Source organism: Bradyrhizobium sp. 45 (assembly GCF_023073155.1).
Classification (GTDB): domain Bacteria; phylum Pseudomonadota; class Alphaproteobacteria; order Rhizobiales; family Xanthobacteraceae; genus Bradyrhizobium; species Bradyrhizobium canariense_D.
Genome location: NZ_JADPIX010000122.1, coordinates 1 through 448771, shown reverse-complemented (window position 1 = coordinate 448771; position 448771 = coordinate 1). Strand labels below are relative to the sequence as shown.

Below are 448771 nucleotides of genomic sequence, written 5' to 3'. Positions count from 1 at the left end.
CATCAACTCGCTCGCCTTCCGCAAGGACGGCAGGCTGTACGCCACCACCGTCTTCCTCGGCGACACGCTCTATGAGATCGACGTCGAGGGCGTCAAACCGCCGCGCCAGATCATGGAGAAGATGGGCGGCCTCAACGGCTTCGAGTTCGGTCCCGACGACAAGCTCTACGGTCCGCTCTGGTTCAAGGGACAGGTCGCAAAGGTCGACGTCGACAAGGCCGAGCTGACCGTCGTCGCGGACGGCTTCAAGGTCCCGGCCGCGGTGAACTTCGATTCCAAGGGCGATCTCTGGGTAGTCGACACCGCGCTCGGCCAGCTCGTTCGGGTCGATCCCAAGTCGGGCGCCAAGACCATGGTCGCACAATTGAAGCCGTCGCTGGACAATCTCGCGATCGACGACAAGGACCGAATCTACGTCTCCAACATGGCCGATAACGGCATCCAGGAGGTCGATCCGGCGACCGGCCAGGCGCGGCAGGTGATCATCGGCAAGCTCGCCTTGCCCGGCGGCATCGGCGTCACGTCAGAGAACGGCAAGGATACGATCCACGTCGCCGACGTGTTCGCCTATCGCACGGTGGACGGCGCGACCGGCGAGGTCACCGAGAAGGCGCGCATGCACGCCGCCGGCGTCACGCTCGAATATCCGATGAGCGCAACGGCGAAGGGCAACGATGTGGTCCTATCGAGCTGGTTCACCGGCACGGTGCAGGTGATCGACGGCAAGACCGGGGCCACCCGCGACATGCTGCACGGCTTCAAGGCGCCGCACGACGCGCTCGTGCTCGCGGACGGCAGCATCCTGGTGGCCGAGTTCGGCACCAAATCGCTGGTCCGCGTCAGCGGCGAGCACGGCAAGGATCGCACCACACTGATCGGCGGCCTCGAGGGCCCGGTCGGGCTCGTCGCTGGATCGCGTGGCGAGGTCTATCTCACCGAAGCCTTTTCCGGCGTGATCTCGATGATCGAGAGCAACGGCGAAAAGACAGTCGTCGCCAAGGACCTGAAAATGCCCGAAGGCATCGCCCGCGCCAGAGACGGCAAGCTGATCGTAGCGGAGGTCGGCGCCAAACGGTTGATCGAAATCGTGCCGGAGACCGGCACGGTTACCGAGATCGCGGCCAATCTTCCAATCGGCCTCGTGGGTGCACCCGGAGGACTGCCGACGCACATTCCGACAGGCGTCGGCATCGGGGAATCCGGCACGATCTATTTCTCTTCTGACATCGAGAACGCGATCTACAAGCTCACGAAGAAATAGGTCGCCGCAGTAAGTTCGCCAACAACCCGCAAAACAAACCGCCCCGGAGAGGTTGACATCTCCGGGGCGGCTTGTTGCTTCAGGCTTCGAATGCCGACGATCAGTTCAGCTTCCGCTTCGACACCGGCGCCTCGAACTGGGCGATCTCCGCGGTCTGCGGCGCCTTGCCGTTGAAGGTCAGCACGTTGCCTTCGGAGGAGATCGCAACGTTGTCGCCGTCCTTGACGTCGCCGGCCAGGATCATCTCGGCGAGCGGATCCTGGACGTGACGCTGGATCACGCGCTTCAGCGGCCGTGCGCCGTAGGCGGGATCCCAGCCCTTGGCGGCGAGCCAGTCGCGGCCCGCAGCGTCGAGCGTCAGCACGATCTTGCGATCGATCAAAAGCTTTTGCAGCCGTGCGAACTGGATCTCGACGATCCGGCCCATCTCGCTCCTCTGCAAGCGATGGAACAGGATGATCTCATCGACGCGGTTCAAGAACTCTGGCCTGAAGTGCGCCCGCACCATGCCCATCACCTGCTCGCGCACGGCCGAGGTATCCTCGCCCTCCGGCTGGTTCACCAGAAACTCCGAACCGAGGTTCGAGGTCATGATGATCAGCGTGTTGCGGAAGTCGACGGTGCGGCCCTGGCCGTCGGTGAGGCGGCCGTCGTCGAGCACCTGCAACAGCACGTTGAACACGTCGGGATGCGCCTTCTCGATCTCGTCGAACAGCACGACCTGGTAGGGCCGGCGCCGCACCGCTTCGGTGAGCGCACCGCCCTCGTCATAACCGACATAGCCCGGAGGCGCGCCGATCAGCCGCGAGACCGAGTGCTTCTCCATGTACTCGGACATGTCGAGGCGGACCATCGCGGTCTCGTCGTTGAACAGATACTCGGCGAGCGCTTTCGTCAGCTCGGTCTTGCCGACGCCGGTGGGCCCGAGGAACATGAACGAGCCGGTCGGCCGGTTCGGGTCCTGCAGCCCCGCGCGCGAACGGCGAACGGCGGTCGCGACCGCACGCACGGCCTCGGCCTGGCCGACGACGCGCTTGCCGAGCGAGTCCTCCATCCGCAGGAGCTTGTCTTTCTCGCCTTCGAGCATCTTGTCGACGGGCACGCCGGTCCAGCGCGAGACCACCTGCGCGATGTGGTTGGCGGTGACCGCCTCCTCCATCATCTCGCCGGAGTTCTCCTTGGCCTCGATCTCCGCAAGCTGCTTTTCCAATTCGGGGATCCGGCCATAGGCCAGCTCGCCGGCCTTCTGGAATTCACCGCGCCGTTGTGCGTTGGCAAGTTCAACCCGCAAGCCGTCGAGCTCGGCCTTCAGTTTCTGAGCGTCGGAGAGCTTGTTCTTCTCCGCGCTCCAGCGTGCGGTGAGCGCCGCGGACTTCTCCTCGAGATCGGCCAGCTCCTTCTCCAGCGTCTGCAGGCGGCTCTTCGACCCGGCATCGCTTTCTTTCTTCAACGCTTCCTGTTCGATCTTCAGCCGGATGATTTCCCGATCCATCGAATCCAGCTCTTCCGGCTTGGAATCGACCTGCATCTTGAGCCGCGCGGCCGCCTCATCCATGAGGTCGATGGCCTTGTCCGGCAGGAAGCGGTCGGTGATGTAGCGGTTGGACAGGGTCGTGGCGGCGACCAGCGCGGAATCGGTGATCCGCACGCCGTGGTGCTGCTCGTATTTGTCCTTCAGCCCGCGCAGAATGGAGATCGTATCCTCGACCGAGGGCTCGCTGACGAAGATCGGCTGGAATCGCCGCGCCAGCGCCGCGTCCTTTTCGACGTGCTTCTGGTACTCGTCGAGCGTGGTGGCGCCGATGCAGTGCAGCTCGCCGCGGGCGAGCGCAGGCTTGAGCAAATTGGACGCGTCCATCGCGCCATCGCCCTTACCAGCGCCGATCAGCGTGTGCATCTCGTCGATGAACAGGACGAAATTACCATCGCTCCCGGTCACCTCCTGCAGCACGGCCTTCAGCCGCTCCTCGAACTCGCCGCGATATTTTGCACCTGCAATCAGCGAGCCGAGGTCGAGCGACAGCAGCTTCTTGTCCTTCAGGCTCTCCGGCACGTCACCGTTGACGATGCGCAGCGCCAAGCCCTCGGCGATGGCGGTCTTGCCGACGCCGGGTTCGCCGATCAGGACGGGATTGTTCTTGGTCCGGCGCGACAGCACCTGGATCGTGCGGCGGATCTCCTCGTCGCGGCCGATGACCGGGTCGAGCTTGCCGTCGCGCGCCGCCTGAGTGAGGTCGCGGGCATATTTCTTCAGCGCGTCATACGCGTTCTCGGCCGTGGCGGAGTCCGCCGTTCGGCCCTTGCGCAGCGCTTCGATCGCCGCGTTGAGGTTTTGCGGGGTGACGCCGCCCTTGGCCAGGATCGCGCCCGCCTCGCTGGTCTTCTCCAGCGCCAGGCCGAGCAGCAGCCGCTCGACGGTGACAAAGCTGTCGCCGGCCTTCTCGCCAGCCTTTTCGGCGGCGTCGAAGGTGCGCGCGAGTTCGGGCGCCAGATAGATCTGGCCGGCTCCGCCGCCAGAGACCTTCGGCACCTTGTTCAGGGCGTCCTCGGTCGCCTTCAGGATTGCGCGGGAATTGCCGCCGGCGCGGTCGATCAGGCCGGCAGCGAGGCCTTCATTGTCGTCCAGCAGCACCTTCAGGACGTGCAGGGTCGAAAACTGCTGGTGCCCTTCGCGCACCGCAAGCGACTGCGCGGACTGGACGAAGCCTCTGGAGCGTTCGGTATATTTTTCGATGTTCATTTCGTGGTCTTTCCCTCGGCCTGCCCCTGGAGCCCTCAAAGGCACTCCAAACGGCATCTTCATTGGGTTTCCGATTACCGCATTGACGTTTCTCAACCGGCAACGGTCGTTATCAGCCGGCGCTGGCGCCGGCCTGACCCAGATGTGGGAAGCGAGGCCTCGGACCGGAAGAGGCGAGTTCACAATTTCGTGCGCGGATCCGCCCGCTTGGCGCCGGTGGGCCGAATCCCCTAAGTAGCGGCATGACACCCAGCGCAATGACAATCAGCCAGACCGCCGAGATCACCGGGCTCTACCGCTACCCGATCAAGGGCCTGACGCCGGAGGCCCTGCCCCGCGTCTCCCTGCGAGCCGGCCAGACCCTGCCCGCCGACCGCCGCTACGCCATCGAGAACGGCCCGAGCGGCTTCGATCCGGAAGCACCGCAGTGGAAGCCGAAGATCCAGTTCCTGATGCTGGCGCGGAATGAGCGGCTAGCTTCGCTCGACAGCCGGTTCGAGGACGCGACCAATTGCCTGACCATCCGCAAGGACGGCCAGATCGTCGCCAGCGGCGATCTCGAGACCGCCGCCGGGCGCGCCGCCATCGAGGACTATTTCAGGGAAACTTTTCAGCCGGAGCTGAAGGGCCCGCCCAAGATCCTGTCCGGCCGCGACCACAGCTTTTCAGACGTCGCCCGCAAGGTCGTGTCCATCATCAATCTCGACAGCGTCCGCGCGCTCGAGACCATGCTCGGCGGCGCCGCCGTCCACCCGCTACGCTTCCGCGCCAATCTCTACGTGAAGGGCTGGCCGGCCTGGTCCGAGCTCGACCTCGTCGGCCAGACGCTCGCGATCGGACAGGCCCGGCTGCAAGTGGTCAAGCGCATCAAGCGCTGCCCGGCCACCAATGTCGACCCTGATACCGCCAAGCGCGATCTCGAAATCCCCGCCACGCTCTCGAGCAATCTCGGCCACATGGACTGCGGCATCTATGCCGAGGTGATCGCTGAAGGCGACATCGGCGTGGGCGACGCGGTTGCATTGGAACAGCCGAAGCTGGTGTGACGCTGCGCGCTGGCCCCGCTCCGCCATTGCGAGCGAAGCGAAGCAATCCAGGAATGCGCCCGCGGAGACAGTCTGGATTGCTTCGTCGCTTCGCTCCTCGCAATGACGGCCGTCAGTTCGGCATCACATACGCATAGATCCGGCCGCGCGAGACCGGTGCTTCGCGAACGCGGTTGCCGTTGTTGCCGGAGATCATGATCGGATTGCCCTGCGCGTCGACACCGGTGATGATGCCGACATGACCGCCCCGGCCACCACGCGACATCACTGCGATGGCGCCGACCTGCGGACCGGACACGCGCGTGCCGTAATGCGCGAACGAATTCGCCATGTCGGAGCCGGTGCCACGATGACCGGTCTTTTCGAGCACCATGTTCATGAAGCGCGCGCACCACAGGCTACCGCGACCGGTCGGATTGCCGCCGACATAGCGGCGTGCCTCGGACACGAGGCCCGACCCACCGCCGAAGCCGCCGCCGCTCGTCGCGCTATTGGCCATGCCGCCGTCATTCGCGTTAGTGGCTATCCCACCTCCACGCCTCATAATTCGACGGCTGGCGCGCGTGGTCATCTCACCGCTGGTAACCATTCCAGCGTTGCCGCTCATGGCCATTCCACGGCTGCCGCTCATGGCCATTCCACCACTGCCGCTCATAGCCGTTCCAGCGCTGCCGCTTATGGCGATGCCGCCGCTATTGGCGTTCGGATCATAGCTGGCGAAGGTGTTGCCGAAGCCGTTCGCCTGCAATTGCGCCGCGCCGCGCTCGAAGCGCGAGCCGCGTGCATGCCGGTAATGATGATGTCTGCTGGCGTGATGCGCGTAAGCGTGCCGCTCTGCGCTATGACGATGAGGTCGTGCTGACGCCGGAGAAGTGAAGGCGGCGAACGCCGCGAAGAAAACAGCCAGCGCAACGACACAGCGCGACAGGCGAGACGCAAACAACTCGAACATTCTTCATCCTTCGTTGACACCCCACTTCCCCGTCGGCCCGTGCGGTGGCCGACATCCGCGGGCTGTATCAGTATCCTGATGTGGCGAGAACAAGACGCGGCCCCTAAGAATTTGGACGATGATTAATAAGTGCTACCATCGTATGCGCTGACCGCAGGACGGCATTCCAAAGCCGCAGCCACCTCAGGGAGAAAACCGGATGCCTCACGCCCTCACGAAGGACAATTGTCGACTCTATTTCGAAGAAGCGGGCACGGGCACGCCGATTATTTTTCTGCACGAATTCGCGGCCGACTACACCAATTGGGAGCCGCAGATGCGCTACTTCTCGCGCGGCCATCGCTGCATCACCTATTCCGCACGCGGCTACACGCCATCGGACGTGCCTGATGGCGAGGTCTACCGCTACACGCATTTCTACACCGATGCGCTCGCGGTGCTCGATCATCTGAAGATCGATCGCGCGCACTTCGTCGGCCTCTCGATGGGCGCCTATTCGTCGCTCCAGATCGGGCTCAACGCGCCCCAACGTGCGCTGTCGATGACGCTCGCCGGCGTCGGCTCGGGCTCGGAGATCGAGAACCTCGACGCTTGGCGCCAGCAGTGCCGCGCCAACGCGGAGCAATTCGAGATGCTCGGCTCAGCCGAAGTCGCAAAAGTCACGCGCGAGGCGCCGAGCCGGATTCCCTTCCTGGTGAAGGACCCGCGCGGTCACGCCGATTTCTATGCCGCCCTGGCGCGGCACGACGCCAAGGGATCAGCGCGGACGATGCGCGGCTTCCAGGCCGGCCGTCCCTCGATCTTTACGATGACGGACGCGATCAGAGCGGCCACGACGCCGGCACTCATCATCTGCGGCGACGAGGACGATCCGTGCGTGGGCGCAAGCCTGTTTCTGAAGAAGCATCTGCCGGCGGCAGGGCTCGCCATGTTTCCAAAGTCCGGCCACGTCCTCAATCTCGAAGAGCCAGCGCTGTTCAACGAAACGGTGGAACGGTTCGTCACGCTGGTGGAAGCGGGAAGATGGCCGGTGCGCGACCCGAGGTCACTGGCGGCGCATTAGCGCGAAGGCGTCACCAGGTACTGGGTCGCGTAGATGGGGTAACGGGCCGGCCTACTTCCTGCCGCCCCGCGTCAGCAGAAACACGCCCTGCTCGCCGAACAGATTCCACACCCACCAAGGCATCCGCAGCCGCAGCGGACGGCCGTAGAGGTCGAGCGCCTCGGCACGTTCCATCTTGACGTCGATCGCGTCGCAGAGCTCGACGAAATCCTTGATGGTGCAGAAATGGATGTTGGCGGTGTCATACCAGCTTGCCGGCAGGTTCTCCGTGCGCGGCATGTGGCCGCCGATCAGGAGCTGGAGCCGCATCTTCCAGAAGCCGAAATTCGGGAACGACACGATGGCGCGGCGGCCGATGCGCAGCAAATTCTCCAGCACCACTTTCGGCTGCCGCGTCGCCTGCAACGTCTGCGACAGGATCACGTAGTCGAAGGCGTCATCCGGATAATTCACGAGGTCGGTGTCGGCATCGCCCTGCACCACCGCAAGACCCTTGGCGACGCAGCGGTTGACGCCCTCGCGCGACAGCTCGATGCCGCGGCCGTCGACGCCGCGGGTTTCCAGCAGTTGGAGCAGGTCGCCCTCGCCGCAGCCGACGTCGAGCACCTTCGAGCCCGGCTTGACCATGTTGGCCACCAGCACATGGTCCGCGCGAAAATCACCGGGCTGCCCGGTCGCAAGGCCGCCCAGCGGCAACGCTTCCTGTACAGACATGACTAGCCGTCCTTAAGCATTATTGGCGGTGAGCCCGCGCGCCTTGCCTGCCGATTGCAGGAAGGCGCGGGAGATATCAAGGAATTCGGGCACGTCGAGCAGGAAGGCGTCGTGACCGCGATCGGTCTCGATTTCGGCGAACGACACCCGCGCGCTCGACGCATTCAGCGCGTGCACCAGCGCGCGCGATTCCGAGGTCGGGAACAGCCAGTCGCTGGTGAAGGAGACCACGCAGAAGCGGGTCTGGATTCCCGCGAACGCCTTCGCCAGCACACCGCCGTGGTCGGCGGCGATGTCGAAATAGTCCATCGCGCGGGTCAGATAGAGATAGGAGTTGGCGTCGAAGCGCTCGACGAAGGACGAGCCCTGGTAGCGCAGATAGGACTCAACCTGGAAGTCGGCGTCGAAAGAGAAAGTCGGCAGCTCGCGGTCCTGCATGCGCCGCCCGAATTTTCGATGCAGCGCGGCGTCGGAGAGATAGGTGATGTGCGCCGCCATCCGGGCGACAGCGAGGCCACGATGCGGATGGATACCTCGATCGGCATAGCCGCCATGGTGCCAGTCGGGGTCGGCCATCACCGCCTGACGGCCAAGCTCGTGGAACGCGATGTTCTGCGCCGAGTGTCGTGTCGAGCAGGCAATCGCCAGCGCGGAGAACACGCGACTCGGATACGCCGCAGTCCATTGCAGCACTTGCATGCCGCCCATCGAGCCGCCGACGACCGCGAACAGCGTGTCGATGCCGAGCCGGTCGATCAGCATCGCCTGCGCGCGCACCATGTCGGGGATGGTGATGACGGGGAAATCGAGCCCCCAAACCTTGCCGGTCGCGGGATTGATCGAGGCCGGGCCGGTCGAGCCCATGCAGCCGCCGATCACGTTGGAGCAGATGATAAAATATTCGTTGGGATCGAGCGGCCGGCCGGGGCCGACCAAGGTCTCCCACCAGCCGGGCTTGCCGGTGACAGGGTGCACGTTGGCGACGTGCTGGTCGCCGGTCAGCGCATGGCAGATCAGGATCGCGTTGGAGCGATCGGCATTCAGCTCGCCGTAGGTCTGGTAGGCGATCTGGAACGGGCTGAGATCGACCCCGCAGTCGAGCCGCAGCGGCTGCTCCGAGCCGAACTGCGCGACGTGCGAACTCGGATGATCCACCTCGTGCGACCGCTCGTCGGCGGTGATCGCGGGACTCGGAATGGACTGGACGCCAACCATCTGACCATCGACCTCGTTTGCGATCGTAGAAGTGACCGCATTGACATCAGGCCATGAAAAACCCGGCCTGAACGATAGGTTCGGCCGGGATCGAAAGCGTCCCCGGCCTGTTTAGCGAGTTTTTTAACGTGGCTGCAAGCCGGCCGGCTCAAATGACCACGGAACGGGTAAAAACTACCGTCTTGGACGGTTTTCGTCAAGTCACGGCCCGGATCAGCCAAATTCGCCTGTCGCGCCACGGGCGGAAAGGGCCCGATTTCTCTTTGCATTTCTCTTTGCTTTCGCAGCCCCGACTGCCTAATCAGGATATCCATCACAGCGGTGACGGCTCGACTGATCCGCATTGGAAAGCCTCTCAGCAGCACCTGTCAGACATGTCCCAACGTCCGCCCGCGCCACCATCACTCCAGGAATTGCGTAAGGAGATCGACGCGATCGACGAAGGCATGCATCGCCTGCTGATGCAACGCGGCGACATCATCGACCGCCTGATCCAGGTGAAGCAGACCCAGGAGGTCGGCTCGGCGTTCCGCCCGGCACGCGAGGCCTCCATGATGCGCGACCTCGTGCAGCGTCATCGCGGCATCCTGCCGCTCGACACGGTCGAGAGCATCTGGCGCGTCATCATCGCGACCTTCACCTATGTCCAGGCCCCGTTCTCGGTCCACGCCGACATCTCGGCGAGCGAGCCGGCCATGCGCGATTCCGCGCGATTCCATTTCGGCTTCACCGTGCCTTACGTCGCGCATTTCAGCGCGCAGGCGGCGGTCGAGGCCGTCGCGAAGTCCAAGGGCGATCTGGCGCTGGTCTCGGCGACCTCGAGCCGCACGCCGTGGTGGCTGTCGCTGGAAGAAGCTGGCGCGCCAAAGATCATCGCGCGGCTGCCCTTCGTCGAGCGCGCCGACCATCCGGCGGCGTTGCCCGTGTTCGCGGTCTCGCGCGTCGCCGACAGCGCGCTGGTGACGGAGGTCGAGACCTTCAGCGTACGCGTCTCTGGGTGGAATGCGGAGGTCGCGCGCGCCCTGTCGCCGCTCGCCGAGATCGTGGCGGTGCCCGACACCGCCTTCGACGGCGCCGCGCTGCTGGTCTCGGTCACCGCGACAAGCAGCATCGACAAGATCAAGGCTGCCCTGATCGAAGCGGGGGCCTCGGTGCGCTCCACGGCCCTCGTCGGCAGCCACGCAACGCGCTATACGGTGCCCCCGACCGGGTCGAAATCGTAAGTCGCGAACCGCTTAAGCCCACTCCGGAGTTGAAGATGTCCCGCCCCGTGCCGAATCCCGGCATTCTCGATATTGCGCCCTACACGCCCGGCAAGACCCCGGTGGCAGAGCCTGGCCGCAAGGTGTTCAAGCTCTCGGCCAACGAGACGCCGTTCGGGCCCTCGCCGAAGGCGATCGAGGCGTTCAAGCAGGTGGCGGATCATCTGGAAGACTATCCGGAAGGAACCTCGCGCGTGCTGCGCGAAGCAATCGGGCGCACCTTCGGGCTCGATCCCAACCGCGTCATCTGCGGCGCCGGCTCGGACGAGATCCTCAACCTGCTCGCCCACACCTATCTCAGCCACGGTGACGAGGCGATCTCGACCACGCACGGCTTTCTGGTCTATCCGATCGCGACCATGGCGGTCGGCGCGAAGAATGTCATCGCGGCCGAGAAGAACCTCACCTGCGATGTCGACGCCATCCTCAAGGCGGTGACGCCGAAGACAAAGCTGGTCTGGCTCGCCAACCCCAACAATCCGACCGGCACCTATGTGCCGTTCGACGAGGTCAAGCGCCTGCGCGCCGGCCTGCCCTCGCACGTGCTGCTGGTGCTGGACGCAGCCTATTGCGACTACGTCTCGCGCAACGATTACGAGATGGGGATCGAGCTGGTCGCGACCACCGAAAACACGGTGGTGACCCACACCTTCTCCAAGATCCATGGTCTTGCGGCGCTGCGCATCGGCTGGATGTTCGGCCCCGAGCACATCATCGACGCGGTCAACCGCATCCGGGGTCCCTTCAACGTGTCGACGCCGGCCATGTACGCCGCCGTTGCCGCGATCGAGGACACAGCGCACCAGGCCATGTCGAAGCATTTCACCGAGACCTGGCGCAACTGGCTCGCCGAGGAGATCGGCAAGCTCGGGCTGAAGGTGACGCCGAGCGTCGCCAATTTCGTGCTGATCCACTTCCCGACCGAGGGCAAGACCTCGGACGCAGCCGACGCCTTCCTCACCAAGCGCGGGCTGGTGCTGCGCGGCTTGAAGAACTACGGCCTGCCGCATTCGCTGCGCATGACCATCGGCACCGAGGAGGCCAACCGCCTCGTCGTCGAGGGCCTGCGCGACTTCATGGCCGGACGATGAGCGCGACCCCGCACTTCCAGCGCGTCGCGCTGATCGGCTTCGGCCTGATCGGGGGCTCGATCGCACGCGCCGCGAAGCTCCAGGGTCTGGCTTCCGAGATCGTCACCACCGCGCGCTCGGAGAAGACGCGCGCACGCGTGATGGAGCTCGGCATCGTCGATCAGGTCGTCGCGACCAATGCGGAAGCCGTGAAGGACGCCGATCTCGTCATCCTCTGCATTCCCGTCGGCGCCTGCGGCCCGGTGGCGCAGGAGATCTCCGCGCATCTCAAACCCGGCGCGATCATCTCCGACGTCGGCTCGGTCAAGGGCGCCATCGTCAGGGATATGGCGCCGCACCTGCCGGAAGGCGTCCATTTCGTGCCGGCGCATCCCGTCGCAGGCACCGAGCATTCGGGTCCCGATTCCGGCTTCGCCGAGCTCTTCATCAACCGCTGGTGCATCCTCACCCCGCCGGAGGGCGTTGATGCGGCTGCCACCGATCGCCTGCGCGCGTTCTGGGCGGCGATGGGTGCCAAGGTCGAGATCATGACGCCGGATCATCATGATCTCGTGCTCGCGATCACCAGCCATCTGCCGCATCTGATCGCCTACACCATCGTCGGCACCGCCGACGAGCTGGCGCAGGTGACGGAGTCAGAGGTCATCAAGTTCTCCGCCGGCGGCTTTCGCGACTTCACGCGCATCGCCGCCTCCGATCCGACGATGTGGCGCGACGTCTTCCTCGCCAACAAGGAAGCCGTGCTGGAGATGCTCGGCACCTTCACTGAGGATCTGGCAAAGCTCACCCGCGCAATCCGCCGCGGCGATGGCGAGGCGCTGTTCGACCACTTCACCCGCACCCGCGCCATCCGCCGCGGCATTGTCGAAATCGGCCAGGATTCGGCCGCGCCCGATTTCGGCCGGCCGCATGCGCAGCTCGGCAACAAGCCGTAGCACCGAAGTGGCCCGGATGGAGCGCAGGCGTAATCCGGGACTTCCGTCGCTTGAGGCAGGATTCCCGGATCGCGCTTCTCTCCATCCGGGCTACGAGCCTGCGTGGCTCCGTGACTAGAATGGGTAGTACCGGATCTGCGTCATGACGACGTTGTCGTCGGTCTTCGGCGCGCCGCCGACGCCGGCGAACGCGAACCGTTGCGTGTAGGAATATTGCAGGCCGGCTTTGAGCGTGCCGAAATTGCCTTGGTAGATGGTGTCGTAGATCCCGGCCGTGATCTGCCGAACCTCCCTGGTGTTGCCGTTGCAGGTCGCGCCCGCCGAGTTTTCGGTGAAGCAGCCGGTGTTGTTGTAGAGCGGATTGCCGTAGCCGAACGGCACCGTTCCAACATTGGCGAAATTCGCCTTGGCCTTTTCGAGGCCTGCATAGGAGTAGACATCGAGGCTGGGCGTCGCGTGCCAGATCAGGCCGACGGCGGCCGCCGTGATCGTCAGCGGGAGGAGGGTGCCGTCCTGCGCCACCGCCGCGTCGGCGAACGGTGTTGCCGTGAAGCGGCCCAGCACGCCGTGCGAGCCATAGAGCTGAAGATCGAGGGTTTTCGGAATCAGCTCGACGAAGATGTGTCCGCCGAAGCTTCCGGTGTCGTAGGGGTGGTTGGCGTTGTTGAAACGGTCGAACAGCTGGCGGTAGAGCGCCCACCCCTCGACATGCAACTTATAGGGCCCGAGCCTTGGGTCCCAGGCGGCCTTGACCGTGACGTCGGGCACCTGATTCAGGCAAGAAATCCCGGAACGGATTCGAAGTCGATCACGCCGGGCGCATCGACGCCACGAGGATCGATGCCGGACTTGGTCGGCGCGTTCAGCGACCAGGATTGCCCGGCGAGGAAGTGAAGACCGAGATCGCTGCGGTCCAGTTCCAGGCTGAGCTGCCGCATGCGCGGATTGAACGAGTTGGTCGCAACCGAGCTCGCCGTCTGAGCCGCACCTTCGAAATCGATCTCGCCATAACCCGCGAGGTGCGTGTCGGCATCGGCATTGCCCTCGGCCAGCACCGAGAACCTGCTCTGGCGTGCCGAGAAGCGCGTTTCCGGGATGTTGAAGTTGCGGCTCTGCTGATAGGGGATGAAGTTGTAGACCGAGCCGGTATCGGAAGCGAGATTCCGCGAGCGGTAGACGCCGGTGAGATCGACCCAGCCACCGAAGGTCAACGTCACGCCCTTGTAGCAGACCTTGCCGGCCGCACATGGATCGGCGGCGAGCGCCTTGTAACTTGCTGGTAACTGAACGGCCTTCGCCTGCGCTTCACCCTGTCGCGTCTTGCGCGCCTCGGAGTCCACGCGCTGCTGGAGCTCCTTCAGCTTCGCCTTCAGCGAGTGGATTTCGGTTGTGACATTGTCGTCGGCATGCGCCTGCCCTGAACAGGCAGCGAGAATACCCAGCATCAGTCCGCAATTGATGATCCGCATTTGAAGCTTCCTCCATTTGGGAAGCGGATTGGATTCCGCGCGCCATCTCCGGCGCATGCATGCTTCCCTGGTGTGGAGTGATTTGAATGCGGCTGCGGTTATTCGCGGCGCCGTGCATCTTGTGCATCACGTTTTCCTGACGATCCTGTTCGGAATATTTTCGTTGGCTGTCGATCCGCACGCGCGACTGTCGCGATTGTCCAAGGCAACTTTTCGAGGCCTCGTTCAAGGCAACGCGCATTGGGCCCGGCCGGGACATGACCGGGCCCAGTTCGCGACGGGCAAGTGGTGGATGGCGGCTATTTGCCCTTGGTCGCGCGCATCACCATTGGGCGCGGTGATTTCGGCGAGGGGACGAAGGCCATCGTCTCCCGCGTCGTCGGATTCGAGACGTTGCGATCACCGTTCGGATACATCGAGGCGTATGCTGCCGGCTCCTGCAACTGCCATTGCCACTGCGCAAACGCGGGCGTCGCGAGCGTGGTCGAGATGGCGATACCGGCAATGAACAGCCTGGACTTGGTCATGATATCTCTCCTGCCTGGGCGACCGCATCATCGTGCGGCCGACATGGAGAGAGAGCGGAGTTTGCGGCTCGGCATTCCCGGCCGGTCATCACGATCCGGCGAAGCGGCCGTGAGTTCAGCTCGTAACCCGCATGGAGGGAGTTACGACAGCTGAGGGCGATGAATGGAGAGAGGAGACTCTGAATCCATCCTACTGCTTCGCGCTACGGCTAATCTTTCCCGGCTTGAACAGCTCGAGGTCGATGGCCTGTCCCATCGCCAGATATCCGGTGCGGTTGGGATGAAGCTTGTCGCCGGCGCCACCAGTCGTGCTTTCGGGAACGAACTCCGGCTTGAGGCCACCCGAGGCCGGATCGAGCGTCGCCCGATCAAAATCGATTACACCGTCGAATGTCCCCGAGCTACGGATGAATGCGTTGAGCGCCTTGCGCTTGTCATCCTGCTCGGGAAAACCATGTGCCGCGCTGGTGCTACCCAATGCCGAAACGACGGTGGCGCCGATGATCCGGGCTTGCGGCCATTTCGCACGTAGCCTCGCGACACGATCCTTCATCGCGGCGATGACTTGGTCGGCGGTAAAATTGCCGTTCTTGCTGAAATCGTTGATACCTTCCAGCCAGATCAGGCTCGATATGCCGGACAGCGACAGCACGTCACGCTCGAGCCGCTGGCCCGAAGCGGGGCCGCCCGCGTACGGTTTGTCGGGACCATATTCGGCCGGGCCTGCGATTTGGTTGCCACCGATGCCGCCATTCACTACGGCAACCTTGTTGCCGTAGACTGCCTTCAGGCGACGCGACAGCACGTTGGGCCAGCGATCGTCGCCATTCATGGTTGAGGCGGTCCCGTCGGTAATCGAATCCCCAAACGCCATGATGGCGAAGGCATCGGCAGGCGCAGTCATCTCGATCGCATCGAGGAAGAACCATGACGCAGTCGCATAGGGGAAGGAAGCCTCGTCTTCCAGGGCGCCCTTCGCGCCGGCGCCGGGCGCACTGACATAGGAGGTGGTCAGCGCTTTGGCGTGCCAGGTCATCGGGCCGCTCTGGCCGGCGACATGAAAACTGACCGCAAGCCGGCGGCCGGCGAGGTCATCGGGCCGCTTTGCAAACGGCAGCGCGATCGCATCGCTCCAGACCGAATTCCCCGGCGACACCGTAACGGAAGCCGTGCCGGCGAACGTAACCGGAATGTTGGAGCCGCGGATCAACGCGGCACTGCCCGACTGCAGGCCGACGTAAACGCCGTCAAACGTGACGGGTTTGGTGCCGAAGGCGTTGCTGAGCCGGATGCGGGCCTGACGGCCCCAGATATCCGGCCGCACGATCAGGCGAAAGGTCTGGTCCCGCGCACCGGCCGCAGGCTCGGGAAACGCGAATTTCTGTTCGGGCTGGGCTGACGGATTGCCGACGGGGTATGGGCCCTGAACCGCGCCCGTCCAGGACACCACCCAATGTTCGCTATCCTTTGCGGTTGCGGTCTGAAGCGAGGCAACGAGCAGCGATGCTGCCACGAGACAATTCAACGCGCGCATTGTTTCCCCCGAACCCCAGATAATTTGGGCGCGGCCTTAGAGCCGTCAGTTGGTCTTCAATAGGGCGGCAGAACGCTACCTGTCCAGACGCACTGTCGCACTCCTCGCCCGACGCAGGAGAGGACCTCGCAGGTTGCGTCACCGGCGCCGACAAGAAGCTCTTCGCAGAAACGATCTGTTCACAGTTTCGAACGCATCAGACGGACCGAGCTGTCCGCCCGGCAGGTTTATGAATTCACGACCTAATACAGCGGCGGGATCTGGCCGACCTTGACCGGGCCGAGCAGCACGGCGCCGTCGACGAACTTCAGCGGGAAGCTGCGAGCCTTCTTGCCTTCCAGCGTGCTCTCGGTGCCGATCGAATTGATGCCGGCGGCAACGCCTGCATTGGCGTTCTGCTTGATGACCTTGCCGAGGCCGGGAACGGCACGGTCGAGCGCACCGAACAGATTGTTGAGGTCCTGCGACTTCACGCCGGGCGCGACGCGATCGAGGGTCGCCTGCGGCACCCCCTCCTGCAGCATCTTCTCGATGCCGAGCGCGGGGATCACGCGCTCCAGGCCCGTCACGGTCATCTGCAATTCGCCATCGAGGCGGCCGTTTGCCGAGAGCCCGAGCGTGCCGGCCGCAACCGCGATCATCTCGCCCTGCTGGATGCGGGACTGCACGATCTCGATATGGCCGCCGGCGGCCTGGATCTCGCGGAAGCGCTGCGGCCACGGCTTTGGCGTGAGATCGGACAGTCCGGTGATCTTCGCCCGCGTGTCGGCCTCGAACGGCTCGGCGAGCAGCGGATGAACGCCCTGGACGCTGCCCTGCGCGATCTGGAGCACGGTCTCGATCACGGGATGATCGGACGGAGATCCATCCGCAAGGCGTCCATGCAGCTCGACCTGTTTTGCGCGCGCGAGCGGCACCTGCATGCTGCCGTCGACACGATTGACGGTCGGCTCCTCGAACACGATGGAAGCGCGCTCCGGCACGGCGGGCAGGCCGACCACACTGCTGCGACCCTTGCTCCAGTTCATCACGAAGGTGCTCTGCGTGACGCCGTCAGTGAGCGTCGCGGGTGCGGTAAATTCGGCGATGACGCGCTTGGGATCGTAGACTTGGGCGACGACCAGGATGTTGTCGAGCTTCGCCGTGAACGGCGTCTTGCTGGCGTTCTGCGACACCAGGGCGACGCTGGCGCCCGAACACCGGACCTCGAAGCGGAAGGGGAAGCCCGCGATCGAGCGCTTGGCGCAATCATAGACGCGGCCGGATTTGGCCTCCTGCGCGCGCCAGGCATCGGCGGCGATTTCGGCCTGCGACGCCGCATAGAACCAGAAGCAGCTCCACGCCACCGCGAGGATCAGGAGGATGACAGGGGCGATGAAAAGGCCCCAGCGGGAGCGCCGGCGTGCGGCAACGGTCATATCGGACATGCGGCGACCCTTTGACCCCTGATTTTGTCAAATGTAAGCGAGGTTGGCGTGCTCCGAAAGGCGGAGAATTCGCTTCGCTTGGGAGCGCGGTTCTGGTAGCCGTGCCCGAAATGTCGGAAATCACCCTCCCCTCCGTCACCACAGCCAAAGGCGACCTCTGGGTGTTCGGCTACGGCTCGCTGATGTGGCGGCCGGGTTTCGAATTCGAGGAGCGCGTCCCCGCGCGGCTGGTCGGCGAGCACCGCGCGCTCTGTGTCTATTCCTTCGTCCACCGTGGCACGCCGGAGAAGCCGGGTCTGGTGCTCGGCCTCGACCGCGGCGGCGCCTGCCGCGGCATCGCCTTCCGCGTCGCCGAAAAGAACCGCGCCGACGTCGTCGCCTATCTGCGCGCGCGCGAGCAGGTGACGTCGGTCTATCGCGAAGTCATGCGCTCGGTGTGGCTGGAGAACGATGCGCGGCAGCGCGTCTCCGCGCTCGCCTATGTCGTCGACCGCGGCCATGTGCAATATGCCGGTCGGCTGTCGCTCACCGACCAGCATCGCCACGTGCTCCAGGGCCACGGCCAGTCCGGCGCCAACCGCGACTACGTGACTGCGACGGTGAAGGCGATCGAGGCCGAAGGCTTTCGCGATGCGCAGCTGCATCAGCTTGCCATGATGCTGCATGGTGATGCGCATTCTCCGCACGCGCCGGCTCCGGCGGACGATCGGGAAAACCGCTAGCTCTCCAACGGCGCATAGCTCGGCGCCGAGCCGATCAGCTGCTCCTGCTCCTTGCGGCCCGCTTCGACGAGGCGACCGGTCGCGTCTTCGATCACCGTTTGCACACGGGAGAGATACTCGTCCTTGGGCAAGCCCGGCGGCAGCGGATCGAGGAATTCCACCACCAGCGTGCCGGGATAGCGCATGAAGGTGCGGCGCGGCCAGAACAGGCCGGAATTGAGCGCGATCGGCAGGCACGGCGCGCCGCAGGACGAATAGATCTGCGCGAAGCCGCTCTTGTAGTCCGGTGGCGCGCCCGGGGCGCGGCGCGTGCCTTCGGGAAAGATCACGAGCTGCCCGCCGCTGCGCACCGCCTCCCGCGCCCGCCGCGTCATGTCCAGCAGCGCCTTGACGCCGGCATTGCGGTCGATCGCGATCATCCCGGTCTTGACCAGGAACTGGCCGAACACCGGGATCTGCATGAGCTGACGCTTGAGGATGAAAATCGGACGGTCGAAGAAGCCCGGCAAGACGAACGTCTCCCAGAACGACTGGTGCTTCGCCACAACGACCAATGGTCCCCTCGGGATCTTTTCGAGGCCGCGGAATTCCACCTTGATGTTGCAGACAGCCCGCATCAGAAACAGCGTCGCCTTTGCCCACCATTGCGCGACCGTGAGCATGGCGCGCGGCGGCAATGCGAAGGTCGGCAGCGCCACGATCGCGAGGCACACCAGCACGGTGTAGAACAGCACGTTGAACACGAGCGATCGCAGGAAAATCAAGAACATCGAGGATCCGATCAATTGCCGATCAGTTGCCGATCAATTGGCCTGTGCGGTGGCGGGCCGCTTCGCCTGCAGCCCGGAAGGCTGCTCCGACATCTCGGGCGAAAGGTCAATCCCGAAATCCTCCAGCCGCACCCTGACCTCCGCCGCGATATACTTGACATATTCCGACAGCAGCAGCCGCAAAGTGGACGCCGAGGTCCACCACGGCTCGTCGCGCCATTTGTCGCCGACCACCACGAACGGGATCAGTGTCGCCTCCGGCATCGCATGCGAGAATTCCACCAGCGCGCGCGGCATATGATAGTTCGAGGTGACCACGATCAGCGATTTGAAGCCGCGTCCCGCGGCCCAGCGCCGCGCTTCCGCGGCATTGCCGCGGGTCGAGACCGCGGTGCGGTCGAGATCGACGCAGCAACGCATGAAAGACTGGTTCTCCGGCAGCGTCCGGGAGATGTCGCTCGCCGTCGAGGTCGGGTGTACGCCGGAGATCAGGAGCCTCCTGCCGTAGCCGGCAGCGAGCAGCTCCATCGCATCCGACACCCGCGAGGAGCCGCCGGTGAGCACCACGATGCCGTCCGCCTTGCGGTCCGGCGCGATCTCGGCGCCGCGCAATTGCGACAGAAACGCAATAAAGCCCGCCGCCGCGCCGACGAAGGCGAGCGCAATCGTCGACATCACGGCCGCGCGCAGCCACCCGCGCGGCAGTTTCGGCGATCGATCGGCGGTCGGCGCGCTCATGCGATGTCGGTGATCCCTTCCCAGAGGTGATTTTAGGACGTTTTGAGGCGAAGTGGAGTCCGGTTTGTCGGCCTCAAACTATGTGGCGAAGCGCTGGGGCCGCGAACCAGCTTTCCCCTCTCCCCTTGTGGGAGAGGGTGGCTCGCCGCGATAGCGGCGAGACGGGTGAGGGGTATGTCTCCGCGAACTCGCCTCGACGTTCGTGCACGTGGATAGAACCCCTCATCCGGCGCTTCGCGCCACCTTCTCCCACAAGGGGAGAAGGAAGAAAACCATCTCAATCGACATCATTCAGCGTCGCGAACAGCGTCTGGCGCGAGGCGACCGCGGTGATGGCGCCGATCAGCACGGCCTGCACCGCGAGCACGATGTAGCCGGATGGCCGCAGCGAGAAGGTGCCGAGCAGCGCGGCGAACTGGTCGCCGACGGGAGTGCCCGAAAACCAGCCTGCAATCGACTCGGAGAAGCCGAACACCAGCATGGCGGCGCCGCCGCCGATCACGCCGCCCTCCAGCCCCAGCCTGAGGAAATGACGCAGGAAGCGGTTGGCGATGTAGCGGTCGCCGGCGCCGACGAAATGCAGCACCTCGACGATCGGACGGTTCGCCGCCATGGCGCCGCGGGTTGCGAACGACACCGAGATGATGGTGGCGACGATGACGAGCGCGAGGATGCCGAGACCGGCGAGCACGGTGGCGTTGGTCATCGAGCGCATGCGCTCGATCCAGGCGCGGTGATCGTCGACGCTGGCGCTTGGCGCCACCTGGGTCACGCGGGCGCGCAAGGCGCCGAGATCGAGCGCCGTGCCGGGCTGCACGCGCGCGATGATCATGCGCGGGACCGGCAGATCGTCCATCGACAGCCCGGTGCCGAGCCAGGGCTCGAGTAGCTTGCCGCTCTCGTCCTTCGTGAACGGCTTGACCTCGACGATGCCGGCTTGCGCGCGCATGGCCTCGGTCACCGCCGCGGTGTCGCGTTCGAGATCGCGGCCCGTCTGCGGCCGGACCTGAATGGTGATCTCGCTCGCGACATCCGACTGCCATTCGGCGGCGGAGGCGCTCACCAGCAGCACCGTGCCGGTCGTCATCGAGGCCAGGAAGGTCATGATGGCGACAACGGCGACCAGCGCGCGGCCGTGGATCGAGGCGCGCGGCACGATCGGCGACATATTGCGCGCCCGGGCCGGAAGCGGCGGCCCCTCCTGCCCGAGATCGACCAGCACGCCGCGCTCGTCGGGCCTATTCATAGACGTGCAGCCGTCCCTGGTGCAGCACGAAGCGTCGCGCCTCGTACTGGTCCATCAGGGCGATATCGTGGGTGGCGATGATGACGGCGGTGCCTGACTTGTTGAGCTCGATGAACAGCCGCAGCAGGCGGCGGCCGAGCGTCGGATCGACGCTGCCGGTTGGCTCGTCGGCCAGCAGCAGCTGCGGCCGCGAGATCACGGCGCGCGCGATTGCCGCGCGCTGCTTTTCGCCGCCGGACAGGATCGGCGGCAGCGCGTCCATGCGCTCGCCGAGCCCAACCCATTTCAGGAGATCGATGACCTCCTTGCGGTAGCTCGATTCGCTGCGGCCCATCACGCGGAACGGCAGCGCCACGTTTTCATAGGTCGTCATGTGATCGAGCAGGCGGAAATCCTGGAGCACGATGCCGATGCGCTTGCGCAAGTCTGCGATCTCGTCCTTGCCGAGCTGCGAGATGTCGTGACCGAACAAGTTGACGAGCCCCCGCGTCGGGCGATGCGAGAGGAACAACAGGCGCAGCAACGAGGTCTTGCCGGCGCCGGACGGGCCGGTGAGGAACTGGAAGGAATGCGCCGGGATCTGGAAGTTGAGGTCGCGCAGGACCTCGGGCCCCAGGCCGTAACGCAATCCGACATTTTCGAACCGAACCAAGCTCAGCTCCGTTCGAGAGAGGCCGCGGGCCGCACGGCTGTGCTCCGCCACACGCGATCCGCGGGTTTTGCGGCCGTTATGGTTTCCGGTTCGTTAACGGTCGTCCTGTAGCATAATTGGTAGCATCTTTCCGTCTCGGTTCTCCACGACCGTGTCACGATCAAGACTTGTCCATGCATCAAGGCTCGTCCATGCATATCGTCTGCCCTCATTGTACGACATCCTACGCCATCAAGCCCGCGAGCCTTGGGGCGAACGGCCGGACCGTGCGCTGTTCCCGTTGCAAGGAAACGTGGGTCGCCCATGCCGAGGATGCCATCGAGGAGGCATCTGTGCCGGCCATGGCCGCGGCCAGCCGGGCCGACGACCAGGCCGATCTCGCCGAGCAATGGAACTCCTATGCCCAGGACGACGGAGCCGCTGACGCGCCTGTCGTTGACAGCCCCTCGATCGCCAGCGACTGGCCGGACCAGGAAGCCGCCGACACCGAGGACGAATGGTCCGCGGCCGCCCGATCCGTTGAGGAGGAAGTCGGCGGCGAACAGCACCAGTCCTGGTTCCGTGGCCTGTTCGGCCGTCGCCGCGGCGCGCGAGTGCGCCGTCCGGCGGCCCCGCGAAAATCCCATTTCGGCCTGCCGACCGCCTGCGCCGCCATGGGCGCGCTGGTCCTGGCGCTGGTGATCTGGCGCGGAGACATGGTGCGGCTGCTGCCGCAGACGGCAGCCTTCTACAGGATGGTCGGCCTCGAAGTTAACCTGCGCGCACTCGCCTTCAAGGACGTCAAGCTCTCCAGCGAGACAGTAGACGGTAAGCAGGTGCTGGTGATCGAGGGCGTGATCGTGGGACAGGGCAAGAAGCCGCTCGACATTCCCCGCTTGCGCTTCGCAGTGCGCGACGCGCAAGGCGCGGAAATCTACGCCTGGAACGCCGTTCTGGAACAGACCGTATTACAGCCCGGCGAGCGCGCCTTCTTCCGCTCGCGCCTGGCCTCGCCGCCGCCGGAGGGCCGCAATATCGACGTTCGCTTCTTCAACCGGCGCGACATCGCCGGCGGCAGCGTATAATCGATTTCGCAGGTCTCGCAGGCAAAGTTGGTGGCGAGATTGATCCCAAGGTTGGTCTCATGTCCAAGATCCTGATCGCCGACGACGAGGATTCGATGCGCCAGCTGGTGGCGCGCGCCATCGCCATGGACGGCCACGAGATCGTCACCGCGCAAGACGGCGCCGAGGCGCTGGAGATCCTCACGCGCGCGGACGGCAGGTTCGACCTGCTGCTCACCGACATCCAGATGCCGGTGATGGACGGCATCGCGCTGGCGCTTTCCGTCGCACGCGATTTCCCCGATTTGACCATTCTGCTGATGACCGGCTTTGCCGACCAGCGCGAGCGCGCCTCGAACCTCAATGCGCTGGTGCATGACGTCGTGACCAAGCCGTTCTCGGTCGCCGACATCCGCACGGCGGTGGCGGACGCGCTGGCGGCGAAGAAGGGGTAGCGGCGTCGGGGCGCCACGTATTCCGCTGTCATGCCCCGGCTTGACCGGGGCATCCAGTAGCCGCAGCCTCTCGATTGAATCACAACCGTGTCGGAGTACTGGATCGCCCGGTCAAGCCGGGCAATGACAGAGAACTCAAAAATCCTTCAGCAGCCGCTCGATGTAATCGAGCTCGATCTGCGGGCGCGAGCTGTCCCCCAAGCGGCGGCGGAGCTCCTCGAGGATGCGGCGGACGCGCTGGGCGTCGATCTCGCCGGGGATCTTGACCGTGTAGTCGTCGCTCAGATCGCGGCCGTGAAGTGGGCGACCGAGCGGATCGGTCTGATTGCCGCCGCTCTGCTGACGACCGGGCCGGTTGCCGGGGCCATCGCCCTGCCCGTCGCCATCGCCCTGCTGCATCGCCTCGGCCATCTTCTGCGCGCCCTTGCGCAAGGCCTCGAGAGCTTTCCCCTGCGAGTCCACGGCACCATCCGAATTGCCTTCGCCGAGCTGCGAGCCGGCATCGCCCATGGCCCCGTCGGCGGCGTCCAGACTGCCGTCGTCATCGCCCTGGTCACCGTCCTGATCGCCATCCTGGCCCGGCTGTCCCTGCTCGCCCTGCTGACCCTTTTGCCCCTTCTGGCCCTGGCTCTTCTGGCCCTTTTGCCCCTTCTGCGTGAGGCCGCGCTTGGCGAGCTCGTCCTGCAGCTTCTTCAGGCGGTCGCGCAGCGACTGCTGATCCTGCTGGAGATCCGACATCGACTGGTCGCCCTGCTGCTTGCCGCGCGAGCGCTCACGCCGGGAATCCTGCCCCTGCTTGAAAGTCTTGTCGCGCAATTGCTGCTGCTTGCGGATCATGTCGCTGAGCTCGTTGAGCGCCTGCTCCATGTCGCTGTCGCCGGATTGCCCGGGCTGCGCCATCTGGAGGTTTTCCATGATCTGCGCGAGCTGCTCGAGCAGGCGCTGGGCCGCCTCGCGATTGCCTTCCTTCGCGGCCTTCTCGATCTGCTTCAACAGCTCGTCGAGATCGCGCTGCGTGATGACGGAACGATCGCGATTGGAGGATTGGCTCTTTTCCGTCGCGCGCTTGTAGTCCTCGAGCTTCTGAATCGCATCGGATTGATTGTTCAGGCTCCGTCCGGACTCCTTTTGCCTGAGGCTGTCGCCGGACTCCTGCATCGCCTTTTCCGCGCTATCGAGCAGCGCATCGGGATCCTGGTCCTGCTGGGCCGAGACGGCAGCGGGGAAGCCTCCCAGGAGGAGGGCAAGACAGGCGATCGAGATCGCCTTCACGACTGGCACGCGCGCTAGCTTCCGCATTTCCGGTCCCGCGTAAACTGATTGGCGCCGTCCTCGCCCCCCTTCGCCCGGCTGTTCGCCGACTTCCGATAGGCCTGCAGCTGCTGGCGCAAGACGTCCTGCTGCTGCGCCAGCTCTTCGAGCTGCTCGGGCTTGGCATGCTGGGTCTTCTGTCGCAGCTCGACCGCCTTGTCGAGGATGAGCTGAACCTCTGCCGGGAAAGGCTGCCGGGGTCCAAGCGGATTCTGCTCGGCGCGCCGGGCGAGATCGCGCACCTTGCCGGCCATCGCCTCGCGAAGCTTTTGCGTCAGCGCTTTGATCTCGTCCTCGCTGGCGCCGCGTTCCAGCGCCCGCTTGAGCGCGTCCTGAGCCGAGCGCAGCGCGGCGTTGACGCTGCCGGCGACACCGTCGTCCTCGATGGTGACCGCGAACGCCCACATGCTTCCCACTACATCGCGCAGCGCGTCGTCGGTGCGGGCGGCTTCCAGCTGCAGCGCCAGACTGCGCAGGCCGAGATAGCAGCCCGCATCCGGCGTGAACAATTCGGGTGCGATCATCAGCGCGTCGAGGGCGGCGTAGACATCCGAATTCTTGTTGGCGTCGAGCGCCAGGATGCGGCGCTGCTCGACCAGCGCGCGCGCGAGCAAGTTGGTGAACAGCCGCTCGGGCAGGCGCATGTTGAAGGGCTCGCTCTTGGCCTCGTTGCCGGCCTCGTCCTTGGCGGTGAGGGTCAGCGTGACATCGGCACCGGCATAGGGATCCTCGCTGAGGTCCTTCACCGTCTGACCGACGCCGTTGCGGGTGCGCGCATTCGGCAGCACGAGCGGGAATTGCGGCGGCTGGAATAGCGGCCGCGCGGCGGCCTTGGTGTCGGCCTCCTTGCTGCCATCCTTGACACCATCTTTGGTATCGGCGGCACGCAGGCCGATTTGCGCATCGGCGCCGGTGACGCCGTAATCGTCCTCGATCTTGTAGGTGAGCTGGAGTCCGCCACGGGCCTGGCGCTCGGGATCCTTGGCCAGCGCGATCGTCGGCGCGCGGTCCGGCGTTGCCGCAAACGCCCATTGCGGCTGGCCGGAGGGCGCGCGGACATGCGCGGTGCCGTCGCCGCTGATGGCAAAATGCTTCTCGTTGGTGCCCTTGGGCGCGGCTTCGGTGGGCGCTACTTCCTTGAGGCCGCCGGAGACGACAACATCAAGGCTGCCGCCGGAGGAGCGAACGATCAGGGTCGAGCCGGCGGGAACGGCAAGCGGACCGCTGGCCGGCAGCGCGGCGGCCTCCTTGTTCGCGGCCGACAGAATGACCGGCGGCTTGCCGGTGTAGAGCGGCGGCGTGACCCAGGCATCGACGCGAACATTCGTCGGGGCCAGCACGCCGTTCCAGTGGAAGGCGGCCCCGAGCCGCATCGCACGCTCGTCGCCGGCAGCGAAGAAGGTCGCAACCAGCATCACCATGACCAGCGCGCGCAGCGCCCAGGGATCATGCAGAGCGAGCCGGGGCTTCGGCAGACCGGCGCGGATGCGCTTGATCGAAGCCAGCGTGCGCTCACGCTGCGCCCGCCACAAGGCCTGCGCAACCGGGTCCTGCGAGCTCAGCGTGTCCGTCAGCGTGGTGGCCGGCCGGTGACGGATGCCGGAGCCGCGGTCGAGTCGGGCCAGCGCCTCCTCGCGGCTCGGCCAGCGGAAGCGACTCAACGGGAACAGGGTGACAATCGCGACGCCGGCGAAAACGACGAGACCGATGGCGCGGGCAATGGACGGCAGCGCCAGCCAGAGGCCGGCCCAGGACACCACCAGGAACAGACCGACGACGGTGAGAAGCCGCGCCAAATTTGGCCAGGCACGCTCCCACGCGATGGCATAAGTGGCCCGCTGCAGGGCTTGCGCCAGCTTCAGCCGCGACAGAGCGTCGCCATCGCGGATCGGGTCTGACGGGTCGGGGGTGACGCCGTTCAATCAACTCTCCAGGTTGCCCGGTAGAGAAGCGTACCACAACGGCAGCACTGAGGCATCCGTTCCTGTACGGGAGACACCCCTTTTCCCGCATAACACGAGGACGTGACTGGCCCGCCGCAACCCCGTAATTTCCGCGCCGACAGCCAAGGAAAACAAAGGAAACACCATGGACAAGAAGATGCACGACAAGGGCCTGGAAGTCCGCAAAGCAGTGTTGGGCGAGGCCTATGTCAACAACGCCCTGAAGACCGTCGACGACTTCAACCGTCCGTTCCAGGAGATGCTCAACGAATATTGCTGGGGCACGGTGTGGGGCCGCGAGGAGCTGCCGCGCAAGACCCGCAGCATGCTCAACATCGCGATGATCGCGATCCTCAATCGTCAGCACGAATTCCGCGCGCATCTGAAGGGTGCACTCACCAACGGCGTCAGCCGCGACGAGATCCGCGAGATCCTGATGCAGGTCGCAATCTATGGCGGCATGCCGGCCGCGGTTGACAGTTTTCGAATCGCGCGCGAGGTGTTCGCGGAGATCGACGGCAAGGCGTGAGGGGTGCCGGCGTGAAGGACGGGGACGCGACGTCCCCATGTCGTCCTGGCGAAAGCCGGACCCATAGCCACTGGCAGGTGTGGTTACGGGCACTCGGAGTTGCCACTTCGCGCCAAAACGTCTCCCTGGGGTAATGGGTCCTGGCTTTCGCCAGGAAGACACCGAGGATGGATACGGGCCGATCAACAACAACGAATAATCACCACAAGGAAACACCATGGACATCGGATTCATCGGCCTCGGAAATATGGGTTTCCCGATGGCACGGCGGCTGATCGAGGCCGGCCACCGGCTCGTCGTATTCGACACGCGCCAGGAGGTCGTCGACAAGCTGGTGGCGCGCGGCGCCACTGCGGCGACGTCGCCGAAGGACGTCGCCGACCAGGTCGAGACCGTCATGGCGAGCCTGCCTTCGCTGCAGGCTTCGCTCGCGGTTGCGACGGGGCCGAACGGCGTGATCGAGGGAAGCCGCGTCAAACGCTTCGTCGATCTCTCCACCGTCGGCTCAGCGATGGCGGTGAAGATTCACGGCCTGCTCGCCAAGCATGACATCGTGCAGATCGATTGCCCAGTTTCCGGCGGCGTCGGCGGCGCCGAGAAAGGCACTCTCGCGGTAATGGTCTCGGGGCCGAAGACCGAGTTCGAGCTGCTCAAGCCCGCGCTCGACGTCATCGGGAAAGTGTTCTTCATTGGCGAGAAGCCCGGCGCGGCGCAGACCATGAAGCTCGCCAACAACTTCTTGTCGGCCACCGCGATCGTGGCGACCTCGGAAGCGGTGGTGATGGGCGTCAAGGCGGGGCTCGATCCCGCCGTGATGATCGACGTCATCAATGCCGGCTCCGGCATGAACACCGCGAGCCGCGACAAGTTTCCGCGCTCGGTGCTGCCGCGCAGCTTCGACTTCGGCTTCGCCACGGGATTGATGGTGAAGGACGTGCGGCTGGCGCTGGAGGAGATGAAGCAGCTCGGCCTGTCGATGGAGGTCGCGGAGGCGGTCTGCCGGTTGTGGGAGACGGTCATCAGCACGGAAGGCGCCGAGTCCGATTTCACCGCGGCGATCAAGCCGATCGAGAAGAGGGCGGGCGTTGTGGTGGGCGGCAGGCCACCCGGCTAGCGCCAACACGACAGCGCAGCGCCGACGACCGGCGCTGCGCTGTCCTCCTTGGATCGATCTGCTACGAGCGGCGTCTGCCAAGTTCCGGAAGGTCGATCGGCTGCTCCAGTTGCAGGGAGGCCGAGCCCCCGCTGCATTTGATATACTTCTCGTCGCACCTGCGCATGCACCGTCTCTCGCTCGAGCATTTCGCAGAGGTATTGTTGCAGCTGACCCACGTAATGTCGCACCGTGTGACCCGGGCCGACGCGACGCCGGAGAGTCCGAGCACGAAGGCCACGCTGCAAGCTACGAAAAGCATGCGAAGCAGGCCGGCGCCGGCGAGTGAATCGTTCATTCGATCTCCTGTGTTGGCCGGGCACGTCTGCGCCTGCGGCCGGGTTTTTGACGAAGACGCAGTTCAAGCCTTGGCGAGATAGGGGATCGTGCCGGCCAAGTCCGTATCGTCGATCAACTGGAAGCGGCTCTCGCTGCCGCCCCTGCGCGCTGCCGCGAATCGGCCGTAGGCGGGATCAGTAACGAAGGACTCCGCCGCTTTCGCCGTGGGAAAAGACATGATCGCGATCAGCGATGTGTCGAGAGGGGCACCTTCAAGAGTTTTCACATTGCCGCTGCGGGAAAGATACTTGCCGCCATGCTTGTGCACCAGCTCGTGGACGGACGCGGCGTAGTCCGGCACCCACTTTCCGTCAGTCACTTTGATGTCCGCGATCAGATACGCTGTCATGTCGTGTCTCCTGGCTCGAGTTCAGCTCCGCGTTGAAGGGCGGGCATCACTTGGTGCCAGAACACGGCGCGGACTTGCCAGTACGGGAACTGTAGCGGGGCGATACAAATACTGAATTGCGCCGCCCTGGATCAGCTCGCCAGCTTGCGTTCCTTGGCGAACGGGCTAAGGCCGAGCCAACTTTGCATGGCCGCGGCAAGCTGCCGATCGCCGGTGAGCAGCATCCGCCGGCTTGCGGCGGCCGCCCGCACGGAATCGAGTCCCATCCAGATCGCCGTCATGGTGCGCAGATCAACCGACACGTAAAGGTCAACGTCGAAACCGGGATCAATCGAGCAGAGGTCGACACTGTCGTCGGGATCGACGATCAGCCACCACAATCGCTGCGTCGAAGGTAATTCCGGATACGCGAACTGCAGCACGCTGCGGCGGGTCGGCATCGGCGTCGTGTTCAAATTCCGCCGCATGTCCCACATCAACAGCTGGACATCGAGATGCTGAAGCGACAGATCCGACTCGATGCGGCGCTGGCCCCAGATGCCGAACGCCTCGACGATGGGGCCGAGTTCGCGTCCGGAAGCGGTCAGCTGATACTCGATCACGCCGCGCTCGGAAGCCGACGGCTGGCGGATGATGATGCCTGCAGCTTCGAGTTCCTTGAGGCGCTGGGAAAGCAGCGCAGGCGACATGCGGGGAACGCCGCGGCGCAACTCGTTGAACCGGGTCGAGCCGGCGACGAGTTCACGTAGCAGCACGACGGTCCAGCGCGTGCACAATATCTCGGCCGCCATCGCGACCGGACAGAACTGCCTGTAGCTGCCGATGGTCATGCGGGCCTCCGTGACAAGCGAAGGCGCAACCTTAGGGCCGCGGCGCGCGGCTTCCTAGTTCAGTTTCTGTATCAGCAGCGATTCATTCTCTGAACTGGCCGCGGACCGTGGTGAGCGTCTATTCGACCGGCATTGGCAAGCCGGCCGCCGCAATCGCGGCCCGCCGGACACAGGAGATTACCATGAAGAAATACGATTCAACGGCTTCCAGATTGCTCGTTTCGGTTCGCAGCGCCGCGATTTGCACCCTCGGCCTGGGCGTCGGCGTCATGCCGGCGTCCGCAGCCAATCTGACGAGGAGCATCGAGGTCAGCAGTGCTGCGGCCGAGGTGTGGTCCGTCATCGGGCCGTTCTGCGCGATCAAGGATTGGCTGCCGCCGGTGGGGCAGTGCATTGCGGACGGCAAGTCGCCGCCAACCCGGACGCTCGTCACCAGGGACGGCAAGGCCTCGTTCGTGGAGACGCAGACTGCGCGGAACGACAAAGACTACAGCTATTCCTACGCGTTCCTGTCGAGCCCACTGCCGGTGAGCCAGTACAAGTCGACCATCAAGGTCACGGCAAAGGGTGAAGGCGCATCGGTGGTGACATGGACCGGCATCTACACGCCCGACCCGGGGCGGGAGAAGGAAGCGGTCGATGCCCTCGGCGGCGTCTATGATTCCGGCCTCGCCGCAATCAGGGACCGGTTCAAGAAGTAGGGTCAATGCAGCGATGGGCGCAGCGCTAGCTGCGCTCATCGTGGACAATCACAGCCTCATAGCCACGGCGCCGGCGTATCCATCGCGATCAATTGCTCGACCTCGATGCGCGGACGCACGACCGCGTACTGGTCGCCCTTCACCAGCACTTCGGGCACCAGCGGCCGCGTATTGTAGGTGCCGGCCTGCACTGCGCCGTAGGCGCCGGCGGTCATGATGGCGATGAGGTCGCCGGGCTTTGGCGTCGGTAGCGTGCGATCGAGTGCGAGATAGTCGCCGGTCTCGCAGACCGGGCCGACGACGTCGGCCATGATGGTCGCGGCCCCCGTCGCAGGCTGCGTCACCGGCAGAATGTCGTGATGGGCCTCGTACAGCGTCGGGCGGATCAGATCGTTCATGGCGGCGTCGATGATGACGAAATTCTTGCCGTCACCGTGCTTCACATAGATCACCTTGGCGACCAGGATGCCGGCATTGCCGACGATCATGCGGCCCGGTTCGAACATCAGCGTGCAGCCGAGATTGTGGCTGACGCGCTTGACCATCGCGGCATAGGCGTCGGGCGCCGGCGGCGCCTCGCGGTCCATGTAATAGGGAATGCCGAGACCGCCGCCGAAATCGACATGCGAGATGTTGTGGCCGTCGGCACGCAGCGTCTGCACGAATTCGGAGAGGATGCGGAACGCGATCTCCATCTTGGAGAGGTCGGTGATCTGGCTGCCGATATGCACGTCGGTGCCTGTGACCTCGATGCCCGGCAGCTTCGCGGCGCGGGCATAGACCTCGCGGGCATGCGCGATCGGGATGCCGAACTTGTTCTCGGACTTGCCGGTCGAAATCTTCGCATGCGTGCCGGCATCGACGTCAGGATTGACACGGATCGAGATCCGCGCGGTCTTCCCGGTCTCGGTCGCAAGGCGCGACAGCAGCTCGAGCTCGGGCTCGGATTCGACATTGAGGCAGAGGATGTCGGCCGCCAGCGCAGCGCGCAGCTCGGCTTCCGTCTTGCCGACGCCGGAGAACAGGATCTTGCTTGCTGGAATGCCGGCGGCCAGCGCGCGCTTCAATTCGCCGCCGGACACCACGTCCGCGCCGGCGCCGAGCCTGGCCAGCGTGCGCAGCACCGACTGGTTGGAATTTGCCTTCATGGCGTAGCAGACCAGCACCTTCTCGCCCGCGAAGGCGTCGGTGAAAACGCGATAGTGCCGCTCGAGCGTCGCGGTCGAATAGCAATAGAACGGCGTGCCGACGGTTGCAGCCAGCTCGGACAGGTTCACCGCCTCGGCGTGCAGCACGCCGTTGCGATAGTCAAAATGATTCATGGCGTTGGCTCAGTTGCCCCAGCCTATCGGCTGGGTCTTTCGTCCAGGAGCGGGTCGAGGATAAACGGTTTCTTCCTGCCCTTGGTCGCCGCCGGTGCGGCGTCCGCGCCATAGGTGGGGTTGAACACGCTCGGCGTCTTCTGGGCTTCGGTCTCGGTATCGGTCGGCGGCGCGACGTTGGCCGTTGACGCGCTGGAGGCGGTCGGCGGCAGATCCAGCGGGCCCTTGCGGCCACAGCCGGCAAGCGCGAGCGCCGTCAGGCTCAAGACAATGATGGCCCACCCCGAGCCGGCCGGGCGAAACTTTGACGTCACGACGAAATCCCCACTACGCGCGGCGCACCATACAGAGATTGGCGCGCTCTGGCGAGACCCGGATGACCATGAAACATAAGCGAAATTTTGCTCCTCAGCCCAATTTTCGCTCTTTTTCCAGCCGCTTCAGCCAGGCCTTGGCCTGCGATGCCACGTTCTTCGGCGCGGTACCGCCGAAACTGGTCCGGCTCTTCACCGACGATTCGACCGAGAGCACGCCAAGCACGTCTTTCGTGATCTTCGCTTCGATTGCCTGCATCTCCCTCAGCGGCAGCTCGTGCAGCGCCACGCCGCCCTCGGCGGCTTTCGCGACGATGCGGCCGGTGACGTGATGGGCCTCGCGGAACGGCATCTTCAGCGTCCGCACCAGCCAGTCGGCAAGATCGGTCGCGGTGGCGTAGCCCTCGCCTGCAGCAAGCTTCATCTTCGCTTCATCAGGCACGAGATCTCGGACCATGCCGGTCATGGCGCGGATCGCGAGCGACAGCGCGGCGAAGCCTTCCATGGCGCCCTGCTTGTCCTCTTGCATGTCCTTTTGATAGGCGAGCGGCAGGCCCTTCATGACGATCAGCAGCCCATTGAGCGCGCCGATGACGCGGCCGGTCTTGGCGCGCACCAGCTCGGCGGCGTCAGGATTGCGCTTCTGCGGCATGATCGAGGATCCCGTGGTGAACTTGTCGCTGAGGCGGATCATGCCGACCAGCGGCGAGGTCCAGATCACGATCTCCTCGGCAAAGCGCGACATGTGCACGGCGCAGATCGAGGCCGCCGACAGCGTCTCCAGCACGAAGTCGCGATCGGAGACCGCATCGAGCGAGTTCGCCATCGGACGGTCAAAACCGAGCGCCTTCGCCGTGGCGTGACGGTCGATCGGGAACGAGGTACCGGCGAGCGCTGCAGCTCCGAGCGGGGACTCATTCAGCCGCTTGCGCGCGTCCTGGAAACGGCCGCGATCGCGCGCGGCCATCTCGACATAGGCGAGCAGATGGTGGCCGAAGGTCACCGGCTGCGCGGTCTGCAGATGCGTGAAGCCCGGCATGACCGTTCCGGCGTGCTCCAGCGCGCGCTCGACCAGCGCCTGCTGGAACGCGGCGAGCGAGGCGTCGGTCTCATCGAGGACATCGCGGACATAGAGACGGAAATCGGTCGCGACCTGGTCGTTACGCGAGCGCGCGGTGTGCAAGCGGCCGGCGGCAGGGCCGATCAGCTCGGACAGGCGGCTCTCGACATTCATGTGAATGTCCTCGAGCGCGCGCTTGAATTCGAAGGCGCCCTTGCCGATCTCTGACAAAATCGTGTCTAGACCCTTGCCGATATTTTTCGCATCAGAGTCCGTGATGATGCCCTGCGCGGCCAGCATCGCGGCGTGGGCCTTGGACGCGGCAATGTCCTGGGCAAAGAGGTGACGATCGACGTCGATGGAGACGTTGATCTCTTCCATGATCTCGTCGGGACGTTCCGAGAACCGGCCGCCCCACATCTTGTTGCTCATGATCCCCTGCTCACGCCTTGCCTGTGGCCGCCGCACGTTTGCTGACGGCTGCCAGCCGTATTAAGAGGCCTCTGATAGCCATATCTGCGACCGGATGACAAACGATATGCTCGACCCCAACGACAGGCTCGACCAAAGGACAGCACGGTCGGCCACGCGCCGTATCCCCGTGGTCATCGCCACCGTGGTGGTCGGGGGCCTGGCTGGCTTTGCCGCGCTGTACGGGCTGGGCCTGGGCCGGGCCCCCTCCGGCGATCCCGCCTGCCGGGCCGCGGTGAACACCGCACAGAAGATCGCGCCGCTTGCCCATGGCGAGGTGGCGGCGCTGACCATGGCGACCGCACCGCTAAAGCTGCCGGACCTGGCCTTCGAGGACGCCGACGGCAGGCCGAAGAAGCTGTCGGATTTCCGCGGCAAGACGCTGCTGGTGAACCTCTGGGCCACCTGGTGCGTGCCCTGCCGCAAGGAAATGCCGGCGTTGGACGAGCTCCAGGGCAAACTTTCGGGCCCGAATTTCGAGGTGGTGGCGATCAATATCGACACCCGCGACCCCGAGAAGCCCAAGACGTTTCTGAAAGAGGCCAATCTCATCAGGCTCGGCTATTTCAGCGATCAGAAAGCCAAGGTTTTTCAGGATCTTAAGGCGATAGGCCGGGCCTTGGGCATGCCCACCTCGGTGCTGGTCGATCCTCAAGGCTGCGAGATCGCGACGATCGCGGGGCCGGCGGAATGGGCGAGCGAGGATGCGCTCAAGCTGATCCGGGCTGCGACGGGCAAAGCCGCAGCGTCGTTCTAAGCGATGATGTTTTAGGCGGTGACGTTGAGGTTGCTGCCGACGCCAGCGCCGACATTGGCAAGCGAGGGCTGTCCGGCGCCGAGCAGCGTCAGGACGGTGGATTTCTCCGCATCCGCGTTCTGCTTCATCAGCGTCGCCGAGATATTCGACTGCAGCGCGCCTTGCTGAGAGGCCAGCATGCTGCTGACCATCGCCATCATGTCCATTACGCAAACCCTCGTACCGGCGGTAACCTAGAGGCGGGCGGTTAACGGGACATGAATTGTCGCGAGTCGCCGTAAGGTAGGCTTTCTCCGTCTCCCGGCTCTGCTGCGTATCGCTAACGCGCTGCGCAATGTCCCGGCACGAAACCCCTTATCTCGTCGGAATCGGCTTGGCGCCGCGGTAGTCGTAAAAACCGCGCTGGGTCTTGCGACCGAGCCAGCCCGCCTCGACGTATTTCACCAGCAGCGGGCACGGGCGGTACTTGGAGTCGGCGAGGCCCTCATGCAGCACCTGCATGATCGACAGGCAGGTATCGAGGCCGATGAAATCAGCGAGCTCCAGCGGGCCCATCGGATGGTGCGCGCCGAGCTTCATCGCCGCGTCGATCGCCTCGACGTTGCCCACGCCTTCGTACAGCGTGTAAATCGCCTCGTTGATCATCGGCAGCAGGATGCGGTTGACGATGAAGGCCGGGAAATCCTCGGAGACCGCGACCTGTTTGCCGAGCTTGCCTACGAATTCCTTTGACGCCTCGAAGGTCTGGTCGTCGGTGGCGATGCCGCGGATCAACTCCACCAGTTCCATCAACGGCACCGGATTCATAAAGTGAATGCCGATGAAGCGTTCGGGCCGGTCAGTGGCGGCGGCCAGCCGCGTGATCGAGATCGAGGAAGTATCGGAAGCGACGATCGCCTCGGGCTTCAACACAGCGCAGAGATCGTGAAAAATCTTGCGCTTGACCTCTTCCTTCTCGACGGCGGTCTCGATCACGAGATCGCAGTCCGCGAGATCGTCCAGCTTCTCGCCGGCTACGATACGCGCCATCGCCTTGGCTTTGTCGTCCTCGCTGACGGCCTTCTTGGAGACCTGGCGCGTCAAATTGCCGTTGATCGTGGCCATGCCTGACTTGAGGCGGTCGGTCGAAATATCGTTGAGCACCACGTCGAAGCCGGCCAACGCAGCGACATGCGCGATGCCATTGCCCATCTGCCCCGCGCCGATCACGCCGACCTTCTTGATTACTGCCGCCATAATGTCATCCACCGGAACGGCGCGCTATCAACCGCGCCTGCCTATCCCCCTGAGCCGGGAGGTCTGATTTAATCAGAACCCGGCCTCGAAACCTAGATTGGATCGCTTCGAAGGCGTGTCCCGCGCCAAAGAAAACGCCTCAAAAAGCAACACCGGCCGGAGTTTATAGCTCCGGCCGGTGTTTAGCGCGTTTTACTTGCCGAGCTTGCCGAGTTCGGCCGTCAGCTCCGGAACCGCTTGGTAGAGGTCGGCGACCAGGCCGTAATCAGCGACCTGGAAGATCGGCGCGTCCTCGTCCTTGTTGATCGCGACGATCACTTTGGAGTCCTTCATGCCGGCCAGATGCTGGATCGCGCCGGAAATGCCGACCGCGACATAGAGCTCGGGGGCCACGACCTTGCCGGTCTGGCCGACCTGCCAGTCGTTCGGCGCATAGCCCGCATCCACCGCCGCACGCGAAGCGCCGACACCGGCGCCAAGTTTATCGGCGAGCGGCTCGATGTACTTTGCGAAGTTCTCGCGGCTCTGCATGGCGCGGCCACCGGAGACGATGATCTTGGCCGAGGTCAGCTCGGGACGGTCACTCTTCGCGACCTCCTCGCCGACAAAGGACGACAGGCCCGGATCGGCCGCCGCCGCGACGCTCTCGACCGACGCGCTGCCGCCTTCACCCGCTGCGGCGAAGGTGGAGGTGCGCACCGTGATGACCTTCTTGGCGTCCTTCGACTTCACCGTCTGGACGGCGTTGCCGGCGTAGATCGGGCGCTCATAGGTGTCGGGGGCGATCACCTTGGTGATCTCCGAGACCTGCATGACGTCGAGCAGGGCCGCGACGCGCGGCATCACGTTCTTGAAGCGCGAGGTCGCGGGCGCGACGATGGCGTCATAGGACGGCGCCAGCGAGACGATCAGCGCGGCCAGTGGCTCGGCCAGATCGTGCGCGTAAAGCGCGCCGTCGGCGAGCAGCACCTTCTTCACACCGGCGAGCTTTGCGGCGGCGTCCGCCGCGGCCTTGGCGTTCTCGCCGGCCACCAGAACCTCGACGTCCGCGCCGAGCGCGGCCGCCGCGGTCAGGGCCTTGTTGGTCGCATCCTTGAGCGACGCATTGTCGTGTTCGGCAATCAGAAGCGTCGTCATCAGAGCACCCCGGCTTCGTTCTTGAGTTTCGACACCAGCTCGGCGACGTCCTTGACCTTGACGCCCGCCTTGCGGCCCGCCGGCTCGGTCGTCTTGAGAACCTCGAGGCGCGCGGTGAGATCGACGCCATAATCGGCGGCAGTCTTGTCCGCAATCGGCTTCTTTTTGGCCTTCATGATGTTCGGCAGCGAGGCGTAGCGCGGCTCGTTGAGACGGAGATCGGTGGTGACGATCGCCGGTCCCTTCAGCTTCACGGTCTGCAAGCCGCCGTCGACTTCGCGGGTGACCTTGAAGTCGCTGCCTTCGACCTCGAGCTTCGAGGCGAAGGTCGCCTGCGACCAGCCGAGCAGCGCGGCCAGCATCTGGCCGGTCTGATTGCTGTCGTCGTCGATCGCCTGCTTGCCGAGAATGATGAGGCCCGGCTGCTCTTCGTCCGCAATCTTCTTCAGGATCTTGGCGACCGCGAGCGGCTCGACCGCACCCTCGGCCTTCACCAGGATGCCGCGATCGGCGCCCATGGCGAGACCGGTGCGGATCGTTTCCGACGCCTGCGCCGGTCCGATCGAGACCACCACGACTTCGGTCGCCTTGCCGGCTTCCTTCAGGCGCAGCGCTTCTTCGACCGCAATTTCGTCGAACGGGTTCATCGACATTTTGACGTTGGCGAGTTCAACACCCGATCCATCGCTCTTGACGCGGACCTTGACGTTGTAATCGACCACCCGCTTTACCGGCACCAAGACCTTCATCGATCCTCTTTCACTCAATCTGGGAGGGGGTTATCAACTGGCGCGGAACCTAAAGGCCTGATCCGGCCCGGTCAACGCGCGAAGGGGTCTAATTTTGGCGCCCAGAAATGCGCGGCCCAATGGGTCAGCGATTCTGGCCCGGAACCCAGAGCACGTCGCCGGCGCCGTCTTCGTTGACCGCGCGGCTGGCCACGAACAGGAAGTCCGACAGGCGGTTCATATACTGGATGCCAGCGGCACCAACAGGTTCTTCCGGCCGGGCCGCCAGTTCCACCATCACGCGTTCCGCCCTGCGGCAAATCGTACGGGCGACATGGAGGTAGGCGGCGGCTGGCGTGCCGCCCGGCAGCACGAAGGAGGTCAGAGGTGCCAGCTTGTCGTTGAGCGCGTCGATGTCGCGCTCGAGCCGCTCGACCTGGCTTGCCACCACCCGCAGCCGCTCCGCCTTGCCCTCACGTTCGGGCACCGCGAGGTCCGCGCCGAGGTCGAACAGATCGTTCTGGATGCGGCCAAGCATCGCGTCGAGCTCGGGCGCATCCCCGGTGTGAAGCCGGACCACGCCGATCGCAGCATTGGTCTCGTCGACAGTCCCATAGGCCTCGATGCGCAGATCGTATTTCGGCCGGCGCTCGCCCGAGCCGAGCGCTGTCGTGCCGTCGTCACCGGTTTTCGTATAGATGCGGTTGAGCACGACCATGTTAACGCCCCATCGCCCACACGGCGGCCATCGCGATGACGATCGCCACGAACTGAAGCAGCACGCGCCAGCGCATCAGCTTCTGCGAGGTGTTGGGCGAGCCGCCGCGCATCATGTTGATGAGACCGAGCAGCAGCACCAACGCCACGGCGCCGACCGCAATCGGCAGGATGAAAGTACTCAGGAGAGATGCCATTCGAGGGTAAATAACACCCTCCGCGCCGGTCCGCCATGGCGTTCCCGATCTGGCTTTTAAGCCAATAATATCAGAAGCTAGCTGGATGAATCTGGATTTGCGCCAATTGCCTATCCTCTTGACCTATCCCCGCCTGCGGGGAGAGGTCGGAATGCGTTTCCCGCGCGCGGGAAGCGGAAGCAGCAACAGCAGTGCAGGTGGTGCGTGAAGGCAATCCGCACCATCTACCTTGTCGTAATGGACGCGTTCTACACGTTCCTCGCCGATGACGGCTGGGCGATCGCGAGCCACATCGCGCTGTCGACGCTGATGGCGCTATTCCCGTTCCTGATCGTCCTGACATCGCTCGCCGGCTTCTTCGGCTCCAAGGAACTCGCCGATCAGGCTGCGAGCCTCATGCTCCAGGTCTGGCCCAAGCAGGTCGCGGATTCGATCTCGGGGGAAGTCCACGACGTGCTGACCACGACCCGCACCGGCCTATTCACCATCGGCGCGGTGCTGTCGGTCTACTTCGCCTCCAACGGCGTCGAGGCGCTGCGGGTCGCACTGAACCGCGCCTATGCGGTCGTGGAGATGCGGCCCTGGTACTGGCTACGGCTGGAATCGATCGCCTACACGCTGATTGCGGCCTTCACCGCGCTCGCCATGGCATTCCTGATCGTGCTCGGGCCGCTGCTCATCGAGGCCGCGCGTGCGCACATCCCGCTGTTCGTTGAATCCAACGAGAGGATCCTCACCTGGCTGCGCTACGGCATCACCGTTGGCGCGTTGGTGGTGGCGCTGATGATCCTGCATACCTGGCTGCCGGCGGGACGGCGCCGGTTCCTCCAGATCCTGCCCGGCATCGTCTTCACCATCGTGGCGTCGCTGATCTCGGGCATCGTGTTCGGGCAATATCTGGCGCGCTTCGCCAATAATTACGTGACGATGTATGCGGGGCTCGCCTCGGTGATCATCGCGCTGGTGTTCCTGTATTTCATCGCCGCGATCTTCGTTTACGGCGGCGAGCTCAACGCCGCGATCATCAAGTCGCGGCTTCCTCACGGCGTGTCGCTGCAAGCAGCGCAGTCGCTAGCGCCCGCGGAGACACAGGCTTGACCAGAAAGGCGTCGGCGCCGGCCTCGCGTGAGGCGACTTCATCTTCGCCCCGACCTGACACCCCGATGATGGGGATCTGAGCCAGCGGCGTCGCCATGGTGCGGATCCGCCTGATCGCCTCGACGCCATTGATGCCCGGCAGCACCATATCCATCAGCACCGCGTCGAAGGCGCCCTGCGCGAGCCGGTTCACCGCGTCCTCGCCGCGCCCGATGAACTCGGCATGATGACCGAGTTCGGTCAGGATGGTGTTGAGCACAACGCGGCCGAACGGATTGTCCTCGACGCTGAGCAAGCGCAGCGCCGGAACCGCATCCATCTCGGCTTCGCCCTTCGACTTGCGGGACTTGCCCGATCCCGTGGCACACACCGACACCGTCAATGTGAAGGTGGCGCCACCGCCGGGCCGAGGCGCGACCGTGATGTCGCCGCCCATCGCGCGCGCCAGTTGCTTCACCGACGACAGGCCCAGTCCGGCGCCGCCGAAGCGCGAGGCAATGGTGACATTGGCTTGGGTAAACGGCCGGAACAGCCGTTTGATCTCGGCCATGGTGAGGCCGATGCCGCTGTCGGACACCGCGAAGGCGACACCGACGCTGCCTTTGCCCTTTGCTTTGCCTTTGCTCTTGGTCTTGTCCTTGCTCTTGACGGAACGCCAAGGCGCGACCGTGAGCGCCACGCCGCCGTGCTCGGTGAATTTCACGGCATTGTCGATCAGGTTCTCGAGCGCGGCGCGCAGGCGGACGGGATCACCGACCACCAGCCCCGGCAGCTTCTCCGAGATATCGACCTCAGCCTGGAGACCCTTGGCCGCGGCGCGACCGGCCAGCGAATCGCCGGCGTTGCGGGCGAGCGTCCGCAGGTCGAACAAATCCTGCCGCAGCGAGCTTCCACCCCCGACCCCCTTCCCGGTCCCCTTGCCACTTCGGGCGGCATCGACGAACAGGGTGGCAAGGTTCGCCAGATGCTCGGCCCCGGCCTTGATCGTGTCGGCCCAGCGTCTTTCCCGTTCCCCGAGATCCGAAGTCGCGAGCAGGTCGCTGATCGCGAGAATGCCGGTCAGGGGGGTGCGGACCTCATGGGCAAAGGCGGCAAGCGCGGCTTGGACGACGTCCAGCTCGACCCGCTTGGTGCTGCGCTTGCGCAACCGGGCAGTCGGCCCGGAGCGCTTCCGAGCCACTCGCTTGGACGTCCCCGTAGTGCGCGCTGCGCGCGTTTTCGCCGCCATAACTCCCCTTCGAAGTATCCCCTTCGAACCCCGCGCTGTCAGGCGAGCATGGCACGGCGGAACACCCGGAGTCACGGCGCCGTTTGGCTAACCCCCAGAGAAACTTAACCTAATCCCACCAACCGGCGGATACCGGCCGGCGTGGCGCCGCCGGCGCGCAGTTCACGAAGGCCGGTCGAGCTGGTTGATTTCGACAGCTTCCGGCCGCGCTCGTCGCGAAGTAGCCCGTGGTGGCGGTAGACGGGTTCGGGCAGGTGGAGCAGAACCTGAAGCAGACGGTGGACCGAAGTGGCGTGGAACAGGTCCTGGCCCCGCACGATCTCGCTGATGTCCTGGAGCGCATCGTCGACAACAACGGACAGATGGTAGCTCGTCGGCGTCTTCTTGCGGGCCACAATGACGTCGCCCCAGGCTTCTGGCCGCGCCGGGACGACGCCACGCTCACCATCCGGCCCCTCGCCCAGTTCGTTCCAGCTCAGGCCCACAGCGCGGCGGCAGGCGGCTGCCATGTCGAGCCGAAGCGCGTAAGGCGCACCGGTGTCGATGAGGCGGTCGCGCTCGTCCGCGGACAGCGATCTGGCGGCGCCGGGATAGAGCGGCACGCCGTCGGGATCGCGCGGCCACGGCCCATCCGCTTCACGCGCCTTAACCAGCCTTGCGATCTCGGCGCGGCTTTCGAAGGCTGGATAGACCAGGCCGAGCGCCAAGAGCCTGTCCAGCGCCGTCCGATACGCATCGAGATGCTCCGACTGCCGCCGCACCGGCGTCTCCCAGGCGATGCCGAGCCAGGCGAGGTCTTCGTAGATCGCTGTCTCATATTCCGGCCGGCAACGCGTCGCGTCGATGTCCTCGATCCGCAGCAACAGCCGCCCACCGGTCTCGCGCGCGCGGTCGGAATTGAGCAGCGCGGAATAAGCGTGGCCGAGATGCAGGTAGCCATTCGGGCTGGGGGCAAATCGGAAAACGGGTGGCGACATGCTTCGGAACTCATCATGGCCGGGCATAGCCGTCTAGACGGATGGCGTCGCTTCCGCTCGCCTGTGTCCCGGCCATCCACGTTCTTCGGAGCGGCGCACCGATCGTGTCAAGGTCCCCGAGAATGCGATGATCACCAGCCGTGCTAACAATGATGCACGTTGGAAAGACGTGGATGGCCGGGTGGAAGCCCGGCCATGACGCCGGAGAGAGTTGACGATTGCCATGACCATCCACCTCGAAACCCAATCCGATCTCGAAGAGGCCGTCCACGCGCTGGTCAAGCGCGATCCGCGCCTGAAGCCAGTGCTGGCGACTGCCGGCATGCCGGCGTTGCGGCGGCGCGAGCCGGGTTTTGCGGGGCTTGCCCACATCGTCTGCGGGCAACAGCTCTCGACTGCGAGCGCCGCGGCGATCTGGGGACGGTTGTCCGCCGCGTTCGATCCGTTCGACCACGAGGCTGTCCGCCGCGCCCGCACCGACCGGCTGGGGCGGCTCGGCCTGTCCGCCGCCAAGATCAAGACGCTGAAACATCTCGCGCGCGAGATCACCGCAGAACGGCTGAACCTCGACGTGCTCGCGGAAGAAGACGCTGATGCCGCGCATCACACGTTGATCGCACTGCCCGGCATCGGACCCTGGACCGCGGACGTCTATCTGCTGTTCTGCCTCGGCCATGGCGACGCCTGGCCGGCCGGCGACCTCGCCGTGCAGGAAGGCATCCGCATCGGGCTCGGCTTGCAGGCGCGGCCAACGGAGAAGCAGATGGCGCCGCTCGCCGAACCCTGGCGCCCCCTGCGCGGAGCGGCGGCACATCTGTGGTGGAGCTATTATCGCGCGGTGAAAAAACGCGAAGGCGTCATCGCGGGATCAACCTAGAGCTAGTTCCGTTCCGATGGAATCGGAACGGGGCTCTAGTGTTTTGTTTTGACGCGTTTTCTTGACGCGAACCGGTGTCCACTTCGCTCGAACACGCTCTAGCCCCGCAGCCCGACGCGATCGGTCCGGGCGCAATCGGCGACGAAGTCGATGACGGCCCGCACCGCCGGCAGTTCGACGAGGTCGGGATGGGCGAGCAGCCACAGGTCCGCCACGCTGGCGAGCTTCTGCGGCGCGACACGCACAAGATCGGGATAGCTTTCGGCGACAAAGCACGACAGGGCGGAGATTCCGAGTCCGGCGCGGACCGCCGCCAGCATGTCGCCCTGGGACGAGCAGCGCATCACCACCCAGGCCTGACGCGTGACGACGTCGCTCCAGCGCGCAAGCTGGAGATTGGAGGTCTGATCGGCGAAACCGATGACGCTGTGCCCCTTCCACTCGCCGCGCCGTTCCGGCAAGGACCGCCCGCCGGCGTAGCCGCGCGAGGCGTAGAATCCCGTGCCGAGACGGCCGATCTTGCGGCCGACCAGATTTTCCTCGCCGCTGTCGAAGGGCCGCAACACCACGTCCGCCTCGCGCCGGCGCACGCTCGCCGGAAACGGATGGGTGATGATCTCGAGCTGGACGTGATCGTGCGCGCGCAGGAACGCAGGCAGGCGCGGCATCAGCCAATGCGAGGCCAGCGTTGCGCCGATCGATAGCTTGACGGTCCCGCGCGCCTTATGCCCTCCGGCCGAGACTGCCGTCTCCGCCCGCAGCGCGGCCGCCGCCATTACCTCGGCGTGCTCGCGCAGCGTCCGTCCATCCGCCGTCAGCGCAAGGCCGTCGGCGGCACGCGCCACCAGCCTGGTGCCGAGCTGGGCTTCCAGCGCCGCAATCTTGCGGCTGACGGTGGGATGGCTGCTGTGCAGCCGGCGCGCCGCGCCGGTGAAGCTGCCGGTATCGGCGACCGCGAGGAAGGTCTTGCAAAGGTCCCAGTCCATGAGCGGCCTCTGTTTAAATCTGAAAAGTCGTCCGTTCAATATTGAACGATAAGAGGCCCCACTCCAACCCCTATAATGACGTCAAATGAAACATGGGCGGCAACTCGCCCGCGACAATCAAAGAAGGAAACGCCTCGTCATCCGCCTGCCGGCGGGCTGCGTTTCCGGGAGGACATCATGGCGCTGCCCGCTCTCTTGAAGGATTCGCTCGAGCTGCCCGTGGTCGGCTCGCCGCTCTTCCTCGTCTCCGGCCCTGAGCTGGTGATCGCCCAGTGCAAGGCCGGCGTGGTCGGCTCGTTTCCGGCACTCAATGCCCGTCCGGTGGAAAAGCTCGACGAATGGCTGAGCCGCATCGAGGACGAACTCGGCGAATACAAGTCGCGCAATCCCGGCAAGAAGGTCGCACCCTACGCCGTCAACCAGATCTGCCACGCCTCCAACGACCGGCTGATGAAGGACATGGAGACCTGTGTGAAGCACAGGGCGCCCATCATCATCACCTCGCTGCGACCGCCCGCCGAGCTCGTCGAGGCCGCACACTCGTACGGCGGCCTCGTGTTCCACGACGTCATCAACGTCAAGCACGCGCGCAAGGCCGCCGAGCAGGGCGTCGACGGTCTGATCCTGGTCTGCGCCGGCGCTGGAGGACATGCAGGAACGCTCTCGCCTTTCGCACTGGTACGCGAGGTCAAACAATGGTTCGACGGTGCGATCCTGCTGTCGGGCGCAATCAGCGACGGCTTCGCGATCGCCTCCGCGCTGACGCTGGGCGCCGACCTCGCCTATATGGGCACGCGCTTCATCGCGACGAAGGAAGCCAACGCTGACGAAGCCTACAAGTCGGCGCTGACGCAGCACACCGCGCATGACATCGTCTACACCAACCTCTTCACCGGCGTGCACGGCAACTATCTCGGGCCTTCGATCGCCGCGGCCGGGCTCGATCCGGACAATCTGCCGGCGGCCGACAAGACGAAGATGAATTTCGGCTCCGGCGGCAACATGAAGTCCAAGGCGTGGCGCGACATCTGGGGCTCGGGCCAGGGTATCGGCCAGATCGCCGACGCGCCGCCGGTCGCCGAGCTCGTCGACCGGATGAAACGGGAATTCGACCAGGCCCGACAGGATTTCCTGATGCGCGTCAGCGCCTGACGTCTCGGACCGACAATAAAACGGGAGGACACCATGAAGCTGGCAGCCGCACTGATCGGGATGTCGTTGCTGATGCTCGCCGGCGGCAGCGCCCATGCCGAAGGCAGCGACGAGATCCGCATCGGGCAGACCCTGCCCTACAGCGGCCCGGCCTCCGGCTTCGGCGCGATCGGACGGACGCAGGAAGCGTTCTTCGAGAAGGTCAATGCCGAAGGCGGCATCAACGGCCGCAAGGTCAAGTTCATCACGCTGGACGACGCCTATTCGCCGCCGAAGACCGTCGAGCAGACCCGCAAGCTGGTGGAGCAAGAAGAGGTGCTGATGATGTTCGGCTCGCTCGGCACCGCCACCAACAGCGCCGTGCAGCGCTATCTCAACGCCAAGAAAGTGCCGCAGCTGTTCGTGCTCTCCGGCGCCACCAAATGGGCCGATCCGCAGAAGAACCCGTGGACCATGCCGGGCATGGCGGCCTACGAATCCGAGGGCGTGGTCTATGCCAAATACATTTTGCAGGCCAAGCCCAACGCCAGGATCGCGATCCTCTCGCAGAACGACGATTTCGGCCGCGACTATGTCGCCGGCTTCAAGCGAGCGCTCGGGCCTAAGGCCGCAAGCATGATCATCGCGGAAGCGAGCTACGAGACCAGCGCGCCGACGATCAGCTCGCAACTCTCGACCTTGAAGGCCTCGGGCGCCAACGTGCTGTTCGGCGTCGTGCTCGGCAAGTTCACCTCGCAAATGGTCAAGGGCGTGGCCGAGATCGGCTGGAAGCCGGAGCTGTTCTTCGTGCCGACCTCGGCGTCGTCGATCTCTTTCCTGGAACCGGCAGGGCTCGACAACGCGGTCGGCCTGATCTCGTCGAGCAATCAGAAGGACACGATGGACCCGCAATGGGTCGACGATCCCGGCGTGAAGGAATACTTCGCCTTCATGAAGCGCTACATGCCGGCCGCGGACCTCTCCAACTCCAACTACGCCGCGGGCTATCACTATGCCACGCTGCTGATGACGGTGCTGAAGGGGTGCAAGGATGATATCAGCCGCGACAACATCATGCGCCAGGCGGCCTCGTTGAAGGATGTGAAGCTGCCGCTGCTGCTGCCGGGAATGGCGGTTACGACCGGCCCCGACGACTATCTGCCGTTCCAGCAGCTTCAGCTCCGGCGCTTCAATGGCAAGAGCTGGGTCGGCTTCGGCGACGTGCTGGATGATCGCTAGACGAGCGGGATGAGGAGACGCCATGATCATCAGCGGCGAACGCCAGATCAGCTATGACGACATCCGGGCTCGGATCAGGCGGGCGATGAGCGGCTTCCGCGCCCTGGGGCTTGCCGAGGCCGCGCCGGTCGCGATGATGCTGCGCAACGATTTCGCTCTGTTCGAGGTGGTTGCGGCCTCGGCCGCGCTGGGCAGTCCGGTGGTGCCGATCAACTGGCATTTGAAGGCCGAGGAGGTCCGTTACATCCTGGCCGACAGCGGGGCGAAGATCCTGGTCTGCCACGCGGATTTGCTGCCGCAGATCCGCGACGGCGTACCGGCGGATGTCCTTCTCCTGGTCGTCGCGACGCCGCCCGAACTCGCAGCGACCTTTTCGATCCCTGGGGAACTGACCGAGATCCCGGTGGGACTGACCGATTGGGACCGCTGGCGCGACGACCATCCGCAAGCGCAGGAGCCGCCGCGGCGGGCCGCAGCGATGATTTATACATCCGGCACCACGGGCATGCCGAAGGGCGTGCGGCGCATGCCGATGCAGCCCGAACAGGCGGCCGCCTCCGAACGCGTGGGCGGGATCGCCTATGGCATCAAGCCGCGGGAAGACCAAATCGTGCTGATCAACGGCCCGATGTATCACTCGGCGCCGCATTCCTACGGCATGCTGGCGTTCCGCAGCGCTTGCACCATCATCCTCCAGGCGCGGTTCGATGCCGAGGAGCTGCTGGCGCTGATCGAGCGCCACCGCGTCAAGCACATTCACATGGTACCGACCATGTTCGTCCGGCTGCTGCGGTTGCCCGAAGCGGTCAGGCAGCGCTACGACCTGTCGTCGCTGCGTTTCGTCGTGCACGGCGCCGCCCCCTGCCCGCCGGACGTCAAGCGCGCCATGATCGACTGGTGGGGACCGGTCATCAACGAATATTTCGGCTCCACCGAGACCGGGATCCCGGTGTGGCACTCGGCCGAGGAAGCACTGAAGAAGCCTGGCACGGTCGGCCGCCCCATCGAAGGCATCGTCAGGATCTTCCGCGATGACGGCAGCCCGTGCGGTGCAAACGAAGTCGGCGAAATCTACATGCGCCAGACGTCAGTGCCCGATTTCGACTATCACGGCAGGTCGCAGGCAAGGGCCGAAGCCGGCCGTGACGGCCTGGTCAGCGTCGGCGACGTCGGTTATCTCGACGCGGACGGCTATCTGTTCCTGTGCGATCGCAAGCGCGACATGGTGATCTCCGGCGGCGTCAACATCTATCCCGCCGAGATCGAGAACGTGCTGATCGGAATGCCCGGCGTGCGCGACTGTGCCGTGTTCGGCATCCCCGACGCGGAATTCGGCGAACGGCTGTGCGCCTTTGTCGAGCCTGAATCGGATGCCGAGCTCTCGGCCGACGCCGTCCGATCGTTCCTGCGCGGGCGGCTTGCCAATTTCAAGGTGCCAAAGGACGTCGAATTCCGTGACGCGCTGCCGCGCGAGGCCACGGGAAAGATTCTCAAGCGCAAGCTGCGGGAGCCCTATTGGACGATGTGAGGACAGGCAACGCCGTCCGAGAGTGCGGGACCGCATAAACGGGAACGAGTGGCAATCGTTCCTGCGCCTCTCCAATATTCGGCAGATTGAAGACGCGCGCTTCCGTCGCAAATGGAAGAGCAACCAATTCGAATCTCGCCTGTTGTCGACCGGCACAATCAACAGCCGGAGAATAAAAAATGTCTCGTCTCACCATGCTCGCCGCAGCTCTGCTGCTGCTCGGATCAGCGCCTGTCAGTGCACAGTCACAGCCTGCGCAGAGCGGGCCGGGCAACAACGCCGTCAACAGCTCTGATCACAACAACTCCAACGCACCGGTCGCGGGCCGCAACAGCTTCACCGAGGGCCAGGCGAAGTCGAAGATCGAGGGCGCGGGTTATTCCAATGTTTCCGGACTGCAAAAGGACGACAACGGCGTCTGGCGCGGCAAGGCCGACAAGGCCGGGACCAAGGCGGACGTGAGCGTCGATTTCCAGGGCAACGTGAACCCCGCCAAGTAAGGAGGATGAAACATGACGACCACTATTTCTCGACTCTATGACACCTATTCGGATGCGGAACGTGCGGTCAGGCGTCTGGAGGCCGCGGGCGTGCCGCACTCCGACATCAGCATCGTCGCGAACAATTCCGATAACTGGTACGGCTCCTCCACCGGCAAGGTTGACCGTGATCGCGACGGCGTCGACGATCGCGCCGAAGGTGCCGGCACGGGTGCCGGCATCGGCGCAGGCCTCGGAAGCGCGGCCGGCCTGCTTGCCGGACTCGGCCTGCTGGCCATTCCGGGACTCGGACCGGTGGTTGCCGCCGGATGGCTGGCTTCGACCGCAGTTGGTGCCGCGGCCGGCGCCGCGACGGGCGGCATCGTTGGCGCGCTGACCGAAGCCGGCGTCTCCAAGGATGATGCGTCGCGCTACGCGGAGGGCGTCCGTCGCGGCGGAACGCTGGTATCGGCGCGGGTACCCGACCAGGACAGCACACGTCTCGATGCCCTTCTGCACGAGAAGGCCGTGAACCTGCAGGAACGGAGCGCCGCCTGGCAAAAATCCGGCTGGAACGGCTTCGATGCCGCAAGCCCGCCGTTGTCACCCGACGATGTCGGCCGTGAGCGTGAGCTGTACGGCGCCGGCACGCGGGTGAGGTAGGGATGTTCCGCTCGCCGCCACGCCAGCGGCAGTGAATCCCAAGAGCGCGAGGGAGGCTCCACCAAGGTGGAGCCTTTTTCGCGTGCCCCTCCTCGAACACCACGAGGGTGCCGCAGGTCTCTCTCAACGAGCGCATTCCGCTGAAGCAGGGCCACATGTTCTCACTGCTCGGGTAATCGGCTATTGGCCGTCTGCGAAACAGTATAGCTTTCGACCGTAGAGGAAACGCCGCGGAGACGGCACGAGGTCGCGCATGCTGGACAGGACCAAGGACATTGTCGCATCCGCGCAAGCCTGGCTCGATGAGGTCGAGCTAACGCTGGGCGCAGCCGATAGCGCTGCGCTGGATCGTCTTTTCCTCGCCGACAGCTATTGGCGCGATGTGCTGGCACTAAGCTGGAACCTGCAAACGATCGGCGGCGGCGACTCGATCAAGCGGGAGCTGACAACGCTCGCGGCAAAGGCTGCGCCGGGCAGCTTCAAGATTGCGCCGAACCGAGCGCCACCGCGCTGGGTGACGCGTGCCGGGACCAACACTATCGAGGTGATCTTCAATTTCGAAACCGCACTGGGGCGCGGCAGCGGCATCGTCAGGCTTGTGCCCGACGCCACCGACGGCGACCGCCTGAAAGCGTGGACGCTCCTCACCGCGCTCGACGAGCTCAAGGGCTTCGAGGAGCAGCTCGGCACCTCGCGGCCGCGCGGCCAGGCCTATTCGCGCGACTTCCGTGGACCGAACTGGCTGGACTTGCGCAACGGCTCGCGCGACTACGCCGATCGCGATCCCGCCGTGCTGGTGGTCGGCGGCGGCCAGGCCGGGCTCGCGATCGCGGCGCGGCTGAAACAGTTGAACATCGACACCCTGATCGTCGATCGCGAGGCACGGATCGGGGACAATTGGCGCAAGCGCTACCACGCGCTGACCCTGCATAACCAGGTGCAGGTCAATCATTTGCCCTACATGCCGTTTCCGCCGAGCTGGCCGACCTATATCCCCAAGGACAAGCTCGCCAACTGGTTCGAAGCTTACGTCGAGGCGATGGAGCTGAACTTCTGGACCGGAACCGAATTCGAGGGCGGCGCCTACGACGATGCGAAAGACCACTGGACCGTCACACTGCGGCACACCGACGGCAGTGAGCGTATCATGCACCCGCGCCATGTGGTGATGGCGACCGGCGTCAGCGGCATCGCCAATGTGCCTGTCATTCCGACCCTGGATAACTTCAAGGGCACGCTGCTGCATTCGAGCCGCTACGAGGACGGCGAGACCTGGACAGGAAAACGCGCCATCGTCATCGGCACCGGCAATAGCGGCCACGACATCGCGCAGGATCTTCACTCCAGTGGTGCCGAAGTGACGCTGGTGCAGCGTTCACCTACGCTCGTCACCAATATCGAGCCGTCGGCCCAACTCGCTTATGCGACCTACAATGAGGGCACGCTCGAGGACAACGATCTGATCGCGACCTCGATGCCGACACCGCTCGCGAAAAAGACCCATGTGATGCTGACGGAGCAGTCGAAGGAGCTCGACAAGGAACTGCTCGACGGGTTGCGGCGCGTCGGCTTCAAGCTCGATTTCGGCGAGGCCGGCACCGGCTGGCAGTTCAAATATCTCACCCGTGGCGGCGGCTATTATTTCAATGTCGGCTGCTCCAACCTCATCATCGAGGGCGCGATCAAGCTCAGGCAGTTTTCCGACATCGAGAGCTTCGTCACCGAGGGCGTTCGCATGAAGGACGGCACAACCCTTTCGGCCGACCTGATCGTGCTCTCGACCGGTTACAAGACACAGGAATATCTGGTGCAGAAACTGTTCGGCGACGCCGTCGCCGACCGGGTCGGCCCGATCTGGGGCTTTGGCGACGGCCTCGAGCTGCGTAACATGTATACGCGCACCAGGCAGCCCGGCCTCTGGTTCATCGCCGGCAGCCTCGCGCAATGCCGGATCAACTCGAAATATCTGGCGCTGCAGATCAAGGCGATCGAGGAAGGGATTTTGGGGCAGGCTGGAGCGGCAGCGGCGAGCACCGCTTGAACAACACCGTAGAAGCAGTGTCGCACCACGATAACGAACAAGAGGAGAATTCATGCCAGCCATTCTCGGCACCGGCGAGCACCGCTACCGCGTCGTTGAAAACTTCGCAAAGCTGCCGGACGGATGGCAGCTCACCGACGTCGCCTCGGTCGCGGTCGACAGCAAGGACCGCGTCTACGTCTTCAACCGCGGGGCCCATCCGATGGTCGTGCTGGACCGCGAGGGCAATTTCTTGCGAAGTTGGGGCGAAGGCCTGTTCTCGCGCGCCCACGGCCTGCACATCGATGCCGACGACAATCTCTATTGCACCGATGACGGCGACCACACCGTGCGCAAGTGCACCACCGACGGCAAGGTGCTGCTGACGATCGGCATCCCCGAGAAACCGTCGCCGTTCATGAGCGGCGATCCCTTCCACCGCTGCACCCACACCGCGCTGTCGCCGAAGGGTGAAATCTACGTCTCCGACGGCTATGGCAATGCGCGCGTGCACAAATTCACGCCCGGCGGCAAGCTGATGACAAGCTGGGGCGAACCCGGCACCGATCCCGGCCAGTTCAACATCGTGCACAACATCGCCACCGACGCCGACGGCTTTGTCTATGTCGCCGACCGCGAGAACCACCGCGTGCAGGTGTTCGACGGCAACGGCAAGTACGAGACGCAGTGGAACAATCTGCACCGCCCTTGTGCGCTATGCTGTTGCGGTGGGGCTAAGAGCCCGACCTTCGTCATCGGGGAACTCGGCCCTGGCCTGGCCGTCAACCGCAAGGTGCCCAATCTCGGCCCGCGGCTCTCGATCGTGGACGCCAAGGGCAACCGCATCGCGCGGCTCGGTGGCGAGGAAGGCCCGGGCGTTGCGAGCGGCAAGTTCCTGGCGCCGCACGGCATCGCACTGGATTCCAGGGGCGACATCTATGTCGGCGAGGTCGGCGTCACCGACTGGAAGACCAGCTTTCCGGACGAGGAGATGCCGGCCGTGGTGCGCGCGACGCGATGTTTGCAGAAGCTGGAGCGCGTGCGGGAGTAGCTGCCTCGGCACATCCACGTCGCGCTGTCAGGATGACGCTGCCTCAACGGCCTCGGACTTGGAAATCACAGCGTTTTGCGCGCTTTGCCACCCCCCGGCCGCATTGCTTGTGCCGGAATAAGTCGCTCAACGGGCTTCACAATCCCGTCACGCTGCATGTAGTATGTCAGTTACGTGCTGCTTCGCAGCGTACATTGGAGGCCAGGAGCGTTACTTGAACGCACATGTCTCGCAAGGCCATTGGCCGGTGTTGGTGCTGAATGCGGACTTCCGGCCGCTGAGTTACTACCCACTGTCTTTGTGGTCGTGGCAGGACGCGATCAAGGCGGTATTCCTCGACCGCGTCAACATCGTCGCGCATTACGATCAGGCGGTCCATAGCCCCACGCTGCAAATGCAGCTGCCGAGCGTCGTCTCGCTCAAATCCTTCGTCAAGCCGACCACCCACCCTGCCTTCACCCGATTTAACGTCTTCCTGCGCGATCGTTTCGCCTGCCAATATTGCGGCTCGCCCGAAGACCTCACCTTCGACCACATCATCCCGCGCAGCAAAGGCGGCCAGACCACCTGGGAGAACGTGGTCGCGGCGTGCTCCCCCTGCAATTTGCGCAAGGGCAATCTGACGCCGGTGCAGGCCAAGATGTTTCCACGCCAGCACGCCTTCGCGCCGACCGTGCACCAGCTCCACCGTAACGGCCGCCTGTTCCCGCCGAACTATCTGCACGACAGTTGGCTGGATTATCTCTACTGGGATACGGAGCTGGATCCGTAACGTCGGCGTGCAGGCCCTCGGCAATCCATCGTTGACTCGCGCCGCCCAACGCCGGGAGAGATCAGCGAGCTTCTATCTGCGCGCCTGCTCCAGATCGATCTGATAGACGGAAATCCGGTCGATCTCGAATGCGACGGTAGGCGGCGACTCCGCGTCGACCGGACCGACGCCGAGAAAGAATTTGGATCCGATCGCGAGATTGACGATCATGTACATGGGATCGTCGAAACCGATCGGCACCTTGATGTCGGACACCGGTCTGCGGTCGATGAAATAGACCAGGCGATCCTCCTCCCACAGCACACCGTAAGTGTGGAATGCGCTCGACGCGTCGCCGACCGCGAAGTCGAAGCCGCAGGACTGAATCTTCTGGGTCGAGGGAATCCGCCAATGCGTCGTCATCACGAGATCGCCCGGCTTTTCGCCGCGGCCTTCCAGCACGTCCACCTCCGGCGGCCAGCCACCGTCATCCGCCAGCATCCAGAACGCCGGCCACACTGCGTGCCCGACCGGCACCTTGGCGCGGATCTCGAAATAGCCGTGCTTCTGCGCGAACGTGCCCTGGGTCGTCAGTATCCCGGAGATGTACTCGTTGTCGAACAGCACCGGCTTCAACCCCGGCGGGGTACGGCTGGCGACGATCGACAGCACGCCGTCCTTGACCTTGAACGGATCGAGCCCGAGCGGCGCCGCGTTGCGCCCCGCATAGCGCGGATCGACATAGATCTGTTGCTCGCCATTGGCGCTGGTCTTGCGCTTGAAGTCGGAGCCGTCGCCGCCCCAGTAACGCGCCTCCGGCCAGGCCGCGCCGCCGGCGTAATGCGGCACCCAGCGTCCGTTTGCCAGCGGATGCTCGTCAAAATCCTCGTTGAAGGTCCGGCGTAGCGGCAAGAAGACCAGCGAGGCCGGATTGACCTTCTCCAGCCGACGGCACTCGATGGTGGAGGGATCGGTCGTGACCTGCAGCGACATGCTCATCGGGGCACCGTCGAGATCGTCCTGCGCGATGGCCGGCGCGGGCACAACGCAGAGACCGATCGCAGCCAGAGCGCCCCTCGTCCAACGCTCGATCATCACCGCACTTCGAAGACGCCAGAGGAAAGGCCAAGGTTAGCTTACTCATATCGGAACCGGCAAGAGCGGGCCGGCGACCGCGCGCCAATTCAGGAGCGCCGCTTGCACACGCGATCCAGATTTTCGTGCACTTAGAAAAATTGGGACGCCTAGGCAGCGCTCGGAAGGCGAGCGGCAGGCTCCTGCCGGGACGGAACTCGGGGCGCCGGCATCCGTTCAGAGTCGAGGCCGGATGTCGCGCGGGCGCCAGTTGTCCGCGACAGACATATCCGGTCCCGCCACAGCACGAGGGGAGAATAGTCATGGCCACAAGCGAGACGGATCACGTCTACAAGATCCTGGAACTGGTCGGATCGTCCGAGACGTCGATCGAGGATGCGATCAAGAACGCGGTCAGCCGGGCCGCAAAGACCGTTCGCGAGATGAAATGGTTCGAGGTGGTGCAAACGCGCGGCCATATCGAGAACGGTGCCGTGCGCCACTACCAGGTGACGCTGCGGGTCGGCTTCACGCTGGATGAGTGAGGCAGAAAGGCCCGGCGCGCGGGGTCAGCCTGGTTAGCTCGACGATAGCCCGTCAATTGTCGAGGATTGTTCCGACCGGAAGCGCACAATCCGCACGGAAGTTGCAACAGCCCGTTAAGGCCAAAGTGAGAGGTTTGCGCCGAAATGGAGCAAGCCTGATGACCACGGGCCGCGAACTCGGAAAGACGCGCCTTCCGCTCTGGGCAGCGGGTTTCGTCATCCTGACCTGCTTCGCCATCCTCGGCTTGAGCGCCTGGCGTGAATGGGAAACACGCAATGCCGATCTCAAGAACGCCGAGATCGACGTCGCCAATCTGGCGCATTCGCTGATCCAGCACGCGGACGACACCTTCGAACTCGTTGATACAATCCTCGTAGGCCTGGTCCACCGGCTCGAAATCGACGGGACGGGTCCGGACACGATCACCAAGCTTCAGGCCTATCTGCCGACACGAAAATCATCGGACCGGATCCGCGGCATCTTCGTTTATGACGCGAGCGGGCAGTGGCTTGCCACGACCGAGCGGCTCGACTTCTCCAAGCTCAACAACAGCGACCGCGAATATTTCCAGCGTCATCGGCACTCGCCGGAGATGGGCACGCTGATCGGACCGCCCGTGAAGAGTCGAGCCGGGGGCCAATGGGTCGTCACCGCGTCCCGCCGGATCAACGATGCCGACGGCGGCTTCGCCGGCGTTGCCCTGCTCACGATCGACGTCGGCTATTTCGTCAAGTTCTACGAGCGGTTCGACATCGGTACGAACGGCTCGGCATCGCTGCTCAACGATAGCGGCATCATGCTGGCGCGCAGCCGCGACGACAGTGGCGCCTTTGTCGGACGCGACCTGTCCAATGCGCCCTTGTTCAAGGGATGGGAAAGTCGCCCCGCCGCAGCAGTCTACTATTTCAAGTCGCCGCTCGATGGCGTCCAGCGGCTGAGCTATTACCAACGCAGCAGCCGCTATCCCCTAATGGTGCTGGCGAGCAAGTCGCGGGACGACGTGCTGGCGCCGTGGCGGCAAGCCGCGGCTGCGCGCACCACCTTCGTCCTCGGCCTTGTGCTGCTGATCGCGGTGATCGGCTTCTACCTGGTCCGTCAGCTCGTACAGCGGCAGCGCACGGCCCAGGCCCTCGTCGTCAACGAAGCAAACTTCCGCCTGTTGGCCGAGCAATCCAGCGACATGGTGACCCGGATCGGGCTGGACAACCGGCTGCTCTACGTTTCCCCCTCGTGCGTACGCATCACGGGCTGGTCCTCCGACGAGCTGCTATCCACCTCGGCCCTGGCCGGCATTCACGCCGACGACATGGAGCGGGTCGAGCAGGCTATCGCCGCGCTTAAGAATGGCGAGGCCGAGGAGACGCGGTTCGTCTATCGCCACCGTCATCGCGACAAGGGCGAGATTTGGGCGGAGGCGGCGTTGCACGTGACCCTGGCGTCGGACAGCGGTGAGATCGACGGCGTCGTCGCGGTGGTGCGCGACATCACCGAGCAGAAGGATCTTCAGGACAAGCTCGCCTCGCTTGCAACGACCGACGGCCTCACCGGACTCGTCAACCGGCGCGCGTTCGACGAGCGCCTCGCCGAGGAATGGGCCCGGGCCCGGCGCGATGGCACGCAGCTCTCGCTCCTGCTGATCGATGTCGATCATTTCAAGAAGTTCAACGACCAATACGGGCATCTGGCGGGCGACGGATGCCTGCGCGCGCTGGGCCGGATCCTATCAACCCACACCAAGCGCCAGGCCGACGTCGCGGCGCGCTACGGTGGCGAAGAATTCGCCGTGCTGTTGCCGAACACCGGTCCCGAGGGCTGCGCCGAGGTCGGCGAAGGGATTCGCAAGGCTCTGCACGATCTCGCCATGCCGCATGCGCAAAGTCCCCCCTCGCGCCTGGTGACCGCAAGCGTTGGCGGCGCGACGAGTCTGCCGTCCCAAACCACGGCGGACTGCAGCACGCTGGTCGGCGCCGCCGACCGCGCGCTCTACGCCGCCAAGGACAACGGCCGTGACCGGCTGGTGATGTCGGGACAGGTCGTTCCCTGGCCCGCCAGGAGCGCGTGACGGATCGACCGCTGGCCCGATTTGTTGCCTGCGCTCCAGCGCGGTATGGCTTGGATCACGGCCGGATGTTCGGCCAATCCGAGAGTGCTGCGGTGACCGGTCAAATCAAACTCGTCCTCTTCGACATGGACAATGTCCTCTGCGACTACGACACGGCAAAGCGTGTCGCATGGCTGGCGAAGGTTGCGGGGACCACGAGCGAATCCGTCCACAAGGCGATCTGGGACAGCGGCTTCGAGCTGCTCGGCGATTCCTGCACACTCGATGCCGCGGACTATTTGCGGGGTTTCGGCGACCGCATCGGCTATCCGCTGTCACTGGACGAGTGGATCGAGGCGCGACGCCGTTCAATGCAGGCCGATCGTGCCATGCTGGAGATTGTCGGCAGCTTGCGTCAAACCGTCGACATTGCCGTCCTGACCAACAACACGACGCTGGTCGCCGACCATATCGCAGCGCTGCTGCCGGAATTGCCACCGCTGTTCGGCTCGCGAATCTACGCCTCGGCCCGGTTCAAGACGGCGAAGCCGGACCCGCGCTGCTTCCGCCTCTGTCTGTCGGAGCTCGACGTCAAACCGGAGAACGTCCTGTTCGTCGACGATCTCATGGCCAATGTCGCCGGTGCGCGAGAGGCGGGCCTGTTCGCGCATCACCACACCTCGGTTGAGGCTTTCAGGCGGGCCCTGTCGGAGCACGGCCTGCTTCACGCATGAATGCGCGATCCGCTTTTCCCGGCGTCAGGCGAGATGGCACGCCACAAAGTGCCCGCCTGCTCCCTCCTTCAGCTCCGGTGCGCTTTCCGCGCAACGCGGCTGGGCGATAGGACAGCGGGTGTGGAAGTGGCAGCCCGACGGCGGCTTCATCGGGCTCGGAACGTCGCCCTTGAGGCGGATGCGCTCGCGCTTGAGCTTGGGATCGGGCACCGGCACCGCCGATAACAGCGCCCTCGTGTAGGGATGCTGCGGATTGCGGTAGAGGTCGCTGGCCTTGGCGAGCTCGACGATACGGCCAAGATACATCACCGCGACCCGGTCGGAGATGTGCTCGACCACCGACAAATCGTGCGCAACGAAGAGATAGGTGAGGTTCAGCTCCGCCTGGAGATCTTCCAGCAAGTTGATGACCTGCGCCTGGATCGAGACGTCGAGCGCAGACACCGGTTCGTCGCAGACGATCAGTTTCGGCTCGACCGCGAGCGCACGCGCGATCACGATGCGCTGGCGCTGACCGCCGGAGAATTCATGCGGATAGCGGCGCATGTGCTCGGCCTTGAGCCCGACCTTCACCAGCAGGCTCGCGACGCGATCCTCACGCTCCTTGGCGGATGAGCCGAGCTTATGGATGACGAGGGCTTCGCCGAGGATGGCGCCGACCGTCATGCGCGGATTGAGGGAGGCGAACGGGTCCTGGAACACAAGCTGCATGTTCCGCCGCATCGCGCGCAAATCGTTGCCGCCGAGCTGGCGGACATCCTGACCGTCGAACACGACCTCGCCGTCGGTCGGTTCGATCAGGCGCAGCACGCAGCGTCCCGTCGTCGACTTTCCGCAGCCGGATTCGCCGACGAGGCCGAGCGTCTCGCCGCGGTTGACCGAGAACGAGACCCCATCGACGGCATAAACGCTGCCGACCTGGCGCGACAACAGGCCGCCATGCACGGGAAAATATTTCTTCAGGCCGCTGACGCGGAGCAGGGGCTCGGTCATGCTGCGCCTCCCAACTGCGTATCTCCCAGATGACAGGCCATACGGTGGCCGGGCGCGATCTCGCGCAGCAGCGGCTCCCTCTCGGTGCAGACGCTCATGGCGTGGCGGCAGCGCGGAGCGAAGCGGCAGCCGACCGGCGGATTGATCAGGATCGGCACCGAGCCGCCGATCGCCTCCAGCCGCACCTTGTGCTCGCTGGCGAGATCGATGCGCGGGATCGAGCGGATCAGTCCCTGGGTATAGGGATGGCCGGGATTGCCAAAGAGGTCGTCGACGGGCGCCTCCTCCACCACCTTGCCGGCATACATCACGACGACGCGTTGCGCGGTCTCGGCGACGACGCCCATGGCATGGGTGATCAGCATCACCGCCATGCCGAAGCGTTCCTTCATGTCCTGGAGCAGGTCGAGGATCTGCGCCTGAATAGTGACGTCGAGGGCCGTGGTGGGCTCGTCGGCGATGATCAGTTTCGGCTTGCAGGCGAGAGCCATCGCGATCATCACACGCTGGCGCATGCCGCCGGAGAACTGATGCGGATAGTTGTGCACGCGGCCTTCGGCGTTGGGAATCTGCACCAGCTTGAGCATCTCGATGGTGCGATCGAGCGCCTGTTTCCTGGTGACATTCTCATGGCGGCGCAGGCTTTCGGCGATCTGCTCGCCGATGGTCAGCACCGGATTGAGCGAGGTCATCGGCTCCTGGAAGATGAAGCCGATCTCCTTGGCGCGGATCTCGTCGAGCTGACTGCTCGTCAGCGGCACGAGATCGCGGCCCTCGAAGATGATCTCGCCTGCCGCGATGCGGCCCGGCGGCATCGCGATCAGCTTCAGGATCGACATCGCGGTGACGGTCTTGCCGCAACCGGATTCGCCGACGACGCAGAGCGTCTCGCCGCGGTTGATGGAGATGTCGACACCGTCGACCGCCTGGAGGATGCCGTCGTCGGTGGAGAAGTGGGTTTTCAGTCCCTTGATCTCGAGCAGCGGCGCCATCAGATCACCCGCCGCGCATCGAGCGCGTCACGCAGGCCGTCGCCGATAAAATTGATGGCGACCACTGCGATGAAGATCGCGCCGCCCGGGAACAGCGCCCAGTGCGGGCCGATGTCGAGAAAGTCTTTCGCGTCATAAAGCAGCCGGCCCCAGGTCGGCGTATCCGGCGGGAAGCCGAGGCCGAGGAAGGACAGCGTCGATTCCGCGATGATGGCTGCGGCCACGTCGATGGTGCCGGCGATGATCACCGGACCGAGCGCATTGGGCAGGATATGGCGCACCACCTGCCGTACCGGGCTGGCTCCGAGAGCGCGCGCGGCTTCGACGAATTCCTTCTCGCGGATCGACAGGAACTGGGCGCGAACGAGGCGGGCGACCGGCATCCAGCGCAAGCCACCGATCACGAGCACGATCAGGATGAAAATGCCGCCCTCGGGGCCGAACGCTGCCTTCAGCCCGTCGCGGAAGAGATAGATCAGCAGCAGCAGCAGGGGCAATTGCGGCAGCGACAAAAAGAGATCGGTGAGCCACATCAGCCCATGGCCGAGCGCGCCGCGCGACATGCCGGCGAGCGCGCCGATCAGCACACCGACAAAGACCGAGACCAGCATCGCGGCGAGACCGACCGCGAGCGAGATGCGCCCGCCATAGATCATGCGGGCGAGGATATCCTGCCCGAGATCGTCGGTGCCAAAGGGATGGGCCAGCGACGGCCCCTGCATGCCCGCCACGATGTCGATGTCGTCGATCTTGACCCGCCAGATAAAGGGGCCGACCACCACCGCCAGGATCAGAACGAGGAGCAGGAACGCGCTGACCACGGCAAGCTTGTGGCGGCTATAGCGCCGCCACGTCTCGCGCCAGGGCGAGTAGACGCGCCGCTCAGCGGAGGGAGATGCGAGGGTCAAGCCAGCCATAAAGAACGTCCGCGATGAGATTGAACAGCACGACCAGGCACGCAAAGACGAAGGTGACGGCCATCACCACCGGCGTGTCGTTGGAAAGGATGGAGGAGATCAGCAGCGAGCCGATGCCGGGGATGCGGAAGATCTGCTCGGTGACGATGGCGCCGCCGAACACCGCCGGGATTTGCAACGCAATCAACGTGACGACCGGGATCATCGCGTTGCGCATCACATGCTTGATGATCACCCGCCTCTGGCCGATGCCCTTGGCGCGCGCGGTGGTGACGTAGTCGAGCCGGATCACGTCGAGCATCGCCGAGCGCACGAAACGCGTCATCGACGCAGCCTGGAACAGGCCGAGCACCGCCACCGGCATGATCGCCTGACGGATCATCTCCAGCACCCAGTGAATCCCCGTGCCCTTGATGTCGGTCGTGTAGACGAAAGGCAGCCAGTCCAGCGTGACCGAGAAGATCAGGATGAACAGGATGCCGGTGAAGAAGGTCGGCAGCGAGAAGCCGACAAAGGCGAGCGTGTTGGCGACCTGGTCGAACAGCGAATAAGGTTTCGTCGCGGCGTAGACCCCGACCGGGATCGCGATCAGGAGCGCAAGGATCTGCGCCGAGCCGATCACGTACAGCGTCGTTGGCAGTCGCTGGAGAATGAGCGTGTCCACGTTCATCCGGCTGACGAAGGAGAAACCCCAGTCGCCGTGCAGCATGGCGTTGAGCCAGTGCAGGTAACGAAGGTAGATCGGATCGTCGAGGCCGAACTTCGCCCGAAGCGCGAGAGCGACTTCGGGCGGCACGTTCGGATTGGTCGCTAGCTCGGAGAAGGGATCGCCCGGGGCGAGTGCGAGCACGACGAACAGCACGAGCGAAATTCCGAGCAGGCTCGGAATCGCGATCAGGAGGCGACGCAGGACATACTGGCTCATGAAGAAGGACCGCTCTAGGCGTGCGTGATCATTCTTCGCGGTACCAGTCGAACAAATTGTCGGTCTCGTTGGCCCAGCCGGAAACGACCGGGCGCAGATTGTTGGCGGCCGCCTCGACCTTCAGACGGTGCTGCACCGGGATGAAAACGATGTCGTGGTACATGAGATCATTGGCCTTGATGTAGAGCGCCGCGCGCTTGACCGGATCCATTTCGCCGTCGGCGGCCAGGATGGTCGCGTCGTACTCCTTGTTGACCCAGCGCGGGAAGTTGGTGCCCTGCCACTTGTTCTCCTTGGTGGCGACGAGGTTCGAAAGGTAACGACGCATGTGCTGCGACGGATCGGGCTGGCTCAGCGGGATCTGGAACATCTCCATGTCGGCGTAGAACTTGGAATAGGTGTCGGGATTGCCGACGTCGGAGGAGAAGAACACGGAGGCGACGACCGATTTCAGCTCGACGTCGATACCCGCCTTCTGGCAGGCCTGCTTGACGATGGCCTGCGTCTTCTGGCGCGGCCCGTTGATCGCGGTCTGGTAGAGGAGCTTCAGCTTCTTGCCGTCCTTCTCGCGGATGCCGTCGGCGCCCGGCTTCCAGCCGGCGTCGTCGAGGATCTTCGAGGCCTTCTCGACGCTGAACTCCCACGAGGTGTTCTTGGACACGAATTTTTCGGGCCCGTTGAGGAAGTTGGCGGTGGTGCGGCCGGCGCGGCCGTAGATGGCCTTCTTGACCGATTCGCGATCGATCAGCAGCGAGAGCGCCTTGCGCACCGCTGGATCAGAAAACAGCGGGTGCTTGGTCTTTATCGAGGAGCGTTCGCCATCGACCTCGGTGTTGGGATCGGTGAAGTTCAGCGCGATGAATTCGGTGTCGCCGCCGACGGCGTAGACGGTTTTTCCCTTGCCGCCCTTCTCCAGGCGCAGCAGCACGTCGTCCTCGACCTGAATGTTCCAGCCGAAATCATATTCGCCAGTCTGGATCACCGCGCGCGCGGCAGAGACGGCGTCGCCGCCGCCCTTCATCTCGATCGAATCGAAATAGGGGCGGTTGGCCATGTGATAATCGGGATTGATCACGCCGCGGACAAGATCGCCCGGCTTGAACTCGACGAACTTGTAGGGGCCGGTACCGACCGGCGAGAGGTTGGTCGGCGCCTCCCGCGACTTGGACCCCATATAGTCCTTGAACAGATGTTTCGGGATGATGGTATTGGGAGCCCCGACAAAAGCGTCGGCCCAGAACGGCGTCGGCTTGTTGAACAGGATGCGGACCGTGAGGTCGTCCACCTTCTCGACGGTGATGTCGCGGAGCGTCGCGATGGTCAGTGCGGAGGTCGCCGGATCCTTGGCATATTCCCAGTTGAAGACGACGTCGTCGGCCGTGAACGGCGTGCCGTCATGCCATTTGACGCCGGGCTTGAGTTTCCAGGTCACCGACTTGCCGTCGGCGGCGAGGCCACCGTTCTGGATCGAGGGAATTTCGGCGGCCAGGACCAGCTTCATGTTGCCGTCGGGATCCCAACAGGCGAGCGGCTCGTAGAACAGACGCGCGCCGTCCTGGTCCTTGGTGCCGGTGGCGAAATGCGGATTGAGCAGGGTCGGCCCCTGCCACCACAGCAGCTTGAGCGCGCCACCGCCGCCGCGCTTGGTCGGCTTGTAGGTCGAGGCGCCCTCGGCCATGGCGACGCCGCCAAGGGCGAGAATCTGGTTGGCCAAAGGCGCGGTGAGACCCACGGCGGCAAGACGCTGAATGAAGCCGCGGCGATCCATCCGCCCGTCCTTCACGTCACCGATCATCGAACGCAGTTGTTTATCCAGCATGGTTGTCCCCGTCTGGTTCCCGTATGGATGCAGGCGGTCGCGCGAGGCGACCACCGGGCTTGGCTGGCGGTAGATGGCACACCGAATGGGGTGCGCGTCAACTGCGACCGTGTGTATGCAAACGGTCTTCTGACTGTCTGTTGGGCAAAACCATATTCCGCAGCCCATCCGATCGGCAATCCAGCATCAAAACACGCTGAATTCCGCGCTGCACTGCAGAAAATTTGATCGCCGCATCAGACGAAGTATCGAGGCGAAATTCTACGCCACGGACATGTCGAGCGGCGGCGCGACGTGGTCTGGCAGCGGACAGACGTAAGGCGTCTTGGCTGTCCGCTTCTGGAGGTCAGCCGTGGCAGCCTTGATCAGCTCCGGGTCCGTCAGCGCCTTGATACCGATGCCGGCCATCGCCTTGGCGGCCTGCACCATGGCCTTGTGCGCATGCGCGCTCTTGCCCTGCGCGACCACCTGCCAGGTGTGGAAGGGCGTACCGATTGCAACCGTGGGTGCGTGGACCTGCACGGTCGGCACCACCCAGCTCACGTCGCCGACGTCGGTCGAGCCGACCAGCGGATTGCGCTTGGCATCCAGTGGCACCAGGAAGTCAGCCAGCGGCCGGTCGGTCGGCTCCATGCCGATCGCGTAATAGACCGACTCGATGTCCTTGTCGCTCAGCGTTGCGCGGATCTCCGTGGCAAAGCCCTTGTCTACGTCGTCGAAATGCGGCGGTCCGAGCTCTTCCATGACCCGATGCAGCGCCTGCTCCAGCGGCGTGTTCGGCAGGATGTTGGAGACCGCGGAGATGATCTTCATCTCGACCTTGGTCTCGGTCATCAGCGCCGCGCCGTCCGCGATCTTGCTCACGCGTCCGACCAGCTCGTTCATGCCGGGCAGATCACGGGCGCGGATCGAATAGCGCACGCGCGCATGCGCCTGCACCACGTTCGGGGCGATGCCGCCGGTGTCGAGCAGCGCGTAGTGCACGCGCGCGTCGCTCGGCATGTGCTCGCGCATATAGTTCACGCCGACATTCATCAGCTCCACGGCGTCGAGCGCGGAGCGGCCGAGATGCGGCGAGGCCGCCGCATGCGAGGTACGGCCGGTGAAGATGAAATCGGCGCGGGTGTTGGCGAGTGACGGCGTCACCGCGACTTCCCAGAAGCTGTGCGGATGCCAGGTGATGGCGATGTCGGCGTCTTCGAATGCACCGGAGCGCACCATGAAGGCTTTTGCCGCGCCGCCCTCCTCCGCGGGGCAGCCGTAATAGCGCACGCGGCCCGGCACCTTGTTCTCGGCAAGCCAGTCCTTCACCGCCGTCGCGGCGAGGAGAGCTGCGGAACCCAGCAGATTGTGACCGCAGCCATGGCCGTGGCCGCCAGTCTCGACCGGACGATGCTCCGCGACGCCGGCCTCCTGGCTCAGGCCCGGGAGCGCGTCATATTCCCCCATGAAGGCAATGACCGGTCCGCCCTCGCCCCATTCGCCCATCACCGCGGTCGGAATGCCCGCGACCTGCTCGGTGATGCGGAAACCCTGATGACGCAACTCGGCGAGATGCTCGGCGGCGGATCGCGCCTCGGTGTAGCAGACTTCGGGCATGCCCCAGACCTTGTCGCTGAGGTCGATGAAACGTGCCTTGATCGTGTCGATGCCACGCCAGATGTCGCTGCGGTTGTCCATGCTTCGGCCCCGTGATCCCTCGGTCAAACGAAGCGGCAATGGTTAGCAGCTTCATTGTACCGCGCCTAGCACCTCGCCGGACAGCAGCCATGCGGCCAATGCCGGAGGCCCGCTCGACCGACCGTGCATCAAGCCTTCCCGCGCCTTTCAAAGATTTCATCCGGTGCCTCGGGAATAGTTGGGGAACGAGGCTTTCAAGACGGCCTCCTCCGGCCTAAATTATCCGTGCTTCGCGCGTCGTTCCGCTAATCGGCGGAGCGATGCTCTCAGCCAGGAGAACTCCATGCCCGCCCTGACCGAATGGAGAGTGCCACCGGCCAATCAGCCGCGTGCGAGCGATTACGGTTTCGATCTCGACCGCGCGCTCGCCTCCGTCGTCGGCCTGCATGCCATCATCCCGCCGGACGCCTTCAGCGCCGAGACACTGGGGACTGAACGCGCCGGCAACGGCGTCGTGATCGACGACGGGCTGGTGCTCACCATCGGCTACCTCATCACCGAAGCAGAGTCGGTGTGGCTGCATGTCGGAGACGGGCGCGTAGTGGAGGGACATGTGCTCGGCTTCGATGCCGTCACCGGCTTTGGCCTGGTGCAGGCGCTCGGCCAGCTCGATGTCGCCCCCTTGCCGCTCGGGATCTCGGCCGAGACCCGGCTCGGCGACCGCGTCGTGGTCGGCGGCGCCGGCGGACGCACGCGTTCGGTCGCGAGCCAGATCGTGGCCAAGCAGGAATTCGCCGGCTACTGGGAATATCTGCTGGACGAGGCCATCTTCACCCATCCCGCGCACCCGAATTGGGGCGGCACGGCGCTCCTCAACGAGCGCGGCGAGCTGATCGGCATCGGCTCGCTGCAGCTCGAACGCGAGCGCGAGGCCAAGGCCGAGCACGTCAACATGATCGTGCCGATCGACCTGTTGAAACCGATCCTGGACGATCTGCGCAAATTCGGCCGCGTCAACAAGCCGGCACGGCCGTGGCTCGGACTGTTTTCGACCGAGATCGACAACCGCGTGGTTGTGATCGGGATCTCCGCCAATGGTCCCGCCGCCCGTGCCGAGCTCAAGACCGGCGACGTCATCCTCGCGGTCGACGGCGAGAAGGTCACGAGCCAAACCGGCTTCTACAAGAAGCTGTGGGGCCTCGGCGCTGCCGGCGTCGACGTGCCGCTGACGGTACATCATGAAGGCGTCACCTTCGACGTCACGGTGACCTCGACCGATCGCTACAAGCTCTTGAAGGCGCCGAAGCTGCACTGACGATCAGAACTGACGCAAGGAAGCGACGATGAGCGAGGCCGTCGTTGACGATATCGTGGCCGTGCTGCCGCCGCTGCTCAATGCGCTGGAGGCGCTCGCCTTTTTTCAGCGCAACCTGCACCCGCCGGCCTTCGGCTCCGTGATGAATGCGATTGGCGCTCCCGACGAGGCGTTGCAAACGGCGCGCGCGGCAATCCGAGAATGGCCGGAGGAGTTCACCGGACTGCGCGAGCGGCTCGATCGTGCCTGCGACGAGACGCTCGCCGCCTTTGCCGGCCTGCGCGAGGTCGAACGTGGCAATGGCGACCTCGTCGCGGTCTTCCGCGCACTACGTCATGTGCCGCGCGCGCAGGAGGCACTCTATCCGCTGGCCGTGCGGTTTCCGCCGGTCAGCAGTTTCTTCCTCAACGCCGCGAATCGCGAGAATGCCGACCTGTTGTCGCGGCTCGAAGCCGGCGCGGACGCGCACACCGGCATCATCCACGATCACAACGAGCCCGGCAGCCGCGGTGGCTTTTCGGTCTACGTGCCCGAATATTATACGCCCGATCGCGCCATGCCGCTGGTGATGGCGTTGCACGGCGGCAGCGGCAACGGCCGCGGTTTCCTGTGGAGCTGGCTGCGCGATGCCCGCAGTCTTGGTGCGATCCTGGTGGCGCCGACCGCGACCGGCCCAACCTGGGCGCTGATGGGTGACGATTCCGACACGCCCAACCTCATGCGCATTCTCGAAACCGTGCGCAGCCGCTGGACCATCGACGCCTCGCGCATGCTGCTCACCGGCATGAGCGACGGCGGCACCTTCTGCTATGTCACCGGCCTCGACGGCGCCTCGCCCTTCACGCATCTCGCGCCGGTGTCGGCGACCTTCCATCCGCTGAGGGTCGAAATGGCTGACGCTGCGCGTCTGCAGCGCCTGCCGATCTTCATCGCGCACGGCAAGCTCGACTGGATGTTTCCGGTGCAGACCGCGCGGCAGACGCAGGCGGCCCTCGCCGCCGCCGGCGCCGACGTCACCTATCGCGAGATCGACGACCTCAGCCACACCTATCCTCGCGAGATCAACGCGGAGCTGGTGCAGTGGCTGAATGGAGAATGAACAACCTCTCCTTCCCTGCGCCCTACTGCCGCGGAACAATCGATCCGGGCCGACGTTATCGCCCGTCATCGGAGGTTTCGCCATGCGGATGTTTCTTGGAATGATTTTGGGCGCGCTGCTGCTTGCCTGCGGCGTGTATGTCTATGACTCCATGCAGACGTCGTCGGTTGCTCATGGCGAGGTCGCGACGACCAATCGCACCATCGTAAACTGGGATGTCGCCAAAGCCGATTGGGACGCGCTGCGCGATCGCGCGCACAAGGACTGGGTCCGCATCTCCTCCAAGTAACGATGTGGTATCATGAATGAGGCGCCGTCGCGGGTCCGCGGCGGCGCCTTCGTATTGCGCGGTGAATATCGCTCGGCTCAGTTCATCTTGGCCTTGCGGGCGTCGGCGATGACCTGCTCGAACTCGTTCATGCTGAGCACGCCGGGCACGCGGTATTTGCCGACGATGAAGGACGGCGTGCCGCGGAAACCGAAGGCTTCGGCCTGCTCGTTGTTGCGCTTGAGCACGGCGTCGATGTCCTTGGCGTGATCGGCGAGATCGCGCTTCAACCGATCCATGTCGACGCCGGCCGCCGCGAGCAGTTCGTTGATGCGCGGCTCCGTCAGGCGCGAGCTGACGCCCATCATGGCGTCATGGGCCTGGTGGTATTTGTCCTGGAATTTCGCCGCCAGCGCGGTCCGCGCGGCCGTGACCGAAACCGGACCGAGAATCGGCCAGTCCTTCATCACCAGCCGGACCTTGCCGTCGTCCTGGATGACCTGACGCAACTCGGGCTCGAGCTTGCGGCAATAGGGGCAGTTATAGTCGGACCATTCGATGATGCTGATATTCCCGTCGGGATTGCCGGCCACGGGAACGTCGGGATCGCGCAGCACCTTGGCTTCGGTCAGCACCTCGTCTTCGTCGGTTGCCGCCCGCGCCGCGGTGATCCCACCGGCGACAAGGGCGCCCGCTCCAATCAGCGTCAGCGCCGCGCGCCGCGTCGGCACAAGGCTCTTATTCCTGAATCCAGCCATATCTCGTTCCATTTCGGTCCCATTTCCGTGGATACGGTCCGAGACTGGGAATTGTTACAGGTCATATAGAGTGTCGCGGCGCCGATGTCATCGCCACGCTATGCCGGTATCGGGGCCGGCGCTTGGGAAGCGGCAACGCGGGGCAGCATTGCCATCAGCGTGCCGGTCATCGTGGCGATCAACGTGACCTTGCCCTCGTGCTCGGCAAACGCCCTGGCCTCGCAAAAGGTCAGCGTGCGGCCGGGCTTGACCACCTCTGCCTTGAAGACGAAACGCTCGCCCCGTGCCGGCGCGAGCAGCGTAGTCTTGAACTCGACGGTGAGGATATCGGCCTCGCGCGGCATCAGGGTGAAGGCGGCGACACCACAGGCATTGTCGAGGCCTGCGGTAATGATGCCGGCGTGGACAAAGCCGTTCTGCTGTGTGAGGGCCGGCGAATGCAGCATGGCTAATTCAGCCTCGCCCGGCGCAAGGCGGACGATCACGATACCGAGCGTGTGCATCGCCGGCTGGCCGTCGAACATGGCGATGCCAGCCGCGCGATAGCCCGGGTTCTTCGGCTCATATGCAGCCATGGCTCAGGCCTCCGCCTTCTCGGCGAGGTGCCTCAAGGCCACCTCGCGGATGGCATCCGTGAACGGCACCGATTTGCGCTGGCTCCGGTCCATGTGCACGCCCGTGATCTCGCAGAACGCGGCGATCTCGCCGGTCTCGGCATTGGTCATGTCGTGCCGGAAGCGGATCGATTTGTCGCGGATCTCAAGCAGATGGCTGCGGATCTCGACGATGTCGCCGGCGCGCAGCTCGCGCTTATAGGTGATGTTCTGCTGCACGGCGGCCATGCCGCGGCCGGAGCCGCGCAGATAGCTCGGCGTCAGCCCGAGGCGAGCGAACAGATTCCAGTTGGCCTCGTCGAATTTGCCGACATACCACATGATGTTCATATGGCCGACGTGATCGCACTGCCATGGATAGACCGTGCCGCGATAGGTCGCCTCCTGCTCCATCGCAATTCTCCCTGGCCTTTTCTGCCTTTGATTGTCGATACGGTAGCGTATCAACCTCCTCCCGCGTTAGCAATACGGCACCGTATCAAGAATCGGCGAGGCTGCCTGCATGAGTGACGGCAAAGGCGATGTCTGGGTCGAGGCAGGGCTCACCGAGCTCGCCCGATCGGGAGTCGAGGGGGTTCGGGTCGAGGTGCTCGCCAAGAATCTGGGCGTCACCAAGGGCGGCTTCTACCGCCGCTTCGCCGACCGTGCCGCACTGCTCGGTGCCATGCTGGAACGCTGGCGCGAGGGGCGCTCAACGGCGATCGCGCAGCAAACGAGTCTCGATGGCCAAGAGCCCCGTGAACGGCTGCGGGCGGTGATCCAGCTCTATTCGGAGCGGCTCAATCCGGACGGGATGGCAATCGAGCTTGCGATCCGGCAATGGGCTCGCTCGGACGAGGGCGCCGCGGCAGCGGTGGCGAACGTGGACGCCGCGCGGCTGAAGCACGTCGCCGAACTCTATCGCGCGACCGGCCTCGATACCGAGGCAGCCGAAGCGCAGGCCTTCCTGTTCTACTGCTTCATCTTCGGCCAGAGCCTGCTGTTCGTCGAGCGCGGCCCGCGCAAGCGATCGCAGCTCGTGGCAAAATCGGCCGAGAAGCTCCTGGATTAAAGCAAGAGGCCGGAGCTTGGCTCCGGCCTCTGCGTCGTCTTGAAGCGTCAGGCGGCGCCCTTCAGCTTCTTGTTGCATTCGCTGTAATAGCCGCCGCCCTTCTCGATCCACTTCATGCCGCCATTGCCGTTGGTGGCCTTGTTGGCGTTGTACTGGTCGACGCAGGTGTGCAGGCGCCCCTTGCCGGGGGTCTCCTTGGCGTATTTCGGATCGACCGCGTTCGGATAGATCGCGGGGCCGGCCGGCAGGGTCGGGGCAGCAGCCGGGGCGGCCTCCTTCTTCGCCTGCTTCGGCTCGGCGGGAGCGGCGGGCGCAGCAGGAGCGGCCGCGGTCGGCGCAGCCGCTGGCGTCGCGTCCGCGCCGCACTGGGCCTTGCGGAAGTCATTCCACTTCGTGGTGCCGAGCGACCCGTCCTTCTTGGCGGCCTGGTATTTCGCGCTGCACTCCTGCGAGGTCAGCGCCTGCGCCGGCGCACTTGCCACCAGCGCGGCAAAGCCCGACAGCGCAACTGCACATAGCAACTTTGATTGAATGGTCATCCTTGGTCTCCTCCTTGATCTTCCCCCGAGGGAAGTGAACCGAGGATTGCTATCCTAGCGTGCCGCCCGCCCGCGACAAGGAAGCGATGGCTGCTGCCGCCAAAATATAGTGATCCTCCACGTTCCAATTATTCATGTCGCGTTCAGCAACGCCAGCCGACTTTCGCGCCCTTCGCAATTCCCGCAAGAAGAGTGCAGCACCATGACCCTCACATCTCGCCTCGCCGTCGTCGCTCTCGCCTCCCTGCTCGCCACCGGCACCGCCTTCGCGCAGACCGCCGCGCCGGCAGCAAAGACCGACACCAAAACCACAACCGCCGCCCCCATGGACAAGAAGGCACCGAAGGAGCACTCGGCCGAGTCGCTCGAATGCTCCAAGCAGGCCGACGCCAAGGGCCTGCACGGCAAGGAGCGCAAGAAATTCCGCTCCGAATGCATCAAGACCGCCAAGGCCGGCATGGCCGCGCCGGCTGCGGAGAAGAAGTAAATCCTTCCCCCCTGCTCGCGGCTTCGGCGAGAGGCGCGCGCATTGCGGTATGACGTGGCCGCAATTGTGCGCCTCTTGTTGATTTGCGATAAGGTGGTGTGAAGCAAATCACCGCCTCCCTGCCGTTCGAATGGCCGAGCCGTGCCAAGATGTTGAGCACGGTGGAAACGCTCGTCATTGGCACCGCCGGGGGCCTCGTGTTTCTGCTCGCGGGCCTTCCGGGGGGATTGATCTCGGGCTCCATGATCGCGGTAGGGATCGCCGCGATCGCCGGTCGCCAGCTGACGCTGCCGCCGATCCTGACCCAGACGGTGCTGGTGCTGCTCGGCATTTCGTTAGGATCAGTCGTCTCTCGCCACCTGCTTCAACAGGTCAGTGCCTATCCGCTCACCATCGGGCTGCTCGCGCTCGCGACCTTCTGCTCGACCTTCGGCTCCAGTTATTATCTCCAGCGCATTCACGGCTGGGACCGCACCTCGGCCTTCCTCGCCGGCAGCCCCGGCGCGCTGTCGCAGATCACGATTTTGGCGGTCGAGCGCGGCGCCGACCTGCCGGGCATCGCGGTGGTGCAGACCATGCGCGTCATCATCCTCACCGCGGCCCTGCCGATGGTGCTGGCGTTCGCCGGCGTCGCGCCCTCCGTCGCGCCATCGCTGACGACGACGATCGCCTCGCCGCTCGACCTCGTCGAGCTGGTCGCGGCCTCGCTGGCCGCGGCACTCCTCCTGCGGCTGATCAGGTTTCCGGCGAGCTGGATGTTCGGTGCGATGATCGGCTCAAGCGTGCTGCATGGCGCCGGTTGGGTCGAGGGCGGCCTGCCGGACTGGGTACGCGGCGTGGCGCTGGTCGGCATCGGCGCCCTGATCGGCAGCCGCTTCGCGCGGATGAGGATCAAGACGCTCGCCGGCCACATCAACGCGGCACTGGGCTCGTTTGCCATCGCCATCGCCGTTTCCGCGATCTTCGTCGGCATCGTGGCGCTCACCACGCAGGTGAAATTCTCCGACGTCGTGGTCGCCTACGCACCGGGCGCGATGGACGCCATGCTGGCGCTGGCCCTGACGCTGCACATCGATCCGATCTTCGTCGGCGCACATCACCTCTCGCGCTTCGTCTTCGTGACGATCGCGACGCCGGGCATTGTGCACCTGTTCGGCCGGACGCAGGACGATGTGGATGATTGAGCCTCAGCGCTTCACCGTCGCAACGAATCCCCACGCGGCGATCGCAGCCATCAAGAGCGAGATCAGCACGTTGTAGCCGGCAAGCGAGAGGCCGAGGAAGCGCCACTGCACCTCGTCGCAGCGGACCACCTTCACGGTGTCGAGCCGCGACAGCAGGTCGGTGGCGCTGCCGAGATTGACGACGGGACCGGAGCAGTCGGTCGGTCCCTTCCAAAAGCCCCATTCGACGCCGGAATGATAGGTGCCGAGCCCGGCATTGGCGATGCTCGCGAGCGCAAGGATCGCCAGGCCCGCGAGCAGCAGCGGTCTCGGCGCACCGCCCCGCGCCGCGAGTGCGATGAGCAGGCCGAGCGGGATCACGAGGTAATAGGCGTAGCGCTGCTCCAGGCAGAGCGGACAGGGCACAATCCCGAGCACCAGCTGGAAGAACCAGGCGCCCGCGATGGTCGCGGCTGCCGTCAGCGCGACCGCGAGCGAAGCGGCCAGCGCAGGGGTCGTGGCCGCCGGTTTGAACGCAGGTATTGCGGCACTCTGGGTTGTCACGGCAGCCTCCTTTCGATGGGTCGCTTTCCAAGGCTGTAACCCCGGCTCATGCGGCTGTCGAGAACGGCCCGGATCACTTTGGCGCGGGTTGACCCCGCTTGGTCCATGGCTATAGTCCGCCGGCTTCGCGACGCCCGCCTAGGGCCGACCGAGGGCCCCTGTGGCGGAACTGGTAGACGCGCTCGACTCAAAATCGAGTTCCGCAAGGAGTGCTGGTTCGATTCCGGCCAGGGGCACCAACTAGGCTGTTCAAGCCCGTTCTAAATCGTCCGCAACCATCCGCAGTACTCCAAACCTGGCGTTGCTCGGTACGCGTCAGGCCCGACTTCCGGCTCGATCTTCAGATGGCCGAGATGTCCAGCTTCGAGCCATCGGTCAGACGCGACAGCCGGAACGGTGCGGGATCGACGCAAGGAGTGTCGTTGACGAGAAGCTGTGCGGCCAGATAGCCAAGGCCCGGGCCCAAACCGAAGCCGTGACCCGAGCAGCCCGCTGCGAGGACGAGGCCTTCCACCCGGTCCACCTTCGACACGACAGGCACTGCATCCGGCGTGCAATCGACGAAGCCGCCCCAAGCGCTACCGAGCTTTATTTCGCCGAGTTGGGGGAAGGTTTTCCGGACACTCGCCACCACTTGGCTCACCAGCCATTTCAAGGGCGGAGGATCCAGCACGCGATTCTGTTCGAAGATCCGATCGTCGTTGGTCAGCAGCGCCGTCATTGAATCCGGCCCCGAAACGAACGATTGGCCGACGCCAATCCTGACGTTCTTCAGGCGACGCAAGAACTGCGGCATGAATTCCCGGCTGTACCGGATAGCCTGGGGCGTGATTTCGAGGTTCGCCTTGCCGCTGATCGCAAGCGTATAGCTGCCGTCCAGTCGACGCGTGATCGTGCAGTAGGGTGTGGAGACCGCCTCGCCTATGTTGATTGTCGGGGTGGAACGCAGCGCGGTCTGACGGATGCTCGCTTGGGGAAAACTGATCCCGAGCGGCCGAAGGAAGCGCGAGGACCAGGCGCCGGCGGCGCAAAGCACCGCGCTGGTTCTGATATAGCCCTTCTCCGTGTGCACGCCTGCAATCTTGCCATTGGCCAAGTCGAGCGCCCGCGCGGCGCATCCCTGGTGGATCGTGGCGCCCAGAATTCTGGCCCCTTCGGCGATAGCCGGCGCGGCGAGCGCAGGTTCGGCCTTGCCGTCCCGAGCCGAATAGGTCCCGCCGACCCATTTGTCGCGCGCTTCGGGGACGCGCTCGGCCACCTCCGCCCGGCTCAGCACGCGGGTGTCGACGTCGTACTCCCTGGCGACCTCGCGCCACCTTTCCCAGCCGGCGAGCACAGCCTCGTCGTGGGTCGCATAGACGAGTCCGCAGCGCCGAAATCCGAGGTCCCGATTGATATCGCGCGTGAGCTCGTCCCACAGCCGCATAGAGATCACCGAGAGTGGCAGTTCGCGGCGATCGCGGTTCTGCTGCCGGCACCAACCCCAGTTTCGGCTCGATTGTTCACAGGCGACGTGACCCTTCTCGAGGAGCGCCACAGAGAGGCCGCGCTTCGCCAGGTAATAGGCGGCCGTAGCGCCGAGGATACCGCCGCCGACTATGACGACATCGGCCTCGGCCGGGAGACGCTCATCGCTGTGAATGCGCTCGACATGGGGCGACATGTTCCAACGAACCTCGGCTGCCAAGAACGCGGAAGCAAAATTCCGATCAACCCTTCATCGCATCAGGCGCCCGATAGAATGTGCTGAAATCATCTAGGACTTCGCAAGATGTTCGGGTTTTTGAGCGCTTGAGCGATACGAGCTGCTCAAGCGCGATCGTCCCAGTTCGGCGCAACGGCGGCGCGACCTGCTTGTCCACGGAGACTGGACCGCTTTTCGATGCCCCAGAAAAATGGACCCAGACCGTCGCGATTGGCTCGGCGACACCGGGACGAGTGATGTCCTGAACCACGAGCGTCGAGAAGGCACCAGCGCGGCGGCAAAGCCCATTTCGGCGCCCGAAGTCATCTTCCGCACTGTCTCGATCGTCTTCCATACGCCGACATAGCCGGGTTTCATCACAAAGCTGTCGCCGGCGCGGAAAATGCGAGGCTCCTTGCCTTCCTCGGTCAGCTCCACCACGCCGGAAAGGATGTGGCAGTACTCAAAGGTCTCGCCCTTGATCGAGCGGTTCTCGCCAGGCGTGGCTTCCCAGACTCCGGTCTTCACCGAGTCGGCGCGGGAGGAGTCCTGCTCCCAGGTCCTGAGGTCATCGAGGCCGGACCGGCGAAGGCCGGTCGACGGCGTCAAGCGTTTGCTCCGATCGCAGGCAGACGGTCTAGCCTTCGAGGTCGTGAGCGGTGCCGGCATCCATGGATGTGCCGGGTTCGAGCAGCACGACCTCGCAGACGTCGTCCAGCGCGACAGGGCAATGCTCTACCCCATGCGGGACCACGATGAACTCGCCTTGCTCGATGATCTCGTCCCGATCACGAAACTTCATCAGCAGGCGGCCTTTGTGCACCAGGAAGAGTTCGTCACCGCTCCTGTGAAAGCGCCAGGCGAACTCGCCCGCGAACTTGGCGAGCTTGATCTGCATGTCGTTAATCTGACCCGCGATCTTCGGAGACCAAGTCTCCTTGAGCTGCCCGAACGAGCTGGCCAGGTTCTTCTTGTGGAGCGGCGAGAGATGCCGGTTCAGAGCGGCCACGTCACGGATGATGGCCCCAAGCTGGCGAGCGACGTCCTTGTCGTCGGCCGGATACTTGCCGTCCAACGCGGCCGTGCCGATAGTGAAGCCGGCGGCTCCTGCGTCCTTCAGGATGGCGATCCGCTCAGGCGTATCAATCGAGCCGGCCACATAGACGGGCTTGGGCACCGCCGCGCACACCGCCTTGATGAGGGCCGGGACGTCTTCCTTGGAGCGATAGGCGAGCAGGTCGAGGCCATACACGCCCTCCCGCACGGCGAGCGCCTGGGCGCTCTCAACGATCTCCTCGATGCTCCCTTCGAGCACGCTCGGATGACCGGTGATGCGACCCGGGAAGGGGCAGTATTGAATGCCGGTGCCAGCAAGGATCGGCAACACGTCGTCAACATGTGTGCCGCCGAGCAAGACGTTGACGCCGATTTCAACCGCCGCTTTCGCCGAAACGATCTCACTTTGCCGGTCGAGTGAGACGACTTCGAGATAGGAGGTGGCGCCGTCTGCCTTGATGACCCGGTTGAGAACTTTGAGTCGATCAATCGGCAGGCCGATGTCCTTGAAACCGATGTGGCGAACGCCAAGCCTCAGGGCGGTCTTGAGTTGTTCAGAGGCGTCCCCGACGGTGCGATCGTTGCGCGTGAGCATGAAGATAAAGCGAAGGCCCATTAGACTACCCCTTCTTTGGTCTTAATTTGCGCGGCGACGAGCCTTCGCGCGTAAGCCAGCGCGGTCTCGAGACTGCCGGTGTCGGCGATGCCTCGACCCGCAATGTCGAATGCCGTGCCGTGATCAGGGCTTGTACGGACGAACGGCAGGCCGAGCGTGATGTTCACACCCTTTTCGAGGCCGAGATATTTCACCGGAATTAGGCCCTGATCGTGATATTGGGCCACGACCACATCGAAGCGGCCCTTGCGGGCCTGCATGTAGACAGTGTCCCCGGGCCAGGGGCCACTGGCGTCGATGCCCTCGGCGCGGGCCGCTTCGATCGCAGGCCGGATGATCTGGATTTCTTCGTCGCCGAAGAGACCACCTTCGCCGGCATGGGGGTTGAGCCCTGCCACTGCAATGCGCGGCGCCGCGATCCCGAGGGCCTTGCCGCCCTCATTTGCGAGCCGGATCGCCGACATCTGGGCATCGAAATCCGCTTGGTCGATGGCTTTGCGCAGCGACATGTGGATGGTGACGAGAACCGTGCGGATATCATCGTTGGCCAGCATCATCGCAACGCGCTCCGCACCACCATAGTCGGCGAGGATTTCGGTGTGCCCGGGATAGCGAATGCCCGCGCTTGCCATCGCTTCCTTGTTGATCGGTGCGGTGACGATGCCGCTGACCTTGCCGGCCTTGGCTGCCGCGACGGCGGCGACGATGGCATCGAAGGAAGCTTGGCCGGACATGGCGCTGACGCTCCCGAGCGGAGGCGGCGCGATGATTTGCGTCGCCTCGACGACTTCGATGGACCGCGGCTCAGAGCGCGCCTCTTCAGGTCGGGCGATACGCCTGACCGTCAGCTCGAGACCCAGACGATGGACGATATTCTCCATCACGACGTAGCTGCCGAATACGACCGTGCCTTCGCCGGCTGTGGCCAATGTCTTCGCCACGATCTCCGGGCCGATGCCGGAGGCATCGCCCATTGTGACGGCGAGGGGAGCGGATTGGGTCATGATACAACCAGTTCTGATACCGAGGTGCCAAGGCGGAGCCGCGTGATCGCACGACGCAGCGTATCGTCGTCGCCAAAGCCGCCTGCCTTCATGGCGATCAGCAGCTCTCGTCCATCTCCGAGGGACGTGCGGCCAAGCGGAAAGCCTGGCTCGAGCTCTTGCAGGATCTCGAACTCATAAATGTCCAGGCCGTCCAGAATCGCCTCCATGGTGTCCCCGCCTGTGGCGATCACCATATCGAAACGCTCGTCGGCCAGCCGTCGAGCCGCATTTTGAGCAATGTCGCGCAGGACGGATCCGGGATCATTCATCCGTTCGATCGGAGCCTGCAGCAGAGCGATTCCAGGCTCCATTGCGATGCAGTCGGCCTGACGATGGCTGCGCGGATTGGCGCTGCCGATCGCAACAAGAATGTCGCCACTAACCGCGGCGGTCACGTCCGACGCAACCGCAAGCGGCGCAAGACGCTTCGCCAGGGCAAGGGCCATGCCCGGAGAGCCCACCCATAGGATCGACTCCGGATCCGGCAGGGCCGCAACTTGTTTGTCGAGATCGGCCTGTGTTGCAGCATCAAGGATGACGACGCTTCCGATGGAGGCCGGAACGAGCTCAGCCAGCCGAGAATGTCGCGCCGGATGGACGGGGTCGCGACCGTATTCGGTCTCCGTTACAGGAATGCCGTCCACAAGCTGAACGCCGTCGACGGTTGTACGCCCAGCGCCAGGGAACGCAGGTGCAAAGACCAGCATCTTGCGGCCGCTTACGGTGAAGGCCGCTTCCATCTCGGCCGTCACGTGCCCGCGAAGAGTCGAGTCGACGGTCTTGTAGAGGACAACCCGCGAAGCGAGCTGCTCGGCAAGTTCTGACTGCCGCCGCGCCGCTTGCGAAACCGGCACTGATCTAGATCCGCTATCAACGGCGACAATCGTGGCCTCCTGGTGCGGCAGCCGGCGTCGGCCGACAACGGCTCGCAAACCGCGCTCGACAAACGGACCGGCCCCATCGGCGGCGCTGGTCAGGTCGTCGGCTAGGATACCGATGTGTATTCGCCATTGGTTCGCATGGATCAATTATGCTAAGCAAATTCAACATAAAAAGCGATATTTTTTGCGCTACATTGGTGATATGAGATCACCAATGAGGCGATCAGAAATACCTTCATTGGACGACTTGCGTGCGTTCGAGACCGCTGCGCGGCTGGGGTCGGTTCGGCTTGCCGCGAACAGCCTTGCCTTGACCCATGGGGCTGTGAGTCGCCGTATCACCAAACTGTCGGAAGACCTTGGCTTCAAACTCTTCGAAAAAAGCGGACGTGGCTTGAGTCTCACTGCCTCTGGAGAAGTGCTCAACCTCACACTCGGCCGTTTCTTCACCGAGCTGGCGACAACCGTTGAGAGCTTGCGTGCTGCCAACGCACAGCAGAACTCCCTCGTTCTCTCATGCGAGCCTTCAGTCGCTATGCGCTGGCTTATTCCACGGCTTGCAAGCTTTCAGGCCGTCCATCCCGACATCGCTCTACATCTGTCAGTCGCCGGCGGCCCCGTCGAGTTTCGCCGCGATCGGATCGATCTGGCTATACGTCGGCTCGACTTTGCGCTCCCAGAGGCGTGGCACGTCCGGCGCCTTTTTCCTGAAAGGGTAGGACCGGTCATGAGCCCTCAGCTCGCAGCGGTGTTTGCCTCAGGAAACTACATCGCCCTAGGTTCGAAGACTCGGGCGGACGCTTGGTCGCGATGGCTTTCCACCCACCCGTCGGTGCGGCGCCCCGCGGAGATACGCTTCTACGATCACCACTTCCTCATCGTCGAAGCAGCATTGGCGGGATTGGGCGTTGCCCTCAGCCCGCGGGTCCTTGCAACGGACGACGTAGATAGAGGGCGGCTCATCGCACCTGCCGGTTTCGATCCGGACGAAAGCCACTATGGCCTCATCTGGGCGGGAGAAACTGAACTGTCTGGGAAAGCGAACTATCTTGCTTCATGGCTGCAGGAACAGTGCAATCTGATCTAATGATTCAACTTCGCGCTCCTCAAGGGCTCGGCGCTATCAGGCGTTGAACCCGACTTGAGAAGGTGTTCGTCGATTCGACGCGTGTGCGATCACCGCCGGAAACACTTCCGCGTCAGCGGAAGCCGATTCGCTTTCCGAGATGAATTTCATCGATAGAATCCGAGAACGGCCTTGGTCTCGAGATATTCTTCCATGCCCTCGCGGCCGTATTCCCTGCCGTTTCCGGAACGCTTGTATCCGCCAAAAGGTGCGTTCGGGTCCCAGTCGGGATAGTTGAGATGAACTTGACCAGACCGGATCTGCCCGGCGACCGCCTGCATCGTTTCAATATCCGTGCCCTGCACATGCGCGCCGAGGCCGTAGACGGTATCGTTGGCAATCTCGACCGCCTCGTCGACCCTATCGTAGGGAATGATCGACAGCACCGGGCCGAAGATCTCCTCCTGCGCAATTCTCATGTCGCGATTGACGTTCGAGAAGATGGTCGGCCGCGCATAGAGGCCGACCTGAAGGTCGTTGGGCCGCCCCGGCCCGCCAATGACAAGCTTGGCGCCTTCCTCCAGGCCGATGCCGATCATGGCCTGGATACGCTCGAACTGCGGCGGGTTGGCGATCGGACCATGGGTCGTGCTTTCCGCAAGCGGATCGCCGACCACCAATTCAGAAGCGGCCGCCGCCGCCAGGATCTCGACCTTTGCCATCTGTGAGCGGGACACAAGCATACGCGTCGGTGCGCTGCAGGATTGGCCGAGATTGCGGAAGGCGGCGGCGACACCGAGCGGAACAGCCCGGCTCAAATCCGCATCCGGCAAGATGATGTTCGGTGACTTGCCGCCGAGCTCCTGTGCGACGCGCTTGACGGTGGGCGCCGCTGCTTGCGCGACGAGAACGCCTGCCCGCGTCGAGCCGGTGATCGAGATCATGTCGACTTGCGGATGCGACGCCAGACCGGTCCCCACGACTGGACCTGTCCCGTTGACGAGGTTGAAGACGCCGGGCGGACAGCCGGCATCGTCCATCACCTTGGCGAACAACAGGGCACTCAGCGGCGAAAGTTCGCTCGGCTTCAACACCACCGTGCAGCCAGCTGCCAGCGCCGGAGCGACCTTGGCCGTAATCTGGTAGAGGGGCCAATTCCAGGGGGTGATAAGACCACAGACGCCGATTGCCTCGCGCATAATCGCGGTGCTGCCGCGCGTGGCGATGAACGGATAGGTCGCGAGATTGTCACGCGCGACGCGGATATGTTCGGCAGCGAGCGGCACCTGGGCGCGGCGCGCGTAAGTGATGGCGGCCCCCATCTCGCACGTGATGGCCTGCGCAAACAGCTCCAGTCTATCGAGAAGCAAACCGTGAACCCGGTCGAGCAGCGCCGCCCGCTCGGCAGCCGGCTTACGGGACCAGCCGGTAAAGGCTTTTCTCGCGGCTACGACCGCGCAGTCTACATCCTCGTCATCGCCGAGCGCGATTTCTGCGACCGGCTGCTCGATCGCCGGATTGACGACGATCGCCGTCGCCAACCCTGTCGGCTTCCGCCATTCTCCGTCGATGTAAAATTTGCCGAGGAAGCCGGCTTCCGTCAGGTGTCGAACGGCCGAGGTCATTGGAAGCGATCCTTGATCCGGTAATAGACGCCGACCAGCGGAAGCTGGGCATGCGCAAATCGCCGCCCGATTCTGTTTCAGATCTACCAGCCGCGCATCCGCGGCCACTGAGCTTCGATTGCGTCACTTCCCGCCGAGATGACATTGTAAAGTTCGTGCTGTGACGCCGTCGCGCAGGCATGATTGGGCAGAATCCTGACCTTCGCGCCGATCGGGATATGCGGGAGGGCTGCAGCCGATCTGGACCTTATGGCGAGGATGCCGTGCTCCTGGCTCGCCTGCGCGACGATCAGATTCGGATAGAGTTGGCCGGACAGATCGCAGACGAGACCGTAACCTTGGTCGACCCGCTGCGCCGCGGTGCCGCGATCACGTGACAGTGCCATCCAGCCCGCATCGACCAAAATCCATCCCTTCTCCGGCTTCGTGCCGATGACGGTGGCGAGAACCGAGATCGCGATGTCGTCGGTCGTGCAGACACCGACGCCGTGCATCACCAGATCGAAGAACATGTAGACGCCGGCCCGCATCTCCGTGACGCCGGTCAGGCCTTCGGCGAAATGGGCGGTCGGCGTCGAACCGACACTTACGACCGGGCATTCATGCCCCGCCGCCCGCAATGTCTCCGCGGCCGCCACGGCCACGGCCCTTTCGTTCTCTGCGGCCGCGACGAGGGCATCGGACGAGCAAAGGCTGTAGGATTCGCCGGCATGGGTGAGAATGCCGGCGAGCGTGACGCCGGCCTCGGCCAGGGCCGCCGCGACGGCGATGAGCTTGGGATCGGTGGCGGTCAGCCCGCCGCGATGGCCGTCGCAGTCGATCTCGATGAAGGCGGAGGGCGTCACGCCGGCGGCACGCGCTGCCGTGCCCAACATCGCCGCCTGTTCAGGCGAATCGAGCAGCACCTTAAGGTCAACGCCGGCTTTGCGGAGACGCATCGCCCTTTCAGCGGTGTGCGGTGCCACGCCGACGGCATATGTCACGTCACGGAAACCGTACTGCGCGAAGTACTCAGCCTCCGCCAAGGTGGAGACCGTGATCGGCCCCGGCCCGGAGGGATAGGCGCGCTGGGCAACCTCGATGGATTTCGCGGTTTTCATATGGGGGCGCAGCACGACGCCAGCCGCGGCCATACGAGAGGACAGACGGGCGAGATTGCGATCCAGCCGGTCTTTGTCGAGCAGGAGGGCCGGCGTCGCCAGTGCGCCGACCGTCGCGGTTATCTCGCGTGGCGCGGCGTTCTGGCTATCCGTCCGGCGCATATCGGGGCGTTGCATCTCAAGGTCTCCTAGCCGAACGACTGGTTGGCGACCGCGAACGTGCGCGCCGGCCCGGTCCATGGCATCTGCGTCCCCAAGACCATGGTGGTGGCGTCGCTGACCTTCTGCAGGCCGATGTTTCCAAGCCAGTCACCGAGTTGCGAGGAGGCGGAGGTGTCGATCCGGACGAAAACACTCCCGAGGGGCGCGAGCGCGGCCTCGATCAATGCGCGCGCATCGGTCGGGCTTTCGGCGATCACAGGGCCGATGACATGCCCGCGGCCGAAGAGACGGGAAATGGCGTAGCCGCGGGGTATGCCGTCACGCAGCAGGACATAGCCGCAACCGACCTCGATCAGCCGGTTCAGCATCTCGCGCCTCATCCAGCCGGTGGCCTCGTGATCGAGACCGACTATGGCCTCGAAGTCCGACGGAACCATCGCTCTGACGTTTCCGACCGGCGGCATGTCGCGGCCCTGGCCAGGAACGCCATGATGCTGGTGCAGCATGCCGATGCTGGCGAAGCCGCGGCGTGCGTAAAGCGCAAGGCCTTCGGCGGTCGAATTCAGCGTGACGATTCGTGGTCGTGCCGCCGCGAGCAGCGCGTCCATCAGCCGGGCCCCGTACCCCCGTCCCTGAACGGCTTTCGAGACGATGACCATTCCGGCGGAAGCATGGGTGTCGCCGTAAGGCCACCACAGCGCGGTCCCCACCACAGCACCCGCACTCGTCACCACGAAACCGCGGCCAAGCTGCAGCGCAAATTCCCAATCCTTGAGCAGATACGGCCAAGACATCTCCTGCGAGAGCTTCAAGGCACCTTTCAGATGCGCTCTCGCGAAAGGGACTAGGGCCACGTCTTCAATCTCGCGTTCTCCGGCTTGGGTAGCTTCGGTTGCCATGATGCGTCGACGTCTCATGCTTGGGTTAGCGGACTAATCGTCAGTGCCTGACACGGCGAGGTCCATCTGACGATGTTCCCGCGAATTGCAGCGTATCTTGGCTGCGACAGCATTACGCGATCAGGCTGACGCAGAGTTCGGCAGGGAATTGCATTGATGATCCGATAGAAGGGACGATGTGCTGTCAGCGTCTCGCCACGCCGCAGCGCGATCCCGTTCCGGCATCCGATGGCCCGGAACGATACCGGGCATCAACCGCGGATCGCTCCGATAGCGCGCTTGAACGAACGCTGCGACCTCGTCGGGTGACAGCACCGTAAATACAGCCACGGCTGAAACACTCTTCGATCCGGAATCGACCCTTCAACAGGTTGCACCCTGCGTGATGTCCGCAATGTAGTTCTTTATAGCTTGTGCATTCGGGGGAAGGACTTTGACTCGCCTCGGCAGCCCTTCTAGTCCATCGAACCGTTGCGGACGATCTGGTTGCCGGCCTAACGCTTCCTTGATCGTCGTAGCGAATTTGATTGGCTGTGCAGTTTCGAGCACAAGCATCGGCGTCTCGGGGCTCGCATGCATGCGCCCGACCGTCACACCATCCGCAGTGTGAGGATCGATCATTGTGTTGTAGCGCTCCCACGTGTCACGGATCGTCGCCAGTCGATCGGCATGAGTGCTCCTGCCGCTGCGGAATCCGAAACGCGCCGCCGCCGTTACGAAGCTGGGATCACCGCTGAGGTCAAACGAACCGCATTCCCAAAGTTGGTTCTCAAACAGCGATTTCGTCCGACGGGCGTCGCGACCGAGCAAGTCGAACACGAAACGCTCGAGATTTGACGCCTTGGAGATGTCCATGGAAGGACTCGATGTTTCAAGCGTGTCAGCTCGGCTTCTGACGCGATAAATGCCGCTGCGGAAAAACTCGTCGAGCACGTCGTTTTCGTTGGTCGCAAGGACGAGACGGGATATTGGAAGTCCCATCATGCGCGCAACATGACCAGCGCAGATGTTTCCGAAGTTTCCTGAAGGCACGGAAAAGTCAACGCCTGCTGACCTCCCTTCGGAGACTTGAAAATAGCCGGAGAAGTAATAGACGACCTGCGCGACCAGTCGGGCCCAGTTGATCGAATTCACCGCACCTATCTTATATCGTCGTTTGAATTCCAGATCGCTGGACACACATTTGACGATGTCTTGGCAGTCGTCGAACACGCCATCTATGGCGATGTTGTGGATGTTGTCGTCCTGCAGGCTGAACATCTGAGCTTGCTGAAAGGAGCTCATCCGTCCGAGGGGCGACATCATGAAGACCCGCACCCCTTTCTTGCCGCGCATTGCGTATTCCGCAGCGCTCCCGGTGTCGCCACTGGTCGCCCCAAGAATGTTCAATTCGTCGTGCCGCCGTGCCAGTTCGTACTCGAGCAGATTGCCGAGCAACTGCATGGCCACGTCCTTGAACGCCAGCGTAGGACCGTTCGACAATTCCTGGAGGTAAAGCCGCGTCTCGAGCTTTCGAAGCGGAACGATGCTCGAGGTTCCAAAGATCTCGGGCGTGTAGGTCTTTTCGCAGATTGCCTTCAGGTCAGCGGGCGGAATATCGCTGACGTAGAGCGACAGGACCTCGAAGGCCAGGCTGGGATAGGACAAGGCACGCCACGCATCCAATGTAGCGGCGTCCACACGCGGGTAGGTCTCAGGTACGTACAGCCCGCCATCCTCGGCGAGGCCTTCAAGCAATGTTTCGCAGAACTGTCTGCGACCTGAATGTCCGCGCGTGGATACGTAGTGCATCGATGCTCTTCTTTCGAGAGGCGGCAGTGCCGCCAGCTCCATGACCTGAGTTGTACCTTTGGGAATGCCCGATGGAGTTTCCAGCCGTCAGCGGCGGTCGCGCCACAGCGCAAAACGATCCTGCATCCGATATCCCCAGATCATGGCGGGCATGAACCAGGGATCGCCACGATAGAGCGGGATGGAGTCCGGCGGACGGAAGTCAAAGGCGGTGCGCGCCCGTTCGTGGTTTCCGATCAGCTTGTGGGCCGCGTGCATCCCGATCCAAGGCGCCCAGACGACGCCTGAACCGCAGAAGCCAGTGGCATAAACCACACCGTCCTCTTCGAAGATGCGCGGGAGCATGTCGCGATTCATCGCCACATTGCCGAACCAGCTGTGCGAAAGGTGAACATTCTCGAGTTCGGGGAAAAGGTTCACCAACCCCTTGCGCAGCAGGAGCTTTGGAGCCACCGGGTTACCGACACGAGAGCTGTCGCGCCCCCCTAACAGGATACGTTTGCCGTCGGGCGATGGGCGGTAATAGAACCCGACCTGGCGGTTCTCGGTCATCATCATGCGTTTGGGCATCAGCCGCGCCATGACGTCAGGTGCGAGCTCCTCGGTTGCAATGATCCGGCTGCGAACCGGGACCAGCCTGCGGCGCAGGAAGGGAACGGCGCTATCAGTATAGCCATTCGTGCAAACCAGCACCTGACGCGCCTGCACCGAACCGGCCGAGGTCACGATACGGAATCCGGAACCATCTCTCTCGATGGAGATGACGGGCGTATCCGCATGAACCGCGACGCCCGAAGCGAGCGCCACGCGAAGCAGTTCAGCGTGAAACTTCGCCGGTTGTAGCCCTCCGATATCCATCCGGACTGTTCCACCCCGGTAGACATCGGTGCCGATGTAGCTGTGCTGCTCGGCATAAGGTACGGCGTGAGACTCGATCCGCAGCCTCTTCGCTAATACTTCCGCGCTACGCGCCATCGTGTCGTACTGCTCATATCCGAACGCGCCCTTGAACTGCCCGACCAGCTGGAAATCGCAGGCAAGCCCCTCGGTCTTGATGAAATCGTAAAGGAACTCGCGGGCGATCTTGCCTTCCGCCTCGATTGCCAGCGCCTTGTCTGCGCCGAAGCGTCGGGAGATCGCGGCGTAATCCGGCCGTATGCTCGCGCTGGTTATTCCACCGTTGCGCGTCGAGGCTCCCTCGCCCGGACCCATCGCGTCAAAGGCCGCAACCGAGCGTCCCTCGCGCGCCAGCACCAGCCCGGCCGAAAGAGAGGCATAGCCAGCGCCCACGATCAGCACGTCAAGTTTCTTGGGAAGAGTCTGTTGAGGCAGCGACCTAAGTGGTGCGGCTTCCCACCAATAGGGCGTGTCCTTCTCTGCGGCTCTGGGCTCGTGCATGTCGCTGACTTCTCGTGTGTTAAAACTGGCCTTGGATTACTGACAAGACGGATTCTGATCAGCCAACGCGATGCTTGCGACGTCTACGCTATCAAGAGGTTCTGCTGGATAGCCTTCAACGCTGTCCGCTGCCTGCCACCTGGGCTCAAGCCGTCAAATGTGGTCATCTCTAACGTCAAGCGCATCGCGCAGCCCGTCGCCGATGAAGTTGAAGCTGGTCACTGCGATCGTAATCGCAGCGCCTGGAATGATGGCAAGCCAGGGAGCGCTGGCCAGATATTGCTGGGCGCCGTTGAGCAGATTGCCCCAGCTGGGCAGCGGTGGTTGGATGCCGTAACCAAGGAAACTGATATAGGCCTCCAGAAGAATCGCACGGGCGACGGTGAGGCTTGCGGCCACGATGATCGGACCCGTGGCATTGGGCAGAATTTCGCGAAGCATGATGTGCCTGCCGCTCAGACCGACCATGCGCGCGGCCTGGACAAACTCGCGCTCGCGCAGCGAACGGACCTCGGCTTCGACGATCCTGGCAACCTCCATCCAGCTCGTGACAGCAATGATGACAGTGATCATCATCGGGCTGGGCCGGAGCGTCGCGGCCAACGCCAGCACGAGGAAAATCGAGGGGAAGGAAAGAAAGCCATCCACCGTGCGCATCAGCGCGGCTCCGATCCAGCCCCCGCGATAGCCTGCGGTCACGCCGACGAGCGTTCCGATCAGCGTTGACAACAACATCGCGGAGAATCCCACCAGTAGCGAGACACGCCCGGCCATCAAGAGTCGCACGGCCAAGTCTCGCCCCAACGGGTCGGTGCCGAAATAATGATGACCGCTCAAGGGAGGAGCAAAGCGGGCGCGCAGATCTATATAGAGCGAATCGTAAGGCAAGGCGTAGGGGCCCACGACGCACGCCAACACGAGCAGGGCGATCATCGCGAACCCGAGCAGCGCCAGATGGTGTCGCATGAACCGGCGCACCCCGCGGCTGTGCCACCAGCGAATTGGAGGGAGGTGGGCGGAGATGTCAGTCATAACGGGGGACTCCTGTTGACGGCACGAACCGGCGTCTTCAGCTGAGACGAATGCGCGGATCGACGAGTGCGACAAGGATGTCTGCGACGAGATTGCCCAGCACGACAAGGATGGCTGAGAATATCAACAGCCCCATGACCATCGGATAGTCACTGTAGCCGAGGCTGTCGAGAAACAGCCGCCCCATTCCCGGCCAGGTAAAGATGGTCTCAGTGACCAACGCGCCGGTCAGAATGCTCGGCAACTGCACCCCAGCCAGGGTGATCATCGGCAACAGCGCATTGCCGACGACATGCTTCAGCAGGATGCGGCGCTCACTTAGGCCCTTGGCACGAGCCGTCTTGACGAAATCCTGGCTCAGCGCATCAAGGGTCGCGGTGCGCATGTAGCGGCTCCAGACCGCGACATGGACCAGCGACAACACCAAGCTTGGCAAGATCAGGTGATGCAAGTAGTCCAGCACCGATCCGTCGCCGATCGTGTACATGTTCCCTGCAGGCACCCAACCGAGCTTCAACGTGAAGATATAGATGCCGACGAGGCCGAACCAGAAGGTCGGGACCGACAGCGCGACCATGGCGCCAATCGTCGCGCAATAATCGAACAGGGAATAGCGGTGGGTGGCACCGCGGATCCCGATCCAGGAACCAAGGGCGATGGCCAGTGCCGTGGAAGTCCCCATCAGCAGCAGCGTAGCGAAGAGGTGACGCCCAATCACCGCCAGCACCGGCGTTCCGTCGCGGAAAGAGTGACCCCAGTCGCCCTGAACCAACCGCCAGGCCCAATCAAAATACTGAATCCACAACGGCCGGTTCAGCCCGAGCTGCTCTGCCAGTCGCTCAATGTCCTTCTGGGTCATGCCGGGATCCAGCCCGAACTGCGCGAGAGGACCGCCCGGCATGAAGTTGAGCACCGTGAAGCCGATGATCGAGACGATCACCAACAGCACGATGCTTTGCGAAAAGCGATTAAGCAGGAACCCGGGCATTCGAGTCTCCATGTTAGCTTGACAGCGCCTAGGCGCCGCCCTGCGCCTATACGGGCCTCGGGCGGCGATACGTCAACTCGCCCAAGACCAAGCCAGCGCGTTCCAGGATTCGGTGCGCGTGTTGACGTTCGGCACGACGCCGGAAATGCCCTTCTTGTTACCCTGGACCGAATTGGTCTGGTACAGCGGCAGGAAGGGCAGGTCGCGGCGAACGAGCTCTTGTACGCGACGGTAGATCGAGCGCCGCGCGTCCGGATCGAAGCTGCGAGCGCCTTGGTCGAGCAAGGCATCGACCTCTGGATTTGAATACTGCGCATTATTCGAACCACGCCCGCCCTTCGCTGCAATCGCACGCGAGTGCAAGCGATTGGTCACGTCCGGGTCGGCGCCGATCAGATACGTGCTGCCGACGATCACGGAATCGAATTGCGATTGCTGCCAGAACTCGCCCCACATCACCGCGGCGGGCAAGTTCGATATCTTCATCTCGACGCCCAACTGAGCAAATGTCTGCTGCAAGAACTGCTGCACCTGCTCGCGAAGCGGATCGCCTGACGTGGTCGAGCTGGCAAAGGACAGACGGACGCCGCTTTTGGCACGAACGCCATCCCGCCCGGGCGCCCAGCCGGCTTGGTCGAGGATCTGGCGCGCGCGGTCCAGATTGTATGCGTGTGCCGGAAGATTGGGGTTATAGTAGGTGGACTGCCTCGGCATGAAGGTCTCCGTCGGAGTCGGCACGCCGTAATAGAGCCCCTGGATGATCGATTCCTTGTCGATGGCTGCGTAGAGCGCCTCACGGACTGCAAGTTCCTTGAACTGTGGACGCTCCAAATTCAGGTAAAAGGACTCGAATGAAGCCTTTGGGACCAGTGTCACCACTCGGTTCGCCAGCGCCTTGGCTTCCTCGTAATGATCAGCTGTGATGTACGGCTGCCCCATCAGGTCCACATCACCGCTCTTGAACTGAGTGTAGAGGACGGTGAGATCGGGAATGTATTTGAAGATCAGCTTCTCGATGTGTGGGCCTTCTCCGAAATATTCGGGGTTAGCCACGAGTTCGAGATGATCGCCTGCAACCCGCTTACCCCATTTGAATGCGCCGGTGCCGACCGGCGCCTGGTTGAAGGCGGCGTTGTTTGGATTGGCCTCCTTCTCGAGGATGTGCTTGGGCACGATGAAGGTTTCGGTCAGGAACGAAAGATAAGGCGCAAAAACCTGTTCCATTCGCCACGAGATCTCCGTGGGCGAGATCACCGTGATGTCGCGCACGAGGGCATGGCCAGCTGTGCGCCAACTCCGGAAGGCGGGATTGGTGATCAGTTCGAGGGTGAATTTCACATCCTCGGCCGTGAAGGGTTTGCCGTCGTGCCAGCGCACACCGTCACGCAGACGGATGCGCCATTTGAGGCCGTCCTCCGAAATGCCGCCGTTCTTCTGGTTCGGTACTTCGACGGCAAGGTTGGGCTCAATCTCACCCTTTGGGTCGATCCGGAAGAGCGCGTCGAAAACCGAGAAATGCACACCATCATCGACTTCAATGTGCGCCATCAGCGGATTGAAGACGGTCGGCTCTTGTCCAAGTCCGACGACGATGCGACCGCTCGGTTTGGCGGGGGCCTTCTGAGCGAAGGCGGGCGTACCCAACAGGCCTGGTGCAGCGAGGCCGGCAGCCCCGGCCACCATCAATCGAAGTGCATTGCGCCGTGAATAGCTCGAGTCAAAATAGGCTTCCGTCATGACCTCTCCTCGTTCTTGGCTGTGTCCCGCCGGTATTCATTGACTCCCGCGAGCGCGCGAGCGCCCCTTGGCTGCTCGCCGGGGATGGCAGCGACGAGCTCGCGCGTGTAGGCGGATTTCGGGTCCAGGAAGATCTGCGACGGCGGTCCGCGTTCGATGATCTGTCCTCGATGCATGACGGCGATCTCATCGCAAATCTGGCTGGCAACGCGCAAATCATGCGTGATGAAGATCATCGAGACGCCGGTCTCCCGCTGAATCTGATCCAGCAGCTTCAGGATTTGGGCCTGGATCGAGACATCAAGCGCGGAGACGGCTTCGTCGGCGATCAGCAGTTGTGGTTTGAACATCAGCGCACGGGCGATGCCGACGCGCTGGCGCTGACCGCCGGAAAATTCGTGCGGATAGCGGTCGAAGGCGCCTGAATCCAGGCCGACATGGGACAGAAGCTCCCGCGCCCGCTCACCAGCCTCTCTGTGCGGCACGCCATGCGCGACCGGCCCGACTGTGAGAATTTGCCCGACCGTCGAGCGCGGGTTGAGCGACGCAAAAGGATCCTGGAAGATCATCTGGATTTTTGGCCTTAGCGGCCTAAACTCGGCCTCGGTAAGCCGGGCGACGTCGCGGCCTTCGAAGAAAATCGAGCCACCGTCGCTCTCCATGAGCTTGATCAGCAGCCGCCCGAGCGACGATTTGCCCGAACCGCTTTCTCCGACAACGCCTAGCGTGCGGCCCTGCGTGAGATCGAACGAGACACCATTGACCGCAGGCACGATGCGCTGCGTACGGAAAAGCGCACTGCCGCTACGATAGGTCTTGACCAGACACTCGACCTTCAGGATTGACGCCCTGTCGGCGGCTTCCAAGGGATTGCGGTCCTTGCCGGTCAGGTGCGGCACGGCCGCGATCAGGCGGCGCGTATAGAGGTGACTGGGCGACTTGAGCACCTGCTCGGCACTGCCTTGCTCCACGCAATGACCCTTCTCCATCACCACAACGGAATCGGCAATCTCCGCCACGACTCCAAAGTCATGGGTGATGAACATCACGCTCATTCCCTTGCGGCGCTGAATGTCGCGGATCAGTTTGAGGATCTGCGCCTGCGTCGTCACGTCGAGGGCGGTCGTCGGCTCGTCCGCAATCAGGATCGCGGGCTCAAGAGCCAGAGCCATGGCGATCATCACCCGCTGCCGTTGCCCGCCCGAAAGCCGGAATGGATACTGGTGATACATGAGTTGCGGATCGGGAAGGCCGACCTCAACCAACAAGTCTATGGCGCGGCTGCGACGGGATTTCGCGGTCCCAACGTCGTGCGCTGCCATCACTTCCTCGATCTGCGCGCCCACGGTCATCAGCGGATTGAGCGCTGAGAGCGGATCTTGAAAGATCATCGAGACGACGCGGCCGCGAAGGTTGCGGAGCTTATCGGGCGAGATGGCTACGATGTCGGTCCCATTCAGGTCGATCGAACCCGAGGCAACACGTATCGCCTTGGGCAGAAGCCCCATGATCGCATTGGCTGTGACCGACTTGCCCGATCCGGACTCTCCAATGATGCACAGTATCTGACCCCGCTTCAGATCAAAGGAGACGTTCTCGACGGCGTGAGCCCGCTCCATCCCGGCCGGCAGGCTCACGGTCAGTTCGCGCACCGAGAGTGCCACATCTTCCGAAGCTACAGCCTGAGAGGCAGAGGCCATTTGAACAGTCTCCCCTTTCAACGGCGTTGGGTCATTCTGCTGCGGATTGGCTCTTCGGCCATTGTTGCCGCCGCGACGATCGGACAGGTCGAAAATTCGCCGCTCATTTTGCCATTCCCTGTTCGGAGAGTGCGACATGATTCAAAGCTTGGTGCTCGACAGGAAAAAGCTGTCGCTCAAGCCAAAACATCGGACGAGCGGCCAACTCGATCACTGAATCGAAGTTCGTGGAGCTAACAGTCCCATCCAGCTTGATTGCTCTTGTGGAGGTCTGTTCCTGGACAAGGCTCATCCAGCGTCCCTTTAGAACTTCTGCCACTGATCGACATTGACCCGGCATTCGCGAGTTTGACTGCTTCAATCACCCCAGAGTCGCCGAAACGCGCCGTATGGGCAGCAGGAAGTTCTGAAAACGAAGTGCCATCTGGCATTTCAGTCTGCGCCGCGACGAGAGAACTCTCAGGCGGCCTGCCTTGTGCACGGCACGGCTGCACGCGCTCAACGCCTGATGCCCTGGTGCTTTGGCGAATGAGGTGGGCGCGAGCAACGTGTTCTCGCAATAATAGCTTGAACAGTAGTCGGCAAACCGCAGAATATTCCGTCTAATCACAAATTCCCGCAGAGCACCTGCCGCGAATGCTCAGCTACGATAGGTCAAACGCCGGGAGTCCTCGCTTCATGAGTGCGCCGCTCATCCATATTGAATCAAGCCCGTCTCTGCCTCAAGAGGCTGACGTCGTCGTCATTGGCGGCGGCGTGGTGGGCGTGTTCACGGCTTACTATCTCGCCCGCCGCGGCGTTAAGGTCGCCTTGCTAGAGAAGGGGCGTGTCGCCGCCGAGCAGTCCAGTCGCAATTGGGGATGGTGCCGTCAACAGAATCGCGACGCACGCGAGCTACCGATCGCCACCAAGAGTCTCGATCTTTGGGAGAGAGTAGCACAGGAGACCGGGGAAGACACGGGCTTCCGCCGCTGCGGGCTTCTCTATCTGTCGAATGACGAGAATGAGCTGACCTGCTGGGCGAAATGGCGCGATTTTGCAAAGACGGTCGGCGTTACGACACACATGTTGAGCACGAACGAAGCTAGCGAGAGAGGCAAAGCGACGGGCCGCAAATGGAAAGGCGGCGTCTCCTCTCCAACCGACGGAACGGCAGACCCTTCGAAGGCTGTGCCCGTGGTCGCGCGTGCGATGATGACGGCGGGCGGCACGGTGCACCAGCACTGCGCCGCTCGCGGCATAGAGCTCCGTGCCGGCCGGGTGAACGGCGTAGTGACCGAAATGGGCACAATCCGGACCAACACGGTGGTCATGGCAGGAGGGGCCTGGGCCTCTTCGTTCTGCAACCAGCTCGGCATTCGCTTCCCACAGGCGTCCGTGCGCCAGTCCATTCTCGCCGTGGCTCCTGGCGCGGCGGGTCTGCCCGACGCCCTGCACACTGCAGTCGTGTCGCTCACGCGGCGTAGCAGCGGCGGGTACACGCTGGCGATAAGCGGGCGCGCGCGAGTCGATCCAACGCCGCAGCAATTCAGGTTCGCCCGCGAATTCGTGCCGATGTTTGCTCGCCGCTGGCGCAGTCTCGCCCCTGGAGCATTCGAGGGCATGCGCCAAGGTCATGAATCCTTGGCGAAGTGGGCGCTCGATGAGACGACCCCGATGGAGCTGAACCGGACACTTAATCCCCGTCCCGACATGCGGCAGATTCGGCTGACACATAAAAGAGCTTGCGAATTGCTGCCTGAACTCCGTCGCGTCGCAATCTCCAATGTCTGGGCCGGCTATATTGACAGCACACCGGATGGCGTTCCCGCCATCGGTGAGGTGGGGGCGATTCCGGGCTTTATCCTTGCGGCCGGGTTCAGCGGACACGGTTTCGGGATTGGTCCCGGCGCAGGGCACCTGATGGCGGACATCATTACTGGTACTGCACCGATCGTCGACCCGCGTCCATACAGGCCGGAGCGGCTGAAAACGGGTGCCTGGGGCAAGGTCGCCGAGTTCTGAAAAGCAATCTCTCCGCCCGGTGGGAAAGGATGCTGGTTGGTGCTATGACAGTGCGTATGACGCTGAAGCCTCAAAGCCTTGACGCCGCTATGGCTCCCATCTCATGGCATTGCCTATGAAGCTCGATAAGATCGACATCAGGATTTTATGCGAACTGCAGAAGAACGGGCGGACTTCCAACGTCGAGCTCGCAGAGCTGATAAACCTTTCCCCGAGCCCGTGCCTGATGCGCGTCAAGAGGCTCCAGACGGAGGGCTTCATCACCGGCTATTCCGCCCAGATCGACGTCTCCAAGCTCGGACAAACTCTGACTGTGTTCGCCGAGATCACGCTCAAAAATCATCGCCAGATCGATTTCGCGCGCTTTCTCACGACCATCGAAAAGATAGATTCGGTCGTCGAATGTCATCTGGTTTCGGGCGGATATGACTACCTGGTGAAGTTTATCACAGCGGGAATCAGCGAATATCAAGCGCTGATGGAACGTCTCGTCGAGATGGATATCGGAATCGACAAATACTTCAGTTTTGTCGTGCTGAAGTCCCCGATCGTGAAATCCCATCTGCCTCTCGAAAGCATATTCAATAGCTGAAGAACAATCCTCCACCCCGGGGAGCATGGGCAGATCGCCGGGCCGGCGCTACGGCTCAGGCTTTTTCTGGCCTCGGAATGACAGGCGCAGTGATTATCCTTTCATCGCCGCGCGGACGTCCCTGTCTTCGAGGGTTTGGTCGAGCGTCATGCGAGTTCGTTCGATGATGCCGTCGATGTCCGCATCCGTGCAGCAGAGCGGGGGCGCAAGACCCAGCACGCCCTGGGCAAAGGCGCGGATGACGAGACCGTTGTCCCATGCGCGGTCGAATATGCGGCGCGCGGCGTCAGCTTCCGCCGGCAGGGGCGTCTTGCGCTCCTTGTCCGTGACGAGCTCGATTGCGGCCAGCATGCCGCGACCACGGACATCGCCGACAAGTGGATGATCGGCAAGCGCGCGAAGGCCTTCCATCAGGCGGTGCCCCGCCTTTCGGCCGTTTGCCAACAAGCCATTTTCGTAAAGATCCAGGCACGCGAGCCCGACCGCTGCACTGACGGGATGCGCGGAATAGGTGTAGCCGTGGCCGACGGCCGTCTTGCCGGCTCCGTCCGCAATCGTGTTGTAGACGCGGTCGGACATGAAAACGGCTCCCATCGGCACATAGCCCGACGTCAGACCCTTTGCGGTGGTCATGAAATCCGGCACGACGTCGTCTTCTTCGCAGGCGAAAAATGGGCCGACACGACCAAAGCCAGTGATGACCTCATCGACTACGAACAAAATATCGTTCTCCTTGCAAACGGCGTGCATGGCTTTCAACCAAGATGGCGGTGGCACGAGGACACCCCCTGATCCCTGAATTGGCTCGACGTAAAAAGCCGCAATGCGATCTGCGCCAAGTTCGGCGATCTTGGCTCGCAGGGCCGCGACCGACGCAGCAATGATAGCCTGAGGATGGGAACCGACAGGATTACGATAGGTATAGTGCGACGGAATTTTGTGCTGCCAGCTATAAGGTACCCCAAAGCCCGCATGAAAGGCGGGGATCGCGGTCAAGCCGGACCCTGCCGTCGACGATCCGTGGTAGCCATGCTCGACGGAAATGAACTGATCCTTCTGCGGCGTACCCTTGGCATGATAATAGTACCGAATAAATCGGATTGTGCTGTCGACGGCATCGGAGCCACCTAGCGTGAAGTAAACATGGTTCAGATCGCCAGGCGCCAATTCGGCCAACCTGGCGGCCAGCCGGATGGCCGGATCGGAGCCCAACCCGAAATAGCCCGTCGCGTAAGGCAGCTCGCGCAACTGCTTCGTGGCAGCTTCAACGATGCTCTCTTGTCCGTACCCGACGTTGACACACCACAGACCAGCAAACCCGTCGAGCAATTGATGTCCCGATGCATCGGTCAGGGTCGCGCCCTTCGCTGATCTTAACACCCGCACACCCAAGGCCTCGTGACCGCGATAGGATGAGACCGGGTGAACCAGATGTGCGCGGTCCAGCTCGATCAGCGAATTGCTCAACATTTCGGCCTCCATATCAACCCGAAACGCAAAGTAGGATATCGACGACAGCAGTTCCTCCCAAGCTGCGCCTGAGCCAAAGGAGTTTTGACTTTCGTTTTTGATCGACGCCGCATCTTATACCGCGGCGGCGTCCGCCGCGTGGCGGTGCTGTTCAACTCGAAAGGTTGCTTGGCGCAACTCTCTGCCAAGGCTTCGAGCCGATACGACACAATCTGCTTCCGGCTCCAGCGAAAGCGGCGCTTTATCTTACGCGATGCTCATTATGATGCTTGTCGTACTGGCACGCGGTGCCGAGAGGATTGGAGGATACCACGACATGACCGAGTTCCGACCGAAATATATCACTTTCGATTGCTACGGCACGCTGACGAATTTCGACATGGCCGGTGCGGCAAGGCGAGTCTACGGCTCCCAGCTTTCTGCCACGACGATGGCAAGTTTCATCAAGGATTTCGCCGCCTATCGCCTGGACGAAGTTCTTGGCGCGTGGAAGCCATACTTCGAGGTCGTGCATAATTCGGTAGAGCGCGCGTGCAAGCGCAACGGTGTCGTATTTCGGCCGGAGGATGCCCAGCGCATCAATGAAGAGATCCACACATGGGGTCCACACCCCGACGTCCCGGCGGGTCTGGCCAAAGTTGCCAGGGAGATTCCGCTGGTCATCCTGTCGAATTCCATGAAGAACCTCATCATGTCGAACGTCGAGAAGCTCGGCGCGCCCTTCCACACGGTCATCACGGCCGAGGAAACCGGCGCCTACAAGCCGCACATGAAAGGCTTTGAATACATGCTGGACAAGCTTGGCTGCGGTCCGGAAGATATCACCCACGTCTCATCCTCCTTCCGCTACGACCTGATGACAGCCTACGACCTGGGCATCAAGAGCAAGGTGTGGGTGAACCGCGGTCATGAGCCCGCGAATCCCTTCTATGAATACACTGAGGTCGCTGACATCGGCGGGCTCGCCGCCGCAGTCGGCTTGGAGCCCCTTCGAAGAAGTGCGTGAAGGCGTATCCTTTTCGGGCTCTTTCGCGGCACGTAGACCTTCGAAAATTTCAGTAGAGACTGTTGCGTGATGAATAAAGGGGGCGGTTCGACCGCTCCCTTTTTCTGTGTTCGAACTACTCATCCGACAGAATTGTGTTACTTCGCTGTCGAGGCATCATGGTGTTGTCGCGCGGATGCGGTCCGCCGCAAAATCGGAGAACCCTTCGATTCCTCTCCTGAAACCAGGAATCGCCCCCTTATTCCAATCCGCCGACATGAAGCGTTTTGATCTCAAGATATTCATCTATCCCGAGCTGGGATCCTTCGCGCCCCAGCCCGGACTGCTTTACACCGCCGAACGGCGCGACCTCGGTCGAGATCAGGCCGGTGTTCAGGCCCACCATGCCGAATTCCAGCGCCTCGGCAACGCGCCACGAGCGCTTGAGGTTTTCAGTGTAGAAGTAGGCGGCAAGGCCGAAGGGCGTGCCGTTCGCGATCGCGATCGCTTCGTCCTCCGTCTCGAAGCGGAAAAGCGGCGCGACTGGTCCGAACGTCTCTTCTGAGGCCAAGAGCATGTCAGTCGTTGCCTCACCGAGCACGACGGGGCGCGCATACTGCCGGCCTTCCGGCATACGTTCGCTCTGCGAGATGATCTTCGCGCCTTTGTCCAGGGCGTCTGTGACGTGCCGCTTGATCTTTTCTATCGCCGCGCCATTGATCATTGGTCCGATTTCGACACCTTCTTCGGTGCCGGCACCGACCTTCATTTTTGCGACCCGGCTGGCGAGCCTTTTCGCAAAGGCATCGTAAACGCCGGATTGCACCAGAATGCGATTGGAGCAAACGCAGGTCTGTCCGCCATTACGAAACTTCGACGCAATCGCGCCCTCGACGGCCCGGTCAACATCGGCATCATCAAAGACGATGAACGGCGCGTTGCCGCCGAGCTCGAGGCTGAGCTTCTTGATGTTGGCGGCGGCGCCTTTCATCAGCAATGCGCCGACGCGAGTCGACCCGGTAAACGAGATCTTGCGGACAGTTTCATTGTCCATCAGTTCCTGGCCGATTTCCGCGGGCATGCCCGTCACGATATTAATCACGCCCGCCGGGATCCCTGCCCGCTGCGCAAGAACGCCGATCGCGAGCGCCGAAAATGGCGTAAATTCAGATGGCTTGATGACCACGGTGCAGCCCGCAGCAAGCGCAGGTGCCACCTTGCGCGTGATCATGGCGTTAGGAAAGTTCCAGGGGGTGATGATCCCGCAGACGCCTACCGGCTCTTTCAGCACCAGAATGCGGCGATCGGCAGTGGGTGAAGGGATGGTCGATCCGTTGATCCGGCGTGTCTCTTCCGCAAACCATTTTACGAAGGATGCCCCATAGCGGATTTCTCCGAGCGATTCAGCAAGCGGCTTACCCTGTTCCAGAGTCAGCAAGAGCGCCAGATCCTGCTCATGCTGCCGCATCAGCTCATACCAACGCTCCAAAAGTGCCGCGCGTTCTGCATGAGTAGTCTTCTTCCAAGCTTTGAACGCATCAGCCGCAGCGTTGATTGCAGCCGCAGTCTCGTTACGTCCCATATCGGGGATGGTACCAAGGACGTTCTGGCTGGCAGGATCAATGACATTGGCAGTGGCTTTCGCGCTCGCATCTCGCCAATTGCCGCCGATCAGCCCTTGCTGGCGAAACAGATCCTTGTCCTTCAATGCAATCATCTACATGTTCCTTTGCCTTCGGGCCCAACTCCGCCATTCCTGCTTGCCAACCGAGCAGGTCTGCACTACGAGAACGCTCTTGGATTTGCGACTGGCGAGCAAAGCCGGCTCATTTGAGCAATAAAGGCCGCACACCGCATTTTTTCATCGAGAATTGCCTGACGGCGCTGAAGCCGGTCAGGCGCGACTTTGAAAGTCGATTGTTCTGCCAAGCCAGATTTCGACCGCTCTGAGCATTGCGCTCAGTCATAAGCGCTGACGTAGATCTTTCGCACGGTCTCGATCGTGCGCCAGACGCCGACAAAGCCCGGTTTCATCACGAAGCTGTCGCCGCCGCGGTAAGTCCTGGTCTCACCACCCTTTTCCTCAATTTCGATGAGACCCGAGATGATGTGGCAGAACTCGTAAGTGGTGCCTTTGATGGAATGGGTCTCGCCGGGCGTTGCTTCCCAGACGCCGGTCAGCACCTTCTCGGCTTTGGAGGCGTCCTGCGCCCAGGTCTTGAAGGATGGATTGCCCGAAATGAGTCGTTCCGGAGCAGGCAAGGTGTTCTTTGGTGCGAAGTCCGGATTGGTATCGATAGTAATCAGAAGTGACATGGCATTATCCCTGGTTAATAGCCGAGTGTTCGATCGACAAGCCCGATCGGATTTTTTCCCGCGCGGTGGCGCCTGATGTTTTCTACGACGGATTGTGCCGCCGTATGCGGTTGCGTCACGGATGCGATGTGCGGCGTTATCATGACCTTCGGATGTGCCCAGAGCGCATGGCCTTCCGGCAGCGGCTCGGGGTCAGTGACATCGAGCATAGCTGCCGCGAGGCGGCCGCTGTCGAGCGCCTCGATGAGTGCGGCCTGATCGAGCTGCGGGCCGCGGCCGAGATGCAGCAGTCGCGCTCCCATCGGCAAAAGCGAGAAGAGTTTTGCGTTCAGGAGGCCGCGGGTTTGCTCCGTCAGGGGCAGAAGACAGACGAGAATATCCGTTCCTCTCAGGAAACTGCCTAGCCGATCGTCGCCATGAAAGCAGGTGACGCCCTCGACTACCTTTTTGCTGCGGCTCCATGCGGCAAGGGAAAATCCAAAGGGCTTGAGGCGATCGATTGCCGCTTGCGCCAGCATCCCAACGCCCAGGAAACCCACGCGGCGTTCGGTCGCCTGTGGAGTGACAATATCTTGCCACTCGCCCCTTCTCTGCTGCTCCCGATATGCGAGCATCTCGCGATGGAGCGCCAGCACGCCAAGCACGACGTATTCCTGCATCATGCGTATGATGCCATCCTCGACCATACGCACCAGCATCACATGATCGGGTATGATCTCGGGCACGAACTGGTCGACTCCGGCACCGATCGAAAAGAGCACCTCCAAATTGCGATAACGCGAGACGTCGTCCGGCACGTTCCAGGTCAGCAGATACCGCACCTTTTCCGGGTCGATGCTTTTCCTACCCTGGTAGAATTCAAGATCGGGGAGCTCGCGCGCAAATATCTGGCGGAAAATTGCGCCCCGAGCGGCATCGGAATTGAAAAGAAACCCCATCTAGGGACCCTTCGTGTCACGCGGCGAGATGCTCGATGACTTGTTGGCGCGCAGCGAGCTCGCCGGGCATCTACAGCCTAGCGGCAAGCAGAAGCTTTCTCTGCCGAATATCGGTGCGCTATATGCCGAACATTTCGAACACTTGCACCAAAACAGGTGAAACCTGCTGGCTTTCCGTGCAATGCTGCGGCAAACACGTCTGCTGTCGCAACTGGGCAGCTAAAGCACGACAAGCCATAGACGTTGGCATTCCGCGAAGGAATGAACTGAGATGGGACGATCCGTACGCCTGAAGTCCTTCGAATTGGTCGCGCGCGACATTCGAGACGTTGATGTGAAGCTGCTCCACGCGCTCTCGATTGCCGTCGGCTGGCCGCATCGGCCAAAGGACTGGGATTTCCTGCGCCGCGCCGGTCAGGGCATCGTCGCTGTTGACGGCATCGGGCGCGTTTTCGGAAGTGCGATGTGGTTCCCCCACGGACACGAATTCGCCACCATCGGCCTGGTACTCACATCGCCGCGCACCCAAGCACAAGGTACCGGCCGATGGCTGATGGAACAGGTGTTCGAACGGTGCGAGGATCGGAGTCTTGCCCTGAACTCGACCGATGCTGCCTATCATCTTTATCTGTCGCTGGGCTTCACCAAGGAAGCGGTCGTGTATCAGTGGCAGGGAGAGATCGTATCACCCCTTCCACCGACATCAGTTCTGGATGGCGAATTGAGGTCGGCGTCAGCCGAAACTCTCAATGAGATTGCGGCGCTGGATGAGCGCGCATTCGGCACGAGCCGCCGGGAGCTGCTTGCTCTGCTTTCGGAAGGTGCGTCAATCTGTGTACTGCGCCGCGACGGCAAGACCGTCGGCTACTCCATGAAGCGCGAATTCGGGCGTGGTCACGTGATCGGTCCCATTGTCGCCAGCAATGATTATGACGCGATCCATCTCACGGCCGTGCATCTTAAGGATCTCACCGGCCGTTTCGCCCGCGTCGATACCCGGGAGCAAACGGGCCTGTTTGCTGACTATCTTCAGCAGAGCCGCCTCGCGATCAGCGAGACGGTCACAACCATGTCCAAGGGGCGGCGATTCCTCAACCGAAAGGAAAACGAGCCGTGGGTCTACGGATTGGCCGCTCACGCGTTGAGCTGAGCTGTGAAGCGAATTGTTAGTGGCGCCTGTCCCACGAATATAAATGATAACGACCACTTATTCGGCAACTTCGATTCCGGAGTGTCAGAAAAATTTTCGCGGCGAATTTCGATATTCCGAGCAACAAAACTAAACCGCTGAATGTTGCGACTATTCCCTACGTGGCCGCTCCCTCCCCATTCAAGCTACGGCCCGAAACGGTTTCCGCCCATGCGTTGTTCCGCGATGCCGGCAGCCGCTCAAGTGGCCGAACTCTGGATGATACCCATGCAGAGGTATTTGATTTCCAGATAGTCCTCGATGCCGTATTTCGAACCCTCACGGCCGTTGCCGCTCTCCTTGACGCCGCCGAACGGTGCAACCTCGGTCGAGATCAGGCCTTCGTTGATACCGACGATGCCGTACTCGAGCGCTTCGGCAACGCGCCAGACCCGTCCGATATCGCGGCCGTAGAAATAGGCCGCAAGTCCGAACTCGGTATCGTTCGCAAGGCGGATCGCTTCCTCTTCAGTCTTGAAGCGGAATACGGGCGCGACCGGGCCAAAAGTTTCCTCCCGGAAGATCAACATGTCCGGCGTGGCGTCCGCCAATACCGTCGGTTCAAAGAACGTGCGGCCAAGCGCATGGCGCTTCCCACCGATGGCGACGCGCGCTCCCTTGGAAACCGCATCGGAAACATGCTCTTCGACTTTCTCCACGGCGGCGATGTCGATCAGCGGACCAATCGCGACGCCGGGCTCGAACCCGTCACCGATCTTGAACGCACTAACCGCCTCAGCCAGACGCGAGACAAACAAATCGTAGATCTTGTCCTGCGCAAGGAAGCGATTGACGCAAACACAGGTCTGGCCGGCATTGCGGTATTTCGAAGCCATCGCGCCCTTGACCGCGGCATCGATGTCCGCATCGTCGAAGACGATGAACGGCGCGTTGCCGCCGAGCTCCATCGATGTCCGCTTCACCGTCGACGCGCTCTGCGCCATCAGCTTCTTGCCGATTTCGGTCGAACCCGTGAATGTCACCTTGCGTACGATCGGATTGGAGGTCATTTCGCCGCCGATCGCCGACGCCGAACCTGTGATGACGGACAGCACACCTTGAGGGACGCCTGCCCGCTCCGCCAGCAGCGCAAGCGCCAGCGCGGACAGTGGTGTCTGGCTTGCCGGCTTGACGACCATGGTGCAACCCGCCGCCAGGGCCGGGCCCGCCTTGCGCGTGATCATCGCGGCCGGAAAATTCCACGGGGTGATTGCGGCACAAACGCCGATCGGCTGCTTTAGCACGATGATGCGTCGGTCGGCCGTGAACCCCGGGATCGTATCGCCATAGACGCGTTTTGCTTCCTCGCCGAACCACTCGACGAAGCTTGCGGCATAGGCGATCTCGCCCTTGGCTTCAGCAAGCGGCTTGCCCTGCTCCGCCGTCATGATCGCACCGAGATCGTCCTGGTTCGCCATCATCAGATCGAACCAGCGTCGCAGGATCACGGCGCGCTCTTTCGCGGTACGGGCTCGCCACGCCGGTAGCGCAGCGTTGGCGAATTCGATCGCCCGCCGGGTCTCGGCCATCCCCATGTTGGGGACATGTCCGACCACGGCGCCGGTCGAGGGATTATCGACCGTGATGGTGGCGCCGTTATCGGCGGCTACCCACGCACCTGCCACCGGACAGGCATCGCGCAACAGGGTCGGATCTTTGAGCGTGAGTTTCGAAGCCATGATGAAGACAGCCAGGTTGGAATTAACACGTTATAATGCAGTTCGGCATGAAGCATTCAGCGCTAAGTGGAGTCGTGGCCGCTCAGAAACTGCGTCACGACCTCGATCTGTTCGTCAGCGATCAGGGCCGGCGCATGCCCGCAGTCCGCGACGGTGTGAACGCGGACATTGCGATTGCGCCGCATCATGTCCTTGAGGACGCCTTCGGAAAGCAAATCCGATTGCTGCCCGCGTATGACCAGAATGGGGACATCGATCGCATCCCAGTATTTCCAGAGATCGACGCTGTAGTGCCAAGGGTTTCGAAAGGCCTGAGCGATGTTCGCATCGCACAGCGGCTTGAAGCAGCGCCCCTCCACGCTCCAGGCCACGCTATGCGTTGTCAGATGCCGCCAGTGCACATCCTCCAATCGCCCGAAAGGCGCCAGAACCCGCCGGTAGTAGCCTTCGGCCTGTTCGATCGTCTCAAACGATTTGGGCGCCTCGTTGAGATTGGCACCGAGACGAAGCAATCCGGTCCAGGGCAGATAGGGTCCGATGTCGTTGATGACGATGCGACGGATCGGACTGCCCGGAAGGGCAGCCAGCACCATCCCGATCAAGCCGCCCAGCGACGTTCCAACCCAATCGATCTCCGTTGCACCAAGAGCTGCCATCAACACGGTCATGTCGCTGCAATATTGCGGCAAGGCATAGTCGCTGCTGTCGTGCAGCCGTTCGCTTTGTCCGCGGCCCGGCAAGTCCGGGCAGACGACCTGCCGCCCTGCCATTGCGAGAACTGCGGCGAGGTGATCGAAGTCCCGGCCGTTTCTGGTCAAGCCATGGACGCAGAGCACCGGCCGCACCGCGGGCGCGGGCCCCCAATCCGTGAATGCGATACGATGGAAGCTGCGCCGGGTCAGCCCGCGCACCGATCCGGTGCGGTCGGGCGCCCTCTGCCGTCCTTCAGGCCAGTCCGTGGGGCGCAACTCGGTGGATTTCAGCCCCATCGGTCTATTCGACAAACCGGTGGGCGTCGGCCGAGGTTTCGAAGATATGCGGCGCGACGTCGCGGCGGGCCAGCGCGTCGCCGAGCTTCAGGCGCATGAATGCGCTGGTGGTGTAGCGCGAGGCATGATCGTAGCAGGTCCGCTCGACCTCGGCGGCCATTGAAAACCATTTCTCCGTCATGTCGGGAGCGATGTAAGACGAATCGTAGTTGACGACTGCGGAAAACCGGCGTCCGACACGATGGAAGAGTTCGAGGATCGACGCCCGGATTACCTCGACGTCGGCATCTCTATGGACCCGATAGCCGTCAAGTCCGAGAAAAAGCGTGTTGCGATCGGCATCGTACGACAGCCGCTCCGCCAGCGGCCGATTGAGCAGCCGGTCGTCGAGCTGCATCAGGGCCTCGCTGAACAGCGAAACATCCATGGATTTCGGCGCGCGGATGATGGGCCGAAAGCCCATGAGCGCGAGAATGTCGCGCTCCATATCGATACCCGGCGCGATCTCGATCAGTTCGAGACCCTCGGGAGTGAGGCGGAACACGCATCGCTCCGTCACATAGAGAACGGGCTGCCTGTTGGTTGCGGCAAGCTGGCCCGAAAACGTGATCTGATCCACCTTGTCGATGAATTTCGAGGACTTGCCTTCGCTGAGGATCTTGAGCTGACCATCCACGACCGACGTCTTGAGCCCACCGGTGGTGAAGGTGCCTGCGAAGATCAGCCGGCGCGCATTCTGGGATATGTTGATGAAGCCGCCGGCGCCGGCCAGACGGCCATTGAACAGGCTGACGTTGACGTCGCCGCGGCCATTGACCTGAGCCATGCCGAGACAGGCCAGATCGAGCCCGCCGCCGTCGTAGAAATCGAACATCTGGTTCTGGTCGATGATCGATTCTGCATTGATCGAAGCACCGAAATCGAGACCGCCTTGCGGAATACCGCCGATGATGCCGGGCTCGGCAGTCAGCGTCACAAAGTCGAACAGCTTTTCTTCGGCGGCAACCGAGGCGACTCCCTCCGGCATGCCGATGCCGAGATTGACCACGCCGCCCATCGGCAATTCCAGGGCGCAGCGGCGCGCAATGATCTTGCGGTTATCCAGCGCCATCGGAACATTGCGATCGGCCGGCGCGCGCAATTCGCCCGAAAATGCTCCGTTGTAACCCGTGGCATAGGTCTGGACATGGTTTTCGGGCTGCGCAACGACGACGCAGTCGATCAAGACGCTCGGAATTTTGACGTGACGCGGATTGAGCGAGCCGGAGGCGGCGATGCGCTCCACCTGCGCGATGACGAATCCCTTGCAGTTCTTGGCGGCCGTTGCCAGCGCCAGATTGTCGAGGGTCAACGCCTCTTTTTCCATCGAGATGTTGCCGTTGTGGTCGGCGGTGGTACCTCTGATGATCGCAACGTTGATGGGAAATGCCTTGTAGAACAGCCATTGTTCGCCGTCGATTTCGATCATCCGCACCAGCTCTTCGGTGGTGCGCGCATTCAGCTTTCCGCCACCATTGGCCGGATCGACGAAGGTGCCGAGCCCGACCTTGGAGAGAAGCCCGGCCTTGCGCCCCGCAATTTCACGAAACAGATGCGATACGCATCCGAGCGGCAAGTTATAGGCCTCGACGTGATTGTCGACCGCCATCCGGGCGAGCTTCGGAACCAGGCCGAAATGTCCGCCGACCAGGCGTTTGATCAGGCCGGGATGCGCCAGGCGGTTGAGGCCGCGATCGGCGCCGTCTCCCGGCGCCGCCGCGAACACCAGCGAAAGGTCCCGCGGCTCTCCGGTCTGCACGAAACGCCGCTCCAGCGCCTTGATGATTTCATCGGGCGTTCCCACGCCGACGAAGCCGGACGAGGCGACGGTGTCACCGGAACGGATGATGGCAACCGCCTCGGCGGCGTCGACGATCTTGTTGCGCATCAGGCTTCACTTCCGGGATTGGCGTCGCGGGCGACCAGCCAGTCGGCAATGCTCTGGCTCAGCTTGCCCTGCGATTTGCTGGAGACGAACAGGCCGACATGGCCGCCGGGCAGCGGAATTTCGGTGTAATCCGTGCTGCCTATCTTCGCTCCGAGCGCGCGCGAGCAGTCCGGCGGAATGATATGGTCATCCAACGCAAAAACATTCAGCACGGGAGCCGTGATAGACTTCAGATCGACCCGACGGCCGGACAGTTCAAAGCTGCCATCGACCAGGCGGTTCTCCTGGTAGAGATCCTTCAGCCACTGCTTCGCCGCTCCGCCAGGATGATGCGGACGGTCCGCGAGCCACTTTTCCATGCGGAGGAAATTCATGAACTTGGCCTCGTCATCGACGACGTCGATGAGATCGACATTGTATTTCGTCAGAGCGCATCGGCGTCATCATCGAGAACACCGAGCTCATGAACTCGCCCGGCAGCACGCCGTAAGTATCGACCAGCTTGTCGATGTCATCAGGATCGAGGCTGCGGGTCCAAAGGTTGAGGAAGCCGTGGTGCGCGGCCTTGTCCTTGACATCGGCATGGAAGTCGATTGGGGTAATGGTGATGACGAGATTTTTGACCTTTTCCGGATGCAGAGCGGTGTAGCACGTCGTAAAGACGCCGCCTTCGCAGATGCCGAGCAGCGTGATCTTGTCATGGCCGGTTTCCTGCGCGATGCGGTCGACTGCGGCATCGATGTAGTCATCGACGTAATCATCAATTTTCAGCCATCGCTCGGTTCGGCCCGGCTGGCCCCAGTCGATCAGCCAGAGATCGAGCCCTTTTGAGAGAAGGCTGCGCACCAGCGAGCGGTCAGGCTGTAAATCAGCCATGGTATACCGCCCGATCAGGCCGTAGGCCAAAAGGACGGGCGTCTTCGCCGTCGCTTCCGCCATCGGCTCATAATGGAACAGCTCGACCTTGTCGCGGCGCATCATGAGATGCTTCGGTGTCGTGCCGATGGCGACGTCTTCATCCCGCGTATTGGCGATCAACTGTGTCGCCTTGAACATCTTCTCGGCGTTGGCCGCCATGTCCCGGGCGAAGCGCGAGGTTTGGTTCTCCTGATCGCTCATCGTGCGGCTTCGCTCTTCTGGTCGCGGATCTGGCGGGCGAGCGTACGGACTTCTCGGCGGAGTTCGGTCAATTGCTGCGTCACGTCGTCGAAATCCTTGCGGGTCGGCAGCCCCAACATGGCTGACGCGGCCTCAGCGACATCATCCTGCCGGCTCCGTAACTTCAATCCCGCCTGCAGCAGTTCCTTCTGAGCTTGCAAGAAGCCGTCGGTGCGCTGATTCCGGATCAGTTCCTCGTTGGAGATTTCGCTCCATTTGGCGAACGCCTCGCGCCACTCCGGATGCGGGGAGCCATCGCTACCGGTGGCGGACATCGTCTCGTAAAACCGCTTCGACGCTTCAGGCCATGGAGCGGCAGCAACCGCATTGTAGCTCGCAAGCCGCTGGCGCATCTCGATCCAGGCCCCAAAGGCCAACGCCATTTTCCGGTCGATGTCCCAGACGTCGGCCAGCCGCGGCCCCTGCGCCATCCGCTCGATCGCTGCCGACAGTTCGTTGCCGTCGCCAAAACCACCCGGCTTTTCCGACAGACGCGCCAGCATGAACGGTGCCATCGACCCCGACCACGCCTCGACCATGCGGTTCGAGGATTCGGCCATCGTCTGCCACAGCTTCGCCCATTCGAGGCCGGGATCGGAATCAGCGGAAGCCGATTTGTCGTTCTCGCTCATGCTGCTCACTCTTTGTGCCGCTCAGGCCGCCGCGCGGTTGCCGAACGCCTCGGTGTAGATCGCCAGCGCATCGTCGAAGCTCAATTCCCGCGGATTGTTCACGAGAAGCCGCGTCTGCTTCATCGCATCCTCGGCGAGCTTCTTCAGGTCGCCCCTCGCAATGCCGACATCGGCCAGCGAGGCCGGCACGTTGCAATCCCGGCAGATCGCCGCGATCGCATCGACGAACAGCCGTGCCCGCTGGCTGACGCTCATTCCTTCCGATTTGGGATCGACGATCGGCGCCAGTTCGGCGTAGAGGCCTTCCGCCTCCGGCAAATTGAACCGCAGCACCTGGGTCAGCACCAAGGCATTCGACAGGCCATGCGGCACGTGGAACAGCGCGCCGATCGGATAGGCCAGCGCGTGCACGGCGGCGACCGGGGAATTGGCGAACGCCATGCCGGCCAGCATCGAACCCAGCAGCATTTGCGACCGCGCTTCGAGATTAGATCCGTCCGCACAGACCGTCCGGACATTCGCCGACAGCAGGGCGAGAGCCTGCCGTGCCAACTGGTCCGACATCGGATTCTTCCGGTGCTTGCTGGTATAGGCTTCGATCGCATGGACCATGGCGTCGATGCCGGTCGCCGCGGTGACATGCGGCGGCAGGCCGAGCGTCAGCTCCGGATCGAGGATCGCCCAGTCCGGGAGCAGGCGGGGCGCAACGACGCCCTTTTTCTCGGTCGTCGGCGTGGTGACGATCGCAATCGGGGTCACCTCCGAGCCCGTTCCGGCCGTTGTCGGCACCAGCAGCAGCGGAAGGCGTTCGCCCTTGGCAAGGCCGACGCCGTAGATATCTTCGAGGCGATCAGGCGTTTTGGCCAGATAGGCCACCAACTTCGCGGTATCGAGCGCGCTGCCGCCGCCGATTGAGGCAACCAGCTCGATGTCCTTGTCACGACACAGTGCGACCGCCCGCTCGATGATATGCGACGGCGGATCCGCCTCCACATCTTCGAATATCGTCAGTTCGCAGCCGCCGGCAACCAGGCCAGCCTCGGCGTTTCTGGTCAGGCCTGCATTGCGTACGCCCTTATCCGTGACCAGCAGAACACGTTTTGCCCCGTATCCAGCGACCAACTCCGCCAGCTTTTTCGATGCGCCTGCCTCGAACAGGATGTTGGGGGGTGCCTGGAAGGTAAACGCTTTCATCTGACATCACTCCTGATCTGATCGGACGTTACTGCCGCAAGCGCCGCGGCGAGCTGTTCGGTCACGGCGTCAATCGGCTGCAAACCGTCGACGACGTTGAGCAGTCCCTGCGACCGGTAGTATTCCGTGACCGGCGCGGTTTGCTCGCGATAAACGCCGAGCCGGGTCTTGAAGACCTCGGGATTATCGTCGCGGCGCACCGGCTCGCCTCGGCTTGCCGCATCGTCGGCGCGCCCTTTGATGCGGTCGAGCAGCGCATCTTCGTCGACCTCGAGCTCAAGCACCGCATCGAGCTTGATGCCCCGGGTGGCGAGTTCCTGATCGAGCGCTTCGGCCTGCGCGACCGTGCGCGGGAAGCCGTCAAGGATAAAGCCGCTTACCGCATCGGAATGGTCGATACGATTAGCGATCACCGATACCACGACGTCGTCGGGCACAAGTTCACCCCGATCCATGATGTGCTTGACGCGCAATCCCGCAGCCGTGCCTTCCGCAACCGCCTGGCGCAGCATGTCGCCGGTCGACAATTGCGGGATCGCAAATCGAGTGACGATCCTCGTCGCCTGCGTGCCCTTACCTGCGCCTGGCGGCCCCAACAGAACCAGTCTCATATCATTGCCCATATCTCGGTTTCAGCTCTTTGCCCGCGCGATGGCCTCGACGATCAGCCGGCGCGCTTCGGCACTGTCGCCCCATCCGATCACCTTCACCCACTTCCCCGGCTCCAGATCCTTGTAGTGTTCAAAGAAGTGCTGGATCTGCTCGATCGCGATCTGCGGCATGTCGGCGATCCCGTTGACGTGTGCGTAGCGCATCGTCAGTTTCGGCATCGGCACGGCGATGATCTTCTCGTCGCCGCCGCCCTCGTCATCCATCTTGAGCACGCCGATCGGCCGCACATTGATTATGGCGCCAGGAGCGATCGGCCGCGAATTGGCCACGAGCACGTCGATCGGATCCCCATCGTCCGAAAGCGTGTGCGGAACGAAGCCGTAATTTCCGGGATAGCGCATCGGCGTATACAGGAAGCGGTCGACGAACAGCGCGCCCGCCGCCTTGTTCATTTCGTATTTGATCGGTTCACCGCCGATCGGAACCTCGATGATGACATTGACGTCCTCCGGGGGATTGTCGCCGATCGAAATCGCGTCGATATTCATTTCCGCGCCGCCTTTTGGCTATGGCGGTTTTTGATGAGATCATCGACCACCGCCGGATCCGCCAGGGTTGAGGTGTCCCCGAGCGCGCCGACTTCGTCCTCGGCGATTTTGCGCAGAATACGACGCATGATCTTTCCAGAGCGGGTCTTGGGCAGGCCCGGCGCAAACTGAATGACATCGGGTGCGGCGATCGGTCCGATCTCCTTGCGGACCCAGGCCACTAGTTCCTTGCGCAACTCTCCGGAGGGCTCCGCATCCGACATCAAGGTGACGTAGGCGTAGATGCCCTGCCCCTTGATGTCGTGCGGAAAACCGACAACAGCGGCTTCGGAAACCTTCTGATGTGCGACGAGCGCGCTTTCGACTTCGGCTGTCCCCATGCGATGACCGGATACGTTGATGACGTCGTCGACGCGGCCGGTGATCCAGTAGTAGCCGTCGGCGTCGCGCCGGCAGCCATCGCCGGTGAAATACTTGCCCGGATAGGTCGCGAAGTAGGTCTGCATGAAGCGCTCGTGGTCGCCGTAGACCGTGCGCATCTGGCCTGGCCAGGAATCGGCAATGACGAGATTGCCTTCGCATGCGCCGGTCAGCACGGCACCACTTGCGTCCACCACTTCCGGCATCACTCCGAAAAACGGCAGGGTTGCCGAACCGGGCTTCAAAGCCGTCGCGCCGGGAAGCGGCGAGATCAAGATGCCGCCTGTCTCGGTCTGCCACCAGGTATCGACGATCGGACAACGTCCATCGCCGACCACGCGGTGATACCAATCCCACGCTTCCGGATTGATCGGCTCGCCCACCGAGCCGAGCAAGCGCAGCGACGCACGGCTGGTCTGTTTGACCGGCTCTTCCCCCGCACCCATCAACGAACGGATCGCGGTCGGCGCGGTGTAGAAGATGTTGACCTTGTGTTTGTCGACGACCTGCCAAAAGCGCGATGTTGAGGGATAGTTCGGGATCCCCTCGAACATCAGCGTGGTCGCGCCGTTGGCCAGCGGCCCATAGACGATGTAGCTGTGGCCGGTGACCCAGCCGACATCGGCGGTGCACCAGTAGATGTCGCCGTCGTGATAGTCGAACACATACTGGTGCGTCATCGACGCAAAAACGAGATAGCCACCCGTGCTGTGAACGACGCCCTTTGGAGCACCGGTTGAACCCGACGTGTAAAGAAGGAATAGCGGATCCTCCGCGTTCATTTCGACCGGCGCGCAGTCGGCCGAGGCCTTTGCCACCTCGTCCGCGTACCAGACGTCGCGGCCGTCGACCCAGTCGATGCCACCGCCGGTGCGCTTGACCACGATCATCGTCTTCACGATGCCGGCCACCTTCTTCAGCGCATCGTCGGCATTGACCTTCAGCGGTACCTTGCGCCCGCCGCGCAGCCCCTCATCGGCGGTGACCAGGACTTTGGACTGGCAGCCCTCGATACGTCCGGCCAGGGCATCCGGCGAGAACCCGCCGAACACGATGGAATGGACCGCCCCGATTCGCGCGCAGGCGAGCATGGCATAGGCGGCTTCCGGAATCATGGGCAGGTAGATCGTGACGGTGTCGCCTTTCTTCACACCGTGACTTTTCAGGACATTCGCGAAACGACAGACCTGATCGTGCAACTCCGCGTAGGTGATGTGCCTGGATTCGGCGGGATCGTCGCCCTCCCAGATGATCGCGACCTGACCGGCACGCCGGGCAAGATGCCGGTCGATGCAGTTCATCGCCACATTCGTGGTGCCGTCCTCGAACCACTTGATCGAGACCTTGCCGGGCGCAAAGGAGGTATTCTTCACCTTCGTGAACGGCTTGATCCAGTCGATCCGCTTGCCATGCTCCGCCCAGAAAGCATCCGGCGTCGACACCGACGAAGCATACATGCTGCTGTATTTCGCAGCGTCAGCATGAGCCCGCCGTGCCCAGCCGGCCGGCACGTCATGGATCAGCGTATCTGACTTTTCCGTGCCCACCTTGGAGCCTCCCCGACGCACTGCGATGCGATTGTCTTGATCGGATGATGCATCGTCCGCGCTCGGAACGCGTGCAGGCAACATCCTGTGATCAGCGATTTGATTTCGCTCTGAGGCGACCGGCGCTACTTATTCAGGTCAACAGTCGACGGCTGGTTCATTGCACTTGCAAGCTCGCGAAACTGCGCGTTCATTTTTTCCATCTGCTCCTTGAGATGGCTCTGATAAACTGCACCCATTTCCTGCGGGTCCTTGGCATGCAACAGCCGTTGCGCAAGCTCGAAGCCCGAAGCCACATTTTCCTCGGCGAACGCGACGGCTCTTTCGTTCATCTCCTTCGCCGCCGAATAGGTTGAGCGAACGCTGGAATCGGCCTTCTCTCTCAACTTCTGGGATTCGGTTATGTATTTCGACACAGCCTCTTTCGCCTTGTCCAGCGTGGTCTGCGCCATTTCCCGCATCTTCTCAGCCTGCTCGTTGATCTGCTCACTCATTGCACTCTCCATTGCCGGCGCTTGCGACCACGCCAATTTCAGCTCAGCTCATCAATCGGCCCTCGCCGACGGCTCACACGGTCGGCTCAATAACCTGCTTCAGCTTCTCGCGAAGTTCATCCACGAGCACGCGGGTATTTTCGCTGTAGTCGATCGGCACGACGACGAGGTGCACACCGCCACCTTTGAAAGCGTTTTCGAGCGTCGGAATCAACGAATCCGTGCTTTCGACCCGCGAGCCTTTCGCGCCGTAGCTCTCGGCGTATTTGACGAAATCCGGATTCCCGAACGTGAGGCCAAAGTCCGGGAAACTATCGACCGCCTGTTTCCAGCGGATCATGCCATAGGCCGAATCTTCCAGGATCAGCACGACGAGATTCAATTTAAGGCGAACCGCGGTTTCCATCTCCTGCGAATTCATCATGAAGCCGCCGTCGCCGCAGACCGCGAGCACGCGGCGTTCCGGATGCAGCATCGCCGCCATCATGGCGGATGGCAGCCCGGCGCCCATTGTCGCGAGGGCATTGTCCAGCAGCAGCGTGTTCGCCACATAGGTGCGGTAGTTGCGGGCGAACCAGATCTTGTACATCCCGTTATCCAGCGCGACGACGCCGTCTTCAGGGATGACCTTTCGCACATCGTGCACGATGCGTTGCGGCGTCGGGGGCCAACGGTCCTCGGTCGCGCGATCGCCGATCCGGGCCAGGATACTTTCGCGAAGGCTTAACAGCGCGCCGGCATGATGCAGCCGCCCCTCGAGACGATCGGCCAGCAACTCCAGGCTCGGTCCAACATCGCCGACCACTTCGCACTGCGGAAAGTAGACCCGCTCCACGTTGGCCGGCGTGTAGCTGACGTGGATGACTTGAGGACCTTTGGGGCCCATGATGAAGGGCGGCTTTTCGATGGTGTCGTGACCTATGGCAATAATCAGATCGGCTCGGTCGACCGCTTCATGAACGTAATCGCGCTCGCTGAGTGCAGCCGTCCCCATGTAGAGGTTGCTGCCGCCGGGTACCGTTCCCTTGCCCATTTGTGTGGTGAAGAACGGAATTTTCGTGCGGCGGACGAAGCCGCCGATGCCGGCCGTGCTGCGCGGCCGGGACGCGGCGGCGCCGAGCATGATCAAGGGCCGCTTGGCCTTGAGGATCATGTCGGCAGCGCGATCCAGCGAGGCACGATGGGCGACCGGGATCTCGATCGGATGCGGCGCCACCATCGCGACGTCTTCGGATTCCTCGCCCGCGATGTCCTCGGGCAGTTCCAGAAGAACCGGACCCGGACGCTCTTCCATGGCGATCCGGAAGGCATCGCGAACGATTGTCGGAATGCCGCTTGTGCTGACGATCTGGAGCGACAGCTTGGTCAACGGTTTGAAAGCGCTAACCACATCGACGATCTGGAATTTGGCCTGTCGGCTGCTCATGATGCCCTTCTGGCCCGTGAGCATGATCATGGGCATGGCGCCGAGCAGCGCGTAGGCGGCGCCAGTCGTCAGGTTCAATGCGCCAGGGCCAAGCGTGGTGATGCACACGCCGGGCTTGCCGGTCAGCCGTCCATAAGTCGCGGCCATGAAGGCCGCGCCCTGCTCGTGGCGTGTCAGGATCAGCTTGATCGACGAGTTGCGCAAGCTTTCCACGACATCGAGGTTCTCCTCGCCGGGAACGCCGAAAATTCGGTCGACGCCCTCGTTCTCGAGTGCGGCAACCAACAAATCTGATCCCTTGGCCATCAGCGCGTCTCTCCCATTCGAATTCAATGCTCTCCGGACGCCGTCGCAGGCATGACGGGGCCGTCGTGTTTCAGTTCAGATCCGGCCATCGCCGTCGAGATAGCCTCGCGTCCGCGTATCCGGCATCCAGAGCGACGCGACCAGGGCGACCAGCGCCATCGCCGCGACGTACCAGAAGAACAGGGTTTCGTATCCGGACGATTTCAGCGACAATGCAACATATTCCGCCGTTCCGCCGAACATCGCATTGGCAATCGCGTAGGGAAGTCCGACGCCTAGGGCGCGCACCTCGGGCGGAAACAGTTCGGCCTTCACGACGCCACTGATCGAGGTATAGAAGCACGCAATCACAAGACCGATCATGATCAGGCCAAAAACGGCGTAGACGTTGGTGGTGCTGGACAATGCCATCAATAGCGGCACCGCAGCGAGGGTAGCGCATGCGCTGAACAGGATCATGTTGTTGCGCCGGCCGATCCTGTCCGATAGCGCCCCGAACACCGGTTGCAGCAGCATGAAGGCGATCAGGGCAGCGGTCATGATCGAGCTGACCGTCTTGGCATCCAGCTTCACGCTGTTGACCAGGAATTTCTGCATGTAGGTCGTAAACGTATAGAAAAATAGCGATCCGCCGATCGTGAATGCGAGAACGATCAGCAGCGCGCGCTTATGATGCCAGAGGCCGGAGAGAGAACCTGCCTCCTTGCGGTGCATGGTCTCCGCCGAGGCCGTCTCCTGCAACGAGCGGCGGAGATACAACGCCACAACGGCCGCGACGGCGCCGAACAGGAAAGGCACCCGCCATCCCCATTCCTTCAGCTCGTCGAGCGACAAGGTTTGCTGCAGAACCACGACAACGAGGAGTGCGAGAAGTTGCCCGCCGATGAGCGTGACATACTGGAATGACGAATAGAACCCGCGGTTGCCCTTGCCGGCAATCTCGCTCATATAAGTTGCCGCCGTTCCATATTCCCCGCCGACCGACAGGCCTTGTGCCATGCGCGCAAACAGTAGGAGCGCCGGCGCCGCGGCGCCGATTGTTTGGTACGTGGGGAGCATTCCGATCATCAGCGATCCCGCGCACATCAGCAGCACCGACAGCACCATCGAATTCTTGCGGCCATGCGCATCGGCGATCCAGCCGAACAGCCAGCCACCGAGCGGCCGCATGAAGAACCCTACGGCGAAAATGCCGGCCGTCGCCAGCAACTGGCTGGTCTGGTCGCCAGACGGGAAGAACGCCGCCGCGAAATAGATCGAGGTAAATGCGTAAGCATAGAAGTCGTACCACTCGACCAGATTTCCGGACGACGCAGCCACAATCGCCTTGATACGCGACAGCTTTTGCGCCGTGCTGTCAGCGGGGATTGCCGGGTGCGATGCAGCAACAGCGGTCATTTGCTTACCCTCCCAATCGACGGATGATGCTTTGAGTGAAGTCGCCAGTGGACGCTTTGCCGCCCAGATCGGGCGTGCGAACGCCGTCCTCGCGCAAGACCTGATCAATTGCCGTTCTAAGACGGTTTGCGAGATCAGGCTGATCAATGTGCTCCAGCATCAGCCCGACCGCCAGCAATAAAGCGAGCGGATTGGCGATTCCCTTGCCGGCAATATCCGGTGCCGAGCCGTGCACGGCCTCGAAGATCGCCGCATCCGGACCGATGTTGGCGCCGGGCGCCATGCCGAGGCCGCCGACCAGACCGGCGAGCTGATCCGACAGGATGTCACCGAACAAATTGGTAGTGACGATGACGTCGAACTGCCAGGGATTCATGACGAGCTGCATCGCCGTGGCATCGACGATGCGATCGTCCATCTTGACCCTGCCCTCGTACTTCTTTGCAACCTCGTGACCGACCTCGAGAAAGATGCCGGTCAGCGCCTTCAGCACGTTGGCCTTGTGCACGACGGTCACCTTCTTGCGACCGTTCTTGAGCGCGTAGTCGAATGCGAATTCGATGATCTTGCGCGATCCTTCACGCGTATTGACCCCGGTCGAAATGGCGACCGCGTGCGGATCTTCCCCAATTGGAATATAGTGTTCGAAAGCGACATAGAGCCCGCCGAGGTTCTCGCGCACCAGCACGATATCGATTTCGTCGAATCGTCCTCCGGGAACCATGCTTCGAACCGGCCGCAAATTGGCGTAAAGGCCGAATTCTTCGCGCAGACGAACATTGATCGAGCGGAATCCTCCCCCCACCGGCGTCGTTAGCGGGCCCTTCAGGGCGAGCCGCGTACGTCGGATGCTGTCCAGCGTCGCCTGCGGCAGCGGATCACGGCTTTCCTCGATCGCGGCCAGGCCACCCTGCTGGATGTCCCATTCGAATGGAGAGCCGAGCGCTTCGAGAATGTCGACGGCCGATTTCACGATCTCGGGGCCGATACCATCGCCTGGAATGAGCGTAGCGGGCCGCTTCGTTTTGGATTGAGCAGGCATTACTATGTCCTCGAAGATGAGAGCCGCGGGGTTTTGTGAATGTCAGACATGCTGCCTTGCACTCAATGTACGGGGCTTGCGGCGGAGGTGGCGGGTAGCGTTTCCTGCTTGCTGATCCAAAGCACCGCGATGATCCCGGCGATTTGAAGCAAAGCCAGCGGTATCAAGGCCATGGGGAAGCTACCCGTCGCCTCCTTAATGACGCCGAGCAGCCACACCGCGCCAGAAGTGCCGATGTGCGACAGGGTATTGATGCCGGCAATTCCGGCCGCAGCAGTTGCCGGAGAGAGTGTCCCAGTCGCCAGGGCCCAGAATGGTCCCTTGATCGAATAATTACCGATCAAGACCACGCTCAGAATAGCAAGCGTCACGGGTAATGAGCTCGTGAGCATGGTCGCAAGCAGCGCCGTTGCGCATAACGCAAGTGGTATTGCGGTGTTTTGGGCATGGGCGTTCGACCTGTCCGAATATCTTCCCCAAAAGATCATCGCAACGGAGGCGATGCCAAATGGGATGGCATTCAGGAAGCCGGTCTCCATGTTGGACATCCCGAACGATTTCACGATCTGAGGCTGCCACAGCGACAACGCGTTGCTCGTGGCCGAGCTTCCCGCATAGATCAAACCGAGGATGAGCACATATTTGTTGGTCAGAATTTGCCACAGCGACATGTGGCCGACCTGCTTCGCCATCGATCGTTCCGACTGCAGGCGCGCGTCGAGCCAATTGCGCGCCTCCGGCTCGAGCCATTTTGCATCAGCGGGTTTGTTCGGAAGCCCGAAGAACGAGACCAGGCCGAGCAGGACGGCCGGAATGGCTTCAACGATGAAAAGCCATTGCCAACCACGAAGGCCGAGCACGCCATCCATCGCCAGCAAAGCGCCGGATATTGGCGATCCCAAAAAGCTCGATAGCGGTATCGCCACCATGAAAACCGCAACGATCCGTGCGCGATAGGCCGCCGGAAACCAGAAGGTCAGATACAGGATCACACCAGGAAAGAACCCGGCCTCCGCTGCACCCAACAAGAAGCGGCTCAGATAAAAAGTAATCGGCCCTACCGCAAAAGCGGAGAGAATACCGACTATCCCCCATGTGATCATAATGCGCGCGATCCAGATCCGCGCGCCAACTTTCTGCATCGCCAGATTACTGGGGACCTCGAAAAGAATGTAGGCGATATAGAACAGCGCCCCGCCCGCCCCGAAGGCAGCCTGCGTCAGGCCCAGATCCTTGTTCATTTGCAGGGCCGCAAACCCGGCATTGACGCGGTCAACGTATGAAATGAAATAGCACACCATGAAAAACGGAAGCAGGCGCCATGTAATGCGGCGCATGGTTTCCGCTTCGATCCTCGGTAGCGGCGCGGAATTCGTTGGCATGGCGTCCTCGTTTCGGGTTGACGGTCAGGCAGCGAGTTGGCGCAGGACGTATTGAAAAATTCCGCCGTTGCGGAAATATTCGAGCTCGTCGAGCGTATCGATGCGGCAGGTCAAGGGTATGATGGCCTTATTCGCACCATCGGACTCGCGGATCTCGATCGCGAGCTTCTGGAGATGCTGGGAAGGCCATTCTTTTCCGCTGCGGCAAGCGAATAGTAGGCGTAGCTCTTTGCACCGACGACAAGTGTCTGGCGTGCGCCGAAGCTGTTGAGATACTGCTTCATTATCAAGTCCCCCTTCGCTGGAATCGTCCGCCTCGCGCAGATCTGAAGCGGTCTATTTCTCCGATGCTGCAAAGGGATCGAGACCCGCTTTTTTCAGGGCCGGAGCAGCAGCAGCGGAAGCGAGGAAGGCAATCAGAGCCCGTCCGGCTTCCGGCTGACTGGCACCGGAGGTTATGCCTGCAGAAAAGATCGTGATTTTCTGGACGTCTGGCGGGAGCGGCCCGACAAGGTCGGCTCCAGCGATCGGCAGAAGTTCACTGATCTGTTGAAAGCCGAGTTCGGCGTCACCGCGTGCAACAACACTCGCGACCGGCTCCGCCGGAATCATTTTGGCCTTGTCCTTCATCTCGGCGGCGATCCCGAGACGCTTGAACAGCTCGGTGCCCACATAGACGCCGCTGGCGCTGTCGGAGTATGCAACTGACTTCGCGTTCAACAGTGCCTGCTTCAATGCGTCAGGAGTACCGATATCAGGCTTTGGCGTTCCGGCGCGTACCGCGATCCCGATCGGCGAGCGTACCAGGTCGACGCGGCTGGTTCTGACCGCCCTGCCCTGCTCGATCATCTCGCCAAGCGCGTCGCCGACCATGATGAGCACGTCCGCCGCCTCGCCGCGTGCCAGTCGCACGGGGATGGCGTTCTCCGTCGTTCCCATCGAGGGGCCATAGGCCGTGACGACCGTATTTCCCGTCGCGCGTTCAAATTGCGGTACGAGCTCCTTATAAGGCGTCGCCAAGCCTCCCGAGATCATGACCCTGACTTCGGACGCCTTGGCGATTCCAGCCGCGGCCGCCAAGACAATCAGCAAGCTTAGCGCAACTCGCCTGCGCACGACGATCGTCACGCTCATCGGCAATTTCCTTCGATGCAATTATTCGAGGACTGTGCTTGCTCGATGACGGTCGACGTCATCGAGCACTTTGGTGGTCACGTCCCTATCACCGTCTCGACCGAATTGGCGCCGGATAGCGCGCGTCGTTGTTGCGGCCTGTAAACGAGGTACGTCCCGGCCAGACCACAGAGCGCTGCCGCGCTCATCCAATATCCCGGCGACGCATTGTCACCAGTGGCAGCGATCAGCCAGGTGCAGATCGCTGCCGTAAACCCGCCGAACGTCGTTGCCAGACTATATGCGAGGGAGAATCCCGACGTTCGCACACCCACCGGCATGACTTCGGTCAATGCGACGATCATCGCGCCGTTGTAGCTGGCGTAGATGAAAGACAACCAAAGTAGGACCGTCAGCATCTTCGGGAACGTCGGGCCTGCGGCCAACCAGGAAAGCGCGGGATATGCAGTCAGAAATGCCAAAGTCGAAAAGGCGATGAGGATCGGCCGACGACCAATCCGATCGGACAACGAGCCCATGATGGGAAGCCAGATGAAGTTCGATATTCCCACGCAAATCGTCACGATCAGGCCATCGGCCGCGGTCAGCTTGAGGACCGATTTGCCGAATGTCGGCGTGTAGACGGTAATGAGGTAGAACGACACCGTGGTCATGATCACCATCATCATCCCGGCAAGCACAATGCTCCAGTTTGCGAGGATGGAGCGATAGATCTCGCGGGGTGTCGGATGATGCTTCCGCGCCAGGAATTCATCGGTTTCCTGCAGCGAGCGTCGAATGAAGAATACGAAAGGAACGATCAGGCAGCCGATGAAGAACGGAATACGCCAGCCCCAATCGTCAAGCTGCGCCGGTGCAAGCCATGCATTGAGAGCGAAACCCAGCGAGGCCGAGACGATGATCGCGACCTGTTGACTTGCCGATTGCCAGCTGGCGTAAAAACCCTTCTTTCCCGGTGTGGCCATTTCCGAGAGATAGACGGAAACCCCACCAAGCTCGACGCCAGCCGAGAAGCCTTGCAGCAGGCGTCCGATCAAGACGAGGATCGGGGCCAATATGCCAATGGTTGCGTAACTTGGCACGAACGCGATGAGCACCGTGCCGGCAGCCATGATCGACAGTGTAACGATCAGGCCTTGGCGCCGGCCGATCCGATCCACGTAGGCGCCGAGGATGATGGCGCCGAGCGGGCGCATCAGAAAGCCTGCGCCAAACGCAACGAAGGTCAGCAGCAGTGACGCGTATTCATTTTCGAGTGGGAAGAATGCCTTGGCGATGTACGACGCGTAGACGCCCGACAGAAAGAAGTCGAACATCTCAAGAAAGTTGCCACTGGTGACGCGGAGCACCATGCCAAGCTTCGACTGTCCGGTGGTAACCGTCATGCCGTCCTCCCTTTTATCGTTTATGTTTTTTTGTCTTGTTCACCCGTCTTGCAGGTGTTGCAAACTTGATCGCGGCCGGATTGACCGATACGCGAGGAGCGATCGTTCAAGCTACGATTGCTGCCTCATCGTATATCAGCTGCCTGTCACCAACCTGTCGCTGCCGCACTCCGCAAGAAAATCGGTTTGAAGACGACGCGCTTGATGAGCCGGCAGATATGGGGGGCTTCTCTCGGATGTTATTCCGTCTGAAATCCAGATCCCTGGATTTCTATCGATCCTGCAACGCGCGGCGCCACTCTTTGAGGAAGCTCGCTCGTTTCGATTGATCGAGATAGGTGAGCAATTCTGCACCAATATGGATCGGCTTGACTGCGCCGCTGCGATCCGCAGGTATCACGCCTTCCGCGCCGAGACCGAGGCGCACAGGACCGACTGACCGGGCCAGGAGAAATTTCTGGCCGCGTTCTGAAAGCAGGTAATCAAGAAACAATTTCGCGGATTCCGGGTGGGGCGCGGTGACGGGTATAAAGGCTATTCGCGACATCAAGGTGATGTAGTCGGCAGGAAACACGATTCCGATAGAGGCATCTTCCTTGGCCCGTTCGATCGCGTAAGACCCTATCATATTGTAGGCGAGCAGATGTTCGCCGGATGAAATCCGATCAAGCACCGTTCCGGTGGTCGAATAGAGCTTGATACCGGCGCTGCCAAACGCACGGACCAAATCCCACGTTGTCCTGGTGATTCCGGCATCGCGCGTGATGAACAGGAAACCGGTCCCGCTCTGCTCCGGGTCATAGGTTGCGATCTTACCTCGATAGATGTCAGGCTTTCGGCTTAGAAGGCTCTTCAGGTCAGTGCGGGTTCGGGGTACATCGGACTCCGCAACGAGGTTCTTGTTATAAACAATGACAATCGGCTCCGCCGTGATGGCATAGGCTTCGTCTTTCCAGATGGCCCAATCCGGGATATGCGCAATTTCCTTCGAGACATAGGGTTGAGCATAGCCGTCATTGACGAGCTTGATCTGCAGATCCATCGCGGAGCTCCAGACAATGTCTCCGGGTGCTGCGCTGGAGGTCGAGGGATCCACGACTTGATTGTAGATATCGTTCGAGTTGATCTTTGTATGGACGATCTCGATGTCCGGATGACTTGCCCGGAAATCGGCAAGCAAGTCGGCGACGTCCGCGTCCTGGGTCGTCGATACGATGTTGAGCTGCTCTCGAGCTCCGGCGATAGCGGATGCTTGCCCTTTGAGAGGGCCGAGCTGCGCCTGCTCCGACATGGCAGGCCACGTCAGCAAGATCCCAACGCACAAGGCCAAGGCTTTGGCAGCCGCCATCGTGACGTTTCCTCGTCCATGAGCCGCTTTGCGGACTTCAGTTTGTTCAGGACCGCAGCCATTCGTACGGCAGCGCACAATCCGGCCTCAACTTGAGCTTTCACCATCACGCTTGGCAAGAGGAAAGCTCACGGAAACCCGCAGACCCCGGCCTTCCGGGCCAGGTGCAAGCACGATTTGGGCCCCGAGACGGTCCGACAAGGCTTTCACGATGGCTAGTCCAAGACCACTGCCTGCAGGGCCGTTCGCCATCGGAATCCGATAAAAACGCTCGAAAACGCGGGCCCGATGGGCCTCCGGAATTCCCGGACCGGTATCCTCGACTTCAATTCGCGCGGTCGTGGCGTCAACAACCGCGCGAACCAGGACCATCCCCCCGGGGCGGTTGTAGCGGATCGCATTGTCGATCAGGTTTGCCAGCAATTCGCCAATCAGGACCGTATTGCCGGCGATGACCGCGGGACAGTCGGATCGATCGAACTGGACGTCGATGTCGTTCGCGAAAGCCTGTGGGGCACGCTCCGACAGGACATTGAAGGCGACCTCATTCAGGTCAACGTTCTCCGCGGCCGGTTGCGCAATGTTCTGCTCGTCGGCCCGTGCCAGTGTCACGAGCTGCCCGAGCAGCCGTTCAAGGCGGTTGATGGCGTTATCGACCTCGTCGAGGGCAGATTGGCCCGCCGGCGTTTCCGACCCCAGGCGTCGCACCAGATCGAGATGCGTCCGCAGTATCGCCAATGGGGTTCGCATCTGATGCGAGGCATCGGCTGTGAATCGGCGCACCAGTCCGATGGCCAGATCCAGCCGCTGTAGCAGGGAATTTACCGCGAGCGCCGGTGCTAAAGCTTCCTGCGGCACCCGGGAAAGGTCGAGCGGACTGAGATTTGGACCGCCCTGAATACCGCGCGCGTCGATTTCTTGCTTGAGTTCGCCAAGCGGCCTCAGGCCTCGATCGACGGCGTACCAGCCGAGGCAAGCGATGAGGCTAATCAACCCGGCCTCGAGCATCGCCAGTCCGATCAGCATTTCACGTTCGACGACGCGGCGCGCCTGCACCGTTTCGGCCACTGCGACGAGGACCAGCTCCGGCCTGCCGTAGACCTGCCGCGCCTGCGCGCCGATACGAACCGTTTTGCCGCGATACGCGCCATCGCGATGGCCGGTTTCGCCAGCCTTCAATCGATCGAAGCCGGATAGTGGAAGATCCTTGTAACCGGTGATCAATTCGCCGAGGTAAGTCACGCTGTAATAGATGCTGTCGTGCGACTGGCTTTCCAGCATGCCGAGCGCAACCTGCGGCAAGTCGACCGTCAGTTCGCCATCTTCCACGCCGACGCGTTCGGCGATGGCGAGAACCGACCCATCGAGCAACCGGTCATGAACTGTCTGCACAACGCGCTGGATCAGCAACATACCGCCGATTCCAAGCACCATCGCCAATACAATGGCGGGCGCCACCAGATTGGTGAGGAGCGTTCGCCTCAACGACGGCCGCCAGGTGGCGATCACTGTACCTCCAGCAGATAGCCTAGCCCGCGGACGGTTCGGATCCGCGGCCCGTCAGGACCGAGTTTCTGGCGAACGCGACCAACATAGAGTTCCGCCGCGTTCGGCGCTACCGCCTCGTCGAAGCCAAATACCTCCGCGATCAGGCGCTCCTTGGAGACGACTTTGCCGGCGCGGGTCATCAGCACTTCCAGCACGGCAAACTCGCGCCGTCGCAATTCAAGCGGCCGGCCGCTCAGTGTAATCGTGCCCGCGGCGCGGTCGAACGCGAGCGGGCCACAGATCAAGGTTGGATTTGGAAGCCCCTGTCCCCTTCTCACGAGCGCGCGAACGCGGGCATCAAATTCGGCGATATCAAATGGCTTGGAGAGATAATCGTCGGCGCCGAGATCGAGCCCGCTGACCTTATCGCCGGTCGCGTAACGGGCAGTCAGAATCATGACCGGAACGGTCGACCCGGCTTGCCGTATCTTGTGCAGGACGCCGAAACCCGACACGTTCGGCAAGTTGATGTCCAGAATGATGAGGCTGTAGGGTTCCAGCAAGGCGGTCTGCGCCGCCGAAGCCCCGTCAGACTCGATATCGACGGCGAACCCGGACAGCTTGAGCCGCTCGGCAAGGCCGCGCGCCATGGCGGCATCGTCCTCGACAATCAGAATCCTCACTGAACAAACCCTTGCGTTCGCACCACCCGTGCGCGGGAGACGTCACCGTGAGGCTAGAAGGACAGTATCGAAAGATCAAATCGGAGCTTCCTCGCGGATGTACGGCTCGCATCCTTCGGACACTTCGCCAGGAGAGGGCCGCGTGCTTCCCGGCATCCCCTCCCTCGACGGTTCGACTTTGCCAGGCCAGTCCCCATATCGTGTGGCAACACGTAACGATACAGCGAGCAGCTTTGATGGCCAGGAGACGCGTGACGGAAACGGAAGCCGACGATCTCCCCCGCTATTTCGTCTGGGTGCGCGGTCTTGAGGGCCCCGAACCGCAGAAATGGATGGCGATGGATTTCGGCGTCGGTGACTGGAAACGGCCGCTCGTGCTCGCCTATCTCGAGCTACCTGAGGGCGAGCGACACTTGCCGTTGTCGGCGCTGGCCCGGCGATATCCGCCGCCGCGGGCAGAGGCTTCGTAGAGGGGCCATCCTGGACGGACGCGAGGATCTCGCCACCCCGTCAACCCAGGGCGAGCAACGCCGCATCACTGGCAGTACTGTTTTCCGCCATAGGTATGACATTTGCCGCCCTCGCTGCTGGCCGGAGCAGACGGCGCGCGCGGGCTCGGTTCGTGGCGGGACACCGCCTTTGGTTTCTGGGGCGACGGATCGGGACGCCGCTGGCACACGCCCTGGGCGTCCAGCACGAATTTGTTGTCACAGACGATCTGGACGCAGCGGTCGCCAACCGCCTTTTGCCCCCTCGCACAAACCAGCGGGCAGATGCGATCGGGCCGGGCGCGCACCGCATCGAGCGCGTCGAGGCTTGCGACCTTCACGTCGAATTTCGTACCGGCATATCTGTTGAAGCTGTCGAGCGCCTTTTGCGACGGTGCAGTCCAGGCGCCATCGGCCGCACCGGGATCGCAACCGACACGCTTCAGGTGCGCCTGGAGCAAGCGGGCGATGTCCGCAGGATCCATCGCTGGCACGCTAGTCGGCGCCACGGCGAGAGCAGCAGCGGGCGCGGCGGGCGGGGTCAGAGCGGCAAGCGTAGCCTGGCGCTCCTTCTCGCGCCGGTCTGCCTCGCGCTTCGCCGCCTCGATCTGTTGCTGCGCCTCCAGCGCGGCCTGCTTCATCGCCTGCTCGACCTGAAGGGCCGCGTCCTCCGCCTGCCGGCGCGCCTCCGCAACCTGCCGCCGGGCATCGTCGAGCTCGCGCTTGGCCTGCTCGGCGATGCGTTGGCGCTCCTTCTCCAGATCGCGCCGGGCCTGCTCGGAGATCTGCTGCGTGGCCCGTTCCGTCTCACGCGCCGCCTGCTCCTCGATCTGTTTCCTGAAATCGTCGCTCTTCTGCCGGACCTGCTGCTCGGCCTGCCGCTGTACGGCATCGGCGTTTTCGCTGATTTTTTCTGCGGCCTCGAGCTTGTCGAGCGCCGCATGCGCAAAGTTGGCATAGATGCCGGTGGCATGAACGGCGAGAAAGGAAAGCCAGGCCTGCTTGGTGCCGGCCTGCGCCGCAAGCTCATAATCCCGCCGGGCTCCCGCGTTCGGATCGATCGGCGGTGCAACCGGCGGCACCAGCGCCACGGTGTCGCCGCCGAGCGATCCGTAGACGAAGGGCTCCTGCCGCCGCCCCGTGCTCTTGAGCACCTCGTCGCGAACCCGGCCAAGCGTCAGGCGAAGGTCGAGGCCCGGTGTCGCCAAATGATTGAGGAGCGCGGTCGCAAACGGGCTGTGCGCACCGTCGCCGTCGCCGGCGACCGCGCCGGCCTTGGCGGCGAACGCAATCAGCGTATCCGCCGTGGCGGGCTCGATCTTGGCGAGGCCGCGGCCCATCGAACGCGTGGCGACACTGCGTGTCATCCGCTCTGCAAACGGATTGTCGCGGCAGGCATCGAGGATGACGAGCCGCAGCCGCTTCGCCGGATTTATCGCCTGGAGAATCCGGTCCAGCGGGACCGCCTCGTCCTCGACGTCGAAATCGCTCTGCAGCCTGGCATCTGCCGGAATCAGGAAGTTCGCGCCGTTCACCTCGATGCCGTGACCGGCGTAATAGACCACGGCCATGTCGGAATCCGCGGCAACCGCAGCAAAATCGCGCACCGCCCGCCGCATCTCGATGACGCCGAGATCGCGGCGAAGCTCCACGATATCGAACCCCATCCGCTTGAACACGTCGCTGATGGCGGCCGCGTCGCTGTCGGGATTGGCCAGCCGCGCGACGCTCTGGTAGTTGGACACACCAAGGACCAGCGCCACTCGCTTGTCGGCCTGCGCGGTCGTCGCCGCTGCCAGCATCAGAGCAATCGCCAGCGCAACACGGCCGGCCAGACGCTGCAGGCGTGACATCGGAGCCGGGAGGATCAATCCGACCATGGTGCAGGCTTCATTCCGTCAAGGAGCCCTAGGCTGGCTCCGGGATGATTTCGAGGGTCTCCTCCCGTAAGTCAACCCGTCTGTGGCCTATCTCACTTCCCGGTGCCGCCGTGGGCGTCAGGCCAAACCTCCGGCGGCCGACGAAGCTCGACCTGATCAAGGAGCCGTATCAGCAGTTCTACAAGAACAATGCCGGTACCGCGCATCTGGTGCAGCGACTGCCGGGCCCGCCCATGCCGCCGGACGAGCCAGTGCGACGAAGCAGTAGGCATCGCGTCGGGAACGCCAGACCGATGCCTTGCGCCCCCATGATTATGGGTGTCGCGGCGCCCGCACCGCGGCTAAACTTGGCCCTGCGCCGCGGGGGACACGCGGTGCAGGACGACGATGATCATGACCGAACAGGGCGAGACGGGTGAAGCCATCACCATCCTCCTCGTCGAGGACGACGCGCCGACCTGCTGGCGGCTCCAGGACGCGCTGGTCAAGGCCGGCTACGAGGTGCGAAGCGCCGGTACGCTGGGAGAGGCTCGTTCGGCGCTGAGCGCGGCTGTGCCGCGCGTGCTGCTCACCGATCTGCGGCTGCCCGACGGCCACGGCGTCGAGCTGATCCGCGAGACAAGGCAACGCTTTCCCGACACCGAGATCATGGTGATCTCGGCGCTCGGCGACGAAGAAAGTGTGATCTCCGCGATCACGGTTGGCGCCACCGGCTATCTCCTGAAGGATGCGTTCCCCACTGATATCGCCACCACCGTGCGCGATCTTGTCGCCGGCCATTCGCCGATCTCGGCCTCGATCGCCCGCTTCATCGTGCGCAGGACGCAAGGTTCCGCGCAGAATGCGGCCGAGCCTCCGCCGGGCCCCGCGCTCAACACCGCAAGGCTCACCCCACGCGAGATCGACATCCTCTGGGGCATTGCCAAAGGTTTCAGCTACGCCGAGATCGCAAGCCATCTCGGCCTGTCCCGGCAGACCGTGCCCGGCCACATCAAGAACATCTATCGCAAGCTCGAAGTGCACACCCGCAGCGAAGCGGTGTTCGAAGCGGTGCAGCAGGGCCTGATCAAGCTGTGAGCGAGATCGTGGCCAAGGCACCGGTCAAACCCGGGCGGCGCCGGCTGCTGGTCTCGCGTCTCGTGCCCTATCTGCTGCTGCAGGCGCTGATAGTGGTCGCGACCGTCCTCGGGCTGCGGCTGCTCCAGCCCAGCGACCCCGACGACTTTGCGCTGAGCGAATTCTCGCTGCGCGAGGACGGCGTGGCACGTCCCGTGACGCTGCCGCATTTCACGTCGTCACGCTATTCCCTGGCCGACCCGCCGCTCTACACCGGCGCCTTCACGTTCCGCCGCGGCGATGTCGCGTCGGGATGGTCGGTATTCCTGCCGCGCTTCAGCAACGCGGTGGAAGTCTCAATCAACGGCGTCGTCATCCTGGATTCCCGACGCGATGCCAACGCCAACCGACCCGACCGCAACACTCCGCAAATCGGGGCGATCCCGTCCTCGCTGCTGCGCGAGGGCACGAACGAGATCGCGGTACGGCTGTTGGTTTGGGGACCGCTCAAGGGCTTTCTCGACACCGTCTATGTCGGGCTGGATGCGGCCTTGCGGCCGGCCTACGAGACACGCACGCTGATGTTCGTCACGTTGCCCGTGGTGTTCTCCGCCTGGCAGTCGATCCTCGCCGTCATCCTGGCGATCATGTGGCTGATGCGCCGCCGCGAGCCGGTTTACGGCGTGCTGGCCGTGGCGATGGTACTCGGCGTAGTGCAGGCCTTTGCGCCGCCACCGGTGCCCCCCTCAACACGTCCCGGCTCGCCGCGGTATTGCTCGCGTCCGCACCGATCGAGAGCGCCCTGGTCGTCGTCTTCGGCGTGCTGTTCTTCGGCTGGCGCTGGCCGCGCTACGGCATGCTGCTGTTCGCGCCGGGGCTCGTCGTGTTCGGCGTCGGACTGATCGCCGGCCCGCCGCTGCCGCGCATTCTGTTTCTCCTGCTTGGCATTCCTACCGTCGGTCTCTGCCTGCTCCTGATGGCCTGCGTCACCGCTGCCGCGGTGGTGCGGCGGCAGGACGCGGCAAGCTTCACGCTCGGCTGCGCGGTGACCATCGTGCTGATCTGCTGGGTCCACGACATGCTGTCGGTGTTCGAGATCGTGACCGACGAGCGCATCTTCCTCTCGCGCCTGTCCTACTCGGCGATGCTGGTCGCGATCGGCGCCGGCTTGACCTGGCGGTTCGCGCGCGCGCTGAACCAGGTCGACAGCTTTGCCGACCAGCTCGTGACGCGCGTACGTGAGGCCGAGGAGCGGCTGAAGGCGAGCTTTGCCCGCGAGGAGGAGCGCGCAAGGGCAGCCGCGCTCGCCAATGAGCGCACGCGGCTGATGCGCGACCTGCATGACGGCCTCGGCGGCCAGCTCATCAGCATCGTGGCACTGTCCGAGCGCGGGCACGAGGGCGCGACCATCACCGACGCTGCCCGTGCGGCGCTGAAGGACCTCCGCCTCGTCATCGACTCCATGGACGACATCGGCGGCGACCTGATGCTCGCACTCGGCTCCTGGCGCGAGCGAGCGACCGCGCAATTGCGACCGCACGACATCGCGCTCGACTGGCACGTGGCCACGCCGCAGGGGCTGCCGCTGCATCCCGAGCTCAGGCCATGGCATGTCATCCAGATCGTGCGCATCCTCGACGAGACCGTGACCAATGCGGTCAAGCACGCACAGGCCCGCCGCATCGCGGTCACCATCGAGACGGTCGACGAAGGTCAGGGGCCGTTCGGTGTGATCAAGGTCGCGGATGATGGCAAGGGCTTTGCGAACGGTTCTGCGCCGGTCGGCAGCGGCAGAGCCACCGACGCGGGCCAGACCGCGCGGGGGCTTCGCAACATGAGGAGCCGTGCCGCGCGCTGCGGGGCGATGCTCGATCTGAGCTCGGATTCCTCAGGCACGCGCGTGCGGCTGCAATTGCCGCAGATTTTCCCCGACAGCGGTGCCGCCGTCGGCTGAAAAGCCCCCTCTCCGAACGTGTGGGACGCGCGGAGAGAGGGACGGGCCGGATGATTTGCCTGCGGAAGACGGGGGTTCGTCCGCAATGCTCCTTCGCCCGAACTCTTTCGTCTTTCTCAGCGCACGCCGACGCGATTGACCGGACCACCGCGATTCATCGGCGTGCCCGCGCGCACGCCGACACCGGGCGCACCGACCCCGGGTGTCGCGACCGCGACTGCGGCGGCCGGCGCAGCGACCACTGCCGCTCTCGGCCGCACCACGCAGCCCTTGGGTATGCCGACCGTCTTGCAATAGACCACCGCCTGCGCCGGGCTCGTGCCCAGCGAGACCGTCGCCGCACCTGCCAGCGCCAAAATTGTCAGCCCGGCGCTCAGCGCTCCCGCTCTTTTCGACATCTTGCTCTCCTGCTTCCCGTTCGGCGTCCCGATGCAATCACCGGGTCTCGCGGCCGACGTGCAGCCTGAATGACAAAAGACGGCGCGCTGATACATGCCATGAAAATGGGGGTACGGCGGCGGGAGGGGCTGGCCGATGCCATGAACATGGCATGGACCTGCGCCCGGCGCTCGCGAGATGGTCCGGCCCGCTTGATCCCAGGCGGGACCAACGACATTCCCAAGGAGGTGTTTTATGAAGATCTCGGTTCTTGCCGTGCTGCTGCTCGCCGCTACCGCCCAGACCGCCGCTGCGCAATCCGGTCCGACGCCGCAGGAGCAGATGACCTGCCGAAGCGACGCGAACAAATTCTGCGCCGAACATATCGGCAAGCCGCCACAGATGAATGCCTGCCTGCGCGAGAACAAGTCGAAGCTTTCGGACGGCTGCCGCAAGGTCGTGGAGTCACACGGCGGGTGAGTGCTCGCGTCCACAACACAAATCTCGGCGGCGTCAAAGCCGTCAGGCCATAGACGTCGATGCGCCGGTCATAGGTCGGGCGCGCGCACGACGGCGAGGATGGACGCTAATCGTCGTCGCCGAATAGCCTGATCTGCGGAAAGCCGCCGCGCGGCCTGCTCGGGACCTCGCGCGCATCGGCATCTTCGCGGATGTTGCGCGCGACGTCGTCCCAATCGGTGCGGTCGCGCATCCCACGCGGATCGCGGAAATCGTAGTGGCGGCGCTCGGCCCAGCGCTCACGGCGCTCCGTCCGGCGCCGTTCAGACGTGGCGCGCTTGACGTCAGAATCCCTGGCCTTGGCATAGGCGTTGTCGGATGAGGATGACGGCTCTGTCGATGCTTGCCGCTCGGCAGGCTTTGCGACTTGCGGAGGCGACGCCGGTGGCGGTTTCGGGGGCTCCACCGCTGCCGCCTGCGAAGGCTGTTGCGCTGGCTGTTCAGCGTTGGCTTGAGTGGTCTGCGTGTCGGGCTTCACCGCTTCGGACTTTGCCTCAGGCTTGGACTCGGCCTTGGCGTCGGATTTGGCTTCGGCCTGCGCTGGCGCGGCGACCATGGCGCCGAAGGCTTGCGAGCCGGTGAGATATTGCAGGCGCTCGGATGGCGCTTCCGTCGTGGCGGGCTTGGCGTCAGCGCGCTGCGCGATCTTGCTGGTATCAGGCCCCTGCTTGGGCGAGACCGGATTCATGATATTGCCGGCGACAATGCCGCCGCCGAGACCAATGGCGATGGCTGCGACGATGGTTCCTGCACCGACGAAATAGGCTGTCGAGGCGCGCATTGGTCCACTCCCTCTTTGGAGCGGGCAACGCTTGTCAATTGCAGGATGTTCCCGATATAGCCGCAGTTCCGGAAGGAACTTGCGCGTCAGATCTGCTGCGCCACCTTCTCGAGCCCAATGATGCGGGCGAGCTTGCGCACTTCCTCTTTCTGGTCGTCACGCAGCTGGAACAGCAGCGGCATCGCGGCCGACTTCAACTGCTGGACCTCGTCGCAATTGGGATCGATCGGCACGCCCTGCACGTTCGGATTGGACAGCTTGTTTGCCGAGATCTTGCGGACAACGTTGCGCAGCGCGGTCTCGACCGACGGCCAGTAATATTCCTGCGACGACGACAACTTCAGACGGTCCCTGATGCCCGCAATCTGTACGTCGGACAACAGCGAATAGGATTTCTGCGGCTGCGGCTTGGCGACGACCTTCGGCTTGGCCGGGACTTCGACGGCAGGAATCTCTGCAGCGGCCGGAGCCTCGTTCACGCTCGCCTTGGGCATCGGGAAATCGGATGGCGTGGCGGCGGCAAACGCCTGACGCAGCGGCTCGGTCAGCACGGGCATTTGCGAGAGCTTGTCCGCCGGAACCTGAACCGGGTCGATGGCGGCCGAGGCTAGCGCCAGCGTCGGAACCAGACGGTCGGCCTTGGCGGCCCGATTGGTTGCAAGCAGCTTGGGCGCCGGCGCCTGCGTGATCATTTCGGCGCTGACGCTGGGCACGCTATCGCGGCCGAGAATGGCGGTGGTGGCGGCGCCGAGGACGAGGAAGCAGGTCAGCACGACGATGGTGATGGCTTTCGACAAACGTCTCTCCGCAACCGGCTTCAAGTCCACGTGATCACTGCCCGCAAACTGGGCGAAAATTAAGGCTTAACCGTGCCATCGCGGCGGCAATCGCGCGGACTGCGGCGACATGATCTGGAAAGGTCAACAAAATCAAGCAGCTAGCGCCAGATCGTAAGCGTCCTGGATGTCGGCCACGATCTCCGAGGCCTCCCAGACTCCACGCGGCTCGACCGATTGCAGCGCCACCGTCCAATTGCCGCCCCGGCGGGTGCGGGGGACGCTGACGATGTCGAAGCGAACATTGCGGCACAGCGGGTGGCGGGCCAGCGCATGGGCCACGCGAACGCGAATTTCGTCCAGCGAAGCCGCCGTCTTGGCGTTGAGAAAGTCGAAGTCCATCGCCTGTCCCTCTCGGTCCTGATTGGCGCCTGAGGGAATTCTGGGCGATCGATGGTTAATCTGCCGTTAAGTGACCGCTTCTAAGGAGCGCTCGACTAACTGTGATGGAGGGGACGGGCCCTGTCGGTCTCCGGTTTTTACGGGGAGAGGCGGCCACCCGCCTCTCGATACTCCGCGACCGTCCGCGCGACGAGATCGTTGGCCTCCATCACTTCGGTTACACCCGATATCGAATGCCCGCCGCTCCAGATATCGCGCCAGCGCTCGGGTCGGCTCTCGCGCGCGTTGACTTCGATGTCCTTGCCGACGTCGATTGCACCGCGCGCCGGCAGATCGTCGGGGTCGAGACCGGCTGCCAGGATCGACGGCTTGAGCATGCTGGTCTGCAGGCCCGTGAACGCGGTGGTCAGCAAGATGTCGTCCGCGCTGCCGTCGACCAGCATTTGCTTGTGACGCTCATCCGCCATGCTCTCCCGCGTCCCGATGAACTTCGTACCCATGTAGCCGAGATCGCAGCCGAGCACTTCGGCCGCGCGCAATGCGTGGCCGTCGCTGATGCCCCCCGCGAGCACGATGATGCCATCGTAGAACGCACGCACCGCGCGGACGAAGGCGAACGGGTTGAGCCAGCCGGTTTGCCCGCCCGCGCCGGCGGTAAGCAGCACGAGCCCGTCGGCACCTGCTTCCGCCGCGCGTTCGGCGTGGCGGATCGAGGCAACATCCGCAAGCACCAATGCGCCGACGTCGTGCAGCGGCTTGAGCACCGTCGTGGGCGAGCCGACCGAGGTGATGACGATCTCCGGCCTGTGGTGCAGCAACACGGCGAGATCCTGCTCCAGCCGTGCATTGGAGCGGTGCACGATCAGGTTTGGGCAAAGCGGCGCGGCCTTTCGGCCGGTTTGATCTTCATGCCGCCGCAGCCGCGCTTCGATGTCGGTGAGCCATTCATCGAGTTGTTCGGTGCTACGGCAATTCGCGGTGGGGAAGCTGCCGATCACGCCGTTGCGGCAGGCCGCGACCATGAGCTCGACGCCCGACACCAGAAACATCGGCGCGGCAATCAGCGGCAGGGCGAGACGACCGTGGAAATGTTGCAGCCGATCTGACGTCACGCGTGCCTCCCTCGCGCGGGCTTAGTCGTTCCATCCCGCATTCCCTGTGCTAGCGTCGCGGTAAACATTGGCACGCCGGAAGCCGATAACAAAGCAGCGAGGAAACATATGTCCGATCCGCTCCATGCATCGTCCCCGACTTGCGCGCAGGCGCTGCGGGCGCTGTCGCGCTATCCGGGCCGAACCGCGTTCGCGTGGCCCGGCGGATCGCTGAGCTATCAGGGCACCATCGACCTGATCGGGCGCATCCAGGGCGTGTTCATGCGGCTTGGATTGCAGCCCGGCGCGCGGGTCGCCTTCCTCACCGCGAACCGCGCCGACACCTGGTGCGCCGGCGTTGCCGCGCAATTGTCGCGGCTCTGCGTCACCTGGCTGCATCCTTTGGGATCGCCGGGAGACCAGATGTTCCAGCTCGAGGATTCCGAGGCCGAGGTGCTGGTGGTCGATGCGGCCGCCTTCCACGATCGCGGCGGCGAGCTCGCCGCGCAGGCGACCTGGCTCAAGGCGGTGTTCACCACGGGACCGGCCAACTATGGCGTCGATCTCTTGCAGGCGATCGAGATCGAAGGCCATGCCAGCGCGCATTGCCTCGCCCGACCCGACGACCTCTCCACGCTGAATTACACCGGTGGCACCACCGGCAAATCCAAGGGCGCGTTGCGCTACCACCGCGAAAATGCCGGAGCCGCGGCCGCGATCCTCGCCGACTTCGAGATTCCCGATGGCGCGCGCTACCTCGCGGTGGCACCGATCAGCCATGTCGCCGGCACGAAAGTGCTACCGACCTTGATGCGGGGCGGCACCGTGCACATGCTGAAGGGTTTCGATCCCGAGGCGGTGCTGGGGACTATCGCACGCGAGCGCATCAACTTCACGCTGTTCGTGCCGACCATGGTCTATGTGCTGCTCGATCATCCCGCATTGAGCAGGACCGACCTCTCCTCGCTCGAGCTGGTGCTCTACGGCGCCTCCGCGATGTCGCCGAGCCGGCTGGTCGAGGGCATCGAACGGATCGGGCCGGTGTTCTCGCAGCTCTACGGCCAGACCGAATGCTACCCAATCTCGGTGCTGCGCAAGGCGGATCACGATCCCAAAACGCCCGAACTGTTCCTGTCCTGTGGCTTCCCGATCGCGGCGTGCGAGGTCAAGATCCTCGACGACAACGACCAGGAGGTGAAGACGGGCGAGGCCGGCGAAATCTGCGTGCGCGCTCCGCATGCGATGGCCGAGTACTGGAAGCGGCCCGACACCACCGCCGAGACGCTCAAGAACGGCTGGGTGCACACCGGCGACATCGCTCGTAAGGACGATCGCGGCTACATGTTCATCCTCGACCGCAAGAAGGACATGATCGTCTCCGGCGGCTTCAACATCTTTCCGCGGGAAATCGAAGACGTGCTGTCACAGCACGCCGATGTGGCCATGGTTGCGGTCGTCGGCATCCCCGACGAGAAATGGGGCGAGGCCGTGACCGCTGTCGTCGTCCTGCGCGAAGGCGCAAAACCTGACGCCGATGAACTGATCAATCTGGTGAAGACGCGAAAAGGCTCGGCTCATGCACCGAAGCAGATCCAGTTCGTCATTCAACTCCCGATGACCGGCGTCGGCAAGGTCGACAAGAAGATGCTGCGCGCGAGCTTTTGGAGCGGGCGGGGCCGGATGGTGGGATAGATAAGGTGCCTCACCGCTTCTCGATCACCAGGCTTTGCACGGCTCGGCCGAAATAGCCCTGCCGGTCGGCGAGCCGCGACATCGCAAGCCCGGCACCATCGGGGCCGATCCAGGAATCACCGTCGAGCAGGATCCATTCGCCGACCGGCTGGCGCGCAAAGCTCACGGTGAGGTCAGCGTTGATGTAGGTCCAGGCGCGGAAATCGAGCGACGAGGCGGTGCCGTTGGAAAAATCGGCCGCGACCACGGCGCGCGTCGCCTGGGAGAGCGGTTCGCCCGCGATCAGGGGATGGTCGACGCGAAACCAGATCGCGCCGGCGCCGGCTTGCCCGAAGCGGCCGCGCGCAGCGCGCATCGAGACTGAACGTACGAACGGGCTGGTAGCGGCATGACCGTCCTCGAGCAGCGAGTCCTCCGGCGACGGCAGCGTAACCGGCAGCGCCTTGACGTGCTCGGGCAGCGTCAGCGCCTGGCGCTTGATCTTGAGCACGGTGGCGCCGACCACCTGGACGCCGTCGGCGAGCAGCTTGACTCCGCAGAGCTGGATCTTGCGGCCCTCGCGCAAGATCTCGGTCGCGATCGTGAGTGGTGCCACCGGCACCGGGCGCATCAGGTCGATGGTGACGCGCGCGATGTCCATTGCAACTGGCGTCGGAATGCGCTCAGCCGCCCACGTCACCAGCGCGGCCGGCGCCGAACCGTGCTGCATACGCCGGTCCCACGGGCCCGCGGCATCCGGGCTGGTGACGACGCTGTCGCCGTCGATGCGGTAGATGGGAGGCATCGTTTCTCCGTGATGCACATTCGGTGCTGAGCAAAAGCTGTCGTCCCGGCGAAGTTCACAACGGCGGATCGACCGCCTCGTCGTATTCCTTCTTGAAGCGCGCGATCATTTCGGCGGCTGGCACGATGCCGTCGATGCTGCCGACGCCCTGGCCCGAACCCCAGATTTCCTTCCAGGCTTTTGGCTTGGCGCGCTCGCCGGAGGCGTCGGTGCCGAAGTTCATCTTGGAGGGATCTGACGTCGGCAGGTTCTCCGGATCCATACCGGCGGCGAGAATCGACGGCTTCAGATAGTTGCCGTGCACGCCGGTGAACAGGTTGGAATAGACGATGTCGTCAGCCGTCGCGCCCGCGATCATCTCCTTGTATTTGTCGACGGCATTGGCTTCCTTGGTGGCGATGAAGGCCGAGCCGATATAGGCAAAGTCGGCGCCAAGTATGCGCGCGGCGCGGATCGCCTTGCCGTTGCCGATCGCGCCCGACAGCGCGATCGGGCCGTCGAACCATTTTCGCGTCTCGGCGACGAACGCCAATGGCGAGATCGTGCCGGCATGGCCGCCGGCGCCCGCGGCGACCAGGATCAGGCCGTCGGCGCCCTTCTCGATCGCCTTGTGCGCAAACTTCTGGTTGATCACATCGTGGAAGACGATGCCGCCCCAGCCGTGCACGGCCTGATTGAGCTCCTCGCGTGCGCCGAGCGAGGAGATAATCATCGGCACCTTGTACTTGGCGCAAAGCTGCATGTCGTGATCGAGCCGGTTGTTCGACTTGTGCACGATCTGGTTGACCGCAAACGGCGCCGACGGCTTGTCGGGATGCGCGCGATCATAGGCCGCGAGCTCTTCGGTGATGCGCGCCAGCCACTCGTCAAGCAGCTCCGGCGGCCGCGCGTTCAGCGACGGAAACGAGCCGACCACGCCCGCCTTGCACTGCGCGATCACGAGATCGGGCACCGAGATGATGAAGAGCGGCGAACCGATCACGGGGATCGACAGGCGTCCCTTGAACAAGGCAGGCATGGACATTGCGAGACGATCCTCTGTTGGCGGTCACATCGAAGTTGGGAGCCATACCAACAAGGCAATCTTTCCACTGTCAAGTATTGCGTTTTAGCGCCGTGGAGGGACGCCGTTACCGCAATTCCAAGCCGCGGAATTCAGCGCGGACCGACGACATCACGCAAGCAAATCCGGATTGATCAGCCGCTCGAACGAGAACATCTCGTCCCATTTCTCCTGGGTCAGCAGCTTGCGCTCGACGACGACGATCTGATGCAGCGACTTGCCGCTCTTGTAGCCCTCGCGCGCGATCTCGGCGCATTCCTTGTAGCCGAGCAGCGGCTTCAGCACCGTGACGATACCGAGCGAATTCAGCACCATGTTGCGGGTGTGCTCCTCGTTGGCAGTGATGCCGACGACGCAATTCTCACGCAGGCTGTTGACCGCGCGCTCCATGGTGCGGATCGAGAAGAACAGCGCGAACGAGATCACCGGCTCCATCACATTGAGCTGGAGCTGACCCGCGGACGCCGCGAGCGTCACGGTGGTGTCGAGCCCGATCACGAGGAAGCTAGTCTGGTTGACGACCTCGGGGATGACAGGATTGACCTTGCCGGGCATGATCGAGGAGCCCGGCTGAAGCTGCGGCAGGTTGATCTCGTTGAAGCCGGCACGCGGGCCCGAGGCGAGCAGGCGGATGTCGTTGCAGATCTTGGTCAGCTTGCTCGCGGTGCGCTTGAGCACGCCGGAGAGCTGCACATAGGCGCCTGTATCCGACGTCGCCTCCACGAGATCGCCTGCTAGGATGAAGTCGACGCCGGTGAGCGCGCTCAGATGCCGGACCGCGAGCTTGGGATAGCCGTGCGCCGCGGTGACGGAGGTGCCGATCGCGGTGGCGCCGAGATTGATCTCGCGCAGCAGCGCGCGGGCCTCGGAGATTCGATCGACCTCCTCGCCCATGGTGGTGCCCCAGCCGCGGAATTCGGCGCCGAGCGACATCGGCACCGCGTCCTGCAAATGGGTGCGGCCCATCTTCAGCACGCGCTCGAACTCCCTGCCCTTGGCGAAGAACGCCTCCTGGAGCTGACGCAGCGCCGTCATGTAGCTCTCGAGCCGCAGGATCAGCGCCAGCCGAAAGGCGGTCGGATAGGTGTCGTTGGTGGACTGGCCGTAATTGACGTGATCGTTGGGGCTGACGTGCTGGTAGTCGCCCTTGGCAAAGCCGAGCGATTCCAGCGCGAGATTGGCGATCACCTCGTTGGCGTTCATGTTGGTGGAGGTGCCGGCCCCGCCCTGGATGAAGTCGGTGACGAACTGGTCCATCATATCGCCGGCGATGACGCGATCGCAGCCCACGATGATGGCTTCCGCGACTTTGGTGTCCACCGCGCCGAGATCGCGGTTGGCCATGGCGGCGGCCTTCTTGACGTAACCAAGCGCCTTCACGAAGTAAGGCTCCTGGTTCATCGGAATGCCGGTGATGTGGAAGTTCTCCTTCCCGCGGATGGTCTGGACGCCGTAATAGATGTCGTCGGCGATCTCACGCTGTCCGAGGAAGTCCTGCTCCGTGCGGCTCATGGGCGCTCCTTGCTTGCTCGCGCGACGTCCTCAGTTCTGGCACAGCGCGCTGGTGACGAAGGTATCAGTGCGGCAGTCATCCGGTTTGCGTTGCCTGCCCGGGATCAGAACCTTGGCCGAGCACTTTTCCGCGGAGTCGGCATTCAGGCTCTTGCCTTCCGTGTAGCCCTTGCTCTGGCAGAGTTTGTCGGCGGCGAGCTTGCAGTCGGGCGCGCCGTTCGACGAGGCCGGACAGGCCACGCGTCCCGACACCATGGTCGACGGCTTCGCCAGGCGCGACAAATCGTTCATGGTCTCGCTCGGGCTTTTGATCGGCGGCAGGATCGAGGGCAGCTTTTCGAACAGCTTGCCCATTTCGTTGATCAGCCCGGGGTTTTCCTCGTGCGCCGGCGGCGACGAAGGAGCTGTCGAGGGCGCCGGTGCGGCCTGCGGTCCTTGCTCCTGCAAGCCGAGCGCCGGCGGTGCGGATTGCGGCCATCCGGTACCGCCGGCAGCGAGCAGGACCGAAAGCGCCGCAAATGTCAGCGTGCCCAGTCGCAGGACCGGATTGCCGGATCGAAGCATCATGGCGGCAACCGTAGCCGAACGAGGCGCGGTGGCAAAGCGCCTTGGGCGTTAGATCAATTTGATTGCGACGACAAAGCCGAGCACGAGCACCGCGGCGCCGATTGCCACCACCAATCCGAGATGCTTCTCGATCTTGATCCGGATCCAGTCGCCGTAGCGGTTTAGCAGGATCGCCACGATAAAGAAGCGCCCGCCACGCGCCACGATCGAGCACAGGATGAAGAGCCCGAGATTGTAGCCGGCAAAGCCGGACGTGATGGTCACGAGCTTGTAGGGGATCGGCGTGAGGCCCTTGAGCAGGATGATCACGGCGCCCCATTCGGCATAGGAGGCGCGGAAGGCGTCGACCTTGCCGCCGAGGCCATAGACTTCGATCAGCCAATGGCCGACCGAGTCGAAGAGCAGCGCACCGATAGCGTAGCCCAGAAGGCCACCCAGCACCGACGTCGCAGTGCAGATCGCCGCATAGACCCAGGCGCGTTGCGGGCGCGCCAGTGACATCGGGATCAGCATCACGTCCGGCGGGACGGGAAAGAAGGAGCTTTCAGCGAAAGCCACGGCGCCCATGATCCAGAGCGCGTAAGGCTTGTGAGCGGCGTCGATGCACCAGTCGTAAATACGTTTCAGCATGGCGCCGCGATGAAGCACCATGGGACGGATTTGTCCATGCCGAGATGGGACCGATTTGTGCCAATACTAGTGGCGCTTGCGCGCGGTGCGGCCTTCGAGCGCGACGATTGGCCGCCTGGCGGCGACACGCGGTGACGCAACTTTGGGCAGTTTCATAGCCGACTTCGGCAGTTTCTCGGCGATGCCGAGCATGTCTTCACGCCGCGTCATCTCGCGCCAGACGTCCTCGGGGCGCACGCCGGCCGAGGCCCAGAGCACGGTCAGATTGTAGAGTAGATCTGCGCTTTCCCGGATCACGGCTTCGCTATCGCCGTTGACCGCGTCGATGACGACCTCGATGGCCTCTTCAGCCAGCTTCTTCGCCATTTTTGACGGGCCGCGCTGAAACAGCCGCGCTGTGCGCGATGTTGCCGGATCAAGGTCCCTGGCCGCGAGCACAGCCAGATATAGCCGCTCAAGCGAATCACTCATGTACGCGACGCTACTCTAAACCCATGGCCAGCGCGTTAACGCGCGATAGTAGAGCCCAAAAAGGGGCCGCCGCGGCAAGCACGACGGCCCGTTTGTGGTCAACCTTTTGTTGTGGCCAAAACTAGTAGCAGTTGGTGCGGTGGCCCTGGCCGCAGAGCTCCGACGGAGCCGTGCCGCCGTAACGCTGATACTGGTAGTTCGGGCCGGGTCCGTAATACGGGCCGTCGCCGTAATAGGCAGGGCCGCTGTAATAGGCGGGGCCGCCATAATAGGGGCCATCGTCATAGGCGTAGGCGTTGCGGGTCGCGGCGATCGCAAGACCGGTGCCGACGATGCCGGCAAACGCTGCAGCAGCCGCCGCGCCACCGCCGCCACCATGCCAATGACGGCCGCCCGCGTAGGAAGCGGTCGGGGTTATTGCGGTCAGCGCCAGCACCGCGGCGGTAGCGAGAACGGCCTTACGGCCGGCAAATCCTGAAAATCTGTCAAACATGTCCTGGACCCTCCTTGGGACCTCGAATGGTGCCTGATGACAGGCTCGTGTCTCTCAAACACCCGCATCCCATGTTGGGTTCCCCAACCCCAACACAAGCTGAACGGGGTTGCGTGATCGTGACGCAACCGCCGCTCATCCGCCGTTCATGTTGGCGCGAACAAGCTTGTCGCCAGCCGGCGCTCCGAGCGTCACCAAGCCATAACAACACCGGACCGGCGCGACTGATGTTCGAATTCACGACAATTGCTCTTCGCGGTCTGCTGGCCGCTGCAATCTCGCTTGCGGTGCTGACTGCGCGCGATGCTACCGCGGCCGAGACCGTCGTGCCCTCCATTGCGATCCACTTCACCTTCGACCGCCCGATCGATGCGAGCATGGCGCCGTTCTTTCTTGCCGCCAAGGACGGCAGCTTCGGCGCCGAACGTCTCAACGTCTCCTTCAGCAGCGCGGCCGGATCGCCGGAGGCGCTTGCGCGCGTCGCCAAGGGCAACAGCGAGCTCGCGCTCGTCGACATCAACGAGCTGATCCGCTTCCGCGACAAGGATGCGACCCCGGTCAAGGCGGTATTCGTGCTGTTCAACCGCGCGCCCTACGCGATCGTCGCCCGCAGGAGCCGCGGCATCCACCTCCTGCCCGACCTGGACGGCAAAACCGTCGGCGTTGCCGATAGCGATCTGTCGATGCGGCTGTGGCCGGCGCTGGCGCAGCAGAACGGCATCGACACGGCTCACGTGAAATTCCACAAGATCAGCGCCGCGGTGCGCGAGCCGATCCTCTCCGCGGGACAGGTCGATGCCGTCGCCGGCTTCAGCTATCTCTCGGCAGTGAACCTGCGCGACCGCGGCGTGCCAGGCGGCGATCTCGTCGCGCTTCGCTATGCCGATTATGGTTGCGAGGCCTATGGCTTTGCCGTCGTGGTCAACCCGGCTTTCGCCGCGGCCAAGCCGGACACCGTGAAGGGATTCGTCCGCGCATTGATCGCCGGCATCAACGCGACCGTCAAGGACCCGGCGCGTGCGGCGGACGAAGCCGCGAGCCGCATCGACGGCGGCGATCGCGATCTTGAGCTGGAGCGGCTGCGCACCGTCCTCGTCGACAACATCCTGACGGACGAGGTCCGTCGCAACGGCCTCGGCGACATCGACCCGGCGCGCATGGATCGCGCGATCGACCAGATCGGGCAGGATTTCAAATTCCGCAACCGGCCGGCGGCGGGCGACATCTTCGACAGCGGGTTCTTGCCGCCAGTTGCAGGGCGGTTGATCAACTGAGCAAAACCGACAGCTTCCGCTATATCTCACGGGCGATCCCTGATTAGAGTATGCGCTCACTCCGTTCCAGCCGCCCGAGCTCCTCGCCCATGCCCATTCTCCGCCTCTACACCCGCGTTCTCGAGCTGCTCGGTAAGGAGGCACGGCTGGGCTGGCTGCTTGCGGTCGTCAATCTCCTGCTTGCGGGCTCGCAATTCGCCGAACCGGTGCTGTTCGGCCGGATCGTCGATGTGCTCTCCGGCAAGACGGTCGCAGGCTCCAACTCGGCCTGGCCGTTCCTGGTTGCATGGGTCGCGTTCGGGCTGTTCACCATCGTCTGCAGCGCGGTCGTAGCGTTGCAGGCCGACCGGCTCTCCCACCGCCAGCGGCAGGCGGTCCTGACGGACTATTTCGAGCACATCCTGCAGCTGCCTCTGACCTTCCATTCGGGCACCCATTCGGGCCGGTTGATGAAGGTGATGCTGAACGGCACAGATGCGCTGTGGCGGTTATGGGTCGGCTTCTTTCGAGAGCATTTTGCCGCGATCCTCTCGGTCGTGGTGCTGCTGCCGCTATCGCTCTACCTGAACTGGCGGCTTGCAATCCTGCTGTTCGTGCTCTGCATCGTCTTCACCGCGCTGACCACCTTCGTGGTGCGCAGAACCTTCGGCATGCAGATGGAGGTGGAGGAGCACTACAGCGAGCTCTCCGCGCGCGCGTCCGACGCCCTTGGCAACGTCGCGCTGGTGCAGAGTTTCGTCCGCGTCGAATCCGAGGTGAAGGGCCTGCGCTCCGTCGCCGACGAGTTGCTAGCGGCGCAAATGCCGGTGCTGTCGTGGTGGGCACTCGTCACCGTCATCACGCGCGCCTCCACCACGATCACCGTGCTCGCGATCTTCACTTTCGGCATCGCGCTGCACGACCAGGGGCTGACCTCTGTCGGCGAGATCGTCATGTTCGTGAGCTTCGCGACGCTTCTGATCCAGAAGCTGGAGCAGGTCGTGAGCTTCATCAACAACGTGTTCATGGAAGCCCCGCGCCTGCGCGAGTTCTTCAACGTGCTCGATGCGGTTCCTGCGGTGCACGACCGGCACGACGCGATCGATGCGGGTCGGCTCTCCGGCCTCGTCGAATTCAACGACGTCACCTTCTCCTATGACGGCAAGCGGCCGGCGGTCGAGGACCTCTCCTTCACCGCGCTTCCCAGCCAGACCATCGCACTGGTCGGCGCGACGGGCGCCGGCAAGTCGACGGCGATTGCGCTGCTGCATCGCGCCTTCGATCCGCAGTCCGGCTTCATCAGGATCGACGGCATGGACGTGCGCGGGGTGACGCTGACATCGCTGCGGCGGAACATCGGCGTGGTCTTTCAGGAGGCGCTGCTGTTCAACCGCTCGATCGCGGAGAATTTGCGCGTCGGCAAGCCGGACGCCACCGAGGCCGAGATGCGCAAGGCGGCGGAGCGCGCGCAGGCGCTCGAATTCATCGAGCGCAGCGGCGGCTTCGAGACCAATGCCGGCGAGCGGGGCCGGATGCTGTCGGGTGGTGAGCGCCAGCGGCTGTCGATCGCACGTGCACTGCTGAAGGATCCGCCGATCCTGATCCTGGACGAGGCGACGAGCGCACTCGACGCCGTCACCGAGGCCAAGGTGAATACCGCTCTCGACGAAGTGATGAAGGGCCGCACCACCTTCGTGATCGCCCACCGTCTCTCCACCATCCGCAATGCCACGCGTATCCTGGTGTTCGAGAACGGGCGCGTGATCGAAAGCGGAACTTTCGATGAACTCGTGGCCAAAGGCGGCCATTTCGCCGACCTCGCCAGGGCTCAATTCATGGTTCAGGAGAACGCACGGGCCAGCGTGACAGCGGCTGAGGCTGCCGCGACGGCCGCCAAGTCGCCTTAACAAGCCGCCTTGGCAAGTCCCCATCGTATCGTCGAAATTCGGCCCATTTCATTGCGGAATACCCGGCTGATGCCCCTATTCCCGACGCACCAGCCGGTATAGGTTTGCGGCGCCGCAAGCGGCGGCGCTGGATTTCAGAACCGAACATCAGATCACGAGAGCCGACCGGAACCGGCGGGTCTCCAAGGACCGGAATCGGATAGTGCACGCTCTTCGCCCGCTGCTTCGTCAATCCCTGTTCAACCTGTTCGCCGCGGCACTCGCGTGTGCCGCGTTGCTCGCGCCGCGCGCGGCGAGCGCCGAAGCGCTGCTCCTGATCGAGGCCGATAGCGGCAAGGTGCTGCAGGCGGAGAACGCGACCATTCCCTGGTATCCGGCTTCCGTCACCAAGATCATGACCGCCTATGTGACGCTGAAGGCGGTCAAGGACGGCAAGCTCACACTCGACACACTGCTCACGGTTTCGCCGACGGCAGCCTCGCAGTCGCCCTCGAAGATGGGCTTTCGCCCGGGAACGCAGCTTACCGTCGACAACGCGCTCAAGATGATGATGGTGAAATCGGCGAACGACATGGCCGTCGTGCTCGCCGAAGGCGTTGGCGGTTCGATCGATGGTTTCTCGGCGCTGATGAACGACACGGCGCAGAAGCTCGGCATGACGCAGACGAGCTACGTCAATCCGAACGGCCTGCCCGCCGACGGACAGATCACCTCCGCGCGGGATCTTGGCATTCTCGCGCGCTCGTTCCTGCGCGACCTGCCCGAGTACGAGTACTTCGTGCACATTCCGGCAATCCGCTTCGGCAAGCGCGTCACCGGCAATTTCAACAAGCTGATCGGCCGCTATCCCGGCGCCGACGGTTTCAAGACCGGCTTCATCTGCGCCTCCGGCTACAATCTCGTCGCGTCGGCCACCCGCAACGGCCGCCGGCTGATCGCCGTCGTGCTGGGCGCCAACTCCGGGACCGCGCGCGCGGTGAAGGCGGCGCAGCTGCTGGAGCGCGGCTTCTCGCAAGATAATCTCACCTGGCTCCGCCCCTCGCTCGGCACCGTTGACAAGCTGGTCTCGGTCGACGCCTCGCCGCCGAACCTGCGTGACGACATGTGCGGCGGCCATCGCAAGCGGCCGGCCAGCGACGATGACGACGCGCTGATCGCGGCCAATGGCGGCACGTCCGGGTCCGCCTCGGCCACCGGCGGCGAAGCCCAAGTCACCTTCTTCACGGCCGGGCTTCAGCCGCCTCTGATGAAGGCCTCCGAGCTGATGGCCTCGGCCCCGGCGGCGGCCGAGCCCGTGCTGGTGTATACCGGTCCGACCCGCACCGGGACCGCCCTGATCGCGGCGGTCGCGGCCGATGCCGACCAGCAGGCCACGCCAAAGCCGCGTGGCAAGAAGTCGCGCGTCGCCAAAAAGCCCGACGCGGCAGACAAGCCGAAGGATGCCAAGACGGCGGCGGCGAAGCCCGATGCCAAGACGGCGGCGGCCGCAAAGCCGGCCGACGGCAAGTCCGCAGCTAAGCCGGCCGGTACCAAGCATGCCGCAGCCAAGCCCGATGCGGTGGCAAAGCCTGCGGTGAGCGGCGAGGCGGCCAAGCCCGCCAAGCCCAAGGCCGCGACCAAGCCCGCCAAGCCCGCCAACAACAGTTAACAGCCGACGCGAGGCGAGACCGCGCCGCACTTCGCAGTTGCGGCAGCGCCATTTGCAAGGATTCCGGTAGCCACTCCCTGACGTTTGTCCTAAGCCTCGACCGCTTGCCACCCGTTCCGGCAGGCTCGATACTGACGGCAACGAGGCAAGCCCGAGACACAACGGGCTCTGGTCAATGAGGGGAGTTTCCATGGAGCGCATCTGGCTTAAGCAATATCCGCCCGGCGTCCCCGCCGATATCGAGCCGACGCAATATTCATCGCTGGTCGACCTCCTGGAGGAGAGCTTCGCCAAGTTCGCCGACCGCAAGGCGTTCATCTGCATGGACAAGTCGATCAGCTATCGCGACCTCGACCAGATGTCGCTGGCGATGGCGTCCTATCTGCAAGGGCGCGGCCTGCAACGCGGCGCCCGCGTCGCGATCATGATGCCGAACGTGCTGCAATATCCGGTCGCGACCGCAGCCGTGCTGCGCGCCGGTTTCGCGGTGGTCAATGTCAATCCGCTCTACACGCCGCGCGAGCTCGAGCACCAGCTCAAGGATTCCGGCGCCGAAGCCATCATCGTGCTCGAGAACTTCGCCCACACCGTCGAGCAGGTGATCGCCAAGACGCAAGTCAAGCACGTCATCGTCGGCAGCATGGGCGACCTGCTCGGCTTCAAGGGAGTGATCGTCAATCTGGTCGTCCGCCGCGTCAAGAAGATGGTGCCGGCATGGTCGCTGCCGGGCGCGGTGTCCTTCAACGACGCGATCTCCGCCGGCCGCTCTCTGGCCTTCAACAAGCCGAAGCTGTCACCCGGCGACGTCGCCTTCCTGCAATATACCGGCGGCACCACCGGCGTGTCCAAGGGCGCCACCCTGCTTCATCGCAACATCGTCGCCAACGTCCTGCAGAACGACGCCTGGCTGCAGCCGGCGATGGCCGCGCCGCCGCATGTCGATCAACTCATGGTCGTTTGCGCGCTGCCGCTCTATCACATCTTCGCGCTGACAGCCTGCTACCTTCTCGCGGTGCGCGCCGGCGGCTGCAATCTCCTGATCCCCAATCCGCGCGACATCCCGGGCTTCATCAAGGAATTGGCGAAGTACCAGGTCAACAACTTCCCTGCCGTGAACACGCTCTACAACGGCCTGATGCATCATCCCGACTTCAAAAAGCTCGACTTCTCCAAGCTGAAGATCTCGAACGGTGGCGGCATGGCGGTGCAGCGCCCCGTCGCCGAGCAGTGGAAGGCCATCACGGGCTGCTCCATCGCCGAAGGCTACGGCCTGTCGGAGACATCTCCGACGCTGACCTGCAACACCACGACCAATCCGGAGTTCAACGGCACTATCGGCATCCCCGTGCCCTCGACCTGGATCTCGATCCGCGACGACGACGGCAACGAGATGCCGCTCGGCCAGCCCGGCGAGATCTGCGCCAAGGGCCCGCAGGTGATGTCGGGCTACTGGAACAGGCCGGAGGAGACGGCCAAGGTGATGACCGCGGACGGCTATTTCCGCACCGGCGACATCGGCATCATGGACGAGAAGGGCTACACCAAGATCGTGGACCGCAAGAAGGACATGATCCTGGTCTCCGGCTTCAACGTCTATCCGAACGAGATCGAGGAAGTGATCGCGAGCAACCCCGGGGTGCTCGAATGCGCCGTCATCGGCATTCCCGATTCCAAGTCGGGGGAGGCGGTGAAGGCGTTCGTGGTCAAGAAGGACCCGAACCTCACGGCGGAGGCCCTGGTCAAGTTCTGCCAGGAGCAGCTGACGGGCTACAAGGTGCCCAAGCACATCGAATTCCGCACCGACCTGCCGAAGACCAATGTCGGCAAGATCCTGCGGCGGCAGCTGCGCGACGAGAAGAAGGCGGAGGCGGCGTAAGCGCCTCTTTCGTTCATGACCGACGACGGCAACATCAGTCCGGCCGGCATCCTCGCCTTCTGGCGCGAGGCCGGCCGCGATGCCTGGTACGAGCGCAACGACGCATTCGACGCGGAGATCAGGCGCCGCTTTCTCGCGCTGTGGCAGAAGGCGGTCGCCGGCGAACTCTCGTCATGGGAGGCGACCGATGAGGGCGCACTCGCGCTCGTCATCGTGCTCGACCAGTTTCCGCGCAACATGTTTCGCGGCACGTCGCAGGCCTTTGCCAGCGATGCGCTGGCGCGCGACGTCGCCCGCCGCGCCATTGCGCGGGGCGCAGATCAAAGGATCGATCCGGTCCTGCTCGAATTCCTCTATTTGCCCTTCATGCATTCCGAGCACCTGCCCGACCAATTGCACTGCGTCGCGCTGTTTCAAAACACCGACAATGCCGAAAATCTGAAATACGCGCGTGAGCACGCCGACATCATCCGGCGGTTTGGCCGCTTCCCCCACCGCAACCATCTGCTCGGCCGCGACACCACCCCGGACGAGCAGGCCTTCCTCGACGGCGGCGGGTTCGCCGGCTGATGACATAACGGTGAAGGGTCCCGCCCTCACCGCCTGCCCTACCGGCAACATTGTGCAGCGCCGCCGCACGGTCTAAAAAGCGGGACCGATTTTCAGGGAGACTGACGATGGCGATCCAGACTGGCGACAAACTGCCCGAGGCGAAATTCCGCGTGATGACGGCCGAAGGCCCGCAGGTGAAGACCACCGACGACATCTTCAAGGGCAAGAAAGTGGCGCTGTTCGCGGTGCCCGGCGCCTATACGGGCACCTGCCACAAGATGCATCTGCCGAGCATTTTCCTCAACGCCTACGCCCTGAAGGACAAGGGCGTCGACACCATCGCCATCGTCTCCGTCAACGACGCCTTCGTCATGAACGCCTGGAAGCGCGATACCGACCAACGCGACGAGGCCATCTTCCTCGCCGACGGCAATGCCGACTTCACCAAGGCGATCGGCATGGAGCTCGACGCCTCCGGCAACGGTCTCGGCATCCGCTCCAAGCGCTATTCGATGCTGGTCGAGGACGGCGTGGTCAAGAAGCTGAACCTCGAGGCGATGCCCGGCAAGGTCGAGGTGTCCGGCGGCGATACGCTGCTCGGGCAGCTGTAAGCTTTAGACGCCGCTTTCAGCCACAAACGACTCTGTCATGCCCCGCGAAAGCGGGGCATTCAGTATTCCAGAGCAGTTGTTGTTGAATCGAGAGGCCGCTGCGTACTGGATCGCCCGGTCAAGCCGGGCGATGACGGCGGAGCATGAGGAAGGAGCGCCGACCGCGCGCCTACTCCGCCAGCCTCTGCTGCAACCGCGCCTTCACGATCCCGTCGCGCGCGAGCTGGTCGGCGCGTTCGTTCTCGGGATGGCCTGCGTGACCTTTGACCCAGTGCCACCGCACGTCATGGGCCTTCAGCGCGGCATCCAGGCGCTGCCATAGCTCGACATTCTTCACCGGCTTCTTGTCGGCGGTGCGCCAGCCGTTGCGCTTCCAGCCGTGGATCCAGCCGGTAATGCCCTGACGGACATATTGGCTGTCGGTATAGAGATCGACCGTGCACGGCTTCTTCAGCGCTTCCAACGCGGAGATCGCCGCCATCAATTCCATCTGGTTATTGGTGGTGTGGCGCTCACCACCGTTCAGTTCTTTTTCCTTGTCGCCGAACTTCAGGATCGCGCCCCAGCCGCCGGGCCCCGGATTTCCCGAGCAGGCGCCGTCGGTGTAGATCGTGACAATCGGAAGCTCGCTCACGCCACCAGCCCCGACGGCATCAGCCCGTAGTCGCGCACGCTGGAAACGCTCTGGTGGAAGCGCAGCTTGCGGACATATTCCAGCGGATCCTTCGGCCGAACCAGCGCGCCGGGCGGAACGTTGAGCCAGTCGACCAGCCGCGTCAGCAGGAAGCGCATCGCAGCGCCGCGCGCGAGCAGCGGCAGCGCTGCCTCTTCCGGCTCGGACAGCTTTCGCACGCGGCCATAGGCATTGAGGAAGGCCCGCGCCTTGGTGACGTTGAAGGAATGATCCGGCTCGAAGCACCAGGCGTTGAGGCAGATCGCGACATCATAGGCGAGCCAGTCATTGCAGGCGAAAGTGAAGTCGATGATCCCTGACAACTTGTCGCCGAGAAAGAAGACGTTGTCGTTGAAGAGGTCGGCGTGGATCACGCCTTCGGGCAGAAGCGTCGGCCAGACCCCGCTCTCGAGGTAGTCGAGCTCTTGGCTCAGGAACGCGCGCAGGCCGGGCTGCACCTCGTCGGCCCGGTGTGATGCGGCATCGAACAGCGGCCGCCAGCCCGGGACCGACAGCGCGTTCGCACGCCTGATCGCGAAATTCGCGCCGGCCAGATGCATCCTGGCGAGCCCCTCGCCAACGCCGGCGCAATGGACCGCGTTCGGCTTGCGCGGCCAGACGCCTTCGAGAAAGGTGATGATCGCGGCCGACCGGCCCGACAGCTCGCGCAACGCCTCGCCGTCCGTTCCCTTCACCGGCAGCGGGCAGTTGACGCCGTGCTCGGCAAGATGCGTCATCAGCGCGAGGAAGAACGGCAGATCGTTCTTCGCCACGCGCTTCTCATAGAGCGTGAGGATGAACGACCCCTTGGTCGTATGCAGCAGGAAGTTGGAATTTTCGACGCCCTCGGCGATGCCCTTGTAGGAGAGCAACTCGCCGAGATCGTATTGGTTGAGGAAGTCCGCAAGCTCGTCGGCGGCAACGTCGGTGTAGACCGCCATGAACGTCTACTCGGCGGCGGCTTCGGGGCGCACCTGGCGCGGCAGCGGGAAGAACTCGTTCTCTTCCGCGGCCGAGACCGTCTCCACATGCAGCGTGAAGCGCTCGGCGAACGCGTCCATGATCTCCTCGACGATCACTTCCGGTGCCGAGGCACCCGCGGTGATGCCGAGGCTGGTGATGTTCTCGAACCGCTTCCAGTCGATTTCGGTGGCGCGCTGCGCCAGCACGGCGATCGGGCAACCCTCGCGTTCGGCGACTTCGCGCAGGCGCTGCGAGTTCGACGAGTTCGGCGCACCGACCACGATCAGGGCGTCGACCACCGGCGCCACCTTCTTCACCGCGAGCTGGCGGTTGGTGGTGGCGTAGCAGATGTCTTCCTTGTGCGGCCCGTTGATGTTCGGGAAGCGTTCCTTCAGGAGCGCCACGATCTCCGCGGTGTCGTCGATCGACAACGTGGTCTGGGTCACGAAGGCGAGGTTGTTCGGGTCCTTCGGGGCGATGGTCTTGGCGTCCTCGGCAGTCTCGATCAGGGTCACGGCGCCGGTCGGGAGCTGGCCGAGCGTGCCCACCACCTCCGGATGATGGGAATGCCCGATCAGGAAGATCTCGCGGCCGCGCTTGAAATGGATCGCGGCCTCGCGGTGCACCTTGGTGACCAGGGGGCAGGTCGCATCCAGCGAGAACAAATTGCGGGAGGTGGCGTCGGCCGGGACCGATTTCGGCACGCCATGGGCCGAGAACACCACCGGCGCGGTGGTGTTTTCCGGGATCTCGGCGAGTTCCTCGACGAAGATCGCGCCCTTCTTCTTCAACCCATCGACGACGTATTTATTGTGCACAATCTCGTGGCGAACATAGACGGGGGCGCCGTATTTATCGAGCGCCCGTTCCACGGTGTCGATCGCCCGGACCACCCCGGCGCAGAAGCCACGGGGAGAACAAAGCACGATCTTGAGGTCTGGTTTGGCTGACATTGAGCGATCTCGGGACCGAATCACCTCGCCAAATGGGCGGGAAGCGGTCGATGGATGAACAGGGCTTGGGTACGGTCTTACAGAGACTTCAGAGGGAATTGGGCCCCCTTTCGGGCGCTGTCAAGGCACTATCTATAGCAGAACCATTGCGTGGCTAGCCCCTCCGGGCTTATATAGCGCGAATTCCCAGTCATCGCTGATGACCACCGGTTTCGCCTCCAAAGGGGTGGGCGAAGCACAAAGGAGATTTGCCATGAGCAACGCACCTCTGATGCCCAAGGCGACCGCCGTCTGGCTGCTCGACAATACCGCGCTGACCTTCGATCAGGTCGCCGATTTCACCAAAATGCACCCCCTCGAGGTGCGCGCGATCGCCGATGGCGACGCCGCCCAGGGCATCAAGGGCATGGATCCCCTTTCCAATGGCCAGCTGACCCGCGAGGAAATCGAGAAGGGCGAGAACAACCCGGACTACCGGCTCCGCCTCCAGGAGAGCAAGGTGGTGCTGCCGCCGCAGCCCAAGCGCAAGGGCCCGCGCTACACCCCGGTCTCGCGCCGCCACGAACGCCCGAGCGCCATCCTCTGGCTGCTGCGCAACCATCCCGAGCTCAAGGACGCCCAGATCATGCGCCTGGTCGGCACGACCAAGAGTACGATCGCGAGTGTCCGCGATCGCACCCACTGGAACACCTCCCAGCTGACGCCGATCGATCCCGTCACCCTCGGCCTCTGCTCGCAGATCGAGCTCGATTTCGAGGTCGCGCGCGCGGCGAAGGAAAAGCCGATCGACGCAGCCTATGGCGGCGCCACTTTGCTGCCGGCCTCAGAAACCACCAAGAAGGACGAGTACGAACCCGCGGAGAGGTCCAGCGACGATCTCAACGTCGATGCTGTGTTCGCCAAGCTGAAGACGCTCGGCGGCAAGAAGCAGGACCAGGAGGAGGAGTAATCCTTCCACTTCAGTCGTCATCGAATGCAAACGCGGCGGGGAAACTCGCCGCGTTTCTAGTCTGACGCAAGAAGCTTCAGCAACCTCGTCATTGCGAGCGCAGCGGCGCAGCGCAGCCTTTATGGCCGGTCCGGATGGTTCAGCATGTATTCGCCGAGGTCGCGCTGGCGGCGGTCGGCGCGGGTGGTCGCGGAACTGCGCTGGACGTCGCGGTCCTTGCGGCACGCCACGTATTCGGGCGATCCGGCCGCATAGCCGCGGCTCTGGCAGACCGCGTCGTCATCATCGCCGCCCATCGCCACCGGCGTCTGGTAGCGCGCGGAGCAGGCGGAGAGAATGAGGCCCGCAAATGCAATCGCTAGAAACGGCTTCGAATTCATGGCAGGCCCTTCATCCTCATGGTGAGGAGCCCGCGCAGCGGGCGTCTCGAACCATGCAGGCCAAGCTGCCGCAGCGGGGCCTTTCATCCTTCGAGACGCGCGCCAGGTCCTCAGGATGAGGATTGAGCGGAAAAATGCGGCCTATTCAAGCCCCATTGCAAACCTCACACCCGCCCCTTCAGCGCATCGCCGATCTCGTCCAGCACCTTGGGGTCCTCGATCGTCGCCGGCATGGTCCAAGCTTCACCATCTGCGATCTTCTTGATCGTGCCGCGCAAGATCTTTCCGGATCGCGTCTTGGGCAGGCGGCCGACGGTGATGGCGAGCTTGAACGCGGCAACGGGACCGAGCTTGTCGCGCACCAGCGCGACGATCTCCTTCTCGATCTCGGCCGGGGCCCGTTTCACACCCGCCTTGAGCACCAGGAAGCCGCAGGGCACCTCGCCCTTGATCGCGTCCTTGACGCCGAGCACGGCGCATTCAGCGACATCGGGATGCGAAGCCAGGATCTCCTCCATGCCGCCGGTGGAGAGCCGATGGCCGGCGACGTTGATGATGTCGTCGGTGCGGCCCATGACGAAGACATAGCCGTCGTCGTCCTTGTAGCCGGCATCCGACGTTTTGTAGTAGCCGGGGAATTCGGTGAGATAGGCTTCCTTGAACCGTTCGTCCTGATTCCACAGCGTCGGCAGACAGCCCGGCGGCATCGGAAGCTTGATGACGATCGAACCCATGGTGTTCGGACCGACCGGCTTTGCCGCTTCGTCGACCACGTCGACCTGATAGCCCGGCATCGGCACCGTCGGCGACCCGTGCTTCACCGGCAGCTGACCTAAGCCAACCGGATTGCCGGCGATGCACCAGCCGGTTTCGGTCTGCCACCAATGGTCGATCACAGGCACTTTCAACTGCTGCTCCGCCCATTCCACCGTCGGCGGATCGGCGCGCTCGCCGGCCAGGAACAGCGTGCGGAACGTCGAGAGGTCGTATTGCCGGATGAATTTTCCTTCCGGATCTTCTTTCCGGATCGCGCGGAACGCGGTCGGCGCAGTAAAGAAGGCGACGGCCTTGTGCTCGCTGATCACGCGCCAGAACGCGCCGGCATCGGGCGTGCCGACCGGCTTGCCCTCATACATGATCGAGGTCGCGCCATGCAGCAGCGGGCCGTAGACGATGTAGCTGTGGCCGACCACCCAGCCGATGTCGGAGCCGCACCACCAGACCTCGCCCGGCTTGACGCCATAAAGGTTGAACATGGACCATTTCACCGCGACGAGATGGCCGCCATTGTCGCGCACGACACCCTTGGGAATGCCGGTCGTGCCTGACGTATAGAGGATGTAGAGCGGATCGGTAGCGGCGACGGGCACACAAGGCGCCTTCTTGCCGTCGTTCATCGCCTTGCGGCGCAGGCCCGCCCAATCATAGTCGCGGCCGGGCGTGAGGGCGCAGACGAGCTGCGGACGTTGCAGCACGATGCAGGCCTTCGGCTTTGCCCCCGCAAGCCTGATCGCCTCGTCGAGCAGCGGCTTGTACTGCACGATCCGGCCGGGCTCGATGCCGCAACTCGCCGACAGAATCAACTTTGGCTGCGCATCGTCGATGCGGGTGGCGAGCTCTTTCGCGGCAAAGCCACCGAACACCACGGAGTGCACCGCGCCAATGCGCGCGCAGGCGAGCATCGCGACGACGGCCTCGGGGACCATCGGCATATACAGGATGACGCGATCGCCCTTGGCGACACCAAAATCCTGCATGATGGCGGCAAGCGCCTGCACTTCGGCCAGCAGTTCGGCGTAGGTGAATTTGGTGACGCTATTTGCCAGCGGCGAATCATGGATCAGCGCGACCTGGTCGGCGCGGCCGCGTTCGACCTGACGGTCAAGCGCGTTGTAGCAGGTGTTGACGACGCCACCGCTGAACCAGCGGCCGTAGACGCCTTGCGAGGGATCGAAGATCTTTTTCGGTGGCTCGATCCAGTCGATCTCCTTGGCCACCTCGGCCCAAAAGCCCTTGGGGTCAGCCAGCGAGCGCGCATAAACCTCGTGATAGAGACTTTTTCCGTCGATGTTTCCTCGGACGTTCATTCCCGCGCTCCCGTTCCCTTATTCGCCTGGCCTTGACCTTGTTGCAGGACAGACGTCCCGCCATGACAGGGATCAAGTACCGGCCTTGTTTGAGGGGTATTTTCCCGGGAACGGGCCGCGGTTCAAGCTGAAAAGAACAATGCTCAGCTATCCATCGCATTCAGCCGCTGCAGCCGCTCCTGCATGACCTTCCTGAGATCATAGCCGGGGCGGCCGAAGCTCGTATTGCGGGTGGTGAGGAAATCGCGCTGGGTGCGACGGAGGCCGCCGGCGAAGCGGGACCCGGCCGATTTCAGCACGCGCTCGTAGGTCTCGGCGATCTGGCGATCGAGCACCCCCAGCTGCGGATCGGCACAAATCACCTTCTCGACCTCGCGCTTCGCGGTGGCACAATCGAACGACGGGCCATTGCCGGAATTCGCCGCGAGCGGCCGCAGCGGCTCGCCGCCGAATTTCGCGATCTCCGCGATCATGGTTCGGCGGCCGCCGGCCGCATTGTCGTTGCCGGGATCGAGCCGCAGCGCGGTCTCGTAGTCGGCCAGCGCCTTCTTGCGCTCGCCCATCTTCTTGTAGAGCACGGCGCGGTTGTTGTAGGTCAGCGCGAAATTCGGATCGAGTTTCAGCGCGGCCTCGTAATCGCTCAGCGCCGCGCCAAGCTCGCCCTTCAGGTGGTAGGAATCGCCGCGGTTTGTGAAGAAATTCGGCCGCGGTGCCAGCCGGAGCGCCTGATCGTAATCGGCAATCGCCTTGTCGTACTCCCCCATCGCGGCCAGCGCCAGCCCGCGATTGTCGTAATATTCGGGCACTTTCGGATCGAGCCGGATCGCCTCGCCGTCGTCGGCAACCGACTTGTCGAGCTGGCCGAGCTTCTTGTAGGCGGCGCCACGATTGGTGTAGCTGCGCGGCCGGTTCGGATCGAGGCGCAACGCCTCGCTGAGATCGCGGATCGCCTTCTCGTTGTCGCCGCCGAGATAATAGGTCACGCCGCGGTCGGACCAGGCCTGTGCATTGTCAGGCTTCAGCCTGATCGCCTGGTCGTAATCGGCAAGCGCGCGGTCGAGCCGGTGCTGGTTGGTGTAGACGACGCCGCGCAGCTCGTAAGATTCCGAATCCTGCGGATCGAGCTCGATGGCCTTGCTGAGGTCCGCCGCGGCGCGGTTGAGATCGCCGCCGGCCTCGCGCAGGAGATCACCGCGCAGGCGCCAGGCTTTTGCGTTCTTGCCATCGAGTGCGATGGCGCGATCGATATCTCGCAGCGCCTGCGTGAGGGCGCCCGAGGTTCGCGCATTGGCGTCGGCGCGCACCAGCAATGCCGCGGCGCGATCGAGGGATGGATTCGAGGCCTGGTCGATGATGGCGCTGCAGGCCGGGATCAGCTCAGCCGGAGCGGCCTTGCTCCCGATTACGCAATCGACGCCGGCCGAAGCAGGGGCGACGAGAACGACGCTCATTGCCGCGCTGAGCAGGAGCGAGCGAAACGAGATTTTTGCAAACGAGAGCATTTGCGCGGAAGGATGCGTGCCGCACATGGCATAGGGCTCCGGGACATCAGGCTTTCACCATTGTCGCGGCAGCCAAAGAATCGGTTCAAATCGAGGCGTGCCAGCGGCGCACCGATCCCTTCCCTCCTTCGTCCCGCTCTTACGAGCGAGACGAGGAGCCTCAATACCCGTCCACCCCGTTGAGCCGCTGCAGCCGCTCCTGCATCGCCTTCTTCAAATCGTACCCCGGCCGGCCGAACCCGGCGTTGCGGCCGGCGATGAAATCGTCCTGCTCGCGTTGAAGCGCCTTCGCTTCGCCTGCATTGCGGGCTTCGCGCAACACGCGCGCGTTGGCGGCAAAGATCTCGCGGTCGAGATCTGCGAGCTCGCGGTTGGCGCAGATCGCCTTCTCGACGGGACGGCGCACACCCTTGCAAATGAAACTGGGCTTGCCCGCGACTGCCATCTGCGCGCCGATCCGCTCGATCTCGCGCGCCATCGCCTTGTGATTGGGCTTGGCCTTCTCGTGGTTCGGATCGATTTTCAACGCCGCACCGAAATCCTGCACCGCCTTGGGCTTGTCGCCCTTCCTTAGCCAGAGTTCGCCCCGCGCGTTGAAGATATCGGCGAGACCGGAATCGAGCTCCAGCGCGCGGCTGTCGTCGGCGATCGCGCGGTCGACTTGGTCGTGCCGCGCATAAAGCCCGCCGCGCGCGATCAGCGCCTTGATCAGGTCCCCTTTCGCCGTCTTCTCGTTGTCGATCACGGCGGCGCAGGCCGTGGCGGCCTTGTCGATGTCGTCGGCTGCGGCAGCCGCGAGGCACGGCGCGATGTCGACCTGCGGCACCGCGGCCGGCTCGCCGCCGGTCGCAGCATGAGCCGCAACGAACGAGAGCGCAAAGAGCAACCCGGCGCCGGACCATTGAATGAGAAAACGCATGCTCGCCACAGTTGGAAAGTCTTGAGTTAAGGTCCGCCTTGAGGTCTTGCCTTGGGGCTGCACCATCCATCATACGACCGGATTGGTGCTAGCTTGTGGCGCCGCTCAAATCGGGTTCGGGGATCAACGTGTCGACATTCGAATGGATCATCGTGCTTCTGCTCGGCGCCGTTGCATTATCGGCGCTGGCGCGGCGGATCAAGGTCCCCTACCCGACCTTTCTCGCAATCGGGGGCGCACTGATCGCCTTTGTGCCGTCGAGCCCGTCCTGGACGCTGGAGCCCGACCTGGCGTTGGCTCTTTTTGTCGCACCGGTCCTGCTCGATGCCGCCTTCGACACCTCGCTGCGCGATCTCCGCAACAATTGGGTTCCGGTCTCCACCCTCGTCGTCGCCGCGGTCGGCTTGACCACGGCCGCTGTGGCCTACGTCGCGCACCGGCTGATGCCTGATATGCCCTGGGCCGCCGCGGTTGCGCTCGGCGCCATCGTGGCCCCGCCGGACGCGGCCGCCGCGGTCGCGATCCTGAGCCAGGTGAAGCTGCCTCACCGCATGGTGAAGGTCCTGGAAGGCGAGAGCCTGCTCAACGACGCGACCGCGCTCTTGATCTATCGCATCGCCGTCGGAGCGACCGCCACCGAGCATCTGGCATGGAGCCAGGTCGCGCCAACCATGGCTCTGGCCCTGGTCGGCAGCGTCGTTGCCGGCTATCTCGCCGCGCGAGTCATGCCACTGGTGATCGTGCGGATCACGGAGGCTCCCAGTTCGATCATCATGCAATTCGCCACTACCTTCATGGTCTGGATCGGCGCTGAACATCTCGGCCTCTCCGGCATCCTCACCATCGTCGTGTACGCCATCACGATGGCACGCGCTGCACCCGCTCGCATGCCGGCGCGGTTGCGGGTGCCGTCCTACGCGGTGTGGGATACGATGGTGTTCGTGCTCAACGTGCTCGCGTTCATGCTGATCGGCATGCAGATGCGACCGATCTGGACGCGGCTGGACGCGGACGTGCGCTGGGACTATTGCCTGGCCGCCGCCTGGATCCTGCTCACCGTGGTCCTGGTCCGGTTGGCCTGGGTCACGCTCTACCGCACGACGCTGCGCACGCTGGTGGCGCACGGGATCTATCACCCCAAGGATCCGAAGCAGGTCGCCTCCGCCAAGGGCGGCCTCATCATCTCCTGGTGTGGCATGCGCGGCCTCGTCACGCTCGCCACCGCCTTTGCCTTGCCGGAAAACTTTCCGCATCGTGACTTCATCGTCTTCTCGGCGTTTGCGGTCGTGCTCGGCACGCTGGTCGTGCAGGGCCTGACCTTGCGGCCGCTGATCCTGGCGTTCGGCCTCAAGGACGACAATCCCGTCGGCATCGAGGTCGCGCGCGCCCGCGCCGTCGCCTATCGCGCGGCGCTCGACGCGATCGAGGACGATCCGTCGGAGGAAGCCGAAATCCTGCGGCTCGAATATCGTGCCATCCTGATGCAGGCCGACGACGATCCCCATGGTGGCATCACCAACGGCGAATTGCCCGCCGATCCGCTGCGCCGCCGCGCCATCGAAGCCGCGCGAAAATCGATCTTCGACCTCCGGGCCACCGAGGTGATCGGTGACGACGCGTTTCACAGGATCGAGGAGGAGCTCGATCGCGCGGAACTGAGCGCGGGGGGTTAGATTTCGTCATCCCGACAAGCGCCCTGCACAGGTGGCTAGGGGTTTGAACCAAACGCCGCCTCTCCAGACTCATCCCTCATGACGACCCTGATCGACGACCGTCGTGTGCGCGCGCGAGATGCGTCGCCCGCACGATATTTCTATCTCCACATGGCACTGGCCTGCGCGGCCACCGCCTTTCTCGGCTTCGCACCGACCTATTTTGTGCCGCTCGCGAACCGGACATTGTCCGCAAGCCCCGTCATTCATTTCCACGGCCTGTTGTTCTTCACCTGGTCTCTCTATTTCGTGATCCAGACGTGGCTCGCCGCCTCAGGCCGCATGGTCAATCACCGTGCGCTCGGCATAGCCGGCGCTTCGCTCGCGACCGCGATGACGATCTTCGGCTTCCTCGCCTCCGTCCATGTGATGCAGCATTCCGCGGCGCTCGGCCAGAAAGAGGCCGGCATCGCCTTCTCGATCGTGCCGATGAGCGGGATCGCGTTCTTCGCTGGTGTATTCGTGCTCGCGATCATGAACACGCGAAAGCCGGAGATTCACAAACGCCTGATGCTGCTCGCGGCGGTCTCCATCCTCGATGCCGCGATCGCGCGCTGGTTTCTCACTTTCCTCGCGCCTTCGGGACCGCCAGGGCCGCCGCCGGTGCCCGTCACCATCGCGCCCGCGATGGTCGCTTCGCTGCTGCTCGTCGTCGCCATGGTACGCGACTGGCGCACCGCGGGCCGAGTGCATCCAGTCTACATCACCGGCACGCTCGCGCTGCTGGCGGTGAAGGTGCTGAACTGGCCGATCAGCGAAACGGCGGCATGGCATTCATTCGCCGGCGGGATTCTGGCGCTGGCGCAATGATGTCGTCCTGGCGAAAGCCAGGACCCATTACCCCGAATGCCGAATGTTGAAGTAGCCGGAGCCGCCAGCCTTCGTCAAACTTCTCCCTGGGGTTATGGGTCCTAGATCAGCGCTCGTTACGCTCGCTTGTCCAGGACGACGGCGAACACGGAACGACGCCTAGGCCCCCGCCTTGCACGTGATCCCGCCGTCCACCACGAGCTCGATGCCCGTCACATATTTCGCTTCGTCCGAGGCCAGGAACAGCGCGGCGTTGGCGACGTCGAAAGCGTCGCCCATGTGGCCCATCGGCACTTGCGCATCGCGCGCCCGCCACATCGCTTCAACATCGCCCTTGGCATAGCTGTTCGCAAGACCTGCGGAATGTTCCACCATCGGCGTCTTCATCAGGCCGGGCAGGATCGCGTTGACGCGGACATGGTGGCGCGCGAACTCGATCGCGGTGGTGCGGGTCATCTGGTTCATCGCCGCCTTCGAGGTGCCGTACGTGACGTAGGAGATGCCCATGTGGCGGATCGAAGCGATCGAGGAGATGTTGATGATCGAGCCACCGCCCTGTTTCACCATCACGGGGATGACGTGCTTCATGGCGAAATAGGCGCTCTTGAGGTTGACGCTGAAGACCCGGTCCCAGCTTTCCTCGGTCACTTCGACCACGCTGCCCATCTCGGCGATGCCGACATTGTTGTCGAGCACGTCGATGCGGCCGTAGGCCTTGAGGCATGCCGCGACCATCGCCTCGACCTCGCGCGCATGCGAGACGTCGGCCGTGAACGCGCTCGCCTGGCCGCCTTCGTCCGCGATGATCTTCGCGGTCTCCTCGGCGGCCGCGCCGTTGCGATCGACGCAAAACACCTGCGCACCCTGGCGGGCAAAGGTGACCGCGGTGGCCTTGCCGTTGCCCCAACCAGGCCCGATCGAGCCGGCACCCACCACCATCGCAACCTTGCCCTTGAGCCGACCCATCGCGTGTCTCCCTTATTATTGTTCTTTGCAGACGATCATCTTTGTGACGTTAGCACCAATGGGATGACCGACAATCTCGGACAACGTCCGGCACTTGCCGTCATGGCATAGCCGCCATTCGCCAGCCGCGTCCGAATTGCCCAGCACGACCTCCGGCATCGGCGCGCGCGCGGGCCTCCATTGAAACCAGCCGTCGACGAGGCGCGCCTCGGGCGGCGGCTCCATGCCGGGGCCGGTGCCCTTCACGCGTGCCTGCACCAGTTCGAGCCCGGCGGGGGTGACGCGCCAGTCTTCCTGCCAGTCGACCTTCGCGATCGAATGCGTCCACACCAGTGTGAACGCGGACAGCGCCAGCGCCTTCAGGCCTGAGGCTGTGACGAGGCAGAGGCTCACACCGCCTCGACCGGCGCCGGCGGCCGCCGCCGCCACTGCCACAGCACGATCGCAGCGGCGAGCAGGAAGCCCGCGGTGTCGCTGAACGGGAAGTCGCCGAGCAGGCACAGCGCGGCACCGAGCGCGACCAAACGTTCGAGGAACGTCAGGCGCGTGAACAGGAATTCGATCGCGACCATGCCGAACAGCGCGATCGCCACCAGCGCCTTGACAGTCGCCAATGCCACCGCGCCGTAGAAGCCGAGCTTGGCCGCCATGGGATCGCCGCCCTGCAGCATCAGCGCCGGCGAATAGACGAAGATGAAGGGGATGACGTAGCCGGCGAGCGCGATGCGCATCGCCTCCCAGCCGATCTTGTCCGGATTCTCCTTCGCGATCGGTGCTGCGGCAAGCGCGGCCAGCGCCACCGGCGGCGAGAGGTCCGCCATGATGCCGTAATAGAACGCGAACATGTGGCTTGCGATCAGGGGCACACCCAGTTTGGCCAACGCGGGCGCCGCGAGCGCTGCCGTGATGATGTAGGTCGGGATGGTCGGGATGCCGGTGCCGAGCAGGATCGACAGCAGCATGGTCATGATCAGCGCCAAGAACAGGCTCTTCTCGCCGAGACCGATCACCCAGCCGCCGAAGATGGTGCCGACGCCGGTCTGCGACATCATGCCGATGATGACCCCGACGATGGCGCAGGCCATGCCGACGGTGATCGCGGATTTGGCGCTTTCAGCCAAGGCATCGCGGCAGGCGCGCAGGGCGGAAAATCCGCCACGCACGAACGCAGTGATCACGATCAGCGCGACGACGACGCCTGCGACCGGCACGATCTGAAGGCCGTCGCGCGAGAGCGCCGCGACGACGAGCGCGAGCCCGATCCAGAAGACATAGCGGATCGCCATCGAAGACGCGCCTGTCGTGATGGCGGTGCCAAGGATCAGCGCCACTGTGAGCGCGAGGCCCATGCTGCCGGCATAGAGCGGCGTAAAACCTTCGAACAGCATGTAGACCAGCGCCGCGAGCGGCAGCACGAGATACCAGCGCGTCACCAGGGCCTTCCAGGCGCTCGGAATCTCCGAGCGCTTCATGCCGGTGAGCCCGTGCTTGCCGGCCTCCAGATGCACCATCCAGAAGGCGGAGGCGAAATAGAGCATCGCGGGAATCGCGGCCGCCTTCACGATCTCAGAATATTGGACGCCGAGCGTCTCTGCCATGATGAAGGCGACCGCGCCCATCACCGGCGGCATGATCTGCCCACCCATCGACGCTGTCGCTTCGACGCCGGCCGCGAACGCGCGGCGATAGCCGAACCTGATCATCAGCGGAATCGTGAACTGGCCGACGGTGACGACGTTGGCGACGCCGGAGCCGGAGATCGTGCCCATCATGCCCGAGGCGAACACCGCGACCTTGGCCGGGCCGCCGCGGGTCCTGCCGAATAACCCAAGAGAAACGTCGGTGAAGAGCTGGATCATGCCGGCGCGCTCCAGGAACGAGCCGAACAGGATGAACAGGAAGATGTAGGTCGCCGAGACGTAGATCGGCACGCCGTAAAAACCTTCGGTGCCGAACGACAGATGCGTGACGATCTGGTCGAAATCATAGCCGCGATGGTTGAGCGGTGACGGCAGATACTGGCCGAAGAACCAGTAGACGAGACAGGCGCCGCACATCAGCGGGAGCGCTGCGCCCATCAGCCGCCGCGTGCCCTCGAAGATCAGGACGGCGAGCAGCGTGCCGACCACCAGATCGAGGCGCGTCGGATCGCCGTCACGTGCGATCAGATCCGCATAGAAGATCCATTGATAGAGCCCGCACAGAAAGCCCATGCCGCCGATCAGCCAGCCGATCGCGCGGCCGAAATCGCTTTTGGCGGTGAAGTTGCCGATCAGGCCGAAGGTGAGGAGAATGAGGAAGCCGACATGGACGCCGCGCACCACCTGGCTCGGCAGATAATTGAAGGCCGCGACATAAAGCTGGAAGATCGCGAAGGCGATGCCGATCCAGTAGGCGAGCGTGCCCCACCAGCCCGGGCCAAAGCCTTCCGGAAAACCGTGCTCGAAATTGTCGAACTCGACCTTGATGGGCTCTTGAGCGCCCTCTGCCTTCTCCAGCATTTCAACCCATCCCCAATCGTCGAGCGCTTATAGCATTGGCACGGTCCATCCGCGCCGTCATGCCCGGGCTTGTCCCGGGCATCCACGATCTTTCTCGCCTGGCCTTAGAACGTGGATGGCCGGGACAAGCCCGGCCATGACGTCCGATAACGAGGCCGACGTTACTTGATCAGCCCCTTTTCCTTGTAATAGCGGATCGCGCCGGGGTGCAGCGGAACCGGGCTGCCGCTGGCGGCCGTCTCGAGCTTGATCTCCTTGCCGGCCGCATGCGCGTTGGCGAGTTCGGGCAGCGACTCGTAGACCAGTTTTGTCATCTGGTAGGCGAGATCGTCCGACACCGCCGAGCTGGTGACGAGGTAGTTGACCACCGCCGCAGTCGGCACGTCCTTGTCCTGCCCGGTGTAGGTGTTGGCGGGAATGGTCGCCGCGATGAAGGGCAGGCCGATCTTGTCGACGGTCTCCTTCGGCACCGACACCACCACGATCGGGCTCGAGGTCGACAGATCCTTCAGCGAGGCCACGCCGAGCCCGGCCGATTGCAGCGTCGCGCCGAGCTGGCGGTTCTTCATGAGGTCGACGGATTCGGCAAACGGCAGATACTCGACCTTGCCAAGATCCTTGTAGCTCATGCCGGCCGCCGCCAGGATGGCGCGCGAATTCAGCTCCGTGCCCGATTTCGGCGCGCCGACCGACAGGCTCTTGCCCTTGAGATCCGCAAGCGTCTTGATGCCGCTCTCGGCAGTCGCGACGATCTGGATGTAGTTCGGATAGATCGCGCCGATCGTGCGCAGCTTGTCGAGCTTGGACTTGAAGCCTGCTTCCTCGTCGCCATCCCAGGCCGCTTTCAGCGAGTCACCCAGCGTGAACGCGATCTCGCCGCGACCCTGCTGGAGCAGGATCAGATTCTCGACCGACGCCTTGGTGGCCTGCACCTGCGTCTTCACGTTAGGAATCTTGTCGCCGTAGATCTTCCCGATCGCGACCCCGAGCGGATAGTAGACGCCGGAGGTGCCACCGGTCAGCACATTGATAAAGGATTGCGCCTGCGCGCAAGGTGCCGAGGCCGCCAGAGCAAGAGCCGCGGCCACGCCGAAAATCGTTCGTTTCATGATCTTTCTACTCCCCAAACCGGCCGGAAGTTGGCCGGATGAGGGGGGCGGGTCAACCCATCCAAAAGTCAAAACAGGACTGCAGTAAATGGCTGTGCTGGTTCGATTTTTGGGGAACTCGCCAGGTGCGGCGAGGTGGCGCAGCCAGGTCTGGTCAGCCCCTCACTGGAAGGTCATGTCCAGGCATTTGGAGATGTCGGAGCCGAGGCCGGAGGAGATGATGATGCAGCCGCGCACCTTCTGCGCGCCGACGTCGGCGGCCCACACCGAGTAGCCGCCGGGGCCGAAGAACGAATTGGTGTTCGGCGGCTCGGTCTCGGTCGCGTCGAAATCGTAATGGCCGTCGGTGTCGAAGATGCGCGGCTTCTTGGTACAGCCGCCGTCGGTCTGGACGTTGATGACTTCCTTGTTGTCCCGGGTCAGCGCCAGCGAGACCTGACAACGGAAATATTCCGAGGTCTTGGTGTTGAAGAGGTAGGTGTATGACTTGCAGGTCGCGGTGTTCAGCTTGCCCGGGGCCAGGCCGCGGCTGCACGAGATCCTCTGGTTGTGGCTGAGCTGGTAATCATCGGCACGGGCGGCCGGCGCGAGCACCGTCAGCAACAGGCCGGCGGCCCAGCAAGCTTTAATGACGAGGTTCATTCGAATCATCCCCTACCCAATGTTTTTGTCGAATTGCGTTCTAGACGGAAAGCGGAACATAGTCGCGCGGGGACGAAGGGAAAATCACAAACTGCTCGGCAAGACGTGATGCGCTGCGGCGCTTTCGCAAATTGACCTGGAAGCGCCGTTCGTGATTTGTTCAAGCCGGGAGCCTCGATGGGGAGGATAGGGTGATGGCATTTTCGACAAGGATATTTTTGGTGACGGCCGTGCTCGGCGCGTTCGCTGCACCCGCATTGGCGCAGACCGCTGCAACACCTTGGGAGCTCAAGCCCGACACCGGCTACGCCTATGACAAGGACGGCAAGACCTTCTCCTACAAGATGGGCACCAGCAATGCCGGCGAACTTCTGAAGGGCGCCAAGAAGGTGCCGAAGGGCACGCTGTTCTTCCTCGGCCACAACGGCCAGCTCTACATGCGCAGCGGCCCGTATCTGGAAGGCGACGGCAAGTTCAAGTTCGGGTCGGATCAGTAGGGCGAGGTCGCGGCGACGCCACACACTGCTGTCGTCCCGGCGAAGGCCGCGACCCATACCGCGTGATCCCTCGATTGCGTACGGCCGCAGTACCGAACGACCGTCCTCCCAAACTATGCCCTGTGGTAATGGGTCCCGGCCTTCGCCGGACGACGCCGCCTAAAACGCCCCCGCCAGCTCGCGCGCGCCGGCGTTGTTGCTGTTGCTGTCCATCCTCGTATCCGTCACCGCCAGCAGCTTCGCCACCGTGTTGTGGCGGATCGCGACCGGGTTACGCTCGTAGCCGCCGCGCTGGAAGAAGTTCGAAGTCGGCACCTGCTCGCGCATTACCTGCGGCATTGTCACCATGTCGAGGCCGGTGCCGTCGCCGGTGAGGTTCATCATCTCGAGCTCGGCCGCGCTGAGCGGGCGGTTGTAGCCCTTGGCACGCGCGAACAGCACCGAGGTGAGCAGCTTGTGAGTCTGCAGCATCGGCCCGATATCGATGTCGAGCACCATGGCATGCATGGCCCAGCCCTGCGCGGTGTTGCCGATCTTCTCGTGCTCCGACCAGGTGTCGGGCACCGACTTGGCGTGCGCCACCATTTTCTTGAGCACAGTGAGCTTGTGCTCGAGCGACTGACGCGCCGGGCCTGAGGTCCGCGCCACCTTGTCAGAGAGAGCGCGGATGAATTCATGGCCTTGCTCGGCCAGCAGCTCGACGCTGTTGGTCGTCAGCAGCTGGTTGTAGCCCATCGCGGTCGAAATGGCGCGCTTGCCGCCATGTTCGATTCCCGCCTGCACGTCGTAACTGCCGGTGCCGCCGGTCTCGAACGCGTAGACCCGCACCGCCTGCTCGCGCGTCAGCCCCGAGGCCAGCGCGTAGCGTGCATAGACGCGCTTGAATTCGACTTCGTTGGCCGGCCGCTGTGGCGTGAACTGATAAAGCTCCTGCGCCGCGCGCAGCAGATCGGCGACCACCGGGATCGGCTTTTTCGTCGGGCGGTCCGGGGTTTCCTCCGGCTCCGGATTCACCGGCCGTTTCGGCCCGTTATAGAGCGGCGGATGCTCCAGCACGTAATCGTCGAGCGTGACCTGCTGCCCGCTGCGCCGCTTGGCATTACGGCCTTTCCGCTTCTCGGAGATCTGACTCCAATAGGCGCCGGCTTCCTCGTCAAAGGCCGCGCGCGCCGCCTGATACTCCTGCAGCTTGCGGCGATATTCCAGCACGGCGGGCGACACGCCGCCTTGCGCAAAGAACTGCGACAACAGCTGGGCATTGGCATTGCGGACGGCCGGCGGCAGCGCGTCGGATTCGCCGCCGCGCACGGCAGGCGCGAGCAGGACGAGCGCGAGTGGAACCAGTCTCACGGCATTTCGAATCGATTGATGCATGCTGCCCTCTTAGCAGGCATCCGGTAACTGTCACGTTAACGCGCCGTTTACCTCGTTTTCGCCCCTCGCATCATTTCCAGGCGAATACCGGCTGTTCCAGCTCGGTGACGCGGGTGTGCCGTCCTGCCAGCACTTCGCGGAACTGGTAGATCAGGGCCGCCGTCGGTGCGTGAATCAAGCTCGACTGATGATGGAAACGGATCACACGGCGCGTGCTCTCGGGGATCGCGACGAAATCGAAGGCGTCGGCGCGCTCGACCGTCGCAAGCGCGATGCGATGGACGGAGGCGACCTCGTCCGGGTTTGGTTTGATCGCGGCACTATCGGCGGCCCAGACCACGACCGGCGTGATCAGATAACCGGAGCGGGTCGGATAGTCATCGAGCGTGCCGAGCACCTCCGCGCCGGTGAGGCGCAGGCCAAGCTCCTCGTCGAGCTCGCGCAGTGCCGCCTGGACCGGCGTCTCGCCGGCATCGCAGCGTCCGCCGGGAAGAGCCCATTGGCCGCGATGGGCGCGCAGATGCGATGCGCGCAGCGTGAGCAGGAACGCCGTGTCATCGCGCTCGCTGGCTGCGGTCAGCGCAATCACCACAGCGGCACGCTTCAACGCCGCCGGCGCCTCATCCTCCGGCAGCCGCGTGAAGGCCGCACAGGCAGCCGCGATATTCCGCCGTGTGGCATCGTCGAACGGTCTCATCATGCTTGACTACACCACGTCCGGCTCCGATGAAACGAGATCGCACGACCCGCTCAGGAAATGGACGACATGACCAACAAGACCGCCGCGAGGCTGAAAGCAGACGGCTGGACCATCCTGGAGACCACGGGCTTCATGCACCTGATCGGCCCATTGTGGGAGCGCAAGGTCGACGGCCAGTACGAATTCGCACTTGCGACCGAGGACAAGCACCACAATCGCCGCGGCATGGTCCAGGGCGGCGTGATGATGACGTTCGCGGACCGTACCTGCGGCATGACTGCCCGCTATGTCTCGGGCAAGGAGTTCATGGCGACGGTGCAGCTCGACACACATTTCGTCGAAGCCGGCCAGATCGGCGACATCCTGATCTCCCGCCCGCGCGTGGTGCGCTCGACCCGCAGCCTGATCTTCATGAGCACCGAGGTGACGGTGGACGGCCGCTGCGTGGTGATGGCCAATGGTGTGTTCAAGATCTTGAAGGGGCCGGGGTAGGAGCGATACCCACCGCTGTCATTCCCCGCGCAGGCGGGGAATCCAGTACGCCGCGGCTTCTCGATTGAACTACAGCCCTCTCGGAATACTGGATCGCCCGGTCAAGCCGGGCGATGACAGCTGAGAGCGTAGCAAGCATCTCCGCCAACCGCGTCATTGCGAGCGCAGCGAAGCAATCCAGACTGCCGCCGCAGACGCATCTCTGGATTGCTTCGCTGCGCTCGCAATGACGGAGTGAGACGGTTATGCTGTCGCCAGAAGAAGCAGCAAGGACGCGCCCATGCAATACCGCCAACTCGGCCGCAGCGGCCTGAAAGTGTCGCCGATCTGCTTGGGCACCATGATGTTCGGCGGGCCGACCGATGAAGCCACCTCAAAGCGGATCATCGCGAAGGCGCACGAGGCCGGGGTCAATTTCATCGACACCGCCGACGCCTATTCCAAGGGCGCATCCGAACAGGTCGTGGGACGCGCCATCGGCAACAACCGTCACGCCTGGGTGCTGGCCACGAAACTCGCCAATCCCATGGGCGACGATCCCAACCGTGTCGGCCTGTCGCGACGCTGGGTCTTGCAAGCGGCGGATGAGAGCCTGAAGCGGCTCGGCACCGACCACATCGACATCTATTATCTGCACAAGGAAGACCATTCGACGCCGCTGGAGGAGACGGTGCGCGCGATGGGCGATTTGATCCGCGCCGGCAAGGTGCGCTATTTCGGCGTCTCGAACTACCGCGCCTGGCGCGTCGCCGAAATCTGCAACATCTGCGACCGGCTCGGCATCGACCGGCCCGCGGTGAGCCAACCCTATTACAACGCCATGAATCGCATGCCCGAAGTCGAGCACTTCCCGGCCTGCTCCTATTACGGCCTCGGCATCGTGCCCTATAGCCCCCTGGCGCGCGGCGTGCTGACCGGCAAATACACGCCCGACGCGGCTCCCGACAAGGAGACGCGCGCGGGCCGCAATGACACCCGCATGATGCAGACCGAATGGCGGCCGGAATCGCTCCAGCTGGCGCAGGAGATCAAGGCCCACGCCGAGAAAAATGGCATCACCGCAGGCCAGTTCGCGGTCGCCTGGGTGCTGAACTCCGCCTTTGTCTCCTCGATCGTTGCCGGCCCGCGCACCGAGGAGCAATGGGACGGCTATACCGGCGCGCTCGACTATCGCTTCACCGCCGAGGACGAGGCGCTGATCGACAGACTGGTCGTGCCGGGTCATCCCTCGACGCCAGGCTACAACGACCCGGCCTATCCGATTGAAGGACGTCGCGCGCGGACGGCCTGAGCCGGAGACAAGAATGGCCCTCGAAGATCGCTACGGCCTGCCGCTCTCTACCTCTTCGCCCAAGGCGGCGTCCGCTTATCGCGAAGGCGTCGACCTCATGCTCGCGGGCTGGACCGGCACGGCGGAAACCTTGGAGTGCGCGATTGCGGCCGATCCGGATTTTGCGCTGGCCCATATCGCCCGCGCCCGCCTGCATGGCTTCTATCAGCAAGGCGATCTGGCACGGCAGAAGGCGGCACTCGCCCGTGAGCTCGTGGCGACACGCGGCACGGAACGCGAGCGTTCGCATGTCGAGACGCTGGCGCTTTCAATTGAGGGCCGGCTGCCCGAGGCAATCGCGGCGACGATGAAGCACGTCGAGGCGTGGCCGCGCGATGCATTGGTGCTGTCGCTGCCGCTCGGCGCCTTCGGCCTGTTCGCGTTCTCCGGCATGGCCGATCACGACCGCGCCCGGCAGGAGCTGTGCGAGCGCGTCGCGCATGACTATGGCGAGGATTGGTGGTTCCTCACCATGTACGGCTGGGCGATGACCGAGAACGGCAATGTCAGTCGCGGCCGCGGTGTCACCGAGCGCGGCTTCGAGCTGCGCCGGCAGAATGCCCATGCCGTGCACGCCGTGCTGCATGCGATGTTCGAGGACGGTTCGATCGAAGCGGCCGACCGGCTCGTCGACGACTGGATCCCCTGTTACGACCGCGCCGGGATCTTGCACGGCCACATCCGCTGGCATCAGGCGCTCGGCGCGCTGGAGCATGGCGATGCCGCGCGGGCGCTCGCGATCTATGCCGATGTGCTGCAGCCAAAGGCCACACAGGCGCCGCCGCTCAATCTCGTCACCGACGGTGCGTCACTGCTCTGGCGCCTGTCGGCTTACGGCCACGTCGTGCCGAGAGCGCTCTGGGTCGAAGCCGATGCCACCGCGCAAAGACTGTTTCCGAAATCGAGCCTGCCCTTCGCCGATATCCACATGGCACTGTTCGCAGCCGCAACGCAAAATCGCGAGGCGCTTGTCGCGCGGTTGACCGCGATCGAGCAGCGGCTCGCCGATGGCAAGCTGCCGGCCGGCCCCGTCGTGCCGGCGGTCTGCCGCGCGCTGGCAGCCTTTGCGGACGAGGATTACGCGGCATGCGTGCAAATGCTCGCGCCGGTCCTCGACGAGGTCGTGCGTCTCGGCGGCAGCCACGCCCAGCGCGAGTTGATCGAGGACACTTTTGTCGTTGCCCTCATGCGCAGCGGCGACCTGCCGCGCGCCCGCGCCCTGCTCGACGCCCGCCTGCACCGCCGCCCATCCTTGCGCGATACGCGCTGGCGGGCGGCTATGGGGTAGCCCGCCACGAAAAAAACACCGGCCTGACGGCAAGTGCTGGCCGGGAATGGGTTGGGCGATATGGGCGAATTGCCGTTGGGGTGGCGCGGTGGTATTTCAGACGAGTCCGGCAGAACAAACGGGATCGCAACCAATTTACGGTTCGCTGGTTATCCGACGGGACTTTTCGGTCGTTCCCTGGCATGTGAGCCTTCCGATGCGCCTCTGCCGCCCCATCCTCGCTGCTGCCCTCGTCGCCACCTTGGTCCTCTTGGCAAGCCCTTGTTTTGCCGAGTCTTCCGCGCCGATTCCCGTCAACAATCCGCCCGGGCAACAGACCGCCTTTATCGACTTGCTGGCGCTGATGTCCGGCCACTGCAAGACGTTGAAGGTTGCCGGCCGCACCTTCCCCTGCAAGACGGTCGCCTACGCTCATGGTGACAAGGGCCGGGTCAATTTCACGGTCGCGGTCGACGATCCCGCTGATGACAATCACGTCGTGTCGTTCTCCGGCGAGAACGGCAAGCGCGCCGACGACAATTCCTACGAGCTGCCGATCGACCGCATGCTGCTCAACTCCAAGGACCGCCCCAAGGTCGACGGGCTGCCGGTGCCGGCCGAGCAGACCTCCACCGGCCTCTGCCGCCAGACCGGCAATTTCGCCGCCAAGAAGGTGAACGACGTCACCTGCTCCGCGACCGACAGCGAGGGCCGGAAGTACGAACTCCTGTTCGTCTCCGACGGCACGCCGGTGAGCGTGCGCCGCATCAGGCAGTCGGCGCCGTCGATCCAGGATCCGTTCAAATAGCTCCATCCGTTACGTGAACGCCTTTCCAGCGTCGCGAAGAAGGCGAGATTGACGGAATTCCTGGGCACCGGCAGCGGTCGGCCGCGCTGCGCGGCATGAACATGCTGGTGATGTAGGGCATGCGGCAGGGAATGCAGATCGCATCCTCGAAGACGCCAGGGTCGAATTCAGATGGCCGCGCACCAGCTGTGTGTCGAAGCCGAGATTGCTCACCGACGAATTCGCGCGCATCGTCACCACCGATGACGTGATTGCGTCATTCGCGGCAGAGTGATGGCAGAGTTGCGATCACGCCGGTGATGCGACAATAGATCTCAAGAGACGCACGCAGCCGCGCGAACCGGACCAATGTAACTGCGTCGTTTCGACGCCCGCACTGGCCGGAACGTGCCGGATGACCATGTGTTGTCACACGACATTCAACCGGAGTGATGACATGAAGTATCTCTTTGTCGCGATGGCCGTCGGTGCTGCGGCGCTTGTCGGCGGATCCGCGGCGAACGCGGCCAATCATTCAAGTGCGAAACAGAACGCGCCAGCCGCCCAGTCAACCGATATCAGCGCGCAGCACAGGCACCACCATCACGGCTATCGCCATCACTGGCGTCCTCACCACCATCACGGATTTCATCGTCCGCACTACCGGAGCTACGGCTATTATCCGCGGCACCACGGCTATTACGGCGGTGGACCGTACGGATATTACGGCGGCGGCGGTCCCAGCGTGACGTTCGGCTTCGGCGGCAGCCGCTGGTAAGACGAAAGGCAGCAAGACGAAGGGCTCGCGAAACGCGGGCCTTTCTTTGCTCGTCAGCCTATTCCCGCAAGATTATCCCCGCCGTCTGTTGACCGCTCGCCAGCGCCGCTTCGACTGTACCCATGTCGGCTCCGCGATAGAGCGCCTCGCCGGAGAACAGCACCGGACCGTCGGCGCGCGCAAGGATCGTTTGCGCCTCGCGCGTTCGCGGCGTCGCCCAGGAATAAGCGCCGCGGGCGTAGGGATCGTGCGCCCAGTTTGTCGCGACCGCGATGACGAGTTCGCGTGCGAGGTCTTGGCCCGACAGGCCAAAGACGATCGCAAGCGAATCGAGCCCGGTATCGATCAGCGCTTGCGGGTCGAGACGCGACAGCGCTGCCGTGCGCGGGCCGCCGAACCATCCGGTCAGCACGGGATGCCGGTTCGGATATTGCGTCCACCACACCGGGATGGCCTGGTCGGACAAAAGGAAGGCCATGTCCGCGAGCTCTTCCTTGCGCTCACGCCACCATGGCCGCCTGAAGCGCAGCAGGATTTTTATCACGTTACCGAAGCCGATATCGTCGGCCGCCGCCGCCTTCGCGCGCGCGCGGCTCGGCAGCCCGATCTCGCGCAACAACGGCAACGGAACGGTGATGATCACGCGATCGCAGCCCTGCACGTCGCCGCCGACACAGCGAACGACGATCGCGCCGCCCTCCTCCTCGATCGCCGACACCACGCAGCCGAAGCGAAACGTCACGCCAAGCTTGCGGCACTCGGCTGCCAGGAAGTCGATCATCCCACCATAGCCGCCCTTGATGCGCGCCTGCGGAGAGTGCCCGCCAGCCATCCATTCCTCGCGCAGCGCCAGCGTGGAGGCGGACTCGGGATCGGCCGCATCATAGCCCTCAACCATTCGCTCGATCGAATGGCGCAGCCGCGCATGCTCATCCCCGGCAAAATGCCGGCGCAGGAAATCGGCGACAGTGAGGTCGTCGTTCAATTCCCGGACCACGGCGTGCAGCTCAGCCTGATGCGGATCGTGGCGATCCTCGCGCACGATGTCAGCGCCGTCAAAGCCCCATCGCTCGCCCTCGATCTCCTGTAGGGACAGCCCGGCTTCACGCAGCAACGCGCGCGTGACCGGCGCCTCGCCGTGGACGAATTCGGCGCCGCCGTCGGCGGGGTAGCCGAACTCCGAAGCAGGCAGCGGGTGGATGCGGCCGCCGCAGCGCTCGCGCGCCTCCAGGATTGTCACGGTCCTGCCCGCGCGCGCCAGCTCGCGCGCCGCCATCAGACCGGCCGCGCCGGCACCGACAATGACGATATGCTCGGATGTTGCCGACATCTCGGTGCTGTTACTTGCCCACGGCCTGCGGATCGTTCTGGATCAGATAACGCAGCAGCAGGACGCCGCCACCGAGATCCCGCGTGCTCTCCAGCGTCATCGCGCTCAGCGGTGCGCGCCGGTCGCCGTCCGAGTCCGTGGAATCGAACACGAAGGGCGCGCCCTTGGCACCGTCGATCGCGGGACTGAGGATCAGGTTGAACTCGTCGATCAGGCCGGCACGCAGGAACGCGCCGTTGGCGACACCGCCGCCCTCCACCAGCAGGCGCTTCACGCCGAGCTCGCGGTTGAGGATGTCCAGCGTCAGCGCGAGGTCGATCTCGGACTTGCCGGCAAAGATATAGGACACGCCCTCGCCGCGGAGCCCCGCGAGATGCGAATCGGCGACGCTCTCGGTCAACACGACGACGATCGGATCGCCGCCGATATCGGAGCGGCCCCAGCCGATCTTGCCCTGCGCATCGAGCACGACGCCATAGGTTTTCGCGTCGCGTCGCACAAACCAGTTTTCGCGCGGAAATTTCGCGTCCGCCGTCGTGGGATAGGCATCGCCCTTGGCGAACTCCGAGCCGGTGATGCGGCCGATCACCCAGGCGTCGCCGCCGAGCTCGTCGTGGATCTTCTCGAACCAGTCCGTTCCTGCCCCCTTCGGGCGCCAGCGGCTCGGATGGGTGCGGCCGTCCAGACTCGAATGCATCAGGCAGATGACGTAAGGCTTCATGCGTATCTCCGGGCCGCGCTCAGGCAGCCGGCTCATTGCCCTTCTCATTCCCCGTGGCGCGATCGTTCACGATCAAAGCGAGGGGATTGAGCTTTGGCGGCGCGATGAGTTTCAGCGTGTTGGTGTCGCGATGGTTGAACGGCGCGCCGTGCACGAACAACTCGGTCTGGATCAGATAGGTCCAACTGCCGTCGTCGTTGAAGGTGATGTCGCAGCGGTAAGCATCGGTGCGGAACGCTTGTTCCAGAAAATCAGTCGAGCAGATCCCGTAAGCGGTGTCGCCGCGCTTGGCGGTCACGGAGATCTCCTTGTCGCCCGGCCCGGCCTTGCCCGACGCCAGCAGCACCTGCCCGCGCGGAATCGCCAGCGTCTGCATGATCAACCCGGTCGCGGGCTCCCACAACCAGTAGCCGACCTGGTCGTGGAAGGTGATGTCTTCCTCGGGCGTGTTGATGTGGATGTGATACCGCAGCCCATAGAGCAGCTGCGGCCCGTTGGCCTGCGGATCGATCGGGTCCATCCGGATGCGCTCGATGAAGGTCCGCCGCTCCGGCCCCTCGGCCTTCGGATTGATGTCGATACCCTTGTCGGCCTGCCAGACACCGGCGAGACGGCGGAGCGGGCCGAGATTGGCAAGTCCGTCGGGCGAGACGTCCTCGGGCTCGGTGACGATATCGGCGGGAAGGGGGAGCATGGGTGTCCTCGCGTCGTTGCGAGGCAGCAATAGCATGAGAGCGCGGGCGTGGCTCGTTCTCCAGCCTCACAATCGCGAATGGACATAGGCGCCACGCGCAGACGATGCATGACGCGAAGCGCCAGGACGCTTAGTGGCGGTGGTCCCGGACGATGGGTTGATTGCGATGGTCGCCCACGATGGGCTGGTCGCGATGGTCGCAGACGATGCGTCGTCGCGCTCGAGGGTGTAACCACGTCGCCAATGCGATCGCTGGATGGAGTTGTGCATGGAGTTCTGCCTTTCGCTTGGTGGATCACTGCGAGCTACCTGACAACAAGGTAGATTTTGCAATCGACGTCGAATCTGCCGCAGTTTTAATCAGACACCCGAGCGTCGGGCTTATGCAGCCAAGGCGTTGACGTTCCGTAATTCGTGAAAATCATGGCAGCTGCCCAGGAGAGCGTCATAAGCATTTGTGTTCGGTGTTCCCGTTTGCGCCACGGAATCACGATGATAAGATCACCTCAGGATTGTGAAATACACCATAGGCGACGAAGCCACTCCTAAACTAGCGTTCACGTGACGTCCGTTATTTTCAAGTGAGTGGTTTGGAATGCAGCAGGCTTCGGTCGAGAAGTTCTCGGACCTCATCGGCAGTGTCTATGATTGTGTGATCGCGCCGGAAGGCTGGACCGAAGTTCTAGATCAGATCTGCGCCCAGTTCGGCTTTGCCACCGGCGCGCTCTCGGTCGCCAGCCTCACCAACATGAAGGCCGTCGTCAATGCGGTCTCCGGGTCCGACCTGGCCCAGATGGCCCAGAACGGGGTCGGCTACGGCCCCGACATCATCGAGCTCTGGGGCGGCGCCGAACGCATTCGGCAATACCCGCTCGGCGAGCCGGTCGTTCAATCCCAAGCCGTCCGGCCGGACGTTATTTCCAGCAACCGCTACTATCGCGAATGGGCCATGCCCAGGGGCCTGTTCGACGCCGTTGCCGTCGGCCTCGTTCGCGACAGGACGATGGTTGGAAATGCGATATTCAGCCAGCATGAGTCGGCAGGCCGGATCGACGATGCGCAGGTCGACGGATTGCGCCTTCTGGCGCCTCACATCCGCCGCGCCGTGACGATCAGCAATCTGTTCGACATGAAGGCGGTGGAAGCCAACACATTCGCGGCGACGGTGGAGGCCCTGACGGTGGGCGTCGTCCTGGCCGACGAGGATTCGAAGATCGTTCACACCAACGCCGCAGCCGCGGCGATGCTCGCGGCCGGCGATCCGATCGTGGCAAGGCATGGCAGGATCGCGGTTCAATCCGCGGCGAGCACGGCCACATTGCAATCAGCCGTCGCGCAGGCGGCAAAGGACGAGGCGACGCTCGGGCAAAAAGGCATCGGCATCCCGATCCCTCGCCAAAGCGGTGAGCCTCTCGTCATCCACGTTCTGCCGCTGCGACGCAGCCACACACGATCCGGTCTGATCCAGAGCGCCGCTGCCGCCGTGTTCGTGACGTCAGCCTCCGGGCCGCCGCGATTGCTTCACGATGCGCTCAACCAGCTCTATGACCTGACGCCGGCCGAGATTCGCATCTTCGAGCTCATCTGCGAGGGACACACACGAGACGCAATCTCGGCCTTGCTCCGCGTTTCCGTCAGCACCGTGAAGAGCCATCTCATTCACGTCTTCGAAAAGACGGGCTGCCGGCGCCAGGTCGATCTGGTCAGGCTCGCGAAATCGCTGACGTTCCCGGTGTAACAGAAGACCGCGCTCAAGCCGCTTCCGACGTTGATCGCGCACGCTGCTCGAGCACGCCGATCGTCGAGACCAAATTGTCGCGTCGCGCGCGAAGATTCAGCGCAAGAAGCGGATAGGTCGGCTGAAGCACGTCAAACACCCCTGCTCTCGCCTCTTCCTCGAGAATGTCGGTGTTGATGAGTCTAACGCGCCACCACAAATCGGCGACCAACGCATCGAGCCGGAGTTCGCCGGCAGCACCAGAACGGGACATTTCTTGCATCACTTGCCTCAACCTGAAACGGCCTCTCTTCCAAGGCCAGACTTTGGTCCTGGCTGAGCAAGCAGAGTGCCAGCAACGGCGGGCGCGATCTGGTTCCGGAACGGATTGCTGCGCGAGCCGGCTGGTCAAGGCTTGGCGCTCAAGGCTTGGCGCTGGGCAAGATGTTGCCCGTGGAGAGCGAAAATGGTGCCCAGGGGCGGAATCGAACCACCGACACTGCGATTTTCAGTCGCATGCTCTACCAACTGAGCTACCTGGGCGTGCTCCAAAGAGGGGCCAAAGCCCATCGAGCGGGCGGTTTATAGTGGGCTGAAGGCTGCCTGTCCACCCACGCTTCGCCGATGGCTTCGCGGGGCGTGGCCCGGCTGTGCACAAGGCAGGACGTGGCTCGGAGGCAACGCCGCGTAGCGGTGCATCTACAATTTAAATGCTTGATAGAACAGGGTTATTCCTCTCCGTCTGCCTCGTCATCCCGGCCGGGAATGACATAGGAGCCTTTCAGCCAGCGGTTCAGATCGACGTCGCGGCAGCGCGAGGAGCAGAACGGGCGGGTGGCCTCGGACTGCGGCTTGCCGCAGATCGGACAGGTTTTGAGGGGGCTTGCGGGCTTTTTCACCTGGTCGTCCATAGGGTGCTCAGCTTACACGAGGTGAGAGAGTTCAAGAGCCCGTCGCCAAAGGGGTTCCTCCGGCGGAAGCGCAGGCGTCCCGGCCAGATTTCCGCGGGGCAATTCTACTGTGCATGGGGTTGTTTTCGCGATTTTTGCAGGAGCGGCTTTTCGGCTCAGACGGCGGTGGCGTTGAGCCAGCCGAAGCGGATCGGGAAACCTTCGCCGCCCAGCAGCGTGGTGGTCTCGTAGAGCGGCAGGCCGACCACGTTGGTGTAGGACCCCACCATCTTGACCACGAAGGAGCCGGCGATGCCCTGCACCGCGTAGCCGCCGGCTTTGCCGCGCCATTCGCCGGAGCCGATATAGGCCTGAATGTCGTCCTCCGAGAGGCGCTTGAAGCGGACGCGGGTCTCGACCAGGCGCTGGCGGAAGGCCTCGCGCGGCGTCACCAGGGTGATCGCGGTGTAGACGCGGTGGTTGCGACCCGACAGCAGCCGCAGGCACTGCGCGGCCTCGTCGACGAGGTTGGCTTTGGGCAAGATGCGGCGGCCGACCGCCACCACCGTGTCGGCGGAGAGGATGAAGGCGCCGCGCAGCTCGTCGTCAAGCTGCACCGATTTGAGCGCCGCATCCGCCTTGGCCCGCGCGAGCCGGTTGGCGCAGGCGCGCGGCAGCTCGCCCCGCTTCGGCGTCTCGTCGACGTCGGCGGGCCGGAGCGCGTCCGGCTCGATGCCGGCCTGGTTGAGCAGCGACAGGCGCCGCGGCGAACCGGAGGCGAGAACGAATTTGGGGCGGCCGAGCATCAGGTGATTTGGGGAATGAAGCAGGGGGTGAATTGCGCGCGGAACCTATCGGACGGGGGCTGATTTCACAACCCGGGAACCCGGACTTTACTGATTCGACGGGTACAGGATGCGTGTGCCTGCAGTCTGTGACGCGGGTGTTACGGGCGCCGAATGCTACCCGTTCGCCGCGCCCACCTTCGAAAACCGCCGGCGGATGCGCAGCAGGAGCTGGTCGCAGACGTCGCGATAGGCAGCCAACTTCTGGTCGCGGCTGCCTTCCATGGTGGTGGGATCATGCGTCGGCCAATACTCGACGTCGGCGGCAAGCGTGCGGGTCAGCTCCAGCGCCTTGTGATGCGCCTCCGGCGACAGCGTGATGATCAGGTCGAAATTCAACCCCTCCCAATCCTCCAGTTCCTCGAAGGTCTGAGGCTTGTGGGCGGAGATGTCCTGGCCGAGCTCGGCCATCACGGACACCGCGAACGGATCGAGTTCGCCGCGCCTGGCGCCGGCCGATTTCACGTAGAGCCCTTGCGGAAACATGTGCCGCAGCAGGCTCTCGGCCATCGGCGAGCGCACGCTGTTCATGGCGCAAGCGAACAGCACCGATTGCGGATCGCGTGCGCGTGGCGGACCCGCCATCGCGCTTAACCCTTCCAGTGCAGAACGGTAATGAGCGTGAACAGCCGGCGCGAGGTCTCGAAATCGACCCGCACCTTGCCCTTCAGCCGCTCCTGCAGCGTGCGCGAGCCCTCGTCATGGATGCCGCGGCGGCCCATGTCGATGGCCTCGATCTTGTCCGGCGTCGCTGTGCGGATCGCCTGATAGTAGCTGTCGCAGATCATGAAATAGTCCTTCACGATCCGCCGGAACGGCGTCAGCGACAACAGATGCGCGACCACGGGCGTGCCGTCCTCGCGACGGATGTCGAACATCAGCCGGCTGCCGGTGATCCCGATATGCAGCGTGAACGGCCCCTTCCCGTCGGCGCCCTCCGGCGCGAACAGGTTCTGCTCGATCAAATCGTAGATCGCGATCGCGCGCTCATGCTCGATGTCAGGCCCGGAACGGCCGATCGAGTCCTCGTCGAGCGTGACGCCGACGATGCGATTGGTCGAGTCGTCCTGTTCGGGCGGCTGGGTCATGACAAATTGAGGCGCAATCCAATCGAGCGCGAATGGGCATCTAGCCCCTCCGCCTTGCCGAGAATCATCGCGGCTGGTCCCAGCGCACGCAGCTGATCCGGGCCGCATTTCAGGATCGAGGTGCGCTTGAGGAAATCGTGCACCGAGAGCCCCGACGAGAATCGTGCCGAGCGCGCCGTCGGCAGCACATGGTTGGAGCCGCCGACATAGTCCCCGATCGCCTCCGGCGTATGCGGCCCGAGGAACACGGCGCCGGCGTTGCGGATTTTTGCGGCGAGCGCGTCGGGATCTTGCGTCATGATCTCGAGATGTTCGGCGGCAATCGCATCCGCGAGCGGAATGGCGTCGTTGAGGTTCTTCACCATGATGATGGCGCCGAAATCGGCCCACGAGGCGCTGGCGATTACGGCGCGCGGCAGCGTCTTCAACTGCGCCTCGACGGCTTTTTCGACATCGGCGGCAAGGCGCGCGGAATCGGTAATCAGGATCGACTGCGCGCTGGCATCGTGCTCAGCCTGGGCCAGCAGGTCGGCGGCAATCCAGTCGGCATTGCCGGTGTCATCGGCGATGACGAGCACCTCGGAGGGACCCGCGATCATGTCGATGCCGACCTTGCCGAAGACCAGCCGCTTTGCCGCGGCGACATATGCATTGCCGGGGCCGACGATCTTGGCGACGGGCGCGATCGTCGCGGTGCCATGGGCGAGCGCGGCCACCGCCTGCGCACCGCCGACGCGATAGATCTCGGTGACGCCACCAAGCTTTGCCGCCGCCAGCACCAGCGGATTGAGCTTGCCGTCGGGCGAGGGCACCACCATGACGAGACGCGTCACGCCGGCGACCTTTGCCGGCACCGCATTCATCAGCACCGAGGACGGATAGGCCGCGGTGCCGCCGGGCACGTAGAGGCCGGCGGATTCGATCGCGGTGTAGCGCCAGCCGAGCTCGACGCCGAGCTGATCGGTGAAGCGCTCGTCCTTCGGCAGTTGGCGGCGGTGATAGGTCTCGATGCGATCGCGCGCGAGCTTGAGCGCATCCAGCGTCGCTGCATCACAGGCTTTCACCGCGGCCTCGATCTCGGCGGCGGTGACGCGCAGGTCGGATGCATCGAGCGTCAACCGGTCGAACTTTGCCGTGGCCTCGAGCAAGGCGGCATCGCCCCGCTTCGCCACGTCGTCGACGATGGCACGCGCGGCCGCCTCGACATCGGCCGAGGCCTCGCGCTTGGCGGCGAGGAAGGCCCCGAATCGCTGGTCAAAATCGGCGCTGCTGCGGTCGAGACGAACGGGCATCTTGGCTTCTAACTGGTTTTTGGGGGCGCGGTTTGGCTCACCAGGCCCCTGCTCAATGGCGCGGCGGGGAAGCTGCGTCAACCCTTGAGCCGGGCCGCTCCCCTCCGGCGTCGTCCTGGCGAAACCGGAAGGCGTGGCGTTGGCATGCCACCTCACCCCTCGCCTTCAGCCTCCAACCCCGTCCCCAGCTGATCCGCCCCCAGATCAGTCAGCTCGCATTCCAGGCATTCGACGTCGAGGCGGATGGCGCCGCCTTGGGCAAACAGCAGCAGGGCGCTCCCGCCGGGGGCGTCCTGGCCGTGGAATTCGATGCCGACAAGGTCCAGGACAGTGTCCGGCGCGTCGAGGTCGATGTCGCGCGACTTGCAGGCGAGCACGCGGTCGAACCGGAGAGCCGCCACCAGCCTGCGCGGCTCGGCTTCGCCGTCCAGCGTCTGCTCCCAGTCCAACCGGCTCATGCCGACGACCAGCCGCTTTTCACTTTGCCGCCAGATGATGTCCGAGGGCTGCACGCGGGCGTCCTGGACGTGGGCCGAGATTACGGAGAGGTCGTCGGCGTCGAGTGCGATCAGTTTGAGCTGGGGAGACATCGACGGCGCTTTCTCCTTCGGGCGGATAGGGCTCAACGCGCGCGGGCGGCGAAATTTCCCTAGAACTAATGCCCTACGGGACTAGAGGCTATTGATATCCTCCATCTCCAGCACCTTTCGCGGATACCCCTCCCGCGCAACCCGGATCATGGCGCGGCCGATCTGCTCGGTCGAGGTAACGAGCCGCGGCGAGAGCCGGCGCAGCACCGACCACAGCGGCCAACTTGCTGCATACACGGCCTGCACCCACGCAGTCTTGGAGCGGGCACCGTGGAGCGGTTGGATCGCACCGGGCCGGAACATGTAGGCCGCCTTGAATGGCAGCTTGAGCAGGTCGTTCTCGGTCTTGCCCTTGATCCGCGCCCACATCCGCGAACCCTGCTCGGTGGAATCAGTGCCGGCGCCCGTGACATAGACGAATGTCATCTGCGGATTGAGCCGTGCCAGCGCGGTCGCCGCTGCGAGCGTGATGTCATAGGTCAGATGGCGGTAGCGCTCCTCGCTCATGCCGATCGAGGAGACGCCGAGGCAGAAGAAGCAGGCATCGAAGCCGGTGAGCTGCGCTTCGATCGCCGAGTAGTCCGTGAACTCGCCGTGTGTGATCTCGGTGAGCTTGGCGTGGCGCACGCCGGTCGGGCTGCGGCCGACCACGAGCACGCGATCGATGCGGGCATCGATCAGGCATTCGCGCAAGACGCCCTGCCCGACCATGCCGGTCGCGCCGAAGATGATGATCTGCATCGGGATCTCCCCGCAGCGCGCCTTCCGCGGCAGACTGACTAATGAAAGGCTGCAACCACCGGCTCACACGCGACTGGAACGTGTTCGCACCCGGCCGGTTCGAAATCAGATCGGTCCGCGCGTGGACTGAGGCCGCTCACCCCTTGAAGAACGCAAGCAGGTCCGCGTTGATGGTCTCGGCGTGCGTCGTCGGCATGCCGTGCGGGAAACCCTTGTAGGTCTTCAGCGTGCCGTTCTTCAAGAGCTTGGCCGACAGCGGCGCGGAATCGGCGAAGGGCACGATCTGGTCGTCGTCGCCGTGCATCACCAGCACCGGCACATTGATCTTCTTCAGATCCTCGGTGAAGTCGGTCTGCGAGAACGCGACGATGCCGTCGTAATGGGCTTTCGCGCCGCCCATCATGCCCTGGCGCCACCAGTTCTGGATCACCGCTTCCGACGGCTTTGCGCCGGGACGGTTGTAGCCATAGAAGGGGCCGGCCGCGATGTCGCGGTAGAAGCTGGCGCGGCCGGCAGCGAGCTGCACCTGGAAATCGTCGAACACGCTCTTGGGCAGGCCGCCGGGATTAGCCTCCGTCTTCAGCATCAGCGGCGGCACTGCCGAGAGGATCGCGGCCTTCGCCACCCGGCTCTCGCCATGGCGCGCGATGTAATGCACGACTTCGCCGCCGCCGGTGGAGTGGCCGACATGGATCGCGTTCTTGAGATCGAGATGGGCCGTCACGGCTGCGAGATCATCGGCATAATGATCCATGTCGTGGCCGTCGGCGACCTGCGACGAACGGCCATGGCCGCGACGGTCATGCGCGATGACGCGATAGCCGCGCGTGACGAAGAACATCATCTGCGCGTCCCAGTCGTCAGCCGACAGCGGCCAGCCGTGACTGAACACGATCGGCTGGCCACTTCCCCAGTCCTTGTAGAAGATCTCGACGCCGTCCTTGGTGGTGATGGTGGGCATTGCTAGGCTCCTTGTATGTTCAGGCGACCGCCATCGGCTTGAAGCGGCGCCAGGCGCCGATGGTGAACACCACGAAGAACACCAGCACGAGGCCCTGCACCACGGCGAACACCGGACCTCCGGGCGGCGCCGGCGCCACGGCGGGAGCGAGCGCGGCGAGCGCCGGCACCTTCAGGAACGACTGGATCACCAGCACGAAGACGTTGAAATAGAGCGAGATCATCGCGGTCACGATGTAGACCGGGCGCCACACCCCAGCGAGCTTCATGCCGTAGAGCGCGACGCAGGCGATCGCGAGCAGGACCAGCGAGATGATGCCGATGATATGCGACGGCAGCAGCTCCTTGAACGGAAACAGGAAGCCGGTGGCGCTGGTGAGGATCGTGAACGCTAAGAAAATCGTGGTGAGGCGCGGCATCGGCTTCGAGCCGAGCAGGCCGAACATCACGACAAGGCCGGCGGCGATGCCGATCAGGCTGATGATGACATGAACCAGCGTGAAGGCGGGCAAGCTCAACCCAAGAACCATGACATCTCTCCTACTCTCCATATTGAGGTCGGGATTGATATTACGGTCCTCATCGAATTGCCACACGCGCTGGCGTCACACATGCGTGCGCAGCCATGCGTCGTCGTGCGAATAGAAAACGCATGGCTGAATTATTTGCACCGCTGTCACAAACGACGGCAGTTGTAGCCCGGATGGAGCGAAGCGAAATCCGGGGCTACGAGTCGACGAAGTCGAATCGCGGTTCACACTTCCTTGGTGTCGAAGATCAACAGGTCGGCGCCGCCACTGGCGAATTTCGGCACGTCGGCACCGGTCGCCTTGCCTTCCGGGCTAGCGAATGCCGCCTGGATGTCGGCTGTGCTGTCGAAGGTGAGAATGGCGACGAGATGGATTCCGGAAGGTCCAGCGGGGGAGCCGACCGGCCCCTTGCTGATGGCGTACTTCTTCAAGCCTGGAAGTTTCTTGGCGAGCGGAATATGGGTCTCGGCATAGTATTTGTCGAAGGCCGCAGCATCCGTGGGCGTTTTATACAGCACGACGATTTCAGCCATTTAGTCCTCCCGTTAAGCGCTTCTTTGTCGATCCTCATGGTGAGGAGGCGCGCGAGCGCCCCTGCGGACTATGCTTGCGCATCGCCGCGCGAACCATGCAGGCCCGGCTTTGGCAGCTGGGCCTTCATCCTTCGAGACGCGCGCAATGCGCGCTCCTCAGGATGAGGAGATAGTCACGCATCACACCGCAAGATGGCAAGCCTCATTCGACTTGCCATTTACTTGCCTTGTCCTTGACTAAAGCGCCGGTTTTGCGGCGTCGCCGAGGAAGCCGTGCAGGGAGGCCACGACCTGGGCGCCTTCGCCGATGGCGCCGCCGACGCGCTTGACCGAGCCGGAGCGGACGTCGCCGACGGCGTACACGCCGGGCACCGACGTCTCCAGCGGCGCAACCAGCCGGCCCTGGTTCTGCTCGGACTGCGCGCCTGTGACGACGAAGCCGCCGCGATCGAGCGTGATGCCGCAGCCGTCGAGCCAGCTGGTGGCGGGATCGGCGCCGACGAACAGGAAGAGATTGCGGATGTCGGCGAAATCCTCGTCGGCCGAGAGCCGGCTCTTCCAGCGGATGCGCCGCAGCAGCGAGGCCTCGTCGCCTTCGAGCGCCGTGATCTCGGTGTTGAACATCAGTTCGATGTTCGGCGTGGCTTCGATGCGCTCGATGAGATAGCGCGACATGCTGGCGCCGAGACCGCCGCCGCGGATGATCATCAGCACTTTTTTGGCGTGCCCCGACAGGAACACAGCGGCCTGCCCCGCCGAGTTTCCGGCGCCGACCAGCGCCACTTCCTCGCCGGCGCAGAGCTTCGCCTCGACCGGCGAGGCCCAATACCAGACGCCACGGCCTTCGAACTTGTCGAGGTTCTCGATCTCGGGCCGGCGATAGCGTGCGCCGCTTGCGACCACCACCGCGCGCGAATGCAGGGGATCGCAGCCGTCAAGCGCCACCGAGAACGCGCCGTCCTTGCGCGTGCAGTCGAGCGACTTCACCGTCACCGGGATCATGATTTCCGCGCCGAACTTTTGTGCCTGGTTGAAGGCGCGCGCGGTCAGGGCCTGGCCGGAAATGCCGGTCGGAAAGCCCAGATAGTTTTCGATGCGCGCGCTGGCGCCGGCCTGGCCGCCGAAGGCGCGGGTGTCGAGCACGGCGACGGAGAGGCCTTCGGACGCGGCATACACGGCCGTGGCGAGCCCGGCTGGCCCCGAGCCGACGATCGCGACGTCGTAGATACGGTCGTTGCGCGGACCGCCGATCATGCCGATCGCGCGCGCAAGCTCGGTTTCGCCGGGATTGCGCAGCACCGCACCATCGGGTGTGACGACCAGCGGCCAGTCGTCCGGCTTGGGCGAATAACGCGCGATGACGTCGGCGGCGTCGCGATCGCGCGCGGGATCGAGCAGATGATGCGGCTGGCCGTTGCGGGTGAGGAAGCCCTGCAACCGCACCACGCCTGCCGAATGCGACGGACCGATCAGCACCACGCCGCCGACGCCGCCCTGGAGCAGATTGACCCGGCGCAGGATCAGCGCGCGCATGATGCGCTCGCCGAGTTCGGCCTCGGCGACCAGCAGCGCGCGCAGCCGCTCCGGCGGCAACAGCAGCGTCTCGACATCGCCTTCGGCGCGGCCGTCGACCAGCGCCGGCCGTCCGGAGAGCTGGCTCAGCTCGGCCAAAAATTGCCCCGGCCCCTGATCGATCAACGGCGTGACATGGCCGAGGCCGTCGCGCTGGGTGATGGCGACGTGGCCCTTGAGCACGACGAACATGCCGGGTCCCGGCTTACCGGTCTCGAACAGGAATTCCCCATCGGCATAGTTGCGGACCTCGCCGAAATGCCTGACACGCCCGATCTCGGCTGGTGTCAGCGCCGGAAAGGTCTGTTCAGGGCGGGTGAACCGCGACATCTGCGCGTCACTCTCGGGTCGTTGCGATTCGTCCTGCCCCATTGCCACGTCCATGCACTCCAAAAATTCTAGTCGCCGGTCTTGCCGGCTATCTCGCCGGCGGCCCCCTCATCTAGGGAACCATCTTCATTCTGCGAGGGGTCGGTGCTTGCGGCGCGTTCGCGCGCCTGCATCTTCCGCCGCTTCAGGTTTTCGCGCAGCGCCGATTTGAGCCGGTCGTCGCGGAACGCCCTCGCCTGTCTGGAGTCCTGCTTCGTGCTCTTGTCGTTCTCGTCTGCCATCACCGGTCCATTACAGCGATCGGCGATAACATGCCCGAGGAATAAGGCGGCTCAAGAGGCCCGCGCGATCCGATCGTGCGAAAATCGAAATGGATCGAATCCGGCGTATCGGGCAACTGGCCAGTTGGGTGGGGATATCGGAACCTATTCCGCGGAAAGTCGGCCGTTTCGCGCCAGAACAGGCATTTTGGCCCCGATATCGACCCGATTTTATCGCTTTGGCGGAGCTAGCAAGCTTGCACAGGAGGGGGCCTTGTGGCAGATATCGGCCCGCTTGGTAGGCCCCTCGTGGCGGCCGATTCTTATCCCAGCACATGCTGCCGTAGCTCAGTGGTAGAGCACTCCATTGGTAATGGAGAGGTCGACAGTTCAATCCTGTCTGGCAGCACCACTAATGTCCATGTGACATCAGCAACTTACTGAACATGTTGAGGCTTTCGCGCTGCGCCTGATACACACAGGTGCTACACGATGATCTTGAGAATGGCTTGTCCTACTAAACGCCCCGGCTCCGACAACTGGTACTTCCGCAAGCGTATCCCTGCTGACGTACAAGCGATCTTGGCCAAGCTGCCAAGAAGTCAGCGGCCTGCGAACTGGTACAAAGACCAAATCAGTATCTCGCTCAAAACGGCAGATCGTGCTGTCGCCAAAGCGAGGTGCCCCGATGTCTCGGCCCAAGTTGAGCGCACCATGGCCGCGCTCCGCGCTGGCCCAAAGCCGCTTAGACCCAAGCAGATCAACGCGCTCTCCGGCGAACTCTACGTGGGCCTTGCAGAAGCCCTTGAAGGCACGCCTGTCGTGACGGCTGCGCAGTGGTCACGCGTGGCCGAGGTCAACGAGCAGGTTCGTCGTGGTCAGCACGGCACGGTCGCGAAGTTGGGCATTCACAGATCACCGGCAGACCGCATCCGCGCCGCTCTGGAGCAAAGGTTTGGCAAGATCATCGACGCCTGTCTCGTCAGACGCGGCATCGTCACGGACGAAGAGAGCCGTTGGAAGTTGATCGACATGGCGTCTCGCGATTTGACCGTGATGGCTAACAGATTGGCTCGCGCCGCTGACGGTGACTTCACGCCAGACGAATATCCCAAGCGGTTCGTGAAGTTCGAGGAACAGGCGTGCAAACCTTCGACGCAACGCTCTCTGACGGGCCTCATAGAGGCATGGCACAAGGCCGCGCTTGATCGCAACGTACGAAAGCGGGATGCTGGTCGCATCAAGAAGCGTTTCGAGAAGCTGATTGAGTTTCTTCAGCATGACGACGCTAGTCGCGTCAGCAAGCAAGACATTGTGCGCTGGCGGGATCACCGTCTCGCACAAAAGGTCAGCATCAAGACGATCAACGATAGCGACATCGCTTCCTTCACCAACGTCTTCAACTGGGGCGTCGAGCGAGACTGGCTCGCCAGCAATCCGGCCGAAAAGACAACGATCAAGACGAAGCGGAAGGTGACGATCCGAGAAGAGTTCTTCACACACGAAGAGACCGCGACCGTACTCAATCTCGCTGCATCGGTGACGGGATCGAAGCGAGAGCGTCCCAAGACTACCGCAGCGAAACGATGGGTGCCTTGGCTACTCGCCTACTCAGGCGCTCGTGTCGCTGAGATGATCCAGTTACGAAAGCAAGACCTTCGCAAAGACCCAGATCATGGTTGGATACTTAGGCTCACGCCTGAGGCAGGAAGCATCAAGACAAACACCTTCTGCGATGTGCCGGTGCATGAACATTTGGTCGCCGCCGGGTTCATAGACTTCGTCAACCACTCGAAGGCGGGACATCTCTTCTGCGAGCCCGCCAAGGATGGCAGCATCGAAGGGCCGGCTGAGGGGGTCTACAGCCGCATTTGGAAGATGGTCCGAGGAGTGATCAAGGGCGATGTTCAGCCGAACCACGCATGGCGGTACACATTCAAGACCTATGGCCTCGAAGCTGGCATTCAGGAGCGCATCTTGGACGCGATCTCGAACCACACGCCGAAGCACCAAGGAGGCAGGTACACGAAGGTCACGCTCAAGGCTCGCGCTGATGCGATTGCGAGGTTCCCGAGATACCCAACCCGCTAGTGCGCTGCGCGTGTTTCCCTGTCCGCTGCGGTACTCATTTGGAACTACATGTTCCGATCCCGACTTGCTGGAAGCGCAGGTCCGGTAAGCACACGGCGAGCAGTCCTCGTGAAGGCCAAAACGAATGATTGCCGCATACAACGAAAGGCTGGTCGGATACGCGATGGCGGTCAACGACTGGGATTATTTTTACAGCTACATCGCTGAGCCGAGAACCCGGACAGAGGTTGATGAATTTGTTCACCTTGAGACGCTGGAGCTGCATGGCAAGTTGATCTCGCCCAATCACCAAACTGGGCGCAAGTTGACCATCATGCTCGCTTGCGAGAAGGCACCTGCGGAGGGACAATTAGTCACCTATGACCGTCCCGTGTTGGGTAATCTCGATACCTCTAAGAGAGCAATGGTGGCTTACTTGTTGCTACCCGCTCCTCACGTGAACAGAATAGTTAGCGTCGTGGCGTCAAACAAACCACTTGAAGCCCTTCTCATGACGACGAAGATCTACCGCAACAAGGCTTTGGTGCGCAGCGTCAACGTTTTTACGAGGCAGTGCAACGTCCCGCCATCGCGGCGAGTTTAGGTTCTTAGCGGGCGACCTTCGCGTTGACGGGTAACAAGATCAGCTCATGGCCCGGCGTCAGGCCGTTTGTCGCCTGCTCTTCGGGGCTCAGCGGACATCATTGACGAGACTGCAGCAGCCTGCGATCCTGCGGGAGGTTGATGTCCCCTGCCATTCGTAGACGGTCTACTGATGGCAACGCCGTCGAGATGACCACTGGGGCCTCACATGACTGACATCTTCAAGATACCGCTATCCCCACTCTCCACGCCCCTCGGGCGCATCGGAGCCGCCCCCTCGCGCCTAATGAGTGTGCGCGAGTGGTGGTATGAGATGGACGAACCTGTAGCGATGCTGGAAGACCCCCAAGAAGCCTTCAGGGCAGACGAGCGGACGCTGCTGAGGGTCTGCCTGGACAACGGCATCGCCTATCGAGCGGCCACCACCCAGCGCCCTGCTGCCTTCCCAGCTTGGCTGTTCAGGGAAGTGTATCGGGTACTCTGAGCGCCCGCGCTGATCTCCCTCATGAGTTCCCCCGGATAGTTGGCGCAAATCCGCGAAAGCCCCATTCTGAGTGGGTCTGGTGCGAGCTTTCCCCCGCCGGGGGCCTTCCTGAAGCACAGCACGTTCACCGAGGCATTCTGACGATGATCCTACGAAGACCGTATGCGCCGACATGGTTGACGAAAGAGCAGATCAAGCGGCGGCTCGATGTGCTTGAGACGGTGAAGGGCTTGCTCTGGCATCCGACCACAACCATTCACACCCCTGTCGAGAAGCGCTTCGACGAGGCGGTGGCAAACGTTGTGAAGCAAGCAATCCGTGAAGCGCAAGGCGCACTGCGGTCAGCATCTGTTGACGCAGAGGAAGCCGGAAAGGCCCCTGTGGAACAGCAGGTCATTGACTTCGTGAAGTCGTTCAACTGCATCGGTCCGGCCCGTCTGAAGCGGCTTCATCGCTCGCGACGGGAACGCTCAGGCGCTGCACTGTAGAGGTCACCTCAAGACCCGATACAGCTGGCTGTAGAGAAGAGCCCCACAACGCATCCTTCTATGCGCCTTGGAAGCCCTCGTAAGGGCCGCGCAGGAAGCCATGCGGGGCTTCTAGGAGATTAGGTTGCGCCAAAGCCTATGGAACGACGCTATCCCGGCTGGTCAGTTAGGTTGCAGTTTCGCCAATGAAGACCTGTCCTCGGCGACGGTCAAATAGGTTGCAGTAAAGCCCTACGGAACGCCACGGCTCTCGCGGTGCGAGGGAGTGTGCGAACGCGCCTACCCTAAGCGCATCAGATTGGCTTGGCCGATCGCGACACACCTCGAAGCTGCACGCGAAAGACACCACCTGTTCTTGGGGTGTTTAGTTCATGGGTAATGCTTGGTCCACCCCGCGCGGAGCTGCCAAGCCACTGAAGTTGACCACTTCAGATGTCCCTCAGCATCCCCAGCCCCAGCAATCTCTGGGCTCTCCGATCAACTTCCAATCCCGCACAGGATCGCACACGCATGCTCTACGTCCAAGAAACCGTCCACCGCCAGACTGGACGGCTCATCACCGACCCGATTGGCGAGTTCATCACCGTCACTGAACTAGGCGAACAGTACGGAGTTGGGCCGAAACGGGTCCGCGTCGTTCTCCATCACATGGGCGTTCTCGCTGCCGAAGGGCGGCGCTATCGCTTGCCTCGAGCGTTCGTTGAACGTCGCCTTGGCGTCCGACACGACAATCCGAGATCAGGCCATCCATTCGACGTTCTGTCCCCGGAGTGCCAAGCACTAATCGCCGAAGCGTGGCACGACACAGTTGCCGACCTCGTAAGCGAGGCCGCCCCGACGATGCGCCGCGCCGAAGCTGCGCTTGCTGCGTTCCGCTCGACCCGTAGTCGCGAGCTGAACACGCAGGAGGCGGTGTGTTGGCTGTACGACCACCATCCCCGTCTGCTCCATCGTCAGATCGCGGACATCCTCGGTGTCACCGCTCAGCTCGTCTCAAGGTTCACTAAGCTGCGGGCCAAACAGATCAACATCGCTCGCAGGGCTCAGACGCGGCCAGTTCTGTAGCGCTCGAAAGGGACACCCCCTTGGTCCTCCCGGGATGAGGGGGGTTGACTTATTTCGAGTATTATTACAACTTAGTCAACGTTCGTTGACTGGAATGTAATGATATGGCTGAGGGTGTGTTTGTCGCGTATTACCGGGTCTCTACCAAGGGACAAGGTAGGTCGGGCCTTGGGCTGGAGGCTCAGCAGGAAGCCGTGCGCAGCTATCTCAATGGCGGGCGGTGGTCGCTTGCAGAGGCGTTCACTGAGGTGGAGAGCGGGAAAAGAGATGATGATCGCCCGCAGCTTGCCAAGGCCCTACAGACCTGCCGTGTTTATGGTGCCAAGCTCGTCATCGCCAAGCTCGACCGGCTATCTCGCGATGCGCACTTCCTGCTTGGGCTGGAGAAGGCTGGCGTGGACTTCGTTGCCGCTGACATGCCTCATGCGAACCGACTAACGGTCGGCATCATGGCGATGGTCGCCGACGAGGAGCGACGGGCGATCTCGGACCGAACCAAGGTGGCCCTTGCAGCGGCCAAGCGGCGTGGCGTGCGGCTCGGGGGCGACCGAGGGGCTCGGCTCTCCCGGGCGGCACGGAAGGCTGGCCGCGACATTCAAGTTGCTCGCGCCAACGAGCGTGCTGCAGACCTTGCCCACATCATACGAGACCTACAAGCCAATGGCGTGAACTCGCTCAGTGGCATCGCACGGGCCCTCACGGAGCGGCGCGTTCCTACACCGCGTGGCTCGACTGAATGGTCAGCTGTGCAGGTGGCCCGTACGATGGCACGGCTGAACGTGACAGCTTAGGGCTTGCGCAATCGAAGCCATCCCTGCGGATGATCGTTCTTATCCCGCCCAATCAGTGTTTTTCCCCAGTTGTCACGCCGATGCACATCGAACGGCGTTGAGGGTTACCGCCCCACTATGGCAAGGTGACGAACCGCCTTTCCACCCTTGGAGATTGTATGGGGCAGGCTCGGCCGCTTTCAGTCAACGGATTGCTCATGCCGTCCGGCTTCCCGGCAAGCCCTTTCGAGGCGACCTACTGGGCAGCGGTTGGCCTAACAGGTCCCTTCATTGGCGACTTCGTGGGGGCATGGAATGCCGTGTCTTATCGGTACCACGCACTGTTCGATTACAGCGACGCCTTTGAGGTCTCGATCAAACAACATGGTGCGGCGCCGGAGGCGAGCATTCGCTACACACAAGAGAAGAACCTGTTTGGGTTCTTTTCCAGCGCCTTCTCAGTCTTCGAAGCGTACTTCTTCGGCATGTTTGCGCTGGGAGCAATGCTATCACCCGGCACCTTCCCGCTCGCCACACCGAGCGACAGGCAGCGCGTCGCAATCGGCTCGACGACCGCGGGCTATAAACGAACCTGGGCAAGCGATCCCATCATCACAACATTTGAGGCCCTATCAAAGGACCCGCTCTACCAAGGGCTTCGCGATGCTAGGAACGTCCTGACGCACCGAGTAGCGCCGGGCAGGACCATCTACGTCTCATTCTCCGAGGACGAAACGCCGACCGGAGACTGGAAGCTACTCAACTCGCCGCTAGATGAGCGAACCACCCGATCACGGCTTGATGGCGTCTCCCGGCTCTTGGAGATGCTAATGAATGCGTCACAGTTGTTTGCTGAGGCTCGGGGGAAGGCACCATGAAGAAGAACTTACTGAAAATACCGCAACAGGTTCTCAACCGCATAAATGCGTTTGCAGCAGATGATGTCGTGGTCGCCGTGGTGAAGCGCATCAATGCAAGCGACGTCGGCAACTACCGCGCTTTAGGCGTGACCCTTTCGGGCGAACAGCTGACGCTCCCAAGCCCATTCATCCCACCCGTGGAAGCAGGCCGATACTCCCGAGCGAACGTGGAAGGCAAGGAGGTAACGCGCAAAGATCTTCCCATGGTGACCAAGACGTTCTCTTGGGAGAGCCCGAATTGGGGAGATTGGAGCAACGGATCGCACACGCACTACAACACTCGCGAGGTCTATCAACGCGATTTCATTCCCCCCAAGGAAGTTGAACTGTCGCTTACGCTGCTGGAGCAACGAGAGGGGCCGCAGTTCGTCGTCAGGTTTGCAGTCGATCAAGTCCTGAGCAAACAGGCACCCGACTTCGATGCGGACCTTCTGTACAACTTAAATATCCTGCAGGAGAACCTAGGCGCTGCTGATGTCTTTGAGAGCACCGCGACGTTGGCACAGTACCTCGACACCGTGCGTGTGGACTGGGAGATACTTCCCGTCGGTAACGTAGATGAAGTGGTCCGACGGATGCTCCGCGGCAAGAGGCCGGTATCTGAGGCAAGCCGCGACACGATGAAAGAACGGCTAAACATCATGGCGCGCTTCAGGCCAACGGCATTCATTGCGGGGACTAACGGGTTCCTGAGATACTTCGGTGCACAATTCGGCGACAACTTGGTCGCCTTTGAGAACTTGTCCTACGGCAATGCTCTGTACCTGATGTATGAGGATTGGGAGGAACTAAGCCGACGAAGCCGCATCGACCTTCTTAAGGGACCTCGCGACGGGTTTGACCGTATCGAGCACCGAGATGGCTGGGAGCAACGCCTCGAAACCCTGCTAGACGAACGTCGCTAGAGCGAGTAGCCATCGACTAGGAACAGATCAGATAGATCGGAGCGTCGTGAACACGCAGGAGGCACGGCTTCGGGTGGCACTTCTCAGAGGAGAACTCACCGAGGTCGCCGAGCTTTTGCACGTCTGCCCGCTCGCTCCCGCGAGAACGCCGGACTTAGGACATGTATGTCAAAAAAACGATCCGCTTTAGCCAACGAAGAAGCTATGAGGCGTACAAAGCTCATCGTTCCTTCTTTGGCCGCTGATACATGGTTTGCACTGAGAGCGAGAGCTGCCATGCATGCGGCCAATGATGTCATAAGCGAAGACAGGTTCAATCGTCCGTGCTCCTTCGGCGACACGTTCAACGTGACGCAGAATAGCTTGGCTCTGAATGTTGCTCTTGCGTTAGCTCGTCTGTTTGACGTGTCTGACCCCGCGGGGCATCCCGTTGAACAGCAGGACAAAGCCTCTATTCCGGTTCTCGCGCACCTCTTCAGGCGACAGGACGTTCAGGAAACTCTCGCAGCGAATGCCCGCGAATGGCACCCCCAACTGACGGACGGAGCTAAACTGGGCGAAGCGAGTTGCAGAGAGGCTTCCTCTAAGGCTTTGGCTCTGTATGAAATGTACGTAAACTCGCCGAGCCATCAGAAAGCCCAATCGCGTCTTCGCAGCTTTCGAACGGGCCGGCTGGCCCACCACCTGTTCGACGACCAGCCAACCGACCTTCCGCGCTTCGACGATCTCGATGCCCTCGCCGACTTCGCTGGTGAGTTCGTTCGAGCCGCCGTGCTAGCCGTCGAGGGACACGACCGCGACCTTGGTCACGAGGAGGAGATCAAATGGAAGATGGACAAGACGTTCTGGGAAGTGGCTCTTTCGGCCGCACTCGCTGCTGACCAGTGAAATTCAGTCAGTGAGGTGAATGACAACTGCTCCCACGACTGATACACACGGAGAGCTGGCGAGGCGAAAAACTCCAACATTTTCAGTAGCTCACCTGGCGACCGCTACAGTTCAATCCTGTCTGGCAGCACCATTCCCTCGCTCAAATCACACATGAAACAGCCTTCTCGCGGCATGAGATGCCCGAGTTTTGCTTCTACCTTGACCCTCCTCTGTGAAGAGGCGCAGGGAAGACCGGGTGCCGGCTTAGCACCCGCGGTCCGCTGCGCGAAAATGTAGCGCAAAAAGACCGCACAGCAGCATACAGGTGACGCCGAACACTCGGCCTTCCCTGCGCAGTGGGTTGACGGCTTATGCCGCGCTCTCCCCGGCGACGAGTTCCTTTTTGTCACCGTCGCCTTGCGAATTGACGATGCATTGAGACCCGGTTGAGCCTCGATCCATCTCCGCAAGGCTTGACCGTAGCAACGACGGCCAGGACCACACGATTTTGCCGTACGCAGCGATCCGGCTTCGCCAAGAGGCTCGCCGGACACAGGCGCCGTTCGTCCGCACGCAACAGGACCTCACGAGGTTCATCTCGCCCTGGTTCCGCCTTCGCGTGCCCGACACTGCCGCGTCCACCGCCCCCCGACCCACGCACGTTACGACGGACGATCGCCCCTCTCCCTGGACCGGGATGGCGGATTGATACTGCGATTCCGAATTTCGGTAAAGTGGAATATTTTTGTGGGGGAGGGTTGACGAGATTTTGCAGGAGAGAGGTGTTTTGCCCGACGGGTCAGATTTGCCTGCCTAGCGCGCGCCTAAGCACGTATATCGCCCAACCTATGGAAGGGGATACAAGCCGACGTCGAGCAGACTTCCGCTATGGGGCCAAAAGGGGAAGTGGACCTGCATGTAATGCAGTCTTCGGCGCAATCGATCCTTCTTCTGATAAGACGCCAGTTGCCGCGGTCATTCATCCTTACGTCCGCCGCGAGCAATCGTCGCCGCCTCCTGCAACGTAACGCCATGAACCAGCGGGTCTGCGTGGCGATGGACTAACTGCCATTCAGAACCGTCCTTGCGATAGATTTCCGTAACTCGGAGCGACCAGTCTTGTTTTGGTAAGCTCCCGACTTCGGCATATTGCCGCTCGACCATGACGAGAACGACCAGCTTGTCCGATGCATAGGTTTGCACGACCTCCAAGGTCGTCTCACCGTTCTTGAAAAACTGGGATAGCTTCGCCAAACGTTCAGGACTTGCGTCGAACCCGTGGCTAGTTGGGCCGCCGAATGGTTGCATTAACGTGAAGTCACTGGCGATGCGAACAAGGGCCAGCCAACGATCCATGTCCCCGCGCATGAAGGCCGCGTTTTTCGCAGCGGCGCGCTCGATAAGGTGAGCGACGTCGTCACTGGCAGCCACACTAGCGCAAAATCGAGGGGTCAACGATGCCGCAGCGACTGTCGTGATCGCGGACCGCCGTGACAGCGTTCCTGGCCAGTTTGCATGGTGTTTGGTCATTTCAGCTCCTGTGGCTAACGTTGCGCAATCCATGGAGCTTTCAGAGACATGAATCCAGTGATATAACCTCAGCAATATGCTGAACCACATTTCCTTGTCAAAAGTCGATCTTAACTTGCTGCTGGTCTTCCACACTGTGCTGGAGGAGAGCCACGTGGCGCGAGCGGCTAGCCGCTTGAACATCACCCCTTCTGCCGTAAGTCATTCACTTGGGCGGCTACGGCATCTATTTAATGACCCCCTGTTCTTACGGACGCCGAAGGGTGTTGTGCCGACGGAGCGTGCGCTGGAACTCGGCGAGCCAGTAGCAGATATCCTTTCTCGCGTAGGGCGCGTATTTGCTTCAGCTACGCCCTTCGACGCGACTACAAGTAGCCGCCGTTTTTCCATTGGCGCTCCTGATGCGATCATGGACACGGTGATGGGACCATTTGCGGGGCGGCTCAGGAGAAAGGCACCCCGTGCCGACCTGAGCTTGATCCATCTGATGCCAGGGAGGCATGCAAGCGCTGTGGAGCACCCTTGGCGGTCAAGCCTGGAGAAGCTGGAGAAGCGCGAAATCGACTTGGCCATCCTGCCCCTGGGCACAGTGCCAACCCGCTTCCAGGCAAGAAAGCTTTACGATGAGTGTTTCGTGGTCGCAATGCGCAAGGGAAACGGATTCGCCCGCGCACCAACGATTGCTGCATTCTGCAGAGCACAGCATCTTCTTGTGTCGCTCGACGGCGATCCGCGAGGTTTTGTCGACCAACTCCTGGAGAAGCGCGGCCTCCAGCGCCGCATTGTCCTGACCGTGCCCACCTTTATGATGGCACTCACGCAAATTTCAAACTCGGACTTGATAGCAACATTGCCGCGCCGTCTCGTCGAGAGATACGCGGCTCGTTTCGCGCTGCAATTGGTTGAGCTTCCTTTGAAGCGGAAGTCCGATGCAATCATGGCCATTACGACCAAGGCAGCAATGATGGATGCGGGCATTGCGTGGTTGACGGAAGAAATCGCCGCTGAGGTTGGCTCCCTCAGCTGAGGATGTCTCTTATATTCCTTAAAGCACATTTTAGGCCTGTGGGGCCTTAGCGAACCTCAACTTCCCCGCGACCGCCGCTTCGGGGTCACTTGCGGGCATCGCCCGAGCGAGAGCTCCAGTCAGTTTTGGCCAGGAATTGCATAGCATTGCTCGGTGACGAAGCATGATGGGTTTCGCAAGTGCTCTACCCATCCTACGCGAGCTGACTGGATCTACCGCCGACCACGTCGCCACGAGGCCCCGATCAGCCAGAACACGAACCGGACAAACAGGATCGCGGCCGTGATCTGGATCCAAAGGAAACCACCGAGTTCGCGCAAGACAATTTCGGCCTGAGCGCCCCAATAACCAGGAAGCGCATCGCCGACAGCTTCAATAGCGTGCGTGCCTGTTCGCAGGGCCCATCGGACCCACTCAGGCTTGTAAAAGAGCGTCGCGCCGAGCAGAATCCAAGTCAGAAAAGCAGTGCTGACTCTGAAGGAGTGCACCTTGGCGTGGTGCTTGAACGCCGCGAACCGTCCATTATCTCCGGCTTGAGCCATGTTAGTTTCCTATTCGAAGCCTACGGTGCCGGGGAGTTCGTAGGATGGGTACAGCGAAACGAAAATCCATGGAAGATTTGCGCGGTGACGAGACATGATGGGTTTCGCTTCGCTCTACCCATGCTACGCATGTCAACTCTCGTCACCCACCTGATGCCCCGCTAACCGATCGTCTGAACGGCGCAGCCGTCGGCATAGCTCGCGATTGATGTTTTGCAGGACGATCACATAGGTGTGGATATCGGCCTTGTAGCAAGCGTAGAGCTTCTGGGCGGTCAGCTCGTAAAGCACGGTCGGACTCTCCGCGACCACCGTGGCGGATCGATTTTGCATTTCAATCAGCGTCATCTCACCGAAGAAATCGCCGGGCTCCAGAACGGAAATCGGGATGACGTTGCCCGCATTCGCCCGCTTGCTCACCGCCAGCCGGCCGGATTTGACGATGAACAGCGAGCGTCCGGGCTCGCCCTCCGTCACGACGGTTGCTCCGGTATCAAATCGGCACTCAACCAGCATCGACATCAGGAGGTCGAGACTTTGATCCGGGATACCGCCGAAGAACGGTGTGGCGAGCAGGAATGCTCTCAGGTCGGGGACACTGACGGCCATCGCGCGAGGATAATCTTGACCGCCTTCCCGGGCAAGCGGAGCCGATACCAGCGGTAACGACGCCGAACGTGTTGGAACAAGGGGGTCAGCGAAAGTTTCGGAGCTCGTAGGCTGGGCGAAGCGAAGCGTGCCCACCAACCACCATTGATAGATAGATGGTGGGCACGGCGCTTCGCGCCTTTGCCCACCCTACGCTTACGGCCGCGCAATGCTGCTATCGCGCAACGTCCGCCTTCTCCAGAGATCAACCATCACCTTGACGGTCGCCGCCAGCACAGCTGCGCAAAGCGCAGCCTTCGAGATCGTCTCCATCGTCCCCTCGATCAGCAGGCAATGGGCGACGCTGCCTGCGACGATGACGATCGCGAGGGGAATATGGACGATGCGCCACGTGCGCAACCGCAATCCCAGCCGCCGGCGCAGCAGAGCCAGGAGCGCAACAATGAAGATGGCCCACATGGCGGTCACGCCGAAGGGGGAGAACGGTGTCGGTGACGTATAAGTCAGGGCGTCGATCATGTCGGGCGGGCTGGTGATCCAGAGGCCGGCGACGTGGATCACCACCGCCAGAGCCAGCGTGCCGCCGATCCAGTGGTGGGCGCGCCGGCCGCGATAGGCCGACAGTCCCGGCAGATATCCGCCGATCAGCAGGGGCTGAGCGAGCACGAGACCGAGCGCAATGATGCCAGCGAAGCCGGCGAGGATGTAGACCGGGCCGCGCCATGTGAGCTGTTCGCTTCCCGCAGCGAGCGCGATCGGCACGCCGATGGCCAAGGCAAGGGCGATCCAGATCAGGGGCGCCCGGGCCGATCTCCGCCCCTTCATCTCCAATGCGATCAGGCCGGCTGCAGGACGAAGTGCGCCTCGAGGCTGGTTTCCTTTGCGCTCCGCATTATCGGCCGCAGGAAGACGGTTTTGAATTCACCGCTGTCATAGGCGAGGTGGCCATGCGGCTGGCCGAAGATGGGAATGATCTGCGGCATTTCGAGCCGGAACTTGCCGTCCTTGTCGGTGAGCGTGGCGCCATGACTCTGCGGCTCGTGCTCCTGGCCTTCGACCGTGTGCGCCCAGATCTGGATGCGCTGCCCGGCCAAGGGAGTCCCGTCGCCGGCGCGGCGCACGGTGCCGCTCATCCAGAAGCCACCCTTTCCGATCCGCTCCACGATCGCCGCGCCCTTGCGGTAGTTGTTCGCCCCGCCAGACATCGTCTCGGTCGGTGCGAGGCCGTCCGCGCGTGCAGGCAACAGCAGGCCGGGGACGCCGGTCGCCAAGAGCCCGGTTGCGAGGATCGAGCCGCCCGCGGCGAGGAGGCTCCGGCGATTGAGTACGACCGTGGTCATGTCGGTTCCTCCTGGCGAGCGTCCAAAGGCTCAGTGAGTGTACAAGAAAACGCGCCAGACGCACAGTTGGGCCGGGGGACGCAGCGGGTCGCGATGACGTTGTTGTGAACGGGGTGCAGGCCGCTCGCACATGCATCAGTGATCGTCTTCTTCCTTGACCAGCGTCAACAAGCGAAGCGTCAGGAACGTGAATACGGCGACCGTCACCGCGACATCAAAAGCGCCGAGCCCGACGGAGACGCCGATGGCGCCGGTCGCCCAGAGGCTCGCGGCCGTCGCGGTCCCCTGCACCGAATTCCCCTGCTTGAGAATTGCGCCACCGCCGATGAAGCCGATGCCGGTGATGAGGCCCTCGATCACCTTCGCCATTCCGTCAGGCGAATGCACGAGCAGGCTTTCGCTGGCCTGCACGAAGCCGCAGCTTGCCATTGCGACCAGTGGAAAGGTGCGCAAGCCCGCGCTTCGCGCCCGCTTCTCGCGGTCCCAGCCAATGGGAACGGCGAGTGCGAAGGCCGCAGCCAGCGCAACGACATGAACACCAATGTTGAATCTGTCCAAAGAAAGCCCCCGAAATGAAAATCGTCGCCGTTGATCAAACCGGCCGGCAACGCGGCAATGCGGCCCGCGGTTTCCATACAGGCGAATTTGCCGCATGCAGCGCAGCGATGGCCCCGTCTCCGCGCGATGGAGCCGCCGGCGCAGCACCATGATCGTTTCGGCTGGTATTCCTGCGACCGGCTCCTACATGTCGAGTCCACGTTACCACCGCACGCTCCATCCGGACCCTTCCATGATCCCCTTCTCCGTGCTCGACCTCGCGCCCATCCGCCAAGGCGGCGATGCGTCACAAGCGTTCCGCAATTCGCTCGATCTCGCGCAGCATGCGGAGGGCTGGGGATACAAGCGGTTCTGGCTGGCCGAGCATCACAACATGACGGGGATCGCGAGCGCGGCGACGTCGGTGGTGATCGGGCATATCGCGGGCGGGACGAAGACGATCCGGGTCGGGTCCGGCGGGATCATGCTGCCGAACCATTCGCCGCTCGTCATCGCCGAGCAGTTCGGCACGCTGGCTTCGCTCTATCCCGGGCGGATCGATCTCGGGCTCGGGCGGGCACCGGGCACCGACCAATTTACCGCACGCGCCCTGCGGCGCGACCTCGCGACGAGTTCGGAAAACTTTCCGCAGGACGTGCTGGAGTTGCAGGCGCTGCTCGGCGACGTGCAGCCGAACCAGGCCATCCGGGCCGTGCCGGGCATGGGGACGAAGGTGCCGCTGTGGATCCTGGGATCCAGCACCTTTGGCGCGCAGCTCGCAGGGATGCTCGGCCTGCCGTTCGCGTTCGCTTCACACTTCGCACCGCAAATGATGATGCCGGCGCTGCGGGAGTATCGGGCGCGGTTCGAACCCTCGACGCAGCTCGACAAGCCCTATGCGATGGTCGGCGTCAACGTGTTCGCCGCCGACAGCGACGCGGACGCGCAGCGCATGTTCTCCTCGCTGCAGCAGCAGTTCATCAATCTGCGCCGCGGCACGCCCGGCCCGCTGCCGCCGCCGGTCGACGACATGGACGCGCTGTGGTCGCCAGCCGAGAAGGCGATGGTCGGCCAGTCGCTGTCGTGCTCGGCGGTCGGCACGCCTGACATGGTCGAAGCGAAGCTGAAGGCGCTGATCGCCGACACCGGCGCGGACGAGCTGATGACGACGGGGCAGATCTACGACCACGCCGCACGGCTGCGCTCGTTCGAGATCGCAGCCGGGGTAAGGGACCGGTTGGCGGGGTGAGCGGGTGCGATTGTTGCGACGGTGAAGCTGCGCTCGTGGCAGGCCGTGAGCGCCCTAATCCGGAAAGCCGAACAGCTTGGCCGGATTGTGCACCAGGATCTTCTCCAGCGTCGACTGGTCGGGCGCGTAGCGGTACATCAACTCCAGCAGATCGGCGTCGTTGGGCGGCTGCTTGACCGAGACCGGGTGCGGCCAGTCGCTGGCCCAGACGCAGCGGTCGACTGCTGCCTCGATATAGGCACGCGCGATCGGGATGACGTCGTCGTAGGGCGGCCCGAGCTTCGAGGACTTCTCGCCGAGCGACAGCATCACCCAGAAATTGCCCTTGCCGAGCAGCTCCAGCATCTTGCGCAGGTTCGGATCGTTCCTGCCGGCTTCAGGATCGGGCCGTGCCATGTGGTCGATCAGCACGGGCACGTCGAGATTCTCGTATTTGGCGACGCTGGAGACGATGCCGTCCTTCTCGGGCTGGATCTTGACGTACCAGCCGAGCTCGCGGATGCGCGCAATCGCGCGGGCAAAATCGGCATCCGACAGCACAGCGCCGAGCTCCTGGCGGAAGCTGAAGCGCGCGCCGCGGACCCCAGCATCATGCAGCTTGGCAAGATACGAATCGTTCGCCTCGGCGAACACCAGCGCGTTGGCGCAGCCGCGATAGTTCGGGCCCATCGCGGCGAGACCGTCGAGCACGACGGCATGGTCGGCGCCATACGTCGTGGTCTGCACGATGATGCCGCGCTCGATGCCGAGCGTCTTGTGCACGCGCAGCGCCGCCTCCCAGGTCGCGGTCGGCATCCGATAGGCAGCACCGGGACGCTCCGGATATTTGTCGAGGGGGCCGAGCACGTGAAACTGGCTGTCGAGGGATTTGGGCGGCGGCCCCTTGACCGGGCGGCGCGGGTTCGGGTCGAACGGAAGATAGGTCGGCATGCGCAAAACTCCCTCAGTCGATTACGGCGGTGAAGTCGCACTGCACCAGCGCGCCGCCGTCCATGTTGTCCATCGGCAGCGCGTGGCGCGCCGGGCGCGAATGCTCGTCCGGAAACATCTTCAGCCACTCGACATTGACCGGGCCGCGCTGCGTACGGTCCTTCAGCCACACCGTCATCTTGATGATGTCGTCGGTGGTGCCGCCGGCAGCCTCGACCGTCGCCTTCATATGCGCGAACATGTTGGCACATTGCGCCTCCAGGCTCTCGGGCATCGCACCAGTCGCATCGCGGCCGAGAATGACGCCCGACATCACGAGATTGCCGATGCGGCAGGCGTTCGGAATCGGGTTGGCATGCTTGAAGCCGCCGATATGGATGCTCTTGCGCCGCGTGTGACCGGTCATGATGCGCTCCCTTTCATGTGTTGATTCAGACGAACTGGCACGACACCGAGCCGAACGCGCCATAATCGGCATGAAACGTGTCGCCGCGGCGAATGTCGACCGGACGCGTGAACGATCCCGCCAGCACCACCTCGCCGGCGGCCAGATGCTCGTCATGCGGCGCGAGGCGGTTGGCGAGCCAGGCAATGCCGTTGGCGGGATGGTTGAGCACGCCGGCGGCAAGCCCGGTTTCCTCGACCTCGCCGTTGCGGAACAACAGCGCGCCTATCCAGCGCATGTCCGCGTCCATCGGACGGAAAGGCCGGCCGCCAAGCACCAGCGCGGCGTTCGCCGCGTTGTCCGAGATCGTGTCCATGACCTTTCGCGCCTTGCCCGTTTCGGGATCGACGCGGTGCATGCGCGTCTCCAGGATCTCCAGCGCCGGGGTGACGTAGTCGGTGGCGTTGAGCACGTCGAAGATGGTGCAATCGGGCCCGCGCAGCGGCGCCTTCAGCACGAAGGCGAGCTCGACCTCGATTCGCGGCGCCTGGAAGCGGTCGAACGGAATCGGCGTGGCGTCGGCATAGAACATGTCGGCGAACAGCACGCCGTAATCGGGTTCGGAAATGCCGACCGCGTTCTGCATCGCTTTCGAGGTCAGGCCGATCTTGTGGCCCTTGATGACCCGGCCGCGTCCGAGCTGGAGTCTGGTCCAGGCGCGCTGAACGGCATAGGCATCCTCGATGCTGAAATCGGGATGGTCTTTCGAAAACATCGTGATCAGCGTCTTGGTGCGTTCGGCTTCGTCGAGCCGCGTGGCAAGACGTTCGATCGTGGCAGTATCCAGCATGACCTATTGCTCCGCCGCGACGGTGTTGCGCAGCACGCCGATGCGGCTGGATTCGACCTCGACGACGTCACCGACTTTGAGCCAGCGCGGCGGGTCGAAGCGGGCGCCGGCGCCGGTCGGCGTGCCCGTCACGATCATGTCGCCGGGCTTGAGGGTTGCGAAGGTCGAGAGATAGGAGATCAGGAAATCGAACGGGAACATCAGCCGCTCGGTGGTGTCCTGCTGCCGCACCTCGCCGTTGACGCGCGTGACGATGTCATGAGGCCCGCGCGGATCGAGCTCGTCCGCGGTGACGATCCACGGACCGATGCTGCCGGAGCGGTCGAAATTCTTGCCCTGCGTGACGTTGAACTTGCCGTGGCGGAGCCAGTCGCGGATCGTGCCCTCGTTGCACAGCGTCATGCCGAAGATGTGCGCCCAGGCCTTTTCGCGCGGAATGTGGCGGCCGCCCTGGCCAATCACGATGACGAGCTCGCCTTCATAGTCGAGCTGCTCGGAGACGTGAGGCTTCTCCAGCGGCTGGCCTGAGCCCGTCATCGAGGACATGCTGCGCACGAACAGACTGGGATATTTGGGCAGGTCAGAGCTGTCCTTATACTCCGCATTGCGCTCGGCGTAATTGACTCCGATGCACCAGAGCTTTTCCGGCGCCAGCACCGGCGGAAGCAGCACGAGCTCTTCCAGCGCGTAGTCCGGCTTTTGTCCGGCGACGGCTTCCTGCGCGTCGGCCAGCGCGTTGGCTGCGATCAGCGCCCTGACATCGGAGAAGTCGCGGCCGATCCGCCGGGTCAGATCAACGACGCCGCCTTCCATGACGGCACCGTAGCGCGGCTCTCCGTCCACGAGATAGCTTAGGAGTCGCATGGTCGTTCTCCAATGGTCTTGGGGCGCGCGCGGGGGCGGCGCGCTCAGTCTTTCGATTTGGGAGTCTGGAACACGCCGTGCAGCGTCACGATCTCGCCGAGCCGGGCGTAGCGCGGCCCGCCGATGCGCGCGATCGGATCGAGCGCGACGGTTTCGACCTTGCCGTCGTTCACGAGGCCGTCGCGGAGGTGGAACATCACGACTTCGCCCACGATGAGACGGCTGCGGGCGTCGCCGAATTCGAGGCACTGCCGAAAGCGGCACTCCATCGCAACGGGTGCAACGCTGAGCCGCGGCACCTTGATGCGCTCGCTCGGGAGCGTCTCAAGGCCGAGCTCCGCGACCTCGCTGATCTCGGGCGGATGCTCGACCGATGAGTCGTGCACCGCCTGCATCAGCGGGGTATCGGCGATGTGGATCACGTATTCCTCGGTATCGAGGATGTTATGCGCGGTGTCCTTGTAGTCCGCGCCCTTGCGGCCGACGCTGATCGCGAGCATCGGCGGCTTCTGCGAGACGAAGGTGAAGGCGCTGAACGGCGCGAGGTTGAGCACGCCTGCGCGCGACAGGCTCGTCACCCAGGCGATCGGACGCGGCACCACGATGCCGGTCATCAGCCGGTAGATGCGCTCGGCGCCGAGCTCGCTGGGGTCGATCCGCATCGATCAATCCGCCTTGATGTTGGCCTTGCGCACGATCGGAATCCATTTGGCGTCCTCGCGCGCGAGATAGGCCTTGAATTCGTCGGGCGTCATCGCGACGGCTTCACCGCCGAGCTTCTCGAACTTGTCGACCACGGCGGGGTCCTTCAGGATCGCGGTCAGTGCCTCGTGCAGCTTGTCGATCACGGGCGCCGGCGTGCCTGCCGGTGCGAACAGGCCGGTGAAGGTCTGGCCGTCAAAATCCTTGTAACCAAGCTCGGCGAAGGTCGGCACGTCGGGCAGCGACTTCAGGCGGTGCGGGCTGGTGACGGCCAGCGCCCGGAACAGACCGGCCTTGATGTGCTGCAGGCTGACCGTGAGCTGGTCGAACGCGAACTGCACCTGCCCGCCCAAGAGATCGTTGACGGCAGGCGCATTGCCGCGATAATGCGCGGTGACCCATTGCAGGTCGAGGCTGGACTGCATCAGCTCGCTGAGCAGATGATTGGTGGTGCCGGGGCCGGGCGAGGCCATCGTCAGCTTGCCCGGCTCGCGCTTGGCGAGGTCGATGAATTCCTTGAAGGTGGTCGCCTGCACCGACGGATGCACCTCGAGCACCAACGACGTCATCGAGATCGTCGTGATCGGCAGGAAGTCCTTCTTCCAATTGTAGGCGTCGCGCTTGTTGATTTCGGTCGCGAACAGCACCGGGCCGTTGGCGCCGACGAACAGCGTGTAGCCGTCGGGCGCGGATTTCGCGAACGCCTCGCCCGCGATCATGCCGCCGGCGCCCGCCTTGTTCTCGATGATGAAGGGCTGGCCGAGCTTTTCCTGGAGCTTGTCCGCGATGATGCGCGCGGCGCTATCGACATTGCCGCCGGCCGGATAGGGCACGATCAGCTTGACGTTGCGCGCCGGCCATTGCTGGCCCGACGCCGGTCCCGTCAACATCGCCGCTGCGGCAGCTAGGGCAATCCAGATTAATCGCATGTTAACCTCCCGGCGGCGCTTCCAATTTTACGTCGATTTGCCTGACGTCGTACACGGCATGTCGATTCGGAGCGCAATCTCCAGATGGGCGCTTTACCTGTCGAGTGAATTGTGGCGTTCTCGTCCATATTATGGACAAGACGACTTCCGCGAAATCCACCCGCCGCATCACGGGACCGCGACAGGGCGCGCAGGCGATCCGGCGCGCGCTCGCGGTGCTGCGCATCCTTGCCGCAGGCCGCGAAGACGGCGTGCTGCTGGCCGAGGTGGTGCGGGCGACCGGCCTCACCCGCCCGACCGTGCACCGCATCGTCCACGTGCTGATCGAGGAAGGCATCGTCGAACGGCATGACCGGACCGGCCGCTACGCGATCGGCAACCAGGTGCCGGAGCTCGCGCTCGCACGGCCTCGGCCGTCGCGGCTGCTGATCGCGGCAAATCCGTCGCTGCAACGCGCCTCGGCCGAGATCGGCGACACGCTGTTCCTGACGGTGCGGACCGGCAACGACACGCTGTGCGTTGATCGCCGGATTGGCGTCTATCCGATCCAGGTGCTGTCGATCGAGGTCGGCGCGCGCCGACCGCTCGGCGTCTCCAGCGCAGGCGTCGCCATCCTCGCCGCGATGCCGGCGCAGGACGCGCGAAAAATCGTCGCAGCCAACGAGAAGAGACTGGAGGCCTACCGGACCGATGTTGCGACGGTGCTGGGCCAGGTCACCGCCGCAAGACGGCTGGGATACGGCATGAGGGAAATTGGTCTCGTGCAGGGTACGAAGTCGATCTCGACCTGGATCGAGACCCCGGACGGCCGTCCCGCTGCCGCGATGACCGTCTCCGCCGTTCGCACCAGGCTCGGCCCACGACGCGAACAGGAGGTCGCGGAGATCCTGCTGCGGGAGGCGCGGATCATCGAGCAGGCGATCCGGGGTTAGACAACGCTGTCAATGGGCTGACGCAGCGCGCCATTTTATGGCACAAGAGCCGCCTCCGCCGACCGAGCAACGAGGCCCCGCATGCCCGCGCCAAAACCGCCTGCCTTCGAGACCCTGAGCCTGCATGCGGGCCAGCATCCGGATCCCGCGACCGGCGCCCGCGCGGTGCCGATCTACCAGACCACGTCCTACGTGTTCCAGGATTCCGATCACGCCGCCGCGCTGTTCAATCTCGAACGCGCCGGCCACATCTATACGCGCATCTCCAATCCGACCACCGGCGTGCTGGAAGAACGGCTTGCGGCGCTGGAAGGCGGCGTCGGCGCGATCTGCACCGCGAGCGGCATGGCGGCGCTGCATCTGGCCATCGCCACGCTTCTGAACGCCGGCGACCATATCGTGGCATCGAGCTCGCTCTATGGCGGCACCATCAATTTGCTGGCGCACACGCTGCCGCGCTTCGGCATCACCACAACGTTCGTCAAGCCGCGCGATCTCGACGCGTTCCGCGCGGCGATCAAGCCGAACACGAAGCTGATGATCGGCGAGACCATCGGCAATCCCGGGCTCGAGGTGCTGGACATTCCGAAAGTCGCTTCGATCGCGCATGACGCGAAGATTCCGCTGCTGATCGACAACACCTTTGCCACGCCCTATCTCAGCCGTCCGATCGAGCTCGGCGCCGACATCGTCATGCATTCGGCGACCAAATGGATCGGCGGCCACGGCATCGCGATCGGCGGCGCCATCGTCGACGGCGGTCGTTTTGACTGGCGCTCATCCGGAAAATTCGGCGTGCTGACCGAGCCCTATGGCGGCTATCACGGCATCGTCTTCGACGAGCAGTTCGGCACCGCCGCCTTCATCATGCGCGCGCGTACCGAAGGCCTGCGCGATTTCGGCGCTTGTCTATCCCCGACCAACGCGTTCCAGCTGTTGCAGGGCGTCGAGACGCTCGGGGTGCGCATGGACCGCCATATGCAAAACACCCAGCTCGTGCTGGAAGCACTGAAGTCCAACAAGGCCGTGGATTGGGTGCTGCATCCCTCGCTGGAAGATCATGCGGACTACCAGCTCGCAAAACAATTGCTGCCGCGCGGCGCCGGCTCGATCGTCTCCTTCGGCATCAAGGGCGGGCGGCCCGCCGGCCGCAAGTTCATCGAATCGCTGCGCATGATCAGCCATCTCGCCAATGTCGGCGACGCCAAGACGCTGGTGATCCACCCCGCCTCGACCACACACCAGCAGATGGACGCCGAGCAGCTCAAGGCCTCCGGCATCGGCGAGGAGCTGGTGCGACTCTCGGTCGGCATCGAGACCGCAAGCGACATCGTCGACGATCTCACCCAAGCGCTGCGCATCTCGCAAAAGGTCTGACACCATGAAGCTCTCCGTCAACGGCGCCGAGGTGCTGGTCGCAACCGGCGGCCGCGACTTCGACAGATCCCTGCCCGCGGTCGCCTTCCTCCACGGCGCCGGCTTCGATCATTCGACCTGGGCGCTGCACACGCGCTGGTTCGCCCATCATGGCTTTGGCGTGCTGGCGCCGGATCTGCCCGGCCACGGCCGCTCGCCCGGACCTTCGCTCGGCAGCATCGCCGAGATGGCCGACTGGACGGCGGCCCTGCTCAATGCGGCCGGAGTGACGAAAGCGCATCTGATCGGCCATTCCATGGGCTCGCTGATCTCGCTGGAGACGGCCGCACGTCACCCCGACAAGGTTTCCGCGCTCAGCCTGATCGGCACGGCCGCGACCATGACGGTCGGCCCGGATCTGCTGAAGGCGGCCGAAGCCAATTCGCAGGATGCAAACGACATGGTCTCGATCTGGGGCCTCGGCTTCAACGCCGAGCTCGGTGGCAGCCTCGCACCGGGCCTGTGGATGCATGGCGGGGCGCAGGCCGTATTGAAACACTGCGAGCCGGGCGTGCTGTTCCGGGATTTGTCGGCCTGCAATGCTTACGCGAATGCGCTGCAAGCAGCCGCAAGCGTGAAGGTGCCCACGACGCTCATCCTCGGCGAACGGGACATGATGACGCCGGTGAAGGCCGGCAAGGCACTTGCCGCCGCGATCCCGCATGCGAAGACCGTCGTGGTGCCCGGCGCGGGCCACATGATCATGGCCGAACGCCCGGATGAGTTGTTGGCTGCGCTCCGGAACTGACAGGATCAATCATCCATCTTGCGCGTTGCGGTCAGATATCCCTGTGAAGATCGAGGGAACAGGACCCATGCCAAGACAGGAAGTCATTCGCAAAGCCAGGCAAGACAAGCGTGCCGGTAAATCGGCAAGCACGCAGGCCGGCGAATTCGTCAAGGACCAGATCGACAAGATCCGCAAGGGCAAGCATGGCGCCCGCTCGACGAAGCAGGCCATTGCCATCGGTCTCTCCGAAGCGCGCCGCGCCGGCATCGATCTGCCGCCACCGCGCAAGGAAAGCGTCAAGAAATCGACGCGACGCAGCGCCAAATATGCCTACGAGGTCGGTCAGGGCAAGCGCACCCCGAAGCGCCGGCCGCGCGTGTCGCAAGCAGTCGAAAAGGTTTTGAAGAAGGAGCCGCGCTCGACCGCCTCGCGCAGTGCACTGTCGAAGCAGGGCAAACGTGCCGCGAGCCGGCGAACGGCCGCGTCGCGTTCAGCCGCCGCGCGCAAGGCGAGCCGCACCAAGGGCGCCAAGGCCCGCTCCAGCGCCGCAAAGAAGGCGGCACGCACCAGGGCGCGCCGCCGGAGCTGATCAGTTCGCGCGCCGGCCCCGCTCGGAGAATACCGCACGGGCGGCGCGCTCCGCCTCGCGCGCCGAGCGGAACTGGCGGCCTTCGAGGCTGTCGAACAGACGCTCGGAGGAGAAGAAGCGGAAGCCGCGCGTATCCCTCGTGACGATGCCGGCGGCGCGGTCGTGGATCTCGATGACGTAGGCATTCGATTGAGTTCGGGACATGACTGCTCGTCCGCCGGGTCTCGGCGTTCCTGTCTTTGGATTTTCTTCTTGGGATTTGCTGGGTGAGGTGCTGCTAGGAGGCGGCGGTCAGCAACAACAACATGCGCCGGTGGCCGCCGAGAAACAGCGGCGCGTCATGCACGCATGCATGTCATTGTTACTGCGCGGGTGATCGGTTCTCATATCGCGGCTTCGGCTCGAAGGAGCAGTGTCGATGCGTCGAATATCGAGCGTTTAGCGCGAACGGTCAATGAAATGTCTATCCATAATTGCGATGAGCGCGCAGGGGCGCGTCTCCGGGTGCGAGCGCCGACAAACGAATTCATCTCGCGATGAGTTCTTCCTTCTCCCCTTGCGGGAGAAGGTGGCGCGAAGCGCCGGATGAGGGGTTTGCCTCCGCGAATCCTCAAGAGAGTCGCACGCGGAGAGAGACCTCACCCGTCTCGCCGCTACGCGGCGAGCCACCCTCTCCCGCAAGGGGAGAGGGGAAGAACGAACTCACCACATCGTCGCGGCCGCACGCTCCGGCCAGGCGCGATCATACTCCGCGCCGCCGACCTTGTTCTCGCTCATCTCGGCGAGGATCTGGCCGGGCGTCGGCAGCGTCTTGGGGTCGATGCGCTTGTCGGGATTCCAGAGATCGGAGCGGACGATGGCGCGGGCGCACTGGAAGTAAATTTCGTCGACCGTCATCACCATGACGCTGCGCGGCGCCTTGCCGTCGACCTTGAACGAGGCCAGCAATTCGGAATCGATGGACAGATGCGCCCGGCCATTGGCCCGAACCGCATTTCCGGAGCCGGGGATCAGGAACATCAGCGATACCCTGGGATCGCGCACGATGTTGCGCAAGGAATCGACCCGGTTGTTGCCGCGGCGATCCGGCAGCATCAGCGTCTTCGGGTCATGAATGCGGACGAAGCCGGAGAGATCGCCGCGCGGCGAGCAGTCGATCCCCTCGGGTCCGATGGTAGCGAGCGCGGCGAACGGCGCCTTTTCGATGAAGACGCGATAGAGCGGGGTGACGTGGTCGGCGACTTTCACGATCGATGCGTCGTTGGTGACGCCGTAGATGGCCTCCAGCTGCTCGACCGTTTCGATCACCGACATTCCAGTCTCCTTGTTGTGCGGGCTATTCGTGCCAGCCCTGGTTCCTGATCACGCGCAGAAGCTGGCGGCCGTGATACTCAGCGCTGCCGGCGTTGAGGATGGTGACGTCGGCCTGAGTCGATGCGTCGTCGACGCTGCGCGTCAGCCGTTCCGCGATATTGCCGTCGCTGTGCCGGGCGCGAGCGGCAAGCCGCTGCGCCAGCACATCCGGAGGCGCCGTGATCGCGACCACCACGACGTTTGCATAGGTCTGGCGCAGCACGCCGATCACCGTGCGCGAAACATTGGCCACGACGGCGCGTCCGGCACGAATATCGTCGTTGAGGTCGAGCGGCAGCGCGTAACAATGCCCATGCGCCTCCCAATGCACGGCGAATTCGCCATGCTCGCGCGCGCGACGGAATTCGTCAGGGCTCACCGCAATATTGTCTTCGTCGGCCGAGGATTCCCGCGTCACGACACGGCGCGGGAAGACGATGTCGTGATCCTCGATGCAGGCTGCCCGCGCCAGCCGCAGCAGCGTGTCCTTGCCGGCACCGCTGGGACCGACCACGAGCACGAGCCGCCCGGGCCCGATCGCACCCGTTGTCTTTCCCGCCACGGTGACGGCCTCGCTCATGCGACACGGCTTCCTTCGCGCCAGACGCTGCGGACCGCGGGGACGCGGCCCGCGACATGCACGCGGATCAGATCGGCACGCTTGCCGATCGCGATCTCGCCGCGGTCGGACAGGCCGACTGCCTCCGCGGGCGCCTTCGTCACGGTGCGGATCGCCGCCGGAAGAGTGATGGCGGGCACGTGCTCGGGCAAGTGCAGCGCGGCCATCAGAAGGCTCGAGGGGATGTAGTCCGACGACAGGATGTCGAGCAGGCCCTCGCGGGCGAGATCGACCGCGGCGATATTGCCGGAATGCGAGCCGCCGCGCACGACGTTCGGCGCGCCCATCAGGATGTCGATGCCGGCCTCGTGCAGGCCGCGCGCGGCCTCCAGCGTGGTCGGAAATTCCGCCACCGAAACGCCATCGCGCACGGCGTCCACGACGTTCTCCTCAGTGGTGTCGTCATGGCTCGCCAGCGGGATCTTGTACTTGTGGGCCAGCGCCACGATCTCGCGCATGTTGGTCGCGGCATAGGCCTTCTGATATTCGAAGCGCTTCGCGAACAGCTCGTCGAGCTCGGCGTCGGTCTTGCCGCCGCCCTTACCGCGATAATAGTCGCGCAGCTTGCCTTCGTCCCGGAACTGGCGCTGGCCGGGGGTGTGGTCCATCAGCGACATCAGCCGCACGTCGGGACGGTCGATCAGCTCCCTGGCCTCCTCGACCACGCTCGGCATCGGGATTTCGCAGCGCAGATGCAGGAAGTGATCGGCGCGGAGCAGGTCAGCATCGCGAGCGGTCGTGATTGCGGCGGCAAGCGTGCCGGCGCGGCCGTCGACTTCCTCGGCGCCATCCTCGCGCCAGACCCGGAGCGAGTCGAACACCGTCGTGATGCCTGATGTCGCGAGCTGGCCGTCATAGGAGACGACGGCGGCGACTGGATTCCAGAACACTTTTGGTCGCGGCACGTAATGCGCCTCGAGGTGATCGGTGTGGAGCTCGATCAAGCCGGGCATGATCAGATCGCCGCCGGCATCCTCTGCCCCCGCGGGCGCCCTGCCCTCGCCGATCTCGGCAATGCGTCCATCGGCGAGGGCAAGCCAGCCCTGCTCGATCACCCGTTCCGCCAGCACGATCCTGGCGTTGGCGATCACGATGTCCTTCTTGGCGTTCATGTCCATTTCCTTCAGGCCGCGGCGGCGAAGCTGGTGACGTCGACGGTGCGGTCGGCAATCTGATGACGGATTTCGTCGTCATGGACAATGGCGACCATGGCGACGCCCTGGCGCTTCTTTTCGGCTACCAGCCCGACCACGACGGCGCGGTTGGCGGCGTCGAGCGACGCGGTCGGCTCGTCGAGCAGCAGGATCGGCAGATCCGAGATGAAGCCGCGCGCGATGTTGACGCGCTGCTGCTCGCCGCCGGAAAAGGTCGCGGGCGGAAGCTGCCAGAGCCGCTCGGGGATGTTGAGGCGATGCAACAGTTCGCCAGCACGGGCTTGCGCCTCCGCGCGCGCCAGGCCGTTGACGATCAGCGGCTCGGCGACCACGTCGAGGGTCGCGACGCGCGGCACCGCGCGCAAGAACTGGCTGACATAGCCAATGGTCGCGCGGCGGATGTTGAGAACCTGCCGCGGCTCGGCGGTGGCGAGATCGACCAGCGCGCCGCGATGGTGGATGCCGATCCGGCCGGAATCGCAACGATAATTGCCGAAGATCATCTTCAGGATCGACGATTTTCCGGCGCCTGATGGCCCCGACAGCACGACGCATTCGCCGGGATTGACGTGAAAGGTCACGCCGCGCACCACGGGCAGCTCGATGCCACCTTGCAGGTGCATCGTGAAGGTCTTGTTGGCGTCGGCGATGTCGATCATGGCGGTCATTGGAGAACTCTTCTTGCAAGGCTCATTACGTTGGAAGGCTCATGGCGGCAGGATCGAGGAGACGAGCAGCTGGGTATAGGGCTCGCGGGGGTCGTCGAGCACCTGATCGGTGAGGCCGGTCTCGATGACTCGGCCGCCCTTCATGACCATGACCCGATGCGACAGCAGGCGCGCGACCGCGAGATCATGGGTGACGATGATGACCGCGAGATGCAGCTCCGCGACCAGGCTGCGCACGAGGTCGAGCAGACGGGCTTGCACGGAAACATCGAGGCCGCCGGTCGGCTCGTCCATGAACACCAGCCGCGGCTCGGTGACGAGGTTGCGGGCGATCTGGAGCCGCTGGCGCATGCCGCCGGAATAGGTCCGCGGCGCATCGTCGATGCGCGCGATGTCGATCTCGACGCGAGTCAGCCAGTCCGACGCGGTATCGCGGATGCGGCCGTAGTGATTCCACCCCACCGCCATCAGCCGCTCGCCGACATTGGCGCCGGCCGAGACGGTCATGCGCAGCCCCTGCGCGGGATCCTGATGAACGAAGCCCCAATCGGTACGAAACAGGAAGCGCCGCTCGGCCTCGCCCAGCGTGGTGAGATCGCGGGTGACGCCATCGCGCATCCGGTAGGACACCTCACCGCCGCTGGCCGCGAGCTGACCCGACAGCAGCTGCAGCAGCGTCGATTTGCCCGAGCCGGATTCGCCGACGATCGCCAGCACCTCGCCGGGGTAGAGCGCAAAGGACACGTCGCGGCACGCCGCGATCCGGCCATAGGACTTACTGAGGGATTTTGCGACCAGCAGCGGCTCGTCGTTCTCGAGCATGTCTTGATCAGCCATTCGATGCCTCCTGCGCCTTGTCCTTGTACGGCGCGGCGCTGAGGCTGCCGTGATGGCCGGCGGCCTGACGTCCCTCGCAATAATCGGTGTCGGAGCAGACGAACATGCGCCCGCCCTTGTCGTCGGTCACGATCTCGTCGAGGTAGGAATTTTCAGCGGCGCACAACGCGCACGGCGCGTTGAAGCGGTACGGCTCGAAGGGATGGTCCTCGAAGTCGAGCGACACAACTTGCGTATAGGGCGGGATCGCATAGATGCGCTTCTCGCGGCCGGCGCCGAACAGTTGCAGCGCCGGGCAATTGTCCATCTTGGGATTGTCGAATTTGGGCGTCGGCGACGGGTCCATCACGTAGCGCGCATTGATCTTCACCGGATAGGCGTAAGCCGTCGCGATGTGGCCGAAGCGGGCGATGTCCTCGTAGAGCTTCACATGCATCAGGCCGTATTCGGCGAGCGCGTGCATGCGCCGCGTCTCCGTCTCGCGCGCCTCGAGGAAGCGCAGCGGCTCCGGGATCGGCACCTGGTAGACCAGCACCTGATTTGCGTGTAGCGACGTCTCCGGAATGCGGTGGCGGGTCTGGATCACGGTCGCATCGATCGTCGCCGTCGTCGTGGCGACGCCGGCGGTCTTGGCAAAGAACTTCCTGATCGAGATCGCATTGGTGGTGTCGTCGGAGCCCTGGTCGATCACCTTCAGCACGTCCTCGGGCCCGAGGATCGCGGCCGTCACCTGCACGCCGCCGGTGCCCCAGCCATAGGGCATCGGCATTTCACGGCTGGCGAACGGCACCTGATAGCCGGGGATCGCGATCGCCTTGAGGATCGCGCGGCGGATCATCCGCTTGGTCTGTTCGTCGAGATAAGCGAAATTGTAGGCGGGCGCGTTCATTCCGCGGCCTCCTTCATGGCATCGGGCGCATTGGCCTCAGTGAATTCCTTCCGCAGCTTGCGCAACAGGCCGAGCTCAGACTGGAAGTCGACATAATGCGGTAGCTTCAGATGCTCGACGAAGCCGGTAGCCTGGACGTTGTCCGAATGCGACATCACGAATTCTTCGTCTTGCGCGGGGGCGAGTGCCTCTTCGCCGAGCTCGCGCGCACGCAACGCGCGGTCGACCAGCGCCATCGACATCGTCTTGCGCTCGCTCTGGCCGAAGGCGAGGCCATAGCCGCGGGTGAAGCACGGCGCCTCCGTCGCGGAGCCCTTGAACTGATTGACCATCTGACACTCGGTGAGCTCGATCGAGCCGAGCGGCACGGCGAAGCCGACGTCTTCCGCGGAGAATTCAACCTCGACCTCACCGAAGCGAATCTCGCCGGCGAAGGGATGGTTGCGGCCGTAGCCGCGCTGGGTGGAATAGCCCATCGCCAGCAGAAAACCTTCGTCGCCACGCGCGAGATTTTGCAGGCGCAGGTCACGATCGGCGGGAAAATTGAGCGGCTCGCGAGTGAGATCGCCGACGCTGGCGCCGTCCTCAGCCTGAGGCGAGGATTCGATCAGCCCGTCGCGGCCGAGGATGTCGGTCACCCGCGGGGTTGGCGCAGACGATGCTTCGGCCGTCGCCGGTGTCTCCGGCACAAAGCCCTCGGCGAGCGAGGGATCGAGCAGGCGGTGGGTATAGTCGAAGGTCGGGCCGAGGATCTGGCCGCCGGGAATGTCCTTGAAGGTCGAGGACACCCGCCGCCGTATCCGCATCGCGCCGGTCTCGACCGGCTCGCTGGCGCCGAAGCGGGGCAGCGTCGCGCGGAAGGCGCGGACCAGGAAGATCGCCTCGATCAGATCGCCGCGCGCCTGCTTGATGGCGAGCGCCGCGAGCTCGCGGTCATAGAGCGAGCCTTCGCTCATGACGCGGTCCACGGCGAGACCAAGCTGCTCGGAGATCTGGTCGAGCGAGATTTCCGGAACGCTTTGGTCGCCACGCCGCGCACTGGCGAGCAGGCGATGGGCGTTCTCGATGGCGCGTTCGCCGCCTTTGACTGCGACATACATGCTTAGCTTCCCCTGCTCACGATACGCGTGGTGCGCGGGATCGCAACCATGGCGTCATCGGCGACCAGCACCACATCGATACCGCGCGGAAACAGCGCCTCGTTAATACGAAGTCGCTCGAACACGTCGAACGGCTTGATCGACGCCTGGAGCGTGGCGACGCCGTCGATGCCGGGCCCGCGCAGCTCGAAGCTGCGTCCCGAATCGAGACTCTCGACCTGCAGGATCAACGTGGTCGACCGATCCGGATATTCGCTGGTGCCGAGCGCGAAGCGCTCCAGCGAAGGCAGCGCCCCGCCGTCGCTGATCAGCGCGAAGCTGGCGATGGAAGAATCCTGCACCACCGGCGCACCAGTATGGAATTTCAGCCATTTCACGACGTCGGAAGTCTCATGCATGCGCGCATCGAGCCAGAGCGGCGTGTCGTGATCGAACAGCGTCAGCGCGATCGCGGCCGTCCCGCGCATCATCACACGAGGCGCTCCTGATGTCGGCACGATGCGCTGCACCGATCCCGGCCGCGCCATCGCGTCCATGACCGAGCGAAAGGTCGATTGCGCCGACAAGACCTTATCGGCGAACCCCGGCGGCAGTTCCGCAATCGTGGTCATGATCTCACCCCTCACCGCGCACCATGGTGTAGAAATCAACCTTCGTCGCGGCGGTCTGGGCCGCCACCTGCTTGCGCCTGACCATCAGCTGCTCACGCAACGGCGCGATAATGTCCCGCTCCACCGCGGCGCCGAAATCGCTGGACTGCACCAGGGCATCGCACAGCGCGATCAGCCGCGCCTTCTCGCCGTCGCGGCCGAGCGTGTAGCCGAAACCGACCTCGCCGCTCGCAAGCCGCACCGCGGCGCGCGACACCGTGGCTTCACCGAGGTTGAACGGCGCACCATCGCCGCCGACCCGGCCGCGCAGCATGACGAGGCCGTTTTCCGGCGCGCGCAGATCCTGATGCGCCGGCAAAGCGAGAGCGTGGAGGCGAGCGGCGATCTCGCCCGCCTCCGCGTGCGCCAGCACGGACATTGCGGCCTTGCGCTGGGCTTGCTGATTATTGTGCTGGGTCACCGCATCCACCGACTTCTCTGCAGAACTTGCCGAATCCAAGTTGTCTATGATACTAGACAACTTGATACGGGAGCGCCATGACTGTTTCGTGACAAAGGCGTGATTTCTGGAGTAGCTTCCCGGCCACATGAGCATGCAGGACACAGCCTCCTCCGGCGTCGCGTTGTGGCGCCTCGTTGCCGACGGCATCGAGCGCGGCATCGCCGACGGCCGCTTTGCGGCGGGCGACAAGCTGCCGGGCGAGGTGGAGATCGCCGAAACCTATCGCGTCAACCGCCACACCGTGCGACGCGCGCTGGCCGCGCTTGCCGAGCGCGGCATCGTGCGGGCAGAACGCGGCAGCGGAACCTATGTCGAGGCGCAGAAGCTCGCTTATCCACTGCGCTCGCGGACCCGTTTCTCCGAGATCGTCGGCGCGGACGGCCGCGAACCGCATGGCCGGCTGATCGAGGCGTCCGCTGACGTTGCGACCCGCGAACTCGCGCGGGAGCTTGGCCTCAAGACCGGCGCACCGCTGGTCCGGATCGAGGCGATGCGCCTCGCCGACCGCACGCCGATCTGTGTCTCCACGACGTGGCTATCGGCACAGCTATTCCCCGCTGCGGGCGACGTCTTTGCCGCGACCCGCTCGATGACGAAATTGCTCGAGCATTACGGCGTCCGGGACTATCGCCGCGGCGCGACCCGGATCACCGCCGGTATCGTCGACGCAACCGACGCCGCACGGCTCGATCTGGCGCTGGGACGGCCGATCCTGGTGGTCGACGCCACCGATCACGATCTCGACGGCAAGCCGCTGGTCACCAAGCATTCGCGCTTTGCGGCGGAGCGGGTGGAATTTCTGGTGGAGAACGGGTGAACTGGCTGCCCTCTGCCCCTCTCCCCTTGCGGGAGAGGGTGGCTCGCCGCGCTAGCGGCGAGACGGGTGAGGGGTTGCCTCCGCGCACTGATCTGAATTGAGGATGCAGACCCCTCATCCGGCGCTTCGCGCCACCTTCTCCCACAAGGGGAGAAGGAAGAAGGTTACGCCACCGCCCGCCGCCCGATAATCGCAAAACGCAATTTGCCCGAAACGAAATCGATCGCGGCGACTGCGACCAGGATCATCAGGATCAGGAACGACACCTTCTGCCATTCCAGCACGCGGATCTGCTCGGCGAGCTGGAGGCCGATGCCGCCGGCGCCGACGATGCCGATGATGGTGGCCGAGCGCGTATTCGACTCGATGAAATAGAGCACCTGCCCGGCAATCACGGGCAGGACCTGCGGCAGCAGGCCGAAGCGAATCTCGTGCAGCGCGCTACCGCCGGAGGCGCGGATGCCCTCGACCTGCTTCTGGTCGGCGCCCTCGATCGCCTCCGAGAACAGTTTTCCAAACGCGCCGAAATCCGACACGGCAATAGCGAGCACGCCGGCAAACGGGCCGAGCCCGACCACGTTGATCCACACCAGCGCCCAGATCAGCGTGTCGACTCCGCGGATTGAATCCAGGAAGCGCCGCACCGGAAACCGCAAAATCCTCGACGGCACCACATTGCGCGCGGCAAGAAGACTGACCGGCAGCGCGAAGACCGCGGCCAGCGTCGTGCCGAGCAGCGCAATCGACAGCGTCTCGCCCAGCGCCTTCAGATAGACCGGCAGCGACGAGCCGGGATCCGGCGGGATCATCATCAGGCTGATCCAACCGAGCTGGCTGAGCCCCGCGAACAACCGCGACGGCGAGAAGTCGAGATCGATGAGGCCATAAATCAGAACCGCGAGCGCCGCGACGATCATCGCCGGCATCGGGAGCCGCGCCGAAGCCGGCCGGTCGAACACATCAGGGTAGCGCGCGCGAAGCGCTGATGTGTCAATGTCCTGCGGCCCCGTCACGTCCGCGCCTCCTTGCCGAATAGGCGGCCGCGCAGCCAGCCGGTGCTGATGTCGATAATGAAAACCGTGACGATGATGGTGAGCAGGATGGCGCTGACGTCCGAGTAGTAGAACTTGCGGATGGCGACGACGAGCTCCTGGCCGATGCCGCCGGCACCGACGAAGCCCATCACGGAGGCCTCGCGGACGTTGATCTCGAAACGCAGCAGCGCGTAGCTGGCATAGCCCGCCGTGACCTGCGGCAGGATGGCGAAGCGCATGCAGGACAGCCAGCTCGCGCCGGTCGAGCGGACGCCTTCGACCGGTTTCATGTCGGCGTTCTCGACGATCTCCGAGAACAGCTTTCCAAGCGCGCCGGTGGAGTGAATCGCGATCGCCAGCACGCCCGCCATCGGCCCCAGCCCGAAGGCGATCACGAAGATCAGGGCAAACACGATGCCGGGGACCGTGCGGGCGAATTCGAGCAGGCGCCGCACGACGAAGCGCAACCACGGCGCGGGCGAGGTGTTTTCAGCCGCAAAGAAGTTCAGGCAAAACGCAAAAGTCGCGCCGATCAGCGTGCCGACATAGGAGATCAGCAAAGTCTCGCCCAGCATCCTCAGCCATTTGCGCCAGCCCCACAGCCACTCGCCGACATCGGTCCAGACCCGCTGGCCGGTGTCGAGTGTGAGGATGCGGTCGAAATAGCTGATGAAGTTGCCAAAGTGGGCGAACAGCGTGCGCAGATTCACTTCAGCGCCGATCGCGGCCAGACACAGTGCTGCGGCGAAGATCACGGCTCCAGACAGGATTCGGAGCCGCTTGCGCGCCACCGCCTGGCGATAGGCGGCGTTGAGCACGGCGAGCTGTTGCTCGGGGAGGATCGAAACCGCGACGGTCATCTTGGCCAGGAAAATGGTCAATCAAAGAGAAAGAGCCGGGTCCATCGACCCGGCTCCAGTGGCATCGTCCCGAAACTCAGGACGCCTTCTTCTTACGCAGCGCATCGACGAACTTGATCAGCTCGATCGTGCCATCCCAATCCTTGGTGGTCGCGGGATGAAAACCCTTCTTCTGGCCGTCCTGGAGGCGATGGAACGCAGCCTTGTCCTTGGCCGGCGCGTCGAAGAACGCCTTGGCGATGGCGGCCTTGGCCTCTTCCGGCAGGTCAGAATTGTAGGCATAGGGGCCGTTGATGATCGGCGCCGACTTGTGGATGATGCGGAAATCATCCTTCTTCATCGCCGAGCCATCGGCATTCTTCAGCATGCCCTTGGTCAGCATCTGCGCTAATGTCGAGTCGTTGTCGCTGGTCCACTGGTTGGCCGCGACGTCGACCGTGCCCTGCGCCAGCGCCAGGATCGCGTTCTCGTGGCTTCCGGTGAAGACGACCTTGCTGAAATAGGTGTCGGCGTCCGCGATGCCCATCTTGTCGAGCTCGAAGCGCGGCACGTTGTTGCCGGAGGTCGAGTTCGGGTCGACCAGGCCGAGGTTCTTGCCCTTGAGCTGGTCGATGCTCTTGTAGGCGCTGCTCGCCTTGACGAAGAACACCGAGTAATAACCGGTGGAGCCGTCGGAGTTGATGTCGTTGGCGAAGGCGTCGGTCTTGACGCCGGTCAGGCGGGCGCGGGCGAACGAGGCCGAGCCGTAGCTCGCGATGTGAATGTTGCCGGCACGCTGGCCTTCGATTACGGCAGCGTAGTCGTTGGCGATGCGCAGCGTGACTTTCACGCCCAATTCCCTGGAGAGATAGCTCATGAACGGCGCCCAGCGCTCGGTCACGCCCGAGGCGTTTTCCGCCGGAATGACCGCGAAGGTCAGCTCGGGATATTTGGCTTTCCAGTCTTCGGCGGAGGCCGAAGTCGTCAACGCGAGCGCGGCGGCGCCGGCGAGAATCAATCTGCGAGTAATCATGATAGCCTCTTCATTGGTTGAGGTCGGTTGACGCAAAATTGGTAAGTCCTGATGCGGCGCAGCTCAGGCGGCGGCCGCCGTTCCAAGCGCCGGAATGCCCTGTCGCACCGGTGCAGGCGTGCCGCCCATGACTTCGGCGGCTTCGAGATCGTAGAGCTCGCGCGCCACGTGGTCGGTCAGCTCGGCCGGCGCGCCGTCGAACACCACGCGGCCCTGCGCCATGCCAATCAGGCGGTCGCAATAGCTGCGCGCCAGGTCGAGCGAATGCAGATTGCAGAGCACCGTGATGCCGAAGTGCTTGTTGATGCGCAGCAGCGCATCCATGACGATCTTGGTGTTGCGCGGATCGAGCGAGGCGATCGGCTCGTCGGCGAGGATGATGTCGGGCTGCTGCACCAGCGCGCGGGCAATCGCGACGCGCTGCTGCTGGCCGCCGGAGAGCTGATCGGCGCGCTGGGCCGCGAGCGGGGCAATGTCGAACTGTTCGAGCGCGGACATCGCCAGCGCCCTGTCCTGCTCGGGCCAGGTCTGCGACAGCGAGCGCCAGGCCGGCATCGTCGCAAGCCGTCCCATCAGGACGTTGGTGAGCACATCGAGCCGGCCCACCAGATTGAACTGCTGAAAGATCATCGCCGAGCGCGCCCGCCACTGCCGCAGCTCCTTGCCGCGCAGCGCCGTGACGTCGAGGCCGTCGAACAGGATGCGGCCCTGTGCAGGGGTCGCGAGACGGTTGATGGTGCGCAGCAGGGTCGACTTGCCGGCGCCGGAGCGTCCGATCACGCCGACGAAGCCGCCGGGAGAGACTTGAAACGAGGCGTCGTCCACCGCGGCTTTCACGCCGAAGCGACACGTCAGACCTTCAACCACCAGCATGCAGGGCTCCAGAGTAGCTGGGACCCACCGCTAACGCCGGCGCTTGACACTTGTGTGACACGGACGTTGCGGTGCGGCGATCCTACACACCTCATCTCCTGTTCATCCCCTGTCATGGCGTCGTCATGACATTGTCATCAAGCCGCTCGAAGAGAAACGCCCGCCCTCTCGTTCGGATTCAACATGGCCGCCAAAGCTCTTTCGGTCCAGCCGACTGTCGATCCCTCCGCGAAGCTGCACGACGCCAGGCTTGGGGCCTACACCGAGGTCGGCGCGCGCACGATGCTGCACGAGGTGACGATGGGGGATTACTCCTATATCGTGAACGACGCCCAGATCACCTACACCACCATCGGAAAATTCTGCTCGATCGCGGCGATGACACGGATCAATCCGGGCAATCACCCGATGCAACGCGCCACGCAGGCGCACTTCACCTATCGTTCGAGCGCCTATTTCGAAGGCGAGAGCGACGACACGGAATTCTTCGACTGGCGGCGCCAGCATCACGTCCATATCGGCCATGACGTCTGGATCGGCCATGGCGCGATCGTTCTGCCGGGCCGCAACATCGGCACCGGCGCGGTGATCGCGGCCGGCGCCATCGTCACCAAGGACGTTCCGGCCTACACCATCGTCGCCGGCAATCCGGCGCGCATCGTGCGCCGGCGGTTCTCGGAAGAGGTTGCGGGGCGGCTTGCGAGGCTCGCTTGGTGGGACTGGGATCACGACAAGTTGCGTGAAGCCCTGCCCAATTTCCGCAAGCTCGGGATTGAGGATTTCCTCACGGCATACGAAGCAGGGGCACCCTCTTCTGCCAGCAAACGAAGCGCGGTCGCGTGACAGACATATTCCTCGAGGGCGGGCGGGCCCTGATCGGCTCCGAGTTCGCCGAAACGTCGCTTCTCGTGTCCGGAACGGACATCGCAGAGATCAATGCCTCGCGCAGCCGGGCGCGGCTGGCGATCAAGGCGCGCGATCTGCTGGTCCTGCCGGGCATCGTCGATCTGCATGGCGATGCCTTCGAGCGACAGATGATGCCGCGCGCCGGGGTCGATTTCCCGATCGACGTCGCGCTCGCCGACAGCGACCGCCAGGCGATCAGCAACGGCATCACCACGGTTTTTCACGCCACGACCTGTTCGTGGGAGCCGGGCCTGCGCAGCGCCGGCAATGCGCGCAGCCTGATGGAGGCGATCGAACGGCAGCGCCCGCAATTCGCCGCCGACACCCGCTTTCACCTGCGCCACGAGACCTACAATCTCGACGCCGAAACCGAGATCAGCCAATGGCTCACTGAGGGCCGCGTCGACCTGTTCGCCTTCAACGACCACATGGACGGCACGGTTGGGGACATGGCCAAGCCGCGCAAGCGCAATCGCATGGTGGAGCGCACCGGCCTGTCGAGCGAGGAATTCGACCGGCTGGTCGGACACATAATGTCCCGCGCCGCGGATGTGCCGGCTTCCGTGTCACGGCTGGCCGCGACGGCCCGCGCCGCCGACGTGCGGATGCTCTCGCACGATGATGCGACGCCGGCGATGCGCGAAGGCTTTCGCGCCATGGGCGTGGCGATTGCGGAGTTTCCGATCAACGAGGAGACAGCGCGGGCGGCAGCAAGCCACGGTGACGCCATCGTCTACGGCGCGCCGAACGTCGTGCGCGGAGGCAGCCACACGGGCTGGACCAGGGCATCCGACATGATCGCCAAAGGGCTCTGCTCGGTTCTGGCCTCGGACTACTACTATCCCGCGCAGCTGCTCGCTGCGTTCCGGCTCGCCGCCGATGGCGTGCTGCCGCTGACCGAGGCCTGGAATCTGGTCTCCGCCGCGCCCGCGCGCGCGACCGGTCTTGCAGATCGCGGCGTGCTCGCGGAAGGCCGGCGCGCGGACATTCTGCTGGTCGACGACAGCATGCCGCTGCGGCCGCGGCTGATCGCCGTGATATCAGGCGGCAAGCTCGTGCATCTCACCGAGGCGACGCGGTTGCTTGGCATGCCAGCTACCCCGCGCCAAGCTGTCGCCGCGGCATAAACCCGCTATGCTCGGACGATGACGAGTTTCCCCCGCTACGCGATCTATTTTGCCGCAGGCAGCGACAGCGCGCTCACCCGCTTCGGCGAGGAGTTGCTCGGCTACGATGCCTATACCGGCAACGAGCTGCCGTTTCCCGCCGACGCATCGCGTCTCGCGCCGGACTGGCGTGATGTCACCGCCGATCCCCGCAAATACGGCTTTCACGCCACGCTGAAGGCGCCGATGGCGCTGGCGTCCGACAGGCGCGAGGTCGAGCTTGTTGCGGCCTGCGCGACATTCGCCGGCAGGGCACGCGCAATTCCGGTGATCCGCCCGGTCGTCGATTCCATCAGCGGCTTCATCGCCGTCATTCCCGGGGAGCCGGTCGGCGAACTCCAGCAGCTCGCCGCCGATTGCGCGCGCGACTTCGACTCCTTCCGCGCGCCGCTGAGCGCGGAAGACCGTGCGCGGCGCAAGCCGGAGAAGCTGAGCGAACGGCAGCGCCACTATCTCGACCGCTGGGGCTATCCTTACGTGATGGAGGAATTCCGTTTCCACATGACGTTGACGGGCCGGCTCGACGTGGAGCGGCGCGGGCCGATTCTGGAAATGCTGCAGGGAAGGTTTGCTGCGCTCGGCCTCAAGACGCTTGCGATCGATCGCGTCGCGCTGTTCAAACAGGACCACGCCAAGGCTCGCTTCCGCATCATCGGCGAGTGGGCTTTGACCCAGTAAGTGTCAGTGCCAGCTCGCGAGATTGAAGCCGAAGGCCACAACGCCAACCAGAATGAGGCTGGTGGCCCAGATTACATCCAGATTGAACCAGCTTCGCGAGACGAACCTCAATCCCAGATGGCGGTAGACCAGCCACGCCAGACATCCGCCGGCGCTGACCATGGCAGCGACGTGCACCAAAGACACCAGAACCGCCATCCCGAGACTCGCCTTCATCAGCGCGCCGGCGGCCTCATGGCCGGCATCGAGTTCGAAGGCCTGGCAGAGCCCGAGATAGATCGGCACGAGCATCAAGGCGGCGCCGTGAGCAATGGCAACGGCAAATGACCAGAGCGCCAATTGCGTCGGCGGAATTCGTGCCAGCGCGCGCGGATGGCGCCGCTCGACCAGCCGATAGACGCCGAAGCCGATGACGAAAAGGCTCGCGCCGAGCTGGATCGAACGCTGCCACTCGGCCAGCACGAGCAGGAACGCGAATGGCAGCAGCACGAGAAGCGTTGCCAGGAGATGTCCGGCGGCCAGAGCCCACAACGCACGAAAGAGCGCGCGCGGGCTCTTGTCCATGAGCCCGGCCGAAACGGCGAGCGGCCAGCCCATTCCCGGATTGACCCCGTGATAGAGACCGCTCGCAACAAGAGCGAGCCACAGCCAGCCGAGGCTCGCGTGTGCCCAATCTAGGCCGACGGGTAGCAAAAGGAGTCCGTCGAACAATCGCCGCCCTCCAGCCTGATCTGGTGCGCACGATATCCGTCGGGGAAGCTCACGAAGTAGTTCTTGTCGAGCTCGAAGCCACCATTGCGACCGACATTGGCCATGACTTCCAAACCCGGAACGCCATCGGGATAGAACTGGTCATCCCAGGTGGAATAGAGCGAATTGGTCCAGTACACCCGCCTGCCGTCCCGGCTGATCTCGACCATCTGCGGACCGGCCGCAAATGCCTTGCCGTTCGGATGGGGGGTGCGGCGCGCGATGCCGCCGATGTGAACCGAGCCCGCAAGCTTCGGCTTTCGCGGATCACTCACGTCGTACTGGCGCATTTCACCCGTGCCCCAGCACGAGACATAGAGAAAACGATCATCCATCGACAGGTCGATGTCGGTCACCAGCGGCGGCACGGCGCCAAAGCCCTGAAGCAGCGGCGGGAGCTTCTCCTTTGGCGCAGGCTCGGGCGGGATCGTCGCCGTCTTCTCCGCATGGAATTTTCCGCCTTCGCGCCACCAGGTCCAGATCGAGGCTTCGAGATTCGTGGTGTCGACCACAACGCCTACAAAGCCGTATTCGCGAACCGGATCGTGCGCCGGCCGTACCTCCAGCGCCATCTGATGATTGGCGCCGAGGTCGATGGTCTGCACGTTGCGACGGGCGCGGAGATCCCAGAAGTGGAGACGATGGCCATATTTGTTCGCCAGCAGATCTTCCGGGACGATCCCGTTCTCGAACTGCGGCGGCAATGCCCATTCGCTCGTCACCACGTAGTCGCGCGGCAGGTTCCACCAGAAATCATAGTGCAGCGTCTGCGGACCGCGGTCGATCTCCCATCGTCCAAGGACCTCGAACGTCTCGCAATCCATGATGAAGACGCCTGGAGGCCCGTTGGTGCCGTCCTTGCCGCCGCCGCCGAGCGTGCTCACATAGACGCCGTCCGGCCCGCAATGGATGGTGTGCGGCCGCGAATAGCCGGTCTTTTTGAAGACTTCCTCGGGCTCGATGATCTTGTGGATTTTGGCTTTGGTCGGATCGGGCTTGGTATCGATGATGTAAATCCGCGACGAGCGCAGCCCGGGGATGATGAGATAGCGCCGCTCGATGAAGGCATGCCCAGTGAGCGGCGACAAGGCGGAGGAGCAGGCATTCCAGCCGAAGTGATGAAACTCATCGCCCTTGTTGGGCATCGTCACGGTGTGGACGATCTGGCTGTAGGTCGGCGATCCCGGCTTGGCGTCGATCACCGCGAGAGCATCCGGTTTCGAGAAATCCGGACTGAGCAGCAACGTGTAGGCAAAGTTCTCCGCAGGAGCTTCCATCGCAAGCTTGGGCGATGCGTGAAAGGTGGGATCCGGCCTCATCGTCATGGCACTGCCTCCCTGTTTCGTTGGTTCGCACCAACCTGGTTCGGAATAGCGGCATAATGAAGAGCTGTTGCGCGATGTCTTGAGTTGCTCCGCGGGCCAGGTTGGCGAGCGTACAATATGTCATCGCCGGGCTGCGGGAAACCGCCCGAACCGCGTTAATTCGACGCCTTCAGCCAGATGGAAGCTGGCGGGATCAGGCCAGGGGTGCGCACCTCACACTCAGCGTCGTCCCGGCCTTCGCCGGGACGACAGCGTTGCGCTACTTCCCCCACCTCAACGCCAGCGCATCGCGCTCCTTGGCCAACTCCAGCAGCCCGGCCCGCGTCGCCGGGTGCAACGGCTGGAGCGGATGCCGCACCGTGTCCGACTTGATCACGCCGCCGGCCTGCATCATCGCCTTGCAGGCGATCAGGCCGCATTGGCGGTTTTCGTAGTTGATCAGCGGCAGCCAGCGTTCGTAGGCGGCTTTGGCCTCTTCACGCTTGCCGGCGAAATAGGGATCGACGATCTGGCGGATGCCGTCGGGATAGCCGCCGCCGGTCATCGCGCCGGTGGCGCCGGCATCGAGATCGGCGAGCAGCGTGATCGCTTCCTCGCCGTCCCAGGGACCCTCGATATCGCTGCCGCCGGCGTCGATCAGGCTGCGCAGCTTTGCAGCCGCGCCCGGCACCTCGATCTTGAAATAACGGATGTTGGCGAAATCGCGCGCCAGCCGCGCGAGTAGCTCAACCGACAGGGGGGTGCCGGCGACAGGCGCATCCTGGATCATGATCGGAATCTTGATCGCGCCCGACAGCACCTTGAAGAATTCGACGACGCCTTTTTCGGGCACGCGGAAGGTGGCGCCGTGATAGGGCGGCATCACCATGACCATGGCGGCACCGGCCGCCTCGGCCTGCCGGCTGCGCGCGGCGCAGACGGCCGAGCTGAAATGCGTGGTGGTGACGATCACGGGAACGCGGCCCGCGACATGCTCCAGCACCGCATGCATCACGGTCTCACGCTCGGCATCCGTGAGCACGAACTGCTCGGAGAAATTGGCGAGAATGCACAGACCGTTCGAGCCTGCGTCGATCATGAAATCGATGCAGCGACGCTGTCCCTCAAGGTCGAGTTCGCCGCGCTCGTCGAAGATGGTGGGTGCGACCGGGAACACGCCGCGATAGGGGCGCTGGGCCTTGTGGTGGGGCGTGACCGGCATCGAACTCTCCATCCCTGATATCTCTTACATCTGCCGCGACGCTCGCACAGCGCCACAGATGTACCCGCCGCGCGCATCGGCGGCAATGCCGATCGCGCGACGTAAGGACGGAAGATTGTCGAAGCTATGCGGTCCTCACCGCGCCCAAAAAGCCCTCGACCGCGACGCGGAGACGATCGGCGTCGGCGGACATTTTCGTCACGGACACCGACAGGACCGAACCGGCATTGCCGGTCTCCTGGTTCAGCCTGGCGACGCTGCCGATGGTGTCGGTGACCTCGCGGGTTCCCTGCGCGGCCTGCTGGAAGTTGCGGGAGATCTCGGTGGTGGCCGCACGCTGCTGTTCGACCGCTGCCGCGATCGCCGTCATCTTTTCGTCGATGCCGCTGATCGCGCCGCCGATCGCGCGGATGGCCGCGACCGCCTGGCCCGTCGCGCCCTGGATCTCCGCGACCTGGCGGGAGATTTCTTCCGTCGCCGTCGCCGTCTGCGAAGCGAGGCTCTTGACCTCGCCGGCGACCACGGCGAAGCCGCGGCCGGCCTCGCCCGCGCGCGCGGCTTCGATGGTGGCGTTCAACGCCAGGAGATTGGTCTGCCCTGCGATGGCGTTGATCATCTTCACGACCTCGCCGATGCGGCCAGCGGTCTGATCGAGGATTTCGACCGTCGCATTGGTCTGCGCTGCCTGCGACACGGCTTCGCGGGCCTCGCGGGCGCTGGCCTGCACCTGCGCGGAGATCTCGCCGACGGACGCCGAGAGTTCTTCGGTCGCCGCTGCGATGGTCTCGAGATTGTTGGTGGCCTGCTCGGCGGAGGAGGAGACCGCCGCGGTCTGGCTGCTCGATTCCGAAACCAGTGAGCGGACGTCAGTCGCGGTGGCATCGAGCTCCTTGGTCGACGCCGCAACGCTGTGAATGACGGCTTGCACGGTGTCGTCGAAACTGCGGCAGGCCGCATCGACGGTGCCGGAGCGGGCGAGCTGGAGCGCCTGCTGCGATTCGCGCTCCTGGCCCAGGCGTTCCGCGGTCGCCGCGCTCTCGCGCAGGCTTTCGAGTGCGGCCGCCATGGTGCCAAACTCGTCGGGATACCTGGATTGCGGGACGGGCGTCGCGTAGTCGCGGGCGCTGATCTTGGCGATCGCGTCCAGGATGGCGCGCACCGGGCGCATCAGGCGATTGCGCACCACGTACACGCCGGTCAGGGTCACGGCCAGCGCGAGCAGGAACGCGAGCGACTGCACGACGAGATTGGTGAGCGCCTTGGCCTGCACCGTTTCCGCCCGGACGATCGACTGGTCGAGCGCCTTGTTCGCCACCGCGACGATGGACGCAAAGGGTGACTGACACAGCGTATTCCATTCCGCGGCGGGCATCGCGGGCTTACCGCTGCCGTCGAAATTCTTGGTGAGGTCGCCGATCTGCTTGAGGGCACCGTCGGTCTTGGCCTTCGCGTCCGCCGCTGCCGTCACCAGCTCCGCCGCCACGCCGGGCGCGGCCAGCAACTCGGCCATGCCCGCCCAACCGGAGGCGATCGTGCCATCCCATTGCGCCACTGACCGCTTCTGAGCGTCGTCGAGCGGCTTGCTGGCGTTGACGTTGGAGCGAAGGGACGAACAATGGATACCATAACGATCGCGCACCTGCCAGGCGAAGCGCCGGACCTGGATCATGCGGGCGATGAAGGGGTCGTCCATCCAGGCGCGGTTCGACACCGCGGTGGAAGCGAGGTTGGCCGTTTCGATCACCTTGGTGACGCCATCATACCAGGAGTTGGTGCGCTCGATCTTGCGCTCCGCGCGCGGGCGCTTGGCCTCGTCGTAGAACAGCTGGAACTGCGGCGCGGCGGCGCTCCAGCCCTGCTTCAATGTGCCAGCGAGTTCGTCGCGGCGGGCGAAATCGACGGTGGCGAGCGCGGCGCCGATGGCGTCATAGCCGCCCTGCTCGGCCTTCTCCGCCGCCTCGAGTTTTGCTCGCGGATCATCCTCGCCGAGGATCGCGCTCTGGGCATCGCCGCGATTGTTGCGCAGCGCCAGCACGCCATGGAAGATCGCCTTGTCGGCCGCGGCAAGCCGCGCGGTCTCGAGGCTGTCGCTATAGCGGCCGAACGCCCCAACCATCTGGATCGCCGTGGAGGCCAGCGCACCCGCAGCCAGCAGGGCCATCAAGGTCAGAAGGAGCGAACTTACCGATTTCTTAAACATTGCCATGGTGTCGGGGGCCTGGGTCGGGGGCCTATTCTTTCGAGCGCCACCTTGCCCGCGACATGCCAATGTTCCGTTAAGGTTTTAATCGAATGGGCGTGAGTTTCCGGCCCGACGAGCCTCAGCGCAGTCCCGGATATCACGCAACCTTGGTGAAATCCGGCGGGCGGCGTTCCGCGAACGCCGTGAAGGCCTCGCGCGCCTCAGCGGTGCGCAGGCGCAGCCCGAACTGCTCGCCTTCGGCATTCATCTGCGCGACCAGCGTCTCGCCGTTGCGCATCAGCTTCTTGGTGGCGGTGAGTGCGCCGGCCGGCTGACGGGCAAGACGCTGCGCCAGCGCGAGCGCCTCGGCATCGAGCTTGTCGAGCGGCACGACGCGGTTGGCGAGCCCCCATTCCAGCGCGGATTTGGCCGGCACCGTCTCGCCCAGCGCGAACATCTCGTAGGCCCGCGCATAGCCGATGCGCGCCGGCATCAGCAGGCTGGAAGCTGCTTCCGGCACCAGTGCGAGGCTGACGAAGGGCGTCGACAATTGCGCGTTGGCGGCAAGCACGACGAGGTCGCAATGCAGCAGCATCGTGGTGCCGACGCCGACGGCGCGGCCCTGCACCGCGGCCACCAAGGGCCGGGAGCAGCGCGCCAGCGACTGGATGAAGCGCACGACGTTGCGGCTTCCTTCCGACTTGCCCGCCGCGACCGCCGCGAACTCGCCGACATCGTTGCCGGCGGTAAACATGTCGCCTTCGCCGCGGATCAGGATCACGCGGACCGACGGATCGTGCTCGGCTGATTCGATGGCATCGGCGAGCTTGCCGTACATCGCATCCGTCAGCGCATTCTTCTTGTCGGGGCGTGCCAGCGTGAGCGTGAGAATTCCGCCGTCGTTCCGGATCCGGACGTGCTCGGTCATGGGTCTCTCCTCTATTCCTATGGATCTCTAGAAAGCTCTGTTGAAAGCTGTCTTGGAAACTTGTCCTGAATGCTGGTCAGCCAGCGCGCGACGATATCGATCTCCGAACTGGTGAATCCGTCCGTCAACGCCGCGTTGACCCGTGCCGCGCTGGCCTTCGCCTGCGCCAGTGCCGTCCGCCCCTTCGGCGTCAGCCAGACGCGCCAGGCGCGACCATCCTCGTGATCCGCGCGCCGCTCGACCAGTTTAGCCGCCGCCGTACGGTCGACCAGCCCCGAGATGCCGGCCGGCCCCATGTCGAGCGCCGCGCCCACCTCACCCATCAGGACGCCGTTCTGCTTGCCGAGGATGAACAGCAGCCCCGCTTGCGCCGGCGTGACCTCGCTCGAAGGCTGCGCCGCCATCCAGCGCTGCACGCGCCGCTGCGCCACGCTCAACAGGTAGATCAACCGATGGTGTCTCGCGCCCTCGTCTTTATTTCGCATGCGAAATAGATAATCGAGGCGGATCAGATTGTCAAAGGACGGCAGCTGGACATGTGCCGCGGCAGTCGTCGAGGAACAGGGCCGCCCCGGCGCACCAGGACCTCACCCACCAATCGCAATTAGCCGCCGCCGTCACGCTTGACGGCCGCTTCCCTTTATGTTCTCTATTCGTTCTATTCAATCATAGATTGTCCCGGAGGCCTTTCGTGATGAACAGTATGCGTGGCGAGAACCAGCCGACCCAGCTCATAATTCATAATGACGATGATACGCCGGACCAATTCGTGATGGATCTGCTTCGGCAGGTTTTCGGCAAATCAGACCGTGAAGCGACCGCGCTGATCACCCAGATCGAGCAGAAGGAAAAAGCGGTTTGCGGACCTTACCCGCAATCGGTTGCCGAAGCCCTTTTCAAATCTGCGCAACAATCCATCGAATTGGCCGGCCACCAACTGCAGGTCACGCTAGAGGCGGTCAAGAGTCCTTGCGAACTCTGTGGCAAGCCTGAGGGACAGACCGACGTTCGTATCGGCAGCCGCACGGTCTGGCTGTGCAGCGAATGCATGCGTGCGGCGGATGAGCCCTCGAACGAGCGAGAGGAGAATTTCGACTTTGCATGCGACATTCTCGATTGGCACCTTGCCAGCACTGCGCGCAGCAAACTCGTGACCACGATCCGCCAATTTCCCGGCCACATGCGGGTCGATCTCCAGGCCGCCGTCGACCGGCTCTTCGGCAAGGCCATCCGGCTGGTGGGACTGAACGAGGAGCAGCGCTACGAAACGCTGTCGATTCCACGACTGCTCAAGGAGGGCCGCTATGCGATCGCGATTGCCCCGCTGCAATATTCCGACGTCGACGTAGGCGAGAAGAGCCCGGTCAAGTGTCTGGATAACGGGCTGTGGCTGTGTGAGCAGGATCATCTCCGCTATGCGGTTTTGCTCTGCGCACACCGCGAATACAGTCGCGAGCCCGGAATTCGGATCGAAATCCTGGTACCCTCAGGTTCCGCAGGCGCGGCTCTCGTCCAGCAATGCTTCAGTGAATTGGAAGAAGCCGTACAGGCTGCGCGGACCTATCGCGGCAAGATCCTGTCGCTCGATGCCGATTCCGACTATCGCGGTCGCTCGCGCGGCATCACGGTGCATCGCTTGCCGCAGGTCGCGCGCGACGAGGTGATCCTGCCGGAGCAGACCCTGCGGCTGCTCGATCGCAACGTTCTGACCTTCGTCAACACCCGAGACCAATTGCGCCGGCTGGGTCAATCGACACGCAAAGGCATCTTGCTGTACGGGCCGCCGGGCACTGGCAAGACCCACACGATCCGTTATCTCGCAACGCATTTGCCCGGGCATACGACGCTGATCATCACGGCCGAGCAGATCGGTCTGCTCGGCGCCTATATGAGCCTGGCACGGTTGCTCCAGCCGTCGATGGTGGTGATCGAGGATGTCGATCTCATCGCCCGCGACCGCGATGACATGGGGCCGTGTGAGGAATCCATGCTGAACAAGCTGCTCAACGAGATGGACGGGCTGAAGGAAGACGCCGACATCCTGTTCGTCCTGACCACCAACCGGCCGGAGGACCTCGAGGGAGCTCTCGCGGGTCGCCCCGGCCGCATCGATCAAGCCATCGAAGTGCCGCTGCCAGACGAGACCGGCCGCGGCAAGCTGGTCCGGCTCTACGGCAGGGGATTGCCGCTCGAGGGGGCCGTGATCGCGGAGGCTGCCCGACGCAGCGAGGGCACGAGTTGCGCCTTCATCAAGGAGCTGATGCGGCGGCTGGCGCAAGGAAGCATCGCGCGGGACGGCGGCAACACCGTGATCTCGGCCGATATCGACGAGGCGCTTGACGACATGCTGTTCTCCGGCGGCCGGCTTAACGCGCAGCTGCTCGGCGGCGCGCAGGCAATGGCCACCGGGTGACGCTCCGAAGTGGCGCGCCTGCTACGGCGCGCACATGAAGCTCGACGCCTCCGTCACTGGGCCGCTCTTGTAGTGCGGCCAGGCCGGCCAGCGGCACAGCGGCAGCGCGCGAAGCGTCGCAAACGACGGCGCCTCGACCTTCTGCTCGGTAACTTCCAGATCGCCGGGCGCCCTGCCCTTTTCGACCCAGTCGACCAGCACGCTCAGCATGTCGACATTGGCCGGCGCGCCGGAGCCGACATGGTCGACCCCTGGCGCGGTGTAGAGCCGCGCGAACTCGGCCGTCTCGGCTTTGCCGACCTTGCGTTCGACGTTCTCGAAATAGCGGATGCCGGCATAGGGGCTTTGCGCGTAGTCCGCCATATGTTCGAGCATGATCAGCCGGCCGCCGCGAGCGCGGAAGCGGCTGAGGTCGGGGTCGGTGGAATCCATCAGGCTGGAGACCTCGAGCAGCCGCGCCTTGTGCGCTTCGGGCTTATACGTCGTCACGTCGAGCTTGGGATCGCGCGCGAACACGTATTGGATGCCGCCGGCGCCGTAGATCCAGGCGATGCCATTATTGGGCGCGGGCGGCTGCGCGGGAGGCGCCGTGCCAAGCCACCACGCGACCCAGCCGCCGGTCGGGCCGACCGCCGGCGTGTCCTCGCCCGACACGCCCCAGCCCGGATAATCGTCGAGGCCATTGGCGAGCGCGAACGGGAATTTGTAGGTCGCATGCAAGGTCTCGATCGCCTTGATCTGTGCGTCGGTGAGGCACTGATCGCCCGTCTTGCCGCTCGCGCAACGCAGCGTCTCCACCTTGAAGGCCGCCTTGCAGGAAACGGGATCTTGCACCAGCGCGTCATCGGAGCCGTCGGCCTTGTCGCAAGCGGCCCGCACGGCATCGCCGACTAGCTTCACCTGCGCCGGATTGATCCAGCCATCACCCATGGTCACGAGCCCCGAACGCGTGCCGGCATGCTGCAGGCCGACCCAGTTGATGACGGGCACGCGAGCAAAGATGCCGTCGAAATCATCAGGGTAGCGCTGCGCCATGGTGAGGCCTTCGCGGCCGCCTTCGGACGACCCCATGAAGTACATTTTCTCCGGCGCCTTGCCGTAAGCGCGCTGCATCAGCGCGACGGCGGCATCGCGCACCTTCTTGTAGGCGCGATGGGCGAAATTCTCGAAGGCTTCGTCGTTGAGCGCGAACAGCTGCGGCGGCTCGCCCGGCTTGGACTCGTGACCGGAATCGGTGCCGTAGGTGACGAAGCCGCGCGCGAGCGGCGACGGCTTGTCGAAGGGATAGGCCGGCGGCAGCGCCAGGCCCGTGATCAGCACGCCATTGAATCCGCCGCCGCCATATTGCAGCGAACGGCCGTTCCATTCGACGGGCAAATTGACCTGAAACTTGATCGGCGGCGCCTTGGGATCGGTGGGATCGATGTGGCCGAGCACCTTGCAGAAGCCGGGATTGGCGGGCGTGACGCGCCCCGACGGCGTCGGGCCGCGTTCGGCGACGGCCAGTTGCGACGGCGCCAGCAACGTCGCCGAATCCACCTTCACGGCGTCAGCGCCGCCGACGAGGCCCTTGCAGACAGTGTCCGCATCCTCAGTCAGCGTCACCGCTGAAGCGGAATTCGCGCCCAGCGCGCCCGCTGCGCCCACCAGCAATGCGCACAGCTTCACATGGATTTGCGCCATCGTTTCCCCCTGAGTTTCTGTTCGTTATGTCAGCAGGCCGCATTCAAGGCGCCCTGCGGCCGCTCGTCAATGCAGTGCTAGTGCTCAAACACCAGCCGCGCGCCGACGGTGCCGTCGAGGGCGCGGATCTGCTGGAGCAGCGCGCCTGAATCCTGGCCGCCGAGGTCGGCATCGAGCACGACGTAACCGAGGTCGCCGGAGGTCTCCAGATACTGCGCAGCGATGTTGATGTCGCGCTGGAGGAAGACCTCGTTGAGCCGGCGCAGCATGCCGGGCACGTTGCGATGGACGTGGCTGAAGCGCGCGCCGGAGGGACGCAGATGCAGCTGCACTTCCGGAAAATTCACCGCGCCCGTGGTCGATCCGGTGATGAAAAAGTCGACCAGCTTGCGCGCCACCTCGCCGCCGATGCGCTCCTGCGCCTCCTCGGTCGAGCCGCCGATATGCGGCGTGAGGATGACGTTGCCGAGGCCCTGCACCGGGCTGTTGAAGCGGTCCGAATTCGAGGACGGCTCGACCGGAAACACGTCGATGGCGGCACCCGCGAGATGGCCGTCGCGCAGAGCCCCCGCCAGTGCATCGAGATCGACGACGGTGCCGCGGCTGTTGTTGATCAGAAGGGAGCCGGGCTTCATCGCCCGCAGCTCCTTCTCGCCGATCATCCCTGATGTCTCCGGCGTCTCCGGCACGTGCAGGCTGACGACATCGCTCTGCGCGAGCAGCTCCTCCAGCTTCTCGACTGGCTCGGTGTTGCCGTGGCGGAGCTTGTCGGTGCGGTCGAAATAGATCACGCGCATGCCGATCGCCTCGGCCAGGGTCGAGAGCTGCGAGCCGATATTGCCGTAGCCGATGATGCCGAGGGTGCGGCCGCGCACCTCGCGGCTGCCGGTCGCCGACTTGTCCCAGCCGCCCTCATGGGCCGACACCGAGCGCGGGAAAATGCGCCGCAGCAGCATCACGATCTCGCCGATCACGAGCTCGGCGACGCTGCGCGTGTTGGAGAACGGCGCGTTGAACACCGGAATGCCGCGCTTGCGCGCCGCCAGCAGATCGACCTGGTTGGTGCCGACGCTGAAGCAGCCGACGGCGAGAAGCTGGTCGGCCGCTTCCAGGACCTGATCGGTGATCTGGGTGCGCGAGCGGATGCCGAGCAGCGACACGCCCTTGAGCGCCCGCCGCAAATCCTCGCCGTCCAGCGCCTTGGTCAGGCGCTCGACATTGGTGAAACCCGCCGTTCTGAACAGGTCCACGGCGCTGTCATTGACGCCTTCGAGCAGCAGCGCCTTCGCGCTCCGCTCAGGGCTTCGGCCTGGGACTGACATGAAATCTCCGTGGGTCACAGCTTCGCCGCAGCTCATAGACCGCGGGGGATGCGCAGCACAATAGGGTTCGGATACGGGGAGAAGATGGCGGAGCGGTCGTCAGATCACGTAAAACCCGTGCGTCCCGTCCAGACGCAATTGTTCGACCAGGCCATATTCCCAGTCGAGATAGGCCTGCATCGCGCGTTCGTCGACGCCGGTGCCTTCATAGGGGCGGCGGTAGCGGTGGGCGGGGTCGGGCTTGGGCAGGACGTGCGGCGGACCGATTTCGAGCGCGCCGTCATAGCCGCCCTCCCACACATAGACCTCCCAGCCCATCTGCGCGAGCCAGGACGCCGTCATGTCGGCGCGGACGCCCTTATCGTCGGTCAACACGATACGCGCGCCGCGCACCGGTGCGGCCATGTCGGTTTCCTGGACGAGCTGTCCGCCGGGATAGTGGCGAAAGCCCGGGAGATGGCCTGCGGCATATCCCTCGGCGTCACGCACGTCGAAGCGATAGAGCGTGCGATCGGTCTGCGCGACAAGCGCAGCCATCTCGCTCGCGCCGATATGGCGGACACCGGCGCGATAGGCGACGTCGCGCGCATTGGCCGGGCCGCCCTCGAACGACCCGATCGCGCCACGCCTGTTAGCACCATGGTCGAGCGTGTGCCGCGCCAACGTCCAGCCGATGGTGCCGTTGCGCAGCGCCCGGACCTTGTTCGGCACGCCGGCATTGATCAGCGATTGGGTGCCGATGATCGAGCGGGTGCGGCCGGCGCAATTGACGATGATGGTGGTGTCGGCATCGGGTGCCGCCTGTCCTGCCCGCAGCACCAGCTCCGCGCCGGGCACGCTGACCGAGCCCGGAATGTTCATGGTAGCATATTCGTCGAAGCGGCGGACGTCGAGGATGGCAATGTTGGCCTTGTCCGCGATGAGTTTTGCCACCTCGTCGGCACTGAACGAGGGCGTGTGCCTACGCGACTCGACCAGCTCGCCAAAGGCTTTGGAGTAGGAGTTGACGTCCTCGAACATTTGATAGCCCGCGTCGCGCCAGGCCTTCAGTCCGCCATCGAGCGCGCGGACGTTGGTATAGCCGAGCGCGGCCAGCCGCTCGGCACCCGCGGTGACGAGCCCTTCGCCGTCATCATAGAGCACGATCGGCACATTCTTGCGCGGCAGCCTGACGTCCGCTTCGATCGCAATCCGATCGGCAGCCATGTTGGCGGCGAACAGCGGATGTCCCGTCGCGAAACCAGCCTCGTGCCTGAGATCAAGCAACGCGATCTCCTCGCGGAGCAGCAGTGCACGGCGGATGTCGGCGGGAGTGACGGTGGTGATCTTCATGGCGTAAACCCTGACGAGGATTGGCCATGGGCTTTTGAACGATTGCAGAAGTGTTGGCTAGCCTTTGCGGCAGCCCGTTCATTCGCCGGGAACGAGCCGCCCGAGCCGTGGCTGCGCCAGCCGCCTCAGCTTTCGACGCGACAAATAAAGCAAAACGCCGGTGACCGCGAACAGCGGCATCAGCACAGCCGCGAGCATGAACGCGAGCTTGCCGGGCCAGCCCAGAAATGCGCCGCGGTGGATATCGAGCACGTTCGCGATGGTCTTCTCGCCGAGGGTCTTATCGGAATAACGCTCCGCAGACACGAATTGGCCTGTGATGGCATCGACGCGGAATTCGTCACGGGTGGTGTCGAGGGTCGAGTCTTTCCCCCAGGAGCGGATCCGTATCACCGTGCCCGGACCGGCGGGCAGCGTCAGCAACGCCTTGGAGAAACGGCCGCCCTCTTCGTGCAGGAAGGCGGCCCACGCGCGATCAAAGCCGATCGGCTGTGCCGTCTCGCTGACACCGGCAGCACGCGACGCCTTTGTGGGCATCTTGGGCTGCATCTTCGCCGCGGCGATCTGCGGGCGCGACAGCAACCAGACGACGCCATCCTTGTACCAGTCGAACGAGTACCAGAGCCCGGTGAACGTCATCACCAGATAGACCGGCAGGACCCAGGTGCCGATCACCGCATGCAGCGACCGATGCAGACCGCGGCCACTGAGCCCGAGATTCGGCTTCAGCCACATCTTCACGCTGCCTGCACGACGCGGCCAGCGCAGCACGAGGCCCGAGATCAGCATCACGATCAGGCCGAGCGCGGCCACGCCCGTGATCTGGCGCCCCCAGCCCTTGGCATCGCCGGGAATCAACAGCCAGCGATGAAGCTTGCGCACGGTCGCGAAAAACTCTTCGCCGTCCGGTGTGCCCAACACGCGCGCGTCATAGGGATCGACATAGAGCGAGGACGGCCGCGCGCCTCGTTCGTCGCGGGCGAAGCGCACATGCACCGCGGCGGACGGATCACTCGCCAGCGTCACGGCGGAGATTTTGCCGACGTCCTGCGCCGCAGTCAGGCGCGCAACCAGTTCGTCCGGCATCAGCGCCGGTGCCTGGCGCGGCGCGACCTGCATGATGCCGGCGTTGAGATGATCGACGATCTCGTCCTCAAAACTCATGATCGCACCGGTCAGTGCGATCACGGCGAGCAGCAGCGCCAGCACGAGGCCCGCGATGGAATGGACATGAAGCAGAGCGGCCTTGATCGCGCGCCAGGACTCACGCATCGGCGCGAGCCCTCCTGCTCGGCGCGATCATCCGAAGGGCGTCCCTGCGCGACATGCCCATCGCTAAAACTTCACCGTCGCCGACAGCGAGACCCGCCGCGCGTCGCCGAGGGCGACGTTCAGATTATTGACGGCGGAGGGATAGTAGACAGTGTCGAACAGGTTCTTGACGTTGAGCTGGTAGATCACCGGCGTGTTCTGGTATTTCATCTCATAGGTCGCGAAAATATCGGCGACCACATAAGAGGGCAGGAAGAAGGAGTTGATCGAATCGCCGGGACGATCACCGACATAACGCGCGCCGCCGCCGAGGCGGAGCTGACCCGGCAGGGCTGTGCCGAAGTCATAGACCAGATAGAGCGAGGCCGTGTTCAGCGCGACGTTCTGCAACTTCCTGCCGAGCAGCGTGATGTCCTCGGATGCCGTCACGCGGGCGTCGGTGTAGCCATAACTGCCGATCAAGGCCCAGCTATCGGTGATCCTGCCGGTGACGTCCAACTCGACACCGCGCGAATGGGCACGGCCCACGGTGTGGAGTTCTACCACGCCTGCGCTGTTCGTCTTCGTCGTCTGCACGTTCTTCTTGTCGAGATCGTAGAGCGCCAGCGTGCCGGAGATGCGCTTGTTCAAATCGAACTTGACGCCGGTCTCGTATGACACGCCTTCTTCCGGCGCGACGTTGGAGCCGATCGTGACGCCGATCGGCGCAATGGTCGAATTCGGCTTCAACGATTCAGTATAGCTCGCATAGAGCGATATCTGGTCGGTGAGCTTGAAAATGGCGCCGCCGAGCGGAAGCACCTTGTCCTGGGACACATTGGTGTTGGTGACAAACGGCTTCCCGCGCCCGGCGATCTGGTCGTAGTCCATGTAGCGCACGCCGCCGACCAAGGCGAACCGCTCTGTCAGATGCAACGTGTCCTGGACGAACATCGACCACTGGCCGAGCTTGTCGGTCTGCGCACTGTCGGGATTGGACACCGTCGTTCCCGGCCCGATCAGGCCGTAAACGGGATTGTAGACATTGAAGGCGGGCGTTATCTGCCGGATCAGATTGTCCCGGTAGATGGTGCGATACTGGCCGTCGCCACCGAACACCACATCATTGCGCATGTCGCCGAGCCAGAAGCCGCCTGAAATATAGGACGTTCCATAGCTGGCGTTGCTGAGCGAACCCTGCGTGCCGTCGTTGCTGCGGGTCTCGGCGCCTGTCGTGAAGTTGATGCCGGTGATACGAAGCTGGTTGGCGCTGAAGGTCTCGGTGTTGTAGCTGTAGCCGGCGTAGAGCTTCCAATCATGATTGAAACGGTGCTCGACCGACGCCTGGATCAGGTCCGACGTGCCCCACGTGTTATTGAAGGGCTCGTCGAGCCGGCGCGTCGTGGGAACTGCCAGCGGCGCCTTCGTCACCGGATTGAACGCCGTGCCGCGATCGAACGGATAGATGAACTCGCGATGCTCGTAGTTGAGCTGCACCGTGGTGTCCTGGCCATACCAGGCCAGTGACGGCGCAACCAGCATCTCGCGGTGGCGGCCGAAATTCCGCCAGTAATCCTCGCTGACGCTGTAGCCGATGAAGCGATAGGCGAGGCCTTGATCACCGATCGGACCGGTGATGTCGAGCAAGCCGTCGGCGCCGGTCTTGGAAGCACTGAAGGCCGAACCAAGCAGCGTAACCGAGCCGTGCTGGTACAGCTCCGGCCGCTTGCTGATCGTGTTGACGATGCCGCCGGGATCCATGATGCCGTAGAGCAGCGAGGCCGGCCCCTTCAGCACCTCGACGCTTTCGACTGCGGGATTGAAGCTGCGCCCCTGCACCAGCGGCATGCCGTTGCGCATGATCGAGCCGTCGCGGTTGTCGCCGAAGCCGCGGCGGATGACCGCGTCCTGGCTGCCGGCGAGCGTGTTGGTCTGGGTGATGCCGCTGACGTTGATCAGCGCGTCGTCGATGTTTCGCGGGAGCTGGTCCTTCAGCACCTGCTCGGGCACCACGTTGACGGCCTGCGACGTATCGAGCGGCGAAGCGCCGCTGCGCAGCGTGGTCGCGCTCGGCATCGCGCGGTAGCCGAGCTTGGCGGCCTGTTGCGCGGCGGCTTCCGCGGCCGCGCGCTCCGAGAGCGTCGGCGCTGCGGGTGCGGGATTGCGATTGCGCTGGCGCGCGGCGGTCTGAGCGCGGCGTGGGGACTGGTCCGATGCACGCGCCGCTTTCGGCCGCGGTGCCGGCGCCTCGACCGTCACCGGCGGCAGAGCCGATTGCGCTTGGGCGGCCGTCGCGCTGAAGGAAGGTGCGCCGAGCAGAACGGCTGCTCCAATGAGGAGGACTGCGCAGCTCGTGCCGGCAGGAGTTCGACGGCCGCTGACGCGCTGGCCATCCAGATGAGCACGCACTTTCGATTCACTTCCAAGTCAGACGCAGAAGCTGGCGCGTCTAACAGCCGTTGTTCGTGAAGAGAACCGCAAGCGGCCTTGAATCGCTCTAGTGTTGAATGGTTCTAGGCTTTGATCGCTATTCGACAATCCTCGATGGATTGCGCAGCGACCGCGACACGCAGCGCGCGAATTCGCGGCAACGTGTCGCGGCTTCCCGCGATCTCACGCGATCGCGGGAGCCATCAGCTCGTCGAGCTTGCGCTTGAGCGCGGTGCCGTCGGACAAGGCCCGGAGCGGCGGCCGCACGCGTAGCCAGCTCGCGTCGCCCGTCTGTGCCGCGAGGATGGCTTTCAGCGTCGTGAGGAAGGATGGTGATTTCACCACGATGTCCACGGCAGCCTGCATGCGTGCTTCGACATCCTTGCCGTCGATCATTGCCTTGACCAGCTCCGGCGCGATGTTGGCCATGCCGCAGATGGTGCCGGCACCGCCGGCGGCGATCGCGCGGGTGATGTCAACCTCGTTGCCGACGGTGATGGCGAGCTCGGGAGCGGCGGCACGGAACGCCTGGAACTGCTTGAAGTCGCCGCTAGAGTCTTTCAGGCCCGCAACGACCTTGCCGTAGCGCTTGCGCAAATTCGCGGCGACGCCGGTCGGGATCGCGACACCCGAGATCTGCGGGATATGATAGAGGTAGGCACGCAGGCGATCGTCGGCGACGCCGTCGAGGATCGCCGCAAAGGCATCCTCGATGCCTTCAGGGCTGACGCTTCGGTCGAAGTAAGGCGGCAGATACAGCACGTGACGCAGGCCGAGACCGAGCACGGCACGCGTCAATGCGATGCTGTCGCCGATCGCGGGGAAGCCGCCGCCGATTCCAATTCGGTCCGGCGCAACGCCGGCCTTGAGCACGGCTTCGATGGTCGCGACGCGTTCGGCGACATTGAACGAGGTGCCCTCGCCGGTGGTGCCGAACAGCACGACACCGTCGATGCCCTTACCGAAGAGTTGCTTGCCGTGGGCGGCGAGCTTGGCGGAGTCCACGCTGCCGTCCGTCGCCAGCGGCGTCGCCGAAGCCACCCAGAACCCGCGAATTGCCTCCGTCATCACACACCATCCGTTGCTGTGGCTTCGGACCAGGCGTCTGGTCTCGGACGATCAAACCAGAGCTTGGCAAGCCTTGTTTTTGCTTTACTTTCGGGCTTGTACCTTACATACAACAAAGGCGCAAATCCTTTCCGCCGTCATGGCGCGCATAACACGCAGCCAGATTCCGAGGAGGTCTCGCATGGACATGGTGACCCCGGTCGAGCGGCCCACCCAGTTGCTCGGCGCCTTGCGCGACAGCCTCGGCGCGGCCGCCGTGCTCGTTGGCCCGGACGTGCCCGCGCGCAATTGCAACGACTGGAGCGCGAGCCTGCCGCAAACGCCGCTCGCGGTGATCCGCCCGGTCGATGCGCAAGGCGTGGCCGACGCGATTCTGACCTGCCGGCAGGCGCATCTGCCGTTCGTGCCGCAGGGCGGATTGACTGGGCTGTGCCGCGGCGCATCGCCTGAAGCAGGCTGGGTCGCGATCTCGCTCGAGCGCATGAGCGGGATCGAGGAGATCGATCACGCCTCGATGACGATGACGGTGAAAGCAGGCACGCCGCTTCAGACGATCCAGATGGCAGCCGACGAAGCCGGCTTCTTCTTTCCGCTCGATCTCGGCTCGCGCGGCTCCTGCGCCATCGGCGGCAACCTCTCGACCAATGCCGGCGGCAATCGCGTGATCCGCTATGGCATGACGCGCGAACTGGTGCTCGGGCTCGAAGTCGTGCTGCCCGACGGCACCATCATCACTAGCCTCAACAAGCTGATGAAGAACAATGCCGGCTACGATCTGAAGCATCTGTTCATCGGCTCGGAAGGCACGCTCGGCATCATCACCCGCGTGGTGCTGCGGCTGTTTCCAAAACCGCGTTCGACCATGGCCGCGCTCTGCGCGCTCGAGGACTATGCCGCGGTGATCGCGCTGCTCGGCGCCGCGCGAAGCGGGCTCGGCCCGCTGCTGTCGGCGTTCGAGGTGATGTGGCCGGATTACTGGGACGTGATCACGTCGCGCGCAGGCGTCAAGCCGCCGGTCGCCGCAGGCCATGGCCTCTACGTGCTGGTGGAAGCGCAGGGCACCGACGAGAGCCTCGACGCACCGCGCTTCCAAAGCTGGCTCGAAGAGCTGATGGAGCGCGGGCTGCTCGCCGACGCCGCCGTGGCGCAATCGCTGGCGCAGACGCGAAGCTTCTGGCGCGTGCGCGACATCTGCGCCGAGTTCGGCCAGGTGTTGGGTCCGCACATCTCCTACGACATCGGCCTCGCCGTGGCGCGGATGGACGAGTTCGTCACGCGCTGCAAGGCGGCGCTGGCTGATGGCGTCGAGGGATGCGAAAGCGTCTATTACGGCCATATCGGCGACGGCAATCTGCATCTCGTCTCCTGGGTCACCGGCCTTGCCGTCGAGCAGCAGCCGAAGGAAGAGATGGACGCGATCATTTACGGTCTCGTGCGCGAGATGGGCGGCAGCGTCTCGGCCGAGCACGGCATCGGCACGTTGAAGAAGAAGTGGCTGGGTCATGCCCGCAGCGAGGCCGAGATCGCGCTGATGCGAACGCTGAAGGCCGCGCTCGATCCCGATCATCTGCTCAACCCCGGCAAGGTGATCTGAGAGAGCCAATGCGATCGCTGAAGCTCGATGCGCCGAAATCGCTGTCGCAGCGGGTGATGCAGCGGCTGCGCCAGGCCATCATCGACGGCGAGTTCGCGCTCGGCGCCGCCATCTCCGAGGAGATGGTGGCAAACTCCTTCGGCGTCAGCCGCACCCCGGTGCGCGAGGCGATGGGTCAGCTGCAGGCGCAGGGCCTCGTCGTGATCCGGCCGCAGGTCGGCAGTTTTGTCTTTACGCCAAGCGCGGAAGACATCACCGCGCTCTGCACGTTCAGGATCGCGCTGGAGCCCAAGGCCGCTGAGCTCGCCTTCCGCCATGATCGCGCCGGTGCGATCGCGACGATGAGCGAGGCGATCGCGGCGATGGAGCCGGCGATTGCAGCCAGGGACAACATCGCCTATGGCCGCGCCGATGCCGCTTTCCATGAGGCGCTGTTCGCCCATTGCGACAACCGCTATCTCGCCGAATCCTATCAGCTCGCATCTAGCCGCGTCGCGGCACTCCGCACCAATTTGACTTCGCCGATCGACGTGCGCACGCGCACGTCTTTCGACGAGCATCGCAAGCTGCTCGATCTGTTCGCCCGCGGCGAGTTTGCCGCCTTCGCGACGCTGATGACCACGCACGTCACCAATTCTGGCGTGGTCTACGCCAAAGCGCTGCAGGTCGATTGAGCGCTGCTACCGCGCATTTTTCGTGCCGGGCCTGTCCAGAAAATCCAGCGCGGTGTTGATCTGTTCGAGCTGGTGTTCGATTTTGTCGCGGTCCTCGGCCGTGGGCGCCTTCTCGAGCTGCTCAACCAGCTTCTGCTTTCGGAGCAGCAAGTTCTCTATGACTGTACTCACGGCTCCCCCATCCGCCAGGGGCGAACATCGAGGCAATATTACACCCCGGAGGCGAGCGCGCGCCAGCCGGGCCCAGCGCAACCCTGCATCAGAATGTTCGCGAGGGCAGTTGGTTCCTGCGCGTGACCCGAGAAGGTGCAGACAGCTGATGGCGGCGCTCGCGAACGGTTAACGCGGTCGCACGCCCGGGCTGCCGGTCGCGGAACCGGATCTTTCACCTGCCCGTCGGTTGTATTCGGAGGCCCGGAGTCCTATGCGTATGCGCCATGGACATCCAGATCATCGCCGCCGAAAAACCCCTGATGGCGCAGGCACGCCCGCACAAGCCGGCGCCGTTCCTGCCGATGAGTCGCGCCGAGATGGATGCGCTCGGCTGGGACGCTTGCGACATCGTGCTGGTGACGGGCGATGCCTATGTCGACCATCCCAGCTTCGGCATGGCCATCATCGGCCGGCTGCTGGAGGCGCAGGGCTTTCGGGTCGGCATCATCTCGCAGCCGGACTGGCATTCGGCCGAGCCGTTCAAGGCATTGGGCAAGCCAAAAGTCTTCTTCGGCGTCACCGGCGGCAACATGGATTCGATGGTGAACCGCTACACCGCGGATCGTCGCCTGCGCCATGACGATGCCTATACCGCGGGCGGCGAAGGTGGCAAGCGGCCGGACCGCTGCACCGTCGTCTACGCGCAGCGTTGCCGCGAGGCGTTCAAGGGCGTCCCGGTCGTACTCGGCGGCATCGAGGCCTCGCTGCGCCGGATCGCGCATTACGATTACTGGTCCGACAAGGTGCGCCGCTCGGTGCTGGCCGACGCCAAGGCGGACCTGCTGCTCTACGGCAATGCCGAGCGCGCCGTCGTCGAAGTGGCCAATCGTCTCGCCGCCGGCGAGGCGCCGCGCGAGCTCGACGACATCAGGGGCGTCGCGCTGTTCCGCCGCGTGCCCGACGATTACACCGAGCTGCACGCCGACGATATCGACTCCGCCGATGAGGGCGCTTCGCGCACGAAAGGCTTGACCGTGATCCGGCTGCCCGCTTTGGAGCAGGTCGAGCAGGACAAGGAAGCCTATGCGCGCGCGTCACGCGTGCTGCACCGGGAGAGCAATCCCGGCAATGCGCGGCCGCTGGTGCAGCGCCACGGCGATCGCGATCTCTGGCTCAACCCGCCGCCGATTCCGCTGACCAGCGAGGAGATGGACGCCGTCTACGATCTTCCTTACGCGCGCGCCCCGCATCCGTCCTACGTTGACGCGAAGATCCCGGCGTGGGACATGATCAAGTTCTCGGTGACGATCATGCGCGGCTGTTTTGGCGGCTGCACCTTCTGCTCGATCACCGAGCACGAGGGCCGCATCATCCAGAACCGGTCCGAGGGCTCGATCCTGCGCGAGATCGAGAAGATCCGCGACAAGACGCCGGGCTTCACCGGCGTGATCTCGGACATCGGCGGTCCCACCGCCAACATGTACCGGATGGCGTGCAAGGACCCGAAGGTCGAGGCCGCGTGCCGGCGGCCGTCCTGCGTCTTCCCCGAGATCTGCCCGAATCTCAACACCTCGCATGACGATCTGATCCGGCTCTATCGCAAGGTGCGCGAGACCAAGGGCATCAAGAAGGTGATGGTCGCCTCCGGCGTGCGCTACGACCTCGCGGTCGAGAGCCCCGAATACATCAAGGAGCTCGTCACCCATCACGTCGGCGGTTATCTCAAGATCGCGCCCGAACATACCGAGCGCGGGCCGCTCGACAAGATGATGAAGCCCGGCATCGGCGCCTACAACCAGTTCAAGCGGATGTTCGATGCCGCGGCCGAACAGGCCGGCAAGAAATACTATTTGATCCCGTATTTCATCGCGGCACATCCGGGCACGACCGACGAGGACATGATGAACCTGGCGCTATGGCTGAAGAAGAACCGCTACCGCGCGGATCAGGTGCAGACCTTCCTGCCCTCGCCGATGGCGACCGCGACGGCGATGTACCACACCGGCGTCAACCCACTGCGCGGCGTGCGGCGCGGTGGCAGCGACAAGGTCGAGGCGATCAAGGGCCTGCGCCAGCGTCGCTTGCACAAGGCGTTCCTGCGCTACCATGACCCCGACAATTGGCCGGTGCTGCGTGAAGCCCTGAAAGAGATGGGCCGCGCCGATCTGATCGGTTCGCGCCCCGACCAGCTGGTCCCCGCGCACCAGCCGCCCGGCACCGGCAAGGCCGCCGGCACGCGGCGGCCGGTTCGTCCAGACGGCAAGACGCAGCGGTTCACGACCAAGAATTTGCGGGTGATGAAGTAGCGGGCGAGCCGGATCAGGTCCGGTTCAGCTTCGCATTGTCGCCCTCAAAACAAAAACCTCGAAAACAACCCCATGCACAGTAGCCGGCATGAGCGGGATCAATGACTTAGGCGATTGCCGAATCCGTTGAATCCGCGGGGTGAGATAACGGAAAAACCGAAATTATGTTTTGACGAAATATTGACTCGTCGGGCAAAACAGGCGCAAGATGCCATTGTCGCGGCACGCGTGGCAGGGCGAGCCCCAACCGCTACTCCGTATCGATATCCTCGAGCTTCACACCGCGTCCCGCGCGGAGGCTCGAAGCAACCGTCCTCCGACTTGAATCCATTCAACACAGCAGGCGTCGATGCGCGCCCGGATGCGCTGGGGAGCGTAGTCGTAAACCCGATAGCTCGCGGGGTAGCCGGTGTCCGCTCTGTCCGCGAAACCGGACATAGCCAGTCCCGCCTTGTGAGTCAGCTAGGGGCCAACAGCGGTCATGACAGTGCTCTCTTAAAGGGGGGCGATCGCAGAGTACGGTGACTTCGCGTCGCTCCGCTCGGGATCCCTGGTCCCTCCGAAGCACAGGAGGAAATTGGACAGTAATCGCGGCGGCCTGGTAGTAGCGGTGATAGTCTCCGGCAGACCTCGGTGGAGAGCGCGGTCGAGCCGCATGCGCTACTCTCGTTTGTTCTCGCCAAGTGCATCCCCCAGACGCTCGAGTTCTAACGTGAAGCAGAACAGCGCGAACAGCGTAATCACCATCAACACCCCACGTCGGGCCATCAAGACCACGTCGGTATCGGGGCCGAGTTCGGGAAGGTGGCGAAACAGCACGATCGAGAACACAGCGCTGCCGAAGATGAAGTTCAGCCGGCCTAGGAACAGGAAGAGGTGGCTCAGGGACAGCCGTCCGCCTTTGAACGGGATCGCCACCTTCAAGAGGCGGTACCAGTAAGCCGCCTGCATAAGCATGAGAACAGCAAGGGTCAGATTGTCGTCATAGGGCGTATTGGCCGGCTGCTGACCAGGCGCGAGCACTAGCTCCCGGAAGGCCGGCAGGCCCTTCCATACGATGAAATCCGATCCGAACAATTGGACCGCCATCAAGAGCAGGTAGGTGAGCACACCGCGCCCCGCGGAAGAATGGGAAATCGGCTCTGCCAGGGGCTCAGGGATTTCCTCAGCTATGGAATCGGATGGTGTTTCTCCGCGCTTGATCAAGGGCGCCTTCCAACTGATTGGGTTTCGATTTCGGCCGATGCCTTCCGAATGAGCAATGCGAGTCCACTCCACCGTATCATCGCAGCGCGGCTCCCTGGCGCCTCGAGACGCCGCCCGTACCCTGCTGCTCGCCGACAAGGCGTGCCTGGATCATACTCATGACGGTCGTCACGTCGTCGAACGCTCGCGAATGAGCGCGTCCATGCAGGCGGGTCAAATCGAATAGCTCGACGCCCTCCCGCCGAAATTCAGCGGCATACGGCTCTTGGTCCGGATCGATGCCGCCGAGGCGGATTGCGCCTCCATGGAGAGACTTCGATAGCTTCAATGGGGCATCGTCCCGCGACACGAACAATGCGAAGCGTGGCCGTACCGCTCCCATGTCGTGCAATTGCGTACGGAAACTGTCGGCGTCTACGTCGGGCGCAACGAACAGCACGTTCTTGATCTTGGCCCCAATGCGGCCAGCTATCGCTCGCGCGCGCAAGGTTTCGAACGTGAGATAGCACCCCATCGAGTGACACAGGACGGTCACTTCCTTGACGTTCGGAGTAGCGGCGATCGCATCGAGCACTTGCGAAAATGCATCTCGAGACTGCGCCGCGCTCTCCGCATCCTCCTTGTAGGCTTCCAGGCTGACGGACCCCCGCGACGGCCAGGAGAACAGGACGGGAGCCCCCGGCGCTCCGGAATCATGAACGATCTGGGCGAACCGGTACACGGCTTCATCGAACCTGTTGTTGAAGCCATGGACGAATACAAGGACTCTTCCACGTGCTCGCGGCTTCTTTGCGGCCGCCGCCAGCGCAGCGCCAAATGCCGGTTTTTCGGCCGCTTCGGCCGAGACCGTCACGAAGTTTAGTCGTGGATCCCCGGGCGAGGAAGTCGGCCACTGAACCTGACCGACAGTGCGCGATGCGTCCGGCGGGATGGAAACGGCGATGGAGGCGTAGTTCACCTGGTCCGCCCGTTCGCTGTCGAACATCGCTGCATTTCCGGCAGCCGTTCGGTTGCGCGTCGTTGCCACCAGCAGCGGGACGACCGACACGCCTTCCGCTTCGACCTGTCCGACGGGTAGCAGCGTGTCCAGAGGCACGCGGCTGCAGGCGCAGCAGCACAGCGCCAAGACGATGAGGCCGAGGGTTGACCGGCAGATCTTCCCGGTTTCGCCATGGCTGAGGGGCGCGCGCCACAAGGGAGTCAGGCTCCTTTAGCCGAGCGGAACAGCAGAAAGTATCCTGCCGGCACGAAGAAGAGTGTCAGGACGGATGCGACGGCTAGTCCCGACATCATGAGCACCGCCATGGGCTGCCACAACGCGCCGCCGGCCAGTGCCATCGGTGCGAGCCCGAGCACCGTGGTGGCGGACGTCAGGAGGATCGGACGAAGCCGTTTTTCCGACGCAGCGACGAGGGCTTTCCGCAGCGGGAGCGTCTCGCGCTCGATGTCGATCTGATCGATCAGCACGATGGCGTTGTTGATGATGATCCCCGACAGGCTGATGATGCCCAGCGTGCCGAAGAACGAGAGCGGTTGTCCCGTCGCCAACAGCCCGAACGGAATGCCAATCAGGATCAGCGGTATGCTGACGAAGGTCAGGAGCGTACGACGGAAGGAGTTGAATTGCAGGATGATCGCCAGCACCATCACGGCGAGCGCGACGGGAAAGCCGGCGGCCAGCTTCTGGTTCGTCTCGGCGCTTTTCTGGATCTCGCCCCCCACGGTCACGTGATAGCCGCCGGTCATGTCCATCTCGTCGAGCCGGGGCTGGATCGATTCCAGTAGCTGCCCGGCCGTCAGGGAGGTGCTGCGGGCCGTGACCGTGATCGTCCGTTCCTGGTTCTTGCGGCGGATCCGCGCGAAGTCGAACCCGGGCTTCAGCCTGGCGACCTGCGCCAGCGAGATAAGCCCGCCGTTCTTCGCGAAGGTGGCGCTGGTGAGGCCTTCCAGGCTCTGCGAGGTGTAGGCGCCGGCGCGCAGTACGATGGGGATGGCGTTGTCGCCTTCGCGGTATATCGAGACCGCGGTGCCGCTGAAGTAGGTGTTCAGCAGTCGGGTCACTTCCTCCGAGGTCACCCCGAGCTGGCGGGCACGGTCCTGGTCGATCTCGACGACCACCTTGACGATCTTGTTGCCCCAATCGTCGTCGTTCTCGCGCACGTCCGGAGCCGCCTGCAGCAGGGATCGGACCCGTTCGCTGAAGCCAAGCAGCCGGTCCCCATCGGACCCCGAGATCTCGAGCTCCACGACGCCGGATTCCACCGCGCCCATGGCCAGCCGCTTGATTTTGAAGCTTGCCTCCGGATGGTTGGCGTAGAGATACTTCCAGGCGCGATCGGCCGCACGCACCGCGCCTTGATAGTCCGTGGTATTGACCAGGAAGAAAGCGGACGCCGGGTCCGGAGGGACGGGGGTCAAGGTGAGGTAGAACCTCGGGCCGCCATCTCCGACGTACAGGATCTGGCTGGAGATTTCAGGGTTGGCCGTTTTGTCGCCCAGCCATCGCTCGATCTCGCGCGCGCGAGCTTCGGTCTGCGAGATGTCGGTCCCGTCAGGCATGTTCATGTAGACCAGAAACTGGCTCCGTTCGCTGAGCGGAAACATCTCCTTTGGAATGCGTGGGAATTGTGTAAGCGCGATCACGACCAGCGCGACGCAACCGGCGAGGACGATGGGCGAGAAGCGCAAGGCCCGGCCGAGCGCGGTGGCATAGAGCCGCTGCAGCCGTGAGGGCGCGGCATCCTCCGTTCCGGAGCCGGCTCGCCGGCCGATGAGCCACACGGTCAAAGCGGGAAGGATGTACAGCGCCGTGATCCAGGATCCCCCAAGCGTGAGCGCCACCACGGCCGCGAGCGAGAACGCATACTCGCCGGACGCTCCGGACAGCAGCATGAGCGGCAAGAACGCCGCTATCGTAGTGATCGAAGAGATCAGGAGCGGCAGCGCATACTGTGCTCCGGACGCCAATCCGGCCTCCTCGGGAGGCACTCCGCGGCCGATCCGGCTCACGGTGTCCTCGACGATCACGACGCCATTGTCGACCAGCAGACCGAGCGCGATGATGATCGCCGCGATCGAGACCTGCTCAAGCGCGATCCCAAGAGCCCGCATCCCGATCAACGAGAACATCACGGCGAACGGCACGATCATCGCGGCGATGGTGCCCGCCCGCAGGCCCAAGAAGACCACCACCAGCACGGCCACCACGACGAAGGTCTGGGCCACGCTGGAGAGGGCCGAATTGACGGAGGCGCTGACCTGATCGGCCTGGTAGGTGGGGAAGGAGAGGGCGAAGCCGATCGGGAGCCGCTGCTCAAATTCGCGTGCCGCCGTACGGAGCTTGACACCGATCTGGGTGACATCCTGGTCCGGCTGCATGATCACGCTGAGGACTACAGCAGGACGGCCGTTGAAATAGATCGGCTTAACCTTTGGAGAGACGTAATCCCGGCGGACAGTGACGATGTCAGCGAGCCGGACCAGGCTGTCGGTGCTGCCCACACGGGTCAGCATGGTCTCGATCGCCCGCACGTTCGGGAAATCTCCGGAGGTCTCCAGCAGGAGGCGCGTGCCGTCCGCGTTGATGTTGCCGGACGGCAGCACCACGTTCTGCCCCTGTAGGTCCTTGATCAAAGCGTTCACCTGAACGCCGATCGCGGCCAACTTCCGGGTATCGAGTTCGAGCCAGACCCGTTCGTCCTGTACGCCGTGAAGCTCGACCTTGGAGATGCCGGCGATCTGGTACAGCTTCTTCCGGAAATCCTCGGCCGCATCCTTCAGCTCGCGCGGCGAAAAGCCTTCGCCCGTGATGGCGATGGTGGCGATCGCAACGTCGCCGAAGTCGCTGTTGACAAAGGGTCCAACGACGCCGTCGGGCAGTTCGACCTTAGCATCGGCCATCTTGTCGCGAAGCCGCTGCCAGGTGGCAGTGACGTTCGCGACCTCGTCCTTCAAGTCGACATAGATCGTCAGGGATCCTTCGCCCGCAAGCGTCCTGATGTCCTTGACCTCGGCGAGCTCGCGTACTTTTCGTTCGATGGGAATCGCGACTAGATTTTCCATCCGCTCGGGGGCCATGCCCGGGAAGAGGGCCGACACGACCGCAGTCCGGATGACGATCACGGGGTCTTCGCGCTTCGGGAAGTTCGGATAGAGCCCGATCCCGGCGATCAGAAGCCCGATCATGGCCATGATCGTGAATCGAGACCGTGCAAGTCCGAATCGGGTGAGGAGATTCACGGCGCGGCGTCCTCCAAGGGAAGCAGCTTCACCTTCTGTCCGTCGGCGAGGTACGACACCCCGGCCGAGGCCAGGATATCGCCTGGCTTGACGCCCTCCACGACGACCAGGCGATTGTCCCGGATCCCGCCGACGGTGATGGTGCGTTTCTTCACAGTCGAACTTGCCTCGTCGTAACCAAACACGGTCCCGGTATTCTGCAGCACCCTTCCGCCGTCGGGCACAAGCACGCTGAGCGGGACGAGGAAGCCGCTGCGACCCACGACCAAGGGCTCTTCGATCGTGACCTCGACCGACATGCCGGCGTTCAGACCCGGGGCGGTGTTCTCGAGCCGGACGACAACCGGGAAGGCCGACACTTGCTCCGCCTTCGACCCGAGCTCCTTGATCTCGCCCTTGAGCGGCAGGTCAGGCTTGTCGGCGACCTTGACCGCAATCTTGGCTCCAACCTTTAGATTCTGGAAAGTCGCGGCCGGGACCAGAAAGGACATCTCGAAGCTGTCGTCGCTGTAGAGCGTGGCCACCGGCTGCCCCGCAGCGACTTGCGCAAACGATTTGACTTCGACCCGGGAGATGGTCCCGGCGAAGGGGGCCAGCAGCTTGCTCCGGTCCAGGTTTTGGTTGGCCAATTCGAGTTGGCGCCGTGCCTGGTCAACTTGGGCCCTGGAGCTGAGCAGGGTGGCGTTCGACTGTTCGAAAGCCGCTTGGGTGGAGACGCCCCGCTTCAGGAGCTCTTCCTTGCGCTGGAAGTCCGACTGAGCGTTGTCGAGCTGCGCCTGCGCCTGCTGCACACCGGCGCTGGCCTGGTCCACCTGGCTCTGCAGCGATCTCGGGTCGATTTCGGCGAGGACGTCCCCGAGTTGCACCTTCTGGCCGACGGTGAGGCCAACGGTCTTCAACTGCCCGCCGATCTCGAACGAGAGGCTGCTGACGTCGGCCGGCTGCAGCACGCTCGGAAAGCGCCGAACACGGCTTTCGGCTGTCGCAGCGACCTTGTAGGCGCGCAGACCGCGGACAGGCTGTTCGTTCGCTTCCTTCTTCTTCTCTCCACAGCCCTGCAGGCCGACGACAAGGAGGCCCAAAGCGGTGAATCGCGCGAGATGTCGGATCATCGGGCATTCCTCGAGTCCTGCCGAATTCGACCGTTCGGAGCGGCCGCGTAGTTCCGGCAAATCACGGCACCACCGCGAAAAACAGAAACGCGGCGAAGATGACCAGGTGGACGACGCCCTGCAGCACCGTGGTGCGCCCGGTCCCGAGCGTGATTACGCTCAACAGCAGCGTGAGCATCAGCAGGCCCAAATCCTTTATGTCCAACCCGAGTTCGAGCCGATAACCCATCGCGATCGAGACCGCGGCGACCGCGGGGATCGTCAGCCCGATGGTCGCAAGCGCCGAGCCCAGGGCCAGGTTGAGACTGGTCTGCAGCCGGTCGCTTTGGGCCGCCTTCACGGCCGCCACCGCCTCGGGAAGAAGAACGAGCGCGGCGATGATCGTGCCGACGACTGCCTTGGGCACCTGAAGATAATCGATGGCGCTCTCCACGCTGGGGGTCAGGACCTTTGCAAGGCCCACGACGGCCACAAGGGAGACGACGAGGAGAGCGGCACTCAGACCGGTCGTTCTGTTGTCCGGAGGAGGCGAATGCTCGTCCGCCGTGGCACCCTTCGCGGCCAGGAAATAGTCACGGTGCCTGATCGTCTGAACGAAAACGAACGCCAGGTACAGAACCAAGGACGCAAGCGCGGCGAACACCAGCTGCGAGGTGTTGTACAGCGGGCCGAGTTCTTGCGCCGCAAGGTTCGGAAGCACCATCGTGAGGCTGGTGAGAGCGACGAGCACGGCGAGAGCGGCGCCGGCGCCTTGCGCCTGGAAACCCTGTTCACGGTGCCGGACGCCGCCCCACAGCAGGCAGGCCCCCACGATGCCGTTGCAGACGATCATGACCGCCGCGAAGACCGTGTCCCGGGCCAGTCCGGCTTTCTCGGCAGGCGCTGCGATCATCACCGAGACGATGAGCGCCGTCTCGATCACGGTCACCGCTAACGCGAGGATCAGGGTGCCGAACGGCTCGCCGACGCGGTGAGCGACCACCTCGGCGTGGTATACGGCGGCGAAGACCGTGCCGAACAGGGCCGCGCCGGCGGCTGCGTATACAATTCCGCCGCCGCCGAGAACCAGGCTGAGCAACAAGATGGCCCAGGCGAGAGCCGGCCAAATCCACGTCCAGCGCGCTGTCGTACCCACCACACCCATGTCGATCCCCCGGTTCTTGATCGCGTCTCAGGCGCGATTCTCATCCCGACGGCCGGCGCCAAGTACTGTGATGGGCCGGCCTCTTGTGACCTCCCATCATACGCGGGAACCTCCAATGATTGAAAGACATCCGGAAACAGCCAGGGGTTTTCCTCGCGGCTTAGGTCCGCTTCGGGTCACAAGCGGTCCTCGACAGATTGCGCGGCAAGTCAGCTGAGGGGCCAGAAGCCGACTCGTTGGTCGACCGCAGCCGGTCACGACCACCAAGCCTGCTCAATTCTTCATTGCTCTTGCCGCCTGTTCCAAACTGGCCGGAACGATCACGCGATGAAACGGTGCTATCGTAGCAAGATAGATGCGCCCCAGTCGGTTATGGCAATGCACCACGGTACCCGCGACCAGCTCGCGCCCATTTGCTGCATCGGCGCGAAGTTGAATGGTGACGCGGAAGTCGAGATGCCGGTCATCCGCACCCACGACCAACTCCGTCGCACTCTTTGACAGCACCGGGAAGAAGCCGATAACCGGCCCACGCGCCGCCGCGGCAAGACCGACGGCGCGCGACGATTTGACCGCGACTGCCGCCATCACCACATCGCGGACACGCGTGAGCGCACGAATCCACCACGCCTGTCGCTCGAGCGCGGCGCGTGCCAGCACCTCTACATCATCGCTGGCGCCCGCCGGCAGTTGAATTGCAAAGGCGTCCAAAAGGTCCGCGCCCGCGTAAAGCGGCGCAAGCACGCTGTTGCTGGGCATCGGCACGGCGCGCGCTTTTGTCATGGGATCAGGTACCGCATGCCGGGGAGGGGCGTAGCGCAGCCGGCGTTGCAGAGGATCTTGCCGCCGCCGTCCTTTTATATCCACGCGCTCTGCAACGCAACAATCCTGCGGCGCACATGTCTCAGTTAGGCCAAAAGGCCAGCTGGCAGCGATGTCTGCTTCGGTCCGCTTCCCCCTCGAGGAGCGGCACTTACCCATACGCGCTTCCCAGGTCGTCATCTTTCCTCCGGCCGAAGTGTCGCAAACTCCTCCCGTCCTCCATATGTTGCCTCCATGAAAAAGATCGGATTCCTCTCCTTCGGGCACTGGACGCCCTCGCCGCAATCGCAGACCCGCTCGGCTGCGGACACGCTGCTGCAATCCATCGAGCTTGCGGTTGCGGCGGAAGAGCTCGGCGCCGATGGCGCCTATTTCCGCGTGCACCATTTCGCGCGCCAGCTCGCCTCGCCCTTTCCGCTGCTGGCCGCGGTCGGCGCCAGGACCAGCAAGGTCGAGATCGGCACGGCCGTGATCGACATGCGCTACGAGAACCCGCTGTATATGGCGGAGGACGCAGGCTCTGCCGATCTCATCGCCGGCGGGCGCCTCCAGCTCGGCATCAGCCGCGGCTCGCCCGAGCAGGTGATCGATGGCTGGCGCTATTTCGGCTACGGGCCGGCCGACGGCGAGAGCGACGCCGACATGGGCCGGCGTCATGCCGAGGTCTTTCTCGACATCTTGCGCGGCGAAGGTTTTGCAAAACCCAACCCGCAGCCGATGTTCCCAAATCCACCGGGGCTGTTGCGGCTCGAACCGCATGCGGAAGGTCTGCGCGAGAGGATCTGGTGGGGTGCCGGCTCGAACGCCACGGCGGTCTGGGCCGCCAGGCACGGCATGAATCTGCAGAGCTCGACGCTCAAGAACGACGAGACCGGCGAAGCCTTCCACGTGCAGCAGGCCGCGCAAATCCGTACCTATCGCGCAGCCTGGAAAGAGGCCGGCCACCCCCGCGAGCCGCGCGTCTCCGTCAGCCGCAGCATCTTCGCGCTGATCGACGATCGCGACCGCGCCTATTTCGGCGGCGAGCGCGGCAGCGAGGACCAGGTCGGCTTCATCGACCCGCGCACCCGCGCGATCTTCGGCCGCTCCTATGCGGCGGAGCCTGATGTGCTGATCGAGCAGCTCCGAACGGACGAGGCGATCGCCGAGGCGGACACGTTGCTGTTGACGATTCCGAACCAGCTCGGCGTCGACTATTGCGCGCACGCCATCGAGGCGATCCTCACGCATGTGGCGCCTGCGCTGGGGTGGCGGTGACGCCTGGACTGCCGCACAATTTTTAAAGGTTACGGCTTTTAAAGGCTACGTCGCGGGCTGGTAGTGTGCCAGCCGCTCCGGATCGGCATCCGGAACGGAGACCGTCTGCGCCCTGATCTGGCTGCCGATGACCAGTCCGGTGAGCGAGAGCATGAGCCCCAGCGCCAGCGGCGCGAACAAGGCCTCTTCCTGAAACAATCCATTCAGCAGCACGACCATGACGCCGAAGCCCGCGAGCCCCTGCGTCAGATATCCGGAGAACGCATAAAGACGCCAGGCCTTCAGCGCCACCGCGAAATGAAACGCCAGCGGAACGAGGGCGGCGATGCCCATCTGGTACAGCAGGACCCCGATCGCACTCTCGACGGCGCCGTTGGTCGTTCCGGCGGCCTGCGCGGCGCTCCAGTCGATCGAGAAATAATCGTCCGACAGATTTCCGCCGACGCCCAGGCCGCGGCCAAACGGCTTTTCGAGAAATCCGTTCAAGCCGCCCATGAGGCCGAGGACGTGATAGTCGCCGATCTGCAAGCCGACGCGGATCGCGACAATTGCAAACACGATCAAGGCCACGAAGCCGAGCCATAGCGTCACCACGGCGCCGAGCAGACGGGTCGATATCCAGGCCGTGGCGACGAACACCACCACGATGAGCGCTCCCTTCACGCTGCAAACGATCAGCAGCGGCAACGCCACGAGGGCCAGAACCGGACGCCCTACCGAAAACAGGAAAAGCCCGAAAAACGCGATCCCGTACGCGAAGCTGATCGGGTGCATATTCGGCCCGTGGATGCGGAGGATCTTCGACACGCCGAACCCTTCGAGCAGGGGCGTATTGAGAAAGTCGAAGCTGAAGCGATCCTTCAGATCGACCGGCACGTTGCCGGTGGCGCGCATCTCGGCTTCCCAAGCGCCGGAGCGGGCCGCCTTGAGCTCGTCGAAACCCCAGAACGTGTAGCCGTTGGTGACGGCCAGCCAGAAATCCCGAAACGCAAACTCGACGTATCCGCACAGGATCAGAATGACTCCAAGCGTCACCAGGAACGGCGTGGCGCGAACCTCATAGGTCGCGGCCGTCAGCAGCGAGAGCTGAAACAGGAACAGCGGCAGCACGATGTTGCGCAGATAGACCGTTGCCGCCTGGCCGTCCTGGACGAAGCCGATCGCGAAATACAACGACACCACGGCGAGGGTCACGACGCCCCAGCGCATGATCTGATTGACCTCAGTCGACCGGTTCCTTTGGCCGGCGACGTAGAGCCCAAATGTCGTCAGCCACATCACGGAGCAGACGAGAAAATTATAGCCTTTGATGAAGTCCAGGTCGGACGGCGCCGAAATCAGCGGCGACAGGATCGAGACGAACAGGTTCTGGAAGAACAGGACGAAGATCGCGATCGCCGGCGCGTAGGTTGGAGCCGCAACCACGATGGCGATGGCGACGAGAACTTCGACGGTCAGGGACAGGACCGGGCTCGCCCCGTGCAGGACCGGCACAAAGCCGATGGTTGCGATGGCGATGCAGAGCGTCGGGATCAGCTCGCGCCAAGGCGAACGTGAAGGCGAACGCGAAGGCTCGGGACAGCCCGCCTGCACGGCTTGAAGATGCGGTGAGGTCCCGCCACTCATGACTCGTCCTTTGGCGCAGCGCGGCGGCCACGATAGCGGCAGGATGCGTAAGGATTCGTTAACGATGACGGACCGGCTTCAGCGGCGGCCCGGCTTCGCGGCGCCGAACAGCGCGCGCATGACGTCGGGATCGGGCTTGCCGGTCCCGTTTTCGAGCAGGCCGAATCCCTGCGCCAGCTCCCAATGCGCCCAGCCCCAGCAATGCGCCCGCGCATATGCGGTCACGGCCGCGAGCCAGCGTACGCGGCTGTCCCGGGGCGCCGCGGCTTTCAACACGCCAAATTCGTTGATGATGATCGGCCGCGAAAATTGCTGCTGCCACGCGACCGCGGGCGCGAGCCAGCGGCTGACATCCGGCTTGTCCCTGGCGGCGGCAATCGCCGTGTCGAGCATGAGGAGCGCCTTCGTCGCGCCTCTGTCCTGCAAATCCCGGCGGAGCGCCTGAACCCCGGGATCGCCGGCGCTGATCGGATAACGCAGATCCGTGATGTCGTGCAGCGGATCCTGCACGTCCCAGTGGCCCTGGTGTGTGAACACCATGGGATCGTAGAAATGGATGGCGTAGACGACGTTTGGATCCGGCAACGGGCGAAACCGCGGCAGCGAGTCCGCGCGTTGCCAGTCGACCGGGCCGACGATCAGCGTGGTCGCGGGAAGCAATTGGCGAACGAAGGCGGCGAGCGTTTCGACCTGCTTTTGCCATCTGCCGGCTTCGATGTCGGGCTCATTGAGCAGCTCGGCGAACACGCGGTCGGCCGGGAACGATTGAATGACCCGGGCGAGCGTGCCCCACGCATCCTCCAGCTCGCGCAGCGAGGCGTCGGCGTCGTCCTTGTGCAGGCGATTGAAACGATCGCCGGGATGAAGATCGACGGAGATTGAATAGCCGAGCGAGATGAGCTGCTTCAATGCCTTGTCGAGCGCACGCAGCGTCTCATCGCGTTCCGCTTTCGAAGCGAAGCGCAGCATCACGCGCTCGGCCGGCACCGGCAAGCGGACATGACTCATCCCCGCCTTGCGAAGCTGCTGCAGCAATTCGCGAGTTGGAGGCGCGGATTTTTCGCCATTGATCCAGCCGTCGGCATTGAACCCGCGCGACAGTGCGGCGAGCCTGTGCGGCGCGACGGTCTGCGAGGCAGGTACGCAAGTTTCGGCCGATGTCGCGGAGGCGAGCGACGTTGGCATCAAGATCGTGGATAGCAAGATCGTGGCAAGGAGCAGACGACGGCACGGCGTCGCCATCGTCAAACCGCCCTGCTAAGCGCACCGCCGTCAGGGTGAGGCGCGGCAGAGCCGGCGGGCGCATGATTGACGACGAGACCGGTCGGCACGGTGTCGTACTTCGACAGCGCGGCGGTCACCCGTCGCATCGCCGCCGAACCGAGCTCGCCGGCGCGCACCACCGGGATGATCAGGTCCGCGTGCGCGGCGAGCGCGATCGCATCTGGCTGCAAGGCAAGATTGTTCGCATGGACGATGATCAGGTCGAACTCCGAGCGAATGTCGTCCTCCGGCCGCGCATCGGCCTTCCTGCCGGCGCTCAGCAGCTCGTCGATCGACTGGAGTCCTGCCGTGGTCGAGCCGTCCTGCCATTCGGTCACCGGCGGCTGGGCGCCCGCGAATTCCGGCTGCAGCCGGATCAGCACGCTCATCATGCCGCGATTGACGGCCGCGCGGTTGAGCGAGCGCGCAACGGTATTGCCGCCGGCGCTCTTGCCGACCGACAGCACGAGGGCGACCTTGCAGCCACGCACCGGGGCACGATCGATACGCTCGAGCAGCGGACGCAAGTAAGCGCCGAGATCGAGCTCGGCTGGGGCGGCAATCGGTCGTTGCCAGACAGTGTTGGGCGCAGCTCCCGACATCAGTTCGGGAATGCGGGACCAGACCGGAAGGTTCGGCATCGCCTCGGGTTGCTGCACGGCCGGAGCCGGACGCTTGGCTTGCCGCTTCGGCGTCTCCCTCGCCTCCGCACGCGTGGGCGTTCGAGCCGGAGCCTCGGCAGGATCGGACTTGTCGGACATGCTCGTCATCGCCGCAACCGTAGCGGTTGACGTCAGCAGCGAGCCGATCGCGAGCGCGGCGAGCAGCAGGGCGAGCGGCGGACGCGTCGAGCGCAGCGGCGGGATCGCGGGCGAAGCGATCTTGGTCTGCGAGCTCTGAAGCTGACGCTGCTCGTTGGTCGTCTTGAACCGCGACAAAAACTGCTCGTAGATGTTCTTGTTGGCATCGGCATCGCGCTGCAGCTCCTGCAGCTTCACGAGCGCCTGGCCGTCCACCAGCATCTGCGTCTCGACCGCCTTGAGCTGCTTTTCCAGCGCGGCCTGCTGCTCGAGCTGGGCCTCGTATTCGGACTTCGCGGTGTCGATGTTCTTCTTCCGCTCGACCTCGATCTGCCTGTTGATGTCAGCCAACTGGCTGTAGGAGATCGCAAGATCAGGATGGCGGTCGCCGTAGACCGCCTTCTTCTGTGCGATCTGGTCGTTCAGGGTCGAGCGCTGCGCGCGCAGCATGCTCAGGAGATCCTGCTTCACCGGACCTTCGACATTGGCCTTGAGATCGCGCTGCACCTGCTCGTAACGCGCCTTGGCTTCCTCGGTGCGCGCACGAGCCGCGGAGACCTGCTGGTTCAGGTCGGTCACCCGCAATTGCTGGGTGGTGGAATCCTTGCCGGCATTGAGGATCTTGTGCTCGAGCCGGAAGGCTGCGACGGCGTCTTCCGAGACGCGCAGGCGCTCGCTGAGCGTCTTCAGCCGGTCCTTGAGCCAGTCGGCCGCCTCGTCCGTCGCATCGCTGCGCACGCGGCTCTGGGTCGCGACGAACGCCTCTGCGATGGCATTGGCATAATACGCTGCCCGCTCCGCACTGTTCGAGGTGAACGAGATGGCGATGACGTAAGTCAGGCCGCGACGCGAGATATCGAGGCGGCTGCGGAGTTTTTCGAGCAGGCGCGTCATGTCGGTATGACCGCCTGCGATATCCTCGTCGTCGGCGATCTTGAGCTTCTCGATCAGGGGCCGGAGAAAGCCGTCCGATTTGGCGATCTCGATCTGGCTCTGAAGCGCAGCGGCGTCCTGGCCGATGCCAGGCAGCACGTCCTGGTCCGTGGTCACGCGCAGCTCGCGGGGATCGACCACGACGAGCGCCGTCGCGGCATAGCGGACCGGCAGCACCATCAGCACGGCGACGCCGAGCGCGAAGAGTGCCAGCGCCAGCATCAGGATGCGCCGGCCGTTCTCACGCAGAAAAGAGAACGCGCCGGTGAGGGTCAGCGATCCCTTGATCAGCGCGGGGGCGGTGTTGTCGGGGGTCGCCGCCGCAGCCCGCGGCGCTTCCCACGAAGCCGCGGGCTCCGTCGGGGCGATGCTTCGCGGAGATGCGCTTCTACCGAACGCCATGGGGTTGGACTCGAAATCAACTAACAGGCACAGCCTAGAGACTTGCTGCACCGTAAATATCCATGGTTAACCCGCGGTTACGGCTGCCGCGAAGCTCGGTAAACGATTCGTTAAGGAGACGACGCACGGCCCTGCGCGGAGAGGGGTTCCGTGCGTCCGGATACCGGGCGACACCGAATGCATAAAGTCCGCTATTGGTTGGCGCGGACGCTTGCGGAAGACTTTCTTGCGCTTCGACGACCCGGCGCGCCGGATCTCAAAACAAAGCGGCGTTGCCAGCCTGCCCGTAGATCATTGCGGCCACGAGAGAGAGCAGCAAGCCCGCGCCCGAAAAGATCACGAGGACTTTCAGAGTTTCGACATCAACGTTGGTTCTCGTCGCGCGGGATATCGCCTTTGCCAGTGCAGCCATCATCGCCAGCTCCGAACAGGCCGCGCGAAGGCGCGACCTGTTTTGTCTAGCGTCATTGGGCGCATTTGCGTGTGAAGCAGATTACAAGTGATGTTGCGTGCTGCACCTTACACCGCCGGCCGAGCGTGCCTGGATCTTACCATTCATAGAGCACCACGCTCTTGCCGGCGCAGCAGCGCGTGACGTGCCCCTCGCGTATCACGGGCGGTCGCGCGACCTACATCTTATGCGGGAAACAGCCGACTTGCTGCCACTTTGCGGTGCAGGCTCGCGGCCGGTATTATTCTCAACTGATTCTCGTCTGACGAGGTACGGATGTCGCGGCCGCTCATCGGCGCGGTCCCTGTCAGGCGGAAACGATCTTGGTGCCGAGGATGATTCGGCGTCGTCAGGGGAGGACAATTTGCCATGCCTGGGATGACTGGACTGCAGCTGGCCGGCGCTGTCGCCGCGGAGCGCCCCGGGACGGTCATCCTCCTGAGCACGGGATACGCAGAGATTCCCAGCAACGAACGATCCAGCCTGCCGCGTTTATCAAAGCCATTCGACCAGGCTGCGTTGGCGAAGGCAATCGAGGCGGCAATGCGCGAAGACGAGCCAAGCGGATCCATCGTCGCTTTTCGGCCGAAGAGCGCGTGAAAGCCGGATGATGAATGGCGCACCGTCTGGTGCGGTCCCGATTCGGAAGCGCCAATGGTCCATCAAATCCCGCCGGGAAGCTCAACGCCCGCTTCCGTCAGGTCACGGAGGAATTTCCGCACCAGGAGCATGTTAGTTCTCTGCAACTCGTGATTATTGCCGAACTTGAACTGGTTGGCTTCGGTTACGATCAGACCCTGGTCGGTCTCGCGGAAAATGCCTTGCTTCTTCAAGCGATCGGCGCGCCGCCGAACGGTTTCGATCGGCAGACCGAAAAAGCGGGACAGGGCGGCACGGGAAACGCCCTGCTTGATCTTGTCCGGCTCCACCGCCTGGATACTGCCAAATTGCCGGTCGAGTTCGGGGGTCTTCATGATCTTGAGAACGTTGGCGTTCAGGACCGCATGAATGATCATCAAGTCCAGCGGATCGAAATCGTAGTGGCGGAACATTTCGCTGGCTGCGCACAGCATGTAGGCCAACGAGTGGCGGGAGACGGTTCGGATCAAATCCGACGCGATGTCCTCGCCTTCAGTCGTACCAACCATCACCAGTCCCCGCTTCTACAGATGTCCGGTCCGACGCCCACAAGCCGGTTCTATGTATCCGTGGCGCACCACGCGTGAGGCAGGACCGGTCTGCTGTTCCCCCAATATGGGTATGGTTGCGGTTCAATCGGGTCAATAGCCGGCTTGTCGGCAATATCATTTTCACCGATACGGGATTGAGTGGCCGGGCGCGCAATTGGCGCGTGCCAACGGTGGTCGTGGGCCAAATGACATTCATCATCGAAGCTGTAAAAGACGACTGCCGCACCGTGGATTTCCGTGACAGCGCGATCGTTGCGGTGATCCTGGCCCGCAAGCATGCGGTGAATGGTTTTGTGGTGTCGATCACGGCTCCGGACGGGCAGCTTTTTTCCGCCGATCAGTTCAACCGTTTGCTGACGAGCAAGGGGCTTGGTTCGGATCCGGCGGCGCAAGATGTAGGGCGGCGCTAAAGCGGGCTTTGTCGGCGGTACGCAGAATCCCGAACAGTGCAATTGATTGTCATCGCGCCGAAACGGGTGCGCCGCCTGCGGACGAAACGAATGGATGCGGGAAATCGGCGTCGATCGCGTATTCGAAAATGGCGCGCCCGGAACGATTCGAACGTCCGACCCTCAGATTCGTAGTCTGATGCTCTATCCAGCTGAGCTACGGGCGCGTTTTTCGCTGACATTGCGGGCGTGGCCCGCAGGCAGCCCCCGGCGACGCCGGAGGGGTGCGAAAGAGCGCCCTGACTAACCGCTCTTGCCCCAATTGGCAAGGTCCGGATTGAGGTGATTTTGCTGGGAAATGACGGTTTCCGCACTCAGCCGCCGGCCGACCTACGCCCGCGCCCGCTCGTTGCGGACGGAGAGCAGTTCCACGGGGCGGTCGGGGATGACGATCCGGAAGGTGGCACCGATGGTGCCTTCGACCAGATGGATGTCGCCGCCATGGGCGCGGACCAGCTCGGCGGCGATGGCAAGGCCGAGGCCGCTGCCGCCGGGGCGGCCGGAGGTCTGGAACGCCTCGAACAGGTGTTCGCGAGTCTTCTGCGGCACGCCAGGGCCGGTATCGGAGACCTCGAGGATGGCGACCGCGCCCTCGCGTTTTCCCGTGATCCGGATCTGCTGCGCGCCGCCCTCGGCGGACGCATGGCTTTCCAGCGCTTGGGCGGCGTTGCGGACGAGGTTGAGCAGCACGCGGAAGAGCTGGTCGGGATCGGCATCGACCGCGAGCCCGCGCTCGATTGCGGCGACCCAGGAGATCGAGGCGTCGGAGGCAAGGCCAGCGGTCTCGCGCACCTCAAGCACCACCGGCTCGATCATGATCATGCGCCGGTCGGGCGCGGCTTCCTGGGCGCGGCCGTAAGACAAGGTCGACTGACAGAAGGCGATGGCGCGCTCGAGCGAGCGGACGAGTTTTGGCGCAAAGCGCTGCACCCGCGGATCCGGCACGCTGGCGAGCTGGTCCGACAGGAGTTGTGCCGAGGCCAGCAGATTGCGCAGGTCGTGATTGATCTTGGAGACGGCGAGGCCGAGGGCGGCGAGCCGGCTCTTCTGATGCAGCATCGACATCAGGTCGCGCTGCATGTCCGACAATTCACGCTCGGCAACGCCGATCTCGTCGCTGCGCTGGCTCGGCACGATGATCCCCGCCGAACTCTCGGGATTTTCGTGGAAGCCGACCAGGCTCGCGGTCAGCCGCCGCATCGGGCGCACGAAGAGATAATGCATGGCGAGATAGACGAGGCCCGCGGTCAACACAGCGATGATCAGCGCGACCACCACGACGTTGCGGGAGAAGCGGTACATCGACTGCCGCAGCGGCAGCTCGTCGGTGACGATCTCCATGAACTGGGCGTTGCCGACGCCGGGCCCGACGATCCGGATGGCCTGGTTGCCGGTCTCCAGCATCATCCGGAACGAGCCGGTGATCGCCTCCCACGCCGTCATGTCGCGCAGGTCGATGTCGTGCTCGATCGCGGCGGGCAGATTGTCGCTGGCGAGCAGACGGCGCTGCTGGCCCATCTTGATGGCGACGGCGCGCGCATTGATGCTTTTCAGGATCTCGCGCGAGAGCGAATCGGGGACCATGCCGAGCGGCGCCGCATCGAGCACCAGCGCCGCCGTGTTGGCCGCGGCGACGCGGTCGTTGAGCCGGTTGACCCAGAAGTTGGCGATGGCCGGCACGTAGAGCAGGATGGCCGCGATCATCACCAGGGGGACGGTGAGCAGCAGCAGCTTGCCGGACAGCCCAAGTCCGCGCGTCCCACGCGGCAGCGCCGCCGGCGGGTCCCGCTGATCCCCATCCTGGATCGGCTGGAGGTCTGTCGCTGCCACGAAATTCGCCCTCGCTGCCTTTACCGGGTTGAAGATTTGGCTGGTGAAGGGTTTGGCGCGTACGAAGATGCGGCCCGCCCCCAGCGCGGTCAAATTACAGATCGTCAATCTGCCAAGGTCGGATGTAAGCGCAGATTTGGCGAGTCGCTACCTCAAGGGTTAAAAACCCCGCACAAACAGCGATATTCGCCGGAATTGAGCTCTTGTGCGGCGTTGACGAAAAGAAGGCGCTCGCTTATAAGCCGCGCAATTGTCCGCGATGACCCGGTGTGACCGCCGGGAGCGGCTCTCTTGGGGCCGAAAAAGGCCCGTTTTGGGCAGCATCTTCCGGACTTTATCATCAATTCTACAGGCAAATTGCCCGGTCAGCGGAGAAAAACCCGTGAAGCGGACTTATCAACCCAGCAAACTGGTGCGCAAGCGCCGTCACGGCTTCCGTGCCCGTCTCGCCACGGCCGGCGGCCGAAAGGTGCTCGCCGCCCGCCGCGCTCGCGGCCGCAAGCGTCTGAGCGCCTGAGCCGGACCCCCTTTTTGGGATTTCATCATGGATCGGCTGAGGCAGCGAGCGGATTTCCTCGCCGTTGCCAATGGCGCGCGGGTGAATAGCCCCGCGTTCGTCCTGCAAAGCCGCGGTCGCGACGATAGCGGCCCAATCCGGATCGGCTTCACCGTCACCAAAAAGAACGGCAACGCCCCCGAGCGCAATCGCATCCGGCGCCGGCTTCGCGAACTGGTGAAGCGGCTCGATCCGGTGTCGATGCAGCCCCATCATGATTATGTGCTGGTCGGCCGAAGGGACGCGCTCTCGCGCGGCTTCGCCACCATGCTCGACGATCTGCGCATAGCGTTCGCGAAGCCCGCGCGGCATACGCACAAGGGACGCGGCTCAAAAAGCAGCCCAACAACCGACGGCTTAAAGCCCGGCCCCGCTCCTGCGACCAGCCGCAAACCGGATTGATGACGAGAGAATGATGACCGACAACCGCAATACCATCCTCGCCGTCATTCTGTCGGGCTTCGTGCTGATCGCCTGGCAATATTTCTACAACATGCCGGCGATGGAGAAGCAGCGCGCCCAGCAACAGGCGCAGGCCGAGCTGCAGAAGACCACGCCGCAGCCGACGGCTTCCGCTACGCCGGGCGCCACGCCGCAGGCCGGCAGCACGGCCCAGCCGTCGACGCCGAGCGCGAACCAGCAAGCCCAGCCGGTTCAAAGCCGTGACACCGCCATTGCTGCCAGCCCGCGCGTGAAGATCGAGACGCCGCGGATCGCCGGCAGCATCTCGCTGAAGGGCGGACGCATCGACGATGTCGCGCTGGTGCAATTCCGCGAAACGGTCGATCCGAAGTCACCGCCGATTATTCTGTATTCGCCCTCGGGGACCGCGGAGCCGTATTACGCCGAGTTCGGCTGGGTACCGGCGACGGGCGTGACGGCGAAACTGCCGGACGCGCAGACCGTCTGGCAGCAGGACGGCAGCGGCAGCCTGACGCCGACGACCCCGGTGCTGCTGAAATGGGACAATGGCGAGGGCCTCAACTTCCGTCGCACCATCTCGGTCGACGACCACTACCTCTTTACCGTCAAGGACGAGGTGAGCAATGTCGGCAACGCGCCGGTCACGCTCTATCCGTTCGCACTGATCTCGCGCCACGGCACGCCGCAGGTCTCCGGCTACTACATTCTGCATGAAGGCCTGATCGGCTATCTCGATGGCTTGCAGGAATACGCCTACAAGAAAATCGACGAAGCCAGGACGGTGAACTTCAAGGCCACCAATGGCTGGCTCGGCATGACCGACAAATACTGGGCCTCGGCGCTGCTGCCGGACACCAGTGCGCAGATTCAGGCGCGCTTCTCGTCGAATCCGAGTGGCAACGTCCACACCTACCAGACCGATTATCTGCTCGATCCGGTCACCGTCGCGATCGGCGGCTCCGCGACCGCGAACGCGCGGCTGTTCGCCGGCGCCAAGGAAGCCAGCGTTGTCGGCATCAACTTCCCGCTCGCCGGCCATGGCGGCTACAACAAGGAACTCGGCCTCAACCATTTCGATCTGTTGATCGACTGGGGCTGGTTCTACTTCATCACCAAGCCGATGTTCCTCGGCCTCGACTTCTTCTACCGCTTCTTCGGCAATTTCGGCATCTCGATCCTGCTCGTGACCGTGATCGTGAAGCTCCTGTTCTTCCCGCTGGCGAACAAGTCCTACGCCTCGATGGCGAAGATGAAGTCGGTCCAACCGCAGCTTCAGGCGCTGAAGGAGCGCTACCCTGACGACAAGGTGAAGCAGCAGCAGGAGATGATGGAGATCTACCGCAAGGAGAAGATCAATCCGGTCGCCGGCTGTCTTCCCGTGGTGATCCAGATCCCGGTGTTCTTCTCGCTGTACAAGGTGCTGTTCGTCACCATCGAGATGCGGCACGCGCCGTTCTTCGGCTGGATCAAGGATCTTTCCGCGCCGGACCCGACCAACCTGTTCACTCTGTTCGGGCTGATCCCGTTCGATCCGACCACCATTCCCGTGTTCGGCCACTACCTCGCGCTCGGCATCTGGCCGATCATCATGGGCATCACGATGTGGTTCCAGATGAAGCTGAATCCGACGCCGCCGGATCCGACGCAGCAGATGATCTTCAACTGGATGCCGCTGATCTTCACCTTCATGCTGGCGGGCTTCCCGGCGGGCCTCGTGATCTACTGGGCCTGGAACAACACGCTCTCGGTGCTTCAGCAGAGCTTCATCATGCGCCGCAACGGCGTGAAGGTGGAGCTGTTCGACAATCTCAAGGCGACGTTCGCGAAGAAGGCGACGTAGCGGTCGTCATTGCGAGGCAAAGCGACGAAGCAATCCAGAGTCCCTTCGCGGATGCATTTTTGGATTACTTCGCTTCGCTCGCAATGACGCGGACAAACAGAAAGCCTTCGCATGACCGACGACAAAGATGCGAAGCTGATCGAGGTCGGGCGAAAGCTGTTCACGCGCGACTGGCAGTTCATCTGGGCCTCGCCCTCGACTGAAACGCTGCCGCCGATGGCGGGGCTGGAGATCGCTTTTGCCGGCCGCTCCAATGTCGGCAAGTCCAGCCTGATCAACGCGCTGACCGGCCGCAACGCGCTCGCGCGCACCTCGCATACGCCGGGCCGCACCCAGGAGCTGATCTTCTTCGAGGTCCCCGGGAAAAGTGACCTGCGCCTGGTCGACATGCCCGGCTATGGCTATGCCAAGGCACCGAAGAGCCAGGTCGCGTCCTGGACCGAGCTGATCCACAAATTCCTGCTCGGACGCGCGAGCCTCGCGCGCGTCTACGTGCTGGTCGACGCGCGGCACGGCCTCAAGGACGTCGATCTCGAAGTCCTGAAGACACTCGATCGCTCCGCGGTCAGCTACCAGCTGGTTCTGACCAAGGCCGACCAGATCAAGGCCGCCGAGCTTCAATCGCGCATCGTCGAGACCGAGGCCGCGCTCGCCAAGCGTCCGGCCGCGTTCCCGAACGTGCTCGCGACCTCGTCGCGGAGCGCAACCGGCATGGCCGAGCTGCGCGCCGCGATCGCCAAGCTGCTGGAAGAGCGCACCTCGTAATGGCGGCGTTCCGCCTGTTGATCGGGCTTGCCGGTATGATGGGCGCCGCCGGCGTCGCGCTGGCCGCCGCTTCCGCGCATGGCGGCGATGCGAGCCGGCTCGCCGCCGCAAGCGCCATGCTGCTGTTTCATGCAACCGCCATACTCGCGACCGTCGCCCTGCTCGGGCGCGGCCTTCTGCACGGCGGAATTGGCATCATCGCCGCGTCCGGCTTCGCAGCCGGCGCCGCGCTGTTCGCGGGCGACCTCACCTTGCGGCAATATGCCGGCCATTCGCTGTTTCCATATGCGGCGCCGACGGGTGGATCGGTGATGATCTTGAGCTGGCTGGCAGTGACGCTCGCGGCGGTGGTGGGAAAGAAATAGTGGCTCTTTGTTCCTTCTCCCCTTGCGGGAGAAGATGGCGCGAAGCGCCGGATGAGGGGTTCTCTCCACGAACTCACTATTGCGCGCGCGGAGAGAACCCCTCACCCGTCTCGCCGCTATCGCGGCGATCCACCCTCTCCCGCAAGGGGAGAGGGGAAGAACATCACTTTGCGCCCCGCCCGCCAATCGGATAGAACGCGGCCCGAGTATCCCGCCAGCGAGATCCGCCTCATGACCGAAATCTCCCCGCTCGACCAGGCCCGCATCCTGTCCGAAGCGCTGCCGCACATGCAGCAGTATGACGAGGAAACCATCGTCATCAAGTATGGCGGCCATGCCATGGGGGACGAGGAGACCGCGAAGAATTTTGCCCGCGACATCGTGCTGCTCGAGCAGACCGCGATCAATCCGGTGGTGGTGCATGGCGGCGGCCCGCAGATCGCGACCATGCTCAAGCGCCTCGGCATCGTCTCGGAATTCGCAGCCGGCCTGCGCATCACCGATGCCGCCACCATCGAGATCGTCGAGATGGTGCTCGCCGGCTCCGTCAACAAGCAGATCGTCGGCTACATCAACGAGGCCGGCGGCAAGGCCGTGGGGCTCTCTGGCAAGGACGCCAATATGGTGAAGGCGTCCAAGACGACGCGCACCATCATGGATCCGGACTCGCACATCGAGAAGGCGGTCGATCTCGGCTTCGTCGGCGATCCCGAGAAAGTCGATCTCACGCTGCTCAACCAGCTGATCGGCTACGAGCTGATCCCCGTGCTCGCGCCGCTCGCGACCTCGAAAGAGGGGCAGACGCTGAACGTCAACGCCGACACTTTCGCAGGTGCCGTGGCCGGCGCGCTGAAGGCAAAGCGGCTGCTGCTGCTCACCGACGTGCCGGGCGTGCTCGACAAGTCCAAGAAGCTGATCCCGCAGCTCTCGGTCAAGGACGCGCGAAAGCTGATCGCGGACGGCACCATATCGGGCGGCATGATCCCGAAGGTCGAGACCTGCATCTACGCGCTCGAACAGGGCGTGGAGGGCGTCGTCATCATCGACGGCAAGATGCAGCACGCGGTGCTGCTCGAGCTCTTCACCAATACCGGCACGGGCACGCTGATCCACAAGTGAGAGAAGAGCGGACAGGAACAGTGCTGGGAGAGCGGCGGCCTCGCCGCTCCGTCCTGACGCGCTTCCTGATGACGCTCCCTGCCGCAGCCATCTCGTTCGTGTTCTCCTCCGCACCGGCCTTCGCCGACCTGAAAATCTGCAACCGCATGTCCTATGTCGTCGAGGCCGCGATCGGCATCGACGACAAGGCGGCGACCGCGACGCGCGGCTGGTTCAGGATCGACCCCGCCACCTGCCGCGTGGTGGTGCAGGGCACGCTCTCCGCCGACCGCATCCTGCTCAACGCCCGCGCGCTCGGCGTCTACGGCGCATCCCCGATCCCGCAGAACGGCAGCGACACGCTGTGCGTCGCGCAGGACAATTTCGTCATCGCGGCAGCGCGGCAGTGCCGCAGCGGCCAGACCCAAGCCGCCTTCACCCAGATCACCCCGACCCAAGGCGCGGACGGCAATTTCGTCGCCTATCTCGCCGAGGACTCCGAGTATGACGACGAGCAGGCCCGCCTCGCCGGCATCCAGCGGCTTTTGGTGATCGCAGGTTACGACGCCGCGCCGATCGACGGCGTCGACGGGCCGAAGACGCAAGGCGCGCTGGCCGCTTTCCTGAAGAGCCGCGGATTGTCGTCCGACATCCTGTCGTCGCCGAACTTCTTCAAGACCATGGTCGATGCCGTGCAGACGCCGTCTGCGACAGGCCTCACCTGGTGCAACGACACCGCGCACAAGGTGATGGCGGCGGTCGCCACCGACGACGGCAAATCGGTGACGAGCCGTGGCTGGTATCGCATCGACCCCAAGACCTGCCTGCACCCTGATGTGAGCGGCCAGCCGAAGCAGATATTCAGCTTCGCGGAAGCCATCGACGCCGATAACCGAATCGTCAAGCTGAAGGACAAGCCGCTGAACTGGGGCGGCGACAAGCAGCTTTGCACGCGCGAGACCAAGTTCGAGACCAACGAGCAGACCGACTGCGGCGCGCGCGGTTTCGCGGCCACGGGCTTTAGCGCGGTGGACATGTCGAGCGGCGGCAAGACGCTGCGGTTTGCAATGCCGTGACGGGTGCTGTTGTGATGGTACCGGTGCCACGCACGCCGCTGTCGTCCTGGCGAAAGCCAGGACCCATTACCCCAGGATTGGATTTGGCGAAGAACGACGACCGCAGTGTCCCAATGATCGGTCACGGCGTATGGGTCCTGGCTTTCGCCAGGACGACGATTGAGGGTGGGGCGCCGCCGCGGTCAACGGATAGAGAGTGAAAATGACCTCCTCCCGCGCCTTTGCCCATATCGACACCTGGGTGTTCGACCTCGACAACACGCTCTATCCGCACCACGTCAATCTGTGGCAGCAGGTCGATGCGCGGATCACCGAGTTCGTTTGCAACTGGCTCAATCTGACACCGGTGGAAGCGCGCAAGATCCAGAAGGATTATTACCAGCGCTTCGGCACCACCATGCGTGGCATGATGACCCTGCATGGTGTACGCGCCGACGACTATCTCGCCTATGTCCACAAGATCGACCATTCCCCGCTGGAGCCGAACCCGGCCCTGGGCGAGGCCATTGCAAAACTGCCGGGACGAAAGCTGATCCTGACCAACGGCTCGGTCGATCATGTCGATGCGGTGCTGGCGCGACTCGGCTTTGCCACGCATTTCGACGGCGTGTTCGACATCATCGCCGCCGAATTCGAGCCGAAGCCGGCGCCACAGACCTAACGGAAGTTTCTCGCCGACCATTCGGTCGATCCGACCCGCGCAGCGATGTTCGAGGACCTCGCCCGCAACCTCACCGTTCCGCACGAGCTCGGCATGACCACGATACTCGTGGTGTCGGACGGCACCAAGCAAGTGGTGCGTGAAGATTGGGAACTGGCGGGCCGTGATGCGGCCCATGTCGACCACGTCACCGACGATCTGACTGGGTTTCTGCAGTCGCTCGCGATCGGCTGACCCCCGCAGCAACGCAGGAGCGACCGTGCCTCAGAAGCCGACAGACTTGGCTGCGATCGAATGGGAAGACCTGCGCTACTTCCTGCACCTGGCTCGCGAAAAAAGCCTCTCGGGTGCCGCACGAAAGCTGGGCACCACGCAACCGACAATGAGCCGGCGCCTCGAACTGTTCGAAAGCAAGCTCGGTGCGATCCTGTTCGACCGCCTTCCGTCCGGCCTTCGGCTCTCCGACACCGGACGGCAGATTCTCGATTATGCCGAGAGGATGGAGGACGCAGCACTGGCGGCGCAGCGGATCGCAGTCGGCAGCAGCGCTGGACTGACCGGAACGGTGCGCGTGACCTCGCCCGAATGGCTCGGGGCACGGATCCTCTCGCCTTTGCTGGCGAAGTTCTGCGCGGCGCATCCGACCGTCACCGTCGAGCTGGTTACTGACGCCGAGGCCCTGAGCCTCACGTGGCGGGAGATAGATGTCGCCCTACGCTTCGGGCGCTTCCAGCAGGACGGACTGATGCAGCGGAAGATCGGCAGCATTCCGTTCCAGCTTTATGCTGCTGCTGCCTATCTCAAGGCAAAGGGACCGCCCGATTTTTCGGACGGTGGCGCCGACGCTGCGCTCATTACAATGAACGCGGCGCTCGCCGAAAGCGTTGCGGAGACGAAGTGGCTGCGTCGCTATTTGCCGCAGGCACATGTTGGATTCTGCAGCAATAGCCGCGATGGTCAGGCCGCTGCGGCCGCCGCCGGCGCGGGGCTGGTTTGCTTGCCGACTCGGCTGGCCTCGGCCTATCCCGCGCTTCGTTCGATCAAGACGCCGGCGCCCGTCCCGAGCCGCGAGCTGTGGCTGGGATTTCATCGCGACACCGGCAAGGTCCGGCGGGTTCGCGCCGTGGTGGACTTCATCGCGGGAGAATTCCGTCAATTCGCCTGACGCTTCGGCAAGCTGTATAGCGGCCATACGCCCATAGCTGATGGCTCCCGCGAGACCGCACGTCTATCTCTCGAGCTCGGCAACAACCCGCCGTTCGAGGAGAGAGACAATGATGATGGATTGGAGCGCCTATCGGAGCGACTTGCTGGCGCGGATCGGCGACATTGGTGCCCTAAGCCCGGCGACGCTGAAGGGCTATCGCGAACTTGGCGCGGCTGGCCCCCAGACAGGAAAGCTGGACGGAAAGACGCGCGAGTTGATCGCGCTGGCGGCGGCCGTGACCGCCCGCTGCGACGGGTGTATTGCGGTTCACGCCGCCGCCGCCGCACGTTTCGGCGCGAGCCGTGAGGAGCTCGCCGAGGCCCTCGGCGTGGCGATTGCGATCGGTGCGGGGGCGTCGTTGGTCTACTCGGCACGGACGCTCGAAGCGTTCGATGCGAGCCGGGCACCGAAGCCGGGCGAAGGCTGATCCGATGACGCAAACACCGCAACCTGTGGCCTTCTCCGGATGCGGTTCGGCCGCAAGCTCGTTTCAACGGTCGGTCACCTCTTCGTTGACCGTCGAAGAGGTGGTCACCCGCTTGAAGCAGGGAATCATTGCGGCAGACCTCTGGATCCTGCACGAGATCGACCCGCAAATGCTGCTCAGTCGTGGCGGCTTCGCCATCGGCCCCGCGCGTCAGGTCCTGTTTTTCCACCCACGCCTGATGTCGCGGCTGCTGACCGCCGATAGCGCGGCGCTGCTCGAGGCCCCCCTGAAGTTCGCCGTGATCGGCTTTCCAGACGGTCAAGCCGAACTGCGATGGCTTGATCCGGCTATGGCCTTCGCGCGCTACCGTTCACCGGCATTGACCGAACTCGGAAATGAGCTCGCCGGCCTCTGCGAGGGTATCGTGAACGGCATCGATCTCGCGGGCACATCAAAATAGCCGCCGGCCATGTCCCGGGCGCGTCCGAACGCGCCGGGACATGGCCGACTGCGTTCTTGACTCTCTCGCTCCAAGTCCCGAAAAAGCGATCCAAATTCCCCGCAAATGCTGCTCAAGGATCGCCAAATGTCCCTGTCCGTCCTCGAATCCACCATCAACGGCGCCTTCGAGGCGCGCGACGGCGTCTCGACCTCGACCAGGGGCGAGGTCCGCGAGGCCGTGGATCACGCGCTGGAGATTCTGGACAAGGGTGAGGCCCGCGTTGCCGAGCGCGGGGCCGACGGCAAGTGGAAGGTCAATCAATGGCTGAAGAAGGCGGTGCTGCTCTCGTTCCGCCTCAACGACATGGGCGCCATTTCCGGCGGCCCCGGCAAGGCGGCCTGGTGGGACAAGGTGCCCTCGAAGTTCGACGGCTGGGGCGAGAACCGCTTTCGGGATGCCGGTTTCCGTGCCGTCCCCGGCTCCATCGTGCGCCGCTCCGCCTTCATCGCCCGCAACGTCGTGCTGATGCCGTCCTTCGTCAATCTCGGCGCCTACGTCGATGAATCCACCATGATCGACACCTGGTCGACCGTCGGCTCCTGCGCGCAGATCGGCAAGCGCGTGCACATCTCCGGCGGCGTCGGCATCGGCGGCGTGCTCGAGCCGCTGCAGGCCGAGCCCGTGATCATCGAGGACGATTGCTTTATCGGCGCGCGCTCCGAGGTCGCCGAGGGCGTGATCGTGCGCAAGGGCGCGGTGCTGTCGATGGGCGTGTTCCTGGGGGCGTCGACCAAGATCGTCGATCGCGAGACCGGCGAGATCTTCATCGGCGAGGTGCCGGAATATTCGGTCGTCGTTCCCGGCGCGCTGCCCGGCAAGCCCATGAAGAACGGCCAGATCGGCCCGAGCACCGCCTGCGCCGTCATCGTCAAGCGCGTCGACGAGCGCACGCGCTCCAAAACCAGCATCAACGAGCTGCTGCGGGATTGATTCGCGGCACCAGCTGCCGTACGACACCGAGGGTCCATCGAACCCGCCCTCCCCCCATCGCGACCAACATCCGGGCGACCTTTCCCGCCCGGAGCCTTTGGAATGGACTGGATCTGGTATCTCTTCCGCTTCGACGGCCGCATCAACCGCGCGCTGCTGTGGCAGGCGCTGCTGCTCGTCATGATGCTGGCCTGCATGCTCGGGATGATCGACCAGGCCATCAAGGTGCTGAACGGGGCGGCAACTTTCGCCTTCAACTTCAAGGTCGACTTCGATTTCGGTGTCGACGACATCTTCAACGTGGTCGATCCCAGGGCCTATCGTCAGCTGGCTACGGCCGATCGCGCGACCCTCATCCTCAAAGTGTTCGGCACTTTGCTATTCCTGTGGATCTATCTCGCAACCGCGACCAAGCGGCTGCACGATCGCGACCGGAGCGGCTGGTGGCTGGTTCCGTTCTTCGTCGTGCCTGCGTTGTTCGACCAGTTCTCGGACCTGCTGCCCACCAATTCAAACTGGGTTCTTGCCGTCGCCTGGGCCGTGCACATTCCGTGGTTTTGGGGCCTCGTGGAAATGTTCATTGTGCCCGGCACCTCGGGCGACAACCGGTTCGGCCCCGATCCACTGGCCGTCCTTGAAGATGGCTCCGCGCCCGCACCTTCGACGAAAAGCTGGGACCAGCAGAGCGAGATCGAATTTGTCCCGCCCAGTGCTAGCCCACCCGGCGGCATGCATGTTAAGCGGGGCGCATGACCGATGCTCTCTCGATTGCCCGCGATCTCATCCGCTGCCCCTCGGTAACCCCCGCCGATGCCGGTGCACTGGGCGTGCTCGAAAAAGCCCTCAATGCGGCAGGCTTCACATGCCACCGCGTGACTTTCAGCGAGCCCGGCACCGCCGACGTCGACAATCTCTTTGCGCGGATCGGCACTGACGGGCCGCACATCACCTTTGCCGGCCACACCGACGTGGTACCGCCGGGCGACGAGAGCGCCTGGAGCGTCGGCGCGTTCTCGGGCGAGGTGAAGGACGGCTTTCTGCACGGCCGCGGCGCGGTCGACATGAAAGGCGGCATCGCCTGTTCGGTCGCCGCGGTGCTGGAGCATCTGGCCGCGAACGACGGCAAGCCGCGCAGCGACGGCAAAGGTTCGATCTCCTTCCTGATCACCGGCGACGAGGAAGACGTCTCCATCAATGGCACCATCAAGCTGCTGCAGTGGGCGGCCGAGCGCGGCGAAAAATTCGACCATTGCGTGCTCGGCGAGCCCTCCAATGTCGAGACCCTCGGCGACACCATCAAGGTCGGCCGCCGCGGCTCGCAATCCGGCACGCTGTATGTCGACGGCGTGCAGGGCCATGTCGCCTATCCGCACCGCGCCGCCAATCCGGTGCCTGATATCGCGCGGCTGATCGTGGCCATCTCGGACGAGCCGCTCGACCATGGTAGCGCGCAGTTCCAGGCCTCCAACCTCGAATTCACCTCGGTCGACGTCGGCAACACCGCCAACAACGTCATCCCGGGACAAGCGCGCGCAAAATTCAACATCCGCTACAACGACAACCACACTCAGGCGAGCCTGCGCGAGCTGGTCGAGATGCGGCTGACAAAAGCCTGCGGCAACCGCATTCGCGCCCGCATCGTCTGGGAGCCCTCGAACTCGAACGTGTTCGTGACCAAGCCCGGCCCGTTCACCGATCTCGCGGTGTCCGCGATCGAAGAAGTGACGGGCCGCAAGCCGGAGCTGTCGACCTCAGGCGGCACCTCGGACGCGCGCTTCATCTCAAGCTATTGCCCGGTGATCGAATTCGGCCTGGTCGGCCAGACCATGCACCAAATCGACGAACGCGTGCCGGTCAGGGACCTGGAGCGGTTGACCAAGGTGTATCGCGGGATTTTGGCGAGGTATTTTGGGTAGGCTCTTCCGCCTGCCCACTCCGCTGTCATCGCCCGACTTGATCGGGCGATCCAGTATTCCAGAGACGACAGTGACTGAGCCGAGAGGCCACGGCTACTGGATGCCCCGGTCAAGCCGGGGCATGACAGTGGGGGGATGTAGCGAGAGTACGCGCCCTCATCCCATCAGTAATCCACCTGCATCAGATACAGCCCGTCCGGCGGGGCGACGATGCCGCAGGCGGCGCGGTTGCGTGCGGCGAGCGCTGCGGAGAGATCATCGGCGGTCCAGCGGCCTTCGCCGACCCACATCAGCGACCCCACCATCGAACGCACCTGGCTGTGCAGGAATGAGCGCGCCGAGGTGACTATGGTGATCTCGCGCCCGTCGCGCAGCACGTCGAGCTGATCGAGCGTCTTCTCCGGCGACCTGGCCTGGCACTCGGTGTCGCGGAAGGTGGTGAAATCGTGCTTGCCGAGCAGGCGTTGTGCCGCCGCATGCATCGCATCGGCGTCGAGCCGGCGCGGCACGCGCCAGGCGTGGCCGGCATCGAGTGCGAGATTGGCGCGAGTGTTGACGATACGGTAGCGGTAGTGGCGCTTGATGGCTGAAAAGCGCGCCTCGAAACTATCAGGCACGATATCCGCTTCGAGCACCGCGACAGGATGCGGGCGCAGATGCGCATTCAAGCCGTCGCGAAAACGGCCCGGCGGAAACTGCTTGCCGACATCGACATGCGCGACCTGGCCGCGCGCATGCACGCCGGCATCGGTGCGGCCGGCACCATGGACGCGCGCATCCGCGCCGGTCATCGCCTTCACAGCGGCCTCCAACGCGCCCTGCACCGAGGGCAGCGTCTCCTGCACCTGCCAGCCGAAGAACGGCGCGCCGTCATATTCGATGGTGAGCTTGTAGCGGGGCATCTTGTCCAGTTTCGCTGTCATCGCCCGGCTCGACCGGGCAATCCAGTACTCCGCAGCCTATCCGTTCGACCGAGAAGCCTCGGCGTACTGGATACCCCGCCTTCGCAGGGTATGACAGCGTCAGGTGAATTTGGCGCCGGTCTTCAACGGCACGCCGCGCAGGAAGTCCGCGGCCTGCATGCGTGCCTTGCCTTCGCGCTGGAGCTCGATCAGACGGATTGCACCCTCGCCGCAGGCGATGGTGAGGTGATCGTCGAGCACCTCGCCGGGTGCGCCCGTGCCTTTCGCCAGCTCGCAGCGCAGGATCTTGACCCGCGCATTCTCAAGTTCGGCCCAGGCGCCGGGAAACGGCGACAGGCCGTGGATATGGCGCAGCACCTCGCGCGCGGGCCTGGTCCAGTCGATCCGCGCCTCGGCCTTGTCGATCTTGGCGGCATAGGTGACGCCGTCCTCGCTCTGCTGCTTCAGCTGAAGCCCGCCGCGCGCCAGCGCGGCCATGGCGCGCACCATCAGATCGGCACCGAGCCGCGACAGACGATCGTGCAGATCGAGCGCGGTCATGTTGTCCGTGATCGCGAGCCGTTCCGCCATAGCGACGTCGCCGGTGTCGAGGCCAACATCCATCTTCATCACCATCACGCCGCTCTCGGCATCGCCGGCCATGATCGCGCGGTTGATGGGAGCGGCACCGCGCCAGCGTGGCAGCAGCGAGGCGTGCAGGTTGTAGCAGCCGAGCTTTGGCGCATCGAGGATCGCCTGCGGCAGGATCATGCCATAGGCGACGACGACGGCCGCATCGGCGTCAAAGGCGCGAAACTCTTCCAGCGCCTCCGGCGTTTTCAAAGTCTTCGGCGTCAGCACGGGCACACCGAGCTTTCGCGCGGCCTCTTCCACCGGGGTCGGCTGCAATTGCAGCCCGCGCCGTCCGCCGGGCTTCGGCGCGCGCGTGTACACGGCCGCGATCTCGTGGCCATGCGCGACGAGCTCGAGCAGCGTCGGCACGGAGAAATCGGGCGTGCCCATGAAGATCAGGCGGAGGGGCATCGACAGAGAACCTCACTCCGCGCGCTTGGCGGCTTTCTCGAACTTCTTCAGCACGCGGTCGCGCTTGAGCTTTGACAGATAGTCGACGAACAGCACGCCGTTGAGATGGTCGATCTCGTGCTGGATGCAGGTGGCGTAGAGGCCTTCGGCGTCCTCCTCGTGCACCTTGCCGTCGAGATCGGTGTAGCGCACCCGCACCTTCGCAGGGCGCTCGACCTCCTCGTAATATTCGGGGATCGACAGGCAGCCTTCCTCGTAGACCGACAGGTCCTCCGAAGAGGCGATGATTTCCGGATTGATGAAGACGCGCGGCTCGGGCTTGGTCTCGCCGTCCTGGTCGGGCTTGGCGAGGTCCATGGTGATCAGCCGCAACGGCTGCGCGATCTGGATCGCCGCGAGCCCGATGCCGGGCGCGTCGTACATGGTCTCGAACATGTCGTCGGCAAGCTTGCGGATCTCCGGCGTGACCTTCTCGATCGGCTTGGAGACCAGACGCAGCTGCTTGTCGGGCAGGATGATGATTTCTCTGAGGGCCATGGCCGCGATTTAAGCCGCGCGTTCGATGCGGTCAATGCGGCCGGGAACCCCGTTAACCCTCCGCTAACCATAAAACTTCAGGTTTCGTTAACCATAAAAATTAACAGAGCATTTACCATAAATGTTCGCTATTCGTTCGTGTCTCGAAGCGAATCGGCTAGAAGCAGGGGCATGAACGAGATCATTTTCATGCTTGGCGACTGGCCGGTGCGCACCGTGGACGCGCTGATCGGCTTCGGCGCCCTGGTCCTTATCCTGCTGCTCGTGATTGCCGTCGTGATCGCGCGGTCAGGGCGGCGCGGCGCGGAACTCGCGATGGCCAACGCCATCCGCGCCGACGAGCTCGAGGAGTGCATCAGCCAGATGCTGCACGCCCAGAGCGAGGCTTCGGGGCGAGTCGACGCCATGACCCAGACGCTGGCCGGCCGCCAGGCCGACATGGCGCGCGCGGTCAACGAGCGGCTGGATTCGGTGACCCACCGCGTCGGCCAGTCCATGGAGCACTCGACCCGCAACACCATGGAGAGCCTGCACGCGCTGCACGAGCGGCTCGGCATCATCGACAGCGCGCACAAGAACCTCACCGACCTCACCACGCAGGTGACGACCCTGCGCGACGTGCTCGCCAACAAGCAGTCGCGCGGCGCCTTCGGTCAGGCGCGGATGGAAGCGATCGTCCAGGACGGTCTGCCGAAGGGCGCCTACGAGTTCCAGTTCACGCTCTCGACCGGCAAGCGTCCGGACTGCGTCGTGTTCCTGCCCGACCAGCGTCCGCTCTGCATCGACGCGAAATTTCCGCTGGAGGCGATGACCGCGCTGCATGATGCGCGCACCGACGAGGAAAAGCGCATCGCCACGCAGCGGCTGCGCGGTGACGTGATGAAGCATGTCAGCGACATCGCCGAAAAATATCTCGTCGCCGGCGAGACCCAGGAAATGGCGTTGATGTTCGTGCCGTCGGAATCGGTCTACGCCGAGATCCACGACGGTTTCGACGACGTGATCCAGAAGGCGTATCGCGCCCGCGTCGTGCTGGTGTCGCCGTCGCTTTTGATGCTCGCAATCCAGGTGATGCAGCAGATCATGAAGGACGCGCGCATGCGCGATGCCGCCGACCAGATCCAGACCGAAGTGATCAAGCTCGGCGACGACCTCGGCCGCCTGCGCGATCGCGTGCTGAAATTGCAGAAGCACTTTGCCGACGCGAACGAGGACGTCCGCCAGATCCTGATCTCCGCCGACAAGATCGAGAAGCGCGCGGGGCGCATCGAAGAGCTCGATTTCAGCAAGAGCGATGCCCCCGAAGCCCCGCATCTCGTGGCGACCGGCGCTGCCGAGTTGTTCCCGAGGAAGCTCCAGGCGGGGGAGTAGAATATAGAACACACTGTCGTCGCCCGGCTTGACCGGGCGACCCAGTATCCCAGAGACGGCAGATGGGCGGGCGCTGCTACTACGTGTACATTCTCGCCAGCAAGATGGGCGACACGCTCTACATTGGCGTAACGAACGATCTCATCCGCCGTGTGGCCGAACACAAATTGCAGTTAGTCGAGAGCTTCACGAAGGAATAGGGCGTTGTGAAGCTAGTCTATTTCGAGCAATTCGATGATCCCGAGAATGCGATAAAACGCGAGAAGCGCCTGAAAAAATGGACGCGCGCCTGGAAGATTGCGCTGATCGAGAAGGATAATCCCGATTGGAACGATCTCTATGCGGAGATCGCGGGCCCTCCATAACTCCGGCCTCTGGAATACTGGGTCGCCCGGTCAAGCCGGGCGACGACACCTCACTTGTGGCTCTCAGAATCTGCTAACACCACCCCATGACCGCACCCGACGCGACCTCCCCTGCCGGCCCCGGCACGGCCCCCACCTCCTGGCGTGACAGCCTTGCCGTTTACCTGCAGCCGCGGGTGCTGATCGTGCTGTTCCTCGGTTTCTCGTCCGGGCTGCCGCTGGCGCTGTCGGGCTCGACGCTGCTGGTGTGGATGCGGGAATCCGGCGTCGATCTCAAGACCATCGGGCTGTTTGCGCTGGTCGGCACGCCCTACACGCTGAAATTCCTTTGGGCGCCGCTGGTCGATGCGATGCATGTGCCGCTGTTCACGCGCGCCTTCGGGCGGCGCCGCGGCTGGCTGCTGTTCTCGCAATTGCTGCTGATCGCAGCGATCCTGCTGCTGGCGCTGACCGATCCCGCGCGCTCGCCGTTCTACGTCGCGCTCGGCGCATTGCTGGTGGCGACGGCCTCGTCGACGCAGGACATCGTGGTCGACGCCTTCCGCGTCGAGAGCCTGCCGGAGAGCGAGCAGGCCGCCGGCATGGCGTCCTATGTCGCGGCCTATCGCATCGGCATGCTGGTCTCGACCGCCGGCGCGCTGTTCATCGTCTCCGGCTTCGAGAGCACCGGCATCACCCGCACGTCCGCCTGGATGTGGGGCTATGTGGTGATGGCGGCGATGGTCCTGATCGGGACGATCACGGCGCTGGTCGCGACCGAGCCCGAGCAGTCATTGCGGGCGGAAGCCGCGACGCAGACGCAGACCGCGCTCGCGCGCGTGCTGCACGCGGCAATCGGCGCCTTCTCGGAATTCCTGACGCGCAAGGACGCGCTTGCGGCACTCGCCTTCGTCGTGCTGTTCAAGTTCACCGATGCCTTTTCCGGCACGATGACCGCGCCGTTCGTGATCGACCTCGGCTTCTCCCGCAACGACTATGCGGCGATCGTGAAGGGCGTGGGCCTTGCTGCGACTCTGATCGGCGGCTTTGCCGGCGGCTTCGTCGCGCGGCGCTATTCGCTTGCGACCAGCCTCTGGATCGGCGGCGTGGTGCAGGCGCTCGCGAACCTCTCCTTCTCCTGGCTGGCCTTCGTCGGCACCAGCCAATGGGCGCTCGCCTTCGCCATCACCTGTGAGAACTTCACCAGCGCCATCGGCACGGTGATCTTCGTCGCCTATCTTTCGGCGCTCTGCCAGAACCCGCTGCACACGGCGACGCAATATGCGCTGCTCACCGCGCTTGCCGCGGTGGGGCGGACCTATCTCTCGTCAGGCGCCGGCTTCGTGGCTGATACCACCGGCTGGCCGCTGTTCTTCGTGATCTGCATGCTGGTGGCGATCCCGAGCCTGGTGCTGCTGGCCTGGTTGCAGAAGCGCGGGCATTTTGATGCGCTGGGGCCGGTGCGGGTTTAGCGCAACGCCGTCATGGCCGGGCTTGTCCCGGCCATCCACGCCTTGCTACGCGGCGCCAAAAACGTGGATGCCCGGGACGAGCCCGGGCATGACGAAAAACAGATGCGCTTATATGTGTGGCGAGCAAACGGGGCGCCCCCTACTGCTTCTTGATCAGGCTCCATTTCGTGATCACGGCCTCGCTCATCTGGCCGGGATCGCTGGCGCAGGCGACTTCGTCGACCTTGACCGAGATCTCCTTGCCGGCAAACGTCTTCAGCTGCGCTGCCTGCGCGTCGCCGCTGGGAACGAGCTGGAAGGTTTCGGGTCCGGTCTCGAGATTGCACAGCCCGCTCGGCGGCGGCAGTCGGCGCGGCTCGGAGGTGATCTGGTAGGTCGCAACCCGCTTGCCGACGTTCTTGACGTCGCGCACTTTCATCGTGTTCAGCTCGCCCGACAGCACCTCCCCGGCATTGATCGGCTTGCCGGGCTTCGACGGCGGCGGAGCCCCGTCGTCCTGTTGCGCGGAGATGGCCGGCGTCGCCAGCATCGTCAGCGTCGCGACCAAAGCCCATCGTGTGGCGAAAAGTTTCGTCATGTCGTCCGTTCCGTAAGTCTGGATGGCTAGAACAGGGTGCGCTGCCGCATCGCGGCCGATAGCGTACCTTCATCGAGATAATCAAGCTCGCCGCCGACCGGCACACCATGGGCGAGCCGGGTTACTTTTACGTTGGCGTCCTGAAGCAGGTCGGTGATGTAATGTGCCGTGGTCTGGCCGTCGACGGTGGCATTCAGCGCCAGGATGACCTCATGCACCTGTGCCTCATGCGCGCGCGCGACCAGCGCCTCGATGGTGAGGTCCTGCGGGCCGACGCCGTCGAGCGGCGACAATGTCGCACCCAGCACGTGATAGCGCCCTTGAGTGGCATTGGCCCGTTCCAGCGCCCAGAGATCGGCAACGTCGGCGACGACGACGATGATCGAGGGGTCGCGCCTCGGATCGGTGCAGACCGTGCAGGGACTTTGCGTGTCGATGTTGCCGCAGGTCTTGCAGACCTGGACCTTCTCGAGCGCGACCTGCATGGCCGAGGACAGCGGTATCATCAGCGCTTCGCGCTTCTTGATCAGATGCAACGCGGCGCGCCGCGCCGAGCGCGGACCGAGGCCCGGCAGCCGCGCGAGAAGCTGGACCAGCCGCTCGATTTCAGGACCCGCAACAGCGCCCATCCTACTGGCCGAACAGCCCCGACAGCCCCGGCGGCAGACCGAGCCCGCCGGTGAGCGACTGCATCTTCTCCTGCATGGCGGCTTCCGCCTTGCGGCGGGCCTCGCCGAAGGCGGTGACGAGCAGATCCTCGAGCACCTCGCGCTCTTCCGCCTTCATCAGCGAAGGATCGATCTTGACGCCCTTGACGTCCATCTTCGCGGTCATGCGCACGGCGACGAGCCCGCCGCCGGAGATGCCCTCGACCTCGACGTTGGCGAGCTGGTCCTGCATCTCCTGCATCTTGGATTGCAGCTGCTGCGCCTGCTTCATCATGCCGAAAATATCGACCATCGGTGCTGTCCTTGGTTGGCGCGATGACTCATCGTCGCGCCTTCGCTGATTGTTTTGAGCGTGATCCAGTCGGAAAAGCGCTGCACGCTTTTTCCGGATCATGCTCTAGAGATCGTCGCCGTCGGAACCGTCGGGCGGATCGTCACTGCCATAGTCGGCGTTAATATCGGATTCCGGCGCCTCGGGGGCAAGCCTGCGGACCTCGACGACCTTCGCACCCGGAAACCGCGACAGCACCTCGCGCACGCGCGGATCGGCCTCGGCGGTGCGCGCATGTTCCTGCTTGGCCGCCTGGCTTACCGAGCGCAGCGTCGGCTGGCCCGGCTCGTTGGAGACGATCACGGTCCAGCGGCGCCCGGTCCAGAGCTCGAATTTTCGCGCGAGATCGGAAATCATGGTCTTGGAGGCGTTCGGCTCGAGCGCGACTTCCAGCCGGCCCTCCTCGAAACGAACGAGGCGCATGTCGCCTTCGAGCGCGCCCTTGGTCAGGAGGTCGCGCTTCTGCCCGGCCAGGGCAACGAGCTGGGTGAAGCTCGTGACGCGCAACACGGGCGTGGCAGCTTGCGGATCCGGCGCGGGTGTTGCCATCTGCGGACGAGCACCACCGCCGCCGAACGAGGACGGTGACGAATTCGGCATGCGAACGGGAGCCGCGGACGCCACCGGCCCGGCCGGCGCGTTGCGCGCGGCACTGCCGCCGCTCACGACCGGCGAACCACCGCCGTTCTGCTCCAGCATCTTGATCGCTTCGTCAGGCGTCGGCAGGTCGGCGACATAGGCGATGCGCACCAGCACCATCTCGGCGGCTGCGGCGGGCCGCGTCGCGGCCTGCACCTCGGTGATGCCCTTGAGCAGCATCTGCCACATCCGCGACAGCACGCGCATCGAGATCTTCGAGGCGAAATCCCGCGCGCGCACGCGCTCGGTCTCGCCATAGGCGACGTTGTCGGCGGTCGCCGGCACGATCTTCACGCGGGTGACGAAATTGACGAATTCGGCGAGATCCGAGAGCACGACGATCGGATCGGCGCCGACGTCGTACTGGTCGCGGAACTCCCTAAACGCGGACGCGATGTCGCCACGCGCCAGAGAATCGAAAAGATCGATGACACGGGTGCGGTCGGCGAGCCCCAGCATCTGCCTGACGGCATCGGCCTTCACGGTGCCTGCCGCATGCGCGATCGCCTGATCGAGCAGCGAGAGCGAATCGCGCACCGAGCCTTCCGCGGCGCGTGCGATGATACCTAGTGCTTCGGGCTCGATCTCGACGTTTTCCTTGGCCGCGATGTTGGCCAGATGCTTCATCAGCACGTCGGCCTCGACGCGGCGCAGGTCAAAACGCTGGCAGCGCGACAGCACCGTGACCGGAACCTTGCGGATCTCGGTCGTTGCGAACACGAACTTGGCGTGCTCCGGCGGTTCCTCCAGCGTCTTCAGGAAGGCGTTGAACGCCGCCGTCGACAGCATGTGGACTTCGTCGATGATGTAGACCTTGTAGCGGGCGCTGGCCGGCGCGTAGCGGACGCTGTCATTGATCTGACGGACGTCGTCCACGCCGGTGTGCGAGGCCGCGTCCATCTCCAGCACGTCCATGTGCCGGCTTTCCATGATGGCCTGGCAATGCACGCCGAGCGTCGGCATCTGGACCGTCGGGCCCTTCACCGAGCCATCCGGCATCTCGTAGTTGAGCGCGCGGGCAAGGATGCGCGCAGTGGTGGTCTTGCCGACCCCGCGGACGCCGGTGAGAATCCAGGCCTGCGGAATGCGACCGGTCTCGAACGCATTTGAGACGGTGCGGACCACGGCTTCCTGGCCGATCAGATCGTCGAACGAGGAAGGACGGTATTTCCGCGCCAGCACCCGGTAGGGCGTGCTGGCCCGGCCGGCGCTGTCAGGGTTGGGAGGGGCGCCAGCGTCGGTCATCGGTCGATCCGCAATGAAGTGTCTTTCGGCCGGCTTTGCGGAAAGGAGCGCGCTGGCGGCCCGAGCCGCCGGCGCAATTCGCTCGGAAAAACAGGTAGGAGACTGACGAGCGACCCGATCCGGACCTCGTTAGGGCTGCTTCCTTCCGGACCTGACCCGGTTGGCGAGTGGCTCGTCCACCGCCAATCTCCCGGCCCCTATTTGGGGCCAAAAGGACCGGAAAGCAAGCGGGTATCGGCTTGAACAGGCGCGGCTTCATGGTGGCTTGCCCAGCATCCGGGCAATTCCTGGTCTGCCCAGCCGATAGGCTGTGCTTTCACTGCCGGAGGCGCCTTGGTAAGAACGCTGCCGGAACTTCTTCCAACAGAAAAGCGATTGATCCCAATGGTTACACGTCGTGATGTTGCATCGATTGTCGGACTTGGCGCGATTGGCGCGGCGACGCTGGCCTCCCCTGCCGTGGCGCAGACCGCCGATACCAACGAATCGACCTTCGCCCGCATCCGCCGCACCAAGAAGATGCGGATCGGCGCGGTCGGCGGCGGCGCGCCCTATTACATGAAGGATCTTTCGACCGGCCAGTGGAAAGGCTTTTACGTCGACATCGCCAAGGCGCTCGCCGAGGACATGGAGGCCGAGCTCGAGATCACCGAGACCACCTGGGGCAATTCGGTGCTCGACCTGCAGTCCAACAAGATCGACATCTTCTTCGGCCTCAACCCGACCCCGAAGCGCGCGCTGGTGGTCGACTTCTCGGTGCCGGTCTTCAACAACGCCTTCGGCATCCTCTGCAAGAAGGACTTCAAGCCGAAGAGCTGGGCCGAGCTGAACTCGCCCGACATCAAGATCGCGGTCGACCAGGGCTCCTCGCACGACCAAGTCGTGAGCCGCCTGACGCCGAAGGCGCAGATCTCGCGGCTGAAGACCGCCGACGACGCCACCGCCGCGCTCCAGACCGGCCGCGTCGACGCGCAGTGCCTGATCACCATGCTGTCGCTCACGGTGCTGAAGAAAAATCCCTCGCTGGGCCAGTTCGTGCTGCCGACGCCGATCTTTGCTACCACGTCGAACGCCGGCTTCCGCCGCGAGACCGACAAGACCTGGCGCGACTACGTCAACACCTGGATCGACTTCAACAAAGGCCTCGGCTTCATTCGCAACGCCATCATCACCAACATGGAGCTGGTGGGCGTGACCGAGGCGGACATTCCGCCGGGCGTTTCGCTGTAGTCTTCCACTGTCATTCCGGGGCGCCCAAAGGGCGAACCCGGAATCTCGAGATTCCGGGCTCGATGCTTCGCATCGCCCCGGACGACAATGCCGGCGGTCAAGGCGTTCGACGAGTAACACACGCATGTATCAGTGGGACTTCGGCATCCTCTGGAGCTATCGCTGGCTCTTTCTCAACGGGCTCGGCGTCACCGTAGGCTTCACCGTGGTCATCGTCGTGCTTGGCCTCGTCTTCGGCCTGTTCGGCGCGTTCGGCACCCTGTCGCGCTTTCGCGCGGTGCGCCTGCTCGCGCTCACCTTCATCGAGGCGTTCCGCTGCACGCCGATCCTGGTGCAGCTGATCTGGTTCTATTACGCGCTGCCGATCCTGGCGGGTGTCGAGATGACCCCAATCACGGCGTCGGCGCTGGCGCTGTCGCTCTATGGCGGCTCGTTCTATTCGGAGATCATCCGCGGCGGCATCATCTCGATCGACCGCGGCCAGTCCGAAGCCGGTGCCGCGCTCGGTATGACCCCGGGACAGAGCATGCGGCGCATCGTGCTGCCGCAGGCGATCAAGCGCATGATCCCGGCGCTGATGAACCAGTCGATCATCCAGTTCAAGAACACCTCGCTGGTCTCGGTGCTGGCGGTGCCTGATCTGGTCTATCAGAGCCAGGTCGCCGCCCATGACAGCTACCGTCCGCTGGAAACCTACACCGCCGTCGCGGTCGCCTATGCGGCGATCCTGATCCCCCTGACCATCATGGTCCGGCGCGGCGAGAAGCGACTGGCGGTCGGCGAATGAGCGACACCTCTTCCAAGATCGAGATCCGGGCGCTGCGCAAAAGCTTTGGCAGCAACGAGGTTTTGAAGAGCATCAGCCTGGATGTCGCGAAGGGCGGCGTCGTGGCGCTGATCGGCCCGTCCGGCTCCGGCAAGTCGACGCTGCTCCGCTGCATCAACCTCCTGGTGACGCCCGACGGCGGCAGCGTTCGCGTCGGCGACACCCGCTTTTCGTTCGGCGAGGGTACGAAGCTCCCCGATGTGAAGACGCTGGCCAAATTCCGTACCACCACCGGCATGGTGTTCCAGCATTTCAATCTGTTCCCGCACATGACGACGCTGCAGAACGTGATGGAGGGACCGGTCACGGTGCGGCGCATGGCCAAGGCGGACGCCGAGAAGCTGGCGCGGGCCCAACTCACGAAGGTGGGCCTTGCAGAGAAGGCCGACCAATATCCGGCAACGCTCTCCGGCGGACAGAAGCAGCGCGTCGCGATTGCGCGGGCGCTCGCCATGGAGCCGGACGTGATGCTGTTCGACGAGGTCACCTCCGCGCTCGATCCCGAGCTTGTCGGCGAGGTCTTGAACGTCATGCAGCAGCTGGCGTCGGAGGGCATGACCATGGTGATCGTCACCCACGAGATCGCCTTTGCCCGCGAAGTCGCCGACCGTCTGATCTTCATGCGCGACGGCGTCGTGGTCGAGGAAGGCCCGGCGCGACAGGTGATCGACAATCCGCAGGAAGGAGCGACGCGCGCGTTCCTCAGCCATTTCCACCGCACCGGCGCGCTGCCGCCGGTTACAACGGCATCGTGATGTCCGAAATCGATCGCGTCTATCTTGTCACCGGCGCCGCCAGCGGCATCGGCCGCGCCACCGCAAAACTGCTCGCGGGGCCCGGCACTGCGCTGCTGCTGCACACGCGCTCCAACGCAGCCGGCCTCGACGCCACGGCGGCGGAAGCCGAAGCGCAAGGCGCGATCGTCGCAAAATGCCTCGGCGATCTCGCCGAGGAGACCGCGGCCACCGACACCGTCGCCGCTACGCAACGTGCCTTCGGCCGGCTCGACGGATTGATCCTGATCGGCGGCCATGCCCGGCGCGGCAGCGCCATCGGTACGCCGGCGGATCAGTTCCGCAAGGCAATGGACGAGTCGGCGCTGGCGTTCACACGGTTGGTGGACGCCGCGCTGCCGCTGCTGCGTGCAGGGCGAGATTCGCGGATCGTGGCGGTGTCGTCGTTCGTCGCTCACGCGATCCGGCCGGAGTTCGCGCCCTTTGCAGCGACGGCCGCGAGCCGCTCCGCGCTCGAAGCGCTGGTGCGGCTCACCGCAGTCGAGCTCGCCAGGGAGGGCATCACCGTCAACGCCGTCGCGCCGGGCCTGATCGTCAAGGACAAGCCCAGCGAAAGCCGGCTTACACCCGAGCAGATCGCCGCGACCGAGACGCTGATCCCGATGGGCCGCCGCGGGCGACCGGAGGAAGTCGCCGAGATCATCGCCTTCCTGGCATCCCCAAAAGCATCCTACGTCACCGGCCAGGTCTGGCACGTCAATGGAGGCCTGACATGACCGAAGCCACCATCGAACGTCTCAGGCTGTTCCTGATCGAGAGCCCGATCAAGATGGCGCGCCTCCAGGGCGTCGGCAACGTCAAGGGTACGGTGAAGCGCGTGCTGCTGGAGCTCACGTCGAGCGACGGCGTGATCGGCTGGGGCGAGGCGGCACCATGGGAAGTGTTCACGGGAACGCCGGAAGCGGCGTTCGCCGCGCTCGACATCTATTTGCGGCCAATCGTGCTCGGCAAGTCGGTGCGCCGCATCCGCGCGCTGATGGCCGAGCTCGATCGTGCGCTGGTCGGACATGCCGAAGCCAAGGTCGCGATCGAGATGGCGCTGCTCGACATCGTCGGCAAGTCGTCGGGACTTTCGGTCGCCGACCTGCTCGGCGGGCGCGTACGCGACACGATCCCGCTGTCGTTCTCGATCGCCGATCCGGATTTCGCCGCCGATCTCGAACGCATGCGGAAGATGGTTCCGGACGGCAATTTGATCTACAAGGTCAAGACCGGCGTGAAGCCGCATCGCGAGGATCTCGATCATCTCGCGGCGATCCGGAAAGAATTCGGCGACAAGGTCGATCTACGCGTCGATTACAACCAGGCGCTGGCGCCGTTCGGCGCCATCAAAATCCTGCGCGATATCGAGCAGTTTGCGCCGACCTTCATCGAGCAGCCGGTGCCGCGCAAATTTCTCGACGTGATGGCGCAGCTCACCGCGGCGCTGGAAACGCCGGTGCTCGCCGACGAAAGCTGTTTCGACCGCCGCGACATGATGGAGGTGGTGCGCCGCGAGGCGGCAGATGCCGTCTCGATCAAGCTGATGAAGGCCGGCGGCCTGTTCGAGGCGCAGGCGATCATGGCGATCGCTGACATCGCGGGCCTGCCCGGCTATGGCGGCACGCTGTGGGAGGGCGGCATCGGGCTTGCCGCCGGCACGCAGCTGATCGCCGCGACGCCGGGCATCTCGCTCGGCTGCGAATTCTACATGCCGCATCATGTGCTGACCGAGGACGTGCTGGAAGAGCGCGTCGCCAATCGCGGCGGCCACGTCGTGGTGCCGGACGGTGCCGGCCTCGGCATCCGCGTCAGCGAAGCCTCGGTCCGCGCCAATGCGCGGGTGTTGGCGGAGGGGTAAAGGCACGCCCCCACCGTCGTCCTGGCGAAAGCCAGGACCCATTGCCCCAAAGAGAAGTTGCGGCACGAGGTCGGTAACCCCGAATCTTCGCCAAACCCAATCCGATGGTAATGGGTCCTGGATCGGCGCTGCGCTTGTCCAGGACGACGATCGCGTATGCCGCCTCTGCGGAGCGCCATCCTTCCCCAATCAGATTCCGTATCGTATGGTCGCAGCAAATATTCAGGGGTTCCGCCCCGCCATGCCCGATCCCATCGGGCCATCCGGAAACCTTTATGTCCGAACCCGCCTGGTCGCTGCACTCCCGCCTGAAAGAGGACACTATCGACATCGGCGATTTGCCGCTGTGCAAGGTCTTGGTCATCAAGGACGCGCATTATCCCTGGCTGCTGCTGGTGCCGCGACGCGCCGACGCGGTGGAGATCATCGACCTCGACGAGGTGCAGCAGGCGCAATTGATGACGGAGATCTCCCGCGTCTCGCGCGCGCTGAAGGAGATCACCCAATGCGACAAGCTCAACATCGCGGCACTCGGTAACCTCGTGCCGCAGCTTCACGTCCACATCATCGCGCGCCGCACCAGTGACGCCGCCTGGCCGCGGCCGGTCTGGGGCGTGATGCAGCCCTTGGCGCACGACGCCACCGAGGTGCAGAGTTTCATCAGCGCGCTTCGCCGCAAGATCTGGTTGGGTTGAAAGAACAAGAAATGTCAGCATTCGACTCGTTTCCACTGGGACAACCCGCCTTCGTCACCAACATTCTCGACCGCGCCGCGCATCTGCGCCGCGACGACGAAAAGCTGTTCGCGATGGAGCAGAAGCCGTCGTCGCGCGCCTATGTGGTCTATCGCGACTCACTGCTGGTGAAGCGCGAGGGCGACAAAGTGCGCGCGCTGCTCGGAATCGACGAGGCGTTGAAATGCGGCGCCAATCCCGGCACGATCTTCTTAGGCTTGCGCGGCGGCGCCGCGATGTTCGGGATGGGCCTGTCGCAGGCCGCGTCCGAGAAGCTGATCGGGCGCGAGGACTACGCCCTCAGCGAGCTGCGCGGCATGGCGATGCAGGGCGCGGTGCCGCCGCAGGAGCTGTCGGCGATCGCGATGGCGAAGTCGATGGTGAGCTGGCATCAGCGCCACGGCTATTGCGCCAATTGCGGCACGCGTACCGCGATGAAGGAAGGCGGCTGGAAGCGGGAGTGCCCGAGTTGCAAGGCCGAGCATTTCCCGCGCACCGACCCTGTCGTGATCATGCACGTCGCCGCCGGCGACAAATGCCTGCTCGGCCGCCAGAAGCAGTTTCCGCCGGGCATGTATTCCTGCCTCGCCGGCTTCGTCGAGGCCGCCGAAACCATCGAGGACGCGGTGCGCCGCGAGATTTTCGAAGAATCCGGCATTCGCTGCACCGAGGTGCAATATTACATGACCCAGCCCTGGCCCTATCCGTCGTCGCTGATGATCGGGTGCAGCGCGCGGGCGGTGAGCGAGGACATCGTCGTCGATCACTCCGAGTTGGAGGATGCGCGCTGGTTCACGCGCGAGGAGGCGGCCTTGATGCTGACGCGGACGCATCCTGACGGGCTCGCCGGCCCGCATCCGTTTGCGATTGCGCATCACCTGCTCGGCCGCTGGGTGCACGACAAGAGCTGAGACGGAGATGGCTGCACCAGGGATCGCGCCGCGCATCCTCTGCATCGGCATTCCCGTGCGCGACCTGACCTTTCGTGTCGAAACCGTGCCCGCGCGCGGCAGCAAGGCGAATGCCAGGCATCTCGCGGAGATTTGCGGCGGCAACGCACTCAATGCCGCGATCGCTATCGCTCGGCTTGGTGGCCGCGTCGCGTTCGCAGGTCCGATGGGCGATGCGCAGGAGACGTCGAGCGGCTTCATTCTCGACCGCATGACATCCGAAAATATCGACACAAGCCATATCGTGCGCATACCTGATGCGAGCACGCCCGTCTCTGCCATCATCATTGACGCGACGGGCGAGCGAACGCTCACGATCTATCGCGATCCGGCCCTGTGGACAGTCGAGCTGCCCGACGCCGACAAGCTGCTCGCCGATTGCCGGGCGGTTCTCGTCGAAAGCCGCTGCGCCGCGTTCGCAACTTCGCTCTGCACCGAGGCACGCCGGCGCGGCATTGCCGTCATCGTCGGCGTCGACCGCGCGATGTCGTTGCAGGACAGCCTGCTCACGGCCGCCTCACATCTGCTGTTCGCCAGTGACCAGTTGCAGGAGACAGCCGGCATCCCCGATGACGGCGCGGCATTGAAGCGCCTGGCCGCGCTCACGCCCGCCTTCCTCGCCGCCACCCGCGGTCCGTATGGCACGATCTGGCTGAACGAGACCGGCGCATTGGAGCAGACGCCGGCCTTCCCGGTTCAGGCCGTCGATACGCTCGGCGCCGGCGACGTCTTCCATGGCGCCTTCACGCTTCGCTTCGCCGAAGGTGGCGGCGTGCGGCAGGCGCTGCGATTCGCCGCGGCCGCCGCGGCGCTGAAATGCACCCGTCCTGGTGGCGGCCTGGCCGCCCCGCAACGCGTTGAAGTTGAAGAGCTTTTGAGCACGTCGCCGGCGGCGACGTTGGAGCGGGCGCCAAGATTATAGACTTGCTATAGAAAGATTTTCTCTATATCAGGGAAAACGTCCCTTGAAATGGAACAAAGTTCTTCAAATGACCGATCTCGCCGTCCCACTCCCCGAGACCAGCCGCCGCCTCGACGCCATCGACCGCAAGATTCTGATGGTGCTGCAGGACGATGCCTCCCTCTCCGTCGCCGAGATTGGCGACCGCGTCGGCCTGTCCTCGACCCCCTGCTGGAAGCGCATCCAGCGCTTGGAGGCCGACGGCGTGATTACCAAGCGGGTGGCGCTGGTCGACCAGAACAAGATCGGGCTCGGCATCTCCGTGTTCGTGTCGGTCGAGAGCTCCGACCATTCCGACGCCTGGCTCAAGAGGTTCGCCGACGCCGTCAGCGCCATGCCTGAGGTGATGGAGTTCTATCGCATGGCCGGCGACGTCGATTACATGCTGCGCGTCGTCGTCGCGGACATGCAGGCCTATGACGTGTTCTACAAGAAACTGATCAGCGCCGTGCCGCTGAAGAACGTCACCTCGCGCTTCGCGATGGAGAAGATCAAGTCGGTCACCGCGCTGCCGATCCCGGCTGTGGTTGCGGCTTAAGGCTCACCACACGCAAACTGTCATCGCCCGGCTTGACCGGGCGATCCAGTATTCCAGAGACGATGATGGGGTTCGGATAAGCCGCGTACTGGATGCCCCGGTCAAGCCGGGGCATGACAGCAGGTGAGACTAGCCTCGCGCCTCAAATCTTCTGATTGTACTCGCCGACTTCGGGATGGGTGCGCAGCACGCTGTTCACCATCTCGAACATGTCGTGCATGCGCTGCTCGGAGACCGGGCTCTCGACCACGACAACGAGCTCGGGCTTGTTGGAGGAGGCACGCACCAGGCCCCAGCTGCCGTCCTCGACCGTGACGCGGACGCCGTTGACGGTGACGAGATCGCGGATCGACTGGCCGCCGATCTTGGCGCCCTTGGCCTGCAAGGCCTCGAAGTGCTTCACCACCTTGTCGATGACGCCGTATTTGGTCTCGTCGGCGCAATGCGGCGACATCGTCGGCGACGACCAGGTCTTCGGCAGCGCGTTCTTGAGATCGGCCATCGACTTGCCGGGGGCGCGGTCAAGCATATCGCAGATCGCCAGCGCCGAGACGAGACCGTCGTCATAGCCGCGTCCATACGGCTTGTTGAAGAAGAAGTGGCCGGACTTCTCGAAGCCGGCGAGCGCACCCGTCTCATGGGTGCGGCGCTTCATGTAGGAATGGCCGGTCTTCCAGTAGGTGGTTTTTGCACCCTGCTTCTGCAGCACCGGATCGGTGATGAACAGGCCGGTCGACTTCACGTCGACGATGAACTGCGCGTCCTTGTGGATCGCGGACATGTCGCGCGCCAGCATCACGCCGACCTTGTCGGCAAAGATCTCCTCGCCGGTGTTGTCGACGACGCCGCAGCGATCGCCGTCGCCGTCGAAGCCGAGACCCACATCGGCCTTGTGCTGCAGCACCGCGTCGCGGATCGCGTGCAGCATCTCCATGTCTTCGGGGTTCGGATTGTATTTCGGGAAGGTGTGGTCGAGCTCGGTGTCGAGCGGGATCACCTCGCAGCCGATCGCCTCCAGCACCTGCGGCGCGAATGCGCCGGCGGTACCGTTGCCGCAGGCCGCGACAACCTTGAGCTTGCGCTTGAGCTTCGGGCGGCTGGTGAGATCGGCGATGTAGCGCGCCGGATAATTCTCGTGGAATTGATAGGAGCCGCCGGCCTTGTTCTTGAACTCGGCGCCCAGCACGATCTCCTTCAGCCGCGTCATCTCGTCGGGACCGAAGGTCAGCGGGCGGTTGGCGCCCATCTTCACGCCGGTCCAGCCATTGTCGTTGTGCGAGGCCGTGACCATGGCGCAGCAGGGCACGTCGAGGTCGAACTGCGCGAAATAGGCCATCGGCGTCACCGCGAGCCCGATGTCGTGCACCTTGCAGCCTGCTGCCATCAGGCCGGAGATCAGCGCATATTTGATCGAGGCCGAATAGCCGCGGAAATCATGACCGGTGACGATCTCCTGGCTGACGCCGAGTTCTGCGATCAGCGCGCCCAGCCCCATGCCGAGCGCCTGGATTCCCATCAGGTTGATTTCCTTCTGGAACAGCCAGCGCGCGTCGTATTCGCGAAAGCCCGTGGCCTTCACCATCGGCTCGGATTCGAAGGCATAGGTGTTGGGCAGCAACACGGATTTCGGCTTGGGGAACATTGAGACGGTCTCGTGAAAAAAGAGCCAGGATTTGATGCAGCCTTAGCGAATGCCGGGCTGCAGCGGAAGGCGGGAATGGCAGCTTATGGATGATAATTGCGGCAGTTTGGTAACGGGGAAATCTGTCCGCGAGAGCGATCGAAATAGAGATTTTCTTGAAATATGTGTCGCCGTCGCCTTTGGGAGGACCTTTACTGCTCCAGCACCATCTGACCGTTGGCGTATTCGAAGCGCCTGAGGCGGGAGAGGAAGGAGAGACCGAGCAGGTTCTCGGACAGTGCTTCGTCGGGCAGCACCATGGCATCGACGTCGCGCACGATTAGGCCGCCGACATCGAGCATGGCGATGCGAGTGCGCGCGGCCTTGATGGTGCCGTTGGCGGTGGAGACGGTGGCGTTGTAATCGCTGCGCGAGGGACGCAGGCCGAAGCGGGCGGCCGAGGTCTCGTTCAGCGCGACCACGGAGGCGCCGGTGTCGACCATGAAGCCGATGCGCTGGCCTTCGATCCGGCCCTCGGTTTGGAAGTGGCCGCGGCCGTCGCGGGGGATGTTGAGGCTGCGGCCGCCGGCCGCCGCGGTGGACGCGACTGCGACCGTACGCGGCACCGACGTCGCCGAGGCGGAGCTCATCCTGTCCGCCATCTGCGCCATGAAGGTGCCGAGGCCGATCATGATCGCCGCGAAGATCATTATGTTACGCATCACACCACTCGAAGCCGAAGCTCGATTTCACCACGCGGAAGGCCGCTCCGCGAGCGACGCTGCGGCCAGAGCGGTGCTATTTTGACGAAAAGGATGAGCGGACGGTTAATGCGCCGGTGTCGCGGATACGACATATCCTCATCCTGAGGTGCCCGCGAAGCGCGGGTCTCGAAGGGCCCGGCCACCAGCGGGGCCGTCATCCTTCGAGACGCTTGCTACGCAAGCTCGTCAGGATGAGGAATTGGCAACGGCGCCTGGGACTAGAACGGGCTCACCGAGAAATACCGCAGCCACAGATCGGTGTAGCGGCCCTTCTCCCAGACGCGGAACATCGCCCAGTTCAGGGCCTGGCGCAGCACGTCGTTGCCCTTGCGTACGGCGATGCCAATGCCCTCGCCGAAGAAACGGCTCTCGACGAAGGGGCCGCCGGAGAAGGCGCAGCAATCGCCGGAATCCGTGCCGTTGATCCAGAACGCGAGCGCGATGGCGTCGCCGAAGATGAAATCGACCTCGCCCTTGCGCAAGGCGCCGCGCATAGCGTCGTCGTTGGGATAAGGGTGCAGCTCGGCGTCGGTGAACAGGGCCTTGAGATAGGCCTCATGCGCGGAGCCGGCGATGACGCCGACCTTCTTGCCTTCGAGATATTCGGGCCGGATCTCCGGCATCACCGCGTCCTTGCGCGAAGCAAAGCGCGCAGGCACGCGGTAATAGGGATCGGTGAAGTCGACCCGGGCGCGGAGCTGCGGACTCACCGCCATCGAGGCGATGATGGCATCGCCCCGGTTGGAGGCGAGCGCATCGACCAGCGTCTCGAAGCGCCGCATCTGCACCGTGCAAGTGACCTTGATCTCCTCGCACAGCGCGCGCGCGAAGTCGACGTTGAAGCCGGCCGGATTACCGTCGGCGCCGGTGTAGTTGAACGGCGGATAGTCGGTCTCGGTCAGGAAACGGATCACGGTCAGGCGCGACAGGTCCGGCCGCTCCGGCCGCCGCCGCGGGTCCCAGAAACCCGGCACCGCCTGCGGGGCGGCTTGCGGCGCGACCTGAGGTGAGGCTTGCGGCGCCGTTGGGGGCTGCTTGGCCGGGGCCTGCGCCTGCGCGGACGGCGCAGCAGCGAGCGCGCAGACGCCGACGATCAGCCCGGTCAGCAAGCCACGGGCGGATTTGGACGATTTCGCCTGTTGCGATGGAGCCATCGGCTGAAATGAACGATTTTCGTTGGGATCGGAGGGCCTTATAGCCCATCCGGCCGGGAACGCGAGCGCGGATTGCGGTCAATAGGGAAGCCTACAGATACCGCTTCAACTCCCCTGCGGCTTCTTCCGGCGTGCGCTTCAGGTTGAACGGCGAGACGAAGCGGCCGTCGCGATCCATCAGATAGATCAGCGCCGTGTGGTCCATGGTGTAGTCGCCGTCCTTGGTCGGGACCTTCTTGGCATAGACCCGGTAGGAGGTGATCACCTTGGCGGTCTCGGCAGGATCGCCGCTCAGCCCTTCGAGGTGCGGGTCGAAGCTCGACAGATAATCCTTCATCGCGGCCGGCGTATCGCGCTCGGGATCGACCGAGATGAAGACGGCATTGACCTTGTCGGCGTCCTTGCCCATCGCGCGCAGCACTTCCGAGATCTCGAACAGCGAGGTTGGGCAGACGTCGGGACAATGGGTGTAGCCGAAGAAGATCAGGGTCGGCTTGCCCTTGAGGTTCTTGTCGGTGACGGTCTTGCCGTTCTGGTCGGTGAGCTGGAACGGGCCGCCGATCGCGGCCGGCTGCGCCACCTTGCCGACCCCGCCCATGGCCCAGAATACGATCAGCAGCCCGAGGACGAGGCTTGCGGCGAAGGCGGTCGCGATCACCAGCGGACGGGCGGTAGGGCTCATGAGCGGAAAACTTCCTGTCGCGTGTCAGAAGCAGGCGGCAAGACCGGTCCTGATCATTTCGAAGAACACCTGGCTGCCGTAGTGGAACCAGAGCGCGAGCGCGCCGAGCACGACCAGGCCGCCGACGCCAGCACCTGCCAACAGCAGCACGAACGGCGTCCGGCCGGCAGTGGGCGAATTGTCCGATACAGGATGGGTAGGGTGCAGTGGTTGAGCCATGACAACGATCGGGGTGAAGGGTTCCCTGCCTTTCAAATAGGCGCTGGGACCGGGCCGGGCAAGCGCGGCGGGCGGGCTGGAGAACTTGTGATACGGAGGTTCTCCGTCATGCCGGGCTTGCGCGGCCGAAGCCGCTTCCGCGAGGCGAAGGCCCGGGCATCCACGGACTTTCCAGCCGGGCCCAAGAACGTGGATGGCCGGGACAAGCCCGGCCATGACGACAGATTAGTGAAAGGCGAATGACTGCCGCGGCCTACCGCGACGATGGCTTGTTGGCCGAGGCCTGCGCGTCGAGGTAGCAAGGCTTGTACATAGCCTGGAGCTGCCGGCCCTTCAGGAAGAGCATATGCGGGGTGAGGCCGCCGCGCTGATTGATCCAGCGCTTCACCTGCGAGGGATACATCGCATAGAGCATCTGGGTCGCTTCGGTATTGGTGACGGCGCGGCCGTTGCTGCCGAAATCCCACGCGGCGTGGAAGCCCAGTGTGGCGTGCGACGTCACGCAGATGCGGTCAGGCGGGATGGCGCCGAGGACGATGGTGCAGGCAGAGGCGCAGAGACCGTCGATGATGACGGTATCGCCCGACTGTCGCAGGTCCTGGTATTTGTCGACGTAGGTTCCGATCCGGCCGCCGCGGTCATCCGCGATCCGAACCACCGCGTGAGAAGCGCCCATGCTCGCGATCAGGAGAACCGCCGCAAGCAACCCCGTCAGAAACTTCATTGGCCCCCGCCCCAGTCGAATTCGAATCTGTGTGTCAGGTGGTGATGCCCTGCTAGGGTCCGTCGTAACCGCGGTTTTGTCTAGGCATGCCGGCTCGCTCAAAACAAATTCAAATCCAGTGTTGCGCCGGCGCTGCACTCAGCCGGTCTTTTTCCCGAAGTGGAACAAGTTAACGATGTCTTACGCGCCGTCCTCTTGATCTCAGTTGCAACCGCCGGCTTCAATCCGGGCAACTACAGGGAGGAACCTGTGGAGGGCGAAACACATGGAGGGGGAAACATATGGCCGAACAGATGGCTGAAGAGACTGACGTCATCGTTGTCGGCGCAGGACTGTCGGGCCTGGTGGCCGCAACCGAGATCGCGGACGCCGGCAAGCGCGTAATCGTGGTCGACCAGGAGGGCGAGCAGTCGCTCGGCGGCCAGGCGTTCTGGTCGTTCGGCGGATTATTCCTGGTCGATTCGCCGGAGCAGCGCCGGCTCGGCATCAAGGACTCCTTCGACCTCGCGATGCAGGACTGGCTCGGCACCGCCGGCTTCGACCGCGACGAGGATTTCTGGCCGCGGCAATGGGCCGACGCCTATGTGGCGTTCGCGGCCGGCGAGAAGCGTGCATGGCTGCGAGCGATGGGCCATCGCATTTTCCCCGTGGTCGGATGGGCCGAGCGCGGTGGTTATGACGCGATGGGCCACGGCAATTCGGTGCCGCGCTTTCATGTCACCTGGGGCACCGGGCCCGGCATCGTCGAGCCGTTCGAGCGCCGGGCGCGCGAGGCGGTCAGAAGCGGCCGGCTGAGCTTTCGGTTCCGCCATCGCGTCGATGCGCTCTCGATCACCAACGGTACGGTGGATGGCGTCGGCGGCGCCATTCTCGCCCCCGACAATGTCGAGCGCGGCAAGAGTTCGTCGCGCAATGTTGTCGGCGAGTTTGCGTTGAAGGCCCAAGCCGTGATCGTGGCGTCCGGCGGCATCGGCGGCAATCACGAGCTGGTGCGGCAGAACTGGCCGAAGCGACTCGGCGCGCCGCCGAAATTCATGATCTCCGGCGTGCCCGAGCATGTCGACGGCCGCATGATCGGCATCACCGAGAAAGCAGGCGCGCGGCTGATCAACCGCGACCGCATGTGGCATTATGTCGAAGGCATCCAGAACTGGTCACCGATCTGGCCGCGCCACGGCATCCGCATCCTGCCCGGCCCCTCCTCGATGTGGTTCGACGCCACCGGCACGCGCCTGCCGGCGCCGTTGTTTCCCGGCTCCGACACGCTCGGCCAGCTCCAATACATCATGTCCACCGGCTACGATTATTCCTGGTTCATCCTGACCCAGAGCATCATCAAGAAGGAGTTTGCGCTGTCGGGCTCGGAGCAGAATCCCGACCTCACCGGCAAGAGCTGGCGTATGACCATCAAGCGCGCCACCAACAAGGGCGCGCCGGCGCCGGTGGAAGCGTTCAAAAGCCATGGTGTCGACTTCATCGTGCGCGACAAGATCGAGGATCTCGTTGCGGCCATGAACAAGCTGGCCGGCAGCGACCTCCTCAAGCTCGAGCACATCAGGATGCAGATCGAGGCGCGCGACCGAGAGATCGCCAACCCTTACGTCAAGGATGCGCAGGTGATGAACATTCACAATGCGCGGCGCTATATCGGCGACAGACTGATCCGCACCGCCTCCCCTCACCGCATCCTCGATCCCGCGCAAGGGCCGCTGATCGCGGTCAAGCTCAACATCCTCACCCGCAAGACGCTCGGCGGTTTCGAGACCGACCTCTCTTCGCGCGTGTTCGGCGAGGAGGGCAGCGTCATCCCCGGCCTCTATGCAGCCGGCGAAGCCGCCGGCTTCGGCGGCGGCGGCGTGCACGGCTATCGTTCGCTGGAAGGCACGTTCCTCGGCGGCTGCCTGTTCTCGGGCCGCAATGCGGGCCGGGCCGCGGCGAAGGCCGTGGGCTAGATGATGCGGCCGCGGCTGCGCATCGGGGCGTTTGTTGCGGCATTAGCCGCTGCCTCGGCTGCGTCCGCGGATACGATCGATATTGACGGTGTGAAGCGGTCCTACACTGTGCAACTGCCGTCGAAGCGGCTCGTGCCGCTCGTCGTCGTGCTGCACGGCAAGACGCAGCGCGGAGCCGACATGATGACGCGGACAGCGTGGCCGCAGGTCGCAAAGCGCGAAGGGTTTGCGGTGGTCTTTCCTGATGGCCTCAACCACGCATGGGCCGATGCGAGGACCAAGGCAGGACCGGCGCTCCGTGGCCCGCCCGCGGGTACCGACGACGTCGCCTTCATCGCAAAGCTCGTCGAGAAGCTGGTGGCGAACGGCACCGCCGATCCTCGCCGCGTCTATGTCACCGGCATCTCCAATGGCGGCGCCATGGCAATGACGCTGGTCTGCGCCCGAGCCGATCTGTTTGCTGCCGGCGCGAGCGTGAGCATGAACCTCACTGATGAGACCGCTGTCACGTGCCATCCGTCGCGGCCGTTGCCGATGCTGCTGATGAACGGCACGGCCGATCCGCTGGTCCCCTACGAAGGCGGCCGCGGATCGAGCTATTATGCCGCAGACAGTTTTTGGTCCACCGACGAGACGCTTGCGTTCTGGCGCAAGCTCAACGGCTGCGAGACCGATAATGCCGACATGACCGATTTGCCCGACAGGGCGCCAGCAGACCAGTCCACGGTGACGCGGATCTCCTCGCGCTGTCCTGAAGGGCACGACGTCGTGCTTTATCGCATCAATCAAGGCGGTCATCGCATGCCCGGATTTTCTCCGGATGCCCGCTTCCCGAAGGTCGCCGCCAGCTTGCTCGGGTCGCAGAACGGCGACATCGACGCAGCCGAAACGATCTGGACGTTCTTCGGCCAGTTTCCCTGAAGTGCAACTCAGGCATCGCCGATGACGCATGCGTGCCTGGCAACGCATGCGTGCCCGGCAACGCATGCGTGCCTGGGGTGGCACAGGGCAAGCCGCTGCGCTAGACAGGGCCGCCATTCAAAGGAGACCCCCAATGAGCATTCAGCGTCTTGAAACCGGCCCGCGCATGAGCCAGGTCGTCGTGCACGGTAACACAGTCTATCTCGCCGGTGTCGTCGCCAACAACGCCGCCGGCGAAAGCGTGACGAAGCAGACCCAGGACATTCTGGCGACTATCGACAGCCATCTCGCCAAGGCCGGCACCGACAAGTCCAAACTTCTTTCGGCCACGATCTACATCACCGACATGAAGACGTTTGGCGAGATGAACGCGGTGTGGGACGCCTGGGTCTCGCCCGGCAACACGCCGGCACGCGCCACCGTCGAAGCCAAGCTCGCGGCGGCACAATACACCGTCGAAATCATGGTCACGGCGGCCAAGTAAGTTCGCGACAAACATTTGCGCGCGCTTGTCGGCGCATGATCCGATCGGGAAACCGCTTCACACTTTCCCGCATCATGCGCATGACCTCCGAGGTAATCGATCAGCGCGCGCAAACCTTCGATAATCATGTCAGCCGAACGACACGGCGCCATCGAAGGAGACGACAATGACCGATCCCATCACCATCGCTCGCCGCTACATCGATCTCTGGAACGAACGTGCAGCTGACCGCCGGCGCGAACTGCTGAGCCAGAACTGGACGGCGGATGCGAGCTATGTCGATCCCCTGATGAAGGGCGACGGCCATGACGGCGTCGATGCGCTGATCGCAGGCGTGCAGCAGCGCTTCCCCGATTTCAAATTCAAGCTGATCGGCGAGCCCAACGGCTACGGCGACCATGTCCGCTTCAGTTGGGGCCTTGGTCCTGACGGCATCGACAGCCCGATCAAGGGTACGGATTTCGCCGTGCTGAAGGACGGCCGTATCAGGAGCATCACGGGATTTCTGGACCAGGTGCCCGCCGGCACGTGAGCGCGCGCTGCTCGTTGCTGCGCCCTCTCCCCCGGTAAGGGAGAGGGCACACTTTCGTTCGTCGCACAGGCGCTAGTTATTCGCGCTCGCGGAATCGTCCATCGCCTTGAAGGCTTCCTCCAGCTGCAGCGAGATCGGCACGTTCAGCCGTTCGCCGGTCGGAAGCCGTGCGGTGAACCATTTGTTGTAGAGCGGAACGAGGTCGTGGTTGGAGCCGAGCTTGCGGAAAGTGCGATCGACCACCGCCGCCAGTTGCGGTTCGCCCTTGCGGAACATGATGCCGTAGGGGTCGTAGGACAGGTAATCGCCGGTGACGCGGAACTTGTCCTGTGCCTTGTGACGCACGATCAGGCTGGACAGCAGGATGTCGTCGGTCGCGAACGCATCGGCCTTGCCGTCGACGAGCATCTGGTATGACTGTTCGTGATCGGCACCGACAACGATGGTCAGTCCCAACGATGACTTCTTGTCGGCCGCCTGGATCGCCTGCTCGTTGGTGGTGCCCTTCGTCACCACGACGGTCTTGCCCTTCAGATCAGTCAGTGACTGGACGCTGGACGCCTTCGGCACCATCAGCTTGGTGCCGGCGACGAACATCAGCGGCGAGAAGGCGACGCGCTTGCCGCGCTCGGCATTGGCCGTGGTCGAGCCGCATTCCAGGTCGATCTTGTTCTGGAGCACGGCGTCGATGCGGTCATCGGAGGTGACCTTGACGTAGGCGATCTTCAGATTGGGATCGTCGACCTCGACGCCGATCTCCTCGACAATAGCCTCGCAAAGCTCGAGGCTGTAGCCGATCGGCCGGTTGGCCTGGTCGAGGAAGGAGAACGGCGGCGAGCTCTCGCGATAGCCGAGGCGCACGGTGTGCGCGGTCTTGATCGCCGACAGCGTCGGGCTAAGCCCTTCGCTGCCACCGGTCTGGGCGGAGGCACCCGTGGCCAGCAGGCACGCTGCCAGCAACAGGCCGCCCGATATCGCCATTGAAAGGCGCATGATGCACTCCGATCAATGGCCGGCCATCGCAGGCACTTCGCCGGGGATCATGTCCCCCGGCACGGCATCGCCAGGTTCAAGCTCGTGCTCGGGCCCGAGCTCGCCTTCCCACTTGGCCACGACCGAGGTCGCGAGCGTGTTGCCGATCACGTTGGTGGCGCTGCGGCCCATGTCGAGGAAGGTGTCGATGCCCATGATCATCAACAGCCCCGCCTCGGGGATGCCGAACTGCGAGAGCGTCGAGGCGATCACCACGAGGGAGGCGCGCGGCACGCCGGCCACGCCCTTCGAGGTGATCATCAGCGTTGCCAGCATCGCGAGCTGGGTGCCGAGCGGCATGTCGATGTGATAGCTCTGCGCGATGAAGACGCTCGCGAAGGTGCAGTACATCATCGTGCCGTCGAGATTGAAGGAATAGCCGAGCGGCAGCACGAAGCTCGATATCCGCGACGAGGCGCCGAACTTGTTCAACCCCTCCAGAGTTTTCGGATACGCCGCTTCCGAGCTCGCGGTGGAGAACGCGATCATCAGCGGTTCGCGGATCAGCTTCAGCAGATGGGCGTAGCGCGGCCCGATCACGATGAAGCCCACGACCACCAGGATGCCCCACAGGAGCGCGAGCGAGAGATAGAAGCCACCCATGAAGACGATGAGCTTCCAGAGCACTAGCAGGCCGTTCTTGGCAACCGTCGCGGTGATGGCGGCCCAGACCGCGAACGGCGCGAACAGCATCACATAGCCCGTCACCTTGAGCATGATGTGGCCGATGTCGTCGATCAGCGCCAGGATCGGCTTGGAGCGCTCGGGCATCGAGCCCATCGCCACCGAGAAGAACACGGCGAAGATCACGATCTGCAGGATCTCGTTCTGCGCCATCGCATCCGCGATCGAGGTCGGGATCAGATGGGTCAGGAATTTTTCGATCGAGAAGGCGGAAACCGGCAGGCCGGTCGACTGCGCCTTGTCAGGCAGCGTACCCGGGAAATTCGCGCCGGGCTGGAGCAGATTGACCATCACGAGGCCGAGCATCAGCGAGACGAAAGAGGCGCTGACGAACCAGCCCATGGTCTTGGCGAAGATGCGGCCGAGCTTGGAGCCCGAGCCCATATGAGCAATGCCGCCGACCAGGGTCGCAAATACCAGCGGCGCGATGATCATCTTGATCAGGCGCAGGAAAATCACGGCGATCAGGTTGATGGACGAGGCCCAGTCGCCCCGCGTGTCGGGCAGGAAATTGTAGATCGCCGCGCCCATGATGATGCCGAGCACCATCGCCACCAGAATGAATTGCGTAAACCTGTTCGACATTGAACACCCCCGCTACACCGACCGCTTCATGATGTCGCAGATCTGACGACTGCGCAACACGCTTGGCGTGCGATCGTCGGGCGGATGTTCCCGTTGCGAAACTGGCGCCCGCGATCTAGCCTTCATGCAGCGCACAACGAAAGCGGCTTGCACGTTTTTCTTGCGGCCGCTGCATCAATAATCGTCAAACGACCGAGGGGAAACATCATGAGCGGCAGCATCAATCGTCAGATTCTTTTGGTGGAAAAGCCCAGCGGCAAGCTCGGTCCCGAGCACTTCAAGCTGGTCGAAGGTGCGGTGCCCGAGCCGAAGGACGGCGAGGCCTTGCTGCGCGTGCGTTACATCTCGCTCGACGCCGCCAACCGCGCCTGGATGCACGGCGCGACCTATCGTTCAGCGGTGGAGGCCAACAGCGTGATGGCCGGCGGCGCCATCGCCGAGGTCATCAGCTCGAAGGCGCCGGAGCTTGCGCCGGGCGACATCGTGTTCGGCGACACCGGCTGGCAGGAGTTGGCGACAGTGCCCGCCAAGCATCTCACCAAGATGCCGAAGCTCGAGCCGATGACGCATCTGCTCAGCGTGTTCGGCATTGCCGGCCTCACCGCCTATTTCGGCCTGCTGGAGATCGGCAAGCCCAGAGAGGGCGAGACGGTCGTGGTCTCCGCGGCCGCGGGCTCGGTCGGCTCGATCGTCGGGCAAATCGCGAAGATCAAGGGATGCCGGGTCATCGGCATCGCCGGCGGCGCCGACAAGTGCAGCTGGCTGACCTCCGAACTCGGCTTCGATGCCGCCGTCGACTACAAGGACGGCGCGGTGTTCAAGGCGTTGCGCGCGGCGGCTCCGAAGGGCATCGATGTCTATTTCGACAATGTCGGCGGCGACATTCTCGAAGCCTGCCTGCCGCAGATGAACAATTACGGCCGCATCGCCTGCTGCGGTGCGATCTCGCAATATGACGGCGCGCCCTCGGCACACGGCCCGCGCGGCGTGCCCGGCCTGATCGTGGTGAAGCGGCTCGTCATGCAAGGCTTCATCGTGATGGACTACATGAAAGAGAGTCAGCGAGCGCTCGCCGACCTCCAGGCCTGGGTCACATCCGGCAAGCTGAAGGTGCAGGAGGACATCATCGACGGCCTCGAGAACACGCCGAAGGCGCTGGTCGGATTGCTGGCGGGCGAGAACCGCGGCAAGCGGATGATCAAGCTCTGACGACGTAGTTACGTCGCAATTGCAAAGCCAATATCTACTTGCGGTAGAGGTCGCGGCGGCCAATGATGTCGCGCGCGGCATCACCCGCGACGATTGTTTGCATCACATTTGAAAAAATTGTCGGCGTTGCCGACAGGGCAGGAATACTCGGATGTTCAACACGTTGAAACATGCGTCGGCACGCGGGGCGTTGCTGGCGGCGGCTCTCTTCGCAACTGCAGCAGGCGCATTCGCACAAGCGCCGACCGAGGCGCAAAAGAGCGCGATCCGCTCCGCATGCCGCTCGGATTTCATGGCGCACTGCGCGAGCGTCACGCCCGGCGGCGTGGAAGCCTATCAATGCCTGCAGAAGAACATGTCCAGCCTGTCCTCGGGATGCCAAACCGCGGTCCGCGCCGTCGAGCCTGCTGCGGCGCCGAAGACCGAGGCTGCACCCAAAGAGGCTCCACCCAAGGCGGAGGCCGCGCCTGCCGCGCCGAAGGCTGAAACCGCCCCCGCCGCAAAGCCGGCATCTGGAGCAGCGCCGAAGGACGCGGCAGCCAAACAGCCGAGCAGCGCGCAGGTCGCTGCCGTCAAGAGCGCGTGCCGCGCCGATTATCCCAAGGTGTGCGCCAGCGTGCCGCCAGGCGGCGCGCCTGCGCTCGAATGCCTCGAGAAGAACAAGGCAAAGGTTTCGCCGGCCTGCGAGAAGGCCGTGAGCGCCGCGGCCGGCGGCGGTGGCACGGCAGCAACGGCGGCACCTCCGGGCGCGGCTCCCGCGGCGGCGGCAGCACCGGCAGCCGCGCCCGCCGTGATCGCGTTGCGCCCGCTGCGGCCGCGCGAAGAGCTGTTCATCGTCCGCTCCGCCTGCGGTGCCGACATCCGCACGCTGTGCGCCGGCGTAGCGCCTGGCGGCGGCCGCATCGTGCAGTGCATCGCCAGCAACGCCGCGTCGCTGTCACCTGCCTGCAAGGACGTGCTGGCGCCGTTCGCGGCACGCTAGAGAAGCGTGCCATCCGGCGGTCCGCTGCACCACCGTGCTCGTGGGCGGCGTACGGGTGAAGCGCTGCGTCTGACGGGGCGGATGGCCAAGCCGCCACGGTTTGGCTATGCTTCGCAAGGTCACTGCTTCGGACACGCGCCAAACGCGCGTCCGGACGTGAGCTGTGGTGTGCCGCGCGGCTTGCCGATAATTCCGCTGGCGCGGGTGGCCGGAGCACATTAGTCTACCCCTAGATAGTAAGTATACTGTCAATTAGGGAGGCAGACGTTGCGGATCGCCGTGATTGGCGGGGGGCCCGGTGGGCTCTACTTCGCCTATCTCTGGAAGAAGCGTCACCCCGAGGATCAAGTCGACCTGTTCGAACAGAACCCGGCCGACGCGACCTGGGGCTTTGGCGTGGTGTTTTCTGATCAGGCCCTGGAATTCCTGCGCGCCGACGACCCCGAGACGGTCGACGCGATCTCGCCGCACATGGAGAGCTGGGAGAACATCACGCTGAACCTGAGCGGCGACAGCGTGGCCATCGACGGCGTCGGCTTCTCCTCGATCGGCCGGCTCGAGCTCTTGCGATTCCTGCAGCAGCGCGCGATCAATGCCGGCGTCACCCCGCGCTTCGACACGCCGATTCATGCGATCGATCAGCTCAACGGGCACGATCTGATCGTCGCTGCCGACGGGCTGAACTCGCTGGTACGCCGCGCCTTCGAGGGCGATTTCGGCACCTCGCTGTCCTACTCCTCGAACAAGTTCGTCTGGTACGGCACCTCGAAGCGCTTCGAGACGCTGTCGCAGACCTTCGTCAAGACCGACCGCGGTGCCTTCAACGCCCATCACTACCGCTACTCGCCGACCATGAGCACCTTCCTGGTCGAATGCGACCATGCGACGTGGCAGGCCTACGGTTTCGCCTACAAGGACGTGGAGCAGTCCAAAGGTGTCTGCGAGGAGGTGTTCGCCGACACGCTCGGCGGCCGCTCGCTGGTTTCCAACAAATCGGTCTGGCGCAACTTCCCCTGGGTCTGGAACGAGCACTGGTCGTTCAAGAACATGGTGCTGCTCGGTGACGCCCTGCACTCGGCGCATTTTTCGATCGGCTCCGGCACGCGGCTCGCGATCGAGGACGCCATTGCACTGGTCAAGGCGCTGGAATCGGACGCCCATCTCTCGACCGCCCTGCATCGCTACCAGGCCGCGCGAAAGCCGGTGGTGCAGAAGCTCGTCAATGCCGCGCGGACCAGCGCTTTCTGGTACGAGCACTTTGCTCAGCACATGCAGCAGGGCCTGATGGACTTTGCCTATAGCTACATCACCCGCTCCGGCCGCATCGACGACTCCCGCCTGCGCGCGATGTCGCCGGGCTTCATGGCGCGCTACGAAGCCGCCAAGAACGGTGGGGACGAGGCATGAGCCGGCAGATTCACGACCAGGTGCCCGCCGACTGCGCGGGCGCGCGCGAGATCGGCTTTTCCGTTCCGCAGGTCTACAATGCCAGCCGCGTGCTGTTCGACAATGTCGGCAAAGGCCACGGTGACAAGCTCGCGCTCATCGGCCCCGCGAGCACGCGCACCTACGCGGAGCTCTGCGCGGAAGCCGGGCGCTGGGGCAACGGCTTTGCCTCGCTTGGCCTCAAGCGCGGCGATCGCGTGCTGTTGTTCCTCGATGACACTCCGGCCTACCCGGCCGCGTTCTTCGGCGCGGTGCGCGCCGGCTTCGTGCCATTGCTGATCAACACGCTGACACCGCCGGATCTGCTGCAATTCTATCTCGCCGATTCCGGCGCGACTGTTGCGGTGGCGGACGCCGAGTTCTGTGCACGTTTCAACGCCGAGGCCTGCAAGGACACGGCCCTGCATACCCTGGTCGTCGTCAATGGCCCGGCGAGCGATCACGCCGCGCCGAACGCCGTTTCCGCCGCCGGCTGGCTCCCCCAGTTTCCGACTGAGCTCGCGGAAGCCGACACGCATCGCAACGAGATGGCGTTCTGGATGTATTCGTCCGGATCGACCGGCCGCCCCAAGGGCATCGTGCATCTCCAGCACGACATGGCCTATAGCGAAGTCGCCTTTGCGCAGAACGTCTTGAAGCTGACGCCGGATGACATCTGCTTCTCGGTGCCAAAAATCTTCTTCGCCTATGGCTTCGGCAACGCGATCACCTTCCCGTTCTCGGCGGGCGCGACGACACTGCTGTTGCCCGGCCAGCCGAAGCCCGTGGCAATCTTTTCGGCGATCGAGCAGTACAGGCCGACGGTCTTCTTCGGCCTGCCGACGCTTTATACATCGCTGACCAAGGCCGAGGGTGCGAACAAGACCGACTTCTCCTCACTGCGCATGGCGCTCTCGGCCGCCGAGGTGCTCTCGGCCGACGTCTTCAACGGCTGGAAGACGCTCACCGGTCTCGAGATCGTGGAAGGCCTCGGCTCGACCGAGGTGCTGCACATCTATCTCTCCAACCGCCCCGAGCGGAAGAAGCTCGGCGCCGCCGGCCTGCGCGTGCCCGGCTACGAGGTCGCGCTGCGCGACAAGGACGGCCGCGATGTCGCCGACGACGAGGAAGGCATCTTGTGGGTGCGCGGCGATTCCAACACGCCGCTGTACTGGAACCGGCCGGACAAATCCGCCGAGACCATCCGCGAAGGCGGCTGGATCTACACCGGCGACCGCTTCGTCCGCGATGGCGATGGCTTTCACTTCTTCCGCGGCCGCGCCGACGATCTCATCAAGATCTCCGGCCAATGGGTCTACCCGCTCGAGGTTGAGCTTTGCCTCGCCGACCACCCGGACATCCGCGAATGCGCGGTGTTCGCCGCCGAGCTGCCGGACCGGCGCATGACGCTTAAGGCAGTGGTGGTGATGAACACCCGCGCGGCGGATCAAAGCGAAACGACCCGGCGGCTGCAGGATTACGTGAAGGGCAAACTGCTTCCTTACAAATATCCGCGCGAGGTGATCTTCATCGACGAGCTGCCGAAGACCGGCACGGGGAAGATCGACCGGCAGGCGTTGCTGAGGATGTGAGCCACCGCTGCCATCGCCCGCGAAGGCGGGCGATGACAACCAGGATTAAGGTGCCTTCCCCAGATGCTCCATCGCGTCCTCCGCCCGGAGCGGCACCCGCGACGCCTCGTTGTTGAGATCGACGAGCTGCGCCAGGAGCCCCATAAGCGCCTTGCGGTCCGCTGGCTTGAGCGGCTCGAGCATCCGCGCCTGGGCGCGTTCGACGGCGGGAATGATGTCGCGCAGGATCGCCGCGCCTGATTTGGTCAAATAGAGCAGCTTGATCCGCTTGTCTTCCGGCGCCGGCCTGCGCTCGACGAAATCCTTGGCCTGAAGCCGCTCGATCACGCTGCCGAGCGTGGAGCGATCGAAGGCGATCACCGCGGACAGCCGCGTCGCGTCGATGCCGGGGTGGGTGTGGATCGCGATCAGCGCCGCGTATTGCACCGGCGTGAGGTCGAACGCCTTGCACTCCTCCATGAAGATCGAGACCGCGATCTGCTGCATGCGCCGGAACAGATAGCCCGGCGCCGCATAGACCGCGTCTATCGTGATTGGAGGGGCAGGCTTACTCGGCATCGGGCTGCTTCTCCGGCGCGGCGTTGACGAACGCCGGCAGGGCCTTGGCCGCAGCTTCCGCTTCAAGCAGGCGCGGATAGGCGGAGACGTCGACGCCGAAGCGGCGCGCATTGGCGAGCTGCGGCACAAGACAGAGATCGGCGAGCGTCGGCACATCCCCGAAGCAGAACGGGCCCGGCTCGTTTCTGATCAGCGTCTCGCACGCCGCGAGCCCCTCGCGGTTGACCCAGGCCGCCCAGTCCTGAACCTTCTCCTCGGCAAGGCCGAGCTCGCGCAGCCGCGCCAGCACCTTCAAGTTCTGCACGGGGTGAGTGTCGCAGGCGATCGCCAGCGCGAACGCCCTCACCTTGGCGCGCTGCAACGCATCCCTCGGCAACAGGGGCGGGTTGGGATGGGTCTCGTCGAGCCATTCGATGATGGCGACCGATTGGGTCAGCACTGCGCCCGCATCGTTCTCCAGCGCCGGCACCAGGCCTTGCGGATTGATGGCGAGATAGGCTGGCGCACATTGCTCGCCCTTGCGAAGATGATGCGGCAGGTGCTCGGCACCGCGGCCTTTGAGGTTCAGCGCGATGCGTACCCGGTAGGCGGCGCTGGAGCGGAAATAGCCGTGCAGCTTCATCGGAACCCTCCCGTTTCGTTCTTGTTCGCACGTTGACGCTACCCAGATCGTAAGTATACTGTCAATCAACAAAGCGACGGGAGCCGCACCATGGAAGCCGTGACCAAGACGCCGGAACGCGAGGCGTTCTACAAGAAGATCGACGGCGAGAATCTCACCGCGCTCTGGACGGTCATGAGCGATTTGATCACGCCGGAGCCGAAGAGCGCCTGCCGGCCGCATCTGTGGAAGTTCGACATCATCCGCGACTACATGACCGAAGCCGGCAAGCTGATCACGGCGAAAGAGGCCGAGCGGCGCGTGCTGGTTCTGGAAAACCCCGGCCTGCGCGGACAGTCGAAAATCACCACGTCGCTCTATGCCGGCGTGCAGATGGTGGTGCCCGGCGACGTCGCGCCCGCGCACCGGCACAGCCAATCGGCACTGCGCTTCGTGCTCGAAGGCAAGGGCGCCCACACCGCCGTGGACGGCGAGCGCACCGCGATGGAGCCCGGCGACTTCATCATCACGCCGTCGATGACCTGGCACGATCATTCCAACGAGACCGACCAGCCGATGTTCTGGCTCGACGGTCTCGACATTCCGCTGGTGCAGTTCTTCGACTGCTCTTTCGCGGAAGGCTCCAACGAGGATCAGCAGAAGATTACAAGGCCGGCCGGCGACAGCTTTGCACGCTACGGCCACAATCTGCTGCCGGTCGACGTGAAGCGGAGCTCGAAGACTTCCCCGATCTTCAGCTATCCCTATGCCTACACGCGCGAGGCACTGGAGAAGGCTCGCGCGAGCCAGGAGTGGGATGCCTGTCACGGGCTGAAGCTGAAATTCAGCAACCCCGAGACCGGCGACTTCGCGATGCCGACCATCGGCACGTTCATCCAGCTGCTGCCGAAGGGCTTCAAGACCGCGCGCTATCGCGCGACGGACGCGACGGTGTTCTGTCCGATCGAGGGCCACGGCCGTACCCGCATCGGGGATGCGACGTTCGAATGGGGCCCGCGCGATTTGTTCGTGGTGCCGAGCTGGCAATGGGTCACGCACGAGGCTGATATGGATGCGGTGCTGTTCAGCTTCTCGGATCGCCCCGTGCAGCAGAAGCTGGATTTGTTCCGGGAGGATCGCGGGAATGCGTGAGGTACGCTGCTGGTAGCATCGTCATTGCGAGCGCAGCGAAGCAATCCAGAATCTTTCCGCGGCGACAGTCTGGATTGCTTCGCTGCGCTCGCAATGACGGAGTAAACCTCACCGCCAGTGCAACAGCCGCGTCTCCAGCCAGTTGATCACCCTCCCCACCATCAACCCAAACACCGACAAAATCACCACGCCCGCGAGCAGCTGATCCGTCTGCATCAAATTGCCAGCCTGCAGCACGAACGCGCCGATGCCGTACTGCGCGCCGATCATCTCGGCGCTGACGACGAGCAGCAGCGCCACCGACGAGGTGATACGGAAGCCGGCGAGGATCGCGGGCAGCGCGCCCGGCCAGACCACCTTGCGCACGATGGTGGCGAACGGCACGTTGAAGCTCTGCGCCATGCGGATGAGGTTGCGCGGCACCGCGTCGACGCCGCTATAGACCGAGATCGCGGTCGAGAAGAACACCCCGAGCGCAATGGTCGCGATCTTCGGCTCTTCACCGATGCCGAGCCAGAGGATCAACAGCGGCAGCAGCGCGATCTTCGGGATCGGGAACAGCGCCGAGATGAAGGTGATGCCGACGCTGCGCGCCAGACGCGACAGGCCGATGGCAAAGCCAACGGCGACACCGGCTGCCGTGCCGAGCAGCCAGCCGACACCGATGCGCAGGAGCGACGCGGAAAGGTGCTGCCACAGCGCACCCGAGATCGCGAGCTGGTAGATCGCCCGCGCGATCGCCGATGGCGGTGGCAGGAATAGCGGATTGACCAGGCCGGTGCTGCCGGCGGCCTGCCAGATCGCAATGACCAGCGCGAGCGCGATCCAGCCGCCGAAACGGCTGCTCGCCGGCACGAAGCCGGCGCCGCGAAAGCGGACGCGCCGGACCGCTTCATCCTTCGTCGATGTTCCCGCCGGAGCGCGATCAAGCATGCTGGACCTCGCGCTCGGCATCGATCGCCTCGTTGCGGATCAGCGACCAGATCTGGTTCTGAAGCGCGAGCAGCTTTTCACGGGCTGCAATGTCACCGCGCTCAGTGCGCGTCATCGGCACGCTCACGACCTCGCGAATACGGCCAGGGCGCCGCGACAGCACCACGATGCGGTCGGCAAGCCTCGCCGCCTCTTCGAGATTATGCGTGACATACACGGCGCCCATGCCGCCATCGGCGAGCAGCCGGACGAAATCCTCCATCAGCAGTTCGCGGGTCTGCGAATCCAACGCCGACAATGGCTCGTCCATCAGGAGAATGGCCGGCCTGACCGCGAGCGCGCGCGAAATGCCGACGCGCTGGCGCATGCCGCCGGAAAGCTGCTTTGGATAGGTTTTGCGAAAATCGGTCAGGCCGGTGCGGCGCAAGGCGTCCTCGACCAGCGCGCGGCGCTGCACGGCCGAGAGCTGGGTGTGCAGCAGCGGGAATTCGACGTTCTCCTCCACATTCGCCCAGGGCAGCAGCGCAAAGTCCTGGAACACGAAGGTGAGCGGATTGAGGCTGTCCGCCGGCGGCGATCCACGCAGCTCGGGCGCGCCGGAGGTCGGCAGCAACAGCCCGCCGAGGATCGACAGCAACGTGCTCTTGCCGCAGCCCGACGGCCCCACGATCGCCACCACCTCGCCCGCGCTGACGGTGAACGAGACGTTGTCGAGCACGGCGAGATCGCCGAAGCGATGGGTGATGTGGTTGGCGATCAGGTCCATGGACTGCGTTCTACTCTCAATCCGCCTTCACGAATTCCTTGGCGATGATCGCATTCGCGTCGAAGCCCTTGTCGGCAAAACCCTGCTCCTGGAGCCATTTGATCTGGTTGTCGACGTTCTTCACATCCAGCTTGCCGTCGGGATCGATATAGGCGCAGTTGCCGACCACCTGCTCGACCGGGAGGTTCGTATATTTGGCGATGATCTCCAGCAGCGGCTTTGTCTTGTCATTGATCGGCGCGACACCGTCCTTCATCGCGGCGAGGATGACGTCGTGATATTCGCGGTCGGCCTTTGCCAAGGCGCCGAGCAGCTTCGTCACCAGCACCTTGTTGGTCAGCGTCTTCGGCGAGGCGAACACCGCGCCCAATTGCCAGGGTGTCTCGTCGCCGACCCAGCCGAGAAACTTCGCACCACCGTCGTCCATCAGCTTTCGCGCGGTGGAGATCGGCAGCAGCGCTGCATCCACGGTCTCGCCCTTCAGCGCGGCCGCCGCATTCGACAGCGATTGCAGCGGCACAATCTTCACGTCGGCGAGCTTGAAACCGTATTTGTCGGCAAGCAGGCCGAGCGAATAGTGAAAGGAGGAGCCAACCTGCGTCATCGCCACGCGCTTGCCCGCGAGGTCCTTCGGCGTCTTCAGACCGCTCGCATAGGCGTTGTTGCTGGCGAAATAGCCGATCAGGGGATAACCAGCCTTCTCGCGGCTCATGCCGCCGATCACCTTGAGCACGCCCTTGCCGGCGAGATTGTAAAGACCTGCGGTGAAGGCGGTGACGCCGAAATCGATGTCGCCCGAGGTCGTCGCCACCGCGATCGGCTGCGCCGCGTCGAAGAATTTCAGCTCGACCTCGAGGCCGGCCTCGCGGAAATAGCCCTTGTCCTGCGCGATGAACACCGGCGCGGAGGAGGATAGCCTGAGCACGCCGATCCTGGCCTTCAGCGCGTCCTCGGCTCGGGCCGTGCCCATTGCTGTGATCGCCATCAGGCCAGCTAGCGCGAGCCGCACAATCCCGATCATTTCGTTTCCTCCGCCGTCGATATCTTGCAGTCGGTTACAGGCCTTCAGGCACGGGCTGGTCCCGTCCGATAAAGGCGCCCTGTTGTTTCAACGTTTCCTGCAGCTTTTCAACGGGGATGTCACGCGGGATCCGGTTTCCGGAGAGCGCCAGCGCTGCCGCGGAACCGGCCGCCTCCCCCATCACGAAACAGGCACCGGAGACCCGGGCCGCCGATTGGCCCTCATGGGTCATCGAGGCGCAGCGGCCGGCGACCAGCAGATTATCGACGCCTTCGGGCACCAGCATGCGGTAAGGCAGCTCGTTATAGCCGCGCGATTCCGGGATCGGCGGGAAGGTGAAGACGACGTCGCCGGGGACATGGGCCTCGATCGGCCAGCCATTGACCCCGATGGAATCCTCGAACGAAGCGCAGCCGAGCACGTCCTCGCCGCTGAGCTGATAGCCGCCCGTGATGCGGCGGGTTTCGCGGATGCCGAGCTGCGGCGGCAGGTCGACGATGTAGGATTTTTCAAAGCCCGGCACGGTGCGCAGGAATTCGAACGCAGCCAGCGCCTGCTTGCGGCCCTCGATCTCGCCGCGGGTGAGATCATCAGGCTCGATGCCGTTGATGGCATGGCCGTCCTCGCGCGCCACTTGCGTAAAATTCACCCGCCATTCGATGCCGGACTTCTGCGGCCGCACGATCGCGCTCTTGCGCGGGAATGTGTGGGTGCCGGCGGCGGTGGCCTGCTCCATCAATTGCGGAATGGTCCGCCAGGCTTCGCCTGCCCTCTCCGGGTCGATGTTGTTGAGACGGAGCATCATCGAGGGATACATCGGATGACCGTGCTCGTCGCCGAATTCGAACGGCGCGCCGGCCCAAACCGCGAGATCGCCGTCGCCGGAGCAATCGATGAAGATCTCCGATCGCACCGCCTGCCGGCCGGCCTTGGTCTCGACCATCAGCGCATCGATGCGGCTGTTAGCGCCCATCACCACACCGGCACCAAGCGCGTGGAAAAGGATGTGCACCTTGTGACTGGCGAGCAGTTGGTCGGCCGCGATCTTGTAGGCGGCGGTGTCGTAGGCCTGGGCGAAGACCTTGCCGAGAATCAGATGCGGCGCGTTGAGGCCGTTCAAGCGATCGATCCGCGCCAGCAACTCCGACGCCATGCCCTGCACCAGCCGGTGGGCCTCGCCGTGGACATTGCCGTGCAGGCCGCAGAAATTGGTGACGCCTGCGGCGGTGCCCATGCCGCCAAGGAAGCCGTACCGCTCGATCAGCAGCGTCTTCCGTCCCGCGCGTGCGCTTGAGGCCGCCGCCACGATGCCGGCCGGACCGCCGCCGAGGACGACGACTTCATATTCGCCGTAAAGCGGCACCTGGCGCGCCGGTTCTTCGATCGTCATGGCCTGCATGGCGCGTCCTGTCCCTGAAATCCTTTGCTTGGGCCGGACTATGAATTAACCCGGATCGAGCTACAATCCGCCAAAATAGGCGATCACCTTTCTCGAATCGCGAAAGGCCGAAGATGGACATCCTGGTAAACCTTCAGGCGTTCCTCGCGACCGCCGACGCCACCGGCTTCTCCGCGGCCGCGCGAAAACTCGGCGTCTCGACGTCGGTGGTCGCCAAGCGCGTCACGCAGCTGGAGGCGCGGATCGGCACGCCACTGTTTCATCGCTCGACCCGGCAATTGCGGCTGACCGAGGCCGGCCAGCGCTACGTGCATCGCGCCCGCGGCGTCGTCACCGACGCCGCCGATCTGCTGTCGCGCATGGGCGAGAAGGGCCACGATCTCGTCGATCATCTGCGCATCAAGGCCCCGACCTCGCTGACGGTCGCGCGGCTTGCGGACGTCTTCACCGCCTTCCAGACCCAGAACCCGCGGCTCAAGCTCGAGATCGTGCTGTTCGACCGTCCGGTCGATCCCGTCACCGAAGGCTTTGACATCGCCATCGGCGCCTTCCCGCATTCCTTTGGCGGTGTCGTCGACGAACCCTTGTGCCCGCTGAAGCGGCTGCTCTGCGCCTCGCCTGCCTATTTGAAGAAACACGGCACGCCAAAACATCCGCGTGATCTGGTCGATCATCGCTGCCTCAGCTTTCTACCGACCGGCCCCGAATGGATCTTTGACGGGCCGCGCGGCCGCATCAGCGTCCAGGTCAGTCCGCTGCTGTCCTGCAACGAGGGCCAAGTGCTGGCGCGCAGCGCCATCGCCGGCAACGGCATTGTGTTGATATCGGACTATCTCGTCGCGGGCGCCTTGCGCGACGGCGCGCTCAAGCCGGTGCTGCGCGAGTTTCCGATTCCGGAATTGTGGGTGAAGGCTGCGATCCCTGAACGGCGGCGCAATGCCGCCGCGGTACAGGCGCTGCTCACTTTGCTGAAAAGGTCACTCGCGACGTCGCTGTAAAAGCCCGTAGCCCGGATGGAGCGAAGCGTAATCCGGGCTACTCGCGTTCAGCTTTTAGCACCTGCCCAATTCGCGGCGCGCTTTTCCGCGAACGACGCCAGCCCCTCGGCGGCTTCCGCGCTCTGTCGCTTCAGCGAATGCAGATGCACGAGCCGCTTGTAAGCCGCATCGTCCACCGCCATGCCGCCGAACGAACTTTCCAGCGCGAGCCGCTTGGTCTCGGCCATCGCCTCCGATCCGTTGGCAAGCAACTGCTCGACCACCTTGGCGCCGGCGGCGTCGAGATCGGCGAGCGGCACCACCTCGTGGACGAGGCCGATACGACGGGCGTCCTCGGCGCCGAAACGTTCACCTGTCAGCGCGTAGCGGCGGACTTGCCGTACACCAATGGCATCGCAGAGCTGCGGGATGATGATGGCCGCGGTCAGGCCCCAGCGCACTTCGGTGATCGAGAACAGCGCGTTGTCGGCCGCGATCACGACGTCGCAGGCCGCGATCACGCCGGTGCCGCCGCCAAAGCAGCCGCCCTGCACCAGCGCGACCGTCGGGATAGCCAGCGTATTGAGCCGCTGCACGGCCTCGAACGTCGCCCGCGACGCGGCCTCGTTCGCCTCGCTCGATTGCGGCCGCACGCCGTTGATCCATTTGAGGTCGGCGCCAGCCTGGAAATGCTTGCCATTGCCCTTGAGCACAACGACGCGAAGGTTGGGCTTGCTGCCGAGATCGTCCATGGCCGCGAGCACGCCTGCGATCAACGCGCCGTCATAGGCATTGTTAACCTCCGGCCGGTTCAACGTGACGGTCGCAACCCCACGCGCATCCAGGGTCCACAGGACGGGGCTGTCGGTCATCGGTGTTCCTCCGCTCGTTTGTTTGGCGCGCACTATGACCGAGGCTCCGCGCCCTGATCCATATCTTTCGAGCGTAGGGCAGCCGCGTCCATCGCATGGCGGCTTGTGTCATGCTGCCGCGGGGCGGCATCAAGGGATCAGGGACGGACATCACATGCGCATCTGCATTTTCGGCGCGGGCGCCGTCGGCAGCCATCTTGCAGTTCGGTTGGCCCGCGCCGGCCACGAGGTCTCGTGCGTGATGCGGGGCGCGCACCTGGAGGCGGTCCGGGCCAACGGCCTCAAGCTGCGCGTCGGCGATTCCGAGGTCTCCGCCAAGGTGAACGCCTCCGGCGATCCGGCCCAGCTCGGCCCGCAGGACGTCGTGATCAGCACCTTGAAGGCGACCGCGTTGACCGGGCTGGTCTCCAGTCTCAAGCCGCTGCTGCAGGACAACACCGCGATCGTGTTCGCGCAGAACGGCATTCCCTGGTGGTACCGGATCGGCCTGCCGCCGCGGCACCCGACCCCGCCGGACATTTCCTTCCTCGACCCGGGCGGACGCCTGCGCGCCTGCATTCCGAAAGAGCGGATCGTCGGCGGCGTAGTCTTCTCCTCCAACGAGGTGATCGCGCCCGGCGTGGTGCAGAACCTGACGCCGGACCGCAACCGCCTGCTGATCGGCGAATGTGACGACCGCAATTGCGAGCGCATCACGACGCTCCGCGGTGTCTTCAGCGACGCACGGCTGGAATCGCCGCCGGTCGCCGAGATCCGCGAGGCGATCTGGTCAAAGCTGCTGACCAACATGTCACTGTCGGTGCTGTGCCTGCTCACCGGCCAGACCGCGCGCGGCGTGCGCGATGACCCCGCCTTTGCGGATGTCATTCCGCGGATGCTGAACGAGGCCAACGAGATCGCTCAGCATTTTATCCCCGAGGTCAAGCGCGTATCACGCAGCGGCCCCGCCCCCAACCACAAGCCGTCGCTGCTGCAGGATTACGAGCTCGGCCGCGCCATGGAGATCGACGTCCTGGTAAAGGCGCCCCAAGCCTTCGCGCGCACCGCCGGCCTGTCGACGCCGACGCTCGACTTGATCGCCGCGCTCGCGATCCAGAAGGCGCGCGACAAGGGGCTATATTCGGCGTGAGATTTCAGGCGAGGCTGTCGATCCAGGCCGCGAGCGTATCAAGCACCTCTGTCAGCGCCTCTTCATTGGTGCGGCCGGACTTTTTCAGCACCGCGAAGGAGTGATCGCCGCCTTCGATCTCATGCAGCGTCGCCTTCGGGGCAAGAGCGGCGATGACCGGCTTGAGGAGGCCGAGATCGGCGAGCCCGTCGCGGGTGCCTTGCAGGAACAGCATCGGGATCTCGACATGGGCGAGATGCTCGGCGCGCTCCGTCGACGGCTTCTTGTCGGCGTGCAGGGGAAAACCGAGGAAGGCGAGCCCTTTGACATCAGGCAGCGGAGCCTTGGACTGCGCCTGCGAGGTCATGCGCCCGCCGAAGGATTTTCCACCCGCAACGAGCATCACACCCGGGCAGAGCCGCGCGGCTTCCTCGACTGCCACGCGGATCGTGGCGTGGGCGACCGCAGGCTGGTCGGGACGGCCCTGCTTGTTTTCCATGTAAGGAAAATTGAAGCGGAAGGTCGCGATGTCGCGAGCAGCGAGCCCCTCCGCAATCTTGTCCATCGATGCATGCCGCATCCCTGCACCGGCACCATGCGCCAGGACGTAGCAGGCGCGCGCCTTGTCCGGCTGCGTCAGGATCGCGGAGACCGTGCCGATGCGCGCGATGTCGAGCTTGAGCTCTTTGGTTTTGACGGTTTGGATTTTGACAGCCACAATCAACCATCCCGATAGACGCTGCTCCGGCCGCCTTGGTAGCGTCACCGGCACAGCCTGAAAACACAATAATTGCCGCCAAAGGCTGGCCTAACCAGGCCGGCAAGCCGCATTGACCGAGGTGACCATGTCCTACCGCTCCTCCTGGATGACCGAAGAGCTCGAAATCTTCCGCGACCAGTTCCGGAAGTATCTTGCCAAGGATCTGGCCCCGCATGCCGAAAAATGGCGCGAGCAGAAGATGGTCGACCGCTTTGCCTGGCGCGGGCTCGGCGAGATGGGCGCGCTGCTGGCAAGCGTGCCGGAGGAATATGGCGGCCTGGGCGCCACCTTCGCCTATGATGCCGCCGTGCTCGACGACCTCGAAAGCACGGTGCCGGAGCTGACGACCGGCGTCTCCGTGCACAGCGCCATCGTCGCGCACTACATCCTCAATTACGGCTCGGAGGAGCAGAAGAAGCGCTGGCTGCCGAAGATGGCTTCAGGCGAGATGGTCGGCGCCATCGCCATGACCGAGCCCGGCACCGGCTCGGATTTGCAGGCCGTCAAGACCACCGCCAGGAAGCAGGGCAATTCCTACGTCATCAACGGACAGAAGACCTTCATCACCAACGGCCAGGCTGCCGACCTCGTCATCGTGGTTGCGCGCACCGGCGATGTCGGCGCCAAGGGCATTTCGCTGATCGTGGTCGAAACCTCAGGCGCGGATGGATACAAGCGCGGGCGCAACCTCGACAAGATCGGCCTGCATGCCTCCGACACGTCTGAGCTGTTCTTCGACAACGTCGCGGTGCCGCCGGACAATTTGCTCGGCGGCGAGGAAGGCCAGGGCTTCGTGCAGCTGATGCAGCAATTGCCGCAGGAGCGCCTCGCGCTCGCGGTCGGCGCGGTCGCGGCTATGGAGCGCGCGATAAAACTCACCGTCGACTACACCAAGGAGCGCAAGGCCTTCGGCAAGCCGCTGATGGATTTCCAGAACACCGCCTTCAAGCTCGCCGAGCGCAAGACCGAAGCGATGATCGCGCGCGTCTTCGTCGACTGGTGCATCGAGCGGCTGGTCGCAAAGGACCTCGACACCGTCACGGCGTCGATGGCGAAATATTGGTGCTCGGAGAAGCAGGTCGAGACCGCCGACGAATGCCTGCAGCTGTTCGGCGGCTACGGCTATATGCAGGAATATCCGATCTCGCGCATCTTCATCGATTCCCGCATCCAGAAGATCTATGGCGGGACGAACGAGATCATGAAGCTGTTGATCGCGAGGTCGTTGTAATCAAGCCGGCGTGAACGGCCTGCCGCTCAATTCGGATGCCACCACCGGCCGCCGATCACGACGCCTTCGGAGACGATCTTGCGGTCGCCGATCAGGTGCTCGCCGACGACGTCCTCATAGTCGAACTGGCCTTCCCTCACCGAGATCAGCGTGGCGTCGCCGACGCTGCCCGGCTTGAGGCTGCCGAGCTCGGGGCGCCGCAGCGCCATCGCGGCGTTGACGGTCGAGGTTGCGATGACGTCGGACAGCGGCATGCCCATGCACAGGAATTTCGACAGGGTCGTCACCTGATCGAAGGCCGGGCCGTCGATGCAGAGCTGATGAATGTCGGACGAGATGGTGTCGGGATAGAAGCCGTTGGCGAGCATCGCACGCGCGGTCTTGAATGCGAACGAGCCCTTGCCGTGGCCGATGTCGAACAGCACGCCGCGCTCGCGGGCGTCGAGCACCGCCCGCTTCACCGTGCCCTGCGCGGTCGCAGGCGTGTTGGGGAAGGGACGGAACGCATGGGTGAGCACGTCGCCGGGGCGCAGGCGCGCCAGCACCTCCTCGTAGCTCGGCGGCGGATGATCGATATGCGCCATCAGGGGCATGCCGACCTCGTTCGCGACCTCGAGCGCGATGTCGAGCGGCACGACGCCCGACGTGCCCGAGGAATGCAGCCCCACGCGCACCTTGATGCCGACGATGAGATCGCGGTTGGCGTCGGCCACCTTGGCCGCCTCGATCGGATTCATCAGCCGCAGCTCCTCGCTCTCGCCGACCATGATCCGGTGCGAGAAGCCGAAAATGCCGGCATGCGAGACATGCAGATAAGCGAGGATACGAACCTGGCTCGGCTCGATCACATGCTTGCGGAAGCCCGCGAAATTGCCCGGCCCCGCACTGCCGGTATCGACCGCGGTGGTGACGCCGGAAAGACGGCAGAACTCCTCGGCGTCGATGCCGAGCGACGTGCCGCCCCAATAGACATGGGTGTGGAGATCGATCAGTCCCGGCGTCACGATGTAGCGAGAGACGTCGCGCACCTCGGTGCCCGGATCCGCCTTGAGCCCACTGCCGATCGCCGCGACCTTGCCGCCGGAAAAGGCGACATCGGTCACGGCGTCGAGCTTCTGGGACGGGTCGACCACACGGCCGCCGCGCAGGATCAAATCGAAAGGCATTGTCGTCTCCGGATATGGCAGCGAGGCGGGGCGGCAGTCAGCCCGGGCCAGGAGGAAGCTTCGCGCTTCTAGCAATTTTTGCGCCGACGAGCGTATCAAACGCGACGATTGCTCACTGAAAAACTGGCGATCCCGGGAAGACTCGAACTTCCGACCTACGGTTTAGGAAACCGTCGCTCTATCCGGCTGAGCTACGGGACCGCGGAACCCGCAGAGCGGGTTACCGGGGCTTCATATCAAAGCGGAAGGGGGATCGGAAGCCCTCCGCGTTGCTCAATGCGGAGGGCTGCCGGTCATCTCATGCCCGGATATTGTTGTCCTTGACCACCTTGCCCCAAATGGCGACCTGCTTGTCGAAGAAGGTCTTGAAGGCGGGAGCGTCCTCGAGCAGCAGCGTCATCTGCTGCGTTTCCTTGAGCTGGGCGGCGGTCGCGGGCTCGCTCAGGATCTCCTTGGACGCCGTCGCGAGGCCTGCGACGATGTCCGGCGGCGTGCCGGTGGGCGCGAAGATGCCCCACCAGGCCAGCGTCTCGAAATCCGGAAAGCCCGCCTCGATCGCGGTCGGCGTATCCGGCAGGCCCGGCAGCCGCTCGCGGCCGAGCTGCAGGATCGGACGCAGCATGTTGGTGCCGAGCTGGGCTGCGACCAGCGCCGCAGATCCCGCGATCAGGTCGACATGGCCGCCGAGCACGTCGTTCATTGCGGGGCCTCCGCCGCGATAGGGCACGTGCATGATCTCGACGCCGGCCTTGTTGCCGAGCACGGTCATGGCGAGATGGCCGAGCGTGCCGATGCCGACGGAGGCATATTTCACCGCGCCGGGCGTCGCCTTGCAGGCCGCCACCACGTCGGCAAAGCTCTTGTAGGGGCGGCCTGCACCGGCAGCGATCACGTAAGGCGCGGTGCCGACCAGCAACACCGGCATTAGCTCGCGCTCGACATCGACGGGCGGCTTGTCGAGGATGGAGGGGATCACCGCATGGGAATCGAAGGTGACCAGGAACGTCGAGCCGTCAGGCGGGCTCTTGGCGACCTGCGCCGCGCCGAGCGCGCCTGCCGCGCCCGACTTGTTCTCGACAATGACGATGCGGTTGAGCTTGGTTTGCAGATGGCTCTGGAGCAGCCGCGCCATCGCATCGGTGGATCCGCCCGGCGGAAACGGCACCACCAGTGTGATTTTTGAAGCCTGCGCCAACGCCGGCGTCATCGCGAGAATAGCCGGCGCTGCCAGCAGCGTCCGTCGTGTGATCGTCATGGTATCCCTCCCCTGTTTTCTCGCGCCCGGCTTTTGCTCTTTGGCGCTTTAAGTGGTCCCGAAACCGGATCCCGCTTTTCTGTATTCTGGCCGCGGCGGACTGAAGATGTCCAGCACGCGGGCGCCGTCGGGGCCGGCGCGCATGGTGTGCGGCACATTACCCGGCGTGCGCCAGAAGTCGCCTTTCTTCACGGCAATCTCCTCATCACCCTGGACGCGGATGGCGGAGCCGTCGAGCAGCACGCCCCACTGCTCCTCGGGATGATGGTGCAGCGTGCCTTGCGCATGCGGCGCCAGCGTCACCACCGACAGCATCGCCTGCTCGCCGGAGAAGATGCGCGTGGTCACCCCTGCCGCGAGCTCGCGAAACAACCCGTCGCCGTTATCGTCGAGATTGTGGAATTCGTCCTGCTGGCTCACGCCGCCCTCCTCTTCATTCTCGCTGATCAGGATTTGCCATACGAGCCTTGATAACGGCCCTCGCGGATCGCCTTCAGCGTCTCCTCCTCGCGCGCGACCTGGGCTCGCACGGCGTCGAGCAGCGCCGCGGCACCGGCGGCGGCAAACGACACCACGCCGTCCTCGTCTCCGACGACGATGTCGCCGGGCGAGATCACGCTGCCGCCGATCGAAACAGGCACGTTGATCTCGCCGGGGCCGTTCTTGTAAGGGCCGCGGTGGATCACCGCGCGGGCATAGCAGGGAAAGTCATCGGCAGCGAACGCCGCGACGTCGCGGATCGCGCCGTCGATGACGTAGCCTTCGGCTTTGCGCCATTGCGCGATGTTCTTCATGATCTCACCGACCAGCGCGCGGGTCTCGTCGCCGCCGCCATCGACCACGATGACGTCGCCGGGGCCCACCAGCTCGAGCGCGCGGTGGATGGCGAGATTGTCACCGGGACGGGTGCGGACCGTGAAGGCCGTGCCCACCAGCTTGGCACCGCGATGATAGGGTTTGAGCCCCACGGCGCCCGGCAGCCGGCCGAGATTGTCCGAAATGACCGGGGTCGGCGCACCGCGAAAGCCCTCGATGATCGCGGCCGGCGGCTTCGGCACAGCGTTCGCGGCGATGGTGATGGTCATAATCTCGGTCCTTCCCATGAATTCTCTTAATCGGCGTCCGCCCGCGCCTTCGCCGGCCAAATCCGGAACGCGCGCCCCTCCTTCATCCACGCCGCGCGCTCGTCGCGCAACAGCGTGCGGCGAACTTTACCGGAATCGTCGCGTGGTGGGACGGTGACGATCTCGAAGCTCTCCGGGTGCTTGTAGCGGCTGAGCCTGTCTTTGAGGAAATCCGCCATTCCGTCGGCGATGGCTTGGCCGTCCGCATCGCTCTCCGGCTCGATGATGGCGTGCACGCGCTGGCCCAATTCCGGATCGGGCAATCCCACCACCACGCAGGAGCGCACGCCCGGACAGGCGGAGACGGCAGCTTCGACCTCGGCGGGATAGATGTTGGCGCCGCCGCGCAGCACCATGTCGGCGAGGCGGTCACCGAGATAAAGGTAGCCTTCCGCATCCAGCCTGCCGATATCGCCCAGCGATTCCCAGCCGTCGGCGCGGCGCTTCGGCTCGGCGCCGAGATAGTGATAGGTGGCGTCATTGCCGTCATTGTTGAGGAAGTAAATCTCGCCGGTCTCACCCGGCGCAACGTCGTTGCCGTCCTCGCCGATGATGCGCAAGCGCGCCGTCTCGCCGATCTTGCCGACCGAGCCCTGGTGCGTCAGCCATTCCTTGCCGGAGATGATGCAGGAGCCCTGTCGCTCGGTGCCGCCATAGAGCTCCCAGATCCGCTCAGGCCCGAGCCAGGCGATCCAGTTCTCCTTCAGCCAGGGTGGCATCGGAGCGGCCATGTGGAAGACGGTTTGCAGGCTCGACACATCGTAGGCGTTGCGCACGTGCTCCGGGAGCGCCCAGATCCGGTGCATCATGGTCGGCACGAAATTGACCCATTGCACGCGCTCGCGCGCAATTTGCCGCAGCGCCTCCTCGGCGTCGAACTTGACGAGGCCGGTGAGCTGGCCGCCGGTGAACAGCGCGTAGTGCGACACGATGAACGGCGCATTGTGATAGAGCGGACCGGGATTGAGCAACGAGACCCCGAAGGGGATGTTGAGCGGCGGCGCGGCGACCGTGTCGATCACCGCCGGCTGGTGATCGAGGATCACCTTCGGGCGGCCGGTCGATCCGCCGCTGGTCATGGCTTTCCAATAGCGCGCCACCGGTGCGGTGAGCGGCTCGTCCGAAAACCCTTCCGGCACGAAATCCGCGGGCAGACGGTTCGGCGCGTTCCAGTCGGCTTCGCCGCCGACCACCAGCGCCGGCTTCAGGATGTCGAGCACCGCGGCGGCTTCGCCGCGCGGCAGCCGCCATGACAACGAGGTCGGCGTCGCTCCGCATTTCCACACTGCAAACGAGGTCTCGAAAAACGCATTGCAGTTGGGCAAACCGATCGCGACAAAGTCGCCGGGCTTGACACCCTTGGCCATGAACGCCCGCGCGCGCCGGTTGGCGCCGCGTTCGAGCGCGTCCCATGTCAGCGTATCCTGCCCGTGACGGACGGCGATCGTGCCTTGCGGTTTGCGTTCGGCGTACCAGCGCGGCACATCGGACAGGGGCAGCAGCATGAGGCGTTTCCACTTCGTATTCTTGGCGTCGCCGATGAGGCGAGCGCAGGATGAAGTGACGCTGTGACTCCTGCGCCACGTCAAGCAAAAAATGTCAGCATCACAGCCATGAAATTCCCGGGTTCCATGGGTGACAAGCAGGCCATAAAGGGGCAAAAATCAGCCCGACTCAGTTCGGGTTGAGTTTTGCAAGGAATGCTCTCGTAGAATGTCGGACGTAGTTGCATCGCGTCGTGCGGCGCTTGTCGTTGCTGCAGCAGGATTTTTCCTGCTGGCGCCGTCGCATGCCCAGGCACAATGGTGGAAGCGCGCGCCTGTTGACTTCGAGGCCTGCGCCGACGCCGCCGAGAAAGCTACGACCAAATCCGAGAAGACGGCTGCGCTTGCCGACTGCAACGCCAAATTCGCCGGCCGGCGCAAGGCGGGCGGCGGCTATTCCTATTACGATTTCCTCCAGGACCGCAGCTTCGACATCGCCGGGCCCAATCCGACGCCGGAGGAGCAGAAGAAGATCGACGAATCCTACACCGCCTATCTCGCCAATCAGCGCCGCAGCAATGAAGCCGCGCAGGCCACCGCGCGCCAGCAGCGCGAGCAGCAGGAACAACAGGTGCAGCAGCTCCAGCGGGTCGCGTTGCGAACCGAGGTCGAGCGCGTGCCCGTGCCGGTCGAGCGGCCGAAAGTCCAGCAGGCCGCCATCGGCGACGCGCGGCCGCGGCCGAAGGGCACACCCTGCACCAAGGGCTCGTTCTCCTGCGAATGGCCGCGGCTGTCGGATGGATTGAACGACATCAAGAAGCTGTTCAGCCCGACGCCGAGCAAGCCCGCGAAGAAGGGCTGAGCTGCGTCGCCGTCATTGCGAGCGCAGCGAAGCAATCCAGCATCTCTCCGCGGAGGCAGTCTGGATTGCTTCGCTACGCTCGCAATGACGAACTGGGCGGGGATCCGTCTCCTAGCCTCAGTTCGTGTGCTTCTTCTTGCTGCGCTTCGGTTGAGCAACCGGCGCATTCACCGGCGCCGTTGTTGTCGGTGAACTACCCAACTGCGAACGACTCTCCTTCAGGCGCGCGTCATAGCCGGGCGAATTCGTGACGGTCGGCGGCCTTGCCTGAGCAAACGTGGAAGCTGCACATAAGGCGGCGAGCACGACCCCGATCGTCAAACAACGTTTCATCGCACGTCTCCCGTCAGCCGGCGTGAACTCATGCAGCGCCGCGAACCTGCTGCGGCGTCAGCCGCGGCGGACCCTTGCCCGCGGCCTCAGCCTCGTTGATCAGCGCAACAATGCGGCGCGACAGCGGCACGTCGACACTGTTCTGTTCGGCGAGGGCGATGATCGCGCCCTGGAGATAGTCGATCTCGGTCTTGCGGCCCTGCTTCAAATCCTGCCACATCGAGGAACGCGCCTCGGGATCGATCTTCATGGTCCTTCCCAGGATCAGGTCGAAAATCGGATCAGGCAGTCTCAGCAAGGCGGGCGTCCAGGACGACGGGATCGGCGTCGCCGAGACCGGTGTGATGCCGGCGGCCCTCATTGCAGCCAGCCCCTCCGCCATCTGATCGGCGAACAACCTTCGCCATTCGCGGTTCCCCAATTGCGCAGCGAGGGGCATGTCGGACAAGGCGCTGAGCGCGTTGTTCAAATTGATGATCAGCTTGCCCCATTGCACGCCGGTGATGTCGCGGCTCGCGCGCATCGTGAGCCCCGGCACCGACAGAGCTGCGGCCGCGTTCGTGTCATCTTGGCCAACATGAATGTCGCCAGAGGTCGAGCGGTGGAAGCGGCCCTCGCCCATCCCGACCACGTTGAAAGGCACCATGCCGGCGAGCACGCGGCGATCGCCGAGGCGATCGCGCAGCACCGCGACGTTGCCGACGCGGTTTTGCAGCGAGACGATGACAGCGTCCTGCGGCGCATGCTGCGCGATCTGCTTGGCGACAGCTGCCGTGTCGGCGCTCTTCACCGTGACCAGCACGATGCCGGCGCTGTGCAAGATCGCGGGATCTTCCGATAGCGCGAGTTGGCCCGGATCGAGCTTCTTCTCGGAGCCGTCGAAATCGGTCAGAAGCAGACCGAACCGCTCGATCTCGGCCTTCACCCGCGGTCGCACCAGGAACGCGACGCGGCGACCGGCAGCCGCCAGGGTGCCGCCGACAAAACATCCGATGGCGCCCGCGCCGGCCACCACGATCGGTCGATCCGTCATCATCTTGGCTTGCCCCCTCAACGATCCGCCCTCGATAGCAGAGGCTGTGTCTGCTGCCCATTCCCGGAGTTGCGGCGCAATCGCCTTGTAACCGTCATGACGGCCTCATATGTTTTCGAACGGGGCTTGTTACCGGCAACAAAGCGCCAAGGGAGAACGCCATGGGTTTGCTCGACGTCCTCAACGGCATGCAGAACGGCCCGCGCGGGCCAAGCACGCCGAGTTCACAATCCTCATCCAGTGGCGGCATGTCGCCCATGACCATGGCGCTGCTTGGCCTGCTCGCCTGGAAGGCATTCAAGCATATGAGCGGCAACCAGAGCGGCAGCGCGCCGCAGCCGTCCCCGGCACCGACGCCGACGCATCTCCCCCCGCCGGTGAATGCAGGCGCTGGTGGTGGCCTCGGCGACCTGTTGAAGGGCGGCCTTGGCGGCCTGCTCGCGGGCGGCGCGGCCGGCAGCGTGCTCAGCGGCGGGCTCGGCGATCTCCTCAACCAGCTTCAGCACAGCGGTCATGGCGATACTGCCAATACCTGGGTCGGCAAGGGCGAGAACAAGGCGATCGCTCCAGGCGATCTCGCCAATGCGCTCGGCGCCGACCAGATCGAGAGCCTGTCCGCCCAAAGCGGCCTGTCGCGTGACGAGCTGCTCTCGGGCCTCAGCCAGTATCTGCCGCAGGTGGTCGACCATCTGACGCCGGACGGACGGCTGCCGACCGAGCAAGAGATCGCGGGCAGAGTCTGATTGGTTTAGTCAAACGAGGGGAGCACGGACATGAGCATGGGTGGCTTGTTGTGGATCATCGTCGTCGGCTTCATCGCCGGCCTCATCGCGCGTTGGCTGGCGCCGGGACCGAACAATCCGAGCGGCTTCATCCTCACCACCATCCTCGGCATCGCCGGCGCGTTTCTCGCGACCTTCATCGGTCAGGCCATCGGTCATTACGGTCCCGACCAGGGTGCAGGATTCATCATGGCCACCATCGGCGCCGTGGTGGTGCTGTTCATCTGGCACCGGCTGGTGGCGAGCGGCGTGATCAAGGGGTGACGCTTCAAAACGCCGAAAGCGGCACACCGCCACCTCATCGTCATGCCCGGGCTTGACCCGGGCATCCACGTCTTTTGATCCGCGCGGCGACACGTGGATGGCCGGGTCAAGCCCGGCCATGACGTGGAGAGAGCGGAGGCCGGGTCAAGCCCGGCGACGACGTGGAGAGAATGTGCCGCGCGATCACGTCACCAAATGCATCCCCGCATCCATGCGCACGACTTCGCCGGTCATGTTGCTGGAGGCCGGCATCGCCAGGAAACAGACGAGCTGCGCGATGTCTTCCGCCGATGACGCGACCTTCAGCGGCACCTTCGCCGCGACGCTGTCGCGCACCTGCTTGGCGCCCGCCTCGCCGCGGCCCTTGGTGAACCAGGGTGTATCGATATAGCCCGGGCATACCGTGTTGACGCGGATCAGCGGCGCCAGCGCGCGCGACAGCGACAGCGTCATGGTGTTGAGCGCGCCCTTGCTCGCGGCGTATGCGATCGACGATCCGACGCCGCTGATGCCGGCGACCGAGGAGATGTTGACCACGGCGGACGGCCGCCCAGAAGCTTTGGCGCCGGCCTCGAGCAGGCTGCGCGCCGCGCGCACCATCTGGAACGGGCCGATGGTGTTGACGCCGTACAGGCGCTGGAAATCTTCCGCCGACAATCCGTCGAGATCGGCATGGACGACATGCTTGGTGGTGCCGGCATTGTTGACGAGCACGTCGAGCCGGCCCCAGCCGCCAGCTGCCGCGACGATCTTGCGGCAATCGTCATCCTTCGAGACGTCGCCCTGCGCGACCAGAACTTCCGGTGAGCCCGCCTTGCGGCAATGCTCCGCGGTCGCCTCCGCTTCCTTCTGGCTCGAGGAATAGTTGATGACGAGCCGCGCCCCGCTCCGTGCGAGAATTTCCGCGGTCGCAGCGCCCAGGCCGGAGGCGGACCCCGTCACGATTGCGCACAAACTGTCCTTTGCCATCCGGATTTCCTTCCCCTTGATTGAGTATCGACGTTCTGTTTAGCGAGTTTGCCGCGCCCTGCAAATCGAGCAAACTCCGCTAAGCGGAATTAGCTCATCGCCCATGCCCGCGCCGCAGGTTGACCTGCGATCAGCGCTTGTCAGGGCCATGGCTTTTTTGGATCATCGGGCGCAAGAAGAACCTGCGCGCCCGCCCCACTGGGGCCGGATGCGCCAATGGCAAAACACGGGGAACGCTGTGGCGGAGAGTGACAATATCGTCGTCGAGACCGCGGAGAAAATCTTCGCCGATCTCGCCGATCCGCAGACCGTCAACAACGACAAGAAGGATTCGTGGCAGGCGCCGCTGTGGCAGGCGCTGAGCGAGGCCGGCCTGCCGCTGGCCTGGGTGCCCGACGATCTCGGCGGCTCCGGCGCGAGTCTGGCCGACGGCTTTGCGCTGCTGAACGCGGCCGGCCGTTTCGCAGTCGCGGTTCCCCTGGCCGAGACCATGCTGGCCGGCTGGCTGCTGGCGCAGGCGAAGATCGCTTCCCCGGAGGGGGAGATGACGGTGCTGCCGGCGTCGCCCAAGGATCGCATCACCCGCGATGCCGATGGTGCGCTCTCCGGCCGCGCCCGCGGCGTGCCCTTCGCAAAGGCGGCAAAGCACTTCGCGGTGCTGGCCCACGGCAAGGACGGAGTCGCGGTCGCGCTGGTGGATGCGAGCAAGGGCCGGATCGAGACCGGACTCAATGTCGGCTATGACCACAGCGACACCGTCACGCTCGACAAGGTCCAGCCCCTCACCATCAAGCCCGCGCCGAGCGGCTTTGACCAGACCACAATGATGCTGATGGGCGGCGTCGCGCGCAGCCTTCAGATCGCGGGCGCGCTGGAATCGATGCTCGACATCTCCGTGCGCTATTCCAACGAGCGCGTCGCCTTCGAGAAGAAGATCTCCAAATTCCAGGCGGTGCAGCACAATCTCGCCCGCCTCGCCGGCGAGTCGGCTGCTGCGCTTGCGGCTGCGACTTCCGCGGCCGACGCCATCGCCAACGCAAAGTCGTTCGATGACGCGGTCTATCTCGAAGCCGCCTCCGCAAAGATCCGCTGCGCGGAAGCTGCGGAAAAGGGCGGCGCCATTGCGCACCAGGTCCATGGCGCGATCGGCTTCACCCTGGAGCACATCCTGCACCGCTATTCGCTGCGGGCGCTTGCCTGGCGCGACGATTTCGGTTCGGAAAGCCACTGGGCCGTCGAGCTCGGCAAGCTCATTGCCAACCGCGGCGCCGACGAATTGTGGCCGCTCGTGGCTTCGCGCTGATCAGGGACGAGACAACAATGACCGCTGCCCTCCGTTTCGATCCGATCCGCCTGCCCGAGAAATGCGAGCAATTGCGCAAGGAAGTACGCGCCTTCCTCGCGGAGGAAATCGCCGCCGGTACCTTCGATCCGCACAAGCCCAACCGCGAAGACACCGACGCGCCGGAATTCTCCCGCCGGGTCGGCGCCAAGGGTTGGCTCGGCATGACATGGCCGAAAAAATATGGCGGCCAGGAGCGCTCGTTCCTCGAACGTTACGTGGTGACGGAGGAGATGCGCGTCGCCAACGCGCCGACGCGGCGCTTCTTCGTCGCCGACCGCCAGAGCGGACCGGTGCTGATCAAATACGCGCCTGAGCACATCAAAATGGACATCCTGCCGCGCATCTGCCGCGGCGAGATCTGCTTCGCGATCGGCATGAGCGAACCGAACTCCGGCTCGGACCTGTTTGCCGCGAAGACCCGCGCGACCAAGACCGACGGCGGCTATCTCATCAATGGCACCAAGATCTGGACCTCGTCGGCGCATATCGCCGACTACATGATCGCGATCTTCCGGACGTCGCAGCCGACCAAGGAAAACCGACGTCACGGCCTGACCCAGTTCCTGGTCAAGATGAAGCAGCCGGGCATCCAGGTGAACCCGATCGGCCAGATCACCGGCCAGTACGAGTTCAACGAGGTCGTGTTCACCGATTTCTTCGTGCCTGACGATCATGTGCTCGGCGAAGTGGACGGCGCCTGGAAGCAGGCGACCAGCGAGCTCGCTTATGAGCGTTCGGGCCCCGAGCGCTTCCTGGAGACCTATTACGTGCTGACCGAGCTGGTTCGCGCCGTTGGTCCCAATCCGGATACCCGCAGCGCCGAAGGCATCGGCCGGCTGGTGGCGCAGCTCCACACCATGCGGCGCATGTCGGTCTCGGTCGCGGGCATGCTGCAAGCCGGCAAGGAGCCGGTCGTCGAAGCCTCCATCGTCAAGGACATCGGCACGGTGTGGGAACAGCAGCTGCCGCACCGCGTGCGCGATCTCGCCGCCTTCGTCGAGGAGACCGCGACCAACCGCGAGACGCTGGAGCGGCAGCTCGACTTCGCCATCAAAACCGCGCCGAAACTCACCATCCAGGGCGGCACCACCGAGGTGCTGCGCGGCATCATCGCCCGCGGGCTTGGTTTGCGCTAATCATTCGAGGACATCATGAGCACCTATAAAGATATCGGCGTCGAAAAAGTTGGTCACGTCGGCACCATCGAGATCCGCCGCCCGCCGCTCAACTTCTTCGACATTTCGCTGATCAACCAGATCGCGGACGCACTCGACGAGTTCGATCGCGACATCGAGATTCGCGCCTCGGTGCTATCGGCCCAGGGCAAGGCGTTTTGCGCCGGCGCCAATTTCCAGGACCCGGCACGACAGGCGCAAGAGGCGCGCGAAGCCGATAAGACGGCCAAGGGCGATCCGGCCGATAGCCTCGGGGCGATCAATCATCTCTACATCCAGGCCGTGCGCATCTTCCGCGCCAAGAAGCCGATCGTCGCGGCCGTGCAGGGCGCCGCCATCGGCGGCGGACTGGGCCTCGCGGTCTCGGCGGACTTCCGGGTCACCTGCCCCGAAGCGCGCTTCTCCGCGAACTTTACAAAGCTCGGCTTTCATCCCGGCTTCGGCCTGACTGTGACGCTGCCCGAGCTGATCGGAAAGAACAACGCCGAGCTGATGTTCTACACCAGCCGCCGCGTCACCGGTGAGGAGGCCTTCAAATGGGGCCTCGCCAACGAGCTGGTGCCGCAGGACCAGGTCAAGGCGGCCGCACTGAAGCTCGCCGGTGAAATCGCCGAATGCTCCCCGCTCGGCCTCGTCTCCACCCGCGCCACGATGCGCGCTGGCCTCGCCGATCGCGTGATGGCCGCGACCAATCACGAGCTCGAGGAGCAGACCCGACTGCGCGCCACGGAAGACTTCAAGGAAGGCGTGAAGGCCACGGAAGAGCGGCGGGTCGCGAATTTCAGGGGGCGGTAGGTCCTTTCTTCCTTCTCCCCTTGTGGGAGAAGGTGGCGCGAAGCGCCGGATGAGGGGTTGTCTCCGCAAGCCATTCTCTTGCGCTTGTGGAGAGAGACCCCTCACCCGTCTCGCCGCTTCGCGGCGAGCCACCCTCTCCCACAAGGGGAGAGGGATGATCTCCGCCCCACCACCAGCGCGTCCACGATCGTCACGCCCTGCCCTTCCGCGTGCACCAGCACCGGGTTGAGCTCGATCTCCGCGATCTCCTCTGCATGTTGCGCGGCAAGCACGGAAATGTCCGCGATCAACTGCGACACCGCCGCAACATCCGCCATCGCCGCCCCGCGAAATCCCGTCAGCAGCGGCGCGGCTTTCAAGCGCGCCAGCATCGTGCCGGCTTCTTCTGCGCTGACCGGCGCCGGGCGGTAGACGACGTCGCGGAACAATTCGGTCGTGATGCCGCCAAGGCCCACCATCACCATCGGCCCGAACGTCGCGTCTGTCATGGTGCCGACGATGATCTCGACACCCTGCTTCGCCATCGGGCAGACCAGCACGCCCTGAATGGCCGCCTCAGGCCTGTGCTGGCGCACATTGTTGAGCAGCGCCTCGAACGCCAGAAACGCTTCGCCCTTTGTGGTGATATTGACGCGCACGCCGCCGACCTCGCTCTTGTGCGCGATGTCCGGCGACTGGATCTTCAGCACCACCGGAAAGCCGACGCGGGCGACGGCATCATCGAGCTCGCCCTTGTCCTTCATCAGCACTTCATCCGGCAGCGCGATGCCGGCGGCGCGGAGCAATGTCTTGCTGTCGGCTTCCGAGAGCGCAGGCGATTTCAGCTGTGCTGAGATGTCCCGCGCGGGGACTTGCGCCCCGTCCGCGGGCCTCTGCAGCTCGAAGGTGGCATAATCGACGAGCTGCCGCATCGCGACGCCGACATAAGTGAGGCCGGAGAGCACCACGACGCCGGATTTGGCAAGCTCGCGCCGCGCGAAATCGGACGGTATCGTGTAGGAATAGAACACCACCGGCTTGTGCTGCGCGGCCAGCACCGGCGTCAGCTCGGCTTCCTTGAAGGGCTTCCGGACGTCGCTCGACAGCGACAGCACGATCAGGATTGCGTCGATCTCGTCCGACGCGGTGAGCACATCGACGCTCTTTTGCAAGCCGCCCGAGGTCACGCCCTGCGCCGTGACGTCGATCGGGTTGCGCGCGGTGCCGTAGGACGGCATCAGCGCGCTGATCTCCGCCTGGACTTTTTCGGAGAGCTCCGGCACCTGCAAGCCTTGCAGCGCCACGGCATCGGCGCCCCAGATGCCGGCGCCGCCGGAGACGGTGACCACGGCGACGCGATCGCCTTTCGGCAACGGATTGCTCGCAAGCACAGCTGCGATCGTCAGCGCCTCGTCGAGATCGTTGGAGACGATGAAGCCATATTTGGCGAACACCGCGTCGTAGGCCGCCGACCATCCGGCCATGCTCGCGGTGTGCGAGGCGGCCGCGCGCATCCCGGCGCCGGAGCGGCCGACCTTCGTGACGATGACAGGCTTTTTCAGTTCGGCGGCGCGCCGCGCTGCCGCGAGAAACTTGTCGACGTCGCGAATGCCTTCGATGAACAGCAGGATCACGTCCGTTGAAGCGTCCTGCACCATGTAATCCAGAAACTCGCCGGCCCCGAGATCGGATTCGTTGCCGGCACTGACGACATAGCTCACGGCAATGCCGAGCGCACTGGCGCGGTGATAATACGCAAAGCCGATGCCGCCGCTCTGCGCCACGATGCCGATCCGCTTCGTCGTGGCGACCAGCGGCACCACGCTCGGCTTGACGTCCACGGCGGGACTGAACGTCGCCGCCACGCGCTGCTTCTGGCTGAAAAAGCCTTCGGCATTCGGACCGGAAATCCGCATGCCGGTGCGCCTCGCCAGCCCCGCGATCGCGTCCTGCATCGCCGCGCTCTCCCCGCCCTCCTCGGCGAAGCCGGAGGAGATGATAACAGCGTTCTTCACGCCGGCGGCGGCGCATTGTTCGAGCGCGGCGAGCACCGCGCGGGCGGGGATGAGGATGATTGCGAGATCGACCGGCGCGCCGATGTCGGTGATCGATTTGTAGCAAATGAGGCCGTCGATCTCGGCGTAGTTCGGGTTCACCGGATAGATTTTTCCGGGATACTCGTTCTTGCGCAACATCGACAGCAGGCGCCCCGGAATCTTCTCGTGATCGCGCGAAGCACCGATCAGCGCGATGCTGGCGGGTGCAAAGAAGCTGTCGAGCGGATGCGGCATGTGCAGATTCCAATTGTCGGTCTGGCGCTACCCCCGTCATGGCCGGGCCTGTCTCGCCTGCGCGGCCGAAGCCGCTTCGGCCGCGCAGGCGGGACAGGCCTGGCCATGACGACACAACGAGAACTAGCGCAAGTGGTCAAGCAGCGAGCCGAAATGTCACGCCGCTCAGCAGAAACTCATTGCCCGCCACCGCGAGCCCCTTGGCCTTGGCGGCATGCAGCACCTGGGCCACATCTGTCACCTGAAACTCCAGCGCGCTCATGATTTCGCTGGCGCCCTTCACGAACCGGAAGGTCGCGTTGGTCAGCTTCAGTTCGACATCGCCACTCGGCGCCACGCCGATGAGCTTGCCCCAATGCTCGGCCAGCCCTTGCGGGTCCGGGCTCTGTATTTCCACGCTCGTCAACGCCTGCGTCACGTCCTTGCGGATGAATTTATGCCAGTCTGGCCCCGCTGGCGGATAAGGCCCCAAAATGTCGTCGCTGCCTTCGGTGTGGTTGAACTCGATGAAGGCGGCGCGACAGTCGCGGGGATGGAGCTGCACGCCGTGATAGGGCGCGTGGTCGATCACGTTGGCGGTGCGCACGCCCAGAGCGTTGGCGTTACGGCCGCGCTCGTCGGGATCGTTGCAGCAGAAGATCGCCATGTAGCCGCCGCGGCCGCCGCTCTTCTCGATGAAGCGGCCGGCCGTGGTGCCCTCCTTGAACGGCGCGACCACCTCCAGCAGGATCGTGTCGACCGGCAGCAGCGCGTTCTCCAGGCCGTATTTCGCGACGTTGCCGTCGCGGTAGCAGACAGCGAGGCCCATGATGTCAGCGATATCCGCGATCACGGGCGCGAGCTGCGGCGCGACCAGGCAGATCTGCCGCAACCGCATATAGGGCGCCATCGTCATGCGCCCTTGAAGGTCGGCTTGCGCTTCTCGACGAACGCCTTTGCGGCCTCCTTGTGATCCTCGGTATCGCTGCAGCGGGTGTGATGGATCGCCTCGCCGTCGAAGCAATCCTCCAGCGCGAGATGCTCGGCATTGTTGATGTTGCGCTTGATGAAGCCAAGCGCGATCGACGGGCCCTGCGCCAGCGACAGTGCGAGCTCGTGCGCGGCCGTATCGATCTCGGCGTCGGGAACAACCTTGGTCACCATGCCGATCGCATGTGCTTCCTTCGCGGTCAGCACCGGCGAGGTCAGATAGAGCTCGCGCGCCCGCGCACTGCCGAGCAGCTGGGTGAGGAAATAGGTGCCGCCGTAATCGCCGGAGAAGCCGACTTTTGCGAAGGCGGTGGTGATCTTGCAGGATTCGGAAGCGACGCGGAGGTCACACGACAGCGCCATCGACAGACCCGCGCCGGCGGCAGCTCCATCGAGCTGTGCCACCACGGGCTTTGGCATCTGGTGCAGGATACGCGACACTTCCATGCCGCGGCGCAGGTTCGCCATTTTCACTTCGAACGGCAGCGGCGCCCGGCCCTCCGCCATCGACTTGACGTCGCCGCCGACGCAGAAGGAGCCGCCCGCGCCCTTGAACAAGACCGCGCGCACCTCCGGATCATCCGCCGCGCGCCGTGCCGCCACGACCAGCCCGGCCACCATGTCCGGGTTGAGCGCGTTCTTGCGCTCGGGCCGGTTCATGGTGATGGTGAGCAGCCCGCCTTCGAGCTTCTGGAGGACCATGTCGTTGCTCATGGGACGTCTCCCTTGTTGTTGTTTGCTTCGGTCTATCGACGCTCGTCATTGCGAGCGAAGCGAAGCAATCCAGAGATGTTTCCGCGGAGACAGTCTGGATTGCTTCGTCGCTTCGCTCCTCGCAATGACGGTGTTTATTTCTTCACCAACGGGCAGCGCGACTGCTCCAGCGACTGGAACGCCTCGCTGCCGGGCACGGTGGCGAGCAGCTTGTAGTCGTCCCAGCGGCCCTTGGATTCCGACGGCTTCTTGACCTCGAACAGGTACATGTCGTGCAGCATGCGGCCGTCCTCGCGGATCTTGCCGTTCTTGGCGAAGAAGTCGTTGATCGGCGTCTCCTTCATCACTTTCATCACCGTCGCAGCGTCGGTCGTGCCGGCTGCCTTCACCGCTTTCAGATAGTGAGTCACGGACGAATAGACACCAGCTTGCGCCGAGGTCGGCGGCCGCTTCATACGCTCCTGGAAGCGCTTCGAGAACGCGCGGGTGTCATCGTTGAGATCCCAGTAGAAGGCTTCCGCCAGCAACAGGCCCTGCGCGGTCTCGAGTCCGATGGAGTCGATATCGGTCACGAAGGCGAGCAGCGGCGAGACCTTCTGGCCGCCCTTGGTGATGCCGAACTCGGCCGCCTGCTTGATGGCGTTGACGGTGTCGCCGCCGGCATTCGCAAGCCCGATCACCTTGGCTTTCGAGGCTTGGGCCTGGAGCAGGAACGACGAGAAATCCGACGTGTTGAGCGGATGGCGCACGCTGCCGAGCACCTTGCCGCCGGTCTTGGTCACGACGGCGCTGGTGTCCTTTTCCAGATCCTGGCCGAAGGCGTAGTCGGCGGTGAGGAAGTACCAAGTGTCGAGGCCCGACTTCACGGCCGCAAGGCCGGTCACATTGGCCTGACCGTAGGTGTCGAACACGTAGTGAATGGTATAGGGACCGCAGGCCTCGTTGGTGAGGCGGATCGAGCCCGGGCCGTTGAACATGATGATCTTGTTGCGCGCTTTCGCGATCTCGCCGGCGGCGAGCGCGGTCGCGGAGGCCGCGACGTCATAGATCATTTCGACGCCCTGATTGTCGAGCATGTCGCGGGCGATATTGGCGGAGAGATCGGCCTTGTTCTGATGGTCGGCAGCCAGCACCTGGATCTTGCGGCCGAGCACCTCACCGCCAAAGTCCTCCACGGCCATCTTGGCCGCGGTCTCGCTGCCGGGGCCGGTGATGTCGGCATAAAGGCTCGACATGTCGAGGATGCCGCCGATCTTCAGTGGCGGCTTGTCCTGGGCCTGCACGGCGCTCGCGCTCAGCGCCAACGCAGCGGCAAAAATGCCCGACAAAACATGCTTCATCGAAAAGACCTCCCTTATCGCGCCGTACTCTGATGGCGGCTTGGTTATTGCTGTTACCGCAATCATGCCGCATGCGCGACAGCGCAGCAAGCGCACGGGACGATGCAGATGAACGATCAACACGCGCTTTCCGCAAAGCGGAATGACGAGATGCGGAAGAGTGCCTCCGCCGTCATTGCGAGCGCAGCGAAGCAATCCAGGATCTTTCCTCGGAGGGACTCTGGATTGCTTCCCTGCGCTCGCAATGACGGAGTATGAACAAACAGTCTTCGCGCCCCACCGCGCTTGAGTTATGGTTGGAGCGCAACGCAACCTTTCCGGGCAACGTGACGCGACTGCTTCATCTCATCGTCGCATGTCTTCTGGTCGCGGCTCGCGGTGCGTCCGCCACGCCGTGCCAGTTCGAGTCCCAGGGCGAAGGCCGCGTCACCGCGATCGATGCGCGCAGTCTGCGTCTCGATGACGGCCGGGAAATCCGCTTGACCGGCATCGAGCCGACCGCAACCACGAAGCAGGCGCTGACGACGCTGCTCGTCGGTCGCGACGTTATTTTGCGCAGCGCCGACGACACGCCCGACCGCTATGGCCGCCAGGGCGCGCTGGTCTTTGTCGGCGAGAGCGACATCTCCGTGCAGGCGACGCTCCTCGCCGAGGGCGACGCCATCGTCTCCGCCGAGATCGCCGATAAGGACTGCGCGGCCGCCCTGATGGCGGCGGAGGCCGAGGCAAGGCGCCAAAAAAAGGGCAGCTGGGCTGACCTGTCGGCCATAAAAAACGCGGAAAGTCCGGACGATATTTTGGCGGGGATCGGGCGTTTTGTGGTGGTCGAGGGCAAAGTCCTGTCGGTCCGGCAAGCTGGGGCAATGACCTACCTCAACTTCGGACGAAACTGGACACGCGGCTTCGCCGTGACTATTTCAAAGCGCATGATACCCGCGTTCGAAAGCGCCGGGATCGCCCTTAAGTCTCTGGAAAATAAGCGTATTCGTGTCAGGGGCTGGGCTGAGGGGAATACGGGGCCGCGTATCGATGTACGCCTCGTGGGACAAATCGAGTTGCTGGGCGCAAACGAGCCGACAGGGGTAAGGCCCTAAAAAGGGCCAGGCACGGGTTAAGCGACGTGAATGGGGTGCTAGGACGGCACGGACGAGGTGAACGCCGCCGCCTGCGGGCAGCGCCGGCTGCGCTATGCCTCGTGCTGGGTTCAGCCCTCGCCGGTTGCGGCGATATGGGCCGGTTCCAGACCGCGGCGGCGCCCCCGACCGTCGCAATGCCCAAGCCGAAGCCGGCCGTCGCGCAGACCCCCGCCACCGAAAAGGAGCACGAGCGCATCCTGGCGAGCTACGGCGGCACATATGACGACCCCAGGCTCGAATCGCTCGTCACCAAGACCGTCGACCGCCTGGTCGCAGCGTCCGACCGCCCCGATCAGGGTTACAGGGTCACGATCCTCAATTCCGGCGCGGTGAACGCCTTCGCGCTGCCGAACGGCCAGCTCTATGTCACGCGCGGTCTTCTTGCGCTGGCGAGCGATACGTCGGAATTGTCCTCCGTGCTCAGCCACGAGATGGCGCATGTGCTGTCCAAGCACGCCGCGATGCGCGAGGACCAGGCCCGCCAGGCCGCGATCGTCACCCGCGTCGTCACCGACATGAGCAACGATCCCGATCTCACCGCGCTGGCGCTCGCCAAGACCAAGCTGACCATGGCGAGCTTTTCGCGCAATCAGGAGTTCGAGGCCGACGGCGTCGGCGTCGGCATCTCCGCCAAGGCCCATTTCGATCCTTATGGTGCTGCACGCTTTCTCTCGGCGATGGAGCGCAATGCCGAGCTGAAGGTCGGCAAGACCTCGCTCGATCCGCGGGCGCAGGATTTCACCTCGTCGCATCCGGCAACGCCCGAGCGCGTGCAGAACGCGCAGACCATCGCGCGGCAATACGCAGCGCCAGAGGGCGGCGAACGCGACCGCGAGACCTATCTCGCCGCGATCGACAATCTCGTCTACGGCGAAGACCCCAGCGAAGGTTTTGTCCGTGGCCGGCGCTTCCTGCATCCGAAGCTCGGTTTCACCTTCCAGGCGCCGGACAATTTTACGCTCGACAACACCGCGCAGGCCGTGATCGGCGTGCGCGACGGCGGCTCGCAGGCGATGCGCTTCGACGTCGTGCGGGTGCCGGCCGAACAGTCGCTGGGCGATTACCTGAATTCCGGCTGGATGGAGGGCGTCGAGAAGGCCTCCACCGAGGACATCACCATCAACGGTTTTCCGGCTGCGTCCGCCACCGCCAAGGGCGACCAGTGGCAGTTCAAGGTCTATGCGCTGCGCTTCGGCAGCGACGTCTACCGCTTCATCTTCGCGGCACGGCAGAAGTCGACCGAGAGCGAGCGCAATGCGCGCGAGACCGTCGGTTCATTCCGCCGCCTGACGCTCGACGAGATCCAGGCCGCGCGCCCGCTGCGCATCAAGGTCATCACCGTACAGCCTGGCGACACCGTGGAATCGCTCTCCCACCGCATGGCCGGCGTCGACCACCCGGCCGAGCGTTTTCGCGTGCTCAACGGGCTCGATCGCAACGCGCAGGTGAAGGTGCGCGATCGTGTGAAGGTCGTGGCGGATTGACGCGCGGTGGTTCCGCAAACTCCGCTGTCGTCCCGGCGTCGGCCGGGACCCATAACCCCAGGGAGCAATTTGGCGGGCGCTGGTCGTTCGGGATTAAGAACACCCGCGTTCGATAGATCACGCGGTATGGGTCCCGGCCCCCGTGCGCAATTGCGCACTAGGCCGGGACGACATTCGCTTGTAGCTGCAGCTCACGCCCTAACCGCCCGCGTCCATATCGCCGGCCTCGCGCTGGCCGCTGAGCCAGAGCGCGAGCAAGGTCCAGAACGCGCCTGACAGCAGGTACGCACCCGAGGCGATGACGCCGAGATTGGTCGCCAGCAACAGAGCGACCAGCGGTGCAAAGCCTGCGCCGAACAGCCAGGCCATGTCGGAGGTCAGCGCCGAGGCCGTGTAGCGATACGCCTGCTTGAAGTTCGAGGCGATCGCACCCGAGGACTGGCCGAACGAGAGGCCGAGCAGGATGAAGCCGATCACCATGTAGATGGTCTCGCCGAACGCGCCGGCATCGAGCAGCTGCGGGGCAAAGCCGCTGTAGATCGCGATCGCGATCGCCGATCCCATCAGCAGCGACTTGCGGCCGACGCGATCGGCGATGACGCCGGAGAGCACGATCGCGCCGACGCCGAACACGGCGGCGACGATCTCGATGATCAGGAAGCGCACCGGGCTTTCGCGGGTGAACAGGAACACCCAGGACAGCGGAAACACCGTGACCATGTGGAACAGCGCGAAGCTCGCCAGCGGCGCAAACGCACCGAGCATGATGTTCTGGCCTTCGCGCGCCACGGTCTCGGAGATGCGCGAGGGTTGCAATTCGCGGGTCTCGAACAGCGAGGCATATTCTTCCGTCGTCACCATGCGCAGGCGCGCGAACAGCGCCACGACGTTGATGGCGAAGGCGACGAAGAACGGATAGCGCCAGCCCCAATCGAAGAAATCGTCGGCCGACAGATTCCCGGCGAAATAGGCGAACAGCCCGCTCGCCACGATCAGACCAAGCGGCGCACCAAGCTGCGGCACCATCGCGTACCAGCCGCGCTTGGAAGGCGGCGCGTTCAGCGCCAGCAGCGAGGCCATGCCGTCCCAGGCGCCGCCCCAGGCCAGACCCTGTGCGATGCGCGCCAGCGCCAGCAGCCAGATCGCGGCAGCGCCGATCTCGTGATAGCCGGGCAGGAACGCGATCGCGACGGTGGCGGTGCCGAGCAGGAACAGCGCCGAGATCAGCTTGGCCGTCTTGCCGTACTCGCGGTCGACCGTCATGAAAATGACGGTGCCGATCGGCCGCGCCATGAAGGCCAGCGCGAAGATCATGAAGGAATAGAGGGTGCCGGTCAGTTCGCTCGTGAACGGGAAGACCAGGCGCGGGAACACGATCACCGAGGCGATCGCGAAAACGAAGAAGTCGAAGAATTCCGAGGTGCGGCCGATGATGACGCCGATGGCGATCTCGCCGGGACTGGCCTGGTCGTGGCCGTGCTCGCCCGAGTGGTCTGCCATTGCGGGGGTCTGTGCCATCGCCATTCGCGCGCCCTTAACGTTCTGAAACCAAAGCCGACTGCCCGGCGAGGCGCCAGGCAATCGAATCCTGTCTGGCGCAACATCCCGCACTGCAACATTGGACAAATTGTCCAATGTTGGGATTGCTGCGCCGCAGCTACCCCTTGGCCCCGCAAAAGAAACTCATTCTCATAAGGCTCGGCCCGTGTCCCGTTTCAAGATCCTGGCGATGCTACCCTTGGCGGTTATGCTAAGTGGCTGCAACTACGTCGTGCTGGCGCCGGCCGGCGATATCGCGGCGCAGCAGCGCGACCTTGTCATCATCTCCACCGTCCTGATGCTCCTGATTGTCGTCCCCGTGATGGCCCTGACGGTGCTGTTCGCCTGGCGCTACCGGCAGTCCAACACCGACGCCCGCTACGAGCCGGAATGGGACCACTCGACCAGCCTCGAGCTGGTGATCTGGTCGGCGCCGCTTCTGATCATTGTTTGCCTTGGCGCGCTGACCTGGATGGGCACGCACCTGCTCGACCCCTATCGCACGCTCGGCCGCATCCATGCCGACCGCGCAGTCGACCAGTCCAAGGCCCCGCTCGAGGTCGACGTCGTCGCGCTCGACTGGAAGTGGCTCTTTATCTATCCGGATTACGGCATCGCCACCGTCAACGATCTGGCAGCTCCCGTCGATCGTCCGATCAACTTCCGCATCACCGCGTCCTCGGTGATGAACTCGTTCTACATCCCCGCGCTGGCCGGCCAGATCTACGCAATGCCGGGCATGGAGACCAAGCTCCACGCCGTCGTGAACCACGCCGGCAGCTATCGGGGCTTTTCGGCGAACTACAGCGGGGCCGGCTTCTCCGGCATGCACTTCAACTTCCAGGGTCTCGACGACAAGGGCTTTGACGCCTGGATCGCCAGCGCCAAGTCCGGCGGCGGCTCGCTCGGCCGCGCCGAATATCTCCAGCTCGAAAAGCCCAGCCAGAACGAGCCGGTGCGGCGCTACGGTACCGTGGATTCCGATCTCTACCGCCTGATCCTCAACATGTGCGTCGAGACCGGCAAGATGTGCCAGAGCGAGATGATGGCGATCGACGCCAAGGGCGGCCTCGGCCATGAGGGCCTGAACAACACCCTGCCGCTGGCCTACGACAAGTACGCCCGCCGCGGCACCGCGCTTGGGCCGGAGCCGACTTTCGTCGCCGGCACCTGCACGCCCGATGCGCCGCAGGGCAGGACCACCGCTTCCATCACGGCACCTGTCGACACCGCGCCGCTGCTCGGCGCCGGCCTGAAGCGGCCGAGTTTCACGCCGCTGAAGTCCTCGTCCTTCTTCCTCGGACAACGTCCGAAGTCAGATTCGTAAAGAGATCCCGCATGTCTCCTGATCTTCTCAAGCTCATCTTCGGCCGGCTCACCTTGGAATCGCTGCCGCTGCACGAGCCGATCGTCGTCGGCACGTTTGCCGTGGTGGCGACCGGCGGCCTCATCATGCTCGCCGGCCTGACCTATTTCCGCGTCTGGGGTTATCTCTGGAGCGAGTGGTTCACCAGCGTCGACCACAAGCGCATCGGCATCATGTACATGATCCTCGGCATCGTGATGCTGCTGCGCGGCTTCGCCGACGCGCTGATGATGCGGTTGCAGCAGGCGCTCGCCTTCGGCGGCTCGGAGGGCTATCTCAACGCCCATCACTACGACCAGGTCTTCACCGCCCACGGCGTGATCATGATCTTCTTCGTGGCGATGCCGCTGGTCACCGGCCTGATGAACTTCGTCGTGCCGCTCCAGATCGGCGCGCGCGACGTGTCGTTCCCGTTCCTGAACAATTTCAGCTTCTGGATGACGGTCGGCGGCGCGGTGCTGGTGATGGCCTCGCTGTTCATCGGCGAATTCGCCCGCACCGGCTGGCTCGCTTATCCGCCGCTGTCGAACATCGGCTACAGTCCGGATGTCGGCGTCGACTATTACATATGGGGGCTACAGGTCGCGGGCGTCGGAACGACACTGTCCGGCATCAACCTGATCTGCACCATCGTCAAGCTGCGGTGCCCCGGCATGACCATGATGCGGATGCCGGTGTTCACCTGGACCGCGCTCTGCACCAACGTGCTGATCGTCGCTTCCTTCCCGGTTCTGACCGTCGTGCTCGCGCTGCTCTCGCTCGATCGCTACGTCGGCACCAACTTCTTCACGAACGATTTCGGCGGCAGCCCGATGATGTACGTGAACCTGATCTGGATCTGGGGTCATCCCGAGGTCTACATCCTGGTTCTCCCCGCCTTCGGCATCTTCTCGGAAGTGACCTCGACCTTCTCGGGCAAGCGGCTGTTCGGCTACACCTCGATGGTCTACGCCACGGTGGTCATCACCATCCTGTCGTACCTGGTCTGGCTGCACCACTTCTTCACGATGGGGTCGGGCGCCAGCGTCAACTCCTTCTTCGGCATCACCACGATGATCATCTCGATCCCGACGGGCGCGAAGATGTTCAACTGGCTATTCACGATGTATCGCGGCCGCATCCGCTTCGAGCTGCCGATGATGTGGACGATCGCGTTCATGCTGACCTTCGTGCTCGGCGGCATGACCGGCGTGCTGCTCGCGGTGCCGCCGGCCGACTTCGTCCTGCACAACAGCCTGTTCCTGATCGCGCACTTCCACAACGTAATCATCGGCGGCGTCGTGTTCGGCGCGTTCGCCGGTATCGGCTACTGGTTCCCGAAGGCGTTCGGCTTCAAGCTCGACCCGTTCTGGGGCAAGCTGTCGTTCTGGTTCTGGGTCACGGGCTTCTACCTCGCTTTCATGCCGCTCTATGTGCTCGGACTGATGGGCGTGACCCGCCGGCTCCGTGTGTTCGACGACCCGAGCCTGCAGATCTGGTTCATCGTCGCCGGCATTGGCGCCTTCCTGGTCTTCCTTGGCATCCTCTCGATGCTGATGCAGTTCGCCGTCAGCTTCCTCAGGCGCGAGCAGCTCAAGGACGTCACCGGCGATCCCTGGGACGCGCGCACGCTGGAATGGGCGACCTCCTCGCCGCCGCCGGCCTACAACTTCGCCTTCACCCCCGTCGCTCACGACAACGACGCGTGGTGGGACATGAAGAAGCGCGGTTATCAGCGCCCGCTCACCGGGTTCAAGCCGATCCACATGCCGAGCAGCACCGGCACCGGCATCATCCTCGCCGGCTTCGCCACCGCGATGGGATTCGGCCTGATCTGGTACATCTGGTGGCTGGCGGCCGCGAGCTTCATCGCGATGCTCGCCGTCGGCATCGGTCACACCTTCAACTATCACCGCGATTTCGATATTCCGGCCGAGGACGTCATCCGGGCCGAAGACGCGCGCACCAAGCTGCTCGCCGGAGCCAAGTAAATGACTGTCGCTGTCAATCCCACGCAAACCGGCGAGCCGGTCTTCTACCTCGCCGACGAACACCCGCATCCGGAAGGCTACAGCACCTCGCTCGGCTTCTGGATCTATCTGATGAGCGACTGTCTCATCTTCGCGATCCTGTTCGCCACTTTCGGCGTGCTCGGCGGCAAATACGCCGCCGGCCCGGCGCCGAAGGATCTGTTCGAGCTGCCGCTGGTCGCGGTCAACACCTCGATGCTACTGCTGTCGTCGATCACGTATGGTTTTGCCATGCTGACGATGCAGCAGAACAAGATCGCGCAGACCCAGATCTGGCTGGCGATCACCGGCCTGTTCGGAGCCGCATTCATCGGCATCGAGCTGTCCGAGTTCGCCCACATGATCCATGAGGGCGCGACGCCGCAGCGTAGTGCTTTCCTGTCCGCCTTCTTCACCCTGGTCGGCACCCATGGCCTGCACGTCAGCTGTGGCCTGATCTGGCTGGTGACCCTGATGGTGCAGGTCTGGAAGTTCGGCCTGATCGACGCCAATCGCCGCCGCCTGATGTGCCTGTCGATGTTCTGGCACTTCCTGGACGTGGTCTGGATCGGCGTCTTCACCTTCGTCTATCTCCTGGGAGTTCTGCGATGAACACCGATACTCACGCCGCCCACGCGGACGATCATCATCACGGCGACAGCCACGCCAATGCCCACGGCTCGTTCTCGACCTATATGCTCGGCTTCGTGCTCTCGGTCGTGCTCACCGCGATCCCGTTCTGGCTGGTGATGAGCGGCGCGCTTCCGAGCAAGCAGATCACCGCGCTGGTGATCATGGCCTTCGCGGTCGTGCAGATCGTCGTGCACATGATCTACTTCCTGCACATGAACACGACGTCAGAGAACGGCTGGAGCATGATGGCGCTGATCTTCACCATCGTCATGGTGGTGATCGCCCTGTCGGGTTCGCTGTGGGTGATGAACCACCTCAACAGCAACATGATGCCGATCCACCAGATGACCGGGATGAAATGAACGAGACCCGGACCGTGACGAGCGAGGCAAACGGGACGCGCAGCAACGCAGCGCGCCCGCCCTTGTGGCTCACGATCCTCTCGCTCACGGCCATTGCACTTCTGATCGCGCTCGGCGTCTGGCAGATCGAGCGCCGCGCCTGGAAGCTGGCGCTGATCGATCGCGTCGAGCAGCGCGTTCATGCCCCGGCCCAGCCGATCCCCTCCCCGGCGGCATGGCCGACCGTCTCCGCCGCAAACGACGAATACAGACACGTCAGCGTCTCCGGCCGGTTCCTGCATGACCGCGAGACCCTGGCTCAGGCCGTCACCGAAGAAGGCCCGGGCTATTGGGTGCTGACACCGCTCAGGCGCGACGACGGCACGCTGGTCCTGGTCAACCGCGGCTTCGTGCCGTCCGACCGGCGCGATGCGTCGACGCGCTGGGACGGCAACCCGCAAGGCCAGGTCGAGATCACCGGCCTGTTGCGCGTGACGGAGCCAAAAGGCGGATTCCTCAGAAACAACGTGCCGGAGCACAATCGCTGGTACTCGCGGGATGTCGCAGCGATTGCGACGGCACGCGGCCTCGACCACGTCGCGCCCTTTTTCATCGATGCCGACGCTCGATCACAATCCGGCAGCGGCCCAATCGGCGGATTGACCGTGATCAGCTTTCCCAATAACCACCTGATCTACGCGCTGACGTGGTTTGCTCTGGCGTTCATGCTGGCCGGCAGACTTTTCGTCACATTCGGCGGCGGGCTGTTCCGCCGCAAGGAGCCCTGGAGCGGCTTCGCCCACGAAGCGGCCGGCGGCCTCGATGCTGTCGCCCGCAGGACGGGATCAGATGCTGGAACGATCGGCGAGCCCACCTGACAACGGAAGAACGCACAGCGCCGTCACGCTGCAATCGCAGGCGGACGCGCGCAGCGAGCTGATCGGCACAGCGCCAACCGACGACGAGACCAACCGCAAGAACATGGCGCTGCTGATCCAGCTGCGCTGGACCGCAGTGGTCGGCCAGATCGTGACCATCGGCGGCGTGCATGTGTGGCTCGGCATTCCCCTGCCCCTCACCCGCATGGGCGCGGTAATCGGCGCCCTGATATTTCTCAACATCTCCAGCCTGGTCTGGGTGCGCCATCGCGCCGCGATCACCAACAATGAGTTGCTGGTCGCCCTGATGCTGGACGTCGCCGCGCTGACCGCGCAGCTTTACCTCAGCGGCGGCGCCACCAATCCCTTCACCTCGCTGTTCCTGCTCCAGGTGACGCTGGGCGCGGTGCTGCTCGATGGCCGCTCGACCTGGTCGCTGGTCGCCTTGACCTGCGCGAGCTTCGTCTGGCTGACCGTCGCCTACCGACCGCTCGATCTGCCGCCGAACCCGCTGAGCGAGACCTACACCCTCACGGTTGCCGGCATGCTGCTGGGCTTCGTGCTCAACGCCGTGCTGCTGGTGGTGTTCGTCACCCGCATCAACAGGAATTTGCGCGAGCGCGACGCGCATCTGGCGGCGCTGCGCCAGCATGCCGCCGAGCAGGATCATATCGTGCGCATGGGCCTGCTCGCCTCCGGCGCGGCTCACGAGCTCGGCACGCCGCTCGCCTCGCTCTCGGTCATCCTCGGCGACTGGCGCCGCATGCCCGACCTCGCCGCCGATCAGGAGCTGGCCGAGGACCTCGAGGAGATGGAGACCTCGCTGCAACGCTGCAAGTCGATCGTGACAGGCATTCTGGTGTCGGCGGGCGAAGCCCGCGGCGAGGGATCGTCGCCGACGACGGTGGCGGCTTTCGTCACCGCGCTCGTGGAAGAGTGGCGCGACGCGCGCTCGGCGCGCACGTTGTATTTCGTCAACACTTTCGGCGAAGACGTCGCAATCGTCTCGGACGTCGCGCTGAAGCAGGTGATCTTCAACGTGCTCGACAACGCCTACGAGGTCTCGCGCGACTGGGTCGAGCTCGTTGCCGGGCGCGAGGGCGATCATCTCGTGCTGTCGATCAGCGATCGCGGCCCCGGCTTTGCGCCGGAGATGCTGGCACAGCTCGGAAAGCCCTATCAATCGAGCAAGGGCCGCGCCGGCGGCGGGCTCGGCCTGTTCCTGGTGGTGAACGTGGTGCGCAAGTTAGGGGGCAGCGTGACCGCCGAGAACCACAGGAAGCGCGGCGCTACGGTCCGCCTCACGCTGCCGCTCGCAACGCTCGCGATCGGAGGCAGCTTTGACGCCTGATCGTTCGCTCGTCGTCGTCGAGGACGATGCCGGCTTCGCCCGCACCCTGAAGCGTTCGTTCGAGCGCCGCGACTACGAGGTCGTGCTCGCCGCCTCGATCGAGGATGTGCGGAAAGTCCTGGAGGAGCGATCGTTTGGCTATGCCGTCGTCGACCTCAAGCTCGGCGGCGCCTCGGGACTGGCCTGCGTGGAGCTCTTGCACACGCACGATCCGGAGATGCTGATCGTGGTGCTGACGGGCTTTGCCAGCATCTCCACCGCCGTCGAGGCCATCAAGCTCGGCGCATGCCACTATCTGGCAAAGCCGTCGAACACCGACGACATCGAGGCCGCCTTCAACAAGGCCGCAGGCAATGCCGAGGTCGCGCTCGACGCCCGGCCGACATCGATTAAGACGCTGGAGTGGGAACGCATCCACCAGACCCTGATCGAAACCGATTTCAACATCTCGGAAGCCGCAAGGCGGCTCGGGATGCATCGGCGGACGCTGGCGCGGAAGCTCGAGAAGCGGCCGGTGAAGTGAGGAGGAGCGGATCGAAGCCGCTCCTCCTCTCCACTGGTTAGGCTTGCTTGCCATATCGCGCGATGACGTCGGCCAGGGCGGTGTGGCCTGCGCAGGATCCTGTTCCCGGATCATTGCTGCCGCTCTCCACGGCGGTGGCGTAGATGACCCCGGGATCGGCCTCGAGTTGTTGGCGCAGCGCGGCCAGCTTTGGCCAGCGGCTCCTGTCCGCGACAGCGTGGAAGTCGAGCCAGCGCGCCACACCTGCCAGCAAGGCGTCCGCGAGGGTCGGCCGGTCGGCGAGCAGGAACCTTGCCGGCTCGATCATGCCTTCGAGCTTGTCGTGACGTTCGATCACCTTTCTCCTTCCGAACTCCCGCAAGGCCGAACGCATGGCGTCGTCCATCGCCACGCCTTCCATTGCGACCCAAAGCGGCGCGAAGGCGCCGGTAAAGCCGGTATTCACGAACGCCATCAGCTGGTGCATGCGATCGGCTTGCGGCGACAACGGATCAAAGCTGATGCGCCGTTCGGTATCCCTGGCTTCGAGCCAAGCCGCGATCGCCATGGTTTCCGTCAGCACATCGCCCTGGTCCGTTATAAGTGCAGGCGTCTCGTGTCGCGGATTGATCCTGGCGTATGACGGGCTCAGCATCTCGCCCAGCATGTCGACGCGACACAGGCGATATGGCCTGCCAAACCATTCAAGAGCTGCAACGAGTCCCATGGAGCTTCCCATCGGGAAGCCGTAAAGTAGGATTGGATCCATCGATCTATTCTCCGTGATTTCTGATGATCACGCTGCGCAGCGGTCCCGAACCCTAGTCGCTCGCTCCATCAAGTAAATTGCGAACATTTTTGTAACCTGGAGCCCGCCGATGAAAGATCTCGTTTCGAGATGTCCCATCGAGGAAGTGATGCAGATCCTGAGCGGCCGGTGGCCTACGCTTCTGATCTACTATTTGAAACAGGGCACCAAACGGTTCAGCGACTTGCGTCGGGACAATCCGACCATCTCGCACAGGATGCTCGCCCTCGAGCTTCGCAAGCTGGAGGACGCCGGTATCGTGACTCGCACGGAATTCGACGGATACCCGTTGAGGGTCGAGTACGATCTGACCGCCGCCGGTCACACCTTGGTGCCGTTGATCGATGCGTTGGGCGCCTGGTGGTCGACGGTTGCGACTGACGCGCGCGGAGACGACCGCGAGACCGGGCGCGGCGCTTCGGGAAGCGCATCGCGGGTTTGATCCTGCTCAGGACCGCATAGGCTCAAAGCAATTCCGCCCGCTGACGTCCCCGAACCGGGGCGGTCAGCGTCTCCAAAACAAAAAGCCCGGCCGTAAGACCGGGCTTTGATCTGTTGCGTTCGACGCGCGAGACGCTTACGCGGCCTCGTCGGCGACCGTGGCGCCGCCCTCGGTCTCGTCGCTATCGCCCTCGGCGTCCGCATCGGCCTCGCCTTCGGCGGCTTCGGACTTGGCGCCAGTGCGGCGCGGGCTCTTGGCGAGCTGGGCCTCGATCTCCTTGACCGCTTCGGTCTCGGTCGAGTGCTGCACCACCGCGATCTCGCGGGAGAGACGGTCGAGCGCTGCTTCATAGAGCTGGCGTTCGCTGTAGGACTGCTCGGGCTGCGACTCGGAGCGATAGAGGTCGCGCACGACTTCCGCGATAGCGACGATGTCGCCCGAATTGATCTTCGCTTCGTATTCCTGGGCGCGGCGCGACCACATGGTGCGCTTGACGCGGGCACGGCCCTTGAGGGTCTCGAGCGCACGCTTCACCAGCGCGGGGTCGGAGAGCTTGCGCATGCCGACATTGGCGACCTTGGCGGTCGGCACGCGCAGCGTCATCTTGTCCTTGATGAAGTTGATGACGAACAGCTCGAGCTTCGCGCCGGCGATCTCCTGCTCCTCGATGGCCAGAATCTGGCCGACGCCGTGAGCGGGATAGACGACGAATTCGTTGGCCTTGAAGCCCTGACGCTGGGTCACAACCTTCTTTTCCTCGACCTTCGGCGCAACAGCCGCGGGCTTCACGGCCGGCTTGGCGGCAGCAACAGGGGCCTTGGCAGGAGCAGCAGCAACAGGAGCCTTTGCGGCGGGCTTGGCAGCGGGAGCCTTGGCAACAGCGGGCTTGGCGGCGGGCTTGGCGGCAACAGGCTTGGCAACGGTCGCTTTCGCGGCCGGCTTGGCAGTCTTGTTAGGCATTGCGCTTCTTTTGTTCTTCGAGGACTTTGCAGCCGGCGCCTTCGTCGCGGTCCGACCCTTGGATGCGCTACGGCTGGCCGCGGCGACTTTCTTGGCGTCCTTATGGGAAGCCTTCGCTGAAGTACTCTTTTTACGCGTTTTCTGTGACACAGCCTGCGCGCGGAAACTGCCACGCCCCTGTTCGACATTTGGTTTCACGGGAACCCAACGGGGCCGACGGGGCTAACCAGGGTTCGGCTCAATGTGCCCAATATAGCACATTTCCCGCAAAAATCAATGATTTAGGGGTGTTAAGGCCTAGTTTTCGGCGGTAAGGCCGCTAATAGGGTTAAGTTTGACCCGAATTAGTCGCCGGAGCCGGGGTTCGGCGAGAAATACTTGTCGAACTTGCCCTCCATGCCGTCGAAATCCTTGGCGTCGTCGGGTGATTCTTTCTTCTGGGTGATGTTCGGCCAGCTCTTGGCGTAGTCGGCGTTGACCGTGAGCCACTTTTCCAGGCCCGGTTCCGTGTCCGGCTTGATGGCATCGGCGGGGCATTCCGGCTCGCACACGCCGCAGTCGATGCACTCGTCAGGATGGATGACGAGCATGTTCTCGCCCTCATAGAAACAGTCGACCGGGCAGACCTCGACGCAGTCGGTGTACTTGCACTTGATGCACGCTTCAGTGACGACGTAAGTCATCCAACGCTCCGAAAAGCTCTTTTAAAAGTCGCGGCTTGCGTAGCGCGGATGGCCCGGCGCCGCAAGCTCAGGAACGGCCGATCATGACGGCTTTATGCGCTTGATCGACCAAGAAATGAATTCAAAGCGCAATTAATTGCGCTGAGAACTTGGCGGGCCTTCACCGAGCTCTTCGTAGAGCACACGGGCCGAGGCGGCGTCGCCGCGGCGCTCGTTGAAGGCGATGACTTTCAAGACGCGCACGGTGCGATCGAGCGCGATGGTGAGCACGTCGCCGATCTTGATCGCATGCCCCGGCGATTTCTCGCGTGCACCGTTGACGCGATCATGGCCGGACTCGACAAGCGCGGCCGCGGAGGTGCGCGCCTTCACCACCCGCGCGTGCCACAGCCATTTGTCGATGCGCTGCCGCTCGGTCGTGGGCTCACTCCTTACGCCCGGACAGCTGCTCCTTCAGCGCAGCGAGCTTCGCGAACGGCGAGTTCGGATCGACCGGACGATCGCGCTCGCGCGGGGTGGCGCTCGATGCGTAGGGACGCAGCGACGGTCCGCCCTGGCGGTCGCGGCCCTTGTCGCGGTCGCGGCCACGGTTATCGCGGCCCTTGTCGCGATCGCCGCCGAACTTGCCCTTGTTGCGGTCCTTGTTGTCGCGGTCCTTGTTGCCGCCATTTTTGCCCTCGAAGCGGCGGTTCTTGTCGTCGCGGCCCTCGGGACGCGGCGCAGCTTCGGCGCTACCTTCTCGCGGCTTGCGGAAGTCCCTGCCACCATCTCGACGATGACCGCCGCCATGGCGATGGCGCTCACCGCGCTTCTCGCCGTCGGCGGCAGGCTGGGCTTCGCCTTCGGCAGGCGCAGCGCCGGCTTCAGCGCCCGCCTGTGGACGCGGCTGGTGATGACGCTGGTTGCGATGGCGCTCGTGGCGCGGCTTGCGATCATCGTGACGGCCCGCGGGACGCCAGACCTCGATGAGCTCGGGCTCGGCGGGCGCGGCCGCGGCTTCCACCGGCGCTGCCGCATCGGCCGACGCAGCGGCTTCAGTTGCAGCGGTCTCTGCAGGCGCGGTTTCGGCAGGTGCGGTTTCGACAGCTTCAGCGGGGGCAACAGGCTCTTCCGCAGGTGGCGCGATGCCGGGAGCGTCTTCCGGCGTGACGGAAGCTTCGAGCGCCGGCTCGTCATGCGCGGGCTCGTCGTGCTGCTCCATCCCGGGCGCGTCTTCGACGGTCACAGGCTCGGCAGCGGCTTCGATCGCGGCATCCGCAGGGGTTGCGGCGTCCTCGACCGGCGTTTCGGTTGCGGGCGTCTCTTCGCTGGAGGCTTCAGCAACAGGCGCCTCAGCAATAGGCGTCTCGACAACAGCCGCGGCGGGCTTCGCCGGCAGCGGCGGGCGCTTGTCCATGCGATAGCCGAGCGCACGCAGCACGGAGGCAAAGTCTTCGCCGGCGGAGCCGGTGAGCGAGGTCATCGCCTGCGTCACCACAAAGCTGCGGCCGTCGAATGCCCCGGCGGGCTTTTCGCCAGACGCGTTCTCGCGCCAGGCCAGCGCCGGACGGATCAGATCGGCCAGGCGCTCGAGGATATCGACGCGCACGGCGCGCTCGCCGGCCTGCTTGTAGCCGAGCACGCGATAGGCATCGCGCGGCAGCTGCTTGTCGACCGGGAACGAGGTGCGGCCCGAGCTCGCCAGATGCTGCGCGCCCGACAGCGCGGAGGGATCGACATTGTCCTGCTTCAGCGCCCAGAGCAGCGCGGCCAGCGCACGCCCGGCCGGCTTGAGCAGGCCGGGGAAATAGAGGTGATAGGCGCCGAAGCGGACGCCGTATTTGCGCAAGGTCGCGCGCGAGGGCTGGTCGAGATCCTTCAGCTCGTTGGCGATCTTCGGGCGCTCCAGCACGCCGAGCGCCTCGACGAGCTGATAGGCGATGCCGCGGGCGATGCCGGTGACGTCCTCGGCCTTGCTGAGCTCGAACAGCGGCCCGAGCAGCTTTTCGATATGCGTCTTGAGCCAGAGCTCAAGCCGCGCCTGCACCTTGTCGCGGGGGGCGCCCGTGAGGCGTTCGTCGGAGATGATGCGGATGCGCGGATGCAGCGCTTCCTCTGCGGCAGACAGCCGCGCCACGGCGTCGCCGGTCCAGCGGATGATGCCTTCCGAGGTCAGCACGAACTGCTCGTCCGGTGCGTTGCCCAGTTTTTCGGCGCGCGCGTTGATCTCGCCGGCGAGCACGGCCTGCGCTGCAGCCTGCAACGCTTTCGCATCGGAGCCGGCTTCCGCCGCATCCGGTGCAAAGGTGAAGCCATCGAGGCGGCCGATGACATGGCCTTCGACGATGACTTCGCCGGTCTTGCCGATTTCCGTATTCAAGCTCGTGTTCTCCCGCAGGCGGCGCATCAATACACTGGTCCGGCGATCAACGAAACGCTCAGTCAAGCGTTCATGGAGCGCATCCGATAATTTATTTTCGACCTCGCGGGCGATCCCCTGCCAGCGTTCGGGGTCTTTCAGCCAGTCGGGGCGATTGGCGACGAAGGTCCAGGTGCGAATCTGCGCGATCCGGGCCGACAGCGTGTCGATATCGCCGTCAACGCGGTCGGCCTGGTCGATCTGGGTCCTGAACCAGGCGTCGGGGATGCATCCCTTCCGCATCAGGAAGCCGTACAGCGTCGTCACCAGCTCGGCATGGGCGGCCGGCGACAGCTTTCGATAATCCGGGACCTGGCAGGCCTCCCACAGCCGTTCCACGGCGTCCTTGCCATGCGCGACATCGCGCACCTCGGCGTCGCGGGCGGCGTGGTCGAGCACGCGCATGTCCTCGGCAATCGGCGCGCGCGTCAGCGCCTCGTGGCCGGGGGCCAGGTTCAGCGAGACCTGGAGCGCGCCGAGGGAAGCAAAATCCAGCTTCGAATTGCGCCATTGCAAAACCTTCACGGGATCGAAGGTGTGGTTCTGCAGCGCATTGACGAGCTCGGGCTCGAACGGGCCGCAGCGGCCGGTGGTGCCGAAGGTGCCGTTGCGGGTGGCGCGGCCGGCGCGGCCGGCGATCTGAGCGAATTCGGACGGCGTCAGGCGGCGGAACTGGTAGCCGTCGTACTTGCGGTCGGAGGCAAAGGCGACGTGGTCGACGTCGAGATTGAGGCCCATGCCGACGGCGTCGGTGGCGACGAGGTAATCGACCTCGCCGTTCTGGAACATCGCGACCTGCGCGTTGCGGGTGCGCGGCGACAGCGAACCCAGCACCACGGCGGCGCCGCCATGCTGGCGGCGGATCAGCTCGGCGATGGCGTAGACCTCGTCGGCCGAGAAGGCGACGATGGCGGTGCGGCGCGGCTGCCGCGTGATCTTGCGATCACCCGCGAATTCCAGCTGCGACAGGCGCGGCCGCGTGATCATGGAGACGCCCGGCAGCAGCCGCTCGATGATCGGGCGCATGGTCGCAGCGCCGAGCAGCAGCGTCTCGTCGCGGCCGCGGCGATTGAGGATGCGATCGGTGAAGACGTGGCCGCGTTCCAGATCGGATGCGATCTGCACCTCGTCGACGGCAAGGAACGAGACGTCGAGATCCCGCGGCATCGCCTCGACGGTCGAGACCCAATAGCGCGGCGCTTTCGGCTTGATCTTCTCCTCGCCGGTCACGAGCGCGACGGCGTCGGGGCCGACCCTTGCTGCGATCTTGTTGTAGACCTCGCGCGCGAGCAGGCGCAGCGGCAGCCCGATCATGCCGGAGGGATGCGCGAGCATCCGCTCGATGGCGAGATGGGTCTTGCCGGTGTTGGTGGGACCAAGCACCGCAGTGACGCCGGCGCCGGGAAGCCGCTCGGAAGCGAAGGGGGAGGAGGAAAAAGGCATCTGGGGGATTAGGTAATGGCGATTGGGGCGAATGTCAGTGCTGTTTTGGGGCGGTGGCGCGAAGGGCTCGCCTCACACACTGCTGTCCTCGCCCGGCTCGACCGGGCGATCCAGTATTCCAGAGGCGGCGCAGATCAAACCGAGAGGGCGCGGCGTACTGGATGCCCCGGTCAAGCCGGGGCATGACGGCGGAGAATGCGGCGCCTCTCCCTGAACCCAGCGCAACTGTCTCACTTTGCGACGCTTTTCCCGTTGGCTTTAAGCTTCGGAACGAGTTGAGAACGAATCGCGGCCGAATCGCTGACTCCCCCTTGAGTCCTGTTCCGTTCACGCAAGATGTCGCGGGAGGCTTGTGGGTTCGCACTAGATGGAGTTTTGCTCCGCCGCACAAGCGACGTTTCGATGGCGGATTCGTTAAAGCTGGGGACGGCGCGGAGTCGAATCAGAATCGGGGAGGAGTCAAATGGATTCCCGGTTCTCGACCCCCTCCAAACAAAATGCGCGAAAACAACCCCATGCACAGTAGGCATGTTGTTGAAATCATTGATGTTTATTTTCACCAAAAGGGAGGTCCGTAGCCCGCATGGAGCGGAGCGCAATGCGGGGGCCGAAGCAAAGAACCCCGGATTACGCTGCGCTCCATCCGGGCTACGGCAGCGGGGCTACGGCACCCAGCCCTACTGCGTCTTCGCGACCTTGGGCGGCTGGGCGCTGGTGATGAAGCTGGTTGCTTCCAGCATGGCCGGCCCGAGCGGGGTCGGCACTTTCAGCCAGAACGGGACCAGGATGCGCGTGCCGGCGATCGGTGCGAACGCGACCTCGATGTTGCGCTGGGCGGCGAGATATTTGATCACCGGACGGTCGGGGATGTAGCCGGCGATGGGCACGAAATAGAGCGAGCAGACCACGACCTGGCCGTGATAGCCCTTCTCCGCCTTCACGTTCTCCATGCGCTTGAAATCGAGCTTGAGCTCGTAGCGCATGCGGCCGTCGAACACGGCGGCGCTGCCGTGGCAGGCGTCCGCCGACAGCACGTCGCCGGTGCCGGATACGCGCACCAGCGAGGCCGTCATCGGGTCCCAGACGCCGCGGCGATGCGCGTCGGTGACGACGATGCGGTCGGGATCGACCGGCGGCTCCGGCAGGATGGCAAAATCCTTCACATTGCCCTTGTCGAGCGTGATGCGGATCTCTTCGGTCTTCTTCGAGGTGGTGGTGGAGGCCTGATAGCCGGTCGCGACCAGCGCGCCGTTGACCACGCGGCCCTGCGAGGCGCCGGTGCCGGACCCGCCCGCGAAGGATTTCAGCAGCCCCGAGGTGCCGCCGGAGGCCGCGGCCGCGAACACATCGTCCTGGATGTCGATGTTCCAGGCGCCCTTGCCGACGGGAATGCCCGCCAGCGTCGCCTCATATTGCGCCTCGAGCTTGCCCTGCGCCGCCGCGGGCTCCGCCGCCCACGCCAACACCAGCCCGCCAAGGGCCGCCATGACCCAGCGGCCGGCAGAGCGAGGATGGCTTACGCGCGGATTCCTCGCGCGCCGCTCCGCTGAGCGCAGCTCTTTTGGGCGCAGGCTCGGCGCAAGATGAGGCGTTGTGAGCACGAAACAATCCAATCGGGGCGCGAACGGTTGTTACTTAAGCCAAATACCGCGCCAAGCAATGCGTCCGGGCCTGTCGGCGTCCGGAACTCCACCGGACTTTTCGGGCGCGAATACGCCCTTTATGTGATGGTAAGGCGCGATAATCATTGCCGTTTTGGTGATCGGGGGTGGGACTGAAAGCGCACCTCACCCCGCCACCTCCACCGCCGTCATGCCCCGGCTTGACCGGGGCATCCAGTACGCCGCGGCCCCTCTGGTCAGCCGCACCGGCGCGGAGTACTGGATCGCCCGGTCCCGGCTCCGCCAAGGCTACGCCGAGGCCCACACGGGTGCTCGGCCCGCCGAAGCTTCAGCGAAGGCGGCGAGCCGGGCGATGACAGCTACCTTGGAGCACGAAACCCGCCCCAAAACCTTGACGTCCCGCCGCTTCCCCCCTATACGTCCGCCCGCTCCCTGCAAGGACAGAGAATTTGCCCGTGGCGCCCCGAATGGCGGCCGCACATCGTTGGGAAAGATTGAGGATTTTGCCATGTCTCGCCGCTGCGAATTGACGGCCAAGGGCCCCCAGGTCGGCCACACGGTCAGCCACTCCAACATCAAGACCAAGCGCCGCTTCCTGCCGAACCTGGTCAACGTGACCTTCATCAGCGAAGCGCTGGGCCGCAACGTGCGCCTGCGCGTCTCCACCAACGCGATCAAGAGCGTCGACCACAATGGCGGCCTCGATCCCTTCCTGCTCAAGGCCAAGGCCGCCGTGCTGTCGCCCCGCGCCCTCGAGCTGAAGCGCGCCATCCAGAAGAAGGTCGGCCCGACCCCGGCGCCGGAGAAGAAGGCGAGCTAAGAATTTTCGAATCGGGCGAGGGCTTGCGTCGCGAGGCGTAGGCTTAGCTGGAAGAGTTTTGCGTGACGGCCGGATCGGAAGATCCGGCCGTTTTTGTTGATAACACCGCGCTTCCTCCTACAATCAAACGGTGCATCCCGTTTGGAAGGCATCGAGGCAACGCCATGACGGCATGGGAGCGGGAAAATGAACCAAAAGAAACTTTTTCTTGTCGACGGAGCTTCGGACAATCTCCTGTCGAACCTCGACAGCCGCGACATTGCACTTTGGCTGATCGACCTGCCGAAGGAATGCCCCCAACTCGAAACTTTGATATCATTCCTAGGCTTGCCTTGGCGGCTAGTCTTATCCGAGGTTTCTGACAAGCGGTTGATCTCAGCGCTCGATCAAGGATCGCGCTCCGGCGACGATATGGCTATTCGACAATGACAAGGCAGGCCAACAGGCAGTAAGAGCTGCGACTGCTTTGGACACAAGTATTGTGGAGTTTCGTGACGTCTTCCGGCTTCATCCACACATGCCAACGAGCGGCAATCTCGATCCCAAGACTCTCCAAAAGGCCTTTGAACGGGAAAACCTGGCCTACAAAGGGTTGAATTGGGAACTAGAGGATCTACTGCCAAACCACTTTTTTGATCTCTTAGTTCAGGACCATCCGAGCGCAGTGATCCGAGCAGACAAAGTGGCCGACAAGGTTCATTGGGAGCTCACGCGAGATGGAAAAGCCCTACTCCGAAAAATGATACGGCAGTTTGGAACACACGCTGACCTCAGCGCGACAATTGCAGTCTTGAAGGCTTTCCATTTCTACTGCTCTATCGCTAAGCGGCAGTAGGCCCGAACAAACTATATTGTGTTTAGACCAATCCAACTCACCGATCTCATTTCTCCAAAATGAAGTTCCTTCATATTCGTCCAGACAGCCACGCGACGGAACCGACGGCCCGGCTCCGCCATACTTCTAGCCCACGCCGTTCCCCTACCCCCGAAAATCAATGCTCCGCAGCACGATCCCCGGCGGCGTGCCTTCGAACTCCGTCGCCTGATATTTGCGTCCGGTGCAGGCTTCGATGCGTTCGCGCAGGCGCGTGAACTGCTCTTCGCGCTCGCTGGGCCGGGCGCGCGGGCCGCGCTCGAGGTCGTCCATGGCGGAGGTCGAGATCGCGCAGGCGATCTCCTTCGCGCCGTCCTGCATCGAGAACTGGACGATGCCGCGGTCCTGGTCGTGGGCGATGAAGCGGCTGCTGGTGAGCGTCATGGGGTACTCCTTTTGCGTCCGCGTCGTGCCGGACTTGCGCAATTGCGCACTGGGGGCGGCGCCGGTCAGCGTTATCGAAGCAGGCTGTGGCACGAGGGTGCACAAAAACTGACTTCGGTGGTTATGGGTCCCGGCTCCGTGCGCAATTGCGCACTCGGCCAGGACGACGCCGGTGTTTGCGCGCGTTGCCTCGCCTTCAGCCGTCGCCGTTGAGCCTTGCGAAATCGTCGAACAGGGCGGCCACCAGCGCGCGGTGGCGGGTGTCCTCGGTGGGCAGGCTCGCGGCATAGAGGTTGAGCAGATGGCGGGCCTTCACGGCGGCCTCCGGCCAGGACGTGGCAGGCACCGACATCATGCGGTTTTCAAGCTCGGCCTCGCGCTCGCGCAGCTCCCTGACCTGGGCCTCGACATCGGCCAGCGCGCGGCGCAGATCGGTTGCCTTCTGGGCGGCCATGCCGCGGTGGCTGTCGAGATCGACCGGGATGTCAGTCATGTCAGGCACTCGCGTCGATACGTTGGGCATCCGCCAGGTCGACCGAGCCGATCGACAGCATCTCCGTCGCACCGCGCACGCCTTCGGAGGGCACCGTGATCATGGTGGCGACGCGGCGATAGGATGCGAAGGACAGGCCCTCGATCATCTCCTCGTCGGTGACGACCTCATAGGCGCCGGCCGGCAACTGGCGCTCGAGGCCGCGGATGTGGAATGGATGCTTGAAGGTGATGGTTTCTCGCCGCGAGCGGATGGTCATGCGCGCCTGGCTTTCGCAAAGAAGGGGCCCCAACCGACACCAGCTGGTCACGACCATGCGCTTGTTACCCGGCAATAGCCAGCATTATGTCAGCGTGGGCCGGGACTTACGGCGCAAGCGCGGTGCTCGTGCGCGGCGTTTTAGTCCTCGCAATCGGCAGGACGCGGGCGTACGCTCGACCACGTCAGCGCAGCTCACGCAATTGCCGCGCGTCGATGTTGCGCTGCATCTTTCGCGCCTCGTGTGCGCAGCGGCGATCTTCATTGGTTCGGGCGGGTGCATCTCACAGCCCCGCCCAGCGACCATTGCAGCGCCGATCTCGCACGCGGACGAACTCGAAACCCAGGAGGAGACGACGTCATGGCCAAGGGACAGCAACGCAGCAACCGCGAGACCAAGAAGCCGAAAAAGGACAAGATCAAGACCAGCGCCGCAGCGCCAAGCCGCAAGGACGCGGCCTGGCAGCCGGAGATCGGCCAGAAGAAGAAGTAGCCGGCGGGCGCCTTCCCTTCTCCCCTTGCGGGAGAAGGTGGCATAGGCGGCCTTCGGCCGCCGTTCTTGAAAACGCCGATGCTTCGCATCGGCTATGGCGCCGGATGAGGGGTCTGTCTCCGGGAGTTCTGACGCGAGAGATTCGCACGCGGAGAGAGACCCCTCACCCGTCTCGCCGCTTCGCGGCGATCCACCCTCTCCCGCAAGGGGAGAGGAGAAGAAGCGTCATCTCCCTCTCCCCGCCCTTTTCCGCTATACTCGCCCGGGTAGCATCAGCGGGAGGGGCATCCTGTGGATCACGAGCGCAACGCCGAGCACACATCCGAGCCGAAGAACCTTGTCATCTGCTGTGACGGCACCGGCAACGAGATTTCCGAAAACATCTCCAACGTCCTGAAGCTCTATCGCTGCCTGCGCAAGACCGACAAGACGCGGCCGCGGCAGATGGTGTTCTACGATCCCGGGGTCGGCACGGTGACGGAGCCGTCGACGTGGCACCGCTGGAAAGCCAACGTCAATCTGGTGCTGGGGCTCGCCACTGGCTACGGGCTCGATGACAACACGCTGTCGGCCTATTGCTTCCTGGTCGAGCATTACGCGCCGGGCGACAGGATCTACCTGTTCGGTTTTTCGCGCGGTGCCTACACGGTTCGCGTGCTGGCGGGGCTGATCCACAAGATCGGCCTGATCTCGCCGGAGCAGGCCAACCTCGCAGGCAGTGGCCTCGTCGCCTACAAGCAATATTCCGGCACCGGGCGCGGCAACGATGTCAGCGACCTCATCGATGAGGGTTTTGACGACAGCGGGCCGCTGCCGAAAAACAAGTTCGATCTCGCCGCGCAGTTCGCACGCATCACCTCGTCGCGCTGGCCGACCATCCACTTCATCGGCGTCTGGGACACGGTGGCGAGCGTGATCGTGCCGCGCGCCGACCGGGGCTATTTGCCGAGCTTCGAGGAGCTCGCCTTCACGCTGCGCAATCCCAGCGTCAACATCTTCCGCCAGGCGATCGCCATCGACGAGCGGCGCTGCATGTTCCGCCTCAAGCAGTATGAGGAGCCGCAGGAGTACTGGCGCAACCGCTTCGTGCCCGACGACAAGAAGGAGCCGCAGGACATTTTGCAGGTGTGGTTCGCCGGCGTGCATTGCGACGTCGGTGGCGGCTATCCGGAAGTCGAGAGCGGCGAGTCCAAATATCCGCTGCTCTGGATGATCGAGGAGGCGACCAAGGCGGGGCTGAACTTCAACCCGCGCACGGTGAACCAGCTCGCCTGGGGCATCCAGCGCAAGAACTCGCCGTTCCAATACGTGCCGCCGGCTTACACCGGCAAGACCGGCGAGCTGCATGATTCGATGACGGCGCCCTGGCGCGTGCTGGAATATCTGCCGAAGAGCGCCAAGTACCGGGAATGGCCGGCGCGGAAGGTGTTTCTCGGGTTCTACATCCCCGATTGCGAACCGCGCCTGATCCCCGAAGGCGCGCATGTGCATGAGAGCGTGTTGAAGCGGATGGCGGTGGAGCCGGACTATCGGCCGGTGAATTTGCCGAAGGAGTATGTGACGGTGCCGATGCCGCTGCCGCCGGGTGTGGGCATGGTGGCGGAGTCGGGGGAGATCGTGGTGGGGTGAGGGCCTTCCCTTCTCCCCCTGTGGGAGAAGGTGGCATAGGCGGCCTTCGGCCGCCGTTCTTGAAAACGCCGATGCTTCGCATCGGCTATGGCGCCGGATGAGGGGTTGTCGCCGCGAACGCGAAAGCTTCGTATGCCGTGCGAGACCCCTCACCCGTCTCGCCACTTCGTGGCGATCCACCCTCTCCCACAAGGGGAGAGGGGGAAGCCTTCCCACCCCGCTACCGCCGCTTTCTCCATTCGCCGATACTTTTCATTAAAATTCTCCGCCCCGCCTTAGCCGGATCGAATCAACTCCTGGGCATCATCTCCTGACCACCCGCGCCATCCGCGGAAATTGGAGGAGAGTGCCAATGCATCCGCGACGACATGCCCGCGTCAAACCCGCGGGCCTGGTGTCCCGCCAGGCCAAGATCATCACCGACCCGCGCGCGCCGGTGATCCCCTGCACGCTGATCGACTATTCGCCCGGAGGTGCCTGCGTCGATCTCGGCGGCCAGGTGAAGATTCCCGATCGCTTCGAGCTGCTGCATGTGAACACGAAAAAACGCTGCCGCGTGGCGTGGAAGCGCGGCACGAAGGTGGGAGTGGTGTTTTGACTCCTTCCAGCTGCTGAACAAGGCCGCGCTCCACACTCCGCTCGGCTCCCTCCCCCCTTGTGGGGGAGGGTTGGGGAGAGGGGTGGCCCAGCAAAAGGTGTTAGTTACGTGCGAAGCGATGGCAACAGAGTGTCGCTTCATTCGACAGAGCACGCCGTGTGGCTACCCCTCTCCCTAGCCCTCCCCCACAAGGGGGAGGGAACGCAGTGTACTTGCGGCGCGATCTCTCCCAACACAACAAATTCACGGTTTCCGCATCCGCGCCTTTGCGCCCGCGACGATCTGCATCGCGACGCCGGCGATCCAGCCGAACAAGGCGAACCAGCTCCAGGCGATGTGCGGATCGAGGCGGAGCACGATGATGGCGACGGAGGCGAGCGCGGTGAGCGTGGCGCAGAGCGTGCCGGCGGCGCTCAACAGTTCCGCGGCGTCGATGTCGCCGTGGGCCTCGTCGAACGGCAATTGCGGCGTGTCGATGCCGAGATAGAAGCCGACGAAGCCCAGCACCATCATCAGCAGCAGGAACCCCTCGGTGGTGAGCGCGGGGATCGCCGATCCCACATAAGCGCCGACAAACAGCCCGCACGCCGCGCCCGCCATCGCAAGGCCCACGCGCTCGATGACGTGGGCAGCTTTTCGAACACGAAATCGCATGGCGGGCCTCCGCGAGGCGTTGGACGCACGCGAGGTTAGGCCAGATTTGGGTGGGGTGGAAGCTGAGAGGGTTTACGGATGCGTGAGGCGGAACGGCACGGGACCAAAAGGTACGCGGAGCAACGACCTTGGCGTGTGTCGCATGGCTGCCTCCCCATCCTCATGGCGAGCGCAGCGAAGCAATCCAGGATCTTTCCGCGGACACAGCCTGGATTGCTTCGTCGCAAGGGCTCCTCGCAATGACGAGTTTGCGGCGCGGTCCTCGCGCCAGACTCGCCTCTCTCACCGCGCCCCGAACGTGGTCTTGCCGAACAGCGCCTTCTGGGTCGAGGGCTGCGAGCGCCAGTATTGCGGCGGGGCTTCGACCTCGCCGCCGAGTTCGGCTGCGGCGTGCCAGGCCCAGCGCGGGTCGTAGAGCAAGCCGCGGGCGAGCGCGACCATGTCGGCCTTGCCGGATGCGACGATCTCTTCGGCCTGCTTCGGCTCGGTGATCAGGCCGACGGCGATGGTGGGCAAACCGGTCTCGCGCTTGATGGCCTCTGCAAACTGCACCTGATAGCCGGGGCCGAGTGCGATCTTCTGCAGCGGCGAGACGCCGCCGGAGGAGGCATCGATCCAGTCGACGCCGCGCGCCTTCAGCGCGTTTGCGAATGCGATGGTCTGCGCCAGGTCCCAGCCGCCCTCGACCCAGTCGGTCGACGACACCCGCATGCCGACCGGCTTGTCGTGCGGGAATACGGCGCGGACCGCGTCGTAGACCTCCAGCGGGAAGCGCATGCGGTTCTCGAGCGAGCCGCCATATTCGTCGGTGCGCCTGTTCGAGATCGGCGACAGGAATTGATGCAGGAGATAGCCGTGCGCGCCGTGCAGCTCGACCGCGTCAATGCCGATGCGATCGGCGCGCTTGGCGGCATCGACGAAGGCCTCGCGGATGCGCTTGAGGCCGGCGGCATCGAGCGCCAGCGGCGCGGCCTCGCCCTCCTTGTGCGGCAGCGCCGACGGCGCCACGGTCTGCCAGCCGCCCGCGTCCTGCGGAATCAGCTGGCCGCCGTCCCAGGGCCGCGCGCTGCTGGCTTTGCGGCCGGCATGCGCGAGCTGCATTGCGACGGCGGTCGAGGAATGTTTCCGCACCGAGGTGAGGATCTGCTTCAGCGCGGCCTCGGCGGCATCGCTGTAGAGCCCGAGGCAGCCCGGCGTGATGCGGCCGATCGCCTCGACATGGGTCGCCTCGATGCAGAACATCGCGGCGCCGGACAGGCTGAGATTGTTGATGTGGGTGAAGTGCCAGTCGGTGGGGACGCCGTCCTCGGCCGAATATTGGCACATCGGCGACACCACGATGCGGTTCTTCAAAGTCAGGCCGCGCAGCTTGATCGGGGAAAACAGGGCGCTCATGCGGGGGAGTTCCGGGATGGGGGGCAGGGAGATGGAGAGAGTGTAGTGGGCGATGCGCCGATTGCCAGCCGCGCGGGGGGCATGGCGGCTCGCGGGGGATGCATTGCGGCCGCGCCGCCCTACTCCACCAGCGCGAACTGCAGCAGCAGGGTGCGCTGGAGCATCGAGAAATTGTCGTCCGACACCAATGTCAGCACGGTCTCGCCGTCAGCCGTGACGTGGGCGTCGATGCCTTCCATGTTGTCGATCTCGTGGCCGAGATCGGCCTTGAACAGCACGGGGCCGTCGACCAATGCGCCCGGCGCGATCGATTTCAGGGGGATCGCGCGGATGCGGATATCGACGCCGGTGAACCAGGAGAATTTGCGTTCGAGGATCAGGAGATCGCCCGAGGGCAGCAGCACCGCGTCGCTGATGAGCTGCTGGTCGGTGCGGCGAATGCTGAACTGGCCGGGTGTGGGGCCGCCGAGCAAAAATCCGATCAGATTGCCGTCGGCATCGAAGCCGCCCTCCGACAGCGCGATCAAGGTGCCCGCGAGCGGCTGCCCCTTTGGAACGAACACCAGCGCCTCGAGCCCCTTGTTGTAGGGCAGTTTGCGCACCGCCGGCGGGGTCGGCAGCACCTCGCCGCGCGCGCGTGTGCCGCCCTTCGCAAAATCGAACCGCATGATCTGGTTGACGCGCTCGAGCCCGACATAGACGAGGTCGCCGTCACGCGCGAGCGACTCGGTGTCGTACCACAGCCGCTTCTCCGTGATCGGCCGCCCCTCCGCATTGAGCACCGGCGCGGCCTCGACGTCGCCGAGGCCGGTCATGATCCGCCCGGAATAACGGATGCGACCGGTGAACCAGGTGCCCTGGTCGGAGATCGCGAGGAAGCGCTCGCCTTTGCTGTCGAGAAAGCGGAAGCCGGACAGGCCGCCGAAGCCGCGATGCGGCGAGGTCAGCACCAGGCCGCCGCGATAGTCCAGCGAACCGAACCGCGTGCGCGCGCGGTCGCGCGGCTCGAAATTCGGGATCGGCCGCGCGTTGACCTCGATGCCAACGGGCGCGGCGACGGCGTGCTCGATCAGCGCCGGCTTCGGCGCCGGCTGTGCCTGCGCCAGGCGAGACAGTGCGAGAGTGGAAAATCCCGCCGCCGCGTGGCCGATAAAGCTGCGGCGGGACCGATGGTTGCTCACGAATGCAGTTTGCGTCGCGGGCGGTTGGCCGGCTGCGTGGGCGCGGTGTTGGTCTCGCTGAACAGTTCGGCGAGTTTTTCGGTGATGGCGCCGCCGAGCTCTTCGGCGTCCACGATCGTCACCGCGCGGCGATAATAGCGCGTCACGTCATGGCCGATGCCGATCGCGATCAGCTCGACCGGCGAGCGGGTCTCGATCTCCTCGATGATGTGGCGCAGGTGCCGCTCGAGATAGTTGCCGGGATTGACCGACAGCGTGGAATCGTCGACCGGCGCGCCGTCCGAGATCATCATCAGGATCTTGCGCTGTTCGGGCCGGCCGAGCAGGCGCTTGTGCGCCCAGTCGAGCGCCTCGCCGTCGATGTTCTCCTTCAACAGCCCTTCGCGCATCATCAGGCCGAGGTTTTTCCGCGCACGACGCCAGGGGGCGTCCGCCGACTTGTAGATGATGTGGCGGAGATCGTTGAGGCGGCCGGGGCTGGCCGGCTTGCCGGCGGCAAGCCACGCCTCGCGCGATTGCCCGCCCTTCCAGGCGCGCGTGGTGAAGCCGAGAATCTCGACCTTGACGCCGCAACGCTCCAGCGTGCGGGCGAGGATGTCGGCGCAAGTCGCCGCGACCGTGATCGGCCGCCCGCGCATCGAGCCGGAATTGTCGAGCAGCAGCGTCACCACGGTATCGCGGAACGTCGCCTCCTTCTCGTGCATGAAGGACAGCGGGTGATAGGGATCGGTCACCACGCGCGACAGCCGCGCGGGGTCGAGAATGCCCTCTTCGAGATCGAATTCCCAGGCGCGGTTCTGCTGCGCCATCAAGCGCCTCTGCAGCCGGTTGGCGAGACGGGCGACGATGCCCTGCAGATGCGCGAGCTGCTTGTCGAGATAGGCGCGCAGCCGCTCCAGCTCGTCATGGTCGCAGAGGTCTTCGGCGGCGATGACCTCGTCGAACTTCGGCGCGAAGGCGTGATATTCCGGCCCGCGCGGCTCGTTCTTGCCGTGCGAATTCGGCCGCGTCGCCTCGCCCGGCGTCTCGTCGTCGCCGAGCTCGCCGTCGTCGAAGGTGTCGGAGGTCGAGGCCTGCGCGCTTTCCATCGCGCTCTCGCTCATCTCCTCGCTCGACGCCTGGGCCTGATCGGCGCTCATCTCCTGCGCGGCGTCGGAATCGGGCGAACCCTCGGCGCCGGACTGATCGTTGTCGCCGTCCTGGTTCTCGTCGTTCTCGTCATTGTCTTCGCTGTCGGCGCTGCGCTCGTCGCCGATCTCGAGCGCCGTCAGCAGATCATGCACGGCATCGCCGAACCTGGTCTGGTCCTCGACCACGGTATCGAGCCGGTCGAGCCGCCTGCCGATCTTGTCTTCGAGAATAGGGCGCCAGAGATCGACCATCTTCTTGGCGGCCGTCGGCGGCGCCATGCCGGTCAGGCGCTCGCGCACCAGCATTGCCAGCGCGTCGGCGAGCGGCGCGTCGGCGCGATCGGTGATCTCGTCGAACTTGCCGCGATGGAAATGGTCGTCGAGCATCGCGGTGAGGTTTTTCGCAACGCCCGCCATGCGCCGCGCGCCGATCGCCTCGACACGGGCCTGCTCCACCGCCTCGAACACGCCGCGCGCCTGCGGATTGCCCGGCATCAGCTTGCGATGCACCTTCGGATCGTGACAGGCGAGCTTGAGCGCGATGGAATCGGCGTGGCCGCGCACGATGGCGGCATCACGCCTGGTCATCTTTCGCGCGGGCTCGGGCAGCCGCGCCTTGCCCGGCGCGAGCCCGGGACGCTCGGCGGCGAAGCTGACGTCGAGCTCGGGCGCCTTGGCGATCGCCTTCAGGCAGGAGGCCACCGAGCGCTTGAACGGCTCGGTCGGGGCTTCCTTGGTGTTGCGGAATTTGGAGTTGGAGGTGGTGCTCATCTCGCCCTTACCCGTCGTCCCCGCGAAGGCCGGGACCCATAACCGCCGGCAATCATTGCGTCAGGAGAAATTAGCAGCGTCGCTTCACAGAGAGACCTCGCGGTATGGGTCCCGGCCCCCGTGCGCAATTGCGCACTCGGCCGGGACGACACACCGAGAGCGATCAGCTGAGCGCCACGTTCACCGACGATTCCGGCAGCTCCGCGTTGAAGCAGCGCTGGTAGAACTCGGCGACGAGGGGACGTTCGAGCTCGTCGCATTTGTTGAGGAAGGTGACCCGGAACGCAAAGCCGATGTCGCTGAAGATGTCGGCGTTCTCCGCCCAGGTGATCACCGTGCGCGGGCTCATCACCGTCGACAGATCGCCATTGGCGAAGGCGTTGCGGGTGAGGTCGGCGAGGCGAACCATCTTGTTGACGATGTCGCGGCCCTCCGTGGTGCGATAGTGCTTGGCCTTGGCCAGCACGATCTCCACTTCCTCGTCATGGCTGAGATAGTTCAACGTGGTGACGATCGACCAGCGGTCCATCTGACCCTGGTTGATCTGCTGGGTGCCGTGATAGAGGCCCGAGGTGTCGCCGAGGCCGACGGTGTTGGCGGTCGAGAACATGCGGAATGCCGGATGCGGCTTGATCACCTTGTTCTGGTCGAGCAGCGTCAGCCGGCCGGAGACTTCCAGCACGCGCTGGATCACGAACATCACGTCCGGGCGGCCGGCGTCGTATTCGTCGAACACCAGCGCGACGTTATGCTGGAGCGCCCAGGGCAGGATGCCGTCGCGGAATTCGGTGACCTGCTTGCCGTCGCGGACCACGATCGAGTCCTTGCCGACGAGGTCGATACGGCTGATGTGGCTGTCGAGGTTGACGCGCACGCAGGGCCAGTTCAGTCGCGCAGCGACCTGCTCGATATGGGTGGATTTGCCGGTGCCGTGATAGCCCGTGACCATGACGCGGCGGTTGTGGGCGAAGCCGGCGAGAATGGCGAGCGTGGTGGCGCGGTCGAAGCGGTAATCGGAATCGACTTCGGGGACGTGAGGATCGACTTCGGAATAGGCGGGGACTTCGAGATCGCTGTCGATCCCGAACACCTGGCGCACCGACACCTTCATGTCGGGCAAACCGGAAACTTCCTCAACTTTGGACATCGCGGCGGTCGTCATCAATCCTCCGAGGTCCCGGGCGATCCCGAGACCAGTTATTGCACGTTGGCTGCGGCTGGGTGCTGTTGCGAACCTATCAGAGACAACGGGCGGGCAGAAGCCCGCCCCCCGATCAAAGTTCCGTTGTCTTTTCATTTAGATAGGCAAGGAACGCGATTTTTGGAAGGCTGCCCTGCGAATCACGCCTGAATTTCGTGCCGAAGGCACCGTCCTGCCGACGCGGGTGGCACTTTTACCGCCGCTCATTACTTATGTAGGGTCTGAATATAGGGTCCGAACCCCAAGGCCCAATCCCACCGCAGAGACGATGTGACGTCCTTTCTCGATCCCCTCATTTCATTCGTCTCGGCCCATGCGTGGCTGGCCTATCTGACCCTGTTTCTGGCGGCCCTGCTCGAGGCGGTTCCGGTGGTGGGGTCGGTCATCCCCGGCTCGACGATCATCCTGGCGCTGAGCGCCCTGGTCCCGGGCGGCGAGCTCAAGCTGCAATGGGTGTTGCTGGCGGCGGCGCTCGGCGCAGTGCTCGGCGATGGTTCGGCCTACTGGATCGGACACCGGCAACAACGGGAGATCCTCAACACCTGGCCGCTGACCAATTATCCGCGTGTGGTCGAACAGAGCGAGAATTTCTTCCACCGCTTCGGCACCTGGGCGGTGTTCTTCGCCCGCTTCGTGCCGCCGATCCGTGCCTTCGTCCCGGTCACGGCGGGCGCGCTCGGCATGCCCCCGGCCCGCTTCTACGCCATCAACATCCCGGCGATCCTGGTCTGGGCGCCGGCGCATGTGCTGCCGGGCGTTTTGGCGGTGTCGGCCCTGCACGAATATGCCGGGCTGCCGCACCATGGGCATCCGTATAAGCATATGTGGATTTTGACCGTGGTCGGCGTGGCAATCGTCGTAGGCCTGGCGGTTTGGATCTATCGCCGCCGGAACGGCGGCGGCGTGGCGGTGGCGAAGCCGCGAGGGTGATAGCGTCGAGCGGCGCACTGCGGTTTGGGGACTTCGCAACGTGGCGGCCCTTGCCTCCAAGCCGTAACGCGTTACATTGTAACGCGTTACATGGGATCGTTTCCAATGACTGCACCCGCTGAAAGAATGAAAATGATGCGCCAGCGGAGGCGGCTGCGGGGCTTGCGCGAACTGCGCCTCGTCGTAGCTGATGCTCGCTCGCGGTCAGTTCGACGACGGGTGGCGAAGCAAGTTGCCAGCCTCGACCCCGATCGCGAGCGCAACGCGCTGCAGTGGATCGAGTCGGTCTCCGAGTTTGATGCAGATGCAACGCGGTGACGTCGTGACCGTCGCTGCAACGGGCGACTATGGCAAACCCCGCCCGGCGGTCATCGTGCAGAGCGACGCTTTCCCTGAAACTCATGCCTCCGTCGTGATCTGCCAGTTGACTTCCGAACTGGCGCACGCCCCGGATTTTCGGGTGACTATCGAGCCAACCCGCGAAAATGGATTACGACTGAGATCGCAGGCGATGGCCGACAAGCCGATCACCGTGAGACGCGAACGGATCGGACAGAAGATCGGGCGCCTCGGCAGCCAGGATATGGCGCGGATTGGGATTGCTTTGGCGTTCGTGTTAGGGCTTGCGGATTGATCAGGTACCCGAGCACGGGCTTCCGCCAGGACGACCGCAGCAGCGATCCTAGCTAGCAGCGCCTCCCCTCCGCCCCGGTGCCGGCCCGACATACCTCGCCCGGGGCCTGATCAGCTTGCCGAACTGCAACTGCTCGCTCGCATGTGCGATCCAGCCGACGCTGCGGGCCATCGCGAACAGGGCGAGCTCGCTGCCGCCAGGCAGGCGCAGCGCGTGCACGAGCACCGCGAGCGCGTAGTCGATATTGACGAGTTCGCCGGTCGCCTCCGCGATCCGCTCGGGCACCTCCTTGGTGAATTTGCGCGGTGCGCCTGCGCGAGAGAGCGCGTTGAGCAGCGATTGCGCGCGCCGATCGCCCCGCTTGTAGACGCCGTGACCGAAGCCGGCAAAGCGTTCGCCGAGCGCGACACGCTCCCGGACCATTGGCTCGACGTCACGATCGACCAGTGCCTTGACGAGCTGCGAGGCGAGCACGCCGGCACCGCCGTGCTTCGGTCCCTTCAGCGCGGCGAGGCCGGCGATGACGGAATCATAAAGATTAAGACCGGTCGAGGCTGCGCAACGCGCGGTGAAGGTGGACGCGTTCAACTCATGCTCGGCGAGCAGAACCAGCGCGCGGCGTATGAGATCGGCCGCGTGCTTGTTGTCGGGAGCCCAGGCACTGGCGATCTGCTGGTGCAGCGGCTCGGCGGACGGCTCCGTATTGAGCATGGTCGCGACCAGGAGCCGGACGATGCGCGCACCGACCATCGCACGTCCATCATGCGCGCGGGTGAAGGCGCGGGGATCGGCGCTCGATGCGAGCGCCAGCACGGCAATGGCGCGATCGATCGGCGCGGCGCGCCGCGCGGCCTGCGCGATCAGGCGCATCTCATCGGACACCGCGGGAAAATTGTCCGGCGCAAAGGGATCGACGCCGGAGACGTCCCACAGAAGCGTCGCCGTGTGCTCCAGCGTGTCGTTCTCCGCGAGATCGACGCAATTGACGCCGCGATAGATCGCGCCCTCCTCGGTGATGGTGGAGATCTCCGTGTCCATGACCGGCAGATCGGCATCGAAGCTGCGCAGGCCGCGCGGCTCCGGCGACGGCACCCGACGCTCCTTCAGCGCCCGGACGTCCTCGGCGCGATAGCGGTTCTTGCGCGAGTCGGGCGTCGGCTCGGAGCGGACCAGGCCGCGGCTGACATAGGCGTAGAGCGTGGCCGGCGAGATCGCGAGCTCGGCGGCGGCTTCCCGGGCGGAGAGGTAGAGACCTTCCGAATTTTTCATATTGATTAATGTAATCAAGATTGATCAATCTGTCGAGAGGCCTGATCTTTGGCTGGTGCAAAGGAGATTTGGGCCATGAACATCCACCTCACCAAGAGCCAGATCGGGCTGGACGGCGTTCCCGCGGCCGAAACCGTGCTGAGCCATGTCGACGGCGAGCGCGGCGAGTTGATCATCGCCGGCGAGCATGTTGGCCGACTGGCGAGCCAGTCGAGCTTTGAGGGCGTCACCGCCCGGCTCTGGAACGGCGCCAGCACGACCACGCTGAGCGAAGCCGATGTGCGCGCGAGCCTGGGCGCCGCACGCGAGCGCGCCTTCGCGCGGCTGGATGAGCTGCTGCCGGCAACGCGCGGCATGGGCATCATCGACGGATTTCGCGCGGCGGTCGCGGGAGTTCGCGCCGAGCACGGGCTCGCCCATGAGGCGACGATCGTCGGCGCATTCCCGGTGATTGCGGGCGCGCTCGTCCGCCGGGCTAGGGGTCTCGATCCCGTGGCGCCCGATCCGAACGTGAGCCAGGCTGCCGATACGCTTCGCATGCTGCACGGGCGCGCGCCCGAACCACGCGAGGTCAGGGCGCTGGACGCCTATCTCGTGACCGCCAGCGACCACGGCATGAACGCCTCGACCTTCACCGCGCGCGTGGTGGCCTCAACGCACGCAGATCTGTTTGCCGCCGTCACCGCCGGCTATTGCGCGCTGACGGGTCCGCTGCATGGCGGCGCGCCGGAGCCGGTGCTGGAAATGCTCGACGCGATCGGCTCGCGCGAGCGCATCCAGCCCTGGGTGGACGCGGCACTCGCCCGCGGCGAGCGAATGATGGGCTTCGGCCACCGCGTCTATCGCGTGCGCGATCCCCGCGCCGACGTGCTCAAGACCGCGATCGAGGCGCTGGCCTCGGACGGCGCCGACCTGCCGTTTGCCGGCGAGGTCGAGGCCTATATCCGCGCAGCCTTGCGCAAGAAGAATCCGGACCGGCCGCTGGAGACCAATGTGGAGTTCTTCACCGCGATCCTGCTCGATGCGCTGGCGATTCCGAGGCAGGCCTTCACGCCGATCTTCGCCGTGGCGCGCGCAGCCGGCTGGACGGCGCATGCGCGGGAGCAGCAGCGGACCGGGCGGCTGATCCGGCCGAGCTCGTCATATGTGGGCGCGATGCCGAAGGCGTAGGGAATGCGTAGCCCGGAGCGCGTGCTTCCCCTCTCCCCTTGCGGGAGAGGGTGGCTCGCCGCAAAGCGGCGAGACGGGTGAGGGGTTGTCTCGACACCCTCATATCTTGCAGTTGAATTCGCCGAGAGAAACCCCTCATCCGGCGCTTCGCGCCACCTTCTCCCGCAAGGGGAGAAGGGAAGAAAGCGCGCGCGAAGCCTACGCCTCGCGCACCACGGTCTTCAGATAATTATACGCCTTGATGATTTCGATCAGGCGATCCTCGGTGGAGCGGTCGCCACCGTTGGCATCGGGGTGGTGCTGCTTCACCAGCGCCTTGTACTTGGACTTGACGTCGGCGAGCGTGGACTCGGGGGCGAGGCCCATCACCTGAAGCGCCTTGCGCTCGGCGTTCATGATCTTGCGCGTCTCGGCCTTGGGCGCGGCCTGCGGGCCGGCGCGCCAGCCGGTGCGGCCGTTCAGCTCCTGGAACATGCTGAACGGATCGAAGGCGCCGTCGATCTCGGCCTCGGCGCCCTTCTTGACGCCGCCATTGGCGCCCATCTTCCAGGTCGGACGATGACCGGTCAGCGCATCTTTCTGATAGCGCGCGACAGCGTCGGCATTCATGCCGGAGAAAAAATTGTAGTTCTGGTTGTACTCGCGCACGTGGTTCAGGCAGAAGTGCCAGTACTCACGCTGATTGTCGCGACCCTTGGGCGCACGATGCGCGCCCTTGTTCTGACACCCGGTCCATTCGCAATTGACCACGGCGTCGCGCGGCTTCACCTCCGGCTGCTTGCCTTTCGGCTTGATCCGGATGGAGTCGAAGAACTTTGATGAATCGATCGGCATGGCTGACTTTGACTACGCAATGCAAAAACCTTCAAGTCTTGACATTGCAATTAGCTGAAAAGCATAGCCGAAACTATGCTGAGGCGTCCTTGAACGGCCGCTAGAGGCGGCCTATCCAATACGGAGAGCGATCTCGCACCGTAATGACCCAGATGGCCATCAGAGACACTATCAGCAACAAGTTGCAGGAAGCTTTCACGCCGGAAAGCCTGCAAGTCGTCGACGAGTCACATTTGCATGAGGGCCACGCCGGCCATCGGCCGAGCGGCGAGACGCACTTTCGGGTTTATATTGTGTCTTCCGCCTTCAAAGGGAAGAGCCGGGTCGATCGCCACCGCATGATAAATTCGGCGCTGGCCGCGGAACTCTCCGGCAGCGTGCACGCGCTGGCGATCCACGCGCAAGCGCCGGGAGAAGGCGGCAGCTAGCTCGCCGATGCGGCTGTCATGCCCGCAAAGGCGGGCATCCAGTACTCCGAGGCGGCGCGGCTAGAATCGAGCCGCTGCGGCTTACTGGATCGTCCGCCCCAGTGCGCAAGCGCGCACAAGGCGGACGATGACAGCTACCGCTTCAAAACGACGTCCCCGCCCGCCGCCGCTTGGCTTCCTCCATTTCCGTCTCGCGCGGCACCGGTGAAATACGGAGCGCGGTGATGCGGTTGCGTTCGCGGCGGAGGACGCGGAAGCGGAAGCCGTGAAAGGTGAAACTCTGGCCGCGGTCGGGGATCGAGCGCGCCTCGTGAATGACGAGGCCGGCGACCGTCGTTGCCTCTTCGTCGGGCAGGTGCCAGTCCATGGCGCGGTTGAGATCGCGGATCGGGACCGAGCCGTCGACGACGACCGAGCCGTCCGGCTGGGCGCGCACGCCCGCGACCACGACGTCATGCTCGTCGGAGATGTCGCCGACGATCTCTTCCAGAATGTCTTCCAGCGTCACGAGGCCTTCAACTTCGCCGTACTCGTCGACGACCAGGGCGAAATGAGTCTTGCGGCGGCGGAACGCCTTGAGCTGCTCGGAGACGGGCCGCATTTCCGGCACGAACCAGGGCGGCAGCGCGATGGTCGAGACGTCGATGCGCGAGGTGTCGCCGTCGGACGCGCGGATCGCGCGCAGCAGATCCTTGGCGTGGAGCACGCCGATGATGTTTTCCGGTTTCTCGCGCCACAGCGGGATGCGGGTGTATTCGGCCGCCAGCACCTCGCGCACCAGATCCTCCGGCGGCAGGTCGGCGTTGATCATCGTCATCTCGGTGCGATGGATCATGACGTCGGAGACCTGGAGCTCGCGCAGATCGAGCAGCCCGCCGAGCATGTCGCGGTCGTGCTTCTCAAACTTGCCTTCATGATGCAGCAGGTCGACCGCGCCGCGGAGGCGCTCGGTCGGCGACAGGATCGCCTGGTGCTCGCCGGCAAGGCCAAACAGGCGCATCAACAGCCGCACGATGACTTCCACGATCCGCAGCAGCGGCCCCAGCACGTACATCGTCAGCCGCATCGGGCGCGCGACCGCGAGCGCCATACGGTCGGGCGCGTTGATCGCGATGGTCTTGGGCAGCACCTCGGCGAAGATCACGACCAGTGCGGTCATCAAGCCGGTGGCATAGAGCACGCCGACGTCGCCGAACCAGGCCGTGAAAATGCTGGTGGCCAGGGCGGATGCACTGATATTGGCGATGTTGTTGCCGAGCAGCAGGGCGCCGATCAGGCGCTCGCGCATGTCGAGCAGCTGCGAAACCACGTCGGCGTCGCGATTACCCTGCTTGGAGAGCCGCAGCATGCTGGCGCGCGAGGCGCCCGTCAGTGCGGTCTCGCTCGCGGCGAAGAAGCCGGAGACCAGCAGGCAGAGAATGACGATGGTGAATCCGAGCCAATCCATGAACCACTCTGGTTTCTTGTTTTGACGCGTTACTTACGCGAACCGGTACCCACTTCGCGCGAAAACGCTGTAGCGCCGTTCAGCCTCGCGTCATGCCTTTTGCGCGAGCTTGTCCTTCAGGAAGTCGCGCACCGGAGCCGGCTCGACGTTCTTCACGGCGACGGCCCGCCCCACGGCCTCCAGCAGGATGAAGGTGAGCCTGCCGCGCTCGACCTTCTTGTCCTGCGCCATCAGCGTCATCAGCGCGTCGGCATCGGCAAGCCCCTCCTGCGCGAAGCCCGCGATGTCCTGCAAGCGCGTCGGCAAGCCGGCGTCAATGAGGTGACGCTCGACTCGCATCGCATCGGCTTCGCCGATCATGCCGAGCTTCGCCGAAAACTGCGCCGCCAGCGTCATGCCGATCGAAACGCCCTCGCCGTGAAACAGGCGGTCGGAGAAGCCGGTCGCGGCTTCTAGTGCATGGCCGAACGTGTGGCCGAGATTGAGCAGCGCACGCTCGCCGGTCTCGCGCTCGTCGCGCGAGACGACGCCGGCCTTGGCGCGGCAGGAGGTCGCGATCGCATGCTCGCGCGCCGAACCGCCTTTGGAGATGTCGGAATGGTTGTTCTCGAGCCAGGCGAAGAAGGCCTCGTCGCCGAGCACGCCGTATTTGGCGACCTCGGCATAGCCGGCGCGAAACTGCCGCGGCGACAACGTGTCGAGCACGGCGGTGTCGGCGATCACAAGCACCGGCTGGTGGAAGGCGCCGAGCAGATTCTTGCCCTGCGGCGAGTTGATGCCGGTCTTGCCGCCGACGGAGGAATCGACCTGCGCCAGCAGCGAGGTCGGCACCTGCACGAAGTCGACGCCGCGACGCAGGATCGCCGCCGCAAAGCCGGCGAGATCGCCGACCACGCCGCCGCCGAGCGCGATGACGAGATCGTTGCGCTCGATCTTGGCGGCGATCAGGGCTTCGCTGACCTTTTCGAGCCCGGCATAGGTCTTGGAGATCTCGCCTTCCTCGACGACGATGCGCGATGTCGGAACGCCGCTGGCTGCGAGGGACGCCTCGGCGGGTTCGAGCCAGTATTTCGCGACGGTGCGATCCGTCACGATCGCGGTGCGCACGCCGGGGCGCAGGCGCGCGACGCGTTCGCCGAGCGAGGCCAGCACGCCGCGGCCGATGACGATGTCATAGGCGCGATTCCCCAGCGCGACCTCGACATTGACGGGATCTGAATGTTTCAAAGGCGCGGTCATCGTGCGGCACTCGCGACGTCGGCTGGTGGCGGGGACGCCCGTTCGCCGCAAAGATGCGCGCGCAGCGTCTCGATGGTCTCCTCAACGATCTTGTCGTGCGGCACGTCGCGCGAGGCGATGGTGAGGTCGGCATGGCCGTAGACCGGCTCGCGCTCGGTGAGCAGGCGCGTCACGGTTCCTTCGGGATCGGCGGTCTGGAGCAGCGGACGGTCGGCGCGCCGGCGCACACGGCGCATGATGACGTCATGATCGGCCTTGAGCCAGATCGAGATCGCCTTCGCGGCGATGCGGGCCCGCGTCTCCTCGCGCATGAAGGCGCCGCCGCCGGTCGCCAGCACGATGGGACCGCCGTCAAGCAGACGCGCGATCACGCGGGCCTCGCCGTCGCGGAAATGCGGCTCGCCATGACGCTCGAAGATTTCCGGTATGGTCATGCCGGCCGCCGCCTCGATCTCGGTGTCGGCATCGACGAAGGGCAGCTTGAGCCGGAGAGCCATGCGGCGGCCGATGGTGGATTTGCCCACCCCCATCATGCCGACGAGCACGATCGAGCGCGTCCCCAGCGCCGACAGGATGTCGGCCTCGGGCGAGGCTTGGATCGGCAACGCGGCGTCGGGCATTTGTCTCGCTCGAATGGGTCTCGCTCGATCTGCCGCCAATGGCGGCATCCTTTGGCCACCTATACGACCCCGCAGGGGCCCTCGCCAGAGGACTCTTGCCACGAAACGGCGAACGTGTTGGATGATTTCATTGGTTAATTTGCCCGCCAAGCCCCTGACCGAGACCCTCTCCGAGATCCTGCCGATGCCCAGCCTGTTCCGCTTCCTGACGGTCGTCGCCGTGATCGCCGGCATCGTCTATGGCGTGGTCTTCGCGCTGGCGAACTTCGTCAATCCCAAGCCGCGGGAAATGACGGTGACGATCCCGCCGGATAAGTTTCTCAAGAAATAGCAGCTAGGCTGCGGGCATGCGTGCCAGATCTTCCGATAACAAGTCCTCAGACACAAAACTCACCGGCCTGTTCCTCGACATGCTCGCGGCGGAACAGGGCGCCGGCCCCAATACGCTCGACGCCTATCGCCGCGACCTCACCGACTTCTCCGAGTTTCTCGGCCGCGTCGGCCATGCATTCGCGGACGCGGAAACACAGACGCTGCGCGACTATCTCGCCGATCTCGACACGCGCGGCTTCAAGTCCACCAGCGTCGCGCGACGGCTATCGGCGATGCGGCATCTCTATCGCTTCCTCCTGAACGAACGCATCAGAACCGACGATCCCGCGGCGATCCTGTCCGGGCCGAAGCGTGGCCGCGGCCTGCCGAAGGTGCTGTCGATTGCCGATGTCGACCGCATGCTCCGCCGCGCCAAGGAATTGAGCGAGGCGGAGGATGCTTCGCTCTCGAAACGGCTGCGCGCCCTGAGACTCTATTGTCTGCTCGAGGTGCTCTACGCCACCGGCCTGCGCGTCTCCGAACTGGTGGCGCTGCCACGTACGGCCGCGAAGCGCGACGCCCGCATGATCGTGGTGCGCGGCAAGGGCAACAAGGAACGGCTGGTGCCGCTCAACGAGGCCTCGCGCCAGGCGATGGCCGATTATCTCGCGGCGACGGAGGCGGCCAAGGACAACAACAAGACCGACAAGAAGAACCGCGTGGCGGCCTCCAAATGGTTGTTCCCCTCGTTCGGCGAGAGCGGGCATCTGACGCGGCAGCATTTTGCCCGCGACTTGAAGGAGCTCGCGGTCGCTTCGGGCCTGCAGGCCCGGCTGGTCTCCCCCCACGTGCTGCGCCACGCCTTCGCCAGCCACCTGCTGCACAACGGGGCCGATTTGCGCATCGTGCAGACGCTGCTCGGCCACACCGACATCTCGACGACCCAGATCTACACCCACGTGGTCGAGGAGCGGCTGAAGAGCCTGGTCCGCGACCTGCACCCGCTGGCGGAGAAATAGTTGCTGCCGTAGCTGCAGTAGCCCGGATGAGCGAAGCGACATCCGGGATTGACGATCGGGCGACCTGCCCCGGATATCGCTTCGCTCATCCGGGCTACGGTACTGGAACGATGAAACCGCCTTGACTTCGGCCACATCTCCGCAGAAAGAGCCGGGGCCTCACGATGATTTGGCCTGCGCTCGTTGCGAGCACACAAGCCAACTCATTGACGAACCTACACTTCTTTCCGCGACATCGAATCCGCTTCGCCGCCTCGCCCCGTCCTCCCTATATTGAGTTGATGCCAGACCAGATGCGCAGCTATCTCGATTTCGAAAAGCCCGTCGCCGAGCTCGATTCCAAGCTCGATGAATTGCGGACGCTTGCGGCCTCCGGCAGCGACATCGCCGAGGAGATCGGGCGGATCGAGGACAAGGCGGCGCAGGCGATGGCCGACCTCTATCTGAACCTGACGCCGTGGCAGAAAACGCTGGTCGCGCGGCATCCGCAGCGGCCGCATTTCAACGACTTCATCAAGGGCCTGATCACCGAGTTCACCCCGCTCGCCGGCGATCGCAAGTTCGGCGAGGACGAGGCGCTGGTGGCCGGCTTCGGCCGCTTCCGCGGCGAGGCCATCTGCGTGATGGGCCAGGAAAAGGGCGATTCCACCGAGAGCCGCATCAAGCATAATTTCGGCATGGCGCGGCCCGAGGGCTATCGCAAATGCGTGCGGCTGATGGAGATGGCGGAGCGGTTCGGCCTGCCGGTGCTGTCGCTCGCCGATTCCGCCGGCGCCTATCCCGGCATCGGCGCGGAAGAGCGCGGCCAGGCCGAGGCGATCGCGCGTTCGACTGATGCCTGCATGGCGCTGACCGTGCCGAACGTCGCCATCATCACCGGCGAGGGCATGTCGGGCGGCGCCATCGCCATCACCACCGCCAACAAGGTCCTGATGCTGGAGCACGCGATCTACAGCGTGATCTCGCCCGAGGCGGCGTCCTCGATCCTCTGGCGCGACGGCTCCAAGGCGCAGGAAGCCGCCAATAACATGAAGATCACGGCCCAGGACATGCTCCGCTTCGGCGTGATCGACAGCATCCTGAAGGAGCCGGTCGGCGGCGCCCATCGCGACCCCGCCGCCATGATCGCCACCACGGGCGACGCCATTGCCAAGGCCTTTGACGAACTCCGGGGTCTGGACGGGGACGCCATCCGCAAGCATCGGCGGCAGAAATTCCTCGATATTGGCCGGAAACTGGGCTGATTCGGGCGGGCTTTGGGGCCCGTTGGACGCGTCCCCCTCCGCCGTCGTCCTGGCTTTCGCCGAGACGACGCTGAATTTGAGGCCGGCCAAACCGTCCCGGAGGCCCCCGGTAACCCCGCGTTAACCCTTTTTTTGCCCAAATCAGCGATCTCAGTGCTGGTTTGGCCGAAAGGCCCAAGTTTCAGCCCAGTTTAAGTCTTCGTTGACCACGCCTTTGGGCCAACGGGCTCGTGATCCCCGTGCGGGTTGCGACCACATGACCCAGAGGTTAGAATTTTAATCAATGGCTTCAGGGCATAAGCGCTGGAGCGTGATTGCGAAAAAGCCCGTCGCGACGGGTCCCGGTCTCCGGTCGGATCATGCTTCAAGATTGGGGTTTGCGCGCGATGCCTTGGACGGTGTGGGGTCCATCTTGATTTCTCGTTCGCTTGCTCGCGCGTTTCTGGTTTCGGTGGCGCTTGCCGCCAGCTTCGTGCTGGCCGGCTGCGACACCGACCAGGTTTCGCTTGCGACCAATGCCAAGGCCAACCAGCCGGTGCCGCCAAAGCTTCTCGCCGCGATGGTCGAGAAGAACATGGATCTGCAATCACCGATCCTGGTGCGCCTGTTCAAGCAGGAGGCCGAGCTCGAGGTCTGGAAGCAGACCCGCAACGGCCAGTTCGCGCTGCTCAAGACCTATCCGATCTGTCGCTGGTCGGGCGATCTCGGCCCGAAGGTGCGCGAAGGCGATCGTCAGGCGCCGGAAGGATTCTACTCGATCAATCCGGGCCAGATGAATCCGCAATCGGCGTACTATTTGTCGTTCAACACGGGCTATCCGAACGCGTTCGACAAGGCTTTGGGCCGCAGCGGGTCGCAGCTGATGGTGCATGGCGATTGTTCGTCGCGCGGCTGCTACGCGATGACGGACGAGCAGATCGCCGAGATCTATTCGCTCGGGCGCGAGTCCTTCTTCGGCGGCCAGAAGGCGTTCCAGTTGCAGGCCTATCCGTTCAAGATGACGCCGGTGAACATGGCCAAGCACCGGAACAATCCGAACATGCCGTTCTGGAAGATGATCAAGGAAGGCTATGATCATTTCGAGGTGACGCGGCAGGAGCCGAAGGTCGATTTCTGCGAGAAGAAGTACGTGTTCGACGCGGCGAAGCCGCCCGACGCCAAGCGCGATCCGGTGTTCGACGCGTCCGCTAAGTGCCCGGCCTATGTGATCCCCGAGGAGATCGCCAGCGCCGTGCGCGAGAAGGATGCGCGCGACCAGGCGGAGTACAACAAGCTGGTTTCGCGCGGCACGCCCGTTGCGCGCATGAACACCGGCATCGACGGCGGCATGAACAAGATCTTTGCCGCGAAGATTCCGGAAGGCTCGACCGGCCTGTCGGAGGGCGCCGAAGGCACCACGCTCCAGATGTTGGCGATGGCGAAGGCGCCGGGCACCATCCCTGGACACGTCAATCCGCCGAAGCCGAATCTCGATGCAGCCGCGCCCTCGCCGCAGGAAGAGCCGGTCGTCGCCGTCAGCGCGCCCGCCGCCAGCGCCCGCGTCGCCACCGCAGCTCCGCCCGAGAAATCCGGCTTCTTCTCCAATCTCGGCCGCAAGATGGGTGTGGGCAATGCCGACGCCACGGCGACCACGCCGCCGCCGCAGGCCACGGCATCCGTCGCTCCGGCTGCAACGACGACCACGACGCCGCCCACCGCAGCGTCCCGGCTGAAGGCCGCGGTGACCCGGTTCGTACCGGGCCGCGACACGTCCAAGGACGCAGCGAAGGATGCACCGAAGCCGGCTGTTGCCGCTGCCAAACCCGCCGAAGCTGCGAAGCCCGACACCCGCCTCGCCGCAACCCGCCCGACGCTGAAGCCGTCGGTGTCGGATGGCGCGGGTGAAGCGACCCAGATCATGGGCGCCGCGCCGGTGGTGCAATCGAACTCGTTCGACAGCCGGTTTGGGGCGGTGAAGTAAAGCGGGCGCTCCGCTTAATCTCTTCGATCCATCCCAGCCTGACGCCGTCATTCCCCGCGAAGGCGGGGAATCCAGTATTCCAGAGGCACCCCTTATCGATCGAGAAGCTGCGGCGTACTGGATGCCCCGCCTTCGCGGGGCATGACAGCCGAGTTCGGTGTGAGAGCGACGCGCTTCACGCGCGCCCTACGGCGCCAGATACCGCAGCAGCTCCGGATTGCCCCTCACCTCGCCCGCTTCGCCTTGCAGCGCGACGCGGCCGCGGTCCAGCACGTAGGCGTAATCGGCGACGCGGAGCGCGAGGTCGAGGTGCTGCTCGACGATGATGACGGCGATGGTTTTCGCAAGCTCGATCAGGCGCTCGGTGATCTCCTCGATTACGCCGATCCAGACGCCTTCGGTCGGCTCGTCGAGCAGAAGAAGTTTTGGATCGCCCAGCATGGCGCGGCCGATGGCGAGCATCTTGCGCTCGCCGCCGGAAAGCGTGCCGGCGGGCTGGTCGAGGCGCTGGCCGAGCTTTGGGAAGATGGTCAGCACGTGCTCGACCGCGTCGGCTTTCCTGCTCGCGAGCGACCCGACCGCGAGATTGTCGCGCACCGACAGGCGCGCGAACACCGAATGCTCCTGCGGCACGTAGCCGATGCCGACGCGCACCCGCTCCTGGGTCGCGCGGCGGCTGATGTCGCGGCCATCGAAGGCGACCTCGCCCTTCCACGCCGGCAGTTCGCCGACGATGGTCTTCATCAGCGTGGTCTTGCCGGCGCCGTTGCGGCCCAGCACGGCGACACCGCCGCGCCAGGGAATGCCGAGGTTGACGTCGAACAGGACCTGGCTGCGACCATAGCCGGCGTCGAGATGCTTGATATCCAAAAATTCAGGCACGGCGCAAATAAATCTCCTGGACGGCCTTGTTGGCCTGGATCTCCGACACCGTGCCGGACGCCAGCACCTTGCCCTGGTCGAGCACGGTGAGACGATCGCAGATGTCGCGGATGAAATCGAGATCGTGCTCGACGATGACCAGCGAGCAATGCTTTTTGATCGGCTGCAGCAATTCACCGGTGACGCGGCGCTCCTCCAGGCTCATGCCGCCGGTCGGCTCGTCCAGCAGCAGAAGCTTCGGCTTGCAGGCCAGCGCCATCGCGATCTCCAGCCATTGCTGCTGGCCGTGCGACAGCGCCGCCGCCGCGTCGAAAGCGCGGTTGGCGAGGCGAAATTGCGTCAGCATGGTCATGACCTGATCGTGCAAGAGCCCGCGCGTGCGCGAGAACACGAGATCGAACAGCGAGGATTGCGCCTGCAGCGCGAGCAGAATGTTGTCGTAGAGCGTCAGCGTCGGCAGCACGGATGTGATCTGAAATTTCAAGCTCATACCGGCGCGGGCACGCTCGGTCGGCGTGAACGCGGTGATATCGGCGTTGACGAAGGAGACCTTGCCCTGTGTCGGCACCTCGGCGCCGGCGATGCACTTCATCAGCGTGCTCTTGCCGGAGCCGTTCGGGCCGATCAGGCCGTGAAACTCGTTCTCGCCGACGGTCAGCGCGGCGCCGTCGAGCGCGGTGAGCTTCCCGAAGATCTTCTTGACGCCGCTGGCTTCAAGGAGCGGCATCGCGCTTCTCCTTCCCGGTCTTCCTGGATTTGCCACCAAAGCTGCCGACCCGCTCGCGCTCGCCGAGCACGAAGCTGATCAGGCCGAGCGGCCGGAACAGAATCACCAGCAGGAGCAGCACGCCAAGGATGATCGGCCAGACCTCGCGGTAATTGTCCGAGAGCCAGAAGCTGACGCCCTCAACGATGACGGCACCGATGACGGCGCCGATCAGCGTGCCGGAGCCGCCGAACAGCACATAGAGCACCACTTGCGTCGAGACCACGACGCCGACCATGTTGGGCCAGACGAAACCTTCGTGGAAGGCATAGAGGCTGCCGGCGAGGCCGGCCACTGCGCCTCCGATCGCAAAAATGATCGCCTTCAGATGCTGCGCCTTGTAGCCGAAAAAGGCGATGCGCTGCTCGTTCTCGCGCAATCCCGCGAGCGCCAACCCGAACTGCGAGCGCACCAGAAAGCGGCAGAGGAGATAGACCACGACGAGCAGGCCAAGCACGAGATAATAGAACGGCGGCCCTTCCGAGAACTCGTAACTGCCGAGCGTCATCGAGGAGATCGAGGGGATGCCGTTCTGGCCACCGAGATAGTACCAGCCGCGCGCAAGCCGATCGGCGGCGTAGGATCCGGTCAGCGTGCCCAGCGAGACGAAGATCACGCTGGAGGGATGCCGTCCAAGCAGCAGGAAGCCGCCCAGCAGTAGCGCAAAGGTGAGCCCGATCATGGTGCCCGCGGGCAGCACCAGGAAGATGTTGGTAATGTTGAGATCGCGCGCGAGCAGCGCCACGCCATAGCCGGCCGAGCCGAAAAACAGCGCCTGGCCGAAGCTCATGATGCCGGCATAGCCCCACACCAGGTCGAATGACAGTGCGAACAGCGCGAGGATGATCACGCGCGTCGCGAACACCGTGAGGTAGTCCTGCAGCACCAGCGGGGCGAGCAGCGCCACGACGAGCACGACGCCCTCCACGATCGGCAGGATTTTCCGCACCGAACCGGCTTGCCCTGCTGATCCGTGTTCAACCATGGCAACGTTCTGCTCCCCGCCGATCTCGGCGGGGACTGCCTGCTTCGCTGCGCCCATCGCTTTCGGCATTCGACTCTAGCATTCCTTGGGATCGACGAGTCCGTCGCTGCGTCCGACGATCTCGTAGTTCCCGCCTTTGGCGACAGCGGTGTACATCTTCATCTTGCAGTGGCGCTTGCCCGGCACCATCTCGGCAGGTCCGCCGGGACCTTCGGCGATCTTGGCATGATCGAGCGCAGCGGCGACCGAGTCGCGATCGACCTTGCCGGCTTCCTTGACGGCGGCTTCCCACAGTTTCAGGCCGCGATAGGTGCCGGTGGCGGCGCTGCCGGCAGCGAACAGGAAGTTGCCCGGGAAATCCTTCTCGTAGGCCGCCTGGATTTTTGCGTCGAACGGGTTCTCCTTGGTGAGCACCTTGAAATAATCGAGACAGCTGGCGAGACCCTCGATCTCGGCCGCCTGATTGATGTTGAGCGTGTTCTCGTCATAGTAGACGCAGGCCAGCCGTCCGCCATTCTTGAGAAAGCCGGCCTCGTAGAGCTGCTTGAAGAACGGACCGACGCCGGGCGGGATGACGGTGTTGAAGACGACGTCGACTTTGTTGGAGATGATGCGGTTGACGGTCGAGGAGAAGTCGACCTGGTCAAGCGGATAGTATTCCTCGAACACGACCTCGCCGCCGTTGGCCTCGATCACCTTGCGGGCGTAGACGTTGAGTGTGTGCGGCCAGACATAGTTGGCGCTCGGCAGCGCGAACTTCTTGCCGCCGTTCTTGATCAGCCAGGGAATGAACTCGTCACACTGCTGCGCCGGCGTCGGCCCGGTACAGAACAGATAAGGCGTGCACTCCTTGCCTTCGTAGAGCTGCGGATAGATGTAGAGCGTCTTGCCGCGCGCGACGATCGGGTCCTTGATGGCGTTGCGCATCGACGAGGTGATGCCGCCCAATACCATGTCGACCTTGTCGCGCTGGATCAGCTTGCGGACGTTGCCGACCGCGACGGATTCGTTCGAGGCGGTGTCCTCGACAAAGAGCTCGAGCGGGCGGCCGAGCAGACCGCCGCCGGCGTTGATCTCCTTGATCACCATCTTGGCGACGTTGGCGTCGGCATTGCCGGCGTAGGCAATCGGCCCGGTGAGGTCGGTGGCGATGCCGACCTTGATCGGGGCTTCGGCCGCATTGGCCCAGGGCGCCGGGATCACCCAACTGCCGACGCCGGTTGCGACTGCACCGGAGGCAAAGGCGAGATTCGAAAGGAACCGGCGACGGGAGAGCTGAGAACGATCGGACATGTGACTAAACCCCTTTTCCAGCAATGAGGCCCTGCGGCCGGAATTTGATGAAGACGATGGCGAGAACGAAGACGAGGACATCGGCCACGACGGGCGCCATCACCCAGGGCAGCGCGGCGCTGAGCGTGCCGATGACGCCGGCGCCCGCGACCGGCCCGATGAAGGAGCCGACGCCGCCGACCATGACCGCGACAAAGCCCTGGATCAGGAAGCGCAGGCCGAGATCGGCGAACAGGCTGAACACCGGCACGATCAGTGCGCCGGCAAGGCCAGCAAGCGCCGCGCCGAACGCAAAGGTGGCGCCGTAGATCAGCGGCGTGGAGATTCCGGAGGCGCGGGCCAGCGAAGGATTTTCCAGGGTAGCGCGCACGCGCAGGCCGAAGCTGGTGCGCGCCAGCAGCAGATAGCAGCCGCCCATCACCAGCGCCGTGATGATGATGATGGTGAAGCGCCAGGCCGAGATGTGCATGGCACCGATATCGATCGAGCCGCCGATCGGCTCCGGCACGGTGAGATAGAAGCCGCCGATCAAGCCGCGCACGGATTCGCGGATGATCAGGCCGAGCGCATAGGTGCCGAGCATGGCGACGATGGGGGCTGCGTAGAAGCGTCGGATGATCAGCGCCTCCAGCACGAAGCCGAGCGCGCCGACAATGAATGGTGCGGCGACCATGCCGGCCCAGATCGGCAGGCCATTGGCGTAGGCAAGATAGGTGATGTAGGCCCCGAGCAGGACGAACTCGCCCTGCGCGAAGTTGAAGATGCCCATCATGCTGGCGATGATCCCGAGCCCCAGCACGATCAGGACGATGATCGCACCAAAGCTCAGGATCTCGAACGCCGCGACGAACGCGTTAGCCATGCGCCGGAGCCTTTCCCGTTCCGAAGGAATCGGAACGGGGCTCCGGCTTGATGTCTTGACGCGTCCGAAAACGCTTCCCTGTTACGTCCGTCTGCATGAGTCCCTCGCTCACATCTTCTTCCAGTCGCCGATCTGCTCGAAGGCGTGGGCGGCGCGGTAGATGGTGGATTCCTCGAACATGCGGCCGACCAGCATCAGGCCGACGGGCAGGCCGTCGACCATGCCGCAGGGCAGCGACATCGCCGGATGATGGGTGATGTCGAACGGCGCGGTGTTGGAGATCATCTCCAGCGCACGCGCGACATAGTCTTCGCGGCTGGCCGTGGGCTCCGGCAGCTTCGTCGCCTTCATCGGCGTCGTCGGCAGCAGCAGCAAATCGTAGTCTTTGAAGGCCTTGTCGTAAGCCGCGGTCAGGCGTCGGGAGATGTTGAGAGCCTTGCCGTAATAGCGCGGACCGAAGGTGTTGTTGATGTAGGTGCCGAGCAGCAGGAACAGCTTTGTGGTCTCGGACAGAGAATCCGCCTGCCGCCGCCAGCCGCGATGGAAGTCCATCAGCGTGGTCGAGTAGAGATCGGAGCGGGACAGACCATAGCCGTCGCCATACATCATGGTCTGGGTCATGCCCTCGGTGCCGATCGGCGTCCAGATCGCGGGACCCATGAGATGCATCGGGATCGAAACGGTCTCGACCGTGGCGCCCAAATCCTTGAATCGCTTTGCGGCCTCGCGCACGCTCTCGTTCACGGCGGCTTCGGCCGTCGCCTGCTCAAAGCCTTCCTTGAGGATGCCGATCCTCATGCCCTTGACGCCCTGGCCGAGCGCCTTGGTGTACTCCTCGACCTTGGGCGCCTTGATGCGGGGGTCGTAGCCGTCGTCGCCGGCCAGCACCTCCAGCAGCAGCGCGTTGTCGGCGACGGTCGCCGTCATCGGGCCGGTGTGGTCGACGAACACCTCGATCGGCATGATGCCGGTGTAGGGCACGAGGCCCCAGGTCGGCTTCATGCCATAGGTGCCGCAGAACGAGGACGGCATGCGGATCGAACCGCCCTGGTCGCCGCCGATCGCCATGTCGACTTCGCCGAGCGCGACGACGACGCCGCTGCCTGACGACGAGCCGCCGGCCGAATAGCCCATCTTGTGCGGATTGTGGACGGCGCCGACCGCATTGGTGTGGCTGCCGCCGGACATGCAGAAGGATTCGCAATGGACTTTTCCGGCGATCTCGGCGCCCGCATCGAGCATGCGGGTGACGATGGTGGCGTCGAAATCGGGCACGTAGCCTTCGAGCGTCGCCGAGCCGTTCATCATGGGAACACCGGCGAGCATGATGTTGTCTTTCAGGGCGACCGTCTTGCCCTTGAGCTTGCCACTCGCCGCCCCCTTCACGGTCGACTTGCGATACCAGGCGTTGCGCGGGTTCTCTTCCGGCGAGGGCCGATAGCCCGGCGTGCGCGGATATTTGACCTCCGGCACCTCGTCCGGCATGGCTCCGACGAGATTGTAGGCCTCGATCGAGCCCTGCATCAGACCGCGGAACGAGGCGACATCGTCGTCGGTCAGCGAAAGGCCGCACTGGTCGGCGACACTGCGCAATTGGGCTGGCGTGGGAAGGACAACTGTCACGGCGCTCTCCTCAAAGGCTTCTTGATCCCTGGAATTGGAATCCCTGGCATTGGAGCCTCATTGGCGCGCGTGTGCGGGCGCGCCCATCGGCTCTACCTTGATATTACAGACGGAAATATTTTCCTTTTCAAGTATTATTTTGGATTCGGGCGTTTGCAGATGGGGCGCCGGCGTCAGATCGGTTTGATCAGCTTGAAATCGAGGCCATCCGCGCCGGCGAGATACATTTGCATCCGGGTATGACCGTTCCTGACGGTGACGGGGCCGCGCGCGCCGCCATAGACGATGTTGCGGCCGGCCGCGAGCATGGGCCCCATCGCCAACGTGCCCGCCTTGTTTGCCACGGCCTCAAGGAAGCGCAGTCCCTCATAGCTGGATTGACCGAGCGAGCCGATCGGGGGGCCGTTCGGTCCGAACATCGCGCGATAGCGGCTCTGGAAGTCGTCGTTGGCCCGCGATCCGATGCCCGGGAAATAGCCGGAGGCACAGAACAGATTTTCGCTGTTGTCGGCGCCGATTCCGAGCAGCACGGTCTCGTCCATCGCCCCGGCCAGCCGCAGCGTCGTGGCGCCGAGGCCGCATTCGCCGAACGCGCGATTGAACGTGATGCTGTCGGTGCCGATCAACGAGATCAGGACGACGTCAGGCCTCGCGGCACGGATGCGCTCCAGATGCGGCTCGTGGTTGTCTTCGCCGAGGGGAACGAACTCTTCGCCGACGACATGGCCGCCGGCCTCCTTGATGTAGCGCTTCACCGCGCGGTGCGACTGCCAGGGCCAGACATAATCGCTGCCGATCAGGTACCAGCGCGCCGCCTTCTTGACGTCGGCAAGCCAGTGGATGGAGGGGCGGCTCTGCCAGCGCGGCGTCTCGCCGATCGCCATGACACCCGGCGTCTGCTCGCCGCCCTCGTAGACGGGCGTATAGATGTAGGGGATACGGTGGCGGGTCGTGACCTTGCGCAGCGCCACACGCACCGCGCTGGTATGCAGTCCCACGATGAGGTCGATCTCATCGGAAGCGATCGCCTGCTCGGCGCGGCTCAGAATCCCGTCGAGCGGCCCGCCGGCATCGTAGATCGAAAGCTCGATCTCGCGCCCGAGAATGCCGCCGCGCTTGTTGATCTCGGCGACCGCGAGCTGCGCGCTGCTTGTCGCGCACGGGCCCCAGACACCGGGCGAGCCGGTGCAGCAAATGAAGCCCCCGATGCGGAGCTTGTTGTGTGCGCCGCGGCGCTTCATGAAATGCGCATCAGCCGGCGACAGGTCGAAATCCGCTGCCGCGGGCGACAGATTCCTGAACAGCAAGGACGGCGGTAACGCCGGACCGCCGTGAGCCGGGAAGTTTACCGTCGCGCGCACGCCAACTCCTGTCTGATACCAGACTTGAAAGCTCATTCAGCAGGCGGCCGCGGCACCCGCCCTATTGTTGGGCAATATCCTATTTTGAAAATATTGAATATTCAAGAATTGAAGTGCATATAGATGCAGCATCGATTGCAAGACATTCACTCATTTGGGTCAAGACAAAGTCTTAGCCGTGGCAAAACCGAACACCCCGATCACCGAACACCTCGCGTACCTGCTCGCGCAAGCCAACCGGGAGATCAACCGGCAGCTCGAACTGCGGTTGAGCAAGGAAGGCGTGCCCGTCGAGCAGTGGCGCATTCTGAAAGTCCTGTCGGATGGCAACGGCCATTCGATGGGAGAGCTCGCGGATGCCGTGCTGCTCAACCATCCGACGCTGACCAAGATGATCGATCGCATGGTCTCGGACACGCTGGTCTACCGCGTGCAGGACCCGAACGACCGCCGCAAGGTCCTGATGTTCATCTCCGATCGCGGCAAGGTGCTGAGCAAGAAGCTCAACTCGCTCGCGGTCGACCAGGAAGAGCACATCCTCGAGAGCTACGGCGACAAATCGACGAGCGAATTGAAGCGGCTGCTGGAGAGCTTGATCGACAGCTCGAATTGAGCTGGCGTGTTTAGCAAGCTCTCTCCACACGGTCGTCCCGGCGAAGGAGATGGAGCCGCGCGCCCCATACTCGATGTCATCGCCCGATTTAATCGGGCGATCCAGTATTCCAGAGACTGACGTGATTGAACCGAGAAGCCGTGGCGTACTGGGTCGCCCGGCTAAACCGGGCGACGACAGTGGAATGTGAGGCGCCGACGTCGCACCTCACACCTGATCGCTAAGCGTACCGCCCGTGGCAGTGCTTGTACTTCTTGCCTGAGCCGCAGGGGCAATCCTCGTTGCGGCCGATCTTGCCCCAGCTTGCCGGGTTCTTGGGATCGCGCAACGCCGCGTCGGTGGCCTGCGCTCCGAGCGTGACGCTCGCGAGCGCCATTTCGTCCTCGCCGGTGTTCGGGTCGAACTTGTGCGCTTCCATCGGCGGCAGCACCGGGGCTTCCTGCTCCGGCGGCACGATCTCGACCCGCATCAGCTGCGCCGTGACGGCCTCGCGCAGATGCGCGCTCATCTCCTGGAAGAGGTTGAACGCCTCGGTCTTGTACTCCTGCAGCGGATCGCGCTGGCCGTAGCCGCGCAGGCCGATGACCTGGCGCAGATGGTCGAGCATGATCAGATGCTCGCGCCAGAGATGGTCGAGCGTCTGCAGCAGGATGGTCTTCTCGACGTAACGCATCACGTCGGGACCCCATTGCGCGACCTTTGCGGCCATGTGCTCGTCGGCGCGGGTCTCGATGCGCGTGAGCAGCTCCTCGTCGGCGATGCCCTCTTCCTTGGCCCAGTCCTCGACCGGCAGGTCGAGATCGAGCACGCGCTTGAGCTCTTCCTTCAGGCCCGCGACGTCCCACTGCTCGGCATAGGCATGCTCGGGCACGTGCTTGGCGACGAGGTCGTCGATGAAGGCGTGGCGCATGTCGGCGACGGTCTCGGCGACGCTGTCGTCCTTCATCAGGTCGACGCGCTGGTCGAAGATCACCTTGCGCTGGTCGTTCTGGACGTTGTCGAACTTGAGCAAATTCTTGCGGATATCGAAGTTGCGCGCCTCGACCTTCTGCTGCGCCTTTTCGAGCGCCTTGTTGATCCAGGGATGGATGATGGCCTCGCCCTCCTGCAGGCCGAGACGCTGCAACATGCTGTCGAGGCGATCCGAGCCGAAGATGCGCATCAGATCGTCTTCCAGCGACAGGAAGAATTTCGAGCGGCCGGGATCGCCCTGACGGCCGGAGCGGCCGCGGAGCTGGTTGTCGATGCGGCGGGATTCGTGGCGCTCGGAGCCCATGATGTAGAGGCCGCCGGGCTTCTTCACGGTCTTGGCGGGCTTCGAACCCTTCGCGGGCTCGATCTCGACCTCTTCCTCGGCCTTCAGCACGATGTCGCGGAAGTGCTCGATGTCGGCCTTGATCTGCTCGATCTTCAAGGCCTTCTCGGCTTCGTCCTCGATCGAAGCGGCCTCCTGCTGGATGCGCATTTCCAGCGAGCCGCCGAGCTTGATGTCGGTGCCGCGGCCGGCCATGTTGGTCGCGATCGTGATCGCGCCGGGGACGCCGGCTTCCGCGACGATGTAGGCTTCCTGCTCGTGGAAGCGCGCGTTGAGCACCGCGAACAGCTTTGCCGGTTTGCCGGCGCGGGCCGCCGCGTACAGCTTCTGCATCGAATTTTCGTTACCGAAATCGATCTGCCGATAGCCGTGCTTCTTGAGATATTCGGCGATCACTTCCGATTTTTCGATCGAGGCGGTGCCGACCAGCACCGGCTGCAGCCGCGCATTGGCGCGCTCGATCTCGGCCAGAATCGCGGCGTATTTCTCGTTCTGGGTGCGATAGACCTCGTCGTCTTCGTCGAGACGGGCGACCGGCAAATTGGTCGGGATCTCCACGACCTCGAGCTTGTAGATGTCGAACAATTCGTCGGCTTCGGTCAGCGCCGTGCCGGTCATGCCCGCGAGCTTTTCGTACATCCGGAAATAGTTCTGGAAGGTGATCGAGGCCAGCGTCTGGTTTTCCGGCTGGACCTGCACGTGCTCCTTGGCTTCCAGGGCCTGATGCAGGCCTTCCGAATAGCGGCGGCCCTGCATCATGCGACCGGTGAACTCGTCGATGATGACGACCTCGTCGTCGCGGACGATGTAGTCCTTGTCGCGCGTGAACAGCGTGTGGGCGCGCAGCGCCTGATTGATGTGGTGCACGACGGAAACGTTCTCGACGTCGTAGAGCGATTCACCCTTGAGCTGGCCGGCATCGCGCAGCAGCGTCTCGATCTTCTCCATGCCGGCTTCGGTCAGCGTCACCGTGCGCTGCTTCTCGTCGACGTCGTAGTCGGACTTGTCGAGCTTGGGCAGGAAGCCGTCGATGGTGTTGTAGAAGTCGGAGCGGTCGTCGAGCGGGCCGGAGATGATCAGCGGCGTGCGCGCTTCGTCGATCAGGATGGAGTCGACTTCGTCGACGATCGCGTAGAAGTGCGGCCGCTGGACCATGTCCTCGAGCCGGTACTTCATGTTGTCGCGCAGATAGTCGAAGCCGTATTCGTTGTTGGTGCCGTAGGTGATGTCGCAGGCATAGGCCGTCTTGCGCTCGGAATCGTCGAGGCCGTGCACGATCACGCCGGTGGTCAGGCCGAGGAAGCCGTAGATCTGGCCCATCCAGGCGGAGTCGCGGCGGGCGAGGTAGTCGTTGACCGTGACGACGTGGACGCCCTTGCCGGCGAGCGCGTTGAGGTAGACCGCGAGCGTTGCGACCAGGGTCTTGCCTTCGCCGGTCTTCATCTCGGCGATGTCGCCCTCGTGCAGCACCATGCCGCCGATCAGCTGGACATCGAAATGGCGCTGGCCGAGCGTCCGCTTGGCGGCTTCACGGACCGTGGCGAAAGCGGGGACCAGCAGGTCGTCAAGGGTCTTGCCCTCGGCGAGCTGCTTCCTGAACTCGACGGTGCGGGCCTTGAGGGCCTCGTCGGAGAGTTTCGAGACCTCGGGCTCCAGCGCGTTGATCGCGTTGACGCGGGACTGATATCCCTTCACCCGCCGGTCGTTGGCGGAGCCGAAAAACTTGCGGGCGAGCGCGCCGATCATGCTTAGTTCCTGTGTTCGCGATTCAACCGCGTTCGCGTTGCAGCCAAGAGGTTGTCACCCGCCTGCCTATCAACTCACCGTGACGCCTGCTGGGCGCCAGAGCCCCGTCTGCGGGGGGTCCATCCGCCATATGGGTGGGAGTTGGGCAAGTCTGGGTTCAACGGCCAAAAACGCAGCAAAATAAACGCCATCGCATGGACGCGACCGGGCAGAGATATGGCCCGGTCAGGGCCTTGTCAACGGCGGGTGCATTGCGGCTAATTCATCATTTTGACAGACTTTTCGCGTTGCCAAGGCCCCCTGAATTGGGCGAGTGTCCGCCCCGCTCGAGCAGCCCCCTGCTTCAACAAAAGGATTTTCCATGACCACCTCGTTCCCGGTAACCAGAACCGGCCTGCGCTTCGGCCTCGCCACCGCCCTCGTGGGCTGCCTTGCGCTGGCGCTGATCGCGGGTCCCGGCCGGGCTGCCGACGATCCGGTGCTGGCGAAGGTCAATGGCGCGGAAATCAAGAAGAGCGACGTCGCCATGGCCGAAGAGGAACTCGGGCCGAGCCTCGCCCAGATGGACCCGGCGACCAAGGACGAGAACGTCCTGTCCTTCCTGATCGACATGAAGATCGTCGGCAAGGCCGCCGAGGACAAGAAGCTCGCCGAGGGCGAGGAGTTCAAGAAGCGGCTCGCGTTCGCCCGCAACCGCCTGCTGATGGACAGCCTGCTCGCCGGCGAGGGCAAGGCCGCCACCACCCCGGATGCCATGAAGAAGGTCTATGAGGAGGCCTCCAAGCAGATCACCGGCGAGCAGGAAGTGCACGCCCGCCACATCCTGGTCGAGACCGAGGACGAGGCCAAGGCGGTGAAGGCCGAACTCGACAAGGGCGCCGATTTCGCCGAACTCGCCAAGAAGAAGTCCAAGGATCCGGGCTCGGCCGACGGCGGCGACCTCGGCTTCTTCACCAAGGAGCAGATGGTGCCGGAATTCTCGGCGGTCGCCTTCGCGCTCGAGCCGGGCAAGATCTCCGACCCCGTGAAGTCGCAGTTCGGCTGGCACGTCATCAAGGTCGAGGAAAAGCGCAGCCGCAAGGCGCCGGACTTCGAGCAGGTCAAGGCGCAGATCGAGCAGTATGTCACCCGCAAGGCCCAGGCCGATTACGTCGCCAAGCTGCGCGCGGAAGCCAAGGTCGAGCGGCTCCAGCCGGCGGATGCGGCAAAGGACGCCAAGCCGGCCGATGCGGCCAAGCCGGCTGACGCCAAGCCGTCCGACAGCAAGATGGCGCCCCCGGCGAAGAAGTAAGAATTCGCTGTCACTTCGGTGACGTGAAGAGTATCTAAGCCTTTGTGATGCCCGGCCCCCGCGCCGGGCATCTGCATGTCCAGATCCCACCAAGGCGCCCCGATGTCCTCCTCCGTTTCCCCCCTCGCCCCGAAACACGTTCCCGACATGCCCGTGATCGCGGGGGTCCGTCTCGCGACGGCCGAAGCCGGCATTCGCTACAAGAACCGCACCGACGTGCTGCTGGCGGTGATGGACAAGGGCACCGCGGTCGCAGGCGTCTTCACCAAGTCGAAATGTCCCTCCGCGCCGGTGGAATGGTGCCGCGCCAAGCTGAAAGGCGGCAAGGCCCGCGCGTTGGTGGTCAATTCCGGCAACGCCAATGCCTTCACCGGCAAGACCGGCCGCAGCTCCACGGCACTGACCGCGAAGATCGCGGCCAAGGCCGTCGGATGCACCGAGGGTGAGATCTTCCTGGCCTCGACCGGCGTGATCGGCGAGCCGCTGGATGCGACCAAGTTCGACGGCGTGCTCGGGAGGCTCGCGGAAACCGCCGAGGCCGGCGATTATCTCGCCGCCGCCAAGGCGATCATGACCACCGACACCTTCCCGAAGGTCGCGACCGCGACCGTGAAGCTCGGCAAAGCCAAGGTCACCATCAACGGCATGGCCAAGGGTGCCGGCATGATCGCGCCCGATATGGCGACGATGCTGTCCTTCATCTTCACCGACGCACCGATCGCGCCTGCCGCGCTGCAGGCGCTGCTCAAAAGCGGCGTCGAGGACACCTTCAACGCGGTCACGATCGACGGCGACACCTCGACCTCGGACACGCTGCTGGCCTTTGCCACCGGTGCTGCTGCGGAACACGGCGCGCCGAAGATCAGTCGCGCCACCGACCCGCGCCTGAAAGCCTTCGTCAAGGCCTTCAACCAGGTGCTCGCCAATCTTTCCGAGCAAGTGGCCCGCGACGGCGAAGGCGCGCGCAAGCTGGTCGAGATCACCGTCGAGGGCGCCAAGACCAAGGCCTCGGCGCGCAAGATCGCGATGTCGATCGCGAACTCGCCGCTGGTGAAGACCGCAATCGCCGGCGAGGACGCCAATTGGGGCCGCGTGGTGATGGCGGTCGGCAAGGCCGGCGAGCCGGCTGACCGCGACAAGCTCTCGATCTCCTTCAACGGCATCCGCGTCGCCAGGAGCGGCGCGCGAGATCCGTCCTATGACGAGGCGCAGGTGTCGGAAGCGATGAAGGCGCCGGAGATCGCGATCAAGGTCTCGCTCGGCCTCGGCAAGGGCCGCGACCGCGTACTGACCTGCGACCTCACCAAGGAGTATGTCGCGATCAACGGGGATTACAGGTCGTGAATCTGATGTCCCTCTCTTGGTTCTCCACCGGAGAACGAGGTCCAGCATGCAGCCGGGCGAGGAGCTCGCTTCAATTTCCTGGCTGCCTTTAGCTTTCGTTAATGATGCCGCTCGATCCGGCAGCGTCGGATTTTCGGCCACCCATGTTCGCGACATCGGCGTAAGCTTTACTTAACAGCCCATCTTCAAAGTTCCGCTCTGCCGAGAGGTCGTCAGAGGCCGCCCGGTTGCGCTCCCGGTCCTCGATCCCCGATCGGCCAGAGAAATTGCCTCTGCCGGGACCCACGGCGATTAGGATGAAGATCATGCTTCGGGCTTGGTTGTATCGTTTTGCCAGAAATCGCAAGGCCAACGTCGCCGTGATGTTTGCAATTGTGATGGTTCCGACAATCTTTCTGCTCGGGATGGCGCTGGACTATACGCATACGCAGCACATGAAGGTTGATCTCGACTCTGCCGTCGATGCTGCCGCCGTCGCCGCCGTCACCTCGACGATGATGCAGAAGAGCCCGCAGGTCGCCCAAACCACAGCGAAGAACGTTTTCAACATCACCGCGAATGGCCTGGTCAGCAACAACAACCTGGCCGCACCGCCAACTCTCACGGTCACCGTCAATTGCAGCAAACCCGACTCCACAACGGGCTACTGTACCTACGCTCCCTGCCCCGGCCTGGACTCTGTCTTTGCTGACCCTGTCAACTCAAACAACCAAGTCGTTCGCAACGTCCAGGTTTGCTACACTGCGGCCGCAAACAACGCCTTCCCGAGCGTGCTCAAGCAGGTGAGTTGGCCGTTCGCAGGCCAGGCAGCGACACGCAACCAGGGCGCGCCCAACATCGATTTCTATCTCTTGCTGGACGCCTCGCCTTCCATGGCGATCGGCGCGACCTCGAGCGACATCAAAACGCTGATCGCGAACACGCAAAAGCAGGTCGATTCATCGACCGGGACGAAAGGATGCGGATTCGCATGCCACCAGACTAATCCTGCCGCGGACAATCTGGGCAATCCAGGCGGGATTGATAACTACCAACTTGCTCGCAATCTTGGCCTCACGTTACGGATCGATCGGGTAACGCAAGCGGTCAAATCGCTGATGAATACGGCCTATCAGATATCGAGCATCAACAGAAATACGTATGGGGTTGCGATCTATACCTTCGATACTGCTCTAAACAATTCTCCGACAAGCGGCAGCAGTTCGGCGGTCTTCGCACCTTCCGGAAAACCTGGGGTGGTGCGAACTCCCACGACGCCTGCCACAACGACCAGCTACACGGTAGCGACCATCCAGAGCAAGGCCGACAACATTCAGGTCCTGCCGGTCTACAAGAACAACTGGCTGACATCGTCGAACAATAATAGCGACGCCGACACCAGCATTGCGGGCGGATTAAGCGCTCTCAACAAGATCATGCCGACTCCGGGGAACGGCACCAATGTCGCCAACGATACGCCACAGGAAGTCGTCTTCCTCGTTACCGACGGCCTTGAGGACGTGAACATCACGACCGACCCGTACACGAACTCCTGCAATAAGAAACTCACTGGTAAGCGCTGCCAGCAACCGCTCGACCCCGCGATCTGCACCACCATCAAGAACAGGAAGATCCGTATCGCGGTGATCTACACCGAATACGACGACTCGGCGCTACATACATCCAACGGCTGGTACGATTCATGGATCTACCCCTTCAACAGCACGTCCACCGGCTCGACCAGCCAGATCGAGACAAATCTGCAAGCCTGCGCCTCGTCGCCCGATTTGTACAAAAAGGTGGCGACCGACGACGACATTACGTCCGCGCTCCAGAGCCTGTTCCTGAAGGTCGCGTCCGATCCGCGCCTGACCCAGTAGAGAAAGCAGTCATGACCGCCGCGCACGCCGTGCCCACAACCAAACGCCGCCGCTGGCGCGCGTTCCTTGCCGACCGGAACGGCGCAACCGCGGTCGAGTTCGCGCTGATCGGTCCGGCATTCATCGCTTTGTTGCTCGGAATCATCCAGACCTTCCTTGTTTTCTTTGCCCAGCAGCTCCTGGAGCAAGTGGTGAACCAATCGAGCCGGGCGATCCTGACGGGGCAGGCGCAGGCCGCGAGCATGACCCAAGCCCAGTTTGCCACTGCAGTCTGCTCCAACGTTGTGATCTTGTTCGACTGCAGCAAGATGATGATCGACGTCCAAGTAGCCGGATCATGGTCTTCGGCGAACACTGGCGCGCCAGCCCTGACGTTTGACGGCAGCGGCAACGTGACGAACGTCTGGAAATTCAACCCCGGCAATCAGGGCGACATCGTTGTCGTGCGGGTGATGTATCAATGGCCGGTTTTCCTAGGTCCGCTCGGCTTCAATCTGGCGAACCAGTCGAATGGCAAACGCCTGATCATGTCATCCACGGCTTTCATGAACGAGGCCTTTGTCAACTCATGAGCCGGATGCTTCATTACGTGCGAAACTTGTGGGCCGACACGCGCGCGGTGGCCGCGGTGGAATTCGCGATTGTGGTGCCGTTCATGCTGCTGCTCTATGTGGGCGGCGTCGAACTCGGGAACGGGCTCGCCATCAGCGTCAAGGTCAGCGAAACCGCCCACACGGTCGCGGACCTGGTGTCACGAAACGCGTGCGTCACCGATGCATCGCTAAGCACCATGCTTGGAGCATCGGCGGTGACGATCGCTCCCTATGCCTCAGCGAATACGACGGTAGTCGTGTCGGAAGTATCCACGGACGCCAGCGGCAAAGCGACGGTGACCTGGAGCAAAGCACTCAACGGCACCGCGCGGCCAGTAGCTCAGCAGGTGATTTTGCCAGCGGCCCTCGGCACGCCCTCACCTTCCAACACATCGTTGATACTCGGCGAGGTGACGTATCAATACACGCCCAACCTTGGCTATGCGATCACCGGGACTATCCCGATCGGCGAGAACTATTACCTGTTTCCACGCGTTTCCTCCGCCGTACAGTATCCATGCAGCTGAAATATCGCCGGCCGAGCCGGTAGAACCGCACGGCGATTGCGGCTAATGAAAGCGGCATGGCTGATCTCAAACTGACGCTCGTGGTGGCTTGCGCGCTGGTCGACGCCGACAAGCGCGTCCTGATCGCGCAGCGCCCCGAGGGCAAGACGCTGGCCGGCCTTTGGGAATTTCCCGGCGGCAAGTGCGAGCCCAGCGAGCGGCCGGAACAGAGCCTGATCCGCGAACTCCACGAGGAGCTCGGCATCACCGTCGCCGAACCCTGTCTGGCGCCGCTGACGTTCGCGAGCTACGGCTACGAGACCTTCCACCTCCTGATGCCGCTCTTCATTTGCCGGCGCTGGGAGGGACAGGTCACGCCGCGCGAAGGCCAGGCCCTGGCCTGGGTTCGCGCCAACAAGCTGCGCGACTATCCCATGCCGCCCGCGGACATTCCGCTGATCCCGCATTTGATTGATTTGTTGATGTGAATTCGAAGCGGGCACCACACTCTCGGCGTCATGCCCGGGCTTGTCCCGGGCATCCACGATCTTCGTGCTGAACCGAGAGGCGTGGATGGCCGGGACATAGGCGAGCGGAAGCGACGCCGTCCCTCGGACGGCATGCCGGCCATGACGGCGGAAAGAGCTTACGTCCCTCCGGCCTTCTTCACCGCTTCCGCCAGGCTCGCCTTCGCTGATCCAGGCTTGAGCGGCTGCTGCTGGCTCGCATGCGGCGCCCAGCCGGAAAGCCAGATGATGTCGAATGTCGCACGGATGCGGCCGTCGGCGTCGGCAAAGCGTTCCGCGTAGATTTCAGCCATCCGCAGCAGCGTCGATCGCCGGCTGGGCGTGCGTCGCCGCTCGATCAGCACATTGGCGGCGCCCATGCGCCTGATATCCTGCATCAGCGCGAACGCGTTGGCGTAGCGCACCACGACGCGGTCGACATCGGTGACCGGCAGCGCAAACCCCGCCCGCTGCAACAGCGCGCCAACGTCGCGCAGATCGGCGAACGGTGCGACTCGCGGCGATACGCCGCCCTCGCATTCGGCCTCGGCGGCGGCAAAGGCCTGGCGCAGCTCGGTCAGGCTGTCGCCGCCGATCATCGCCGCCAGCAGCAGCCCGTCCGGCCTCAGCGCGCGACGGATCTGCGCGAGCACACCCGGCAGATCGTTGGCGAATTGCAGCGCCAGCGCCGAGACCACGAGATCGAGGCTCTCCGGTGCAAAGGGTAGCTTCTCCGCACCCGACGCATCGAGCTCAATGCGCTCGATCGAGGGCAGTCGCGCGCGCAGCACCGCGAGACCCTCGCCGGGCGTCCAGAGATCGGCCGCCGTGTGAAACTCCCGCATTACCGCGGCAAGCCGGTCGGAGATGTCCTCGGCGACCCGATCCAGCAGGAAGCTCGCGGCACCTTGCGCCTGCGCGCGGCGCTGTCGCGCGCGCAGCAAAGCACGATCGAACAAAGCGGGCGGGGTTTGTGGGTCTTGAGCCATGCCGCTGGTTACGCCGATCATGCTGGTTCTGGCAATCCACTGCGCGCGGCGCTAGCCTTGCCTCATGGAGCCGACACCGGCCCCCGTGTTCCAAACTAGCAATCCGCACCAGGCCCGCGGCGCCGGAGCGTCAAACGATGATCACCTGTTATCTGCGATACGAGATCCCCCCGGACAAGCTCGCCGAATTCGAAGCCTATGGCAGGATGTGGCTGGAACTAGTGCCAAGATTCGGCGGCATCCACCACGGGTACTTCCTGCCATCGGAAGGCGCCAGCGACGTCGCCCTCGCGATGTTCAGCTTCCCGAGCTTCGCGGCGTACGAACAATATCGGAAGGACAGCGCCGAAGATCCGGACGTCCAGAAAGCGATCGAGTTCGCAAGGCAAACGCGCTGCTTTCGCCGTTATGAGCGATCGTTCTTCCGGCCCGTGCTGCCGAAAGAGCCGTAGGCCGGGCGCGGACGAGAACAGCCCATTGACTTGAGCGTGGCGCAGGACGGCGCTAGCCTTGCCCAATGGACGCCGAGGCATCACCACCACGCTCCATTTCCAGCCATTTGCGCGGCGCGCTTCAGGCCTGCCGAGGTGTGATGGCGCATCTGCCAAGGCTTGCACTCGACATCGCGCTGCCGACGCTGTGCGTGTCCTGCCGCGAGCCGGTCGACGGCGAGGGCGTGTGCGCGGCGTGCTGGGCGCGGCTGTCGTTCATCGAACGGCCCTACTGCCCGCGGCTCGGCATTCCTTTTGTGTACGATCCCGGGCCCGACATGCTGTCGATGGAGGCGATCGCGAGCCCGCCGGCCTACCAGCGGGCGCGCGCCGCGGTGCGTTATGACGACGTCGCGCGCACCCTGGTGCATGCGCTGAAATACCAGGATCGCACGGATTTGGCGCCCGCCATGGGCCGCTGGATGGCGCGCGCGGGCGGCGAACTGCTCGCCGAGGCTGACATGCTGGTGCCCGTTCCCCTGCATTGGCGAAGGGCCTGGCGCCGCCGTTACAACCAGTCCGGGGCGCTGGCGCGGATCATCGAGCGGCAGAGCGGAGTGAAAGTGAAGGCTGAGGTGCTGCGCCGGGTACGCGCGACCGAGCAGCAGATCGGCCTGTCGCGGGCCCAGCGCGCCACCAATGTGCAGGGCGCATTCCAGGTATCCCCCGACCGCCAGGCGGACGTCCAGGGTCGGCGCATTGTCCTCATCGACGACGTCCTGACGTCGGGCGCGACGCTGGATGCGTGTGCGCGGGCCCTGCTCCGGGCCAAAGCGGCGCAAGTGGACGTGCTGGTGTTTGCCCGGGTTGTCGAGAGCCGGTGAAGTCCCATATAATTCAATGAATTCATGACATGAGAGCGCCAGACAAGATGACCGCTGCTGTCGAGATCTACACGAGGCCGGGCTGCGGCTATTGTTCCGCCGCCAAGTCGCTGCTGACCCGCAAGAAGGCGACGTTCACGGAGTTCGATATCGCCAAGAACCCGTCCTGGCGCCAGGAGATGTACGATCGCGCCGGCGAGGGCTCGACCTTCCCTCAGATCTGGATCGGCGGAGCCCATGTCGGGGGCTGCGACGAGCTCTACGCGCTCGATCGCGAAGGCAAGCTCGACGGCATGCTCGAAAGCGTCAAGGCGGAGTCATGAGCGACAACAGGACCTTCACGGCGGCTATGGTGCAGATGCGCACCGGCCTGATGCCCGAGCCCAGCCTCGCGCAGGCCACCAGGCTGATCCGCCAGGCTGTAGCCAATGGCGCCGACTACGTGCAGACGCCCGAAGTCAGCAACATGATGCAGCTCAACCGCAAGGCCCTGTTCGAGCACCTCCAGAGCCAAGACGACGACAGCTCGCTGAGGGCGTACCGGGCGCTCGCGGCGGAACTGAAGATCCACATCCATGTCGGCTCGCTGGCGCTGCGCTTTTCGGACGAGAAAGCGGTCAACCGCTCGTTCCTGATCGGGCCCGAGGGCAATGTGCTCGCGAGCTACGACAAGATCCACATGTTCGATATCGAGCTGCCTGACGGCGAGAGCTATCGCGAATCCGCCAATTACCAGCCGGGCGAGACGGCCGTGATCTCCGACCTGCCCTGGGGCCGCGTCGGCCTGACGATCTGTTATGACGTGCGCTTCCCCGCGCTCTACCGCGCGCTGGCCGAAAGCGGCGCGTACTTCATCACGGTGCCCTCGGCCTTTACCCGCAAGACCGGCGAGGCGCATTGGCACGTGCTGTTGCGTGCGCGCGCGATCGAGACCGGTTGCTTCATCTTCGCCGCGGCACAGGCAGGCCTGCACGAGAACAAGCGCGAGACTTATGGCCATTCGCTGATCATCGATCCCTGGGGCGAGATCCTCGCCGAAGGCGATGTCGAGCCCGGCATCATCATGGCAAAAATCGATCCGGCCAAGGTCGAGACCGCGCGCCGCGCGATACCCTCACTCCAGCACGGCCGCCGCTTCGGCGTCGCCGACCCCAAGGCGGGGCCGGATCATCTGCACCTGGTGCGGGGATCGGCATGATCCGCTACGCGCTCCGCTGCGACCGGAGCCACGACTTCGAGAGTTGGTTCCAGAGCTCGGCCGCGTACGACCAGCAGGTGAAGCGCAAGCTCGTGACCTGTCCGATTTGCGGCTCGGCCAAGGTCGACAAGGCGATCATGGCGCCGCGCATCGTCGGCAAGAAGGGCCGCGGACGCGCCACGCCCCCGCCTGAGCCCACCGCCACGATGACCGCGCCCGAAGCTGCGCAATCCGCACCGACCTCGCTGCTGATGGCGCAGGAGCGCGAGCTGCGCGCCAAGCTCAAAGAGCTGCGCGATCACATCGTGAAGAACGCCGACAATGTCGGCGAGCGATTCGCCACCGAAGCCCGCGCGATGCATTACGGCGACAAGGAGCACCGTCCGATCTATGGCGAGGCCTCGCCCGACGAGGCCAAGTCGCTGATCGACGAAGGCATCGAGGTGTCGCCGCTGCCGACGCTGCCGGAAGATCGGAATTAGACTCCCACCAACACCGCCACGCCGACCACGATCAGCACGATGCCAATAATCTCGCGCGGCGCGATCGGCTGCTTGAACGAATAGTACGCCACGCCTTGCGCGAACAGCACCTCGATCAAAGCGAGGGTGCGGACATTGGCGGCGGCCGTCAGCGCGAACGCCAGGAACCAGAACTGCGAGGCGAAGGCGCCCATGAAGCCGGCGAGCAGCGATGGCTTCCAAAGCCTCAGGATCGACTGAAGCACTTTTGGCGCCCGCCAGAGCAGATAGACCGTCAGGATCAGCGTCTGCACGAACAGGCCGAGCACCAGCGTGAACGATGCCGCAGTCACGAACGAGACATCAGGCACGTTGATGATGGCGCCGCGGAAGCCGACCGCAGAGAGCGCGAAGGCCGCGGCCGCGACGAGGCCGGTGATGGTCGGCTTCAATTCGGCAAAGCTCTTCTCGCCGCCGGGCCGCAGCGCGGTGATGACGACGCCGATTGTCGCGATCACGATCGCAAGCACCTTCAGCCATGTCAGATGATCGCCGAGGAAGACGAAGCCGAAGATGGCGGTCTGGATCGCCTCGGTTTTCAAATAGGCCGTCGTCACCACGAAGGAGCGGTCGTTCATGGCGAGCAGCATCAGGCCGGTCGCGACGATCTGGCTGAGCGCGCCGAGCAGGAGCCACGGCCAGAACACACCGGGCGGCATATCGAGATGATCGCCGGTGGCGACCAGCACCACCGCCAGGAAAAGCAGCGAGAACGGAAAGCCGAACAGGAAGCGGATATTGGTTGCGCCCCAGGTCCCCAGCGGCTTCGTCAGCGACCGCTGCATCGCATTGCGCCCGACCTGGCCGAGCGCGGCAATGACGGTGAAGGGAATCCAGAGGCTGGCGATGGTCAACATGGGTGGGACTGCGCTGGGAGCGAGAGGACGTTGAGTCAACGTGCCGCTCGCGCTCAAGCAGGTCAATCACGCGGATGTCATGGGTGCGATGCTTGCCTGACGAATTCGGTGTCGTCCTGGACAAGCGAAGCGCAGATCCAGGACCCATTACCCCAGGGAGTGGTTTGGCGAAGACTCGTAATTATCAGTTTTCGCCTAACTAAACCCTGGCTTTCGCCAGGACGACGCCGAATGTTTGGAAGCGGCAACGCCTCACACCATGCCTTCCGCCACCACCATGTAGTTCACGTCCATGTCTGACGAGAGGGTCCATTTGTCGGCGAAGGGGCTGTAGACGACGCCGGTCTGCTCGGTGATGACCAGGCGGTTGTCGAGCAGGTATTTCGTCAGCTCGTCGGGGGTGACGAACTTGTTCCACTCGTGGGTGCCGCGCGGCAGCCAGCGCAGGACATATTCAGCGCCGACGATGGCAAGCGCAAAGCTCTTCCAGTTCCTGTTCAGCGTCGAGACCACCATCAGGCCGTTCGGCTTCAGCATCGCGGCGCAGCGCTTCAGGAAAACGCCGACGTCGACGACGTGCTCGACCACCTCCATCGCCAGAACGATGTCGAAGCGCTCGCGCGGGTCGATCTCCTCAACCGTGGTGCAGCGATAGTCGATCGCGAGGTGCGCCTTGTCGGCATGCAGCTTGGCGGCCGCGATGTTGCTGACCGACGGATCGACGCCGATGACCTGCGCACCCAGGCGCGACAACGGCTCGCAGAGCAGGCCGGCGCCACAGCCGATGTCGAGCACGCGCAGACCGCCGAGGCAGTTGAGGCTGCGCGCGTTGCGCTCGAACTTGCGGCAGGCGGCATCGCGGATATACCCGAGCCGCAGCGGGTTGATCCGGTGCAGCGGTGCCATCTTGCCGTGGGGATCCCACCACTCGACCGAGAGCTTTGAGAATTTCGCGATCTCGGCGGCATCGACGGTCGAGCCCGGCGAGGTGCTTGCGGTTACGGAAGTATCTTGCTGCATGCTCATGGTTACGCGCGGTCCTACCGCGTGGTGATCGAACTACGGAAGGCGAGCGGCGAGGCGATGGTCTTGATCGTCTCGATCCCCTCGCCGACGCCGCGAATCGTCACGTCGCCGTAGTTGAGAATTCGTCCAAGAATGGTCTGATCGACATCGACGCTCTCGACCTTGTCCAGCGCCATCTCGAAGGTGCGGCGCTTGATGAAGCCGGTCTTGTGCACGACCCGCAAATTGGTCACGTCGGTCTCGGTGGTAAAGCGATGGAACCAGCCCTTCACAGTCCAGTACAGCGCCGCCAGAGCGACCAGGCCGGCCGCAACCAGACAGAGCATGACGAGCCCCTCGACGGTGGTTTGCCGGGACAGGACGAACAGGACCAGCGCCACGATCCAGGCCAGGATCGCCGGAAAATAGAAGATCCAGTGCGCATTGGTCGAATACAGCACCTTCTCGCCAGGCTGCAGGATCTCGTCGATATAGCGCGCCATGATCTCGGTTAACCCACTACCCCGCACCCTGCCCCGCAGGAACCCGCTTGCCCCCGGCCCCGCCGCTATGTATACGCGCGGTCGGTGTCCGCGAGGCCCGTCCAGTGCGGGCCACCATACTGATCCTTATGAAGGAATGCACGCGTCGTCATGAGCCGCCTCGTGATGAAATTCGGCGGCACGTCCGTCGCCAACATCGAACGTATCCGCAACGTCGCACGCCATGTGAAGCGTGAGGTCGACGCCGGCCATGAAGTGGCCGTGGTCGTCTCGGCGATGTCCGGTAAAACCAACGAGCTGGTGGCCTGGTGCACCGAGGCCTCGCCGATGCACGACGCGCGCGAATACGACGCCGTGGTCGCCTCGGGCGAACAGGTGACGTCCGGCCTGCTTGCCATCGTGCTTCAGGGCATGGGTATCCAGGCCCGCTCCTGGCAGGGCTGGCAGATCCCGATCACGACCAGCGACGCCCATGCTTCGGCCCGGATCGAGGGCATCGACGGCAGCGAGATCATCAAGCGCTTCAGGGAGCGCAAGGAAGTCGCCGTGATCGCCGGCTTCCAGGGCATCAACCCCGAGACCAACCGCATCACCACGCTCGGCCGCGGCGGCTCCGATACCTCGGCCGTGGCGATCGCCGCCGCCGTGAAGGCGGACCGCTGCGACATCTACACCGACGTCGACGGTGTCTACACCACCGATCCGCGAATCGTGCCGAAGGCGCGCCGGCTCGACAAGATCGCATTTGAAGACATGCTGGAGCTGGCCTCCCAGGGCGCCAAGGTGCTCCAGGTCCGCTCGGTGGAACTCGGCATGGTCCACAACATGCCAATTTTCGTCCGCTCGAGCTTCGACAAGCCCGAGGATATCGACCCGCATGCCAACCAGCCGCCCGGCACGCTGATCTGCAGCGAGGAGGAGATCATGGAAAGCCACATCGTCACCGGCATCGCCTTTTCGAAGGACGAGGCCCAGATCTCGGTACGCCAGATCGAGGACAAGCCCGGCGTGGCGGCGTCGATCTTCGGCCCGCTCGCCAATGCCAACATCAACGTCGACATGATCGTGCAGAACGTCTCCGAGGACGGGAAGACCACCGACCTCACCTTCACGGTCCCGGCCGCCGACTACACCAGGGCCAAGGAGACGATTACCGCGGCCAAGAGCCAGATCAATTATGCCCGGCTCGACACGGCTACCGATGTCGCCAAGATCTCGGTGATCGGCAGCGGCATGCGCAGCCATGCCGGCGTTGCCGCCCAGGCGTTCTCGGCCCTCGCAGGACGGAATATCAACATCCGGGCCATTACAACCTCCGAGATCAAATTCTCGGTTCTAATCGACACCGCCTATACCGAGCTTGCGGTGCGCACCCTGCACACGCTCTACGGTCTCGATCAGGCTTAGGCTAATTTTCTCTTAGCGGTCGCAGCAAACGCGAAGGTGTCCACACTTTCGCGTTTGGCAGGCGTTTTGCTTGGCAAAACAAGCCCCAATTCGCTATACGGCGAACTGGGTGGGCTGCCAGAAACTGTGCCCCAGTTGAGGCGGTGCTGATTCGGCCCAGGCAACCGCCGGGGCTGGCGCCGGACGAGCAAATTTGTTGTTTTTCTGGATTTCTGGGCGAGCCGCCGCGGGTCCTTTCGGCCCCGGCAGACGGAGGAGATTGACGGTTCATGCGGAGCGCGTCGGGAGGTCCCCGCGTCTTGTTGAGACGGCTCCGCGAAACCATGGCGGAGCAGGTCTCGGCCCAGGAGCGGCTGGACAAGATCGTGGTGCTGATCGCCGCCAACATGGTGGCCGAGGTGTGCTCGGTCTATGTGCTGCGCGTCGACAACACGCTCGAGCTCTATGCCACCGAAGGCCTCAACCGCGAGGCGGTGCACCACACCGTGCTCAGCGCCCATGAGGGCCTGGTCGGCCTGGTCGCGAGCGAGGCAACGCCTCTCAACCTAAGCGATGCGCAAAGCCATCCGGCCTTCTCGTTCCGCCCGGAGACCGGCGAAGAGATTTACCACTCCTTCCTCGGCGTGCCGATCCTGCGCGCCGGCAACACGCTCGGCGTGCTGGTGGTGCAGAATCGCGCCAAGCGCAACTATGTCGAGGAGGAGCTCGAGGCGCTTCAGACCACCGCGATGGTGCTGGCGGAGCTGATCGCCTCCGGCGAGCTGTCTGCGCTGGCCCAGCCAGGCCATGAGCCCGCGGCGCGCCATTCGGCGCAGAAGGTCGGCGCCATCCTGTCGGAAGGCATCGCACTCGGCCATGTCGTGCTGCACGAGCCGCGCGTGGTTATCAAGGACTACATCGCCGAGGACCTGCCAAAGGAGATCAAGCGGCTCGACACCGCGCTCGCCAAGCTGCGCGCCGATCTCGACCGCATGCTGGAGCGCGGCGACGTCGCCGAGGGCGGCGAGCATCGCGAGGTGCTGGAAGCCTACCGCATGTTCGCCAACGACCAGGGCTGGTCGCACAAGCTGCACGAGGCGGTCGCCACCGGCCTCACGGCGGAAGCCGCCGTCGAGCGTGTGCAATCCGACACCCGCGCGCGCATGCTGCGCTCGACAGATCCCTATTTGCGCGACCGGCTGCATGATCTCGAGGATCTCGGCTATCGCCTGATGCGACAGCTGGTCGGCCAGGATCACGCGCCGTCACGCGAACAATTGCCCGACAACGCCATCGTCATCGCGCGCGCGATGGGCCCGGCGGCGCTGCTCGACTATGACCGCAAGCGCCTGCGCGGCATCATATTGGAGGAAGGCACCGCCAATTCCCACGTCTCGATCGTGGCGCGCGCGCTCGGCATTCCCGCGGTCGGCGAAGTCCCGAACGCGCCTGGTATCGCCGATCCCGGCGACGCCGTCATCGTCGACGGCACCTCCGGCATGATCTATGTGCGCCCATCGCAGGAGGTCGAAGCGGCCTTCGCCGAGCGCGTGCGCTTCCGGGCCCGCCGCCAGGCGCAGTATCTGGCGCTGCGCGACCGGCCCTGCGTCACCAAGGACGGCCAGAAGGTCGAGCTGATGATCAATGCGGGTCTCGCGATCGACTTGCCGCACATCGAAGACACCGGCAGCGCCGGCATCGGCCTGTTCCGCACCGAGCTGCAATTCATGGTCGGCCAGAGCCTGCCGCGCACCAGCGACCAGCTCGCGCTCTATCGCACCGTGCTGGATGCCGCCGGCACCAAGCCCGTCACCTTCCGCACCCTCGACATCGGCGGCGACAAGGCGCTGCCTTATATGGAGGCGGTAATCGAGGAGAACCCCGCGCTCGGATGGCGCGCGATCCGGCTCGGGCTCGATCGTCCCGGCCTGTTGCGCGGCCAGATCCGCGCACTGCTGCGCGCCGGCGGCGGCCGCGCGCTGCGCATCATGTTCCCGATGATCTCGGAGGTGGGTGAATTCGATTCTGCGAAGGCGCTGGTCGAACGCGAACTGACCTATCTGCGCCAGCACGGCCACACGCTGCCGGAGCGGATCGACATCGGCACCATGGTCGAGGTGCCGGCGCTGCTTTATCAGCTCGACGAGCTCCTGAAGAAGGTCGACTTCATCTCGGTCGGCTCCAACGATCTGTTCCAGTTCCTGTTCGCGGTCGACCGCGGCAACGCGAAAGTCTCGGAGCGCTTCGACACCATGTCGGCGCCGATCCTGCGCGCGCTTCGCGACATCGCACGCAAGACGCAAGCCGCGAACAAATCGCTGTCGCTCTGCGGCGAGATGGCGTCGAAACCGATCGGCGCGCTGGCGCTGATCGGGATGGGCTATCGCTCGCTGTCGCTCTCGGCCACCGCGCTCGGCCCGGTCAAGGCCATGGTGCTCGATCTCGACGCCAAGAAGGCCGAGGCGATGCTCGGGCCGTTGCTGGACGCGCCCGCCGGCAGCGTCTCGATCCGGCAGAAGCTGACGGAATTTGCCGAGGCCGAAGGCCTGGCCTTGTAGCGGGCCTGTCGCCCCCTCCTGCCGCCTCGCCCTTTTCCGCATTTGAGACCGAACCGATGTCGTCACTCCCCGAAGCCAAACTGGACGTCCTGCTCGCGCATCACGCCTCACTCGAGGCCGAATCGCTCGGTCAGCTCGCCTCCGAACGCTATGTGCAGATCACGCGTGAGCTCGCCGAGCTCACGCCATTGATCGAAGCGGTCAAGACCTATCGTTCGGCCCTCAAGGAGCTCGCCGACACCGAGGCGCTGATCGCCGATCCCGCGACCGATGCCGAGATGCGCGCCATGGCGGAAGCCGAGCGCGGCGAGCTGACGCCGAAGATCGAGGAGTTGGTCCAGAAGATCCGCGTCGCGCTGCTGCCGAAGGACGCCATGGACGATCGCAACGTGGTGCTGGAAATCCGCGCCGGCACCGGCGGCGACGAGGCTTCGCTGTTTGCCGGCGACCTGTTCCGGATGTACGAGCGCTTCGCGGCCCTGCAGGGCTGGAAGGTCGAGGTGATCTCGGCCAGCGAAGGCAGCGTCGGCGGCTACAAGGAAATCATCGCCGAGGTGCAGGGCCGCGGCGCGTTCTCGAAGCTGAAGTTCGAGTCCGGCGTGCACCGGGTGCAGCGCGTGCCGGACACCGAGACGCAGGGGCGCATCCACACATCTGCCGCCACCGTCGCCGTGATGCCCGAGGTGGAGGAGGTCGACGTCGAGATCCGGAACGATGATTTGCGTATCGAGACGATGCGCGCCGGAGGCGCCGGCGGCCAGCACGTCAACAAGACCGAATCAGCGATCCGCATCACCCACATCCCGACCGGCATCGTGGTGATGATGCAGGATAGCCGCTCGCAGCACAAGAATCGCGCTTCCGCCATGAACATCCTGCGCTCGCGCATCTACGACGCCGAGCAGCAACGCCTCGACGCGGCGCGCTCGGCCGAGCGCAAGGAGAAGGTCGGCTCCGGCGACCGCAGCGAGCGCATCCGCACTTATAATTTCCCGCAAGGACGCGTCACCGATCACCGCATCAATTTGACGCTCTATAAGCTGCCGCAGGTGATGGCGGGCGAAGCGCTGGGCGAACTGACCGACGCACTGACCACCGAGCACCAGGCCGCGCAGCTCGCCGCTCAGGGCGCGGCGGCGTAGAGCTCGCGGCTTCGCGCTTTCTTCAGCGTGTCCTCAGCGTCTCTTGGCTCGAAACGCTCGCAGGATCTTGCCCAAACCGGGCGCGGCGGCGCTGAGCTCGTCCAGATGGATGCGCGAGAGGGATCGCAGCTTCCGCTCGCCCTTCGCTGTCAGCTTGACCAGGACGCGCCGCGCATCATCCGGGTCGGCTTCCCGGCCAATCAGCTTCAGTTTCGCCATGCGATCCACCAGCTCCACCGCGGTGTGGTGCCGGATCAGCAGGAAGCGCGCGATGTCGCCGACGCTGGCGCCGTCAGGGGCGGCCAATCCTTTGATCGCCAGCAGCGCCTGGTGCTGCTGCGGCGTCAAGCCGGCGCTCTGGGCCGCGGCTTCGCTGAAGGCCAGGAAGGTTCGGAGCTGATAGCGAAACTGCGCAAGCGCCCCGTAGTCGGCCTCGCGCATCGCGCCACCCTTTGTGGGCACAGCACGCGCCGGGCGTGTCGTCTTCCGCTTCGATGGGGCCATTCCCTGCCTGCGACGTCGAGCCAGCCGGTGCAACGGGCGGCCTCACCGAGACTAGCAAGGAAGGCCAAGCCGAACCAACCGACCGGCGCCCCGGACACACAAATATCGCCACCTATTCGAAGCTGGACAGCAGGATCTTCACCAGGATGACCTGGAACGCGATCGGGATACGGACGCTCTTTCGCCGGATCGAGCGCTGCAGCGCGCCGGCAATCTCGGCGCTGGTCAAGGCACCCGCGGATGCATTGCTAATCAACTCGGCCCACATCTGCGACAGCGAGCCGCCGGGCGGGATCACCGGCTTGATCGTCACGCCACAGCCCTGCGCCCAGTCGATGATTTCCCTCATCGTGTGAGGACCGCAATTGCGCGCGGTCGCGAGGCGTTCGGCCGTCAGCGCAAGCAGCAATTCGCGCGAGGGCGACCAATTCCCCTTCGGCGGTTGCTCGGCAGTGAGCTCGACCGCGAGTTCCTTGAGGACGTTCTGGGCGCGCACGCTCAGCTTCTGCATCGGACCGGGCGCGCGCTTCGCCTGAACGGGGCCGACGGCGGGCCCGCGCCGGCCGGCCGGCCAGTTGCGCGGATCGGGCATGCGCGAGGCATCGCCGGACTGCGGTGTCGCCCGCTGCCCGCTCACCTCTTCCGGCCACGCCGCCTCCTGCCGCTCCGCACCTTGCGGCCACGACCGTCGCTTTCGGGTACCCGCCACTGTCGTCTGCCGCGCCATTTCTCTCGCCGAACCCGCCAGCCTCGTACTCACAAAGGCTAATATATATCGTGATGCGATATGTTTTCACGAGATAATTTTCGGCGTTCGACCAAAGACGAAATTGACAGAAGGCGTTCACAAGCAATGCTTGCGCCCAAGAGCTACACGCGGATGTGACGTGCCCGGCGCGGACAGGCCTTCGAGGCCGGCTGCCGTCGGACAGGTCGTGCTTTGCCTGCAAACAAGAACGACGTTAGGAGGAAACGATCATGACTGACAATCTCATCCGCCGCGGCCTTTCGCGCCGTGGCCTGCTTCAGACCACCGCGGGCCTCATCGGTGGCGCGGTTCTGCCGGGGATGCCGGCGTTTGCCGAGGACAAGCCGGCGATCGGCTCCTACCCCGCAGGGGTCTCGGGCTCCACCGCCTTCATCGGCATCTCGGTGCCGCGCACCGGCACCTATGCCGTGCAGGGTGAAGACGAGCTCAAGGGCTACCAGCTCGCGATCGAGCACATCAATGAAGGCCACGAGCTGATCAAGAAGATCTCGCCCAAGACCAGCAAGGGCGTGCTCGGCAAGGAGCTGAAGTTCGGCGTCGCCGATTCCGCGGCCAAGCCGAACGAGGCAGTGCAGGCGCAGCAGCGCTTCATCAGCGAGAACAAGGCGATCATGATCACCGGCGGCACGTCGAGCGCCGTTGCGGTGGCGCTGAACAAGCTCGCCCAGCGCGAACATGTGATTTTCGTATGCGGCATTTCCGGCTCGAACGACACCACCGGCAAGGATTGCGTCCGCTACGGCTTTCGCCAGAACTTCTACGGCCAGACTGCGGCCGCAGCGATCGGCCCGGTGATGGTACGTGAGTTCGGCAAGGGCAAGAAGGCGGCGTATCTGACGCCCGACTACACCTACGGCCACACCGTTACCAAATCGATGCAGGACTTCCTGGCGACCGCCGGCTGGACCACCGTGACCAACCAGGTCGCCCCGCTCGGCGCCCCCGACTATTCCTCATACCTGCTGAACGTCGCCAACTCCGGCGCCGACGTGCTGATCAACGTCAATTGGGGCCACGACGCGGTACTGTCGACACAACAGGCCAAGCAGTTTGGCGTGCTCGACAAGATGAAGCTGGTCGTGCCGTACCAGGTGCCTTTCATCGCGCGCGAGACCGGGGGCCTGATGCAGGGCGTCTACGCCGCCACCGACTATTGGTGGACCATCGAGGACAAGTTCCCGCTGGCGAAAATGTTCAACGAAGCGTTCGAGAAGAAGTACGGCTACAAGCCCGAATGGGGCGCCGAGAACGCCTATGTCAGCTTCGCGCATTGGGCGCACATGTGCGAGCAGGCCGGCAGCTTCAGTCCGCCTGACGTGATCAAGACCTACGAGAAGGGCGAGACGATCCCCTCCCTGGTCGGCGACGTCCATTACCGCCCGGAGGATCACCAATGCGTCCGCCCGGTGATCATCGTCAAGGGCAAGCAGCAGAAGGACATGAAGAACAAGGAAGACTGGTACGACGTCGTCGAGATCGTCCCGGGTGAAGGCCTGATGCAGAAGCCCGACGCCTTCGGCTGCCATCTCGGCGACTACAGCTGAGACCTCGCCAACCCCTGTGACGCCGCGGACTGCACTCCGGTCCCGCGGCGTCGCCTTTTTCTGACGCGCAACATCGCGCGCCACAACAGCGATTGTCGCATGATAAGTTGGCCCAACCTCGTTTCACAGCTTTTCAACGGGCTCGCGCTCGGCGCCCTGCTCGCGCTGATCAGCTCCGGCCTGACCATCATCTACGGCACGCTCGGCGTGCTCAACCTCGCACACGGCGCGATGTTCATGATCGGCGGCTATGCCGGCTTCGTCGCCTATCAGTACACGGAGTCGTTCACCCTTGCCGTGATCGCGGGCTCCCTGTTCGTGATGCTGCTCGGCGTTCTCATGGAACGCGGCATCATCCGTCATTTCTATCATCGTCCGCACGAGGATCAGCTGCTCGTGACCTTCGGGCTCGGCATCTGTTTCGTCGAGCTCGTGCGCCTGATCTTCTCGAGCCAGTCGCAGCTGGTGCCGCCGCCGGCGCTATTCCAGGGCATCACCAATCTCGGCTTCATGTTCTATCCGACCTACCGCCTCGCCGTCGTCGGCATCGTCGCGATCGCCCTCGGCGCATTGTTCATCGTGCTCTACCGGACCCGGCTGGGCATGATTGTGCGCGCCGGCATCGAGGATTCGGTGATGGTGGATTCGCTTGGCATCAATGTCTATCGCGTCTTCATGGTGGTCTTCGGCATCGGCGCAATGGCCGCCGGCTTTGCCGGCATCGTCAACGCGCCGGTGGTGTCGCTGACACCGGGCATCGGTGACGACATCCTGGTCCAGACTTTCGTGGTGGTGGTGATCGGCGGCGTCGGTTCGTTCCCCGGCGCAATTCTCGGCGGCCTGATCGCCGGCGAGATCATCAGCGTCACCTCCATGTTCAACCCCGGCTATGCCTATGTGATGCTGTTTGCGGCGATGACGCTCGTACTCGTGGTACGACCGCATGGCCTGCTCGGCGTCCAGGGCCGCGAGTAAGCGATCACCTGATGCTCAAGCAACGCCCCTTCCTGATCGAAGCCCTGACTGCGATCGGCTTGATCGCAGCCCCCTTCGTGCTGCCTCATCTCGGGTTCGCGCCGAACACCGTGAACAGGATCCTGGTCTGGGGCCTGTTCGGGCTCGGCTTCGACATCCTGTTCGGCTTCACCGGCCTGCTCTCGTTCGGCCAGTCCGCCTTCTACGGCACCGGCGGCTTCGTCGCCGCCTACCTGCTGACCCGCGCGGGCTTCGGCAACGTGCTGGGCGCGCTGATCATCGGCATGATCGCGGCCGCAGCGACCGGCTACCTGATCGGCCTGATCGCATTGCGCCGCACCGGCATCTATTTCGCGATGATCACCGTGGCAATCGCGGAAGTGTTCTTCTTCGTCGAATTCAATCCACTTTCCGATTTCACCGGCGGCGAAAACGGCCTGCCCGGCGTGCCGACGCCGAGCTTCAATCTCGGCTTCATCTCCATCCACTTCACCAATGGCTGGTCGCTCTATCAGTTCATCGCGCTGTGCTATTTCGTCGGCGTTGTCATCGCCCTCAGGATCGTGCGCTCGCCGGTCGGCGCGGTTCTGAGTGCGATCCGCGACAATCCGCTGCGCGCCACGGCCGTCGGCCACAACATCCATGGCTACAAGCTGACCGCCTTCGTGATCGCAGCCGCTTACGCGGGCTTCGCCGGCGGACTGCTCGGCGTGCTCCAGGCCTTCATGCCGCCCGACGCCTTCACCTTCGACACCTCGGGCCAGCTCGTGATGCAGACGGCCATCGGCGGCAGGGGCACGCTGTTCGGACCGCTGGTCGGCGCAACCGTTTGGCTGTTCCTTCAGGACTTCCTGCAGTCCGCACTGGGCCTCGGCGCAGCCTGGAAGTTGGTGCTGGGTGTCGTGTTCGTGCTGCTGGTCTGCTTCCTGCGCGGCGGCATCATCGGCGGCCTTGCCGATCTCTACCGCCTCGTCTCGGGAAAGCGAAAGCAGACGGATGCGGAGATGGAGCAGGACGCCGCTGACACCGAGGCCAGGCTGCAACCTCCACCGGCGCCGATGCAGGCCAAGGAGGTCGAGCACCCCGCCTATTCCGGGCCGATCCTGAAAGCCACCGGCCTGACCAAGCGCTATGGCGGCCTCGTTGCCAACAGCGACATCGATTTCAGCGTCAATCGGGGCGAGCTGCGCGGGATCATCGGCCCCAACGGCGCCGGCAAATCAACCTTTTTCAAGATGCTGACCTGCGAGATCGCGCCGAGCTCCGGCCAGATCGTGTTCGAGGGCCGCGACATCACGGGATTGAAGGTCACCGAGGTTTGCCAGCTCGGACTGACCAAAAGCTACCAGGTCAACCAGCTCTTCACCGGGTTGACGGTGCGGGAGAACCTGACGATCGCAGCCCTTGCCGAACTGCGCGGAAAATTCCGGCTCGACCTGTTCCGCACGCTCGGCGGCGTCAAGGGCCTGACGGAGCAGGTGGCGCACACGCTCGCTTTGGTGAACCTGACCCGTCGTGCCGACACGCCCGTGTCCGAGCTCGCCTATGGCGAGAAGCGCAGGCTGGAAATCGGGCTTGCGCTCGCCACGTCGCCGCGCCTGTTGCTGCTTGACGAGCCGCTCGCCGGCATGAGCCCGCGAGAGCGTCTCGAGACCGTCAAGCTGCTCAAGTCGATCGCGCGCGGCCGTACCATGATCATCATCGACCACGACATGGATTCGCTGTTCGAGTTGGTCGAGCGCGTCACCGTGCTCCAGGAAGGCCGGGTGCTGGTCTCCGGCACGCCGGAGGAAATCAAGGCCAACGCCGCCGTCCAGGAAGCCTATCTCGGTGGCGTGCACGGAGAGATCGCGGCATGAGCCTGATCGAGGTCAACGGCCTGAACAGCTATTACGGGGACTCCCACATCCTGTTCGACGTCGCCATGCATGTCGAGCGTCACGAGGTGGTGGCGCTGCTCGGACGCAACGGCGCCGGCAAGAGCACCACGCTGAAGAGCCTTATGGGCGTCGTGACGCCGCGTAGCGGCAGCGTGAAATTCGACGGCATCGATATCGCCGGGCGCAAGAGCCACAGAATCGCGCAGGCCGGCATGCAGCTCGTGCACGAGGAACGCCGCATTTTCGGCAGCCTGTCGGTGGAGGAAAACATCGTCCTCGCCGGCATCACCGCGCCGAAACGCTGGCCGCTCGATCGCATCTACGAGATGTTTCCGCGGCTGAAGCAGCGGCGCAACAACCGCGGCACCGAGCTATCCGGGGGCGAACAGCAGATGCTCGCGATCGCACGGGCGCTCGTGCGTGATCCCAAGATCGTGCTGCTGGACGAGCCGTTCGAGGGACTCGCGCCCGTCATCGTCCACGATCTGGTCAAGGCCTGCCGCGAGCTCGCCGCCGCCGGCCAGACCATCGTGCTGGTCGAGCAGAACCTGGCGGCGACGCTGGCGCTGGCGACACGGATCTACATCATCAACAACGGACATATCGTGCACGAAGGGCCGGCGCGGGAGCTCAAGGCCCAGCCGGAGCTGCTCCAGCGCTATCTCGGCGTCTAGAGAGCGGCGATCATTCGCCTGGCGTGAGCGGCGAGCACCGCCGTGTCCTCCTTGCGCGTCTGCGCCGGCAGCAGCTCGATTCCGGCCCTGACCGGCATGACGTGCATGTGCAGGTGAAAGACCACCTGGCCGCTGGCCGGCTCGCTGAACTGCTGAAGGATGATGCCCTCGGCGTCGAACGCCTTCATCGCGGCAATCGCGATCCGCTTGGCGGTTCGGGCGACCGCGGCGAGGTCGTCATCCGCGATGTCGAGGATGCCGCGTGCCGGCGCCCGGGGAACGACCAGCGTGTGCCCGGGCGAACGCGGCATGATGTCGAGGAAGGCGAGGCTACGGTCGTCCCTGAAAACCTCGAAACAGGGGATCTCGCCACGCAGGATCTTTGCGAAGACGTTCTGATCGTCGTAGGGCGTCATGGACCCTCCTTGGTTGCGAGGCGCGATCTGACGCGCTCCTTTTCATTGACGCAAGCAAGCCAGCCGATCTATCCACGATGCTAGGCAGGATGGTTCCATTGGCGACAGATTTCGATCCAGGACACAGCATCGAGAGTGCGCGGCGCGTGCTTGCGGCACGGCTGCAATCGGCCGGCATCGAGCAGCCCGCCCTCGATGCGCGCCTGCTCGTCGGAGCTGCGCTGAGGCTTGATCTGACCGGGATGGTGACGCAGGCGGGCCGACAACTCGCGCCTGAAGAGGCTGCGCGGCTGGAAGCGTATGCGCAGCGCCGGCTCGCGCATGAGCCCGTCGCCCGCATTCTCGGCGCTCGGGAATTCTGGGGCCTGCCGTTCCAGCTATCCGAGGCGACGCTGGTCCCGCGGCCGGATACCGAGGCCGTGGTCGAACTGGCGCTCGAGATCTTTCATGGGCTTACGAATTCGGGACGGCGCCCGTGCATCGCCGATATCGGCACCGGATCCGGCGCCATCCTGCTCGCGCTGCTGCACGAAATTCCCGGCGCCGTCGGCGTCGGCACCGATCTCAGTCTGACCGCGCTCAAGACCGCCAGAGACAACGCCGCGGCTCTTGGCCTCGCCGACCGCGCCAGCTTCGTCGGCTGCTCCTACGCAGCGGCGCTCCGCGGCCCGTTCGACCTCGTCGTGTCGAATCCGCCCTATATCCCGTCGGCCGAAATTCCGAAATTGAGCATCGAGGTGCGCGAGCACGATCCGCACCTGGCGCTCGACGGCGGCAATGACGGTTACGACGCCTATCGCGCCCTGATCCCGCAGGCGACTGAACGTCTCGCTCCCGGCGGAGCACTGATCGTCGAGGCCGGACAGGGCCAGGCCCGCAATATTGAAACCTTGATGACGGCTGCCGCGTTGGTCGTGGACAGGCCGCCCAAGGCCGATCTGGCGGGCATCCCACGGGCGGTTTCGGCCCGGAAAATGCCCCCATAAAAGCCGGATTGGGCTGCAAAAAACCTCTTGGAATATCCCTTGGGAACGACTACCTTCCTATCAACACATCGGTGCCGGCCCCGTAGACCTACGGGCGAAAGCCGGGCTCTCGGGCGAGAGCTTACTGATAATGGTTCCAAGCCGCAGGTCCTGTTGAGCGCGATGGCCATTTGAGCTGCGCTGCTTACCGACCGCAACGTGAACGAAAGCCTGATATTGCGCTTGAAGACTTACGCAACAAAGCAGGGCTTGTTTCGGCAGGCGATATGAATGGGTTCGCTGGCGATGGATGCTGGCGGTGGGGAACGCGTCTTTTGTTGAACGCGACGGTCGACGAACATCGGCAGGGATCAATCCGCTCTTGCGTGCGGTTGCGCGCAAGCGATGTGAACCGCTGTCATCAGGTCACTCTCGGCAATCAGTAATGCGTGCAACCTTTAGGGCTGGAATTAAAGGCAGGACATGAGAAACGGTCAGAACAAGCAGCGGATGCGCAACCGCAACAATAATAATAACAATAACAACAATAATAACCGGCGCGGCCAGAACCCGATGACCCGGGTCTACGAGTCCAACGGACCTGACATCAAGATCCGCGGCACGGCTTCGCATATTGCTGAAAAGTATCTCCAGCTCGCGCGCGACGCGCGCTCCTCCGGAGACCCCGTTGCGGCCGAGAACTACTACCAGCATGCCGAGCATTATTTTCGTCTGATCGCGACGGCTCAGGAACAGTTCCGGCAGAACCAGCAACCGCGCGGCGACGAGCCCATCAGCAACAACAGCGGTGACGACGGCGAGGACGACGGCGAGAATTTCTCGAATTTCGGCCAGGAACCGGGTTTTGTCCCACAGCCGCCACCGCCGCCCTTCACCCGCGACCGCGACGGCCCGCGCGATCATCAGCCGCGTGATCATCAGCCCCGCGACAACCATGCTTATCAGCGCGACAACCAGCAGCCGCGCGAGCATCGCGAACGCGACCATCGTCCGCAGCCGCAATATCAGCCCCAGCCGCAACCGCTACCGCTGAACCAGCCTCAGCCCGTCGTCGCCGACGCCGTCAGCGTCGATCGTTTGCCTTCCTTCATCACCGGCCCGCAGCCGCAGGTGAGCGGTGGCGCGCCCGGCCAGGCCGGCTTCGAAGGTGGTGGTGGCGAGCGCTTTCCGCGGCGGCGCCGCCGCCCGAATGGCCCGCGCCCCGAGCGCGAAGCCGCTCCGGCCGCCTCAAGCGACGAAGTGGCTCCCGGCGAGTAAGCCTTTCGCCGGACATCTTGCGCCAGATGTCCTGACCCGAATCGTCCCGGCATGTCCGGGACGATTTGTTTTTAGCCGCGCGTCGCCGTCGTCGAGGATGGTACCAGCACCGGCTTCGCCAGTGATGGAATGAGCCGCGCCCGCTCGCGCTTGGCGGGGATCGCGCGGTAGACCTGCTTGGTCGCCTCGACGATGTGCACGCCGGCGAAGGGCAGCGACAGCGCCGCGCCGGCCCGCTCCCACATCTGTGCGGATTTCAGCACCCAGCCCCCGGCATAGGGCGGCATGAACAGCGCCTCGCCCCAGGCGGTCGGGGTGAACCAGGTCTGGCGCAACAGGTCCGTGATCTGCGAACGCGAATAGGGCCGGCCGTGACCGAACGGCGTGCTGTCGGTGCGGGTCCACACCCCGCGCCGGTTCGGGATGACCGCAATCACGCGACCGGACGGCGACAGCACGCGCCATGCCTCGCGCAGCAGCGCGGCCGGATCGTCCGACATTTCCAGTGCGTGGACCAGCAGGATGCGATCGACCGCGGCGTCGGGAAGCGGCAGCGAGAACTCGTCCACCAGCGAGGCAAGCGCCGGCCGTCCGGTGGGCCATTTCAGGACGCCCTGGGCCGAGGGCATGAAGGCGATGCAGCGCTCCGCGTCCTCGCGGAACAACCCGAGATAGGGCGTGGGATAGCCGAAGCCGAGCACCCGCTGGCCATCGACGCGCGGCCAGCGCTCCCGAATGCCGCGATTGATCATTTGCCGCGCCACAATCCCGAGGCGACGGGAGTAGAACTCGCGGAGGTCGACGACATCAATGGTCATGATCGCAATGTAACATGCACGAGGCGGCCCCCGCGCGCGGAATATTGCATTGCCTGCGCAACGTTAACGCCATATTTGTCTGACGGAGCTGAGCGCGATCGGAGATGACATGGCCGCCGAAATTCGTACTTTCACCTGTTTAAACGACAATTTCGGTTACCTCATCCACGATGTGGAAACCAAGGCGACGGCGTCGATCGACGCGCCGGAGGCCGGCCCCATCGTGAGGGCGCTCGAGCGCGAGGGGTGGCAGCTCACCGACATTCTGATCACCCATCATCATGGCGATCATGTCGGCGGGGTCGCCGAACTCAAGCAGAAATACAATTGCCGCGTCGTCGCGCCGCATGACAAGACGACGGAGATCGCAGACGTCGACCTGCGCGTCGCCAATGCCGAAATCGTCAGGGTCGGCAGCTTGCTGGGGCGCGTACTGGAGACGCCCGGCCACACGCTCGACCACATCTCCTATGTGTTCGACACCGACAAAGCGCTGTTCGCCGCCGACACGCTGTTCTCGATCGGCTGCGGCCGCGTGTTCGAGGGCACCTATCCGATGATGTGGGATTCGCTTCTGAAGCTGCGTGCCCTGCCCGACGACTTCAAGCTCTATTGCGGCCATGAATACACGGCCTCCAACGTCAAGTTCGCGCTGACCGTCGACCCCGACAATGCGGCGCTGCAGTCGCGCGCGGCGGAGGTGGCGAGGCTGCGGGCCGAGAACAAGCCGACCATTCCCGCGCTGCTTGGTGACGAGAAGCGGACAAACGTGTTCCTGCGCGCCGACGAACCCTCGATCGCAGCCAGGCTGCACATGAAGGGCGCGGATGCCACCGCGGTGTTCGGCGAGCTGCGCGAGCGCAAGAACAAGTCTTGAAGAACAGATCCTGACGGGAATCGATGCCGACCGCAGCCGAGATCATCGCGCGCCTCGAACTCCGCCCGCATCCCGAAGGCGGGCATTACCGAGAGACGTTTCGCGACCAGACCACCGACGCCAACGGCCGCGCGCGCTCGACCCTGATCTATTTTCTGCTGGCGCGCGGCGAGCGTTCGCACTGGCATCGCATCGATGCTGTCGAGAGCTGGCACTATTACGCCGGCAGCCCGCTGACCCTGCGGATAGCGCACGAAGGCTGCTCCCAGCACGAGGTACGGCTCGGTACGGACCTGTTGAACGGCGAGCGGCCACAGGCGATCGTGCCGGCCGATGCGTGGCAGACGGCAGAGACCACCGGCGAGTGGACCCTGGTCGGCTGCACCGTGGCGCCCGCCTTCGAGTTCGCGAAGTTCGAGGTCGCGCCGAAGGGCTGGGAGCCCTAAGGCCCTGTCGCTTCGGCTTGCGCCGGCAATGATGCTACCGCTTCCGCAGCAACATGTCCTTCGCCGCAATCAGGCCGCCGCCGGCGATCAGGATCGCGGCGATGGTGATGTTGGCGCTGGCATTGGCAAAGCCAGCGGCGATGAGGAAGCCGGTCGAGAGCAGCGGCGTCGCATAGGAGGCGGCGCCGAGCACGCGGATGTCGCCACGCTTCATGCCGATGTCCCAGGCGTAGAACGCAGCACCGACGGGACCGATGCCGAGCGCGATGACGGAGAGCCATTGCAGCGTCGTGTCCGGCCACACCGTGGTTTCAAGCAGTCCATGCATCAGCGCGGCGAGCACCGCGGTGGCGAGGCAGAATCCCGCGACCGCATCGGTCGGCACCGCCTTCAGTCGCCGCGACAACACCGAATAGATCGCCCACACGAACGCTGCGATGAAGGCCGCGGCCAAACCCGGCAATTGTCCCTGCGTGAAGCCCGAGGTGTTACCGGCGAACAGCAGCACGGTGCCGACGAGGCCGAGCAGGGCGCCAACGACGTGATGCACGGCAAGCCGCTCGCCCGGCAGAAACGACGAGAACAGCACGATCAGGAGCGGCCACAGATAATTCAGCAGGCCGGCTTCAGCCGGTGGCGCAAAGCGCAGCGCGAGGAAATACAGCGCGTGATAGCCGAACAGTCCGCCGACACCGACGATCCACACGACCAGCGGCTGACGCAGGCTTTTGGCCGCTGCGCCGCGGCCGATCCAGGTGAGCAGGCCGACGAGCCCGCCGATCGCGAACGTCATCGCGGCCAGCTGGAATGCCGGGATCTTTCCGGTCGCCACCGTCATCACTGACAGCAGCGACCACATCAGGATCGCGGTCAATCCGATCAGCGTTGCGGTGCGGGGAGTCATCGATCAAAGGCTCTGAGGACGTTTATGCCCGGCACAAGGCCGGGCATTTTCGTCCTCACTATCGCCTTGTCGCGACTGAAGCTACATATTTTGCCTCAGCGACGTTGCGCCAAGAGAATGGGCGCCATCAGGCCTGATATTGGCCGCCATTGATGGTCAGCGTCGAGCCGGTCATGAAGCCGGCCTCGTCCGCCGCCAGGAACACGACCGCACGTGCGATCTCTTCCGGTTCGCCGAGCCGGTTAACCGGGATCTGCGGGATCACGTTCTTTTCCAGGACGTCCTTTGGCACTGCCTGCACCATTTCGGTGTTGATGTAGCCGGGGCAGATCGCGTTGACGGTGATGCCGCCCTTGGCGTTCTCGAGCGCAAGTGCCTTGGTGAAGCCGATGTCACCGGCCTTCGCCGCGGAATAGTTGACCTGGCCAAACTGTCCCTTTTGGCCGTTGATCGACGAGATCGAAATGATGCGGCCGAACTTGCGCGCACGCATGCCTTCAATGATGGGACGCGTCATGTTGAACAGCGAACCGAGATTGGTATTGATGACGGCGTTCCACTGCTCGAGCGTCATCTTGTGGAAGGCGGTGTCGCGGGTGATGCCGGCATTGTTGACGAGCACGTCGATCGGCCCGACGTCCGCCTCGACCTTCTTCACGCCCTCGGCGCATGCATCGAAACTGCTGACGTCCCATTTGTAGACGGCGATGCCGGTCTCGGCCTTGAACTTCTCCGCCGCCGCGTCGTTGCCGGCATAACTCGCCGCAACCTTGTAGCCGGCCGCCTTCAGCGCTTTGCTGATCGCAGCTCCGATGCCCCGCGTACCACCCGTCACCAATGCAACACGTGCCATATCGTATTTCCTTCCCTTGGACTCTTCGGACGTTTCTGAGTGATCGTTTTTAAGTGCGGATTATGGGGGACGTTTGACGGACATCAAGAACAAAACGCCCGGCGTCGAGCCGGGCGTTTCTCTTTAGTCGAGGCTTGTACGGTTGCGAAGAATATTTGATTTGCAACCGCTGCCTTTTTAATCGCGTGCAACGCACTCAGTCACGTGTGCAGCGCACGCGCAAATGACGCGTCAACTATCTCAGTCGCGCGCCACACACATCGCGATACCCATGCCGCCACCGATGCACAGCGTGGCGAGGCCCTTCTTCGAATCGCGCTTCTGCATCTCGTGGAGCAGCGTCACCAGCACGCGGGCGCCGGAGGCACCGACCGGATGGCCGATCGCGATCGCGCCGCCGTTGACGTTGACCTTGGAGGTATCCCAGCCGAGGTCCTTGTTGACGGCACAGGCTTGCGCAGCGAAGGCTTCGTTGGCCTCGATCAGGTCGAGATCGCCGACGTTCCAGCCGGCCTTCTTCAGCGCGGCACGCGAGGCCGGGATCGGGCCCGAGCCCATGATCTTCGGATCGACGCCCGCCTGCGCCCAGGACACGATGCGCGCGAGCGGCTTCTTGCCTTCCTTGGCGGCCTGCTTGGCGGTCATCAGCACCACGGCAGCAGCGCCGTCGTTGATGCCGGACGCCGAGCCCGCGGTGACCGTGCCGTCCTTCTCGAAGGCGGGACGAAGCTTCGCCATCGCGTCGACCGTTGCGCCATGGCGCGGATATTCGTCGGCGCTGACGACGACATCGCCCTTGCGTCCCTTGATGGTGACGGGAACGATTTCGTCGTTGAATTTACCGGCCTTCTGCGCGGCCTCGGCCTTCTGCTGCGAGGCGACCGCGAACTCGTCCTGCTGGGCGCGGGTGATCTGCCACTGCCGCGCGACGTTCTCGGCGGTGTTGCCCATGTGATAGCCGTTGAAGGCGTCCCACAGACCGTCCTTGATCATGGTGTCGATGAATTCGACTGCACCCATCTTGACGCCGCCACGCAGGTACTGGGCGTGCGGAGCCATGCTCATGGATTCCTGGCCGCCGGCGACCACGATCTCGGAATCGCCGTTGAGCAGCGCCTGATAGCCGAGCGCAACGGTGCGCAGGCCCGAGCCGCAGAGCTGGTTGACACCCCAGGCCGGGCTCTCGACCGGAATGCCGGCATTGATCGAAGCCTGACGGGCCGGGTTCTGGCCCTGGGCGGCGGTCAGGATCTGGCCCATGATGACTTCGGAGACCCGGCCGGGCTCGATGCCGCCGCGCTCCAGCGCGGCCTTGATGGCAATGGCGCCGAGATCATGGGCGGGAAGGGTTGCGAACGCTCCGTTGAAGCTTCCGACCGGGGTGCGGGCGGCGCTGACGATGACGACATCGTCTGACATGGGCATCTCCTGGGTTGAATGGGGGCAGACGGGGCTGGGGAAACGGCTCGCCAGTCTCGGACGGCATCCTGTTAACGTCGTTGAGGCATGTCAATCGGCCGGTGGCCGAATTCATCCCGCAGCGCATTCAAAATAGCGTTCTTGGCGCTTTCGCAAGCACGTTTTTGCTGCCCGATTAACCGTGGCGCACAAAACGGTAGCGTGACCCCTTTGAAAATGCTTATTTTGTTGCGTTGCGTACTCTTCCCGCCCTGCGGCATAGCCCGTCAGGTTCCCGTTCTCCGCGCTTGCAAGTGAGAGCCCATGGCGAAATCAGACCAACCCACCACGATCAAGAAATACGCGAACCGCCGGCTCTATAACACCGGGACGAGCACTTACGTGACGCTGGAAGACCTCGCCGCCATGGTCAAGGATGGCGAAGATTTCCTGGTTTACGACGCCAAGACTGGCGACGACATCACCCGCTCCGTGCTTGCCCAGATCATCTTCGAGCAGGAGAACAAGGCCGGCCAGAACCTGCTCCCGACCACCTTCCTGCGCCAGCTGATCCGCTTCTACGGCGACAGCATGCAGATGGTGGTGCCGAAATATCTGGAGCAGGCCATCGCCTCGCTCACTCAGGAGCAGGAGAAGTTCCGCAAGCAGATCGCCACCTCGCTGTCGGGAACCCCGTTTGCGCCGCTGGAGGAACAGGTCCGCCGCAACATGGAGCTGTTCCAGCAGACCTTCTCGATGTTCAAGCCTTTCGCGCCCGGCGCAGCCCGCCCCGCGGGCTCCGCGGAGCCGGCGCCCGAGCCGGCCGCCGAAGCCCCAAAGGACAGCAATATCGACGATCTGCGCCAGCAGATGAAGGACATGCAGGAACGCCTCGAGCGGATGTCGAAGAAGGACGAGTAGGGGTTCCTGCCACGCGCTAACGCGCCTTGCTGCCACAACTCCGCCGTCGTACCGGCGAAGGTGGGGAAGCTACGCCGCCAGCTTCACTGCGTGGGCAAAGTCCCAATAGAGCTTGCGCGCGCGCGTGTAGAGCGGGCCCGGCTGCAGCTCGCGATCGTCGATGCGGATCACCGGCGCGACTTTTGCGAAATTGCCGGTCGAAAAGATCTCGTCGGCGGCGAGGAAGTCGGCGTAACGCAGCGTCTTCTCGACCACGGTGACGCCGTCGGCGCGAAGCAGGCTGACGACGCGCTGGCGGGTGATGCCGTTGAGGAAGGTGCCGTTCGGCACCGGCGTGTAGACCACGCCGTCCTTGGCCATGAACACGTTGGAATTGCCGAACTCCGCGACGTTGCCGAGCATGTCGAGCATCAGCGCGTTCTGGAAGCCGCGCGAGGCGGCCTCGGCAAGCGCGCGCGAATTGTTCGGATAGAGACAGGCGGCCTTGGCCTCAACCGGGGCGCATTCGGCGGTGGGCCTGCGGAACGGCGACAGCGTGATCGCGTTGCCGACCGGCTTTGGCATCGGCGCCTCGTAGATGCACAGGCACCAATCGGTGGTCTCGGGGTCGAACAGCACGCCGCCGCCCGCGCCGTTCCGCGCCCAGTACATCGGACGAACGTAGAGCTCGGCATTCGGCGCGAAGCGTGCGATGCCCTCGTTTGCGAGTGTCATCCAGGTTCCGGAATCGACCACCGGCTTCAGGCCAAAGTTGATCGCGGATTGATTGGCGCGGGCGACGTGGCGGTCGAGATCAGGCGCGACGCCTTCGAACGCCCGCGCGCCGTCAAACACGACCGAGCCGAGCCAGGCCGCATGCGTGCGCGGGCCCATGATCGGCACATTGCCGTCGTGCCATTTGCCCTCGAAGAAGGTCCAGCTCGGCGAATATTCGATGGGCTTTTTGATCTCGGCCATGACCGGCCTCTCCCTTGGCGTGGTGCCGCATTATAGCGCCACTATTGGGCGCAATTTCTAAATGATTCCCTGCGGGAAAATGGTGAGTTACCCTCCCGCGAGGGGAAAGGAAGCACCATGCCGCTCGATCCGCTCGCAAAGCGCTTGTTGACCATGATGGCTGCGGCTGCGCCGCAGGCACGGAGCCGGCCGAGCGTGGAAGCACGGCGGCAATCATTGGCAAAGCTGATGCAGTTTGCGCGCGCCGATGCGCCTGACGTGCCGACGTCCGACGGCGTGCTGCCTGGTCCCGGCGGCGCGCTGCCCTATCGTCTCTATTCACCCGCAGGCGCCGATGATCGCGCGCCCGGCTTCGTGTTCTTTCACGGCGGCGGGCTCGTTGCCGGCAGCATCGCCACGCATGACCGCATCGCGGCGGCGTTGGCACATGCGACCGGTTGCCGCCTCGTCTCGGTCGATTACCGGCTGGCGCCAGAGCACAAATTCCCCGCCGCCGTGGACGATGCGATTGCTGCCACCGAATGGGTGGCGCGCGAGGCCGCATCGCTCGGCATCGACGCCGGGCGTCTGGTGCTCGGCGGCGATTCCGCCGGTGCAACGCTCGCTGCGATCGTGTGTCAGGAGGCGGCGCAGACAGCTGGTCTTTCCATCGTCGCGCAATGCCTGATCTGCCCGGTGCTGGATTTCGAGGAGGCCTCGCCTTCGCGCGAGGCGTTCGCCGAGGGCCACCTGATCGACCGCGTCACGATCGAAGCCGATCTCGCCGACTATCTGCCCGAAGCCTTGGACGCTGCCGATCCCCGCATCTCGCCCTTGCGCGCGACACGGCTTGCGGGCTTGCCGACCGCCATCATTCACACCGCGGAGTTCGACCCGATGCGCGACGAGGGCAATGCCTATGCCCGCAAGCTGCTCGCTGCGGGCGTCACGGTCGAGCACGTCTGCCACGAGGGCATGGTCCACAATTTCCACGCCATGGGCGCAATTCTGCCGCAGGCGCAGCTCGTGCTGTCGCAGATCGGTGAGCAGGTCAGGCGGGCGGTGGGGACGTGAAGCACCTGGTGTTGCCGCCTCCCGCAACGGGAGAGGAAAGAGAATGCCTCACGCTCTTGCCCCGATGACGGAACGCGCCGCCGCGACGTAGTTTGGCCAATGCGCATCCGCATAACGCTCGGCCTGTCGCGCGCAGGTGATTTCGGGCGCATGCGCAGCTGCGATCATGCGCGCAAAGCGCTCTTCGGCGACCGTCACATCATCGGCCGCGGTCGAGGGCGCGGCTCCAGCGGCGGTCGGCGCAACGGCGAGTCCCGCCAGTCCGGCGAGCAGGATGCGGCGTGACGTGTCCATGGCTGTCGTTCCCTCTTCATTGCACTTCGATCGTGACCGGCGAATGCATCGCCATGGCGGCGGCAGGGTACCGTGACGCTTCCGTCCAGTCCAGCAGCTGGGGCAGTGTGGTCAGTCCGGCACCGGCACGTCGAACGTGTTCAGCGTGACCGACACCATGCAGTAAACGCCGACGAGATAGGACAGTTCGGCCGCACCGTGCTCGCCGAATTCCTTGACCGCGGCCCGATAAGTCAGTTCCGGCAGCACGCCGCCGCTGACCAATGCGGACGCCACGTCGTAGGTGACGGCTTCCTGCTTGGTGAGATCGACCGGCCGCTGTCCGGCGACGATGGTCGCGAGCTTCTCGTCGGAGAGGCCGCGCTGCTCGGCAACCAGCACATGCGCATAGAGCTCGTAGCCGGAGCGGAAATGCGAACCGGTGACGAGGATCGCGACCTCACGCACCGGAGCCGGCAGCAGCGGGTTCGCCGCGATCGCCTTGACCAGCTCCCACACAGGCTTGCCGAAGCGCGGCTCGCGGATCCATGGATTCCAGGGCCCGAGCAGCGCGCCGTCGTCGCGCATGTTCACAAAGCCCTTGAAGTGGTCCTTGATGCCCGCTCGCATGTCGTCATAGAGCGGCTTCTGTTCGGCACTCAGGTCTTTCGGATCGAGAATGGGAAGGCGCACGGCAGGTCTCCTCGTTAAGAAGCCGCGAAACTCGCCCGCAGGCGCTCGCAAGGCAAGTGAAGTTGCCGTGACATTCGGTTTGGGGCGAGCCGATGGCGTCGGTTACGATGCTTCCGGCCGCACCAGCGGCTCGCCCAGCGTATGCATCAGCCGGTTGGCCCAGCCGAAGATCGCGGCCGACAGCACCAGGTCGAGCTGCTCAAGCTCGCTCAGCCCGGCCTCGCCAAGTGCGTGCGCATCGTCTGCGCTCGCTTCGATCGGAGTCGTCGAGAGTTTTGTAGCGAAATTGAACAATGCCTGCTGGCGCGTCTCCAGCGTGGCATCGCGCTCGTCGGCAAAGATCTCCTCGACGACCTCTTTGCGCCCGGAGTAATTGATGAAGCGTGAGGCGTGCACGGCGGCGCAATAGATGCAGCGGTTGACGACCGAGGCACTCAGCGCGCCGAGCTCGCGCTCCGCCGGGGACAGGCCGTCCTTGCCATACATAATGAGGTTGAACAGCGGCGAGCGCACCGCGAGCGACTCCGGGTCATGCGCCAGCGTCAGCACGTAAGGCGAGACGCCCTTGTTGGAGGGGGTGACCTTCATCGCCGCGAGCTGCTCGGGCGTTGCCGAGGCGAGCTCGACTGGCGTGACATAAGGCGACCAGGTCGGGACCGTGGTGGTGAAGCTATGGACGACCTCGCTCATCAGGCTTCGACCTCTTTCAGGAGCCTGAGGCCGGCCAGGACCCGCAGCTGGTAGTTCACGAAGGCGCCAAGCTCGGACAGCCGCACGATATCGGCCTCGCTGACGCCGGCCACCTTCAGCGCCGCAATGTCCTGTCGCGTCGCCTCGCGCGGCGAAAGCGTCAGCAGATCGACGTGGCGGGCCATGGCATCGTGAAGAGGATCGCCGCACACACCGCCGGGCCGGGTGAGCACGGCCAAATCAAGATCGCTCGAATGCGCCAGGTAGGATTCGTAATGCGCGATCAGCGCCCCGTCGCCGACATGACGGCACATCCGCGCCGCGAGTGCCGCCCGCAAGCCGTGGCTCAGACCGCCGGGCTCGCGCGGCAGCAGCACCGCGTCATGGGCCGCTTCGCTGAGGCGCAAAATCTCGGTGCGGGCGTTCAGAGCGTGGCCGAGCCGCGACGCCGCGGGCACGCCGACAATGGTTTCGATCAGCGTGGTCAAGCATTGCTCCGCGAGCTCTGTGGATTGGCGACGTCCTCGACGGCGAGCGCCGGCGGCTGCGCCGTATCGAGAAACGCCGACAGGGCAGCCTCGATCGGCATCGGATCAAGGCCGCGAGCTTTCAGCCACGTGGGATCATAATAGGTCTGCCGGTAGCGCTCGCCGGAATCGCAGATCAGCGTGACCAGCGATCCGGTTTGACCGGCGCTGCTCATCTCCGAGGCAATGCGGCACAGCGCCAGGAAATTGGTGCCGGTCGAGCCGCCGACTGGCCGGCGGAGCCGGCGCGACAGCACGTTCATCGCTGCGATCGTTGCGACATCCGGGATCTTCATCATGCGATCGACGACGCCCGGCACGAAGGAGGGTTCGCAGCGGGGCCGACCGACGCCTTCGATCAGCGAAGGCCGCTCGCAAACATGGGAGCGGTCCTGCGAGCGGAAGCAGTCGAAGAAGGCGGAATGCTCGACATCGGCAACGCAGAGCCGCGTCGGGTACTGGCGATAGCGCAAATAGCGTCCGAGCGTGGCCGAGGTGCCACCGGTGCCCGCCCCCATCACGATCCAGTCCGGCAACGGACGCGTCTCGCCCTTCAATTGCGTGAAGATCGATTCGGCGATGTTGTTGTTGCCGCGCCAGTCGGTGGCGCGCTCGGCGAAAGTGAACTGGTCCATATAGTGGCCGTTCAGGCGGGCGGCGAGCGCCGCCGCTTCCGCATAGAGTGCACGACCGTCATCGATCAGATGGCAGTTGCCGCCATAATGCTCGATCGCGGCGATCTTCTCCGCCGATGTCGTGCGCGGCATCACGGCATAGAAGGGCACGCCGATCATCTGTGCGAAATAGGCTTCCGACACCGCGGTCGATCCCGACGAGGCTTCCACCACGGGCGTGCCTTCGCGGATGTGGCCGTTGCAGAGCGCGTAGAGGAAGAGCGAGCGCGCGAGCCGGTGCTTCAGGCTGCCGGTCGGATGCGTGGACTCGTCCTTCAGATAGATGTCGATGCCTGATAGCGCCGGCACGATCAGCCGGATCAGATGCGTGTCGGCGGTGCGGCACTGGTCGGCCTCGATCGCCGCCACGGCCTCATCGACCCAGCCGCGCCGATAGGCCGGTCCGGCCGGATTGTGATGGCGAAAGGGGTTCGGCTCCATCGACATGACCCTCAACTTCTCATAATGCCTATTGCACATCAAGAAATATTGTTCATTCTATATTCGCATAATGCGGGCACCAGACCATGAACCAGGACGTTATCGACATTCGCCTTCTCGAGGCCTTTGCCGCCGTGATGTCGGCCGGCAGCATCACGGGTGCGGCACGGTTGCTCGGCCGTTCGCAGCCGGTCACGACGCGTCAGATCCAGGATCTCGAGGCTGACGTCGGCTATCTCCTGTTCACCCGGAATGGCCCGCGCATCAGCCCGACGCCGAAAGGCGTCTTGTTTCATGCCGAGGTCGAGCGGCTTCTGATGGGCCTGAAGCACATCCGCCAGCGCGCCAACGCGATCGGCGCGGGTGCGCTTCCCGTGCTCAGCCTGGCGGCGATCCCGGCGCTGGCGGCCGGCTTCGTCCCGGCTGCGCTCGCAGCGCTCGAACGCGAGTTGCTACCAAGCCAGATCCACGTGCAGGCGCTCTCGGCCGAGAATGTGGTGCAATCGGTGCTGTCGCAGTCGGTCGATTTCGGTCTTGCGAGCCTGCCGATCCAGCATCCCGGGCTCGACGTGCAGTGGGTCTGCGAGGTGCCGTGCGTTGCGTGCCTCGCGTTGGATCACCCGCTGGCGAAGAAGAAGGTCATTCGCCTGAAGGACCTTGGTGGCGTCCGGCTGCTGACGATGGCCAACCCCTACCGGCTTCGCCGCCGCGTGGAGGAGGCGCTGGAGCGTGAAGGTGTCGTGCCCGCTGGGGTCATCGATACCAACGCTTCCCTGACGGCGATTGCCATGGCCAAGCAGTCGCTCGGCATCGCCGTGGTCGAGCCGGTGCTGACGTCCAGCCTGCCGGTTGAAGGCGTCGTCACCCGGCCGTTGGACGTGTCCATTTCGTTCCTGTTCGCCGCGATTGCGCCGACCGGGCGCGAGCCGACGCCAACGGTTGCCGCACTCAACGGCGCACTGCGCGCCGCGGTCGCGCTGATGCCGGGCGCAAGGCTGCATAGCGGCGCCACCGCGCTAGCCGAGGCCGGCGACGAAACCAGTCAATTCGAGAAAGCTTCCTCATGACGATGACACCTGGTGCGGCGGGCCTCGGGGCACTTGAAGCGCGCCTGAAGCAGGATCTGGCCTGGCTCGAACTGCCCGCCAAGTCATGGGTGCCCCGCCGCGTCGTCGATGGCGAGGGTGTCTTCGACGTCGTCATCGTCGGTGCCGGCATGGCCGGCCTTGTCGCCTCCGCCATGCTCAAGCGTCTCGGCGTCGACAACCAGCTCGTGCTCGACCGCGCGTGCGCAGGCGAGGAAGGTCCCTGGGTCACGTTCGCGCGGATGCGGACGCTGCGCTCGCCCAAGGAATTGACCGGCCCCGCGATGGGCATGCCGGCGCTGACCTTCCGCGCCTTCTACGAAGCGCAATATGGCGAGCAGGCGTGGCAGGCGCTCGACCGCGCGCCGCGCACGGTATGGATGGATTACTTGATATGGTACCGCAAAGTGCTGGGCCTGCCGGTCCGCAACGGGGTCTCGGTTGCGCGTATCCACGCGCGCCCCGATGAATTGTTCGCTCTCGACATCAGCGAGAGCGGCACGTCGCGACACATTCTCGCCCGGCATGTCGTGCTGGCGACGGGGCGCGACGGCCTCGGCGGCGCTTACGTGCCGCCGCTCGCCGACGGCATCGACCGGCGCTTCTGGGCGCATTCCGCCGATCCTATCGACTTCGAAAAGCTCCGCGGCAAGCGCGTCGCCGTCGTCGGCGCGGGCGCATCCGCGATGGACAACGCGGCGATGGCGCTGGAGTCGGGCGCCGCGCGCCTCGACCTCTTCATCCGGCGCGCGGACATCCCGCGCGTCAACAAGTTCACCGGTATCGGCAGCCAAGGGGTCGTGCACGGCTTTGCCGGCCTGACGGACGACTGGAAATGGCGCTTCCTCGATCACACGCTGAAAGCGCAGACGCCGCCGCCGCGGCAGAGCGTGCTGCGCGTCTCCGCCTATCCGCAGGCGCATTTCCATCTCGCAAGTCCGATCGATGATCTCGTCGTCAAAGAGGATCATCTCATGGTGACGACGCCGAAGGGCCGCTATGCGACCGACTTCATCATCTTCGGAACCGGCTTCAAGGTCGACCTCGCGTTGCGCGACGAGCTTGCCGCGTTTGCGCCGCATATCCGCTTCTGGAGCGACCGCTTCCCGACGCCTGACGGCATGGACAATGCGGAGCTGGAAAACTCGCCCGACCTCGGCGACAGCTTTCAGTTCCTGGAGAAGCAGTCAGGCGCCTGCCCGATGCTGGCACGGCTGCACTGTTTCAACTATCCGGCGACGCTGAGCCACGGAAAGCTTTCCGGCGATATTCCCGCGATCAGCGAGGGCGCCGACCGGCTCGCGCGCGGCATCGTCCGCCGCCTCTTCGTCGAGGATCGCGAGATTCATTTCGCCAACCTCAAGGCCTTCGCAACGCCGGAACTCGTTGGCGACGAATGGCAGGATGCCGACGCCACCCATCAACTCGCCGAATAGGCGCAACCGGACAGGCAAGCGAGAGATGCAGACGAACAGGAAAGCCATCGTGGCCGCGGTCGCCGGCAACGCAATGGAGTGGTACGACTTCACCGTGTTCGCGCTGATGACACCGGTCATCAAGAACCTGTTCTTTCCGGTCGACCCGAAAATTCCGGGCAGTGAGATCAACGCGCTACTGCTGACGACCGCGCTGTTCGGCACCGGCTTCTTCATGCGACCGATCGGCGGCCTCGTGCTCGGCTATTTCGGCGATCGCAAGGGGCGGAAAGCGGCGATGACGCTCGGCATGGGCATCATGGCGCTGTCGGTCGCGCTGTTGGCATTGACGCCGACCTACGCCACGGCCGGCATTGGGGCACCCCTGATCGTGCTGCTGGCGCGGCTGTTACAGGGCTTTTCGGTCGGCGGCGAGTTCGGTACCTCGACCGCCTATCTGATCGAAGCGGCGCCTCCCGGCCGCACCGGCTTCTATGGCTCGTGGCAGATCGCCGGCCAGCTCATGGCCAACGTGCTCGGCGCAGTGCTGGGCGCCGCCCTGACGCTGACCTTCACGCAGGAGCAGCTTGCCGCCGGCGCCTGGCGTATTCCCTTCTTCGTCGGCCTCGTGATCGTTCCGATCCTGCTCTATATGCGCGCCAGCGTCATCGAGCCCGAAGCGTCCCGGCGCAGCATGGCGACGGTGCACAAGGAGGATTTCATCGCCGCGCTGAAGAATCCCGGCCGCAATTTCCTGATCGGCATGGGCATGGTGGTGGCGAGCGCCGTGTCGTTCTACGTCACCTTCGGCTACACCGTGACGTACGCCAAGGAGGTGCTGAAGCTGCCGCTGATGCAGAGCTTCCTGGTTCAGATGATCGCGGCGATCGTGATGGTGATCGTCGTCCCCATTGCCGGCGCCATCTCCGACCGCTACCCGCGCAAGCCGCTGCTGCTGGTCTCGCTCATCGGCTATTTCGTCTCGCTCTATCCGCGCTATAGCTGGGTGATCTCCGAGCCGTCGATCGCAAAGCTCCTGGTCGCCCAGGTCGTCATCGGCTGCTTCAGCGCCTTCTTCCTCGGCGTCTACTGCACCACGCTGGTCGAGCTGTTCCCGATCCGGGTCCGCTCGACCGCGCTTGCCATCGTCAACAATGTCGCGGTGCTGGTATTCGGCGGCTTTGCCCAGTTCTTCGTGACATGGCTGATCGCGCTCACCGGCTCCCCGTTGGCGCCGATCTTCTATGTGATGATCGGCGTCGGCCTCGGGCTGATCGCGGTGATCGCGATGCGGCCGGAGGACGCCGGCCGGGAGCAGGTCGCGGACGGCATCGTCGAACAAGCGTTGTGAGGCCGCTCAAAACTCCAGCGGCGCGTTGTCGACGACTTCCTTCATCACGAAGAAGGTGCGGGTCTGGCGCACGCCGGGCAGCGCGATCAGTTGCTCGCCGTGGATACGGTTGAAGTCCTCCATGTCGCCGACGCGGATCTTGAGGAAATAGTCGAAGTCGCCGGCGACGAGGTGACAGTCGAGCACGAATTTCAGCCTGGTGATCGCCTGCTCGAAGATCGCAAAGCTCTCCGGCGTCGAACGGTCGAGCACGACCCCGACCATCACCAGCGTACCCTTTGCCACCTTCTTCGGCGCGACGATGGCGCGGACGGCGGCGATGAAGCCGTGCTCGAACAGGCGCTGGGTGCGGCGATGGCAGGTGGCGGGACTGATGGCGACGGTTTCGGCCAGCTCGGCGTTGCTGAGCCGGCCGTTATTTTGCAGCAATCGCAACATCTTAAGGTCGACACGATCAAGACGAGCGGACATGGAAGAAGCTTCCGTTCTTAGTACCTAGTCCGAAAGGAATACCACACATCTCGTCCATTATCGCAAGATCATCCGCAATAGAGGCGCAATATTTGAAAGCACCTTTTTGCAGAGCGATGCTAGCATTTTTGGAGACATTAACGCCAATCGGGATGACCTGACGATGCTCGAAAAATTCGCGCGCTATCCGCTGACCTTTGGTCCGACGCCCATCGAGAAGCTGGAGCGGCTGTCAAAGCATCTCGGCGGCAATGTCGAGGTCTATGCCAAGCGCGAGGACTGCAATTCCGGCCTCGCTTATGGCGGCAACAAGCTGCGCAAGCTCGAATACATCATCCCCGACGCGATCGCCTCGAACGCCGACACGCTGGTCTCGATCGGTGGCGTGCAGTCCAACCACACCCGCATGATCGCGGCCGTCGCGGCCAAGATCGGCATGAAGTGCCGCCTGGTGCAGGAGGCCTGGGTGCCGCACGAGGACGCCGTCTATGACCGCGTCGGCAACATCATGCTGTCGCGCATCATGGGCGCCGACGTGCGCCTGGTCGACGACGGCTTCGACATCGGCATCCGCAAGAGCTGGGAGGACGCGATCGAGGAGGTGAAGGCGGCGGGCGGCAAGCCCTATGCGATTCCCGCCGGCGCCTCCGTGCACAAATTCGGCGGCCTCGGCTATGTCGGCTTCGCCGAGGAAGTGCGCAAGCAGGAAGCCGAACTCGGCTTCAAGTTCGACTACATCGTGGTCTGCACCGTCACCGGCTCGACCCATGCCGGCATGCTGGTCGGCTTCGCCGCCGATGGCCGCGCGCGAAAGGTGATCGGCATCGACGCCTCCTTCACCCCGGCGCAGACCAAGGCGCAGGTGCTCTCGATCGCACAGAACACGGCCAAGCTCGTCGAGCTCGGCAAGGATCTCGTCGCCGACGACGTCGTGCTGATCGAGGATTATGCTTATCCCGCCTACGGCGTGCCGTCGGAAGAAACCAAGGAGGCAATCCGCCTCACCGCGCGTCTCGAAGCCATGATCACCGACCCCGTCTACGAGGGCAAGTCGATGCAGGGCCTGATCGATCTCACGCAGAAGGGCTATTTCGAGAAGGGCGCAAAGATCCTCTACGCCCATCTCGGCGGCGCGCCGGCGCTGAACGGCTATGGATATGCGTTCCGGAACGGCTAGCGCGTCGGTGATGTGAGGCGGCGCGCACCTCCCGACGAGTGTCGTCCTGGCGAAAGCCAGGACCGATTACCCCGACTGCCAATTGTTGAAACACGCTGAGGCAGTCAGCGTGCCTTTTCCTACGGCCCGTGGCTATGGATCCCGGATCGGCGCTCCGCTTCGCTGCGCTTGTCCGGGATGACGGCGGAGGTGTGCCCGCGCCCTACCGCGTCCTGACGATCTGCAGCAGCTCGTCGCCGTAATGCTCGAGCTTCTTGTCTCCGATGCCGGGCACATTGCGCAGTTCGTCCAGCGTGGTCGGCCATGCGCGAACGATGCCGTCGATGGTGGCGTCATGCAGCACGACGTAGGCCGGCACGCCACGTGCGCGGGCAATGTCCGAGCGCCACGCTCGTAGCCGCGCGCGCAATTCAGGATCGACATCGCCCTGCGGCGCGTCGGCTGCCGGGGCCAGATCACCGCGGCGGGACTTGGCGCGGCTCGAACGGATCCGGACGCCGGGCGCCTCTTCGCGCAGCCACACTTCCGTTTCGCCCCGCAGCACGCCGCGCGACGAATCCGTCAGCTTCAGCGCGCCGAACGATTCGCTGTCACTCAGCAAATGTCCCATCGCCACGAGCTGCCGCAGCACCGTACGCCACTGCTTCTCGTTGAGCTCGCGTCCGATGCCGAAAACGGTGAGCTTGTCGTGACCGAACTGCGTCACCTTCTCGGTCAGGCGTCCGATCAGCACGTCGATGAGGTGCATCGCGCCGAAACGCTGCCCGGTGCGATAGGCACAGGATAGCAGTTTTTGCGCCAGCACCCTGCCGTCGCGCATTTTCGGCGGCGTCAGGCAATTGTCGCAATTGCCGCAGCCCTCGCCCATCACGATCTCGCCGAAATAGGCGAGCAGCCGCCGGCGCCGGCAGTGCGGCGTTTCGGCGAGGCCAACGAGCGCATCGAGCTTGCCAATCGAGACCCGCTTGAATTCGTCGGAGCCGCTCGACTCGTCGATCATGCGGCGCTGCTGCACGATGTCCGAGAGACCGTAGGCCATCCAGGCCGCCGACGGCTTGCCGTCGCGGCCGGCGCGTCCTGTCTCCTGGTAATAGGCCTCGATGCTCTTGGGTAGATCGAGATGCGCGACGAAGCGCACGTCCGGCTTGTCGATGCCCATGCCGAAGGCAATGGTCGCGACGATGACGATGCCGTCCTCGTTGAGGAAGCGGTCCTGGTTGCGCGAGCGCACGCTGCTGTCGAGCCCGGCGTGATAGGGCAATGCGGCAATGCCGGCGTCGTCGAGCGCCGCGGCGACCTCCTCGACCCGTTTGCGGGAGAGACAATAAACGACGCCCGCATCACCTGCGTGACGCCCCCGGATGAAATCCTTGAGCTGCGACACCGCGTTGCGCTTGTCGACGATCTCATAACGGATGTTGGGACGATCGAAGCTGGAGACGAAGTGCGGACTGTCTGCAAGCTGAAGCCGCTCGACGATCTCCTTGCGGGTCAATTCGTCGGCAGTCGCGGTCAGCGCGATGCGCGGCACGTCGGGAAAGCGCTCGGCGATGATCGACAGGCCGACATATTCGGGGCGGAAATCATGGCCCCATTGCGAGACGCAATGCGCCTCGTCGATCGCGAACAGCGCCACCTTCGCCCGCGCCAGCAGCGCCAGGCAGCGCGGCGTCAGCAGCCGTTCCGGCGCGACATAGAGCAGGTCGAGATCACCCACGATCAGGCGCCGCTCGATGTCGGAGGCTTCCTGCGGGGTCAGCGACGAGTTCAGCGCGGCCGCGTTGACCCCGGCTTCGAGCATGGCGGCGACCTGGTCGCGCATCAGCGCAATCAAGGGCGACACCACGACACCGCAGCCTTCGCGCAGCAGCGCCGGCAATTGATAGCACAGCGACTTGCCGCCGCCGGTCGGCATCAACACCAGGCAATTGCCGCCGCCGGTGACGTGCCGGATGATCTCGCCCTGCGCGCCGCGGAACCCGGGCAGGCCGAACACCGAACGCAGCACCGACAGCGCATCGCGGCCCTGGGCCGGCGCAGGCAGCGGAGCGGTGGAAGGAGAGGACATGGGCATGTCGGGGTGAGGCCGTGAGATTCGTCACAAGGCCAGTCGCATGACCGCGCAGGCGTGGCAAGGCTGTTTGCTCCGCAGGACGCCGCCTTCCACCCTTCGTGGGAAGAAAACTTTCTTACGCCCCGATCCTCCGCAGCGCTTCCGCGACCGTCACGATCGGCATGTCGCGCCTCGCGGCGGCCTGCAGCGCATGGCGCATCAGGTCCGGCGTGCAGCCATACGGGCTCGGCGCGTTGGCGACGTCATGACCGTAGAAGATCAGCCATCCGCCGCTCTCGACCGCCTCGTCGAAATAGCCATCGACACCCGTCGTATTGATCTCGCGATCGACCAGGGGCGAGGCCCGCAGGAACTGGAGATCGATGACGTCGCGATTGACGCCGGGAAGGATGCCGCGCGCCGAGCGGAAGGTCTTGGCGAGCTGCGGCTTGCGCCACACCGACGCGATGCCATAGGGGTAAGCAAAATTTTCGAGCGTGATCGAGGAATCGATGCCGCGAAAATGGCTGCGGTTTCGCTCGATCTCGCGGGCCATGGCGGTCTCGTCGAGATTGACCGCACTCTGGTGCGAGAAGGTGTGGCACGCAATCTCGTGCCCCGCCCGGTGAAGCCGCACGATCGCGTCGTTCGACAGGCCGTGCCAATGGTCCGAGGGACGATCGACCAGGCTGCCCGCGAGATAGAAGGTACCGCGGCCGCCATGCTGCTCCAGAAGCTCGGCGCCCTCGCCTGCGGCGCTATCGGGGGCATCGTCGAAGGTGAAGCTCACCATGGGCGCATGCGCGGGCAGACGGTGCGGCGCGGCACGAAAGTGCCGGGCCAGCCGATTGCTCACGCGTCCCTGGAGTGCCGACCACACGACTCGCATTTCCTGTCTGCCCCGCCGTCACTGAAGCATTCGTGCGCCGCTCGAGGCAAGCTACACACTTCGTTAGTCCTAACGTCGATGCCGTCGTCCCGACCTAACGTGCAAGCACCGACGCGTCGGTCCCCGCGCCGAGATATTGCAGCCAGTTCCGGAACAATGCCGCCGCGGCGCTGCCCGCGGCAATATCGGCACGCAAATTCAGCGCGGGCAGCTCGTTGCTGAGCGCGGGGTGGCGCTGGTGCCTTGCCTGTTTCTCGAAGCGGACCAGCTTCTCTTCGGTCGAAGCGTCAAAATAGCTCACGGGCAGATGCGGATAATTGTCGCGCTCACGCGCGAGATAACGGCCGATGTCGCGCAGATATTCACGCTGAAGCGACAGCGCGTCATATTCCGGATGGCCCTGGAAGAACACGAATCGGCTGGCATATTGGCGGACGAAGGTATCGACGCCGGCCTTTGCCGAACGCGTCAGCACCTGGTAGCCGGCCTCAACGAGGTCGCTCTCGGCGATCTCGTTGAGACGCGAATGCGAGACCTTGAGGGGAGCGGGCGCGGCCCGCGTCAGCGGATCCCTGGTCACGGCTTCGCAGTCGAAAATGCCGTGACATTTGGCCGGCAGCGGCCGCCGTTCGATGCGGTCGAGATGCAGCACCGCGGCATGCGCAGCGAGGCACGACCAGATCGTCGAGCGCGTGTTGACCTTGGCCCAGTCGATCAGCTCGGTGAGATCGCGCCAATACGGTTCCTGGTCGAGCTCAGGCGCGATCGGCTCGGCGCCGGTCACGATCAGGCCGTCGAACCTGTGGCGTCTGAGCTCGGTGAGTTCCGAGTATTCGCTCTCGACATGCCATCTCGCTTCCGGCGAGCGCTTCACCGAAGGCAGCGAGAAGCAGTGAAAGCGGATGCGGCGCGGACCTGCTGCGGCTTGCAGCAGCTTCATGAATTGCCGCTCGGTCGCCTTCAGCGCCGGATCCGGCATGTTGTTGATCAACCCGATCGTGAGCTCGGTGCCGCCGGGCTCGCGCGCCAGATCGCCCGCTCCCGGCACCAGCGCCGGGCTCGATATAGCTTGATCCCTGTCGATCAGGATCGTCATCGGCGCAGCCGCCTACTCCGCGGCCTGGAGGCGCGCGGACGGGCAGGCCTTTTCCAGTGCCTGATCGAGGTCCTCGATGATGTCCTGGCAATGCTCGATGCCGATCGACAAGCGGATCGTTTCCGGCAAAACGCCGGCGACCCGCTGCTGCTCCGCCGACATCTGCCGGTGCGTGGTCGAGGCCGGATGGCAGGCCAGCGACTTGGCATCGCCGATATTGACGAGGCGCGTGATCAGCTTCAGCGCATCGTAGAAGGACTTGCCGGCTTCCATGCCGCCCTTGATGCCGAAGGTGAACAGCGACGAGGCGTTGCCGTCGAGATATTTCTGCACCAGCGGATAATAGGGACTGTCCGGGAAGCCGGTGTAGTTGACCCAGGCCACGCGCGGATCCTTGCGCAGGAATTCGGCGACCTTGCGGGCGTTTTCGCAGTGGCGCTCCATGCGCAGCGCGACGGTTTCGATGCCCTGGAGCAGCAGGAAGGCGTTGAACGGCGACAGCACCGAACCCATGGTGCGCTGATAGATGCTGCGCGCGCGCTCGATATAGGCTGTGCGGCCGAAGCGCTCGGCATAGACGAGGCCGTGATAGGAGGCATCCGGCTTGTTGTAACCGGGGAAGCGGTCGGCGTGCTTGGCCCAGGGGAAATTTCCGGAGTCGACGATGGCGCCGCCGAGCGTGGTGCCGTGACCGCCCAGAAACTTGGTCAGCGAATGCACGGCGATGTCGGCGCCGTAATCGAACGGCTTGAGCAGGATGGGCGTTGCAACGGTATTGTCGACGATCAGCGGCACGCCGTGGGCGTGGGCGACCTTCGCCAGTGCTTCGATGTCGCAGACATTGCCGGCGGGATTGCCGATGGTTTCGGCGAACACGGCGCGGGTGTTCTCGTCGATCAGCCTTTCGATTGCCTCGGGCTTGTCGCTCTCGGCGAAGCGGCCGGTGATGCCCTGCCGCGGCAGGATGTGCGAGAGCAGCGTATGCGTGGTGCCATAGAGCTGCGGCACGGAAACGATGTTGCCGCCGTGATCGGCGACGTTGACGAAGGCGAAATGCAGCGCGGCCTGCCCGGTCGCGACCGCAAGCGCGCCGACGCCGCCCTCGAGCTCCGCGATACGCTTTTCCAGCACCGCGCTGGTCGGATTGGCGATGCGGCTGTAGCGATAGCCTTCGGTCTCGAGATTGAAGAGCGCCGCGCCGTGATCGGCGCTGTCGAAGGCGTAGGCCGCGGTCTGGTAGATCGGCACGGCAACCGCGTGCGTGGTGGCTTCGGGCTCGTAGCCGGCGTGAATAGCGATCGTCTCGTTGCGCATCGTGCCACCTCCGCGTGGAGCGGGCCGCACTTATTGGCCTGTATGAGGCATGTGCGTTGTCCGCCGTCCCTCTGTTAGAGGCGGGTGGTAAAGCGGACAATAATTCGTCTAGAGATCGAGGAAGTAACCCTAACGGTTGTTGGGGAATTGGCTAAAATTCAAGTCAAATTGGATTAATGAAGTTTTGCGGTTGGCGGCAGCGAACACGCTGCACTCCCTTCTCCCCTTGTGGGAGAAGGTGGCGCGAAGCGCCGGATGAGGGGTCTCTATCCATACGGCCAAGCTTGCGTTAGCGGAGAGAGACCCCTCACCCGTCTCGCCGCTGCGCGGCGAGCCACCCTCTCCCACAAGGGGAGAGGGAAACAACTTCGCTGCCCTATCAGTCCATCTGTTCCCACAGCCGATGGGCGAGCACGCCGGCGCGCTTCTCGATCGCGGCCGCTGCATCGAGCGCGAGATCCTCGCGATAGCGCCCGGCAATGAGCTGCACGCCGATCGGCTGGCCATCGTGCAGCGTCACCGGCACCACGGCGCCCGGCAGGCCCAGCACGTTGATCGCGGAGATGAAGCGGATCTCGCCCCAGAAAATCTCGCGCACGCGCTGGGGGCTGACAGTGTCCTCGCGCGGGCTAGGCGTCGGCTTCACCGTGGTCGGTGCCAGCACCACCGGATACTCCTCGAAGAACAATTGCCAGGCGCGAATGTGGCCGTTGCGCGCGGCGGTCGCCTGCATCCAGGCCTTGAGGTCGAGCACGTTGGCCTTGGCTTTCATGCCGCCCCACGCCTTGTGGAAGTCTTCCGACGTCACCTTCAGCATGCCGGCCTCCTGCATCACCATCGTCTCGTTGGTGATGATGTCGCACCAGGTCTGCCAGACGCCGTCGATGTCGGGCACATCGACCTCGCTGACGCGATAGCCGGAACGCTCCAGGTGATCGGCGGCCTGACGCAACGCCGCCGCGACGTGCGGATCGACGTCCATGTCTTCAGGAATCCTGGCGAGCGCGACCTTGATCGGCCCCTTCGGCTTCGGCCCGACCAGCGGCGCCGGTACCCACCAGGGATCGCGCGGATCGCGCTGGCTCATCACCTCCAGCGCGAGCCTGACGTCGGCGACGTGGCGGGCGAGCGGCCCCTGCGCCGACATCAGATGCGCCAGCATCGGCCGCTCGGCGGTTGCGCTTGCGTTGAAGGCCGGAATACGTCCCTGCGTCGGCTTGATGGTCGCAACGCCGTTGCAATGCGCCGGCCAGCGCAGCGAGCCGCCGATGTCGTTGCCGTGCGCGATGGTGCCTATGCCGGCGGCGACCGCCGAACCCGCACCGCCCGAGGAGCCGCCGCAGGTGATATTGGGATCCCAGGGATTGAGCGTCAGCCCGTGCAGGGGATTGTCGGTGAAGCCGCGGAAGGAGAATTCCGGCGTGTTGGTGAGGCCGATGATGATCGCGCCAGCCTTCTTCAGGTTGCGCACCACCGGCGAATCCGACGGCGCGATGAGGTCCTTGTTGGCGGGGACGCCATTGAAGTTCGGACGGCCCTCGTAGTCGACGTTCTCCTTGATCGTGATCGGTACGCCGTGCAGAAGGCCGAGCTCGCCGCCCTTCGCGCGCCGCTTGTCGGCCGCATGCGCCGCGGCCAGCGCCTCCTCAGAGAGATCGACGACAACCGCGTTCAGTCGCGGATTGACGGCCCGCATCCGCTCGAGATGCGCCTCGACGGTCTCGACCGCCGAGATGGCGCTGGAGCGGATGGCGGCTGCGGTCTCGACCGCCGACCATTGCCAGGCCGGGCCTTTTGGGCGGCGTGGTGCCGATGATTTGCGCGGAGCTGCCTGCTTGACCGGCTTGGTTGCAGCCTTCGCGACCTTGCCCTTGCGAACGGCGCTTGTCTTGCTGGAGGTCTTCGCTGCTTTCTTCGCAGCAGATTTCTTCCTGGTCGCCGTCTTCTTCGCCACGTCGCATCTCCTCACATTGCGCCGCGGAAGTTATGGAGGTCACGCCACCGTGTACAGGCGCGTTTCTGCATGGCGCGACTTCACGACGCGTTGTGGCGGCCGAAGGCGCGCGAGAGACGCTCATGCACCTTTGGGGCTTTTCCCACGACGCATGTACTGGTTGAATGATGGAATAAACTGCGGCCAGGTTGCCGCATCGCGACCGGGTTTTGACGCCGCCATTTGGACAGCGGCAATTGGAGCGGACACGGGGCTGATGGCGGAGAGAGTGGCCGCCTTTATAGCGGTTGGTAAGCCCCGAAACGGCCCGAACAGGACCGGCGGTGAGGCCTTAAAAAGCCTTGCGCCGTCAGATTTTCTCCACTTGTTCCTGCCCGTTTTCGCCCGATATTGGTCGGTATGCACCGCTACGGCCGAACCGGGGGTCTAGCCGGGGGTTTACAGCCGGGGGGAAATTGCCATGGCATTGACCACAAGGCAGGTCGCGAAACTCACTGAGCCGGGCCGCTACGGCGACGGCAAGGGCCTCTATCTGCAGGTAACGCCGACCGGCGCCCGCTCATGGCTGCTGCGCTATGAGCGCGGCGGGCGCGAGCGGGCGATGGGCCTGGGACCAGTGGATGACTTCACATTGGACGAGGCCCGCGAGCGCGCCCGCAAGGCACGACAGCTGTTGAAGGATGGGATCGACCCGATCGATGCTCGAACCGAGGAGCGCGTCAACCAGGCTGCAGAACGAGCTTTGGCGGCGGCAGCGAACGTTACATTTAGCGAATGCACCCAACAATACTTCAAATTTCACTCACGCAAATGGAGCAACGCAAAACACAGCGCGCAATTTCTCTCGACAATGAAGATGTACGCGTACCCGGCGTTAGCAAAGTTGCCGGTTGCGGCGATAGACAAGACGCTCGTCCTCAAGGCGATCAAGCCGATCTGGGACACCAAAACCGAGACGGCAAGCCGAGTGCGCGGTCGTATTGAAGCCATTCTTGATTTTGCGAAGACGAGCGGCTATCGGACGGGGGATAATCCCGCTGCCTGGGATGGCAACCTGGCTCACGTCCTTCCCGCACGGAACACGATCGCCAAGGTCAAACACCACGCCGCGCTACCCTTGGCCGAAACATCTGGCTTTATGGCTCAGCTCGCAGTTCGCGAGGGCATCGCCCCGAGGGCATTGGAGTTCACGATCCTGAATGCCAGCCGCACAGGTGAAGTCATCGGCAGTCGCTGGTCGGAGATTGATCTGGATGCAAAGCTGTGGACCATCCCAGCAGAGCGCATGAAGGCCAAAAAAGAACATCGCGTACCGCTGACCGGCCGTTCTCTTGAACTATTGAAGGCGCTTCCCCGTGAGGGTGATTTTGTATTCCCCGGCGCCCGCAAGGGCGTTCCGATTTCGAACATGGCGATGGCTGAGGTGCTGAAACGCATGGGCCGCTCCGACATCACTGTCCACGGCTTTCGGTCTACGTTTCGGGATTGGGCGGCGGAACGGACTAGCTATCCTAATCACGTCGTCGAAATGGCACTCGCCCATGTGGTTGGCAACAAGGTGGAGGCCGCCTATCGACGTGGCGATTTGGTTGCTAAGCGTGCGCGGCTCATGGCCGATTGGGCAAAGTATTGCACCTCACCGAAACGCTCAGGCGACGTCGTTGCCATCCGGGGGGGCAAATGATCGCCAAAAATGAAATTCCGAAGCTTATCGAAGCCGTGAACATCAAGGATCTCTACTATCCGTTTAGCCTCGTTCCCGATGGGCACATTGACTTCTTTTTCACGGATGAAGCTTTTTTCGCGGATCAAGTGTTCCTACCCGGAGGGGGGAGGTACCAAGGTGCGATTCAAAAAGCGCTCCACATCCTCAGGCCCAACCCTGCGGAACGGGCGACATGCCGAACAACTATCAGACATGCCATCGGTACCGTTAATCGTGCCGAAGAAGAGCAAAGAATCCGATCTCCACGATCCAAAGATTCCGAACGTGCAGTGAAGCGGCTTGCCGAGGCGTTAAATAGGGCCAAGGTTGCCTATAATGACTTGCCGCCTCTCCAGCAAATTCACTTCGACAAAGCGTTCGACCTTCAGGGCGCAATCGAGTTCTGCGATGACCTAACGTTCGAGTGGAAGAAGGTACCAATGCCGCAAGGGCGCGCCAGTCATCGTCAACAAGCAGCGGTAGATGTGGCCTTCAAATTGACAGAATACTGGCTGGTCAAGAAGCTGCGCCTCCGTGAGGCCATCACGCTGACGCGCAAAAACGCTTGGCACCAGCTCTCAGCCATTTTGTTTGGCGACCCCAAGATTGATCTGCTTACTCACATGACGCGGTACCTGCGATCTGGCCGCAAACCGGGTGTCAAATAGTCCCGGTTCGCGGCTACAAGTGACGTTATGGCTGTCCACCTGGCATTAAACCGTGGAGAGCCCCAATGTCCAAACGCCGTCGACACCCAATCGACAATCAACCTATCAATCCCGACTGGTTTTATCGCGTAGCCTATGGTCACTATTTTTTTGGCTATCGCGACACCGCCCTCGCCGGAAAGATTGCTTCTGGCGAAGTCCCGTCCCCCATTTCGCTTAGCGACACGGGCAGAGCAAAAGGCTGGTTTGGCCGCGTGATTCTTGCGTGGCAGGCAGAGCGTGAGGCAAAGGCACGCGCCGAGGCCGGCACCAATACCACGCGCAATCGAAAAATCGGTTGACGCACCATGGCGCACAAAAGGAAAAGCCGCGTCGGCCATGGCACGCGGGGTCCGGCTGGTAGAAATTTCTCAGCTGCCAAGCAAGGCGCTTCTTCCCGAAAGGCCCCCGCCGGACAAGCCGCCGCCAACGAACGTCATTGGCCAGACAGTTACGCCATCGGGGACGCCTGTCGCGAAGCACAGGACGCCACCGCTGCACGGGAGGCGCAGAAGGCCCATAAATTAAGATCTGCGGCGTTGCAGCTCGGCTTTACGCGGGACGAAAGTAAGCGCTTAGCCGCAACCCTATTGAGGCTGGCTTGACGTTTTGCGGAATCGCCACGGCATGAGGTCTTCGATGCGGCTATGGGGATGGCCGTCGATG

Annotated in this window: 439 protein-coding genes, 5 tRNA genes, 1 other RNA gene, 6 pseudogenes and 1 riboswitch (1 of these 452 cut by a window edge); of the genes and pseudogenes, 187 read left to right on the top strand and 264 right to left on the bottom strand. The window is 64.0% G+C overall.

Going from position 1 to position 448771, the window contains the following annotated elements; all coding sequences use genetic code 11:
* Positions 1-1261, top strand: the 3' portion of a protein-coding gene (locus IVB42_RS22465; RefSeq protein ID WP_085350725.1) for an SMP-30/gluconolactonase/LRE family protein. It extends 359 nt beyond the left edge of the window; 1261 of the gene's 1620 nt are visible here — the last part of the coding sequence; the start codon falls outside the window, past its left edge; the stop codon is at positions 1259-1261.
* A 100-nt stretch (positions 1262-1361) separates the two neighbouring features.
* On the opposite strand, the gene clpB is transcribed toward IVB42_RS22465, so the two are convergent.
* Positions 1362-4001: an ATP-dependent chaperone ClpB gene (gene clpB / locus IVB42_RS22460; RefSeq protein WP_018453270.1), complete on the bottom strand. Its 2640-nt coding sequence runs from the start codon at positions 3999-4001 to the stop codon at positions 1362-1364.
* 257 nt (positions 4002-4258) lie between these two features.
* Between clpB and IVB42_RS22455 the strand changes: the two genes are divergently transcribed.
* Entirely contained in the window at positions 4259-5047 is a 789-nt protein-coding gene (locus tag IVB42_RS22455; protein WP_247471254.1) for an MOSC domain-containing protein, read from the top strand.
* Positions 5048-5159: 112 nt separating this feature from the next.
* Here IVB42_RS22455 and IVB42_RS22450 read toward each other — a convergent pair whose 3' ends face one another.
* Positions 5160-5999, bottom strand: coding sequence for a TIGR02594 family protein (locus IVB42_RS22450; protein ID WP_018453268.1), 840 nt, complete (start codon positions 5997-5999; stop codon positions 5160-5162).
* Between the two features lie 199 nt (positions 6000-6198).
* On the opposite strand from IVB42_RS22450, the gene IVB42_RS22445 reads away from it, so the two are divergent.
* A complete protein-coding gene (locus IVB42_RS22445; protein WP_018453267.1) occupies positions 6199-7062 on the top strand; it encodes an alpha/beta hydrolase in 864 nt (287 codons plus the stop codon).
* A gap of 51 nt (positions 7063-7113) precedes the next feature.
* Here the strand turns inward: IVB42_RS22445 and metW are convergent, their stop codons facing one another.
* Both metW and IVB42_RS22435 read right to left on the bottom strand, forming a co-directional pair.
* Positions 7114-7776, bottom strand: coding sequence for a methionine biosynthesis protein MetW (gene metW, locus IVB42_RS22440; protein ID WP_018453266.1), 663 nt, complete (start codon positions 7774-7776; stop codon positions 7114-7116).
* A 12-nt stretch (positions 7777-7788) separates the two neighbouring features.
* A complete protein-coding gene (locus tag IVB42_RS22435; RefSeq protein WP_018453265.1) occupies positions 7789-8991 on the bottom strand; it encodes a homoserine O-acetyltransferase in 1203 nt (400 codons plus the stop codon).
* 90 nt (positions 8992-9081) lie between these two features.
* Positions 9082-9161: riboswitch (SAM riboswitch) on the bottom strand.
* Positions 9162-9365: 204 nt separating this feature from the next.
* Here IVB42_RS22435 and IVB42_RS22430 point away from each other — a divergent pair.
* From IVB42_RS22430 to IVB42_RS22420, 3 genes are read left to right on the top strand one after another with little or no spacing between them, the layout of a single operon-like run.
* Complete coding sequence (locus IVB42_RS22430; protein ID WP_026232498.1) at positions 9366-10214, top strand: chorismate mutase; 849 nt, start codon at positions 9366-9368, stop codon at positions 10212-10214.
* 35 nt (positions 10215-10249) lie between these two features.
* Positions 10250-11344, top strand: a complete 1095-nt coding sequence (locus IVB42_RS22425) for a histidinol-phosphate transaminase (RefSeq protein WP_026232497.1) — start codon at positions 10250-10252, stop codon at positions 11342-11344.
* Complete coding sequence (locus tag IVB42_RS22420) at positions 11341-12279, top strand: prephenate/arogenate dehydrogenase family protein (RefSeq protein WP_018453262.1); 939 nt, start codon at positions 11341-11343, stop codon at positions 12277-12279. Before IVB42_RS22425 ends, IVB42_RS22420 begins: the two co-directional genes overlap by 4 nt.
* 114 nt (positions 12280-12393) lie before the next feature.
* Here IVB42_RS22420 and IVB42_RS22415 read toward each other — a convergent pair whose 3' ends face one another.
* From IVB42_RS22415 to IVB42_RS22395, 5 genes are all read right to left on the bottom strand, one after another.
* Positions 12394-13047, bottom strand: coding sequence for a hypothetical protein (locus IVB42_RS22415; protein WP_245288367.1), 654 nt, complete (start codon positions 13045-13047; stop codon positions 12394-12396).
* A gap of 5 nt (positions 13048-13052) precedes the next feature.
* Positions 13053-13748: a hypothetical protein gene (locus IVB42_RS22410; protein WP_240543318.1), complete on the bottom strand. Its 696-nt coding sequence runs from the start codon at positions 13746-13748 to the stop codon at positions 13053-13055.
* A gap of 299 nt (positions 13749-14047) precedes the next feature.
* Entirely contained in the window at positions 14048-14275 is a 228-nt protein-coding gene (locus tag IVB42_RS22405) for a hypothetical protein (protein WP_018453261.1), read from the bottom strand.
* A 190-nt stretch (positions 14276-14465) separates the two neighbouring features.
* On the bottom strand, positions 14466-15809 hold the full coding sequence (locus IVB42_RS22400) for a GDSL-type esterase/lipase family protein (protein WP_247299294.1): 1344 nt from the start codon (positions 15807-15809) through the stop codon (positions 14466-14468).
* A 242-nt stretch (positions 15810-16051) separates the two neighbouring features.
* A complete protein-coding gene (locus tag IVB42_RS22395; RefSeq protein WP_247372331.1) occupies positions 16052-17236 on the bottom strand; it encodes a DUF2125 domain-containing protein in 1185 nt (394 codons plus the stop codon).
* Between the two features lie 110 nt (positions 17237-17346).
* Between IVB42_RS22395 and IVB42_RS22390 the strand changes: the two genes are divergently transcribed.
* Complete coding sequence (locus tag IVB42_RS22390; protein ID WP_018453258.1) at positions 17347-17958, top strand: gamma-glutamylcyclotransferase; 612 nt, start codon at positions 17347-17349, stop codon at positions 17956-17958.
* Here IVB42_RS22390 and IVB42_RS22385 read toward each other — a convergent pair.
* The 4 genes from IVB42_RS22385 to ftsE all read right to left on the bottom strand — a co-directional run bounded on the left by IVB42_RS22385 (position 17955) and on the right by ftsE (position 21364).
* On the bottom strand, positions 17955-18728 hold the full coding sequence (locus tag IVB42_RS22385) for a lysophospholipid acyltransferase family protein (protein ID WP_085361285.1): 774 nt from the start codon (positions 18726-18728) through the stop codon (positions 17955-17957). The genes IVB42_RS22390 and IVB42_RS22385 overlap by 4 nt on opposite strands.
* Before the next feature lie 33 nt (positions 18729-18761).
* Positions 18762-19466 (bottom strand): YdcF family protein, encoded by a 705-nt coding sequence (locus IVB42_RS22380; protein WP_018453256.1) that lies wholly within the window; start codon positions 19464-19466, stop codon positions 18762-18764.
* Between the two features lie 277 nt (positions 19467-19743).
* Entirely contained in the window at positions 19744-20712 is a 969-nt protein-coding gene (locus tag IVB42_RS22375; protein ID WP_007597308.1) for an ABC transporter permease, read from the bottom strand.
* A complete protein-coding gene (ftsE, locus tag IVB42_RS22370) occupies positions 20705-21364 on the bottom strand; it encodes a cell division ATP-binding protein FtsE (RefSeq protein WP_008135325.1) in 660 nt (219 codons plus the stop codon). The genes IVB42_RS22375 and ftsE overlap by 8 nt, the downstream gene beginning before the upstream one ends.
* 191 nt (positions 21365-21555) lie before the next feature.
* On the opposite strand from ftsE, the gene IVB42_RS22365 reads away from it, so the two are divergent.
* Complete coding sequence (locus IVB42_RS22365) at positions 21556-22428, top strand: MJ0042-type zinc finger domain-containing protein (RefSeq protein ID WP_026232495.1); 873 nt, start codon at positions 21556-21558, stop codon at positions 22426-22428.
* 59 nt (positions 22429-22487) lie between these two features.
* Positions 22488-22862, top strand: coding sequence for a response regulator (locus IVB42_RS22360; protein ID WP_018453253.1), 375 nt, complete (start codon positions 22488-22490; stop codon positions 22860-22862).
* 135 nt (positions 22863-22997) lie between these two features.
* Here IVB42_RS22360 and IVB42_RS22355 read toward each other — a convergent pair whose 3' ends face one another.
* On the bottom strand, positions 22998-24161 hold the full coding sequence (locus tag IVB42_RS22355; protein ID WP_085350740.1) for a DUF4175 family protein: 1164 nt from the start codon (positions 24159-24161) through the stop codon (positions 22998-23000).
* Positions 24149-26095 carry a TIGR02302 family protein gene (locus IVB42_RS22350; RefSeq protein ID WP_018453251.1) on the bottom strand — a complete coding sequence of 649 codons (1947 nt, stop codon included), beginning with the start codon at positions 26093-26095 and terminating at the stop codon, positions 24149-24151. The genes IVB42_RS22355 and IVB42_RS22350 overlap by 13 nt, the downstream gene beginning before the upstream one ends.
* A gap of 166 nt (positions 26096-26261) precedes the next feature.
* On the opposite strand from IVB42_RS22350, the gene IVB42_RS22345 reads away from it, so the two are divergent.
* Both IVB42_RS22345 and IVB42_RS22340 read left to right on the top strand, forming a co-directional pair.
* Positions 26262-26645 carry a carboxymuconolactone decarboxylase family protein gene (locus tag IVB42_RS22345; protein WP_007597318.1) on the top strand — a complete coding sequence of 128 codons (384 nt, stop codon included), beginning with the start codon at positions 26262-26264 and terminating at the stop codon, positions 26643-26645.
* Positions 26646-26862: 217 nt separating this feature from the next.
* Positions 26863-27759, top strand: a complete 897-nt coding sequence (locus IVB42_RS22340; RefSeq protein WP_018453250.1) for an NAD(P)-dependent oxidoreductase — start codon at positions 26863-26865, stop codon at positions 27757-27759.
* A 400-nt stretch (positions 27760-28159) separates the two neighbouring features.
* Here IVB42_RS22340 and IVB42_RS22335 read toward each other — a convergent pair whose 3' ends face one another.
* Complete coding sequence (locus tag IVB42_RS22335) at positions 28160-28486, bottom strand: DUF1330 domain-containing protein (protein WP_018453248.1); 327 nt, start codon at positions 28484-28486, stop codon at positions 28160-28162.
* A 131-nt stretch (positions 28487-28617) separates the two neighbouring features.
* Positions 28618-29316 carry a helix-turn-helix domain-containing protein gene (locus IVB42_RS22330; RefSeq protein ID WP_018453247.1) on the bottom strand — a complete coding sequence of 233 codons (699 nt, stop codon included), beginning with the start codon at positions 29314-29316 and terminating at the stop codon, positions 28618-28620.
* A gap of 182 nt (positions 29317-29498) precedes the next feature.
* On the opposite strand from IVB42_RS22330, the gene IVB42_RS22325 reads away from it, so the two are divergent.
* A complete protein-coding gene (locus IVB42_RS22325; RefSeq protein WP_026232494.1) occupies positions 29499-30017 on the top strand; it encodes an SRPBCC family protein in 519 nt (172 codons plus the stop codon).
* Positions 30018-30073: 56 nt separating this feature from the next.
* Here IVB42_RS22325 and lysA read toward each other — a convergent pair whose 3' ends face one another.
* The 3 genes from lysA to argH form a co-directional block, all read right to left on the bottom strand.
* Positions 30074-31339, bottom strand: coding sequence for a diaminopimelate decarboxylase (lysA, locus tag IVB42_RS22320; protein WP_018453245.1), 1266 nt, complete (start codon positions 31337-31339; stop codon positions 30074-30076).
* 23 nt (positions 31340-31362) lie between these two features.
* Positions 31363-31653, bottom strand: coding sequence for a lipoprotein (locus tag IVB42_RS22315; protein WP_007615309.1), 291 nt, complete (start codon positions 31651-31653; stop codon positions 31363-31365).
* Between the two features lie 94 nt (positions 31654-31747).
* A complete protein-coding gene (gene argH, locus IVB42_RS22310) occupies positions 31748-33145 on the bottom strand; it encodes an argininosuccinate lyase (protein WP_018453243.1) in 1398 nt (465 codons plus the stop codon).
* A 106-nt stretch (positions 33146-33251) separates the two neighbouring features.
* On the opposite strand from argH, the gene IVB42_RS22305 reads away from it, so the two are divergent.
* Positions 33252-33941, top strand: a complete 690-nt coding sequence (locus IVB42_RS22305; protein WP_026232493.1) for a TlpA disulfide reductase family protein — start codon at positions 33252-33254, stop codon at positions 33939-33941.
* Positions 33942-33952: 11 nt separating this feature from the next.
* Here the strand turns inward: IVB42_RS22305 and IVB42_RS22300 are convergent, their stop codons facing one another.
* From IVB42_RS22300 to IVB42_RS22275, 6 genes are all read right to left on the bottom strand, one after another.
* A complete protein-coding gene (locus IVB42_RS22300) occupies positions 33953-34147 on the bottom strand; it encodes a hypothetical protein (protein ID WP_007615312.1) in 195 nt (64 codons plus the stop codon).
* A 148-nt stretch (positions 34148-34295) separates the two neighbouring features.
* Positions 34296-35177 (bottom strand): 3-hydroxybutyryl-CoA dehydrogenase, encoded by an 882-nt coding sequence (locus IVB42_RS22295; RefSeq protein ID WP_018453241.1) that lies wholly within the window; start codon positions 35175-35177, stop codon positions 34296-34298.
* Positions 35178-35369: 192 nt separating this feature from the next.
* Positions 35370-36314: an FAD-binding protein gene (locus IVB42_RS22290; RefSeq protein WP_018453240.1), complete on the bottom strand. Its 945-nt coding sequence runs from the start codon at positions 36312-36314 to the stop codon at positions 35370-35372.
* A complete protein-coding gene (locus tag IVB42_RS22285) occupies positions 36314-37063 on the bottom strand; it encodes an electron transfer flavoprotein subunit beta/FixA family protein (protein WP_018453239.1) in 750 nt (249 codons plus the stop codon). Before IVB42_RS22285 ends, IVB42_RS22290 begins: the two co-directional genes overlap by 1 nt.
* A 124-nt stretch (positions 37064-37187) precedes the next feature.
* The gene (locus IVB42_RS22280; RefSeq protein WP_018453238.1) at positions 37188-37760 is read right to left on the bottom strand and encodes a cob(I)yrinic acid a,c-diamide adenosyltransferase; all 573 of its coding nucleotides are present in this window, start codon (positions 37758-37760) and stop codon (positions 37188-37190) included.
* 1 nt (position 37761) lies between these two features.
* Positions 37762-37956: a twin transmembrane helix small protein gene (locus tag IVB42_RS22275; RefSeq protein ID WP_018453237.1), complete on the bottom strand. Its 195-nt coding sequence runs from the start codon at positions 37954-37956 to the stop codon at positions 37762-37764.
* A gap of 204 nt (positions 37957-38160) precedes the next feature.
* Here IVB42_RS22275 and IVB42_RS22270 point away from each other — a divergent pair, with 204 nt between their 5' ends.
* Entirely contained in the window at positions 38161-39054 is an 894-nt protein-coding gene (locus IVB42_RS22270) for a YihY/virulence factor BrkB family protein (RefSeq protein ID WP_026232492.1), read from the top strand.
* Here IVB42_RS22270 and IVB42_RS22265 read toward each other — a convergent pair.
* A complete protein-coding gene (locus tag IVB42_RS22265; protein ID WP_026232491.1) occupies positions 38981-40282 on the bottom strand; it encodes an ATP-binding protein in 1302 nt (433 codons plus the stop codon). The genes IVB42_RS22270 and IVB42_RS22265 overlap by 74 nt on opposite strands.
* 104 nt (positions 40283-40386) lie before the next feature.
* Positions 40387-41259 carry a tRNA glutamyl-Q(34) synthetase GluQRS gene (gene gluQRS / locus IVB42_RS22260; protein WP_026232490.1) on the bottom strand — a complete coding sequence of 291 codons (873 nt, stop codon included), beginning with the start codon at positions 41257-41259 and terminating at the stop codon, positions 40387-40389.
* Between the two features lie 223 nt (positions 41260-41482).
* Here gluQRS and IVB42_RS22255 point away from each other — a divergent pair, with 223 nt between their 5' ends.
* Positions 41483-42136, top strand: coding sequence for a DNA-3-methyladenine glycosylase (locus IVB42_RS22255; RefSeq protein ID WP_085361089.1), 654 nt, complete (start codon positions 41483-41485; stop codon positions 42134-42136).
* A gap of 98 nt (positions 42137-42234) precedes the next feature.
* Here IVB42_RS22255 and IVB42_RS22250 read toward each other — a convergent pair whose 3' ends face one another.
* Positions 42235-43122: a LysR family transcriptional regulator gene (locus IVB42_RS22250; RefSeq protein ID WP_018453232.1), complete on the bottom strand. Its 888-nt coding sequence runs from the start codon at positions 43120-43122 to the stop codon at positions 42235-42237.
* A 177-nt stretch (positions 43123-43299) separates the two neighbouring features.
* Between IVB42_RS22250 and IVB42_RS22245 the strand changes: the two genes are divergently transcribed.
* The 8 genes from IVB42_RS22245 to IVB42_RS22210 all read left to right on the top strand — a co-directional run bounded on the left by IVB42_RS22245 (position 43300) and on the right by IVB42_RS22210 (position 52005).
* On the top strand, positions 43300-44274 hold the full coding sequence (locus tag IVB42_RS22245) for a nitronate monooxygenase family protein (RefSeq protein ID WP_018453231.1): 975 nt from the start codon (positions 43300-43302) through the stop codon (positions 44272-44274).
* Positions 44275-44307: 33 nt separating this feature from the next.
* The gene (locus IVB42_RS22240; RefSeq protein ID WP_018453230.1) at positions 44308-45492 is read left to right on the top strand and encodes an ABC transporter substrate-binding protein; all 1185 of its coding nucleotides are present in this window, start codon (positions 44308-44310) and stop codon (positions 45490-45492) included.
* Between the two features lie 22 nt (positions 45493-45514).
* Entirely contained in the window at positions 45515-47020 is a 1506-nt protein-coding gene (locus tag IVB42_RS22235) for an acyl-CoA synthetase (RefSeq protein WP_247471246.1), read from the top strand.
* 179 nt (positions 47021-47199) lie between these two features.
* Positions 47200-47520 carry a hypothetical protein gene (locus IVB42_RS22230; protein ID WP_026232489.1) on the top strand — a complete coding sequence of 107 codons (321 nt, stop codon included), beginning with the start codon at positions 47200-47202 and terminating at the stop codon, positions 47518-47520.
* A 12-nt stretch (positions 47521-47532) separates the two neighbouring features.
* Complete coding sequence (locus tag IVB42_RS22225) at positions 47533-48162, top strand: general stress protein (protein WP_018453227.1); 630 nt, start codon at positions 47533-47535, stop codon at positions 48160-48162.
* Between the two features lie 253 nt (positions 48163-48415).
* Positions 48416-50203 carry an NAD(P)/FAD-dependent oxidoreductase gene (locus tag IVB42_RS22220; protein ID WP_247299277.1) on the top strand — a complete coding sequence of 596 codons (1788 nt, stop codon included), beginning with the start codon at positions 48416-48418 and terminating at the stop codon, positions 50201-50203.
* Between the two features lie 52 nt (positions 50204-50255).
* The gene (locus IVB42_RS22215; protein ID WP_018453226.1) at positions 50256-51233 is read left to right on the top strand and encodes a peptidyl-alpha-hydroxyglycine alpha-amidating lyase family protein; all 978 of its coding nucleotides are present in this window, start codon (positions 50256-50258) and stop codon (positions 51231-51233) included.
* A 214-nt stretch (positions 51234-51447) separates the two neighbouring features.
* Entirely contained in the window at positions 51448-52005 is a 558-nt protein-coding gene (locus IVB42_RS22210; RefSeq protein ID WP_007597381.1) for an HNH endonuclease, read from the top strand.
* 72 nt (positions 52006-52077) lie between these two features.
* Here IVB42_RS22210 and IVB42_RS22205 read toward each other — a convergent pair whose 3' ends face one another.
* Positions 52078-53079, bottom strand: a complete 1002-nt coding sequence (locus IVB42_RS22205; protein WP_018453225.1) for a glycoside hydrolase family 16 protein — start codon at positions 53077-53079, stop codon at positions 52078-52080.
* A gap of 302 nt (positions 53080-53381) precedes the next feature.
* On the opposite strand from IVB42_RS22205, the gene IVB42_RS22200 reads away from it, so the two are divergent.
* The 3 genes from IVB42_RS22200 (at position 53382) to IVB42_RS22190 (ending at position 56379) form a co-directional block, all read left to right on the top strand.
* Entirely contained in the window at positions 53382-53603 is a 222-nt protein-coding gene (locus IVB42_RS22200) for a dodecin (RefSeq protein ID WP_018453224.1), read from the top strand.
* Positions 53604-53761: 158 nt separating this feature from the next.
* The gene (locus IVB42_RS22195; protein WP_018453223.1) at positions 53762-55666 is read left to right on the top strand and encodes a diguanylate cyclase; all 1905 of its coding nucleotides are present in this window, start codon (positions 53762-53764) and stop codon (positions 55664-55666) included.
* 65 nt (positions 55667-55731) lie between these two features.
* Positions 55732-56379 carry an HAD family phosphatase gene (locus IVB42_RS22190; RefSeq protein ID WP_026232488.1) on the top strand — a complete coding sequence of 216 codons (648 nt, stop codon included), beginning with the start codon at positions 55732-55734 and terminating at the stop codon, positions 56377-56379.
* A 24-nt stretch (positions 56380-56403) separates the two neighbouring features.
* Here the strand turns inward: IVB42_RS22190 and IVB42_RS22185 are convergent, their stop codons facing one another.
* The 6 genes from IVB42_RS22185 to IVB42_RS22160 form a co-directional block, all read right to left on the bottom strand.
* Positions 56404-57372, bottom strand: a complete 969-nt coding sequence (locus tag IVB42_RS22185; protein ID WP_007597389.1) for a dipeptide ABC transporter ATP-binding protein — start codon at positions 57370-57372, stop codon at positions 56404-56406.
* Positions 57369-58364, bottom strand: a complete 996-nt coding sequence (locus IVB42_RS22180) for an ABC transporter ATP-binding protein (protein ID WP_085350758.1) — start codon at positions 58362-58364, stop codon at positions 57369-57371. The genes IVB42_RS22185 and IVB42_RS22180 overlap by 4 nt, the downstream gene beginning before the upstream one ends.
* Positions 58364-59281 carry an ABC transporter permease subunit gene (locus IVB42_RS22175; RefSeq protein ID WP_007597392.1) on the bottom strand — a complete coding sequence of 306 codons (918 nt, stop codon included), beginning with the start codon at positions 59279-59281 and terminating at the stop codon, positions 58364-58366. The genes IVB42_RS22180 and IVB42_RS22175 overlap by 1 nt, the downstream gene beginning before the upstream one ends.
* Entirely contained in the window at positions 59247-60206 is a 960-nt protein-coding gene (locus IVB42_RS22170; protein ID WP_007597394.1) for an ABC transporter permease, read from the bottom strand. Before IVB42_RS22170 ends, IVB42_RS22175 begins: the two co-directional genes overlap by 35 nt.
* A gap of 28 nt (positions 60207-60234) precedes the next feature.
* On the bottom strand, positions 60235-62025 hold the full coding sequence (locus IVB42_RS22165; protein WP_026232487.1) for a peptide ABC transporter substrate-binding protein: 1791 nt from the start codon (positions 62023-62025) through the stop codon (positions 60235-60237).
* Between the two features lie 261 nt (positions 62026-62286).
* Positions 62287-63705 (bottom strand): M20 family metallopeptidase, encoded by a 1419-nt coding sequence (locus IVB42_RS22160; protein WP_018453219.1) that lies wholly within the window; start codon positions 63703-63705, stop codon positions 62287-62289.
* A gap of 283 nt (positions 63706-63988) precedes the next feature.
* On the opposite strand from IVB42_RS22160, the gene IVB42_RS22155 reads away from it, so the two are divergent.
* The 3 genes from IVB42_RS22155 (at position 63989) to IVB42_RS22145 (ending at position 66348) form a co-directional block, all read left to right on the top strand.
* Entirely contained in the window at positions 63989-64960 is a 972-nt protein-coding gene (locus tag IVB42_RS22155; protein ID WP_018453218.1) for a S1C family serine protease, read from the top strand.
* 28 nt (positions 64961-64988) lie between these two features.
* Entirely contained in the window at positions 64989-66059 is a 1071-nt protein-coding gene (locus tag IVB42_RS22150) for a phospholipase (protein WP_018453217.1), read from the top strand.
* 82 nt (positions 66060-66141) lie between these two features.
* Positions 66142-66348, top strand: a complete 207-nt coding sequence (locus IVB42_RS22145) for a hypothetical protein (protein WP_018453216.1) — start codon at positions 66142-66144, stop codon at positions 66346-66348.
* A 77-nt stretch (positions 66349-66425) separates the two neighbouring features.
* Here IVB42_RS22145 and IVB42_RS22140 read toward each other — a convergent pair whose 3' ends face one another.
* The 3 genes from IVB42_RS22140 to IVB42_RS22130 form a co-directional block, all read right to left on the bottom strand.
* Positions 66426-67085 (bottom strand): DsbA family protein, encoded by a 660-nt coding sequence (locus tag IVB42_RS22140; RefSeq protein WP_026232486.1) that lies wholly within the window; start codon positions 67083-67085, stop codon positions 66426-66428.
* Between the two features lie 98 nt (positions 67086-67183).
* On the bottom strand, positions 67184-67660 hold the full coding sequence (locus IVB42_RS22135) for a PaaI family thioesterase (protein WP_018453214.1): 477 nt from the start codon (positions 67658-67660) through the stop codon (positions 67184-67186).
* A 3-nt stretch (positions 67661-67663) separates the two neighbouring features.
* Positions 67664-68092 (bottom strand): acyl-CoA thioesterase, encoded by a 429-nt coding sequence (locus IVB42_RS22130; RefSeq protein WP_018453213.1) that lies wholly within the window; start codon positions 68090-68092, stop codon positions 67664-67666.
* 109 nt (positions 68093-68201) lie between these two features.
* On the opposite strand from IVB42_RS22130, the gene IVB42_RS22125 reads away from it, so the two are divergent.
* Positions 68202-68750, top strand: a complete 549-nt coding sequence (locus tag IVB42_RS22125) for a TetR/AcrR family transcriptional regulator (protein WP_018453212.1) — start codon at positions 68202-68204, stop codon at positions 68748-68750.
* A gap of 47 nt (positions 68751-68797) precedes the next feature.
* Here IVB42_RS22125 and IVB42_RS22120 read toward each other — a convergent pair whose 3' ends face one another.
* A complete protein-coding gene (locus IVB42_RS22120; RefSeq protein WP_085361101.1) occupies positions 68798-69289 on the bottom strand; it encodes a hypothetical protein in 492 nt (163 codons plus the stop codon).
* A 202-nt stretch (positions 69290-69491) separates the two neighbouring features.
* Here IVB42_RS22120 and IVB42_RS22115 point away from each other — a divergent pair, with 202 nt between their 5' ends.
* Entirely contained in the window at positions 69492-69776 is a 285-nt protein-coding gene (locus IVB42_RS22115; protein ID WP_018453210.1) for a PsiF family protein, read from the top strand.
* 98 nt (positions 69777-69874) lie between these two features.
* Positions 69875-70960, top strand: coding sequence for an AbrB family transcriptional regulator (locus tag IVB42_RS22110; RefSeq protein WP_085350767.1), 1086 nt, complete (start codon positions 69875-69877; stop codon positions 70958-70960).
* A 3-nt stretch (positions 70961-70963) separates the two neighbouring features.
* Here the strand turns inward: IVB42_RS22110 and IVB42_RS22105 are convergent, their stop codons facing one another.
* Positions 70964-71503 carry a disulfide bond formation protein B gene (locus tag IVB42_RS22105; RefSeq protein ID WP_018453208.1) on the bottom strand — a complete coding sequence of 180 codons (540 nt, stop codon included), beginning with the start codon at positions 71501-71503 and terminating at the stop codon, positions 70964-70966.
* Between the two features lie 154 nt (positions 71504-71657).
* On the opposite strand from IVB42_RS22105, the gene IVB42_RS22100 reads away from it, so the two are divergent.
* A tRNA-Leu gene (locus tag IVB42_RS22100) sits at positions 71658-71742 on the top strand.
* A gap of 101 nt (positions 71743-71843) precedes the next feature.
* On the opposite strand, the gene IVB42_RS22095 is transcribed toward IVB42_RS22100, so the two are convergent.
* The 5 genes and pseudogenes from IVB42_RS22095 to IVB42_RS22070 form a co-directional block, all read right to left on the bottom strand.
* Complete coding sequence (locus tag IVB42_RS22095) at positions 71844-73166, bottom strand: FAD-binding oxidoreductase (protein ID WP_018453207.1); 1323 nt, start codon at positions 73164-73166, stop codon at positions 71844-71846.
* A gap of 345 nt (positions 73167-73511) precedes the next feature.
* Positions 73512-73751 (bottom strand): annotated as a pseudogene (locus IVB42_RS22090) (cupin domain-containing protein); the annotation flags it as partial.
* A gap of 73 nt (positions 73752-73824) precedes the next feature.
* Complete coding sequence (locus IVB42_RS42300) at positions 73825-74859, bottom strand: cupin domain-containing protein (protein ID WP_345946341.1); 1035 nt, start codon at positions 74857-74859, stop codon at positions 73825-73827.
* On the bottom strand, positions 74859-75863 hold the full coding sequence (gene pdxA / locus IVB42_RS22075) for a 4-hydroxythreonine-4-phosphate dehydrogenase PdxA (RefSeq protein WP_247471242.1): 1005 nt from the start codon (positions 75861-75863) through the stop codon (positions 74859-74861). Before pdxA ends, IVB42_RS42300 begins: the two co-directional genes overlap by 1 nt.
* On the bottom strand, positions 75860-76933 hold the full coding sequence (locus tag IVB42_RS22070) for a four-carbon acid sugar kinase family protein (RefSeq protein ID WP_247395384.1): 1074 nt from the start codon (positions 76931-76933) through the stop codon (positions 75860-75862). The genes pdxA and IVB42_RS22070 overlap by 4 nt, the downstream gene beginning before the upstream one ends.
* On the opposite strand from IVB42_RS22070, the gene IVB42_RS22065 reads away from it, so the two are divergent.
* Positions 76902-77873 (top strand): LysR family transcriptional regulator, encoded by a 972-nt coding sequence (locus IVB42_RS22065; protein ID WP_240543311.1) that lies wholly within the window; start codon positions 76902-76904, stop codon positions 77871-77873. The genes IVB42_RS22070 and IVB42_RS22065 overlap by 32 nt on opposite strands.
* Positions 77874-78019: 146 nt before the next feature.
* On the opposite strand, the gene IVB42_RS22060 is transcribed toward IVB42_RS22065, so the two are convergent.
* The 10 genes from IVB42_RS22060 to IVB42_RS22015 all read right to left on the bottom strand — a co-directional run bounded on the left by IVB42_RS22060 (position 78020) and on the right by IVB42_RS22015 (position 90576).
* Positions 78020-79477 (bottom strand): aldehyde dehydrogenase family protein, encoded by a 1458-nt coding sequence (locus tag IVB42_RS22060; protein ID WP_018453200.1) that lies wholly within the window; start codon positions 79475-79477, stop codon positions 78020-78022.
* An 83-nt stretch (positions 79478-79560) separates the two neighbouring features.
* Positions 79561-80754, bottom strand: coding sequence for an alanine racemase (locus IVB42_RS22055; RefSeq protein WP_198293338.1), 1194 nt, complete (start codon positions 80752-80754; stop codon positions 79561-79563).
* 11 nt (positions 80755-80765) lie between these two features.
* The gene (locus IVB42_RS22050) at positions 80766-81593 is read right to left on the bottom strand and encodes a GNAT family N-acetyltransferase (RefSeq protein ID WP_247452354.1); all 828 of its coding nucleotides are present in this window, start codon (positions 81591-81593) and stop codon (positions 80766-80768) included.
* A 408-nt stretch (positions 81594-82001) separates the two neighbouring features.
* The gene (thrC, locus tag IVB42_RS22045) at positions 82002-83429 is read right to left on the bottom strand and encodes a threonine synthase (protein ID WP_247360895.1); all 1428 of its coding nucleotides are present in this window, start codon (positions 83427-83429) and stop codon (positions 82002-82004) included.
* An 87-nt stretch (positions 83430-83516) separates the two neighbouring features.
* The gene (locus tag IVB42_RS22040; protein ID WP_247471236.1) at positions 83517-84827 is read right to left on the bottom strand and encodes an FAD-binding oxidoreductase; all 1311 of its coding nucleotides are present in this window, start codon (positions 84825-84827) and stop codon (positions 83517-83519) included.
* 153 nt (positions 84828-84980) lie between these two features.
* The gene (locus tag IVB42_RS22035) at positions 84981-85859 is read right to left on the bottom strand and encodes an ABC transporter permease (RefSeq protein ID WP_026232479.1); all 879 of its coding nucleotides are present in this window, start codon (positions 85857-85859) and stop codon (positions 84981-84983) included.
* 37 nt (positions 85860-85896) lie between these two features.
* Positions 85897-86847: an ABC transporter permease gene (locus IVB42_RS22030; RefSeq protein ID WP_018453192.1), complete on the bottom strand. Its 951-nt coding sequence runs from the start codon at positions 86845-86847 to the stop codon at positions 85897-85899.
* Between the two features lie 72 nt (positions 86848-86919).
* Complete coding sequence (locus tag IVB42_RS22025; protein ID WP_085361104.1) at positions 86920-88584, bottom strand: peptide ABC transporter substrate-binding protein; 1665 nt, start codon at positions 88582-88584, stop codon at positions 86920-86922.
* A complete protein-coding gene (locus IVB42_RS22020; protein ID WP_039798616.1) occupies positions 88581-90284 on the bottom strand; it encodes an ABC transporter ATP-binding protein in 1704 nt (567 codons plus the stop codon). Before IVB42_RS22020 ends, IVB42_RS22025 begins: the two co-directional genes overlap by 4 nt.
* 103 nt (positions 90285-90387) lie before the next feature.
* Entirely contained in the window at positions 90388-90576 is a 189-nt protein-coding gene (locus IVB42_RS22015; protein ID WP_018453189.1) for a hypothetical protein, read from the bottom strand.
* Positions 90577-90962: 386 nt separating this feature from the next.
* Between IVB42_RS22015 and IVB42_RS22010 the strand changes: the two genes are divergently transcribed.
* Complete coding sequence (locus IVB42_RS22010) at positions 90963-92288, top strand: FAD-binding oxidoreductase (RefSeq protein ID WP_247299260.1); 1326 nt, start codon at positions 90963-90965, stop codon at positions 92286-92288.
* Between the two features lie 115 nt (positions 92289-92403).
* Positions 92404-92880 (top strand): Lrp/AsnC family transcriptional regulator, encoded by a 477-nt coding sequence (locus tag IVB42_RS22005; protein ID WP_018453188.1) that lies wholly within the window; start codon positions 92404-92406, stop codon positions 92878-92880.
* A 93-nt stretch (positions 92881-92973) separates the two neighbouring features.
* Here the strand turns inward: IVB42_RS22005 and IVB42_RS22000 are convergent, their stop codons facing one another.
* Positions 92974-94350, bottom strand: coding sequence for an aspartate aminotransferase family protein (locus tag IVB42_RS22000; protein ID WP_026232478.1), 1377 nt, complete (start codon positions 94348-94350; stop codon positions 92974-92976).
* A gap of 316 nt (positions 94351-94666) precedes the next feature.
* On the opposite strand from IVB42_RS22000, the gene IVB42_RS21995 reads away from it, so the two are divergent.
* Complete coding sequence (locus IVB42_RS21995; protein WP_018453186.1) at positions 94667-95356, top strand: haloacid dehalogenase type II; 690 nt, start codon at positions 94667-94669, stop codon at positions 95354-95356.
* A gap of 238 nt (positions 95357-95594) precedes the next feature.
* Here the strand turns inward: IVB42_RS21995 and IVB42_RS21990 are convergent, their stop codons facing one another.
* From IVB42_RS21990 to IVB42_RS21980, 3 genes are all read right to left on the bottom strand, one after another.
* Complete coding sequence (locus IVB42_RS21990; protein ID WP_018453185.1) at positions 95595-97052, bottom strand: NAD-dependent succinate-semialdehyde dehydrogenase; 1458 nt, start codon at positions 97050-97052, stop codon at positions 95595-95597.
* A 242-nt stretch (positions 97053-97294) separates the two neighbouring features.
* Positions 97295-97651 carry a cupin domain-containing protein gene (locus tag IVB42_RS21985; protein WP_018453184.1) on the bottom strand — a complete coding sequence of 119 codons (357 nt, stop codon included), beginning with the start codon at positions 97649-97651 and terminating at the stop codon, positions 97295-97297.
* A 14-nt stretch (positions 97652-97665) separates the two neighbouring features.
* Entirely contained in the window at positions 97666-98589 is a 924-nt protein-coding gene (locus IVB42_RS21980) for a glyoxylate/hydroxypyruvate reductase A (protein WP_018453183.1), read from the bottom strand.
* 271 nt (positions 98590-98860) lie between these two features.
* Here IVB42_RS21980 and IVB42_RS21975 point away from each other — a divergent pair, with 271 nt between their 5' ends.
* Complete coding sequence (locus IVB42_RS21975) at positions 98861-99739, top strand: GNAT family N-acetyltransferase (RefSeq protein WP_018453181.1); 879 nt, start codon at positions 98861-98863, stop codon at positions 99737-99739.
* Positions 99740-99978: 239 nt separating this feature from the next.
* Here IVB42_RS21975 and gabD read toward each other — a convergent pair whose 3' ends face one another.
* The 14 genes and pseudogenes from gabD to IVB42_RS21905 all read right to left on the bottom strand — a co-directional run bounded on the left by gabD (position 99979) and on the right by IVB42_RS21905 (position 116532).
* Positions 99979-101457: an NADP-dependent succinate-semialdehyde dehydrogenase gene (gene gabD / locus IVB42_RS21970; RefSeq protein WP_018453180.1), complete on the bottom strand. Its 1479-nt coding sequence runs from the start codon at positions 101455-101457 to the stop codon at positions 99979-99981.
* A gap of 62 nt (positions 101458-101519) precedes the next feature.
* Positions 101520-102446 carry an alpha/beta hydrolase gene (locus IVB42_RS21965; protein WP_085361111.1) on the bottom strand — a complete coding sequence of 309 codons (927 nt, stop codon included), beginning with the start codon at positions 102444-102446 and terminating at the stop codon, positions 101520-101522.
* A 4-nt stretch (positions 102447-102450) separates the two neighbouring features.
* The gene (locus IVB42_RS21960; protein ID WP_085361112.1) at positions 102451-104373 is read right to left on the bottom strand and encodes a CoA-transferase; all 1923 of its coding nucleotides are present in this window, start codon (positions 104371-104373) and stop codon (positions 102451-102453) included.
* A pseudogene (gene phaC / locus IVB42_RS21955) lies at positions 104373-105492 on the bottom strand (class III poly(R)-hydroxyalkanoic acid synthase subunit PhaC). The gene IVB42_RS21960 and the pseudogene phaC overlap by 1 nt, the downstream one beginning before the upstream one ends.
* The gene (locus IVB42_RS21950; protein ID WP_039798611.1) at positions 105489-106163 is read right to left on the bottom strand and encodes a poly(R)-hydroxyalkanoic acid synthase subunit PhaE; all 675 of its coding nucleotides are present in this window, start codon (positions 106161-106163) and stop codon (positions 105489-105491) included. Before IVB42_RS21950 ends, phaC begins: the two are co-directional and overlap by 4 nt.
* Before the next feature lie 21 nt (positions 106164-106184).
* Positions 106185-107357: an iron-containing alcohol dehydrogenase gene (locus IVB42_RS21945; RefSeq protein WP_018453175.1), complete on the bottom strand. Its 1173-nt coding sequence runs from the start codon at positions 107355-107357 to the stop codon at positions 106185-106187.
* Positions 107354-107968, bottom strand: coding sequence for an adenylate kinase (locus IVB42_RS21940; RefSeq protein ID WP_026232477.1), 615 nt, complete (start codon positions 107966-107968; stop codon positions 107354-107356). The genes IVB42_RS21945 and IVB42_RS21940 overlap by 4 nt, the downstream gene beginning before the upstream one ends.
* Before the next feature lie 21 nt (positions 107969-107989).
* Entirely contained in the window at positions 107990-108517 is a 528-nt protein-coding gene (gene ppa, locus IVB42_RS21935; protein ID WP_018453173.1) for an inorganic diphosphatase, read from the bottom strand.
* Positions 108514-110568 carry an acetate--CoA ligase gene (gene acs / locus IVB42_RS21930; RefSeq protein ID WP_240543312.1) on the bottom strand — a complete coding sequence of 685 codons (2055 nt, stop codon included), beginning with the start codon at positions 110566-110568 and terminating at the stop codon, positions 108514-108516. The genes ppa and acs overlap by 4 nt, the downstream gene beginning before the upstream one ends.
* 41 nt (positions 110569-110609) lie before the next feature.
* Positions 110610-110978 (bottom strand): phasin family protein, encoded by a 369-nt coding sequence (locus IVB42_RS21925; RefSeq protein ID WP_143273907.1) that lies wholly within the window; start codon positions 110976-110978, stop codon positions 110610-110612.
* A 73-nt stretch (positions 110979-111051) separates the two neighbouring features.
* The gene (locus IVB42_RS21920) at positions 111052-112710 is read right to left on the bottom strand and encodes an acetolactate synthase large subunit (protein ID WP_018453170.1); all 1659 of its coding nucleotides are present in this window, start codon (positions 112708-112710) and stop codon (positions 111052-111054) included.
* A 75-nt stretch (positions 112711-112785) separates the two neighbouring features.
* The gene (locus IVB42_RS21915) at positions 112786-114108 is read right to left on the bottom strand and encodes an MFS family transporter (RefSeq protein ID WP_018453169.1); all 1323 of its coding nucleotides are present in this window, start codon (positions 114106-114108) and stop codon (positions 112786-112788) included.
* Between the two features lie 4 nt (positions 114109-114112).
* Positions 114113-115150 carry an isocitrate/isopropylmalate family dehydrogenase gene (locus IVB42_RS21910; RefSeq protein ID WP_018453168.1) on the bottom strand — a complete coding sequence of 346 codons (1038 nt, stop codon included), beginning with the start codon at positions 115148-115150 and terminating at the stop codon, positions 114113-114115.
* A 62-nt stretch (positions 115151-115212) separates the two neighbouring features.
* On the bottom strand, positions 115213-116532 hold the full coding sequence (locus tag IVB42_RS21905) for an MFS transporter (RefSeq protein ID WP_026232474.1): 1320 nt from the start codon (positions 116530-116532) through the stop codon (positions 115213-115215).
* 36 nt (positions 116533-116568) lie between these two features.
* On the opposite strand from IVB42_RS21905, the gene IVB42_RS21900 reads away from it, so the two are divergent.
* Positions 116569-116748, top strand: coding sequence for a hypothetical protein (locus IVB42_RS21900; protein ID WP_143273402.1), 180 nt, complete (start codon positions 116569-116571; stop codon positions 116746-116748).
* A 120-nt stretch (positions 116749-116868) separates the two neighbouring features.
* Here the strand turns inward: IVB42_RS21900 and IVB42_RS21895 are convergent, their stop codons facing one another.
* The 5 genes from IVB42_RS21895 to IVB42_RS21875 all read right to left on the bottom strand — a co-directional run bounded on the left by IVB42_RS21895 (position 116869) and on the right by IVB42_RS21875 (position 122570).
* Positions 116869-117666 carry a substrate-binding domain-containing protein gene (locus IVB42_RS21895; protein ID WP_018453165.1) on the bottom strand — a complete coding sequence of 266 codons (798 nt, stop codon included), beginning with the start codon at positions 117664-117666 and terminating at the stop codon, positions 116869-116871.
* 77 nt (positions 117667-117743) lie between these two features.
* The gene (locus tag IVB42_RS21890) at positions 117744-119051 is read right to left on the bottom strand and encodes an MFS transporter (RefSeq protein WP_018453164.1); all 1308 of its coding nucleotides are present in this window, start codon (positions 119049-119051) and stop codon (positions 117744-117746) included.
* Positions 119052-119322: 271 nt separating this feature from the next.
* The gene (locus IVB42_RS21885; RefSeq protein WP_085350789.1) at positions 119323-120399 is read right to left on the bottom strand and encodes an ABC transporter substrate-binding protein; all 1077 of its coding nucleotides are present in this window, start codon (positions 120397-120399) and stop codon (positions 119323-119325) included.
* 87 nt (positions 120400-120486) lie between these two features.
* The gene (locus IVB42_RS21880) at positions 120487-121908 is read right to left on the bottom strand and encodes a sensor histidine kinase (protein ID WP_018453162.1); all 1422 of its coding nucleotides are present in this window, start codon (positions 121906-121908) and stop codon (positions 120487-120489) included.
* Complete coding sequence (locus tag IVB42_RS21875) at positions 121905-122570, bottom strand: response regulator transcription factor (RefSeq protein WP_018453161.1); 666 nt, start codon at positions 122568-122570, stop codon at positions 121905-121907. Before IVB42_RS21875 ends, IVB42_RS21880 begins: the two co-directional genes overlap by 4 nt.
* A 236-nt stretch (positions 122571-122806) precedes the next feature.
* On the opposite strand from IVB42_RS21875, the gene IVB42_RS21870 reads away from it, so the two are divergent.
* Entirely contained in the window at positions 122807-123040 is a 234-nt protein-coding gene (locus IVB42_RS21870) for a hypothetical protein (RefSeq protein ID WP_026232472.1), read from the top strand.
* Between the two features lie 65 nt (positions 123041-123105).
* Here IVB42_RS21870 and IVB42_RS21865 read toward each other — a convergent pair whose 3' ends face one another.
* The gene (locus IVB42_RS21865) at positions 123106-124938 is read right to left on the bottom strand and encodes a caspase family protein (protein ID WP_247369883.1); all 1833 of its coding nucleotides are present in this window, start codon (positions 124936-124938) and stop codon (positions 123106-123108) included.
* Between the two features lie 393 nt (positions 124939-125331).
* On the opposite strand from IVB42_RS21865, the gene IVB42_RS21860 reads away from it, so the two are divergent.
* On the top strand, positions 125332-126015 hold the full coding sequence (locus tag IVB42_RS21860) for a response regulator transcription factor (RefSeq protein ID WP_018453158.1): 684 nt from the start codon (positions 125332-125334) through the stop codon (positions 126013-126015).
* Positions 126012-127948, top strand: a pseudogene (locus IVB42_RS21855) (ATP-binding protein). The gene IVB42_RS21860 and the pseudogene IVB42_RS21855 overlap by 4 nt, the downstream one beginning before the upstream one ends.
* Before the next feature lie 116 nt (positions 127949-128064).
* Here the strand turns inward: IVB42_RS21855 and IVB42_RS21850 are convergent.
* Positions 128065-128346 carry a hypothetical protein gene (locus tag IVB42_RS21850; RefSeq protein WP_026232471.1) on the bottom strand — a complete coding sequence of 94 codons (282 nt, stop codon included), beginning with the start codon at positions 128344-128346 and terminating at the stop codon, positions 128065-128067.
* A gap of 235 nt (positions 128347-128581) precedes the next feature.
* Here IVB42_RS21850 and IVB42_RS21845 point away from each other — a divergent pair, with 235 nt between their 5' ends.
* Positions 128582-128806 carry a cysteine rich repeat-containing protein gene (locus tag IVB42_RS21845; protein ID WP_018453155.1) on the top strand — a complete coding sequence of 75 codons (225 nt, stop codon included), beginning with the start codon at positions 128582-128584 and terminating at the stop codon, positions 128804-128806.
* Positions 128807-128912: 106 nt separating this feature from the next.
* Here IVB42_RS21845 and IVB42_RS21840 read toward each other — a convergent pair whose 3' ends face one another.
* The 4 genes from IVB42_RS21840 to IVB42_RS21825 all read right to left on the bottom strand — a co-directional run bounded on the left by IVB42_RS21840 (position 128913) and on the right by IVB42_RS21825 (position 131916).
* Positions 128913-129626 (bottom strand): hypothetical protein, encoded by a 714-nt coding sequence (locus IVB42_RS21840; RefSeq protein ID WP_018453154.1) that lies wholly within the window; start codon positions 129624-129626, stop codon positions 128913-128915.
* Positions 129627-129712: 86 nt separating this feature from the next.
* Entirely contained in the window at positions 129713-130423 is a 711-nt protein-coding gene (locus IVB42_RS21835; protein ID WP_018453153.1) for a hypothetical protein, read from the bottom strand.
* A gap of 132 nt (positions 130424-130555) precedes the next feature.
* A complete protein-coding gene (locus IVB42_RS21830) occupies positions 130556-130804 on the bottom strand; it encodes a hypothetical protein (RefSeq protein ID WP_018453152.1) in 249 nt (82 codons plus the stop codon).
* 137 nt (positions 130805-130941) lie between these two features.
* Positions 130942-131916 carry a nitronate monooxygenase gene (locus IVB42_RS21825; RefSeq protein ID WP_018453151.1) on the bottom strand — a complete coding sequence of 325 codons (975 nt, stop codon included), beginning with the start codon at positions 131914-131916 and terminating at the stop codon, positions 130942-130944.
* A gap of 108 nt (positions 131917-132024) precedes the next feature.
* Between IVB42_RS21825 and IVB42_RS21820 the strand changes: the two genes are divergently transcribed.
* Complete coding sequence (locus tag IVB42_RS21820; protein ID WP_247395386.1) at positions 132025-133587, top strand: AMP-binding protein; 1563 nt, start codon at positions 132025-132027, stop codon at positions 133585-133587.
* Between the two features lie 10 nt (positions 133588-133597).
* On the opposite strand, the gene IVB42_RS21815 is transcribed toward IVB42_RS21820, so the two are convergent.
* From IVB42_RS21815 to IVB42_RS21785, 7 genes are all read right to left on the bottom strand, one after another.
* Positions 133598-134371 (bottom strand): thioesterase family protein, encoded by a 774-nt coding sequence (locus IVB42_RS21815; protein ID WP_247299252.1) that lies wholly within the window; start codon positions 134369-134371, stop codon positions 133598-133600.
* A 55-nt stretch (positions 134372-134426) separates the two neighbouring features.
* Positions 134427-135395, bottom strand: coding sequence for a nitronate monooxygenase family protein (locus tag IVB42_RS21810; protein ID WP_018453149.1), 969 nt, complete (start codon positions 135393-135395; stop codon positions 134427-134429).
* A 150-nt stretch (positions 135396-135545) separates the two neighbouring features.
* Positions 135546-136946, bottom strand: coding sequence for an aspartate ammonia-lyase (locus IVB42_RS21805; RefSeq protein WP_018453148.1), 1401 nt, complete (start codon positions 136944-136946; stop codon positions 135546-135548).
* Between the two features lie 30 nt (positions 136947-136976).
* On the bottom strand, positions 136977-137513 hold the full coding sequence (locus tag IVB42_RS21800; protein ID WP_018453147.1) for a hypothetical protein: 537 nt from the start codon (positions 137511-137513) through the stop codon (positions 136977-136979).
* A gap of 48 nt (positions 137514-137561) precedes the next feature.
* Complete coding sequence (locus IVB42_RS21795) at positions 137562-138164, bottom strand: YqaA family protein (RefSeq protein ID WP_085385485.1); 603 nt, start codon at positions 138162-138164, stop codon at positions 137562-137564.
* Between the two features lie 45 nt (positions 138165-138209).
* Positions 138210-138614: a phosphoribosyl-ATP diphosphatase gene (gene hisE, locus IVB42_RS21790; protein WP_007597487.1), complete on the bottom strand. Its 405-nt coding sequence runs from the start codon at positions 138612-138614 to the stop codon at positions 138210-138212.
* Between the two features lie 121 nt (positions 138615-138735).
* Entirely contained in the window at positions 138736-139107 is a 372-nt protein-coding gene (locus IVB42_RS21785; RefSeq protein WP_018453145.1) for a hypothetical protein, read from the bottom strand.
* A gap of 227 nt (positions 139108-139334) precedes the next feature.
* Here IVB42_RS21785 and IVB42_RS21780 point away from each other — a divergent pair, with 227 nt between their 5' ends.
* The 6 genes from IVB42_RS21780 (at position 139335) to IVB42_RS21755 (ending at position 146954) form a co-directional block, all read left to right on the top strand.
* Positions 139335-140381: an ABC transporter substrate-binding protein gene (locus IVB42_RS21780; RefSeq protein WP_018453144.1), complete on the top strand. Its 1047-nt coding sequence runs from the start codon at positions 139335-139337 to the stop codon at positions 140379-140381.
* An 89-nt stretch (positions 140382-140470) separates the two neighbouring features.
* Positions 140471-142267, top strand: coding sequence for a glucan ABC transporter ATP-binding protein/ permease (locus IVB42_RS21775; protein ID WP_018453143.1), 1797 nt, complete (start codon positions 140471-140473; stop codon positions 142265-142267).
* Between the two features lie 202 nt (positions 142268-142469).
* Positions 142470-143915, top strand: a complete 1446-nt coding sequence (locus IVB42_RS21770) for a D-alanyl-D-alanine carboxypeptidase family protein (RefSeq protein WP_247395387.1) — start codon at positions 142470-142472, stop codon at positions 143913-143915.
* Positions 143916-144105: 190 nt separating this feature from the next.
* Positions 144106-145791 (top strand): long-chain fatty acid--CoA ligase, encoded by a 1686-nt coding sequence (locus IVB42_RS21765; protein ID WP_018453141.1) that lies wholly within the window; start codon positions 144106-144108, stop codon positions 145789-145791.
* Between the two features lie 15 nt (positions 145792-145806).
* On the top strand, positions 145807-146361 hold the full coding sequence (locus IVB42_RS21760) for a DUF924 family protein (protein ID WP_018453140.1): 555 nt from the start codon (positions 145807-145809) through the stop codon (positions 146359-146361).
* Between the two features lie 107 nt (positions 146362-146468).
* Complete coding sequence (locus IVB42_RS21755; protein ID WP_018453139.1) at positions 146469-146954, top strand: peroxiredoxin; 486 nt, start codon at positions 146469-146471, stop codon at positions 146952-146954.
* A 169-nt stretch (positions 146955-147123) separates the two neighbouring features.
* Here IVB42_RS21755 and rnhA read toward each other — a convergent pair whose 3' ends face one another.
* The 3 genes from rnhA to ispH are packed head-to-tail and all read right to left on the bottom strand — an operon-like array spanning position 147124 to position 149543.
* Complete coding sequence (gene rnhA, locus IVB42_RS21750; protein WP_018453138.1) at positions 147124-147588, bottom strand: ribonuclease HI; 465 nt, start codon at positions 147586-147588, stop codon at positions 147124-147126.
* Positions 147585-148568, bottom strand: a complete 984-nt coding sequence (locus IVB42_RS21745) for a homoserine kinase (RefSeq protein ID WP_018453137.1) — start codon at positions 148566-148568, stop codon at positions 147585-147587. The genes rnhA and IVB42_RS21745 overlap by 4 nt, the downstream gene beginning before the upstream one ends.
* A gap of 6 nt (positions 148569-148574) precedes the next feature.
* On the bottom strand, positions 148575-149543 hold the full coding sequence (ispH, locus tag IVB42_RS21740; RefSeq protein WP_007597506.1) for a 4-hydroxy-3-methylbut-2-enyl diphosphate reductase: 969 nt from the start codon (positions 149541-149543) through the stop codon (positions 148575-148577).
* A gap of 253 nt (positions 149544-149796) precedes the next feature.
* Between ispH and IVB42_RS21735 the strand changes: the two genes are divergently transcribed.
* Complete coding sequence (locus IVB42_RS21735) at positions 149797-150492, top strand: cell cycle transcriptional regulator TrcR (RefSeq protein ID WP_007597507.1); 696 nt, start codon at positions 149797-149799, stop codon at positions 150490-150492.
* A gap of 119 nt (positions 150493-150611) precedes the next feature.
* Here IVB42_RS21735 and IVB42_RS21730 read toward each other — a convergent pair whose 3' ends face one another.
* The 4 genes from IVB42_RS21730 to IVB42_RS21715 all read right to left on the bottom strand — a co-directional run bounded on the left by IVB42_RS21730 (position 150612) and on the right by IVB42_RS21715 (position 155380).
* Positions 150612-150872 (bottom strand): hypothetical protein, encoded by a 261-nt coding sequence (locus tag IVB42_RS21730; RefSeq protein ID WP_018453135.1) that lies wholly within the window; start codon positions 150870-150872, stop codon positions 150612-150614.
* Between the two features lie 164 nt (positions 150873-151036).
* The gene (locus IVB42_RS21725) at positions 151037-152959 is read right to left on the bottom strand and encodes a propionyl-CoA synthetase (protein WP_018453134.1); all 1923 of its coding nucleotides are present in this window, start codon (positions 152957-152959) and stop codon (positions 151037-151039) included.
* 143 nt (positions 152960-153102) lie between these two features.
* On the bottom strand, positions 153103-154488 hold the full coding sequence (locus IVB42_RS21720; protein ID WP_018453133.1) for a tetratricopeptide repeat protein: 1386 nt from the start codon (positions 154486-154488) through the stop codon (positions 153103-153105).
* A 133-nt stretch (positions 154489-154621) separates the two neighbouring features.
* A complete protein-coding gene (locus IVB42_RS21715; RefSeq protein ID WP_018453132.1) occupies positions 154622-155380 on the bottom strand; it encodes a tetratricopeptide repeat protein in 759 nt (252 codons plus the stop codon).
* A 95-nt stretch (positions 155381-155475) separates the two neighbouring features.
* Between IVB42_RS21715 and IVB42_RS21710 the strand changes: the two genes are divergently transcribed.
* Both IVB42_RS21710 and IVB42_RS21705 read left to right on the top strand, forming a co-directional pair.
* The gene (locus IVB42_RS21710) at positions 155476-157053 is read left to right on the top strand and encodes a sodium:proton antiporter (protein ID WP_018453131.1); all 1578 of its coding nucleotides are present in this window, start codon (positions 155476-155478) and stop codon (positions 157051-157053) included.
* Positions 157054-157131: 78 nt separating this feature from the next.
* A complete protein-coding gene (locus tag IVB42_RS21705; protein ID WP_247395389.1) occupies positions 157132-157902 on the top strand; it encodes a hypothetical protein in 771 nt (256 codons plus the stop codon).
* Between the two features lie 159 nt (positions 157903-158061).
* Here the strand turns inward: IVB42_RS21705 and IVB42_RS21700 are convergent, their stop codons facing one another.
* The 5 genes from IVB42_RS21700 to IVB42_RS21680 all read right to left on the bottom strand — a co-directional run bounded on the left by IVB42_RS21700 (position 158062) and on the right by IVB42_RS21680 (position 163120).
* Entirely contained in the window at positions 158062-158868 is an 807-nt protein-coding gene (locus IVB42_RS21700; protein WP_204512522.1) for a glucose 1-dehydrogenase, read from the bottom strand.
* A gap of 15 nt (positions 158869-158883) precedes the next feature.
* The gene (locus IVB42_RS21695) at positions 158884-159261 is read right to left on the bottom strand and encodes a DUF1850 domain-containing protein (RefSeq protein ID WP_198293337.1); all 378 of its coding nucleotides are present in this window, start codon (positions 159259-159261) and stop codon (positions 158884-158886) included.
* Positions 159258-161369 (bottom strand): TRAP transporter permease, encoded by a 2112-nt coding sequence (locus IVB42_RS21690; protein ID WP_247395390.1) that lies wholly within the window; start codon positions 161367-161369, stop codon positions 159258-159260. The genes IVB42_RS21695 and IVB42_RS21690 overlap by 4 nt, the downstream gene beginning before the upstream one ends.
* 161 nt (positions 161370-161530) lie before the next feature.
* On the bottom strand, positions 161531-162478 hold the full coding sequence (locus IVB42_RS21685; protein ID WP_018453126.1) for a TAXI family TRAP transporter solute-binding subunit: 948 nt from the start codon (positions 162476-162478) through the stop codon (positions 161531-161533).
* Between the two features lie 162 nt (positions 162479-162640).
* Complete coding sequence (locus IVB42_RS21680; RefSeq protein WP_018453125.1) at positions 162641-163120, bottom strand: hypothetical protein; 480 nt, start codon at positions 163118-163120, stop codon at positions 162641-162643.
* A 194-nt stretch (positions 163121-163314) separates the two neighbouring features.
* On the opposite strand from IVB42_RS21680, the gene IVB42_RS21675 reads away from it, so the two are divergent.
* Entirely contained in the window at positions 163315-163617 is a 303-nt protein-coding gene (locus tag IVB42_RS21675) for a hypothetical protein (protein WP_026232467.1), read from the top strand.
* A 159-nt stretch (positions 163618-163776) separates the two neighbouring features.
* Here the strand turns inward: IVB42_RS21675 and IVB42_RS21670 are convergent, their stop codons facing one another.
* Positions 163777-164991, bottom strand: a complete 1215-nt coding sequence (locus IVB42_RS21670; RefSeq protein ID WP_018453123.1) for a hypothetical protein — start codon at positions 164989-164991, stop codon at positions 163777-163779.
* 70 nt (positions 164992-165061) lie between these two features.
* Positions 165062-165691, bottom strand: a complete 630-nt coding sequence (locus tag IVB42_RS21665; protein WP_018453122.1) for a CoA pyrophosphatase — start codon at positions 165689-165691, stop codon at positions 165062-165064.
* A gap of 66 nt (positions 165692-165757) precedes the next feature.
* On the opposite strand from IVB42_RS21665, the gene IVB42_RS21660 reads away from it, so the two are divergent.
* The 4 genes from IVB42_RS21660 to IVB42_RS21645 all read left to right on the top strand — a co-directional run bounded on the left by IVB42_RS21660 (position 165758) and on the right by IVB42_RS21645 (position 169588).
* Positions 165758-166183, top strand: a complete 426-nt coding sequence (locus IVB42_RS21660) for a PaaI family thioesterase (RefSeq protein ID WP_026232466.1) — start codon at positions 165758-165760, stop codon at positions 166181-166183.
* Between the two features lie 280 nt (positions 166184-166463).
* Positions 166464-167474, top strand: coding sequence for an aldo/keto reductase (locus IVB42_RS21655; protein WP_018453120.1), 1011 nt, complete (start codon positions 166464-166466; stop codon positions 167472-167474).
* A gap of 13 nt (positions 167475-167487) precedes the next feature.
* Positions 167488-168801 carry a tetratricopeptide repeat protein gene (locus IVB42_RS21650; RefSeq protein WP_247299245.1) on the top strand — a complete coding sequence of 438 codons (1314 nt, stop codon included), beginning with the start codon at positions 167488-167490 and terminating at the stop codon, positions 168799-168801.
* Positions 168802-168997: 196 nt separating this feature from the next.
* Positions 168998-169588, top strand: a complete 591-nt coding sequence (locus IVB42_RS21645) for a hypothetical protein (protein ID WP_018453119.1) — start codon at positions 168998-169000, stop codon at positions 169586-169588.
* Between the two features lie 32 nt (positions 169589-169620).
* On the opposite strand, the pseudogene IVB42_RS21640 reads toward IVB42_RS21645, so the two are convergent.
* A pseudogene (locus IVB42_RS21640) lies at positions 169621-169754 on the bottom strand (oleate hydratase); the annotation flags it as partial.
* Positions 169755-170024: 270 nt separating this feature from the next.
* Between IVB42_RS21640 and IVB42_RS21635 the strand changes: the two are divergent.
* Complete coding sequence (locus IVB42_RS21635; protein ID WP_018453118.1) at positions 170025-170345, top strand: hypothetical protein; 321 nt, start codon at positions 170025-170027, stop codon at positions 170343-170345.
* Between the two features lie 58 nt (positions 170346-170403).
* Here IVB42_RS21635 and IVB42_RS21630 read toward each other — a convergent pair whose 3' ends face one another.
* The 3 genes from IVB42_RS21630 to IVB42_RS21620 are packed head-to-tail and all read right to left on the bottom strand — an operon-like array spanning position 170404 to position 173090.
* Positions 170404-171675 carry an NAD(P)/FAD-dependent oxidoreductase gene (locus tag IVB42_RS21630; RefSeq protein ID WP_018453117.1) on the bottom strand — a complete coding sequence of 424 codons (1272 nt, stop codon included), beginning with the start codon at positions 171673-171675 and terminating at the stop codon, positions 170404-170406.
* A gap of 10 nt (positions 171676-171685) precedes the next feature.
* Positions 171686-172396, bottom strand: coding sequence for a dihydrofolate reductase family protein (locus IVB42_RS21625; protein ID WP_026232465.1), 711 nt, complete (start codon positions 172394-172396; stop codon positions 171686-171688).
* 19 nt (positions 172397-172415) lie between these two features.
* The gene (locus IVB42_RS21620; RefSeq protein ID WP_247471230.1) at positions 172416-173090 is read right to left on the bottom strand and encodes a heme-binding beta-barrel domain-containing protein; all 675 of its coding nucleotides are present in this window, start codon (positions 173088-173090) and stop codon (positions 172416-172418) included.
* Between the two features lie 595 nt (positions 173091-173685).
* Between IVB42_RS21620 and IVB42_RS21615 the strand changes: the two genes are divergently transcribed.
* On the top strand, positions 173686-174828 hold the full coding sequence (locus IVB42_RS21615) for a helix-turn-helix transcriptional regulator (protein WP_018453114.1): 1143 nt from the start codon (positions 173686-173688) through the stop codon (positions 174826-174828).
* A gap of 13 nt (positions 174829-174841) precedes the next feature.
* Here IVB42_RS21615 and IVB42_RS21610 read toward each other — a convergent pair whose 3' ends face one another.
* The 14 genes from IVB42_RS21610 to IVB42_RS21545 form a co-directional block, all read right to left on the bottom strand.
* Positions 174842-175090, bottom strand: coding sequence for a hypothetical protein (locus IVB42_RS21610; RefSeq protein WP_007615460.1), 249 nt, complete (start codon positions 175088-175090; stop codon positions 174842-174844).
* 184 nt (positions 175091-175274) lie between these two features.
* Positions 175275-175350, bottom strand: a tRNA-Phe gene (locus IVB42_RS21605).
* Positions 175351-175535: 185 nt separating this feature from the next.
* Positions 175536-175718 (bottom strand): DNA gyrase inhibitor YacG, encoded by a 183-nt coding sequence (gene yacG, locus IVB42_RS21600; RefSeq protein ID WP_007597555.1) that lies wholly within the window; start codon positions 175716-175718, stop codon positions 175536-175538.
* 155 nt (positions 175719-175873) lie between these two features.
* Positions 175874-176503, bottom strand: coding sequence for a Maf-like protein (locus tag IVB42_RS21595; RefSeq protein WP_007597557.1), 630 nt, complete (start codon positions 176501-176503; stop codon positions 175874-175876).
* Between the two features lie 156 nt (positions 176504-176659).
* On the bottom strand, positions 176660-177127 hold the full coding sequence (locus IVB42_RS21590; RefSeq protein WP_018453112.1) for a low molecular weight phosphatase family protein: 468 nt from the start codon (positions 177125-177127) through the stop codon (positions 176660-176662).
* A 5-nt stretch (positions 177128-177132) separates the two neighbouring features.
* A complete protein-coding gene (locus IVB42_RS21585; protein ID WP_018453111.1) occupies positions 177133-177630 on the bottom strand; it encodes a UPF0262 family protein in 498 nt (165 codons plus the stop codon).
* Complete coding sequence (gene hisD / locus IVB42_RS21580; RefSeq protein ID WP_018453110.1) at positions 177627-178922, bottom strand: histidinol dehydrogenase; 1296 nt, start codon at positions 178920-178922, stop codon at positions 177627-177629. Before hisD ends, IVB42_RS21585 begins: the two co-directional genes overlap by 4 nt.
* 152 nt (positions 178923-179074) lie before the next feature.
* Positions 179075-179512 carry a DUF2948 family protein gene (locus tag IVB42_RS21575; RefSeq protein ID WP_026232464.1) on the bottom strand — a complete coding sequence of 146 codons (438 nt, stop codon included), beginning with the start codon at positions 179510-179512 and terminating at the stop codon, positions 179075-179077.
* Between the two features lie 81 nt (positions 179513-179593).
* On the bottom strand, positions 179594-180253 hold the full coding sequence (locus IVB42_RS21570) for an NAD(P)H-binding protein (protein ID WP_018453108.1): 660 nt from the start codon (positions 180251-180253) through the stop codon (positions 179594-179596).
* Between the two features lie 136 nt (positions 180254-180389).
* The gene (locus IVB42_RS21565) at positions 180390-181214 is read right to left on the bottom strand and encodes an alpha/beta hydrolase (protein WP_018453107.1); all 825 of its coding nucleotides are present in this window, start codon (positions 181212-181214) and stop codon (positions 180390-180392) included.
* A 19-nt stretch (positions 181215-181233) separates the two neighbouring features.
* The gene (locus IVB42_RS21560) at positions 181234-181743 is read right to left on the bottom strand and encodes a hypothetical protein (RefSeq protein WP_026232463.1); all 510 of its coding nucleotides are present in this window, start codon (positions 181741-181743) and stop codon (positions 181234-181236) included.
* A 224-nt stretch (positions 181744-181967) separates the two neighbouring features.
* Positions 181968-182276 (bottom strand): EthD family reductase, encoded by a 309-nt coding sequence (locus IVB42_RS21555; RefSeq protein WP_007615494.1) that lies wholly within the window; start codon positions 182274-182276, stop codon positions 181968-181970.
* Positions 182277-182513: 237 nt separating this feature from the next.
* Complete coding sequence (locus tag IVB42_RS21550; protein WP_018453105.1) at positions 182514-184220, bottom strand: FAD-dependent oxidoreductase; 1707 nt, start codon at positions 184218-184220, stop codon at positions 182514-182516.
* A gap of 26 nt (positions 184221-184246) precedes the next feature.
* On the bottom strand, positions 184247-184459 hold the full coding sequence (locus IVB42_RS21545) for a hypothetical protein (RefSeq protein ID WP_018453104.1): 213 nt from the start codon (positions 184457-184459) through the stop codon (positions 184247-184249).
* Between the two features lie 316 nt (positions 184460-184775).
* On the opposite strand from IVB42_RS21545, the gene IVB42_RS21540 reads away from it, so the two are divergent.
* The 10 genes from IVB42_RS21540 (at position 184776) to IVB42_RS21495 (ending at position 192631) form a co-directional block, all read left to right on the top strand.
* Positions 184776-184850: transfer RNA gene (locus tag IVB42_RS21540), tRNA-Thr, on the top strand.
* An 80-nt stretch (positions 184851-184930) separates the two neighbouring features.
* Positions 184931-186529, top strand: a complete 1599-nt coding sequence (locus tag IVB42_RS21535; protein ID WP_247395392.1) for a DUF6538 domain-containing protein — start codon at positions 184931-184933, stop codon at positions 186527-186529.
* 124 nt (positions 186530-186653) lie between these two features.
* The gene (locus tag IVB42_RS21530) at positions 186654-187112 is read left to right on the top strand and encodes a hypothetical protein (protein ID WP_247395393.1); all 459 of its coding nucleotides are present in this window, start codon (positions 186654-186656) and stop codon (positions 187110-187112) included.
* A gap of 207 nt (positions 187113-187319) precedes the next feature.
* Complete coding sequence (locus IVB42_RS21525) at positions 187320-187595, top strand: hypothetical protein (RefSeq protein ID WP_247368567.1); 276 nt, start codon at positions 187320-187322, stop codon at positions 187593-187595.
* A gap of 176 nt (positions 187596-187771) precedes the next feature.
* A complete protein-coding gene (locus IVB42_RS21520; protein ID WP_247368564.1) occupies positions 187772-188083 on the top strand; it encodes a hypothetical protein in 312 nt (103 codons plus the stop codon).
* Between the two features lie 510 nt (positions 188084-188593).
* A complete protein-coding gene (locus IVB42_RS21515; protein ID WP_247368561.1) occupies positions 188594-189148 on the top strand; it encodes a hypothetical protein in 555 nt (184 codons plus the stop codon).
* A gap of 104 nt (positions 189149-189252) precedes the next feature.
* On the top strand, positions 189253-189939 hold the full coding sequence (locus tag IVB42_RS21510; protein WP_247368559.1) for a recombinase family protein: 687 nt from the start codon (positions 189253-189255) through the stop codon (positions 189937-189939).
* A 158-nt stretch (positions 189940-190097) separates the two neighbouring features.
* On the top strand, positions 190098-190796 hold the full coding sequence (locus IVB42_RS21505) for a hypothetical protein (protein WP_247471226.1): 699 nt from the start codon (positions 190098-190100) through the stop codon (positions 190794-190796).
* Entirely contained in the window at positions 190793-191743 is a 951-nt protein-coding gene (locus IVB42_RS21500; protein ID WP_247399197.1) for a hypothetical protein, read from the top strand. The genes IVB42_RS21505 and IVB42_RS21500 overlap by 4 nt, the downstream gene beginning before the upstream one ends.
* A gap of 276 nt (positions 191744-192019) precedes the next feature.
* Positions 192020-192631 carry a hypothetical protein gene (locus IVB42_RS21495; RefSeq protein WP_247399195.1) on the top strand — a complete coding sequence of 204 codons (612 nt, stop codon included), beginning with the start codon at positions 192020-192022 and terminating at the stop codon, positions 192629-192631.
* Positions 192632-193588: 957 nt separating this feature from the next.
* On the opposite strand, the gene IVB42_RS21490 is transcribed toward IVB42_RS21495, so the two are convergent.
* Positions 193589-194143 (bottom strand): DUF4440 domain-containing protein, encoded by a 555-nt coding sequence (locus tag IVB42_RS21490; RefSeq protein WP_026232462.1) that lies wholly within the window; start codon positions 194141-194143, stop codon positions 193589-193591.
* A 76-nt stretch (positions 194144-194219) separates the two neighbouring features.
* Here IVB42_RS21490 and IVB42_RS21485 point away from each other — a divergent pair, with 76 nt between their 5' ends.
* Positions 194220-195170, top strand: a complete 951-nt coding sequence (locus IVB42_RS21485; RefSeq protein WP_018453102.1) for a LysR family transcriptional regulator — start codon at positions 194220-194222, stop codon at positions 195168-195170.
* Positions 195171-195382: 212 nt separating this feature from the next.
* On the opposite strand, the gene IVB42_RS21480 is transcribed toward IVB42_RS21485, so the two are convergent.
* The 5 genes from IVB42_RS21480 to IVB42_RS21460 all read right to left on the bottom strand — a co-directional run bounded on the left by IVB42_RS21480 (position 195383) and on the right by IVB42_RS21460 (position 198219).
* Entirely contained in the window at positions 195383-195712 is a 330-nt protein-coding gene (locus IVB42_RS21480) for a hypothetical protein (RefSeq protein ID WP_085361134.1), read from the bottom strand.
* 132 nt (positions 195713-195844) lie between these two features.
* A complete protein-coding gene (locus IVB42_RS21475; RefSeq protein ID WP_018453100.1) occupies positions 195845-196321 on the bottom strand; it encodes a cyclic nucleotide-binding domain-containing protein in 477 nt (158 codons plus the stop codon).
* Positions 196322-196516: 195 nt separating this feature from the next.
* Complete coding sequence (locus IVB42_RS21470) at positions 196517-197146, bottom strand: ferric reductase-like transmembrane domain-containing protein (RefSeq protein WP_026232461.1); 630 nt, start codon at positions 197144-197146, stop codon at positions 196517-196519.
* A gap of 11 nt (positions 197147-197157) precedes the next feature.
* Positions 197158-197661, bottom strand: a complete 504-nt coding sequence (locus IVB42_RS21465; RefSeq protein ID WP_018453098.1) for a twin-arginine translocation pathway signal — start codon at positions 197659-197661, stop codon at positions 197158-197160.
* Between the two features lie 135 nt (positions 197662-197796).
* Positions 197797-198219 carry an MgtC/SapB family protein gene (locus IVB42_RS21460; RefSeq protein ID WP_018453097.1) on the bottom strand — a complete coding sequence of 141 codons (423 nt, stop codon included), beginning with the start codon at positions 198217-198219 and terminating at the stop codon, positions 197797-197799.
* A 232-nt stretch (positions 198220-198451) separates the two neighbouring features.
* Here IVB42_RS21460 and IVB42_RS21455 point away from each other — a divergent pair, with 232 nt between their 5' ends.
* Positions 198452-199447, top strand: coding sequence for an LLM class flavin-dependent oxidoreductase (locus IVB42_RS21455; RefSeq protein ID WP_026232460.1), 996 nt, complete (start codon positions 198452-198454; stop codon positions 199445-199447).
* A 54-nt stretch (positions 199448-199501) separates the two neighbouring features.
* Here IVB42_RS21455 and IVB42_RS21450 read toward each other — a convergent pair whose 3' ends face one another.
* Genes IVB42_RS21450 through IVB42_RS21425 form a run of 6 tightly spaced genes read right to left on the bottom strand, consistent with a single transcriptional unit; the run spans position 199502 to position 204107 of the window.
* Positions 199502-200377: an amidohydrolase family protein gene (locus tag IVB42_RS21450; RefSeq protein WP_018453095.1), complete on the bottom strand. Its 876-nt coding sequence runs from the start codon at positions 200375-200377 to the stop codon at positions 199502-199504.
* A gap of 13 nt (positions 200378-200390) precedes the next feature.
* On the bottom strand, positions 200391-200783 hold the full coding sequence (locus tag IVB42_RS21445; RefSeq protein WP_018453094.1) for a RidA family protein: 393 nt from the start codon (positions 200781-200783) through the stop codon (positions 200391-200393).
* 25 nt (positions 200784-200808) lie between these two features.
* Positions 200809-201612, bottom strand: coding sequence for a 2-oxo-hept-4-ene-1,7-dioate hydratase (hpaH, locus tag IVB42_RS21440; RefSeq protein ID WP_018453093.1), 804 nt, complete (start codon positions 201610-201612; stop codon positions 200809-200811).
* A gap of 3 nt (positions 201613-201615) precedes the next feature.
* Entirely contained in the window at positions 201616-202476 is an 861-nt protein-coding gene (locus IVB42_RS21435) for a fumarylacetoacetate hydrolase family protein (protein WP_018453092.1), read from the bottom strand.
* Positions 202477-202520: 44 nt separating this feature from the next.
* A complete protein-coding gene (locus tag IVB42_RS21430; protein WP_018453091.1) occupies positions 202521-203138 on the bottom strand; it encodes a flavin reductase family protein in 618 nt (205 codons plus the stop codon).
* Between the two features lie 3 nt (positions 203139-203141).
* The gene (locus IVB42_RS21425; RefSeq protein ID WP_026232459.1) at positions 203142-204107 is read right to left on the bottom strand and encodes a tripartite tricarboxylate transporter substrate binding protein; all 966 of its coding nucleotides are present in this window, start codon (positions 204105-204107) and stop codon (positions 203142-203144) included.
* Between the two features lie 131 nt (positions 204108-204238).
* On the opposite strand from IVB42_RS21425, the gene IVB42_RS21420 reads away from it, so the two are divergent.
* From IVB42_RS21420 to IVB42_RS21405, 4 genes are all read left to right on the top strand, one after another.
* Entirely contained in the window at positions 204239-205039 is an 801-nt protein-coding gene (locus IVB42_RS21420) for an IclR family transcriptional regulator (protein WP_247337567.1), read from the top strand.
* Between the two features lie 81 nt (positions 205040-205120).
* Complete coding sequence (locus IVB42_RS21415; RefSeq protein WP_018453089.1) at positions 205121-206416, top strand: O-acetylhomoserine aminocarboxypropyltransferase; 1296 nt, start codon at positions 205121-205123, stop codon at positions 206414-206416.
* A 4-nt stretch (positions 206417-206420) separates the two neighbouring features.
* Positions 206421-207203 carry an alpha/beta hydrolase gene (locus tag IVB42_RS21410; RefSeq protein ID WP_018453088.1) on the top strand — a complete coding sequence of 261 codons (783 nt, stop codon included), beginning with the start codon at positions 206421-206423 and terminating at the stop codon, positions 207201-207203.
* Positions 207204-207270: 67 nt separating this feature from the next.
* Entirely contained in the window at positions 207271-207774 is a 504-nt protein-coding gene (locus tag IVB42_RS21405) for a DUF6496 domain-containing protein (RefSeq protein WP_018453087.1), read from the top strand.
* Here the strand turns inward: IVB42_RS21405 and IVB42_RS21400 are convergent, their stop codons facing one another.
* Positions 207775-207978, bottom strand: coding sequence for a hypothetical protein (locus IVB42_RS21400; protein WP_018453086.1), 204 nt, complete (start codon positions 207976-207978; stop codon positions 207775-207777).
* Here IVB42_RS21400 and IVB42_RS21395 point away from each other — a divergent pair.
* Positions 207977-208150 (top strand): hypothetical protein, encoded by a 174-nt coding sequence (locus IVB42_RS21395; protein WP_247369095.1) that lies wholly within the window; start codon positions 207977-207979, stop codon positions 208148-208150. The two genes, IVB42_RS21400 and IVB42_RS21395, sit on opposite strands and share 2 nt — an antisense overlap.
* Positions 208151-208476: 326 nt before the next feature.
* Here IVB42_RS21395 and IVB42_RS21390 read toward each other — a convergent pair whose 3' ends face one another.
* From IVB42_RS21390 to phnG, 9 genes are read right to left on the bottom strand one after another with little or no spacing between them, the layout of a single operon-like run.
* Positions 208477-209088: a pyridoxamine 5'-phosphate oxidase family protein gene (locus IVB42_RS21390; protein WP_247299239.1), complete on the bottom strand. Its 612-nt coding sequence runs from the start codon at positions 209086-209088 to the stop codon at positions 208477-208479.
* Between the two features lie 22 nt (positions 209089-209110).
* Positions 209111-209707: a phosphonate metabolism protein/1,5-bisphosphokinase (PRPP-forming) PhnN gene (gene phnN / locus IVB42_RS21385; protein ID WP_018453085.1), complete on the bottom strand. Its 597-nt coding sequence runs from the start codon at positions 209705-209707 to the stop codon at positions 209111-209113.
* A complete protein-coding gene (locus IVB42_RS21380; protein ID WP_247299237.1) occupies positions 209704-210858 on the bottom strand; it encodes an alpha-D-ribose 1-methylphosphonate 5-triphosphate diphosphatase in 1155 nt (384 codons plus the stop codon). Before IVB42_RS21380 ends, phnN begins: the two co-directional genes overlap by 4 nt.
* A gap of 11 nt (positions 210859-210869) precedes the next feature.
* Positions 210870-211568, bottom strand: a complete 699-nt coding sequence (phnL, locus tag IVB42_RS21375) for a phosphonate C-P lyase system protein PhnL (RefSeq protein ID WP_018453083.1) — start codon at positions 211566-211568, stop codon at positions 210870-210872.
* A 39-nt stretch (positions 211569-211607) separates the two neighbouring features.
* Positions 211608-212405, bottom strand: a complete 798-nt coding sequence (phnK, locus tag IVB42_RS21370) for a phosphonate C-P lyase system protein PhnK (protein ID WP_018453082.1) — start codon at positions 212403-212405, stop codon at positions 211608-211610.
* Positions 212398-213294 (bottom strand): alpha-D-ribose 1-methylphosphonate 5-phosphate C-P-lyase PhnJ, encoded by an 897-nt coding sequence (locus IVB42_RS21365; RefSeq protein ID WP_018453081.1) that lies wholly within the window; start codon positions 213292-213294, stop codon positions 212398-212400. Before IVB42_RS21365 ends, phnK begins: the two co-directional genes overlap by 8 nt.
* Positions 213291-214394, bottom strand: a complete 1104-nt coding sequence (locus IVB42_RS21360) for a carbon-phosphorus lyase complex subunit PhnI (protein WP_018453080.1) — start codon at positions 214392-214394, stop codon at positions 213291-213293. Before IVB42_RS21360 ends, IVB42_RS21365 begins: the two co-directional genes overlap by 4 nt.
* Positions 214395-214396: 2 nt before the next feature.
* The gene (gene phnH / locus IVB42_RS21355) at positions 214397-215005 is read right to left on the bottom strand and encodes a phosphonate C-P lyase system protein PhnH (protein WP_018453079.1); all 609 of its coding nucleotides are present in this window, start codon (positions 215003-215005) and stop codon (positions 214397-214399) included.
* Positions 215006-215009: 4 nt separating this feature from the next.
* A complete protein-coding gene (gene phnG, locus IVB42_RS21350) occupies positions 215010-215474 on the bottom strand; it encodes a phosphonate C-P lyase system protein PhnG (protein WP_018453078.1) in 465 nt (154 codons plus the stop codon).
* A 118-nt stretch (positions 215475-215592) separates the two neighbouring features.
* Here phnG and phnF point away from each other — a divergent pair, with 118 nt between their 5' ends.
* On the top strand, positions 215593-216324 hold the full coding sequence (phnF, locus tag IVB42_RS21345) for a phosphonate metabolism transcriptional regulator PhnF (protein WP_018453077.1): 732 nt from the start codon (positions 215593-215595) through the stop codon (positions 216322-216324).
* 164 nt (positions 216325-216488) lie between these two features.
* Here phnF and phnE (IVB42_RS21340) read toward each other — a convergent pair whose 3' ends face one another.
* The 4 genes from phnE (IVB42_RS21340) to phnC all read right to left on the bottom strand — a co-directional run bounded on the left by phnE (IVB42_RS21340) (position 216489) and on the right by phnC (position 220103).
* A complete protein-coding gene (phnE, locus tag IVB42_RS21340; protein ID WP_026232457.1) occupies positions 216489-217337 on the bottom strand; it encodes a phosphonate ABC transporter, permease protein PhnE in 849 nt (282 codons plus the stop codon).
* Complete coding sequence (phnE, locus tag IVB42_RS21335) at positions 217334-218218, bottom strand: phosphonate ABC transporter, permease protein PhnE (RefSeq protein WP_026232456.1); 885 nt, start codon at positions 218216-218218, stop codon at positions 217334-217336. The genes phnE (IVB42_RS21340) and phnE (IVB42_RS21335) overlap by 4 nt, the downstream gene beginning before the upstream one ends.
* A 76-nt stretch (positions 218219-218294) precedes the next feature.
* The gene (phnD, locus tag IVB42_RS21330; RefSeq protein ID WP_026232455.1) at positions 218295-219230 is read right to left on the bottom strand and encodes a phosphonate ABC transporter substrate-binding protein; all 936 of its coding nucleotides are present in this window, start codon (positions 219228-219230) and stop codon (positions 218295-218297) included.
* 63 nt (positions 219231-219293) lie between these two features.
* On the bottom strand, positions 219294-220103 hold the full coding sequence (gene phnC, locus IVB42_RS21325) for a phosphonate ABC transporter ATP-binding protein (RefSeq protein WP_018453073.1): 810 nt from the start codon (positions 220101-220103) through the stop codon (positions 219294-219296).
* A gap of 183 nt (positions 220104-220286) precedes the next feature.
* Between phnC and IVB42_RS21320 the strand changes: the two genes are divergently transcribed.
* The 3 genes from IVB42_RS21320 to IVB42_RS21310 are packed head-to-tail and all read left to right on the top strand — an operon-like array spanning position 220287 to position 222853.
* Entirely contained in the window at positions 220287-220946 is a 660-nt protein-coding gene (locus IVB42_RS21320; protein ID WP_247399193.1) for a chloramphenicol acetyltransferase, read from the top strand.
* A complete protein-coding gene (locus IVB42_RS21315) occupies positions 220943-222136 on the top strand; it encodes an alpha-D-ribose 1-methylphosphonate 5-triphosphate diphosphatase (RefSeq protein WP_018453071.1) in 1194 nt (397 codons plus the stop codon). The genes IVB42_RS21320 and IVB42_RS21315 overlap by 4 nt, the downstream gene beginning before the upstream one ends.
* An 18-nt stretch (positions 222137-222154) precedes the next feature.
* Entirely contained in the window at positions 222155-222853 is a 699-nt protein-coding gene (locus IVB42_RS21310; protein WP_247399191.1) for a DUF1045 domain-containing protein, read from the top strand.
* Positions 222854-222856: 3 nt separating this feature from the next.
* On the opposite strand, the gene IVB42_RS21305 is transcribed toward IVB42_RS21310, so the two are convergent.
* From IVB42_RS21305 to IVB42_RS21280, 6 genes are all read right to left on the bottom strand, one after another.
* On the bottom strand, positions 222857-223450 hold the full coding sequence (locus IVB42_RS21305) for a hypothetical protein (protein ID WP_018453069.1): 594 nt from the start codon (positions 223448-223450) through the stop codon (positions 222857-222859).
* Positions 223451-223527: 77 nt separating this feature from the next.
* Positions 223528-224928: a selenium-binding family protein gene (locus IVB42_RS21300; RefSeq protein WP_247299231.1), complete on the bottom strand. Its 1401-nt coding sequence runs from the start codon at positions 224926-224928 to the stop codon at positions 223528-223530.
* A gap of 259 nt (positions 224929-225187) precedes the next feature.
* Positions 225188-226129 carry a dihydrodipicolinate synthase family protein gene (locus IVB42_RS21295; protein ID WP_026232453.1) on the bottom strand — a complete coding sequence of 314 codons (942 nt, stop codon included), beginning with the start codon at positions 226127-226129 and terminating at the stop codon, positions 225188-225190.
* A gap of 124 nt (positions 226130-226253) precedes the next feature.
* Entirely contained in the window at positions 226254-228335 is a 2082-nt protein-coding gene (locus IVB42_RS21290; RefSeq protein WP_026232452.1) for a methyl-accepting chemotaxis protein, read from the bottom strand.
* Positions 228336-228468: 133 nt separating this feature from the next.
* Positions 228469-229239 carry an enoyl-CoA hydratase gene (locus IVB42_RS21285; protein ID WP_018453065.1) on the bottom strand — a complete coding sequence of 257 codons (771 nt, stop codon included), beginning with the start codon at positions 229237-229239 and terminating at the stop codon, positions 228469-228471.
* Positions 229240-229256: 17 nt separating this feature from the next.
* Complete coding sequence (locus IVB42_RS21280; RefSeq protein ID WP_247369100.1) at positions 229257-229724, bottom strand: MarR family winged helix-turn-helix transcriptional regulator; 468 nt, start codon at positions 229722-229724, stop codon at positions 229257-229259.
* Between the two features lie 209 nt (positions 229725-229933).
* Here IVB42_RS21280 and IVB42_RS21275 point away from each other — a divergent pair, with 209 nt between their 5' ends.
* Entirely contained in the window at positions 229934-231652 is a 1719-nt protein-coding gene (locus tag IVB42_RS21275; RefSeq protein WP_247337563.1) for an ATP-dependent Clp protease adaptor ClpS, read from the top strand.
* A 21-nt stretch (positions 231653-231673) separates the two neighbouring features.
* Here IVB42_RS21275 and IVB42_RS21270 read toward each other — a convergent pair whose 3' ends face one another.
* The 6 genes from IVB42_RS21270 to IVB42_RS21245 all read right to left on the bottom strand — a co-directional run bounded on the left by IVB42_RS21270 (position 231674) and on the right by IVB42_RS21245 (position 240738).
* Entirely contained in the window at positions 231674-233335 is a 1662-nt protein-coding gene (locus IVB42_RS21270) for a tannase/feruloyl esterase family alpha/beta hydrolase (RefSeq protein ID WP_018453062.1), read from the bottom strand.
* A 77-nt stretch (positions 233336-233412) separates the two neighbouring features.
* On the bottom strand, positions 233413-234657 hold the full coding sequence (gene serA, locus IVB42_RS21265) for a phosphoglycerate dehydrogenase (RefSeq protein ID WP_018453061.1): 1245 nt from the start codon (positions 234655-234657) through the stop codon (positions 233413-233415).
* Between the two features lie 99 nt (positions 234658-234756).
* Entirely contained in the window at positions 234757-235989 is a 1233-nt protein-coding gene (locus tag IVB42_RS21260; RefSeq protein WP_018453060.1) for a rhodanese-like domain-containing protein, read from the bottom strand.
* 78 nt (positions 235990-236067) lie between these two features.
* Entirely contained in the window at positions 236068-237261 is a 1194-nt protein-coding gene (locus IVB42_RS21255; RefSeq protein WP_018453059.1) for a PepSY-associated TM helix domain-containing protein, read from the bottom strand.
* Positions 237262-237324: 63 nt separating this feature from the next.
* The gene (locus tag IVB42_RS21250) at positions 237325-239649 is read right to left on the bottom strand and encodes a TonB-dependent siderophore receptor (protein WP_026232450.1); all 2325 of its coding nucleotides are present in this window, start codon (positions 239647-239649) and stop codon (positions 237325-237327) included.
* A 204-nt stretch (positions 239650-239853) separates the two neighbouring features.
* Complete coding sequence (locus IVB42_RS21245; protein WP_018453057.1) at positions 239854-240738, bottom strand: dihydrodipicolinate synthase family protein; 885 nt, start codon at positions 240736-240738, stop codon at positions 239854-239856.
* A gap of 181 nt (positions 240739-240919) precedes the next feature.
* On the opposite strand from IVB42_RS21245, the gene IVB42_RS21240 reads away from it, so the two are divergent.
* Positions 240920-242332: an FAD-binding oxidoreductase gene (locus IVB42_RS21240; RefSeq protein WP_018453056.1), complete on the top strand. Its 1413-nt coding sequence runs from the start codon at positions 240920-240922 to the stop codon at positions 242330-242332.
* Positions 242333-242340: 8 nt separating this feature from the next.
* A complete protein-coding gene (locus tag IVB42_RS21235; RefSeq protein ID WP_247369103.1) occupies positions 242341-243006 on the top strand; it encodes a GntR family transcriptional regulator in 666 nt (221 codons plus the stop codon).
* A 6-nt stretch (positions 243007-243012) separates the two neighbouring features.
* Here IVB42_RS21235 and IVB42_RS21230 read toward each other — a convergent pair whose 3' ends face one another.
* Positions 243013-243177 carry a hypothetical protein gene (locus IVB42_RS21230; protein WP_162847272.1) on the bottom strand — a complete coding sequence of 55 codons (165 nt, stop codon included), beginning with the start codon at positions 243175-243177 and terminating at the stop codon, positions 243013-243015.
* Positions 243178-243443: 266 nt separating this feature from the next.
* On the opposite strand from IVB42_RS21230, the gene IVB42_RS21225 reads away from it, so the two are divergent.
* Entirely contained in the window at positions 243444-245465 is a 2022-nt protein-coding gene (locus IVB42_RS21225; protein ID WP_018453053.1) for a YgiQ family radical SAM protein, read from the top strand.
* Positions 245466-246125: 660 nt separating this feature from the next.
* On the opposite strand, the gene IVB42_RS21220 is transcribed toward IVB42_RS21225, so the two are convergent.
* The 6 genes from IVB42_RS21220 to IVB42_RS21195 all read right to left on the bottom strand — a co-directional run bounded on the left by IVB42_RS21220 (position 246126) and on the right by IVB42_RS21195 (position 253949).
* Entirely contained in the window at positions 246126-246671 is a 546-nt protein-coding gene (locus IVB42_RS21220; protein ID WP_018453052.1) for a hypothetical protein, read from the bottom strand.
* 76 nt (positions 246672-246747) lie between these two features.
* The gene (locus tag IVB42_RS21215; protein WP_018453051.1) at positions 246748-247866 is read right to left on the bottom strand and encodes an alpha/beta fold hydrolase; all 1119 of its coding nucleotides are present in this window, start codon (positions 247864-247866) and stop codon (positions 246748-246750) included.
* A 5-nt stretch (positions 247867-247871) separates the two neighbouring features.
* Entirely contained in the window at positions 247872-250910 is a 3039-nt protein-coding gene (locus IVB42_RS21210; RefSeq protein WP_346659061.1) for an efflux RND transporter permease subunit, read from the bottom strand.
* On the bottom strand, positions 250907-252022 hold the full coding sequence (locus tag IVB42_RS21205) for an efflux RND transporter periplasmic adaptor subunit (protein ID WP_247376290.1): 1116 nt from the start codon (positions 252020-252022) through the stop codon (positions 250907-250909). Before IVB42_RS21205 ends, IVB42_RS21210 begins: the two co-directional genes overlap by 4 nt.
* Before the next feature lie 61 nt (positions 252023-252083).
* The gene (locus tag IVB42_RS21200; RefSeq protein ID WP_018453047.1) at positions 252084-253166 is read right to left on the bottom strand and encodes a hypothetical protein; all 1083 of its coding nucleotides are present in this window, start codon (positions 253164-253166) and stop codon (positions 252084-252086) included.
* 273 nt (positions 253167-253439) lie between these two features.
* The gene (locus IVB42_RS21195) at positions 253440-253949 is read right to left on the bottom strand and encodes a DUF2867 domain-containing protein (protein ID WP_018453046.1); all 510 of its coding nucleotides are present in this window, start codon (positions 253947-253949) and stop codon (positions 253440-253442) included.
* A gap of 273 nt (positions 253950-254222) precedes the next feature.
* On the opposite strand from IVB42_RS21195, the gene IVB42_RS21190 reads away from it, so the two are divergent.
* A complete protein-coding gene (locus IVB42_RS21190; RefSeq protein ID WP_018453045.1) occupies positions 254223-255245 on the top strand; it encodes an LLM class flavin-dependent oxidoreductase in 1023 nt (340 codons plus the stop codon).
* A gap of 45 nt (positions 255246-255290) precedes the next feature.
* Here IVB42_RS21190 and IVB42_RS21185 read toward each other — a convergent pair whose 3' ends face one another.
* From IVB42_RS21185 to IVB42_RS21165, 5 genes are all read right to left on the bottom strand, one after another.
* On the bottom strand, positions 255291-256871 hold the full coding sequence (locus IVB42_RS21185) for a hypothetical protein (protein WP_018453044.1): 1581 nt from the start codon (positions 256869-256871) through the stop codon (positions 255291-255293).
* A 78-nt stretch (positions 256872-256949) separates the two neighbouring features.
* On the bottom strand, positions 256950-258056 hold the full coding sequence (locus IVB42_RS21180; protein WP_245288363.1) for a cellulase family glycosylhydrolase: 1107 nt from the start codon (positions 258054-258056) through the stop codon (positions 256950-256952).
* Positions 258057-258115: 59 nt separating this feature from the next.
* Complete coding sequence (locus IVB42_RS21175; RefSeq protein ID WP_018453042.1) at positions 258116-260269, bottom strand: GumC family protein; 2154 nt, start codon at positions 260267-260269, stop codon at positions 258116-258118.
* A 256-nt stretch (positions 260270-260525) separates the two neighbouring features.
* On the bottom strand, positions 260526-260684 hold the full coding sequence (locus IVB42_RS21170) for a hypothetical protein (RefSeq protein ID WP_018453041.1): 159 nt from the start codon (positions 260682-260684) through the stop codon (positions 260526-260528).
* Positions 260685-261382: 698 nt separating this feature from the next.
* Positions 261383-261829, bottom strand: a complete 447-nt coding sequence (locus tag IVB42_RS21165) for a hypothetical protein (RefSeq protein ID WP_247299217.1) — start codon at positions 261827-261829, stop codon at positions 261383-261385.
* Between the two features lie 266 nt (positions 261830-262095).
* On the opposite strand from IVB42_RS21165, the gene IVB42_RS21160 reads away from it, so the two are divergent.
* A complete protein-coding gene (locus tag IVB42_RS21160; RefSeq protein ID WP_018453038.1) occupies positions 262096-262320 on the top strand; it encodes a hypothetical protein in 225 nt (74 codons plus the stop codon).
* A gap of 129 nt (positions 262321-262449) precedes the next feature.
* Here IVB42_RS21160 and IVB42_RS21155 read toward each other — a convergent pair.
* Positions 262450-262526 (bottom strand) — tRNA-Arg (locus IVB42_RS21155).
* Between the two features lie 163 nt (positions 262527-262689).
* A complete protein-coding gene (locus IVB42_RS21150; RefSeq protein ID WP_026232446.1) occupies positions 262690-264189 on the bottom strand; it encodes a HAMP domain-containing sensor histidine kinase in 1500 nt (499 codons plus the stop codon).
* A 382-nt stretch (positions 264190-264571) separates the two neighbouring features.
* On the opposite strand from IVB42_RS21150, the gene rpmH reads away from it, so the two are divergent.
* From rpmH to dapE, 14 genes and pseudogenes are all read left to right on the top strand, one after another.
* Positions 264572-264706: a 50S ribosomal protein L34 gene (rpmH, locus tag IVB42_RS21145; RefSeq protein ID WP_008542748.1), complete on the top strand. Its 135-nt coding sequence runs from the start codon at positions 264572-264574 to the stop codon at positions 264704-264706.
* A 27-nt stretch (positions 264707-264733) separates the two neighbouring features.
* Positions 264734-265147, top strand: a complete 414-nt coding sequence (gene rnpA, locus IVB42_RS21140; RefSeq protein ID WP_018453036.1) for a ribonuclease P protein component — start codon at positions 264734-264736, stop codon at positions 265145-265147.
* Between the two features lie 13 nt (positions 265148-265160).
* Complete coding sequence (gene yidC / locus IVB42_RS21135) at positions 265161-267008, top strand: membrane protein insertase YidC (RefSeq protein WP_026232445.1); 1848 nt, start codon at positions 265161-265163, stop codon at positions 267006-267008.
* A 111-nt stretch (positions 267009-267119) separates the two neighbouring features.
* Positions 267120-267773, top strand: a complete 654-nt coding sequence (gene yihA / locus IVB42_RS21130) for a ribosome biogenesis GTP-binding protein YihA/YsxC (protein ID WP_018453034.1) — start codon at positions 267120-267122, stop codon at positions 267771-267773.
* A complete protein-coding gene (locus IVB42_RS21125; protein WP_018453033.1) occupies positions 267773-268138 on the top strand; it encodes a DUF423 domain-containing protein in 366 nt (121 codons plus the stop codon). Before yihA ends, IVB42_RS21125 begins: the two co-directional genes overlap by 1 nt.
* 231 nt (positions 268139-268369) lie before the next feature.
* Positions 268370-269257: an acetylglutamate kinase gene (gene argB / locus IVB42_RS21120; RefSeq protein ID WP_007597683.1), complete on the top strand. Its 888-nt coding sequence runs from the start codon at positions 268370-268372 to the stop codon at positions 269255-269257.
* 68 nt (positions 269258-269325) lie between these two features.
* Positions 269326-270312, top strand: a complete 987-nt coding sequence (locus IVB42_RS21115; protein ID WP_018453032.1) for a DUF1036 domain-containing protein — start codon at positions 269326-269328, stop codon at positions 270310-270312.
* A 202-nt stretch (positions 270313-270514) separates the two neighbouring features.
* Positions 270515-271207, top strand: a pseudogene (locus tag IVB42_RS21110) (pyrimidine 5'-nucleotidase).
* A gap of 25 nt (positions 271208-271232) precedes the next feature.
* Positions 271233-272138, top strand: a complete 906-nt coding sequence (locus tag IVB42_RS21105; protein ID WP_018453030.1) for a LysR family transcriptional regulator — start codon at positions 271233-271235, stop codon at positions 272136-272138.
* A 109-nt stretch (positions 272139-272247) separates the two neighbouring features.
* Positions 272248-272607, top strand: coding sequence for a carboxymuconolactone decarboxylase family protein (locus IVB42_RS21100; protein WP_018453029.1), 360 nt, complete (start codon positions 272248-272250; stop codon positions 272605-272607).
* Positions 272608-272611: 4 nt separating this feature from the next.
* Entirely contained in the window at positions 272612-273067 is a 456-nt protein-coding gene (locus IVB42_RS21095; protein ID WP_231189775.1) for a DUF302 domain-containing protein, read from the top strand.
* Positions 273068-273193: 126 nt separating this feature from the next.
* Positions 273194-274039, top strand: coding sequence for a 2,3,4,5-tetrahydropyridine-2,6-dicarboxylate N-succinyltransferase (dapD, locus tag IVB42_RS21090; protein ID WP_026232441.1), 846 nt, complete (start codon positions 273194-273196; stop codon positions 274037-274039).
* Between the two features lie 102 nt (positions 274040-274141).
* On the top strand, positions 274142-274792 hold the full coding sequence (locus IVB42_RS21085; RefSeq protein WP_018453026.1) for a DUF805 domain-containing protein: 651 nt from the start codon (positions 274142-274144) through the stop codon (positions 274790-274792).
* Positions 274789-275955 carry a succinyl-diaminopimelate desuccinylase gene (gene dapE / locus IVB42_RS21080; protein WP_018453025.1) on the top strand — a complete coding sequence of 389 codons (1167 nt, stop codon included), beginning with the start codon at positions 274789-274791 and terminating at the stop codon, positions 275953-275955. The genes IVB42_RS21085 and dapE overlap by 4 nt, the downstream gene beginning before the upstream one ends.
* A gap of 164 nt (positions 275956-276119) precedes the next feature.
* On the opposite strand, the gene truA is transcribed toward dapE, so the two are convergent.
* The 3 genes from truA to def all read right to left on the bottom strand — a co-directional run bounded on the left by truA (position 276120) and on the right by def (position 278438).
* Complete coding sequence (gene truA, locus IVB42_RS21075; protein WP_026232440.1) at positions 276120-276857, bottom strand: tRNA pseudouridine(38-40) synthase TruA; 738 nt, start codon at positions 276855-276857, stop codon at positions 276120-276122.
* Between the two features lie 120 nt (positions 276858-276977).
* Entirely contained in the window at positions 276978-277901 is a 924-nt protein-coding gene (gene fmt, locus IVB42_RS21070; protein ID WP_018453023.1) for a methionyl-tRNA formyltransferase, read from the bottom strand.
* Positions 277902-277913: 12 nt separating this feature from the next.
* The gene (gene def / locus IVB42_RS21065) at positions 277914-278438 is read right to left on the bottom strand and encodes a peptide deformylase (protein ID WP_007597693.1); all 525 of its coding nucleotides are present in this window, start codon (positions 278436-278438) and stop codon (positions 277914-277916) included.
* Positions 278439-278609: 171 nt separating this feature from the next.
* On the opposite strand from def, the gene rmuC reads away from it, so the two are divergent.
* From rmuC to IVB42_RS21050, 3 genes and pseudogenes are all read left to right on the top strand, one after another.
* Positions 278610-279809 carry a DNA recombination protein RmuC gene (gene rmuC, locus IVB42_RS21060; RefSeq protein ID WP_247369112.1) on the top strand — a complete coding sequence of 400 codons (1200 nt, stop codon included), beginning with the start codon at positions 278610-278612 and terminating at the stop codon, positions 279807-279809.
* Between the two features lie 62 nt (positions 279810-279871).
* A pseudogene (locus tag IVB42_RS21055) lies at positions 279872-280174 on the top strand (GIY-YIG nuclease family protein).
* Positions 280175-280260: 86 nt separating this feature from the next.
* Positions 280261-281625, top strand: coding sequence for an MFS transporter (locus IVB42_RS21050; RefSeq protein ID WP_018453019.1), 1365 nt, complete (start codon positions 280261-280263; stop codon positions 281623-281625).
* 139 nt (positions 281626-281764) lie between these two features.
* Here IVB42_RS21050 and IVB42_RS21045 read toward each other — a convergent pair whose 3' ends face one another.
* The 5 genes from IVB42_RS21045 to ffs all read right to left on the bottom strand — a co-directional run bounded on the left by IVB42_RS21045 (position 281765) and on the right by ffs (position 285276).
* Positions 281765-282202, bottom strand: a complete 438-nt coding sequence (locus IVB42_RS21045) for a hypothetical protein (RefSeq protein ID WP_026232439.1) — start codon at positions 282200-282202, stop codon at positions 281765-281767.
* Between the two features lie 26 nt (positions 282203-282228).
* The gene (gene recR, locus IVB42_RS21040) at positions 282229-282831 is read right to left on the bottom strand and encodes a recombination mediator RecR (protein ID WP_018453017.1); all 603 of its coding nucleotides are present in this window, start codon (positions 282829-282831) and stop codon (positions 282229-282231) included.
* A gap of 1 nt (position 282832) precedes the next feature.
* Complete coding sequence (locus IVB42_RS21035; protein ID WP_007597704.1) at positions 282833-283162, bottom strand: YbaB/EbfC family nucleoid-associated protein; 330 nt, start codon at positions 283160-283162, stop codon at positions 282833-282835.
* 105 nt (positions 283163-283267) lie between these two features.
* Positions 283268-285085, bottom strand: coding sequence for a DNA polymerase III subunit gamma/tau (locus IVB42_RS21030; protein ID WP_018453016.1), 1818 nt, complete (start codon positions 285083-285085; stop codon positions 283268-283270).
* A gap of 94 nt (positions 285086-285179) precedes the next feature.
* An RNA gene (gene ffs, locus IVB42_RS21025) (signal recognition particle sRNA small type) lies at positions 285180-285276 on the bottom strand.
* 193 nt (positions 285277-285469) lie between these two features.
* On the opposite strand from ffs, the gene IVB42_RS21020 reads away from it, so the two are divergent.
* The 9 genes from IVB42_RS21020 to IVB42_RS20980 all read left to right on the top strand — a co-directional run bounded on the left by IVB42_RS21020 (position 285470) and on the right by IVB42_RS20980 (position 292958).
* Complete coding sequence (locus IVB42_RS21020; RefSeq protein WP_018453015.1) at positions 285470-286315, top strand: transporter substrate-binding domain-containing protein; 846 nt, start codon at positions 285470-285472, stop codon at positions 286313-286315.
* 124 nt (positions 286316-286439) lie between these two features.
* Positions 286440-287102 (top strand): amino acid ABC transporter permease, encoded by a 663-nt coding sequence (locus IVB42_RS21015; protein ID WP_018453014.1) that lies wholly within the window; start codon positions 286440-286442, stop codon positions 287100-287102.
* The gene (locus IVB42_RS21010; RefSeq protein WP_018453013.1) at positions 287099-287896 is read left to right on the top strand and encodes an amino acid ABC transporter ATP-binding protein; all 798 of its coding nucleotides are present in this window, start codon (positions 287099-287101) and stop codon (positions 287894-287896) included. Before IVB42_RS21015 ends, IVB42_RS21010 begins: the two co-directional genes overlap by 4 nt.
* Positions 287896-288651, top strand: a complete 756-nt coding sequence (locus IVB42_RS21005; RefSeq protein WP_018453012.1) for an SDR family oxidoreductase — start codon at positions 287896-287898, stop codon at positions 288649-288651. Before IVB42_RS21010 ends, IVB42_RS21005 begins: the two co-directional genes overlap by 1 nt.
* Complete coding sequence (locus tag IVB42_RS21000; RefSeq protein WP_018453011.1) at positions 288648-289775, top strand: muconate cycloisomerase family protein; 1128 nt, start codon at positions 288648-288650, stop codon at positions 289773-289775. Before IVB42_RS21005 ends, IVB42_RS21000 begins: the two co-directional genes overlap by 4 nt.
* A 275-nt stretch (positions 289776-290050) precedes the next feature.
* On the top strand, positions 290051-290470 hold the full coding sequence (locus IVB42_RS20995) for an HIT family protein (RefSeq protein ID WP_018453010.1): 420 nt from the start codon (positions 290051-290053) through the stop codon (positions 290468-290470).
* Positions 290471-290481: 11 nt separating this feature from the next.
* Positions 290482-291420 (top strand): NAD(+) diphosphatase, encoded by a 939-nt coding sequence (gene nudC, locus IVB42_RS20990; protein ID WP_018453009.1) that lies wholly within the window; start codon positions 290482-290484, stop codon positions 291418-291420.
* Positions 291421-291427: 7 nt separating this feature from the next.
* Positions 291428-292381 (top strand): sugar kinase, encoded by a 954-nt coding sequence (locus IVB42_RS20985; RefSeq protein WP_018453008.1) that lies wholly within the window; start codon positions 291428-291430, stop codon positions 292379-292381.
* Positions 292382-292448: 67 nt separating this feature from the next.
* On the top strand, positions 292449-292958 hold the full coding sequence (locus IVB42_RS20980; protein WP_018453007.1) for an Lrp/AsnC family transcriptional regulator: 510 nt from the start codon (positions 292449-292451) through the stop codon (positions 292956-292958).
* 142 nt (positions 292959-293100) lie between these two features.
* Here the strand turns inward: IVB42_RS20980 and IVB42_RS20975 are convergent, their stop codons facing one another.
* The 6 genes from IVB42_RS20975 to IVB42_RS20950 all read right to left on the bottom strand — a co-directional run bounded on the left by IVB42_RS20975 (position 293101) and on the right by IVB42_RS20950 (position 298122).
* Positions 293101-294600, bottom strand: coding sequence for a phosphomannomutase/phosphoglucomutase (locus IVB42_RS20975; protein ID WP_018453006.1), 1500 nt, complete (start codon positions 294598-294600; stop codon positions 293101-293103).
* 191 nt (positions 294601-294791) lie between these two features.
* Positions 294792-295301: a TIGR02281 family clan AA aspartic protease gene (locus IVB42_RS20970; RefSeq protein WP_026232438.1), complete on the bottom strand. Its 510-nt coding sequence runs from the start codon at positions 295299-295301 to the stop codon at positions 294792-294794.
* A 260-nt stretch (positions 295302-295561) separates the two neighbouring features.
* A complete protein-coding gene (locus IVB42_RS20965; protein ID WP_018453004.1) occupies positions 295562-296497 on the bottom strand; it encodes a transporter substrate-binding domain-containing protein in 936 nt (311 codons plus the stop codon).
* A gap of 91 nt (positions 296498-296588) precedes the next feature.
* Entirely contained in the window at positions 296589-297179 is a 591-nt protein-coding gene (locus tag IVB42_RS20960) for an SCO family protein (protein ID WP_018453003.1), read from the bottom strand.
* Positions 297180-297203: 24 nt separating this feature from the next.
* Positions 297204-297398, bottom strand: coding sequence for a hypothetical protein (locus tag IVB42_RS20955; protein ID WP_247471218.1), 195 nt, complete (start codon positions 297396-297398; stop codon positions 297204-297206).
* 253 nt (positions 297399-297651) lie between these two features.
* Positions 297652-298122 (bottom strand): hypothetical protein, encoded by a 471-nt coding sequence (locus tag IVB42_RS20950; RefSeq protein ID WP_018453000.1) that lies wholly within the window; start codon positions 298120-298122, stop codon positions 297652-297654.
* A 293-nt stretch (positions 298123-298415) separates the two neighbouring features.
* On the opposite strand from IVB42_RS20950, the gene IVB42_RS20945 reads away from it, so the two are divergent.
* From IVB42_RS20945 to IVB42_RS20930, 4 genes are all read left to right on the top strand, one after another.
* Positions 298416-300074, top strand: coding sequence for an FAD-binding dehydrogenase (locus tag IVB42_RS20945; RefSeq protein WP_026232436.1), 1659 nt, complete (start codon positions 298416-298418; stop codon positions 300072-300074).
* Positions 300075-300995: a PHB depolymerase family esterase gene (locus IVB42_RS20940; RefSeq protein ID WP_204512766.1), complete on the top strand. Its 921-nt coding sequence runs from the start codon at positions 300075-300077 to the stop codon at positions 300993-300995.
* Positions 300996-301128: 133 nt separating this feature from the next.
* Positions 301129-301479: a RidA family protein gene (locus IVB42_RS20935; RefSeq protein WP_007599359.1), complete on the top strand. Its 351-nt coding sequence runs from the start codon at positions 301129-301131 to the stop codon at positions 301477-301479.
* Positions 301480-301645: 166 nt separating this feature from the next.
* Positions 301646-302011, top strand: coding sequence for a nuclear transport factor 2 family protein (locus tag IVB42_RS20930; RefSeq protein WP_018452997.1), 366 nt, complete (start codon positions 301646-301648; stop codon positions 302009-302011).
* Between the two features lie 72 nt (positions 302012-302083).
* Here the strand turns inward: IVB42_RS20930 and IVB42_RS20925 are convergent, their stop codons facing one another.
* Together IVB42_RS20925 and IVB42_RS20920 are read right to left on the bottom strand one after the other, a co-directional pair.
* Positions 302084-303004 carry an amino acid ABC transporter substrate-binding protein gene (locus tag IVB42_RS20925; protein WP_026232434.1) on the bottom strand — a complete coding sequence of 307 codons (921 nt, stop codon included), beginning with the start codon at positions 303002-303004 and terminating at the stop codon, positions 302084-302086.
* A 12-nt stretch (positions 303005-303016) separates the two neighbouring features.
* On the bottom strand, positions 303017-304312 hold the full coding sequence (locus IVB42_RS20920; RefSeq protein WP_027569994.1) for a dicarboxylate/amino acid:cation symporter: 1296 nt from the start codon (positions 304310-304312) through the stop codon (positions 303017-303019).
* 207 nt (positions 304313-304519) lie between these two features.
* Between IVB42_RS20920 and IVB42_RS20915 the strand changes: the two genes are divergently transcribed.
* The 4 genes from IVB42_RS20915 to IVB42_RS20900 all read left to right on the top strand — a co-directional run bounded on the left by IVB42_RS20915 (position 304520) and on the right by IVB42_RS20900 (position 309520).
* A complete protein-coding gene (locus IVB42_RS20915) occupies positions 304520-305521 on the top strand; it encodes an NADP-dependent oxidoreductase (RefSeq protein ID WP_018452994.1) in 1002 nt (333 codons plus the stop codon).
* Between the two features lie 151 nt (positions 305522-305672).
* Positions 305673-306503, top strand: a complete 831-nt coding sequence (locus tag IVB42_RS20910) for a cysteine rich repeat-containing protein (RefSeq protein WP_247299211.1) — start codon at positions 305673-305675, stop codon at positions 306501-306503.
* A 267-nt stretch (positions 306504-306770) separates the two neighbouring features.
* The gene (locus tag IVB42_RS20905; protein ID WP_018452992.1) at positions 306771-307910 is read left to right on the top strand and encodes an FAD-dependent monooxygenase; all 1140 of its coding nucleotides are present in this window, start codon (positions 306771-306773) and stop codon (positions 307908-307910) included.
* Positions 307907-309520, top strand: coding sequence for a benzoate-CoA ligase family protein (locus IVB42_RS20900; protein ID WP_018452991.1), 1614 nt, complete (start codon positions 307907-307909; stop codon positions 309518-309520). The genes IVB42_RS20905 and IVB42_RS20900 overlap by 4 nt, the downstream gene beginning before the upstream one ends.
* Positions 309521-309565: 45 nt before the next feature.
* Here IVB42_RS20900 and IVB42_RS20895 read toward each other — a convergent pair whose 3' ends face one another.
* Together IVB42_RS20895 and maiA are read right to left on the bottom strand one after the other, a co-directional pair.
* On the bottom strand, positions 309566-310078 hold the full coding sequence (locus IVB42_RS20895) for a MarR family transcriptional regulator (RefSeq protein WP_018452990.1): 513 nt from the start codon (positions 310076-310078) through the stop codon (positions 309566-309568).
* The gene (gene maiA, locus IVB42_RS20890; RefSeq protein ID WP_018452989.1) at positions 310068-310700 is read right to left on the bottom strand and encodes a maleylacetoacetate isomerase; all 633 of its coding nucleotides are present in this window, start codon (positions 310698-310700) and stop codon (positions 310068-310070) included. The genes IVB42_RS20895 and maiA overlap by 11 nt, the downstream gene beginning before the upstream one ends.
* A gap of 90 nt (positions 310701-310790) precedes the next feature.
* On the opposite strand from maiA, the gene gtdA reads away from it, so the two are divergent.
* Positions 310791-311831: a gentisate 1,2-dioxygenase gene (gtdA, locus tag IVB42_RS20885; protein WP_018452988.1), complete on the top strand. Its 1041-nt coding sequence runs from the start codon at positions 310791-310793 to the stop codon at positions 311829-311831.
* A gap of 108 nt (positions 311832-311939) precedes the next feature.
* Here the strand turns inward: gtdA and IVB42_RS20880 are convergent, their stop codons facing one another.
* From IVB42_RS20880 to IVB42_RS20865, 4 genes are read right to left on the bottom strand one after another with little or no spacing between them, the layout of a single operon-like run.
* Entirely contained in the window at positions 311940-312764 is an 825-nt protein-coding gene (locus IVB42_RS20880) for an ABC transporter permease (RefSeq protein ID WP_018452987.1), read from the bottom strand.
* A complete protein-coding gene (locus IVB42_RS20875; RefSeq protein WP_247299209.1) occupies positions 312757-313530 on the bottom strand; it encodes an ABC transporter ATP-binding protein in 774 nt (257 codons plus the stop codon). Before IVB42_RS20875 ends, IVB42_RS20880 begins: the two co-directional genes overlap by 8 nt.
* 16 nt (positions 313531-313546) lie before the next feature.
* Entirely contained in the window at positions 313547-314551 is a 1005-nt protein-coding gene (locus tag IVB42_RS20870) for an ABC transporter substrate-binding protein (protein WP_018452985.1), read from the bottom strand.
* A 34-nt stretch (positions 314552-314585) separates the two neighbouring features.
* A complete protein-coding gene (locus IVB42_RS20865; protein ID WP_018452984.1) occupies positions 314586-315950 on the bottom strand; it encodes an FAD-dependent oxidoreductase in 1365 nt (454 codons plus the stop codon).
* A 113-nt stretch (positions 315951-316063) separates the two neighbouring features.
* Between IVB42_RS20865 and IVB42_RS20860 the strand changes: the two genes are divergently transcribed.
* Positions 316064-316948, top strand: a complete 885-nt coding sequence (locus tag IVB42_RS20860; RefSeq protein WP_018452983.1) for a LysR family transcriptional regulator — start codon at positions 316064-316066, stop codon at positions 316946-316948.
* A 47-nt stretch (positions 316949-316995) separates the two neighbouring features.
* Here the strand turns inward: IVB42_RS20860 and IVB42_RS20855 are convergent, their stop codons facing one another.
* On the bottom strand, positions 316996-317799 hold the full coding sequence (locus IVB42_RS20855) for an enoyl-CoA hydratase-related protein (protein ID WP_085351611.1): 804 nt from the start codon (positions 317797-317799) through the stop codon (positions 316996-316998).
* 154 nt (positions 317800-317953) lie between these two features.
* On the opposite strand from IVB42_RS20855, the gene IVB42_RS20850 reads away from it, so the two are divergent.
* Positions 317954-318928 carry a ketopantoate reductase family protein gene (locus IVB42_RS20850; RefSeq protein ID WP_018452981.1) on the top strand — a complete coding sequence of 325 codons (975 nt, stop codon included), beginning with the start codon at positions 317954-317956 and terminating at the stop codon, positions 318926-318928.
* A gap of 4 nt (positions 318929-318932) precedes the next feature.
* On the opposite strand, the gene IVB42_RS20845 is transcribed toward IVB42_RS20850, so the two are convergent.
* Positions 318933-319625, bottom strand: coding sequence for an alpha/beta family hydrolase (locus IVB42_RS20845; RefSeq protein WP_231189766.1), 693 nt, complete (start codon positions 319623-319625; stop codon positions 318933-318935).
* Between the two features lie 127 nt (positions 319626-319752).
* Between IVB42_RS20845 and IVB42_RS20840 the strand changes: the two genes are divergently transcribed.
* The gene (locus IVB42_RS20840) at positions 319753-320898 is read left to right on the top strand and encodes an acyl-CoA dehydrogenase family protein (protein ID WP_018452979.1); all 1146 of its coding nucleotides are present in this window, start codon (positions 319753-319755) and stop codon (positions 320896-320898) included.
* A 26-nt stretch (positions 320899-320924) separates the two neighbouring features.
* Here the strand turns inward: IVB42_RS20840 and IVB42_RS20835 are convergent, their stop codons facing one another.
* From IVB42_RS20835 to IVB42_RS20810, 6 genes are all read right to left on the bottom strand, one after another.
* Complete coding sequence (locus IVB42_RS20835) at positions 320925-322064, bottom strand: amidohydrolase/deacetylase family metallohydrolase (protein WP_018452978.1); 1140 nt, start codon at positions 322062-322064, stop codon at positions 320925-320927.
* Between the two features lie 124 nt (positions 322065-322188).
* A tRNA-Arg gene (locus tag IVB42_RS20830) sits at positions 322189-322265 on the bottom strand.
* A 97-nt stretch (positions 322266-322362) separates the two neighbouring features.
* Positions 322363-323319, bottom strand: a complete 957-nt coding sequence (locus IVB42_RS20825) for a tripartite tricarboxylate transporter substrate-binding protein (RefSeq protein WP_018452977.1) — start codon at positions 323317-323319, stop codon at positions 322363-322365.
* A 48-nt stretch (positions 323320-323367) separates the two neighbouring features.
* The gene (locus IVB42_RS20820) at positions 323368-323739 is read right to left on the bottom strand and encodes a cupin domain-containing protein (RefSeq protein WP_018452976.1); all 372 of its coding nucleotides are present in this window, start codon (positions 323737-323739) and stop codon (positions 323368-323370) included.
* A 26-nt stretch (positions 323740-323765) separates the two neighbouring features.
* A complete protein-coding gene (locus IVB42_RS20815; RefSeq protein ID WP_204514026.1) occupies positions 323766-324404 on the bottom strand; it encodes an RraA family protein in 639 nt (212 codons plus the stop codon).
* 26 nt (positions 324405-324430) lie between these two features.
* Complete coding sequence (locus tag IVB42_RS20810; RefSeq protein WP_247299205.1) at positions 324431-325948, bottom strand: AMP-binding protein; 1518 nt, start codon at positions 325946-325948, stop codon at positions 324431-324433.
* A 208-nt stretch (positions 325949-326156) separates the two neighbouring features.
* Here IVB42_RS20810 and IVB42_RS20805 point away from each other — a divergent pair, with 208 nt between their 5' ends.
* Positions 326157-326789 (top strand): hypothetical protein, encoded by a 633-nt coding sequence (locus tag IVB42_RS20805; protein ID WP_018452973.1) that lies wholly within the window; start codon positions 326157-326159, stop codon positions 326787-326789.
* 117 nt (positions 326790-326906) lie between these two features.
* Here IVB42_RS20805 and IVB42_RS20800 read toward each other — a convergent pair whose 3' ends face one another.
* The gene (locus tag IVB42_RS20800) at positions 326907-327122 is read right to left on the bottom strand and encodes a hypothetical protein (protein WP_083926313.1); all 216 of its coding nucleotides are present in this window, start codon (positions 327120-327122) and stop codon (positions 326907-326909) included.
* Positions 327123-327150: 28 nt separating this feature from the next.
* Positions 327151-328158, bottom strand: coding sequence for a 2-dehydropantoate 2-reductase (locus IVB42_RS20795; RefSeq protein WP_247398812.1), 1008 nt, complete (start codon positions 328156-328158; stop codon positions 327151-327153).
* Positions 328159-328316: 158 nt separating this feature from the next.
* On the opposite strand from IVB42_RS20795, the gene IVB42_RS20790 reads away from it, so the two are divergent.
* Both IVB42_RS20790 and IVB42_RS20785 read left to right on the top strand, forming a co-directional pair.
* The gene (locus tag IVB42_RS20790; RefSeq protein WP_026232432.1) at positions 328317-328898 is read left to right on the top strand and encodes a YidB family protein; all 582 of its coding nucleotides are present in this window, start codon (positions 328317-328319) and stop codon (positions 328896-328898) included.
* 30 nt (positions 328899-328928) lie between these two features.
* Positions 328929-329201 (top strand): GlsB/YeaQ/YmgE family stress response membrane protein, encoded by a 273-nt coding sequence (locus IVB42_RS20785; RefSeq protein ID WP_083926312.1) that lies wholly within the window; start codon positions 328929-328931, stop codon positions 329199-329201.
* 183 nt (positions 329202-329384) lie between these two features.
* Here IVB42_RS20785 and IVB42_RS20780 read toward each other — a convergent pair whose 3' ends face one another.
* Complete coding sequence (locus IVB42_RS20780) at positions 329385-330170, bottom strand: SDR family oxidoreductase (protein ID WP_018452969.1); 786 nt, start codon at positions 330168-330170, stop codon at positions 329385-329387.
* A 238-nt stretch (positions 330171-330408) separates the two neighbouring features.
* Here IVB42_RS20780 and IVB42_RS20775 point away from each other — a divergent pair, with 238 nt between their 5' ends.
* From IVB42_RS20775 to IVB42_RS20765, 3 genes are read left to right on the top strand one after another with little or no spacing between them, the layout of a single operon-like run.
* Positions 330409-331473, top strand: a complete 1065-nt coding sequence (locus IVB42_RS20775) for an acyl-CoA dehydrogenase family protein (RefSeq protein WP_026232431.1) — start codon at positions 330409-330411, stop codon at positions 331471-331473.
* A 17-nt stretch (positions 331474-331490) separates the two neighbouring features.
* Positions 331491-332651, top strand: coding sequence for an acyl-CoA dehydrogenase family protein (locus IVB42_RS20770; protein ID WP_008133127.1), 1161 nt, complete (start codon positions 331491-331493; stop codon positions 332649-332651).
* Positions 332652-332666: 15 nt separating this feature from the next.
* Positions 332667-333485, top strand: a complete 819-nt coding sequence (locus IVB42_RS20765; protein ID WP_018452966.1) for an enoyl-CoA hydratase/isomerase family protein — start codon at positions 332667-332669, stop codon at positions 333483-333485.
* Positions 333486-333586: 101 nt separating this feature from the next.
* On the opposite strand, the gene IVB42_RS20760 is transcribed toward IVB42_RS20765, so the two are convergent.
* From IVB42_RS20760 to IVB42_RS20745, 4 genes are all read right to left on the bottom strand, one after another.
* Complete coding sequence (locus IVB42_RS20760; protein WP_247471215.1) at positions 333587-335755, bottom strand: acetate--CoA ligase family protein; 2169 nt, start codon at positions 335753-335755, stop codon at positions 333587-333589.
* A 136-nt stretch (positions 335756-335891) separates the two neighbouring features.
* The gene (locus IVB42_RS20755; RefSeq protein ID WP_026232430.1) at positions 335892-336644 is read right to left on the bottom strand and encodes a hypothetical protein; all 753 of its coding nucleotides are present in this window, start codon (positions 336642-336644) and stop codon (positions 335892-335894) included.
* A gap of 2 nt (positions 336645-336646) precedes the next feature.
* Positions 336647-337438, bottom strand: coding sequence for an enoyl-CoA hydratase (locus tag IVB42_RS20750; RefSeq protein WP_085351625.1), 792 nt, complete (start codon positions 337436-337438; stop codon positions 336647-336649).
* 134 nt (positions 337439-337572) lie between these two features.
* Positions 337573-338778 carry an ABC transporter substrate-binding protein gene (locus IVB42_RS20745; protein WP_018452962.1) on the bottom strand — a complete coding sequence of 402 codons (1206 nt, stop codon included), beginning with the start codon at positions 338776-338778 and terminating at the stop codon, positions 337573-337575.
* A gap of 254 nt (positions 338779-339032) precedes the next feature.
* Between IVB42_RS20745 and IVB42_RS20740 the strand changes: the two genes are divergently transcribed.
* Together IVB42_RS20740 and IVB42_RS20735 are read left to right on the top strand one after the other, a co-directional pair.
* The gene (locus IVB42_RS20740) at positions 339033-339872 is read left to right on the top strand and encodes a thermonuclease family protein (protein WP_018452961.1); all 840 of its coding nucleotides are present in this window, start codon (positions 339033-339035) and stop codon (positions 339870-339872) included.
* Positions 339873-340006: 134 nt separating this feature from the next.
* Positions 340007-341398, top strand: a complete 1392-nt coding sequence (locus IVB42_RS20735) for a M48 family metalloprotease (protein ID WP_018452960.1) — start codon at positions 340007-340009, stop codon at positions 341396-341398.
* A 198-nt stretch (positions 341399-341596) separates the two neighbouring features.
* Here IVB42_RS20735 and IVB42_RS20730 read toward each other — a convergent pair whose 3' ends face one another.
* Positions 341597-342922 carry an MFS transporter gene (locus tag IVB42_RS20730; RefSeq protein ID WP_007604615.1) on the bottom strand — a complete coding sequence of 442 codons (1326 nt, stop codon included), beginning with the start codon at positions 342920-342922 and terminating at the stop codon, positions 341597-341599.
* Between the two features lie 181 nt (positions 342923-343103).
* Between IVB42_RS20730 and cyoA the strand changes: the two genes are divergently transcribed.
* From cyoA to IVB42_RS20695, 7 genes are read left to right on the top strand one after another with little or no spacing between them, the layout of a single operon-like run.
* Positions 343104-344264 carry a ubiquinol oxidase subunit II gene (cyoA, locus tag IVB42_RS20725; protein ID WP_026232429.1) on the top strand — a complete coding sequence of 387 codons (1161 nt, stop codon included), beginning with the start codon at positions 343104-343106 and terminating at the stop codon, positions 344262-344264.
* 11 nt (positions 344265-344275) lie between these two features.
* Complete coding sequence (gene cyoB, locus IVB42_RS20720; RefSeq protein ID WP_247471213.1) at positions 344276-346273, top strand: cytochrome o ubiquinol oxidase subunit I; 1998 nt, start codon at positions 344276-344278, stop codon at positions 346271-346273.
* A complete protein-coding gene (cyoC, locus tag IVB42_RS20715; protein ID WP_018452956.1) occupies positions 346274-346903 on the top strand; it encodes a cytochrome o ubiquinol oxidase subunit III in 630 nt (209 codons plus the stop codon).
* Complete coding sequence (gene cyoD / locus IVB42_RS20710) at positions 346900-347286, top strand: cytochrome o ubiquinol oxidase subunit IV (RefSeq protein WP_018452955.1); 387 nt, start codon at positions 346900-346902, stop codon at positions 347284-347286. The genes cyoC and cyoD overlap by 4 nt, the downstream gene beginning before the upstream one ends.
* Positions 347283-348143: an SURF1 family protein gene (locus IVB42_RS20705; protein WP_018452954.1), complete on the top strand. Its 861-nt coding sequence runs from the start codon at positions 347283-347285 to the stop codon at positions 348141-348143. Before cyoD ends, IVB42_RS20705 begins: the two co-directional genes overlap by 4 nt.
* A complete protein-coding gene (locus IVB42_RS20700; RefSeq protein ID WP_018452953.1) occupies positions 348115-349494 on the top strand; it encodes an ATP-binding protein in 1380 nt (459 codons plus the stop codon). Before IVB42_RS20705 ends, IVB42_RS20700 begins: the two co-directional genes overlap by 29 nt.
* The gene (locus IVB42_RS20695) at positions 349484-350017 is read left to right on the top strand and encodes a response regulator transcription factor (RefSeq protein ID WP_018452952.1); all 534 of its coding nucleotides are present in this window, start codon (positions 349484-349486) and stop codon (positions 350015-350017) included. Before IVB42_RS20700 ends, IVB42_RS20695 begins: the two co-directional genes overlap by 11 nt.
* Before the next feature lie 37 nt (positions 350018-350054).
* Here the strand turns inward: IVB42_RS20695 and IVB42_RS20690 are convergent, their stop codons facing one another.
* Entirely contained in the window at positions 350055-350765 is a 711-nt protein-coding gene (locus IVB42_RS20690) for a glutathione S-transferase family protein (RefSeq protein ID WP_026232428.1), read from the bottom strand.
* A 109-nt stretch (positions 350766-350874) separates the two neighbouring features.
* Here IVB42_RS20690 and IVB42_RS20685 point away from each other — a divergent pair, with 109 nt between their 5' ends.
* Complete coding sequence (locus IVB42_RS20685) at positions 350875-351246, top strand: helix-turn-helix domain-containing protein (RefSeq protein ID WP_018452950.1); 372 nt, start codon at positions 350875-350877, stop codon at positions 351244-351246.
* Positions 351247-351381: 135 nt separating this feature from the next.
* On the opposite strand, the gene IVB42_RS20680 is transcribed toward IVB42_RS20685, so the two are convergent.
* The 5 genes from IVB42_RS20680 to IVB42_RS20660 all read right to left on the bottom strand — a co-directional run bounded on the left by IVB42_RS20680 (position 351382) and on the right by IVB42_RS20660 (position 358217).
* Complete coding sequence (locus tag IVB42_RS20680) at positions 351382-352206, bottom strand: CarD family transcriptional regulator (protein ID WP_018452949.1); 825 nt, start codon at positions 352204-352206, stop codon at positions 351382-351384.
* 344 nt (positions 352207-352550) lie between these two features.
* Positions 352551-352889 carry a ferredoxin FdxA gene (fdxA, locus tag IVB42_RS20675; RefSeq protein ID WP_018452948.1) on the bottom strand — a complete coding sequence of 113 codons (339 nt, stop codon included), beginning with the start codon at positions 352887-352889 and terminating at the stop codon, positions 352551-352553.
* A gap of 132 nt (positions 352890-353021) precedes the next feature.
* Positions 353022-353291, bottom strand: a complete 270-nt coding sequence (locus tag IVB42_RS20670; RefSeq protein ID WP_346732233.1) for an RNA-binding S4 domain-containing protein — start codon at positions 353289-353291, stop codon at positions 353022-353024.
* Between the two features lie 22 nt (positions 353292-353313).
* Positions 353314-356730: a helicase-related protein gene (locus IVB42_RS20665; RefSeq protein WP_018452946.1), complete on the bottom strand. Its 3417-nt coding sequence runs from the start codon at positions 356728-356730 to the stop codon at positions 353314-353316.
* Between the two features lie 677 nt (positions 356731-357407).
* Entirely contained in the window at positions 357408-358217 is an 810-nt protein-coding gene (locus IVB42_RS20660; RefSeq protein WP_085384094.1) for a DUF3108 domain-containing protein, read from the bottom strand.
* Positions 358218-358860: 643 nt separating this feature from the next.
* Here IVB42_RS20660 and rpmB point away from each other — a divergent pair.
* Positions 358861-359172, top strand: coding sequence for a 50S ribosomal protein L28 (gene rpmB, locus IVB42_RS20655; protein WP_026232426.1), 312 nt, complete (start codon positions 358861-358863; stop codon positions 359170-359172).
* 186 nt (positions 359173-359358) lie between these two features.
* Positions 359359-359601, top strand: coding sequence for a hypothetical protein (locus IVB42_RS20650; RefSeq protein ID WP_247369135.1), 243 nt, complete (start codon positions 359359-359361; stop codon positions 359599-359601).
* A 550-nt stretch (positions 359602-360151) separates the two neighbouring features.
* Here the strand turns inward: IVB42_RS20650 and IVB42_RS20645 are convergent.
* From IVB42_RS20645 to IVB42_RS20635, 3 genes are all read right to left on the bottom strand, one after another.
* On the bottom strand, positions 360152-360430 hold the full coding sequence (locus tag IVB42_RS20645) for a DUF1488 family protein (protein ID WP_018452941.1): 279 nt from the start codon (positions 360428-360430) through the stop codon (positions 360152-360154).
* A gap of 196 nt (positions 360431-360626) precedes the next feature.
* Complete coding sequence (locus tag IVB42_RS20640) at positions 360627-360923, bottom strand: hypothetical protein (protein ID WP_018452940.1); 297 nt, start codon at positions 360921-360923, stop codon at positions 360627-360629.
* A 1-nt stretch (position 360924) separates the two neighbouring features.
* Positions 360925-361182: a hypothetical protein gene (locus IVB42_RS20635; RefSeq protein WP_018452939.1), complete on the bottom strand. Its 258-nt coding sequence runs from the start codon at positions 361180-361182 to the stop codon at positions 360925-360927.
* A 360-nt stretch (positions 361183-361542) separates the two neighbouring features.
* Between IVB42_RS20635 and IVB42_RS42050 the strand changes: the two genes are divergently transcribed.
* The 3 genes from IVB42_RS42050 (at position 361543) to IVB42_RS20625 (ending at position 363901) form a co-directional block, all read left to right on the top strand.
* Entirely contained in the window at positions 361543-361674 is a 132-nt protein-coding gene (locus IVB42_RS42050; RefSeq protein ID WP_007599247.1) for a hypothetical protein, read from the top strand.
* A gap of 291 nt (positions 361675-361965) precedes the next feature.
* Positions 361966-363303: a DUF2235 domain-containing protein gene (locus tag IVB42_RS20630; RefSeq protein WP_018452938.1), complete on the top strand. Its 1338-nt coding sequence runs from the start codon at positions 361966-361968 to the stop codon at positions 363301-363303.
* A gap of 352 nt (positions 363304-363655) precedes the next feature.
* On the top strand, positions 363656-363901 hold the full coding sequence (locus tag IVB42_RS20625) for a PilZ domain-containing protein (RefSeq protein ID WP_007599245.1): 246 nt from the start codon (positions 363656-363658) through the stop codon (positions 363899-363901).
* A 243-nt stretch (positions 363902-364144) separates the two neighbouring features.
* On the opposite strand, the gene IVB42_RS20620 is transcribed toward IVB42_RS20625, so the two are convergent.
* From IVB42_RS20620 to cobS, 5 genes are all read right to left on the bottom strand, one after another.
* Positions 364145-364555, bottom strand: coding sequence for a hypothetical protein (locus IVB42_RS20620; RefSeq protein ID WP_026232425.1), 411 nt, complete (start codon positions 364553-364555; stop codon positions 364145-364147).
* A 282-nt stretch (positions 364556-364837) separates the two neighbouring features.
* Positions 364838-365950: an NADH:flavin oxidoreductase/NADH oxidase gene (locus tag IVB42_RS20615; protein ID WP_018452936.1), complete on the bottom strand. Its 1113-nt coding sequence runs from the start codon at positions 365948-365950 to the stop codon at positions 364838-364840.
* Positions 365951-366069: 119 nt separating this feature from the next.
* Positions 366070-367131: an esterase-like activity of phytase family protein gene (locus tag IVB42_RS20610; RefSeq protein WP_018452935.1), complete on the bottom strand. Its 1062-nt coding sequence runs from the start codon at positions 367129-367131 to the stop codon at positions 366070-366072.
* Positions 367128-369032, bottom strand: coding sequence for a cobaltochelatase subunit CobT (gene cobT, locus IVB42_RS20605; RefSeq protein ID WP_018452934.1), 1905 nt, complete (start codon positions 369030-369032; stop codon positions 367128-367130). The genes IVB42_RS20610 and cobT overlap by 4 nt, the downstream gene beginning before the upstream one ends.
* A 163-nt stretch (positions 369033-369195) precedes the next feature.
* Positions 369196-370194: a cobaltochelatase subunit CobS gene (gene cobS, locus IVB42_RS20600; RefSeq protein WP_018452933.1), complete on the bottom strand. Its 999-nt coding sequence runs from the start codon at positions 370192-370194 to the stop codon at positions 369196-369198.
* Positions 370195-370503: 309 nt separating this feature from the next.
* Between cobS and IVB42_RS20595 the strand changes: the two genes are divergently transcribed.
* The 3 genes from IVB42_RS20595 to IVB42_RS20585 all read left to right on the top strand — a co-directional run bounded on the left by IVB42_RS20595 (position 370504) and on the right by IVB42_RS20585 (position 371797).
* Positions 370504-371163: a DedA family protein gene (locus IVB42_RS20595; RefSeq protein WP_018452932.1), complete on the top strand. Its 660-nt coding sequence runs from the start codon at positions 370504-370506 to the stop codon at positions 371161-371163.
* Positions 371164-371268: 105 nt separating this feature from the next.
* Positions 371269-371481, top strand: coding sequence for an antitoxin MazE-like protein (locus tag IVB42_RS20590; RefSeq protein WP_143273843.1), 213 nt, complete (start codon positions 371269-371271; stop codon positions 371479-371481).
* Positions 371462-371797, top strand: coding sequence for a type II toxin-antitoxin system PemK/MazF family toxin (locus IVB42_RS20585; protein ID WP_018452930.1), 336 nt, complete (start codon positions 371462-371464; stop codon positions 371795-371797). Before IVB42_RS20590 ends, IVB42_RS20585 begins: the two co-directional genes overlap by 20 nt.
* Before the next feature lie 48 nt (positions 371798-371845).
* Here the strand turns inward: IVB42_RS20585 and IVB42_RS20580 are convergent, their stop codons facing one another.
* A complete protein-coding gene (locus IVB42_RS20580; protein ID WP_085358851.1) occupies positions 371846-373066 on the bottom strand; it encodes a citrate synthase family protein in 1221 nt (406 codons plus the stop codon).
* 75 nt (positions 373067-373141) lie between these two features.
* On the opposite strand from IVB42_RS20580, the gene IVB42_RS20575 reads away from it, so the two are divergent.
* Complete coding sequence (locus IVB42_RS20575) at positions 373142-374236, top strand: citrate synthase/methylcitrate synthase (RefSeq protein ID WP_018452928.1); 1095 nt, start codon at positions 373142-373144, stop codon at positions 374234-374236.
* A 198-nt stretch (positions 374237-374434) separates the two neighbouring features.
* On the opposite strand, the gene IVB42_RS20570 is transcribed toward IVB42_RS20575, so the two are convergent.
* The gene (locus tag IVB42_RS20570; RefSeq protein WP_018452927.1) at positions 374435-375070 is read right to left on the bottom strand and encodes a DnaJ domain-containing protein; all 636 of its coding nucleotides are present in this window, start codon (positions 375068-375070) and stop codon (positions 374435-374437) included.
* 152 nt (positions 375071-375222) lie between these two features.
* Between IVB42_RS20570 and IVB42_RS20565 the strand changes: the two genes are divergently transcribed.
* Positions 375223-375498 carry a BolA family protein gene (locus IVB42_RS20565; protein WP_026232423.1) on the top strand — a complete coding sequence of 92 codons (276 nt, stop codon included), beginning with the start codon at positions 375223-375225 and terminating at the stop codon, positions 375496-375498.
* Positions 375499-375640: 142 nt separating this feature from the next.
* Here the strand turns inward: IVB42_RS20565 and IVB42_RS20560 are convergent, their stop codons facing one another.
* The 3 genes from IVB42_RS20560 to IVB42_RS20550 all read right to left on the bottom strand — a co-directional run bounded on the left by IVB42_RS20560 (position 375641) and on the right by IVB42_RS20550 (position 378804).
* The gene (locus tag IVB42_RS20560) at positions 375641-376945 is read right to left on the bottom strand and encodes an HlyC/CorC family transporter (RefSeq protein ID WP_018452925.1); all 1305 of its coding nucleotides are present in this window, start codon (positions 376943-376945) and stop codon (positions 375641-375643) included.
* 90 nt (positions 376946-377035) lie between these two features.
* Positions 377036-378184 (bottom strand): 3-dehydroquinate synthase, encoded by a 1149-nt coding sequence (aroB, locus tag IVB42_RS20555; RefSeq protein ID WP_247299191.1) that lies wholly within the window; start codon positions 378182-378184, stop codon positions 377036-377038.
* Complete coding sequence (locus IVB42_RS20550) at positions 378181-378804, bottom strand: shikimate kinase (protein WP_018452923.1); 624 nt, start codon at positions 378802-378804, stop codon at positions 378181-378183. Before IVB42_RS20550 ends, aroB begins: the two co-directional genes overlap by 4 nt.
* Before the next feature lie 184 nt (positions 378805-378988).
* On the opposite strand from IVB42_RS20550, the gene IVB42_RS20545 reads away from it, so the two are divergent.
* The 4 genes from IVB42_RS20545 (at position 378989) to IVB42_RS20530 (ending at position 383339) form a co-directional block, all read left to right on the top strand.
* Positions 378989-379135 carry a hypothetical protein gene (locus tag IVB42_RS20545; RefSeq protein WP_035669499.1) on the top strand — a complete coding sequence of 49 codons (147 nt, stop codon included), beginning with the start codon at positions 378989-378991 and terminating at the stop codon, positions 379133-379135.
* Positions 379136-379151: 16 nt separating this feature from the next.
* The gene (gene xerD, locus IVB42_RS20540; RefSeq protein ID WP_018452921.1) at positions 379152-380135 is read left to right on the top strand and encodes a site-specific tyrosine recombinase XerD; all 984 of its coding nucleotides are present in this window, start codon (positions 379152-379154) and stop codon (positions 380133-380135) included.
* A gap of 281 nt (positions 380136-380416) precedes the next feature.
* Entirely contained in the window at positions 380417-381379 is a 963-nt protein-coding gene (locus IVB42_RS20535; protein ID WP_007599220.1) for an acetyl-CoA carboxylase carboxyltransferase subunit alpha, read from the top strand.
* 412 nt (positions 381380-381791) lie between these two features.
* Positions 381792-383339 (top strand): murein L,D-transpeptidase family protein, encoded by a 1548-nt coding sequence (locus tag IVB42_RS20530; RefSeq protein WP_231189755.1) that lies wholly within the window; start codon positions 381792-381794, stop codon positions 383337-383339.
* Positions 383340-383525: 186 nt separating this feature from the next.
* Here the strand turns inward: IVB42_RS20530 and IVB42_RS20525 are convergent, their stop codons facing one another.
* The 7 genes from IVB42_RS20525 to IVB42_RS20495 form a co-directional block, all read right to left on the bottom strand.
* Entirely contained in the window at positions 383526-384221 is a 696-nt protein-coding gene (locus tag IVB42_RS20525; RefSeq protein ID WP_247398806.1) for an ABC transporter ATP-binding protein, read from the bottom strand.
* Positions 384214-384948, bottom strand: coding sequence for an ABC transporter ATP-binding protein (locus IVB42_RS20520; RefSeq protein ID WP_018452918.1), 735 nt, complete (start codon positions 384946-384948; stop codon positions 384214-384216). The genes IVB42_RS20525 and IVB42_RS20520 overlap by 8 nt, the downstream gene beginning before the upstream one ends.
* Entirely contained in the window at positions 384935-386041 is a 1107-nt protein-coding gene (locus tag IVB42_RS20515; RefSeq protein ID WP_018452917.1) for a branched-chain amino acid ABC transporter permease, read from the bottom strand. The genes IVB42_RS20520 and IVB42_RS20515 overlap by 14 nt, the downstream gene beginning before the upstream one ends.
* Before the next feature lie 6 nt (positions 386042-386047).
* Positions 386048-387265: a substrate-binding protein gene (locus IVB42_RS20510; protein ID WP_018452916.1), complete on the bottom strand. Its 1218-nt coding sequence runs from the start codon at positions 387263-387265 to the stop codon at positions 386048-386050.
* Between the two features lie 4 nt (positions 387266-387269).
* On the bottom strand, positions 387270-388127 hold the full coding sequence (locus IVB42_RS20505; protein ID WP_018452915.1) for a branched-chain amino acid ABC transporter permease: 858 nt from the start codon (positions 388125-388127) through the stop codon (positions 387270-387272).
* Positions 388128-388235: 108 nt separating this feature from the next.
* Positions 388236-389750: an amidase gene (locus IVB42_RS20500; protein ID WP_026232420.1), complete on the bottom strand. Its 1515-nt coding sequence runs from the start codon at positions 389748-389750 to the stop codon at positions 388236-388238.
* A gap of 173 nt (positions 389751-389923) precedes the next feature.
* Complete coding sequence (locus tag IVB42_RS20495; protein WP_085384113.1) at positions 389924-391111, bottom strand: substrate-binding domain-containing protein; 1188 nt, start codon at positions 391109-391111, stop codon at positions 389924-389926.
* A 178-nt stretch (positions 391112-391289) separates the two neighbouring features.
* Here IVB42_RS20495 and IVB42_RS20490 point away from each other — a divergent pair, with 178 nt between their 5' ends.
* A complete protein-coding gene (locus IVB42_RS20490) occupies positions 391290-391724 on the top strand; it encodes a MarR family transcriptional regulator (RefSeq protein WP_007599198.1) in 435 nt (144 codons plus the stop codon).
* A 220-nt stretch (positions 391725-391944) separates the two neighbouring features.
* Here IVB42_RS20490 and secA read toward each other — a convergent pair whose 3' ends face one another.
* Entirely contained in the window at positions 391945-394785 is a 2841-nt protein-coding gene (secA, locus tag IVB42_RS20485) for a preprotein translocase subunit SecA (RefSeq protein WP_204512793.1), read from the bottom strand.
* A gap of 361 nt (positions 394786-395146) precedes the next feature.
* Between secA and IVB42_RS20480 the strand changes: the two genes are divergently transcribed.
* From IVB42_RS20480 to IVB42_RS20455, 6 genes are all read left to right on the top strand, one after another.
* A complete protein-coding gene (locus IVB42_RS20480) occupies positions 395147-396076 on the top strand; it encodes a peptidylprolyl isomerase (RefSeq protein ID WP_247398804.1) in 930 nt (309 codons plus the stop codon).
* Between the two features lie 102 nt (positions 396077-396178).
* The gene (gene argJ / locus IVB42_RS20475; RefSeq protein WP_026232418.1) at positions 396179-397420 is read left to right on the top strand and encodes a bifunctional glutamate N-acetyltransferase/amino-acid acetyltransferase ArgJ; all 1242 of its coding nucleotides are present in this window, start codon (positions 396179-396181) and stop codon (positions 397418-397420) included.
* A 296-nt stretch (positions 397421-397716) separates the two neighbouring features.
* Positions 397717-399279, top strand: a complete 1563-nt coding sequence (locus tag IVB42_RS20470; RefSeq protein WP_245288362.1) for a pilus assembly protein TadG-related protein — start codon at positions 397717-397719, stop codon at positions 399277-399279.
* 11 nt (positions 399280-399290) lie between these two features.
* Positions 399291-399851 carry a TadE/TadG family type IV pilus assembly protein gene (locus tag IVB42_RS20465; protein ID WP_018452907.1) on the top strand — a complete coding sequence of 187 codons (561 nt, stop codon included), beginning with the start codon at positions 399291-399293 and terminating at the stop codon, positions 399849-399851.
* Between the two features lie 5 nt (positions 399852-399856).
* Entirely contained in the window at positions 399857-400399 is a 543-nt protein-coding gene (locus IVB42_RS20460; protein WP_245288361.1) for a TadE/TadG family type IV pilus assembly protein, read from the top strand.
* A gap of 56 nt (positions 400400-400455) precedes the next feature.
* Positions 400456-400866: a (deoxy)nucleoside triphosphate pyrophosphohydrolase gene (locus IVB42_RS20455; protein WP_018452905.1), complete on the top strand. Its 411-nt coding sequence runs from the start codon at positions 400456-400458 to the stop codon at positions 400864-400866.
* A 158-nt stretch (positions 400867-401024) separates the two neighbouring features.
* Here IVB42_RS20455 and IVB42_RS20450 read toward each other — a convergent pair whose 3' ends face one another.
* Positions 401025-401894, bottom strand: a complete 870-nt coding sequence (locus tag IVB42_RS20450) for a methyltransferase domain-containing protein (RefSeq protein WP_026232416.1) — start codon at positions 401892-401894, stop codon at positions 401025-401027.
* A 116-nt stretch (positions 401895-402010) separates the two neighbouring features.
* Between IVB42_RS20450 and IVB42_RS20445 the strand changes: the two genes are divergently transcribed.
* The 5 genes from IVB42_RS20445 (at position 402011) to IVB42_RS20425 (ending at position 404868) form a co-directional block, all read left to right on the top strand.
* Positions 402011-402325 (top strand): NIPSNAP family protein, encoded by a 315-nt coding sequence (locus IVB42_RS20445; protein WP_007599187.1) that lies wholly within the window; start codon positions 402011-402013, stop codon positions 402323-402325.
* A gap of 65 nt (positions 402326-402390) precedes the next feature.
* Positions 402391-403188, top strand: a complete 798-nt coding sequence (locus IVB42_RS20440) for a ComF family protein (protein ID WP_026232415.1) — start codon at positions 402391-402393, stop codon at positions 403186-403188.
* A gap of 47 nt (positions 403189-403235) precedes the next feature.
* The gene (grxC, locus tag IVB42_RS20435; protein ID WP_018452902.1) at positions 403236-403511 is read left to right on the top strand and encodes a glutaredoxin 3; all 276 of its coding nucleotides are present in this window, start codon (positions 403236-403238) and stop codon (positions 403509-403511) included.
* The gene (locus IVB42_RS20430) at positions 403508-404386 is read left to right on the top strand and encodes a carbon-nitrogen hydrolase family protein (RefSeq protein ID WP_018452901.1); all 879 of its coding nucleotides are present in this window, start codon (positions 403508-403510) and stop codon (positions 404384-404386) included. The genes grxC and IVB42_RS20430 overlap by 4 nt, the downstream gene beginning before the upstream one ends.
* Positions 404383-404868, top strand: coding sequence for a DUF1178 family protein (locus tag IVB42_RS20425; protein WP_018452900.1), 486 nt, complete (start codon positions 404383-404385; stop codon positions 404866-404868). The genes IVB42_RS20430 and IVB42_RS20425 overlap by 4 nt, the downstream gene beginning before the upstream one ends.
* Here IVB42_RS20425 and IVB42_RS20420 read toward each other — a convergent pair.
* The 3 genes from IVB42_RS20420 to IVB42_RS20410 form a co-directional block, all read right to left on the bottom strand.
* The gene (locus tag IVB42_RS20420) at positions 404865-405764 is read right to left on the bottom strand and encodes an EamA family transporter (protein WP_247398801.1); all 900 of its coding nucleotides are present in this window, start codon (positions 405762-405764) and stop codon (positions 404865-404867) included. The genes IVB42_RS20425 and IVB42_RS20420 overlap by 4 nt on opposite strands.
* Before the next feature lie 252 nt (positions 405765-406016).
* Positions 406017-406790: a bifunctional 2-polyprenyl-6-hydroxyphenol methylase/3-demethylubiquinol 3-O-methyltransferase UbiG gene (gene ubiG, locus IVB42_RS20415; protein WP_247471204.1), complete on the bottom strand. Its 774-nt coding sequence runs from the start codon at positions 406788-406790 to the stop codon at positions 406017-406019.
* A 14-nt stretch (positions 406791-406804) separates the two neighbouring features.
* Complete coding sequence (locus IVB42_RS20410) at positions 406805-407272, bottom strand: PH domain-containing protein (protein WP_018452897.1); 468 nt, start codon at positions 407270-407272, stop codon at positions 406805-406807.
* A gap of 150 nt (positions 407273-407422) precedes the next feature.
* Between IVB42_RS20410 and IVB42_RS20405 the strand changes: the two genes are divergently transcribed.
* From IVB42_RS20405 to prfA, 3 genes are all read left to right on the top strand, one after another.
* Positions 407423-408679: an aspartate kinase gene (locus IVB42_RS20405; RefSeq protein ID WP_085348397.1), complete on the top strand. Its 1257-nt coding sequence runs from the start codon at positions 407423-407425 to the stop codon at positions 408677-408679.
* Between the two features lie 269 nt (positions 408680-408948).
* Positions 408949-411216, top strand: a complete 2268-nt coding sequence (gene ptsP, locus IVB42_RS20400; RefSeq protein WP_026232414.1) for a phosphoenolpyruvate--protein phosphotransferase — start codon at positions 408949-408951, stop codon at positions 411214-411216.
* Between the two features lie 56 nt (positions 411217-411272).
* Positions 411273-412358 (top strand): peptide chain release factor 1, encoded by a 1086-nt coding sequence (gene prfA / locus IVB42_RS20395; protein WP_085348398.1) that lies wholly within the window; start codon positions 411273-411275, stop codon positions 412356-412358.
* A gap of 33 nt (positions 412359-412391) precedes the next feature.
* On the opposite strand, the gene IVB42_RS20390 is transcribed toward prfA, so the two are convergent.
* Together IVB42_RS20390 and IVB42_RS20385 are read right to left on the bottom strand one after the other, a co-directional pair.
* A complete protein-coding gene (locus tag IVB42_RS20390) occupies positions 412392-412799 on the bottom strand; it encodes a helix-turn-helix domain-containing protein (protein ID WP_345946345.1) in 408 nt (135 codons plus the stop codon).
* Positions 412800-412974: 175 nt separating this feature from the next.
* Entirely contained in the window at positions 412975-413589 is a 615-nt protein-coding gene (locus IVB42_RS20385; protein WP_018452892.1) for a hypothetical protein, read from the bottom strand.
* 251 nt (positions 413590-413840) lie between these two features.
* Here IVB42_RS20385 and IVB42_RS20380 point away from each other — a divergent pair, with 251 nt between their 5' ends.
* The 4 genes from IVB42_RS20380 (at position 413841) to IVB42_RS20365 (ending at position 418704) form a co-directional block, all read left to right on the top strand.
* A complete protein-coding gene (locus IVB42_RS20380) occupies positions 413841-415175 on the top strand; it encodes a substrate-binding protein (RefSeq protein ID WP_018452891.1) in 1335 nt (444 codons plus the stop codon).
* A gap of 99 nt (positions 415176-415274) precedes the next feature.
* Positions 415275-416150, top strand: a complete 876-nt coding sequence (locus IVB42_RS20375; protein WP_018452890.1) for a branched-chain amino acid ABC transporter permease — start codon at positions 415275-415277, stop codon at positions 416148-416150.
* Between the two features lie 11 nt (positions 416151-416161).
* Entirely contained in the window at positions 416162-418009 is a 1848-nt protein-coding gene (locus IVB42_RS20370; protein WP_018452889.1) for a branched-chain amino acid ABC transporter ATP-binding protein/permease, read from the top strand.
* A complete protein-coding gene (locus IVB42_RS20365; protein WP_018452888.1) occupies positions 418006-418704 on the top strand; it encodes an ABC transporter ATP-binding protein in 699 nt (232 codons plus the stop codon). Before IVB42_RS20370 ends, IVB42_RS20365 begins: the two co-directional genes overlap by 4 nt.
* Here the strand turns inward: IVB42_RS20365 and IVB42_RS20360 are convergent.
* Positions 418701-419120: an HIT family protein gene (locus IVB42_RS20360; protein WP_018452887.1), complete on the bottom strand. Its 420-nt coding sequence runs from the start codon at positions 419118-419120 to the stop codon at positions 418701-418703. The two genes, IVB42_RS20365 and IVB42_RS20360, sit on opposite strands and share 4 nt — an antisense overlap.
* Before the next feature lie 89 nt (positions 419121-419209).
* On the opposite strand from IVB42_RS20360, the gene prmC reads away from it, so the two are divergent.
* The gene (prmC, locus tag IVB42_RS20355) at positions 419210-420106 is read left to right on the top strand and encodes a peptide chain release factor N(5)-glutamine methyltransferase (RefSeq protein ID WP_018452886.1); all 897 of its coding nucleotides are present in this window, start codon (positions 419210-419212) and stop codon (positions 420104-420106) included.
* Positions 420107-420568: 462 nt separating this feature from the next.
* On the top strand, positions 420569-421363 hold the full coding sequence (locus tag IVB42_RS20350) for a DUF4167 domain-containing protein (RefSeq protein WP_018452885.1): 795 nt from the start codon (positions 420569-420571) through the stop codon (positions 421361-421363).
* A gap of 71 nt (positions 421364-421434) precedes the next feature.
* Here IVB42_RS20350 and IVB42_RS20345 read toward each other — a convergent pair whose 3' ends face one another.
* A complete protein-coding gene (locus IVB42_RS20345; protein WP_007599158.1) occupies positions 421435-422181 on the bottom strand; it encodes a methyltransferase domain-containing protein in 747 nt (248 codons plus the stop codon).
* A gap of 109 nt (positions 422182-422290) precedes the next feature.
* Between IVB42_RS20345 and gloB the strand changes: the two genes are divergently transcribed.
* Both gloB and IVB42_RS20335 read left to right on the top strand, forming a co-directional pair.
* Positions 422291-423058 (top strand): hydroxyacylglutathione hydrolase, encoded by a 768-nt coding sequence (gene gloB / locus IVB42_RS20340; RefSeq protein WP_018452884.1) that lies wholly within the window; start codon positions 422291-422293, stop codon positions 423056-423058.
* 23 nt (positions 423059-423081) lie between these two features.
* A complete protein-coding gene (locus IVB42_RS20335) occupies positions 423082-423504 on the top strand; it encodes a cupin domain-containing protein (RefSeq protein ID WP_247398798.1) in 423 nt (140 codons plus the stop codon).
* A gap of 34 nt (positions 423505-423538) precedes the next feature.
* Here IVB42_RS20335 and IVB42_RS20330 read toward each other — a convergent pair whose 3' ends face one another.
* From IVB42_RS20330 to IVB42_RS20320, 3 genes are all read right to left on the bottom strand, one after another.
* Positions 423539-424408: an EamA family transporter gene (locus IVB42_RS20330; protein WP_018452882.1), complete on the bottom strand. Its 870-nt coding sequence runs from the start codon at positions 424406-424408 to the stop codon at positions 423539-423541.
* A 127-nt stretch (positions 424409-424535) separates the two neighbouring features.
* On the bottom strand, positions 424536-425261 hold the full coding sequence (phbB, locus tag IVB42_RS20325; RefSeq protein ID WP_018452881.1) for an acetoacetyl-CoA reductase: 726 nt from the start codon (positions 425259-425261) through the stop codon (positions 424536-424538).
* Positions 425262-425501: 240 nt separating this feature from the next.
* Positions 425502-426680 carry an acetyl-CoA C-acetyltransferase gene (locus IVB42_RS20320; RefSeq protein ID WP_018452880.1) on the bottom strand — a complete coding sequence of 393 codons (1179 nt, stop codon included), beginning with the start codon at positions 426678-426680 and terminating at the stop codon, positions 425502-425504.
* Positions 426681-426983: 303 nt separating this feature from the next.
* On the opposite strand from IVB42_RS20320, the gene phaR reads away from it, so the two are divergent.
* Positions 426984-427580 carry a polyhydroxyalkanoate synthesis repressor PhaR gene (gene phaR / locus IVB42_RS20315; protein WP_018452879.1) on the top strand — a complete coding sequence of 199 codons (597 nt, stop codon included), beginning with the start codon at positions 426984-426986 and terminating at the stop codon, positions 427578-427580.
* A 69-nt stretch (positions 427581-427649) separates the two neighbouring features.
* Here phaR and IVB42_RS20310 read toward each other — a convergent pair whose 3' ends face one another.
* Positions 427650-428537 (bottom strand): branched-chain amino acid aminotransferase, encoded by an 888-nt coding sequence (locus IVB42_RS20310; RefSeq protein ID WP_018452878.1) that lies wholly within the window; start codon positions 428535-428537, stop codon positions 427650-427652.
* A 117-nt stretch (positions 428538-428654) separates the two neighbouring features.
* Between IVB42_RS20310 and IVB42_RS20305 the strand changes: the two genes are divergently transcribed.
* Positions 428655-429590: an alpha/beta hydrolase gene (locus tag IVB42_RS20305; RefSeq protein ID WP_018452877.1), complete on the top strand. Its 936-nt coding sequence runs from the start codon at positions 428655-428657 to the stop codon at positions 429588-429590.
* A 48-nt stretch (positions 429591-429638) separates the two neighbouring features.
* Here IVB42_RS20305 and IVB42_RS20300 read toward each other — a convergent pair whose 3' ends face one another.
* The 5 genes from IVB42_RS20300 to IVB42_RS20280 all read right to left on the bottom strand — a co-directional run bounded on the left by IVB42_RS20300 (position 429639) and on the right by IVB42_RS20280 (position 432888).
* Positions 429639-429884, bottom strand: a complete 246-nt coding sequence (locus tag IVB42_RS20300) for a hypothetical protein (RefSeq protein WP_018452876.1) — start codon at positions 429882-429884, stop codon at positions 429639-429641.
* Between the two features lie 111 nt (positions 429885-429995).
* Positions 429996-430556, bottom strand: coding sequence for a carboxymuconolactone decarboxylase family protein (locus IVB42_RS20295; RefSeq protein ID WP_018452875.1), 561 nt, complete (start codon positions 430554-430556; stop codon positions 429996-429998).
* Positions 430557-430658: 102 nt separating this feature from the next.
* Positions 430659-431246, bottom strand: coding sequence for a peroxidase-related enzyme (locus tag IVB42_RS20290; protein WP_018452874.1), 588 nt, complete (start codon positions 431244-431246; stop codon positions 430659-430661).
* The gene (locus tag IVB42_RS20285; protein ID WP_018452873.1) at positions 431246-431734 is read right to left on the bottom strand and encodes a hypothetical protein; all 489 of its coding nucleotides are present in this window, start codon (positions 431732-431734) and stop codon (positions 431246-431248) included. The genes IVB42_RS20290 and IVB42_RS20285 overlap by 1 nt, the downstream gene beginning before the upstream one ends.
* Positions 431731-432888: a PLP-dependent cysteine synthase family protein gene (locus tag IVB42_RS20280; RefSeq protein WP_039798756.1), complete on the bottom strand. Its 1158-nt coding sequence runs from the start codon at positions 432886-432888 to the stop codon at positions 431731-431733. Before IVB42_RS20280 ends, IVB42_RS20285 begins: the two co-directional genes overlap by 4 nt.
* A gap of 86 nt (positions 432889-432974) precedes the next feature.
* Here IVB42_RS20280 and IVB42_RS20275 point away from each other — a divergent pair, with 86 nt between their 5' ends.
* Genes IVB42_RS20275 through IVB42_RS20265 form a run of 3 tightly spaced genes read left to right on the top strand, consistent with a single transcriptional unit; the run spans position 432975 to position 436739 of the window.
* Positions 432975-433955: a LysR family transcriptional regulator gene (locus IVB42_RS20275; protein WP_018452871.1), complete on the top strand. Its 981-nt coding sequence runs from the start codon at positions 432975-432977 to the stop codon at positions 433953-433955.
* Positions 433952-435409, top strand: coding sequence for an NAD(P)/FAD-dependent oxidoreductase (locus IVB42_RS20270; protein ID WP_018452870.1), 1458 nt, complete (start codon positions 433952-433954; stop codon positions 435407-435409). The genes IVB42_RS20275 and IVB42_RS20270 overlap by 4 nt, the downstream gene beginning before the upstream one ends.
* 25 nt (positions 435410-435434) lie before the next feature.
* Complete coding sequence (locus IVB42_RS20265) at positions 435435-436739, top strand: citrate-proton symporter (protein ID WP_247398795.1); 1305 nt, start codon at positions 435435-435437, stop codon at positions 436737-436739.
* Positions 436740-436745: 6 nt separating this feature from the next.
* On the opposite strand, the gene IVB42_RS20260 is transcribed toward IVB42_RS20265, so the two are convergent.
* Positions 436746-437210 carry an Lrp/AsnC ligand binding domain-containing protein gene (locus IVB42_RS20260; RefSeq protein ID WP_026232411.1) on the bottom strand — a complete coding sequence of 155 codons (465 nt, stop codon included), beginning with the start codon at positions 437208-437210 and terminating at the stop codon, positions 436746-436748.
* Between the two features lie 163 nt (positions 437211-437373).
* On the opposite strand from IVB42_RS20260, the gene IVB42_RS20255 reads away from it, so the two are divergent.
* On the top strand, positions 437374-438387 hold the full coding sequence (locus IVB42_RS20255; protein WP_085348408.1) for a 1-aminocyclopropane-1-carboxylate deaminase: 1014 nt from the start codon (positions 437374-437376) through the stop codon (positions 438385-438387).
* A 202-nt stretch (positions 438388-438589) separates the two neighbouring features.
* On the opposite strand, the gene recQ is transcribed toward IVB42_RS20255, so the two are convergent.
* The 5 genes from recQ to IVB42_RS20230 all read right to left on the bottom strand — a co-directional run bounded on the left by recQ (position 438590) and on the right by IVB42_RS20230 (position 445693).
* Positions 438590-440455 (bottom strand): DNA helicase RecQ, encoded by a 1866-nt coding sequence (gene recQ, locus IVB42_RS20250; RefSeq protein WP_018452866.1) that lies wholly within the window; start codon positions 440453-440455, stop codon positions 438590-438592.
* A gap of 121 nt (positions 440456-440576) precedes the next feature.
* Positions 440577-441320: a polysaccharide deacetylase family protein gene (locus IVB42_RS20245; RefSeq protein WP_026232410.1), complete on the bottom strand. Its 744-nt coding sequence runs from the start codon at positions 441318-441320 to the stop codon at positions 440577-440579.
* A 103-nt stretch (positions 441321-441423) separates the two neighbouring features.
* On the bottom strand, positions 441424-442425 hold the full coding sequence (locus IVB42_RS20240) for a homoserine O-succinyltransferase (RefSeq protein WP_018452864.1): 1002 nt from the start codon (positions 442423-442425) through the stop codon (positions 441424-441426).
* A 12-nt stretch (positions 442426-442437) separates the two neighbouring features.
* Positions 442438-443739 carry an O-acetylhomoserine aminocarboxypropyltransferase/cysteine synthase family protein gene (locus tag IVB42_RS20235; protein ID WP_085348411.1) on the bottom strand — a complete coding sequence of 434 codons (1302 nt, stop codon included), beginning with the start codon at positions 443737-443739 and terminating at the stop codon, positions 442438-442440.
* 379 nt (positions 443740-444118) lie between these two features.
* A complete protein-coding gene (locus IVB42_RS20230; protein ID WP_018452862.1) occupies positions 444119-445693 on the bottom strand; it encodes an amidase family protein in 1575 nt (524 codons plus the stop codon).
* A gap of 460 nt (positions 445694-446153) precedes the next feature.
* Here IVB42_RS20230 and IVB42_RS20225 point away from each other — a divergent pair, with 460 nt between their 5' ends.
* From IVB42_RS20225 to IVB42_RS20215, 3 genes are all read left to right on the top strand, one after another.
* Positions 446154-447377: a site-specific integrase gene (locus IVB42_RS20225; RefSeq protein WP_247398792.1), complete on the top strand. Its 1224-nt coding sequence runs from the start codon at positions 446154-446156 to the stop codon at positions 447375-447377.
* Entirely contained in the window at positions 447374-448066 is a 693-nt protein-coding gene (locus IVB42_RS20220; RefSeq protein WP_247398789.1) for a hypothetical protein, read from the top strand. Before IVB42_RS20225 ends, IVB42_RS20220 begins: the two co-directional genes overlap by 4 nt.
* A 65-nt stretch (positions 448067-448131) precedes the next feature.
* A complete protein-coding gene (locus tag IVB42_RS20215; RefSeq protein WP_247398788.1) occupies positions 448132-448407 on the top strand; it encodes a hypothetical protein in 276 nt (91 codons plus the stop codon).
* The last annotated feature ends 364 nt before the right edge of the window (positions 448408-448771 follow it).

What these genes read in the sequence shown, in the direction of transcription:
- IVB42_RS22035 (WP_026232479.1), bottom strand. Translation starts at nt 85,859, where the DNA reads ATGACTGACATCTCCGCCCACCTCCCTCCAATTCGCTGGTGGCACAGC.
- cobT (WP_018452934.1), bottom strand. Translation starts at nt 369,032, where the DNA reads ATGAGCACCACCTCCAACTCCAAATTCCGCAACACCAAGGAAGCCCCG.
- IVB42_RS22175 (WP_007597392.1), bottom strand. Translation starts at nt 59,281, where the DNA reads ATGGCTGGCTTGACCCTCGCATCTCCCTCCGCTGAGCGGCGCGTCTAC.
- IVB42_RS22390 (WP_018453258.1), top strand. Translation starts at nt 17,347, where the DNA reads ATGTCGGAAATCACCCTCCCCTCCGTCACCACAGCCAAAGGCGACCTC.
- IVB42_RS20320 (WP_018452880.1), bottom strand. Translation starts at nt 426,680, where the DNA reads ATGTCAGACGATGTCGTCATCGTCAGCGCCGCCCGCACCCCGGTCGGA.
- IVB42_RS20570 (WP_018452927.1), bottom strand. Translation starts at nt 375,070, where the DNA reads ATGCCGATCGATTCATCAAAGTTCTTCGACTCCATCCGGATCAAGCCG.
- IVB42_RS20755 (WP_026232430.1), bottom strand. Translation starts at nt 336,644, where the DNA reads ATGGCGCCCTATATGCGGTTGCGGCAGATCTGCCTGGTCGCGCCGCAG.
- IVB42_RS21280 (WP_247369100.1), bottom strand. Translation starts at nt 229,724, where the DNA reads ATGCGAAATAAAGACGAGGGCGCGAGACACCATCGGTTGATCTACCTG.
- truA (WP_026232440.1), bottom strand. Translation starts at nt 276,857, where the DNA reads ATGCCCCGCTACAAGCTCACCATCGAATATGACGGCGCGCCGTTCTTC.
- argJ (WP_026232418.1), top strand. Translation starts at nt 396,179, where the DNA reads ATGTCCTCCTCCGTTTCCCCCCTCGCCCCGAAACACGTTCCCGACATG.
- IVB42_RS21560 (WP_026232463.1), bottom strand. Translation starts at nt 181,743, where the DNA reads ATGGTTCTTGGGTTGAGCTTGCCCGCCTTCACGCTGGTTCATGTCATC.
- aroB (WP_247299191.1), bottom strand. Translation starts at nt 378,184, where the DNA reads ATGACCGCGCCTTTGAAACATTCAGATCCCGTCAATGTCGAGGTCGCG.
- IVB42_RS22295 (WP_018453241.1), bottom strand. Translation starts at nt 35,177, where the DNA reads ATGGCGGCAGTAATCAAGAAGGTCGGCGTGATCGGCGCGGGGCAGATG.
- IVB42_RS22420 (WP_018453262.1), top strand. Translation starts at nt 11,341, where the DNA reads ATGAGCGCGACCCCGCACTTCCAGCGCGTCGCGCTGATCGGCTTCGGC.
- IVB42_RS22265 (WP_026232491.1), bottom strand. Translation starts at nt 40,282, where the DNA reads ATGGCGGCGAAAACGCGCGCAGCGCGCACTACGGGGACGTCCAAGCGA.
- IVB42_RS21240 (WP_018453056.1), top strand. Translation starts at nt 240,920, where the DNA reads ATGGACATGGTGACCCCGGTCGAGCGGCCCACCCAGTTGCTCGGCGCC.
- IVB42_RS20650 (WP_247369135.1), top strand. Translation starts at nt 359,359, where the DNA reads ATGAACCAAAAGAAACTTTTTCTTGTCGACGGAGCTTCGGACAATCTC.
- IVB42_RS21995 (WP_018453186.1), top strand. Translation starts at nt 94,667, where the DNA reads ATGACCGAGTTCCGACCGAAATATATCACTTTCGATTGCTACGGCACG.
- IVB42_RS20270 (WP_018452870.1), top strand. Translation starts at nt 433,952, where the DNA reads ATGACGATGACACCTGGTGCGGCGGGCCTCGGGGCACTTGAAGCGCGC.
- IVB42_RS21360 (WP_018453080.1), bottom strand. Translation starts at nt 214,394, where the DNA reads ATGTATGTCGCAGTCAAAGGCGGCGAACGCGCCATCGAGAACGCCCAT.
- IVB42_RS20225 (WP_247398792.1), top strand. Translation starts at nt 446,154, where the DNA reads ATGGCATTGACCACAAGGCAGGTCGCGAAACTCACTGAGCCGGGCCGC.
- IVB42_RS21650 (WP_247299245.1), top strand. Translation starts at nt 167,488, where the DNA reads ATGGCCCTCGAAGATCGCTACGGCCTGCCGCTCTCTACCTCTTCGCCC.
- IVB42_RS21925 (WP_143273907.1), bottom strand. Translation starts at nt 110,978, where the DNA reads ATGAGTGAGCAGATCAACGAGCAGGCTGAGAAGATGCGGGAAATGGCG.
- IVB42_RS20935 (WP_007599359.1), top strand. Translation starts at nt 301,129, where the DNA reads ATGAGCATTCAGCGTCTTGAAACCGGCCCGCGCATGAGCCAGGTCGTC.
- IVB42_RS20470 (WP_245288362.1), top strand. Translation starts at nt 397,717, where the DNA reads ATGAAGATCATGCTTCGGGCTTGGTTGTATCGTTTTGCCAGAAATCGC.
- IVB42_RS20305 (WP_018452877.1), top strand. Translation starts at nt 428,655, where the DNA reads ATGCCGCTCGATCCGCTCGCAAAGCGCTTGTTGACCATGATGGCTGCG.
- IVB42_RS20700 (WP_018452953.1), top strand. Translation starts at nt 348,115, where the DNA reads ATGCTGGAACGATCGGCGAGCCCACCTGACAACGGAAGAACGCACAGC.
- IVB42_RS20465 (WP_018452907.1), top strand. Translation starts at nt 399,291, where the DNA reads ATGACCGCCGCGCACGCCGTGCCCACAACCAAACGCCGCCGCTGGCGC.
- IVB42_RS21270 (WP_018453062.1), bottom strand. Translation starts at nt 233,335, where the DNA reads ATGGCGCAAATCCATGTGAAGCTGTGCGCATTGCTGGTGGGCGCAGCG.
- IVB42_RS21785 (WP_018453145.1), bottom strand. Translation starts at nt 139,107, where the DNA reads ATGTTTGACAGATTTTCAGGATTTGCCGGCCGTAAGGCCGTTCTCGCT.
- IVB42_RS21185 (WP_018453044.1), bottom strand. Translation starts at nt 256,871, where the DNA reads ATGAGTGGCGGGACCTCACCGCATCTTCAAGCCGTGCAGGCGGGCTGT.
- IVB42_RS20255 (WP_085348408.1), top strand. Translation starts at nt 437,374, where the DNA reads ATGCTCGAAAAATTCGCGCGCTATCCGCTGACCTTTGGTCCGACGCCC.
- IVB42_RS20790 (WP_026232432.1), top strand. Translation starts at nt 328,317, where the DNA reads ATGGGTTTGCTCGACGTCCTCAACGGCATGCAGAACGGCCCGCGCGGG.
- IVB42_RS21940 (WP_026232477.1), bottom strand. Translation starts at nt 107,968, where the DNA reads ATGAGACTGGTTCTGTTGGGGCCGCCAGGCGCAGGTAAGGGCACGCAG.
- fdxA (WP_018452948.1), bottom strand. Translation starts at nt 352,889, where the DNA reads ATGACTTACGTCGTCACTGAAGCGTGCATCAAGTGCAAGTACACCGAC.
- IVB42_RS21310 (WP_247399191.1), top strand. Translation starts at nt 222,155, where the DNA reads ATGACGAGTTTCCCCCGCTACGCGATCTATTTTGCCGCAGGCAGCGAC.
- rmuC (WP_247369112.1), top strand. Translation starts at nt 278,610, where the DNA reads ATGAACGAGATCATTTTCATGCTTGGCGACTGGCCGGTGCGCACCGTG.
- IVB42_RS21735 (WP_007597507.1), top strand. Translation starts at nt 149,797, where the DNA reads ATGAGCAACGCACCTCTGATGCCCAAGGCGACCGCCGTCTGGCTGCTC.
- IVB42_RS21595 (WP_007597557.1), bottom strand. Translation starts at nt 176,503, where the DNA reads ATGCTCGGCCGCCCCAAATTCGTTCTCGCCTCCGGTTCGCCGCGGCGC.
- IVB42_RS22005 (WP_018453188.1), top strand. Translation starts at nt 92,404, where the DNA reads ATGAAGCTCGATAAGATCGACATCAGGATTTTATGCGAACTGCAGAAG.
- IVB42_RS22255 (WP_085361089.1), top strand. Translation starts at nt 41,483, where the DNA reads ATGACCATCCACCTCGAAACCCAATCCGATCTCGAAGAGGCCGTCCAC.
- IVB42_RS21830 (WP_018453152.1), bottom strand. Translation starts at nt 130,804, where the DNA reads ATGGACTTCGACTTTCTCAACGCCAAGACGGCGGCTTCGCTGGACGAA.
- serA (WP_018453061.1), bottom strand. Translation starts at nt 234,657, where the DNA reads ATGTCAGTCCCAGGCCGAAGCCCTGAGCGGAGCGCGAAGGCGCTGCTG.
- IVB42_RS22150 (WP_018453217.1), top strand. Translation starts at nt 64,989, where the DNA reads ATGAGCGAGGCCGTCGTTGACGATATCGTGGCCGTGCTGCCGCCGCTG.
- IVB42_RS20915 (WP_018452994.1), top strand. Translation starts at nt 304,520, where the DNA reads ATGAGCGGCAGCATCAATCGTCAGATTCTTTTGGTGGAAAAGCCCAGC.
- IVB42_RS21260 (WP_018453060.1), bottom strand. Translation starts at nt 235,989, where the DNA reads ATGAAGATCACCACCGTCACTCCCGCCGACATCCGCCGTGCACTGCTG.
- IVB42_RS21910 (WP_018453168.1), bottom strand. Translation starts at nt 115,150, where the DNA reads ATGCCTGCTCAATCCAAAACGAAGCGGCCCGCTACGCTCATTCCAGGC.
- phnL (WP_018453083.1), bottom strand. Translation starts at nt 211,568, where the DNA reads ATGACCGCCATGATCGACATCGCCGACGCCAACAAGACCTTCACGATG.
- gtdA (WP_018452988.1), top strand. Translation starts at nt 310,791, where the DNA reads ATGGAAGCCGTGACCAAGACGCCGGAACGCGAGGCGTTCTACAAGAAG.
- IVB42_RS21290 (WP_026232452.1), bottom strand. Translation starts at nt 228,335, where the DNA reads ATGGCAATGTTTAAGAAATCGGTAAGTTCGCTCCTTCTGACCTTGATG.
- IVB42_RS21820 (WP_247395386.1), top strand. Translation starts at nt 132,025, where the DNA reads ATGTCCGATCCGCTCCATGCATCGTCCCCGACTTGCGCGCAGGCGCTG.
- IVB42_RS20615 (WP_018452936.1), bottom strand. Translation starts at nt 365,950, where the DNA reads ATGAGCGCCCTGTTTTCCCCGATCAAGCTGCGCGGCCTGACTTTGAAG.
- nudC (WP_018453009.1), top strand. Translation starts at nt 290,482, where the DNA reads ATGTCAGCATTCGACTCGTTTCCACTGGGACAACCCGCCTTCGTCACC.
- IVB42_RS20480 (WP_247398804.1), top strand. Translation starts at nt 395,147, where the DNA reads ATGACCACCTCGTTCCCGGTAACCAGAACCGGCCTGCGCTTCGGCCTC.
- IVB42_RS21195 (WP_018453046.1), bottom strand. Translation starts at nt 253,949, where the DNA reads ATGACAAAAGCGCGCGCCGTGCCGATGCCCAGCAACAGCGTGCTTGCG.
- IVB42_RS21180 (WP_245288363.1), bottom strand. Translation starts at nt 258,056, where the DNA reads ATGCCAACGTCGCTCGCCTCCGCGACATCGGCCGAAACTTGCGTACCT.
- IVB42_RS22385 (WP_085361285.1), bottom strand. Translation starts at nt 18,728, where the DNA reads ATGTTCTTGATTTTCCTGCGATCGCTCGTGTTCAACGTGCTGTTCTAC.
- IVB42_RS21690 (WP_247395390.1), bottom strand. Translation starts at nt 161,369, where the DNA reads ATGCTGGAGAAGGCAGAGGGCGCTCAAGAGCCCATCAAGGTCGAGTTC.
- IVB42_RS20930 (WP_018452997.1), top strand. Translation starts at nt 301,646, where the DNA reads ATGACCGATCCCATCACCATCGCTCGCCGCTACATCGATCTCTGGAAC.
- IVB42_RS20940 (WP_204512766.1), top strand. Translation starts at nt 300,075, where the DNA reads ATGATGCGGCCGCGGCTGCGCATCGGGGCGTTTGTTGCGGCATTAGCC.
- IVB42_RS21380 (WP_247299237.1), bottom strand. Translation starts at nt 210,858, where the DNA reads ATGAACGCCAAGAAGGACATCGTGATCGCCAACGCCAGGATCGTGCTG.
- IVB42_RS22245 (WP_018453231.1), top strand. Translation starts at nt 43,300, where the DNA reads ATGGCGCTGCCCGCTCTCTTGAAGGATTCGCTCGAGCTGCCCGTGGTC.
- IVB42_RS20895 (WP_018452990.1), bottom strand. Translation starts at nt 310,078, where the DNA reads ATGCCGAGTAAGCCTGCCCCTCCAATCACGATAGACGCGGTCTATGCG.
- yihA (WP_018453034.1), top strand. Translation starts at nt 267,120, where the DNA reads ATGACCGACGACAAAGATGCGAAGCTGATCGAGGTCGGGCGAAAGCTG.
- IVB42_RS22250 (WP_018453232.1), bottom strand. Translation starts at nt 43,122, where the DNA reads ATGGACTGGGACCTTTGCAAGACCTTCCTCGCGGTCGCCGATACCGGC.
- IVB42_RS20780 (WP_018452969.1), bottom strand. Translation starts at nt 330,170, where the DNA reads ATGGCAAAGGACAGTTTGTGCGCAATCGTGACGGGGTCCGCCTCCGGC.
- IVB42_RS20870 (WP_018452985.1), bottom strand. Translation starts at nt 314,551, where the DNA reads ATGATCGGGATTGTGCGGCTCGCGCTAGCTGGCCTGATGGCGATCACA.
- IVB42_RS20390 (WP_345946345.1), bottom strand. Translation starts at nt 412,799, where the DNA reads ATGCGCGAGGCCGACTACGGGGCGCTTGCGCAGTTTCGCTATCAGCTC.
- IVB42_RS21960 (WP_085361112.1), bottom strand. Translation starts at nt 104,373, where the DNA reads ATGCGCAACAAGATCGTCGACGCCGCCGAGGCGGTTGCCATCATCCGT.
- IVB42_RS22185 (WP_007597389.1), bottom strand. Translation starts at nt 57,372, where the DNA reads ATGACCGAGCCCCTGCTCCGCGTCAGCGGCCTGAAGAAATATTTTCCC.
- IVB42_RS21585 (WP_018453111.1), bottom strand. Translation starts at nt 177,630, where the DNA reads ATGACCCAGCCGCCCGAACAGGACGACTCGACCAATCGCATCGTCGGC.
- phnH (WP_018453079.1), bottom strand. Translation starts at nt 215,005, where the DNA reads ATGACCACGATTGCGGAACTGCCGCCGGGGTTCGCCGATAAGGTCTTG.
- IVB42_RS20955 (WP_247471218.1), bottom strand. Translation starts at nt 297,398, where the DNA reads ATGGCTCAACCACTGCACCCTACCCATCCTGTATCGGACAATTCGCCC.
- IVB42_RS22225 (WP_018453227.1), top strand. Translation starts at nt 47,533, where the DNA reads ATGACGACCACTATTTCTCGACTCTATGACACCTATTCGGATGCGGAA.
- IVB42_RS21445 (WP_018453094.1), bottom strand. Translation starts at nt 200,783, where the DNA reads ATGACCGGTCACACGCGGCGCAAGAGCATCCATATCGGCGGCTTCAAG.
- IVB42_RS21810 (WP_018453149.1), bottom strand. Translation starts at nt 135,395, where the DNA reads ATGTCCATGCCTGCCTTGTTCAAGGGACGCCTGTCGATCCCCGTGATC.
- IVB42_RS20370 (WP_018452889.1), top strand. Translation starts at nt 416,162, where the DNA reads ATGCTCAAGCAACGCCCCTTCCTGATCGAAGCCCTGACTGCGATCGGC.
- IVB42_RS21205 (WP_247376290.1), bottom strand. Translation starts at nt 252,022, where the DNA reads ATGATCCGACATCTCGCGCGATTCACCGCTTTGGGCCTCCTTGTCGTC.
- IVB42_RS21705 (WP_247395389.1), top strand. Translation starts at nt 157,132, where the DNA reads ATGACGACCCTGATCGACGACCGTCGTGTGCGCGCGCGAGATGCGTCG.
- IVB42_RS21680 (WP_018453125.1), bottom strand. Translation starts at nt 163,120, where the DNA reads ATGAACCTCGTCATTAAAGCTTGCTGGGCCGCCGGCCTGTTGCTGACG.
- IVB42_RS22195 (WP_018453223.1), top strand. Translation starts at nt 53,762, where the DNA reads ATGACCACGGGCCGCGAACTCGGAAAGACGCGCCTTCCGCTCTGGGCA.
- IVB42_RS20240 (WP_018452864.1), bottom strand. Translation starts at nt 442,425, where the DNA reads ATGACGATCCTGATCGACAGGGATCAAGCTATATCGAGCCCGGCGCTG.
- IVB42_RS20220 (WP_247398789.1), top strand. Translation starts at nt 447,374, where the DNA reads ATGATCGCCAAAAATGAAATTCCGAAGCTTATCGAAGCCGTGAACATC.
- IVB42_RS21500 (WP_247399197.1), top strand. Translation starts at nt 190,793, where the DNA reads ATGAAGAAGAACTTACTGAAAATACCGCAACAGGTTCTCAACCGCATA.
- IVB42_RS22060 (WP_018453200.1), bottom strand. Translation starts at nt 79,477, where the DNA reads ATGACCTCGGCCGTTCGACACCTGACGGAAGCCGGCTTCCTCGGCAAA.
- IVB42_RS20505 (WP_018452915.1), bottom strand. Translation starts at nt 388,127, where the DNA reads ATGGCTAACGCGTTCGTCGCGGCGTTCGAGATCCTGAGCTTTGGTGCG.
- maiA (WP_018452989.1), bottom strand. Translation starts at nt 310,700, where the DNA reads ATGAAGCTGCACGGCTATTTCCGCTCCAGCGCCGCCTACCGGGTACGC.
- IVB42_RS20760 (WP_247471215.1), bottom strand. Translation starts at nt 335,755, where the DNA reads ATGCCGCATCCGCTCGACAGCTTCTTTGCACCCGCCAGCATCGCGCTG.
- IVB42_RS22400 (WP_247299294.1), bottom strand. Translation starts at nt 15,809, where the DNA reads ATGCGCGCGTTGAATTGTCTCGTGGCAGCATCGCTGCTCGTTGCCTCG.
- cobS (WP_018452933.1), bottom strand. Translation starts at nt 370,194, where the DNA reads ATGACGACCGCCGCGATGTCCAAAGTTGAGGAAGTTTCCGGTTTGCCC.
- IVB42_RS21885 (WP_085350789.1), bottom strand. Translation starts at nt 120,399, where the DNA reads ATGGCGGCTGCCAAAGCCTTGGCCTTGTGCGTTGGGATCTTGCTGACG.
- IVB42_RS22455 (WP_247471254.1), top strand. Translation starts at nt 4,259, where the DNA reads ATGACAATCAGCCAGACCGCCGAGATCACCGGGCTCTACCGCTACCCG.
- IVB42_RS20460 (WP_245288361.1), top strand. Translation starts at nt 399,857, where the DNA reads ATGCTTCATTACGTGCGAAACTTGTGGGCCGACACGCGCGCGGTGGCC.
- phnF (WP_018453077.1), top strand. Translation starts at nt 215,593, where the DNA reads ATGAGCATGCAGGACACAGCCTCCTCCGGCGTCGCGTTGTGGCGCCTC.
- IVB42_RS21465 (WP_018453098.1), bottom strand. Translation starts at nt 197,661, where the DNA reads ATGACCACGGTCGTACTCAATCGCCGGAGCCTCCTCGCCGCGGGCGGC.
- IVB42_RS21675 (WP_026232467.1), top strand. Translation starts at nt 163,315, where the DNA reads ATGGCATTTTCGACAAGGATATTTTTGGTGACGGCCGTGCTCGGCGCG.
- IVB42_RS20365 (WP_018452888.1), top strand. Translation starts at nt 418,006, where the DNA reads ATGAGCCTGATCGAGGTCAACGGCCTGAACAGCTATTACGGGGACTCC.
- IVB42_RS22375 (WP_007597308.1), bottom strand. Translation starts at nt 20,712, where the DNA reads ATGAATAGGCCCGACGAGCGCGGCGTGCTGGTCGATCTCGGGCAGGAG.
- IVB42_RS22115 (WP_018453210.1), top strand. Translation starts at nt 69,492, where the DNA reads ATGACCCTCACATCTCGCCTCGCCGTCGTCGCTCTCGCCTCCCTGCTC.
- IVB42_RS21645 (WP_018453119.1), top strand. Translation starts at nt 168,998, where the DNA reads ATGCGCCTCTGCCGCCCCATCCTCGCTGCTGCCCTCGTCGCCACCTTG.
- IVB42_RS20510 (WP_018452916.1), bottom strand. Translation starts at nt 387,265, where the DNA reads ATGTCCGATCGTTCTCAGCTCTCCCGTCGCCGGTTCCTTTCGAATCTC.
- IVB42_RS22065 (WP_240543311.1), top strand. Translation starts at nt 76,902, where the DNA reads ATGTGTATTCGCCATTGGTTCGCATGGATCAATTATGCTAAGCAAATT.
- pdxA (WP_247471242.1), bottom strand. Translation starts at nt 75,863, where the DNA reads ATGACCCAATCCGCTCCCCTCGCCGTCACAATGGGCGATGCCTCCGGC.
- IVB42_RS21725 (WP_018453134.1), bottom strand. Translation starts at nt 152,959, where the DNA reads ATGAACGTCCGAGGAAACATCGACGGAAAAAGTCTCTATCACGAGGTT.
- yacG (WP_007597555.1), bottom strand. Translation starts at nt 175,718, where the DNA reads ATGGACGACCAGGTGAAAAAGCCCGCAAGCCCCCTCAAAACCTGTCCG.
- IVB42_RS22435 (WP_018453265.1), bottom strand. Translation starts at nt 8,991, where the DNA reads ATGGTTGGCGTCCAGTCCATTCCGAGTCCCGCGATCACCGCCGACGAG.
- IVB42_RS21980 (WP_018453183.1), bottom strand. Translation starts at nt 98,589, where the DNA reads ATGGGGTTTCTTTTCAATTCCGATGCCGCTCGGGGCGCAATTTTCCGC.
- cyoB (WP_247471213.1), top strand. Translation starts at nt 344,276, where the DNA reads ATGTCTCCTGATCTTCTCAAGCTCATCTTCGGCCGGCTCACCTTGGAA.
- IVB42_RS20350 (WP_018452885.1), top strand. Translation starts at nt 420,569, where the DNA reads ATGAGAAACGGTCAGAACAAGCAGCGGATGCGCAACCGCAACAATAAT.
- IVB42_RS21715 (WP_018453132.1), bottom strand. Translation starts at nt 155,380, where the DNA reads ATGCGTTTTCTCATTCAATGGTCCGGCGCCGGGTTGCTCTTTGCGCTC.
- IVB42_RS22325 (WP_026232494.1), top strand. Translation starts at nt 29,499, where the DNA reads ATGAAGAAATACGATTCAACGGCTTCCAGATTGCTCGTTTCGGTTCGC.
- IVB42_RS22145 (WP_018453216.1), top strand. Translation starts at nt 66,142, where the DNA reads ATGCGGATGTTTCTTGGAATGATTTTGGGCGCGCTGCTGCTTGCCTGC.
- IVB42_RS21610 (WP_007615460.1), bottom strand. Translation starts at nt 175,090, where the DNA reads ATGCAAGAAATGTCCCGTTCTGGTGCTGCCGGCGAACTCCGGCTCGAT.
- IVB42_RS20855 (WP_085351611.1), bottom strand. Translation starts at nt 317,799, where the DNA reads ATGACCGACAGCCCCGTCCTGTGGACCCTGGATGCGCGTGGGGTTGCG.
- IVB42_RS20950 (WP_018453000.1), bottom strand. Translation starts at nt 298,122, where the DNA reads ATGAAGTTTCTGACGGGGTTGCTTGCGGCGGTTCTCCTGATCGCGAGC.
- IVB42_RS21950 (WP_039798611.1), bottom strand. Translation starts at nt 106,163, where the DNA reads ATGAGCGAGAACGACAAATCGGCTTCCGCTGATTCCGATCCCGGCCTC.
- IVB42_RS21435 (WP_018453092.1), bottom strand. Translation starts at nt 202,476, where the DNA reads ATGCGACTCCTAAGCTATCTCGTGGACGGAGAGCCGCGCTACGGTGCC.
- IVB42_RS21160 (WP_018453038.1), top strand. Translation starts at nt 262,096, where the DNA reads ATGACATTCATCATCGAAGCTGTAAAAGACGACTGCCGCACCGTGGAT.
- IVB42_RS22280 (WP_018453238.1), bottom strand. Translation starts at nt 37,760, where the DNA reads ATGGTCGTGCTCAACCGCATCTATACGAAAACCGGTGACGACGGCACG.
- IVB42_RS20965 (WP_018453004.1), bottom strand. Translation starts at nt 296,497, where the DNA reads ATGGCTCCATCGCAACAGGCGAAATCGTCCAAATCCGCCCGTGGCTTG.
- IVB42_RS20995 (WP_018453010.1), top strand. Translation starts at nt 290,051, where the DNA reads ATGTCCGAACCCGCCTGGTCGCTGCACTCCCGCCTGAAAGAGGACACT.
- IVB42_RS20545 (WP_035669499.1), top strand. Translation starts at nt 378,989, where the DNA reads ATGCCCAGCCTGTTCCGCTTCCTGACGGTCGTCGCCGTGATCGCCGGC.
- IVB42_RS21535 (WP_247395392.1), top strand. Translation starts at nt 184,931, where the DNA reads ATGATCTTGAGAATGGCTTGTCCTACTAAACGCCCCGGCTCCGACAAC.
- IVB42_RS21780 (WP_018453144.1), top strand. Translation starts at nt 139,335, where the DNA reads ATGTTCGAATTCACGACAATTGCTCTTCGCGGTCTGCTGGCCGCTGCA.
- IVB42_RS22130 (WP_018453213.1), bottom strand. Translation starts at nt 68,092, where the DNA reads ATGGAGCAGGAGGCGACCTATCGCGGCACGGTCTATCCATGGCAGTGC.
- phnC (WP_018453073.1), bottom strand. Translation starts at nt 220,103, where the DNA reads ATGCTGGTGGTTGAAGGTCTGACGTGTCGCTTCGGCGTGAAAGCCGCG.
- IVB42_RS21850 (WP_026232471.1), bottom strand. Translation starts at nt 128,346, where the DNA reads ATGTCGAAAAGAGCGGGAGCGCTGAGCGCCGGGCTGACAATTTTGGCG.
- metW (WP_018453266.1), bottom strand. Translation starts at nt 7,776, where the DNA reads ATGTCTGTACAGGAAGCGTTGCCGCTGGGCGGCCTTGCGACCGGGCAG.
- IVB42_RS21190 (WP_018453045.1), top strand. Translation starts at nt 254,223, where the DNA reads ATGAAAAAGATCGGATTCCTCTCCTTCGGGCACTGGACGCCCTCGCCG.
- IVB42_RS22335 (WP_018453248.1), bottom strand. Translation starts at nt 28,486, where the DNA reads ATGACAGCGTATCTGATCGCGGACATCAAAGTGACTGACGGAAAGTGG.
- prmC (WP_018452886.1), top strand. Translation starts at nt 419,210, where the DNA reads ATGGTTCCATTGGCGACAGATTTCGATCCAGGACACAGCATCGAGAGT.
- IVB42_RS21905 (WP_026232474.1), bottom strand. Translation starts at nt 116,532, where the DNA reads ATGCCAACGAATTCCGCGCCGCTACCGAGGATCGAAGCGGAAACCATG.
- ppa (WP_018453173.1), bottom strand. Translation starts at nt 108,517, where the DNA reads ATGAATATCGACGCGATTTCGATCGGCGACAATCCCCCGGAGGACGTC.
- IVB42_RS22160 (WP_018453219.1), bottom strand. Translation starts at nt 63,705, where the DNA reads ATGGACAACCGCAGCGACATCTGGCGTGGCATCGACACGATCAAGGCA.
- IVB42_RS20420 (WP_247398801.1), bottom strand. Translation starts at nt 405,764, where the DNA reads ATGTTGACCATCGCCAGCCTCTGGATTCCCTTCACCGTCATTGCCGCG.
- IVB42_RS20645 (WP_018452941.1), bottom strand. Translation starts at nt 360,430, where the DNA reads ATGACGCTCACCAGCAGCCGCTTCATCGCCCACGACCAGGACCGCGGC.
- thrC (WP_247360895.1), bottom strand. Translation starts at nt 83,429, where the DNA reads ATGCACTACGTATCCACGCGCGGACATTCAGGTCGCAGACAGTTCTGC.
- IVB42_RS20425 (WP_018452900.1), top strand. Translation starts at nt 404,383, where the DNA reads ATGATCCGCTACGCGCTCCGCTGCGACCGGAGCCACGACTTCGAGAGT.
- IVB42_RS21000 (WP_018453011.1), top strand. Translation starts at nt 288,648, where the DNA reads ATGACCGAAGCCACCATCGAACGTCTCAGGCTGTTCCTGATCGAGAGC.
- IVB42_RS20440 (WP_026232415.1), top strand. Translation starts at nt 402,391, where the DNA reads ATGGACGCCGAGGCATCACCACCACGCTCCATTTCCAGCCATTTGCGC.
- IVB42_RS21615 (WP_018453114.1), top strand. Translation starts at nt 173,686, where the DNA reads ATGCAGCAGGCTTCGGTCGAGAAGTTCTCGGACCTCATCGGCAGTGTC.
- IVB42_RS22345 (WP_007597318.1), top strand. Translation starts at nt 26,262, where the DNA reads ATGGACAAGAAGATGCACGACAAGGGCCTGGAAGTCCGCAAAGCAGTG.
- IVB42_RS22425 (WP_026232497.1), top strand. Translation starts at nt 10,250, where the DNA reads ATGTCCCGCCCCGTGCCGAATCCCGGCATTCTCGATATTGCGCCCTAC.
- IVB42_RS21800 (WP_018453147.1), bottom strand. Translation starts at nt 137,513, where the DNA reads ATGATGCTTCGATCCGGCAATCCGGTCCTGCGACTGGGCACGCTGACA.
- IVB42_RS22055 (WP_198293338.1), bottom strand. Translation starts at nt 80,754, where the DNA reads ATGCAACGCCCCGATATGCGCCGGACGGATAGCCAGAACGCCGCGCCA.
- IVB42_RS21245 (WP_018453057.1), bottom strand. Translation starts at nt 240,738, where the DNA reads ATGACGGAGGCAATTCGCGGGTTCTGGGTGGCTTCGGCGACGCCGCTG.
- IVB42_RS22230 (WP_026232489.1), top strand. Translation starts at nt 47,200, where the DNA reads ATGTCTCGTCTCACCATGCTCGCCGCAGCTCTGCTGCTGCTCGGATCA.
- IVB42_RS20745 (WP_018452962.1), bottom strand. Translation starts at nt 338,778, where the DNA reads ATGAAGCATGTTTTGTCGGGCATTTTTGCCGCTGCGTTGGCGCTGAGC.
- IVB42_RS22215 (WP_018453226.1), top strand. Translation starts at nt 50,256, where the DNA reads ATGCCAGCCATTCTCGGCACCGGCGAGCACCGCTACCGCGTCGTTGAA.
- IVB42_RS42300 (WP_345946341.1), bottom strand. Translation starts at nt 74,859, where the DNA reads ATGGGCCTTCGCTTTATCTTCATGCTCACGCGCAACGATCGCACCGTC.
- IVB42_RS20765 (WP_018452966.1), top strand. Translation starts at nt 332,667, where the DNA reads ATGAGCACCTATAAAGATATCGGCGTCGAAAAAGTTGGTCACGTCGGC.
- IVB42_RS21115 (WP_018453032.1), top strand. Translation starts at nt 269,326, where the DNA reads ATGACGCTCCCTGCCGCAGCCATCTCGTTCGTGTTCTCCTCCGCACCG.
- IVB42_RS21860 (WP_018453158.1), top strand. Translation starts at nt 125,332, where the DNA reads ATGACCGAACAGGGCGAGACGGGTGAAGCCATCACCATCCTCCTCGTC.
- IVB42_RS20275 (WP_018452871.1), top strand. Translation starts at nt 432,975, where the DNA reads ATGAACCAGGACGTTATCGACATTCGCCTTCTCGAGGCCTTTGCCGCC.
- IVB42_RS21200 (WP_018453047.1), bottom strand. Translation starts at nt 253,166, where the DNA reads ATGGGTGTGGTGGGTACGACAGCGCGCTGGACGTGGATTTGGCCGGCT.
- IVB42_RS21470 (WP_026232461.1), bottom strand. Translation starts at nt 197,146, where the DNA reads ATGAAGGGGCGGAGATCGGCCCGGGCGCCCCTGATCTGGATCGCCCTT.
- IVB42_RS20705 (WP_018452954.1), top strand. Translation starts at nt 347,283, where the DNA reads ATGAACGAGACCCGGACCGTGACGAGCGAGGCAAACGGGACGCGCAGC.
- IVB42_RS20910 (WP_247299211.1), top strand. Translation starts at nt 305,673, where the DNA reads ATGTTCAACACGTTGAAACATGCGTCGGCACGCGGGGCGTTGCTGGCG.
- gluQRS (WP_026232490.1), bottom strand. Translation starts at nt 41,259, where the DNA reads ATGTCGCCACCCGTTTTCCGATTTGCCCCCAGCCCGAATGGCTACCTG.
- IVB42_RS21565 (WP_018453107.1), bottom strand. Translation starts at nt 181,214, where the DNA reads ATGCCCACCATCACCACCAAGGACGGCGTCGAGATCTTCTACAAGGAC.
- IVB42_RS21915 (WP_018453169.1), bottom strand. Translation starts at nt 114,108, where the DNA reads ATGACCGCTGTTGCTGCATCGCACCCGGCAATCCCCGCTGACAGCACG.
- IVB42_RS21505 (WP_247471226.1), top strand. Translation starts at nt 190,098, where the DNA reads ATGGGGCAGGCTCGGCCGCTTTCAGTCAACGGATTGCTCATGCCGTCC.
- grxC (WP_018452902.1), top strand. Translation starts at nt 403,236, where the DNA reads ATGACCGCTGCTGTCGAGATCTACACGAGGCCGGGCTGCGGCTATTGT.
- IVB42_RS20810 (WP_247299205.1), bottom strand. Translation starts at nt 325,948, where the DNA reads ATGCTGCTGCCCCTGTCCGATGTGCCGCGCTGGTACGCCGAACGCAAA.
- IVB42_RS22010 (WP_247299260.1), top strand. Translation starts at nt 90,963, where the DNA reads ATGAGTGCGCCGCTCATCCATATTGAATCAAGCCCGTCTCTGCCTCAA.
- IVB42_RS20865 (WP_018452984.1), bottom strand. Translation starts at nt 315,950, where the DNA reads ATGCAGGCCATGACGATCGAAGAACCGGCGCGCCAGGTGCCGCTTTAC.
- IVB42_RS20260 (WP_026232411.1), bottom strand. Translation starts at nt 437,210, where the DNA reads ATGTCCGCTCGTCTTGATCGTGTCGACCTTAAGATGTTGCGATTGCTG.
- IVB42_RS20580 (WP_085358851.1), bottom strand. Translation starts at nt 373,066, where the DNA reads ATGAAAAATTCGGAAGGTCTCTACCTCTCCGCCCGGGAAGCCGCCGCC.
- IVB42_RS21655 (WP_018453120.1), top strand. Translation starts at nt 166,464, where the DNA reads ATGCAATACCGCCAACTCGGCCGCAGCGGCCTGAAAGTGTCGCCGATC.
- ptsP (WP_026232414.1), top strand. Translation starts at nt 408,949, where the DNA reads ATGCGGAGCGCGTCGGGAGGTCCCCGCGTCTTGTTGAGACGGCTCCGC.
- IVB42_RS22135 (WP_018453214.1), bottom strand. Translation starts at nt 67,660, where the DNA reads ATGGCTGCATATGAGCCGAAGAACCCGGGCTATCGCGCGGCTGGCATC.
- IVB42_RS21975 (WP_018453181.1), top strand. Translation starts at nt 98,861, where the DNA reads ATGGGACGATCCGTACGCCTGAAGTCCTTCGAATTGGTCGCGCGCGAC.
- IVB42_RS20590 (WP_143273843.1), top strand. Translation starts at nt 371,269, where the DNA reads ATGACTGCACCCGCTGAAAGAATGAAAATGATGCGCCAGCGGAGGCGG.
- IVB42_RS42050 (WP_007599247.1), top strand. Translation starts at nt 361,543, where the DNA reads ATGGCCAAGGGACAGCAACGCAGCAACCGCGAGACCAAGAAGCCGAAA.
- IVB42_RS21515 (WP_247368561.1), top strand. Translation starts at nt 188,594, where the DNA reads ATGCTCTACGTCCAAGAAACCGTCCACCGCCAGACTGGACGGCTCATC.
- IVB42_RS20565 (WP_026232423.1), top strand. Translation starts at nt 375,223, where the DNA reads ATGGCCATCAGAGACACTATCAGCAACAAGTTGCAGGAAGCTTTCACG.
- IVB42_RS22000 (WP_026232478.1), bottom strand. Translation starts at nt 94,350, where the DNA reads ATGTTGAGCAATTCGCTGATCGAGCTGGACCGCGCACATCTGGTTCAC.
- IVB42_RS22445 (WP_018453267.1), top strand. Translation starts at nt 6,199, where the DNA reads ATGCCTCACGCCCTCACGAAGGACAATTGTCGACTCTATTTCGAAGAA.
- IVB42_RS22015 (WP_018453189.1), bottom strand. Translation starts at nt 90,576, where the DNA reads ATGAGCCTTGTCCAGGAACAGACCTCCACAAGAGCAATCAAGCTGGAT.
- IVB42_RS20735 (WP_018452960.1), top strand. Translation starts at nt 340,007, where the DNA reads ATGGGCCGGTTCCAGACCGCGGCGGCGCCCCCGACCGTCGCAATGCCC.
- IVB42_RS21175 (WP_018453042.1), bottom strand. Translation starts at nt 260,269, where the DNA reads ATGGCGTTCGGTAGAAGCGCATCTCCGCGAAGCATCGCCCCGACGGAG.
- IVB42_RS21670 (WP_018453123.1), bottom strand. Translation starts at nt 164,991, where the DNA reads ATGCATCAATCGATTCGAAATGCCGTGAGACTGGTTCCACTCGCGCTC.
- IVB42_RS22125 (WP_018453212.1), top strand. Translation starts at nt 68,202, where the DNA reads ATGAGTGACGGCAAAGGCGATGTCTGGGTCGAGGCAGGGCTCACCGAG.
- IVB42_RS21285 (WP_018453065.1), bottom strand. Translation starts at nt 229,239, where the DNA reads ATGACCGAGCACGTCCGGATCCGGAACGACGGCGGAATTCTCACGCTC.
- IVB42_RS21755 (WP_018453139.1), top strand. Translation starts at nt 146,469, where the DNA reads ATGGCGATCCAGACTGGCGACAAACTGCCCGAGGCGAAATTCCGCGTG.
- IVB42_RS20375 (WP_018452890.1), top strand. Translation starts at nt 415,275, where the DNA reads ATGATAAGTTGGCCCAACCTCGTTTCACAGCTTTTCAACGGGCTCGCG.
- IVB42_RS20290 (WP_018452874.1), bottom strand. Translation starts at nt 431,246, where the DNA reads ATGAGCGAGGTCGTCCATAGCTTCACCACCACGGTCCCGACCTGGTCG.
- IVB42_RS21795 (WP_085385485.1), bottom strand. Translation starts at nt 138,164, where the DNA reads ATGGTGCTTCATCGCGGCGCCATGCTGAAACGTATTTACGACTGGTGC.
- IVB42_RS20920 (WP_027569994.1), bottom strand. Translation starts at nt 304,312, where the DNA reads ATGTCGAACAGGTTTACGCAATTCATTCTGGTGGCGATGGTGCTCGGC.
- IVB42_RS20410 (WP_018452897.1), bottom strand. Translation starts at nt 407,272, where the DNA reads ATGGCGCGCTATATCGACGAGATCCTGCAGCCTGGCGAGAAGGTGCTG.
- IVB42_RS21815 (WP_247299252.1), bottom strand. Translation starts at nt 134,371, where the DNA reads ATGCCTCCCATCTACCGCATCGACGGCGACAGCGTCGTCACCAGCCCG.
- IVB42_RS22405 (WP_018453261.1), bottom strand. Translation starts at nt 14,275, where the DNA reads ATGACCAAGTCCAGGCTGTTCATTGCCGGTATCGCCATCTCGACCACG.
- IVB42_RS20385 (WP_018452892.1), bottom strand. Translation starts at nt 413,589, where the DNA reads ATGGCGCGGCAGACGACAGTGGCGGGTACCCGAAAGCGACGGTCGTGG.
- IVB42_RS21400 (WP_018453086.1), bottom strand. Translation starts at nt 207,978, where the DNA reads ATGTCCCGAACTCAATCGAATGCCTACGTCATCGAGATCCACGACCGC.
- recR (WP_018453017.1), bottom strand. Translation starts at nt 282,831, where the DNA reads ATGGGCGCTGTTGCGGGTCCTGAAATCGAGCGGCTGGTCCAGCTTCTC.
- IVB42_RS22410 (WP_240543318.1), bottom strand. Translation starts at nt 13,748, where the DNA reads ATGCGGATCATCAATTGCGGACTGATGCTGGGTATTCTCGCTGCCTGT.
- IVB42_RS20850 (WP_018452981.1), top strand. Translation starts at nt 317,954, where the DNA reads ATGCGCATCTGCATTTTCGGCGCGGGCGCCGTCGGCAGCCATCTTGCA.
- IVB42_RS21685 (WP_018453126.1), bottom strand. Translation starts at nt 162,478, where the DNA reads ATGAAACGAACGATTTTCGGCGTGGCCGCGGCTCTTGCTCTGGCGGCC.
- IVB42_RS21395 (WP_247369095.1), top strand. Translation starts at nt 207,977, where the DNA reads ATGACTGCTCGTCCGCCGGGTCTCGGCGTTCCTGTCTTTGGATTTTCT.
- argH (WP_018453243.1), bottom strand. Translation starts at nt 33,145, where the DNA reads ATGAGCAACAAGATGTGGGGCGGCCGGTTCTCGGAACGTCCCGACGAG.
- IVB42_RS20625 (WP_007599245.1), top strand. Translation starts at nt 363,656, where the DNA reads ATGCATCCGCGACGACATGCCCGCGTCAAACCCGCGGGCCTGGTGTCC.
- IVB42_RS20740 (WP_018452961.1), top strand. Translation starts at nt 339,033, where the DNA reads ATGAACAAACAGTCTTCGCGCCCCACCGCGCTTGAGTTATGGTTGGAG.
- IVB42_RS20970 (WP_026232438.1), bottom strand. Translation starts at nt 295,301, where the DNA reads ATGCGTAACATAATGATCTTCGCGGCGATCATGATCGGCCTCGGCACC.
- IVB42_RS22170 (WP_007597394.1), bottom strand. Translation starts at nt 60,206, where the DNA reads ATGAGCCAGTATGTCCTGCGTCGCCTCCTGATCGCGATTCCGAGCCTG.
- hisE (WP_007597487.1), bottom strand. Translation starts at nt 138,614, where the DNA reads ATGAGTGATTCGCTTGAGCGGCTATATCTGGCTGTGCTCGCGGCCAGG.
- IVB42_RS21495 (WP_247399195.1), top strand. Translation starts at nt 192,020, where the DNA reads ATGCATGCGGCCAATGATGTCATAAGCGAAGACAGGTTCAATCGTCCG.
- IVB42_RS20310 (WP_018452878.1), bottom strand. Translation starts at nt 428,537, where the DNA reads ATGGCCGAGATCAAAAAGCCCATCGAATATTCGCCGAGCTGGACCTTC.
- IVB42_RS20330 (WP_018452882.1), bottom strand. Translation starts at nt 424,408, where the DNA reads ATGACTCCCCGCACCGCAACGCTGATCGGATTGACCGCGATCCTGATG.
- IVB42_RS20515 (WP_018452917.1), bottom strand. Translation starts at nt 386,041, where the DNA reads ATGCCGAAAGCGATGGGCGCAGCGAAGCAGGCAGTCCCCGCCGAGATC.
- IVB42_RS21085 (WP_018453026.1), top strand. Translation starts at nt 274,142, where the DNA reads ATGGACTGGATCTGGTATCTCTTCCGCTTCGACGGCCGCATCAACCGC.
- phnD (WP_026232455.1), bottom strand. Translation starts at nt 219,230, where the DNA reads ATGATTACTCGCAGATTGATTCTCGCCGGCGCCGCCGCGCTCGCGTTG.
- IVB42_RS21295 (WP_026232453.1), bottom strand. Translation starts at nt 226,129, where the DNA reads ATGCCGGTCACGCCCCACCACAAGGCCCAGCGCCCCTATCGCGGCGTG.
- IVB42_RS21390 (WP_247299239.1), bottom strand. Translation starts at nt 209,088, where the DNA reads ATGTCGGTGATCGAAACGGTCGAGCAGCTGGAGGCCATCTACGGCGTC.
- phaR (WP_018452879.1), top strand. Translation starts at nt 426,984, where the DNA reads ATGGCGAAATCAGACCAACCCACCACGATCAAGAAATACGCGAACCGC.
- IVB42_RS21745 (WP_018453137.1), bottom strand. Translation starts at nt 148,568, where the DNA reads ATGGCGGTCTACACCGACGTTGCCGCCGACGAGCTTGCGGACTTCCTC.
- IVB42_RS20660 (WP_085384094.1), bottom strand. Translation starts at nt 358,217, where the DNA reads ATGGCGGCCCTTGGCGGGCTGGTGTTGGCGTGGGCGGCGGAGCCCGCG.
- IVB42_RS20805 (WP_018452973.1), top strand. Translation starts at nt 326,157, where the DNA reads ATGTCGGACGTAGTTGCATCGCGTCGTGCGGCGCTTGTCGTTGCTGCA.
- def (WP_007597693.1), bottom strand. Translation starts at nt 278,438, where the DNA reads ATGGCCCTCAGAGAAATCATCATCCTGCCCGACAAGCAGCTGCGTCTG.
- IVB42_RS22340 (WP_018453250.1), top strand. Translation starts at nt 26,863, where the DNA reads ATGGACATCGGATTCATCGGCCTCGGAAATATGGGTTTCCCGATGGCA.
- IVB42_RS22360 (WP_018453253.1), top strand. Translation starts at nt 22,488, where the DNA reads ATGTCCAAGATCCTGATCGCCGACGACGAGGATTCGATGCGCCAGCTG.
- IVB42_RS22275 (WP_018453237.1), bottom strand. Translation starts at nt 37,956, where the DNA reads ATGGCATCTCTCCTGAGTACTTTCATCCTGCCGATTGCGGTCGGCGCC.
- IVB42_RS22020 (WP_039798616.1), bottom strand. Translation starts at nt 90,284, where the DNA reads ATGGCCTCTGCCTCTCAGGCTGTAGCTTCGGAAGATGTGGCACTCTCG.
- IVB42_RS22025 (WP_085361104.1), bottom strand. Translation starts at nt 88,584, where the DNA reads ATGACGGAAGCCTATTTTGACTCGAGCTATTCACGGCGCAATGCACTT.
- IVB42_RS21410 (WP_018453088.1), top strand. Translation starts at nt 206,421, where the DNA reads ATGAAGCTCTCCGTCAACGGCGCCGAGGTGCTGGTCGCAACCGGCGGC.
- IVB42_RS21430 (WP_018453091.1), bottom strand. Translation starts at nt 203,138, where the DNA reads ATGCGGATCGACCCCAGCGAGCTCGGCGCCGAGCGCATCTACCGGCTG.
- IVB42_RS21300 (WP_247299231.1), bottom strand. Translation starts at nt 224,928, where the DNA reads ATGACGATGAGGCCGGATCCCACCTTTCACGCATCGCCCAAGCTTGCG.
- IVB42_RS20690 (WP_026232428.1), bottom strand. Translation starts at nt 350,765, where the DNA reads ATGGATCCAATCCTACTTTACGGCTTCCCGATGGGAAGCTCCATGGGA.
- IVB42_RS21845 (WP_018453155.1), top strand. Translation starts at nt 128,582, where the DNA reads ATGAAGATCTCGGTTCTTGCCGTGCTGCTGCTCGCCGCTACCGCCCAG.
- IVB42_RS22095 (WP_018453207.1), bottom strand. Translation starts at nt 73,166, where the DNA reads ATGTCGCCCCATGTCGAGCGCATTCACAGCGATGAGCGTCTCCCGGCC.
- IVB42_RS21485 (WP_018453102.1), top strand. Translation starts at nt 194,220, where the DNA reads ATGCTGAACCACATTTCCTTGTCAAAAGTCGATCTTAACTTGCTGCTG.
- IVB42_RS21525 (WP_247368567.1), top strand. Translation starts at nt 187,320, where the DNA reads ATGACTGACATCTTCAAGATACCGCTATCCCCACTCTCCACGCCCCTC.
- hisD (WP_018453110.1), bottom strand. Translation starts at nt 178,922, where the DNA reads ATGCCCGTTCGTCTCGACCGCAGCAGCGCCGATTTTGACCAGCGATTC.
- prfA (WP_085348398.1), top strand. Translation starts at nt 411,273, where the DNA reads ATGTCGTCACTCCCCGAAGCCAAACTGGACGTCCTGCTCGCGCATCAC.
- IVB42_RS22165 (WP_026232487.1), bottom strand. Translation starts at nt 62,025, where the DNA reads ATGCTGGATAAACAACTGCGTTCGATGATCGGTGACGTGAAGGACGGG.
- IVB42_RS22030 (WP_018453192.1), bottom strand. Translation starts at nt 86,847, where the DNA reads ATGCCCGGGTTCCTGCTTAATCGCTTTTCGCAAAGCATCGTGCTGTTG.
- IVB42_RS21095 (WP_231189775.1), top strand. Translation starts at nt 272,612, where the DNA reads ATGACGCAAACACCGCAACCTGTGGCCTTCTCCGGATGCGGTTCGGCC.
- IVB42_RS21665 (WP_018453122.1), bottom strand. Translation starts at nt 165,691, where the DNA reads ATGATGAGACCGTTCGACGATGCCACACGGCGGAATATCGCGGCTGCC.
- IVB42_RS20635 (WP_018452939.1), bottom strand. Translation starts at nt 361,182, where the DNA reads ATGACCATCCGCTCGCGGCGAGAAACCATCACCTTCAAGCATCCATTC.
- IVB42_RS21125 (WP_018453033.1), top strand. Translation starts at nt 267,773, where the DNA reads ATGGCGGCGTTCCGCCTGTTGATCGGGCTTGCCGGTATGATGGGCGCC.
- IVB42_RS21225 (WP_018453053.1), top strand. Translation starts at nt 243,444, where the DNA reads ATGGACATCCAGATCATCGCCGCCGAAAAACCCCTGATGGCGCAGGCA.
- IVB42_RS21920 (WP_018453170.1), bottom strand. Translation starts at nt 112,710, where the DNA reads ATGGCCAAGGGATCAGATTTGTTGGTTGCCGCACTCGAGAACGAGGGC.
- cyoD (WP_018452955.1), top strand. Translation starts at nt 346,900, where the DNA reads ATGAACACCGATACTCACGCCGCCCACGCGGACGATCATCATCACGGC.
- IVB42_RS21700 (WP_204512522.1), bottom strand. Translation starts at nt 158,868, where the DNA reads ATGGGTCGGCTCAAGGGCAAGGTTGCGATGGTGGTGGGTGCCGGCTCG.
- IVB42_RS22300 (WP_007615312.1), bottom strand. Translation starts at nt 34,147, where the DNA reads ATGGACATGATGGCGATGGTCAGCAGCATGCTGGCCTCTCAGCAAGGC.
- IVB42_RS20900 (WP_018452991.1), top strand. Translation starts at nt 307,907, where the DNA reads ATGAGCCGGCAGATTCACGACCAGGTGCCCGCCGACTGCGCGGGCGCG.
- IVB42_RS22450 (WP_018453268.1), bottom strand. Translation starts at nt 5,999, where the DNA reads ATGTTCGAGTTGTTTGCGTCTCGCCTGTCGCGCTGTGTCGTTGCGCTG.
- phnN (WP_018453085.1), bottom strand. Translation starts at nt 209,707, where the DNA reads ATGAGCGAGGCCGTCACCGTGGCGGGAAAGACAACGGGTGCGATCGGG.
- IVB42_RS20785 (WP_083926312.1), top strand. Translation starts at nt 328,929, where the DNA reads ATGAGCATGGGTGGCTTGTTGTGGATCATCGTCGTCGGCTTCATCGCC.
- dapE (WP_018453025.1), top strand. Translation starts at nt 274,789, where the DNA reads ATGACCGATGCTCTCTCGATTGCCCGCGATCTCATCCGCTGCCCCTCG.
- xerD (WP_018452921.1), top strand. Translation starts at nt 379,152, where the DNA reads ATGCGTGCCAGATCTTCCGATAACAAGTCCTCAGACACAAAACTCACC.
- IVB42_RS21760 (WP_018453140.1), top strand. Translation starts at nt 145,807, where the DNA reads ATGACCGACGACGGCAACATCAGTCCGGCCGGCATCCTCGCCTTCTGG.
- IVB42_RS21010 (WP_018453013.1), top strand. Translation starts at nt 287,099, where the DNA reads ATGAGCGACACCTCTTCCAAGATCGAGATCCGGGCGCTGCGCAAAAGC.
- IVB42_RS21660 (WP_026232466.1), top strand. Translation starts at nt 165,758, where the DNA reads ATGACCAACAAGACCGCCGCGAGGCTGAAAGCAGACGGCTGGACCATC.
- cyoC (WP_018452956.1), top strand. Translation starts at nt 346,274, where the DNA reads ATGACTGTCGCTGTCAATCCCACGCAAACCGGCGAGCCGGTCTTCTAC.
- phnK (WP_018453082.1), bottom strand. Translation starts at nt 212,405, where the DNA reads ATGGCTGATCAAGACATGCTCGAGAACGACGAGCCGCTGCTGGTCGCA.
- IVB42_RS21510 (WP_247368559.1), top strand. Translation starts at nt 189,253, where the DNA reads ATGGCTGAGGGTGTGTTTGTCGCGTATTACCGGGTCTCTACCAAGGGA.
- argB (WP_007597683.1), top strand. Translation starts at nt 268,370, where the DNA reads ATGACCGAAATCTCCCCGCTCGACCAGGCCCGCATCCTGTCCGAAGCG.
- IVB42_RS21625 (WP_026232465.1), bottom strand. Translation starts at nt 172,396, where the DNA reads ATGAAGCCTTACGTCATCTGCCTGATGCATTCGAGTCTGGACGGCCGC.
- gloB (WP_018452884.1), top strand. Translation starts at nt 422,291, where the DNA reads ATGGCCGCCGAAATTCGTACTTTCACCTGTTTAAACGACAATTTCGGT.
- IVB42_RS21415 (WP_018453089.1), top strand. Translation starts at nt 205,121, where the DNA reads ATGCCCGCGCCAAAACCGCCTGCCTTCGAGACCCTGAGCCTGCATGCG.
- IVB42_RS20265 (WP_247398795.1), top strand. Translation starts at nt 435,435, where the DNA reads ATGCAGACGAACAGGAAAGCCATCGTGGCCGCGGTCGCCGGCAACGCA.
- IVB42_RS20280 (WP_039798756.1), bottom strand. Translation starts at nt 432,888, where the DNA reads ATGGAGCCGAACCCCTTTCGCCATCACAATCCGGCCGGACCGGCCTAT.
- IVB42_RS22330 (WP_018453247.1), bottom strand. Translation starts at nt 29,316, where the DNA reads ATGACCATCGGCAGCTACAGGCAGTTCTGTCCGGTCGCGATGGCGGCC.
- IVB42_RS22365 (WP_026232495.1), top strand. Translation starts at nt 21,556, where the DNA reads ATGCATATCGTCTGCCCTCATTGTACGACATCCTACGCCATCAAGCCC.
- IVB42_RS20685 (WP_018452950.1), top strand. Translation starts at nt 350,875, where the DNA reads ATGAAAGATCTCGTTTCGAGATGTCCCATCGAGGAAGTGATGCAGATC.
- IVB42_RS21170 (WP_018453041.1), bottom strand. Translation starts at nt 260,684, where the DNA reads ATGATGGCTGCACTGGCAAAGGCGATATCCCGCGCGACGAGAACCAAC.
- IVB42_RS21320 (WP_247399193.1), top strand. Translation starts at nt 220,287, where the DNA reads ATGGCCGCCAAAGCTCTTTCGGTCCAGCCGACTGTCGATCCCTCCGCG.
- IVB42_RS20380 (WP_018452891.1), top strand. Translation starts at nt 413,841, where the DNA reads ATGACTGACAATCTCATCCGCCGCGGCCTTTCGCGCCGTGGCCTGCTT.
- IVB42_RS21590 (WP_018453112.1), bottom strand. Translation starts at nt 177,127, where the DNA reads ATGGCGGGTCCGCCACGCGCACGCGATCCGCAATCGGTGCTGTTCGCT.
- lysA (WP_018453245.1), bottom strand. Translation starts at nt 31,339, where the DNA reads ATGAATCATTTTGACTATCGCAACGGCGTGCTGCACGCCGAGGCGGTG.
- IVB42_RS20880 (WP_018452987.1), bottom strand. Translation starts at nt 312,764, where the DNA reads ATGCTTGATCGCGCTCCGGCGGGAACATCGACGAAGGATGAAGCGGTC.
- IVB42_RS20445 (WP_007599187.1), top strand. Translation starts at nt 402,011, where the DNA reads ATGATCACCTGTTATCTGCGATACGAGATCCCCCCGGACAAGCTCGCC.
- IVB42_RS20235 (WP_085348411.1), bottom strand. Translation starts at nt 443,739, where the DNA reads ATGCGCAACGAGACGATCGCTATTCACGCCGGCTACGAGCCCGAAGCC.
- IVB42_RS21405 (WP_018453087.1), top strand. Translation starts at nt 207,271, where the DNA reads ATGCCAAGACAGGAAGTCATTCGCAAAGCCAGGCAAGACAAGCGTGCC.
- IVB42_RS20985 (WP_018453008.1), top strand. Translation starts at nt 291,428, where the DNA reads ATGGCTGCACCAGGGATCGCGCCGCGCATCCTCTGCATCGGCATTCCC.
- IVB42_RS20450 (WP_026232416.1), bottom strand. Translation starts at nt 401,894, where the DNA reads ATGATCGGCGTAACCAGCGGCATGGCTCAAGACCCACAAACCCCGCCC.
- IVB42_RS20860 (WP_018452983.1), top strand. Translation starts at nt 316,064, where the DNA reads ATGGACATCCTGGTAAACCTTCAGGCGTTCCTCGCGACCGCCGACGCC.
- IVB42_RS22290 (WP_018453240.1), bottom strand. Translation starts at nt 36,314, where the DNA reads ATGACGACGCTTCTGATTGCCGAACACGACAATGCGTCGCTCAAGGAT.
- IVB42_RS21730 (WP_018453135.1), bottom strand. Translation starts at nt 150,872, where the DNA reads ATGAATTCGAAGCCGTTTCTAGCGATTGCATTTGCGGGCCTCATTCTC.
- IVB42_RS21045 (WP_026232439.1), bottom strand. Translation starts at nt 282,202, where the DNA reads ATGACGAAACTTTTCGCCACACGATGGGCTTTGGTCGCGACGCTGACG.
- IVB42_RS21985 (WP_018453184.1), bottom strand. Translation starts at nt 97,651, where the DNA reads ATGTCACTTCTGATTACTATCGATACCAATCCGGACTTCGCACCAAAG.
- IVB42_RS21420 (WP_247337567.1), top strand. Translation starts at nt 204,239, where the DNA reads ATGGACAAGACGACTTCCGCGAAATCCACCCGCCGCATCACGGGACCG.
- IVB42_RS21425 (WP_026232459.1), bottom strand. Translation starts at nt 204,107, where the DNA reads ATGCGATTAATCTGGATTGCCCTAGCTGCCGCAGCGGCGATGTTGACG.
- IVB42_RS21020 (WP_018453015.1), top strand. Translation starts at nt 285,470, where the DNA reads ATGGTTACACGTCGTGATGTTGCATCGATTGTCGGACTTGGCGCGATT.
- IVB42_RS22430 (WP_026232498.1), top strand. Translation starts at nt 9,366, where the DNA reads ATGTCCCAACGTCCGCCCGCGCCACCATCACTCCAGGAATTGCGTAAG.
- IVB42_RS20925 (WP_026232434.1), bottom strand. Translation starts at nt 303,004, where the DNA reads ATGCGCCTTTCAATGGCGATATCGGGCGGCCTGTTGCTGGCAGCGTGC.
- IVB42_RS21005 (WP_018453012.1), top strand. Translation starts at nt 287,896, where the DNA reads ATGTCCGAAATCGATCGCGTCTATCTTGTCACCGGCGCCGCCAGCGGC.
- IVB42_RS21635 (WP_018453118.1), top strand. Translation starts at nt 170,025, where the DNA reads ATGAAGTATCTCTTTGTCGCGATGGCCGTCGGTGCTGCGGCGCTTGTC.
- rnpA (WP_018453036.1), top strand. Translation starts at nt 264,734, where the DNA reads ATGGATCGGCTGAGGCAGCGAGCGGATTTCCTCGCCGTTGCCAATGGC.
- IVB42_RS20520 (WP_018452918.1), bottom strand. Translation starts at nt 384,948, where the DNA reads ATGCCGCTCCTTGAAGCCAGCGGCGTCAAGAAGATCTTCGGGAAGCTC.
- IVB42_RS20825 (WP_018452977.1), bottom strand. Translation starts at nt 323,319, where the DNA reads ATGACGATCACACGACGGACGCTGCTGGCAGCGCCGGCTATTCTCGCG.
- IVB42_RS21890 (WP_018453164.1), bottom strand. Translation starts at nt 119,051, where the DNA reads ATGACGGTTACCACCGGACAGTCGAAGCTTGGCATGGTGCTCCGCGTC.
- IVB42_RS21840 (WP_018453154.1), bottom strand. Translation starts at nt 129,626, where the DNA reads ATGCGCGCCTCGACAGCCTATTTCGTCGGTGCAGGAACCATCGTCGCA.
- IVB42_RS20980 (WP_018453007.1), top strand. Translation starts at nt 292,449, where the DNA reads ATGACCGATCTCGCCGTCCCACTCCCCGAGACCAGCCGCCGCCTCGAC.
- hpaH (WP_018453093.1), bottom strand. Translation starts at nt 201,612, where the DNA reads ATGCTGGATACTGCCACGATCGAACGTCTTGCCACGCGGCTCGACGAA.
- IVB42_RS22220 (WP_247299277.1), top strand. Translation starts at nt 48,416, where the DNA reads ATGCTGGACAGGACCAAGGACATTGTCGCATCCGCGCAAGCCTGGCTC.
- IVB42_RS22040 (WP_247471236.1), bottom strand. Translation starts at nt 84,827, where the DNA reads ATGCACGAGCCCAGAGCCGCAGAGAAGGACACGCCCTATTGGTGGGAA.
- IVB42_RS22155 (WP_018453218.1), top strand. Translation starts at nt 63,989, where the DNA reads ATGCCCGCCCTGACCGAATGGAGAGTGCCACCGGCCAATCAGCCGCGT.
- IVB42_RS21050 (WP_018453019.1), top strand. Translation starts at nt 280,261, where the DNA reads ATGACCGCACCCGACGCGACCTCCCCTGCCGGCCCCGGCACGGCCCCC.
- IVB42_RS20960 (WP_018453003.1), bottom strand. Translation starts at nt 297,179, where the DNA reads ATGAGCCCTACCGCCCGTCCGCTGGTGATCGCGACCGCCTTCGCCGCA.
- recQ (WP_018452866.1), bottom strand. Translation starts at nt 440,455, where the DNA reads ATGTCCTCTCCTTCCACCGCTCCGCTGCCTGCGCCGGCCCAGGGCCGC.
- ispH (WP_007597506.1), bottom strand. Translation starts at nt 149,543, where the DNA reads ATGTCAGCCAAACCAGACCTCAAGATCGTGCTTTGTTCTCCCCGTGGC.
- IVB42_RS21620 (WP_247471230.1), bottom strand. Translation starts at nt 173,090, where the DNA reads ATGCTCCCCCTTCCCGCCGATATCGTCACCGAGCCCGAGGACGTCTCG.
- rpmB (WP_026232426.1), top strand. Translation starts at nt 358,861, where the DNA reads ATGTCTCGCCGCTGCGAATTGACGGCCAAGGGCCCCCAGGTCGGCCAC.
- IVB42_RS21990 (WP_018453185.1), bottom strand. Translation starts at nt 97,052, where the DNA reads ATGATTGCATTGAAGGACAAGGATCTGTTTCGCCAGCAAGGGCTGATC.
- IVB42_RS20665 (WP_018452946.1), bottom strand. Translation starts at nt 356,730, where the DNA reads ATGCCTTTTTCCTCCTCCCCCTTCGCTTCCGAGCGGCTTCCCGGCGCC.
- IVB42_RS21965 (WP_085361111.1), bottom strand. Translation starts at nt 102,446, where the DNA reads ATGGGGCTGAAATCCACCGAGTTGCGCCCCACGGACTGGCCTGAAGGA.
- IVB42_RS22285 (WP_018453239.1), bottom strand. Translation starts at nt 37,063, where the DNA reads ATGAAGGTCTTGGTGCCGGTAAAGCGGGTGGTCGATTACAACGTCAAG.
- IVB42_RS20875 (WP_247299209.1), bottom strand. Translation starts at nt 313,530, where the DNA reads ATGGACCTGATCGCCAACCACATCACCCATCGCTTCGGCGATCTCGCC.
- IVB42_RS20585 (WP_018452930.1), top strand. Translation starts at nt 371,462, where the DNA reads ATGCAGATGCAACGCGGTGACGTCGTGACCGTCGCTGCAACGGGCGAC.
- IVB42_RS21530 (WP_247395393.1), top strand. Translation starts at nt 186,654, where the DNA reads ATGATTGCCGCATACAACGAAAGGCTGGTCGGATACGCGATGGCGGTC.
- IVB42_RS21035 (WP_007597704.1), bottom strand. Translation starts at nt 283,162, where the DNA reads ATGGTCGATATTTTCGGCATGATGAAGCAGGCGCAGCAGCTGCAATCC.
- IVB42_RS22190 (WP_026232488.1), top strand. Translation starts at nt 55,732, where the DNA reads ATGTTCGGCCAATCCGAGAGTGCTGCGGTGACCGGTCAAATCAAACTC.
- IVB42_RS21775 (WP_018453143.1), top strand. Translation starts at nt 140,471, where the DNA reads ATGCCCATTCTCCGCCTCTACACCCGCGTTCTCGAGCTGCTCGGTAAG.
- IVB42_RS20815 (WP_204514026.1), bottom strand. Translation starts at nt 324,404, where the DNA reads ATGACCATCACCATCGCCGCGAACGCTGTGCCGAAGCCGCCGGCCGCG.
- IVB42_RS22140 (WP_026232486.1), bottom strand. Translation starts at nt 67,085, where the DNA reads ATGGCTGGATTCAGGAATAAGAGCCTTGTGCCGACGCGGCGCGCGGCG.
- IVB42_RS21865 (WP_247369883.1), bottom strand. Translation starts at nt 124,938, where the DNA reads ATGGTCGGATTGATCCTCCCGGCTCCGATGTCACGCCTGCAGCGTCTG.
- IVB42_RS21555 (WP_007615494.1), bottom strand. Translation starts at nt 182,276, where the DNA reads ATGGCTGAAATCGTCGTGCTGTATAAAACGCCCACGGATGCTGCGGCC.
- IVB42_RS20560 (WP_018452925.1), bottom strand. Translation starts at nt 376,945, where the DNA reads ATGGATTGGCTCGGATTCACCATCGTCATTCTCTGCCTGCTGGTCTCC.
- IVB42_RS21545 (WP_018453104.1), bottom strand. Translation starts at nt 184,459, where the DNA reads ATGGCAGACGAGAACGACAAGAGCACGAAGCAGGACTCCAGACAGGCG.
- IVB42_RS20360 (WP_018452887.1), bottom strand. Translation starts at nt 419,120, where the DNA reads ATGACGCCCTACGACGATCAGAACGTCTTCGCAAAGATCCTGCGTGGC.
- IVB42_RS21475 (WP_018453100.1), bottom strand. Translation starts at nt 196,321, where the DNA reads ATGGCCGTCAGTGTCCCCGACCTGAGAGCATTCCTGCTCGCCACACCG.
- IVB42_RS21870 (WP_026232472.1), top strand. Translation starts at nt 122,807, where the DNA reads ATGGCCAGGAGACGCGTGACGGAAACGGAAGCCGACGATCTCCCCCGC.
- IVB42_RS22380 (WP_018453256.1), bottom strand. Translation starts at nt 19,466, where the DNA reads ATGAGCGCGCCGACCGCCGATCGATCGCCGAAACTGCCGCGCGGGTGG.
- IVB42_RS20975 (WP_018453006.1), bottom strand. Translation starts at nt 294,600, where the DNA reads ATGTTCCCCAAGCCGAAATCCGTGTTGCTGCCCAACACCTATGCCTTC.
- IVB42_RS22305 (WP_026232493.1), top strand. Translation starts at nt 33,252, where the DNA reads ATGCTCGACCCCAACGACAGGCTCGACCAAAGGACAGCACGGTCGGCC.
- phnE (WP_026232456.1), bottom strand. Translation starts at nt 218,218, where the DNA reads ATGACCGTCGCGGTTTCGATCCTCCCCGAGCAACAGCTCGCCGTGCTC.
- IVB42_RS21235 (WP_247369103.1), top strand. Translation starts at nt 242,341, where the DNA reads ATGCGATCGCTGAAGCTCGATGCGCCGAAATCGCTGTCGCAGCGGGTG.
- IVB42_RS21490 (WP_026232462.1), bottom strand. Translation starts at nt 194,143, where the DNA reads ATGACCAAACACCATGCAAACTGGCCAGGAACGCTGTCACGGCGGTCC.
- IVB42_RS22120 (WP_085361101.1), bottom strand. Translation starts at nt 69,289, where the DNA reads ATGACCATTCAATCAAAGTTGCTATGTGCAGTTGCGCTGTCGGGCTTT.
- IVB42_RS20575 (WP_018452928.1), top strand. Translation starts at nt 373,142, where the DNA reads ATGAACATCCACCTCACCAAGAGCCAGATCGGGCTGGACGGCGTTCCC.
- IVB42_RS20795 (WP_247398812.1), bottom strand. Translation starts at nt 328,158, where the DNA reads ATGATGACGGATCGACCGATCGTGGTGGCCGGCGCGGGCGCCATCGGA.
- IVB42_RS21575 (WP_026232464.1), bottom strand. Translation starts at nt 179,512, where the DNA reads ATGTCTCCCCAGCTCAAACTGATCGCACTCGACGCCGACGACCTCTCC.
- IVB42_RS21630 (WP_018453117.1), bottom strand. Translation starts at nt 171,675, where the DNA reads ATGTCGGCAACATCCGAGCATATCGTCATTGTCGGTGCCGGCGCGGCC.
- IVB42_RS21015 (WP_018453014.1), top strand. Translation starts at nt 286,440, where the DNA reads ATGTATCAGTGGGACTTCGGCATCCTCTGGAGCTATCGCTGGCTCTTT.
- clpB (WP_018453270.1), bottom strand. Translation starts at nt 4,001, where the DNA reads ATGAACATCGAAAAATATACCGAACGCTCCAGAGGCTTCGTCCAGTCC.
- IVB42_RS21720 (WP_018453133.1), bottom strand. Translation starts at nt 154,488, where the DNA reads ATGTGCGGCACGCATCCTTCCGCGCAAATGCTCTCGTTTGCAAAAATC.
- gabD (WP_018453180.1), bottom strand. Translation starts at nt 101,457, where the DNA reads ATGGCTTCGAAACTCACGCTCAAAGATCCGACCCTGTTGCGCGATGCC.
- IVB42_RS21455 (WP_026232460.1), top strand. Translation starts at nt 198,452, where the DNA reads ATGATCCCCTTCTCCGTGCTCGACCTCGCGCCCATCCGCCAAGGCGGC.
- IVB42_RS20405 (WP_085348397.1), top strand. Translation starts at nt 407,423, where the DNA reads ATGAGCCGCCTCGTGATGAAATTCGGCGGCACGTCCGTCGCCAACATC.
- IVB42_RS21805 (WP_018453148.1), bottom strand. Translation starts at nt 136,946, where the DNA reads ATGAGCCGCACGGAGCAGGACTTCCTCGGACAGCGTGAGATCGCCGAC.
- IVB42_RS20680 (WP_018452949.1), bottom strand. Translation starts at nt 352,206, where the DNA reads ATGCCTAACAAGACTGCCAAGCCGGCCGCGAAAGCGACCGTTGCCAAG.
- IVB42_RS20455 (WP_018452905.1), top strand. Translation starts at nt 400,456, where the DNA reads ATGGCTGATCTCAAACTGACGCTCGTGGTGGCTTGCGCGCTGGTCGAC.
- IVB42_RS21275 (WP_247337563.1), top strand. Translation starts at nt 229,934, where the DNA reads ATGAACAGTATGCGTGGCGAGAACCAGCCGACCCAGCTCATAATTCAT.
- IVB42_RS21550 (WP_018453105.1), bottom strand. Translation starts at nt 184,220, where the DNA reads ATGGGGCAGGACGAATCGCAACGACCCGAGAGTGACGCGCAGATGTCG.
- IVB42_RS22180 (WP_085350758.1), bottom strand. Translation starts at nt 58,364, where the DNA reads ATGGCGCCGCTGCTCGAGATCAAGGGACTGAAAACCCACTTCTCCACC.
- IVB42_RS22395 (WP_247372331.1), bottom strand. Translation starts at nt 17,236, where the DNA reads ATGTCCGATATGACCGTTGCCGCACGCCGGCGCTCCCGCTGGGGCCTT.
- IVB42_RS20835 (WP_018452978.1), bottom strand. Translation starts at nt 322,064, where the DNA reads ATGCCTTTCGATTTGATCCTGCGCGGCGGCCGTGTGGTCGACCCGTCC.
- phbB (WP_018452881.1), bottom strand. Translation starts at nt 425,261, where the DNA reads ATGGCACGTGTTGCATTGGTGACGGGTGGTACGCGGGGCATCGGAGCT.
- IVB42_RS21365 (WP_018453081.1), bottom strand. Translation starts at nt 213,294, where the DNA reads ATGAACGCGCCCGCCTACAATTTCGCTTATCTCGACGAACAGACCAAG.
- IVB42_RS21895 (WP_018453165.1), bottom strand. Translation starts at nt 117,666, where the DNA reads ATGAGCGTGACGATCGTCGTGCGCAGGCGAGTTGCGCTAAGCTTGCTG.
- IVB42_RS21255 (WP_018453059.1), bottom strand. Translation starts at nt 237,261, where the DNA reads ATGCGTGAGTCCTGGCGCGCGATCAAGGCCGCTCTGCTTCATGTCCAT.
- IVB42_RS20770 (WP_008133127.1), top strand. Translation starts at nt 331,491, where the DNA reads ATGACCGCTGCCCTCCGTTTCGATCCGATCCGCCTGCCCGAGAAATGC.
- IVB42_RS21450 (WP_018453095.1), bottom strand. Translation starts at nt 200,377, where the DNA reads ATGCCGACCTATCTTCCGTTCGACCCGAACCCGCGCCGCCCGGTCAAG.
- secA (WP_204512793.1), bottom strand. Translation starts at nt 394,785, where the DNA reads ATGATCGGCGCGCTCGCCCGCAAGTTTTTCGGCTCCGCCAACGACCGG.
- IVB42_RS21570 (WP_018453108.1), bottom strand. Translation starts at nt 180,253, where the DNA reads ATGCAGATCATCATCTTCGGCGCGACCGGCATGGTCGGGCAGGGCGTC.
- IVB42_RS20550 (WP_018452923.1), bottom strand. Translation starts at nt 378,804, where the DNA reads ATGCCCGACGCCGCGTTGCCGATCCAAGCCTCGCCCGAGGCCGACATC.
- acs (WP_240543312.1), bottom strand. Translation starts at nt 110,568, where the DNA reads ATGTTGCCTGCACGCGTTCCGAGCGCGGACGATGCATCATCCGATCAA.
- IVB42_RS20800 (WP_083926313.1), bottom strand. Translation starts at nt 327,122, where the DNA reads ATGAAACGTTGTTTGACGATCGGGGTCGTGCTCGCCGCCTTATGTGCA.
- IVB42_RS21305 (WP_018453069.1), bottom strand. Translation starts at nt 223,450, where the DNA reads ATGGGCTGGCCGCTCGCCGTTTCGGCCGGGCTCATGGACAAGAGCCCG.
- IVB42_RS20750 (WP_085351625.1), bottom strand. Translation starts at nt 337,438, where the DNA reads ATGAGCAACGACATGGTCCTCCAGAAGCTCGAAGGCGGGCTGCTCACC.
- IVB42_RS20345 (WP_007599158.1), bottom strand. Translation starts at nt 422,181, where the DNA reads ATGACCATTGATGTCGTCGACCTCCGCGAGTTCTACTCCCGTCGCCTC.
- IVB42_RS21945 (WP_018453175.1), bottom strand. Translation starts at nt 107,357, where the DNA reads ATGAAAGCGTTTACCTTCCAGGCACCCCCCAACATCCTGTTCGAGGCA.
- IVB42_RS20945 (WP_026232436.1), top strand. Translation starts at nt 298,416, where the DNA reads ATGGCTGAAGAGACTGACGTCATCGTTGTCGGCGCAGGACTGTCGGGC.
- dapD (WP_026232441.1), top strand. Translation starts at nt 273,194, where the DNA reads ATGTCCCTGTCCGTCCTCGAATCCACCATCAACGGCGCCTTCGAGGCG.
- IVB42_RS22235 (WP_247471246.1), top strand. Translation starts at nt 45,515, where the DNA reads ATGATCATCAGCGGCGAACGCCAGATCAGCTATGACGACATCCGGGCT.
- IVB42_RS21030 (WP_018453016.1), bottom strand. Translation starts at nt 285,085, where the DNA reads ATGACCGACGCTGGCGCCCCTCCCAACCCTGACAGCGCCGGCCGGGCC.
- IVB42_RS20840 (WP_018452979.1), top strand. Translation starts at nt 319,753, where the DNA reads ATGTCCTACCGCTCCTCCTGGATGACCGAAGAGCTCGAAATCTTCCGC.
- fmt (WP_018453023.1), bottom strand. Translation starts at nt 277,901, where the DNA reads ATGCCCCTCCGCCTGATCTTCATGGGCACGCCCGATTTCTCCGTGCCG.
- ubiG (WP_247471204.1), bottom strand. Translation starts at nt 406,790, where the DNA reads ATGAGCATGCAGCAAGATACTTCCGTAACCGCAAGCACCTCGCCGGGC.
- IVB42_RS22200 (WP_018453224.1), top strand. Translation starts at nt 53,382, where the DNA reads ATGGCCACAAGCGAGACGGATCACGTCTACAAGATCCTGGAACTGGTC.
- IVB42_RS20640 (WP_018452940.1), bottom strand. Translation starts at nt 360,923, where the DNA reads ATGACTGACATCCCGGTCGATCTCGACAGCCACCGCGGCATGGCCGCC.
- IVB42_RS20215 (WP_247398788.1), top strand. Translation starts at nt 448,132, where the DNA reads ATGTCCAAACGCCGTCGACACCCAATCGACAATCAACCTATCAATCCC.
- IVB42_RS20300 (WP_018452876.1), bottom strand. Translation starts at nt 429,884, where the DNA reads ATGGACACGTCACGCCGCATCCTGCTCGCCGGACTGGCGGGACTCGCC.
- IVB42_RS21100 (WP_018453029.1), top strand. Translation starts at nt 272,248, where the DNA reads ATGATGATGGATTGGAGCGCCTATCGGAGCGACTTGCTGGCGCGGATC.
- IVB42_RS22240 (WP_018453230.1), top strand. Translation starts at nt 44,308, where the DNA reads ATGAAGCTGGCAGCCGCACTGATCGGGATGTCGTTGCTGATGCTCGCC.
- IVB42_RS21765 (WP_018453141.1), top strand. Translation starts at nt 144,106, where the DNA reads ATGGAGCGCATCTGGCTTAAGCAATATCCGCCCGGCGTCCCCGCCGAT.
- IVB42_RS22355 (WP_085350740.1), bottom strand. Translation starts at nt 24,161, where the DNA reads ATGCGGAAGCTAGCGCGCGTGCCAGTCGTGAAGGCGATCTCGATCGCC.
- yidC (WP_026232445.1), top strand. Translation starts at nt 265,161, where the DNA reads ATGACCGACAACCGCAATACCATCCTCGCCGTCATTCTGTCGGGCTTC.
- IVB42_RS22205 (WP_018453225.1), bottom strand. Translation starts at nt 53,079, where the DNA reads ATGATCGAGCGTTGGACGAGGGGCGCTCTGGCTGCGATCGGTCTCTGC.
- IVB42_RS20620 (WP_026232425.1), bottom strand. Translation starts at nt 364,555, where the DNA reads ATGCGATTTCGTGTTCGAAAAGCTGCCCACGTCATCGAGCGCGTGGGC.
- IVB42_RS20335 (WP_247398798.1), top strand. Translation starts at nt 423,082, where the DNA reads ATGCCGACCGCAGCCGAGATCATCGCGCGCCTCGAACTCCGCCCGCAT.
- IVB42_RS20430 (WP_018452901.1), top strand. Translation starts at nt 403,508, where the DNA reads ATGAGCGACAACAGGACCTTCACGGCGGCTATGGTGCAGATGCGCACC.
- IVB42_RS20730 (WP_007604615.1), bottom strand. Translation starts at nt 342,922, where the DNA reads ATGGCGATGGCACAGACCCCCGCAATGGCAGACCACTCGGGCGAGCAC.
- IVB42_RS21480 (WP_085361134.1), bottom strand. Translation starts at nt 195,712, where the DNA reads ATGGCTCAAGCCGGAGATAATGGACGGTTCGCGGCGTTCAAGCACCAC.
- IVB42_RS20535 (WP_007599220.1), top strand. Translation starts at nt 380,417, where the DNA reads ATGCCAGACCAGATGCGCAGCTATCTCGATTTCGAAAAGCCCGTCGCC.